General features: G+C 56.8%; 409 protein-coding genes, 3 tRNA genes, 4 pseudogenes and 2 other annotated features (2 of these 418 only partly in view). Of the genes and pseudogenes, 258 read left to right on the forward strand and 158 right to left on the reverse strand.

The genetic code is table 11. The annotated features are described in order from the left end of the window. Together SIC15_RS05265 and argF are read right to left on the reverse strand one after the other, a co-directional pair. A protein-coding gene (locus tag SIC15_RS05265; RefSeq protein ID WP_412537218.1) for an ABC transporter ATP-binding protein crosses the window boundary here: on the reverse strand, window positions 1-481 show its 5' end (the start). It extends 593 nt beyond the left edge of the window; the window shows 481 of its 1074 coding nt (coding positions 1-481); the start codon lies at window positions 479-481; the stop codon falls past the left edge of the window. A 3-nt stretch (window positions 482-484) separates the two neighbouring features. Beyond that, window positions 485-1399, reverse strand: a complete 915-nt coding sequence (argF, locus tag SIC15_RS05270) for an ornithine carbamoyltransferase (RefSeq protein ID WP_412537219.1) — start codon at window positions 1397-1399, stop codon at window positions 485-487. 238 nt (window positions 1400-1637) lie between these two features. Between argF and grxD the strand changes: the two genes are divergently transcribed. Then, window positions 1638-1964, forward strand: coding sequence for a Grx4 family monothiol glutaredoxin (gene grxD, locus SIC15_RS05275; RefSeq protein WP_008176261.1), 327 nt, complete (start codon window positions 1638-1640; stop codon window positions 1962-1964). 12 nt (window positions 1965-1976) lie between these two features. Here the strand turns inward: grxD and SIC15_RS05280 are convergent, their stop codons facing one another. From SIC15_RS05280 to SIC15_RS05300, 5 genes are all read right to left on the reverse strand, one after another. Next, entirely contained in the window at window positions 1977-2729 is a 753-nt protein-coding gene (locus tag SIC15_RS05280) for an energy transducer TonB (protein WP_136629337.1), read from the reverse strand. A gap of 5 nt (window positions 2730-2734) precedes the next feature. Continuing rightward, entirely contained in the window at window positions 2735-4957 is a 2223-nt protein-coding gene (locus SIC15_RS05285) for a DUF1631 domain-containing protein (RefSeq protein ID WP_412537220.1), read from the reverse strand. Window positions 4958-5152: 195 nt separating this feature from the next. Further along, entirely contained in the window at window positions 5153-5755 is a 603-nt protein-coding gene (locus tag SIC15_RS05290) for a Yip1 family protein (RefSeq protein WP_412537221.1), read from the reverse strand. Window positions 5756-5913: 158 nt separating this feature from the next. Next, complete coding sequence (locus tag SIC15_RS05295) at window positions 5914-7200, reverse strand: HlyC/CorC family transporter (RefSeq protein WP_064227101.1); 1287 nt, start codon at window positions 7198-7200, stop codon at window positions 5914-5916. 86 nt (window positions 7201-7286) lie between these two features. Further along, on the reverse strand, window positions 7287-8093 hold the full coding sequence (locus SIC15_RS05300) for an inner membrane protein YpjD (protein ID WP_136629334.1): 807 nt from the start codon (window positions 8091-8093) through the stop codon (window positions 7287-7289). Between the two features lie 182 nt (window positions 8094-8275). On the opposite strand from SIC15_RS05300, the gene ffh reads away from it, so the two are divergent. From ffh to ung, 13 genes are all read left to right on the forward strand, one after another. Further along, window positions 8276-9667, forward strand: a complete 1392-nt coding sequence (ffh, locus tag SIC15_RS05305) for a signal recognition particle protein (RefSeq protein ID WP_349343707.1) — start codon at window positions 8276-8278, stop codon at window positions 9665-9667. 163 nt (window positions 9668-9830) lie between these two features. Beyond that, entirely contained in the window at window positions 9831-10070 is a 240-nt protein-coding gene (gene rpsP / locus SIC15_RS05310) for a 30S ribosomal protein S16 (RefSeq protein ID WP_069184097.1), read from the forward strand. A gap of 27 nt (window positions 10071-10097) precedes the next feature. Then, a complete protein-coding gene (gene rimM, locus SIC15_RS05315; RefSeq protein ID WP_222466251.1) occupies window positions 10098-10625 on the forward strand; it encodes a ribosome maturation factor RimM in 528 nt (175 codons plus the stop codon). A 3-nt stretch (window positions 10626-10628) separates the two neighbouring features. Next, a complete protein-coding gene (gene trmD, locus SIC15_RS05320; protein WP_069184099.1) occupies window positions 10629-11375 on the forward strand; it encodes a tRNA (guanosine(37)-N1)-methyltransferase TrmD in 747 nt (248 codons plus the stop codon). 37 nt (window positions 11376-11412) lie between these two features. Beyond that, on the forward strand, window positions 11413-11769 hold the full coding sequence (rplS, locus tag SIC15_RS05325; RefSeq protein WP_048495327.1) for a 50S ribosomal protein L19: 357 nt from the start codon (window positions 11413-11415) through the stop codon (window positions 11767-11769). A gap of 109 nt (window positions 11770-11878) precedes the next feature. Continuing rightward, a complete protein-coding gene (gene xerD / locus SIC15_RS05330) occupies window positions 11879-12781 on the forward strand; it encodes a site-specific tyrosine recombinase XerD (RefSeq protein WP_069184100.1) in 903 nt (300 codons plus the stop codon). Window positions 12782-12910: 129 nt separating this feature from the next. Further along, window positions 12911-13642, forward strand: coding sequence for a DsbC family protein (locus SIC15_RS05335; protein WP_209398746.1), 732 nt, complete (start codon window positions 12911-12913; stop codon window positions 13640-13642). A 145-nt stretch (window positions 13643-13787) separates the two neighbouring features. Then, window positions 13788-15089 carry a homoserine dehydrogenase gene (locus SIC15_RS05340; RefSeq protein WP_136629332.1) on the forward strand — a complete coding sequence of 434 codons (1302 nt, stop codon included), beginning with the start codon at window positions 13788-13790 and terminating at the stop codon, window positions 15087-15089. An 11-nt stretch (window positions 15090-15100) separates the two neighbouring features. Next, window positions 15101-16501: a threonine synthase gene (gene thrC, locus SIC15_RS05345; protein ID WP_412537222.1), complete on the forward strand. Its 1401-nt coding sequence runs from the start codon at window positions 15101-15103 to the stop codon at window positions 16499-16501. Window positions 16502-16507: 6 nt separating this feature from the next. Further along, complete coding sequence (recJ, locus tag SIC15_RS05350; RefSeq protein WP_412537223.1) at window positions 16508-18241, forward strand: single-stranded-DNA-specific exonuclease RecJ; 1734 nt, start codon at window positions 16508-16510, stop codon at window positions 18239-18241. A gap of 120 nt (window positions 18242-18361) precedes the next feature. Next, a protein-coding gene (prfB, locus tag SIC15_RS05355; RefSeq protein ID WP_412537224.1) for a peptide chain release factor 2 occupies window positions 18362-19457 on the forward strand; the annotation gives its coding sequence in 2 pieces (ribosomal slippage) (window positions 18362-18433 and window positions 18435-19457; 1095 coding nt in all). A gap of 51 nt (window positions 19458-19508) precedes the next feature. Continuing rightward, a complete protein-coding gene (gene lysS, locus SIC15_RS05360) occupies window positions 19509-21044 on the forward strand; it encodes a lysine--tRNA ligase (RefSeq protein ID WP_412537225.1) in 1536 nt (511 codons plus the stop codon). A gap of 3 nt (window positions 21045-21047) precedes the next feature. Then, complete coding sequence (gene ung / locus SIC15_RS05365) at window positions 21048-21782, forward strand: uracil-DNA glycosylase (protein WP_136629328.1); 735 nt, start codon at window positions 21048-21050, stop codon at window positions 21780-21782. Window positions 21783-21936: 154 nt separating this feature from the next. Here the strand turns inward: ung and SIC15_RS05370 are convergent, their stop codons facing one another. The 5 genes from SIC15_RS05370 to nadB all read right to left on the reverse strand — a co-directional run bounded on the left by SIC15_RS05370 (window position 21937) and on the right by nadB (window position 26278). After that, window positions 21937-22770 carry an HDOD domain-containing protein gene (locus SIC15_RS05370; protein ID WP_209398735.1) on the reverse strand — a complete coding sequence of 278 codons (834 nt, stop codon included), beginning with the start codon at window positions 22768-22770 and terminating at the stop codon, window positions 21937-21939. Between the two features lie 125 nt (window positions 22771-22895). After that, window positions 22896-23891 (reverse strand): YgfZ/GcvT domain-containing protein, encoded by a 996-nt coding sequence (locus tag SIC15_RS05375; protein WP_412537226.1) that lies wholly within the window; start codon window positions 23889-23891, stop codon window positions 22896-22898. A 21-nt stretch (window positions 23892-23912) separates the two neighbouring features. Continuing rightward, entirely contained in the window at window positions 23913-24377 is a 465-nt protein-coding gene (locus SIC15_RS05380) for a hypothetical protein (protein WP_136629326.1), read from the reverse strand. Next, window positions 24361-24633 (reverse strand): succinate dehydrogenase assembly factor 2, encoded by a 273-nt coding sequence (locus SIC15_RS05385; RefSeq protein ID WP_069184110.1) that lies wholly within the window; start codon window positions 24631-24633, stop codon window positions 24361-24363. The genes SIC15_RS05380 and SIC15_RS05385 overlap by 17 nt, the downstream gene beginning before the upstream one ends. A 40-nt stretch (window positions 24634-24673) precedes the next feature. Beyond that, entirely contained in the window at window positions 24674-26278 is a 1605-nt protein-coding gene (gene nadB / locus SIC15_RS05390) for an L-aspartate oxidase (protein ID WP_412537227.1), read from the reverse strand. A 135-nt stretch (window positions 26279-26413) separates the two neighbouring features. On the opposite strand from nadB, the gene rpoE reads away from it, so the two are divergent. The 13 genes from rpoE to pdxJ all read left to right on the forward strand — a co-directional run bounded on the left by rpoE (window position 26414) and on the right by pdxJ (window position 39787). Continuing rightward, window positions 26414-27100, forward strand: a complete 687-nt coding sequence (gene rpoE, locus SIC15_RS05395) for an RNA polymerase sigma factor RpoE (RefSeq protein ID WP_069184112.1) — start codon at window positions 26414-26416, stop codon at window positions 27098-27100. A gap of 15 nt (window positions 27101-27115) precedes the next feature. Further along, window positions 27116-27676, forward strand: coding sequence for a sigma-E factor negative regulatory protein (locus SIC15_RS05400; protein WP_136629324.1), 561 nt, complete (start codon window positions 27116-27118; stop codon window positions 27674-27676). 20 nt (window positions 27677-27696) lie between these two features. Continuing rightward, window positions 27697-28716, forward strand: a complete 1020-nt coding sequence (locus tag SIC15_RS05405; protein WP_227549462.1) for a MucB/RseB C-terminal domain-containing protein — start codon at window positions 27697-27699, stop codon at window positions 28714-28716. Then, window positions 28713-29162: a SoxR reducing system RseC family protein gene (locus SIC15_RS05410; RefSeq protein WP_069184115.1), complete on the forward strand. Its 450-nt coding sequence runs from the start codon at window positions 28713-28715 to the stop codon at window positions 29160-29162. The genes SIC15_RS05405 and SIC15_RS05410 overlap by 4 nt, the downstream gene beginning before the upstream one ends. 135 nt (window positions 29163-29297) lie before the next feature. Further along, window positions 29298-30722, forward strand: coding sequence for a DegQ family serine endoprotease (locus SIC15_RS05415; protein WP_412537592.1), 1425 nt, complete (start codon window positions 29298-29300; stop codon window positions 30720-30722). 127 nt (window positions 30723-30849) lie between these two features. Then, on the forward strand, window positions 30850-33576 hold the full coding sequence (locus SIC15_RS05420; RefSeq protein ID WP_069184117.1) for an EAL domain-containing protein: 2727 nt from the start codon (window positions 30850-30852) through the stop codon (window positions 33574-33576). A gap of 104 nt (window positions 33577-33680) precedes the next feature. Further along, window positions 33681-35483 (forward strand): translation elongation factor 4, encoded by a 1803-nt coding sequence (gene lepA / locus SIC15_RS05425; protein ID WP_069184275.1) that lies wholly within the window; start codon window positions 33681-33683, stop codon window positions 35481-35483. A gap of 12 nt (window positions 35484-35495) precedes the next feature. Beyond that, the gene (lepB, locus tag SIC15_RS05430; RefSeq protein ID WP_069184118.1) at window positions 35496-36302 is read left to right on the forward strand and encodes a signal peptidase I; all 807 of its coding nucleotides are present in this window, start codon (window positions 35496-35498) and stop codon (window positions 36300-36302) included. A gap of 26 nt (window positions 36303-36328) precedes the next feature. Beyond that, entirely contained in the window at window positions 36329-36718 is a 390-nt protein-coding gene (locus SIC15_RS05435) for a DUF4845 domain-containing protein (RefSeq protein ID WP_069184119.1), read from the forward strand. Beyond that, window positions 36715-37404 (forward strand): ribonuclease III, encoded by a 690-nt coding sequence (gene rnc / locus SIC15_RS05440; protein WP_153634528.1) that lies wholly within the window; start codon window positions 36715-36717, stop codon window positions 37402-37404. Before SIC15_RS05435 ends, rnc begins: the two co-directional genes overlap by 4 nt. Continuing rightward, window positions 37404-38321, forward strand: coding sequence for a GTPase Era (gene era, locus SIC15_RS05445; RefSeq protein WP_088557924.1), 918 nt, complete (start codon window positions 37404-37406; stop codon window positions 38319-38321). The genes rnc and era overlap by 1 nt, the downstream gene beginning before the upstream one ends. Window positions 38322-38328: 7 nt before the next feature. Continuing rightward, on the forward strand, window positions 38329-39057 hold the full coding sequence (recO, locus tag SIC15_RS05450; protein WP_273069292.1) for a DNA repair protein RecO: 729 nt from the start codon (window positions 38329-38331) through the stop codon (window positions 39055-39057). Next, window positions 39047-39787 (forward strand): pyridoxine 5'-phosphate synthase, encoded by a 741-nt coding sequence (gene pdxJ / locus SIC15_RS05455; protein WP_088557922.1) that lies wholly within the window; start codon window positions 39047-39049, stop codon window positions 39785-39787. The genes recO and pdxJ overlap by 11 nt, the downstream gene beginning before the upstream one ends. A 12-nt stretch (window positions 39788-39799) precedes the next feature. On the opposite strand, the gene SIC15_RS05460 is transcribed toward pdxJ, so the two are convergent. Then, entirely contained in the window at window positions 39800-42673 is a 2874-nt protein-coding gene (locus tag SIC15_RS05460) for an ATP-binding protein (RefSeq protein WP_288366244.1), read from the reverse strand. A 225-nt stretch (window positions 42674-42898) separates the two neighbouring features. On the opposite strand from SIC15_RS05460, the gene cysM reads away from it, so the two are divergent. From cysM to SIC15_RS05485, 5 genes are all read left to right on the forward strand, one after another. Further along, window positions 42899-43792: a cysteine synthase CysM gene (gene cysM / locus SIC15_RS05465; protein ID WP_008176171.1), complete on the forward strand. Its 894-nt coding sequence runs from the start codon at window positions 42899-42901 to the stop codon at window positions 43790-43792. 26 nt (window positions 43793-43818) lie between these two features. Then, window positions 43819-45168: a 23S rRNA (uracil(1939)-C(5))-methyltransferase RlmD gene (rlmD, locus tag SIC15_RS05470; protein WP_008176170.1), complete on the forward strand. Its 1350-nt coding sequence runs from the start codon at window positions 43819-43821 to the stop codon at window positions 45166-45168. 57 nt (window positions 45169-45225) lie between these two features. Beyond that, window positions 45226-47463, forward strand: a complete 2238-nt coding sequence (relA, locus tag SIC15_RS05475; RefSeq protein WP_008176168.1) for a GTP diphosphokinase — start codon at window positions 45226-45228, stop codon at window positions 47461-47463. After that, window positions 47460-48317, forward strand: coding sequence for a nucleoside triphosphate pyrophosphohydrolase (gene mazG, locus SIC15_RS05480; RefSeq protein WP_008176166.1), 858 nt, complete (start codon window positions 47460-47462; stop codon window positions 48315-48317). Before relA ends, mazG begins: the two co-directional genes overlap by 4 nt. 136 nt (window positions 48318-48453) lie before the next feature. Then, complete coding sequence (locus tag SIC15_RS05485) at window positions 48454-48798, forward strand: hypothetical protein (RefSeq protein ID WP_008176163.1); 345 nt, start codon at window positions 48454-48456, stop codon at window positions 48796-48798. Between the two features lie 32 nt (window positions 48799-48830). Here SIC15_RS05485 and SIC15_RS05490 read toward each other — a convergent pair whose 3' ends face one another. Beyond that, complete coding sequence (locus SIC15_RS05490) at window positions 48831-49064, reverse strand: hypothetical protein (RefSeq protein ID WP_008176161.1); 234 nt, start codon at window positions 49062-49064, stop codon at window positions 48831-48833. A gap of 104 nt (window positions 49065-49168) precedes the next feature. Between SIC15_RS05490 and ppc the strand changes: the two genes are divergently transcribed. From ppc to SIC15_RS05520, 6 genes are all read left to right on the forward strand, one after another. Then, window positions 49169-51814 (forward strand): phosphoenolpyruvate carboxylase, encoded by a 2646-nt coding sequence (ppc, locus tag SIC15_RS05495; RefSeq protein WP_412537228.1) that lies wholly within the window; start codon window positions 49169-49171, stop codon window positions 51812-51814. Between the two features lie 76 nt (window positions 51815-51890). Continuing rightward, window positions 51891-53261, forward strand: a complete 1371-nt coding sequence (locus tag SIC15_RS05500) for an HDOD domain-containing protein (RefSeq protein ID WP_136629315.1) — start codon at window positions 51891-51893, stop codon at window positions 53259-53261. A 201-nt stretch (window positions 53262-53462) separates the two neighbouring features. After that, the gene (adk, locus tag SIC15_RS05505; protein WP_069184132.1) at window positions 53463-54116 is read left to right on the forward strand and encodes an adenylate kinase; all 654 of its coding nucleotides are present in this window, start codon (window positions 53463-53465) and stop codon (window positions 54114-54116) included. A gap of 34 nt (window positions 54117-54150) precedes the next feature. Further along, a complete protein-coding gene (gene tsaB, locus SIC15_RS05510; protein ID WP_291909775.1) occupies window positions 54151-54846 on the forward strand; it encodes a tRNA (adenosine(37)-N6)-threonylcarbamoyltransferase complex dimerization subunit type 1 TsaB in 696 nt (231 codons plus the stop codon). A gap of 133 nt (window positions 54847-54979) precedes the next feature. After that, window positions 54980-55342: a UDP pyrophosphate phosphatase gene (locus SIC15_RS05515; RefSeq protein ID WP_069184134.1), complete on the forward strand. Its 363-nt coding sequence runs from the start codon at window positions 54980-54982 to the stop codon at window positions 55340-55342. Next, complete coding sequence (locus SIC15_RS05520) at window positions 55342-56169, forward strand: class I SAM-dependent methyltransferase (RefSeq protein ID WP_136629313.1); 828 nt, start codon at window positions 55342-55344, stop codon at window positions 56167-56169. The genes SIC15_RS05515 and SIC15_RS05520 overlap by 1 nt, the downstream gene beginning before the upstream one ends. Before the next feature lie 6 nt (window positions 56170-56175). Here the strand turns inward: SIC15_RS05520 and plsB are convergent, their stop codons facing one another. Then, a complete protein-coding gene (gene plsB, locus SIC15_RS05525; protein WP_412537229.1) occupies window positions 56176-58644 on the reverse strand; it encodes a glycerol-3-phosphate 1-O-acyltransferase PlsB in 2469 nt (822 codons plus the stop codon). A 152-nt stretch (window positions 58645-58796) separates the two neighbouring features. On the opposite strand from plsB, the gene nudC reads away from it, so the two are divergent. Then, window positions 58797-59612 (forward strand): NAD(+) diphosphatase, encoded by an 816-nt coding sequence (gene nudC, locus SIC15_RS05530; RefSeq protein ID WP_305966600.1) that lies wholly within the window; start codon window positions 58797-58799, stop codon window positions 59610-59612. Beyond that, entirely contained in the window at window positions 59609-60472 is an 864-nt protein-coding gene (gene murI, locus SIC15_RS05535; RefSeq protein WP_412537230.1) for a glutamate racemase, read from the forward strand. Before nudC ends, murI begins: the two co-directional genes overlap by 4 nt. Here murI and SIC15_RS05540 read toward each other — a convergent pair. The 4 genes from SIC15_RS05540 to SIC15_RS05555 all read right to left on the reverse strand — a co-directional run bounded on the left by SIC15_RS05540 (window position 60450) and on the right by SIC15_RS05555 (window position 66578). Then, entirely contained in the window at window positions 60450-61457 is a 1008-nt protein-coding gene (locus SIC15_RS05540) for a DUF2156 domain-containing protein (RefSeq protein ID WP_412537231.1), read from the reverse strand. The genes murI and SIC15_RS05540 overlap by 23 nt on opposite strands. A gap of 49 nt (window positions 61458-61506) precedes the next feature. Next, window positions 61507-62160: a class I SAM-dependent methyltransferase gene (locus SIC15_RS05545; RefSeq protein WP_412537593.1), complete on the reverse strand. Its 654-nt coding sequence runs from the start codon at window positions 62158-62160 to the stop codon at window positions 61507-61509. Between the two features lie 233 nt (window positions 62161-62393). Then, window positions 62394-64568 (reverse strand): EAL domain-containing protein, encoded by a 2175-nt coding sequence (locus SIC15_RS05550; protein ID WP_412537232.1) that lies wholly within the window; start codon window positions 64566-64568, stop codon window positions 62394-62396. Between the two features lie 24 nt (window positions 64569-64592). After that, window positions 64593-66578, reverse strand: a complete 1986-nt coding sequence (locus tag SIC15_RS05555) for an HDOD domain-containing protein (protein ID WP_412537233.1) — start codon at window positions 66576-66578, stop codon at window positions 64593-64595. 206 nt (window positions 66579-66784) lie between these two features. On the opposite strand from SIC15_RS05555, the gene SIC15_RS05560 reads away from it, so the two are divergent. From SIC15_RS05560 to SIC15_RS05625, 14 genes are all read left to right on the forward strand, one after another. Beyond that, window positions 66785-68107 carry a MinD/ParA family protein gene (locus SIC15_RS05560; RefSeq protein ID WP_412537234.1) on the forward strand — a complete coding sequence of 441 codons (1323 nt, stop codon included), beginning with the start codon at window positions 66785-66787 and terminating at the stop codon, window positions 68105-68107. Between the two features lie 222 nt (window positions 68108-68329). Beyond that, entirely contained in the window at window positions 68330-69865 is a 1536-nt protein-coding gene (locus SIC15_RS05565) for a fatty acyl-CoA reductase (protein WP_092030262.1), read from the forward strand. Window positions 69866-70171: 306 nt separating this feature from the next. Then, window positions 70172-72121: an acetate--CoA ligase gene (gene acs, locus SIC15_RS05570; RefSeq protein ID WP_053114647.1), complete on the forward strand. Its 1950-nt coding sequence runs from the start codon at window positions 70172-70174 to the stop codon at window positions 72119-72121. 44 nt (window positions 72122-72165) lie between these two features. Further along, window positions 72166-72831, forward strand: coding sequence for a LuxR C-terminal-related transcriptional regulator (locus SIC15_RS05575; RefSeq protein WP_412537235.1), 666 nt, complete (start codon window positions 72166-72168; stop codon window positions 72829-72831). Between the two features lie 150 nt (window positions 72832-72981). Continuing rightward, window positions 72982-75831: an SNF2-related protein gene (locus SIC15_RS05580; RefSeq protein WP_412537236.1), complete on the forward strand. Its 2850-nt coding sequence runs from the start codon at window positions 72982-72984 to the stop codon at window positions 75829-75831. Between the two features lie 18 nt (window positions 75832-75849). Next, a complete protein-coding gene (locus tag SIC15_RS05585) occupies window positions 75850-77100 on the forward strand; it encodes an ATP-binding protein (protein ID WP_412537237.1) in 1251 nt (416 codons plus the stop codon). Beyond that, window positions 77097-78509 carry a DUF6880 family protein gene (locus tag SIC15_RS05590; RefSeq protein WP_412537238.1) on the forward strand — a complete coding sequence of 471 codons (1413 nt, stop codon included), beginning with the start codon at window positions 77097-77099 and terminating at the stop codon, window positions 78507-78509. The genes SIC15_RS05585 and SIC15_RS05590 overlap by 4 nt, the downstream gene beginning before the upstream one ends. A 59-nt stretch (window positions 78510-78568) precedes the next feature. Then, entirely contained in the window at window positions 78569-80527 is a 1959-nt protein-coding gene (locus SIC15_RS05595; protein ID WP_412537239.1) for a site-specific DNA-methyltransferase, read from the forward strand. A 27-nt stretch (window positions 80528-80554) separates the two neighbouring features. Continuing rightward, window positions 80555-82243: an AIPR family protein gene (locus SIC15_RS05600; protein ID WP_412537240.1), complete on the forward strand. Its 1689-nt coding sequence runs from the start codon at window positions 80555-80557 to the stop codon at window positions 82241-82243. Continuing rightward, on the forward strand, window positions 82240-85203 hold the full coding sequence (locus SIC15_RS05605) for a DEAD/DEAH box helicase family protein (RefSeq protein ID WP_412537241.1): 2964 nt from the start codon (window positions 82240-82242) through the stop codon (window positions 85201-85203). The genes SIC15_RS05600 and SIC15_RS05605 overlap by 4 nt, the downstream gene beginning before the upstream one ends. 26 nt (window positions 85204-85229) lie before the next feature. Further along, complete coding sequence (locus SIC15_RS05610; RefSeq protein WP_412537242.1) at window positions 85230-86690, forward strand: DUF3375 domain-containing protein; 1461 nt, start codon at window positions 85230-85232, stop codon at window positions 86688-86690. Window positions 86691-86698: 8 nt separating this feature from the next. Next, window positions 86699-87589, forward strand: a complete 891-nt coding sequence (locus SIC15_RS05615) for a DUF4194 domain-containing protein (protein ID WP_412537243.1) — start codon at window positions 86699-86701, stop codon at window positions 87587-87589. A 3-nt stretch (window positions 87590-87592) separates the two neighbouring features. Continuing rightward, a complete protein-coding gene (locus SIC15_RS05620) occupies window positions 87593-90970 on the forward strand; it encodes an ATP-binding protein (protein ID WP_412537244.1) in 3378 nt (1125 codons plus the stop codon). Window positions 90971-90986: 16 nt separating this feature from the next. Further along, window positions 90987-92171 carry a Wadjet anti-phage system protein JetD domain-containing protein gene (locus tag SIC15_RS05625; protein WP_412537594.1) on the forward strand — a complete coding sequence of 395 codons (1185 nt, stop codon included), beginning with the start codon at window positions 90987-90989 and terminating at the stop codon, window positions 92169-92171. A 23-nt stretch (window positions 92172-92194) separates the two neighbouring features. On the opposite strand, the gene SIC15_RS05630 is transcribed toward SIC15_RS05625, so the two are convergent. After that, the gene (locus SIC15_RS05630) at window positions 92195-93178 is read right to left on the reverse strand and encodes a D-2-hydroxyacid dehydrogenase (RefSeq protein WP_412537245.1); all 984 of its coding nucleotides are present in this window, start codon (window positions 93176-93178) and stop codon (window positions 92195-92197) included. A gap of 239 nt (window positions 93179-93417) precedes the next feature. Here SIC15_RS05630 and SIC15_RS05635 point away from each other — a divergent pair, with 239 nt between their 5' ends. From SIC15_RS05635 to SIC15_RS05645, 3 genes are read left to right on the forward strand one after another with little or no spacing between them, the layout of a single operon-like run. Beyond that, window positions 93418-94644 (forward strand): pyridoxal phosphate-dependent aminotransferase, encoded by a 1227-nt coding sequence (locus SIC15_RS05635; RefSeq protein WP_136629632.1) that lies wholly within the window; start codon window positions 93418-93420, stop codon window positions 94642-94644. Window positions 94645-94653: 9 nt separating this feature from the next. Beyond that, window positions 94654-94845 carry a CPXCG motif-containing cysteine-rich protein gene (locus tag SIC15_RS05640; protein WP_069184151.1) on the forward strand — a complete coding sequence of 64 codons (192 nt, stop codon included), beginning with the start codon at window positions 94654-94656 and terminating at the stop codon, window positions 94843-94845. Then, window positions 94838-95410, forward strand: a complete 573-nt coding sequence (locus tag SIC15_RS05645; protein ID WP_069184152.1) for a DUF1439 domain-containing protein — start codon at window positions 94838-94840, stop codon at window positions 95408-95410. The genes SIC15_RS05640 and SIC15_RS05645 overlap by 8 nt, the downstream gene beginning before the upstream one ends. 7 nt (window positions 95411-95417) lie before the next feature. Here SIC15_RS05645 and SIC15_RS05650 read toward each other — a convergent pair whose 3' ends face one another. Further along, entirely contained in the window at window positions 95418-96572 is a 1155-nt protein-coding gene (locus SIC15_RS05650) for an isocitrate/isopropylmalate dehydrogenase family protein (protein WP_153637361.1), read from the reverse strand. A gap of 189 nt (window positions 96573-96761) precedes the next feature. Here SIC15_RS05650 and SIC15_RS05655 point away from each other — a divergent pair, with 189 nt between their 5' ends. Both SIC15_RS05655 and SIC15_RS05660 read left to right on the forward strand, forming a co-directional pair. After that, on the forward strand, window positions 96762-97532 hold the full coding sequence (locus tag SIC15_RS05655) for an EAL domain-containing protein (protein ID WP_222466278.1): 771 nt from the start codon (window positions 96762-96764) through the stop codon (window positions 97530-97532). 29 nt (window positions 97533-97561) lie between these two features. After that, complete coding sequence (locus tag SIC15_RS05660) at window positions 97562-97918, forward strand: hypothetical protein (protein WP_228289983.1); 357 nt, start codon at window positions 97562-97564, stop codon at window positions 97916-97918. 3 nt (window positions 97919-97921) lie between these two features. Here the strand turns inward: SIC15_RS05660 and SIC15_RS05665 are convergent, their stop codons facing one another. Beyond that, the gene (locus SIC15_RS05665) at window positions 97922-98815 is read right to left on the reverse strand and encodes a LysR family transcriptional regulator (RefSeq protein ID WP_412537246.1); all 894 of its coding nucleotides are present in this window, start codon (window positions 98813-98815) and stop codon (window positions 97922-97924) included. Between the two features lie 153 nt (window positions 98816-98968). Between SIC15_RS05665 and SIC15_RS05670 the strand changes: the two genes are divergently transcribed. The 5 genes from SIC15_RS05670 (at window position 98969) to SIC15_RS05690 (ending at window position 103941) form a co-directional block, all read left to right on the forward strand. Beyond that, window positions 98969-100180, forward strand: coding sequence for an acyl-CoA dehydrogenase family protein (locus SIC15_RS05670; protein ID WP_136629630.1), 1212 nt, complete (start codon window positions 98969-98971; stop codon window positions 100178-100180). Between the two features lie 349 nt (window positions 100181-100529). Next, on the forward strand, window positions 100530-101348 hold the full coding sequence (locus tag SIC15_RS05675; RefSeq protein WP_136629629.1) for an SDR family oxidoreductase: 819 nt from the start codon (window positions 100530-100532) through the stop codon (window positions 101346-101348). A 51-nt stretch (window positions 101349-101399) separates the two neighbouring features. Continuing rightward, complete coding sequence (locus SIC15_RS05680; RefSeq protein ID WP_412537247.1) at window positions 101400-102464, forward strand: phosphotransferase family protein; 1065 nt, start codon at window positions 101400-101402, stop codon at window positions 102462-102464. After that, window positions 102464-103153: a histidine phosphatase family protein gene (locus SIC15_RS05685; protein ID WP_412537248.1), complete on the forward strand. Its 690-nt coding sequence runs from the start codon at window positions 102464-102466 to the stop codon at window positions 103151-103153. Before SIC15_RS05680 ends, SIC15_RS05685 begins: the two co-directional genes overlap by 1 nt. 17 nt (window positions 103154-103170) lie before the next feature. Then, entirely contained in the window at window positions 103171-103941 is a 771-nt protein-coding gene (locus tag SIC15_RS05690; protein ID WP_153637362.1) for an SDR family oxidoreductase, read from the forward strand. A gap of 70 nt (window positions 103942-104011) precedes the next feature. Here the strand turns inward: SIC15_RS05690 and SIC15_RS05695 are convergent, their stop codons facing one another. Continuing rightward, window positions 104012-104890 carry a DUF6279 family lipoprotein gene (locus tag SIC15_RS05695; protein ID WP_412537249.1) on the reverse strand — a complete coding sequence of 293 codons (879 nt, stop codon included), beginning with the start codon at window positions 104888-104890 and terminating at the stop codon, window positions 104012-104014. A 144-nt stretch (window positions 104891-105034) separates the two neighbouring features. Here SIC15_RS05695 and SIC15_RS05700 point away from each other — a divergent pair, with 144 nt between their 5' ends. Continuing rightward, window positions 105035-105274, forward strand: a complete 240-nt coding sequence (locus tag SIC15_RS05700; protein WP_069184162.1) for a DUF2798 domain-containing protein — start codon at window positions 105035-105037, stop codon at window positions 105272-105274. A 154-nt stretch (window positions 105275-105428) separates the two neighbouring features. Further along, complete coding sequence (locus SIC15_RS05705) at window positions 105429-106808, forward strand: DUF4397 domain-containing protein (protein ID WP_412537250.1); 1380 nt, start codon at window positions 105429-105431, stop codon at window positions 106806-106808. A 46-nt stretch (window positions 106809-106854) separates the two neighbouring features. Here the strand turns inward: SIC15_RS05705 and dacB are convergent, their stop codons facing one another. Then, window positions 106855-108360, reverse strand: a complete 1506-nt coding sequence (dacB, locus tag SIC15_RS05710) for a D-alanyl-D-alanine carboxypeptidase/D-alanyl-D-alanine-endopeptidase (RefSeq protein ID WP_412537251.1) — start codon at window positions 108358-108360, stop codon at window positions 106855-106857. A 332-nt stretch (window positions 108361-108692) separates the two neighbouring features. Here dacB and SIC15_RS05715 point away from each other — a divergent pair, with 332 nt between their 5' ends. From SIC15_RS05715 to SIC15_RS05725, 3 genes are all read left to right on the forward strand, one after another. After that, complete coding sequence (locus SIC15_RS05715; RefSeq protein ID WP_069184165.1) at window positions 108693-109463, forward strand: glutathione S-transferase N-terminal domain-containing protein; 771 nt, start codon at window positions 108693-108695, stop codon at window positions 109461-109463. Window positions 109464-109658: 195 nt separating this feature from the next. Continuing rightward, window positions 109659-110594, forward strand: a complete 936-nt coding sequence (locus SIC15_RS05720; protein ID WP_069184166.1) for an aldo/keto reductase — start codon at window positions 109659-109661, stop codon at window positions 110592-110594. Beyond that, window positions 110591-111268 (forward strand): DUF6064 family protein, encoded by a 678-nt coding sequence (locus SIC15_RS05725; RefSeq protein WP_141697223.1) that lies wholly within the window; start codon window positions 110591-110593, stop codon window positions 111266-111268. The genes SIC15_RS05720 and SIC15_RS05725 overlap by 4 nt, the downstream gene beginning before the upstream one ends. On the opposite strand, the gene dkgB is transcribed toward SIC15_RS05725, so the two are convergent. Beyond that, complete coding sequence (dkgB, locus tag SIC15_RS05730; protein WP_069184168.1) at window positions 111237-112046, reverse strand: 2,5-didehydrogluconate reductase DkgB; 810 nt, start codon at window positions 112044-112046, stop codon at window positions 111237-111239. The two genes, SIC15_RS05725 and dkgB, sit on opposite strands and share 32 nt — an antisense overlap. A gap of 121 nt (window positions 112047-112167) precedes the next feature. Here dkgB and SIC15_RS05735 point away from each other — a divergent pair, with 121 nt between their 5' ends. After that, window positions 112168-112581, forward strand: coding sequence for a GFA family protein (locus SIC15_RS05735; RefSeq protein WP_069184169.1), 414 nt, complete (start codon window positions 112168-112170; stop codon window positions 112579-112581). On the opposite strand, the gene SIC15_RS05740 is transcribed toward SIC15_RS05735, so the two are convergent. The 7 genes from SIC15_RS05740 to SIC15_RS05770 all read right to left on the reverse strand — a co-directional run bounded on the left by SIC15_RS05740 (window position 112575) and on the right by SIC15_RS05770 (window position 120902). After that, on the reverse strand, window positions 112575-113696 hold the full coding sequence (locus tag SIC15_RS05740) for a PQQ-dependent sugar dehydrogenase (protein WP_069184170.1): 1122 nt from the start codon (window positions 113694-113696) through the stop codon (window positions 112575-112577). The two genes, SIC15_RS05735 and SIC15_RS05740, sit on opposite strands and share 7 nt — an antisense overlap. Window positions 113697-113949: 253 nt before the next feature. Continuing rightward, window positions 113950-114771 carry a (2Fe-2S)-binding protein gene (locus SIC15_RS05745; protein WP_412537252.1) on the reverse strand — a complete coding sequence of 274 codons (822 nt, stop codon included), beginning with the start codon at window positions 114769-114771 and terminating at the stop codon, window positions 113950-113952. Beyond that, on the reverse strand, window positions 114758-116788 hold the full coding sequence (gene fhuB, locus SIC15_RS05750) for a Fe(3+)-hydroxamate ABC transporter permease FhuB (protein WP_069184172.1): 2031 nt from the start codon (window positions 116786-116788) through the stop codon (window positions 114758-114760). Before fhuB ends, SIC15_RS05745 begins: the two co-directional genes overlap by 14 nt. After that, on the reverse strand, window positions 116778-117650 hold the full coding sequence (locus SIC15_RS05755) for an ABC transporter substrate-binding protein (RefSeq protein ID WP_227514559.1): 873 nt from the start codon (window positions 117648-117650) through the stop codon (window positions 116778-116780). Before SIC15_RS05755 ends, fhuB begins: the two co-directional genes overlap by 11 nt. A gap of 52 nt (window positions 117651-117702) precedes the next feature. Beyond that, a complete protein-coding gene (locus tag SIC15_RS05760; protein ID WP_069184174.1) occupies window positions 117703-118476 on the reverse strand; it encodes an ABC transporter ATP-binding protein in 774 nt (257 codons plus the stop codon). A gap of 68 nt (window positions 118477-118544) precedes the next feature. Continuing rightward, complete coding sequence (locus tag SIC15_RS05765; protein ID WP_069184175.1) at window positions 118545-120347, reverse strand: ABC transporter ATP-binding protein; 1803 nt, start codon at window positions 120345-120347, stop codon at window positions 118545-118547. Window positions 120348-120449: 102 nt separating this feature from the next. Further along, complete coding sequence (locus tag SIC15_RS05770) at window positions 120450-120902, reverse strand: YaiI/YqxD family protein (protein ID WP_069184176.1); 453 nt, start codon at window positions 120900-120902, stop codon at window positions 120450-120452. A gap of 272 nt (window positions 120903-121174) precedes the next feature. On the opposite strand from SIC15_RS05770, the gene SIC15_RS05775 reads away from it, so the two are divergent. From SIC15_RS05775 to SIC15_RS05785, 3 genes are all read left to right on the forward strand, one after another. After that, window positions 121175-121747, forward strand: coding sequence for a histidine phosphatase family protein (locus tag SIC15_RS05775; protein ID WP_412537253.1), 573 nt, complete (start codon window positions 121175-121177; stop codon window positions 121745-121747). 40 nt (window positions 121748-121787) lie between these two features. After that, window positions 121788-122126, forward strand: coding sequence for a zinc ribbon domain-containing protein YjdM (locus SIC15_RS05780; RefSeq protein WP_069184177.1), 339 nt, complete (start codon window positions 121788-121790; stop codon window positions 122124-122126). A 146-nt stretch (window positions 122127-122272) separates the two neighbouring features. Beyond that, window positions 122273-122782 (forward strand): copper chaperone PCu(A)C, encoded by a 510-nt coding sequence (locus SIC15_RS05785; RefSeq protein ID WP_069184178.1) that lies wholly within the window; start codon window positions 122273-122275, stop codon window positions 122780-122782. 36 nt (window positions 122783-122818) lie between these two features. Here the strand turns inward: SIC15_RS05785 and SIC15_RS05790 are convergent, their stop codons facing one another. Next, the gene (locus SIC15_RS05790; RefSeq protein WP_069184179.1) at window positions 122819-122995 is read right to left on the reverse strand and encodes a DUF2897 family protein; all 177 of its coding nucleotides are present in this window, start codon (window positions 122993-122995) and stop codon (window positions 122819-122821) included. Window positions 122996-123059: 64 nt separating this feature from the next. After that, on the reverse strand, window positions 123060-123890 hold the full coding sequence (locus SIC15_RS05795) for a zinc-dependent peptidase (RefSeq protein WP_069184180.1): 831 nt from the start codon (window positions 123888-123890) through the stop codon (window positions 123060-123062). Window positions 123891-124034: 144 nt separating this feature from the next. On the opposite strand from SIC15_RS05795, the gene SIC15_RS05800 reads away from it, so the two are divergent. The 3 genes from SIC15_RS05800 to SIC15_RS05810 are packed head-to-tail and all read left to right on the forward strand — an operon-like array spanning window position 124035 to window position 125695. Further along, on the forward strand, window positions 124035-124706 hold the full coding sequence (locus SIC15_RS05800) for an SDR family oxidoreductase (RefSeq protein WP_412537254.1): 672 nt from the start codon (window positions 124035-124037) through the stop codon (window positions 124704-124706). A gap of 35 nt (window positions 124707-124741) precedes the next feature. Beyond that, window positions 124742-125197: a CopD family protein gene (locus SIC15_RS05805; RefSeq protein WP_209398618.1), complete on the forward strand. Its 456-nt coding sequence runs from the start codon at window positions 124742-124744 to the stop codon at window positions 125195-125197. Window positions 125198-125224: 27 nt separating this feature from the next. Continuing rightward, the gene (locus SIC15_RS05810) at window positions 125225-125695 is read left to right on the forward strand and encodes a MaoC family dehydratase (RefSeq protein WP_412537255.1); all 471 of its coding nucleotides are present in this window, start codon (window positions 125225-125227) and stop codon (window positions 125693-125695) included. Window positions 125696-125713: 18 nt separating this feature from the next. On the opposite strand, the gene SIC15_RS05815 is transcribed toward SIC15_RS05810, so the two are convergent. Then, the gene (locus SIC15_RS05815) at window positions 125714-126568 is read right to left on the reverse strand and encodes a PA4780 family RIO1-like protein kinase (protein ID WP_412537256.1); all 855 of its coding nucleotides are present in this window, start codon (window positions 126566-126568) and stop codon (window positions 125714-125716) included. Between the two features lie 106 nt (window positions 126569-126674). Between SIC15_RS05815 and SIC15_RS05820 the strand changes: the two genes are divergently transcribed. After that, window positions 126675-127535: a DUF6544 family protein gene (locus SIC15_RS05820; RefSeq protein WP_136629605.1), complete on the forward strand. Its 861-nt coding sequence runs from the start codon at window positions 126675-126677 to the stop codon at window positions 127533-127535. A 22-nt stretch (window positions 127536-127557) separates the two neighbouring features. Here SIC15_RS05820 and SIC15_RS05825 read toward each other — a convergent pair whose 3' ends face one another. From SIC15_RS05825 to SIC15_RS05840, 4 genes are all read right to left on the reverse strand, one after another. Beyond that, window positions 127558-127977: a universal stress protein gene (locus tag SIC15_RS05825; protein ID WP_069184187.1), complete on the reverse strand. Its 420-nt coding sequence runs from the start codon at window positions 127975-127977 to the stop codon at window positions 127558-127560. 139 nt (window positions 127978-128116) lie between these two features. Then, a complete protein-coding gene (locus SIC15_RS05830) occupies window positions 128117-129499 on the reverse strand; it encodes a sodium-dependent transporter (protein WP_412537257.1) in 1383 nt (460 codons plus the stop codon). Window positions 129500-129554: 55 nt separating this feature from the next. Beyond that, window positions 129555-130742, reverse strand: a complete 1188-nt coding sequence (locus SIC15_RS05835) for an aromatic amino acid transaminase (RefSeq protein WP_412537258.1) — start codon at window positions 130740-130742, stop codon at window positions 129555-129557. Next, complete coding sequence (locus SIC15_RS05840) at window positions 130735-134253, reverse strand: indolepyruvate ferredoxin oxidoreductase family protein (RefSeq protein ID WP_412537259.1); 3519 nt, start codon at window positions 134251-134253, stop codon at window positions 130735-130737. The genes SIC15_RS05835 and SIC15_RS05840 overlap by 8 nt, the downstream gene beginning before the upstream one ends. A 157-nt stretch (window positions 134254-134410) precedes the next feature. On the opposite strand from SIC15_RS05840, the gene SIC15_RS05845 reads away from it, so the two are divergent. After that, on the forward strand, window positions 134411-134890 hold the full coding sequence (locus tag SIC15_RS05845) for an Lrp/AsnC family transcriptional regulator (RefSeq protein WP_069184191.1): 480 nt from the start codon (window positions 134411-134413) through the stop codon (window positions 134888-134890). 68 nt (window positions 134891-134958) lie between these two features. Here SIC15_RS05845 and SIC15_RS05850 read toward each other — a convergent pair whose 3' ends face one another. The 3 genes from SIC15_RS05850 to SIC15_RS05860 form a co-directional block, all read right to left on the reverse strand. Continuing rightward, complete coding sequence (locus SIC15_RS05850; RefSeq protein WP_069184192.1) at window positions 134959-135165, reverse strand: cold-shock protein; 207 nt, start codon at window positions 135163-135165, stop codon at window positions 134959-134961. 205 nt (window positions 135166-135370) lie between these two features. Then, the gene (locus SIC15_RS05855; protein ID WP_412537260.1) at window positions 135371-139126 is read right to left on the reverse strand and encodes a DUF1631 family protein; all 3756 of its coding nucleotides are present in this window, start codon (window positions 139124-139126) and stop codon (window positions 135371-135373) included. 142 nt (window positions 139127-139268) lie between these two features. Further along, window positions 139269-140240 carry a ribonuclease Z gene (locus SIC15_RS05860; protein WP_069184194.1) on the reverse strand — a complete coding sequence of 324 codons (972 nt, stop codon included), beginning with the start codon at window positions 140238-140240 and terminating at the stop codon, window positions 139269-139271. Between the two features lie 139 nt (window positions 140241-140379). Here SIC15_RS05860 and SIC15_RS05865 point away from each other — a divergent pair, with 139 nt between their 5' ends. Continuing rightward, the gene (locus tag SIC15_RS05865) at window positions 140380-141225 is read left to right on the forward strand and encodes a crotonase/enoyl-CoA hydratase family protein (RefSeq protein ID WP_227514566.1); all 846 of its coding nucleotides are present in this window, start codon (window positions 140380-140382) and stop codon (window positions 141223-141225) included. After that, a complete protein-coding gene (locus SIC15_RS05870) occupies window positions 141226-141846 on the forward strand; it encodes a CPBP family intramembrane glutamic endopeptidase (protein WP_205632667.1) in 621 nt (206 codons plus the stop codon). On the opposite strand, the gene SIC15_RS05875 is transcribed toward SIC15_RS05870, so the two are convergent. From SIC15_RS05875 to SIC15_RS05885, 3 genes and pseudogenes are all read right to left on the reverse strand, one after another. Then, complete coding sequence (locus SIC15_RS05875; RefSeq protein WP_069184196.1) at window positions 141837-142256, reverse strand: DUF2721 domain-containing protein; 420 nt, start codon at window positions 142254-142256, stop codon at window positions 141837-141839. The two genes, SIC15_RS05870 and SIC15_RS05875, sit on opposite strands and share 10 nt — an antisense overlap. 36 nt (window positions 142257-142292) lie before the next feature. After that, window positions 142293-142645: pseudogene (locus tag SIC15_RS05880) on the reverse strand (gamma-glutamylcyclotransferase). Window positions 142646-142666: 21 nt separating this feature from the next. Further along, window positions 142667-143548, reverse strand: coding sequence for a LysR family transcriptional regulator ArgP (locus SIC15_RS05885; RefSeq protein ID WP_069184197.1), 882 nt, complete (start codon window positions 143546-143548; stop codon window positions 142667-142669). 88 nt (window positions 143549-143636) lie between these two features. Between SIC15_RS05885 and SIC15_RS05890 the strand changes: the two genes are divergently transcribed. Together SIC15_RS05890 and SIC15_RS05895 are read left to right on the forward strand one after the other, a co-directional pair. Then, on the forward strand, window positions 143637-144242 hold the full coding sequence (locus SIC15_RS05890) for a LysE/ArgO family amino acid transporter (RefSeq protein WP_069184198.1): 606 nt from the start codon (window positions 143637-143639) through the stop codon (window positions 144240-144242). Window positions 144243-144357: 115 nt separating this feature from the next. Continuing rightward, window positions 144358-144831, forward strand: coding sequence for a DUF4442 domain-containing protein (locus tag SIC15_RS05895; RefSeq protein WP_069184199.1), 474 nt, complete (start codon window positions 144358-144360; stop codon window positions 144829-144831). Between the two features lie 20 nt (window positions 144832-144851). Here SIC15_RS05895 and SIC15_RS05900 read toward each other — a convergent pair whose 3' ends face one another. Continuing rightward, window positions 144852-145352 (reverse strand): C40 family peptidase, encoded by a 501-nt coding sequence (locus SIC15_RS05900; RefSeq protein WP_069184200.1) that lies wholly within the window; start codon window positions 145350-145352, stop codon window positions 144852-144854. A gap of 149 nt (window positions 145353-145501) precedes the next feature. Continuing rightward, window positions 145502-146170: an SOS response-associated peptidase gene (locus SIC15_RS05905; protein ID WP_069184201.1), complete on the reverse strand. Its 669-nt coding sequence runs from the start codon at window positions 146168-146170 to the stop codon at window positions 145502-145504. A gap of 84 nt (window positions 146171-146254) precedes the next feature. On the opposite strand from SIC15_RS05905, the gene arfB reads away from it, so the two are divergent. Then, window positions 146255-146668 carry an alternative ribosome rescue aminoacyl-tRNA hydrolase ArfB gene (gene arfB / locus SIC15_RS05910; RefSeq protein ID WP_412537261.1) on the forward strand — a complete coding sequence of 138 codons (414 nt, stop codon included), beginning with the start codon at window positions 146255-146257 and terminating at the stop codon, window positions 146666-146668. A gap of 19 nt (window positions 146669-146687) precedes the next feature. Here arfB and SIC15_RS05915 read toward each other — a convergent pair whose 3' ends face one another. Next, window positions 146688-147764, reverse strand: coding sequence for an alpha/beta hydrolase (locus SIC15_RS05915; RefSeq protein ID WP_069184203.1), 1077 nt, complete (start codon window positions 147762-147764; stop codon window positions 146688-146690). A gap of 106 nt (window positions 147765-147870) precedes the next feature. Between SIC15_RS05915 and SIC15_RS05920 the strand changes: the two genes are divergently transcribed. The 8 genes from SIC15_RS05920 (at window position 147871) to SIC15_RS05955 (ending at window position 154063) form a co-directional block, all read left to right on the forward strand. Then, window positions 147871-148197 (forward strand): DUF2007 domain-containing protein, encoded by a 327-nt coding sequence (locus tag SIC15_RS05920; protein WP_227514560.1) that lies wholly within the window; start codon window positions 147871-147873, stop codon window positions 148195-148197. A gap of 66 nt (window positions 148198-148263) precedes the next feature. Continuing rightward, window positions 148264-148956: an SDR family oxidoreductase gene (locus SIC15_RS05925; RefSeq protein WP_069184205.1), complete on the forward strand. Its 693-nt coding sequence runs from the start codon at window positions 148264-148266 to the stop codon at window positions 148954-148956. 30 nt (window positions 148957-148986) lie between these two features. Next, window positions 148987-149745 carry an SDR family oxidoreductase gene (locus SIC15_RS05930; RefSeq protein ID WP_069184206.1) on the forward strand — a complete coding sequence of 253 codons (759 nt, stop codon included), beginning with the start codon at window positions 148987-148989 and terminating at the stop codon, window positions 149743-149745. A gap of 4 nt (window positions 149746-149749) precedes the next feature. Beyond that, entirely contained in the window at window positions 149750-150292 is a 543-nt protein-coding gene (thpR, locus tag SIC15_RS05935) for an RNA 2',3'-cyclic phosphodiesterase (RefSeq protein ID WP_069184207.1), read from the forward strand. Between the two features lie 72 nt (window positions 150293-150364). Beyond that, window positions 150365-151933, forward strand: a complete 1569-nt coding sequence (locus SIC15_RS05940; protein WP_069184208.1) for a bifunctional GNAT family N-acetyltransferase/carbon-nitrogen hydrolase family protein — start codon at window positions 150365-150367, stop codon at window positions 151931-151933. Between the two features lie 23 nt (window positions 151934-151956). Beyond that, window positions 151957-153477: a YdbH domain-containing protein gene (locus SIC15_RS05945; RefSeq protein ID WP_227514561.1), complete on the forward strand. Its 1521-nt coding sequence runs from the start codon at window positions 151957-151959 to the stop codon at window positions 153475-153477. A gap of 41 nt (window positions 153478-153518) precedes the next feature. Then, window positions 153519-153689: a YnbE family lipoprotein gene (locus SIC15_RS05950; RefSeq protein WP_227514567.1), complete on the forward strand. Its 171-nt coding sequence runs from the start codon at window positions 153519-153521 to the stop codon at window positions 153687-153689. A 29-nt stretch (window positions 153690-153718) separates the two neighbouring features. Beyond that, window positions 153719-154063: a YdbL family protein gene (locus tag SIC15_RS05955; protein WP_069184210.1), complete on the forward strand. Its 345-nt coding sequence runs from the start codon at window positions 153719-153721 to the stop codon at window positions 154061-154063. Between the two features lie 27 nt (window positions 154064-154090). Here the strand turns inward: SIC15_RS05955 and rluF are convergent, their stop codons facing one another. Continuing rightward, complete coding sequence (gene rluF, locus SIC15_RS05960) at window positions 154091-155029, reverse strand: 23S rRNA pseudouridine(2604) synthase RluF (RefSeq protein ID WP_069184211.1); 939 nt, start codon at window positions 155027-155029, stop codon at window positions 154091-154093. Between the two features lie 134 nt (window positions 155030-155163). Between rluF and SIC15_RS05965 the strand changes: the two genes are divergently transcribed. From SIC15_RS05965 to SIC15_RS05975, 3 genes are all read left to right on the forward strand, one after another. Continuing rightward, entirely contained in the window at window positions 155164-155559 is a 396-nt protein-coding gene (locus SIC15_RS05965) for a hypothetical protein (RefSeq protein WP_069184212.1), read from the forward strand. Between the two features lie 48 nt (window positions 155560-155607). Further along, window positions 155608-156594 (forward strand): CobW family GTP-binding protein, encoded by a 987-nt coding sequence (locus SIC15_RS05970; protein ID WP_069184213.1) that lies wholly within the window; start codon window positions 155608-155610, stop codon window positions 156592-156594. Between the two features lie 103 nt (window positions 156595-156697). Then, window positions 156698-157237: a class I SAM-dependent methyltransferase gene (locus SIC15_RS05975; RefSeq protein ID WP_370686086.1), complete on the forward strand. Its 540-nt coding sequence runs from the start codon at window positions 156698-156700 to the stop codon at window positions 157235-157237. Here SIC15_RS05975 and SIC15_RS05980 read toward each other — a convergent pair. The 4 genes from SIC15_RS05980 to SIC15_RS05995 all read right to left on the reverse strand — a co-directional run bounded on the left by SIC15_RS05980 (window position 157234) and on the right by SIC15_RS05995 (window position 161285). Further along, the gene (locus SIC15_RS05980; RefSeq protein ID WP_083231838.1) at window positions 157234-158235 is read right to left on the reverse strand and encodes a PA2778 family cysteine peptidase; all 1002 of its coding nucleotides are present in this window, start codon (window positions 158233-158235) and stop codon (window positions 157234-157236) included. The genes SIC15_RS05975 and SIC15_RS05980 overlap by 4 nt on opposite strands. 9 nt (window positions 158236-158244) lie before the next feature. After that, window positions 158245-158646 (reverse strand): PA2779 family protein, encoded by a 402-nt coding sequence (locus tag SIC15_RS05985; protein ID WP_069184215.1) that lies wholly within the window; start codon window positions 158644-158646, stop codon window positions 158245-158247. Between the two features lie 107 nt (window positions 158647-158753). Beyond that, window positions 158754-159818 carry a carboxysome shell carbonic anhydrase domain-containg protein gene (locus SIC15_RS05990; RefSeq protein ID WP_069184216.1) on the reverse strand — a complete coding sequence of 355 codons (1065 nt, stop codon included), beginning with the start codon at window positions 159816-159818 and terminating at the stop codon, window positions 158754-158756. Between the two features lie 18 nt (window positions 159819-159836). After that, window positions 159837-161285 carry a phospholipase D family protein gene (locus SIC15_RS05995; protein ID WP_069184217.1) on the reverse strand — a complete coding sequence of 483 codons (1449 nt, stop codon included), beginning with the start codon at window positions 161283-161285 and terminating at the stop codon, window positions 159837-159839. A gap of 159 nt (window positions 161286-161444) precedes the next feature. Between SIC15_RS05995 and SIC15_RS06000 the strand changes: the two genes are divergently transcribed. The 3 genes from SIC15_RS06000 to SIC15_RS06010 are packed head-to-tail and all read left to right on the forward strand — an operon-like array spanning window position 161445 to window position 164210. Next, the gene (locus SIC15_RS06000) at window positions 161445-163094 is read left to right on the forward strand and encodes a serine/threonine-protein kinase (RefSeq protein WP_069184218.1); all 1650 of its coding nucleotides are present in this window, start codon (window positions 161445-161447) and stop codon (window positions 163092-163094) included. Next, entirely contained in the window at window positions 163094-163849 is a 756-nt protein-coding gene (locus SIC15_RS06005) for a protein phosphatase 2C domain-containing protein (RefSeq protein WP_069184219.1), read from the forward strand. Before SIC15_RS06000 ends, SIC15_RS06005 begins: the two co-directional genes overlap by 1 nt. 10 nt (window positions 163850-163859) lie before the next feature. Then, window positions 163860-164210 carry an FHA domain-containing protein gene (locus SIC15_RS06010; protein WP_069184220.1) on the forward strand — a complete coding sequence of 117 codons (351 nt, stop codon included), beginning with the start codon at window positions 163860-163862 and terminating at the stop codon, window positions 164208-164210. Window positions 164211-164231: 21 nt separating this feature from the next. Here the strand turns inward: SIC15_RS06010 and SIC15_RS06015 are convergent, their stop codons facing one another. The 5 genes from SIC15_RS06015 to SIC15_RS06035 form a co-directional block, all read right to left on the reverse strand. After that, the gene (locus tag SIC15_RS06015) at window positions 164232-164978 is read right to left on the reverse strand and encodes a glutamine amidotransferase (protein WP_083231839.1); all 747 of its coding nucleotides are present in this window, start codon (window positions 164976-164978) and stop codon (window positions 164232-164234) included. A gap of 36 nt (window positions 164979-165014) precedes the next feature. Next, on the reverse strand, window positions 165015-165740 hold the full coding sequence (locus tag SIC15_RS06020; protein ID WP_069184221.1) for a YebC/PmpR family DNA-binding transcriptional regulator: 726 nt from the start codon (window positions 165738-165740) through the stop codon (window positions 165015-165017). Between the two features lie 87 nt (window positions 165741-165827). Next, the gene (locus SIC15_RS06025) at window positions 165828-166628 is read right to left on the reverse strand and encodes an MBL fold metallo-hydrolase (protein ID WP_069184222.1); all 801 of its coding nucleotides are present in this window, start codon (window positions 166626-166628) and stop codon (window positions 165828-165830) included. 147 nt (window positions 166629-166775) lie between these two features. Beyond that, on the reverse strand, window positions 166776-167204 hold the full coding sequence (locus tag SIC15_RS06030) for an SRPBCC family protein (protein WP_069184223.1): 429 nt from the start codon (window positions 167202-167204) through the stop codon (window positions 166776-166778). Window positions 167205-167307: 103 nt separating this feature from the next. Continuing rightward, entirely contained in the window at window positions 167308-168183 is an 876-nt protein-coding gene (locus tag SIC15_RS06035) for an AraC family transcriptional regulator (protein ID WP_069184224.1), read from the reverse strand. 161 nt (window positions 168184-168344) lie between these two features. Here SIC15_RS06035 and SIC15_RS06040 point away from each other — a divergent pair, with 161 nt between their 5' ends. From SIC15_RS06040 to SIC15_RS06085, 10 genes are all read left to right on the forward strand, one after another. Next, on the forward strand, window positions 168345-169838 hold the full coding sequence (locus tag SIC15_RS06040; RefSeq protein WP_069184225.1) for a CoA-acylating methylmalonate-semialdehyde dehydrogenase: 1494 nt from the start codon (window positions 168345-168347) through the stop codon (window positions 169836-169838). Window positions 169839-169931: 93 nt separating this feature from the next. Then, entirely contained in the window at window positions 169932-171098 is a 1167-nt protein-coding gene (locus tag SIC15_RS06045; RefSeq protein WP_069184226.1) for an acyl-CoA dehydrogenase family protein, read from the forward strand. A gap of 62 nt (window positions 171099-171160) precedes the next feature. Next, complete coding sequence (locus tag SIC15_RS06050) at window positions 171161-171940, forward strand: enoyl-CoA hydratase (protein ID WP_069184227.1); 780 nt, start codon at window positions 171161-171163, stop codon at window positions 171938-171940. A 34-nt stretch (window positions 171941-171974) separates the two neighbouring features. Further along, complete coding sequence (locus tag SIC15_RS06055; RefSeq protein ID WP_069184228.1) at window positions 171975-173045, forward strand: enoyl-CoA hydratase/isomerase family protein; 1071 nt, start codon at window positions 171975-171977, stop codon at window positions 173043-173045. A 27-nt stretch (window positions 173046-173072) separates the two neighbouring features. Next, on the forward strand, window positions 173073-173960 hold the full coding sequence (gene mmsB, locus SIC15_RS06060; RefSeq protein WP_069184229.1) for a 3-hydroxyisobutyrate dehydrogenase: 888 nt from the start codon (window positions 173073-173075) through the stop codon (window positions 173958-173960). Between the two features lie 3 nt (window positions 173961-173963). After that, complete coding sequence (locus tag SIC15_RS06065) at window positions 173964-174296, forward strand: hypothetical protein (RefSeq protein WP_069184230.1); 333 nt, start codon at window positions 173964-173966, stop codon at window positions 174294-174296. A gap of 132 nt (window positions 174297-174428) precedes the next feature. Then, entirely contained in the window at window positions 174429-176549 is a 2121-nt protein-coding gene (locus SIC15_RS06070; RefSeq protein ID WP_069184231.1) for a type VI secretion system Vgr family protein, read from the forward strand. Then, the gene (locus SIC15_RS06075) at window positions 176546-177340 is read left to right on the forward strand and encodes a DUF4123 domain-containing protein (protein ID WP_069184232.1); all 795 of its coding nucleotides are present in this window, start codon (window positions 176546-176548) and stop codon (window positions 177338-177340) included. Before SIC15_RS06070 ends, SIC15_RS06075 begins: the two co-directional genes overlap by 4 nt. Continuing rightward, a complete protein-coding gene (locus SIC15_RS06080) occupies window positions 177340-179457 on the forward strand; it encodes a LysM peptidoglycan-binding domain-containing protein (protein ID WP_069184233.1) in 2118 nt (705 codons plus the stop codon). The genes SIC15_RS06075 and SIC15_RS06080 overlap by 1 nt, the downstream gene beginning before the upstream one ends. A 13-nt stretch (window positions 179458-179470) precedes the next feature. Beyond that, window positions 179471-180430, forward strand: coding sequence for a formylglycine-generating enzyme family protein (locus SIC15_RS06085; protein WP_069184234.1), 960 nt, complete (start codon window positions 179471-179473; stop codon window positions 180428-180430). 267 nt (window positions 180431-180697) lie between these two features. Here SIC15_RS06085 and SIC15_RS06090 read toward each other — a convergent pair whose 3' ends face one another. After that, complete coding sequence (locus tag SIC15_RS06090; protein ID WP_069184235.1) at window positions 180698-181585, reverse strand: formylglycine-generating enzyme family protein; 888 nt, start codon at window positions 181583-181585, stop codon at window positions 180698-180700. Between the two features lie 250 nt (window positions 181586-181835). Further along, complete coding sequence (locus SIC15_RS06095) at window positions 181836-182705, reverse strand: formylglycine-generating enzyme family protein (RefSeq protein ID WP_069184236.1); 870 nt, start codon at window positions 182703-182705, stop codon at window positions 181836-181838. Between the two features lie 212 nt (window positions 182706-182917). Here SIC15_RS06095 and SIC15_RS06100 point away from each other — a divergent pair, with 212 nt between their 5' ends. The 13 genes from SIC15_RS06100 to ltrA (SIC15_RS06160) all read left to right on the forward strand — a co-directional run bounded on the left by SIC15_RS06100 (window position 182918) and on the right by ltrA (SIC15_RS06160) (window position 196998). After that, on the forward strand, window positions 182918-183616 hold the full coding sequence (locus SIC15_RS06100; protein WP_069184237.1) for a DUF3592 domain-containing protein: 699 nt from the start codon (window positions 182918-182920) through the stop codon (window positions 183614-183616). A 141-nt stretch (window positions 183617-183757) separates the two neighbouring features. Next, complete coding sequence (locus SIC15_RS06105) at window positions 183758-184861, forward strand: AI-2E family transporter (protein ID WP_069184238.1); 1104 nt, start codon at window positions 183758-183760, stop codon at window positions 184859-184861. Between the two features lie 100 nt (window positions 184862-184961). After that, window positions 184962-186104, forward strand: coding sequence for a zinc-binding dehydrogenase (locus SIC15_RS06110; RefSeq protein WP_412537262.1), 1143 nt, complete (start codon window positions 184962-184964; stop codon window positions 186102-186104). Beyond that, window positions 186104-187165 carry a proline racemase family protein gene (locus SIC15_RS06115; RefSeq protein WP_412537263.1) on the forward strand — a complete coding sequence of 354 codons (1062 nt, stop codon included), beginning with the start codon at window positions 186104-186106 and terminating at the stop codon, window positions 187163-187165. The genes SIC15_RS06110 and SIC15_RS06115 overlap by 1 nt, the downstream gene beginning before the upstream one ends. A 173-nt stretch (window positions 187166-187338) precedes the next feature. Continuing rightward, complete coding sequence (locus SIC15_RS06120) at window positions 187339-188988, forward strand: AMP-binding protein (protein WP_412537264.1); 1650 nt, start codon at window positions 187339-187341, stop codon at window positions 188986-188988. Further along, the gene (locus SIC15_RS06125; RefSeq protein ID WP_136631801.1) at window positions 188985-189401 is read left to right on the forward strand and encodes a PaaI family thioesterase; all 417 of its coding nucleotides are present in this window, start codon (window positions 188985-188987) and stop codon (window positions 189399-189401) included. Before SIC15_RS06120 ends, SIC15_RS06125 begins: the two co-directional genes overlap by 4 nt. Window positions 189402-189405: 4 nt before the next feature. Further along, window positions 189406-190209 carry an alpha/beta fold hydrolase gene (locus SIC15_RS06130; protein ID WP_412537265.1) on the forward strand — a complete coding sequence of 268 codons (804 nt, stop codon included), beginning with the start codon at window positions 189406-189408 and terminating at the stop codon, window positions 190207-190209. Window positions 190210-190287: 78 nt separating this feature from the next. Continuing rightward, the gene (locus tag SIC15_RS06135; protein ID WP_069184244.1) at window positions 190288-191091 is read left to right on the forward strand and encodes an ABC transporter ATP-binding protein; all 804 of its coding nucleotides are present in this window, start codon (window positions 190288-190290) and stop codon (window positions 191089-191091) included. After that, the gene (locus tag SIC15_RS06140) at window positions 191088-191810 is read left to right on the forward strand and encodes an ABC transporter ATP-binding protein (protein WP_069184245.1); all 723 of its coding nucleotides are present in this window, start codon (window positions 191088-191090) and stop codon (window positions 191808-191810) included. Before SIC15_RS06135 ends, SIC15_RS06140 begins: the two co-directional genes overlap by 4 nt. 72 nt (window positions 191811-191882) lie before the next feature. Next, window positions 191883-193094, forward strand: a complete 1212-nt coding sequence (locus SIC15_RS06145) for an ABC transporter substrate-binding protein (RefSeq protein WP_069184246.1) — start codon at window positions 191883-191885, stop codon at window positions 193092-193094. A gap of 105 nt (window positions 193095-193199) precedes the next feature. After that, on the forward strand, window positions 193200-194087 hold the full coding sequence (locus SIC15_RS06150) for a branched-chain amino acid ABC transporter permease (protein ID WP_069184247.1): 888 nt from the start codon (window positions 193200-193202) through the stop codon (window positions 194085-194087). A gap of 2 nt (window positions 194088-194089) precedes the next feature. After that, a complete protein-coding gene (locus SIC15_RS06155) occupies window positions 194090-195085 on the forward strand; it encodes a branched-chain amino acid ABC transporter permease (protein ID WP_069184248.1) in 996 nt (331 codons plus the stop codon). Window positions 195086-195606: 521 nt separating this feature from the next. Next, window positions 195607-196998 (forward strand): group II intron reverse transcriptase/maturase, encoded by a 1392-nt coding sequence (gene ltrA / locus SIC15_RS06160; RefSeq protein WP_374964994.1) that lies wholly within the window; start codon window positions 195607-195609, stop codon window positions 196996-196998. A gap of 157 nt (window positions 196999-197155) precedes the next feature. Here the strand turns inward: ltrA (SIC15_RS06160) and SIC15_RS06165 are convergent, their stop codons facing one another. Together SIC15_RS06165 and SIC15_RS06170 are read right to left on the reverse strand one after the other, a co-directional pair. Then, complete coding sequence (locus SIC15_RS06165) at window positions 197156-197929, reverse strand: DODA-type extradiol aromatic ring-opening family dioxygenase (protein ID WP_412537266.1); 774 nt, start codon at window positions 197927-197929, stop codon at window positions 197156-197158. A gap of 24 nt (window positions 197930-197953) precedes the next feature. Next, window positions 197954-198394 (reverse strand): DoxX family protein, encoded by a 441-nt coding sequence (locus SIC15_RS06170; protein ID WP_069184250.1) that lies wholly within the window; start codon window positions 198392-198394, stop codon window positions 197954-197956. Window positions 198395-198498: 104 nt separating this feature from the next. On the opposite strand from SIC15_RS06170, the gene SIC15_RS06175 reads away from it, so the two are divergent. Beyond that, window positions 198499-199389, forward strand: coding sequence for a LysR family transcriptional regulator (locus SIC15_RS06175; RefSeq protein WP_412537267.1), 891 nt, complete (start codon window positions 198499-198501; stop codon window positions 199387-199389). 24 nt (window positions 199390-199413) lie between these two features. Here SIC15_RS06175 and SIC15_RS06180 read toward each other — a convergent pair whose 3' ends face one another. The 4 genes from SIC15_RS06180 to SIC15_RS06195 are packed head-to-tail and all read right to left on the reverse strand — an operon-like array spanning window position 199414 to window position 203396. Next, the gene (locus SIC15_RS06180) at window positions 199414-200241 is read right to left on the reverse strand and encodes an ABC transporter permease subunit (RefSeq protein WP_412537268.1); all 828 of its coding nucleotides are present in this window, start codon (window positions 200239-200241) and stop codon (window positions 199414-199416) included. After that, on the reverse strand, window positions 200234-201163 hold the full coding sequence (locus tag SIC15_RS06185) for an ABC transporter permease subunit (protein WP_412537269.1): 930 nt from the start codon (window positions 201161-201163) through the stop codon (window positions 200234-200236). The genes SIC15_RS06180 and SIC15_RS06185 overlap by 8 nt, the downstream gene beginning before the upstream one ends. 4 nt (window positions 201164-201167) lie before the next feature. Continuing rightward, on the reverse strand, window positions 201168-202286 hold the full coding sequence (gene potA / locus SIC15_RS06190; RefSeq protein WP_412537270.1) for a polyamine ABC transporter ATP-binding protein: 1119 nt from the start codon (window positions 202284-202286) through the stop codon (window positions 201168-201170). 3 nt (window positions 202287-202289) lie between these two features. Beyond that, window positions 202290-203396, reverse strand: a complete 1107-nt coding sequence (locus SIC15_RS06195) for a polyamine ABC transporter substrate-binding protein (RefSeq protein WP_412537271.1) — start codon at window positions 203394-203396, stop codon at window positions 202290-202292. A 345-nt stretch (window positions 203397-203741) separates the two neighbouring features. On the opposite strand from SIC15_RS06195, the gene SIC15_RS06200 reads away from it, so the two are divergent. After that, the gene (locus SIC15_RS06200; RefSeq protein ID WP_412537272.1) at window positions 203742-205106 is read left to right on the forward strand and encodes a glutamine synthetase family protein; all 1365 of its coding nucleotides are present in this window, start codon (window positions 203742-203744) and stop codon (window positions 205104-205106) included. A gap of 74 nt (window positions 205107-205180) precedes the next feature. Here SIC15_RS06200 and SIC15_RS06205 read toward each other — a convergent pair whose 3' ends face one another. Beyond that, a complete protein-coding gene (locus SIC15_RS06205; protein ID WP_412537273.1) occupies window positions 205181-206698 on the reverse strand; it encodes an aldehyde dehydrogenase in 1518 nt (505 codons plus the stop codon). Window positions 206699-206882: 184 nt separating this feature from the next. Between SIC15_RS06205 and SIC15_RS06210 the strand changes: the two genes are divergently transcribed. From SIC15_RS06210 to SIC15_RS06225, 4 genes are all read left to right on the forward strand, one after another. Next, window positions 206883-208163 (forward strand): NAD(P)/FAD-dependent oxidoreductase, encoded by a 1281-nt coding sequence (locus SIC15_RS06210; RefSeq protein WP_412537595.1) that lies wholly within the window; start codon window positions 206883-206885, stop codon window positions 208161-208163. Window positions 208164-208526: 363 nt separating this feature from the next. After that, window positions 208527-210014: a hypothetical protein gene (locus SIC15_RS06215; protein ID WP_412537274.1), complete on the forward strand. Its 1488-nt coding sequence runs from the start codon at window positions 208527-208529 to the stop codon at window positions 210012-210014. An 89-nt stretch (window positions 210015-210103) separates the two neighbouring features. Beyond that, on the forward strand, window positions 210104-210340 hold the full coding sequence (locus tag SIC15_RS06220) for a hypothetical protein (protein ID WP_412537275.1): 237 nt from the start codon (window positions 210104-210106) through the stop codon (window positions 210338-210340). Then, window positions 210337-211662, forward strand: a complete 1326-nt coding sequence (locus SIC15_RS06225; protein WP_008175873.1) for a sensor domain-containing diguanylate cyclase — start codon at window positions 210337-210339, stop codon at window positions 211660-211662. The genes SIC15_RS06220 and SIC15_RS06225 overlap by 4 nt, the downstream gene beginning before the upstream one ends. 50 nt (window positions 211663-211712) lie before the next feature. Here SIC15_RS06225 and SIC15_RS06230 read toward each other — a convergent pair whose 3' ends face one another. The 3 genes from SIC15_RS06230 to SIC15_RS06240 form a co-directional block, all read right to left on the reverse strand. Continuing rightward, window positions 211713-212141 carry a hypothetical protein gene (locus SIC15_RS06230; protein WP_219122842.1) on the reverse strand — a complete coding sequence of 143 codons (429 nt, stop codon included), beginning with the start codon at window positions 212139-212141 and terminating at the stop codon, window positions 211713-211715. Between the two features lie 120 nt (window positions 212142-212261). Continuing rightward, window positions 212262-212990, reverse strand: coding sequence for an anti-sigma factor domain-containing protein (locus SIC15_RS06235; protein WP_008175870.1), 729 nt, complete (start codon window positions 212988-212990; stop codon window positions 212262-212264). Beyond that, window positions 212987-213595: a sigma-70 family RNA polymerase sigma factor gene (locus SIC15_RS06240; protein ID WP_412537276.1), complete on the reverse strand. Its 609-nt coding sequence runs from the start codon at window positions 213593-213595 to the stop codon at window positions 212987-212989. Before SIC15_RS06240 ends, SIC15_RS06235 begins: the two co-directional genes overlap by 4 nt. Window positions 213596-213743: 148 nt before the next feature. On the opposite strand from SIC15_RS06240, the gene SIC15_RS06245 reads away from it, so the two are divergent. After that, on the forward strand, window positions 213744-214754 hold the full coding sequence (locus SIC15_RS06245) for a diguanylate cyclase (protein WP_412537277.1): 1011 nt from the start codon (window positions 213744-213746) through the stop codon (window positions 214752-214754). 10 nt (window positions 214755-214764) lie between these two features. Here SIC15_RS06245 and SIC15_RS06250 read toward each other — a convergent pair whose 3' ends face one another. Further along, complete coding sequence (locus tag SIC15_RS06250; protein ID WP_412537278.1) at window positions 214765-215775, reverse strand: AraC family transcriptional regulator ligand-binding domain-containing protein; 1011 nt, start codon at window positions 215773-215775, stop codon at window positions 214765-214767. Window positions 215776-215863: 88 nt separating this feature from the next. Between SIC15_RS06250 and SIC15_RS06255 the strand changes: the two genes are divergently transcribed. Both SIC15_RS06255 and SIC15_RS06260 read left to right on the forward strand, forming a co-directional pair. Further along, on the forward strand, window positions 215864-217477 hold the full coding sequence (locus tag SIC15_RS06255; protein ID WP_412537279.1) for an FAD-dependent oxidoreductase: 1614 nt from the start codon (window positions 215864-215866) through the stop codon (window positions 217475-217477). A gap of 58 nt (window positions 217478-217535) precedes the next feature. Next, window positions 217536-219194, forward strand: coding sequence for an acetolactate synthase large subunit (locus SIC15_RS06260; protein WP_412537280.1), 1659 nt, complete (start codon window positions 217536-217538; stop codon window positions 219192-219194). 15 nt (window positions 219195-219209) lie between these two features. Here the strand turns inward: SIC15_RS06260 and SIC15_RS06265 are convergent, their stop codons facing one another. The 3 genes from SIC15_RS06265 to SIC15_RS06275 form a co-directional block, all read right to left on the reverse strand. Beyond that, window positions 219210-219935 carry an SGNH/GDSL hydrolase family protein gene (locus SIC15_RS06265; RefSeq protein ID WP_412537281.1) on the reverse strand — a complete coding sequence of 242 codons (726 nt, stop codon included), beginning with the start codon at window positions 219933-219935 and terminating at the stop codon, window positions 219210-219212. A 26-nt stretch (window positions 219936-219961) separates the two neighbouring features. Continuing rightward, window positions 219962-220294: an SMR family transporter gene (locus SIC15_RS06270; RefSeq protein WP_008175853.1), complete on the reverse strand. Its 333-nt coding sequence runs from the start codon at window positions 220292-220294 to the stop codon at window positions 219962-219964. A gap of 97 nt (window positions 220295-220391) precedes the next feature. Beyond that, window positions 220392-221417 (reverse strand): DUF2235 domain-containing protein, encoded by a 1026-nt coding sequence (locus SIC15_RS06275; protein ID WP_412537282.1) that lies wholly within the window; start codon window positions 221415-221417, stop codon window positions 220392-220394. 677 nt (window positions 221418-222094) lie between these two features. Between SIC15_RS06275 and SIC15_RS06280 the strand changes: the two genes are divergently transcribed. The 6 genes from SIC15_RS06280 to SIC15_RS06305 all read left to right on the forward strand — a co-directional run bounded on the left by SIC15_RS06280 (window position 222095) and on the right by SIC15_RS06305 (window position 225523). Further along, window positions 222095-222724, forward strand: a complete 630-nt coding sequence (locus SIC15_RS06280) for a DUF3800 domain-containing protein (protein ID WP_412537283.1) — start codon at window positions 222095-222097, stop codon at window positions 222722-222724. 161 nt (window positions 222725-222885) lie between these two features. Beyond that, a complete protein-coding gene (locus SIC15_RS06285) occupies window positions 222886-224139 on the forward strand; it encodes an IS256 family transposase (protein WP_412535857.1) in 1254 nt (417 codons plus the stop codon). 88 nt (window positions 224140-224227) lie between these two features. Then, window positions 224228-224506: a type II toxin-antitoxin system RelE/ParE family toxin gene (locus tag SIC15_RS06290; protein WP_412537284.1), complete on the forward strand. Its 279-nt coding sequence runs from the start codon at window positions 224228-224230 to the stop codon at window positions 224504-224506. Next, window positions 224506-224799, forward strand: coding sequence for a HigA family addiction module antitoxin (locus SIC15_RS06295; RefSeq protein ID WP_412537285.1), 294 nt, complete (start codon window positions 224506-224508; stop codon window positions 224797-224799). The genes SIC15_RS06290 and SIC15_RS06295 overlap by 1 nt, the downstream gene beginning before the upstream one ends. An 80-nt stretch (window positions 224800-224879) precedes the next feature. Further along, a complete protein-coding gene (locus tag SIC15_RS06300; protein WP_412537286.1) occupies window positions 224880-225191 on the forward strand; it encodes a hypothetical protein in 312 nt (103 codons plus the stop codon). 92 nt (window positions 225192-225283) lie between these two features. After that, on the forward strand, window positions 225284-225523 hold the full coding sequence (locus SIC15_RS06305; protein ID WP_412537287.1) for a hypothetical protein: 240 nt from the start codon (window positions 225284-225286) through the stop codon (window positions 225521-225523). A gap of 35 nt (window positions 225524-225558) precedes the next feature. Here SIC15_RS06305 and SIC15_RS06310 read toward each other — a convergent pair whose 3' ends face one another. Next, window positions 225559-226512: an IS110 family transposase gene (locus SIC15_RS06310; protein ID WP_022993296.1), complete on the reverse strand. Its 954-nt coding sequence runs from the start codon at window positions 226510-226512 to the stop codon at window positions 225559-225561. Window positions 226513-226795: 283 nt separating this feature from the next. Here SIC15_RS06310 and SIC15_RS06315 point away from each other — a divergent pair, with 283 nt between their 5' ends. Continuing rightward, the gene (locus SIC15_RS06315) at window positions 226796-227176 is read left to right on the forward strand and encodes a hypothetical protein (RefSeq protein WP_412537288.1); all 381 of its coding nucleotides are present in this window, start codon (window positions 226796-226798) and stop codon (window positions 227174-227176) included. Between the two features lie 93 nt (window positions 227177-227269). Further along, entirely contained in the window at window positions 227270-227737 is a 468-nt protein-coding gene (locus tag SIC15_RS06320) for a hypothetical protein (RefSeq protein WP_412537289.1), read from the forward strand. Between the two features lie 114 nt (window positions 227738-227851). Here SIC15_RS06320 and SIC15_RS06325 read toward each other — a convergent pair whose 3' ends face one another. Then, window positions 227852-228355 carry a lactoylglutathione lyase family protein gene (locus SIC15_RS06325; RefSeq protein WP_412537290.1) on the reverse strand — a complete coding sequence of 168 codons (504 nt, stop codon included), beginning with the start codon at window positions 228353-228355 and terminating at the stop codon, window positions 227852-227854. Between the two features lie 94 nt (window positions 228356-228449). Between SIC15_RS06325 and SIC15_RS06330 the strand changes: the two genes are divergently transcribed. The 3 genes from SIC15_RS06330 to SIC15_RS06340 all read left to right on the forward strand — a co-directional run bounded on the left by SIC15_RS06330 (window position 228450) and on the right by SIC15_RS06340 (window position 230104). Next, on the forward strand, window positions 228450-229319 hold the full coding sequence (locus tag SIC15_RS06330; protein ID WP_412537291.1) for a LysR family transcriptional regulator: 870 nt from the start codon (window positions 228450-228452) through the stop codon (window positions 229317-229319). 78 nt (window positions 229320-229397) lie between these two features. Then, window positions 229398-229799, forward strand: coding sequence for a GFA family protein (locus SIC15_RS06335; protein ID WP_412537292.1), 402 nt, complete (start codon window positions 229398-229400; stop codon window positions 229797-229799). Between the two features lie 128 nt (window positions 229800-229927). After that, window positions 229928-230104, forward strand: a complete 177-nt coding sequence (locus SIC15_RS06340) for a hypothetical protein (RefSeq protein WP_412537293.1) — start codon at window positions 229928-229930, stop codon at window positions 230102-230104. Between the two features lie 103 nt (window positions 230105-230207). On the opposite strand, the gene SIC15_RS06345 is transcribed toward SIC15_RS06340, so the two are convergent. Then, window positions 230208-230609, reverse strand: a complete 402-nt coding sequence (locus SIC15_RS06345; protein ID WP_412537294.1) for a GFA family protein — start codon at window positions 230607-230609, stop codon at window positions 230208-230210. Then, window positions 230606-231211 carry an NAD(P)H-dependent oxidoreductase gene (locus SIC15_RS06350; protein ID WP_412537295.1) on the reverse strand — a complete coding sequence of 202 codons (606 nt, stop codon included), beginning with the start codon at window positions 231209-231211 and terminating at the stop codon, window positions 230606-230608. Before SIC15_RS06350 ends, SIC15_RS06345 begins: the two co-directional genes overlap by 4 nt. A gap of 110 nt (window positions 231212-231321) precedes the next feature. Between SIC15_RS06350 and SIC15_RS06355 the strand changes: the two genes are divergently transcribed. Beyond that, entirely contained in the window at window positions 231322-231681 is a 360-nt protein-coding gene (locus SIC15_RS06355) for a winged helix-turn-helix transcriptional regulator (RefSeq protein ID WP_412537296.1), read from the forward strand. Here the strand turns inward: SIC15_RS06355 and SIC15_RS06360 are convergent. Genes SIC15_RS06360 through SIC15_RS06375 form a run of 4 tightly spaced genes read right to left on the reverse strand, consistent with a single transcriptional unit; the run spans window position 231674 to window position 233960 of the window. Further along, entirely contained in the window at window positions 231674-232723 is a 1050-nt protein-coding gene (locus SIC15_RS06360; protein ID WP_412537297.1) for an NAD(P)H-dependent flavin oxidoreductase, read from the reverse strand. The two genes, SIC15_RS06355 and SIC15_RS06360, sit on opposite strands and share 8 nt — an antisense overlap. Window positions 232724-232750: 27 nt before the next feature. Continuing rightward, window positions 232751-232948 carry a tautomerase family protein gene (locus SIC15_RS06365; RefSeq protein ID WP_136631951.1) on the reverse strand — a complete coding sequence of 66 codons (198 nt, stop codon included), beginning with the start codon at window positions 232946-232948 and terminating at the stop codon, window positions 232751-232753. Window positions 232949-232985: 37 nt separating this feature from the next. After that, a complete protein-coding gene (locus SIC15_RS06370; RefSeq protein WP_209398427.1) occupies window positions 232986-233342 on the reverse strand; it encodes a nuclear transport factor 2 family protein in 357 nt (118 codons plus the stop codon). Further along, the gene (locus SIC15_RS06375) at window positions 233343-233960 is read right to left on the reverse strand and encodes a glutathione S-transferase (RefSeq protein ID WP_349343594.1); all 618 of its coding nucleotides are present in this window, start codon (window positions 233958-233960) and stop codon (window positions 233343-233345) included. It abuts the gene before it with no gap. 124 nt (window positions 233961-234084) lie between these two features. On the opposite strand from SIC15_RS06375, the gene SIC15_RS06380 reads away from it, so the two are divergent. From SIC15_RS06380 to SIC15_RS06390, 3 genes are all read left to right on the forward strand, one after another. Further along, on the forward strand, window positions 234085-234969 hold the full coding sequence (locus SIC15_RS06380; RefSeq protein WP_412537298.1) for a LysR family transcriptional regulator: 885 nt from the start codon (window positions 234085-234087) through the stop codon (window positions 234967-234969). 113 nt (window positions 234970-235082) lie between these two features. Further along, window positions 235083-236018, forward strand: coding sequence for a M14 family metallocarboxypeptidase (locus tag SIC15_RS06385; protein WP_412537299.1), 936 nt, complete (start codon window positions 235083-235085; stop codon window positions 236016-236018). Between the two features lie 74 nt (window positions 236019-236092). Beyond that, a complete protein-coding gene (locus SIC15_RS06390) occupies window positions 236093-236482 on the forward strand; it encodes a phosphate-starvation-inducible PsiE family protein (protein ID WP_222466386.1) in 390 nt (129 codons plus the stop codon). Here the strand turns inward: SIC15_RS06390 and SIC15_RS06395 are convergent. Together SIC15_RS06395 and SIC15_RS06400 are read right to left on the reverse strand one after the other, a co-directional pair. Beyond that, window positions 236479-237288 (reverse strand): substrate-binding periplasmic protein, encoded by an 810-nt coding sequence (locus SIC15_RS06395; RefSeq protein WP_412537300.1) that lies wholly within the window; start codon window positions 237286-237288, stop codon window positions 236479-236481. The two genes, SIC15_RS06390 and SIC15_RS06395, sit on opposite strands and share 4 nt — an antisense overlap. Before the next feature lie 98 nt (window positions 237289-237386). Further along, entirely contained in the window at window positions 237387-238463 is a 1077-nt protein-coding gene (locus SIC15_RS06400; RefSeq protein WP_412537301.1) for a TauD/TfdA dioxygenase family protein, read from the reverse strand. A gap of 186 nt (window positions 238464-238649) precedes the next feature. Between SIC15_RS06400 and SIC15_RS06405 the strand changes: the two genes are divergently transcribed. The 5 genes from SIC15_RS06405 (at window position 238650) to SIC15_RS06425 (ending at window position 243835) form a co-directional block, all read left to right on the forward strand. Further along, complete coding sequence (locus tag SIC15_RS06405) at window positions 238650-239573, forward strand: ABC transporter substrate-binding protein (protein ID WP_291908186.1); 924 nt, start codon at window positions 238650-238652, stop codon at window positions 239571-239573. A 36-nt stretch (window positions 239574-239609) separates the two neighbouring features. Beyond that, window positions 239610-240764, forward strand: a complete 1155-nt coding sequence (locus SIC15_RS06410; RefSeq protein WP_412537302.1) for an ABC transporter permease — start codon at window positions 239610-239612, stop codon at window positions 240762-240764. Between the two features lie 20 nt (window positions 240765-240784). Then, on the forward strand, window positions 240785-241732 hold the full coding sequence (locus tag SIC15_RS06415; RefSeq protein ID WP_412537303.1) for an ABC transporter ATP-binding protein: 948 nt from the start codon (window positions 240785-240787) through the stop codon (window positions 241730-241732). Further along, window positions 241732-242475, forward strand: a complete 744-nt coding sequence (locus SIC15_RS06420; protein WP_412537304.1) for an ABC transporter permease — start codon at window positions 241732-241734, stop codon at window positions 242473-242475. Before SIC15_RS06415 ends, SIC15_RS06420 begins: the two co-directional genes overlap by 1 nt. A gap of 88 nt (window positions 242476-242563) precedes the next feature. Beyond that, on the forward strand, window positions 242564-243835 hold the full coding sequence (locus SIC15_RS06425; protein ID WP_412537305.1) for an MFS transporter: 1272 nt from the start codon (window positions 242564-242566) through the stop codon (window positions 243833-243835). Window positions 243836-243853: 18 nt separating this feature from the next. On the opposite strand, the gene SIC15_RS06430 is transcribed toward SIC15_RS06425, so the two are convergent. The 10 genes from SIC15_RS06430 to SIC15_RS06475 all read right to left on the reverse strand — a co-directional run bounded on the left by SIC15_RS06430 (window position 243854) and on the right by SIC15_RS06475 (window position 256339). Next, entirely contained in the window at window positions 243854-245839 is a 1986-nt protein-coding gene (locus tag SIC15_RS06430; RefSeq protein ID WP_412537306.1) for a hypothetical protein, read from the reverse strand. A gap of 21 nt (window positions 245840-245860) precedes the next feature. Next, complete coding sequence (locus SIC15_RS06435; protein ID WP_412537307.1) at window positions 245861-246547, reverse strand: DUF2959 domain-containing protein; 687 nt, start codon at window positions 246545-246547, stop codon at window positions 245861-245863. A 152-nt stretch (window positions 246548-246699) separates the two neighbouring features. Beyond that, window positions 246700-248388 (reverse strand): AMP-binding protein, encoded by a 1689-nt coding sequence (locus tag SIC15_RS06440; protein ID WP_104270262.1) that lies wholly within the window; start codon window positions 248386-248388, stop codon window positions 246700-246702. 52 nt (window positions 248389-248440) lie between these two features. Then, entirely contained in the window at window positions 248441-249016 is a 576-nt protein-coding gene (locus SIC15_RS06445; protein WP_412537308.1) for a peroxidase-related enzyme, read from the reverse strand. 144 nt (window positions 249017-249160) lie between these two features. After that, window positions 249161-250069, reverse strand: a complete 909-nt coding sequence (locus SIC15_RS06450; RefSeq protein WP_412537309.1) for a hydroxymethylglutaryl-CoA lyase — start codon at window positions 250067-250069, stop codon at window positions 249161-249163. Further along, complete coding sequence (locus tag SIC15_RS06455; protein ID WP_412537310.1) at window positions 250069-252063, reverse strand: acetyl/propionyl/methylcrotonyl-CoA carboxylase subunit alpha; 1995 nt, start codon at window positions 252061-252063, stop codon at window positions 250069-250071. Before SIC15_RS06455 ends, SIC15_RS06450 begins: the two co-directional genes overlap by 1 nt. Window positions 252064-252065: 2 nt before the next feature. Next, the gene (locus tag SIC15_RS06460) at window positions 252066-252872 is read right to left on the reverse strand and encodes an enoyl-CoA hydratase-related protein (protein ID WP_136631345.1); all 807 of its coding nucleotides are present in this window, start codon (window positions 252870-252872) and stop codon (window positions 252066-252068) included. A 14-nt stretch (window positions 252873-252886) separates the two neighbouring features. Beyond that, window positions 252887-254494, reverse strand: a complete 1608-nt coding sequence (locus SIC15_RS06465; RefSeq protein ID WP_069183910.1) for a carboxyl transferase domain-containing protein — start codon at window positions 254492-254494, stop codon at window positions 252887-252889. A gap of 202 nt (window positions 254495-254696) precedes the next feature. Then, window positions 254697-255866 (reverse strand): isovaleryl-CoA dehydrogenase, encoded by a 1170-nt coding sequence (locus SIC15_RS06470; RefSeq protein ID WP_069183909.1) that lies wholly within the window; start codon window positions 255864-255866, stop codon window positions 254697-254699. A gap of 29 nt (window positions 255867-255895) precedes the next feature. Next, on the reverse strand, window positions 255896-256339 hold the full coding sequence (locus SIC15_RS06475) for a MerR family transcriptional regulator (RefSeq protein ID WP_069183908.1): 444 nt from the start codon (window positions 256337-256339) through the stop codon (window positions 255896-255898). 104 nt (window positions 256340-256443) lie between these two features. Here SIC15_RS06475 and SIC15_RS06480 point away from each other — a divergent pair, with 104 nt between their 5' ends. The 4 genes from SIC15_RS06480 (at window position 256444) to SIC15_RS06495 (ending at window position 261255) form a co-directional block, all read left to right on the forward strand. Then, a complete protein-coding gene (locus tag SIC15_RS06480; RefSeq protein WP_209398392.1) occupies window positions 256444-257205 on the forward strand; it encodes a 3-hydroxyacyl-CoA dehydrogenase in 762 nt (253 codons plus the stop codon). A gap of 24 nt (window positions 257206-257229) precedes the next feature. After that, window positions 257230-258381: an acyl-CoA dehydrogenase family protein gene (locus SIC15_RS06485; RefSeq protein ID WP_014576486.1), complete on the forward strand. Its 1152-nt coding sequence runs from the start codon at window positions 257230-257232 to the stop codon at window positions 258379-258381. 183 nt (window positions 258382-258564) lie between these two features. Beyond that, complete coding sequence (locus SIC15_RS06490) at window positions 258565-259746, forward strand: acetyl-CoA C-acyltransferase (RefSeq protein ID WP_412537311.1); 1182 nt, start codon at window positions 258565-258567, stop codon at window positions 259744-259746. Between the two features lie 171 nt (window positions 259747-259917). Then, window positions 259918-261255: a sodium-dependent transporter gene (locus SIC15_RS06495; protein ID WP_412537312.1), complete on the forward strand. Its 1338-nt coding sequence runs from the start codon at window positions 259918-259920 to the stop codon at window positions 261253-261255. Here the strand turns inward: SIC15_RS06495 and SIC15_RS06500 are convergent. Continuing rightward, on the reverse strand, window positions 261242-263155 hold the full coding sequence (locus SIC15_RS06500) for a sigma 54-interacting transcriptional regulator (protein WP_412537313.1): 1914 nt from the start codon (window positions 263153-263155) through the stop codon (window positions 261242-261244). The two genes, SIC15_RS06495 and SIC15_RS06500, sit on opposite strands and share 14 nt — an antisense overlap. 313 nt (window positions 263156-263468) lie before the next feature. Here SIC15_RS06500 and SIC15_RS06505 point away from each other — a divergent pair, with 313 nt between their 5' ends. The 4 genes from SIC15_RS06505 to cynS are packed head-to-tail and all read left to right on the forward strand — an operon-like array spanning window position 263469 to window position 267150. Next, window positions 263469-264890, forward strand: a complete 1422-nt coding sequence (locus SIC15_RS06505; RefSeq protein WP_412537314.1) for an ABC transporter substrate-binding protein — start codon at window positions 263469-263471, stop codon at window positions 264888-264890. 2 nt (window positions 264891-264892) lie between these two features. After that, on the forward strand, window positions 264893-265720 hold the full coding sequence (gene ntrB / locus SIC15_RS06510; RefSeq protein ID WP_069183902.1) for a nitrate ABC transporter permease: 828 nt from the start codon (window positions 264893-264895) through the stop codon (window positions 265718-265720). Between the two features lie 55 nt (window positions 265721-265775). After that, window positions 265776-266678 carry an ABC transporter ATP-binding protein gene (locus SIC15_RS06515; RefSeq protein WP_412537315.1) on the forward strand — a complete coding sequence of 301 codons (903 nt, stop codon included), beginning with the start codon at window positions 265776-265778 and terminating at the stop codon, window positions 266676-266678. 28 nt (window positions 266679-266706) lie between these two features. Further along, window positions 266707-267150, forward strand: coding sequence for a cyanase (gene cynS / locus SIC15_RS06520; protein WP_069183900.1), 444 nt, complete (start codon window positions 266707-266709; stop codon window positions 267148-267150). 379 nt (window positions 267151-267529) lie between these two features. Here cynS and SIC15_RS06525 read toward each other — a convergent pair whose 3' ends face one another. Both SIC15_RS06525 and ilvG read right to left on the reverse strand, forming a co-directional pair. Next, complete coding sequence (locus SIC15_RS06525) at window positions 267530-267808, reverse strand: ACT domain-containing protein (RefSeq protein ID WP_222466402.1); 279 nt, start codon at window positions 267806-267808, stop codon at window positions 267530-267532. Next, the gene (ilvG, locus tag SIC15_RS06530; RefSeq protein WP_412537316.1) at window positions 267805-269505 is read right to left on the reverse strand and encodes an acetolactate synthase 2 catalytic subunit; all 1701 of its coding nucleotides are present in this window, start codon (window positions 269503-269505) and stop codon (window positions 267805-267807) included. The genes SIC15_RS06525 and ilvG overlap by 4 nt, the downstream gene beginning before the upstream one ends. Before the next feature lie 312 nt (window positions 269506-269817). On the opposite strand from ilvG, the gene SIC15_RS06535 reads away from it, so the two are divergent. The 3 genes and pseudogenes from SIC15_RS06535 to SIC15_RS06545 all read left to right on the forward strand — a co-directional run bounded on the left by SIC15_RS06535 (window position 269818) and on the right by SIC15_RS06545 (window position 274738). Next, entirely contained in the window at window positions 269818-270900 is a 1083-nt protein-coding gene (locus SIC15_RS06535; protein ID WP_412537317.1) for an efflux RND transporter periplasmic adaptor subunit, read from the forward strand. Between the two features lie 5 nt (window positions 270901-270905). Continuing rightward, window positions 270906-273884 (forward strand): annotated as a pseudogene (locus SIC15_RS06540) (efflux RND transporter permease subunit); the annotation flags it as partial. A 110-nt stretch (window positions 273885-273994) separates the two neighbouring features. Next, the gene (locus tag SIC15_RS06545) at window positions 273995-274738 is read left to right on the forward strand and encodes a pseudouridine synthase (RefSeq protein ID WP_412537596.1); all 744 of its coding nucleotides are present in this window, start codon (window positions 273995-273997) and stop codon (window positions 274736-274738) included. Here the strand turns inward: SIC15_RS06545 and SIC15_RS06550 are convergent. Both SIC15_RS06550 and SIC15_RS06555 read right to left on the reverse strand, forming a co-directional pair. Beyond that, window positions 274723-276579, reverse strand: a complete 1857-nt coding sequence (locus SIC15_RS06550) for an EAL domain-containing protein (protein WP_412537318.1) — start codon at window positions 276577-276579, stop codon at window positions 274723-274725. The two genes, SIC15_RS06545 and SIC15_RS06550, sit on opposite strands and share 16 nt — an antisense overlap. Before the next feature lie 127 nt (window positions 276580-276706). Further along, entirely contained in the window at window positions 276707-278212 is a 1506-nt protein-coding gene (locus tag SIC15_RS06555; protein WP_412537319.1) for an amidase, read from the reverse strand. 170 nt (window positions 278213-278382) lie between these two features. On the opposite strand from SIC15_RS06555, the gene SIC15_RS06560 reads away from it, so the two are divergent. Further along, the gene (locus SIC15_RS06560) at window positions 278383-278991 is read left to right on the forward strand and encodes a methyltransferase family protein (protein WP_412537320.1); all 609 of its coding nucleotides are present in this window, start codon (window positions 278383-278385) and stop codon (window positions 278989-278991) included. Between the two features lie 20 nt (window positions 278992-279011). Here the strand turns inward: SIC15_RS06560 and djlA are convergent, their stop codons facing one another. Then, a complete protein-coding gene (gene djlA, locus SIC15_RS06565; protein WP_069183890.1) occupies window positions 279012-279791 on the reverse strand; it encodes a co-chaperone DjlA in 780 nt (259 codons plus the stop codon). Window positions 279792-279931: 140 nt separating this feature from the next. On the opposite strand from djlA, the gene alkB reads away from it, so the two are divergent. After that, window positions 279932-280582, forward strand: a complete 651-nt coding sequence (alkB, locus tag SIC15_RS06570; RefSeq protein WP_291908155.1) for a DNA oxidative demethylase AlkB — start codon at window positions 279932-279934, stop codon at window positions 280580-280582. 4 nt (window positions 280583-280586) lie between these two features. On the opposite strand, the gene SIC15_RS06575 is transcribed toward alkB, so the two are convergent. Continuing rightward, the gene (locus SIC15_RS06575) at window positions 280587-281867 is read right to left on the reverse strand and encodes an MgtC/SapB family protein (RefSeq protein ID WP_412537321.1); all 1281 of its coding nucleotides are present in this window, start codon (window positions 281865-281867) and stop codon (window positions 280587-280589) included. 165 nt (window positions 281868-282032) lie between these two features. Between SIC15_RS06575 and SIC15_RS06580 the strand changes: the two genes are divergently transcribed. Beyond that, window positions 282033-283520: a SulP family inorganic anion transporter gene (locus SIC15_RS06580; RefSeq protein WP_412537322.1), complete on the forward strand. Its 1488-nt coding sequence runs from the start codon at window positions 282033-282035 to the stop codon at window positions 283518-283520. Between the two features lies 1 nt (window position 283521). Continuing rightward, window positions 283522-284448, forward strand: a complete 927-nt coding sequence (locus SIC15_RS06585) for a universal stress protein (RefSeq protein WP_291908150.1) — start codon at window positions 283522-283524, stop codon at window positions 284446-284448. Here the strand turns inward: SIC15_RS06585 and SIC15_RS06590 are convergent. The 3 genes and pseudogenes from SIC15_RS06590 to SIC15_RS06600 form a co-directional block, all read right to left on the reverse strand. Then, window positions 284445-285314 carry a patatin family protein gene (locus SIC15_RS06590; RefSeq protein WP_291908149.1) on the reverse strand — a complete coding sequence of 290 codons (870 nt, stop codon included), beginning with the start codon at window positions 285312-285314 and terminating at the stop codon, window positions 284445-284447. The two genes, SIC15_RS06585 and SIC15_RS06590, sit on opposite strands and share 4 nt — an antisense overlap. A 92-nt stretch (window positions 285315-285406) precedes the next feature. After that, window positions 285407-285589, reverse strand: a pseudogene (locus SIC15_RS06595) (NAD(P)/FAD-dependent oxidoreductase); the annotation flags it as partial. Between the two features lie 531 nt (window positions 285590-286120). Next, window positions 286121-287349 (reverse strand): IS3 family transposase gene (locus tag SIC15_RS06600; RefSeq protein ID WP_091644139.1). Its coding sequence is split into 2 segments (ribosomal slippage): window positions 286121-287061 and window positions 287061-287349, totalling 1230 coding nucleotides; the frame shifts between segments, so codons are not numbered across the junction. Further along, window positions 286955-287071, reverse strand: a sequence feature (AL1L pseudoknot). It overlaps the preceding gene by 117 nt. Window positions 287350-287594: 245 nt before the next feature. Between SIC15_RS06600 and SIC15_RS06605 the strand changes: the two genes are divergently transcribed. The 3 genes from SIC15_RS06605 to SIC15_RS06615 all read left to right on the forward strand — a co-directional run bounded on the left by SIC15_RS06605 (window position 287595) and on the right by SIC15_RS06615 (window position 291461). Next, window positions 287595-289445, forward strand: coding sequence for an ATP-binding protein (locus SIC15_RS06605; protein ID WP_091641626.1), 1851 nt, complete (start codon window positions 287595-287597; stop codon window positions 289443-289445). A 95-nt stretch (window positions 289446-289540) separates the two neighbouring features. Further along, window positions 289541-290248, forward strand: a complete 708-nt coding sequence (locus SIC15_RS06610) for a hypothetical protein (RefSeq protein WP_075195741.1) — start codon at window positions 289541-289543, stop codon at window positions 290246-290248. A 46-nt stretch (window positions 290249-290294) separates the two neighbouring features. Beyond that, window positions 290295-291461 (forward strand): hypothetical protein, encoded by a 1167-nt coding sequence (locus tag SIC15_RS06615; protein ID WP_075195742.1) that lies wholly within the window; start codon window positions 290295-290297, stop codon window positions 291459-291461. A 272-nt stretch (window positions 291462-291733) separates the two neighbouring features. Here SIC15_RS06615 and SIC15_RS06620 read toward each other — a convergent pair. The 3 genes and pseudogenes from SIC15_RS06620 to SIC15_RS06630 all read right to left on the reverse strand — a co-directional run. Next, window positions 291734-292855, reverse strand: a pseudogene (locus tag SIC15_RS06620) (IS3 family transposase); the annotation flags it as partial. A 39-nt stretch (window positions 292856-292894) separates the two neighbouring features. Further along, window positions 292895-294123, reverse strand: a protein-coding gene (locus SIC15_RS06625; protein WP_091644139.1) for an IS3 family transposase whose coding sequence is annotated in 2 segments (ribosomal slippage) — window positions 292895-293835 and window positions 293835-294123 — 1230 coding nt in all. Because the reading frame shifts where the segments join, the coding sequence is not laid out codon by codon here. Beyond that, window positions 293729-293845: a sequence feature (AL1L pseudoknot), on the reverse strand. It overlaps the preceding gene by 117 nt. Window positions 294124-294957: 834 nt before the next feature. Beyond that, window positions 294958-295950, reverse strand: a complete 993-nt coding sequence (locus tag SIC15_RS06630) for a LysR family transcriptional regulator (RefSeq protein ID WP_075195746.1) — start codon at window positions 295948-295950, stop codon at window positions 294958-294960. Between the two features lie 506 nt (window positions 295951-296456). Between SIC15_RS06630 and SIC15_RS06635 the strand changes: the two genes are divergently transcribed. The 3 genes from SIC15_RS06635 (at window position 296457) to SIC15_RS06645 (ending at window position 300437) form a co-directional block, all read left to right on the forward strand. Continuing rightward, a complete protein-coding gene (locus SIC15_RS06635; RefSeq protein ID WP_069183787.1) occupies window positions 296457-297887 on the forward strand; it encodes an NAD-dependent succinate-semialdehyde dehydrogenase in 1431 nt (476 codons plus the stop codon). Window positions 297888-297989: 102 nt separating this feature from the next. Further along, on the forward strand, window positions 297990-298901 hold the full coding sequence (locus tag SIC15_RS06640) for a helix-turn-helix domain-containing protein (RefSeq protein ID WP_075195747.1): 912 nt from the start codon (window positions 297990-297992) through the stop codon (window positions 298899-298901). Window positions 298902-299249: 348 nt separating this feature from the next. Continuing rightward, window positions 299250-300437: a DcaP family trimeric outer membrane transporter gene (locus SIC15_RS06645; RefSeq protein ID WP_069183789.1), complete on the forward strand. Its 1188-nt coding sequence runs from the start codon at window positions 299250-299252 to the stop codon at window positions 300435-300437. 241 nt (window positions 300438-300678) lie between these two features. Here the strand turns inward: SIC15_RS06645 and SIC15_RS06650 are convergent, their stop codons facing one another. The 4 genes from SIC15_RS06650 to SIC15_RS06665 all read right to left on the reverse strand — a co-directional run bounded on the left by SIC15_RS06650 (window position 300679) and on the right by SIC15_RS06665 (window position 305316). Continuing rightward, a complete protein-coding gene (locus SIC15_RS06650) occupies window positions 300679-301329 on the reverse strand; it encodes a hypothetical protein (RefSeq protein WP_075195748.1) in 651 nt (216 codons plus the stop codon). Window positions 301330-301840: 511 nt separating this feature from the next. Then, entirely contained in the window at window positions 301841-302599 is a 759-nt protein-coding gene (locus SIC15_RS06655) for a glucose 1-dehydrogenase (protein ID WP_273633627.1), read from the reverse strand. 76 nt (window positions 302600-302675) lie between these two features. Further along, window positions 302676-304298 carry a flavin-containing monooxygenase gene (locus SIC15_RS06660; protein WP_075195766.1) on the reverse strand — a complete coding sequence of 541 codons (1623 nt, stop codon included), beginning with the start codon at window positions 304296-304298 and terminating at the stop codon, window positions 302676-302678. Between the two features lie 115 nt (window positions 304299-304413). Continuing rightward, window positions 304414-305316, reverse strand: a complete 903-nt coding sequence (locus tag SIC15_RS06665) for an alpha/beta hydrolase (RefSeq protein ID WP_069183792.1) — start codon at window positions 305314-305316, stop codon at window positions 304414-304416. Window positions 305317-305741: 425 nt separating this feature from the next. Here SIC15_RS06665 and SIC15_RS06670 point away from each other — a divergent pair, with 425 nt between their 5' ends. The 5 genes from SIC15_RS06670 to pcaF all read left to right on the forward strand — a co-directional run bounded on the left by SIC15_RS06670 (window position 305742) and on the right by pcaF (window position 312942). Beyond that, window positions 305742-306824, forward strand: coding sequence for an alcohol dehydrogenase (locus tag SIC15_RS06670; protein WP_075195750.1), 1083 nt, complete (start codon window positions 305742-305744; stop codon window positions 306822-306824). 294 nt (window positions 306825-307118) lie between these two features. Beyond that, entirely contained in the window at window positions 307119-308279 is a 1161-nt protein-coding gene (locus SIC15_RS06675) for an acyl-CoA dehydrogenase family protein (protein WP_069183794.1), read from the forward strand. A gap of 14 nt (window positions 308280-308293) precedes the next feature. After that, window positions 308294-309517: a CaiB/BaiF CoA transferase family protein gene (locus SIC15_RS06680; protein WP_075195751.1), complete on the forward strand. Its 1224-nt coding sequence runs from the start codon at window positions 308294-308296 to the stop codon at window positions 309515-309517. 81 nt (window positions 309518-309598) lie between these two features. Beyond that, on the forward strand, window positions 309599-311698 hold the full coding sequence (locus tag SIC15_RS06685; RefSeq protein WP_069183796.1) for a 3-hydroxyacyl-CoA dehydrogenase NAD-binding domain-containing protein: 2100 nt from the start codon (window positions 309599-309601) through the stop codon (window positions 311696-311698). A gap of 38 nt (window positions 311699-311736) precedes the next feature. Continuing rightward, window positions 311737-312942: a 3-oxoadipyl-CoA thiolase gene (gene pcaF / locus SIC15_RS06690; protein WP_278592427.1), complete on the forward strand. Its 1206-nt coding sequence runs from the start codon at window positions 311737-311739 to the stop codon at window positions 312940-312942. A gap of 290 nt (window positions 312943-313232) precedes the next feature. Here pcaF and SIC15_RS06695 read toward each other — a convergent pair whose 3' ends face one another. Both SIC15_RS06695 and SIC15_RS06700 read right to left on the reverse strand, forming a co-directional pair. Further along, window positions 313233-313379: a hypothetical protein gene (locus SIC15_RS06695; RefSeq protein ID WP_172514340.1), complete on the reverse strand. Its 147-nt coding sequence runs from the start codon at window positions 313377-313379 to the stop codon at window positions 313233-313235. Window positions 313380-313397: 18 nt separating this feature from the next. Then, window positions 313398-314030 carry a metallophosphatase domain-containing protein gene (locus SIC15_RS06700; RefSeq protein ID WP_075195753.1) on the reverse strand — a complete coding sequence of 211 codons (633 nt, stop codon included), beginning with the start codon at window positions 314028-314030 and terminating at the stop codon, window positions 313398-313400. 254 nt (window positions 314031-314284) lie between these two features. Between SIC15_RS06700 and SIC15_RS06705 the strand changes: the two genes are divergently transcribed. Then, entirely contained in the window at window positions 314285-314512 is a 228-nt protein-coding gene (locus SIC15_RS06705; protein ID WP_075195754.1) for a hypothetical protein, read from the forward strand. A 237-nt stretch (window positions 314513-314749) separates the two neighbouring features. Then, entirely contained in the window at window positions 314750-315223 is a 474-nt protein-coding gene (locus SIC15_RS06710; RefSeq protein ID WP_197746154.1) for a putative molybdenum carrier protein, read from the forward strand. Between the two features lie 45 nt (window positions 315224-315268). On the opposite strand, the gene SIC15_RS06715 is transcribed toward SIC15_RS06710, so the two are convergent. The 5 genes from SIC15_RS06715 to SIC15_RS06735 all read right to left on the reverse strand — a co-directional run bounded on the left by SIC15_RS06715 (window position 315269) and on the right by SIC15_RS06735 (window position 320641). Further along, window positions 315269-315943 (reverse strand): 3'-5' exonuclease, encoded by a 675-nt coding sequence (locus SIC15_RS06715; protein WP_075195757.1) that lies wholly within the window; start codon window positions 315941-315943, stop codon window positions 315269-315271. A 152-nt stretch (window positions 315944-316095) separates the two neighbouring features. Continuing rightward, complete coding sequence (gene istB / locus SIC15_RS06720; protein ID WP_008170042.1) at window positions 316096-316851, reverse strand: IS21-like element ISSpu5 family helper ATPase IstB; 756 nt, start codon at window positions 316849-316851, stop codon at window positions 316096-316098. Between the two features lie 11 nt (window positions 316852-316862). After that, on the reverse strand, window positions 316863-318404 hold the full coding sequence (istA, locus tag SIC15_RS06725; protein ID WP_053114397.1) for an IS21-like element ISSpu5 family transposase: 1542 nt from the start codon (window positions 318402-318404) through the stop codon (window positions 316863-316865). Window positions 318405-318689: 285 nt separating this feature from the next. Then, on the reverse strand, window positions 318690-320093 hold the full coding sequence (locus tag SIC15_RS06730; RefSeq protein WP_075195758.1) for a DEAD/DEAH box helicase: 1404 nt from the start codon (window positions 320091-320093) through the stop codon (window positions 318690-318692). After that, complete coding sequence (locus tag SIC15_RS06735; protein WP_412537323.1) at window positions 320090-320641, reverse strand: hypothetical protein; 552 nt, start codon at window positions 320639-320641, stop codon at window positions 320090-320092. The genes SIC15_RS06730 and SIC15_RS06735 overlap by 4 nt, the downstream gene beginning before the upstream one ends. Before the next feature lie 116 nt (window positions 320642-320757). Between SIC15_RS06735 and SIC15_RS06740 the strand changes: the two genes are divergently transcribed. Beyond that, on the forward strand, window positions 320758-320967 hold the full coding sequence (locus SIC15_RS06740) for a helix-turn-helix domain-containing protein (RefSeq protein WP_075195760.1): 210 nt from the start codon (window positions 320758-320760) through the stop codon (window positions 320965-320967). A gap of 64 nt (window positions 320968-321031) precedes the next feature. Here SIC15_RS06740 and SIC15_RS06745 read toward each other — a convergent pair whose 3' ends face one another. From SIC15_RS06745 to SIC15_RS06775, 7 genes are all read right to left on the reverse strand, one after another. Further along, complete coding sequence (locus SIC15_RS06745) at window positions 321032-322213, reverse strand: NAD(P)/FAD-dependent oxidoreductase (protein ID WP_075195761.1); 1182 nt, start codon at window positions 322211-322213, stop codon at window positions 321032-321034. Window positions 322214-322288: 75 nt separating this feature from the next. Further along, window positions 322289-323494 (reverse strand): site-specific integrase, encoded by a 1206-nt coding sequence (locus SIC15_RS06750; RefSeq protein WP_143071175.1) that lies wholly within the window; start codon window positions 323492-323494, stop codon window positions 322289-322291. A 277-nt stretch (window positions 323495-323771) separates the two neighbouring features. Further along, a complete protein-coding gene (locus tag SIC15_RS06755; RefSeq protein ID WP_075195763.1) occupies window positions 323772-324254 on the reverse strand; it encodes a hypothetical protein in 483 nt (160 codons plus the stop codon). Window positions 324255-324262: 8 nt separating this feature from the next. Next, the gene (locus tag SIC15_RS06760; RefSeq protein WP_075195764.1) at window positions 324263-326380 is read right to left on the reverse strand and encodes a hypothetical protein; all 2118 of its coding nucleotides are present in this window, start codon (window positions 326378-326380) and stop codon (window positions 324263-324265) included. Beyond that, on the reverse strand, window positions 326377-328437 hold the full coding sequence (locus SIC15_RS06765; protein WP_177190656.1) for a hypothetical protein: 2061 nt from the start codon (window positions 328435-328437) through the stop codon (window positions 326377-326379). The genes SIC15_RS06760 and SIC15_RS06765 overlap by 4 nt, the downstream gene beginning before the upstream one ends. Window positions 328438-328662: 225 nt before the next feature. Continuing rightward, on the reverse strand, window positions 328663-329682 hold the full coding sequence (locus SIC15_RS06770) for an NAD(P)/FAD-dependent oxidoreductase (RefSeq protein ID WP_412537324.1): 1020 nt from the start codon (window positions 329680-329682) through the stop codon (window positions 328663-328665). Window positions 329683-329725: 43 nt separating this feature from the next. Beyond that, on the reverse strand, window positions 329726-330532 hold the full coding sequence (locus SIC15_RS06775; protein ID WP_136631700.1) for a PhzF family phenazine biosynthesis protein: 807 nt from the start codon (window positions 330530-330532) through the stop codon (window positions 329726-329728). A 239-nt stretch (window positions 330533-330771) separates the two neighbouring features. Between SIC15_RS06775 and SIC15_RS06780 the strand changes: the two genes are divergently transcribed. After that, on the forward strand, window positions 330772-332187 hold the full coding sequence (locus SIC15_RS06780) for a PLP-dependent aminotransferase family protein (RefSeq protein ID WP_412537325.1): 1416 nt from the start codon (window positions 330772-330774) through the stop codon (window positions 332185-332187). A 7-nt stretch (window positions 332188-332194) separates the two neighbouring features. Here SIC15_RS06780 and SIC15_RS06785 read toward each other — a convergent pair whose 3' ends face one another. Beyond that, window positions 332195-332851, reverse strand: coding sequence for a response regulator transcription factor (locus SIC15_RS06785; protein ID WP_136631698.1), 657 nt, complete (start codon window positions 332849-332851; stop codon window positions 332195-332197). Next, complete coding sequence (locus SIC15_RS06790; RefSeq protein ID WP_412537326.1) at window positions 332844-334358, reverse strand: PAS domain S-box protein; 1515 nt, start codon at window positions 334356-334358, stop codon at window positions 332844-332846. The genes SIC15_RS06785 and SIC15_RS06790 overlap by 8 nt, the downstream gene beginning before the upstream one ends. Before the next feature lie 152 nt (window positions 334359-334510). Between SIC15_RS06790 and SIC15_RS06795 the strand changes: the two genes are divergently transcribed. The 8 genes from SIC15_RS06795 to SIC15_RS06830 all read left to right on the forward strand — a co-directional run bounded on the left by SIC15_RS06795 (window position 334511) and on the right by SIC15_RS06830 (window position 345301). After that, complete coding sequence (locus SIC15_RS06795) at window positions 334511-336139, forward strand: acyl-CoA synthetase (RefSeq protein ID WP_412537327.1); 1629 nt, start codon at window positions 334511-334513, stop codon at window positions 336137-336139. Between the two features lie 95 nt (window positions 336140-336234). Next, window positions 336235-337611 carry a solute carrier family 23 protein gene (locus SIC15_RS06800; protein WP_209398339.1) on the forward strand — a complete coding sequence of 459 codons (1377 nt, stop codon included), beginning with the start codon at window positions 336235-336237 and terminating at the stop codon, window positions 337609-337611. A 458-nt stretch (window positions 337612-338069) separates the two neighbouring features. After that, window positions 338070-339437 carry a group II intron reverse transcriptase/maturase gene (gene ltrA, locus SIC15_RS06805; RefSeq protein WP_053115127.1) on the forward strand — a complete coding sequence of 456 codons (1368 nt, stop codon included), beginning with the start codon at window positions 338070-338072 and terminating at the stop codon, window positions 339435-339437. Between the two features lie 466 nt (window positions 339438-339903). Continuing rightward, entirely contained in the window at window positions 339904-341271 is a 1368-nt protein-coding gene (ltrA, locus tag SIC15_RS06810; RefSeq protein WP_412537328.1) for a group II intron reverse transcriptase/maturase, read from the forward strand. 267 nt (window positions 341272-341538) lie between these two features. Continuing rightward, the gene (locus SIC15_RS06815) at window positions 341539-342372 is read left to right on the forward strand and encodes a metal-dependent hydrolase (RefSeq protein WP_412537329.1); all 834 of its coding nucleotides are present in this window, start codon (window positions 341539-341541) and stop codon (window positions 342370-342372) included. A gap of 110 nt (window positions 342373-342482) precedes the next feature. Further along, a complete protein-coding gene (locus tag SIC15_RS06820) occupies window positions 342483-343433 on the forward strand; it encodes a DegV family protein (RefSeq protein WP_412537330.1) in 951 nt (316 codons plus the stop codon). 139 nt (window positions 343434-343572) lie between these two features. Further along, window positions 343573-344607 carry a hypothetical protein gene (locus SIC15_RS06825; RefSeq protein WP_069183875.1) on the forward strand — a complete coding sequence of 345 codons (1035 nt, stop codon included), beginning with the start codon at window positions 343573-343575 and terminating at the stop codon, window positions 344605-344607. A 64-nt stretch (window positions 344608-344671) separates the two neighbouring features. After that, window positions 344672-345301 (forward strand): LysE family translocator, encoded by a 630-nt coding sequence (locus SIC15_RS06830; protein ID WP_174805050.1) that lies wholly within the window; start codon window positions 344672-344674, stop codon window positions 345299-345301. A 74-nt stretch (window positions 345302-345375) separates the two neighbouring features. On the opposite strand, the gene fdxA is transcribed toward SIC15_RS06830, so the two are convergent. Beyond that, window positions 345376-345699: a ferredoxin FdxA gene (gene fdxA, locus SIC15_RS06835; RefSeq protein ID WP_008170541.1), complete on the reverse strand. Its 324-nt coding sequence runs from the start codon at window positions 345697-345699 to the stop codon at window positions 345376-345378. 150 nt (window positions 345700-345849) lie between these two features. Further along, entirely contained in the window at window positions 345850-348480 is a 2631-nt protein-coding gene (mutS, locus tag SIC15_RS06840; RefSeq protein ID WP_412537331.1) for a DNA mismatch repair protein MutS, read from the reverse strand. A gap of 81 nt (window positions 348481-348561) precedes the next feature. Here mutS and pncC point away from each other — a divergent pair, with 81 nt between their 5' ends. Together pncC and recA are read left to right on the forward strand one after the other, a co-directional pair. Further along, a complete protein-coding gene (pncC, locus tag SIC15_RS06845; protein ID WP_412537332.1) occupies window positions 348562-349062 on the forward strand; it encodes a nicotinamide-nucleotide amidase in 501 nt (166 codons plus the stop codon). A gap of 164 nt (window positions 349063-349226) precedes the next feature. After that, window positions 349227-350273, forward strand: coding sequence for a recombinase RecA (gene recA, locus SIC15_RS06850; RefSeq protein WP_412537333.1), 1047 nt, complete (start codon window positions 349227-349229; stop codon window positions 350271-350273). On the opposite strand, the gene SIC15_RS06855 is transcribed toward recA, so the two are convergent. Continuing rightward, window positions 350270-350527, reverse strand: a complete 258-nt coding sequence (locus SIC15_RS06855; protein WP_412537334.1) for a hypothetical protein — start codon at window positions 350525-350527, stop codon at window positions 350270-350272. The two genes, recA and SIC15_RS06855, sit on opposite strands and share 4 nt — an antisense overlap. Window positions 350528-350760: 233 nt before the next feature. On the opposite strand from SIC15_RS06855, the gene SIC15_RS06860 reads away from it, so the two are divergent. Further along, window positions 350761-351231 (forward strand): flavodoxin family protein, encoded by a 471-nt coding sequence (locus tag SIC15_RS06860; RefSeq protein WP_412537335.1) that lies wholly within the window; start codon window positions 350761-350763, stop codon window positions 351229-351231. Between the two features lie 13 nt (window positions 351232-351244). Here SIC15_RS06860 and SIC15_RS06865 read toward each other — a convergent pair whose 3' ends face one another. Further along, entirely contained in the window at window positions 351245-351622 is a 378-nt protein-coding gene (locus SIC15_RS06865; protein ID WP_069183868.1) for a PilZ domain-containing protein, read from the reverse strand. A 217-nt stretch (window positions 351623-351839) separates the two neighbouring features. Between SIC15_RS06865 and SIC15_RS06870 the strand changes: the two genes are divergently transcribed. From SIC15_RS06870 to SIC15_RS06880, 3 genes are read left to right on the forward strand one after another with little or no spacing between them, the layout of a single operon-like run. Next, window positions 351840-354248 carry an AAA family ATPase gene (locus SIC15_RS06870; protein WP_412537336.1) on the forward strand — a complete coding sequence of 803 codons (2409 nt, stop codon included), beginning with the start codon at window positions 351840-351842 and terminating at the stop codon, window positions 354246-354248. A gap of 39 nt (window positions 354249-354287) precedes the next feature. Further along, window positions 354288-354914 carry a response regulator FixJ gene (gene fixJ / locus SIC15_RS06875; RefSeq protein ID WP_069183866.1) on the forward strand — a complete coding sequence of 209 codons (627 nt, stop codon included), beginning with the start codon at window positions 354288-354290 and terminating at the stop codon, window positions 354912-354914. Window positions 354915-354959: 45 nt separating this feature from the next. Further along, on the forward strand, window positions 354960-356543 hold the full coding sequence (locus SIC15_RS06880) for a response regulator (protein WP_069183865.1): 1584 nt from the start codon (window positions 354960-354962) through the stop codon (window positions 356541-356543). Here SIC15_RS06880 and SIC15_RS06885 read toward each other — a convergent pair. Next, window positions 356540-357415 (reverse strand): MaoC/PaaZ C-terminal domain-containing protein, encoded by an 876-nt coding sequence (locus SIC15_RS06885; protein WP_412537337.1) that lies wholly within the window; start codon window positions 357413-357415, stop codon window positions 356540-356542. The two genes, SIC15_RS06880 and SIC15_RS06885, sit on opposite strands and share 4 nt — an antisense overlap. Window positions 357416-357697: 282 nt before the next feature. Between SIC15_RS06885 and SIC15_RS06890 the strand changes: the two genes are divergently transcribed. Next, the gene (locus SIC15_RS06890) at window positions 357698-358729 is read left to right on the forward strand and encodes an AraC family transcriptional regulator (protein WP_412537338.1); all 1032 of its coding nucleotides are present in this window, start codon (window positions 357698-357700) and stop codon (window positions 358727-358729) included. 138 nt (window positions 358730-358867) lie between these two features. Continuing rightward, window positions 358868-358944, forward strand: a tRNA-Asp gene (locus SIC15_RS06895). Window positions 358945-359172: 228 nt separating this feature from the next. On the opposite strand, the gene SIC15_RS06900 is transcribed toward SIC15_RS06895, so the two are convergent. Continuing rightward, window positions 359173-360222, reverse strand: a complete 1050-nt coding sequence (locus SIC15_RS06900) for an AraC family transcriptional regulator (protein ID WP_412537339.1) — start codon at window positions 360220-360222, stop codon at window positions 359173-359175. A 153-nt stretch (window positions 360223-360375) separates the two neighbouring features. Between SIC15_RS06900 and SIC15_RS06905 the strand changes: the two genes are divergently transcribed. From SIC15_RS06905 to SIC15_RS07005, 21 genes are all read left to right on the forward strand, one after another. After that, on the forward strand, window positions 360376-362445 hold the full coding sequence (locus SIC15_RS06905) for an FAD-dependent oxidoreductase (protein ID WP_412537340.1): 2070 nt from the start codon (window positions 360376-360378) through the stop codon (window positions 362443-362445). A 205-nt stretch (window positions 362446-362650) separates the two neighbouring features. After that, complete coding sequence (locus SIC15_RS06910) at window positions 362651-363898, forward strand: DNA repair protein (protein ID WP_412537341.1); 1248 nt, start codon at window positions 362651-362653, stop codon at window positions 363896-363898. Between the two features lie 111 nt (window positions 363899-364009). Further along, window positions 364010-364894: an NAD(+) kinase gene (locus tag SIC15_RS06915; protein WP_008170512.1), complete on the forward strand. Its 885-nt coding sequence runs from the start codon at window positions 364010-364012 to the stop codon at window positions 364892-364894. A 2-nt stretch (window positions 364895-364896) separates the two neighbouring features. Further along, a complete protein-coding gene (locus tag SIC15_RS06920; RefSeq protein WP_069183859.1) occupies window positions 364897-365910 on the forward strand; it encodes a metallophosphoesterase in 1014 nt (337 codons plus the stop codon). Between the two features lie 43 nt (window positions 365911-365953). Further along, window positions 365954-366817 carry a rhomboid family intramembrane serine protease gene (locus SIC15_RS06925; protein WP_412537342.1) on the forward strand — a complete coding sequence of 288 codons (864 nt, stop codon included), beginning with the start codon at window positions 365954-365956 and terminating at the stop codon, window positions 366815-366817. A 165-nt stretch (window positions 366818-366982) separates the two neighbouring features. Further along, the gene (locus SIC15_RS06930) at window positions 366983-367273 is read left to right on the forward strand and encodes a YeaC family protein (protein ID WP_069183857.1); all 291 of its coding nucleotides are present in this window, start codon (window positions 366983-366985) and stop codon (window positions 367271-367273) included. Then, window positions 367270-368109: a DUF2797 domain-containing protein gene (locus SIC15_RS06935; protein ID WP_412537343.1), complete on the forward strand. Its 840-nt coding sequence runs from the start codon at window positions 367270-367272 to the stop codon at window positions 368107-368109. The genes SIC15_RS06930 and SIC15_RS06935 overlap by 4 nt, the downstream gene beginning before the upstream one ends. Before the next feature lie 81 nt (window positions 368110-368190). Further along, on the forward strand, window positions 368191-370833 hold the full coding sequence (gene pepN / locus SIC15_RS06940) for an aminopeptidase N (RefSeq protein ID WP_412537344.1): 2643 nt from the start codon (window positions 368191-368193) through the stop codon (window positions 370831-370833). Window positions 370834-370969: 136 nt separating this feature from the next. Continuing rightward, window positions 370970-372358 (forward strand): DUF1329 domain-containing protein, encoded by a 1389-nt coding sequence (locus tag SIC15_RS06945; protein WP_083231827.1) that lies wholly within the window; start codon window positions 370970-370972, stop codon window positions 372356-372358. 146 nt (window positions 372359-372504) lie between these two features. Beyond that, window positions 372505-373653 (forward strand): WD40/YVTN/BNR-like repeat-containing protein, encoded by a 1149-nt coding sequence (locus SIC15_RS06950; protein ID WP_227514533.1) that lies wholly within the window; start codon window positions 372505-372507, stop codon window positions 373651-373653. A gap of 46 nt (window positions 373654-373699) precedes the next feature. Further along, the gene (locus SIC15_RS06955) at window positions 373700-376084 is read left to right on the forward strand and encodes an efflux RND transporter permease subunit (RefSeq protein ID WP_209398298.1); all 2385 of its coding nucleotides are present in this window, start codon (window positions 373700-373702) and stop codon (window positions 376082-376084) included. 185 nt (window positions 376085-376269) lie between these two features. Continuing rightward, the gene (locus SIC15_RS06960) at window positions 376270-377253 is read left to right on the forward strand and encodes a TAXI family TRAP transporter solute-binding subunit (RefSeq protein WP_069183852.1); all 984 of its coding nucleotides are present in this window, start codon (window positions 376270-376272) and stop codon (window positions 377251-377253) included. A gap of 82 nt (window positions 377254-377335) precedes the next feature. Continuing rightward, window positions 377336-379936 carry a TRAP transporter permease gene (locus SIC15_RS06965; RefSeq protein WP_209398297.1) on the forward strand — a complete coding sequence of 867 codons (2601 nt, stop codon included), beginning with the start codon at window positions 377336-377338 and terminating at the stop codon, window positions 379934-379936. A 152-nt stretch (window positions 379937-380088) separates the two neighbouring features. Next, window positions 380089-382014, forward strand: coding sequence for a threonine--tRNA ligase (gene thrS, locus SIC15_RS06970; RefSeq protein ID WP_069183850.1), 1926 nt, complete (start codon window positions 380089-380091; stop codon window positions 382012-382014). Then, window positions 382011-382556 carry a translation initiation factor IF-3 gene (gene infC, locus SIC15_RS06975; protein ID WP_083231826.1) on the forward strand — a complete coding sequence of 182 codons (546 nt, stop codon included), beginning with the start codon at window positions 382011-382013 and terminating at the stop codon, window positions 382554-382556. Before thrS ends, infC begins: the two co-directional genes overlap by 4 nt. 95 nt (window positions 382557-382651) lie before the next feature. Then, complete coding sequence (gene rpmI, locus SIC15_RS06980) at window positions 382652-382843, forward strand: 50S ribosomal protein L35 (protein WP_007151842.1); 192 nt, start codon at window positions 382652-382654, stop codon at window positions 382841-382843. A gap of 50 nt (window positions 382844-382893) precedes the next feature. Continuing rightward, entirely contained in the window at window positions 382894-383247 is a 354-nt protein-coding gene (gene rplT / locus SIC15_RS06985; protein WP_008170485.1) for a 50S ribosomal protein L20, read from the forward strand. A 152-nt stretch (window positions 383248-383399) separates the two neighbouring features. Continuing rightward, entirely contained in the window at window positions 383400-384398 is a 999-nt protein-coding gene (pheS, locus tag SIC15_RS06990) for a phenylalanine--tRNA ligase subunit alpha (protein ID WP_069183848.1), read from the forward strand. Between the two features lie 59 nt (window positions 384399-384457). Then, window positions 384458-386830, forward strand: a complete 2373-nt coding sequence (pheT, locus tag SIC15_RS06995; RefSeq protein ID WP_412537345.1) for a phenylalanine--tRNA ligase subunit beta — start codon at window positions 384458-384460, stop codon at window positions 386828-386830. Window positions 386831-386833: 3 nt separating this feature from the next. Continuing rightward, the gene (gene ihfA / locus SIC15_RS07000) at window positions 386834-387136 is read left to right on the forward strand and encodes an integration host factor subunit alpha (protein WP_007151838.1); all 303 of its coding nucleotides are present in this window, start codon (window positions 386834-386836) and stop codon (window positions 387134-387136) included. Continuing rightward, window positions 387117-387482 (forward strand): MerR family transcriptional regulator, encoded by a 366-nt coding sequence (locus SIC15_RS07005; RefSeq protein WP_008170477.1) that lies wholly within the window; start codon window positions 387117-387119, stop codon window positions 387480-387482. The genes ihfA and SIC15_RS07005 overlap by 20 nt, the downstream gene beginning before the upstream one ends. A gap of 66 nt (window positions 387483-387548) precedes the next feature. On the opposite strand, the gene SIC15_RS07010 is transcribed toward SIC15_RS07005, so the two are convergent. Next, the gene (locus tag SIC15_RS07010) at window positions 387549-387737 is read right to left on the reverse strand and encodes a DUF2892 domain-containing protein (RefSeq protein ID WP_008170476.1); all 189 of its coding nucleotides are present in this window, start codon (window positions 387735-387737) and stop codon (window positions 387549-387551) included. A gap of 129 nt (window positions 387738-387866) precedes the next feature. Between SIC15_RS07010 and SIC15_RS07015 the strand changes: the two genes are divergently transcribed. From SIC15_RS07015 to SIC15_RS07025, 3 genes are read left to right on the forward strand one after another with little or no spacing between them, the layout of a single operon-like run. Continuing rightward, a complete protein-coding gene (locus tag SIC15_RS07015; RefSeq protein ID WP_412537346.1) occupies window positions 387867-388475 on the forward strand; it encodes a Crp/Fnr family transcriptional regulator in 609 nt (202 codons plus the stop codon). A 28-nt stretch (window positions 388476-388503) separates the two neighbouring features. Then, window positions 388504-389019, forward strand: coding sequence for an SDR family oxidoreductase (locus SIC15_RS07020; protein WP_412537347.1), 516 nt, complete (start codon window positions 388504-388506; stop codon window positions 389017-389019). A gap of 23 nt (window positions 389020-389042) precedes the next feature. Beyond that, entirely contained in the window at window positions 389043-390215 is a 1173-nt protein-coding gene (locus SIC15_RS07025; protein ID WP_412537348.1) for a serine hydrolase domain-containing protein, read from the forward strand. Between the two features lie 750 nt (window positions 390216-390965). Here the strand turns inward: SIC15_RS07025 and SIC15_RS07030 are convergent. Both SIC15_RS07030 and SIC15_RS07035 read right to left on the reverse strand, forming a co-directional pair. Next, window positions 390966-391042, reverse strand: a tRNA-Pro gene (locus SIC15_RS07030). 117 nt (window positions 391043-391159) lie between these two features. Next, window positions 391160-392803 carry an FMN-binding glutamate synthase family protein gene (locus SIC15_RS07035; protein WP_412537349.1) on the reverse strand — a complete coding sequence of 548 codons (1644 nt, stop codon included), beginning with the start codon at window positions 392801-392803 and terminating at the stop codon, window positions 391160-391162. A 260-nt stretch (window positions 392804-393063) separates the two neighbouring features. Here SIC15_RS07035 and SIC15_RS07040 point away from each other — a divergent pair, with 260 nt between their 5' ends. Further along, on the forward strand, window positions 393064-394656 hold the full coding sequence (locus tag SIC15_RS07040) for a BCCT family transporter (RefSeq protein WP_136631729.1): 1593 nt from the start codon (window positions 393064-393066) through the stop codon (window positions 394654-394656). A gap of 60 nt (window positions 394657-394716) precedes the next feature. On the opposite strand, the gene SIC15_RS07045 is transcribed toward SIC15_RS07040, so the two are convergent. The 4 genes from SIC15_RS07045 to SIC15_RS07060 form a co-directional block, all read right to left on the reverse strand. Continuing rightward, window positions 394717-395664: an alpha-L-glutamate ligase-like protein gene (locus tag SIC15_RS07045; RefSeq protein WP_039881821.1), complete on the reverse strand. Its 948-nt coding sequence runs from the start codon at window positions 395662-395664 to the stop codon at window positions 394717-394719. 1 nt (window position 395665) lies between these two features. Continuing rightward, window positions 395666-397183 (reverse strand): inactive transglutaminase family protein, encoded by a 1518-nt coding sequence (locus SIC15_RS07050; RefSeq protein ID WP_008170458.1) that lies wholly within the window; start codon window positions 397181-397183, stop codon window positions 395666-395668. Then, on the reverse strand, window positions 397180-397977 hold the full coding sequence (locus SIC15_RS07055; RefSeq protein WP_069184932.1) for an ATP-dependent zinc protease: 798 nt from the start codon (window positions 397975-397977) through the stop codon (window positions 397180-397182). The genes SIC15_RS07050 and SIC15_RS07055 overlap by 4 nt, the downstream gene beginning before the upstream one ends. Before the next feature lie 145 nt (window positions 397978-398122). Further along, window positions 398123-398512, reverse strand: a complete 390-nt coding sequence (locus SIC15_RS07060; protein WP_069184931.1) for a hypothetical protein — start codon at window positions 398510-398512, stop codon at window positions 398123-398125. 287 nt (window positions 398513-398799) lie between these two features. On the opposite strand from SIC15_RS07060, the gene rmuC reads away from it, so the two are divergent. After that, complete coding sequence (gene rmuC / locus SIC15_RS07065) at window positions 398800-400275, forward strand: DNA recombination protein RmuC (protein ID WP_069184930.1); 1476 nt, start codon at window positions 398800-398802, stop codon at window positions 400273-400275. Between the two features lie 5 nt (window positions 400276-400280). Next, window positions 400281-401135: a hypothetical protein gene (locus SIC15_RS07070; RefSeq protein WP_069184929.1), complete on the forward strand. Its 855-nt coding sequence runs from the start codon at window positions 400281-400283 to the stop codon at window positions 401133-401135. Between the two features lies 1 nt (window position 401136). Here SIC15_RS07070 and SIC15_RS07075 read toward each other — a convergent pair whose 3' ends face one another. Further along, complete coding sequence (locus SIC15_RS07075) at window positions 401137-402156, reverse strand: AraC family transcriptional regulator (RefSeq protein ID WP_136631733.1); 1020 nt, start codon at window positions 402154-402156, stop codon at window positions 401137-401139. Window positions 402157-402351: 195 nt separating this feature from the next. Here SIC15_RS07075 and SIC15_RS07080 point away from each other — a divergent pair, with 195 nt between their 5' ends. Continuing rightward, a complete protein-coding gene (locus tag SIC15_RS07080) occupies window positions 402352-403473 on the forward strand; it encodes a CaiB/BaiF CoA transferase family protein (RefSeq protein WP_412537350.1) in 1122 nt (373 codons plus the stop codon). Window positions 403474-403590: 117 nt separating this feature from the next. Continuing rightward, window positions 403591-406275, forward strand: coding sequence for a penicillin acylase family protein (locus SIC15_RS07085; RefSeq protein ID WP_412537351.1), 2685 nt, complete (start codon window positions 403591-403593; stop codon window positions 406273-406275). A gap of 354 nt (window positions 406276-406629) precedes the next feature. Here the strand turns inward: SIC15_RS07085 and SIC15_RS07090 are convergent, their stop codons facing one another. Next, a complete protein-coding gene (locus SIC15_RS07090; RefSeq protein WP_069184927.1) occupies window positions 406630-409530 on the reverse strand; it encodes an MECDP-synthase in 2901 nt (966 codons plus the stop codon). Window positions 409531-409836: 306 nt separating this feature from the next. Beyond that, window positions 409837-410610, reverse strand: coding sequence for an enoyl-CoA hydratase (locus tag SIC15_RS07095; protein WP_069184926.1), 774 nt, complete (start codon window positions 410608-410610; stop codon window positions 409837-409839). A gap of 183 nt (window positions 410611-410793) precedes the next feature. On the opposite strand from SIC15_RS07095, the gene SIC15_RS07100 reads away from it, so the two are divergent. Further along, window positions 410794-412308: a fumarate hydratase gene (locus SIC15_RS07100; RefSeq protein ID WP_008170439.1), complete on the forward strand. Its 1515-nt coding sequence runs from the start codon at window positions 410794-410796 to the stop codon at window positions 412306-412308. A gap of 79 nt (window positions 412309-412387) precedes the next feature. Here the strand turns inward: SIC15_RS07100 and SIC15_RS07105 are convergent, their stop codons facing one another. Continuing rightward, a complete protein-coding gene (locus SIC15_RS07105) occupies window positions 412388-413842 on the reverse strand; it encodes a protein adenylyltransferase SelO (protein ID WP_069184925.1) in 1455 nt (484 codons plus the stop codon). Window positions 413843-413917: 75 nt separating this feature from the next. On the opposite strand from SIC15_RS07105, the gene SIC15_RS07110 reads away from it, so the two are divergent. The 5 genes from SIC15_RS07110 to SIC15_RS07130 all read left to right on the forward strand — a co-directional run bounded on the left by SIC15_RS07110 (window position 413918) and on the right by SIC15_RS07130 (window position 419730). Continuing rightward, window positions 413918-414856, forward strand: a complete 939-nt coding sequence (locus SIC15_RS07110) for a hypothetical protein (protein ID WP_069184924.1) — start codon at window positions 413918-413920, stop codon at window positions 414854-414856. 12 nt (window positions 414857-414868) lie between these two features. Further along, window positions 414869-415684, forward strand: a complete 816-nt coding sequence (locus SIC15_RS07115; protein WP_069184923.1) for an HAD-IIB family hydrolase — start codon at window positions 414869-414871, stop codon at window positions 415682-415684. Between the two features lie 36 nt (window positions 415685-415720). Next, window positions 415721-416944: a glycosyl transferase gene (locus SIC15_RS07120; RefSeq protein ID WP_069184922.1), complete on the forward strand. Its 1224-nt coding sequence runs from the start codon at window positions 415721-415723 to the stop codon at window positions 416942-416944. Next, window positions 416941-418680 carry a sugar phosphorylase gene (locus SIC15_RS07125; RefSeq protein ID WP_069184921.1) on the forward strand — a complete coding sequence of 580 codons (1740 nt, stop codon included), beginning with the start codon at window positions 416941-416943 and terminating at the stop codon, window positions 418678-418680. Before SIC15_RS07120 ends, SIC15_RS07125 begins: the two co-directional genes overlap by 4 nt. A gap of 84 nt (window positions 418681-418764) precedes the next feature. Beyond that, complete coding sequence (locus SIC15_RS07130; RefSeq protein ID WP_370686084.1) at window positions 418765-419730, forward strand: NAD(P)H-quinone oxidoreductase; 966 nt, start codon at window positions 418765-418767, stop codon at window positions 419728-419730. Window positions 419731-419761: 31 nt separating this feature from the next. Here the strand turns inward: SIC15_RS07130 and SIC15_RS07135 are convergent, their stop codons facing one another. Continuing rightward, on the reverse strand, window positions 419762-420787 hold the full coding sequence (locus SIC15_RS07135; protein ID WP_069184919.1) for an NADP-dependent oxidoreductase: 1026 nt from the start codon (window positions 420785-420787) through the stop codon (window positions 419762-419764). 170 nt (window positions 420788-420957) lie between these two features. Here SIC15_RS07135 and SIC15_RS07140 point away from each other — a divergent pair, with 170 nt between their 5' ends. Next, window positions 420958-421371 carry a TA system antitoxin ParD family protein gene (locus SIC15_RS07140; protein ID WP_069184918.1) on the forward strand — a complete coding sequence of 138 codons (414 nt, stop codon included), beginning with the start codon at window positions 420958-420960 and terminating at the stop codon, window positions 421369-421371. After that, the gene (locus tag SIC15_RS07145; protein ID WP_069184917.1) at window positions 421355-421933 is read left to right on the forward strand and encodes an AAA family ATPase; all 579 of its coding nucleotides are present in this window, start codon (window positions 421355-421357) and stop codon (window positions 421931-421933) included. Before SIC15_RS07140 ends, SIC15_RS07145 begins: the two co-directional genes overlap by 17 nt. Before the next feature lie 4 nt (window positions 421934-421937). Here SIC15_RS07145 and SIC15_RS07150 read toward each other — a convergent pair whose 3' ends face one another. Beyond that, entirely contained in the window at window positions 421938-422837 is a 900-nt protein-coding gene (locus tag SIC15_RS07150) for a DUF1853 family protein (protein WP_069184916.1), read from the reverse strand. A 69-nt stretch (window positions 422838-422906) separates the two neighbouring features. Between SIC15_RS07150 and SIC15_RS07155 the strand changes: the two genes are divergently transcribed. The 3 genes from SIC15_RS07155 (at window position 422907) to SIC15_RS07165 (ending at window position 425219) form a co-directional block, all read left to right on the forward strand. After that, window positions 422907-423347: a VOC family protein gene (locus tag SIC15_RS07155; RefSeq protein WP_069184915.1), complete on the forward strand. Its 441-nt coding sequence runs from the start codon at window positions 422907-422909 to the stop codon at window positions 423345-423347. 83 nt (window positions 423348-423430) lie between these two features. Then, complete coding sequence (locus SIC15_RS07160) at window positions 423431-424873, forward strand: hypothetical protein (RefSeq protein WP_412537352.1); 1443 nt, start codon at window positions 423431-423433, stop codon at window positions 424871-424873. Then, entirely contained in the window at window positions 424845-425219 is a 375-nt protein-coding gene (locus tag SIC15_RS07165) for a hypothetical protein (RefSeq protein WP_069184913.1), read from the forward strand. Before SIC15_RS07160 ends, SIC15_RS07165 begins: the two co-directional genes overlap by 29 nt. 41 nt (window positions 425220-425260) lie before the next feature. On the opposite strand, the gene SIC15_RS07170 is transcribed toward SIC15_RS07165, so the two are convergent. Then, a complete protein-coding gene (locus SIC15_RS07170; RefSeq protein ID WP_069184912.1) occupies window positions 425261-425791 on the reverse strand; it encodes a cold-shock protein in 531 nt (176 codons plus the stop codon). A 223-nt stretch (window positions 425792-426014) separates the two neighbouring features. Between SIC15_RS07170 and SIC15_RS07175 the strand changes: the two genes are divergently transcribed. Continuing rightward, entirely contained in the window at window positions 426015-426233 is a 219-nt protein-coding gene (locus SIC15_RS07175; RefSeq protein WP_008170396.1) for a SlyX family protein, read from the forward strand. Between the two features lie 71 nt (window positions 426234-426304). Here the strand turns inward: SIC15_RS07175 and dapE are convergent, their stop codons facing one another. From dapE to map, 6 genes are all read right to left on the reverse strand, one after another. Further along, a complete protein-coding gene (gene dapE / locus SIC15_RS07180; RefSeq protein WP_069184911.1) occupies window positions 426305-427441 on the reverse strand; it encodes a succinyl-diaminopimelate desuccinylase in 1137 nt (378 codons plus the stop codon). Beyond that, a complete protein-coding gene (dapD, locus tag SIC15_RS07185; RefSeq protein WP_069184910.1) occupies window positions 427428-428456 on the reverse strand; it encodes a 2,3,4,5-tetrahydropyridine-2,6-dicarboxylate N-succinyltransferase in 1029 nt (342 codons plus the stop codon). Before dapD ends, dapE begins: the two co-directional genes overlap by 14 nt. A gap of 88 nt (window positions 428457-428544) precedes the next feature. After that, window positions 428545-428886, reverse strand: coding sequence for an ArsC family reductase (locus SIC15_RS07190; RefSeq protein ID WP_069184909.1), 342 nt, complete (start codon window positions 428884-428886; stop codon window positions 428545-428547). Then, window positions 428883-430085: a succinyldiaminopimelate transaminase gene (gene dapC, locus SIC15_RS07195; RefSeq protein ID WP_069184908.1), complete on the reverse strand. Its 1203-nt coding sequence runs from the start codon at window positions 430083-430085 to the stop codon at window positions 428883-428885. The genes SIC15_RS07190 and dapC overlap by 4 nt, the downstream gene beginning before the upstream one ends. Further along, window positions 430082-432727, reverse strand: coding sequence for a [protein-PII] uridylyltransferase (locus SIC15_RS07200; RefSeq protein ID WP_153634454.1), 2646 nt, complete (start codon window positions 432725-432727; stop codon window positions 430082-430084). Before SIC15_RS07200 ends, dapC begins: the two co-directional genes overlap by 4 nt. Continuing rightward, entirely contained in the window at window positions 432728-433498 is a 771-nt protein-coding gene (gene map / locus SIC15_RS07205; RefSeq protein ID WP_064227416.1) for a type I methionyl aminopeptidase, read from the reverse strand. It abuts the gene before it with no gap. A 253-nt stretch (window positions 433499-433751) separates the two neighbouring features. Between map and rpsB the strand changes: the two genes are divergently transcribed. The 20 genes from rpsB to SIC15_RS07305 all read left to right on the forward strand — a co-directional run bounded on the left by rpsB (window position 433752) and on the right by SIC15_RS07305 (window position 452316). Beyond that, the gene (gene rpsB, locus SIC15_RS07210) at window positions 433752-434504 is read left to right on the forward strand and encodes a 30S ribosomal protein S2 (RefSeq protein ID WP_069184906.1); all 753 of its coding nucleotides are present in this window, start codon (window positions 433752-433754) and stop codon (window positions 434502-434504) included. Between the two features lie 92 nt (window positions 434505-434596). After that, a complete protein-coding gene (gene tsf, locus SIC15_RS07215; RefSeq protein ID WP_069184905.1) occupies window positions 434597-435466 on the forward strand; it encodes a translation elongation factor Ts in 870 nt (289 codons plus the stop codon). Window positions 435467-435650: 184 nt separating this feature from the next. Beyond that, window positions 435651-436379, forward strand: coding sequence for a UMP kinase (gene pyrH, locus SIC15_RS07220; RefSeq protein WP_008170379.1), 729 nt, complete (start codon window positions 435651-435653; stop codon window positions 436377-436379). Between the two features lie 74 nt (window positions 436380-436453). Next, on the forward strand, window positions 436454-437011 hold the full coding sequence (gene frr / locus SIC15_RS07225) for a ribosome recycling factor (protein ID WP_069184904.1): 558 nt from the start codon (window positions 436454-436456) through the stop codon (window positions 437009-437011). Window positions 437012-437082: 71 nt separating this feature from the next. Continuing rightward, window positions 437083-437853: a polyprenyl diphosphate synthase gene (gene uppS, locus SIC15_RS07230; RefSeq protein WP_069184903.1), complete on the forward strand. Its 771-nt coding sequence runs from the start codon at window positions 437083-437085 to the stop codon at window positions 437851-437853. 21 nt (window positions 437854-437874) lie between these two features. Next, the gene (locus SIC15_RS07235) at window positions 437875-438714 is read left to right on the forward strand and encodes a phosphatidate cytidylyltransferase (protein WP_069184902.1); all 840 of its coding nucleotides are present in this window, start codon (window positions 437875-437877) and stop codon (window positions 438712-438714) included. 2 nt (window positions 438715-438716) lie between these two features. Continuing rightward, complete coding sequence (gene ispC / locus SIC15_RS07240; RefSeq protein ID WP_069184901.1) at window positions 438717-439901, forward strand: 1-deoxy-D-xylulose-5-phosphate reductoisomerase; 1185 nt, start codon at window positions 438717-438719, stop codon at window positions 439899-439901. A gap of 49 nt (window positions 439902-439950) precedes the next feature. Continuing rightward, window positions 439951-441300: an RIP metalloprotease RseP gene (gene rseP / locus SIC15_RS07245; protein WP_069184900.1), complete on the forward strand. Its 1350-nt coding sequence runs from the start codon at window positions 439951-439953 to the stop codon at window positions 441298-441300. A 44-nt stretch (window positions 441301-441344) separates the two neighbouring features. Beyond that, a complete protein-coding gene (gene bamA / locus SIC15_RS07250; RefSeq protein WP_153634453.1) occupies window positions 441345-443663 on the forward strand; it encodes an outer membrane protein assembly factor BamA in 2319 nt (772 codons plus the stop codon). Between the two features lie 45 nt (window positions 443664-443708). Beyond that, window positions 443709-444206: an OmpH family outer membrane protein gene (locus tag SIC15_RS07255; protein WP_136631745.1), complete on the forward strand. Its 498-nt coding sequence runs from the start codon at window positions 443709-443711 to the stop codon at window positions 444204-444206. A gap of 47 nt (window positions 444207-444253) precedes the next feature. Continuing rightward, window positions 444254-445279 carry a UDP-3-O-(3-hydroxymyristoyl)glucosamine N-acyltransferase gene (gene lpxD / locus SIC15_RS07260; RefSeq protein WP_153634452.1) on the forward strand — a complete coding sequence of 342 codons (1026 nt, stop codon included), beginning with the start codon at window positions 444254-444256 and terminating at the stop codon, window positions 445277-445279. An 11-nt stretch (window positions 445280-445290) separates the two neighbouring features. Next, window positions 445291-445728 (forward strand): 3-hydroxyacyl-ACP dehydratase FabZ, encoded by a 438-nt coding sequence (gene fabZ, locus SIC15_RS07265; RefSeq protein ID WP_069184896.1) that lies wholly within the window; start codon window positions 445291-445293, stop codon window positions 445726-445728. Next, window positions 445728-446519, forward strand: a complete 792-nt coding sequence (lpxA, locus tag SIC15_RS07270) for an acyl-ACP--UDP-N-acetylglucosamine O-acyltransferase (protein ID WP_069184895.1) — start codon at window positions 445728-445730, stop codon at window positions 446517-446519. Before fabZ ends, lpxA begins: the two co-directional genes overlap by 1 nt. A gap of 18 nt (window positions 446520-446537) precedes the next feature. Then, window positions 446538-447719 carry a lipid-A-disaccharide synthase gene (lpxB, locus tag SIC15_RS07275; RefSeq protein ID WP_412537353.1) on the forward strand — a complete coding sequence of 394 codons (1182 nt, stop codon included), beginning with the start codon at window positions 446538-446540 and terminating at the stop codon, window positions 447717-447719. Then, the gene (gene rnhB / locus SIC15_RS07280; RefSeq protein ID WP_412537354.1) at window positions 447719-448417 is read left to right on the forward strand and encodes a ribonuclease HII; all 699 of its coding nucleotides are present in this window, start codon (window positions 447719-447721) and stop codon (window positions 448415-448417) included. Before lpxB ends, rnhB begins: the two co-directional genes overlap by 1 nt. Window positions 448418-448486: 69 nt before the next feature. Further along, window positions 448487-448563 (forward strand) — tRNA-Met (locus SIC15_RS07285). A gap of 169 nt (window positions 448564-448732) precedes the next feature. Next, window positions 448733-449716: a TRAP transporter substrate-binding protein gene (locus tag SIC15_RS07290; RefSeq protein WP_412537355.1), complete on the forward strand. Its 984-nt coding sequence runs from the start codon at window positions 448733-448735 to the stop codon at window positions 449714-449716. A gap of 15 nt (window positions 449717-449731) precedes the next feature. Further along, window positions 449732-450277: a TRAP transporter small permease gene (locus SIC15_RS07295; protein ID WP_222466460.1), complete on the forward strand. Its 546-nt coding sequence runs from the start codon at window positions 449732-449734 to the stop codon at window positions 450275-450277. Continuing rightward, window positions 450274-451533 (forward strand): TRAP transporter large permease, encoded by a 1260-nt coding sequence (locus SIC15_RS07300; RefSeq protein WP_069184879.1) that lies wholly within the window; start codon window positions 450274-450276, stop codon window positions 451531-451533. Before SIC15_RS07295 ends, SIC15_RS07300 begins: the two co-directional genes overlap by 4 nt. Window positions 451534-451851: 318 nt before the next feature. Continuing rightward, complete coding sequence (locus SIC15_RS07305) at window positions 451852-452316, forward strand: fibronectin type III domain-containing protein (RefSeq protein ID WP_227514606.1); 465 nt, start codon at window positions 451852-451854, stop codon at window positions 452314-452316. Window positions 452317-452347: 31 nt separating this feature from the next. Here the strand turns inward: SIC15_RS07305 and SIC15_RS07310 are convergent, their stop codons facing one another. The 4 genes from SIC15_RS07310 to SIC15_RS07325 form a co-directional block, all read right to left on the reverse strand. Beyond that, a complete protein-coding gene (locus SIC15_RS07310; protein ID WP_069184878.1) occupies window positions 452348-454915 on the reverse strand; it encodes a CHASE2 domain-containing protein in 2568 nt (855 codons plus the stop codon). A 33-nt stretch (window positions 454916-454948) separates the two neighbouring features. Beyond that, window positions 454949-456586, reverse strand: a complete 1638-nt coding sequence (locus tag SIC15_RS07315) for a FecR domain-containing protein (protein ID WP_069184942.1) — start codon at window positions 456584-456586, stop codon at window positions 454949-454951. Next, window positions 456579-457313 (reverse strand): response regulator transcription factor, encoded by a 735-nt coding sequence (locus SIC15_RS07320; RefSeq protein ID WP_069184877.1) that lies wholly within the window; start codon window positions 457311-457313, stop codon window positions 456579-456581. Before SIC15_RS07320 ends, SIC15_RS07315 begins: the two co-directional genes overlap by 8 nt. Before the next feature lie 111 nt (window positions 457314-457424). Continuing rightward, a complete protein-coding gene (locus SIC15_RS07325) occupies window positions 457425-459608 on the reverse strand; it encodes a DNA topoisomerase 3 (RefSeq protein ID WP_153634448.1) in 2184 nt (727 codons plus the stop codon). 276 nt (window positions 459609-459884) lie between these two features. On the opposite strand from SIC15_RS07325, the gene SIC15_RS07330 reads away from it, so the two are divergent. Then, entirely contained in the window at window positions 459885-460241 is a 357-nt protein-coding gene (locus SIC15_RS07330; RefSeq protein ID WP_069184875.1) for a BolA family protein, read from the forward strand. Further along, entirely contained in the window at window positions 460238-460861 is a 624-nt protein-coding gene (locus SIC15_RS07335) for an L-threonylcarbamoyladenylate synthase (protein ID WP_069184874.1), read from the forward strand. The genes SIC15_RS07330 and SIC15_RS07335 overlap by 4 nt, the downstream gene beginning before the upstream one ends. A 13-nt stretch (window positions 460862-460874) precedes the next feature. On the opposite strand, the gene SIC15_RS07340 is transcribed toward SIC15_RS07335, so the two are convergent. Further along, window positions 460875-461373, reverse strand: the 3' portion of a protein-coding gene (locus SIC15_RS07340) for a hypothetical protein (protein ID WP_069184873.1). It continues 167 nt past the right edge of the window; only the last 499 of its 666 coding nucleotides appear in the window; the start codon falls outside the window, past its right edge; it ends in the stop codon at window positions 460875-460877.

Genomic DNA, 461373 nt, shown 5'->3' on the forward strand with positions numbered 1-461373 from the left:
GTGCCAGGGCGCGTGCCAGAGCAACCCGTTGCTGTTGGCCGCCGGATAGTTCGTGGGGGTAGTTGTCGGCCAGGTCCTGCAGGTGCACAACATTAAGCAGCTCCATGACCTTTTGGCGCTTTTCTGCCTTTTTCAGGTTGCGCAGGCCAAACCCCACGTTGTCAGCAATGGTCAGGTGTGGAAACAGCGCGTAATCCTGAAACACCATGCCGATTCGCCGTTTTTCCGGCGGTAACGTGCGCCCAGGCAGGCTGATGGTCTGTGATTGCAGGCAGATTTCGCCACCGCTGAGCGGGAGAAAACCAGCGAGGGCGCGCAGTATGGTGCTTTTGCCGCAGCCGCTGGGGCCGAGAAGGCAGCCGATGTCGCCATGACTCAGGGCAAAGCTGACGTCCTTGACCACGGAATCCCCGCCGTAACCACAGGACAGGTTATTGACCTCAAGCAGCCAGTCTGCCGGAGATTGCGCGGTTATGCTCATGAATTAGTCCAGACGATTCAGGATGAGAAATTCAAGCAGGGCTTTCTGTGCATGCAGACGGTTTTCGGCCTCGTCCCAGACCACGGACGCGGGGTGTTCCATCATATCGGCGGAGATTTCCTCGCCACGATGGGCAGGCAGACAATGCATGAAGAGCGCATCCTTATCGGCCAGAGCAAGCAGTTCCGGGTTGATCTGATAGCCACTGAATGCTTTTTCGCGAGCCTTCTGCTCGTCTTCCTGGCCCATGGAGGCCCAGACATCGGTTACCAGAAGCTGGGCGTTGCGGGCTGCCTCTGCGGGATCCCGAACGACCTTGACCCGGTCTCCGTGGTCCTTTAGCAGTGCCTCGGCCGGTTCGTAACCTTCGGGGCAGGCAATGTTCAGGTTGAAATCAAACTGGGCGGCAGCGTTGATGTATGAGTGGCACATGTTATTTCCGTCGCCGATCCAGGCCACCGTGGCACCACGGATGCTGCCACGGTGCTCACGATAAGTCTGCATGTCAGCCAGCAGCTGGCAGGGGTGGAAATCGTCGGTCAGGGCATTAATTACCGGGACCCGGGATGCTGCTGCGAACCGCTCCACGGTTTCATGGGCAAAGGTGCGGATCATCACCGCATCCACCATGCTGGATATAACGATAGCGGAGTCTTCAATAGGTTCACCGCGGCCAAGCTGCGTATCCCTGGGCGACAGGAACATTGCGGAGCCACCAAGCTGGGCCATGCCGGCTTCAAAGGACACTCTGGTTCGGGTAGACGATTTCTCGAAGATCATCGCCAGCACCCGGTTTTTCAGGGAGTCCCGAACCTTGCCTTGCCGCCACTCCTTGCGCAATGCCGAGGCATGATCAACCAGGCTTTCCAGCTCGGTGGTTGTCATGTCATTCAATGTCAGAAAATGTCTTGCCGCCATGGGATGGCCCTTATCTCAACGAACCCCGCAGCTGGCGGGATTGCCTGAACGTTGGCTGAAAAAATGGGGCATCAAGTCTAGCCCTTCGAAGCAGGTATGACAACGCTGTAACAGGGCTGGAACTGCAGGCGTTGCGCGAGGTCAAATCAAGGTGTTTGGTGAGGGGTTCGGCACCCGTGTACAATAACGCCAGGAAAATAGCCGTGTGGCAAGACTGTTCCAACAGAGGTAAATGTTCATGGATATCAATGAAACTATCAAAAGCCAGCTCGAAGAGAATCCGATCATCCTTTACATGAAGGGTAGCCCTCAGGCGCCACAGTGTGGATTCTCTGCCAAGACGGTACAGGCAGTGATGGCTTGCGGCGAGCGCTTTGCTTTTGTGAATATCCTGGATAACCAGGAGCTTCGTGAGGCCCTCAAGGTTTACTCCAGCTGGCCGACCTATCCCCAGCTCTATATCAACGGTGAGCTGGTTGGTGGTTGTGACATCGTTCTGGAAATGTCCGAGAGCGGTGAACTGGCCAAGCTTGTAAAAGAGGCCGCGAAGCAGGCAGAAGCCTGATATCGTTGCTGATCAGAGCCGTTTCGGGGTAAATAACAGTTCGACCTCGAAGCGGTTTCGGTTTTCGCCATCTTTCGGTGGCTGGGGGTAGGGGCTCGCTGCCAGAGCCGCCCGATATCCAGCTTCGTCGATAGTCCTGATACCTGTAGAACTCAGCACCTTTGCCCGGGTCAGGGCACCATTTGCCAGCAGTTGCAGTTCCACTTCCATGGCCACTGTCTCGGTCAAATCCCTTAAAGCCGGTACTCTCAGTTTTTCCAGCTCCCGTGCCAGGTGGATGGCCAACTTGACCACGTAAGGGTCCAGTTCGGCCGGCGACTCAGTGATCCGTGTTACCTTCTCGTCTGGATTTTCCGGAGTCGGCTCTGGCTCTGCACCGGCATTGGCGCTGATGCTTTTTTCGGCCGCCGGGCTTTCGGGAGAACGGGTATTAGTCTGCTCACTCGGTGTTGTGGTTTGCGGTTGATTTGTAGTGACAATCTCCGGCTCCGGAGCGGATTCGGGGCGCGGAGGATCAATCTCGAAAGGTGGAATCCTTGATGTGGTCGGGCTCGGGCTGGAGTTCTCAGGCGTATTCGCTGTGGTTTCACGAGCGCCCCGAGGTACCAGCTCGAAACGGACACTGTCCTTATGGGTGACCGCCTGTTCTTCCACGGGGGCCGGGATACCTGACAGCAGCAATGTGTGGAGGAATAGTGCCAGAGATACTGCCAACCCCAGACGGTAAGGAGCCGGCAGGACATGTGGACTGCTTTTTTCAGGCATTGGCGTCAGGCAGTCTTGCTCCGCAGGGTGCCGACGACCGCATCAAGGGCCCGGTCAATCAGCGCCCCCTGCTCAAGCAGGGTCAGCCGGCCGCGCCGCATTTCATGAGCCAGTTCAACCCGGGTTTTTTCAATAACCTTCAGTCCCATCCTGTTCACAAAGACAAAGCAGTCTGCTTCATCAATGATAGCGGACAGCTTGCACCGGAAATTGGCGCCATTGACGAGACGGAACTCGACCCAGTTGCCGATTTCAATGCCGTCAATCTGAGCAACATATTCGGCGATCGCAGCGTCTTCCAGCTCCTGCTGGCGTTCAACCGCTGTCTGGTGAACGGTGGCAATTTCTTCCTCTGGCTCCTCAGGCGAATCCTGAAGCGCTTCGATTGCAGCGTTTGTGCGGAATGCTTCGGCCAGCTGGTGCTTGAGTTGGCCCATCATCTCATCCAGCCTGGATGAGTTATAGGACACTTCCTCCAACCCTGATCGAAGTGACTTCAGCAGGCCTGGAACAACGCGTACCCACTGGTCTCTTTCGTCGTCTTCCTGGTGAGGGTGCAGGCACCAGATAAGATCGTCGACAACCTTGACGGTCGCGTTCCATCGGTGCTCCACATCGTCACGGAGATAGGCGAGAAACATCACACGACTCCAGCCATTCATCAGGATGTCGTGGATCGATTCGGGAAGCTTGTACCGCGAGACTTTTTGCTTTAACAGGTTGTCGACGGTCTGTTGAGCGGTCTGGGATTTGATTCGGCCCCGCTCTGACTCTCGGGTTCTCTGCTCCACCAGGGACGCCTTGCGGTTCTCCCGTTCGAGAAACTGTTCGAATTCCTGGTTGAGGGTTTCGAATAAGGTAACGTCACCGTCAAATTCGTTGAGAATCCTTTGCACAATGTTGTGAATCTGTCCGTAGAGTTTGTCCTTGGCTTTTTCGTCGCTGCTACTCCAGCCAATGCCTGCTCTTGCCAGGGAATTTAGAAGTCGTCTGGCTGGGTGTGTAGCCTGGCTGAAGAAGCTCTTGTCCCTGATGACCACTTTCAGGATCGGAATCTGAAGCCGGCTTATCAATACCTGAACCGGAGCCGAGAGGTTGTAGTCGTCAAGAATAAACTCGAACAACATGGAAACGAGGTTGATGAGATCTTCATCAACCTCGTTCAGCGCCGGTTTTCGGCCGTCTCCTGTATCGGACTGGGAAAGTAGTTGTTGTACCAGTTGATGAAGATCAACGCTGACCGGTTCGCCCGCACTCAGGTTGTTCTGGTCCTGCCGGGCACCAGAGAGCGGTAACGAATTGAGAAGGCTTGCCAGCTCCGCGTCGCCAATAACCCGGACATTTGGATCCGAGGCTCGGGGCGGTATGCCTGCATTGGCGCGCTGACGCGCCAGCATCTGCCTGATCTGCTCAAAAACAGCACCACTGCCTGTTTCCGCAGCCCTCTGCGTTGCGCTGGCATCAGGGGATGGTCCTTCCTCCTTATCGCTGCTGGCAGCCTCAGATCGGGCGGCCTCGTGCTGCTTACCGGCTTTTCCGTGATACCTGAAATTCGGAATGATGCCGGCCTGAATCAGTATGCGATTGGCTTCGTCCAGAAGCATGCCCAGATTGGAGACAACGTAGCGGTCAAACTGCTTCAGCAGAATCAGACGTTCCCGAATCTGGATTTCCAGAGCCTGTATCGCCTCAGTAAAGGCGCTGCAAAGATGTTCAGGTGCCATGGGATTCACCGGTGATTCTTCGGTGGCTTCCGGGTACACCTGGCTGAAGCGGGTCTGGAGTTGAAGCAGGGGGCCCTGAAAGTGCGCTTTCGCCTTGGTGATCATGGCGTTGAGCGCAACCTGCTCTTCCAGGTCGTCATTGCCAACCAGGGAGAGAGTATCTGCGTTGGCCTGCTTGCTCAGGTTTTCCTCCTGAAGCGGGCCGGTATGAGGGGGATTGGCGAAGTACTGGGCTACGGTGTTCTGAAAGTGCCGCTCTACACCCTTCCGTTTGATGCGTATTTCACGCATCGCTTCGAAATACCGGTTTTGTTCATTATTGCTGCGGGCATTGTTGGCCAACTCGAACAGCGAATCGTCGACGGCGTCGAAGGCGCCCTGCAGCAAATCACCGAGTCCGGCGACAACGGTGTCCCGGATGCGGGTGACCTCCGCAGGAACCGGTCTGTTACTTCCGGCTTCCCTGTGCTCGCGGAGGTAATGTATGCCGGACTGCTTGTTCATGGCAGACTCCTGTTTACGCCTCAACCGGATACATGACCGAGCGGGTAATCCTTGAATTCTCGTTATTGGTTAAATTTACCGCATTTTATCCAAAGTTAACATGACCAAACGCTAACGTGAGAGCAAATTCAAAAAAACATGGGGTGCCGGAAAGGCACCCTCATGCAGCTTGCTGACTTGCCAATGAGTTTTCTTTCAACTCACATAGACCGGGCCGATACCCATGCTCCAGATGACGACGCTGATGGCAAGCAGAGCGACAAACATTACCAGACCCACAGTCAGGACTGATGAGGCAAACATGAAGCCCTTTTCCGCGGGTATTTTCATCAGGATAGGTAGGCCTTCGTAAAGCAAGTAGACTGCATAGGCAACAGCTACTAGGCCTGCCAGCATGTTCACCCAGATGTTCGGGTAAGCGGCAATGAGTCCGATCAGGAAAATGGGGGTCGCTGTGTAGGCGGCCAGGGTCACGCCTCTGGGCGTTCGCTCCGATGCGTCATAAGTGGCTGCAAAGAAATCAATGAACTTGCCCAGCACAAAGATGCCGGCAAGCATGGCCCCATAAAAAAGCAACGATAGCTGTAGCGCACTCGTCACCGACAACTTCGTAATCTGGCCGTCACCAATCTGCCAGCCTACCTGGGTTGTTCCTATGAAACCGGCAACCGCTGGAATCAGTGCCAATAACAGGATATGGCCGGCGTATAGCTTTGTGACGGACTCGGATTCATTGCGGATCGCTTCCCACTCCTGGTCAGGATGGGCGAGCAGGCCAAACGTGTGTGTCAGACTCATGGACGTATTCCTTGTGATTGTTTTTGTTTCGCACGCTCCTTCAGTGTTGGTGGGGGATCAACGGGGGTCAAGCTGGCGGTTAAATTTTGATCTTTCTAGAATGTGGGGCGCTATAACCGAAGAGTCTATAGCGCTATCCGGAGGGAGGTTTCAGGGGGTTACTGTTTCAGTGACAGTGAGCGCTTTTTGCGTTTTTTCGGGTGCACAATGGCTGCTTTCACGACGTTGTCCTTGATTTGAAGAACCTCCACCCGGTGGCCGTCCACTTTCAGGCAAACGTTGGTGTCGGGGATGTTCTCAAGGGTTTCTGTGATCAGGCCATTGAGCGTTTTCGGCCCGTCCGTGGGGAGTTTCCAGCCCAGTGTCTTGTTGATCGTGCGCACCGCAGAGGTGCCATCGATAATAAAGGTTCCGTTGTCCTGCGGGATAATGTCCGGGCTGGTGGCAGCATAGTCTGTCGTGAAGTCGCCGACGATTTCTTCAAGTATGTCCTCGAGGGTTGCCAGACCCAGCACGTCGCCGTACTCGTCTACGACAACACCAAACCTGCGCCGACCCTTCTGAAAGTTGATCAGCTGGGTGTTCAGGGGCGTGCTTTCCGGAATGAAATAGGGCTCCTGGCAAAGCTGCATGATCATGGCCTTGTTGATCTCGTCCTGCTGAAGCAGCTTCGAGGCGCTGCGCAGGTGCAGTATGCCCTGAATGTTATTGATGTCGCCCTTGTAAACCGGAAGCCGCGTGTGTTGGCTGCTGCGCAACTGTCGCAGGATCGTGTCGGTGTCATCTTCCAGGTCGATACCGACCACCTCATTGCGCGGCACCATGATGTCATTTACGGTCACTTTCTCCAGATCCAGAATGCTGACAAGCATGTCCTTATGTTTGGCTGGTATCAGGGCGCCGGCCTCGTTCACCAGGGTTCGGAGTTCTTCCCGGCTAAGGTGGTCGTTGGCGGCGTCGGCGGCGGAAACCCCCAAAAGTTTCAGTATGCCGCCGGTAAACAGATTTACGGCCCAGACGATGGGATAGAGGATTTTGAGCAGTGGCCCAAGTATGTAGCTGGCTGGAAAGGCGATTTTCTCGGGAAACAGCGCCGCCAGGGTTTTCGGGGTGACTTCCGCGAAGATCAGAATCACGATTGTCAGCAGTATGGTGGCGATGGCGATGCCGGCATCGCCCCAGACGCGAATGGCAATAACGGTTGCGATCGACGATGCAAAGATGTTGACGAAATTGTTGCCAATCAGAATTACGCCGATCAACTGGTCAGTGCGTTGCAGCAAACCCTGGGCGCGCTTGGCACCTTTGTGGCCCGTTTTGGCCATGTGTTTCAGGCGGTATCGGTTCAGGGACATCATCCCGGTTTCAGAGCTTGAGAAGAAACCGGAGAGCAGGATCAGTCCGACCAGGAGGATAAACAGCGCGGTAAGCGATGTTTCGTTCAAAAGAGGTGTCCTTATATTGCTGACAAGTAGCGAAAATAGGGTTTTGGCGAGTGTTGTGTCAAGAGAATACCGGGGGCTCCAGGTGGTCAGCCGCCGCGCTGGAAGATCAGCTCCAGCACAAACTTGCTGCCGTAAAAGGCCAGCATCAGCAGTGCGCAGCCTGCGAGTGTCCATCGGCTCGCAGTAATGCCGCGCCAGCCTTTTGTGTAACGGCCGACTAGTAGCGCCACGAAAACCAGAAGGGAGAGAATCGAGAACAGGGTCTTGTGAGCGAGGTTCTGGGCAAAAAGATCTTCTATAAAGAGGGCGCCGGTCACTATTGCCAGGATCAGCATGACAACGCCTGCCCAGACCATTTCAAACAGCAGGGACTCCATGGTCTGCAAAGGTGGCAGGTTACGAACCAGCAGGCTGTTGTAGTTGTGCTTTAGTTGGCGATTCTGGAAATAAAGAAGGACTGCCTGGATGGCCGCCAGGCTGAAGAGGCTGTAGGCTGTCACCGAAAGTGCGATGTGGGAGAGCATGCCATAGCTTTGTTCCGACACCAGTCTCGAGGGGCCGTGCGTAACAAGAGCAAGAATGATGGTGAGGCCTGCCAGGGGGTACACGCCGAGAAACAGGCTTTGCACCGGCTTTTTAAGGTTGAGTCCCAATAGAAGGAAGACGATCAGCCAGGAAATAAGCACGGAGCTTTTGAAAAAACTGAAATCGAAGCCGCCGTCGTGGTGGACTGTCTGGCCAATGAGAAGTCCGTGGCTGGTCAGGGCGAGAACGCCAATCAGGGTAGTAATGGCAATGTTGCTTTGAACCCGGCCTCTGAAATGCAGGGCCTGCAGCGCGGTACCGACGCTGTAAAGAAAAAGAGAGGTGACCGCGAGAATCAGCGTTCCCATGACTTCCTTATTAACCACTGTTCTGACTGGGGATCGGCGCTGGTTTGCGCCGATTTGACCGGGCTGGTCGTTTCAGGGCGATAGTCTGGTTATAATGTCGCGATTATGCAACTGGAATCAAGGAGTCGTCGCCGGCTCTGCCGATTCACGCACTCAATTTATCCGAGGTACGGAAGAGCAACATGTTTGAGAACCTCCAAGACCGACTTTCCGGCAGTCTGCGCAAGATTTCCGGCCAGGCGCGCCTCACTGATGACAATATAAAGGACACCCTTCGGGAAGTGCGGATGGCGCTGCTGGAGGCGGACGTCGCCCTGCCAGTTGTGAAGGACTTTGTCGAGGGCGTCCGCAAGCGTGCTATTGGTCAGGAGGTTCAGCGCAGTCTGACGCCAGGCCAGGTCTTTGTGAAAGTAGTCCAGCAGGAGCTGGAGCGGGTAATGGGCGAGGGCAACGAGTCCCTCAACCTGAATGTCCAGCCGCCGGCGGTGGTCATGATGGCCGGTCTCCAGGGTGCAGGTAAAACCACGACCGTCGCCAAGCTGTCCCGTTTCCTCAAGGAGCGACAGAAGAAATCCGTGCTTGTGGTCAGTGCAGACGTATATCGTCCTGCCGCGATCCGCCAGCTTGAAACTCTTGCTGGCGATGTTGGTGTAGAGTTCTTCCCGAGCAGTGCGGATCAGGACCCCGTGGATATTGCCGAGGGCGCCATCGCAGCGGCCAGGAAAAAGCACATTGATGTGGTGATTCTTGATACCGCCGGTCGGCTGCATGTCGATGAACAGATGATGGGCGAAATCGGCAGGTTGCATAAGGCGGTCAACCCGGTTGAGACCCTGTTTGTGGTTGACGCCATGACCGGCCAGGATGCGGCCAACACCGCCAAGGCATTTAATGACGCTCTGCCGCTGACGGGTGTGGTGCTGACCAAAACCGATGGCGATGCCCGTGGCGGCGCCGCCCTGTCTGTTCGCCACATCACCGGAAAGCCAATTAAGTTCCTGGGTGTCGGTGAAAAGTCCGACGCCCTTGAGCCGTTCTACCCGGATCGTGTCGCGTCCCGGATCCTTGGTATGGGCGACGTGCTTTCGCTGATCGAAGAGGCGGAGCGCAAGCTCGACCAGAAAAAGGCCCAGAAGCTCACCAAGAAAATCAAGAAGGGCAAGAGTTTTGACCTGGAGGATTTTCGCGATCAGCTGCAGCAGATGAAGAATATGGGTGGCATCGGTGGTCTGCTCGACAAGCTGCCGGGCATGGGGCAGATGGCTCAGATGGCGCAACAACAGGTGAATGACAAGTCCATGGGGCAGATGGAAGCCATCATCTGTTCGATGACACCTAAAGAGCGCCGTTATCCGGATGTGATCAACAATTCCCGCAAGCGTCGGATTGCCACCGGGTCCGGAACCCAGATCCAGGATGTGAATCGTCTTCTTAAACAGCATAAGCAAATGCAGAAGATGATGAAAAAGTTTGGCAAGAAGGGCGGCATGGCGAATATGATGCGCGGCATGGGTGGCATGATGCCCCCGGGCGGCGGTGGAGGCGGCGGTATGCCTCCGTTTGGCCGTATGTAAAAAGCCTTACATGGAAAACGGGGAAACAACCGGTTTTGCTGTTTTCTTTGGCGCTTTTTTAGCATAGAATAGCGCCCCTTTCGAGTATGGGTCTTCGCGTCAGCTGGTCTTCAGCAGGCGTGAATCGTACAAAGTTCGTACAACAGAACAGGATATTGGTTAAATGGTAACAATCCGTTTGGCTCGTGGTGGCTCCAAGAAGCGCCCGTTCTACCATCTGACAGTCACCGACAGCCGCAAGTCCCGCGACGGTCGTTTCATTGAGCGCGTTGGCTTCTTTAACCCGGTCGCCCGCGGCCAGGAAGAGCGCCTGCGTGTTGATCGTGACCGTGTTGAATTTTGGCTCGGTCAGGGCGCACAGACCAGTGAGCGCGTTGCACAGCTGTTGAAGGCTGCTGAGTAAGACAGCGCTGACGCCGGGGTTTATGGCATGACACAGAATTCGCAGGAAACTGTGATCGGCCGGATTACCTCGGTGTTTGGGGTCAAGGGGTGGCTTAAAGTCTTCTCTTACACTGACCCCAAGGAAGGAATACTGAACTATCCCGAGTGGACGCTCGATCTGGATGGCAAACGTATTCCGGCCAAGCTTGAGGAGGGCCGCCGCCAGGGGCAGGGGATCGTCGTCAGGCTTAAAGGTATCAATGACCGTGATCTGGCTCGCACATACTGCGGTGCCGAGGTCAGGGTCTCGACAGCTGAGTTGCCGGAACTCCCTGAAGGCGAGTTTTACTGGTTTCAGTTGGAGGGCCTTGATGTGTATACGGTCGATGATGAGTGCCTTGGTAAAGTGCACCATCTCATGGAAACCGGGTCCAACGATGTTCTGGTGGTACAAGCTACGGCAGGTTCCATCGATCAACGTGAGCGTCTGATTCCGTATCTGCCGGGCGAAGTTGTCCAGAATGTTGATCTGGATTCAAAGCGCATGGTGGTGGACTGGGATCCGGAGTTCTGACGGGTGTGGATTGGCGCAGTCAGTCTGTTCCCGGAAATGTTCGGTGCGGTAACGGATTACGGGATCACGGGAAGGGCAGTCCGGGATGGTCTTCTGACCTTCCAAAGCTGGAATCCCCGTGAATTCACCCATGATCGGCATCGCACGGTAGACGACAGGCCCTATGGGGGCGGCCCTGGCATGCTGATGAAAATTCAGCCGCTCCGGGACGCGATCCGTGCGGCGCGGGAAGCAGCACCCGGCAAACCCTGTGTGGTTTATCTCTCGCCCCAGGGCGAGACTCTGGATCAGTCTGTTGTGGAGTCGCTGGCTGCTGAGCAGCAACTGATTCTGGTGGCTGGCCGGTACGAGGGTGTTGATGAGCGCCTGATAGCGACGGAAGTCGATCGGGAAGTGTCACTGGGTGATTTTGTGCTTTCCGGTGGCGAATTGGCAGCCATGGCTGTCATTGATGCGGTTACACGCCTCATCCCCGGAGCGCTGGGTCATGCGCAGTCGGCAGAGCAGGATTCTTTCGCCGACGGTTTGCTGGATTGTCCGCACTACACCCGGCCCGAAGTTTACGAAGGTCAGGCGGTGCCGGATGTTTTATTGGGCGGTCACCATGATCAGATCCGGCGTTGGCGGCTGAAACAGTCGCTGAGGCGAACCCGGGAGCGACGCCCCGACCTGCTGGAAAGGCGGGTGTTTACGGACGAAGAGCGTGAGCTGCTGGAAGAGATTTTGAACGAACCGGGTGCCTCTGAATGATCAGGGCATTAACAGATTGGGTATCAGGAGCATTACGATGAGCGGCAAGAACAACATCATCAGTCAACTTGAAGCAGAACAGATGACCAAGGAAATCCCTGCGTTTGCGCCGGGCGACACCGTGGTCGTTCAGGTTCGCGTAACCGAGGGTAACCGTGAGCGTCTGCAGGCGTTCGAGGGTGTTGTCATCGGCAAGCGTAACCGCGGCATGAATTCCTCCTTCACCGTGCGTAAGATCTCTTACGGTGTTGGTGTTGAGCGTACCTTCCAGAGCTTCTCCAAGCTGATCGACAGCATCAGCGTGAAGCGTCGTGGCGATGTTCGCCAGGCCAAGCTCTACTACCTGCGCGACCTGTCCGGTAAGGCGGCTCGCATCAAGGAAAAGCTGGGCTGATCAGCAAGGCGCTGAATCGCAGGCAGAAAAAGGCAGCCAAGGGCTGCCTTTTTTGTGTCTGGGGTTCCGCTATCCTTGCCATAGACCGTTCGAAGTCTGGGAACTTGCCATGAAAGCGGAAGATGAATCACTGATTGTGCGGTTCGTTGATGCCATCTGGCTGGAGGACGGGCTTGGCGAAAAGACGCGGCAGGCCTACCGGAGTGATTTGTCGCGATTGGCGGAATGGCTGGAAAGCCAGCCCGGTAAGCCCTCGCTGGCGGATGTTCGCCGAACCGACCTTCTGGCCTGGATGTCGCGGGGGTTGGCCGAAGGAGTCAAGAGCTCCACAGCAGCCCGGCGGCTGTCCGGGCTGCGGCGCTTTTACCGCTTTCTGCTGCGCGAAGGGCTGATCGCTGAAGATCCGACCCTCAGGATCGACAGCCCGAGGTTACCCCGACGTCTTCCGGATTCTCTGACCGAGGAAGAGGTGGATGCACTGCTTTCCGAACCGGACCCGAATATTGCCATCGAACTTCGGGACAAAGCCATGCTCGAGATACTTTATGGTTGTGGTCTGAGGGTCTCCGAGCTGACAGAGTTGCGGGTTGATCAGGTAAACCTGCGCCAGGGCGTCATTCGGATCACCGGCAAGGGTGACAAGGAACGGCTTGTGCCCCTGGGAGAGGAGGCGGTGGACTGGCTGCTGAAGTACATGAAGAGTGCCCGCCCGGAGCTTCTGAAAGGCCGCTCCTGTGATGCGCTGTTTCCCGGCAATCGGGCGGCGGCGATGACCCGCCAGACATTCTGGCACCGCATCAAGCATTACGCCGTGCGGGTTGGTATTCGCAAGCATCTGTCCCCCCACACGCTCAGGCATGCCTTTGCCACGCATCTGCTCAATCATGGCGCGGATCTGCGGGTTGTCCAGATGCTTCTTGGGCACTCGGACCTGTCAACGACCCAGATCTATACCCATGTGGCTCGTCAGCGGCTTCAGTCGCTGCATCAGGCTCATCATCCCAGGGGGTGACAGGCCGACTGGTTGCCCTGCCGGAGGTGAACTTTCCTTTTATGAGCTTGTCGCATTGAATTGATTCCCGGCCTGTGCCAATACTGCCCGGGTTCTTTAACTGATCTCTGAAAAAGGTTGTTTGTCAGAATGAATATTAAACATGCGGTCGTGGCGCTTACCTTCAGTTTCGGCTCACTTGGTATGGCGAATGTCAGTGCCGGTGAAGTCGAAGACCGGATTTCCGAGCGCCTGACCCAGGCCGTCCCGGGCCTTCAGGTGATGTCGGTGAAAGAGTCCGAGGCAAAGGGGCTCTATGAGGTTCAGAGCAACAATGGCGACACGATATACGCGACCGAGGATGGCCAGTATCTGATGACGGGGGATCTTCTTAAGATCACCGAGCAGGGCATTGCCAATGTCACCGAGGCAGCTCGCACTGAGGCCCGTCGCGAAATGATGGCGGACTTTGGTGATAAGGGAGTCATCAGCTTCCCCGCCAAGAACGAAAAAGCCGTCGTGAGTGTGTTCACCGACATCGACTGCCCCTACTGCAGGAAGCTGCATGACGAGGTGCCTCAGCTGAACGATTACGGCATTACCGTCAATTACTATGGGTTTCCCCGGTCCGGTCCCAACACTGCGTCTTTCAGGAAGTACGAGTCGGTCTGGTGTGCTGATGATCAGCAGGCTGCCATGAACGCGGCCAAGGCTGGTCAACAGGTGGCCGATGCAAGCTGTGAAAACCCCGTTCGTGAGCAGTTTGAGCTGGGTGGTCGAGTTGGCGTAACCGGTACGCCTGCCATTGTACTGGAAGACGGCAACATGGTGCGGGGCTATGTTCCGGCGCAGCGATTGGCTGAAGGACTGGGCTTGCTCTGACAACCTTCCGGATCCATTGTCCGGGCTGCGTCACAGGGTATTTTCTCTGGATCCGATTCGGGGCTTATTCAGTGGGGCCTGAATCGGTATACTATGCCCGCCTAATATAATTCATCAGCACCCCTTCGGGATCAGAGGTGAGAGTTTGAAAGACGTCAGTGTCGGAATCTGCGGATTGGGAACCGTCGGCGGCGGTACCTTTAATGTCTTGACCCGCAACGCCAGGCTGATTGCCGGCCGGGCCGGGTGCAATATCCGGATCACCCGGATTGCCAGTCGACGGGCCCGCGAGGATATGGACCTCGGGGACGTGCCTTTCAGCACCGACATTTATGACGTGGTGAACGATCCCGGTGTCGATATCGTGGTCGAGCTGATCGGTGGCTATGACGCCGCGCGGGAGCTGGTACTCGCGGCCATCCGCAATGGCAAGCACGTGGTGACTGCCAACAAGGCCCTGATCGCCGTCCACGGCAATGAAATCTTTGAAGCGGCCGAGAAAGCTGGCGTTGTGGTGGCGTACGAGGCAGGTGTTGCCGGGGGCATTCCGGTCATCAAGGCCGTACGTGAAGGCATGGCGGCGAACCGCATTGACTGGATTGCCGGCATTATCAACGGTACCGGTAACTACATTCTGACGGAAATGCGTGCCGGTCGGGAATTTTCCGAGGTTCTCAAGGAAGCCCAGGACCTGGGTTATGCGGAAGCGGATCCGACCTTTGATGTTGAGGGGATCGACGCCGCCCACAAACTGACCATTCTGGCATCCGCCGGTTTCGGTGTGCCCCTGCAATTCGAGAAGGGCTTTACCGAAGGGATCTCCAAGATTACCCCTTACGATATTGCCCATGCCGAGCTATTGGGTTATCGCATCAAGCACCTGGGTATCGCCCGCCGTCGTGATGATGGTATTGAACTTCGGGTTCATCCGACCCTGGTGCCCCAGAGCCATCTGATCGCCCAGGTTGACGGCGTGCTCAATGCAGTCCTGGTAGACGGCGATGCCGTTGGCCAGACCATGTATTACGGCCCTGGCGCCGGTGATGAGGCCACCGCCTCCGCGGTTATCGCGGATATCGTTGATGTCGCCCGTGCCGTAGCAACAGAAAGCAACCTGCGGGTGCCATACCTTGGGTTCTCACCGGAGGCCATGGAAGAGCTGGACGTGCTCTCCATGGAAGACATCCAGTCGGCGTACTACTTGCGAATTACCGCTCTTGATCGTCCGGGTGTGCTGGCCAAGATTGCCTCCATCCTGAGTGAACACGGCATCAATATCGAGTCGATCATGCAGAAGGAATCCGAACTGAAAGACGGTCGGATTCCGGTGATCATCCTGACTCACACCGTTCAGGAACGGCAGATCAACCGTGCGATTGAAGAGCTGGAAGCTCTGTCCGATACCGATGGCCAGGTTGTCCGCATCCGCGCCGAAAACTTCAACTGACAGGTACGAACGTGAGATACATCAGTACGCGGGGTGAAGCGCCCGCACTGGGTTTTGAAGACGTATTGCTGACGGGCCTTGCCACCGATGGCGGGCTTTACGTTCCCGAATCCCTGCCGCATTTCAGTCTGGAGGAAATCCGTAGCTGGCGTGGGCTCCCATACAGTGAGCTGGCCTTCAAGGTCATGCATCCGTTCGTGGACGACGCCATCCCGGCAGACGACTTCCGCAAGATGCTGGATGAGACCTATTCGGTCTTTGCCCATAAGGCAGTCGCTCCGCTGGTTCAGCTGGATACCAACGAGTGGGTGATGGAGCTTTTCCGCGGCCCGACCCTGGCGTTCAAGGACTTTGCACTGCAGCTGCTCGGCCGCCTGCTGGACTACGTGTTGGAAAAACGCAAGCAGCACGTGGTGATCATGGGGGCGACTTCCGGTGACACCGGCTCCGCTGCAATCGAAGGTTGCCGCCGGTGCGAGCATGTGGATATTTTCATTCTGCATCCGCACCAGCGCGTATCTGAAGTCCAACGCCGCCAGATGACCACCGTTCAGGGTGACAACATCCACAACATTGCGGTGCGTGGCAACTTCGACGACTGCCAGCGCATGGTAAAAGAAAGTTTCGGCAACCAGTCGTTCCTGGGCGGAAAAACTCAGCTGGCCGCCGTGAACTCCATCAACTGGGCCCGGATCATGGCCCAGATTGTTTACTACTTCCACGCGTCCCTCGCCCTGGGTGGGCCGGATCGCAGCATGGCGTTCTCCGTTCCAACTGGAAACTTCGGGGACATCTTTGCTGGCTATCTGGCGAAGAAGATGGGGCTGCCGATCTCACAGCTGGTGATTGCCACCAACCGCAACGACATCCTGCACCGCTTCATGAGCGGCAACAAATACGAGCAGCATCAGCTCGAGCACACGTTGTCACCCAGCATGGATATCATGGTGTCCAGCAACTTCGAGCGCCTGCTGTTTGATCTGCATGGTCGCGATGGGCTGGCTGTGAAGACCCTGCTGGAAAATGCAGCCAAAGGCCCGGTCAGCATTGAAGATTACCGCTGGAAACACGCCCGGAAGCTGTTCGACAGCGACGCGGTGGACGACAAGACGACCTGTGACACCATCCGCGAGATCTACGAGCAGAACGAGTATCTGCTGGATCCCCACACCGCCATCGGGGTGCGCGCTGCGCGCAATTGCCGCCGAGATCCGGCGGTACCGATGATCACCCTGGGTACTGCGCACCCGGCCAAGTTCCCGGATGCAGTAGCCGAGTCCGGCTTGACTGTGGAGCCGCCTCTGCCAGCTCACATGGCTGACCTGTTCGAACGGGAAGAGCGCTACACGGTGCTGGATAACGACATCTCCGGGGTTCAGGAGTTTATTGCCAGGCACTGGAAAAACGCCTGATCGGGTATGGCACCAAAAAAGATCCTGCGTCGCCCCCAGCCGGAGATAGTCCCGGACTGGGGGCAAAACCTGCCTCCGTTGCTTCGCCGTCTCTACGCCGCCCGTGGCGTAACCTCTGATGAGCAGCTGAGTTACACCCTCAGACATCTTGCATCTCCCCTGTCACTGAGAGGTATCGACCGGGCAGTTGAGCTGCTGTCGGAAGCGATCCAGCAGCAACAGCGGGTTCTGGTGCTCGGCGATTTCGATGCCGATGGCGCCACTAGCACCGCCGTAGCCATGCTTGGCCTTTCAATGCTCGGTTTGCAGAGCATTGATTTTCGGGTGCCCAGCCGTTTTGCCGACGGCTATGGCCTGACGCCAGGCATTATTGAGCGGCTGCGCGATGAGGGTGAGCTTCCCGACCTGATGGTCACCGTTGATAACGGTATATCCGCCGTTGAAGGTGTCAGAGCGGCCAAAGAACTTGGTGTGAAAGTCGTGGTGACGGATCACCATCTGGCCGGCGATGAGCTTCCGGACGCCGACGCCATCGTAAATCCCAATCAGCCAGGTTGTCCCTTCCTGAGCAAGAACGCCGCCGGTGTTGGTGTCATGTTTTACGTGCTCACGGCACTGCGCAAGCGGCTTCGGGAAAGCAATCAACTCCCGGATCCTGAACCCAATCTGGGGAGCCTCCTGGACCTGGTGGCGCTGGGTACAGTCGCCGATGTCGTAGCCCTGGATCATAACAACCGGATTTTCGTAGAGCAGGGCTTGCGCCGGATAAGGCAGGGCGAGGCCCGGCCCGGTATCCTTGCGCTCCTTGAAGTCGCTGGCCGCGATCATACTGCAATCAGTTCAACCGATCTTGGGTTTGTGGTCGGCCCCCGATTGAATGCCGCCGGGCGTCTGGATGATATGAGCATCGGCATTGCCTGCCTTCTCGCCGACAGCCAGGACGAAGCGAGGCGCCTGGCCCGGGAGCTGGATACCTTCAACAGGGAACGCCGCACCATCGAGAAGGACATGAAAGCCCAGGCTCAGGATCTGCTTGCTTCCATGTCCCTGGATCTTGAAGGTCTGCCGTGGGGCCTGGCCCTGTTCGATCCCGACTGGCACCAGGGTGTCATCGGCATCCTCGCGGCACGGATTCGAGAACAGACCCACAGGCCCACCATTGCCTTCGCGCCGGATGACAATGGCGAGGATATCAAGGGCTCCGCCCGGTCGATTCCCGGGCTGCATATCCGTGATGTGCTCGCCGTGGTCGACTCCCGCCATCCCGGTATGCTGAAGAAGTTTGGCGGCCACGCCATGGCCGCCGGCATGACCCTGGCCAAAGCGGATCTGGATGCCTTCTCGGAAGCCTTCGATCGGGCCGTGCGAGACAGCGCCTCCGCCGAAGACCTGGAGGCTGCCATCACAACCGATGGCCCCCTGGCCCTCGAAGAGCTATCCCTGGACACCGCCGCACTGCTCAAGCGGGCCGGCCCCTGGGGGCAGCATTTCCCGGAGCCGTTGTTCGACGGCGAGTTTCGGGTGGTGAGCCAGAGAATCGTCGGTGAAAACCATCTGAAGCTGGTTCTGCAACCGTTTGAGGGCGGCGGGATCATTGACGGCATTGCCTTCAATACCGGGCCGGAAGTGCCGGATTACACCCGAACCGGTGCCCGGGTGGTGTATAAGCCGGATGCCAATACCTTTCGGGGGCGGACCAATCTTCAGCTTTTGGTCGATTATCTCGAGCCGCTATCCTGATCAAGCCTGCCTCCCGCTTACTCTGAAGTAGCGGTCAACCACGGCTGATTTACGAACTGATTTCCGGTAAACTCCGCCCTCTGTTTTTACTCTCCATTTTCAAGAGCGAGTAAGGGTTTCATGGAAATTAATCCCATTGTGACGAAGATCAAAGAGCTTCGTGAGCGCACTGAAGCGCTCAGGGGGTATCTTTGACTACGATCAGCGTAGTGAGCGACTGATCGAAGTTGAGCGCGAACTGGAGCAGCCAAGCGTCTGGGACGACCCCGAGCGGGCGCAGGCGCTGGGCAAAGAGCGCGCGGATCTTGAGCTGATAGTCAAGACCATTGATAACCTCACCTCCGGCCTGGAAGACGCCGAAGGCCTGCTGGATATTGCCGCAGAAGAAGAGGACGAAGGCACCGTTGAAGAGATCGAGTCCGATCTTGAGGGCCTTGATAAAGAGCTCGAAAAGCTCGAATTCCGCCGCATGTTCTCCGGCGAAATGGACGCCAACAACGCCTACCTCGATATCCAGGCCGGCTCCGGCGGCACCGAAGCCCAAGACTGGGCCAATATGCTGTTGCGTATGTACCTGCGCTGGGCGGAGCGCCGAGGCTTCAAGGCCGAGATTGTCGAGCTGATGGAAGGTGAAGTGGCGGGCATCAAGAGCGCCACCATTCACATCCAGGGCGACTATGCCTATGGCTGGCTGCGTACCGAAACCGGCGTACACCGGCTGGTGCGTAAATCACCGTTTGATTCCGGCAACCGTAGGCATACTTCGTTCTCTTCCGTGTTTGTATCGCCGGAAGTCGATGACAGCTTCGAGATTGAAATCAATCCGGCGGATTTGCGAGTGGATGTCTACCGTGCCTCCGGCGCCGGTGGTCAGCACGTTAACCGGACCGAGTCGGCGGTGCGTCTGACCCACAACCCCACCGGCATTGTCGTGGCCTGCCAGGCTGGCCGAAGCCAGCACCAGAACAAGGATCAGGCCATGAAGCAGCTGAAGGCCAAGCTGTTTGAGCGTGAGATGCAGGAGCGTAACGCCGAGAAGCAGAAGGCCGAGGACGCCAAGGCCGATATTGGTTGGGGCAGCCAGATCCGTTCCTACGTTCTGGACGACAGCCGTATCAAGGATCTGCGTACCAAGGTTGAAACCAGTAATACCCAGTCGGTGCTGGACGGTGACATTGACAAGTTCATCGAAGCCAGCCTGAAGATGGCGCTGTAACCAGCGCCTTTGCCACGCTAACCCGGACAACCCGATTCCTAGTGAGCCAAAATGACTGATCAAACTCAGAATGCCGCACAGCATGAGGACAACAAGCTGATTGCCGAGCGCCGCGCCAAACTTTCAGAGATGCGCGACCAGGGCAACGCCTTCCCGAACGACTTCCGTCGTGACGCCACCGCCGCCGAACTGCAGGCCAAATACGGTGAAAAAACCAAGGAAGAGCTGGAGTCCCTCGGTATCAAGGTGGCCATTGCCGGTCGCATGATGCTCGACCGCAAGGCATTCAAGGTGGTTCAGGACATGACCGGCCGGATCCAGATCTATGCTTCCAAGGATGTCCAGAAAGACACCAAGAACTGGGATCTGGGGGACATCGTAGGTGTGCGCGGCACACTGTCCAAATCGGGCAAGGGCGATCTGTACGTGACCATGGATGAGTATGTGCTGCTCACCAAGTCACTGCGTCCGTTGCCTGAGAAGCACAAGGGCCTGACTGATACGGAAGCCCGTTACCGCCATCGCTATGTTGACCTGATGGTCAACGAGGACAGCCGTCGGGTGTTCTATGCGCGCTCGAAGATCATCAGCGCCATGCGTCAGTACTTCACCGACCGGGACTTCATGGAAGTGGAGACCCCGATGCTCCAGGTGATTCCCGGCGGTGCCACGGCGCGCCCCTTCGTGACCCACCACAACGCCCTGGGCATCGACATGTACCTGCGTATTGCCCCGGAATTGTTCCTGAAGCGCCTGGTCGTCGGCGGCTTTGAGCGGGTGTTCGAGATCAACCGGAACTTCCGGAACGAGGGGCTTTCCACCCGTCATAATCCGGAATTCACCATGGTTGAGTTCTACCAGGCCTACGCAGATTACAACGACCTGATGGATCTGACCGAGGACATGCTGCGCACCATCACCCAGAAGGTCTTGGGCACCACCACGGTGGTGAACACCCGCACCCTGGCAGATGGTAGCGAAGAGACCATCGAGTACGACTTCGGCAAGACCTTTGAGCGCCTCACCGTTGTTGATGCCATCCTCCGCTACAACCCGGACATCAAGCCCGAGCAGCTGGCAGATGAGGCCAGCGCCCGTCAGGTGGCAAAAGATCTGGGTATTCACCTCAAGGAAGCCTGGGGTCTGGGCAAGGTCCAGATCGAGATCTTTGAGGCAACGGCGGAGCATCGCCTGATGCAACCGACCTTTATCACCGAGTATCCGAAAGAAGTGTCGCCCCTGGCCCGCTGCAAAGACAGTAACCCGTTCGTCACCGAACGCTTCGAGTTCTTCGTGGGCGGCCGCGAGATTGCCAACGGATTCTCCGAGCTGAACGACGCCGAAGACCAAGCCGAGCGCTTCCAGGCCCAGGTGGCCGAGAAGGATGCCGGTGACGACGAGGCCATGTTCTACGACGAGGACTACGTCATGGCCCTGGAATATGGCCTGCCGCCCACCGCCGGCGAGGGCATCGGTATCGACCGCCTGGCCATGTTGCTGACCAACTCGGCTTCCATCCGCGACGTCATCCTGTTCCCGGCCATGCGCCCAGAACACAAGCCTGAAAGCCGCAAAGACGAGGAGTGATCCATGAGCCCGGTTGAGGTACTGGCCAGTCAGCTCAGGCCCGACCGGGGCTGGAAAGAACATCTCTCCGAAGAATTCCGCCAGCCCTACATGCAGGGCCTGGCGGAATTCCTGGCTGCCGAGGAGCAAGCCGGCAAAGTCCTGTTCCCCGCCAGCCAACACTGCTTCAACGCACTCAACAGCACGCCGCTGGAAAACGTAAGGGTGGTGATTCTCGGGCAAGACCCCTACCACGGCCCCGGCCAGGCCCACGGCCTGTGCTTCTCCGTGCGCCCGAACGTGGCCATACCGCCCTCGCTGGTCAACATCTTCAAGGAAATTCAGGACGACCTGGGCATTGCTCCGCCCGATCACGGCTGCCTCCAACCCTGGGCAGAGCAGGGCGTATTGCTACTCAACAGCGTCCTCACCGTCGTCCAGGGCCAGGCCGGCGCCCACCAGGGCAAAGGCTGGGAAACCTTCACCGACAAAGTCATCGAAACCATCAACCGCGAGCGGGAAGGCGTGGTATTCCTGCTATGGGGTAGCTACGCCAAAAAGAAAGGCCAGCACATCGACCGCACCAAGCACCTCGTCCTCGATGGCCCCCATCCCTCGCCACTGAGCGCTTACCGGGGCTTCTTCGGTTGCAAACACTTCTCAAAGGCGAACGACTGGTTGCAACGGCAGGGAAAGCCCACCGTTAACTGGGCGTTGCCCAGCAAAGCTGAGTTGATCGAGAGATACAAGAAGAGCTGAAGGTCTGCCCGAAAGTAGTCTTCGGGATGGGGTCAGGCTCCCAGAACCGTGCGGAGCCATGGATGGCGGAGCTGAGCGTACAGGGATGTATTTACAGCGTGTTTTGGGAGCCTGACCCCATCTTGAAGACGGGCGGTCAAACTCCCAGCACAAATTACTGAAGCAGCGCCATGGCCGCTTCCATCTGGGCGTTCAGATCCTCTTCCTCGCTCATGTCGATATTCGGATCCAACCCAAGACGATCAAACGCCGAAATCTTCGTCCAGTCCATTTCGTTCCAGGGATGCTCTGAACCTGCAACCAGCTGCAGATTAGCCACCATCACCAGATCCGCATAGTCCGCAGCGGGAACCTGGCGGCTGAAGTTGGCGTATTCCAGCGGAACGTTCTGAAGCTCCTTCGGGAAATCCCACTTCTTGAGGATGGTCGCCCCGATCTTCGGGTGCAGTTCATCAACCACATTGTCCAGCATGATGCTGCTGATCTGGATATCCTGGTCTTCCACATAGCGAAGAATCGGCAGCACGCCGATCAGATGGACGAGGCCTGCAAGGGTGGCCTGGTCCGGCTTGAGCTTGGTGTAGTGTTGCGCCAGAACATGGCAGACACCGGCCACTTCGGTGCTGGTCTGCCAGGTGGCCCGCATGCGCTTGTCGATCATGTCGGAGGTGGCCTGGAACATCTGCTCCATGGCCAGACCCATGGCTAGATTGCTGGTATAGGCCATGCCGAGGCGGCTTACCGCCATGTTCAGATTCTCGATGGCGCGGCTGCCGCGGAACAGCGGGCTATTGGTCACCCGGATAATGCGGGCGGACAGGGCCGTGTCATTGCTGATGACCTTCACCAGGTCCGCTATTGAAGAATCCTCGGATTGCGCAATGTCTCTGACCTGAAGAGCTACTTCGGGAAGGGTGGGCAGCACCAGCTTGTCATTTTCGATAGCTGCGTTGAGATCGGCTTTGATGGTTTCAACAATATTCGACATGGTCAGTAAAGGTCCGCTTAAGGAGTTCGACGAGTGGTCGGAATGTCCGAGCCACGGTCCGAACAATCAAATATGTAAGCTACTGCATAGCAAAATAGCAAATTCTGGCGCGTTTGCCTGTCAACTTATGTATCTGATTGTGCGCTTTTTTCCCTTTCAGGCACCGAGTAGGGCAGCGGCAGAGGCTCCAGAACTACCTCCGGCAGGCCCTCCGGATGAAGGGGGGTGTCGGAGGCATCGTGGCGCACAACGGCAAGCAGTTCCATGCTGCCGTTACGGTATCTGATCGAGTTGACGACTTCTCCCACGGATCGTTCGCCAGCAAACAGAGCGCTTCCGGGGGCGGGCAACTCTTTCGCCTCTTCCGCACGGAACCGGAACAGGCTTTTTTTCAATTGCCCCAGGAAATGCATGCGGGCAATCACTTCCTGACCCGTGTAGCAGCCCTTTTTGAAATGAACCCCGCCTACATGTTGCCAGTTCAGCATCTGTGGCACGAAGGATTCCTGGGTGGCGGCCGTGAGGGAGGCGACACCCGACGCAATCTCGGATGCCTGCCAGTCTGCCACCGACATCCGGTCGCTGGCGGGTAGTGTTATTTCGCCACCCCGGGTATGCCAGAACTCGAAGCGGGCCGTGCCTTCAGCTGTCGATTGGGTTTTCACAAGGATGCCGTCACGGAGTACACAAGAGTCACCCGGTTCCCTCAGGCTGCCCATTGCAGTTTCGGCGAGCTTTTCGGCCAGCTCATAGCCCAGAATCCCGACGATGCTGGTTTCCTGGACCAGCTCCATGGTGGTTCCGCGAAAGAGCATCAGGTACTTGCGCAAATGGCTGATGATGTCGTCAGCGAGCTCGGAGGGAAAGTCCATCAGGATGTCGTCACCGGCCCGGACCATGCGGGTGAGGCAGTAGGCGCGGCCCTTGGGCGTCGCCGCTGCCGCTCGCGGGGAGCGATCCGGGGTTACCTCGTCCAGGTTCTGGCTGAACTGGCCCTGGAGAAACTTGTCGGTGCCCGGGCCGCTGATCCGCACAACCACCCGGTCGTCGAGAACCGCCCAGCCGCTATTGGGTAGGGGGAAAGCTGCAACGGCTGATACAGGAGAGTCTGTGTCGGTCATGGCGTGCTCCAGATTGGTGGATCAGATGGATGGTTGCCCGGATCGGCCCAGTCTGAGCCATACCCGCAGGCGACGAAAATCGTCTTTCGACACGTTACCCGGTCTACCGGATGACGGTGCCAGCAGTATCGTATTGTACGACCGGAATCTGGTGCCAGTCGGACGCAGTTTCAAGAGTGCCAGTCCGGCCCAGACACGACTGGAAGCCGATGGACGGACCTGAACCTGCCGGTTGTCTCCGGTCTTGACGTACAACTCGCCATCCTCGACGACAAGCCCATTGACGGACCCGCCTCCGCGGAGCAAACCGTTGGACCGATACTGCAGCGCGGCTAGGCCGAGCGCAATGGGCGCTGCAGTGAGTAGCCATAACTTGCCGGCCAGCGCCGCAATGAAAAGGAACGCCAGCAGCAACAGCCAGGGCAGCACTGCCAGAGCGCCAACCAGCAGGGAGGGGGTGAGCGTCAGCTCAATCCGGCTGGACACGCTTGAGGATGATGTCGACCATGCGTTGGAGGTCCGGATCTGCCGGGCGGCTGCGCTGCATGAACCACTCGAACATGTCGCTGTCCTCACAGGCGAGCAGTTTCTTGTAGCGGGCCTGATCTTCGGCGTCCAGATCGCGAAAGGCTTCCTCCATGAATGGAATCAGGAGGTTGTCCAGCTCCAGCATCCCGCGACGGCTATGCCACCACAGGCGGTTGAATTCTGCTTTTTCGGACGATGCAGGTGTCTCTGACATAGTGTTTACCATTGAATCGATTGTAACAGTCGGCGTTGGTTCAGGGCGCGAGCGTTCGGTAGGTCGTGGGAACCAGTACGGTATCACGGACCTCGTTGAGTAGTCCCGGATAATCCAGTGTGTAGTGCAACCCCCGACTTTCCCTGCGCTGCAGTGCCGAACAGATGATCAGGTCGGAGACGGTGACCAGGTTCCGAAGTTCCAGCAGGTCGTTGGTCACACGGTAGTTGCTGTAAAACTCTCCGATCTCTGCGGACAGCAGGTCCACCCTGTGCTTGGCCCTCTGGAGCCGCTTGGTGGTCCGCACAATGCCCACGTAGTCCCACATGAAATGCCGCAGCTCGTCCCAGTTATGGGAGATAACAACGTCTTCATCAGAGTCTCTGACCTGGCTTTCGTCCCAGTCCGGGGCTTCTGGTGGTGGCGGAATGTCGGCTTCCCGGCGCGTAATATCCGCAGCGGCGGCGCGTCCATACACCAGGCACTCAAGCAGAGAGTTACTGGCCATGCGGTTGGCACCATGGAGTCCGGTGAAGGCGGCCTCGCCCACCACATAGAGCTGATTGACGTCCGTTCTGGCCCGCTCGTCACTCATGACGCCGCCACAGGTATAGTGGGCTGCCGGAACCACGGGAATGGGCTCGCGTGTGATATCAATGCCAAAGCCCAGGCACTTCTCGTAAATGGTGGGGAAGTGGTGTTTGATGAAGTCGGCGGGTTTGTGGCTGATGTCCAGGTACAGATGATCAGCACCCAGTCGCTTCATCTCATGGTCAATGGCCCGGGCAACGATATCCCTTGGTGCCAGCTCGCCACGCTCGTCAAAGCGATCCATGAACCGCGACCCGTCTGGCAGTTTCAGCAGGCCACCCTCGCCCCTGACCGCTTCCGTGATCAAAAAGGATTTGGCGTGGGGGTGATACAGGCATGTTGGGTGGAATTGATTGAATTCCATGTTCGCGACACGGCATCCTGCCCGCCACGCCATGGCAATCCCGTCTCCGGAGGCACCGTCCGGATTCGTTGTATAGCGATAGGCCTTGGAGGCACCACCGGTAGCAATCACCGTGAATCGTGCCCGGAACAGCTCCACATGGTTGTCTTCAAGATTCAGGATATAGGCACCGACACATCGGTTTCCCGGCAGCGACAGTTTGCGATTGGTGATCAGGTCGACTGCCACCCTTCCCGACATGAGCTCGATGTTCGGACGCGCCTCTGCCTGGGACGTCAAAGTCGTTGAAACCGCATGGCCGGTGGCATCTGCTGCGTGAATGATGCGCCGGTGGCTGTGCCCACCTTCCCGCGTAAGGTGGTAATGCTCATCGCGGCCCCGGGTAAAATCAACGCCGGAATCGATCAGCCAATCGATGCTCTCCTTGCCGTGCTCCACGGTGAAACGTACGGCGTCTTCGTGGCAAAGGCCAGCGCCAGCATTCAGGGTGTCAGTAATGTGGTTTTCAGTGGAATCCTGATCATCCAGGACCGCAGCGATTCCGCCTTGCGCCCAGAGGGTTGCTCCACTGCTGATCTGCGCCTTGCTCACCACGCAGACTTTCAGATGCTCTGGCAGATTGAGGGCGACGGTGAGGCCGGCAGCGCCGCTGCCGATAATGAGAACATCGTATTCGAAGGACTGTGGCATCGGGTCGTTATCGCAGGCCATAATGTGGACGTGTATTGAACTAAACTTTACGCTTGCTGTCTATTTGGCCTGACAGGGTGAGCCGCCTGCCAGGAGGCTTCAGCCCGTTCCATTAACGGACGCCGGATAGCATCAATGACGCAGCGCAACTTGGTACAGGCCGGACAGCTGGCCATCAAATCAGGGAACCCCGGCAACCAGGTCATGACTCCGGATACAGAGAAACGACAGGGCGATCACCCAGACAGCCAGACGGACCTGCAACTGGTACGCAAGGTGCGTAATGGTGATCGCGCCGCCTTCGATCTTCTGGTGGTCAAATACCAGTCCAGGGTCGCCTCAATCATCAGCCGGTACGTCTACGACAGCCAGGAAGTCATGGATCTGACCCAGGAGACCTTCGTCAAAGCGTTCAGGGCAATTGAGCGTTTCCGGGGCGACAGCGCCTTTTATACGTGGCTCTACCGGATAGCCGTGAACACTGCGAAGAATTATCTGGAGTCCCGGGGGCGGCGCCCGCAGGGTAGTGCCGACTCGGCCGAGGCGGAGAATTTCGATGATGGCTCACGACTCCGGGACACTGCATCACCAGAAAGGCTTTTGCAACGGGAACAGCTCCAGAAAGAACTGAACAGGGCTATCGCCCAGCTTCCCGAGGAGCTGCGCTCTGCCTTTTTGCTCCGGGAATACGATGGCCTGAGTTATGAGGATATCGCAGGCATCCTGGAGTGTCCGATCGGCACTGTCCGCTCACGAATATTCAGGGCCCGGGATGCGGTTGATAGGCATCTTGGACCTTTACTCAATCACTCCGTGACGTAATCGAGGTTGCATCCCATGGATGATCGTCTCAGAGAAACATTGTCCGCCATGATGGACGACGAAGCTGACGAACTGTCGGTACGTCGCCTGCTGTCACACGATAGCCAGGATGACGTACGGGCACAGTGGCAGCGTTGGCAGGACGTGCGGGATCTCATGCATGATGGCCACTCCCCGGCCCATGGTATGGACGTCAGTGTTGCTGTCCGTGAATTGCTTGATGGCCGCGGCCCTGCGACAGCCCGGTCGGAGCCGGTTGTCCGGGACAGCAGAGCGGGTCGGTGGCACTGGCCGGCGGCGGCTATGGTTGCGATGGCTCTGCTGGTCGGGTTTGGCGCTGGTGCAGGTTGGGACTCGCCCGGTGCCGGTCCGGTTCAGTCCGTCACTGCGGCCGCACCGGAAACGTCTGTGCAGGAGCCGCCGGTCAGGGAGATTGCCCTGCAGGGTCTGGATGAGGAACAGTGGGAATACATGAGCCGCTACCTGCTCGAGCATGCGCAGCATAACAGCGTAGGTGCCGGGCGTGGTGCCGTCGGCTATGCCCGCCTGGTCAGCGCCAATGGCGCCGGCTACTGAACCCCGGAGCAAGTGTCGTTATGCCCCATACCTTTATCAAGTTGTCCCGATGCCAGGCGCTGTCAGTGCTTTTGGGCCTTCTGCTTGTGCTTGCCGCGCCGCTTCCGGCTGCGGCAGACGAAGAAGAGGCATCCGCCTGGCTTGAAAAGCTGGGGCCGGCATTGAACATGACCTCCTATCGTGGCGTGTTTGTGTACGCCCGCGGCGAGAGTGTTCACTCCATGCAGATTGCCCATCGCTACCGCGATGGTGTTGTCGAGGAGCGACTGGTTCTGCAGGATGGTGGCAGCGGCGAAATCGTTCGCAAAGGCATGAACGTGGTTTGCGTGCTCCCCGAAACCGGCCGTGTGAAGCTTGATCAGGTGATTCCATCAGGCCCGTTTGCCGAAGCATTCACAAGCCAACTGGTACCGGTGAGCCGCTGGTATCGTGCGGAAATGAAAGGCGAGGACCGGGTCGCCGGCTATGAAGTGGTTTCGGTGGCGCTGAGCGCCAGAGATTCTTACCGCTATAGTCACAGACTCTGGCTGGAGAAATCCACCGGGCTGTTGGTAAAGAGTCACGTCAGGAATGCTGAGGGTGAGGTGCTTGAGCAGTTCCAGTTCACCAGCCTGCACATTGGCGAGGACATTCCCGACACCGAATTTGAAATCCGTACCGAAGGTCGGGAAATCTCCAGAACGCTGGATGAGCCCGCTTCCCCGGCAGCCGTGGGGCAACGTATGAACGGCTGGCGGCTGGGCTGGCGTCCCGACGGTTTTGTGCCCGCCGCCGCACCCCGTTCCGGCAAGGGCCAGGCCGTTGCCTTCTCCGATGGCCTGGCAGCTTTCTCGGTGTTTGTTGAGCCGGCCGGGCCGGTAACCATGCCCACTGGCGCCTCCAAAATTGGCGCCACGACGGTTTACATGCATGAGGTAAAGGAAGGTGAAAGCGCCTTCCTGGTCACCGTCGTGGGCGAACTGCCGCCGCAAACAGCCCGTCAGGTTGCCGAGTCGGTGCGCATCGAAGATTCATTGGCCCTGGGTGCGGCTGAATCGTGATTACCGAAACCGGCAAGGTTGTTGCGCTCAAGGGCGACCGGGTCTGGGTCCAGACGATTCGAACCAGTGCCTGTCAGAGTTGTGCAGCTCGAAGTGGCTGTGGTCAGAAAGTGCTGGCCGCGGCATCGGGCGGGCGCGCCAACCAGATCCTGGTAATGAACTCGGTCAATGCCAGGGTAGGGGATGAAGTCACCATCGGTATTGACGAGCAAGCCCTGCTGGGCGCTTCTCTTCTGGTCTATGCCCTACCGCTGATCCTGATGGTGGTTGCCAGTGTCCTTGGTCACCAGCTGTCCGGTGGGCACGATGGCGCGGCGATGCTCGCTGCAGTCGCTGGGTTGGCCGTGGGCTTTTTCGCAGGGCGAAAATGGCAGCGGGCCGGTAACCGGGATTATGAGCCCCATCTGGTCCGGGTAAACCGGATTACCTCTGAAAACTGTCCGTAAACCCTACGGTTTTGTAAGTTGAAAATCGATGGGGTGAGCCCCAAATTTACGGCTAGATGTGAGAACAACAGGGGGTACTACATGTCGAGTGCAACAGCAGTTGCCCAACCGCTACGGAATGTTATATCCACAAGGATGCCGGCCATTGTGTTTCTCTTACTGTCCACGGTGCTTCTGGTGGTCTGGAGCCAGGCCAGTGTAGCCCGAAGTTTGCCCGATTTTACCGAGCTGGTTGAAGACAATGCCGGCGCGGTGGTGAACATCAGTACAACCACCGAACCCCGACGCGGCAATTACCGCTCTCCTGGCATGCCGTTCGATGAACGCCAGCTCGAACAGCTTCCCGAATTTTTCCAGGATTTCTTTCGCGGCCCCCAGTCTCCATTTGGTGGCGGGCCCGGTAGTTCGCAGCCGCGCCGCTCCATGGGCTCCGGGTTTATCGTATCCTCTGACGGCTACGTACTGACCAACAACCATGTGGTTGAAGGGGCTGATGAGATCATCGTTCGCCTGAACGACCGCCGCGAACTGCCTGCAACCCTGGTTGGAACCGATCCCCGTTCCGATATGGCTGTGCTCAAGATTGAAAACGGCGATGACCTGCCAGTCGTGAAAGTAGGCCAGTCCCGGGATCTGAAAGTTGGTGAATGGGTCTTTGCGATTGGTTCGCCGTTCGGGTTCGACTATACGGTGACTGCCGGAATCGTCAGCGCCCTGGGTCGCTCACTCCCGTCGGAAAACTACGTGCCGTTCATCCAGACTGATGTGGCCATTAATCCCGGCAATTCAGGCGGCCCTCTGTTTAACCTGGATGGCGAAGTTGTGGGTATCAACTCCCAGATCTATACCCGATCCGGCGGCTTCATGGGCGTCTCGTTTGCCATCCCCATTGACGATGCAATGAATGTGTTCCGCCAACTGCGCGACAAGGGTTCGGTGTCCCGCGGCTGGCTCGGGGTGTTGATTCAGGAGGTCAACCGTGATCTGGCCGAGTCCTTTGGCCTGAAACGTCCCCGCGGCGCGCTGATAGCCGAAGTCATGGCGGACTCACCAGCTCAGAAAGCCGGTCTTCAGGCTGGGGATATTGTTCTCAGCTATGATGGCGATGAGGTTCAGCTTTCTTCTGATTTGCCACCTATGGTGGGCCGCACTCCAGTTGGTGAAACGGCCGAGCTGCAAGTCCTCCGTGGTGGCGAAGAGATCGAACTTCAGGTTGAAATTGGTCGACTCCCCGAGGAGGGAAGTCAGCAGGCTTCAGCACCGTCCAGCGACAGCAGTGGTCCCGCGTCGGCGCCTCTGGGCATGATGGTTGAGCCGCTTCCTGCGGATATGGCCGACTCCATGGGTGTTGAAGGCGGCGTTGTGGTCAATAATGTTGCCCGAGGTGCTGCGGCTGATGCCGGCATTCGGGCGGGCGATGTGATCACTGAAATTAACCGCAAGAAAGTGAGATCCGTAGAGGAGTTCCGCGAAGCCGTGCGGTCACTGCCCGAGGGCAAGGCGGTATCGGTACGGGTGGTGCGTCAGGGGCGTGCTCTGTACCTGGTGATGAAGCCCTGATATTGCCCGGCTGAACCGGTCTGGCTAATCCAAAAGCCCCCGCAGGTGTCGGAAACGACACCTGCGGGGGCTTTTGTTATACTTGGTCGACCAATAAAAACGAGTGGCCATGGAACGGACCAGCCCCATGATGAACAGACAGGAACTCTCTCTTCGCAAGTTACTGGAATTTCGCAATGCCTGGGTTGCCTGGCTGATTTTTGCAGTTGCCATTGCCGTCACCGTACTGCTCTGGCAGGTTTCCATCAGGCTGGTCGAAGACCGCACGGAAGCCCGCTTTCGCACACAATCCCTGCAACTGAAATCCGCCATCGAAGAACGCCTGCTGAACTACGAACAGGTGCTGGCTGGTAGTGCCGGTCTGTTTGCAGTGACCGGTGATGTTTCCCGCGATCAGTGGCGCGAATATGTCGACAAGGTGGATATTAACCGTTACTACCCCGGCATTCAGGGTATTGGCTATGTTCGCCGTATCGGTGTCCGCCAGATGGCCGATCACATTGCGTCTGTCCGGGCGGAGGGGGTACACAATTACCTTGTGAATCCGCTGGGCAGTGGCCCTTATTACTATCCCATGGTTTACCTGGAGCCGGGCACTGAACGCAATCGCCGGGCCCTTGGCTACGATGCCTTCAGCGATCCCATCCATCGTCGGGCCATGGAACAGGCGCGTGATGAGGCCGTCCCCACCGTGACTGCCAAGGTGGTTTTGGTTCAGGAGGAGCTCGGCGAAGATCAGGCAAGTTTCCTGATGTATTACCCGGTGTACCAGGGCGGGACCGTGCCCGAGATCCGGGCCGAGCGTCGCATGATGCTGGCCGGTTACGTGTTCAGTGCCTTCAGGATGAACAACCTGATCGACGGAATCGTCGGCCTCATTTCGCCATTTCTGGATGTCCGCATCTACGATGCCGGAGTGGTGGACCGGCAGAACCTGATGTATGGCTCCAATCTGGGCTCCCTCGATAACGAATTCAGTTTCCAGATGAGCCAGACAATCAGCCACGGTGGTCGCGATTGGCTGTTGCAGACCCGCTCCACCCCCGCCTTTGATTTTCTGGCTTCGGACCCACGCCCCCCAATCGTTCTGGGCAGCGGCCTGGTGATCAGTGCCTTGCTGTTCCTCTTTGTGCTGGCGCTGATCCGGTCACGCCTGATGGCGCAGATCAGTGCCGGTCGGTATCGGGCGATTACCGAGGGTGCCGCCAATGTCACTCTGGTGATGGATCGCGCGGGCAAAGCTCTGTATGCGAGCCCGTCCAGCCTCGATATTCTTGGCTTTGAGCCAGACCAGGTTCAGTCGCTGGACTTTGAAGAGCTGGTCCACGGTGATGACTGGCCTCAGCTGAAGAAAGGCTTTGACGATTCCGTGCAGTCGCCGGGCAAACAGATGCCGGTGATTCGGGTTCGTATTCGCGATGCCGAGGGGCAGTGGCGGGATATGGAAGGCACCTTCACCGCCATGTTGTCGGTGCCCGGTGTTAATGGCGTCGTGCTCAGTCTGCGCGATCTGACCCAGCTCAAGGCCGCACAATCGGAACTGCACCGGCTGGCCTTCTACGATCCGCTCACTGGCCTGGCGAACCGGCAACTGTTCCGTGACCGACTCAACCATGTGGTCAGCCGCAGCCGCCGAAGCGGTGAGCCGGCCGCACTCATGTTCCTGGACCTGGACGGGTTCAAGCGTATCAACGATACCCTGGGACATGATTCCGGTGACGAGCTCCTGCGCCAGGTGGCCCAATGGCTGGTGGGGTGTGTTCGTGAGGAGGACTCGGTTGCCCGGCTCGGCGGCGACGAGTTTGTGGTGTTATTGTCCCGCATCAGCGATTCGGACGCCGCCAGCAAGGTGGCAGAGACGATCCTGCGCAGTTTGTGCCAGCGGATCCGGCTGAACGATCACGAAGTCGGGATCACGGTCAGTATTGGCATTACCATGATCCCGCACGACAGCGAGGATGCCGGGACCCTGATGAAATATGCTGACCTGGCCATGTATCGCGCCAAGGAGCTCGGGCGGAATACTTTCCAGTTCTTCACGCCGGCCATGAATATCAAGGCGGCCCGCCGTCTTCTGCAGCAGGAGGAGTTGGCGACGGCCCTGGGCGGCGACCGCTTCGTTCTGCATTACCAGCCGAAGATTGATCTGGCCAGTGAACGGGTCATCGGGGTTGAGGCGTTCCTGCGTTGGCATCACCCCGAGAAGGGCCTGGTCTCTGCCCAGCAGTTCATCGGTCTGGCCGAGGAGACGGGGCTGATTGTGCGCCTCGGTGAGTGGGCCCTGCGGCAGGCCTGTATTCAGGTGCAGGCTCTTGAGCGGGCCGGTTTTGAATCCCTGAAAATGGCGGTGAATCTGTCGGTTCGACAGCTGACCGATTCGGGCTTTCTGGACATGATCCGGCAGGTTATCACGGAAACCGGTGTGTCACCCGAGCGCCTGGAGCTCGAAATGCCGGCGGAACTGCTCAATGAAGATCCGCGAATGCTCCGGGAGTTGCTGGTATCGCTCCATGATCTTGGGGTTTGCCTGATTCTCGACGATTTTGGAACCGGTTCCTGTTCACTGGTCTCGCTGCAACAGTTGCCGCTGGATGTGATCAAGATCGATCACCGGTTCATTCGGGATATTCCTTACAATGTCAGTGCTACGGACGTCGCATCGGCGGTCATTGCCCTGGCCCGCAAGCTCCATCTCACGGTGGTCGCAGAGGGTGTGGAAACCCCGCAGCAGCTGAGCTTCCTCAAAACCCATGGCTGCGCCCAGTGCCAGGGGAACCTGTTCAGCTATCCGCTGGACGAGGATGCCCTCATTGGTTTCCTGATCCGGCAGTACGAAAGGCCGCTGATTTCCTGATCATGGCAATGGCGGCCGGTAACCGGTAAAATCACGCCGTTCCCGGACCCCGGTAGCGGCCTCTCCGGGCTCAATCCTTCGTCTTAACTGAGTATTCATTGTCTGTGACTGAACTGAGCCGAATCCGTAACTTTTCCATCATCGCCCACATCGACCATGGCAAATCCACGCTGGCAGACCGCTTTATCCAGGTTTGCGGCGGCCTGACCGACCGTGAAATGGCCGAGCAGGTCCTGGATTCCATGGATCTTGAGCGGGAGCGGGGGATTACCATCAAGGCCCAGAGTGTCACTCTGAATTACAAAGCCCGTGACGGTCAGGAATACAAACTGAACTTCATCGACACCCCGGGCCATGTGGATTTTTCCTACGAGGTATCACGCTCGCTCTATGCCTGCGAAGGGGCCCTGCTGGTGGTGGATGCCGGGCAAGGCGTCGAGGCCCAGTCCGTGGCCAACTGCTATACCGCCATTGAGCAGGGGCTGGAAGTGGTGCCGGTTCTGAACAAGATGGATCTGCCCCAGGCCGAGCCGGAGCGGGTAGCGGCGGAAATCGAGGATATCATCGGTATCGAAGCCTCTGATGCGGTCCGCTGCAGCGCCAAGAGCGGCATGGGTGTTGAAGACGTGCTTGAGGATTTGATCAAGAAGATCCCGCCGCCCAAGGGTGACCGGGATGCGCCGCTGCAGGCTCTGATCATCGATTCCTGGTTCGACAACTATCTCGGCGTGGTATCTCTGGTGCGGGTGACCGAGGGTACCCTGAAAAAGGGTGACAAGATCGTTATCAAGTCTACCGGCAAGGCCTGGAACGCCGACAAGGTCGGTATATTCAATCCCAAGCCGAAAGACACTGACGTACTCGAATCCGGTGACGTTGGCTTTGTTGTGGCCGGTATCAAGGATATCCACGGTGCGCCGGTGGGTGACACCATCGTGCATCAGAAGTTTGCCGAACAGACGCCCATGCTTCCCGGGTTCAAGAAGGTCAAACCCCAGGTTTATGCCGGGCTGTTCCCGGTCAGTGCCGATGACTACAACGATTTCCGGGATGCCCTGGAAAAGCTCACCCTGAACGATGCTTCCCTGTTTTTCGAGCCGGAAAACTCTGATGCCCTCGGTTTCGGTTTCCGCTGTGGTTTCCTGGGCATGCTGCACATGGAGATTATCCAGGAGCGGCTGGAGCGGGAATACGACATCGACCTGATTACCACCGCACCAACGGTGATCTATGAGGTGGTTACCAAGCAGGGTGAGACTCTGTCGGTAGACAACCCGTCACGGCTTCCGGATATTGGTTCTATTGAGGAAATGCGTGAGCCGATTGTGGAAGCGAATATCCTGGTGCCCCAGGAACATATCGGCAACGTCATCGCCCTGTGCGAGGAAAAGCGTGGCGTTCAGAAGAACATGCACTTCATGACCACCCAGGTTCAGCTTACCTATGAGCTGCCCATGGCGGAGGTGGTGATGGACTTCTTCGACCGGATCAAGTCTGCCAGCCGCGGCTTTGCCTCACTGGACTATCACTTTACCCGATTCCAGACCGCCAACCTGGTGCGGCTGGATGTACTGATCAATGGCGAACGAGTTGATGCCCTGGCCTTGATCGTGCACAAAGAACAGGCTCATCACAAAGGTCGGCAGCTGATCGAAAAGATGAAGGAACTGATTCCTCGGCAGATGTTCGATATTGCCATTCAGGCCGCCATCGGCAACCAGGTGGTGTCGCGGGTCACGGTCAAGGCGCTGCGCAAGAACGTAACCGCCAAGTGTTACGGTGGTGACGTCAGCCGGAAGAAGAAACTGCTGCAGAAGCAGAAAGAAGGTAAAAAGCGTATGAAGCAGCTGGGTAATGTCGAGGTGCCTCAGGAAGCGTTTCTTGCCGTATTGAAAGTAGATAAATAAAAGGCTTCCCGGATGGATATTGATTTTCCCCTGGTACTGGTGGTGCTGACCTTTGCGACAGGTCTGATCTGGCTGGCGGACAAGCTGTTTCTTCGTGAGCGCCGGCTTGCTGCCTACCGTGCCAGTGGTGCTTCCGGAGAGGTCGGTGAGGGCTCATCGGAGGAATCGGAGGAGCCGAAAGAGCCCTACCTGGTCGACCTGAGCCGATCGTTTTTTCCGGTACTGGCGATTGTCTTGGTGCTGCGCTCCTTCCTGGTGGAGCCCTTTCAGATTCCATCGGGATCCATGCTGCCGACCCTTGAGGTGGGCGACTTCATTCTGGTGAACAAATACGCCTACGGCCTAAGGCTGCCTGTTGCCGGAACCAAAGTGGTTCCCGTCGGCGATCCCCAACGCGGCGATGTCATGGTGTTCCGCTATCCGGAAGATGGCCAGACCAACTACATCAAACGAGTGATTGGCCTGCCCGGCGATCATGTTCGCTATCGTGACAAGCAGCTGTACATCAACGGGGAGAAGGTCGAAACCCGATTTATCGCCAGACTCCCGCCGATGGAGCTGCGTCGTGAGGACCTGGGTGAAGTCGAACACGACATTTTCCTGACCATGGGCCGGCCCGGTGGCAGTGGTGAGGGCGAGTGGGTGGTGCCCGAAGGCCATTATTTTGTCATGGGTGACAATCGCGATAACAGTAATGACAGCCGCTACTGGGGCACGGTCCCGGACGAGCTGGTAGTGGGCAAGGCCTTCGCTATCTGGATGCACTGGAAATCCCTAACCAGTCTGCCATCCTTTGATCGTGTAGGCGGAATTGAGTAATTCGGACTATCTGGAGCGCAGTCATAATGCAGAAAAACAATCTTTCCGGCATGGGCCGTCAGCGGGGTGCCTCGGCATTGACCATGATGGTTATGGTGCTGTTTTTTGGTGGCTTGCTGACGCTGGTGATCAAGCTGGGTCCCGCCTACCTTGATGACATCACCATTCAGGAAGCGCTGGAAAGCCTGGATGGCACAGAAGGCCTCTCTCAGATGGGGCCAGCCCAGGTTCGCACACTGATTAACAAGCGGCTCAGTGTGAACAATGTCCGGGGCTTTGATGCCAAGAACATTTCAGTCGATAAGGATGGCGACCTGGTCGTCATCAACGTTGATTACGAAGTGCGTAACAACCTGTTCAGCAATGTGGATACGGTGGTTCACTTCAAACACACCTATGAGATGAAGGGCAAGTGAGTTCACAACCGGACCTGGATCAGTTACAGCGACGCATTGGCTATCAGTTCAAATCGCCGGAGCGACTTCTGCTGGCACTTACTCACCGGAGCTACGGAAACCAGAATAACGAACGTCTGGAATTTCTCGGCGACTCCATCGTGAACATGGTGATTGCCGAGTATCTGTTTCTGCACTTCGAAAAAGCCCGAGAAGGCCAGCTGAGCCGCCTGCGGGCCCGCATGGTAAAGGGCGTGACCCTGGCTGAGATTGGCCGGGAATTCCAGCTTGGAGGTTACCTCCGGCTGGGCTCCGGAGAGTTGAAAAGCGGAGGCTACCGTCGGGAATCCATCCTGGCCGATGCCGTGGAGTCGATCATCGGTGCCATCTATCTGGACAGCGATTTTCACACCTGCCGGGAGCAGGTCCTGCGTTGGTTTGAACACCGGTTGGAGAAGCTTGATCTCCAGGATACCCAGAAAGATCCCAAGACCCGTTTGCAGGAATATCTCCAGTCCCGCCAGTTTCCATTGCCACGCTATGACGTCATTTCCGTAGACGGCGAGGCTCACAACCAGACATTTCACGTATCCTGTGCGCTGCCTTCGCTGGACCGAAAGACCACCGGGACTGGTAGCAGCCGCCGGGTGGCCGAGCAGCAGGCAGCCCGTAACGCCCTGAAAGAACTGGGCGTGGAGAACCAGTAATGAACGATATCACCCGTCCGGAAAACCCGGACAGTCGCTGCGGTTTCGTGGCCATCGTCGGTCGTCCGAACGTCGGGAAGTCCACGCTGCTCAATCACATCCTCGGGCAGAAACTGAGCATTACCTCCCGCAAGCCCCAGACCACCCGTCATCAGGTGCTTGGTATCAAGACCGTCGGTCCGGTCCAGGCGATCTATGTGGACACACCGGGCATGCACGAGGAAGAGCCACGGGCCATCAACCGTTATATGAACAAGGCCGCCACCTCTGCGCTCATTGATGTCGATGTGGTGGTTTTCGTGGTGGACCAGCTGGCCTGGACCACCGCGGATGAGATGGTGCTGGAGAAGCTCAGCCGGCTGAAATGCCCGGTGATTCTGGCGGTAAACAAGGTCGATAAGATCGAAAAGCGGGAAAGCCTGCTACCGCATCTGGATATGCTCTCGAAAAAGCGTGAATTTGCCGAGATCATTCCGCTTTCGGCACTGAAAGAGACCAATCTCGAGCCTTTGGAAGAGGCGGTCGGGCGCTACCTGCCTGAGAGTATCCACTTCTACCCGGACGATCAGATCACCGATCGCAGTGAACGTTTCCTGGCATCGGAGATTGTCCGGGAAAAGATTACCCGCCAGTTGGGAGCTGAGTTGCCGTACTCGGTTGCCGTGGAGATCGAGGAGTTCAAGCGGGAGGGCAAGACCCTGCACATTTCCGCCCTGATACTGGTTGAGCGTGAAGGCCAGAAGAAGATTATCATCGGCGAGAAAGGCGAGCGGATGCGTCGGATTGGTCAGGAAGCTCGTACGGATATGGAGCGTATGTTCGACAGCAAGATCATGCTGAGGCTCTGGGTAAAGGTGAAGCGTGGCTGGGCAGACAGCGACCGGGCCCTGAAAAGCCTGGGCATGAACGACCTCTGAGGCAGCCATGAAGGGGCCTGAGCTGCAGGAGCCCGCCTATGTCCTTCACCGACGTCCCTGGCGGGAAACCAGTCTCATGGTGGATCTGTTTTCCCTGAACCATGGCCGGATGACCGTCATCGCCCGGGGAGCCAACAGCGCCAAAAGTCCCCTGAAAGCCCAGCTACAACCTTTTCAGCCTCTGATAGTGGATTGGGCTGGCCGGGGCGACCTGAAAACCCTGACCCAGGTCGATGTTCGGGCCGGCCCCACAATTACCCGGACAGTGTCGCTCTACAGTGGCCTTTACCTGAATGAACTGTTGCAGCGGATTCTGCCCGCTGCAGATCCCCATCCCACGCTCTTTGCAGCCTACATCGATGCCATCGGACAGTTGTCCGACACCAGAGATGTGGAGCCGGTGCTTCGGCGTTTTGAACTCGCCTTTGCCTCCGCCCTCGGCTATGACTTTGCCTGGGATCGTGCCACGGATACCGGGCAATCCGTCGAGCCCGGCGGGGAGTATTGTTATGATCCGGAGCAGGGCATAGTGTCCGGGCTGTCGCCCGGTGTGCGCCTGCGAAATCTTCCGGGCGATGTTTTGCTCGATCTGGCCGGGGAAGATTTGCAATCTGAGCGCTGTCGGCGACTGGCGAAACGGGTCATGCGAGTCCTGATCGATTACCTTCTCCAGGGGCGTCCCCTGAACAGTCGCAGCCTTTTCACTCACCTTCGGGGAGAATCCCATGAATCCTAGAGTACTGCTTGGCGTCAATATTGATCACGTTGCCACCCTCCGTCAGGCGAGAGGTACCCGGTACCCTGATCCGGTCCAGGCAGCGCTGATGGCCGAGGAGGCCGGCGCAGACGGCATCACAATCCATCCCAGGGAAGACCGGCGTCATATTCAGGATCGGGATGTGCTGCTGCTCAAAGAGGTGCTCCAGACCAAGATGAATCTAGAAATGGCGGTAACCGATGCGATGCTGGCGTTTGCCGAACAGGTGCGGCCGGAATGTGTTTGCCTGGTGCCAGAGAAGCGTGAGGAATTGACCACCGAGGGCGGACTGGATGTCGAGGGTCAGGAATCCCGGGTTGCCAAGGCCTGTGAGCGCCTGGCCCGGATTGGTGCCGAGGTGTCACTGTTTATTGATCCGGATCCGGTCCAGATTGATGCCGCGGTCCGCTGTGGCGCGCCGGTAGTGGAGCTGCACACCGGAGAGTATGCCGAGGCCGAAACACCTGAAGCCGAGAATGCCGCCTTCAAAACCATTGCCGACGCCGTCGCCTACGCCCGCAAAAAGGGTTTGATTGTGAATGCGGGCCATGGCCTGCATTACCACAACACAGAGCGAGTGGCGGCAATCCATGGCATCAATGAACTGAATATCGGTCATGCCATCATAGCCCGCGCGGTCTTTACCGGTCTCAAAGAGGCGGTCCGGGATATGAAAGCCATCATCGATCAGGCCCGAAGCCGGGTCTGAGACGGGGCAGCCTCAGGTCGTTTCGGCGGCCTCATGGCGTTCCCGGAACAGCTGCTGCCAATCGGTCTGGTCGCTCCAGATCTGCAGGCGCTCCATGGCCGAGAGCAGCTGGTCTTTCTGGTGCTCCAGATCCGGAGCAGAGCATTTGATGGCCGTTTCCAGATGGTTGGCTGCGGCTCTCAGTTCCGGTACGCCGCAGTAGCGGGTAGCGCCATGGAGCTTGTGAACACATTCCAGTAGCCCATCCATGCTGTGGCTGGCCCAGAGTTCCGAGATCCGCCCGCGATCCACGTGGACCTGCTCCAGCAGCATGCTGAACAGCTCTTCGGCCAGGTCCGCCTTGCCGGCGGCCAGTTGAATGCTTTCGTCCACGCTGACGCAGTCCTGCTGCATTTTGCGCGTTGATGGCCGCAGGGCCCGACGGGTGTCGCGAACTTCCGGAACGGGAAGCCGGCCGTCGCTGCCGTTCTTCGGGCACACGTAGCCGGTGTACTCATGAATGATGTCGTTGAGCTGGCCACTGCTGATGGGTTTGGGCATGTAGCCATCGAAGCCCTGCTTTGTCAGTCGTTCCTGCTCGTCCGACAGGGCATGCGCAGTCAACGCAATGATCGGGGTCCGGTGATTGCCGGTATCCATCTCCCTCAGCCTTGCAGTGGTTTCCACCCCGTCCATGCCGGGCATCTGAAGGTCCATGAAGACCAGGTCGAAGGGTTTCTGTCTGGCCTTGCTCAGGGCTTCAAAGCCGCTGGAAGCGCCCTCGGCGTCCAGTTGGCAGTCTTCCAGCAGGGTCATTACCAGCTTCAGGTTGGCATCGTTATCGTCCACGGCCAGCACTCTCGGCACATTGGCGGTCGTTGCACGGTTGGCGGAAATCTCGTACTCGGGGACCCGCCCGCCGGAATTGATGCCGTGCACCAGCAGCAAAAGCTCATCGTACAGGGAATCTCGGCACACCGGTTTGGTGAGGTGGCCGCTGGCAAGTCCCGATAGCGGTGTGTCGTGGGTTTCAAGGGTGGGGGTCAATAGCAGTGTCCGGCAATCCCGTTCAATCTCCAGGGTACGGACAAGCCCGCAGTACTGGCTGGAATTGAGCAGGTGTCGGGTGATGCCGACAATGGCTACGGCATAGCCCGCCTGGCTTTTCTGGGCCTCTTCAATGTGTTCCTGCAGGGCGCCCGGTGACGCTACCCGGTCGACCACCATGCCCCAGTCCCTTAACAGGTGTTCCACGGCCAGCCCGGTGGTTTTCTGTTGCTCCAGGTAAATGACCCGTTCACCACGCAGGGCATCCCTTGGGGCAATGGCTTCACCGCTGGTGGCAAGCTCCGAGGTGAGGGTAAACCAGAAGGTGGAGCCTTTACCCAGCTCGCTTTCGAGCCCGATCTTGCCCCCCATTTCTTCCACCAGACGCTTCGAGATGGCCAGCCCAAGGCCGGTGCCACCATATTGACGGGCGGTGGAGGCATCGGCCTGGCTGAAGGCGTTGAACAGGGATTGCTGTTGGGCCCGGGACAGGCCCACGCCGGAATCGGTAATGCTCAGGCGCAGGGTAACGCGGTTGGTGTCAGCTTCTTCCTCTTCCAGGCTCGCCCGCAGGACCACCTCACCGGTCTGGGTGAACTTGATGGCGTTGTTGACCAGATTGGTGATCACCTGTTTGACCCGCAGGGGATCGCCCATGATGTTGTCCGGCACATCGTTATAGACCAGTGGCACCAGATCGAGATTCTTGGCGTGTGCCGCTGGCGCCAGCATGACCATGACTTCCTCGACGATATCGCGTAACTGGAACGGTACCCGGTCGAGGATCAGCTTGCCGGCCTCAATCTTCGAGAAATCGAGGATGTCGTTGATGATCGTGAGCAGGATCTCCGACGATTTCCTGATGGTGCTCAGGTGGTCCCGTTGCTGGCGTGGCAGGGGACTCTTTAGAAGCAGTTCGGTGAAGCCGATGATGCCGTTCAGCGGGGTGCGGATCTCGTGGGACATGTTGGCCAGGAACTCGGATTTGATCCGACTGGCCTCGAGTGCTTCTTTTCGAGCGAAATCCAGCTCGATGTTCTGGATTTCGATGGTTTCCAGGGTTTCCCGCAGATCTTCGGTGGCCTGGTCGATGTTCTGCTGCATTTCCGCCTGGGCCTTGCTCAGCTCTTCGGCCATGGCATTGAGGCCGGATTCCAGCTGTTCGAACTCCGGCCCGGCGCCGGTGTAGACCCGGGTATCCAGCTTGCCTTCCTTGAGTTTGGCAACGGCCTCGTTCAGTTCGAATACCGGGTTGGTGAACGCACGGCTCAGTCGCAGGGCAATGGCCATGCTGAGAATGACGCCCCCGAGAATGAGCAGCAGGGAAATAAGCAGGGCCTTGTACGTCTCTTTTTCGGTGCGGATATGGGACATTTCCACAACCACCCAGCCCAGAGGCTCCCGCAGATTCGACATGGACTGGCGGGCATCCGGGTCGAGCATGCTCTCGATCATCAGATCCTGCAGAAACACGGGGGTGATAAACCGGGTGCTGTTTTTTCGGGATATCCGGGTGGCGTGCTCGGCGGTGAGTTCGTCGGACTGCACGGTCTCCGAGCTTCCGGGCCCGGTGTGGAGCAGGCGGGAGCCGTCACTGCCAAAGAAGGTGATGGAGCGGACGTCCTGCTCTTCCAGAAGAGCATTGGAGAGGCTGCTGAGCAGGCTGCGATTGGCGGTAAACAGGCCATATTCGGAACCGGCGGCGAGCTGTCGGGAGAGTGATTCGCCCCGGTCCTTCAGCAGGCTTTCTATATTGTTAACCCAGCTGTAGGTGAAGAACAGCCCCAGCATCAGGGTGGTCAGCAGGGTGGGAACCAGCGTTACCACCAACACTTTTTTGCGAATGCCCCAACGTCGCATACCGTGATCCTGAATTATTGCTTTTGTCCGCGTCGCAGAGCGGAAACCGTCCGTGTTAAGAATAGCTGATCCGGAAAGGGATAACTGTGGTATCAGTCCCGACAGTACCGGAAAATCCCGTGTCGGATATAGCCGCCGGTCATGGATATAGCGAGAAGCTGTATTGGGAGACCGGGGCGATAACGCGTATCATGCGAAGCCAAAAGTGTACCACAGGGTTATCATATGCATTTTCCCACCATTGAAGATTATGTCGGGCACACCCCTCTGGTTCGCCTGCAGCGTCTCCCCGGTGAGACGAGTAACGTGATTCTGGCCAAGCTGGAAGGGAATAACCCCGCCGGCTCGGTGAAGGATCGCCCGGCCATCAGCATGATCCAGGAAGCGGAGCGTCGGGGCGACATCAAGCCGGGCGATACCCTGATCGAGGCGACCAGTGGCAACACCGGCATTGCCCTGGCCATGGCGGCTGCCATCAAGGGGTACCGGATGGTGCTGATCATGCCCGCGAACATGAGTGAGGAGCGTCGGGCATCCATGCGCGCCTATGGTGCGGAGATTGTCACGGTCACCAGGGAAGAGGGGATGGAAACTGCCCGTGACCTGGCTCTCAAGATGCAGGCGGAGGGCAAGGGCAGGGTGCTGGATCAGTTCAGCAACCAGGACAACCCTCTGGCGCACTACCGCACGACCGGTCCCGAGATCTGGGAGCAGACCGGGGGGCGTGTCACCCATTTTGTCAGCTCCATGGGCACTACTGGCACCATCATGGGCGTGTCCCGTTACCTCAAGGAGCGCAACCCGGATATTCGCATTATCGGGCTTCAGCCCAAAGAAGGTGCGTCCATACCCGGGATACGTCGATGGCCCGAAGCCTACCTGCCGAAAATCTACGATGCCGCACGGGTGGACGAGGTGTTGGATGTTGGCCAGGAAGAGGCCGAAAACACCATGCGGGCCCTGGCTTCCGAGGAAGGCATTTTCTGTGGCGTCTCCTCCGGCGGTTCGATCGCGGCCGCGCTCAAGCTCTCGCAGCAGGTTGAAAACGCCATCATCGTGGCCATTATCTGTGACCGCGGCGACCGCTATCTATCCACCGGTGTATTTCCCGGCGCCTGAACACGATTCCACCAAGAGACCCGAGTATGAGCAGACGACGCAGGAAGGTTCTTCCAAAAGAGCCCGTGCGCTGTGAGATTGAGACCCTGAGCCATGACGGCCGGGGTATCGCCCGTCAGGATGGCAAGACCCAGTTTGTCGATGGCGCCCTTCCGGGCGAAACCGTGATGGCGAAAGTGGTGTCCAGTCGAAGCAAGTTCGACGAACTGCGCACCGAAGAGGTTCTGGAAGCCGCGCCGGATCGTCAGACGCCACCCTGCGAGTTTGCCGACCTGTGTGGCGGCTGTAGCCTGCAGCATATGAGTGGCGATGCGCAGATCGCGTTCAAGGAGAATACCCTGCGGGAGCATTTTGCCCATTTCGGGGGCATCGAACCCGAGGAGTGGATTGAGCCACTGCGCTCGGAAGAGAGCCTCGGCTATCGCCGCAAGGCGCGCCTCGGGGTTCGTTACGTCAAGGCCCGGGAGTCTGTCCTGGTGGGGTTTCGGGAGAAACGCAACAGTTTCCTGACCGACATCGACCGTTGTGTGGTGCTGGATCCCCGCATTGGCGACCGCATACTGCCCCTTCGAAATATGCTGCACGATCTGGACGCCTACAGCCGAATCGCCCAGGTGGAAGTTGCCTGTGGCGATGATGTGGCGGTAATGGTGTTCCGCAATATGGATGACCTGTCCACTGGTGACCGGGAGAAGCTCATTGCCTTCGGCCAGGCTCACGATTTGCATATCTACCTGCAGCCAAAAGGGCCCGATACCGTTCATCGGATCTGGCCCGAGTCCTCTGGCCGGGATGATGAGCGACTGAGCTACAGGCTGGAAGAATTCGACCTGACCATGAAATTTCATCCCATGGACTTTACCCAGGTCAATGCAGGCATTAATCGCGCAATGGTACACAGGGCCGTGGAATGGCTGGATGTCCAGCCTGGCGAGCGAGTCCTGGATCTGTTCTGCGGTCTGGGGAATTTCACTCTGCCGCTGGCCACGCGAGGCGGGCAGGTTGTTGGCGTGGAAGGCGACGAGACCATGGTCGTACGGGGCCGGGAAAACGCGGAACTAAACGGTCTCGACAATGTCGCTTTTCACGGTGCCGACTTGCACGGTGACTTCACGGGCCAGAGCTGGGCCAAAGAAGGGTTCGACAAGATTCTGATTGATCCGCCCCGTTCCGGTGCCGAGGAGATCTGCAAGTACCTCACGGCCTTCGGGGCACAAAAGATAGTCTATGTCTCCTGCAACCCGGCCACCCTGGCGCGCGACGCAGGCGTAATGGCGCGCAACGGCTATCGACTGGTGCGCGCAGGTGTGATGGACATGTTTCCCCACACCACTCACGTGGAATCCATCGCGTTGTTCGAACGGGATTCCGACTGAAGATGCGGTGGGCAGTCAGGGATGGCTGCGGCAACCATCAGGAATAACAAGACTGATATGGTAAAAGTTCGCGAAGATTACGCAATGACCGGCGACGGCCAGGTGGATATCGAGGGCTGGGTAAACCAGATAGCCTCGCAAACGCACCTGGACGACGCTGACCAGTTCCGGTTGGCCTGCGAAAAGGCAGCGGAAATCGATCTTCAGGCTTTCCGGCAGGATCGCCAGTGGGCACCTGGTTCCAGCAGCTTCCGGATTGGCATTGAGATGGCCCAGGTTCTGGCGGAGCTGCACCTGGATCAGGCCAGCCTGGTGGCGGCGATCCTTTATCGCGCCGTGCGTGAAGAGCGCGTTCCCCTGGAGACAATCCGCAAGGAATTTGGCGATGAGGTGGCGGGCCTGATCAACGGCGTGCAGCAGATGGCGGCCATTTCGTCCATCCACCACCCGCTGAAGGGTAACGTTCTGGGCCAGAGCGAAGGCCAACTGGACAACGTCCGCAAGATGCTCGTCACCATGATTGACGATGTCCGGGTTGCCCTGATCAAGCTGGCGGAGCGTACCTGCGCCATTCGGGCGGTAAAGGATGCTCCAGAAGAAAAGCGAATGCGCGTCGCCCGGGAAGTGTTTGATATCTACGCACCCCTGGCACACCGGCTTGGCATTGGTCACATCAAGTGGGAGCTGGAAGATCTTTCTTTCCGGTACCTGCATGGTTCCGCCTACAAAAAGATCGCCAAACTGCTGGACGAAAAGCGCCTGGATCGCGACGGTTACATCAAGCGGGTAATTGAAACCCTGCAGACCGAACTGAAAGCCTATGGCATTGAGGGCGAGCTGTCCGGACGTGCCAAGCACATCTACAGCATCTGGCGAAAAATGCGCCGCAAGGGCATCGACTTTTCCCAGGTTTACGATGTTCGCGCCGTGCGTATCCTGGTTCCGGAGGTTCGCGACTGTTACGCCGCACTGGGTATTGTCCACACGCTGTGGCGCCACATCCCCAACGAGTTCGACGATTACATTGCCAACCCGAAGGAAAACGGTTACCAGTCCCTGCATACCGCCGTGATCGGGCCCGAGGGCAAGGTCATGGAAGTGCAGATCCGAACCCACACGATGCATGAGGAGGCGGAACTGGGCGTTTGTGCCCACTGGTTGTACAAGGGCATGGACAAAGGCAACAAGTCGACCGGCTACGATGCCAAGATCAACTGGCTGCGCCAGGTTCTGGAGTGGCAGGAGGAGCTGGGCGACCTGTCCGGGCTGGCCGACCACCTCAAATCCGATGTCGCATCGGATCGGGTGTATGTATTCACACCCGAGGGCCACGTGGTGGATCTGCCCCAGGGGGCAACGCCGGTGGATTTCGCCTACCGGGTTCACACGGAGATCGGTCACGCCTGCCGCGGTGCGCGGGTGAACAGCCGAATCGTTCCGCTGACCTATCCACTGAAAACCGGCGATCAGGTGTTTATCCTGACCTCCAACAACCCGGCCCCAAGCCGCGACTGGCTGAACCCGAGCCTTGGTTACATTCAGACTTCCAGGGCACGCGCCAAGGTAACCCACTGGTTCAAACAGCAGGATCGTGGTCGCAATATCGTTGACGGTCGTGCCATTCTCGAGGACGAGTTCAGGCGTCTGTCCCTGTACGATGTAGATCTTGGTGAGCTTGCCAGGAAGGTTAATTACCAAAGTGCGGAGGACATGTTTGCAGCCACCGGAGCCGGTGACCTTCGCCCCACGCATGTCGCCAATGTGGCCCAGCAGATGCTGGAGCCCAAGTCCGAACAGCTGGATCTGAAACTCAGTGCTCAGCGCCGCAAGCCCTACGATACCGAATCGGATATCCAGATCCTGGGTGTCGGCAAGCTCAAGACCCAGGTGGCTAAATGCTGCAAACCTCTGCCCGGTGACGCCATTGGTGGCTACATCACGGTTGGCCGTGGGGTTACGGTCCATCGCCAGGACTGCCTGACGTTCCTGAATCTGCGTGAGTTCGAGCCCAACCGGATTATTGAGGTCAGCTGGGGTGGCCGGCAGGCTGCTGTTTATCCTGTCGACATTGAAATTGAAGCCTATGACCGATCCGGGCTGCTGAGAGATATTACCCAGGTGTTGTCGGCCTCCAAGAGTGATGTGCTGTCACTGAATACCCTGAGCAACAAGGACGAGAACACGGCTACCATGACCGTGACGGTGGAAATTTCCAGTCTGGAGCAGTTGGCGCGGTTGCTGGCGCAGATTCGCAACCTGCCCAATATCATTGATGTAAGGCGTAAACGCGGATGAGCTATACCATCGAGGATCTGAAAACCCTGATGGCCAGGCTTCGGGATCCGGAGACGGGCTGTCCATGGGATACCAGGCAATCCTACAGGACCATCGTGCCGCACACGCTGGAGGAGGCCTACGAAGTCGCCGATGCCATTGAGCGAGAGGATTACCCGCATCTGAAAGACGAGCTGGGGGACCTGCTGTTCCAGGTCATTTTCTACACCCAGCTTGGTCGGGAAGATGGCCATTTCGATTTTGACGGTGTGGTCGATCATCTGGTGCGCAAACTGGTAAGGCGGCATCCACACGTTTTTCCGGAAGGGACCCTGGAAAGCAGCATTGATCCGGATAATCGGCCGGATGAGGCCTGGATCAAGGAAAGCTGGGAGCGCATCAAGGCCGAGGAGCGGGCAATGAAGCCGGCACCGGAAGCCAGCGCCCCAGTAAGTCGGCTTGACGGCATTGCCCGGACCCTGCCTGCAATGGCTCGGGCCGAGAAGCTCCAGAAACGGGCAGCCAGGCACGGTTTCGACTGGCCAAATGTTGGCCCGGTTTTCGACAAACTTCACGAGGAAATCGACGAGCTCAAGGAGGCGTGGGAAGCCGCACAGACGGGCGCCGGTGATCCCGATGCCGTTGAAGATGAGCTCGGCGATCTCCTGTTCGTCTGTGTGAACCTGGCACGGTTCATGAAGGTTAACCCTGAGCAGGCACTCAATCGAACCAACCATAAATTCGACGCCCGGTTCCGGGCGATTGAACGTGTGCTGGAACGGGAGGGCCGCGATATGGACGAAGAATCTCTGGAGGCGCTGGATGCCGTGTGGCAGGCGGTGAAAGGCGTGGAGCGGGGAGAGAACGAGCACTGAAAATGGCGGATCGGTAAGTACAATCCGTTACCAATTTTCTCGCCCCCGGACCGACGGCTTCGTCTACACTTCCGGAAACGGATGCACAGTTTTCGTGCGCCGTGCGCCATCAATAAGATGCAGGAGTGAAGGCACCATGAAAATCAAAGATCTGGTCAACTACTGGGACAAGCATGCACGTGGTCGGCTTACCCGAGACGCCTACTTCATGGCGTTGTCTGACCAGCATCACAAGCGTCTCGAGAAACTCGCAGCGCTCTATCCGATGAAGTCACCTCAGGATCTGATGCGGGATCTGATTTCTGCAGCACTGGACGAAATGGAGACCAGCTTTCCGTATGTTCAGGGCACCAAAGTGGTGGCGTACGACGAGGATGGCTTCGAGATCTACGAAGATCAGGGCCTGACTCCCAAGTTTGTCAGCCTGAGCCAGAAGCACATCCAGCGCCTCAAGGCCCGTCAACTGGAATCAGTCGCCTGACGACACGGGCAGCGAAAGCTGCCCGCCGCTATTTACTTGTCTTTCCCTTCCAGCTTGTCCTTCAGTGGGCTCTGGCGTACCAGATCGTCCAGAGCTGCACCAATCATGTCGTTCAGAATATCGCTTTCACTGCGGTCCGGGTAAAGTTCCGCCAGTGCGGCCACGCGTGCGGCATCTTCCAGCGGCAGGCGCAGGTTATAATCGTGGGTGCGCTCCACGGGCTCTTTTTGCTGTTCCCAGTGTTTGGGCAAATCAGTGACCTTCATGATAACTCCTTGCAGCTACAGGCTTGAATCGCCAATAGACTTTCTCGACTGTTCCTTAGTATCGTAAGTTTACTTCGCCTCCGTCAATTCAAAAGGACGTCAATGTGACTGAGCTACATCCCGAACTCCGAGAAAACGTACGAATGCTGGGTGAACTTCTGGGCCAGAGCATACGGCGATATCCCGGACAGGAATGCTACGAGCTGATTGAGGAAATCCGGGCGGCTGCCAAGTCCGACCGTCGCCAGGAAAGCGGGTCCGGCCAGCGACTTGTCAATCTGCTGCGCAAGTTGAGCGATGATGAGCTGCTTCCGGTGACCCGTGCCTTCAACCAGTTCCTGAACCTGGCCAACCTTGCCGAGCAGTACCATGGTATTCGTCGGAAACGCGGGCACCAGTCTGATCTGATGGTCGAATCGCTCGGGGAGGTGTTTGAGCGGCTCAAGCAAGGTGATGTCACGCCGGAGGAACTGCATCAGAGGGTGGCGGATCTACGAATCGAGTTTGTGCTGACGGCCCACCCCACCGAGGTGGCGCGTCGCACCCTTATTATGAAATACGACGAGATGTCGGACTGCCTGGCGCGTCTGGACCATGACGACCTCATGCCTGCTGAACGGGAGGAAATCGTCAATCGCCTGTCTCAACTGGTTACCGAAGCCTGGCACACCGACGAGATTCGTCAGGAGCGACCAACCGCAGTGGATGAGGCCAAATGGGGCTTTGCGGTTATTGAAAACAGTCTGTGGCAGGCCCTGCCACAGTTTCTGAGGAGCCTGGATACGTCGCTGGAAGACGCGACCGGAAAGGGCCTTCCCCTGCAGGCATCCCCCATCCGCATTGCATCCTGGATGGGCGGTGATCGTGATGGCAATCCGAATGTCACCCACAAGGTGACCCGCCGGGTCTTCCTGCTTGGCCGCTGGATGGCAGCGGATCTCTATCTTCGTGATATTCAGGCGCTGCGGGCCGAACTGTCCATGTGGCAGGCCAGCGACGAGCTCAAGGCCGTTGTTGGTGATTCCCGGGAACCCTACCGCCATGTGCTCGCCGAACTCCGTGAGCGGCTGATCAGAACCCGGGACTGGGCAGAGGCGAGCGTCAACGGCGAGACCGCGGACGCCAGCGGGATCCTGTTTGAGAATGAGGATTTCACCGGCCCCCTGGAGCTCTGCTATCGATCCCTGGTTGAGTGTGGGCTGGAAGATATTGCCAACGGCCCTCTGCTGGATACCATCCGGCGGGCACATACCTTCGGCCTGCCGTTGATCCGACTGGACATTCGCCAGGAAGCGAGCCGCCACGCCGAGGCCGTCGCCGAGATGGTCGACTACCTCGGCCTGGGGGATTACCTGTCCTGGTCCGAACAGGAGCGTCAGGCGTTCCTCGTGCAGGAGCTACAGGGCCGACGTCCGCTGGTCCCCCGCAATTGGGAGCCCTCTGAATCCGTTGCCGAGGTGCTGGCGACCTGCGAGGTAGTGGCGCAACAAACCCCGGAAGCTCTCGGCTCCTACGTGATTAGCATGGCCAGCAAGCCCTCCGACGTGTTGAGCGTGATTCTGCTGCTGCGGGAATCGGGGATGAAGTTTCCGATGCGGGTCGTCCCTCTGTTTGAAACCCTGGACGACCTGCGTGGCGCGCCGGACAGCATGTCGGCTCTGTACGAGGTTGAATGGTACCGGGAGTATTGCCAGGGCCGTCAGGAAGTGATGATCGGCTACTCGGATTCCTCCAAGGATGCGGGACAGCTGATGGCGGCGTGGGCCCAGTATCAGGCCCAGGAGAAACTTACCCACGTTGCCCGCCAGTATGGTGTCCATCTGACCCTGTTCCATGGTCGGGGCGGTACCGTTGGCCGAGGCGGTGGGCCTGCCAACCGGGCAATTCTGTCCCAGCCGCCGGGCTCGGTTAACGGCAGTTTCCGGATCACCGAGCAGGGGGAGATGATTCGTTTCAAGTTCGGTTTGCCCCGGCTGGCTGTTCAAAGTCTGACGCTCTACACCACCGCCGTCATTGAAGCCACACTGGCTCCGCCACCCAAACCGGAGGACAGCTGGCGTGAGACCATGGACTGGCTCACCGAACGCTCCCTGAAAGCCTACCGCGATGTGGTTCGTGAGAATCCGGATTTCGTGCCTTATTTCCGTCAGGTTACACCCGAGCAGGCCCTGGGCAAGCTGGCGCTGGGCAGCCGACCGGCGCGGCGCAAGGCCACCGGCGGCGTGGAAAGCCTGCGGGCAATACCCTGGATCTTCGCCTGGACCCAGATGCGGCTGATGCTGCCGAGCTGGCTCGGCAGTGACGTGGCGCTTGAAGAAGCGGCCCGCGATAACCGGTTGCCGGTACTGAGGGAGATGATGCAGGGCTGGCCGTTTTTCCGCACCTACGTCGACATGCTGGAAATGGTACTGGCCAAGGCGGATCTGCGGATCGCGAGTTATTATGAACAGACCCTGCTTGATGATGACCAACTGAAAGCCCTGGGTGAAAGCCTTCGAACCCGGCTCCAGGGATGCATCGAGCGGCTTCTGGAACTCAAGGAGCAAACGGATCTGCTTGAGGCGGAGCCCGTGTTCGCGCACTCTATGCGAGTCCGCAACCCCTACACCGATCCATTGCACTACCTGCAGGCCGAACTGCTGCGGAGGGATCGGGAAAGTGAAGGTAAGGGCGAGGTTCCCGAACTGGTGGAACGAGCCCTCAAAGTCACCATGGCGGGTATCGCTGCAGGTATGCGCAACACCGGCTGATCAATACAGGTGTCGAAAACAGTGCTGGCAAAGGCCGGGTAGCCTGGCCGCTGACAACGAACGAAGGGAGTAAGCTGTGGCTCTGGCTGCACGATTGGAACGTTTTCTTGCCCGCAAGGGCATCAGCTATCGGGAGTTGCCGATTGATCAGGTGACCAGCCTCGATGCGGCAGTTATGGCCTCGGGACTGTCGCAGGATGCCTTCATTCAAGCCACTCTCCTGATCGACATTACCGGTGTCGTGATGGCAGTGCACAAGTTCGATAGTTCCCTTGATCCGGATGCCGTTCACCAGTTGACCGGCCGGCGCCTCCAGCCACTTACCGCACGGCAGACCATGCGGCTGTTCGGGGATTGCGACCCCGGCTTCACGCCGCCCATCGGGCAGGCCTATGAACTGCCCGTGATCGTGGATGAGGATGTGATACTCGCGGATCAGGTCGTGTTCTCTAGTGGTACCGATCATTCGCTGATACAGATGGATGGTCGCTCACTCCGGTTGGCGCTGGCAGGCGCCAGGGAAGGCCACCTGGTTATCCGGGGGCCGGGCAATGGTAACCGCGAGGCCCTGACGCTCGAGGAAGTGGCCGACAAGCTTCAGAAACTCTACCGGTTGCCACCAATGCCGGCTCTCGCCCTGCGCATTCTGCGGTTGACCGCCAATACCGATGCCACCGCCCGGGAGCTTGCCGAGCTGATCGAGTTTGACCCGAGCCTGACCGCCCAGATCATGCGCTATGCCCGGTCTGCACTGTTCAATTATCCCGGCCAGATCAACTCGGTCCAGGAAGCGGTTACCCGTGTTCTGGGCTTTGATCGCGTGGCACATATCGCCCTGGGCATTGCCTCCGTTCGCGCCTTTGAGGTGCCTCGCCAGGGGATGCTGGGTATGGACAATTTCTGGCGCCACTCGCTGTATTGCGCGTTCCTGTGCCAGATCATTGCTCCGCGATGCGGCGCCGAGAAAGGACTGGGTTATCTGTGCGGTCTGTTGCACAACTTCGGCCTGTTGCTGGTGGGGCATCTTTTCCCGGCCGAATTCGATGAACTCAATGAGCTTCGCGAGGCCAATCCCGAAGCCAGCATGCACTCTCTCGAACAACAGGTCTTCGGACAGGGCAATGGGCAGGAAATCCTGTCGGTTGGCCATGGTGCCATTGGCGGAATACTCCACCGTTTGTGGCAACTGCCGGATCCGGTGGTCAAGGCGGCCGGTGTTCATCAGCAGTCAGGTTACCATGGTGAGCATGAGAACTACGTCCTCATGGTTCAGTTGGCGAATGCCCTTCTGAAGGATCGCGGTATTGGCGATGAGTTTAACCCCGATGATGTGCCCTCTCTGCTGGAAGGCCTGGGGCTGCAGCCGGACGTTGTGGAAGAACTGAACGCCGAACTGGAGCGTGTTGCTCCCGATCTGGACGCACTGGCCAACTCCCTGTCATCCTGACACCCTGTCTGTATTCGCCGGGAAAAGCGCACTTCCGGTGCATGATACGGAGGTCGACTTTCTCTGACGTGGCTGACTTCGTATAATGCGCCTTCGCCGTTTCCGGCTGACACCTGTTCCGTGCAGGAGAGGCTGTCGCAAAGGCAGAGGTTTTTGCCACAGCTTTTCAAATGATAATGACTAAAACGGGAGCACAGCGTTATGCGAATCATCATGTTAGGCGCACCGGGCGCAGGCAAGGGGACTCAGGCCCAGTTCATTACGGAACGGTTTGATATTCCCCAGATCTCCACCGGTGACATGCTGCGCGCGGCGGTAAAGGCGGAGTCCGAGCTGGGCAAGCAGGTCAAGGAAGTCATGGCAACGGGCGGGCTGGTGTCGGACGACATCATCATTGCGCTGATCGAGGAGCGCATCCAGCAGCCGGACTGCAAGAACGGTTTCCTGCTGGATGGTTTTCCCCGTACGATTCCCCAGGCCGAGGCTTTGAAAGAGCAGGGGATTGCCATCGATTATGTGGTTGAAATTGCCGTCGATGACGAGGAAATCGTCAGTCGTCTGTCCGGTCGCCGAGTACATGAAGGCAGCGGTCGCATCTACCACGTGAAATACGATCCGCCCAAAGTTGAGGGCAAGGATGATGAAACCGGTGAACCTCTGGTTCAGCGCGAGGACGACAAGGAAGAGACGGTTCGCAAGCGTCTGAAGATCTATCACGACCAGACCGCACCGCTGGTCGGCTACTACCAGGACTGGGCTTCGAAAGACCCTGCAGCCGCGCCGAAATATGTTCGCGTGGAAGGCGTTGGCAGCCTTGACAGCATTCGCGACCAGATCCTTTCAGAACTCAAGTAAATTATTGGCATCCTGACCTGAGGTTTTCACACCGGTGAAACTGTTGGCATTGGATACGTCATCAGAGGGCTGCTCGGCAGCCCTTCTTGTTGATGGCGAGATCTCCGAACGCTTCGAGCTTGCCCCCAGAGGCCACACCCGGCTGCTGATGCCAATGGTGCGGGAACTGCTGGCAGAGAAAAATCTGGCCCCGGCCGAGCTGGATGCCCTGGCGTTCGCCCGCGGCCCCGGATCTTTCACTGGCGTGAGAATCGCAACCGGTGTCGTGCAGGGGCTTGCCTGGGGGCTGGATATCCCGGTGGTGCCCGTGTCGTCACTGGAGGCGGTTGCATTGGGCGCCATTGATAGCATGGATATTCCCGAGAACGGCGGCATTGCGGTGGCATTCGACGCGCGTATGGGAGAGCTTTATTGGGGGTGTTTTGCCGCCCGTTCAGGACTGCCGGTGGCTCTGGCTCCGGAACAGGTCTGTCCGCCGGAGGCAGTTAGCCTGCCCGCCGCCACCGAAGGCTGGTGCGGAGCCGGTCCGGGCTGGCAGTATCGCTCCGCAATGCCGGTGGAGGTATCTGAGAGTGTTGATAACGTAGATGAGACTCTGGTACTTCGTGCTGCCTGGGTAGCGCGTCTTGCGGCGAATGCATACGAGCAGGGGAAGACGGTGTCAGCGGAGCAGGCTCAACCGGTGTATATCAGGGATGAAGTGGCCTGGAAAAAACTGCCAGGCCGATAGTCTCACCGGCTGTCTTCGCGAATCCCGGAACGCCAGGCTGGGTAAAAAGTGATCATCCACCTTTTCTTCCTCAAGATAATCTTCCATACTTTCGGTTCACGTTTTCCTGTCATCCGGCCAGCGGTATCTGAACATGATTGGCGGTATTAATCCGGGTAACAATTTCAATTTCCAGACCGGCAACAACAGCCCTGTCCGGGAGCGCAGTGATACGGCCCGGGCGCCTGCATCAACGCCGGAGAAAACACCCGATGCGGCTCGCCGTGACCTCGCCGATGGTCGCCAGGGCATTGTCAGCGAACGCAATGCGACCGAAAGCCTCGAGCGCCGTGTTGAGGCCCGTCGTGCCGCCGAAGACGCCCGTCTGGAGCGTTTCCGTGCGGACGAGGTCTCGTTGCCAGCCGCTAGGGCTCTCTCCACATTTGCCTCTGTAGCCGCTGCCGGTCAGGAAGCAGGCGGCGATGGTAGTCTGGCCGGGATTGATATTCTGGTCTGATGTCTGAGTCCTCCTCGCCCGAACCCTCTGCCCTTTGCAGCACCATCGCTGTTGCCCACAGTGCACTTGGCGACCGAGTCCAGGCCGAAACTCTGGCACAATCGCTTGGGCTGACTAACCTGGGTGTTGTTCGCCCAAGAGATGTCACGGACTTCCCGGTTTTACTATTTCTTGATGAGCTGGGCCTTGGCCTACAGGTCACCGGCAAAGGTGCGCCAGGGCCGGTTCGTGCAGAGTTCGTTACCGGAAAAATGGGGTACCGGCGTGAGCATGGTGGTGGCGCGGGCCAACTGGTGGCCAAGGCGGTTGGCCTGCAGAAAACCCGAGCCACCCTGGATGTGGTTGATGCAACGGCGGGACTGGGCCAGGATGCCTTTGTTCTCGCCAGCCTTGGCTGCAGGGTCACATTGTTCGAACGCAATCCGGTTATTCATGCGCTGTTGGCTGACGGTTTGGCGCGGGCAGCTATGAACGTGGATTGCGCCGCCATTGTCGAGCGCATGCGGCTGCTGGAAGGCAGCAGTATTGAGTGGCTGGCACAAAGTGAAATCGAAGCCGCGGACGTTGTCTATCTGGATCCGATGTTTCCCCATCGAGACAAGTCGGCCCTGGTAAAAAAAGAAATGCAGGTGTTTCGCACCATCGTGGGTGACGACGAAGATTCCGGACAATTGCTGGCGAGCGCGCTCGAGCATGCTCGTTACCGGGTGGTGGTGAAGCGGCCCCGTAAGGCGTCGGCGATTGAAGGACCGGAGCCGACCACCCGCGTGGAAGGCAAAAGTAGCCGCTACGATGTGTATTCGATTCGGGCGCTGCCGGCCCGGTGAGCGCCGTCAGGCGCCCATCATGGTAACCTGCTGGATTGCCTGTCGCTTCTCGACGCTCAGCACCAGGCGGGCATCATCAGCCACCTCATCCAGCCCTTCCCCGTAGCACAGCAAGCCATTATCGTCGGTGGTGATCACACCATTGTTCTGCATATTGGCAATGAAGTTCCGGAACAGGCTCTTGTCAAAGAATTCCGGTGCATTGAGACCGAACAGGATGGACATGCGTTCGGCGAGCAGGGCGCTCTGCTCTTCCAGTTCGGCGGCGCTGATCTTGCCCGAACCGTACTTGCGCAGAATGCCCAGGGCAATGTGGTAGCGCTCGACCGTCTGGATGATAAAGCGGGACAGCACCCTGAGCCTGAGCATGGCTTCGGTGCCTTCCTCCGGCCGTCCGATCCGGTCATCGTCCAGGGGCTTCAGCAGGCCCTGTTCAATAAGAACATCAATCCACTGATTGATCACGTTTCTGGCTTCATCCGGCTGGTACTTCAGGAAAAGCTCGGATTGCAGGTAGGGGTAGGCCACGCTGGCAAGGAAGACGATCTTGTCGCGCCCCAGTGAATCCTTGTTTTCAAACAGGCTGGCAATCAGTGAGGGCAGTGCGAACAGGTGCTGGATGTTGTTCCTGTAGTAGGTCATCAGGATCGCGTTGCTGCCCTCCAGGGCAATGATATCGCCGAGCTTTTGCGGCTGCCGGCTGATCAGACCCATACCCTCGCAGTATGCGACCCAGTCTTTGCCCGAGCCCTCGGGCAGGGTCACCGTTTCCGCGTAGGGGAAGGCCTTGAGCAGGGCTGCGTATTGATCCATCAGGCGGATCAACTGGCCCTCATCCATCGCCAGTCGTTCGGTACCCAGCAGCACCGTTGCGGTCATGCCGATCGGGTTGACGGCAACAGAGGCGTTAATGCTGGACGCCACCCGGAACGACAGTTCTGAAACCGCGCTGTTGAGCCACTTGGGACGATACTCGGCGTCGTAGGCCTCGTCTCGCCAGCTGCTGTTTACGTCGTCGAGAACCTCGGACAGATGGATGGCCTCGCCGAAGTTTACCGCGACGCGACCAAAGGAGTTGCTGAGTTTGCGGACGGTCTTGGCCAGGCCGAAGACGCTCTCTTTCTCTTTTTTCTTGCCGCGAAGTTCGCCTAGGTAGGAGCGCCCTTCCATAACCTTTTCATAGCCAATGTAAACGGGCACGAACACAATGGGTTTGCGATGGTCGCGCAGGAAGCTGCGAACGGTCATTGCCAGCATGCCTGGCCGGGGTTGAAGCATCCGACCCGTGCGGCTGCGACCACCCTCGACAAAATACTCCACGGAATAGCCCCGGGAGAACATCACATGCATGTATTCATTGAAAACGGTAGCGTACAGGGGATTGTCCTTGAAGCTGCGGCGCATGAAGAAGGCCCCGCCGCGGCGCAGGATCGGTCCGACAATGGGCATGTTGAGATTGATACCTGCCGCGATGTGCGGCGGCATCAGGCCATTCTTGTAAAGCACGTAGGACAGCAGCAGGTAGTCGATGTGTGACCGGTGGCAAGGCACGTATACCACCGCGTTGTCCTGGGCGACTTCTTTCACCACCCGGATATTGTTGATGGCAATACCGTTGTAGATCCGGTTCCACAGCCATGACAGCACCACCTCAAGGAAGCGGATGGTGACGATGGACATGCTGGCGGCGATTTCGTCCGCGTATTTGTAAGCCTTGGCACGTACTTTTTCCGGCGGGATGTCGTCTTTGGCTGCGGTCTCCCTGATGGCCTCCTTGACTGCCTGAGTGCGCACCAGCCCTGCCACCAGAGTACGACGATGGGAGAGATCTGGGCCCAGAACGGCCTGGCGAACGCGGCGGAAGTGGGTTCTCAGAATCCGTGCCAGCTTGCGGTTGGCGCGCTCCTCGCTGTGCCGGTATTCATCGATAACCTGCTTCAGCGAAAGCGGCTGGTTGAACTGCACGTAGGTATTGCGGCCGTGAACCATGATGATCAGGAACTTCTGAAGCCGGCCGGCAATGGACCAGGTATCAGACAGCAGCAGTTTGACCAGGGATTTCTCCTTGTCAGGGGAGCGGCCCCAGAACAGGGAGACAGGCACAATCTGGACATCCTGGTCCAGGTGTTCCAGACCATAGCGCACCAGTGCCTGGAATTCGTTCGTAGGTGCCGGAGCCTGGCGACCTCGGAAAAAACCACCAATCCGGCGATAGAGAAAAAAGAAGGAGTGGGATGGGCCATTTTTCACTGGGAGTGCTTCGGAGGCGCCCGGCAGTCCCGCCCGGATGACTTCCTGCTCGAGAACCAGACGGCTGGAAAGGGAGCTGTATTGCAGCACGTAGCAGACCGGTTTGTCGGGATCCAGGGCGAGGGCGTCAACGCTGTTGCCGCTGACATCGGTCCGGACCCAGATGAACAGTATCTTGCGGAAAAGGGTCAGGATCAGGCTGCGAATGCCCTGGTAAAGACGCATAAAGTGCAACTCCGTTGAATAAACAGGTGCCAAGTTTACTTGGTTGAGTTCAGGGCGGAAAGTCGAGCTTTCATTCTTGGCCGGTGCAGCAATGTGGTACATTTCGGACTCATCTTTTTATCACCCAGTTGATTCATCGAATGGTGGTCGCAATGACTCAGTGGATACCCGGCTGGACGACCCGGCGGCCAGAAAAAACCGATCTGATCCTCGCCTTGTCGGGGTCTGGAGTGGTCAAGGCTGAAAACGGCTGGCTGCATTCCGGCGACAGCGATCTTTTCGAGGGCGGGTTGCCCGAGTCAGTGTCACTGGGCAGCTACGACGGCCGGGACCTGTTTGTTACCGAATTACCGGAGTCTGGTCTTGGTGACCAGGAGGTGATTCCGCTTCGGGATGCTTTGCTGATGCTGAGCGACGCGCCTGCGGATATGCTCAGTACCGGCTTCCAGGTCTGGCAGTGGTGGCGAGACCACCGGTATTGCGGCCGCTGTGGACAGGAAACCGGTTTTCATCCCCGGGAACGGGCCAAATGGTGCGACCCTTGCGGCCTTCCCTGGTATCCGAGGTTGGCGCCCTGCGTGATCGTGGTTATACGCAGGGAGGATCGGTTTTTGCTCGCTAGGTCCTCAAGGGTCAAGCGGCACTTTTACAGCCTCATTGCCGGATTTGTCGAGCCGGGGGAAAGTCTTGAGGGCGCCGTGCACCGTGAGGTGAAAGAGGAGACCGGACTGGATGTCACCAACATCCGCTATCACGCCTCGCAACCCTGGCCATTCCCCCATCAGCTGATGGTCGGCTTCTTTGCCGACTACGCGGGAGGGGAACTGGTACTCCAGGAAGACGAACTTGCCGATGCTGACTGGTTCCTGCCCGGTGATACGCCACCGGTGCCGCCGGAAACCACGATTTCTGGCCGCCTTATCCGGGCCATGGAAAATGAGATTTCCCGGGGAGGCATTCCGGTTTGAACGAGCAGGGACCTCGAAGGGTATTGGTGTTCGACTCCGGCGTGGGTGGGCTGAGCGTCGCAGCCTGTATTCACCGGCATTTGCCCGGGCTGGAGCTCGTCTACCTGGCGGATAACGCAGGCTTCCCCTACGGCGACAAATCCGAAACAGTCGTGATTGATCGCTGTTGCGCACTGATTAATTCAGCCCTGGCGCTTTACCCGTCGGACGTTATCGTGGTGGCCTGTAATACGGCCAGCACGGTGGTTTTACCCCATTTGAGGGCCATGACAAAGGTGCCGGTTGTGGGTGTAGTGCCCGCCATCAAGCCGGCGGCGGCAAAGACGATTAACCGGCGGCTGGGGTTGTTGGCAACACCGGCAACAGTTCGCAGACCATACCTCGACAGGCTGGTCGAGGAATTTGCCGGCGATTGCCGGGTAGAACGTATAGGCCATCCGGGGTTGGTACGCTGGGCGGAAGACCTGGTTTCTGGTATCGAGGTTCCTTTTGAGGAGCTGAACGAGGCAATGAAGCCTTTCCGGGAAGAGGATGTGGACACGGTGGTTCTCGGCTGCACTCATTATCCACTGTTGCTGGAGAGCCTGAAGCAGAGTTTGCCGTCGGTTCGTTTCTGGGTCGACTCGGGAGAGGCTATTGCACGGCGAGTGGCCTGGCTGCTGGATCAGGAGGGGCAACGTGCGTTGGCTGAAGACCAGATCTGCAGGGAAGGGGAGCCTCCCGTGATCGCAGCTTTGTTTTCAGGGTCGGCGCCTGACGGAATCACAGCCTTCATGACGGGGCTTGGACTGGCGCTCAAAGAGCTCAATGAAGGCTGGCCCGGCGGAGCACCGGGGGCTACAGCAACCGGGTCAGCTTGAACATGGCGAAGAATTCCAGCGCCGGGATCGATCGCTTGTGACAACAGTAGGTCTTGAAATTCTCGCCCCGGAAACGCGACTTGGTGAATTCCAGGCCCTTGAAGTTGTACAGGAAATTACCCTTCTCATAGACTCCGTGCAAAAGGCGCTTCAGCAGCCGGCTCTCCTGATGTTCCGTCGCCGAATCCAGTGACAGGGGAATCAGGCCCAGATCGAGATAGGGCACGCCCTCGGCCCTGAACACTTCCATCGCATGGGCCATAAGGGTATAGAAAATGCCCTGGCGGAAATCGGCATTGGCCCGGGAAATGTTGGGCACATAGCTGATGATCTCGTTATTCCGATAGATCGGGTCGAAATAAATGAACCCGGCGGCTTTGCCGTCCTGGTAGGCGTAGAAATGCCGTTCGTTTTCCCGATAGTCCATTTCCATGGGACGGATCAGAAAACGGATTTCATTGCTTTTGCATTTCCGGGTTCGAATCCAGGCTTCGGAGATCTCCCGGGTGTGGTCGTCGCTGAACCGTTCCTTGACGGTGATGCCGTTTTTCTCAGCCTGGTTCAGTGCGGTCCTGAGAATCTGTTTCTTCTTTCCGCTTAGGGACCACTTGCTCAAATCAATGCGGGACTCGCTGCCGAACTGTGTGCCGTAAAGGCCGAAGCGCAGATGGAGAAAATCGACCACAGGCTTGGATACCTGTATGTAGCTGGCATTGGGAAATTTCTGGTGAAAGCTCTCCAGCAGGCTGCCAAAATCTTCCGGGGCACAGACCGGATCAGAGAGCACGAAGGTCGCACCCCATTTGCGCATGTAGGCGATGTAGCCCATGCCCGGTACATCGAAATACTGCATGCCCGGCTGCAGCGTCGAGAACGACTGGGAGTGGGTTCCGTACTTCTTCAGGAATCCGACCCGCTCGGTAAACGTGAATGAGCCGCTTTCCAGTGTGCCAACCCTGTCCAGTGCGAGGATCTGATCCGACATGCTGCTGCTCCCTGTTTGTTTTTGTTGGGTGACTCTCTAGCGAAGGTAATCAGGCCTGTTTGCGTCCGAGAATGGACCAGTAGCAGTTCATGTTCAGAAGCTTGAAGTGCTTCTTGTCGGTGACCTGAAGGCCCAGGCGCTGCATGTGCTCGGGATAGTTATAGATTTTGTGGAAGGCGTTGTTGGCGAACAGCCAGAAGATGAAGACTGCCATGTACCAGTAGAGCTTTTTGAACATTCGGGAAAGCAGGTTGCCCGTGGGGTAGGAAAAGTCGCCAACAACCACGCGGGCGTCTGCTTTGCCCAGGTGTATCAGATGCTCGAGGACCCGGACCATCATGTCTTCGTCGAATACGTTGAGGAAAAAGTTGGCCACCACCATGTCGTACTGTTCAAACTCATCCACCTTCATGATGTCGCTGTGGATGCGACGGATAGTAAGGTGCGGGGCTTCCTTTTCCTGAGCCTCGGCAAACTTTCTCAGCATGGTTTCGGAAAGGTCCACCACGGTTACATCGGCGCCCAGCTCGGCGGCCCGAATGGCATCCCGACCGTGGCCGACCCCGGCAAACAGTATTTTGTCCCCTGGCTGCACGGTTTCAACGTCCAGCATCGCTGTCTTGCAGCGGTGAATGTTTTTACCGCTGTAAAGGTTGCTCAGGAAATCGTAGACGGGACCAATGTACTTGTACTTGTCGCGCATGATGACTGCTGCCTGTTCTTGTTCCTTGGATGCCGTCACCGTTTTTGTCGTTATTGGTCCGAGAATGTCGGACATTCCGGTGATCAGCGCCTATGGAATCGAGCTTAGAGAACAGGGTGGGAGAAATATGTGCAGTAATGCGCATTTCCGGATACACAAAGTAACGTACTGCAATACTTTGCAAACCAGATCGCGGTTTTATATCGGAGTGTCAGACAATAAATAATCGTCTATCAGAATGATACGGCTTTGGCTCGTATGGTGCCCAGGGTTCTGGAAATTTCGACGGCTGGCCTGGCAGGGCCATAGAAAAAGCCCTGAACCTGATGGCAGCCCAGGCCTCGAAGGTATTCCAGTTGCTCGTCGGTTTCCACGCCTTCAGCAACAATCTCCAGCTTCAGCCCGTGAGCCATGGCGACGATGGCATTCACGATACACGCGCCGTCTTCGCCGCTGCGGATGGCTTTCACGAAAGACTGGTCAACCTTGAGGGTGTGGATGGGCAAACGGTGAAGGTAATTCAGGGAGGAATAACCTGTGCCAAAATCGTCTATCGCTATCCGGACACCAAGAGCTGCCAGTTCACGGAGTTTCTGGGAGATCTGCTCAAGATCGTTCATGATCACGTTTTCAGTGATTTCGATTTCCAGGTTGCCGGCCGGGAAGTTGTGAGCCTTTACCTGCTGCATGAGGGTTTCCACAAATCGCGGGTGCTCGACCTGGATGGGTGACAGGTTGACTGCCAGCCGGAGGTCCGCATGGCCGGCCCGGATCCATTGGCCAACATCCTCGCAGGCCTGATTAAGAACCCGTTCGCTGAGCTGGCCAATCAGCTTGGTTTCTTCTGCCAGGGGCAGAAAGTCTCTGGGGTAGAGAAGTCCGCGTTCGGGGTGCTGCCACCTTACCAGGGCCTCGAGGCCGACTACCCGATTGGTTGTGGAGCACACCTGGGGTTGGTAAAACACCCTCAACTCGTCCCGCTCCAGAGCCAGGCGCAAATCCCGCTCCAGGTTAAGACGGTTGGCTGTATCGATACTCATGCTGTCGGAATAAAAGCGGTAACCGTCCTTGCCCTTGCCTTTAACGTGATACATGGCAATGTCGGCGTTCTGGATGAGCTGATCCATGGATTCGCCGGCTTCCGGGAAGATGGCGATACCGATACTCACACCCACGAACACCTCGTGATCACCCAGTTGAAAAGGCGCCCTGAGGGCATCGATCAGCTTCTTGGCGATCTGTCTGGCATCTTCGTGATTGTGGATCGAGGGCAGTAGCAGGGTGAATTCGTCGCCACCGAAGCGGGACAGGGTATCGCCCTTGCGCAGACATTTTTCAAGACGGTGGGTTACCGCCTGCAGCAATCGATCACCCATGGCGTGGCCGAGGGTATCGTTGATGACCTTGAAACGGTCCAGATCCAGGAACATCACGGCGAGTTTCTGACCGCCACGTTTGGCGTGGGTGATCGCAAGCTCGAGACGGTCCTTGAAAAGGGCCCGGTTTGGCAGGCGCGTCAGCAGGTCGTGATAGGCCTGGAAATTGATGAATGCTTCGGCTTCCTTTCGCTCGGTGACATCACGGGCGGTGCCGTAATAGCGCGCGCCATTGCCATTTCCGCCGCCCTGGGTGGATCCTGAATGGGGCCAGGTTTGCGGATCGATTGGAAAGGCGGTTATCTCGAAGTGTCGGGTTGCCCGGCGGCTGCCCCGGGTCTTCAGGCGAACCTCGAGGGTCCTGGGGTTGTCCGCGGTGATGTTGGGGCCCTTGAGCGCCAGGGTTCCCCGGGTCACGTCACGGTCATCCAGGATGTGTCGGAAGTGTTGGCCACAGAGTTCCGCAGGCTGGTATCCGAGCAGGCTCTCGACCTTGCTGTTCACAAAGCAGAAGTGGCCGTCCTGATCGAGCATGAAAACGATGTCGGGGGAGCTGTTTACGATGTAGCGATGCAGGGCCTCTGATTTCTCGAGCCGCATCTGTATGTGCTCGTGGGCTTCGAGCAGAGACTTCTTTCCGATAACACTCTCAACGGTGGCCAGCAGCTCTTCAGGATCGAAGGGTTTGCGAATGTAGTCCAGGGCGCCCCGGCGAAGGGCTCGGCTTACGGCGCTGAAAGAGCTTTCGCCGCTGACCACAATCACTCCGCAATCCGGTTGCCCATTGGCAAGGTGGGCCATGACATCGAAGCCGTTGACCTCTGGCATCCGGAGATCCAATAGCGCCAGATCGAATGGTTCCTGATCAATCAGGTCACAGGCTTTTCGACCACCGTGTGCTTCTGCAACCTCGTAGCCCCGGTTGCGCAACAGCGAAGCCAGCGTATTCAGCAGGCGAGGTTCATCGTCCGCTACCAGTATCCGTGCCGTTAACCCGTGACTGAAAGGCTGATCAGTTTGTTCAGGTGCCATCGGTCTGTATCCGTCGTTTGTGCGTCAGTCTGTCTCGTTCTTTTTATGGCTGGCCGTCGGTAGCAGAATCCTGAAGGTGGTGCCTTCCTGCCCCGTCCGACAAGCTATGATGCCCTCCATGTCATCGACTAGCTGCTTCACAATACTCAGGCCCAAACCGCTGTGGCCTTCTCCCTTTGTGGTTTTTACCGGTGAGAACAGGGTGTCCCGTATTTCACCGGGTATTCCTCTACCTGTATCTTTGATTTCCAGCTCAACCCAGGTGCGATGATTCTGCCACACTGGAGAAGCGGTATGAATTTCAACAGTGCCACTATCCTCGGGTAGGCTCTCCGCAGCGTTACGAACCAGGTTGATCACTACCTGGCGAATCCGGGTGGTGCTGGCCGCAACCCGTGTTGGTTCGCTGCACAGTGATAGCTTCAGATTTCGGTTCCCGGAGCTGAACAGGCTATCTTCAAGAATACGTGCGAGACTTTCCAGCTCAGTATTGAGCTCAACTCCTTCATCACCCGATCCCACGGCGTCAGTATGACTCATTTGCAGCAAAAGGTTACCGGCCCGGTCCAGCTCATCCCGAATGACGTCCAGTTCCTGCTGGACACCGGCATCCTCGAGCCTGCCACGGAGCTGATAAATGTATTGTCTGATGATGGTAAGCGGGTTGCTGACCTCGTGCACCTGTTTGCGCAGCCGTTCTCGGGCTATTTCCTGATCCAGCCCTTCTGATCCGGCCTCTGCGCTGGCGGTCGCAAGATTTCGGTTTGCCAGCACGGAGGACAGCTGGCGGGTAAAGATATCAGCCAGTTCCAGAGTCGTCGGTAGATGGTCGTTGTCGGTTCCCAGGGCGAAGACGCCCGGGCAATCGTCGCCGCCCTTCACCGGCACGGCCAGCAGTGACGGTGTGTGTAATAGCGAGAGTAACTGACGGTCCAGTACCGTGGGTGAACGTTCCCCAAGGCTGACTGGCAGCCCGGAAATAAAAGCTTCCGTGAGAACACTCCCGCCTGGCTTGGCAGTTACCGCAAGTTCGGGGATGTCGCCAATGGTGCCGGACAGGAGCACGAGATTGTCTCCCGTGTGCCCAAAGCACAGTGCCGGAAGGCCTGTGATCAGGGTAAGGCTGTTGACGGTTTCGGCGAGAATATCTTCGGTTTCACCGGTCAGGTCGGCCAGGTTGATGGCCTGGTTCGCCATGGCTTGACGAAGAATGGTCTGTTTCAGCTGCCTTGAGGCGCTTTCGCCACAGTAATCCTCGTCCAGCGGGATTCCCATGGAGGCCGCCATGCCCGAGACTTCATGACCGATGCGGCGGTTGATTTCACGGGTCAGTTCTTCGTTGAGCCCGAATACCGTGCCTGCCGCTGCAATGCCGGCGGCATCGGACAGAGCCAGGCGGGTTGCGAGACTGATCAGCTTCACCAGGTGGCCGGCATCCCTGAGTTCCGAGGGCAGCGCCTGCTGATAACGCATGGCATCGGCTGCCATGGGGCCCAGGCCCCAGGAGGCCACGAGTTCGGCGGCAATGTCTGACTGGTGATCAAGATAGTGTTGCTTCGCCTCGGTGGCTGGCGTTTTAATAGCGATCAGTTCGCCGATGTTGTGCAGCATGCCCAGCATGAAGGCTTCGTCTGGCTCCGGATACCGGGTAAGGGTTGCCAACGCCCGGGCGGTTAGTGCGGTAGTCAGCGAGTGGCGCCAGAAGTCTCTGAGTTGCTGCCATTCCTCGCCGCCCAGCTCGAACAGCAGCTGTCTCAGGGCTGCGGTCAGAACCAGAGTGTGAAAACGGCGGGTGCCGAGTCTGAGGAGTGCCTGGTCAACCGATCGAATGGGGGTAGAGGGCCCGTAAAGGGCGGAATTGGCCAGTGCCAGTATGCGAGCCACCAGCGCCGTATCGGCAGAGACAATTTCGCTGATTTTTCGGTAGCTCTCGTCCTGATGGCATGCATCGAGCGCCCGCAGGGTCACCTCCGGTAGACTCGGTAGCTGTAGATCAGGCGCGATGTGCATAGGCTTACCTGCCGTGCGACGAAAAAGTCAGTATCTGACGGAGCGTTCATTCTTATTGTCCGAAAAGAGCTTAGACAATAATCCGTCGTTATTAAATACTTATTGCTCTTTTTTTAAGCAATATATTATCTGATTCGTGATATGTGTAGAATTTTTACAGGTTAAAATACTGAAAACCGAAAAATCAGGGACCTAGATTACCGGTGATGAACGCCAGAGAACCTGTCAAGCACAATCCGAACCAACCCCGCACCATCGCAATTGCTGGCGGTAAAGGTGGGGTGGGTAAGACCTCGGTCGCCCTGAATCTTGCGCTCACCCTGGCAAGGCAGGATAACCGGGTTTTGTTGCTGGATGGCGACACCGACCTTGCCAATGTCAGCATCATGGTTGGCCTGTACCCGAGAAAAACCCTTGCCAATGTGATGGCCGGAGAGTGTCGTCTGGAGGACGTCATCCTTGAGACCGATTACGGGCTGCACATTGTACCAGGGGCCTCCGGTGTCCAGGAGTGCATGGACATGGGGCCGACCGAGAGCCTTCGAATCCTGCGGGCACTCTATAACCTGGAAAATCGTTACGATTACGTCATTACCGATACCGCTGCCGGCCTGCAGGCTGCCGGGCTCCATATGATTGCCGCAACAGAACTGGCTTGTATGGTGGTGACCCCGGATCCCGCGTCCCTGACGGACGCCTTCTCGCTGATCAAGGTGCTCAGGCGCAGGGGCTACAATCGGATACCTAGCATTCTTGTGAATATGGCCCAGGGGGCCAGCCAGGCTAGGTCCGTCTTCCAGCGTCTGGATGCCGCTGCCCAGCGCCACCTGGGGATCTCGCTCCACTACATGGGTGGCATCTGGCGCGACGAGACCCTTCGCCAGTCGGTTCTCAACCAGAAGCCTGTCGCGCTTCTGCCTGTGTCGGACCCCTCATGCCGACAGTTCCACACCCTTGCCGACATGCTGGACGTGAGGCTTTCCCAGCTGCCCAGGCGAAAGGCAGGCATTGCGGCTTACTGGCATAAGGTGTCAAAAAGGGAATCGGCAAATCCGAAAGCGTTGGGCAAGCCCGAACCTCAAACCGGGAACGAGACGCCATCGCTGAAGCATCGGTGCCTGCAGGCCGTGGGTGAGATTGAGTCTGTTTTTAATGCGGGGCCGATCGATCCTATGCTGCGTTATGAAGCATTTACCCGTCTTTTTGCACTGCTGGGGAGCACGCTGGACAGTGATGCCGTCGAGATTGTGCAAACCGGTCTCGGGTCGTTCCAGTGGGAGAGTCTCAGCCCCGAGCGAAAGAATCATCTGGCCATTCATCTTCGCGAGCTGGCGGACCAGATTTCACCCCTCGAACATAAAGCGGAGCCTGCCGAGCCGCCCCAATCCGTCCTCCGCGAGCCGTTTTACGATCGCATCAGCTTTGGTGAGCAGGATCGTCTGGTGCGCATACTGAAGGAACAGCCTGCAGATATCTCGCTGGATCAGCTCTTGCGATCTCTCTCCGGCAATGACCAAAGCAGCTCCTGATAGGCAGAAAAACCTACCTTCTTTTCCGTCATTTTTTTTACACTTTTTGTAGCGTAAGTTTGCTGTGTGTCACCGCTCTGTCACCAAAGTTGTGCAAGGATTGAGCACAAATCTGAATCGTGGCCCGCAATATGCAGCACATCTGTCGAATCTGATTCGCAAACTTTCCTCTGGTTGGCGGGTATGCGGCGACAACGAATTGAAATGAGAAGGAGTTCTCCCATGGCAACACAGCAGCTGAATCCCGAGGCGTCATCAAAAGTACTTGAGCGGCTCCGGGGCAAGCACGTTCTGATTACCGGCACCACGGGCTTTCTCGGCAAGGTGGTTCTGGAAAAGCTCATTCGCGCCGTTCCGGACATAGGCGGCATTCATCTGCTGATCCGTGGAAACAAACGTCACCCCGATGCGCGGGATCGTTTTTTTGAGGAGATCGCCACGTCGTCAGTCTTCGATCGTCTTCGCCAGGACGACAACGAGGCTTTCGAAACTTTTATTGAAGATCGTGTGCATTGCGTAACCGGGGAAGTGACCGAGCCTTTGTTTGGTCTGTCCGCTGACCGTTTCCGAAAGCTGGCTGGCGGCATCGATGTGGTTGTCAACTCCGCAGCCAGTGTGAACTTCCGGGAAGAGCTCGATAAAGCGCTTGCCATCAATACCCGTTGCCTCGACAACGTGGCCGAGCTTGCGCGACAGAACAAGTCGCTGGCGGTGCTGCAGGTTTCCACCTGCTATGTAAACGGCATGAATTCCGGACAGATCACGGAGACCGTGATCAAGCCGGCAGGTGAGGCCATACCCCGGAGCACTGAAGGTTACTATGAGATCGAAGAACTTGTCCGGCTGCTGGAGGACAAGATAGCGGACGTGCGTTCCCGATACTCCGGCAAGGCACTGGAAAAGAAGCTGGTGGACCTTGGCATCCGTGAAGCCAACCATTATGGCTGGAGTGATACCTATACCTTTACCAAGTGGCTCGGTGAGCAACTCCTGCTCAAGGCCCTGTCCGGGCGGGCACTGACCATTGTGCGCCCATCCATTATTGAAAGTGCACTCGAGGAACCCGCGCCAGGCTGGATTGAAGGCGTGAAGGTGGCGGATGCCATTATCCTTGCGTATGCCCGCGAGAAGGTTACGCTCTTCCCTGGCAAACGCGCTGGGGTCATCGATGTTATTCCCGTGGATCTGGTGGCCAATGCCATCATCCTGGCGGCGGCTGAAGCCGTTGCTGATTCGCCACGTCACCGGATTTACCAGTGTTGCAGTGGCAGCTCCAACCCGGTTTCCCTTGGGCAGTTTATTGACCACCTTATGGCGGAATCCAAAGCCAACTTCGCCGAATACGATCAGCTGTTCTACCGACAGCCGACCAAACCCTTCATTGCAGTCAATCGCAGACTTTTCGATGCCGTCGTAGGTGGGGTGCGCATTCCACTGAGCATTACCGGGAAGGTTCTGCGCATGCTGGGCCAGAATCGCGAGTTGAAAGTGCTCCGGAATCTGGACACGACACGCTCGCTGGCGACCATTTTCGGTTTCTACACCGCGCCAGACTATATCTTCAGGAATGATGATCTGCTGGCCCTGGCATCGAGGATGGGTGAGCTGGACAAGGTGCTGTTCCCGGTAGATGCCCGCCAGATTGACTGGTCGGTCTATCTGCGCAAGATCCACCTGGCAGGCCTGAACCGATACGCCCTCAAGGAGCGCAAGGTTTACAGCCTGCGCTCTGCCAAGGCCCGAAAAAAGGCAGCGTGAACCCAGGAGCCCGGTCGCAACGACCGGGCTTTTTTATGCGTGGTCGTTTCCTTCCCGGGTTTGCCATCGGCTCCAATCCAACTATCCTTTAAAAAGCTTCTCGTTCGGCGCAATTTACCGTTGTTTTCTTGCGGGTTACCGACCTTTTTGGGCTAAAAGTTCAGGCGGATTAGGACGTTAGTCTAATTCATTGTGTAGTGGCTAGCATGGTGAACTACCACTATCCGTCTAAAGGGCCGGAGAGGCCTCAACGTCTGAATTCCAAAACCGACAATGACAACAGACTCTGACTAAAGGGGGAGCACAATGACTGGTAAACAGGTATATCCGGTAAGCCCGGAAGTGGCCAAACAGGCCCTTCTGAACCGGGAACAGTATGAAGAAATGTATCGTCAGTCAGTCGAAGACCCGGATACCTTCTGGGGTGAGCACGGCAAGCGCCTTGAGTGGATCAAGCCTTACACCAAGGTGAAAAACACGACCTACGATTACAACAATCTGTCCATCAAATGGTTCGAAGATGGCCAGTTGAATGCCTCAGCCAACTGCCTGGACCGTCATTTGGAAAAGCGCGGCGACCAGACAGCCATCATCTTTGAAGGCGATGATCCCGCCGATTCACGCAACGTGACCTATCGCGAACTGCACGAGGAAACCAGCAAGTTCGCCAACGTCCTTAAAGGTCTGGGCGTGAAGAAGGGTGATGTTGTCACCATTTACATGCCGATGATTGTTGAGACAGCCGTCGCCATGCTGGCCTGCGCACGTATCGGCGCGATTCACTCCGTGGTGTTCGGCGGTTTTTCTCCGGAAGCGCTTGGTGCCCGGATTGTGAACGGCAAATCCCGCTTCGTAGTCACCGCTGACGAAGGCGTTCGTGGCGGCCGCAAGATTCCGCTGAAGAAGAACGTGGACGCGGCCCTGAAGAATGAAGATGCCGCCAATGTCGAGAAGGTGGTGGTTGTTACCCGGACCGGCAATTCCGAAGTGCCCTGGAATGACGCCCGCGACGAGCGTTACGAAGACCTGATGAAGTCCGCCTCTGCCGACTGCCAGCCAGAGCCGATGAACGCCGAAGATCCGCTGTTCATGCTGTATACCTCGGGTTCCACTGGTGCGCCCAAGGGCGTTCTGCATACCACCGGTGGCTACATGGTCTATGCCTCCATGACCCACGAGTACGTGTTCGATTATCATGAAGGCGACGTGTACTGGTGTACTGCCGATTTCGGCTGGGTCACAGGCCACAGCTATATCCTGTACGGCCCGCTGGCTAACGGTGCCATCACCGTTCTGTTCGAGGGTGTGCCCAACTATCCGGACAGTTCTCGTATGGGGCAGGTTGTCGACAAGCACAAGGTCAACATCCTGTACACCGCTCCGACCGCAATTCGTGCCCTGATGGCGGAAGGCGAGTCCTGCATGAACGGCACTACCCGTGAAAGCCTGAAACTGCTGGGCTCCGTGGGCGAGCCGATCAACCCCGAAGCCTGGGAGTGGTACCACCGGGTTATCGGCAACAGCAAGTGCCCCATCGTGGATACCTGGTGGCAGACTGAAACCGGTGGCATCCTGATTTCCCCGCTGCCGGGCGCGATTGATCTGAAACCCGGCTCAGCCACGGTGCCGTTCTTCGGTGTTCAGCCGGCACTGGTAGACAATGACGGCAACATCCTTGAGGGCAAGACCGAGGGTAACCTCGTCATCCTGGACAGCTGGCCGGGCCAGATGCGGACGATCTATGGGGATCACGAGCGTTTCGCTCAGACCTATTTCAGCACTTACAAGGGCATGTACTTTACCGGTGACGGCGCCCGTCGCGATGAAGACGGCTACTACTGGATCACAGGTCGTGTCGACGATGTTCTGAACGTGTCAGGTCACCGTCTGGGTACCGCCGAAGTCGAAAGCGCCCTGGTTTCCCACGAGAAGGTCGCAGAAGCTGCCGTTGTTGGCTATCCGCATGACATCAAGGGTCAGGGCATCTATGTCTATGTAACCCTGGTACATGGACAGGAACCTTCTGACGAGCTGAAGAAAGAGCTTGTCCAGTGGGTGCGCAAGGAGATTGGCCCCATCGCCTCTCCAGATGTGATCCAGTGGGCACCTGGACTGCCTAAAACGCGTTCTGGCAAGATTATGCGGCGTATTTTGCGTAAGATTGCCGCTAACGAGCACGACCAGTTGGGTGATACCTCTACGCTGGCAGATCCGGGTGTAGTCGATGACCTGATCAGCGGTCGTGCGAACCAGTAACGCCTGTGTGTTACCAGGCCATGTACCTGTAAGGAATCTGTTGAATGGCACAAACAATTATCGTCGCTGATGATCACCCGCTGTTTCGCGCAGCATTGAAGCAGGCGGTCAGTCAGGCGGTGCCCGATGCCGAGACGGTGGAAGTCGACAGCATCAAGGCACTGCAGGCGGCGGTAGATTCGCACCCGGATGCGGATCTGGTTCTGCTGGATCTCAATATGCCGGGTGCCCACGGCTTCTCGGGGCTCGTCTTCATGCGAGGCCAGTACCCGGGGCTGCCGGTGGTGGTTGTGTCAGGATCCGAGGAATTGCAGGTAATGCGTCGCTCGATTGACTACGGTGCTTCCGGTTTCATACCGAAGTCGGCGCCGCTGCCAACCATTACCGAGGCGATTCAGGCGGTTCTGGAAGGCGACGTCTGGTTGCCGCAGGGAGTGGCCGACAAGATCGAGCGAATGCATTCAGATGCCACCGACTTTTCCGAGAAGCTGGCATCGCTGACGCCTCAACAGTTCCGGGTGCTGGGTATGTTGGCCGAGGGACTTCTGAACAAACAGATCGCCTATGATCTGGATGTTTCCGAAGCGACCATCAAGGCTCATATCACTGCGGTGTTCCGGAAGCTTGGGGTTCGGAACCGGACCCAGGCGGTGATTGCGATTCAGCAGATGGAGATCGATCCTTCGGATCAGTCGTTGTCCGGGAACTGAGGTATCCAGCCAGAAAAAAAGGGGTCAGAACCCAGGTTCTGACCCCTTTTTCATTGAGGGACACAGATCTCTTTGATTGCAGAGCCATGACCCTTGAGAGTAGGTTGGCTGGGAACTATATTGGCGCTCTGTCCACAAGGAAAACTGGAGATGTTCACCCCTCACCAAAGCACCTATTTTGCCCACTGGCTAACCCAATCCGGCAAAATCGAAAACCAGGTCTCCCGGGCCATGGCCTCCGCCCGTGTGGATATGAACCCGCACCAGATTGACGCTGCCTGCTTTGCACTTAAATCGCCATTGGAGCAAGGGGTGCTGCTGGCTGACGAAGTAGGTCTGGGTAAGACCATAGAGGCCAGCCTGGTGATGGCGCAGAAATGGGCTGAGAACAAGCGAAACATCCTATTGATTGTGCCCGCGTCATTGCGGAAGCAGTGGAGCCAGGAGCTCGGCGACAAGTTTGAGCTGCCATCCGTGATCATTGATGGCAAAGTTGCTGCAAACCTCAAAAAAGCGGGAAAGATCAATCCGTTCGATCAGAATGAGCGGATAGTTATCTGCTCGTATGAATACGCGGCTCGACAGCGTGATTATGTGCGATTGGTTAGCTGGAACCTTGTTGTCTTCGATGAAGCCCACAAACTACGGAACCTCTATCAGACCAATGGCAGCAAGAGGGCAAAAGCGCTGGTGGAGGCCACCGAATTCGCAGAAAGCCGGGTCCTGCTATCGGCGACACCGATCCAGAATAACCTCCTGGAACTCTATGGCCTGAGCCAGGTCATCGACCCTCATTTTTTTGGTGATGAAAAGTCGTTTCGGGCGCTCTACGTAAACCGGCAGCGCGATGAGAAGGCTCTGGAAGATCTTAAACGTCGCATTCGCCCGTTATGCCACCGAACGCTCCGGCGCCAGGTTCAGGAAGAGGGCGGTATCAACTTCACCAACCGCTATTCCATCACTCAAGACTTCACACCATTGCCGGAAGAATGGGCGTTGTATCAAAAACTGTCCCAGTATTTGCAGCGACCCGATAACGAGGCGATTAACCCCCGTGCTCGCCATTTGGTGAGTATGGGTTTACGCAAGATACTGGCTTCGTCTTCCTTTGCCGTAGCCGACACCCTCAAGGGCATGATTGACCGCCTCGAACAGCAGCAGCGGCTTGACGAGGAAGCGCTTTCTGATATCGAAGAAATCGACGATTGGGCAGAGTCTGAAGACCAAGAGGGCGATGGGAGCAGTGAGGGGGCCAATAACGACGGGTCAGCCAGGTCTTCAAGCAAGCTGAACCAGGAAATCGCCCAGCTTAGTGAGTTTCGCGACCTCGCCAAGAGCATTACCAGCAACGCCAAGGGGCAGGCGCTGCTCGCGGTGCTGGAAAAAGCCCTTGCCATGACAGAACGCCTTGGCGGTCAACGCAAGGCGGTGGTGTTCACCGAGTCTTGCAGAACTCAGCAATACCTTCAGGAGCTTCTCGAAGCCAGCGGCTACGCTGGCAGGACGGTATTGCTGAATGGCTCCAATAACGACCCTCGCTCCAGGGATATCTATCAGGAGTGGCTGGAAGAACATAAAGGGTCAGCTCGTATCAGTGGCTCGAAAGCCGCCGATATGAAAGCTGCGCTGGTGGATCAGTTTCGCAGCAACAACGCAGACATTCTTGTTTCCACCGAAGCCGGTGGTGAAGGTATCAACCTTCAGTTCTGTTCCGTACTGATCAATTATGATCTCCCATGGAATCCTCAGAAGGTAGAGCAGCGTATTGGACGCGTGCACCGATACGGCCAGAAGAACGATGTGGTGGTGGTTAACTTCGTAAACCGCAAAAACCCGGCCGATCGTCGCGTTTTCCAGCTTCTTGATCAAAAACTCAAGTTGTTTGAGGGTGTATTTGGTGCTTCCGATGAAGTACTCGGAGCGATTGAAGGTAGTATTGATATTGAGCGCCGTATTTTTGAGATCTATCAGAAATGCCGTACCGATCAGGAAATTGAGTACCAGTTCGATCAGCTGCAACAGTCTCTGGAGGAGACGCTGGCCGCGAGAGAGACGGCTGCCCGTGAGGCCCTGCTGAACAACTTTGATCGTGATGTGGTGTCAGCCCTGAAAACCCGCCGCGACCAAAGCAAGGATTTCTTGCAGGAATACGAGCAGGTGCTTATGGATCTGGCTCGAGCTGAGTTGCCGGAGGCCAGATTTTATGCCAACCACTTCTATCTCAATGAACAGCGCTATGATTTGAGCTGGCCATTAGCTGAGCAGAACGACTCCGAGTTTTTCCGTTTGCAGGCTACCGAGCACTATCTGGCCTGGGACCTGGTGCGCAGGGCCAAGGCCCATAAACTGGCGCCAGCGCATCTGGTGTTTCATTATGATCAGCTTCATGGACAGTATGCGGCGCTTAAAGACTATATTGGCCAATCGGGTACGCTCACCGCTTTTGAAGTAAGGTTCACCTACAACAAGGGGCGAACTCAGAACACTCGCCTGGTGGTACTTGCGCAAACGAACGACGGCCGCAGACTGACCCTTGAGAATGCCGACCATTTGATGTCGGTGCCGGCCCGTGAAGAGCCTCTCACTGATGCCATTCCGGAACGGCTCTTCGCCGAGTGGCAGACGCAGGTGATGGAAGAAACTGAAGCCGAAACAGAAGCGGAGTTGGATCAGTATCTGGAGCAGGAATCCGAGAAGCTTGAACGCTGGGCGCAGGATCGCCGGAAAGCGCTCATGGCCACCGTGGATGAGCTTGACGAGCAAATACGAACCTATAAAAAAGAGGCGAGACAACTGGCCTCGACAGCGGAAAAAATCCAGGCCAAGAAAGAACTTCGTAAACTGGAGCGCAAGCGCGACGATGCTCTGGCAGAATACCACCAATCCAAAAAAGCCATTGAGCAAGAGGAAGATCGCCTGTTGGACGAGGTAAGCGAAAAGCTGGAGCTAACGCGCGAGATCAAAACGCTGTTTACCGCCCGCTGGACACTCACCCACTGAAGCAGGCCAGAAATCATCATGGACAGAGAAAAGCTGGTTAAAGACTTGCTGTACCAGATTCGCCTTGGGGAAGACTCCGGCTATGAGTTCAAGCGTGTTGAAATCCGGGGCAATAAAATCAAAGGCCCGGACCAGAAAGACCTGGCCGATGAAATGGCCGCCTTCGCGAACCAGAAAGGTGGCTACCTGGTTCTGGGCGTGGATGACAGAACCCGGCAAATCATCGGCATTCCTGCCGACATGCTCGAAGCGGTGCAGAAACGTGTGAAAGATGCTGCCACCGACAACGTTGAGCCGCCACTGCCCATTGCCACCCGCTTGCTGGAGCTGCCCGACGAACACGGCGATATGAAGAACGTGCTGCATGTGGACATTGAGAAGAGCTTGTTCGTGCACAGCAGCAATGGCCGTTATTTCCATCGTGTGGCCGAATCAAAACAGCCCATGAAGCAGGATTATCTGGCCCGGCTCATGATGCAGCGCAGCCAGTCCCGGTTGATCTGGCTGGACGAACGCCCGGTGCCCGGCTCCCGTTATGAAGATCTGGACCCGAGCCTGTACCGCAAGTTCCTGCGTGAGGAAGGCCAGCCTGAACGCACCCAGCTCCGCAAACTTCGCATGTTGGTGGACGACGATGAAGGCAATGAAAAGCTGAGCGTTTCCGGTGTCTTGCTCGGTACCCCGAGCCCGGTCAACTGGCTGCCAAACGCCTACATCCAGGCCGTCTGTTACGGGGGCAACAACCGCGATGCAGACCAGCAAACGGATGCTATGGATTTCACCGGCCCCCTGGATCAGCAAATCAGCGGCGCCCTCTCGTTCGTTGAGAAAAATCAGCGTGTGGCCGCCCGTAAACTGCTGGGCCGGGAAGACATTCCACAGTACAGCCTCACCGCCATCTTCGAAGCGTTGGTCAACGCTGTGGCTCACCGGGATTACGACATTTATGGCGCGCATATACGCTTGCACATGTTTGCGGACCGGCTGGTGCTTTGCTCACCGGGCGCTCTGGTCAACACCATGGAAGTGGACGAGCTCATGGCCCGACAGGCCTCCCGCAACCAGCTGGTCACCAGCTTGTTGGCCCGCTGCCCCTATGAACACCCCACCATCAACCGCTCCCGGATGATGGATAAGCGGGGTGAGGGTGTGCCGGTGATCCTCAATGAGTCCGAAAAGCTCTCTGGCAAACGGCCGGACTACAAAATGGTGGGGGAAGAACTTCAGCTAACGGTTTATGCGGCGAAGAAGGAGCCCTACCGCCCATGACGCTGGAAAACCGTGCCGCCAGACTGACAAAGCCAGACCTGATTCGCTTGCTCCGTGCGGTCTACGGACGGGAATCTCAGGTTGATGACGTTATCGACCGTTACCTGGCCGCCGGCTGCGGGCCCAGTAACGAGGCGTTCGCGTTGATAGAAACCCTCACCGCCCAGTTGCAGCAGATTGCTGAAGAAGATGAATTCTATGGCTACCGTGGCAGCTACGGTTTCAGCGAGCGCTTGTCGTCTTTATTATCTGCCATCGACAATCTGCTGCGCCCGCAAGATGCCCACGCTGCCTTGAGACTGACCGAGGCTTTTATTGCGCTGGCGGATGAAGCGTTTCAGCGAGTAGACGATTCCGACGGCTACGTGGGCGGCGTTTTCAGGGACGCCACCCGTCAGTGGCTGGCTATCGCTGTTGACGTGCGCCAGCAAAAGCCGGATGCCGAAAACTGGCTGCAAAAAGTACGGTCGTTTTTTGACAACAACGAGTACGGCGTTTTAGACGACATCATCGCCAACGGCGCTCCGTTATTGTCTGAATCAGAGCTTCGCTTGTTGGCGGCTGATTTTGAGGCGGATGCCAAGGCCGCATTGGCAACACCAAGAGAACCGGGCCGCTATAATGTTGAAGCTGCGCATGCCTGCATCGGCATCAGCTCCGTGGCTGAAGCCCTGCAAGACATGGCTCTGTACGAACAGGCTACCCTGCTGACCAGCCCGGAACCCAACAGCTTGCAACTGGCCCGCCTGGTTGAATTTGCCTTGACCCTGGGCGATTTGGACCGGGCAGCCCACTGGCTGGAACAGCTCCAATGGCAAGGCGACCAGAACCGTTATCGCTCTTTGCGGCACCGATGGTTAAAACGCAACGGCGATACCGACCAGTTGAAAGCGGAACTCCAACAAGATTTTACCGAAAAGCCCCACAGCTACACCTTGGAGCCGCTGTGGCGAATGGCCAGTGATCAAGAGCAGCCTCAGTTGCGACGTCAGGTTGAAAACCTGTCAACTGACATAGTTGCACCCGACGAGTGGGTTGCCATGTTGCTGCTGGCAGGAAGCCCCGAGCGGGCTGAAACGGTATTATTGGCCGACCCCGACCGATTCACGTCGGTGCATTACGGTACCCTGCTGAAATGGGCAAAAAGGTTTGCTGACGAAGACCGGCCTCTGGCGCAGGTGGTGTGCTACCGTGCGCTGCTCACCGACCTGCTGGAGCGCGGCTATACCCGTGCCTATCGCCATGGGGCGGACTACTTTCACAAATTATTGGCGCTGGATAAGGTTCTCGACGATTACCGGGAGTTAGAAGACGCGCAGGCTTTTATCCACGGCCTGCAAACCCGGCACGGGCGAAAACGCTCCTTCTGGGAACTGACGGATTACCCCAACAAACCGCCGAAAGACTGACGCCCGCAAAGCCTCCCCAAGAGCTCAATTTTTAGCTTGACCAAGGACACAGCAGTAACATGACCAACCCAGACACTTCCTCCACAGACACCCAGATGAACGGCCAGTCCCTGGACATTGCCGAGCAGCGCCGCAAGGAACTCGCACACCTGTTCCCGGGCATCTTCACAGAAACCCTCGATGACCAGGGCGAGCTGAAGATAACCATTGATCTGGAGCGCCTGAAAGCGGAACTGGGTGAATTCACCGACATTTTCGACAACCGCCGCGAACGCTACGGCATGGACTGGCCTGGAAAGCGGGACTGCCTGCGGCTGATTCAGCAGCCCTCTACAGCCACTCTCAAGCCCTGCCGGGAGGAATCGGTGGATTTTTACACCACCGAGAACCTGTTCATCGAGGGCGATAACCTGGAAGTGCTCAAGCTGTTGCAGAAGAGCTACTACGGCAAGGTCAAGATGATTTACATCGACCCGCCCTACAACACCGGCAAGGAATTCATTTACCCGGACAACTTCAGCGAAAGTCTGGACACCTACCTGCAATACGCCGGCCTGAAAGACAGCGAAGGCCGCACCTTCTCCACCAACACCGCCAACGAGGGCCGTTTCCACACCAAGTGGCTGAACATGATGTACCCCCGCCTGTACCTCGCCCGCAATCTGCTGCGTGAGGACGGGGTGATCTTTATCTCTATTGATGACAACGAGGTGGAAAACCTGCGGCGGATGTGCGATGAGATTTTTGGGGAGGAGAATTTTATTGCATCGATGATCTGGCAGAAGGTTTTCAGTCCCAAAAATTCAGCGAAATATATGTCTGAAGATCACGATTATGTCATTGTTTATTGCCGAAACGCTGAAATTTGGCGACCAACTCTGCTTCCAAGAGGCGAGGAGGCCGGCAACAGATACATTAACCCTGACAATGACCCAAGGGGCCCGTGGGCATCATCCGACCTATGCGCCAGAAATTATTACGGGGAAGGCGTTTACAGTGTGAGTTGTCCATCGGGTAGAGAAATATCTGGCCCTCCACATGGCACCTATTGGCGCGTTTCGAAGAAAAAATTTGAGGAAATGGACCGGGACAATCGCATTTGGTGGGGAGAAGACGGAAATAACATGCCGCGTCAGAAAAGATTTCTGTCCGAAGTGAAAGATGGCGTAATTCCACAAACTCTGCTCCCGTTCAAGGTCGTTGGCCACACCCAAGAGGCAAAAAAGGAACTGCTGGAATTTGTAGAATTCGAAAATAGCGACAATGTTCTGAACTCCGTAAAGCCGACTCGCCTCCTTCGCCATCTGCTGAAAATAGGTACTAAACCTCTTGAAAACGATGTGGTAATGGATTTCTTTTCTGGAAGCGCCCCATTAGCCCATTCTGTCTTCGCGCAAAATCTTGAGGATAAAGGCAATCGAAAATTCGTGATTGTCCAACTTCCTGAGCCGCTCAAGTCGGAGGAAGAGTCTGTAAAGTTCATCTCTGATCTGGGCAAATCTCGCATCCGAAATGTTGGGAAAAAGATTCGGGAGGAGCAAGAAGGCAGGTTGGATCTTGATCATGCCAAGTCTCTGGATCTAGGCTTCAAGGTATTAAAACTCAACCAAAGCAATTTCAAACCCTGGCAAGCCCCGGCAAAGGACATCTCCGACGAGGAACTGCTCCAACAAATGGAGCTCAACGTCGACCACATAGCCCCCAACGCCAGCCAGGAAGACCTGCTCTACGAACTGCTGATCAAGGCTGGTGTGATGCCCACGGAAAAAGTGGAGCAGATTGAACTGGCGGGCCACAAACTCTTCTCCGTCGCCGAGGGCGCCCTGCTGGTGCATCTGGAAGACGACATCGACCAGGGCCTGATTGACGCCGTGTTGGCCAAAGCCCCCGGCCAGTTTATCTGCCTGGATAAAGCCTTCCATGGCAACGACCAGCTCAAGACCAACGCCGTGAAAACCTTCGAGGCCTTTAACCAGGGCAAGGAAAAAATCGATCAGATCGATTTCAAAACGGTTTGATTCGCATTACAGGACACAGGAGCGCCCATGGACATTAATGCAAGCATCATTGACCAGAGACTGGATGGCATCGTCGATGCCAACAGCGATCTGTTGCCACCGGGTAAAGACCCGCAGAAAAAAAAGTCCGCCGCCTTTGTGTTGCTTAGCGCCGCCACGGCTCTGGGGATTCCTCTGGAAGAGGCAGCGGAGTACCTCACCGAAGGTGGTGGCGATGCAGGCGTGGATGTGCTCTATGTGGGCGATGTTGAAGATGGTGAGTTTCAGGTCACCTTGTTTCAGGGCAAGTACAAACATAAAGACCTGAGTGGCGCGGCCCATTTCCCTGAAAACGGTGTGAAGGCAGCCATTCAGACGATTGGCACTCTGTTTGATCCAGCCAAGGTGCTGGATATGAACGACCGACTGAAGCCCCGGATAGAAGAAGTGCGTTCCCTGATTCGGGATGGGTATATTCCTGTGGTGAAGATGGTTCTCTGCAACAATGGAGACCGATGGAACGATAGCGCTCAGAAACTGATCGAAGCCGCAGGTTTTTCAGGCTCGCAGGTTAACTGGGTGCACCTGAATCACAACGACATCGTGAGGGTGCTGCAGAACCAGAAGTCGGTGGACGATTCCCTGCCACTGCGCGGTGAAGCCGTGATTGAAGACTTCAACTATCGTCGGGTGCTCATTGGCAAGGTGGCGATTCAGGACATTGCCGACCTGTTCAATCGCCATGGTGACCAGTTGCTGGAGCGCAACATTCGCCGCTATCTTGGCATGAACCGTAACCGGGTGAACACGGCCATTCACGATACCCTGGTGGACGATAACCGGCGCAAGAATTTCTACTTCTTCAACAACGGCATCACTATGATCTGCCGGAAGTTCCGCCACAATGCTCTGCAAGGGCGGGACTACCAGCTCAAGCTGGAAGGCATTCAGATCATCAATGGTGGGCAAACCTGCAAAACCATCCAGCAGACGCTCAACGACCCCGACCTGTTAAGGGATTTTTCGGAGACTTACGTGCTGCTGCGGCTTTACGAACTTGCGGAAGATGATAAAGAGTTTGTGCAGGATATTACCTACGCCACCAACAGCCAGAATCCGGTAGATCTCAGAGACCTGCGCGCCAACGACGAGCAACAGCGCCGGCTGGAGCTCGGTATGAAGGATCTGGGCTTCAGCTATCGCCGCAAGCGGGACGATACCTCTGTAAAAAGTGACGAGTTGACCAGCTCCGTGGTGGCTGAAGCGGTGCTGGCGGTTTGGCGCCGCAAGCCTTTTCAGGCTAAGTTCCGCCGCAAGGAGCTTTTCGGAAAGCTGTACGAGGAAGTCTTCGACAACCTCAATTCCGCACAAGCGATCCTGGCCGCACTGATTTTCCGCATGGTGGAAAACGAGCGCAAACGCCCGGAGCAGGACCAACCTCCGGTATTCCTGCCTTATGCCTCTCATTACAAGGCCATGCTGGTGGGGGACTATCTACTGGAAGCTGAAGGCGTTGCTCTGGCCGAAGTCAGCCACCAGAACTATCAGGGGTTGCTGGACCGCCTGAATCGCCAGTTTGACGAATTCCAGCATCGCGCACAGGACCAGATTGCCGAGGCGCTGACGGCTCTGTATGGCAAAAGGGAGATATCCTTGCAACAGCTTTCGGCCACATTCCGCCGCGGTGATCTGATGCAGTACCTGAACCCAGCCGAGGAAGCCGGAGCTGTCCATTGAAACTGAAGTTCAACCCCAATCTGGATTACCAGCAGGATGCTATCGAATCCACGCTGTCGGTGTTCGAAGGCCTTTCCACCGCCGGCGAACCCTACCGAAAGTTAGGTATTGCCAATACCCTCTCGTGGGATGCGGACAAGGTGCTGGGAAACCTCCACCGGGTGCAGGAACAGAATTTCATCGAGAAATCTCCACATCTGTTCGAGGCGGGGGACGACTACCCGTTCCCCAATTTCTCGGTGGAAATGGAAACCGGCACCGGCAAAACCTACGTGTACCTTCGTAGCATTTTCGAGCTGCACAAGCGCCTGGGCTTACGCAAGTTCATCATCGTGGTGCCCTCGGTGGCCATCCGTGAGGGCGTGCTGTCGTCCCTGGCCATGATGAAGGAGCATTTCCGCAGCCTTTATGACAACGCGCCTTTTGATCATTATGTCTACAGCGCCAAGGATCTGTCCAAGGTGCGCCAGTTTGCCACGGCTAACACCTTGCAGATCATGGTGATTAACATTCAGGCTTTCCAGCGGGATGCCGGGGATGTGGAGAGCTACGACAGTCTGACGCCAGAGCAGATCAAGAAGCTTTCGGTGATTCACCGGGAGCAGGACCGGATGTCTGGTGTCAAACCCATCGAGTTTATCCAGGACGTACGGCCGGTACTGCTCATCGACGAGCCGCAGTCAGTAGACAACACTGCCAAGGCCCGCCGGGCCGTGAATCACTTGAAGCCCCTGTTTGCCCTGCGTTATTCCGCCACTCACCGCAACCCTTACAACGTGGTGTATCAGCTCGGCCCGGTGAAGGCTTACGACAAGAAGCTGGTGAAGCAGATCTCGGTGGCGTCTATCCAGTCTCAGAGTAATGTGAACCAGACGTACCTGAAGCTGAGTCAGATTGGCTACAGCGGTAAAGCCAAGACACCGTCTGCCTCGGTGGTGATCTTCGAAGATACGCCCAACGGTACCAAGGAAAAGACCGTTAAACTCAAGCAGGGCACGGACTTGTCCGACCACACCAACCGCTCGGGCTATCAGGGCTATGTAGTAGATGAGATCTACGCGGAGCCGGGTGCGGAATACGTACGCTTCGCCAACAACGTGATTCTGGAGCCAGAGCAGGACAAGGGTGGAATCCACGACGATGTGTTGAAAGCTCAGATCCGCCAGACGGTGGAGGAGCACTTCAAGAAAGAGCGCAACCTTCAAAAGCAAGGCCTGGACGTGAAGGTGCTGTCGCTGTTCTTTATCGACAAGGTGGCCAATTACCGATACTACGATGAGTACGGCCATGTTCAGAAAGGCAAGCTGGCTCGCTGGTTTGAGGAAGCCTACAGCGAACTGGCAGCGAGCTCGCTGTTCAGCGACCTGCCGAAGCTGAATGTAGAGCAGGTGCACAATGGTTACTTCGCCGAAGTGAAAAAGCGCGGCAAAGTGGTGGAGCTGAAGGACACCAGTGGCACAACTGCCAGTGACGCTGAAGTCTACGAGCTGATCATGAAGGATAAGGAGCGCTTGTTGGACCAATCCGAACCGCTGCGCTTCATCTTCAGTCATTCAGCCCTTAAAGAGGGTTGGGACAACCCTAATGTGTTTCAGATTTGCACTTTGCGGGAATTCGGCAGTGAAAAGGAGCGGCGTCAGACCCTGGGCCGTGGTCTCCGTTTATCGGTGGATGCCAACGGCGACCGGGTATTTGACCCTCAGGTCAACCGCCTGACGGTGGTAGCCAGCGAGTCCTTCGAGGACTACGCCAAGAATCTGCAAACCGAAATGGAAAAAGACATCGGCGGTGGCTTCAAGTTTGGCCGCGTACCCGCCATCGCTTTCGCACCGCTGGCGTTTAACGACACCGAAACCCTGGGCCAGGAAAAGTCCCGCCATCTTTGGCAGGCGTTGAAGGCAGAGGGCTACCTCGATGCTAAAGGTGACCTCACCGCCCGTTTTCAGCCGGACGACATGTACTTCCAGCTGCAAGTGCCGCCGGAATACCAACCGCTGGAAAATGAAATCATCGACCGCTTGCGCAGCTTTATGTTCGCAGGCCGGGTGCAGGACGCCCGCAAGCGCACAGCCGTTTCCTATAACAAGCGGGTGGAACTGAACCCGGACTTCAAAGCACTTTGGGACAAGATCAGCCAGAAAACCCGGTACGCCATCCAGTTTGATACTCAGCAACTGATCGACCTGGCTAGCCACAAGCTCCAGAACATGCCCGTCGTCAAGCCGGTGACACTCACCATTGATCACACCCAGGCCAAACTGACGGAGGCCGGCTTTGGCAGTGATCGGCAGATTTCCACAACCAAAGAGCGCTACGTCAGCTCCCATGAGATCTTGCCGGACCTGATTGGTGCCTTGCAGGAGCGCACGCACCTGACGAGGGGAACCTTGCTGACGATTATCCGGAACTGCAAACGGTTGGGCGAGTTCAAGACCAACCCGCAAGGGTTTATCACCGAGGCCGCCCGGCAAGTTCAGAAGGCGCTGGATGAACTGTTGGTGGATGGCATTCGGTACGAGAAACTGGCCGGCGAACACTACAAAATGGAGTTGTTCGACGAGCCGGAGTTGGAAGCCTATCTGGACCGCTCCTATCAGGTTCAACATGGCAACCAGGGCGATCAGGTGCAAACGCCTTATGATTACATCGAGTGCGATTCCCACATCGAACGCATGACCGCACAGGCGCTGGACGGTGCCGGGAACGTCAAGTTTTTCTGCAAACTACCCCGCTGGTTTACTATTCCCACCCCGGTGGGCGACTATAATCCTGATTGGGCTGTGGTGCTGGACGAAGATCGCAAGGTGTATCTGATCCGGGAAACCAAGACGACTCACGACAGCGATAAGCGCCGGCTGAAGGAGAATCTGAAGATTCTGTGTGGCGAAGCGCATTTCGAGGCATTGGGTGGTGTGGACTACAAAGTGGCAACGTCGGTGGCTGAAGTGACTGCCGTTTAGCCGCGTTCAGTCAAAGGAAATGCGCAATGAGCTTTCAGGGGCTGCAAGCGAAATACAACCGCCTTCATGGTGAAAGCGCGGCGTGGAAACTGCTACGTGCCGACAATGCTCCGTATATTCTGGCGTTTATCGCTGACTTGTTTTCCGAAGAAAGTGAAGTGCCCTTCGGGCGTGCGCGCATCCGCCTCGACGCAGAGATTGATCGTTCGCGGGAACTCGGTATCTGGCAAACCGAGATCGCGGCAAATACTTACCTCAATCAGTGGATTGCTTCGGGCTGGTTGCGTGAGTTGGATGATCGTCTTACCAAGACAGATGCCAGCGAAACAGCACTCCGCTTTTGCCGAACCCTTGATGAACGAACTGCCGGCACGACCGCGTCCCATTTGAGAATTGTGCAGGAAGCCGTCCGGGATCTTGCCGTTGCTATCAGCCCGGATGTTGGCGAGCGCGTCACTTTGCTGGAACACAAGAAAGCGGAGCTCGAGCGGGACATTGCAGCGCTCAGGGCGGGCGTGGTGCAGGAGCTGAGCCAGCAGCAACAGCGCGAGCGTATTCGTGAGGTGTACCAGCTTGCCTCGGTACTTACGGGGGATTTTCGGCGGGTGGAAGACGAAATTCGCCAACTGGACAAGGCGCTTCGAATCCAATTGATTGAGGGCGAGTCCACTCGGGGCGAAGTACTGCAGGCGGTGATGGAAAAGGAGGCGCTGCTCTCCTCAACAGACGCAGGTAGTGCTTTTGAGGGCTTTTTCCAGCTGTTGTGTGACCAAAATCGGCAGACTGAATTGCGTGATCAGCTTCGAGGTATTCTCAACCAACCAATCTCACTGCAATTGTCTTCTTCCCAACAGCAGTTCCTGGCCCATTTGATGCGGGAGCTGGGCCGGGAGAGTGACCGTGTTTTCCAGGTTCGACGTCGTACCGAAGAAAGCCTGAGGGCCTACGTTGAGAGCGGCGCGGCCAGTGAAAATCGTGCGGTTGATCAATTGCTCGCCAAGTTGGAGAAGGTTGCCGTAAATCTGAGGGATGGAGGCGTTGATCTGCGGACCTACACAAGGTTGTCCTTGCCGGTTGGGCCGCTTGAATTATCCTCGCCGGCAACCATGCGTCTGCGTAGTCCGGATGAGAAGTTGGATACCCGAGGCGTGGAGGCCCGGGAAAATGCGCGGGAGCCCAGTGAACATATTCTTGAAAGCCTGGAAGCAGTGCGTATTCGGGAGGTTGCCGAAAAAACCTATAAGACTCTTGTAGAGAAGGGGCCAATGAGCATTGCGGGGCTTGTGGAACAGCACCCTGTTCACTCGGGGCTGGAAGAACTTGTGGCCTATGTGCGCGTAGCGAAGTCTGTTAAAGCCGCACAACTGGAAGATCTGGAGCGAGTGCTGCTTGTCGATAGGAGCGGCGCACAGTTTCAAGCCACAGTGCCCACCTTTGTATTAAGCGCCCAGCTGTTCCCTGCCGATCTGGACGAGCTGGTACTTTAGGAGCCGACATGAGCAATACTGAGCAAAACTCTCCGAGTCCGGATAGTGAGAGTATCGATCAGGACCAGCGCTCAGACTCTGGGAACAGCTTTTTCGACCGGGTTCGGCGACATGGTGGCCTTGCCAGCGACTCTGCACCGGCCCCCATCACCGGGACGACAGGCATCCCCGTGGTGTCATCCGAGGAAGACGAGCCAACCGAAGAGGAGGGGGAGACTGTGGCCGATCCTTCTCAGTTACCCCATGAAGCGCGCCGGGTGCTGGTGTATATCATGCGGCATGGGGCAATTATTGGCGCCCAGAAACCCAAGGTTTTTGAGGCCCTGTGTCGCTATGAGGCTCTGATTCGTCGCCATCTGGCTGGGGTTTACCTGCGCCTTGTTCTGGACGAGAAAGCCGGCGTTGCGTTTGTTGCCTTGAACGAAACGGAAACCGAGGATGACGAAAATTCAATAGATGACGAGCCTGTGGCGTTGATTTCCAAGCGCACCTTGTCTCTTTATGACACTCTGTTGCTATTGGTGCTTCGTCGTCACTATCAGGAGCGGGAGACCGCCGGTGAGCAGAAAATCACGGTAGATCTGGAACGCCTGGAATCCTGCCTGATGCCTTTTCTTCCTTTGACCAACCATGCCAAAGCCGATCGCAAGAAGCTCAATGGCGCTGTCCAGAAGCTGGTACAGAAGAAAGTGCTCGCCTCCGCTCGGGGCGCAGAGGATCGCTTCGAAATTACGCCGATTATTCGTTACGTGGTGGACGCTGCATTTCTCGAGTCGATGCTGGAGGAATACCTTCGATTGGCGCAGGAGGCGAACATTGATGTCGATTCCAGGCTTGGCAGCGTCCCGGCATCGGATCAGCGGCGCGTTGATCAGGATGATTTGCTTGGAGGTCTTTAGGGTATGACCAGCATGGAACGTTATGGCGACACCTTCTTTCAGCAGGGTCAGATTCGCCTGGCAGAGCTGAGCGTTTTTAATTGGGGCTCATTTGATGGCCTGCATACCGCCAGAATTGATCCGGAAGGCACCCTGATCACCGGAGACAATGGTTCCGGCAAGTCCACCTTTGTGGATGGTTTGATGGCCCTGCTGTTGCCCGCAGGTCGAGCGACGTTCAACGTTGCCGCCGCCCAGGGTGATCGAACAGACCGTTCGTTGCTCTCCTACATGCGCGGGAGCTTCGGGGCAGCCCATGAGGGGATCAGCACCCGGGTAAAAAGCAAGCGGGAAAAATCAGTCGTAACCGGGCTGAGGGCGTTGTACCGAGCGGACGATGCCTCCGAAATTACATTGGCAGCACTGTTCTGGACAACACAGACCTCCAACACCCTGAGCGAGGTGAAGCGTGTTTACGTGGTTGCCCGACGTAACCTTGAGCTGAAAGAAATACTGGATGCTTTTGGGGAGGGTAATGCCGCCACCTTGAAAAAGTGGTTGCGTACCGATGGTCTCGTTACCTGTTGCGATGATCGCTTTTCAGACTATCAGGAGCTTTACCGAAAGCTGTTATTCATGGAGAACAAAAATGCCCCGGCTCTGCTGTCGCGTGCGCTGGGGCTCAAAAAGATCGATGATCTGACGAAGCTGATACGGGAACTGGTCCTTGAACCCAGCACCATTCGGGACGATGCCAGAAAGGTGGTTGAAGAATTTGGTGATCTGGTCTCTACCCACGACAGGCTGGTGGATACCAGAGCGCAGGTGGATCACTTGAGCCCGCTGCCCGGTTTATCGCAGGTTCTTCAGCAAGCGGAACAGGCTTTAGCAAAACTGCGCCTGGAGAAGAACAGCCTGAGCGTGTATTTCGGGGAGGTGTTGGCGGGGTTGTGGTTGGCGCGAGTGGAAGAGCTCAGGGCCGAAGCTGAACAACTCCGGGAACGTCTCGAGGAGCTGGAACGGGAGGAGGCGGCGGCAGAGGCGTTAGTTGAGCGGCGCCATGGGGAATATCTGCAGCATGGCGGTAACAAAATCGAGGCATTGAAAAAGGAGATCGGTCAGTCGTCGGACAAGTGTTCAGATGTGGGACGTAAGGCGTCCGACTACCAGGAGGATATGCGAAAGCTCGGCCTGACTGACTCCCTGGGGAAAGCGGCGTTTTCAGAGAACCAGAAGTCGATAGCAATACTCACTGACACGATGGGCCAGGCCACCGAAAACAGCCAGAACAAGTTTGCGGATACCAGCGCAGAGTTGAGTGAGGCGCAGAGGGCGCTGAAAACACTTGGAACAGAGATCAGCGAAGCCGAAGCACGGCCGGATTCCAATATCGATCATCCCTTCCAGCGACTGCGGGAAGAACTGGTGCAATCGTTGGGGTTGCCGCTTGGGGAGCTGGTTTTCGTGGGTGAGTTGATTGATGTGCTGGAAGTTGAGCGACCCTGGCAGGGGGCCATTGAACGGGCGTTGGGTGGCCTGCGGACGACGCTGCTGGTCCCTGCTGAAAACTACTCGATGGTGACTCGCTGGCTCAATACCCGGCATACCGGCCTTCATGTCCGGGCTCAGGTCGTCCGTGGCAACGAAGGCAACCGAAGACCGCCAGAGTTTAAAGGGCGTGGTTTTCTGAGAAAACTGGAATGGCGTGAACACCCTTACCGTGACTGGCTCAAGCATCATCTGAGCAGGTTCGATCTGACTTGTGTAAATACCACCGAAGAGTTGGATGCAACGCCCTTCTCGATGACCCGCGAGGGCTTGATTCATAAGGAACAGGGACGGTTCGAGAAGAAAGATCTGTACAAGATTGGCGACCGTCTTCGTTGGCAACTGGGTTTTTCCAACAAGAGCCGTCTGGCGATCTTGAATAATGACAGGAAGCAACTGGAGCAACAGGCTGCAGAGCTTGACAAGGCGGTTGGCCAGGCCCGGCGGGCAATGGACGAGACCGGCGAGCGAAAAACGATCCTGGAGCGCGTGTCCGCGGTTTGCTGGGAAGACATCGATGTTGCTCCTTGGCAGGAAAAGCTAAAGCAACTAAGGGCGGACCTGCAGGCGATGGAAGCTTCGAAAGGTGATCTGGCCCGGGCCCGGGAGCGATGGGAAGAAGCCAAGCAGGGAAGGCAGAGTATTCAACGTGATGTCGGTGACATCAAAATTAGGAGTGGCCACGTTGCTAGCCGGTTGGAAAGTGCGGAACAGTCACTCGATGAAAACCGGATGGCTGCTTCCCCCGGCCTGACCGATGAGTGCAGGAGGGCACTGGAAGAGCGGGTAGGGCCGATAGCCCTGGAGGAGACCCATCGCCATGCCGAAGTTGAGAATGAACTGGACTCCTTGATCGATAAGGAACGCGGCCGTCAAATGACGGCAGTGAGTAAAGCCAATAGCATTATGGGCGCATTTCGTGGCAAGGATCAGTGGCTACCGATTTCGGTCGACTGGCCAACGGGCCTCGATGCTTTGGATGATTTTCTTGACCATCTCAAACATTTGCAGACTGAGGGGCTTCCCGCCTTGGTGGAACAGTTCCGGGAGCGCCTGAACAAGCATGCCACGCAGTCTCTCGCAAACATCAAGAATAAACTGGACGCTGAACGAGAGGACATTCTGGAGCGTATTGACGTCATTAATGACGTACTTCGCAGGACGGAGTTTCGTGTCGGCAGTTATCTCAAACTGGGCACGAGAAGGGAAAAGTACCCCCACATTCTGGATTTTGAACGTAAGCTCCGCCATGTTCTGGGGCAGGTAACCAGCGATGATCACGAAGGTCGGTTCAATGCGCTATCCGAGGTGATTGCCATTTTGGATAAAGCCAGTGCCTCAGGAACCTCCAGCTCTCTGGAAAGTTTGCGTTTGTTGGATCCTCGCTACCAGATGACCTTTTTCGCCGAGGAAGTGGACGCTGAGACTATGGAAATCCGCGATGTTCTCAATTCGTCCAGCGGCAAATCCGGAGGTGAGAAAGAGTCCTTTGCCGGAATGGTGGTTGCTGCAAGTCTGGCGTATGTTCTTACACCCGACGGTTTTGACCGTCCTGTATACAGCACGGTATTCCTTGACGAAGCGTTCTCCAATACGGCCGAGTCCGTGAGCCGCCGTGTGCTCAAGGTTTTCAAGGAGCTTCATATTCACGTGAACCTGATTACCCCCTATAAGAATCTGAACCTGGCGCGAGAGTCTGCCCGCTCCCTGCTAATTGCTGAGCGCAATGCTGAAACCCACGAAAGCCAACTTTGCGAGTTGACCTGGGAAGACATCGATCAAAGATTCGCAGAAGCTAAGCGTCGATCAGTAATGAGTGAGGCCGCCTCCCTGGGAATTGGTGTTGATGAGTGAGCGCGACTGGGGGCTGATGCCTGAAGAGGTCATCGAACGCCTCCGAGAGAAAGAATGGCACAGCCGTCGAACATTAAAGGCGCGGCTCAAAGGGGAAAGGCCATTTCCTGTCAGTGTTAGCCTCAGGCCGCCACGGGGGCAAGAAGCTGTTTCAGACCTGGAACGGTTTCATCGTTTTATTTCAGCATGGAAGGCTTTCCCGGATCAGGGTTGCGTTCAATGGGAAAGTCGGAGTTTCCGGCAGCTCTCTCTCCAGGAGGTTCCGGTTCGCTTTCTAGTCAGAAACGTTGGGGTGTTGGCTGAATTGCTCGGAGACGAAGAACGAACAGCCCTGGCGGCTTGGGAAAGAAGAATTTCTTTCATCCTTGCTGAGCCATTTGCGCAGGGCGAAGACGTTCAGCGAGAGTTGTTTTCCGCACTGGTAGACAACCTCGATGTGCTGAGGAAGTTTTCCGAGGATGACTTCAAGCTATTAGTAAGGTTGATTCCGCAACTGTGTCCCGGCTTGGGAGGTGGTCACTACCTTCGCGCGTTGCCGGTGGTTCACGTGGATACCAAGTTCATGGAGCAGAACTTCCAGCTTCTGGAGCGCTTGATCGACGTTTTGTATGTCGGAGATGTCACTGCATCTGGCGGGCTTCTGGAGTGGCTGAATTGCAGGAAAAGCCCTAAAGGCTGGTCGTTCGTTCGTCCCTTGTGTAGCTGCAGCCAGTCTGCACTCGGTGGCCTGCCGATTCTGCAAATGGATACCGAAACCTTGCTGGGTTTTGAGCTCCCTGCCAGCAACGTTCTGGTTGTAGAGAATGCTCAAACGGGTCTTGCCTTGCCGTCCCTGGACAACACCATTGCGGTGTTTGGCGGGGGAAAGAATGTTTCCTGGCTATCCGCGCCTTGGTTGTATTCCAGGAATGTGGGGTATTGGGGGGATATTGACTCGGAAGGCTTTAGCATTCTGAGTGATGCTCGCCGTCGGTGCCCCGGTATCGAATCGGTAATGATGGATGAGTCGACCGTAGAAGCATTCTCGCTCCGCATGGTGGACGAACCGAGCTCAGTTGATTTTGTCCCAGGCTTCCTTGAGGAGCATGAGGCCGAGTTGTTCCATAGGTTGCGGGAAGGGGCCTTTGGCAAGCCTCGCCTTGAGCAGGAGAGGCTCCCCGCAGATTACGTTCTTCAATGCCTGACGAACTGGGCTTCTTGAGACCAACTGTCGGCGATGCGGTTCTACTTGCTCCCGGCGTACCCCAGTTCCTTATCCACCAGGTTGAACAGCTCCTCGCCCTTGTGCCAGCGGTCGAAGTTCTCCAGGAACTGGTCGGTCAGGGCCCGCTTCCAGCCGATGAAGTCGCCAGCCATGTGGGCGGTCATGGTAACGTTATCCATATCCCAGAGCGGGTGGTCTTCCGGTAGCGGCTCTTCCTCAAAGACGTCCAGGCCGGCGCCGGCGATTTCGCCACTTTTCAGGGCTGTTATCAGATCATCGGTTTTGACGATCGGGCCGCGGCCGATGTTGATCAGTCGGGCGGACTTTTTCATGGCCTTGAAGGCCTTCTCGTCAAACAGGCCCTCGGTCTGGGGTGTCAGGGGTGCTGCAATTACCACGAAGTCCGCGTGCCCCAGCTGCTCGTAAAGGTCGTCGTTGCCGTGTACCGCGACAAAATCCGGATCCTCTTTTCTCGGTTTGCGGGCAATGCCGTGGGCCTTCAATCCGGCAGCGCCAACCAGCCGGCCGATCTGGCGGCCGATAGAGCCTGCCCCAACAACCAGAACCTGCTTGCCTTCTGCGCGCTCGGTGTCCCGGTGCTTCCACTGGTGCTTCATCTGCAGCCGGATGGAGTTCGGAAAATCCTTGGCGAACATCAGGATCGTGCAGAGCACGTACTCGGCAATGGTGCGGTCGAAAATGCCGCGGGCGTTGGTCACGGTGACATCGCCTTTGATCAGGTCCGGGAACATCAGTGCATCAACGCCAGCACTGGTGGCGTGGATCCATTTCAGCTTGTCTGCCGTGTGCCAGGCGGCCGCCAGGGCCTCTGTGCGAAAGTCCGTCACCATCATGATGTCGGTGCCGGGCAAGGTGTCGCGAAGGGTCGGCTCGTCACAGGCAAAGCGCACATCTGCGCGGGCCCTGACGGCGTCCATTCCTGGCGGTTCCTGTTCCCCGGGTGCGGTGAGAACGGTAACAACAGGTTTGCTGTGCTGAGTCATTGAGCCTCCGCCTATGATGATGAGTGACTGTCTGTGCCTGGTGTTCGTCCATGGCCAATTTACAGTCTGGTCGGCAGGTACTGTCGGGTCAACTTGCGGGGCAACAGATTTTGCTCTGACCGCGGTGATGGCGGTACTTTCACGTACATCATCTATATGATTTTTTGTCTTGTAGAGGCTTGCCATACTGACTAACCTGCAGGAGTGGATTCTATTTGCCCCGTTTGCAGGAGGTGTTTATGGCAGAAGCCGCCAACAAAGAAACCGGCCAGACCAAACCGCGTCGAGTGAAGTACCGGAAGAACAAGGCCAGTTGGAACCCTGCCATGCAGGCGATTCCGGTGCCCGGCATCAGGCGCATGGTGAATATGGCGGCCACCATGAAGGATGTCATTCATCTTTCCATCGGTCAGCCGGACCTGCCGACCCCCAAGCACGTCATTGATGCCTATGTCGACGCGCTCAATGCGGGGCAGACCGGCTACACCATGGATGCCGGACTGCCGGAACTGCTGGTGGCCCTGCGCGACTATTATGGCAAGCGTTACAACCGCAAACTGACCCGGGATAACATCCTGATTACCAGCGGCGCTACAGAGGCTATGTACCTGGCCATTTCCGCCACCTCTGCGCCAGGGCGGCAGTTTATCGTAACGGACCCGTCCTTCCTGCTGTATGCGCCCCTGATCCGGATGAATGGTGGCGAGGTGAAATTCGTCCAGACCCGGGCGGAGAACAACCACCAGCTGGATCCGGATGAGGTAATCCGGGCGATGGGGCCCCGCACCTTCGCGCTGATCCTGAACAACCCCAACAACCCGACCGGGGCGGTTTATCCGCGCAGCACTGTTGAAACCATCCTTGAGGAGTGTGCCTACCGGGGTATCCAGGTTTATGCGGACGAAGTCTACGACCATCTGATCTTTGATGATGACGACTTCGCCAGTGTGCTGAACTGCTCGATGGATCTGGACAACATCATGTGCATCAGCAGCTTCTCCAAAACCTACAGTATGGCGGGGCTGCGTGTTGGCTGGGTGATTTCCAGCCAGGCCGCCATAAAATCGCTGCGGCGCTACCATATGTTCACCACGTCGGTGGCCAATACGCCCTCCCAGTTTGCCGGTGTGGCAGCGCTCACGGGGGACCAACAGTGCGTTCGCGATATGGTCGACATTTACCGGGAACGTCGGGACAAGGTGGTTGAACTGGTTGATCAGACCCCCTACATGACCGGGTACAAGCCGGGCGGTGCGTTTTTTGCGTTCCCTGACCTTCCCCCCCATGTAGACGGTTCGGATCTGGCCCTGCGGATGCTGAAGGAAACCGGTGTCTGCATGGTGCCCGGTGATGCCTTCGGTGAAGGGTGTACCAACGCCGTCAGGATCAGTTTCTCCACAACCTGCGAGAAACTGGAAGAGGCGTTTGATCGCGTCATTCCGTGGATGGCCAAACAACAGTTCTGAGGTGATGCCATGTCAGCCCTGGACTCGGTATTGATTCAGTGCCCGTACTGCTGGGAGACGCTGGATATCAGCGTCGACCCGTCAGTGCCGGAACAGGAGTATGTCGAGGATTGCCAGGTCTGCTGCAGGCCCATACTGTTGCGCGTGGTTTTTGACGACAATTTGACACCTCATGTAGAGGCCCGGGCTGAGAATGAATAGAACGTCGCTGTATGTTTGCCGCACGCTTCTGGTCCTGGTGGTGGTGCTTGCCAGCGGCTGCGCCAGTCTGTCGCCTTATTCGATTTCCGAAGGCGAGCTGGAGAGGCATCTCCAGGATGTTGTGAGCGAATTTGATCGAAACCAGTTGAACAGCGGTTCTCCGCTGAGCCTGAGTCTTGATGACGCCAACATCACCCTGGGGCCCGATGGCCGGGACGTGGCAGTAATCGATGTGAGGGGGCAGGTTGCCCTGAATGCGTTGATGGCGAAGCTACCGGTGGATATTGCCCTGAAGGTTGAGGGTGCGCCGGTTTACGACAGCTCGGAGAAAGCCATCTTCATACGGCGATTGCAACTTCTTGAAAGCAGTATCGACTCTCCGTTCTTCAAGGGGGATCTGAAGCCGGTAACCGATACGGTCATGCGGCTGGTGGCACAGATGCTGGAGACCATGCCGGTGTACCGGCTGGACGAAACCGATTTCGCCCAGCGTATGTTCGGTATGATGCCGGTGGATGTGCGGGTGGCGCCTGGCCGGCTGGAATTTGTGATGGCCGACCAGTAGCCCTGGTTTACTGGGACAGTCTCTCGCAGATTGCAGAACCGATTTCGTGGGTGCCACGCCGACGACCTGAGTTTTCGGCAAGGTCTGCAGCCACAGCATCGAACAGTTCCTTCCCTGCGGCGGCAATGGCTGGATCCTTGCGCCCCAGCCATTCGAGCATGCGGGCAGCAGTGAAAAGCATGGCGGTGGGGTCCGCCAGGCCCTGCCCGGCGATATCCGGAGCACTTCCGTGGGTGGGCTCGAACATCGAGGGCATATCCGGATCGGTGGGATTCAGGTTGCAGGAAGGTGCAACGCCCATGCCTCCTGAAAGCACTGCGGCAAGATCCGTCAGAATGTCACCCTGGAGGTTGCTGGCCACCACGACATCGAAAGCCCAGGGGCTTTGGACAAACTTCATGCAGGCTGCGTCCACCAGTTCATGGTGCGTGGCCACATCCGGGTATTCTTTGCTGATTTCGTCAAAGGCCTCGGTGTACATATCACCCCAGTAGCGCAGGGCATTTCGCTTGGTAATCAGGCAAACCTGGCTTTCGCAGGTGCGGCCATCCAGTGTCCGGAAGGTCCGCGTCCGGCCTTCCTTGACCCGATCAGCAGCACGGTTTCGCGCTTGTTCGAACCCATAACGGATGATCCGGTCGGTTGCTTTGCGTGTAAAAACCTCCATCTGCGTGGCCACTTCGTCCGGCGTGCCTTTGCGCAACCGCCCGCCCTGGCTGACATATTCACCCTCGGAGTTTTCCCGAATCACAAGCATGTCGATGTCTTTGGCGCGTTCGTCCGCCAGATACTGCCGGGCGCCCGGCAAAAGCCGGGCCGGACGCTCGCAGACCCACTGGTCGAACCCCTTGCGCATGTCCAGCAACGGGGCCAGGGAGATGCTGTCTGGCAACAGGTAGCGGTCCGGATCGTCCATAGGGCCCGGATCGCCAAGGGCGCCCAAAAGAATGGCGTCGTATTTCTGAAGCTGGGCCAGGGCATCCGCCGGCATGGATTCACCATGTTCTTCGTGCCAGGCGTGGGAGGGCCAGGGGAATCGCGTCCACTCAAGGTCCAGGCCGTGTTTTGCACGCAGGGTTTCCAGGCAGCGCACAGCCTCGGCCACCACTTCGGGGCCTATGCCGTCGCCCGGGGTTACAGCGATACGGGTAGATTGGGCCATTCGGGAAACTCCTTTTGGGGACAGATACGTATAAACAAACCCCAGTTTAGTCATGTAATCCGGGGATGCCACCGTTTGACATGCTTTAACCACAAAGTGGTTTTACCAGGGAGGGGTTCGCAGCTATATTGGTCAAAAACATGTCTAATAAACACAGTAAAACCGCCAGAACTGCAGTCAGGAGTTGAAGTGAACCAGCCCGCCGTACTTTTTGATGAGTCTCATTGTGAGCAATGTGCCTGTGGAGCAGGACTGGATTTTTCCTTCAGCTTCGCATTTCAGCCAATAGTCGACGTTATCAACAAATCGGTTTTTGCCTATGAAGCCCTGGTGAGGGGCACGGAAGGCGAGGGCGCAATGAGCGTTCTCTCCAAGGTAAATGAGCACAATCGCTACGCGTTTGACCAGGTATGCCGGGTGAAGGCGGTAAAGCTGGCCGCCAGGCTGGGCATGGACACGATGCTCAGCATCAATTTTATGCCGAATGCCGTCTACCGGGCCGAATACTGTATTCGTACAACCCTGGCAGCGGCCAAGACCTACGATTTCGATACCCGTAAAATCATTTTCGAGCTGACCGAGGACGAGGCGCTTAACTCAACCTCGGTCGAACACCTTGTGTCCATCATCGAGGCTTACCAGGAAATGGGGTTCAGTACCGCCATTGATGACTTTGGCGCTGGCTTTTCGCGCTACAACATTATGATGGCGAGCCCGCCCAATCTCCTTAAACTGGATATGGCGCTGGTTCGTAATATCCATACCGAACCCAACAAACAGGCGGTGGTGGCTGGAATCATTACAATGATGACGCAGCTTGGCGGTCAGATAATCGCGGAGGGTGTCGAAACCAAGGAGGAGTATTTCTGGTTGCGCTCTCAGGGTATCAGTCTCTATCAGGGCTACCTGTTCGCCAAACCGGGTTTCGAGTGCCTTCCGGAGCCCGACTTCCCCACATAAACCGCCTTTGAACTGACAGGAAGAATATCTTGCTATACAGAATGATTACCGTGGTGGGCGGACTGGTTTTCGTCATCATCCTGTTCGCCCTTATCTGGTTTTTCTGCAAGAAATTTCTCGAGCATCATGGTGTTACTGACCAGGTAAAAGACCGGGCCATGGTTCTGGCTACCTGGACCTTCGCCGGTATCAGCGTGGGGCTGGTTTTCGCGGTGGTTGGCGCGTTTGTCCTTGGCCCCTGGGCTTTCTACCGAACCCTCAGGGGCCACGGTGTGGATATATCCGATGGTGCAGCCGTCTGGTGGGGGCTTGGGATCGTAGTGGCCTCCCTGGGCATCACGGCTATCGGATTTTTCGGTTTCCTGATGCTTGTGGGGGCTTACTGAGTCTTAACTGATAGCCTTCAATTGCTCCCGGAACCAGATCAGCGCTGGTTCCCTCTCATAAGCCTTGTGCCAATAAAGGTGAACGTCGATGGACGGCAGGTCCGCTGGCGGGTCCTTGATCGTTATGTTGGCGCGTTCGGCGATGATTCGGGCATAGGCCTCTGGCATGGTCAGCAGCAGATCGGTTTCCTCCACCACTCTGCAAGCAGCGTAGTAATGCTGGCAGCGTAGTCGTATGCTCCGTTGAACTCCCAGCCTTGATAGCTCGAAGTCTTCAATGCCGGGTCCTTCGGTCCGTGACGACACCAGTACGTGTTTTGCGGACAGGTACCCTTCCATATCCAGAGTGCCGTCTGCCAGTGGATGCCCCTCCCGGGCCAGCACTACCAGGCGGTCGCGCCGCAACAGTTCGTGGGATGTCTGATTGCTCACTGGCAGCAGCACATCCACGGCAAAGTCCAGTTTGCCTGCAGCGAGTTGCGTCTCCATGTCCCGCCGAGCGATCCGCTGGCTGACAATCTCCAGTTCCGGGTAGGCGTCGAGGCGAGCCATGAGGCGCGGCAGGAAGGTAGATTCCAGAATGTCTCTCAATCCGAGCGAATAGGTTTTGCGCTGGGTGGCCGGATCAAAGGCATGAAACTGGTTTACCGCGCCCTGGATCTGAGTAAGCCCTGGCCGCATGGATTCGAGGAACCGGCGTGCCAGGGGAGTTGGCACCATCTGATTGCCCTGGCGGGTAAACAATGGATCATCAAAATGGTCCCGAAGCCGGGAGAGTGAATGGCTGACGGCCGGCTGGGTCAGATGCAGCGCCCGGGCCGCGCGGGTCAGGCTGCCTTCCCGGTAAATGGTATCGAACACGTGCAACAGGTTCAGATCAAGGCGATTGAGGGCCATGGGTGGAGTCCGTTTACGATTCGTTTTGAATAAGTATGGTTAATAATAAACGATAAGAAAAATTCAGTCGCGTAATAGTTTGGTCATCCCTAGACTGGCCCTAATGTGATTTTCCGTGCATACCACGGCGCAACAGTCAGCGAGGATACGGCGATGGATTTCAATATTTCCGAGAGAGGCCAGGATTATCTCAACCGCGTAAAGCAGTTCATGAAGGATGAGATTTTTCCCATTGAAGAGCAGTACCACAAGGAGCTTGCCTCCCTGGATAACCGCTGGGTGGTGCTTCCGATCATCCGGGAGCTGAAGGAAAAGGCCAAGGCCCAGGGCCTCTGGAACATGTTCTTTCCGGACGACAAATACGGCTGCGGCCTGCTGAACTCCGACTACGCCCTGATTGCCGAGGAAACCGGGCGCAGCTTTATTGCGCCGGAGATCTTCAACTGCAACGCGCCGGATACGGGCAATATGGAAGTACTGATCCACTACGGCTCTGAAGAGCAGAAAGCCGAGTGGTTGCCGCGTTTGCTCAGTGGTGAGATTCGCTCCGCCTTCTGCATGACCGAGCCGGCGGTAGCCTCCTCCGATGCCACCAATATGGAAGCCACCGCCGTTATTGAAGGCGACGAAGTTGTTTTGAACGGTCGCAAATGGTGGAGTACCGGCATCGGACACCCTGATTGCAAGGTTGCCATCTTCATGGGGCTGACGGATCCCGATGCCCACAAGCACCGTCGCCACTCGATGGTGCTGGTGCCGCTGGACACCCCGGGCGTCAAGATCGAGCGCATGCTGCCGGTATTCGGTGAATACGATGAGCCCTATGGCCATGGCGAGGTGCTGTTCGACAACGTCCGGTTGCCCGAGAGCGCTTTCATTGCCGGTCCGGGCCGCGGGTTCGAGATCGCCCAGGGTCGCCTTGGGCCGGGACGAGTTCACCATTGCATGCGGGCCATCGGCGCAGCGGAGCGCACCCTGGAGATTCTGATCAAGCGTGCAACCACCCGTGAGGCCTTCGGCAAGCCCATCGCCAAGCTGGGCGGCAATCCGGACATCATCGCCAACGCGCGGATGGCCATTGAGCAGGCCCGCCTGCTGACGCTGAAATGTGCCTGGGCACTGGATACCAAGGGCATCATGGGGGCGCTTCAGGAAGTCTCCATGATCAAGGCCGTAATTCCGTCCATGCTGCAGACCATTGTCGACCAGGCCATTCAGATTCATGGTGGGGCCGGGGTCAGTGATGACGACTTCCCGCTGACACAATTGTTCGCCTATGCTCGGGTGCTGCGTTTGGCCGATGGGCCCGACGAGGTGCATCGGGCTATGGTGGCTCGTCTGGAGCTTCGGAAGTATAAATCCTGAGTAGTATTCGACCGTTGGTGCCGGGACCGGGTGGGGACAGGTTTCTGAAACACGCTCCTTACGGCACATCCCTGTGACGCTTGGGCTCCGCCATCCATGGCTCCGCACAGTTTCAGAAACCTGTCCCCACCCGATCCTGCAAACATTCGGATTGGATTCTGAACAGGTTGCACATGAGTCTGGGAGCTGATGCCGGGTAGAGCTTTCTAAAACCGTGCGGAGCCATGGATGGCGGAGCCGAGCGTACATGGACGTATTCACAGCGTGTTTTGGAAAGCTCTACCCGGTAGCAGCTCTTGCACCTGACATGACAAATAGCTAGCGCGAACGATAACGGAGAAAACCAAGCATGACACAAAGAGTATTCATAACCGGCGGAGCCAGCGGCCTCGGCCGGGCGATTGCATTACGGTATGCCAAAGAAGGCGCGAAAGTCTGCATCGGCGACATCAATCCGGAGCAGGGCGTTGGTGTTGAGAAAGAGATCAACGCCGCCGGGGGCGAGGGTTACTACGTTGAGTGCGATGTTCGCCGGTTGACCGATTTTGAGAAGGTTCGGGATGATCTGGTGAAGAAATGGGGTGGCGTCGATGTGGTGGTGAACAACGCCGGCGTGGCCTCGGCCGGTTCCATCGAGGACACCACCATGGCGGACTGGGAGTGGATTCTCGATATTAACGTGCTGGGCGTGGTTCGCGGCTGTAAGGCGTTTACACCGCAGTTCAAGCAGCAGGGCTCCGGGGCCTTTGTAAATGTGGCTTCGATGGCGGGGTTGATGCTCGCGCCATTGATGGATAGCTACAATGTGACCAAGGCTGGCGTGATCGCCCTGTCCGAGACACTCAGCCAGGAGCTTCGGGATGCAGGTATTCATGTGAGCTGCGTGTGCCCGGCGTTTTTCCAGACCAATCTGACCAGCAGCATGCGTTCAGATATTCCCGGCATTCAGCAGAACGTGAACAAGCTGATGAAGCGCTCCACGGTAACCGCCGAGGATGTGGCCGAGGATATTTTCCGTTCGGTGAACAACAAGAGCTTCTGGGTGCTGCCCCACGCCAAGGAGCGTCGCATGTGGATGCTCAAGCGCCATGCGCCCAAGGCGTTTGACTGGCTGATGCACCAGGAAAGCAAGCGCTGGATGAGCAAGATGGGTGGCAGCAAGGCCTGATGGCGCCGTTTTTAACTGTCTCAAAGTGAAGATTCAAAAGGAGAGTCCTGAATGACCCAGATCGACCAGGCCGTGGACATTCGCGAAGGCGAGGAGCTGGACACCGGCGCGGTAGACCGGTTCATGAAACAGGCGGTTCCGGGCCTGCAAGGCGAGCCGGAGATTCGGCAATACCCGGGTGGCGCCTCAAACCTGACCTATCAGGTGGATTACGGCGACCGTTCTTACGTCTTGCGCCGGCCGCCGTTCGGCAAGATCGCCAAGTCCGCTCACGACATGCTGCGTGAGGCGAAGGTCATGCGGGCGCTCAAGCCGGTCTATCCCTACGTGCCCAATATTATCGCTATCTGCGATGATCACGACGTGCTGGGTTGCGATTTCTACGTGATGGAACGGTTGAAGGGCATCATCCTACGCCAGGACTTTCCAAAGGATTTCGAGCTCAGTGAAGCCGATACCCGAAAGCTTTGCCTGAATGTGATCGACAAGCTGGTGGATCTTCACCGGGTTGATGCCAAAGCCGCAGGCCTGGACAAGCTGGGCAAAGGCGAGGGTTATGTGCAACGCCAGATTTGCGGCTGGAGTGACCGCTTCCGCAAGGCCCGCACCGACGATGTGGGCGACTTTGAGCAGGTCATGGGCTGGCTCAACGACAAGATGCCCGAAGACATTGCCCAGGTGGTGATCCACAACGATTTCCGCTTCGACAACGTGGTGCTGAATCCGGACAACCCTTTCGAGGTGATCGGCGTGCTGGACTGGGAGATGGCCACCATCGGTGATCCGCTGATGGACCTCGGCAACAGTCTCGCCTACTGGATCGAAGCCGATGATGAAGGCCCGTTCCAGATGCTGCGCCGGCAGCCGACCCATCGCCCGGGCATGCTCACCCGCAAGGAAGTGGTGGAGTATTACATGGAGAAATCCGGCTTCAAGGTCGACAACTTCGACTTCTATGAGATCTACGGCTTGTTCCGGCTCGCGGTGATTATCCAGCAGATCTATTACCGGTTCTATCATGGCCAGACCAAAGACAAGCGGTTCGCTGCCTTTGGCCATGCAGCCAATTATCTTGAGAAGCGCTGCCAGCGACTGATTGCGGAGAGCACCCTGTAATGGCGACGATTTATCTGGTTCGCCACGGCCAGGCCAGTTTTGGCAAGGAGAACTACGACCAGCTGTCTCCCACCGGCTGGGAGCAGGGCAGGGTGCTTGGCCGCTGGATGGCTGGCAAAGTGGACCCGGCCGCGATTTTCGGGGGCGATCTGGAGCGCCACCGGGAAACGGTGGAGGCCATCGCCACCGGCTACGGCAGTGCACTGCCGGATATGCAGGTAGCTCCGGGTTTCAACGAGTTCGACCATACCACAGTGGTGGCCCGATACCGCCCGGAGTGGAGCGACCGCACGGTCATGGCGCGGGATCTCAAGGCATTTCCCAAGCCGGCCAGGGCGTTTCAGGAGGCCTTCGTACATGCAGTGCGTCGATGGGCCTCGGGCGAATTTGATCATGAGTACGAGGAAAGCTGGCCGGACTTCAAGGCCAGGGTTCTGGCGGCGTTCGAGGATATGATTGAGTACGCCGATGGCGGTGACGTACTGGTGGCCACCTCTGGCGGACCGATTTCCGTGATTGCCCAGTATCTGCTTGGGCTGGACGATGCCCGGGCACTTGCCCTGAATGAGGTGATAGCGAATACCAGCGTTTCGCGGGTCCTGTATTCAGGCCCCCGGCGCAGCCTGGCCGTTTTTAACAACTACAGCCACCTGGAAGCGGATGACCCCGCCCTGGTGACATTCCGATAGTGAATCGAGGTGAACGAATGAGCAGCAAGAACCTGTTTGATCTGACCGGCAAGGTTGCCCTGATTACCGGCGCCAGCCGCGGCATCGGCGAAAGCATTGCCCGGACCCTGGCCGAGTACGGCGCGCACGTCATTGTCAGCAGCCGCAAGATTGATGGTTGCGAGGCCGTGGCCAGCAGCATCCGGGATGCCGGTGGCAGCGCCGAAGCCTACGCCTGCCACATCGGTGAGATGGATCAGATCGACAGCATCTGGGCCCACATTGAGCAGAACCACGGCAAACTGGATATTCTGGTAAACAACGCTGCCGCCAATCCCTATTTCGGTCCGGTTGAAGATACCGATCTGGGTGCCTTCAACAAAACCGTGGATGTGAATATCCGGGGCTATTTCTTCATGTGTGCCCGGGGCGCCCAGATGATGAAGAAAGCCGGTGGCGGTTCCATCGTGAATGTTGCATCCGTGAACGGGGTTAATCCGGGGCACTACCAGGGAATTTACTCGGTCACCAAGGCCGCCGTGATCTCCATGACAAAATCCTTTGCCATGGAGCTGGGGCAGCAGAAAATTCGCGTGAATGCCCTATTGCCAGGGCTGACCGATACCAAGTTCGCCAGCGCCCTCACTACCAATGAGGCGATCAAGAAGCAGGCCATGGCGCATATCCCGATGAAGCGTGTGGCTGATCCAAGCGAGATGGCCGGTACCGTGCTTTATCTGGTGTCTGATGCTTCGAGCTATACCACGGGCGCCTGCATTAATGCGGATGGTGGTTATCTGACAGTCTGAAGCTTATCTGAGGTTGAGGCGGGGTCGGATGATTGCTTTAATCTGACCTCGTTTCGATCAACCTGAATGCTCAGGCTGGTGAGCAGGTAAGCGCTGCAAAGTCACTGTTGAGCTCTACCGCCCGGTTCTGAAGGTGGGCAAGCGTTGCAGCGTCACCTGCCGTTATCATGTCATGCATCAGCGAGGCCATGGCCGCCCGACTCTCTGCCATCATGGCTTTGTAATCCTCGCCCCGCACTTCTTCGGAATTGAGAATCAGGTATTCCAGTTCTGCCCCAAACGTCGGCTCGTTTCTTCTTTCAAGTGCCTCAATTAAGGCCAATTGCCAGTTCCTTCGGCCCTGCAGCCAGATTTCAGTCTGGGCGCCCCGGTTGGCAGACCATTGCCGCACGATGTCGCGCTGCTTGTTGTTCAGATTCCCCAACCAACGCTCAACCCGCTCTGCTGTCCTTTCGGCCCGGGCCTCGGCAGTCGCTTCCGGGGAATCGGCCAGAAACTCCTCTTCCATTTCCCGCTGACTCTGAGCCATGTTTTCCGCCAACTCGTTGACCTGCTCGTCGCTCAGACTTGAAAGCAGATTTGCCGCCACCGGTGTTGCCCGCTCCAAAAGACTGGGGAAGAAACCGAAAAGCTGTTGCTGGTGGTACTCGACAGTGGCCTGATCGGGCGGGCTACTGGCTACGTCCGACTCAAGCTCATCCAGCCATGCCTGGTAGCGGGGCAACTCGGCACTGCAATGCCATTGGCGCAGTTGCTCGATATCGTTGTTTAGCTGCTGTTTCTGGTCGGCCGTCAGTGTCACGTAGTCTTCTACCCACCACACGATGCCCCAGTCCGCGTATCGATAAGCGAGCTTGGTTGAACTGCAGGCAACCAGAGCAAACGCCAGTACCAGAATTAGGACAAACGGTTTGGAAAAGCCGGGTGCCCCGTGTTTGGCAGTATCCATGGCCCACCTGTCTTGGTAAAAAGGCTTATCGAAAAAAGATTGCAAGCTCACTATCATTTTAGGTTTGAGTTACAACAGTGTACGTCATATCACCCCTTTCAGATGCTGTTCCGGGGATCCTTGGAGCATTGTTCAGGAGAAGTCATGAGCAAAATGAGACTTTCACGTCTACGCCAGATGATTTTCGGTTTTTACATGTCCGGAATTATGTCGCTGCTGATGTCCGGGGTGATCACCTTCATCAACACGGGCATCGACGGTGAATTCCACTACCGGTGGGGGCCCGCTTTTCTCGTTGCCTGGGCCGTTGCTTTTCCGCTCGTGACCTTCATCGCGCCGCTTGCCGGGAAGATGACTGAGTTCACCATGCGCAGGTTTGATTGATTGCGTACATCTGTAAGCTTAAATGTTAAAAGTTGCAAATCCGTTCTTTCTGACTCCCCGTAAATGCAGTGACGCACGATTCATGGACGGAAAATGTGCAGGTTCGAACCACTCAAATCCTGGTAAACAACCTCAAAAGTGGGGAGTGTGAAAAATGAAGACAAAATACGCTTTACCGATGGTTTTGGCGGGCAGTGTCGCGCTGTCCGGGTGTTGGCTGGATGACGACGATGATCCGGCAACCACCAGTGTCCGAGTCCTGCATGCGTCTTCGGATGCACCTGCGGTTAATGTTCTTGTGAATGGTGATGTCGTCGTTCCGGGAGCGGATTACAAGCAGGCCGCGGTTCTGACGCCGAGTGCCGGTCTCGCTGATATCGCTGTCGATGGATTGCTGCCGGGCGGCGAAACGGTGACAGTGATTTCTGCCGATGGGGTTTCGCTGCGTTCCGATACCAGCTATGACGTGATTGCAGTCGGAAAAGTAGGTGACGAGACCATTGAGCCGCTGATTCTGACCGATGATGGCGCCCGTGAAGATGCTGATAGTGCGCGTTTGCGAGTTGTCCATCTGTCGCCTGAGGCCCAGACCGCCGCCGCTGGTCCTGTCGATGTTTATGTCACGGCTTCAGGCGACCCGCTTCCCGCCGAAGCTACCTTCAGCTTCTCCTTCAAGGAGAGTGTAGGCCCGTTGGAGCTTCCTGCCTCAAACGACTATCAGATTCGGGTTACCCCTGCAGGCTCCGATACTGTTGTCTTTGATAGTGGCCAAATCGGCTTGCCAGCAGGTTCTGACCTTCTGGTCGGCGCCGTTGACAATACTGGCGCCAATGGCGATGCAAGCCCTATCAGCTTGGTCGTGTTGAACGGCAGTAATGTTGCCGAAATTTTTGACGCGGGCCAGCAGTCTGGAGTTCGTGTTGTTCACAACTCCTATGATGCTCCTGACGTAGATGTGCTTTTGAATGACGTTGTGTCGGTGAACGACTTGGCTTACCCAGAGGCTGCTCCCGGCGCTATGCTGGATAACTACGCACAGGTTCCGGTTGGAACCCAGAACGTTAAGGTTACGCCATTCAACGACAATGCCACCGTTGTGATTGAGGCCGATTTGGCATTCTCTGCTGGTACTGGGTATACGGTGATCGCAAACGGTTTGTTGGCGGACATCGAGGCGCTGGTGTTAACTGATACTGTTCGCGACATCGCAACTCAGGCGTCGGTTCGTGTAGTACATGGGTCGACACTGGCCGGTCCGGTTAATGTTTATCTTCTGCCCGATGGGCAAACCGAAGTGGGTAATGCTTCGCCTGCTTTGAGCGGCGTACAGTTTGGCGAAGAATCGGGCTATTTGGCTGTTGCGCCCGGGACCTACAATCTTGTCGTAACAGATCCTGATGGGAACGTCGCGATAGGGCCTGCGGAAATAAATCTCGAAGCAAGTGGCATTTACACTGCTATCGCCAGAGATAATGACGCCTTTGACGGTGCAGATCTTATTCTACTGGACGATTTCGTGATGCCGCCGACTTGATCGGTATGTTTAAGCGTATCAAAGCCCCGGCCATGGCCGGGGCTTTTTATTGAATACTGGTTTCAGATGTGCCGGAAGGGGCATGGGAAATCGCAGTCCCTGTTGGCGGCCGGAAATGCAGCGAATACAGAATCCGGTCCAGCACCGCCTGACCATTCCAGGCGGGATCGTTGTTGACCATTCCCACCACTGCCCAGGTGGTGTTGTTTGAATCCCGGGTGAACCCGGCGATCGATCTCACGTTTTCCAGATAGCCGGTCTTGATGCGACCTTCGCCGTCCATGCCGGTATTGCGCAGGCGGCGTGCCATGGTTCCATCCATCGCGATGATTGGCATTGAAGCCATGAGGTCAGCCGAGTATGCGCTGTTCCAGGCATGCTCGAGAATCTGTGCGCCCTGGCGGGCGGTGATGCGACCGTGTCTCGTGAGGCCGGCGCCGTTGTCGATCACCATGCCGGCGGTGTTAATGCCTTTGTCTTCGAACCAGTCATAGATCACACGAATACCGGCAACCCGGTCGTCGTTCTCATCTTCCAGGCGGTTCTCGGCGCCAATGGTAAGCAGCAGCTGGCGCGCCATCACGTTGCTGCTCCACTTGTTTATATCCCTCACCATGGTGACCAGATCCGGCGAGGTGGTTTTCATGACCAGCCGTGCGTCTTCTGGAGTGACGCCATTGATGTCCCTGCCCGAAATAACCACTCCCAGGTCGGCCAGCAAAGAACGGATCAACGAGGCGCTGTACTGCTCATGGGGCAGCAGCGACAGGTAGGTGGTGCTCCGGCAGCCCTGGGGCAGCTCACCGGTAACCCGAACAGTCACCCGATGGTCTTCATGAATAATGGGTTCCCATTCGAAGTTTCTTCGGGACGGGCAGGGGCCCTCGGCAGTGGCCACTACTCGGTTATCGATGACGACTTCGCCCAGAGACGGTGTGCTCCATGCCTGGGTGCCGCGCTCATCGGCTCGCACCTGGAAGTGCATCAGGTTCAGGTTCGTCAGGTAGGCAGAAGGTTCTACCAGAAATGGCGCGTGGGGGTTGTCGCCGTTGTCTTCAAACGCAGGAAAACCACCATCGACTTCAAAGTAACTGCCATCAAGAACCAGGTCGCCCTCGATTCTGTTAATCCCCATGCTGCGCAGCTCGCTCAGCGTTGTCCAGAGTCGTTCGATGGTGAGCTTGGGGTCGCCGCCAAAGCGGACGTAGAGATTACCTTCAAGAGTGTCGCCCGCCATCACTCCATCGGTCAGGAAATCGGTATCCCAGTGGTGATTGGGCCCGAGTACCTCCAGTGCCGCAAAGGTGGTTACCAGCTTCATGATGGAGCCAGGGCTCATCAGGGCATCAGCATTGATGTACTGGTTGATGCCGGGACCATTCAGCGGAATGGCCGCCATGCTCATGGCATCTTCATTCTGCAGGGACTGAGCCGCGTAATCTTTCAGCTCATTGGTCCAGAGGCGATTCCCGGAGAAACCGGCGGCGTCGCTCTCGGCAAAGGCAAGAGGGGCAGCCGCGATCACAGAAAGAGCCACAAGGGGTGCCAGCATGGGGCGTCTGAATCGAGGACACAGTTTTTCGGCTCTCGAAGAGCCAGAGCGTCGCATACCCGGGATTACCATGGTCACCATCCAATGAGTTCTTATACTTCCACAATAGCTCATCCTGGCGGTTTGTACTATGCAGAAAAGCTCTACATGACGTTAAAAAATGGCAGTAGTGTCGTTGTTTGTATTGAAGTTTTGTGACGCGATGTAAGTGCCCTTGCGAATCATGGGGTTAGGTGAACAGAAATTAACACTCCCCGGGGTTGATCCCGGGAGCCAATGGAAAATCGTCAGATTGCGTGATAATGGCGTGGTCTCCAACAGAAGGTTTGTTTATGTCGAATATGCTGTCTCATAACGTCCACATACTGGGTTCGGTCGCCACGTCTTCCCTCACTACCTGGCGTGGTTGCCTGGTGGTTAAAAACGTCCCGCAGCCGGAAAAGCCCATTGTGCTCTACGACATGGAGGGCTGTCCCTACTGCCGGCGGGTTCGTGAGGCCCTGACGGCCCTGAATCTCGATGTGGAAATCCGGCCCTGTCCGCAGGGTGGTTCGGTTTTCCGGGCCCAGGCGGAGGCACTGGGAGGCAAGCAACAGTTCCCATTACTGGCGGACCAGAACACCGGCACGGTCATGTACGAATCCGAGGAAATCATCGAGTACCTGTTCCGGCAATACGCGGACCGGCCGGTGCCATCCTACTATCGGGGCCGGGTGTGGCAGCCAGTCTTGGGTTCTGTGGCTTCGGTGACCAGCGCCATGCGGGGGCTGCGGGTGAGCCCCGGCAAGCGTCCGGAGCAGCCATTACACCTGTGGAGTTTCGAGGGCAGTCCGTTCTCGCGTTTGGTGCGGGAACGGCTTTGTGAGCTGGAAATTCCCTATACCTTGCACAACCTGGGGAAGGAGCACTGGACGGAAATCGGGCCGGCGAAACAGCGTATCAAGCCAGGGCCCTATACGCCGATTCCCGGTGGCAAGCGGGATGCGTTTTTCCAGGTGCACAAGCGGGTTCAGGTGCCCTATCTTGAAGACCCCAATACTGGCGAAGGCTTATTCGAATCTGCCCGGATTCTTAAGTATCTGGATCGTGAGTACGGGAACTGACTTGTTTGTAAGACTGTCAGCCATGTAGCTGCCGCCCGGGTGGGTCATCCCTTCTCCAGACACGCCGTAAATACTTCCATGTAGGCTCGGTCGGGCCATCCATGGCCCTCCACGGTCTGGAGAAGGGATGACCCACCCGCGCTGCTTGCGCTTTGTGCTATTCGCACTGAAGTTTATGTCAGTGGGGGAGCTGATATGGCGAATTGGATTACTCGAAGGAAGTTTCTTATCAGTTCCGGCCTGGCCGGAATTGCTCTCAAATCCCCGATGCTTTTTGCAAGCACGCGGGGAGCATCCTCGTCATCTCCCATCATGCGCCGGATTCCCGGCACGGACGAATCCATCCCTGCAATCGGCATGGGCACCTGGATTACTTTCAACGTGGGTGGCGACGCGCAACTGGTTCAGCAGCGCACCAGGGTTTTGAAGACCTTCTTCGATCTGGGCGGAACCGTTATTGATGGTTCTCCGATGTATGGCAGTGCTGCGGATGTTATGGGTGAGGCGCTGGATTCTCTGGACGCCCACGACCGGATTTTTGCGGCCACCAAGATCTGGACCGGCGACGAATCAGAAACCCGGTCGGAGGCAGCCCGTTCGAGCAGGCGCTGGGGTGTTGATCAGTTCGATCTGTTGCAGGTCCACAATCTGCTGGGCTGGCAGGGGCATCTTGAAACCCTCAAGGAAATGAAAGCCAACGGTGAGGTCCGGTATATCGGTATCACTACGTCCCATGGTCGCCGGCATCGGGAATTCGCGCAGATCATGGAGCGGGAGCCGCTGGATTTTGTGCAACTGACCTACAACGTTCTGGATCGAGAGGTTGAGGACCGGTTGCTGCCACTGGCCCGGGAACGGGGTATCGGGGTGATCGTTAACCGGCCTTTCCAGGGTGGTTCGCTGTTCCGCAGGTTCCAGTCAAAGCCGCTGCCGGATTGGGCCGGGGAGGCCGGCGTCAATAACTGGGCGGAGTTTTTCCTCAAGTACATTATTTCCCATCCGGCCGTGACCTGTGCCATTCCGGCCACGAGCAAAGTTGAGCATATGAAAGAGAACATGGGTGCGCTGTACGGCAAATTGCCGGATGACGATCTGCGCCAGCGGATGGCGGATTATGTGAGGTCTCTGTGAGTGGCGCGGAATGGCTGAGCTACTCGCTGCAGGATTTCGTGATGTTCGGACCGCAGGTGTTTCTGCGGTTGTTTGTCCGGATCAACCAGGATCTCTGGCCCTGGCAATTGCTGGCGGTGGTTGCTGCTATCGGTATTCCTGTGCTGCTTCTGCGGCAGGGAGACGCGGCAAGGCGTTTGGCTCTTGGGCTGGTGGCGGTTGCCTGGGTAACCAGTGGTTACGGGTTTCTGGTGGGCTATTTCAGCCCCATTAACTGGCCGGCGACGTGGTTTGGTTGGGCTTTTGTCGCCCAGGGCGCATTGCTCGGGGCCGCCCTGTTTTGCGGCGGTGTCCATAAGGGCCGGCTTCCGGTCAGGCAATTTGTCGTACTCTGGCTGGTTGCCGTTTGTGGATTGCCCTTCCTCGCGGTGGCGGATTCCGGTCAGTGGCAGTCGGTCGCGCTGTTCGGCATCGCTCCCGGCACCACCGCTGCGGCAGGAGCCCTGGTCATTGCGCTGGTAACAGGTCCCTGGCGTTGGCTTTACCTGCCGCTGCTGGTGCTGTGGAGTCTGTTCAGCGCAGCCATGTTCTGGGTGCTGCAAACCTGGTGGTTGCTGATCGCTCCGCTGGCTACGCTGCTGCTGGTTGGAGCCGGCTTCTGGCTCAGTCCCAGGCCGGCGCGAAGTCAGGATTAGCAATTCGCTCGTTGCGATCGAGCGCATCAATGGCTCGGACCTCTTCCTCGCTTAACTGAACGTCCAGAGCTTCCAGGTTGGCCTTTTGGTGAGCCGGACGTGTGGAGGAGGGGATGGGTACAACGCCCCTGGAGGCTACCCAGGCGATGGCTACTTGGGCGGGGGTAAGATTTCTTTCACGGGCGATTCGCTGCAGGGTTTCATCTTCCATCACTTTACCAACGGCCAGGGGCATGTAGCCTGTCACAGTGATACCGAGCTTCTGCGCATGCTCCACAACCTTCCGGTTAGCCAGGAAGGGGTGCACTTCAACCTGGTTGGTGAAAATGGGTGTGTCGCCCAGAATCTTTTTCGCCTCATCCATCTGGGCACAGGTAAAGTTGGAAATGCCGATGTGCTCTGCAAGACCCTCGCGTTGGGCGTCTCTCAGGGCACCGAGATATTCTTCCATCGGTACTTCGTCGCCGGGTGATGGCCAGTGAATCAACGCCAGATCTACATGGTCGGTTTTCAGCCTTGCGAGACTGTCGTGGAGGCTGTTGATCAGGTCGCTGGCGTGCAGCTGGTCATGCCAGATCTTGGTGGTCAGGAAAATTTCCCGGCGCGGAATGCCGCTGGAGGTGATGCCATCGCCAACTTCCGCTTCGTTCTCGTACATCTGGGCGGTATCGATATGACGGTAGCCCAGAGACAGGGCACTCTTGACGGCCTCTCGGGCATCATTGCCTTTTAGACGGAACGTTCCCATGCCGATTTTCGGAAGTGCGCTGAATGACATAGTGTCCTCCTTAGCGAATCGTGTGTTTCTAAAGTGGTGCCGGCACACTGGTTCTTCAAGTGGCTCGCGGGTATCATCGCCCGTGAATTAACCCGTGAACCGAAGCATTGAGGCCCGGACGATGTACACCGGTCGTTGCCTGTGTGGCGATATTAGTTTTCAGTATGATGGCCCGCTCGGCCCGGTTGCCCTGTGCCATTGCAGCCAGTGCCGGCGTGCCCATGGCAGCGCGTTTTCAGCCAGCGCACCGGTACAAAAGGTGCGGTTCCGATTCGTGTCCGGGGAAGACAGAATTACCGAGTTCGAATCACGCCCGGGCAAGTACCGGGGATTCTGCAGTCGCTGTGGCAGCCAGCTCTATAGCCGTGTTGATGCGATTCCCGGGATCCTCAGGCTGAGAGTCGGCTGCATCAACGAGCCTTTGGAAAAAGGGCCTTCCCAGCATGTTTTTGTTGGCTCAAAGTCGGACTGGTTCGAGATAACCGACCAACTCCCGCAGTTCGAAAAGACTGAAAGAACCAACGACCCTCACTGAACCGGAACCATCCGGTAAACCTTTCCTCTTGGTGAATCCGTGAGTAGCCAGAGGGCGCCGTCCGGGCCCATGCGCACATCGCGGATCCGTTCGCCGAGATCGGTCAAAAGATCTTCCTCTTCGGTCACTTTGCCGTCCTGAATGCGCAGGCGAACCAGCTTGCGCATTTTTAGCGCCCCGACGAACAGATCCCCCTGCCATTCCGGGAACAGATTCCCGGTATAGAACGCCATGCCTGAGGGCGCGATGGATGGGTCCCAGTAATGCAGTGGCTGGGCCATGCCTTCCTGGCTGGTTTTACTGGTGATGGGTAGGCCAGAGTAGTCGATGCCGTAGGTGATTGTTGGCCAGCCATAGTCCGTTCCGGCACGGATAATATTGATTTCGTCACCACCCCTGGGACCATGCTCGTGGCTCCAGATCTCGCCCGTTTCCGGATGGATAGTCATGCCCTGGATATTTCGGTTGCCGGTTGTGTAAAAGGTGTCGTTGACGCCGGCGGTGCCGAGGAACGGATTGCCGGGAGCAGGAGTGCCGTCGGTCGTAATCCGGTGAACGCCTCCGGCATCGTCTGCGTTGTCCTGGGCGCGATCCATGTCGCCACGGTCGCCAACCGCCACGTACAGGTTACCCTCCCGGTCGAACTCCATCCGGCCGGCGAAGTGGCGGCCGCCGTTGGAGCGAGGCAGGGCTTCAAAAATCACTTCGACGTCGCTGAGGCGATCACCACTTAAACGCGCGCGAACTACCCGGGTAGTCATACCCTCCCGGTTTCTGTGGGCGTAGCTCAGGAACAGCACCTGATTCTGCTTGAAGTCCGGATGCAGAATAATGTCCAGCAATCCTCCCTGCCCGGATACAACGAGGTCCGGTACGCCACTGATGGGCGCCTCCAGCAACGAACCGTTCCGGATCATCCGCAGCCGACCTTCCCGTTCTGTGACCAGCATGGCGCCATCCGGTAAAAATGCCAGGCTCCAGGGGTGTTCCAGATTCTGTGCCACGGTTTCGAGGCGAAAATCCGCTCTATCTGAGGAGAAGGTCTGATTTGCCTGGCTCGAGACAGCGACCAGTAACAGGGTGCCGGTCAGGAGAAGGTGCTTGAGAATACCCATTGGAGCCTCCGTTTTTAACGGTGTCATCAGAACATTCAGAGTAGCAGTTGAAGCCGGCGTCGCCGAGGCATACCCCAGACAGAGAATGTATAGGGCGCCGGGTCAATTACGGATCATTGATCCAGTATTGCAAATAACAATTATTCGCATTAAAGTTGCATAGAGTTGGTTCAGTTCAGAGCGGGAGAAAAGGGAATGGCACCCGAACAGGAAATGATTGAGGGTTTGAAGTTGGCGGCAGGCGCAGGTGTGCTTATTGGCCTTGCGGCCATTGGGCTGGCTTTGTCGACCGCTCTTGGGGCATGAGTGTGGCCAGTCGTTCCTTACGATGCACGCCGCAGGTGCCGCAATAACCGCCTTCCGGCAAGAGATATTTCAGGCAACACCCTCTGCGCTGGGGGATTGCCGTGGCCTGCTCACCGAACACGGCCGGAATCCAGTCGATAAACCGTTTCGCATCGTTCTGAAACTGCTCCAGCCAGCCCTGTGCCAATTGGCAGAGCGCATGGGGCTCTGCCAGGTTCCACACGGCTGAAAAAGGTGCTCCCAATCCCAATCCGATGCTGCTCCAGTAAGCGCCAGGGCTGACGCCCAGCTGGCGTCTGAAAACCGGGTACCATTGTGCGGTTATTTCTCCTACCGACTGGACGAAAGTCCTCTCACCAGCCATTTCCCCGCCTGGCATCTGAAACCAACGGGACGTTGTTTGCGACTGTTGGTCCATGGGGGCCAGGAAGATTCGTTTGGCGTCCGGCAAAGGCGTCTGGCCATCGCGGAACAGTCTGAGAGTCAGCGGCGCAATTACGCTGAGCGCCAGATCCTGCTGCAGCACAGAACACAACGCACGTGCGGCCCGGGTGCCGGTGTTGTCCGGATAGTCGGTGCCAACCTGGTCAAGTAGTAGCGACGGTTGCTCCAGGCACTGGGCCAAAGACAATACGCTGCTGCGCTCGTCTTCGGCAGGTCTCAGCGCCTCATTCAGGACCAATTCCCTGTTCAGTTCTGACTGGCTCAGAAGGTGGTTGTAAAGCCGGGCCCATGGGCCGATCCCGGAGTTGTGGTCAGGCTCTGCCATGGCGACTCAACCCCCAGAGGAAGTACAGGCCGCCGACCAGGGCTGCCAGAAGCCCCGCCGGAAGCTGGTTGGGGTAAACCACAATTCGTGACAGGTAGTCGGCTACTCCCAGCAACAGGCCGCCGGCAAGGGCTGCGACAACGAGCTGCCGTCCAACGGTCTGCTGGCCCAGTACCCGGGCGAGGTGAGGAGCTATGAGGCCCACGAAACTCAGCGGGCCGATCACGACCGTTGCCGACGCAGTCAGTAATGCGGCCAACAGAAGTAAAAGCAGACGCACTTTTGTCACCGGCAAACCCAGTGAGCTGGCCGATGTCTCTCCCAGGGGAAGAATGCTCAGGGGCCGGATGATCACCAGCAGGCCGGCCGAGATCAACACGATGAGCGCCAACAGGCCGATAGCCTCGGCTTCCGAGACCAGCCAGGTGGAGCCGTACATCCAGTTGAGAAGCTGCGAGGCCACGGTGCCACCGGAAGCCATCACCAGGCGAAGGCCAGCGTCCATAAAGACATACAGAGCGAGCCCGCCAAGTAAAAGCTGGTTACCGGCAAATCGGTGCTTGCGAGCCAGCAAGATCAATAAACCCAGAGCCGCTCCAGCGCCGAGCGTGGCTGCACCCAGCTGTCCGCCCCGGCCGACGTCGGCGCCGAACAGGACAATCATGACCATGACCACCGCCGCGCCGCCGCTGATGCCCAGCAGTTCCGGGCTGGCCATGGGGTTGCCTGTCATGCGCTGGATCAATGTTCCAGCTAGGCCGAGGGCCACGCCAGCAAGAATTGCAGCCATGAGCCTGGGGCCGCGCCAGACCCAGGCCTCGTGCCACTGGGTGATCGGAGTCCAGCTCCACTCGGTCAGCCCGGGGGACCAGGCCATGGAGATGCAGATGGTGATCAGAAGGAGCATGGCTAATGCCCCACCGATCACAAGGCTGGAACGTCGCTTCGGCAGGAAGCCGGCGGGGCTGTCGTCCTGCCCGGGCATATGATGGGTATTCTTCAAGCCTTGCAGAGCCAGCAGAATGATCGGCCCGCCGATCAGGGCGGTGGTGGTGCCGGTTGGCACCAGAGACCCGTCACCCCAGGTGGATGCCCAGTGGGCGAGGGTATCGGCCAGCAACAGTAGACCCGCGCCCAGAACACTGCTCCAGATAAGCCGTTCAGACAGGGTGCGGGCCCCCAGCAGTCTCGCCAGTACCGGTGCCGCAAGACCGATAAACGCCACGACGCCGACCCGGCTCACCACAGTGGCACTCATCATTACAACCAGAAACAGGGCCAGGACGCGGATCAGGCCAACCTTGGCGCCAAGGGAGCGGGCGGAGGTTTGCCCCAGTTGCATAACCTGAAGCGGGCGCATCAACAGAATCATGAATACACCCAGCACCAGCACCCGGGGCCAGAGATCCGTGAACGGTTGCCAGTTGTTCTGGACCAGGGAACCGGCGCCCCAGATAAACAGGTTTCCTAGCCACTCTCCCTTGAGCAGCAGGAACGCCATGTTTACTGCGCCCAGGAAAAAGGTGACAACAAGACCGGCCAGGATCACGGTGACTGGTGAAAAGCCCAGGCGCCAGGTGAGTGCGATAACCAGCCCGATGGCCAGAAAGCCACCGGAGACTGCCGCCAGATCCGGGCTAAGAGCCAGCAAGCCGGGGAAGAACAGGGTCGCGACCGTTATGCCGAACTGACCACCGGCTTCAACACCCAGCGTTGTGGGTGAGGCCAGGGGGTTGCCCAGGATCTGCTGGGTAACCGCGCCCGCAAGGCCAAGGCCACAACCAATCAGGACGGCCATGGCGACCCGCGGTGCCCAGCTGAAGTGGGCGAGTACCGACGCGTAATCATCGGCTTCGAACGTCCAGAAGGCGGCGATCAGATCGGCGGCATTGAGTTGGTCAAACCAGGGTACAGCGCTCGCGAGAAAGGCGCCAAACCAGATCAGCGCCGCAGCCACCGGTAACCTTGCTGGCAGGGAGGGGCGACCGACAGGGCTGTTTGCGGATTCAGCGTACATTGTCTGAACCTCCTGCTATCAGGCTGTCGGCCAGTAACGTCGCCAGCCGCTTGACTGGGAAGACGCCTCCGAACGGCCAGACAGGATCGATCTGGTACACCTGATCGCGTTGAACAGGCGGCAGATAGGTCCAGAAAGGGCTGTCTGCCAGGGTGTCGGACAACCCGGGCAGGGTCGGAGCAATGACAACAATCCGGGTGTCCTGATAGGGCGCGAGCGCCTCAAGCCCAGCGACCGAGAAACCCCAATAATTACCGGGCTGGGACCAGGCGTTTTCAAGACCAAGGGCGTCGAGGGCACTCTGATAAAGACCGTTTGGCGCATAAACGCGAACGTGGCGGTCGTCCAGGAAATTCACCAGCGCCACCGGCCGCTCGGTGAGGTTGGCATTCTCAAGACGACGGCGCTGAGTCTGCAGAGTCCGGTTTATGTCGTTGAGAACAGCTGCGGCGCGTTCCTCTCGGTCCAGCATGTCACCCAGAGTGGTGAGCATATCGCTGGCTTTTTCGTAGGGGTTGGAGCCTTTTTTGTAAACACTGACAACGTAGGTTGGCGCAATGCGTTCAAGGAGGTTAGCGGCGGGTGCCATTTCGGAGCTGGTGACGATCAGGTCTGGCTTGAGTTCGGCGATGGCTTCCAGGCTCGGCGCCACCCGGGTACCGATGTTGGCCACGCCCTCGGGAAGTTCTGGTTCCTTGACCCAGACACTGTAGCCGTCGCGATCGGCAACGCCAACTGGAGTCACCCCGAGTAACAACAGCGCCTCTGTCGCTGCCCAGTTCAGTGCAATCACTCGTTGCGGGGTTTTATCCAGGCTGAGCGTGCCTTGCTCATGCTGCCAGGTCTCGGCGCTGGCAAACACTGGCAGCAAACCCACAAGAAGTACACAGCAGAATCGAAACCACGAGACAGGCCTAGTGAACATAGGACACCCACTGGCCGGGCGCCCGCTCCATCACCCCCATGGGTACGCCATAAATGGATTCCAGGATTCCGGAATCCATGATTTCACGGGGGCTACCATCGGCCACAAGCTGCCCGGATTTAAGGGCCACCAGGCGGTCGCAGAATCGTGCCGCAAGATCTACATCGTGCAACACAACGACAACCGTGAGGTCCCTTTGTTCGGCAAGACGATGTACCAGGCGCAGGGTTTCAACCTGATGTTTTACATCCAGGGCCGATATGGGTTCATCAAGAAGCAGGCATCGGGTTTGCTGGGCCAGCAACATGGCAATCCAGGCGCGCTGGCGTTCACCGCCAGATAGTGTGTCCACGGAGCGATGCTGGAGTGCTCTGAGCCCGGTGTCGTCGATAGCCCCGGTAATCAGTTGGTGGTCTTCGTCGTTGTAGCGGCCCAGTGGCCCGCGCCAGGGGTAACGGCCCAGGGCAACCAGCTCGCGAACTGTCAAACCATCAGTGCCCGGGGGATGCTGGGGCAGGTAGCCTACATTGCGGGCAAACTCCCGGGCCCCTGTGTTCCGGAAAGATTTTCCCAGAAGCTGTACTTCGCCAGAAGACGGTACAAGCTGACGGGCAAGCACCTTGAGCAGGGTGGACTTGCCGGAGCCGTTATGCCCGAGCAGGGCGGTCACCTCACCCTCAACGAAACCGAGGTTGAGGTTTTGCAATATGGTGGTGTCGCCAATACGAACACCGAGATTGGAAACGTCAAAAAAAACAGGCATGCAGGCTCCCGGGATTCTGAGGGCCTGCAGGATAATTTAAATGCGAATCACTATCAATATTTATATCGTTAAACGGCAGCCTGGATCTGACCGGTCTGCACTCGCCATTGGTTGGCGTAGGCGCCATCCTGTTCCAGCAGCTCCCGGTGGGTTCCCTGTTCCAGCACTTTGCCGCCTTCAATGACCGCAATGGAGTCTGCGTCAACGATAGTGGAGAGTCGATGGGCGATCATGATGACGGTACGGTTATGGCCAATGCGCTTCAGGGACCGCTGGATGGCGGCCTCTGTTTCGTTGTCCACGGCGCTGGTGGCTTCATCGAGTACCAGTATTGGCGGGTTCTTCAACAGTGCCCGCGCGAGCGACAAGCGTTGCCGCTGTCCTCCCGACAGTCTAATACCGCGTTCACCTACAGGCGTATCCAGACCCTCCGGCAGGGCTTCGATAAAGGACCACGCTTCCGCGGTTTTCGCTGCATCAATGATGTCGGCATCGGTGGCAGCCGGATTCCCGTAAGCCAGGTTTTCCCGGATCGTGCCCTCGAACAGATAGACATCCTGGCTCACCAGCCCGATCGCGCCGCGCAGGGACTTCAGGCTGAGGTCCCGAATGGGTTGGCCATCGATGCGGATTTCACCGTTGCTCGGGTCGTAGAACCGGAGCAGCAACTTGATCAGGGTGGATTTGCCGGAGCCGGTAGCGCCCACCAGTGCGAGGGTGTTGCCGGCTGGCACGGTCAGGCTGATATCCCGGATACCGGCGCCGCTGGAGGGGTAGTGAAAGCTTACCTTGTCCAGCTCAACGTCGCCTTTAACCGGTTCCTCTAGGGCCCTACCGCCCTCATCACGCACGTGCACGGGTTCGGCCAGAAGATCCAGAATCCGGCGTGTGCTTGCCATCGCACGCTCGAACAGGTCAATCACCTCGGCAAGGCCTGTCAGCGGCCAGAGCAGGCGCTGGGTCAGGAATACCAGCACGCCATAGGCACCCACGTTCAGGCTGCCCTCGAGGGCCATCATGCCGCCCACCGTAAAGGTGGCCAGGAAGCCGGCGAGGATAGCCATCCGGATGACAGGAATAAACGCGGAACTGATACGGATGGCTCGGCGATTGGCCTCTACGTAGGCTTCGCTGCTCTCCTTGAGTCGTTTGGCTTCCCGCTGTTCGGCGGTAAAGCTCTTGATGGTGGCAATGCCGCCCAGGTTGTTCGCCAGACGGCTGGACAGGTCGCCCACTTTTTCCCGAACGTCGGCATAAAGCGGCCCGGCTTTGCGCTGGAAATAGAAGGCGCCCCAGATAATCAGGGGAATGGGTGTGAAGGCCAGCAGTGCAATAAGCGGTGAGAGTACGAAGAAGACGGCGCCCACGGCAACGACGGTCACCAGAACCTGAATCATCGCGTTGGCGCCACCATCAAGGAAGCGCTCTAGCTGGTTGACGTCGTCGTTCATGGTGGCCACCAGCTGACCAGAGCTGCGGGCCTCGAAGAAGCTCATGTCGAGGCGCTGGGCATGCTCGTAGGCGTCCTGACGCAGATCCGATTGCAGTCGCTGGGCCAGATTGCGCCAGAGGATCTGGAACAGGTATTCGAACAGGGATTCACCGGCCCAGATAAAGAAGGTGAGTACCGCCAGAATGGTGATCTGTTCCTGAGCGGTTTCAAAGCCCAGGCCTGCCACAAAGCTTTCTTCCTGGTTGACGACCACATCGATGGCGACGCCGATCAGGATTTCCGGGGCAATGTCGAACAGTTTGTTGATGATCGAACAGGTGGTGGCGGCGATGATCTGCCGGCGGTATCCCCGGGCGTATCTCAGCAGGCGGGCCAGGGCAGCAAAACTGCTGGTGGTTTTGTGGCTGTGTGAGGACATACTCCGCTTCTCTCCCGTGAATCGGGCAGGCCGATGGTGAGCCTGCAAACAATAAGGCCGGAAGGGTAGCGGATCTGGTCTGGTTTTAAAACAGAATCATTATCACCTGCGGGCGTTTCTTTGGAGCCAGCGGTCGAGTTTGTCGGCGAATTCCTTGCGGTCGGTCTGGCTGAACGGGGCTGGCCCGCCGGTGACCTGGCCGGCGTTGCGCATTTCTTCCATGAAGTTGCGCATGGCGAGGCGCTGGCGGATGTTTTCTTTGGTGAAGGCCTGGCCCCTGGGGTTGAAGACGTCGGCACCTTTTTCAATGGCCTCTGCGGCCAGTGGTATGTCCTGGGTGATCACCAGGTCGCCCTCCTGCATCTGGTCCATGATTTCGTTGTCGGCGACATCAAAACCGTGGGGGACCTGGCGTCGCTTGATGTAGGGGCTCGGGGGCAGGTTGATGGCGTGGTTGGCGATGAAGGTGGTGTCGATTTGCCAGCGAGTGGCGGCGCGGCAGAGGATTTCCCGGATTGGGACGGGGCAGGCGTCGGCGTCGACCCAGATTGGCATGGTGGTTCCTTCTGTTTGCTTGGTTCTAGGCTGAGTTTACCTTTTGTTGGTATGAGCCTGATAGTTGGTATCCGCGTATTTAGGAGTGTGGTTCGACTTCAGTGGTTGAGGCATTGAGGCCGTCGTTCCAAAAACCGCTACGAGCACATCCATGTGCGCTTGTTTCGGGCCATCCTTGGCCCTCTACATTTTTGGAACGACGGCCCCAATGCCTCTCGCAGACATCCGTGGTTTATCCGCGGCCGCAGCAACCTTTAAGAGAGGTGTTGGAGATGATTTTCCGAATTCTGTTTTCAGGCCTATTAGCCCTTCTGGTTTCGTTAACGACCGTTGCTGCCGATAACAACGAAGAAGCCTGGGACGCTCTGAGAGACGGGCGGGCTGTGCTTATGCTCCGCCATGCACTGGCGCCCGGCACCGGAGACCCGGGCAACTTTGATATTAACGATTGCAGCACCCAGCGGAATCTGAACGACGTCGGTCGGGAACAGGCCCGGGCGTGGAAGCCGTTTCTGGCGGACCATGGGATTACCGAAGCGCGGGTGTTCAGCAGTCAGTGGTGTCGCTGTATGGATACCGCTACAGGAATGAACATGGGTGAGGTGACGGAATGGCCGTCGTTGAATTCGTTTTTCCGGAATCGTGGTGACGGGCCGACTCAGACGCGGCAGACGATTACTCTGGTGAACCAGCTCGAAGAAGGCGCGCCGGTTATTCTTGTGTCCCATCAGGTGAACATCACGGGCCTGACCGGGATTTTCCCGTCGTCGAACGAGGGGGCCATTATCGCCTTGCCTTTGTCGGAAGATCCTACGGTGCTGGCGCGCGTCTCGCCCGGACGTTGATGGTATAATGCTGCGCTCATTTAATTAACAGGAAATGATAATGTCGCAGCTTCCCCCATGCCCGCAGTGCAGTTCCGAGTACACCTATGAGGACGGCGTTCAACTGGTTTGTCCCGAGTGTGGACACGAGTGGTCTGAGGCGGAGGCTGCGGCTGCGGACGCCGCGAAGGTGATTCGGGACGCGAACGGCAATGAGCTTCAGGATGGTGATACGGTTACGGTCATTAAGGATCTGAAGGTAAAGGGCTCCAGTTCCGTGGTTAAAGTTGGCACCAAGGTGAAGAATATCCGCCTGGTGGACGGTGATCACGACATCGACTGCAAGATCGATGGGATTGGTGCCATGAAACTGAAGTCGGAATTTGTCAAGAAGGCCTGATTCCCAGCGTTGCGTCCGGATTCTGTCTCTGTCTCCGTTGGTGATTCTCCGGATTATCTGCGGCTATTTGTCGCACTGAAAAACTTGGATGCATGGGACTGACTTTCTATTCTGTACCCCGACATCATCGACAAGGAATACCGGAAATGAAGTACTGCCTGAGTGTGTTTGTGCTGGCATTGGCTCTGGTGGCGCCTGCAGCCATGACCCATGATTACAGCCAGGGTCCTGTGACGGTCGATCATCCCTGGAGCCGGCCCACACCGCCCGGAATCCCGATGGGAGTCGGATATATGAGTATCTCCAATAATGGCAGCAGTGATATCTCCCTGGTAGGTGCTGCGACCCCGCGGGCAGGCAACGTCTCGATTCATGAAACCAGCATGCACGATGGTGTGATGCGTATGGCGCCGGTAAAAGATGGGCTACCCATACCTGCGGGCACTACGGTTGAGTTGAAGCCCCACAGTTTTCACCTGATGCTGGAAAAACTGGAAAGCCCGTTGCGCGAGGGAGAGAGCATTCCGCTGACCCTGCGTTTTGAGGGTGCGCAAGAAATGCAGGTTGAGCTCAATGTTGAACCGCTGGATGGCGAGGTGATGAAGAAACAGAGCATGGACCACTCCGGCAAGGAAATGGACCACAGCGGGCACTGACGTATCTGCCCGGCTTGGTTCTGTAGACTGACCGGGCTACCACTCCCTGTCTTCGGCGCTTTCCTCAGCTTCGATCTCGGCCTTCCTGGCTTGAATCTTCTTCATTTTTTCATCGGAGATTTTCATGCTGTGTGCACTGTCACGCAGTATCAGCAGGCTGCCGACGATCAAGGCCAGGGCGAGAATTATGAAGACCCATCCTATGGCTGGCATGTCTACCTCCCTCAATTGATCCCGTTTACTACATAGTGGACCACGCGTTCATCTGTCACAACCGTCAGGCATCTTGCCAGAGGGTTGTCGGGTCCAGCCGGTAGTACCCTTGCAGTGCCGCATAAACCTCGGGCTGCTCGTGTTTGAGATGACTCGGTTGCTGGAAAAACGCCTCAGTCAGTACTGCAAAGAATTCGGCCGGTTCAGTGGCACCGTAGGGGTCAAGCCATGGCTTCTGGTGGTGATGCAGGGTGTGCCTGAGATGTTCGTAGGCGTGGGTCATCGACGTTTGCCAGTGCCTGGCCTGTTCACCGCTGAGGGGTGGCGCACCGTCCGCGGTGCCGTCGAGATAATCCAGCTGGTGGGCGAATTCATGGAGTATCACGTTGTGGCTGCTGTGCCGATTCCTGGCGGCTTCCTCACACTCTTTCCAGGCCAGAACCACCTGACCCCGGCTTGAAGCCTCGCCGGCACGTATTTCGTGGCTTTCGCTGACAACCAGTCCGTCGCTTTCAATGTCTCTGACATGATAGGCGTCGGGATAGACCAGAATGCTGCTTACCTCGTCAAAGTCCGAGTATGGGCGGGCAAGAATGAGCAAGCAGGCGTGGCCGGCAATGGTCACTCTAACCCTGTCGTCCACTTCAAAGCCGTCACAGCCATAGAATTCTTTTTCGGCGAGAAAAAGCTGTACCCGCTGCTCCAACGTCTGCTTCATGGTTTCAGGAAGCTGCCGGTAAAGCGGCACGCTCTCCTCAAGATGATGGCGCCACGGGGCTGGAAAGGGGGCTCTCAGTTCCCTCTCTCTCCGCCAGGTACGGTAAAAAAAGAGGTAAAAAGTGGTGGCCGCGATCAGGGTCACTGCAAAGACTGCGAAAACAAGTGCTGCTGACATGGCGCTCCCGGCGACCGTTGATGGGTTAGCCCTATCTTACAGAAAAATCCCATCTGCAAGGGGCGAGGTTGCATATTGCTGGTTGTTCTCGAGCGCAGGGGATGTAAAGCTGATTGGGCTGCACTCATCGTCAAGGAGGTTGATATGTCGGAGAATTCCATTGTTGTGATCACCGGAGCAAACCGGGGCATTGGTCTGGAACTTGCCCGGCTGTACGCAAGCCGCGGCTGCTCGGTGATCGGTGTGTGTCGGGAAGCTTCGCCGGAGTTGAAAGAGGTCGCGGCGCGGATCATTGACAGAGTTGATGTGACGACTGATGAGGGCATGGCAAGACTCGTGGCCGGACTGGAAGGCGAGCACATCGACCTGCTGATCAATAATGCCGGTCTGCTTAAGGATGAGAAGCTGGGCAGCATCGACTTTGATTCCATTCGAACGCAGATGGAAATAAACGCCTATGCCCCGCTTAGGGTGGCTGAAGCGCTGGTTGACCAGATTCCCTCGGGAGGCAAAATCGCCAACATTACCAGCCGCATGGGCTCTATCGCAGACAATGACTCAGGCGGCCGCTACGGGTACCGCGCCTCCAAGGCAGCGCTCAATGCCTTCGGCAAGTCCCTGGCGATGGATCTGAAGCCCCGGGGTATCGCCGTGGCACAATTGCATCCGGGCTACGTTAAAACCCGCATGGTGAATTTTGGCGGGTTGATCACTCCCGAGGAATCGGCAAAGGGCCTGGCAGAACGCATTGATGGCCTGACCCTCGATAACACGGGGTCATTCTGGCATAGCAATGGCGAAGAACTGCCGTGGTAGATTAGCGGCTTACTTTAATTGGAAGGATTATTCAGATGAGTCTGGCAATTGCACTGCACGTTCTTTCCGCAGTGATCTGGGTTGGCGGCATGTTCTACGCCTACATGGCGATGCGCCCGGCTGTTGTTGAGGTTGTAGAAGCCTCCCAGCGTGGTCTTTTGTGGTCGAAAACTCTTGAGCGATTCTTTCGCTGGGTGTGGCTATCGGTTGTTTTGCTCCTGGTCACCGGTTACTGGATGATTTTCAGTGTGTTTGGCGGTATGGCTGGTGCTGGCTGGCACATCCACGCCATGCAGACGCTCGGCCTCGTGATGATGCTGATCTACTTCCACGTGTATTTTGCGCCTTTCCGGCGGCTCAAGCAGGCGGTGGCAAACAAGGATCCCCAGGCTGGTGGTGTTCAGGTGGGAAAAATCCGTCGGCTGGTCGGTATCAATCTGATCCTCGGCCTGATTGTGGTCGCGATCGGGTCTGGCGGTCGGTACCTGTGACCGGCTGGGCGACGAGGGGCCGATATCATGTCTGATATTCGAAAGAGAGCCATTGACGGCCTGAAAACCGGGGATTCGTTCACTCTGGTGCGCACCTTCACTGAAGAAGAGACTCTTTACTTCGGCGAGATCAGTCGCGATCAGAATCCGGTCCATTACAGCGATGAATTCGCGCAAGCGAAGAATCTGCAGGGCAAGATCTGCCATGGCCTGCTGGTTGGAGGAATGATCACGGAAGTGGGCGGGCAGATCGGCTGGCTGGCGTCCGGCATGAATTTTCGCTTCCGCCGGCCGGTGTACTTTGGCGATACCATCACCTGTGTGTTCACCATCACCGAGGTGGATGAGCGTAATCGGGCCCGGGCCGAAGCGATTCTCTCGAATCAACACGGAGAGCCGGTCATCGAAGCCTGGTTGACGGGTGTTCTTCCGGGGCCCAGGGAACAGCAGGTGATGTCAGCAATGATCAGCGAAGAGAAAACCACCTCTGCTGGCTGACCAGCACCGGCCGAGGCCTCAGTCCTCCTCGGCGTCCCTCATGCGTTCCTGTCGCTCCCATTCTTCCTCTTTTGCCGCATCGATGATTTCCATCAGTTCGTCAACGTTGGCAGAGGTATCATCGTGCTGGAAGCAGCCGGTGAGCTTGCTGTCCGGGTGCAGGTCGCCTGACTCGTAGAGCGCCCAGATCTCCTTGCCGTAATCGGTATTCAAAAGTTCCGGCGCGAATCGGCCAAAATACCGGCGCATATTATCCACATCGCGCTCCAGCATGCGCTCCGCGTTATTATTCCCGGCTGCATTGACTGCCTGGGGGAGATCAATGATGACTGGTCCGTTGGCATCGATCAGAACGTTGAATTCCGAGAGATCCCCATGGATCAGACCGGCACTCAACATGCGGACGACCTCGCGGATAATCTGGCCGTGGAAGTCGCGGGCCTGTTCCGGGGAGAGCGTAACATCATCCAGCCTGGGCGCGGCCCGGCCATCTTCATCCGTCACCAGTTCCATCAGCAGTACACCGTCCACGAAGCCCAGGGGTTCGGGAACCCGGACACCGGCGGCGGCAAGCCGGTAGAGGGCGTCTACCTCGGCGTTGAGCCAGGCATCTTCCTGCTCCTTCTGGCCGTACCTGGTTTTCTTGCTCATGGCCCGGGCCCGGCGGCTGTTCCGGACCTTTCGACCTTCCTGGTACTCCACAGCCTGCTTGAAGCTTCGCTTGGCGGCTTCCTTGAAAACCTTGGTGCAGCGGGTCTGATCGCCACAGCGCACCACATAAACCTGCGCTTCCTTACCGCTCATCAGCTGGTAGAGCACCTCATCCACCATGCCGTCATCGACAAGCGGTTGTAATCTCTTCGGTACTTTCATAAAACCTTTCAGGCGGAAAGTTAGTCGGCCAGCCGCGTTGATTGATCTGGAACAAGGCTGGATCTGGGCAGGGCAGGGACAATGACTGCTACGGAGCATAGCTTACATGAAAATCTTTTTCCTGATCCTGTTGATTGTGCTGGTCGCGACTGCCTTGGCCCTCTGGTTCTGGCGCCAGGCCGACCACGCTTCGGATCATGCCGCCATGGCCAGGTTGGCGGCTCTGCAACCGACTGCACCAGAGTGCTTTGATGTTTCTCTTCTGGAGGGACTGCCGGAGCCTGCCCAGCGCTATTTCCGGTACACCATTCAGCCTGGTACACCTCTGTATACAGTGGCGCGGATATCGATGACCGGGAAGTTTGGCATGGGCAATCGGGAGTCGCCCGACTACATGGATATGCAGGCCTCACAGGTTCTGGCCATGCCCGAAGGCTTTGTGTGGAAGATGGGTGCCAGCCGTGGCGCCCTGAGGGTTTCTGGCTCAGACACCGAAAAGTGGACGCGGTTCTGGCTGATGGGTTTGCTGCCAGTGGCCAGGATGGGCGGAGATGCGGATCACACCCGTTCGGCTTTCGGTCGCTATGTGGCAGAGTCGGTGTTCTGGACACCCGCAGCCCTGCTGCCGGGCCAGGGGGTCAAGTGGGAGCTTGTTGATGTCAATACGGCGCGTGTGATTGTCCGCCATAACGGTATGGAGCAGGCAGTGGATGTTGTGGTGGCCGAGGACGGCCGGCCGCTCCAGGTGAATTTTGACAGGTGGACCAACGCGAATTCGGAAAAAGTTCATCGCTTGCAGCCCTTTGGCGGCTACCTGTCAGAGTTTCGGGAGTTTGACGGGTTTCATTTACCGACCCGGGTGGAAGCCGGGAACTTCTTCGCCACGGAAAATTATTTTCCTTTCTTCATTGCAAGCGTAACGGGCATCGAATTTCCGAAGCATGACGCACTCGGGCACCCGGAATAGGGCCCCGGATGCCCCGCTATCTTTAACGAACAACAAATACCGAAATATCACTGTGTTTGACGATATTGGCGCCGTTCGAGTGGAGAATGTGTAGCCGGTCGCCAATTCCCGGAGGATGTGAGGCCATCACCACCAGGTCAGTGCCGGTTGTTTTGATCGCCTCAAGCAACTTGTCATCAAGCTCTACGGCCGTATCAGCAGATTCAATCACCATGCTGTCGGTGTCGATCCCATGGGATTTCCCCTGCTCTTCCGCGAACACACTCAGCTTCTCGGCAAGCTCTTTCGGGTTATGGGCAGCCGCTCCCGGGGTGCTGTTTGTCACGCTTACGTAGCACAGGGTGGCGTTGTAGTGTTTGGCAATATCAATGGAGGTATTGAGCGCCTTGACCATTTTATCGGTATGGGCGAGGTCGACCGGAACGAGTATCTTGCTGTACATACGAGTTCTCCTTTTCCGCCTGAGATGCAGAACCTTGGTCTTCTGTCCTGAACCCAGATTGGCAGTGCCCTTTCAGGTATGTCAAAAAAAGCCCGGTGAAGTTCACCGGGCTTTTGCGGTCTAAGGTGCCTGGTTACCGTTACACCAGGTTGTAAAGAAACACCACGGCGATACCCGCAGGCGTCAGGTATCGAAGAACAAACATGAACGCCCTGTAGCTGCTTCCCTGCAGACCAATATCGGCCGGCAGGCCTTCCCGCTTCATTGCCCATCCGGCAAACAGGGCAATGGCCAGCCCGCCGAGTGGCATCATCAGGTTGGAGACCAGGAAGTCGAGCAGGTCGAACACCGTCTTGCCCTCGAAGAACGGGATGAAGCCGAGCGGATGCACGCTATCCCAGACGTTGAACGACAGCACGGTACCGATACCGATAAACCAGATCGCGAGGCCACCACCAAGCGCGCTTTTCGCCCGACTGACGCCTTTGTGTTCCTCCAGCCACTCTACCACCGGCTCCAACATGGAAATGGCCGACGTGATGGCTGCGACCAGTAGCAGTGCGAAGAAAATGGTGCCAAACAGAGCGCCACCACTCATCTGGCCAAAGGCCAGTGGCAGGGTTACAAAGATCAGGCCGGGGCCGGCGCCAGGTTCCAGGCCATTGGCAAATACCAGCGGAAAGATGGCGAGCCCCGCAAGAAGGGCGACGCTGGTGTCCAGAACGGCAATGGTCATGGCGGTTCTGGCAATGTTCACCGTTTTTGGCAGGTAAGAGCCGTAGGCCATCAGAACACCAATGCCGATGCTCAGGGTGAATGCGGCGTGCCCCAGGGCGGTCAGAACACCAGCGGTGGTGAGCTTGCTGAAGTCCGGCGAGAACATGAAGCTCACGGCCCGGCCAAAGCTGCCGCTGTTCATGGCGTAGATCACCATCGCAATCAGCAGGACGAACAGCAATGGCATCAGCATGTTCACGGCTTTCTCAAGCCCGGAGCGAATGCCCCGACCGACGATAAACACGACGATGGCCATGAACACGGAATGCCACATCAGCAGTTCCCAGGGATTGGCCAGCAAGCCGCCGAACTGGCCGCCAATGGCCTCGGCATCGGCACCGGTAAACAGACCGGTTGCAGCCTTGCCGATATAGACCAGCGCCCAGCCGCCAATCACGGCGTAAAAAGACAGCACCAGGAACGAGGCAATAACGCCATTCCAGCCGATCGCTCTCCAGCCCCGGGAGGTGCCTTCGGTTTTGGTCAGGGTGCGCATGGTCGCTACAGGGCTCTGTCCGCCCCGGCGGCCAATCATGGTCTCGGCAATCAGAACCGGCACACCAATCAGGAAGATGCAGGCCAGGTAGATCAGAACGAAGGCGCCGCCGCCGTTCTCTCCGGTAATGTATGGAAACTTCCAGATGTTCCCGAGGCCTACCGCCGAGCCGGCAGCGGCCAGGATAAACGCCATCCGTGAAGACCAGAGGTTGTTGGCCTGCTGGTGTGGTTGGGTACTCTCACTCATTCTTTTCTCCGGCTAATTGTTTTTGTCGGATTGATGGTTATTGTCTCAACAGTAATTACTTGCCGAGCACCTCGCGCAGGGCTGAAGCCACTTGTGGCAAAACGCGGTCATTCAGGCCGGCGACATTCACCCGGCTGCTGTCGAGCATGTAGATGCCATGCTCCTTGCGTAATTCGCTAACCTGCTCGGGGCTGATACCGAGGAACGAGAACATGCCCCGCTGACGGGCGATGAAGCTGAAATCGCCCACCGGCGCGAGGGCGTCAGCAAAGGCGTGGCGCAGGTGCAGGATGCGCTCGCACATGCCGTCAAGTTCCTGCTGCCACTGGGATCGCAGGCCGTCATCGCCGAGGATCGTCTCCACAATCGCGGCACCATGGGCGGGCGGCATCGAATAGTGGGACCGGATAACGCTGAGCAGTTGACTGGTGGCAGCTGCGTTCACCGTTGCTGTTCCCGAAATTAATGCGAGAGCGCCGGTGCGTTCCCGATAAAGTCCAAAGTTCTTGGAGCACGACGCTGCGACCAGCATTTCCGGTACCGCTCCGGCCAGATGCCGCAGACCCGCCGCATCCGCATCCAGGCCCTCGCCAAGGCCCTGATAGGCCATATCCACAAAGGGCAACAGGCCCTTACGCTGGATCAGGCTGGTCACTTCCTGCCACTGGGCCAGGCTCAGGTCGGCGCCAGACGGGTTGTGGCAGCAACCGTGTAGCAGCACCACATCGCCCGAGTCTGCCTCTTCCAGGGTTTCCAGCATGGCGCCGAAGTCTACCTGCAGCGTCTGTGGATTGAGGTAGGGATATTCGCGAATGGTCAGGCCAGCGCCACCCAGCAGGGGGAGGTGGTTGGCCCAGGTGGGCGTGCTGACCCAGACTGTTGTATCCGCCTTGCACAGGCGAAGGAATTCGGCGGCCATGCGCAATGCGCCGCAGCCACCCGGCGTCTGTATTACCGATACACGGCCGTCCCGGATCAGCGGGCTGTCGCTGCCCAGAATCAACTCCGCCATGGCACTGTTGAAGCTGGCAGAACCGGCAGGCCCCACGTAGCTCTTGGTGGTTTCTCCCTCAAGCAGGCGACGTTCTGCTTCATGCACGGCGGCCATGATGGGCGTATTGCCGGCATCATCCTTGTAGACGCCGATGCCCAGATCTACCTTGTCCGGCCGGGTGTCCTCGCGGAAGGTCTGCATCAGCTTCAGGATCGGATCCTGGGGCAGGGGCTGGAGCGCTTCAAACATGGTTTGCCTCCTTGTCGGCCTGTTGCGTGCGGATCAGCGTCGGGCGACCGGTGTCGAGCGCCTTGATCAGCTGTGTCTGTTTTTCACGGATGCTCTCTGCCGCCTGTTCCCTGACAGGACCGTAGCCCCGGACATCAGCGGGCAGTTCTGCCAGTTGCAGGAAGGTTTCGTAGTTGCTGGCATTGAGCTCACGGCAAATTCGCGCAACCAGGTTCTGGTAGTCCTTCAGCATGGCGCGATCAAGCTTGCGGTCTGCGGAGTAGCTGAACGGGTCCACTGCGGTTCCACGCAGGCCGCGAAGTTTGGCCAGAAGTCGGAAAGCCCGGAGCATCCAGGGGCCGAAACGGCGCTTTTTCGGGCGACCCTGGGCATCGGTTTCACCGCTGAGCAGTGGCGGGGCGAGGTGGAAATGAACCTTGTAATCCCCTTCGAAGGTTTCCTTGACCTCTTTCATGAAGTCGGTTTCGGCAAACAGTCGGGCCACTTCGTACTCATCCTTGTAGGCCATGAACCGATACAGCTGTTGGGCCACTGCGCGGGTCAGCAGAAGATTGGTTTCACCGAGGGCTTCCTCGGCCTTGCGGACTCCGGCAACGGCGTCCCGGTATTGGTCGGCCCAGCGCTGGTTCTGGTAGTTGATCAGATGCTTGTGACGGGTGTTGATCAGCTCGTCCAGGGTTGGTTCGGGCTTAACCTCGACCACCTGGGCGTTGTTGTCGTCCAGCAGATCGGTGACAGCGCTCGGATCCACGGCTGCCAGACGGCCCCAGCCGAAGGCTTCCTTGTTCCTGTCGATGGCGACGCCATTGAGTTCGATGGCTTTCATCAGAGCCGCCTCTGACAGGGGCAGCAGGCCTTTCTGCCAGGCAAAACCGAGCATCATCACGTTGGAGAACACGGTGTCGCCCATCAGCTTTTCAGCGATACCGTTGGCGTCCAGCTGGTCGAAGTGATCCTCGCCCACGGCGTTCTTCAGTAGCCCAAGGCGCTTGTCGGCCTTCATATCGGCGTCGCGGAAGAGCACGTAGTCGGCAGTCGGCAGTTCCGCCTCGTTCGCGACAATCCGTGTGTGGTTTGGCCGGAGCACGCTCAGGGCCTTCTGGGAAGACGCCACCACCAGATCGCAGGCGATGACCGCATCGGCCTGGCCATTGCTGATCCGCACCTGATGAAGCTTGTCCGGAGACGGTGCCATGCGCACGTAGCTCAGTACCGTGCCGCCTTTCTGGGCGAAACCCATGAAATCCAGTACCGAGGCACCGCGGGATTCCAGATGAGCAGCCATGGTGATCAGCTGTCCCACGGTCACTACGCCCGTGCCGCCGACACCGCCCACGAGCAGATCGTAGGAGCCGCTCATCTCCGGTAATTTCGGAGCTGGAATGTCAGCCAACTTGCGGGTGAGTACGGAGCCGGTGTCCACGCCCCGGGATTTGCGTAGCTGCCCGCCTTCAATGGTAACGAAACTGGGGCAGAAGCCGTTGACGCAGGAGAAGTCCTTGTTGCACGAGGACTGGTCGATCTTCCGCTTGCGCCCCAGTTCCGTCTTGCGGGGTACAACCGAAAGGCAGTTGGACTGTACCGAGCAGTCGCCGCAGCCCTCGCACACATGGTGGTTGATAAAGGCCCGCTTGGCCGGATCCGGGAACTGCTTGCGCTTGCGCCGGCGGCGCTTCTCGGCAGCACAGGTCTGGTCGTAGATCAGAACAGTACAGCCAGGGATGTCGCGCAATTCACGCTGCACCTGGTCGAGCTCGGATCGATCGTGGAAGGTGACATCTTCGGGGAACAGATCATGATGACCATCGTATTTCTCCGGCTCATCGCTGAGCACGACAACCCGCTTCACCCCTTCTGCGGCCATTTGCTGGGCAATCCGGTCGACGGTGATCTGCCCGTCCACGGGCTGACCGCCGGTCATCGCCACGGCGTCGTTGAACAGGATCTTGTAGGTAATGTTGATGCCGGCGGCCACCGCCTGGCGGATCGCCATGGAACCGGAGTGGAAGTAGGTGCCTTCACCCAGGTTCTGGAACACGTGGGGGTTGCCGGTATAGCGGCTCTTGCCAATCCAGTTGACGCCTTCGCCACCCATCTGGATGAGGGATTCGGTGTTTCTGCCCATCCAGGATGCCATGAAGTGGCAGCCAATGCCGGCCAGGGCCTTGCTCCCCTCCGGCACCTTTGTGGAGGTATTGTGGGGGCAGCCGGAGCAGAAATAGGGCATACGCTTGACGCCACCGGGGTCCTGGGCGTTGGTCATGGCGCTGATCTCTGCCATCCGCTCGCTGAAGTCCATCGAGAAAAAGCGCCCTAGACGGGCGGCCAGAAAGCCAGCAACCAGTTTGGGACTCAGTTCACCAACGTAGGGGATCAGCGGTCTGCCCAGTTCGTCCTGCTTGCCGGTGATCAGAACCTCGCCGGGGCGGTCCGGCTCGGACATGTATTCCTTGATCTGGCTCTCAATAATGCCGCGCTTTTCCTCGATCACCAGGACTTCTTCCTTGCCGTGCACGAAGTCCAGGATGCCGCGACGCTCCAGGGGCCAGACCATGCCAACCTTGTAGATATCCAGCCCCGTGTCCCGGGCCTTGTCTTCATCAATGCCCAGCAGGTCCAGGGCTTCAAGCAGGTCCAGATGGCTCTTGCCGGTAGTGACAATGCCGAAGCGGGCTTGCTTGTTATCGTACAGGCAACGGTCTATGCGGTTGGCGCGGGCAAAGGCCTGAACGGCCGCAAGCTTGTGTTCGATGCGGGTTTCCAGTTGCGGACCCGGCAGATCCGGCCAACGGTAATGCAAACCGCTTTCAGGGGCGGTGAAGTCATCCGGCGTGATGAAATCCGGTTCCGGCGGGATTTCGACAGACGCCGCGCTTTCCACGGTTTCCGAGATCGCCTTGAAACCGACCCAGCAGCCGCTGTAGCGGGACAGGGCGTAACCCCAGAGGCCGAACTCCAGGTACTCGGCGATGTTGGCCGGGTTGATCGTCGGCATGAAAAAGCTCATGAACGCCACATCGGACTGATGGGGCATGGACGACGACACGCACCCGTGGTCGTCACCCGCCACGACCAGCACACCGCCATGAGGCGAAGAACCGTAGGTGGTGCCGTGTTTCAGGGCATCGCCGGCCCGATCCACGCCCGGGCCCTTGCCATACCAGAGGCCGAAAACCCCATCCACCTGCCGGTCTTCATCGGTCTCCACCTGCTGGGTCCCCAGCATGATCGTCGCGGCGAGATCCTCGTTGATGGCGGGAACAAAATCGATCCGGTTCTCGTCCAGCAGGCCCTTGGCCTGCCAGAGCGCCTGGTCGACGGCACCGAGGGGGGATCCCCGGTAGCCACTGACCATGCCTGCGGTGTTCAATCCCTGTTTTCGATCCAGGGCGGCCTGCATCAGGGGAATTCGAACCAGGGCCTGCGTGCCGGTCAGGAAAACCCGGCCGGATTCCCGCAAGTAACGGTCTTCGAGTTTGTAATTGTCGAGCTGGGGGGTATCGGCGGACATGGCGCCCTCCTTTTTGTGCGTTTTATGACCAAAATTCTAGAGGGAAGTCCGCAAAAGGTGCTTGCTTATTGGGTCAGGGTTTTGAGAGTTTGCGAAAGGTTCTTTGATAAATGACAATAAAGAGAAAGAACCTTTGATTAAAATCAGGTGTTACCAAATGAAACAGGTGGGATTGGACAAGTTGGACCGGAAAATCCTCTCGGCACTGCAGCAGGATGGGCGCATCAGTAACCAGTTGCTGGCAGAGCAGGTGGGGTTGTCACCGGCCGCTTGCTGGCGCCGCGTGCGGACACTTGAAGAAAGCGGCGTGATTCAGGGGTACAGCGCCAGAGTGGATCCGGAGCGCATTGGTCAGGGCCTGTGCGTACTGGTCAATTTGTCACTGCAGCGGCATAACATCGATAGCACCGCGGAGATCGAGCAGCAGGTGAGCAGTTACCCGGAGGTGCTTCAGTGTTTCGCGGTGACCGGGAATGCCGACTTTGTGCTCAGGGTCATCGTGCCGGACATGGCCAGTTACGATCGGTTCCTGAACGAAAAGATCTTCACCCTGCAGGGCATTGCCCAGGTGAATTCAAACTTTGCGTTGCGGGAGATAAAGAATACCGAGACGATCCCGGTGGAAGGGATGCAGTAGGTTTGGTTGAGAGCAACAACGAAAAAAGGCAGCCTCGGCTGCCTTTTTCTAAACGTGTAGCCTGTTATTTACAGGGCAACTACGTTTTCCGCCTGAGGACCTTTCTGGCCCTGGGTAACGGTGAACTCGACCTGCTGGCCTTCAGCCAGAGTCTTGAAACCGCCGCCCTGAATAGCGCTGTAGTGAACAAAAACGTCCGGGCCGCCTTCGCGAGTAATAAAACCAAAACCTTTTGCTTCGTTGAAAAACTTAACGTTGCCGGTAACTGTAGACATAGTATTCTTTCCTGATTTCAATCATTTAGTGTGCCGTCAGATCATCATTCGTGATCATTGATCGGCGGTATGCGGGAAACAAAAAACTGGCGGGATCAAAAACAGGACAAGCTACTTATTACAGCTGAGCGGTCTTATTGATGAAATGCTTTGCTCAATCTTTCCAACGAGCCCCACTGTACTCCTGCCAATGAGAAAAGCAAAGCTATTTCTTGTAGGCATAAACCGGGTTAGTAGAAGTCCCGGTACCAAGGCTGTCCAGCCTGCGCGGTTTGGCAATGGCAAAGCCCTGGGCGTAGTCCACCTGGATCTCCTTGAGTGTGTCCATGATTTCCATGTCCTCGACGTACTCCGCAATGGTCTGCAGATCGAGGAAGTGGCACAGTTCGTTGATCGACCGCACCATAGCGTAGTTGGTCAGGTTGGTGGCCATGTCCCGCACGAAAATGCCGTCGATTTTCACGAAGTCCACGGGCAGTTTCTGAAGGTAGGCGTAGGAAGATAGCCCGGTGCCAAAGTCGTCCAGCGCGAACCGACAGTTCAGGCGCTTCATTTCACGCATGAAATCCGAGGCAAAGTGGAGGTTGGCGACAGCCGAGGTCTCGGTGACCTCGAAACACAGCTTGTGCGCCAGTTCCTGATGGGCCCGGAGGTTTGACTCCAGCCCGAGCATGAAGCTGTCATCGCTCAGTGAGGAGCCTGACAGGTTGACGTTCAGGGTGGCAATCCTGTCGAGCGACTCGGGGTTGTTACGCATCCACGCCAACACTTCGGAAATGACCCACAGATCAACCCGGGTACTGCGCTTGAATTGTTCGGCCGCCTCAATGTAACCCTGGGGCGAAATCTCATTGCCCGAGCTGTCTTTCAGGCCCAGCAGGAGTTCATACATCTTGCCTTCGCCGGTTTCAGGGGCGAGTGCAACAATTGGCTGTGCCCGGAGGTAGAGGCTGCCGTCGCGGATGGTCCGGTCGATTTCCGTAACCCACTGAGGCGTGCCAAGCTTTGAGGGGTCCCTCTGTCCTTTCGCCAGTTCAATCCGGTTTCCTCCCAGTTTCTTGGCCGCCTTGAGCGATAGGCTCGCCTGGTTGAGAAGATCGCCGGGGGAGTGAGCGGCACCAGTAACCGGTCGAATACTGATACTGACCGTTGCCTTGTATTCCGCCGGCCCATGCTGGAAAACCTGCTGCTCGAAGTTTCGCCGCAGGGATTCTGCGAAATCCAGGCAGTCCTCCGTGCTGATGTTATTGATGAGCACGGCAAACTCATTACCGCTGATTCGGCCAACGTAGGATTCCGAGAATTTGGCACCGCACGCTCTTCGCAGCAGTTCGGCGACATCTCGCAACAGTGCATCGCCGGCTTCCGCGCCATAGGAGGCGTTGATGACACTGAACTCGTCGATATCCAGGATCATAAGGGCGGAATCACTCTCGTCCGGCGACGAGGGTGCCGCGCTGATCAGCCTTGATACCTGTTTTTCGAAGTCGTGGCGGTGCATGCAGCCGGTCAGGGCATCGTGGGTGGCCTGAAAATTCAGCTTCCGGTACATGTCCTCAACAATGCTGAACAGGCTTTGGTCAAGGAACGGGATGTCGCCATCTTCAACCAGCCAGGCTTCGCCCTCGGCGAGTTTCTGGACAAACTCCGGGAATCCATAACTGACTTCACTCATACCTTTGGGCGAGAGAAAAACGAACCGGAGTGAATCCTCGCCACCCCAGACCAGGCGCATGCGGCGGGTCTCCCCGTTTTCAAACCAGGCTTCAACCCAATCGCCGACGGCAATGTCCTTTGCCCTGGAAACCCAACGGCTGTCTTCGAGCTCCGGGGGCAGCGTCAATGGTGCCTCATCGGCGTCGCCGTATTCCTCCACCCAGGTGGTCTCTGCTTCCATAGTGCCCTGCAGGATTCCGGATAGCTCGTCTATGGCGGGTCGGGTTCGGGAGATGTCACCGGTGGTTTTGAGTTCCCGCTCAATGAATTGCAGCATGACACTGCTTTCAAGTTCCCGTTCAAATGCCAGCTCACCAGAGGTGCCGGCTGGAGACAGCCAGACCTGGAGCTGGGCTACGACATCGACAAGTTCCTCACAGTGTCGGCTCTCCGGGCCTTCCCGCAACATTGTCAGGACGATCAGTTGCTCCCAGCCCGCCTGAAGCAGTCGAATCAGCGTTTTTGGAACCTGCCTGCCGCCGAGGAGTTCATTCAGTCGTTGCCGGGCTTCCTTGCGAGTTTTGCGCAGGCGCTCTTTGCCCTCCAGGGTTTTGGCCAGCCGTTCCGAGTTTCGGATAAATGACTGGTCCTGCCGCTCAACCAGCTGTTTCAGGCGTTGGCCCAGACTTTCCAGCAGGTCTGGATCCGATACCTCGATTTCCGTCAGTTCCTCGACAATGTCGGCAACCGTCGCTTCCAGTTTCTTGCTCGATGCCCTCTCTGCAAGGCAGATGTGCATCAGGTTATTGATTATGTCCCGGGCGGGGTGATCGTCGGTATTCAGAAAGTCCGGTGTTTCGACCAGCGTTTCAAACACCGGCAGCCGAAGTTTCTGCAGTTGGTGGCGAAGCGAACCCGAGAGTCCTTCGTTTGTTTCCAGCGGTGCAAACAACCGGTCCACCAGGTTGGCTTTTTCCACGGCTGTCCGGTCAAGGGCGCTGGCCAGTTCGGCGTCCGAGTCGGCCAGTTCCCGCAGCAAACCTGCCATATTCGGCTCATCCTCGTGCAACCTGTTCAGGAGTTCGCGGCGCCTGGAACGGAGGTTTTCCGAGAGCTTCGGATTGGGTTCCTCCCAGTCTGCGGGTTCAGACGAGGGGCTTGCCTCAAGCGCCATCAACTGGAACAGGGAACGGCCAGCCGATGGCATCCCTGACATTGAGTGCCCGGTGGCGTCGGCTTCCGCCGGCTTGTCCGATGTGCCCTTGTCCGTTTCACCTGGAGAACCTGTGTCCTCCTGGGCGTATTCCCTGAGCGACCAGTTCGCCGGCAGCTCGGTGATGTCCAGGGCTTCCAGTCCTGCCCGGCGGCAATCATTGATCAGGGAGCGGATGGCTGCGGGCCACACCCTGCCCAGAGCGCTCTCCCAGGCCCGGTAGATGGTCAGACGGTGCTCCCGCGCAATGCCCAGGTGGTCGACCATGTATTGCAGGCACACGCACAGTGCGCGAGGCGTTAGCGGGTTGTTGTCGTCGTTGACGTCCTGACGGAAAATCTGGTTAAGGAACTGGTTGAGCAAAAAGGTCGCGCCGGAGTTTGCCTTACTTATGCCCGTGGCGATGGCCTGCAAATCCAGCCAGTCTTCAAACTCGTGCTGTTGCAGAAGATGCAATTCTTTGGCGTTGTTCCCGGATTCGGGAGCTGGCTCAAGGGTTGTCTGGTTGGCCTGAAACTGCGCCTGAAAATCCTGGAGCATCCGCTGCTGTCGGCTCTGGAAGATGAAGCGCATATCCTTGAGTCGGGTGATTTCACGGAGCTCGGCCGCTTGTTCCAGATCGGCTTCAATGCCTTCGAACGTGCCCTCCATAAATTCCGGAAGCAACTGTTCCAGAAGTCGCCGGCAATGCTGGTGATAAAGTTGTTTCAGCGCGGGCGCCGGCCCGGGGTCCGCCAGTTTGCTCTTGCCCGTGTGCTGCACCAGAAGATCAACTTCGCGTTCGAGGTCCGGGGTGATGCCCTGGAGTTCGAGCGAAATACTGTCGCCCCGGCCGCTGCGAACCGCTCCCCGAAAATGGAGATGTTGCTTGTCATGATCATGATCGAGGAAAACGTGCAGATCCGCCTGGGCGGAGGCAGACGATGACAGTTGATCAAGCACAGCGGGTGAGGAGAAATGCTTCAGGCCGAGGCGGAGTTCTTTGCTGTCCAGAGTCACGCTGTCGATGATACAGCCACAAGGAATGAGGCCGGGAGTGACGACGACCGCATCCTTGCTGAGACTGGACTGTTTTGCGTTAAACCGGGCCATTGACCGCCTTCCTGAGCAGTGAAAAGTGAATTGTTGTTCAGATTATCCCCGATTGCAGTGTAATTTGAACTTCGCCGAACGCAAAGGCGAATCTACAAAAGCGACACATCAATTTGCTGACGGCCCAGGAGCCACGCCCTCATTATAGACGCTCGGAAGGTCTCAGTATCAGATCCCTGCCAAGCTCATAGCAGGCAAAGTCGTTTGCCAGATACAGGTTCCCTCTATAGATGCCCCTGGCTTCGGATTCGATCTCACCAATGTGTGGATAGGCGTTCGGGTTGAGCTGGTAGCGGGAGCTGAAATGGGTCAACACGAGATGCGGAACACCGGCGGCCTCAGCGAAACGGGCTACCTGGGCCGCGGAGCTGTGTTGTGGCCAGGGGCCGACCCGGTCCGAGACCTCCTGCGTGTAAGTTGCCTCGTGAATCACAACCTGGACATTCGTGCTTGCTTCGAGAAGCAGGTCAGGTTGGTCATTGTCACCGGCAACAATCACTTTGCGTGGTTTTCTGGCAATTTGGGTGTAGTCGTCGCAATGGGCCAGGCGGCCATCTTCCAGAACCACATCGTGGCCCTGTTGCAGTCGGCCCCAGGCTGGGCCGGCCTCAATACCGTCAGCTTCAAGCTTGTCACGCAGCAGCTGGCGTTCGAGGTTCTTTTCAGTGAACACAAATGCCCGGCAGGATACGCGATGGGAGAGGGCAACTGCCGTAACTGACAGCGCTTCGTCCCCCCAGTGGAAGCTTTCTGCCTCGGAATCAACAAATCGTATTTCAAAACTGAGTCTGGAGTCACTGTTGCCCAGCGCTGCTTCAACGAAGGTTTTTACCGGACGGGGCGCGATCAGGTAGAGCGGGGCGGTTCGGCCCAGCATTGAGGCGCTTGTGAGCAGCCCCGGCAGCCCGAATGTGTGGTCGCCGTGAATGTGGGTGATAAATATGGCCTGCAGTTGCATCACCGAATGATGCGTTCGCAACAACTGGTGCTGGGTGCCTTCCCCGCAGTCAATCAGGTACCAGTGTTTGGGGCCTCCATGACTCAATGCCAGGCCGGTTACATTGCGAGCTTTCGTGGGTGTTCCGGCTGACGTGCCGAGGAAGGTGAATTCCATACCAGGCCTTTTCGGGTTAACGTGTCGTCTCTCTGTCCGCCATAATACGAAGGTAGCAGAATAGAGAAACCATTATTCGCGGTGATCGCTTAAGAGCCGGTTTTCGGAATACATAATAAGGAGTGCTGTCTTGTCTGAGTTGTCCAGTTACGAGAGTTTTTCGATTGAGGTCAAAGACCATATCGCCCATGTCCAGTTCAACCGCCCTGAGGCGCTGAACACCATGAACAAGGCGTTCTGGCTCGAGTTGCCCCGTTGCATGCAGGATATTGAAGCCAACACCGACGCTCGCGTGATTGTCATCTCTTCCACCGGCAAACACTTTTCGGCCGGCATGGACCTGGGTGTGTTCAGCGATCCCAAGGCGGTGCCCATGAATGGGGACCCTGGCCGTATGGCGGAAAACCTGCGCAGGGTCGTACTGCAGTTGCAGGATACGCTGACCTCCCTGGAAAAAATCCGCCTGCCGGTACTGGCGGCCATCCATGGTGGTTGCATTGGCGGAGCTCTTGATCTGGTGTGTGCGGCGGACAGCCGTTATTGCACGGAAGATGCCTACTTCACCATCAAGGAAACCGAGCTGGGCATGACCGCCGACGTTGGCACGCTTCAGCGCCTGCCCAAACTGATGCCCGAGGGTGTAGTCCGGGAACTGGCGTACACCGGGCGCAAATTCTCCGCTGCTGAAGCCCGGAATCTCGGCTTTGTAAACGCCTTATACCCTGATCAGGAAACCATGCTGGAAGCGGTCATGGGCATTGCCGGTCAGATTGCCGCGAACTCACCACTGGCGGTGACTGGTTGCAAGGAAATGCTTAATTACAGCCGCGATCACAGTGTAGAAGACAGCCTGAAGTACATGGCCACCTGGCAGGCGGGCATGTTCCGTCCGACGGACATGATGAAATCCTTCCAGGCGAAAGCCCAGAAGCAGGCGCCCCAGTACGATGTGCTGTTTCCGGTGAAGCGGCTGTTCGATCAGTAAATGGCGCTTGGTAAAGGGCGAAAATCCGGTATTTCCCCCAATGCTGCGCTGCTGTTCCAGGGCGGCATTGGGGTCGTAGGGTTGGTGGCCATTCTGGTATTCGGGATTCCGGTGCTGCTTAACGGCCCGGGGCTCTGGCCAAGCCTGATTTACGGCACATTGGGTGCCGTTGCGACTTACGGCTTGCTGCTTCTGCTGACGCGCGTGCCACGCCTGTTTCCGGAGAATCTTGAACGCCAGATGCAGGGGCTGTATGACTTTGCCTCCAGTTATTCTCCGTTGGTGTTGGTCTTGCTGTCCCTATTGGCCGGCGTTGGTGAAGAGCTGTTGTTTCGCGGCGCAATCCAAGGCTGGCTGATGGCGCATACGGATCCGGTGACCGCCGTGTTGGCGGCGTCTGTGCTGTTCGGGCTGGTGCACTACGTATCGTTCACCTACTTTCTGGTAGCAACCGGGCTCGGTTTGATACTGGGCGCGGCCTATGAGCTATCAGAGAGCCTGGCGCTGGTTATGATCTGGCATGCCGTTTACGACATGATCGCGCTCTATTGTCTGCTCCGGTTTCCGCGCTGGTTTGGTGTAAAGATTGTCGAGCCCGCCGCAAACCGGCCTCATGAATAGTCGACATCTTCCCGCCCGGCACTCTTGCGCGCCTCAAAGTTGGAAAGCTCAACGTTGATCGCATTGGTCGAGATCTGGATTTCATACAGTGAGTACAGCAGCGAGAGAGACAGCAGCACCAGGCTGGCGCCAAACGCCACCACGCCCGGCAATTCCGCGCCCAGGAACAGCAGGAACATGGAGACGGTACACAGGAAGAAACTGAGTACCCCGAATGCCTGCATGCGTTTGGTCAGCACAATCCGTTTGCGCAGCATGCTGATCTGCCGGGCGATGAGCGCGTGATCTTCCTCGGTGTCCATCTGCTTGAGCTGGCGTATGAGCTGCGCGAGCACCAGAAAACGGTTGGTGTAAGCGAGCAATAGCAACGAAATGGCGGGGAAGAGCAGGGCAGGCGTTGTCAGATCCAATCTCGTGTCCTTTTCTGTGGCGGGGTGTGAGCTGGCCTACCAGCTTCCGGAGTTCAGCCGTTGGATTGTTTTGACCGGCCGGTTGTAAAGATACACCCAGGCCGGCCCGTGGCGGGTGTCCATGGTCCGACGGATATACAGACTGCTCTGCGGGCGTTCAGGAAAGAAGTCTTCCAACTCGTCCAAAACCTTCAGCGTGGAATCCTTCACTTATAGATTTCCACGCGAACGCCCGTGGAAGGTTCCTCTATGGCACCCGGGTAGGGGCCCAGGTGATACAGGCTCAGTTCGGGCATCCGGTCTGTCCCGACAAAACGGGCGCCTCGCAGAATATGGCTGTTGTTCCGGCCACGTTTCAACGTGCCGTAAACCGCCACAAGGTGCTTCATTCTGATCGTTGCTCCCCCTGTTTACACGTTTGAATTCAACGTGGCCGCAGACCGCAGGGCGTTGGTCAGACGGTCCATCACGCCGCCGCCATGGCGCCAGAAGTGCCAGTATAGCTGTACTTCCAGGGTTTGTTCAGGCGCAATGCTTACCAGCCGTCCCGCAGCAATTTCCGGGCGTGCCTGCATTTCCGGAATCATGCCGTAGCCCATGCCGGCCAGCGCAAGGTTCACAAAACCTTCCGAGGAAGGACAGAGGTGGTGGGGGAAGGTGCCGTGATAGCCGCACTGGGCCAGAAACCTGTGTTGCAGCTGGTCATTTGGCCCAAAAACGATGGCCGGGGCATTCTGCAGGCTGGCCTCACTGAGTCCGTTCCCGAAATATCGGTCAACATACTCCGGCGTTGCCAGGGGCATGTAGATCATGGTGCCAATTGGCACGCATCGCGCACCGGCAACTGGCTGGGGGCTGCTGCACAGGCAGGCCGCCACATCCCCCTCGCGCATTCGGCGAAGGCCTATGTCCTGATCCTCTACCACGAGATCCAGTAGCAGGGTTTCGTCCGCGCAGAAACTGCCTACGGCGGCCGCCCACCAGGTGGCCAGGCTGTCGGCATTCAGTGCAATGCGAAGTCTGGCGGTGGGTTCCGAGAGCGCCGGAATGGATTTGGTCAGGTCTCTTTCCAGCAGTTGCACCTGCTGAACGTGATTGAGCAGGCGCTGCCCGGCCGGTGTCGCTTTGAGTACCGGACTACGGACCAGAACCGGTTGCCCCAGCCGGATTTCAAGTGTCCGAATGCGTTGGGAAACGGCCGACTGGCTCAGCCCAAGCGCCAGACCGGCGCGCTCGAACCCCCCGCACTCAACGACCGTCGCCAGCGCTTCCAGCAGTTTGTAGTCAATCATAAGAAAAACTGATGCAGCATTATGAGTATGAATTTCCAGTATAGATGTAAACCGGTAACCTTGCGCCATTGATTGAGGAGAAACCAACGTGCTTGAGAGTTACCTGACCGGATTGATCGTGTGTGGCGGCATTATCGTGGCGATTGGCGCGCAGAACGCCTATTTGCTGAGTCAGGCCATTCGCCGGGAACACCACTGGTGGTCAGCCGGCTTGTGCATGGTGGCGGATGTCACGCTTTTCACGCTGGGTATGTTCGGCATCAGTGCTGCCCTGATGGCCATGCCGGAGGCCCTTGAGATTCTCCGCTGGCTGGGGGTGGCGTTCCTTGGCTGGCTTGCAATCCAGTCCTTTGTTCGCGCCAGCCGCGGCAGGGCAGCCCTGGAAGCGGGTGAGGTGACCAAGCGAAGCCTGAAGGCCGTCGTGTTCACGACCCTGGCGGTCACACTGCTCAACCCTCAGGTTTACCTGGATACGCTGCTTCTGATTCCGGCTGTCGGCGCCCAGCAGGAAGACGCGACTACCTTCGTGGCTGGTGCGAGTAGCGCCTCGATTCTCTGGTTCGGCCTGCTGGCCTGGGGTGGCTCGGCGCTGGCCCCGATTCTCGCGCGTCCGCTGGCCTGGCGCATTATTGACGGTGTCATCGGCGTTATGATGGCTGCTATCGCCCTGCACCTCACGTTCAGTGGTCTTTAATATCGGTGGTCTTTAATATTCAAACGGTCGTATGAATTTCTTGCATCAGCGCACGACACAGCGGAAGATAGCGTGCTACTGAGTTTGCAGTCATTTTTACCACCGAGGATATGTGATGAACTCCACCGTACGTCGCTGGCTTGCCAGTGCAGGGGCCATGCGCCGCATGCTGTCCACGTTTGCTCCCTATCTCGGAGCAGGCATTCGCGTTACCGAGATTGCCGATGACTTCAGCTCGGCAACGGTGGAGATGGGTCAGCACTGGTACAACACCAACTACGTCGGCACCCACTTCGGCGGCTCTCTCTACAGCATGGTTGATCCCATGTACATGCTGCTACTGATGCGTAGGCTGGGGAACGACTACATCGTGTGGGACAAATCCGCGAGCATCGATTTTATTCGCCCCGGTAAAGGCACGGTGATGGCCCGGTTTGAGCTGACCGATGAGCGTGTTGACGAGATCCGGGCCGCAACGGCAAACGGAGACAAAATGCTGCCCGAGTGGGACGTGGATATTGTTGATGAATCCGGTGAGCTGGTCGCGCGCGTGCACAAAGTACTCTATGTGCGTCGGAAAAATCGTTGAAGCTGGCTGGTCAGTCCGGCTCAGTCGAAGCGCCGCGCCTCGGTCAGGCGACCTTTCCAGTAATAACCGCTGATTGAAGACTGGATAACGCCGGCAGACGTGGAGGCGTGGACAAACCGGTCTCCGCCCATGTAGATGCCCGCGTGCTGCTCCTTGCCGCCAATCTGGAAGAACACCACGTCGCCCGGCTGAATCTCGCCAGGATGTACTACATCACCACTGGCCAGCATTTGGCCGGTTGTCCTGGGCAACTGTTTGCCGAGGCCTTCCTGATAGGCGGTAAGAATAAATCCGGAGCAATCGAAGCCTTCAGAAGAGGTGCCGCCGTATTCGTAGGGGGTTCCCCGGTAGCGCTCGAACACCTGCCAGAGCTTTTGTGCCTTGTCGGAACCGGATGCCTCAACAGGCAACGGCTGCACCGGCGCGGATGAGGACGGCTTGATATTTCCGCTGCTGGCGCAACCGCCAAGTACAAGCGCCATGACTGCCAGAGCGAAAAGATTTTGCAGGGAATTGCGCATACTCAATCCTGTATCGGTGTCCTCAGCCTACACTCTAAGCCTCGGGCCGCCTGATGTCAGGTTACGATTCGTGAGATTTTGTTGATCTCGTTATTGGTTTACCGGCTGATTCCGGAGGCCTGGAACCGGGATCACGAACCTCGGGACAATCAGGTTTCCCGGATCAGGTCCGGCCTGTCATGCCTCGGGTTATTGACCTCCTGGGACACGGGAACGGCTTTCAGATGTTCCGGGTCCAGGCGGTGGGTTGCTGCCCGTATCCGGGTGCGATCACTGATTTCCGGGTTCAGCCAGTCCCTCAGACAGCCGGGGTGGAGTACCACTGGTTGGCGATCATGAATGTGTTTCAGGCTCTCGCTGGCGGGCTCGGTAATAATGGCGCAGGCGGTGGTTTCGTCGCCCTCCCTCGGTGTCCAGAGACCGGCAAAGAAAATGGCCGGATTCTCCCCGGTGTCCGATGGCGTGATGTAGTAAGGCGTCTTGCCCTGTTCACTCTGCTGCCATTCGTACCAGCCATTGGCAGGAATCAGGCAGCGGTGGTGGGCAAAGGCGTCCCGGAAGTACTTCGAGGTAGCCGCTGTTTCTGCCCGGGCATTGATCGGGGCGGGGGCCTTTTCATCTGCCCAGGACGGGCGAAAGCCCCAATGGGAGTGCGCCATGATCAGGCTACCGTTCATGCTCATGCGGATCATGGGAATGCCAGTACCGGGCGGAATGTTGTAGCTGGGATTAAAGCGCCCGTCCACTTCCATACCTTCGGGAAAAAACTCGAGGATCAGCGTATCCGGAGGTGTATAAAACGTGAATCGTCCGCACATGGTGTCGGCTGCTTCCTGTCCCGGGTTTAATGGGGAGCGGTCCTCATGGGAGCCCGCTGGTTCGTATTTTGTTAACCTTAGCAGATGCTGAAACTATCCAACGCTGTTGAAATTGGCGACTGGGAGATCGAAATCACCCAGATCCGCGCCCAGGGTGCCGGTGGCCAGAACGTGAACAAAGTGGCCTCCGCCGTGCACCTGCGCTTTGATATCCCACACTCTTCCTTGCCGCCTTTCTATAAGGAGCGGCTGATGTCGATCAATGATCAGCGAATCAGCAAAGAGGGTGTGCTGATCATCAAGGCGCAATCTTTTCGGACCCTGGAACTGAACAAGGAAGATGCACTGGAGCGGCTGAAAGAGCTGATTCTTGAGGCGGTAAAGCCCCGCAAGGCCCGCCGACCCACCAAACCGACCCGCGCTGCCCAGCGCAAGCGGGTGGATCGTAAAACCCAGCGAGGCAAAACCAAGGCCCTGCGGGGCAAGGTGTCGGTCTAGCCTGTTCCCGACAGACTGTTCAAAGTCTGGCCGAAGCCTGGCTCAGGTCGCCAGATTCAACCTCTGCCAGAAAGGCCCGGATATCCTCGAAGGCCTCTTCGGCTTCCGGAAGCAGTGGCACGAATATCTGCCACACATGCACCATGCCTGGCCAGGTGTGGAGCGCGACCGGAGAGCCGGCAGCCTTTGCCCTGGCGGCATAGCGACGGGCATTGTCCAGTAACATCTCGGTGTCGCTGGCCTGTATCAGTGTTGGTGGCAGGTCCCTCAGGTCCCCGCGCAGTGGCGAGGCAACAGGGCTTGTCGGTGAGACCCGGAATGCCGCCAAGGTGGCCCACCAGATCACTGGCAGGGGGATTTTCGACAAGCCGCCGAACACAGGCCCGAGCAGGGGATCGGTACCAATGTTGTTGCGGTTGCTCGGCGCCGTCAGGGTCAGATCGGTGGAAGGCGAAAAAGCGATTGCGGCGTCGGCCTGTCGCAGGCCATTGTCACGAATCCACGCAATGAGCCCCAAGGTATGACTGCCGCCGGCCGAATCCCCGGCGATCAACATAAAGTCTGAAGGCTCGTCACCGTCCGGCCCGTGCTTCAGCAGCCAGGAGTAGGCATCCCGGCAATCCCGGACACCGTCCATGAAACGGTTCTCAGGCATCAACCGATAATCCACGGCAAAAACAGCGGCACCAGTGATCGCCGACAGCCTGTCCGTAATCGCCCGATGGCTTCTGGGGCTGCCGGCAGCCCAGGCACCCCCGTGGATGTACAGAACTCGCCGCCGCGTATCGCAACCCGGGGCCAGGACCCACTCTCCCCTGGGCGATGCGTTGAAACGAAACTCGGAAGCCAGCTCCAGCCCTTCACTCAGGCCATCCATGTGTTTGCGGAGCGCCATCAGTCTTGCCTTGCCCCGAAGCCCCCTGTAGGACTCGCCCATCTCCCGGATGCGCCCCAGTACCTCGCGATTTGCCGGGCTTGGTTTGCCCTCCCGAACCGGAGGATTGTCTCCATCCAGATGCGACAGATCCTCAAGCCGGAACAGCAGAAACGTTGCGGCAACAATGAATACGATGACGGCAAGAATAATCCAGAGCATGGTCGATCCGTACGTTATTGGCCCCTCGTTGCGGGGCGAACTATCCTTTAGATAATACTCGCAGATTTGTCCCGGTTCTGCCCGGAACGGTCACAGAAGGAGTCGCGTGTTGCAAATTGCCTATCGAGCCAAAGACATAACCGAAGCCCACATCGTGGCAGGTCTGTTGGAAGCCAACGGTATTGAGGCTTATGTGGGCGGCCACTATCTCCAGGGGGCAATGGGCGAGATCGGTGCCGCAGGTTTCAGTAATGTCCATGTCGGTGACGAGGATCTCTACCGGGCACGACAACTGGTGTCAGAGTATGAGCAGACTTCCGGTGGCAGTGTCAGCCGCGCGGTTAGCGACGATGAGGATCGCCCCGCCCACTACGCTCGCTGGTTCCTGTTCGCCCTCGCCATCCTCACCCTGATCCTGCTGCAGATCTACTGACTGATCGATCTGGTGTCAGCGGGCGTAGCCCTATCCACATATTACAAGCAACAGGAGACGAAACTTATGGCAGACCAACCTGTAATGCTGATCACCGGCGCGTCGTCGGGTATTGGTGCAGAGACAGCGCGAGCAGCGGCGAAAGAAGGTTATCGTCTGGTGCTGGCGGCCCGTTCCGAAGACAAGCTCAAAGGCCTGCAAGAGGAACTGGGTGGCGAGGACACGGTGTTGACGGTGCAGTGTGACGTCCAGAGCGGTGATGATCAGAAGAACATGGTCGACCAGGCTCTGAAAGCCTTTGGCCGTATTGATGCGGTGTTCGCCAATGCCGGCCGGGGCGGTGAGCCGGGCGGATTCAGTGGCGCTGATCCTGAGGTCTGGAAGGACATGATCCTCACCAATATCTACGGTGTCGGGCTCACGCTTCAGCACTGCATGCCAGCACTCAGGGAGAGCAAGGGCCACTTGCTGCTTACCGGCTCTGCGGCAGGCCGAACCACCATCCCCGGTTCCATGTACAGTGCGACCAAATGGGCGGTTTCCGCCATTGGATATGGTGTTCGTGAGGAGCTTCGTGGCTCCGGTATCCGCGTTACCCTGATTGAGCCAGGCATGGTAGACACGCCTTTCTTCGATGAACGTCCTGGCCACGCACTGAAGCCGGAAGACATTGCCAATGCGGTCATGTATGCCGTGGCGCAACCGGCACATGTGGATGTCAACGAAATTCTTGTCCGGCCCACGCCGAAGGTTGAGTAAGTCGGCGGATCAGCCAAAAAGGAGGTTGTTTTGAGCCAAACAGATCGCGTCGCATTGGTAACGGGCGGCGCTCGGGGCATCGGCCGGGGCATCGTGCTTCACCTGGCCGGTGCCGGTTGGAAAGTGGCGTTCTGTGATACCGACAAGGCCGTGGGTGAGCGATTGGCCGCCAGTGCCGAGCACCAACTGCGCTTTCTGCCAGGCGATGTGGCCTCGGAAACCGATGTGGAGCGTATCTTTGCCGAGACTCTCCGCTGGGGCGGCCGCCTGGACGCCGTTATCAACAACGCCGGAATCGCCAATCCGGAGACCGGACCGGTGGAGGAGCTGAGCCTTGAACAGTGGCAGCGTCGGCTGGATGTGAACCTGACCGGGCCGTTCCTGGTCACCAAACACTCGGTACCGCACCTTCGAAAAACGAAAGGCGCTATCGTAAACATGGCCTCGACAAGGGCGCTTCAATCCGAGCCAGACACCGAGGCGTACGCTGCCACCAAGGGAGGCATTGTGGCGCTGACCCATGCCCTAGCCGTGAGCCTGGGGCCGGATGTCCGGGTTAACTGTATCAGTCCGGGCTGGATCGATACCCGGGCCTGGCAGGGGGACTCAGAAGAGGTTGAACCGCTCTCCGAAACCGATCACTTGCAACATCCGGCGGGCAGAGTAGGGCAGCCCGGTGATATCGCCTCATTGGCGGCTTACCTGATATCGCCCGAAGCTTCGTTTATCACCGGTCAGAACTTCGTGGCAGATGGCGGCATGGTACGCAAGATGATCTACGAGGAATAAGGAATTGCCACGGATCTTCTTCGGCCTGGAGCTCCCCTCCGAAATCAAGGATCGGTTGCTGAACGTCAGGGTCTCGGTGCCGGGCGCCAAATGGCAGAGTGCCGAACAATTGCATATCACACTGCTGTTCCTGGGTGGGGTGGAAGAGAGCCGTCTGGAAGCCGTGGTTGATTCTGCCCGTGCAATTCGACCAACCCCTTTCGAGCTGGAAGTCTCAGGCCTGGGCTGTTTCGGCCAGTCGCGGAGGCCGCGGAACCTGTGGGCCGGCGTTCAGCCGGAAGCGCCGGTGGCCGACATCCACGAGGCGCTTGGGCAGCGAATGGAGAAGCTCGGGTTTGAGGCGGAGCGCCGGTCCTTTCTTCCGCATATTACCCTGGCCAGATTCAAGCGACAGCCGGGCTCTGTTGAGCGCCTGCTGGCTGAACAGGGTGCATCCGTGTTCGGGCAATTTGCGGTAACCGAGTTCGCCCTGTTCGATAGCAAACCGGGCCCGGCAGGGTCTGAGTATCGTGTCATCGAACGCTTCCCGCTGAGTGGGCCCGGGTAACGGATTTAGCTTGACGAAAAGCCGTTGCTCCACCAAAGATGAGGGCAAATCAACGCCTTTGCTGAGGTGTCTATGTGTCCCCCGTTTTCCGATCCTGATCAGCGCCTGTATGTCCGCAATGCCACGCTGGCGGATATTCCCGGCATCATCCAGCTCAGCCGTCGGGTTTATGAAGGCACAGGCATGTACGGCTACACCAAGGGGCCGCTGACCGGGCAGATCAATACCTTTCCTGACGGGCAGTTTGTCGCCATGCTTGGGGATACTGTAGTCGGCTACTGTGCCACGTTCCGGATCGCCGAGGAGATCGCCCTGGCCGCTCACGACTGGACGTCCATAACCGGCAATGGCTATGCCTCAAGGCATGATCCGGAAGGCGACTGGCTCTACGGAATGGAAGTCTGTGTTGATCCGGAATGCCGTGGCTACCGCATCGGTGAGCGGCTCTACAACGAGCGCAAGCAGTTATGCCAGACGCTGGGGTTGCAGGGTGTGGTCTTCGCCGGGAGATTGCCGAGTCTGCGCCAGCGCCTCAAGAAATTCACCAGTGTCGAAGAATACGTCGAAGCGATCCGGAGCAAGGAACAGAAGGATCCGGTGCTGTCCTTCCAGCTTCATCAGGGGTTCGAGGTACACGGTATCATTCCGCATTATCTCGACGCCGATCACGACTCCATGGGCTATGGCATTCACCTGGTCTGGCGCAATCCGAAAGTACCCCAATCCGAGAAAAACGGGCGCAGGAAACGGTACGGTCAGCGCATGCGCGATACCGTGCGAATCGGCACGGTTCAGTATCAGCAACGCCCGGTAGCGTCGTTCGATGAATTCAGTGAGATTGTCCGGTATTTCGTGGACGTTGTTTCCACCTACAAAGGCGACTTTGTCGTGTTTCCGGAGCTGTTCACCCTGCAGCTTCTGTCCATTGAGGCCCGCAAGGGCAGCCCCGCCGAGACCTTTGCCGCGGTCACCCATTACGCCGAGCGCTACCGCGAACTGATGCGGGATCTGGCGTTGCGCTACAACATCAATATTGTGGCCGGCTCCACCCCGGTCCGTGAGGAAGACGGCACCATCCGGAACATGGCGTACGTGTTTCTCAGGGATGGCCAGGTGTTCAGCCAGCCCAAGATCCATCCGACGCCCAACGAGGCCTTTTGGTGGAACGTGCAGGGCGGTAACCGGGTCAGCGCCATCGAGACCGACTGTGGCACCATTGGCGTGCTGATTTGCTATGACGCGGAGTTTCCGGAGTTGACCCGGCATCTGGTGGATCAGGGCGTGCATATTATCTTTGTGCCCTTCTGTACCGACGAACGGCAAAGCTATTTGCGGGTGCGCTACTGCTGTCAGGCCAGGGCCGTTGAAAACCAGGTTTACGTGGTGTTGTCCGGCAACGTGGGCAACCTGCCGAACGTGCCGAACATGGAAATCCAGTACGGCCAGAGTTGCATCCTGACACCCTGCGACTTTCCGTTTGCCCGGGATGGCATTGCTGCTGACACCGAACCCAACGTGGAAACCGTCGCTTTTGCCGATCTGCGCCCGGAAGTGCTGATCACCGCCCGCAACAGTGGTACCGTGAAAAACCTTCAGGACCGCCGGCACGATCTTTACAGCGTGACCTGGCGCGGTGAGTGAACCGGATCGACAGGAGTGTCGTTTTGCCCGATAAAGGGTCCGTACAGTCTAGACGCATCGGACGTCGGCTTTTCTGGATCGGTGGCCCGGCACTGCTCGCCTGGCCCCTGGCAGTCGCAGGCTGGTCTTTTGCCATTGATCAGGGCTCGATAGGCATGGCGTTGCCGGATATCCGGTCTGGTGGTTGGGAAGTCACCGGAAGCCAGGCGGATATCAGACCCTCTGTCACGGCCGATAGTGATTCTGCGATTATCGAATTTGCTCCTTCCTCGCTGATTATCACGGAATATCTCGCCTATACAGGGGCGGAGCAGCCGTTGAAGTTCAACACTCTGCGCACAGACCTCAGCAATTCCACCGTTACCTTGGACTATGGCGCGTCAGGGTCCTGGGCAGACCGCATTGCGATTGATGGCGATATCGCCGTTTCTGCCACCCGTGTTGAGCATCCGATCCTGTTGCCGCAGGCATGGAACTTCGAGGGAAGGGCAGAAGGTCGCCTTTCCGAACTCCGCGTCCAGGGAACCTTGGTTTCTGACTCTGGTTTCACCGCCGATCTCGACGTTCAGCTTGACCCCGATGGCGGCGTTTCGGTTGCTATCGAGTCTGTTATCGACGGTAAACAGGGCGTTCGGGCCCTGGCAGACACCCTGTCTGGCTGGCCGGATCTTCTGACCGTCGATTCCGGCAATGCCCGCCTTTGGATGGCAGTTTCCACCGGCAGGGGCGGTGAGCTTGAAGCCAGTGGGATCGCGGATTTGCAGGATGTCGGGGGTGTGTATAACCGCACGGCCGTGACCGGTCTCTCCGGCCGGGTGCGGGTATCTCTGGAGAATTCGCAGGTGGCGGCCAGTTTCAGGGACCTGGCCGTTGGTGAGATCAATGCCGGCATCCCCGTCAGCTCGGTTCGGTTCTCGGCGGACTACAACGCCCCGATGACGGAACTGCTGGCCGGAACTCTGGAGGTTCAGCAGGCCAGAGCCCGGTTCCTTGAAGGCACGGTCAGAGTTCCTCCTGCGGTGTACGAGTTGGCAGGTGGCTCTGGCCGTATCCCCGTTGAGGTTGAGGATATCTCCCTGAGCCGTCTGATGGCGGTGTATCCAGCGGAGGGGTTGTCCGGAAGCGGGCAGCTTCGTGGAAGAATCCCTCTGGGTATCAGTGGCGACGGGGTGCAGGTGAGTGCAGGAACAGTGTCAGCCATCGACCCGGGTGGCCGTTTGCAGCTGCCGGCGGACAAGCTTCAGGCAATGCTGGGTGGCAACCAGGCCATGGATGTTGTGGTTCAGGCGTTGCAAAACTTTCACTATTCAGTGCTTAACAGCACGATAGACTACGATGAACAGGGTAAGTTGACGCTGGGCCTACGACTTGAAGGTAAAAACTCAGAGCTCAGGGGCGGGCAGCCAGTCGTGCTCAATGTCAATCTTGAGGAAGACATTCCGGCGCTTCTGACCAGTCTTCAGTTGAGTGGCCGGGTGAATGAAGCCGTTACCAGACGTGTCCGGGAGTTGCTGCAGGAATCCGGTGAGGAGACAGCACCATGAGAAAGCCCTTGCGGCCCGAAAGGCCGCCATTTGCGAGAATAATGATGATAGCGATGCTGCCAATGGCCATGGCGGCCTGCACACCCACAGTGCAGATGGCAGCACCCAAAGAGCCGATTACGGTCAACCTGAACGTGAAAATCCAGCACGAAATCTACGTGAAAGTGGATAAGGAAGTGGATGACCTGTTCAGCGAACAGGGTCTGTTCTGACTGTACGCGGAAAGTTTGAGGGGTTAACGATGAAACGATTGATGCAGATGTTTGCGCTGGTTCTGGCGTTCGGTATCAGCGCCTCCGTGCTTGCCATGGGGCTGGACGAAGCCAAGCAGAAACTGGAATCGGTCAAGCAACAGGGGCTGGTTGGAGAAACGCCAACGGGTTATCTGGAGGTGGTGCGCGCCGAAGGGCAGGCCAGCGAAGTGGTGGAAGCCATCAATAGCGCCCGCCGGGATGAGTACAAGCGGATCGCCGAGAAACACAACATTCCCGTCACCCAGGTGGAGACGGTTGCAGGCAAGAAGGCGATCGAGAAGACTCCGTCCGGCCAGTACGTGCAAATGGGCGGCAAGTGGGTGAAAAAGTAGCCCGACGCGGCCAGATGCAAGCCTCGCTTACCGTTTAACGCTCTTCTGCCTTGGTTTGCCGCCTTTGGGCCGTTTACCGGAGGTGGGTCTTTTGCCAGGCGTGGGTTTTCCTTTCGGGCCTGGTCGCCGAGCGCCGCCGGGCTTGCCCGGTGCTGATGAAGATCCAGGCTTTCGATTGGTCTGTGGTTTGGTCTTCGCCCCGGGCTTCTTTTTTGCAGGCTTGCCAGAGTTGGGCGGCGCCTCTGACGACGAATCCCGTATGGCATCGAACAGCCCGGCCAGTTCTTTCTCGGTCAGGTCCCGCCATTGGCCCACCGCGAGCCCTTTCAGACTGACGTTCATGATCCGGATACGTTCGAGTTTGGTAACCTCGTAACCAAAATACTCACACATCCGGCGAATCTGGCGGTTAAGGCCCTGAACCAGGATGATCCGGAAGACAAATCGTGACTCCCGCGACACCTTGCACTTTTTCGTCATGGTTCCGAGGATCGGCACACCATTGGCCATACCCTCCACGAATTCCCGGGTGACGGGCTTGTCGACGGTAACCAGGTATTCCTTTTCGTGGTTGTTGCCCGCCCGCAGGATCTTGTTGACCAGGTCGCCGTTGCTGGTCATGAAGATCAGGCCCTGGGAGTCCTTGTCCAGGCGTCCGATCGGGAAGATGCGTTCGCTGTGACCCACAAAGCGCTGGATATTGTGTTTCTCCGCGCTGTCCGTGGTACTGACAATCCCTACCGGTTTGTTCAGTGCAATGAACACGAGATCTTCTTCAGCCCGTGGCTCGATCACCTGGCCGTTCACCTTGACCGTGTCACCCGGAAGCACCTGGTCGCCGACGGTCGCCCGTTTGCCGTTGATGTAAACATTGCCTTGCTCGATGTATCGGTCAGCCTCCCGGCGGGAGCACATACCGCTTTCGCTGATGTATTTGTTGAGCCGGGTGGAATTGCCAGAGGTCATCGGGAGTCCGGTTGCCAGTGAGAATGTCGGGCATCATATCAGTCTGGAACACCGGTCGCAGCAGGGCTGGTTCTTTCTAACCGTCTCTGCCATTCTTGGCGGCGCCCTCAACCAATCAAACAAAAAAGACCATCATGGAAAAGACACGCATCACTATTGTTGCCGTTACCTGTATTGCCCTGTTCTTCCTGACCAACTACCTGTTCCGGTATCTGATCGGATTTACCGGGTTGTTGGCTTCATTGGTCATTGCGGCCCTGATTGCCGTCTACATGAGCTTCTCGGTGGCCCGGACCCTCGAGCGTTTGCCAATGCCGGAGGAGCGCTCACGGGCGCTATGGATTTATGGCGGTTTTCTCGGAGCCCTGTTCGTCGCTTTCGGCGCCTGGATGTTCCTGGATGCCGGGATGGATGCGGTCACCCTTGCCACCCTGTTTGTTCACTATTTGCCCTATCCGGCTCTCGCGCATGCGCTGCTATCGGATAAGGCCGTCGGGATGTTCCTGAAGAAGGATCGTCCTGGGGGATAAGGTGTTACAATATAACGTTTCGATTCTTCAAGGAGTGCCTCCGACGCCATGGCTCAACCTATTCCCACCAGTCTGATACTTGGTTTTCTCGGTGTCGGTAAAACCACCGCCATTCTGGATTTGCTGAAAAACAAACCGGAAAACGAGGTCTGGGCCGTTCTGGTCAACGAATTCGGCGAGGTGGGCATTGATGGCGCCATGCTGCAAACCGAGGGCGCCTTCATCAAGGAAATACCCGGTGGCTGCATGTGCTGCGTGGCCGGCCTGCCGATGCAGATCGGGCTCAACCAGCTGATCCACAAGGCCAAGCCGGATCGGCTGCTGATTGAGCCCACCGGGTTAGGGCACCCCTCCCAGATTCTGGATACCCTGACCAGCGAACACTACCAGGATGTGCTGTCGATGGGGCCGGTGATCTGCCTTGTGAACCCTCGCAGGCTCGAGGAGCCGAAAGTGCTGGGCAATGTCCAGTTCCGGGATCAGGTGGCTGCGGCAGATATTCTTGTCGCCAACAAGACTGATCTTTGCACTCCCGAACAACTGGCCCATTTCGATAACTGGGCGGCTCAGCTGGAGCCGGCCAAGCGGGCGATTCACCACACACGGTTCGGACAGCTTGCGCCGGGATGGCTGGACGGCCAGTCCGATGCCCTGCCAGTGACCAATCCGGACGCTCACCATCACCACCATCACAAGAACTCAGCGCCGGCCCCCGCTATTGATGACGAACCCTGGCAGCAGATGACCAATCAGGGGCAGGGGCACTTCAGTGTTGGCTGGCGGATTCATCCGGAACTGATCCTGGACGAGAACGCATTGCTGGTGATGGCCATGGACTCGGCGTTTGTGCGCTTCAAGGCGGTCGTTCACACAGTCGATGGCTGGCGGGCTATCAATGTTGTGGATGGTGCTCTGACCGTTATTCAGGGTGAACCGCAGGCCTATAGCCGGGCGGAAATAATCGCGTCTGATCAGATTGATGCCCGGGAACTTGATGCCCGCATGCGGGCGGCCGCAGGTCTGGATCCGAGGTGAACGAGTGAGCCTTTGTCCGGTATGTGAGCAGGGCAGTCTCTTGAAGTTCCGGGTGGTAAATACCCAGCGTTACCTTCGATGCGATGTCTGCCAGGCCACGGTGATGGATGCGTCCTGCCGGCTATCGCCCGAGCAGGAACGGGACATCTATCAGCTCCATGACAATGACCCGTCTGATGCGGGTTACCGGAAATTTCTCTCAAAACTGACGGAACCTCTTCTTGAGCGACTGCCACCGGGCGCCAGCGGCCTCGATTTCGGCTGTGGTCCAGGCCCGGCTCTGGCGCAGATGCTTGAGGCGGAAGGTATGGACGTCAGTCTCTACGATCCCTACTTTTATTCATCGACGTCCGTCCTTGATCAAACCTACGATTTCATCACCTGCACCGAGGTGGTCGAACATCTCTATGCGCCGGCTGCCGTATTCAGGGATCTGGACCGGATGCTCAGGCCTGGTGGCTGGCTGGGCGTGATGACCTGCTTCCAGACCGACGATGACCGGTTCGACAACTGGCACTATCGCCGCGACCCGACCCATGTGGTTTTCTACCGGGAATTCACCTTCAAGCTGCTGGCCAACCGGTTTGGTTGGCATCTGGAGATACCGAGAAAGGATGTGGCGCTGTTCCGGAAGCCAGCCTAGGGCCTTTTTTGCGAGCACTCCGGTAGTGCAGGACAGTGTTCTGCGGATTTGGCATCGTCATGGCTCAGCAATTCCGACTGACCAAAACGATCCGGTGCCAGAGACGCAGCACACCGCGCAGCCTGCTTTGCTGTCCCCGAACAGCCGCTTTCCTGCAATGCGAAAGCAAGGTTGTTCCAGCCCTCGGCGAACTCCGGAAAACGTGTTGCCGCGCGCAGGAAATGGCCCCTTGCCTCATCCCGGCGGCCCAGTTTCCAGGCCAGGTTGCCTCTGGCCATGGTGGCCGTCGGTTGGTCTGGCCAGGTGATTTCGGCCGTCTCATAGGCGATGCCAGCGGCGGTGGTTCGCCCGGTTGTTTCAAGGTCATGGGCGGATTGCAGAAAACGAAGTGGTTTTGCGGTCGCAGGCACCCGGTCCGGCGGCAGAATGGTCACGGCCCAGTTGTCCGCCCGCCCCCAGGTGTTGCTGAAAACCTCCAGATCTATGGCCTCCCGCTTGCGGGTATCGGTATGGAGGATCAGGTCTCGCTCCTCCGAGTCGTAGCCCATGACAACTGCAAAGTGCCATTGGGGCCACCAGTCGAATCTCAGATTCTGCATCACCAGCACCGGGTTGCCCGAGTCGATTTCGACCAGCAGGCTCTCGAGCTCTCCATCCAGCGGGTAAACCAGCATGCCGTGCGCCCGCGCGGCGGCCACCATCTCGACCTGAAGGGACCCTTCGCGACCGGGGATGTAGACGAGTTCTTTAAGGATGTCGGGGTCGGTGTGAAGTCCCTGGCTATTGAGCATCATTGCCAGGGACGCCGGCCCGCACTGATACTTCTCCTGCGGGTAGAAAGGCACATCGTCCAGAGTAACCCGATCGGGCCTTGAGAGCTGGTCGTCTTTAGGTGACGGCCATTCTGGCGTGCTCGCACAGCCAGCCAGCAGGCTGACCGTCAAAAACACGGTCAGCCCGCCGGAAATGGCTTTCAGTCTGGAGAACAGGACTGTCACTGCCCGCTGCTAGCGGATGCAGTTCACGAACGGGAAGATGTTCGTGGCGCAGAGCATATCGGTGATGATGAACACCAGCAGGAACAGCACAATAATGCCGACAACATCCTGCCCTGCAGGTGCTTCGGCAAGCTGACGCTCGAAATCCGCCAGTTCCGCGGGCGTGAGGTTCTGGATGCGTTCCTTGACCTGGTCCTGGCTGACCCCGAGGTCTGCCAGCTTGGCCTGAACGTCCTGTCTGTCGAGCATGCTGATAAGCTCTTGCCGATCCAGTTGAACCTGTTGTTGGCCGATCATCTCGCCGGTTCCAACCATGCCGGCAGTAGCGGTAGCCGACCAGACAGAGCCCAGCGCCATCATCATCGCCATGAAAAAGGAAACGTACCTCAGGTGTTTGCGAATGCCTGACATGATTCACTCCTGTTATTGGCTACTTCCGCTGTAGCTGATGTGTTGGGTCATGTTGCACTACTTTCACGATAGATCAGTCTGTTGCGTTCCCTCAACCTACAAAATGTTCATGATCCCCGGACTTCAAGCTTGCGCTCCGGCCAATGGAGGATCGCTGAGCGAGTAACCATCCTGGTGGCCAGCTCAGGAAAAGCCTGGCGGATAACCTCGGCCCCGAAGTCTGCCAGGAATGCCGATTTCAGTTCCGCCCGGGCTTTCTGCGTGCCCGGCTCCTGATAGGGCGCAGAGCAAAGCAGCAGGAAACCATCGTCGGGAATCCGGCCGCTGTCCATATTGCTTTTGATAATCCCTGCCGCCTGGCGGATGGGGTGAGATAGATCCGGACTGTAGGGACCAATGATCAGGGCCACGTTCGGCGCGTGCAGGAAATCGAATCCCCGGCCGAGGCAGATTACCCATTCCCGGTGCTCGATGTTCAGCTCCCGGTCAAACTGGCGGATCTCGTTGACGTGTCGGATATTGCCCTCAACCAGGGGCAGCAGATCGCGTTGCACCGGTTCCGGCATATCCGGACAAAGGGAGGCGATTTCGGAGGCCATGTCGTCAAGTCTCGACACAGGAATGGTGGACAGATCCAGCGTTCGCTCCTGGCTACCGTGCAGAACCAGCGCATCCTCGTCACTCTCGAAACCACATACCAGGGGATAGACCGTGCGGTGGCCGTTCCCGAACAGTTTTTCCACCTGGCTGCGGATCTGGAACGCATGGCGCATGGCGGCCTCACGGTCGCAGTCAAAGCCGGCGCAGCCCCGTTCCCGTAAACCTTTTGAGTAGTGATAGGTAATGATGATCAGCACCCGGCGCCCCTGACTGACTGCCTGCTGTACCGTGTCCGCAAGCATGTCGCCCAGATAGGGCCAGCCCAGCTCAAAGATGCCGCCGAGATTCCTGAAGGGGTGTATGACCCCAAGGGGCGTCTGGGTCACGTAGGGCAGGTGAATGCGACCGTCCATGCACTTCATGGCAATGATCTGGGTGTTGTGCTCCGCCAGGTAACGCTGCCTGGCCAGATGGTTTTCCGGACTGCAGAAGCTGGCCGAGTGGGCCCGGCTCAGTTCCATCAGCCAGTCGATCCGTTCTGAAATGGGGCGTGCATGTACCGGTGTTGTCATGGCTGTGTCCTGTGATGTTCAGAAGGTCGACAGGCCGGTGGCCTCCATTATCCGGTAGCGCCAGTAGCGAAGCCTGGATTCATCGGCCCAGTCCTCGTAGGGCAGGCTCATTACCGGATCGTCCCCGGACCCTTGTTGCCATTGTTGGTCGAAAAAGTCTCTGGCCCGGGTGGCAACCTGCGACTGGTCGGCCACCGACACCCAGACATCGGCTTCGAGATTCAGGTCGTCAAGATTGCGCCGGGTAAAATTCGCCGATCCCAGCAACAGCTCTGTTGCGCCGTTTTGTTTGCCCAGCAACAGAAGCTTACTGTGACATTGCTCGCCCAGGGTATTACACCAACGGACGGGAACGCCTGCCCGAACCAGTTCCATGGCTACCTGTCGATTGGGAATGCCACTCTTCTGGTGGCCGAAGGCCTCGTTGTTGGCATCAAGCAAGACCCGCAGCGCCACGTTCCGTTTTGCCGCATCTATCAGGGCTTCGACGATATCGCGGTGGGAAAGATAGAACATGGCCATATCCAGTTGGTCGCCTGCTGAGGCCTTTCGAATCATCGCCAGGGCCTCATCCAGGATGGCTGATTCGGTCAGCACTGCCACCCGGGGCATTGCAGGTTCATCGGGTGGCGCAGTCGCTTCGGAAACCTGACTGATTTGCTCATCGATCGGTTGGGTGTTGGCGCCGGACATGGCGAGCACGGCACGCTCGCTTTTCAGCAGATCAATCACCGCCGGGCCCTTGAAACTCAGCCCCAGGTTGCTGTGCCGGCTGCTGCCGTCGTGGGGGTTGGCCGAGGTAACAATGGCTCTGAGGGAACCGGCCTCATCCGCAACTACAACCTTGCGATGGTTGGCCTTGAAGTTCAGCAGCGCGAGGTAGCTTCGAAGGGTAACGGGCCTGGTGCCCAGGGCGTTGTCCAGCCAGCCGTCCCGTGGGTTGTTTCCGAACCACTGGCAACACAGGCGCCAGATCGCAGACCAGGTCGGGTTGCTGTCTCTGAGTGGACGAAGCGCGGTCTCCACAACTGGAATGCCACCATTACGCAGGGCCTCGAACCAGGGTGAGATAGTGCCGCCGTACATGGTGTTCAGAGGATCGGAGATCACCGTAATGGAGAGCTCCGGTTTCTCAGCTTTCCTGGCCAGCAGTGCCTCGGTCAGTTGTTGTGCCAGAGGGCGGTGGGCGACATTCTCCGGTGCGGTGCTGTTAAATAGAAACATGTCGACGAGAATGAACTCGTTGGCCTGTCCCACAAGCCGGAACACCTCGTCGAAGATTTCATGGTCGCGCTCTTCCCGGCCGTCCTGATAGTGACGGGTGACGTCTGTCAGCAGCACGGGTTCTTCCAACGGCACCGCGGTTCCACGGTAGCTGATGCCCGGTGGCAGTGGCTTTTGAGTGTGGTACAGGCCGATGCCGGCCAGGGTGAGCAACAGCAGGAGAATCAGTAACTTCAGTGTCATGTGTGTATTTCCATCATCCCTGAGGTAAACGACGGCATAACTATACGTGACCTCTCTCTCAGGTAAACAAACACTTACAAAAAACACCCCGGCCGTTGTATCGAAGTTCCGCCACGCTTCCTAAACTAGTCAGATCAACCATTTATAACAAAGTTGCCTGTGAACGCCATACTCTCTTTCATACCGCGCCTGTTCAGTTTGCGGGCCGTTATTCTCGTTCTGGCTGTTGTGTTTGCCCTGATGGGGGACCAGCTTGCTCTCGTTGGCTGGGCCGACCGCGCACTGTTCAGCATTCTCGGCGTGCCAGACGGCTCTGACCCGTCCACGATTGTCCCGCAGGAGGCATTCGGGCCGGCCATGGCTGATCGGGGCCTTTCGGAACCACTCTGGTCCGACATGGCAGTGACCGCAGGGCTGGCAATTGCGGCCCTGTATCTGGTGCTTGCTATCCCGGTGATGGGCGCAGCCGTTTCCCTGCCTGTCACGCTTTTGCTTGGCGGCTCGCTCGTGGTGATCCAGGCCGCGTTGATGTTCTACCACAACGCCTGGGTTCCGTTTGGCGTTGTGCTCACTTTGCTGGTGGTTGGTTATGTGGTGATGCTGTTCTGGCTGCAGCCACGGAAACACATCCGTGCACTGACAGACAATGTGCGCGATGCGCGGCTGAAGCTGGCCAAGGTGTTTCTGCAGCAAGGCCATACAGACGAGGCCCTTGAAGCGCTGGATCGCTGCCCCGACTGTGAGAGCGAGATCGAGCTGCGCTACGATGTCGCCATCCAGCAAGAGCGCAAACGCCAGTACGACAAGGCGGTCAGCACCTACCGCAGTATTCAGGAACGAAAAAAAGGTTTTCGGGACACCGCCGCGAGGCTGTCGGCACTGGAGAAGCTCGCACCGGATAACTCGTTGGTGCAGGGAGGGAGTTTCGACAACACCCGCACCCTGTTGATGCCGGAACCGTCAGTGAGTCGCCCGACCCTGGGGCGCTATGAAATCGAGCGGGAGATTGGTCGTGGTGCCATGGGTGTGGTCTATCTGGGCAAGGATCCGAAGATTGCCCGAACCGTTGCTATCAAGACCCTCAGCTACCAGGCGTTTGATGATGGCCAGCTGCAGGATCTCAAGGAGCGATTCTTCCGGGAAGCGGAAGCCGCTGGCCGCCTGAGCCACCCGGCTATCGTTACCGTGTATGACGTGGGAGAGGAGGCCGACCTCGCCTACATCGCCATGGACTATGCGAAAGGGCGGCCGCTCAGTGAATTCGGCAGATCCGGCCGGTTACTGCCCCTGCCCAGGGTGCTGGATATCGTTGCCCGAGTGGCAGACGCATTGGCCTACGCCCACAGCCAGAAAATCGTCCACCGCGACATCAAGCCCGGAAATATTATCTTCAATCCCGACTCTGGCGATATCAAGATCACCGATTTCGGCATTGCCAAGATTTCCGATGACTCCCGAACGCGAACCGGGGCGGTCATGGGCAGCCCGCTGTATATGTCGCCGGAACAGTTGAAGGGCCAGAAGGTCACCGGAGCCTCTGATATCTATAGTCTGGGCGTGACCCTTTACAAGCTGGTGAGCGGCGAAACGCCCTATCAGGGCGACACCCTGGCCAACCTGACCTACCAGATTCTCAACAAGCGCCCGCGCAGCGTCCGCGAGTTCAACCCGGACCTGCCAAACGGCGTGGTCCGTCTGATCAACAAGGCCATCCAGCGTGAGCCGGACAAGCGCTTCGCCAGCGCAGCAACCATGGCAGAGGCTGTGCGTCGTCTGGCCGTTCGCGAAGCTGGCCAGGAGGTGTCCTGATGCGCTATCACGTTGCTGGTCAAAGTCACCGGGGAGCCGTGCGGGAGTCGAACCAGGACGTTGTCGACTGGCGGATCAATGATGCCGGTGATCAGGCGTTACTGGTGGTTGCCGACGGCATGGGTGGGCATCAGGGTGGTGAGGTCGCCAGCCGTCTGGCAGTTGATGCCGTTATCGAATCCCTGGAACCGGCCATTGCTGGTGGCGCGTTCGACGGCACCGATGGTGCCATCCGGGAACATCTGGAGCGGGCCTTCTCGCTGGCCAATGAGCGGATAGTGAACCGCCGTTCCGGGGACCCGAAACTTGAAAAGATGGGCACCACACTGGTGGTGGCCTGGGTGATTGAGGATCAGGCGCACATTGCCCATGTTGGAGATTCCCGGTGTTACAGCCTGCGTAGCAGCCAGGCGGTGTGTCTGACGCGGGACGATACCGTGGTCCAGAATATGCTGGAAGACGGCAGCATTACCGCGGCGGATGTGCCCAATGTGCCGTTCAGGAATGTTCTGACCCGGGCAGTGGGAACAGTGGAGCAGGCGGTTCCGAGTTATCGGCGTGAAACCCTCGAAAAGGGGGATGTGCTCCTGCTGTGTTCCGATGGGTTAACCGATTCGGTCCCGGAATACCGGTGGCTTGAGATCCAAAAGGAAAGTGGCGGCATGGAGCGCACGGTTCAGGCACTGATTGATGCCGGCCTGGCAAACGAGGCTGGCGACAATCTGTCTGTGGTATTACTGACGTTGGAGTATTGAGGAAACTGACATGGCTTCGCTTTCGCAACTGGTGGATAACGTGGTTGTTACCACCTTTGAACTCGGGCAACCGGAAACCCGCATCGGTCGGCGTCCGGATAACGATATCCAGATCGATGAGATTTCCGTGAGCGGTCAGCACGCCCTGATAGAAGCGGTGCCCAACGCCTATCTTGAAGGAACGGTGGATTACTACATCACCGACAGCAACAGCACCAATGGCACCTTCGTGAACGAGCTACGGGTTGCTGACCGGCAGCGCCTCAACAGCAACGACATGGTGCGCATTGGCTGGAACGAGTTTCGCTTTATCGACGAAGAAGAGCAGGCGCTGGAAAAAACCGCTTACATCCTCGACTGACAGAAACCGATGGTGCCCGTTTTAATGGATCCGGTCCTGAACAAACCGGCTAAAACGGGCCAGTAGCGAGGACGCGTCTGGCGCTGGCTTTACGCCGGCGATCAGGGCCTCCGCATCCAGCCCCTCCCGGATCAGATCCGGCGCCTGTACTTTCAGGTAGGCACTCATAATGGCGTCCGTGAACTCCGGATGGAACTGCACGCCCCAGGCGCAGGGGCCAATTCTGAAGGCCTGGTGCGGCTCGAACCGGTTACGCCCCAGCAGCACCGCGCCTTCAGGCAGGCGCAGTACGGATTGCCGATGCGTCAGTTGTGCCGGGAATGTCTTTGGGAGGTCGCGGAACAGGACATCGGAGGCGGCTTCTGGGAGAAGTTCAATCTCGTGGGTGCCGGTTTCCCGGCCATTCGGATGGTAACCCGCTTCACCTCCCAGCGCGTGGGCCAGTAACTGGTGGCCGTAGCAGACACCCAGTACCGGAACTTCACTTTTCACAGCCTTTGCGAGCCAGCGTCCCGCATTCTCGCTCCATTCGGCCCGGTCGCTGACCATGGCAGGCGAGCCTGTCACCACAATGCCGTCCCAGTCCTCCGGGTTGCCCGGCAGTTCGCCGGCTTCGGCGTTGGCTACAGTGATCTCCAGCTCCTCTGAAAGCCCCCGCAGGAACCATTCGTCAAAATCGCCAAACTCTGCCCGAAGGTCCGGGTAGGTGGTTCCTGTTTTCAGGACCACCACTCGCGCTTTGCGGATTGCGGGAGCGTTCTTCTGCATGGTGTTATCTTCCTGCATGGCCGGAGGCCGGGCTGTTTACTGGTCTGGCAGCTCGGCATTGTGGAACACGTTCTGTACGTCGTCCAGCTCGTTCAACATGTCCAGGAATTTCTCGAACAGGGGGATATCATCACCTTCCACCACCGTGGTGGTTTTGGGCAGGAACTGGATTTCATCCACCTCAAAATCGATGTCTTCAATGGCGTCCACCAGCGCCTGACGGGCTTTAGCGTATTCGGTGTTCGGCGTGAACACGGTGATCAGACCGTCTTCATTTTCGATGTCGGTGACATCCACATCCGCTTCCATCAGCGCTTCGAGAACGGCCTCTTCATCCTCGCCCTTGAACGCAAAGATAGCGCTGTGGTCGAACATGTGAGACACCGCACCGGGCGTTCCGATCTTGCACTTGGTTTTGGTGAAGGCCAGACGCACATCGCCAAAGGTGCGGTTCGGGTTATCGGTCAGGCAGTCGACAATTACCATGCAGTTGCCCGGTCCATAGCCTTCGTAGCGAGCGGGGGAATAGTCCTCGCCAGCGCCACCCTTGGCTTTGTCGATGGCTTTCTCGATCACGTGGGAGGGCACCTGGTCTTTCTTGGCCCGCTCGATCAACCCGCGCAGGGACAGGTTGGCCTGGGGGTCGGGGCCTCCGGACTTGGCGCTCATGTAAATCTCGCGGCCGTACTTGCTGTAGACCTTGGTTTTTGCCGCAGCCGTCTTGGCCATGGATTCTTTGCGGTTCTGGTAGGCTCTGCCCATCTGCGCTGCCTCTTGGTTCTCTGGAAAAGGCCGGATTTTACTCAACATTGCCGGTTTGGGACAGGCTTATTTGGCAACCGTTCTGGCCTAGACGTAATCAACCGGTCGGCGATAGTTATCCTGTGTCATCAGGTCGATACCGCACTCGATGTCGCTGACCCAGTTCAGGAAGCGATCAACCATTACTGGCCCTTCAAAGCGTTTTCCATGCTGGGGCACGATCATCGAAACGTCCATGTCGCGGACCATGTTGGCCCACAGTCTGCAGACTTTCTGGGAGGCGATGTAGCGCCGATGGAAGCCAATCATGCTTGGTATGTGCTTGTCGAAGTCTTTCACTGGCAGATGATCGTCCTCACCGCCCAGCGAAGCTCCCAGGTCGCCGGAGAAGAGGATCCTGGAGACCGGATCGTAAAACTGAAGATTGCCTACCGAATGCATGAAGTGGGCTGGCAGGCACTGCAAATAGGACTCGCCAAACTTCACATTGGCACCGGCATCCGGAATGCTGACGATGCGGTCGTACACGCTGCCGCTGAGCTGATTGGTCACGTAGCTGGAAACCAGGTGCGGAAGGAACCGCGCCCAGAGTTTCGAGGTGACGATTTTCGCGCGGGTATGAACAATCCAGCGGTCGATGGCGCCAATGATGTCCGGGTCCTGGTGAGAAGCGAACACGTAGTCCATATCGCGAATGTTCATATAGCGAGACGCGGCCACCGACAGGGGAGTGTAGGTAAGGTCACCGCCCGGATCGATGAGCGCTTCGTGTTTTCCGTCGACAATCAGGAACTGGTTGGACTGGACGCCCTCGCCGGTCACCAGGGAATCGAACATCAGGCATTTGTGGTGTCCATTATCGAACAGGACAATCGGCTCGGCTGCCATTTCGGTCTCCCGCTGAATACAGTGTGGTCCGGCCGGAATGGCCGGATATTGCAAGCTGCGCGGAGATTACAAAATTGACAAAAGCCAACTATTGCCTCAGGTCAATTCTCTGATATTCCTCAAGTAACGATTTGTTGTTGCCGACCATCAGGCCAGCCGGGGCACCCGTTTGATCCCGCGGCGAATGCCCTGTTCCAGGGCGCTGCTGACCACCTTGCCGGTAAACGGCACGATGTCTTCAAAGGTGATGGTGTAGTTCACCCGGGTATGACCTTCAGGCGTGTCCTCGAACCGGATACGGCCAAGGTGATTGCGGATCGGACTCATGCTGGTGATGGTGTACTCGATCAGTGAATCCGGCTCGAAGTTGGTCACGGTTTCTTCCAGCCCCACCGGCCCGATGCCGATCTTACGGACGGAACCAATGCCATTGGGATCGGCCTGGTCGCTGTCCTTGATGCGTTTTACGGGCGCACCCAGCAGTTTTCCAAAACGGTGGTGGTCGGCGAACAGGGCAAAGACCCTTCGTCGCGGTACATCGAAGGTTTCATCAATTTCTATGGTGTACATGGCCATCAGCTCACTCTTTTTGTCGTTCGATACACCAAGCCTAAACCCTTGGCTCCTACAACAAAAGTCGTAGAAAGCGGCAGGTTTCAATCTGGCCCGGACTGACCGTTCAGTGCCGCGCAGTATGCCGGTAGTCCCGGGGCGACTGGCCCATTACCTTTTTGAAAAGCCGCGAAAAATAGTAGGCGTCGTCGTAGCCCAGCCGTCGGCTGATGTCGGCAAAACTCAGGCTGCTGTTATCCAGCATCTGGCACGCCCGCTCTACCTTGAGGTGCAGGAAGTGCTGGATCGGGGAGGTTCCGGTCTGCTCCCGATAGCGGGTGGCGAAATGGGCGGGGGACAGGCCGGCAAGGTCAGCCAATTGCTCCAGGCTGATACGCTCATCCAGGTGCTCCCGCATATAGTTGTGGATGGTTTCCAGCTCGGCCTGCCGTTCATGCCCGGTCTCGTCGGCGTTGATCGGAACCGCCGCTAACAGTTGCCGTAGCCGGTTGGCCGCGTGGATAAGGCCGCGGACCCGGAAACCGGTCTGCCGCACCGACAGCAGACCATTGAAGTCAACCAGAAGCCGGGGTTGGCGGCCCATGTGGCGAATGCGGGTCGGGCCGTCAAAACCCATATAGTGTCGGAAATCCTCAGCCAATGGTCCGGTGTAGTGCACCCAGTGAATGGTCCATGGATTGTCCGGATCGGCGGTATAGCGGTGGTTGGCGCCGGCCGGCAAAAGCAGCAGGTCGCCAGCCTCCACCGTGTAGGGCTCACCGCCGACGTTCAGGAACGCCCGGCCCTCGGTACAGTAGATCAAAAGATTGTCGTGATGGTGCTCCCGGTGCATGTGATGGCCTACGGCGCGCCGATAGTGGCCGAACGCCAGCGGGTAAAGATCCCGGGTGAGCGGATGGCTCGCCAGCAGTCGGATGATTGGTTCAGGCACGACGTAGCGAATGCTGTCTTTGGGCACCGGCCACTGTGAGGTTTGGGTCATTTCAGGTCTTTTGTTTTTAGGCTTAATCGAAAGATAGTCCATTACGGGCGAAATTTAGTCAATCGCCCCTTGGTCGATCCCGTGCTAGCCTTTGGTTAAACGTGGCCGCAACCCTTTGGTTCTGGCCGGCTTCCCGCACAACAACAAACAGGGACATCAACATGAAAAATGTACCGCTGTATCTCGCAGGTGAGTTCGTCGATAGCCAAACCAGTGAATGGATCGACGTTACCAACCCCGCCACCAACGAAGTGATTGCCAAGGCGCCTTGCACCACCGATGCGGAAATGCGCAAGGCCATCGAAAGCGCCGGCGAAATGTTCAAGACCTGGAAGGAAGTGCCTGTCTCTGAGCGCGCCCGGGTTATGCTCCGTTACCAGGCTCTGCTGAAAGAGCATCATGATGAGATCGCCGAAATCCTGGCACAGGAAACCGGCAAGACCTTTGATGACGCCAAAGGTGATGTCTGGCGCGGCATTGAAGTGGTCGAGCACGCTGCCAACGTCGCTTCCATGATGATGGGCGAAACCGTTGAAAACGTGGCTCGCGAGGTGGATACCCATTCCTGGATCCAGCCGCTGGGCGTCTGCGCGGGTATCACCCCGTTCAACTTCCCGGCCATGATTCCGCTGTGGATGTTCCCGATGGCCATTGCCTGCGGCAACACCTTTATCCTGAAACCGTCCGAACAGGATCCGCTGACGCCTATGCGCCTGGCAGAGCTGTTTGAAGAAGCCGGTGCGCCCAAGGGCGTTTTGCAGGTGGTTCACGGTGGCAAGGAGCAGGTTGACGTACTGCTGACTGATCCCGCCATCAAGGCCGTCTCTTTTGTAGGTTCTGTGCCAGTCGGCCGTTACATTTACGAAACCGGCACCCGCAACATGAAGCGTGTACAGAGCTTTGCCGGCGCCAAGAACCATATGGTGATCCTGCCGGACGCTGACAAGCAGCAGGTGATCAATGCCCTGGTTGGTGCTTCAGTAGGTGCTGCCGGCCAGCGCTGCATGGCAATTTCCGTCGCCGTTTTCGTGGGCGAAGCCCAGCAGTGGATCCCCGAGCTGAAAGAAGCCATGGCTAAAGTGCGTCCCGGCGCGTGGAACGACTCCGGTGCCAGCTATGGCCCGATCATCTCCGCCAAGGCGAAGGACCGCATTGAATCTCTTATTGCGACTGGCGAAGCCCAGGGCGCCAAGCTCCTGCTGGACGGCCGTGGTTGCACAGTAGATGGTTTGCCGGACGGCAACTGGGTTGGTCCGACGCTGTTCTCCGGTGTAACCACCGACATGGACATCTACAACGAAGAGATCTTCGGCCCCGTGCTGTCCTGCGTCGAAACCGACACCCTCGGTGATGCCATCGAACTGGTCAACAAGAGCCCGTACGGCAACGGTGTGTCCATCTTTACCAGCTCCGGCGGTGCCGCACGTCGCTTCCAGCATGAAATCGATGTAGGACAGGTGGGCGTGAATATCCCCATTCCGGTGCCCCTGCCGTTCTTCTCGTTCACCGGCTGGAAAGGTTCCTTCTACGGTGACCAGCATGCCTACGGCAAGCAGGCGGTTCGCTTCTACACTGAGACCAAGACGGTTACCTCCCGCTGGTTCTCCAGTGAAGCAACCAGCACCGAAGCTAACTTCTCTATCCAGTTGCGTTAATTGCGTTGAAGGTGGGGTATTTGGGCCGGAACCTGTTTCCGGCCCCTTGTTTTCCCTGCCCAATGCCAAGCCTTCTCTATCTGGAGCGTAACGATGGACTTTAACCTCACCGAAGATCAGCTGGCGTTTCGCGAAGCGGCTCGGGCGTTCGCTGAAAAATCCATGGCACCCCATGCGGCGAAGTGGGATGACGAGCATATCTTTCCGGTCGATGTGATGAAGGAAGCCGGAGAGATGGGTTTCATGGGTATGTACACGCCCGAAGCACTCGGCGGCATGGGCCTTTCCCGTCTGGATACGTCGGTTATCGTGGAGGAACTCGCCGCTGCGTGTCCTTCAACCGCTGCGTTTATCACCATCCACAATATGGCTACCTGGATGGTCGCCAGCTTTGCGTCTGATGATCTCAAGCAGGAAATCGTGCCTAAGCTGGCCAGTGGCGAATGGCTCGCCTCCTACTGCCTGACCGAGCCGGGTGCCGGTTCAGACGCGGCCAGCCTTCGCACCAAGGCCGTGCGGGATGGCGACAGCTATGTGATCACCGGCAGCAAGGTATTTATTTCCGGCGCCGGTGCCACCGATATTCTGGTGCTGATGGCCCGGACCGGAGCGCCGGATTCCGGTTATAAAGGCATTTCCACCTTCGTGATTCCTGCAGATGCCGATGGCGTTTCCTACGGCAAGAACGAAGAGAAAATGGGCTGGCACAGTCAACCGACCCGGATGATCAGCCTCGAGAATGTCCGCATTCCGGCCAGCAACCGGGTGGGTGACGAAGGTGATGGGTTTGCCATCGCCATGAAAGGCCTCGATGGCGGCCGGCTGAACATTGCTACCTGCTCCCTAGGCGGTGGTCAGGCGGCTCTTCTCCGCGCCCGAAACTACATGCATGAGCGCGAACAGTTCGGCAAACCGCTGGCTGCTTTTCAGGCCTTGCAGTTCAAGCTGGCCGACATGGCCACCAATCTGGTTGCCGCGCGGCAGATGGTTCGCCTTGGCGCGTTCAAGCTCGACAACGCCGATCCGGAAGCGACACTGCACTGTGCCATGGCCAAGCGTTTCGCCACCGATGCCTGTTTCGAGGTAGTCAACGAAGCGCTGCAGCTTCACGGCGGCTATGGCTACATTCGCGAATATCCGCTTGAGCGTTACCTGCGCGACCTGCGCGTGCACCAGATTCTGGAAGGCACCAACGAAATCATGCGTCTGATTGTTGCCCGTCGCCTACTCGATGACGGCGTGGCTGAGGCAATTCAATAAGCATAGAAATGGGGCCAGATGACGATTTCGTCTGGCCCCATTTTCAGGATGAGGAATAAGAAATGAGTGACCTGATTCAGCTCGAAAAACGCGGACACATCGCGGTACTGACTATCAATAATCCACCGGCTAACACCTGGACAAAGGATTCCCTGATTGCCCTGACGAAAATCGTCAATGAACTGAACGAAGACCGGGACATCTTTGCCCTGGTGATGACCGGGCAAGGCGAGAAGTTCTATTCCGCCGGCGCCGATCTGAAAACCTTCGCCGATGGCGACAAGGCACGGGCCAATGAGATGGCCCAACTGTTTGGCGAGGCCTTTTCCACGCTTGGTCGTTTCCGGGGTGTCTCCATCGCCGCCGTGAATGGCTATGCCATGGGTGGTGGCCTGGAATGCGCCATGGCTTGCGACATCCGCATTGCCGAAGAGCACGCCCAGATGGCGCTGCCCGAGGCCGGCGTTGGCTTGCTACCCTGCGCCGGTGGTACCCAGAACCTGCCCTGGTTGGTAGGTGAGGGCTGGGCCAAGCGGATGATTCTGTGCGGTGAGCGGGTAAAAGCTGATACCGCACTGCGGATCGGCCTGGTTGAGGAAGTGGTGCCGAGCGGACAGAGCCTTGATAAGGCGCTGGAGCTGGCGGAAATGGCGTGCCAGCAGAGCCCGTCGTCTACCGCCCGGTGCAAGACCCTGGTAATGAGCGCCCGTGATGGCCGCAGCCACGACGACGGCTGGCGCATGGAGCGGGAACTGTTTGTCGAGCTGTTCTCCACCGAAGACCAGAAAGAAGGCGTAAACGCATTTCTCGACAAGCGCAAACCGGAATGGAAAAACCGCTGAAGCCGGCTGGAAAAGGCTGGCTCAAGGACCTGTTATGAGTGATCAACCCATTGTCTTTGAAGAATGGAAAACGGGCGACGGCACGCTGATCGCCGTGGCCCGATTGAATACGCCGAAGGCGCTGAACTCGCTGTCTCTGGAGATGATCCGGTTACTGACGCCGCAACTGAAGCGCTGGGCGGAAGATCCTGCAATCCAGGCTGTCTGGTTGGAATCTGAAGGCGACAAGGCGTTCTGCGCCGGTGGAGACATCGTCGCGCTGTATCGCAGCATGACTGAGCCGCAGGGTGCGAGCGAGGGCGAGGCGTTCTTCAATGAGGAATATGAGCTGGATTACCTGATCCATACTTTCCAGAAACCGATCGTATGCTGGGGACATGGCATCGTGATGGGTGGCGGCATGGGCATTATGGAGGGCGCTTCCCACCGGGTGGTAACCGAAGGCTCGAAACTCGCCATGCCCGAGATCACTATCGGCCTATACCCCGATGTCGCCGCCGGCTGGTTCCTTAACCGGACCCCCGGCCGCACAGGCCTGTTTCTGGGGCTGACCGGCGCCCGTCTCAACGGTGCCGATGCAGTTTTCACGGGGCTGGCGGATCGCTTCATCCGGCATGATCTGAAGGCCGATGTTGTTGCTGAACTCTGCAAGCGTGACTGGCAGGGCGACGATCCCCATGCCGTGGTTGGCAGCGTGCTCCGTCAATTCGAGCGTGAGAGTGCCGACGCCATGCCGGAATCACCGGTTCGTACGCATTTCGATGAGATCAACCGGGTAACCGATGCGGACTCCCTGGAAGCAACGGTTAGCCAGTTGAAAGAACTGTCCGGAGGCGACGGATGGGTGGCAAAAGCAACCCGCTCCCTGGCGAGTGCGTCACCCACATCTCTGGCTCTGGTCTGGCGGCACCTGCACGGTTGCAAACACAACAGCCTGAAAGAGGTGCTCGACAAGGAACTGGTACTTTCCACCAAGTGCCTCACCAAGGGCGAATTCGCCGAAGGTATCCGCGCGCTTCTGATCGACAAGGATCAGCAGCCCCGCTGGCGCTATGCGTCTCTTGCGGAAATGGATAGTGCGTGGATCGACGACTTTTTTAGCTGATCTATTACAAGAACAAGGAGAAAAGGCATGGCAAAAATTACCTTCATCGGCCTCGGTAATATGGGCGGCCCCATGGCCAGCAACCTCGTGAAAGCGGGCCACGAGGTCACCGTATTCGATCTGTCCAAAGACGCTGTTGCCGCCCTGGTGTCCGAGGGCGCGAAAACGGCAGACACCGCCCACGAAGCAGCCAACGGCGCAGAGTGCGTCATCACCATGCTGCCGGCCGGCCAGCATGTGGAAGCGGTATACCTGGGGGACGATGGTCTGCTGGCAAAACTGCCGGCCGGCACCCTGGTCATCGATTCTTCCACCATCGCACCGGAAACAGCCCGGGGCGTTGCCGAAGTGGCACGTGCCAAGGACATTCCATTCCTCGATGCGCCAGTCTCTGGCGGCGTTGGCGGTGCCAAGGCCGGTACCCTGACGTTCATTTGTGGCGGTTCGGAAGAGGCCTTCAACAAGGCCAAGCCGATTCTCGATGCCATGGGCAAGAACATTTTCCACGCCGGTGATCACGGTTCTGGCCAGGTGGCCAAGATCTGCAACAACATGCTGTTGGCCATTCTCATGTCTGGCACCAGCGAGGCGTTGGCGCTCGGCGTGAAGAACGGTCTGGATCCGGCGGTGCTGTCGGAAATCATGAAGCAGAGCTCCGGTGGCAACTGGGCGTTGAACGTCTATAACCCCTGGCCGGGAGTGATGGAAGGTGTACCCGCGTCCCGTAACTACGAAGGCGGTTTCCTGGTGAACCTGATGACCAAGGATCTGGGTTTGGCCTTCGACAACGCTGTGAAGAACCAGGCCTCTATTCCCATGGGCTCTCTGGCCCGTAACCTGTTCCAGCTGCACGCCGGGCAGGGTAATGGCAGCCTGGATTTCTCCAGCATCCAGCGGCTTTACAAGCCTGAATAAAGATTGGGTAAGGACACGATCAAAACGCCGGACGGGCGCTACCTTGTGGTAAAGGGGCGCCTGTGGCGTTGTTCGAATCCCGATCTTCCGGAGCAGGTGTATCGGGACCAGGTCAAGCGCCTGATGTCTGCTCGCCGGAAGGTGCGCGATGCGAGAGCGTCCCGCGATGAGAGTCAGGAGCGTGAGGCTCGGCAACAGGTGGATCAGGCCAAGCGCGCCCTGGGTGAGCGCGGGCCGGTTTGGTGGTCTGATGGCGAACCGGACTACACCCAATGCAAGATCGAGAACACGCCTTACGCCGAATGGTATCGTTCGCTTCAGGAGGCGAGTAAGTAACGTTTGGTCTTTTCGTTGAATAACCGCGAATACGCTGTTAATGTTTCACCCGCTACGATGGAAGAGCTGCCAGGGATAGTGCAGTTTCTGTAGCAGAATCATCCGGATTGATGACTTCAAAGGATTGAAGACATGCCCCAGGCAAATGGATTGCAGTTCACCGTCCGTGTTGGCGGTCTCCCCTCTGATATTTTTTCACTTGTTGGCTTTACCCTGACCGAACGCCTGTCCGAGGTTTTTTACGGTCGGCTTGAGCTGGCCAGCACCGATCCGTCAATTCAGGCCGCGGAAATTCTTGAGCAACCGGTGGATCTTGTGGTCTGGCAGGATGGCGAGCCGCTCAGGCGCTTCACCGGTGTGGTCAACGAATTCGTTCGGGGCGATGCCGGTCATCGGCGAACCCGCTATGAACTAATCATCCAGCCGCCGCTCTGGCGCCTGGGCCTGATGCACAATAGCCGGATCTTTCAGACCCAAAGTACCGAGGCCATCGCGCGAACTTTGCTGGAAGAGCGCGGCATTATCGACTCGGTTTTCGATCTGAAACGCGCTCCAGAGCAGCGGGAGTATTGTGTTCAGCATCGAGAAAGCGACCTGGCCTTCCTCGAACGCCTTGCGGCTGAAGAGGGTTGGCATTACAGGTATGAACACGGGAGCGTGGACGCAGAAACACAGCCGGCGCTTATAATCGCCGACCATCATGGCGATGCACCGAAGCTTGAGCCGGCAGAATATAACGCCAAAGCCGGCGGCAGCAGCAGGCGCCCGGTCGTGTACCGATTTCGATATGAAGAGCGGGTGCGGGTGGCCTCTGTGGCCATGAAGGATTATACCTTTAAGAATCCCGCCTATGGTCTGATGCATCAGCATGCTTCCGGCGACCTGAAGCACCGGGAAGACTACCAGCACTACGATTACCCCGGCCGCTTCAAGGCCGATGCCAGTGGCCAGCCGTTTACCGAAGCCAGACTTCAGTCTCTGCGTAATGATGCCAGTACCGCATCCGGTGAGAGCAATCGCCCGGACTTCAGCGTCGGCGCCAAGGTTGAACTGAAAGAACATGACAGCGCCGGCTTGAACCGGGAATGGCTGCTAACCGAAGTTACTCATACTGGTTCTCAGCCCCAGGCGTTGGAAGAAGAGGGAGGCAGCGAACCCACCACTTACCACAACCAGTTCAATGCAATACCGGCCGATCTGACCTGGATACCGCAGAGGGCCCACCGTCCTCTTATGGACGGCCCGCAAATCGCGATTGTTACCGGCCCGGAAGGCGAGGAGATCCACTGCGACGAATATGGTCGGGTGAAAGTGCGCTTTCCCTGGGATCGATATTCAAAGAATGATGAGCACAGCAGCGCCTGGCTCCGAGTCAGTCAGGGCTGGGCCGGCGGGCAGTATGGCTTCATGGCCTTGCCACGAATCGGCCACGAAGTGATTGTCTCCTTCCTGGATGGCGACCCGGACCAGCCCATCATCACCGGGCGAACCCATCACATCTCCAACACGCCACCCTATGGGCTGCCGGAGCACAAAACCCGCACCACCCTTAAAACCAAAACCCACAAAGGCGAGGGCAGCAACGAACTGCGGTTTGAGGATGAGGCGGGCCAGGAACAGATCTACGTTCACGCCCAGAAAGACCTGGACCTGCTGACGGAAAACAACCGAACCGAGGTGATCAGGAATGACAGTCACCGAACCGTGGAGAATCATGATTTTTGCCATGTAAAAGGCAATGCGCACCGAGCGGTCGATGGCGAACAGCGAGAATCGGTCGGAAGCGATTACAGCCTATCGGTCGGTGGCAGTCTTCACAGCAAGCAGGGCAAAAATCAGCTCGTTGAAGCCGGCACCGAGATTCACCACAAGGCGGGCATGAAAGTCGTGATTGAAGCAGGCGCCGAGCTCACGCTCAAGGCCGGTGGCAGCTTTCTGAAGCTGGATCCGAGCGGTGTCACTGTTTCCGGGCCTTCGGTGCGTATGAATTCCGGTGGTGGGCCAGGGAGTGGGAGTGGGGTTTCAGCGCAAGCCCCGGCCCTTCCGGCCAACCTTAGTGAAGCTTTTGATACCAATGAGCCGGCACAGCTAGCGGAGACCGACACTCGAGCTTTGGCGGGGCCTAGCCCAAGTTCGGTGCAGGCCCTAAAAACAGCGGCCAGAAACGATGTTGCACTGGTCAAGCAGTGCGGGCGCAAGCCGGATGGTTCCTGCGCCCTCTCATCCTGTTCATGTGAGGGGGCGACCGCATGATAGGGCTGGATGAAGCAACCAGGGCTAAAGCCTACCTTCTTTTCGACGGTGCGTTGTTTCATGCACCGCGCTTCATTTACAAGCATGATGATCAGCCCGAACTGGAGTATCTGTTCCTGGGCACACCACATGAAGCGGCTTTGGAGGTAACCCCTTGCCTGGTCAAGCCCTCCGAGTACACACAGCTTTGGCGAGCCCAATCGGAGTGGCAGGATAAAGCCATTATCCTCGTCTCCAATGACAGCCTCGCCGTTGTCGCAGGGCATTTGCGGAGTTTGCTCAGTGTGCAAATGCCGGATGAGGGCTTTTCCCATTTGCGGTATTACGCTCCGAAGCAGCTTACGCGGCTCATGTCTGCATTGAACGAGCAGGACCGTGCTCTCTTCAGCGGTCCAATCAGGGAGTGGCTGGCCTTCCAGTCGAACGGAGAGCTATCCAGATTCGATTCAGACGGTTCCCAATCCGCCAGAAAAGCCAGCGATGAGGGCTGGTTTCTGCTTACTGAAACTCATGTGGCGTCGCTGGCACGGAGTGCCAGGGAGGAATTCGTCGATAAGCTTTGCCGGTTCCTCGATACAAAGGATCGGGCACGGTTGGAGCAATGGATCGGTGAGGCAACCGCACTGGGATTTCAAACCGAAAAGGATGTGAGCCGTTACGCCGAGCTGGCCGTGGTTCACGGGGAGCGGATCAAGCTTGCCGAAATTCAAGCCATCCTGTCTGATCCTGGGCTCTCTACCGGCGCACGTCTGAAAGCAGTGGATAACCATTTGGCATACGGAGTTGCCTGATGAATTCTGAATATACTGTTCGCTCCGGCGACACCCTCAGCGCGATTGCACAACGGCATCAAACGACCCTCAGCAACCTCATGCGGCTGAATCCTGAAATTGAGAACCCGGATCGAATCTTCCCGGGACAACCGCTCAAGCTGCCGGCAGCGAATGAGGAGAAATTCTCCAACTGCGAAGTGGGTTCTGTTGCTCAGGAGCCCTCCTGTTCCGAAGAAATCGTGGAAGTTGTTCATGTAACCGGGTCTGACGAACTCATTCTTCTGACCGAGGCAGAACTGGCGGAGTGGGTCGAAGAAGAGGAATTCGTTTGTGGTCCCATCACTGAATTCTACGGGAAGCTTGACGGGCTCGATCCAGGCGAGACGGACTCCGAATTGGGCGCGACCGAAGGCGAAGGGCAGTTGCTATCGGAAGTACAGAAGGAAAAAGAGCGGCTGATAAACGAGCTTGAGGCACGCTCAGTCCTGACCACCGACATGCAATCCATCCCACCGATTACTGAGATAAAGCGGTTGGCTGGCAACAAACACGTCACTTTCGTGCGCTCCGACAAGATCGCGAACCACCCTCGCCGGTATTCGATGGCATCGCGAGACGCGGAGCGCAGCAAGGGTTGGCTAACCGAGAAAGGCGTTGATCCGGCGAAGCTACGAGATGCTATCCGAAGCGAACTTAACATCAAGTTCAACGCAACCCTCTGGGAGCCGGATAAGAATGGCGCGCTTATGACGACGTTGAACAAGTTTTACGATGAGGCATCCTGGTCCATCTGGGGAGACGCGGAAGCCAGGCGGGAAGCGGTCGATGAAACGGGGTTTGATGCCTCTGCCGAGGCACAGTTCATGCGCTTTGCTGCCGGCGCAATGGCCTCGGGCGAATTTGATCCGCGCAAGGGAAAAGTGCATTTCCAGGCGAAAGCGGAAGCGCAGTATGCGCTGGCCCAGGGCAAGGTTGGTGTTGAGCAGGCGTTTCCGGTGAATAACCGTTCGGAAATCAGGATTCCATACCGTGTTGGCGGCTGGGATGGCGAGCGAAGAGTTGCATCGCTGGGGCATTTTCAGGCCGCGATTAATGCCTTGCTGACCGGGTTTGCCGGCGCCTCTGCGCTCGTGGCTGCCAACGTTGAGGTGTCCACCAGCGATGGCCTTCCCAAACTCAAGGGTATTGCCGCCCGAAAGCATGGACAAGGGGCTGGCATGGACGCGGGTGTGTTTGCCGGGGTTCGTGGTGGTTGTGAGGTTTCTGGTGAGTTGCGCTGGAAGGATGTGTTAACCGAGGAGAGAGAGTGGGACAGGCTTTGTGTCATTGGGCAGAAAGTTGAAGGTGCATTAGGTGGAGGTGCTGAGCTTAACGTTCGGTTGGAATTCAGTCGCGTCACTGGAAAGTTTTATATCAATGTTCACGCGGGGCTAGTATTCGGTGCTGGTGCGTCGGGGAGTTTCTTGTTGGAGATCGAAACTCAGAAAATATTGCGGATGCTTCACTTCGTTTATAACGCTCTGATGGATGTCGATTTTCGGTATCTTGAGCTTTTCGATCGCGATACAGAAGCTTTTGATTGGTATCGGCGTATGAGCTTGTTCGCTCTGGCTCGGGGGCTTACGGCATTAGAAGTGGCCCAAGGATTTGCGGACACTTTGGTGGATGGGGTTGTAGATTATATTCATGCCGTGTTTGTTGACCGCCATCGAGAACAACAGGGCAGAGAAATTGCTGAGAATGTAGTTCAAGACATTACAGTTAAAGATAGTTCGGTCTTTCTGCATTCTCCGCCTGAGGTCAAAGGCGTAATTCTGGACAATATCCTTTACGACTGGTGGCTAACGCCCGATATCTGGAGTGATGACGATATTAAAATTCAAGCCGTGAATTTGATTCTGAAATCGTTTCAGGGATGGCGTGATTTTGAGGAAACGGTGTTACGAATGAATCCGGAAGGCTTAGCCCGGCTGGAAGAGTTCGAAAATAACCTCGACCGACTGTTTGACTTCATAGGCAAGAATAAATCGGATCAGCATCTCTTCATTCGAGGCTTGAAGGACCAGGTGGCCGTCGCTGACAGACCGGTAAGAATGGATCCGTTTAATGTTTGTCGTATTTGTAGGATTGGTTAAGGAAACTTAGTGGATGTTGAGAACTGAACGGTTGAAGGTGATTGGTCTGACGATAATGCCGACTTTCTTGGTGGCATGTGGTGGTCTTGGTGGTGCTGATGGTGATAGCTCTGTATCCCGTATTGTGGGAAAAGCTGTCGAGAATCAGGTTTTTGTTGAAGGCGGTGAATTTGAGCTTGGAGACGTGGGTCGCCCCGATGGATCTGCGTACGTGACTTTGGTCGATCATAGTCGGCCGGTAATTGAGGTAAAGGTCGATAGCTATTCAATCTCACGCTACGAAACTACTTGGGGCCAAATGAGGGTGTATTACGAAGCTACGGGGCGGCTTTCTCAATATGAGGCGTCACCGTTCAAACAACGATATGTAACCTCGCCAACTAACGATCGTTTGTCACCTTACTTCCGAAACAAGCCTGCCAGAGTGCCCAATTATGGAGAGGCCGAAGGTTATTGTGATTGGTTAGCTCAGGAGACTGGGTTGCCTTTTGCACTACCGACTGAGGCGCAATGGGAGTACGCGGCGAGAAGCCGAGGGCGTGAGGTACCCTACGCGACAGACTCCGGTGAAGTGCAAAAAGATCCGTATTTGCGGCGCCCTACAGAGTACGTGGACCCGTCTATTCCTCCCTCCGGCAACACTTTGATCCATTCTTCACTTAAATTTGAGCGCCGACCGGTTGGCAGTTATCCCCCAAATTCCCTGGGCCTCTACGACATGACTGGGAATGTCGCTGAGTGGACTCAGGATTGGTTTCAGGAGGATTACTACGAGCAAGCTCCCAGAGATAACCCCAGTGGGCCCGAGAAGCCGGCTAATCCAGACAGGCCAGAAAAAACCGTAAGGGATTGGGGAGGTCACGGAGATAGCATGGGGGGAGCAGGGACAGTGTTTATGCGGGCGGGTGTGCCTGTATCGGCCTCAGGAACGGGCTTTCGCTGCGTCGTAAATCATCCTGAGCCGATAAACTAGGGAAGGGCAGGAATCGAAGCAATAGATAGCATCATTCATTTTGTCGATGATTTTTACGTTGGCAGAAAGCGCGAAATCGAAGGAGCGGAGCTTGCAGTAAAAGTGTTAAGTGATTTCCAATCGAGAGAAGGTTCATTTTTCCTGCTCACCGCCTGAGGTAAAGGGCATAGTCCTAGATAATATTCTCTACGATTGGTGGCTTATACCTGAGGTTTGGAACGACCAAGATGCGAAAATTCGAGCTGTCACCGAAAAAGTAAATTCGTTTCAAGGGTGGCGCGATTTTGAAGAAACTGACCCTACCCAAGAACATCGAAATCCGCGGCTTTTGGCCGCCAGTGTCTCAGATCCCTTACGACGAGTTACGGTTGTGTTCCCTTCAAACTCCTCGTAGTGGCCCCCTCGAAGGACCCGGTAGGAAAGCCCTTCAAAGATGTCTATTTGACCCACTGCAGGCCCTTTAGGGTTATCGATTGGAGATCTCTGATAATAATCATCCGAGTATTTGTCGCCAACCCATTCGCCAACGTTGCCGGACATGTCATACAAGCCTAGAGCATTCGGTGGAAATACGCCTGGAGGGTTTGGTAGTGAGGCTTTCTCAGAGGGGACAGAGTAGCGGCTTGATTCAGTCTTAGCTGCCATCGAGACATTCTCAATTGCCTCTCCATTTTCGGTGGCATACGGAAGCATTTGGCCCTGGGCGCGTGCAGCATATTCCCACTCGGCCTCCGTGGGCAGTCGGACTTCTTTACCGGTATGTTTGCCCAACCAAAGGCAGAAAGCATTTGAATCAACCCATGAAGTGACCGCTGGTAATACGTTGTCGAAACGCTCCGGCATTTCATCTTTCATATCTTTATAACGGCTGTCCGAGGGTTCATATCCCGTAACCGCCATGAACAGCTCAAAATCCTCCTGGGAAACCTCGTATTTCTGAATATAAAAATCATCAACGATGACACGATGTGCTGGAATGGTATCGCTACGAACACTCCACCCCCCGGGGTTCCCCATCATAAACTCCCCACCTTTGACAAAAACCATGGCGTCCATCTGACGTTGGACTAAGTCTTTTGCCTGAGATTCGTAATACGGGCTACAGCCGGAGAGGGCAGAAGTGACAACAAGAGAGGAAAAAACGAGGCAACGCATGTTTGCTCCGTGCAATGGGATTAACACTCCATGTGTTTCGCAGATTCTATCAATCTTACTTGAAGCAACAGAATGACCGAAGAGATGGTTTGTGTGCACTGGAAGGATCGAAACTCATCTCCTGACTTTCGAAGCCAATCAGTGTGATCGTGAATGTAGGCTACGATTACTCAAGGCAATACTGCAGTCTGAGCTTCCGGATCAGGTGGCTACCAGCGAAAAAGACGCGGGCAGCCGGGAAGTCAACAATTCAAGCATGTTCGGAAGTTAAACTTTTTGAGAAGGAACAACGAAAGCCAGTGGATTCGTTTGTTACCCGCTCTATGGCTTTGCGCCTTGTGACGGTTGTGTTGCCAGAGAAATCTCTAAAATCGCCGCCTCGGAGGACTCGGAATGGCTCGTTGCTCCAGCTTTCTATGATTGGAGTCTCGGGTCCCTCTGGGTTATTGATCGGGGAGCGCTCATAGTAATCGGCGCGATAATAATCGCTCACCCATTCAGCGGCATTGCCCGACATGTCGTAAAGGCCAAGTGGGTTCGCCGGGAAGGTTCCTGGCGGCTTTGGGAGCGTTTTTTTCTGCTCTCGATACTGAGATGGGCGTGGCGCCATGGTTATGCCTTCTTCCGCATTTCCGTTTTCTGTTGCATAGCGCAACATTTTCCCTCCGCTTCGGGCCGCATATTCCCACTGCGCCTCGGTTGGAAGTTGAATACTCGTATCAGTTTGAGACCCCAGCCACCTGCAAAACTCCGATGCATCCGTCCACGACACCACCGCTGGTAGGTTCGGCTGGAAACGTTCTGGATGTTTTTCCCTGAGAATTTCATAAGAGTTGTTCGAGTGTTTGTAGTTAGTCACATCCATGAACAACTCGAAATCCCCTTGTGTCACTTCGTATTTCTGAATATAAAAATCATCAACGATGACACGATGAGCCGGGATGGTGTCGCTACGAACACTCCACCCCCCGGGATTCCCCATCATAAACTCCCCACCTTCGACAAAAACCATGGCGTCCATCTGGCGCTGAACCATGTCTTTTGCCTGGGATTCGTAATAGAGGCTGCATCCGGAAAGGGCAGAGGTGACAACAAGTGAAGAAAAAACGAGGTAACGCATGCTTGCTCCGTGCAATGGGGTTAACACTCCATGTGTTAGCAGCATTCTATCAACTTGCTTGAAGCAACAGAATTACCAGAGAGACAGTTTGTGCCCATTGGCGGAACCGCGTCTCATCTCATGACTTCCAAGCCCTGTTGAATCAAGTATAATTTCGACGTTCGAAAACAGGGTGTTTTCGAAATAAGGAAGCAAACTTCAAAGGAACTGATATGAAAACCTTCAATACGCTGCGGGTGATTTTTGCACTCGTGGGTGTCGGCATGCTTGTCGGCGCCTTTTTCTCTTTCCAGAGCACTTCCACGTTTCTTGAAACCGCGACAGCCAAACCGGGTGTTGTAACCGACCTGATTCGATCACGATCCAGTGATTCCAATGCCTACTATCCTCTCGTCCGTTTTGAAGACGAAAAAGGCAGGCTCACAGAGTTCCTCTCATCCAGCGGGAGCAACCCTCCGAGTTATAGTCGCGGAGAGACGGTTCGTGTGTTGTTCATGCCCGGCAATGCTGAGTCTGCAAGAATCGACGGTTTCTTTTCGCTGTGGGGAGTAACCCTGATCGTAGGCGGTTTGGGAGGCGTTTTCTTTATGGTTGGAGCCGGTATGTTTGTTGTGCCGGCTGTCAGGAACAGTGGGGCTGCCAAACTTCGCAAAACCGGGCAACGGGTTCAGGGAATGTTTCAGGGTGTCGAAAAGAACCAGATGATCGTCATGAACGGCAATAGCCCCTATCAGATCGTCTGCCAGTGGCAAAATCCGGTCACTTCCGATGTCCATGTCTTCAGGAGTGGCAACCTCTGGTTCGATCCCTCTGACCATATCCAGAGCGAGTCCATTCCCGTTTACATCAACCCCACGAACCCCAAGCGGTACTGGGTGGATACCTCCTTTTTGCCGAAGATGGCGAGCTAATTGCGCTGAAATACGACTCATGTGAACCTCACGTAACTCTCTCTTGGGTGCGCCCGGTCAATGGTGAATGTAGACTGACCGTCTTTAACGCTGGCCTGGATTTACCAGGCCAGCTTTTTTCCACGGTATACAGGCTTCACCATGGACGACCAATCCACAGATAGGGAACCGGTTGGCGAGAACAGGCGCCCGCTGATTTCATCAGATCTTGCCACGCCGATCTACGGGCTATTCGGCCTGGGCATCCTGTACACCCTGTACGTCGCTCACCAGATCGTCCTGCCCATCATTCTCGCGGTGATGACGAGCCTGCTACTCTCGCCTCTGGTCAAGAAGGCTTACGTTAAGTGGCGGATTCCCCGGATGATCAGTTCCCTGGTTCTGGTCCTATTGGTACTGGCCGGAATCGTTGGCATAACTCTGGCCGTGGCAACTCCGGCGCTGAAGTGGGCGGAAGAGGTCCCGCAGGGCATCTCGCGCTTGCTGGTAGGTGAAAGTGAAATCAGTCGCCAGATCGCCAGGGTTACCGAATCCGCTGAGCAAGTTGAAAAGTCGGTGGAGGAGCTCTCAGAGTCAGAACAGCAACAGCCAACGGCGGTGGTACTGCAAACGGACTCCTGGCGCAGCCAGTTGATGACCAAGGCTCGAAATGGCATCGCTGGCCTGGCATTGGCGCTGGCATTGACCTATTTCTTGTTGGTGAGCGGTGATCGTCTGATCAAGAACTTTGTCCGTCAGTTGCCTATTGATCAGCGGAAAACCGTGCTTCGGATTACCCATGATTCCCAGCATCAGATTGCCCAGTACCTGGGCGTTCTCGGCCTGAGTAATCTGGCCGTCGGCACCACAACAGGCCTGATCTGCTGGGCCGTCGGGCTGCCGGATCCAGCTGTGTGGGGGCTGGTCGCCGGGCTTGCCCGGTTTATTCCCTATCTGGGCGTTATTCTCTCTATCTCTATGTTGACGATTGTCTCTGCCATCAGCCTAGATGAATTCTGGATGATGGCCATTGCGCCGCTGGGGTTCCTCGGCCTGACCACGCTGGTCGGGTTCTTTATCGAACCCTGGATTCACGGCTTTCGTATGGCGATCAATCCGGTGATCATCTTCGTCTCGATCTTCTTCTGGGGCTGGCTCTGGGGGCCGGTGGGTGTGCTTCTGGCAGTGCCTTTGATGACCGTGATTCAGGTGGTTCTCAAGCAGATTCCCAAGCTGCGACCAGTCTATAAAGTGATTGCGAGGTAGTCTGGTAATGGATACCCGCAACACGCACTGACACGCCCGGTAAACTCACCTATCCTCTCTGAATACCCGAAATTCAGCAAACAGGGAGGATCGTCAGCCCATGATCCCGAACACCATGAAAGCCATGGTTCTTACCGGTCACGGTGATGTGGATAAACTGGAGTATCAGGACGTGTCTGTTCCTGCTCCCGGGCCGGGAGAGGTGCTTGTCCGGGTCACAGCCACGGCGAAGAACAACACCGATCGCAAGGCGCGGGAAGGGCTTTATCCCACCAAAAAAGGCGAAATGACATCCTTTCAGATGGGCGGTAAGCCCACGCTGACGTTTCCCCGGATTCAGGGGGCGGATATCGCTGGGCGTGTCGCGGCCGTTGGCGAAGAAGTGGATGAGTCCCGAATCGGTGAACGGGGCCTGCTGGATTTCAACATCTACGCCAATGATCGGCGGGACATCAACCTCACGCCCGATTACTTTGGTCACGGCGCCGACGGCGGCTATGCGGAATATGTAGCGCTCCCGTCGGACCAGTTTTATCACATACCCAATGCCGAACTCTCAGATGCCGAAGTGGCGTCCATGGGCATGTGTTCCTATCAGACCGCCATGCACATGCTTACCTCGGCCAATATCAAGGCCGGGGAACGGGTTTTGGTCACGGGTGCCAGCGGTGGAGTTGGCACCGCGCTGATCCAGCTGTGCCGGATCATGGGGGCTATTCCCTATGCCCTCAGCAAACAGGACAAGGCGGCGGCGCTGCTGGAACTGGGTGCCGAGGCGGTGCTGGATCGCTCGGATATGGACAGCTTCGTGGATCGGGTGAAAGCGGAAACCGGCGGCAAACCCATTGATGCGGTGATGGATCTGGTCGGCGGTGAGATGACCGATGTCTTCATCGACACCATGATCTTTGATATGAACGCCCGCAGCACCTATCCGCGACTCAGTATTGCTGGCGCCAGCGGCGGCAATATCAGCGAAATTCTGTGGACCCGGATCTACCTCTACCAGGTACAGATCTTCGGGGTATCCCACGGCACCCGGGAGGAGGCCGAACAGTTGATGGCCTGGATCCGGGAAGGGCAACTGAAACCGGTTTTGCACGGTGCCTTCAGGCTCTCTGATCTGCATCGGGCAGAAGAATACTTTGTGAACCGGGGTAGCAATTATCTCGGCAAGATCGTGATCGTTCCCGACTCACAATGGGAAGAACACGGCCAACCCTGGTCACTGGAGAGTGCCTGATGAAACCCGAGCTAACCATTCAGTTGATGGATACCCATGCCGGCGGTGATGTCAGCCGGATCGTGACCGGTGGCATCGATCAATTGCCCGGCGATACGGTTCGTGCGCAGATGGAATACCTGCGCGATGATGCCGATGGCCTGCGTCGGCTTTTGTTGGAAGAGCCATATGGCGTGCCCGAAATGTCCGTGGATTTGCTGGTGCCGCCAACAGATCCCCGAGCGGCCGCCGGTTACATCATCATGGAAGTCATGGGTTACCCGATTTACTCCGGCTCCAACACCATCTGCACGGCCACCGCAGTGTTGGAATCAGGTATCGTGCCGAAACAGGAAGGCAAACAGAACTTTCTCCTGGAATCTCCTGCTGGCCTGGTTCAGATCGAGGCGACCGTACAGGACGGCGTGGTGGAAGCCATCACCTGTGAAGGGTTGCCCAGTTATATTCACACCTACAAGGCCAGCATCGACGTGCCCTCGTTGGGTGAGATTACCTACAGCGTGGCCTACAGCGGTGGCTTTTATGCGCTGGTGGATGCGTCCAGTCTGGGCTTTGATCTGACCCTGGACGAAGAGCGCAAGCTGTCGGAAACCGCCCATGCCATTGTTGAGGCCATTCAGGCCGAACGGGGCTTTTCTCATTACACCCTTGGGGACGTAGGGCCGCTGCCGTTCCTTCACTTCATGGGGCCCGTAGAGCATGTGGCCGAAGGCTATTATCGCTCCCGGTCTGCAACCTATGTGCATCCCGGTGTGATTTGCCGGAGCACCACCGGCACTGGCACCTCCGCCCGCCTGGCTTTGATGAACTACGAAGGCAACATTAAGCCGGGCGACAAGCTCGAAACCGTTTCCCTGAGAGAGACCGGTTTTATCGGTGAATTTACCGCCGTCGAAGAAGAGGGCGAATACCAGGTAATCAAGAACAGCATCACCGGCAAGGGTTATGTCATTGCCCGCTCCGACATTGTGGTGAACTGTGACGACCCAATGGTTGAGTGCGGATCCCTCCACCATATCCTGTCTAGCCGCCATTCCGAAAAATTTCCCCCTCAATCCTGAGGTCCGCTCGGGAGCTCTTTCCCGGGCGCGGCATGCCAGCTGCGCCCGGTTTTCCACCTCATAAAACCACGCAGATTTCTTCCTTTTTGGTCTAAAGTTTACCTTTACGTAAAGTGAAGCCTGTGCTAAACCTTGACCCGTGCTTTCAATGATAAAAACAACAGGAGTTGAGAATGAGCCTTCCGGAATATACCGACGTTTACAACAACTTCGATCCTGCTGCTCTGGAAGCGGACATCCTGGATGGACGTCTGGATAGCGGGCTCAACGTATGTCACGAAATCTGCGACAAGTGGGCGGATGATCCCAGTCGCGTTGCCCTTTACTACGAAACCGAGGATGGCGGTGACGGCTCCCTGACTTTCGCCGAACTGAAAGAGGCCTCCGCGCGTTTTGCCAATTATCTGAAATCCAAAGGCATCGGGAAGGGCGACCGGGTGGCTGCACTCCTGCCGCGCACGCCTGAGCTGCTGATCGTTATCGCCGGAACCCTGCGTGCCGGCGCCGTGTATCAGCCACTGTTCACTGCCTTCGGTTCCGGGGCCATCGAATACCGTTTTGAACGAGCCAGTACCAAACTGGTAGTGACGAACCCTGAAAACTACCCCAAGCTGAACGACGTCAAGGTGTGCCCGCCAGTTGTTGGCGTCAACGCCAGTGAGATTGGTGCGGACATTCCCGATTTCGAACAAACTCTGGCCGCCCAGTCCAGCGAGTTTGAGCCGGTCATGATCAAGGGCGACGATCCGTTCCTTCAGATGTTCACCTCCGGAACCGTCGGTAAATCCAAGGGCGTCGCGGTTCCCGCCAAAGCACTGCTGGCGTTCTACGTCTACATGAAGTATGCCATTGATCTGCAGGACGGCGACAAGTTCTGGAACGTGGCCGATCCTGGCTGGGCCTACGGTCTTTACTACGCGGTGGTAGGGCCCCTGCTGATGGGCCACGCGACCCATTTCAACCCGGGCGGTTTCACGCCGGAATCCACCTACGACATGATCCGCAAATACAAGATCACCAACCTGGCAGCGGCGCCTACGGCTTACCGCCTGCTCAAGGCCAACGATCACGTTCTGCCGGAAGGCGAAAACCTGGGTTTGCGTGTTGCCAGCAGTGCCGGTGAACCTCTTAACCCGGAAGTGGTGAACTGGATTCGCAACCGCCACTTCTGCCCCGTGAAAGACCACTACGGCCAGACCGAAACCGGCATGACCTGTTGCAACTTCCACGGCCTTGCGCATCCGGTCCGCGAAGGTTCCATGGGCTATGCCTCCCCGGGCCACAAGGTAGTTGCGCTGAATGAGAAGAACGAAGTTGTGGGCGAGGGCGAAGTCGGGCAGCTGGCTGTCGACGTGAAGGCCTCCCCGCTCTTCCATTTCGACGGCTACACCTGGGGTGAGAAAGATCCGTTCGTGAACGGTTATTACCTCACCGGCGATATGGTCATCAATCACGGCAATGGCAACTTCTCCTTCAGCGGCCGGGACGATGACATCATCACCACCGCCGGCTACCGCGTGGGCCCCGCCGACGTGGAAAGCACCTTGCTGGAGCACGCCGCTGTGGCGGAGTCAGGTGTTGTCGGCAAGCCCGATGAGAAGCGCGGTTCCATCATCAAGGCCTATGTGGTGATAAAGGGCGATTATGCCGTCGGAGACGAGCAGGCGCTGAAAGATGAGCTTCAGGAACTGGTGCGTCGCAGACTCTCTACCCACGCCTTCCCCCGGGAAATCGAGTTTGTTGATGAGCTGCCCAAGACGCCCAGTGGCAAAATCCAGCGGTTCGTTCTGCGTAATCAGGCCAAGGAAGAAATCGGCGCATGATCATTACGTTTGAAGAGCTGCAGGCCTTCCTCGACGAGCAGTTTCCGCAGGGGGCCGCTTACGGCACCCTTCAGAAGCTCGGGGATGGCTGGGCAGAGATGAAGCTGGAAGTGGATGAGGAGCACCTCAGGCCCGGGGGAACCGTCTCCGGGCCGGCCATGATGGGGCTGGCGGACGTCACCCTTTATGCGGCGCTGTTGAGCAAGATTGGCCTGGTTCCCCTGGCGGTGACCACCAACCTGAACATCAACTTTCTCCGCAAGCCGGTAGCCCATCAGCCCATCTGGGCTCGGGCCACCATGTTGAAAGTCGGCCGCACCATGGGAGTGGGCGAAGTGTTCGTTTACTCGGAAGGTGCCGAAGAGCCGGTTGCTCACTCCACCATGACCTATTCAATTCCTCCAAACCGGTAGCGCCATGCAGATTCGAGATACGATGGTGCCGGTCGGTGACGGTGTGGAGCTGGAGGTCAGGCGAATCCAGCATGAGGAGTCGAAAGGGCCAGTGCTGGTTTTTCTGCATGAATCCCTCGGTAGCATTGCCCTGTGGCGGAAGTTCCCGGAAAAACTGGCCAAAGCCACCGGCTGCGACGCACTGATCTACAATCGTCAGGGTTATGGCCACTCGTCTGACGAAGAGCTACCTCGCCCGTATGATTACCTGGAAGTTGCCGGTCATCGGTGGTTGCCCAGGTTGCTGGACAAGCTCGCAATTCAGGATATCGTGCTGGTAGGGCACAGTGATGGTGGATCCATTGCTCTCGTGACGGCCGGTACCATGGGTGACCGCGTGAAGGCTCTGATAACCATGGCTGCGCATATCTATGCGGATCACCTTACCCTTGCCGGCATCGAGGAGATGGCTGTTCGTTATCGGGAGACCGATATCCGGGAGCGTTTGGCACGCTATCATGGCGACCGGACCGACGACCTTTTCAACGCCTGGCAGACAGTCTGGCGCGATGAGGGCTTTCAGTCAGCGATGGATTTCCGTCGCTGGCTGGCAGCGATCGAATGTCCGGCTATGATCATTCAAGGGGAGAACGACGAATACGGCGTGCCTGAGCAGGTTACAGATATCGTTGCTGGCATCGGGGAGAGCGCCCACGGCGTGATTCTGGAGGATGCGGGGCATTCTCCGCACCTGGAAAAGCAGGACCAGGTAGTAGACCTTCTATACGACTTTTTGCGTAGCGAGAGTGTACTTAAAAACTGCAATTAAGTGTTGACGTTTACGTATACGTCAATCTAATCTGGTAAACAGATAAAACGCACAACAATAACAAAGGTAGATTGGCTCATGAGTGAACAGTACGTTCTGGAGACCCGTAACCTTGTCAAAGAATTCAAGGGCTTTGTTGCGGTCGACGACGTGAACCTGAAGGTCCAGAAAGGCCATATTCACGCCCTGATCGGCCCTAACGGTGCTGGCAAGACCACGGTCTTCAATCTGCTCACCAAATTCCTGATCCCGACTCGTGGTCAGATCCTGTTCAAGGATCAGGACATCACCACCATGAAGTCCGCCGCCATCGCCCGCCAGGGCATTGTCCGCTCGTTTCAGATCTCTGCCGTATTCCCTCACATGACAGCGCTGGAGAACATCCGCGTAGCCCTGCAGACCTTCGAGGGTACCTCTTTCAGTTTCTGGAAATCCGGCAATTCCCTGCACAAGCTGAATCAGCGCTGCATGGAGCTTCTGGATGCCGTTGGCCTTGCAGAGTTTGCCAACACCACCACCGTTGAGTTGGCCTACGGGCGCAAGCGTGCACTGGAATTGGCAACCACGCTGGCCATGGAGCCGGAAATCCTGTTGCTTGACGAGCCAACCCAGGGCATGGGTTCGGAAGACGTGGATCGTGTGGTAGAGCTCGTACGCAAGGCGGCAGCGGGACGAACCGTTCTGATGGTTGAGCACAACCTCAGCGTGGTCAGCAAATTGTGCGATCGCATCACCGTGCTGGCTCAGGGCGCTGTCCTGACCGAGGGTGATTATGCCTCGGTCTCTGCAGATCCAAGGGTGCGCGAGGTATACATGGGTAGTGATGGTAGTGGAGAGCGGGGTACTACCGCTGACAGCGAGCAGTCGGAGGCGGCGCAATGACCAGTAAATCAGATCGCGAATACGAGCAGCTCCGACTCTCGGGATTACACGCCTTTTACGGCGAATCCCATATCCTCCATGGCATCGACATGGTGGTGCACCGTGGTGAGCTGGTGACCTTGCTGGGCCGCAATGGTGCAGGTCGGAGTACAACCCTCAAAGCCATTATGAATATGGTTGGCAGGCGCACCGGCTCAATCATGATTAACGGTGAGGAAACCATGTCTTGTGCGCCTCACCACATTGCCAGGTTGGGTGTCGGGTATTGCCCCGAACATCGGGGCATTTTTTCCTCGCTTAGTGTCCAGGAGAACCTGACGCTGCCGCCAGTGGTGCGCAGTGGCGGCATGAGCCTGGAAGAAATCTACAACATGTTCCCCAACCTGTATGAACGACGTTTCAGCCAGGGCACCAAGCTGTCCGGTGGCGAGCAGCAGATGCTGGCTATGGCGCGCATTCTGCGCACCGGCGCCAACATGCTGCTGCTGGACGAAATCACCGAGGGTCTGGCCCCGGTTATTGTAGAAAAGCTGGGTGAGGTCCTGATTGCCCTGAAAAACAAGGGTCTGACCATTGTCCTGGTTGAGCAGAATTTCCACTTCGCAGCACCGTTAGCCGACCGTCATTACGTTGTTGAGCACGGTCAGATTGTGGAAGAAATCAGCGCCAACGAACTGAGTTCCAAGCAGTCGGTGCTGGATCGCTATTTGGGGGTCTGATCCCGGATAGGACGAGAGCAAGAAAAGCAACAACAACCCGAACCAACGCAAGACAGTAGCGGAGATACAACAATGACAATGATGAAAAAGCTTCTGACATCAGCCGTTGCATCAGCCATGATGGCAAGCGGAGCCCAAGCGGCTATTTCCAACGACACGGTCAAGATCGGTTACCTGGCAGATATGTCCGGCACCTACCGTGACCTGGCAGGCCCCAACGGGCTTAAGGCCCTGGAAATGGCGATCGCTGACTTTGGTGGTCAGGTAAATGGCGCCAAGATCGAAGTGGTCAGTGCTGATGACCGTAACAGCCCCGATACTTCCTCCAGCACCGTTCGTCGCTGGGTTGAGAACGAGGATGTTGATCTGGTGGCCGGTATGGTGGCTTCTTCCGTTTCCATTGCCGTGAGCAAGATTCTGGAAGAGAACGATCGCCTGGGTATCATCTCCGGTTCAGCCGCTTCCAGTATCACCAACGAGCACTGCACCCCGAACCACATCCACTACGTTTACGACACTTATCCGCTGGCGAACGGTACCGCCAGTGCGGTGGTTAAAGAAGGCGGCAAAACCTGGTACATGCTGACTGCGGATTACGCGTTCGGCCACGCTCTGGAAGGCGACGTGACACGCGTTGTTGAGGCTAACGGCGGTGAAGTGATCGGCACCGTGCGCCATCCGTTCCCGACCCAGGATTTCTCCTCCTTCATCCTGCAGGCCCAGGCGTCCGGCGCTGATGTAATCGGCCTGGCAAACGCCGGTGCTGACACCACCAACGCCATCACAACGGCCAGTGAGTTCGGTGTCACCCAGTCTGGCCAGACTCTTGCTGCCCTGCTGCTGTTCCTGACCGACGTGCACGCACTGGGTGCGGAAACCGCTCAGGGCATTCAGTTGACCACCGGCTGGTACTGGGACATGAACGACGAGACCCGTGAATGGTCTGATCGCTTCATGGAAGAGACCGGTGTTCGTCCGACCATGGTTCACGCCGGTATCTACTCCAGCACCATGCAGTACCTGAACGCAGTCAAGGCGACCGGGTCTGATGATGCCCAGACAGTGCGCAAACAGATGATGGATACGCCCATCAACGACATGTTTGCCAAGAACGGCAAGATCCGTGTTGACGGCCGCATGGTGCACGATATGTACCTGGCGGAAGTGAAAACCCCGGCTGAGTCCACGAATGAGTGGGATCTGTACAAGATCCTGAGGACTATTCCGGCGGAAGAATCTTACCGTCCGCTCTCCGAGAGCAAGTGCAAGCTGGTTAACAACTAAGACCGGCATCAGGGCTCACCCGGCAACAGGGCAGGGTGAGCCCGCAACTCAGAGAATTGAGTAAGAACAACAACCAACCCCTGTGCTGCTTCTGGAGTTAGCCCAATGTCCATGATTTTCGGCGTCCCTGTAGCTGTGCTCTCCGGCCAGCTCCTGATCGGAATCATCAATGGCGCCTTTTACGCCCTTCTGAGCCTTGGGCTCGCGGTCATCTTCGGTTTGCTGAAGATCATCAACTTCGCCCATGGTGCCATGTACATGCTCGGCGCCATGACCACCGTCCTGATGTTTGACTATCTGGGCGTTAATTACTGGGTCGCGCTCCTGCTGGCCCCCCTGCTGGTCGGCGCTTTCGGCGTCGTCATAGAGTATTTCCTGCTGCGCCGCATCGCGGGACAAGATCATATTTACAGCCTGCTCCTGACTTTCGGTGTGGCGCTGATCATCACCGGCGTGCTGGTGAACTGGTTTGGTGTGTCTGGCCTTCGCTACACCATGCCTGACATGTTCAAAGGCGGTGTGAATCTCGGCTTTATGTTCATGCCGTATTACCGGGCCTGGGTTATCGTTGCGGCACTGGTCGTGTGCTTCGGAACCTGGTTTGTGATTGAAAAAACCAAGCTGGGTGCCTACCTGCGGGCCGGTACCGAGGATTCCCAGCTTATGCAGGGTTTTGGCATCAACGTACCACTCCTGATCAGCCTGACTTACGGCTTTGGTGTGGCGTTGGCAGCGTTTGCCGGAGTCCTGGCCGCGCCGATTTACTCGGTGACGCCTGTCATGGGGTCTGCCACCCTGATCACGGTCTTTGCGGTTGTGGTTATCGGGGGTATGGGTTCCATCGGCGGCGCTATCATCACCGGTATTCTCATGGGTGTTATTGAAGGCCTCACCAAAACCTTCTACCCGCCGGCTTCCTCGGCGGTCATCTTCCTGGTCATGGTTCTGGTTCTGATGTTCCGTCCCAGTGGCTTGTTCGGTAAGGAGGCATAAACATGAATCAGCCAGTCAATTCCGCCGATATTCACAAGTCTATCGTTCAGGAACAGGCCAACCAGGATCGCAAGAAAATGATGCTCAACGGCGTGCTGCTGCTTATCCTGCTCGCTGCGCCGTTTGTGATTTACCCGGTCTTCCTGATGAAGATCCTCTGCTTCGCGCTGTTTGCGGTGGCCTTTAACCTCCTGTTCGGGTTCACCGGCCTGCTGTCATTCGGTCATGCGGCCTTCCTGGCCACGGGTGGCTATACCACCGGTTACCTGCTCAGCAATTACTCCGGGCTTACCACGGAGATGGGGATCATCGCCGGCACCCTGGCGGCCACGGTTCTGGGCACCGGCTTTGCCTTGTTGTCGATTCGTCGGCAGGGCATCTATTTCGCCATGGTTACCCTGGCCCTGGCGCAGCTGGTTTTCTTCTTCTTCGTCCAATCCGAATTCACGGGCGGCGAAGATGGTATGCACGGTATCCCCCGGGGTGAGCTGCTGGGATTCATCAATCTCGAAGATAACCTGAACATGTACTATTTCGTGCTGGCGGTGTTTATCGCTTGCTATCTGCTGGTGCAGCGCATTGTCAGTAGTCCGTACGGTCAGGTATTGAAGGCCATCAAACAGAACGAGCCCCGTGCTGTATCGCTTGGCTATAACGTGGATCGTTACAAGGTGCTGGCATTCGTGATTTCCGCAGCGCTGGCCGGTCTTGCAGGTTCCATGAAATCCGTCGTGTTCCAGCTCGCTTCCCTGAACGATGCGCACTGGCACATGTCGGGCGAGGTTATCCTGATGACTCTGGTCGGTGGTATGGGAACCCTGCTTGGCCCGGTGGTGGGTGCCACCTTCGTGGTGAATATCGAGTACAACCTTTCCCAGGGTCCCTTACGGGATTGGGTAGATCCGATTCTTGGAGGCATCTTCGTGATAACGGTTCTGGCTTTCCGCAGCGGTATCGTGGGTGAGATCCAGAAATTCGTGAAGAAGAACCTGGGCTGAAGCCGTTCGCACCCCTGAAAATCAGAAGGGCCACCTCTAGGGGTGGCCCTTTTGCATTGGTGCGCCAGGCATGGCGCGTAGCGCCTTGACGGCGCTGTTCCGGTACAGGTGGTGCTGGCCGGATGACTTGGGGGTGCAAGTCCCCTGTGGGCCCGGCAAGGGGAACCACTAGCCGGACGGCAAGGGTGTCCATTGCGAGGTGGAATCTGAAGGAAGCCGCAGGCAAAGCACTGGCCCGACGAACAGGAATCGTATAAGGCGGTCACACCGGGCAAGGCGGCCAATATCGTCAAAGCCCAGTACTTGCACGGAAGGTGTGGACGTAGATGCGGCGAGCATAAGTGTGAAGGTCACGCGTCTTACCCTGGGAAGTCTGGTTCTCTGCCACTGTGCTACCTGCCCCGTGAGGGGCTGGGATGGGGAGCCAGAACTCAGCCGAGGCCATAGTAGGTGCGTTACCGCGTACTGAAGGGCCGAACATGGTTGGCCGCCAGTAGGCGGTGAGTTCTCGTGATGTGCTTATGAAGACAGAAGCGACCCGGATGGGTCAGGGCATTCAGGGAGAGGCCGGACAGTATCCGGTCGAGACTGAAGTCCGTGTCGAGGCAGACGCGGGGGCTCACTCGTGGACGAACGCGGAGCCGAACACGCTGATGGAACAGGTGCTTGAGCGCCAGAACCTGATGCGTGCGTATCAGCGGGTGGTGTCCAACAAGGGAGCTGCCGGTGTCGATCAGATGCCGGTGGCAGCCCTGAAAGGCCACCTGCAACAGCACTGGCCAACGCTGCGTCAGCGGCTGTTGGCCGGAGACTACCATCCTCAACTGGTACGCCGGGTCAGCATCCCCAAGCCGCAAGGCGGCGAACGGACGTTGGGCATCCCGACGGTACAGGATCGCCTGATCCAACAAGCGCTTCACCAAACACTGAGCCCGATGCTGGAGCCGACGTTCTCGGATCACAGTTACGGGTTCCGTCCCGGTCGGAGTGCCCATCAGGCGGTTAAGGCGATGCGGCAACACATCAATGATGGCCACCGTTGGGTGGTCGATCTGGACCTGGCTCAGTTCTTTGACCGGGTCAATCACGATGTGCTGATGAGCCTATTGGCTCGTCGCATCCCCGACCGGCGGGTTCTTGCCCTGGTCCGGCGTTACCTGCAAGCCGGCATGCTCGAAGGTGGGTTGGTCAGCCCGAAGCGGGAGGGGACGCCTCAAGGCGGCCCCCTGTCACCCCTGCTCTCCAATGTGCTCCTGACCGAACTGGATCGGGAGCTGGAGCGGCGGGGACACCGGTTCTGCCGTTACGCTGACGACTGTAATATCTACGTCCGAAGCGAAAGGGCTGGCCACCGGGTCATGGCCAGTATTACCCGCTTCCTGGAAACGCGCCTTCGCCTGAAGGTGAACACGACGAAAAGCGACGTGGATCGCCCCTGGCGTCGGAACTTCCTGGGATACAGCGTAAGCTGGCACAAACGACAGGTGCAGTTGAGGGTCGCTCCTAAGAGCTTGAAGGCCTTCATGACCAAGCTGCGTCCGCTGTTCAAGCGGTCACGGGGCCAATCACTGGCCACGACCATCCGGACGCTGAACCCGATGCTCAGAGGCTGGGCGAACTACTACCGCCTGACCGCTTCGAAGCGCCCGGTGGAGGCCCTGGACGGCTGGATAAGAAGGCGACTCCGTCTGATCCTGTGGCGACAGTGGAAGCGAGCCAGTACGCGGGCTCGCTACCTGATACGGCTGGGTCTTACCGAGCTGAGAGCATGGGCGAGTGCCACTAACGGTCGCGGTCCCTGGTGGAACAGTGGTGCACCACACATGAATGCGGCGCTGCCCAGGAAGGTATTCGACCGTCTGTCCCTGGTCAGCTTGCTGGATACGATGACCCGGTGTCAGCAACAGTGCTAAAGGTCCGTAAAGGGGTCAATACTCACCGTTGTTGACACCGGCTTCAGAGCCATCCATGAACCGCCGTGGTACGGAACCGTATGCCCGGTGGTGTGAGAGGACGGGGGAGGTAACTCCCCCTCCTACTCGATCCCGGGGTTGGATGATTGTCCCGGCTTCAGGCCGGATGCCTGAAAACAAAGGCATCCATGGCCAGAACACCGTGTTCGATCCCGCCATCAATCAGCACGCCGGGTTGCTGTTCCCCGGCCGCACCGGCCGCCACCAACAGAGGCAGGAAGTGCTCTGTGGTGGGGTGCGCACGTTGTGCATGCGGCGCTTTCTCCAGCGTCGCAATCAATTGTTGGTGGTCGCCTGCCGTGACCTTTGCACGCACCCAATCCGTGAATTCCCGAGCATAGCCAGAGGCGTTCTCATCCCCCCAGCGAACCTCATACAGGTTATGGGTAAGGCTCCCCGACCCGACAATAAGCACACCCTCATGCTCGAGTGGCTGCAGGGTCTGGCCCAGCTTCCAGGCCGAGGCAGGGTCAAGATCAGCGGGCATTGAGACCTGAAACACCGGAACTGAGTGATCGGGGAAAAGGTGCATCAGGGGAACCCAGGCCCCGTGATCAAGGCCCCGCTTTTCGTCAGCTCGTGCTTTCCAGCCCCCTGCCTCAAGCAAGGCAAGGGTGGTTTGGGCCAGTTCCGGATGCCCGGATGCCGGATATTCAAGTTCATACAGTTCGGATGGGAAGCCGCGAAAATCGTGAATGGTCTCGGGCGTTCCGGAAACGCCTACCCGGACTTCCGGCGTCATCCAGTGGGGTGACACCACCAGCACAGCTTCGGGCCTGGTCAGGCGTTTGCCCAGCTCCGTCAGGGCCGGGCCCGCCAGGCCCGGCTCCAGTGCGAAGGAGGGAGCGCCGTGGGAAACAAACAGACTCATGATTGCTCCTCCGGGTTGCGGTGGTTATCGGGCTGCAATCGCGCGATCAATGGACGCGCGGCCTGCGCCGCTGAATACCAGGGACACCGACACGGCCAGCAAGGCCAGGCCAAACTCATAGCCATTGTTACTCATGAACAGGCCGTTGCCGATATGAACGCTGAAAATGGCGACCAGCATGGCAAATGCAAGTACCGCGCTGGCAGGGCGAACCAGCAGGCCGATGATCAGTGCCAGGCCGCCGAAGAATTCCGCGCCACCGGCCAACAGGGCCATCAGGTAGCCCGGGCTCAGCCCGATGGAATCCATCCATTGCCCCGTGCCTTCCAGGCCGTAGCCGCCGAACCAGCCAAACAGTTTCTGGGCGCCGTGAGCGGCGAAAATGATACCGACGGGAATCCGGAGGGCCAATGCGCCCCAGCCTGCGTCAGTGCTGATCAGTTTGTTCAGGAATGCGTTGTTCATGATGAATCTCCTTGGGTGTGTTTTGACCGTGGGAGAACTTTACAAATATCAGTAAACGGGATAAACATGGCTTTATTGAATTAACTGTTCCGGAATTTGAGACAATGGATCGACTGTTGGAGATGCAGACGTTCTGCAACGTGGTTGAGGCCGGCAGCTTCGTCGCTGCATCAGAGAATCTGGGAATGTCCAAGGCCGCTGTCTCGCGCTATGTCAGCGAACTGGAAAGCCGTCTCGGGGTTCGGTTGTTGCAGCGGACCACCCGCCGCCTGTCTCTCACGGGGGAGGGCGAGGTGTTCTATGTCCGGTGCCGGGAATTATTGGCCGGGGTTGAGGAGGCCGAAGCAGAAATTACCGCCCGTAATGATGTCGCAAGGGGAACATTAAGGGTGAATGCGCCGGTCAGTTTCGGAATCAGCCACCTGGCACCTTTGTGGGGAAAATTTCACGCCCGCTATCCGGACGTGGAGTTGTCGATCGACCTCTCGGACCGGCTGGTGGACATCGTCGAGGAAGGCTTTGATCTGGCCATTCGGATTGCCACCCTGCAAAGCTCTACACTGGTCAGCCGAAGGATTACCTCCACCCGGTTAATAGCCTGCGCCTCGCCGGATTACGTTGCCACCCATGGCTTCCCCGTCAAACCGGATGATCTGGCCAGCCACAGGGTCATCGGCTACAGCAACTTCACCACGGGCAACGACTGGCCCTTTGAGGGCCCGGATGGCAAGACCAGTGTGCGGGTCCGGCCATGGATGTATGCCAACAACGGTGAAACCTGCTGTGCCGCTGCCGTGGCCGGGCAGGGCATCGTGCTGCAGCCCGGTTTTCTGGTGCGCAAAGACCTGGAAGCCGGGCGGCTGGTGGAGCTGATGCCTGACTATCGCTCCACCGAACTTGGCGTTTACGCCGTCTATCCCACCCGCAAGTTCGTGACGCCCAAGGTTCGAGCGCTGGTGGATTACCTGGTTTCTGCCTTTCCCGCCGCCCTGTGAGTCTGAGGGACGGAACACCGGACGCTAGGCGTCCGGTGTTTGCAGTCGCCTTCGTTCTGCACGGCGCATCAGGTACCAGGCAATAAACGCAATCAGCGATACCGCCAGAATGATTAGCGTAGCCAGCGCGTTGATCTTCGGCGAAACCCCCATCCGCACGGAGGAGAACACCACCATCGGCAGCGTGGTCGCCCCTGGCCCGGACACGAAGCTGGCAATCACCAGGTCGTCCAGGGACAGTGTGAATGCCAGCAGCCAGCCGGACACCAGCGCCGGAGCAATCACCGGCAGGGTGATCACGAAGAAGGTCTTCAGGGGCGTACAACCCAGGTCCATGGCCGCCTCCTCTATGGAGCGATCCACTTCCTGCAACCGCGCCGATACCACCACCGCCACATAGGCACTGCAGAAGGTGGTGTGGGCAATCCAGATGGTTGCCATGCCGCGGTCAACCGGCCAGCCAATGGTCTGGGCCATCTGCACGAACAGCAGCAACAGTGACAGGCCGGTTATGACCTCGGGCATAACCAGCGGCGCGGTAATCATGCTGGACAGCAGCGTGCGCCCGCGCATCTTCTTGAACCGGGTAATCACAAACGCAGACAGCGTGCCCAGGCACACCGCCATGCTGGCGGAGTAGAAGGCAATCCGCAGGCTCATCCAAACCGCCGACAGAATCTGCTCATCCCGGAACAGCTCGCCGTACCAATGGGTGGAAAATCCGGCCCAAACCGATACCAGCCGGGACGCATTGAACGAATACACGATCAGCACGAACATCGGCAGGTACAGGAACAGCAGGCCCAGAATCAGCATGACCTTTGAGAAACTGAACGAGCGTGACTTAACCATGCTTTTCCATCTCCCGGGCCTGGAACCGATGGAACAGCACAATCGGCACCAGCAGTAACAACAGCATCACGATCGCGAGGGCAGACGCCACCGGCCAGTCGCGGTTGTTGAAGAACTCCTCCCACAACACCTTGCCGATCATCAGCGTGTCCGGCCCGCCGAGCAGCTCCGGAATCACGAACTCGCCCACCGCGGGAATAAACACCAGCATCGAGCCGGCGAGGATGCCGGCCTTTGAGAGCGGCAGGGTGATGGCCCAGAAGGTGGTCAGGCTTCGGCAACCCAGGTCTGAGGCTGCTTCCAGCAGGCGCACATCCAGCTTCACCAGATTGGTGTAGATGGGCAGCACCATGAACGGCAGGTAGGCGTAGACGATGCCCAGCACCACTGCGAAGTTGGTGTTCAGCATCTTGAGGGGCTGCTCAATCAAACCCAGCCACATCAGGAAACTGTTCAGCAGCCCCTGATTGCCGAGGATGCCCATCCAGGCATAGACCCGGATCAGGAACGAGGTCCAGGAGGGCAGCATCACCATCAACAGCAACACCAGCTGCCAGTGCTTCGGGGCCCGGGCCATGGCATAGGCCATGGGGTAGCCAATCAGCAGGCACACGACGGTGGCCAGGAAGGCGGTTTTTACCGACCCCCAGTAGGCTGCGAAATACAGGCTGTCCGAGAGCAGGAACAGGTAGTTCCCGAAATTCACTACCACCGAGAAGGTGTTGTCCACCCACCGGAATACGGGCTCGTAAGGGGGAATGGCCATCACCGCCGAGGTCAGACTGATCTTCAGCACCAGCGCAAACGGCAGGAGGAAGAACAGCAGCAGCCACAGGAACGGGATACCGAACACCACCCGGCGATTGAACAGGACTGCACGCACCCGCTCGGTCAGAGGGGCGGGTAAATGTTTGCGTCTCATCGGCTCAGTTCCAGAGCAGGATGGGGCTGGAGGCTTCCCAGGATACGAATACCCTGTCGCCCCAGGTTGGCCGCTCACCACGGCGTTCCACGTTCGCCATGGTCGCCTGAACCCGTTTGCCGCTGGCCAGCTTCACGTAGTAGGACGTGATGTCACCCAGGTAGGCAATGTTGTCCACCGTACCGCAGCTCCAATTGTGCTCGCCGTCCGGTTTGTCGGCGGTCAGATAGATCTTCTCCGGACGCAGGGCAATCAGGGTTTCGGTGGTTTCCGCAGGCGTGGTTACGCCACGGTCGATGAACACCGGCGCATCCAGCAGGCTGCTGGTCAGCGTGATGCTGTCGGCCTCGTCTTCCCGGATGTGCGCCTCGAAGATATTCACAGAGCCGATGAATTCCGCCGTCATGCGGCTGTTCGGGCTCTCGTAGATGTCGATGGGCGAGCCGATCTGGGCAATACGGCCCTGGGCCATGATCGCAATACGGCTGGCCATGGTCATGGCTTCTTCCTGATCGTGGGTGACCATCAGGCAGGTGGCGCCCACGTTCTCAAGAATTTCCACCAGTTCCAGCTGCATTTCGGTGCGCAGCTTCTTGTCCAGGGCACCCATGGGCTCGTCCAGCAACAGCAGCTTGGGACGTTTGGCCAGTGAGCGGGCCAGGGCAACCCGTTGCTGCTGACCACCGGAAAGCTGCTGGGGTTTGCGCCGGGCATAGGATTCCATCTTGACCAGCTTCAGCATGGCAGCCACCCGGTCGCGGATTTCGCCCTTGGGCAGCTTGTCCTGTTTCAGGCCCATGGCAATGTTCTGCTCCACCGTCATGTGGGGGAACAGGGCATAGGACTGAAACATCATGTTGGTCGGGCGCAGGAACGGGGGTAGGGCCGTAACGTCCTGGCCGTCGAGCATGATGGTGCCGGCGTTGGGCGTTTCAAAACCTGCGAGCATGCGCAGCAGAGTAGACTTGCCGGAACCCGAGCCACCCAGAAGGGCAAAGATCTCGCCCTTGTGAATGTCCAGGTTCACATTGTCCACGGCCAGCGTGCCATCAAAGCGTTTGGAAATGCCCCGAATGCTGAGTAACACCTCCGCTTGCGCGGAGGTGTTGTTGCCGTTTTCCACCGCTCAGCGACCAGACTTCACATTGGTCCAGGTACGGGTCATCAGGCGCTGTGCGTCCTGAGGCCGGCCTTCCATGATGTACAGCTTCTTCATCACTTCGTCGGTGGGGTAGATGCTGGTATCGCCCAGAATCTCCGGGTCAACGAATTCGTTGGCCGGCTTGTTCGGGTTGGCATACCACACATAGTTGGTGATGTCGGCGATAATCTCCGGACGCATCAGGAAGTTCATCAGCTTGTGGGCGTTCTCCACGTTCGGCGCACCGGCCGGAATGGTCATCATGTCGAACCACAGCACCGCGCCTTCTTTGGGAATGGTGTAGCGGATCACGTTGCCATTTTCGGCTTCCTCGGCGCGGGCAGCGGCCTGCAGGATGTCGCCGGAGTAACCGGCAGCCACGCACAGGTCACCGTTGGCCAGGTCGCCAATGTAACGCGACGAATGGAAGTAGGTGATGTTCGGGCGAATGGCCTTGATCACCTCGCCGCCTTTCCTGATGTCGTCGGCGTTGTTGCTGTTCGGGTCCAGGCCAATGTAGGCCATGGCAGCACGAACCATTTCCTCGCCGGAATCCAGCATGGCAATACCGCAGCCGCCGGCGGCAAGCTTGCCGGTGACTTCAGGATCGAATACCAGGGCCCAGGAATCGGTGGGAGCGCTGTCACCCAGGATTTCCTGGATACGGCCTTCGTTATAGCCATAGCCGTTGGTGCCCCAGAGATAAGGCAGAGCAAACTGGCTACCCGGGTCAACCTTTTCCAGATCGTCCATCAGATCCGGGTTGAGGTTGCTCATGTTCGGCAGCTTGCTGTGGTCCAGCGCTACGAAGGCGTTGGCAGAAATCTGCTTGGCCACGTAGTGGTTGGAGGGCACAACAAGATCGTAGCCGGAACGACCGGAAAGCAGGGCGGCTTCGAGGATCTCGTTACTGTCGTAAACGTCGTAGATCACCTTGATGCCGGTTTCTTCCGTGAACTTCGCCAGGGTATCCTCGGCGATGTAATCGGACCAGTTGTAGACACGCACTTCCTCGGCGGCAAACGCGGAAGAGGCACACAGAGACAACGCAACAGAGGCGGCCAGCGCCTGTGGCTTACACAACTTCAACATTGGATGATGTCCCTCACTCAAAAGGGATAAATACAAAACGTGCAGGACGCACGCGGTGTTGTGCAGGTCTGCTGAGGGTGGCCGCAGGTGGCTGTTGTCCCGGGAAGAACCGGTCGCCGCCTTTTGACTCCTTTAAGGCTTGTCCTGGAAACGGCGGTGGGGAACCTGCCGAATTCTCGCGATATTTATCATGAGATGCGGGGTTGCGCTATAAAAATTTTACTCCGGGATTTGTGGTATGTCCCTATCTTGCCAAACACCCCGGAAAGCGGGATAAAGGAGTGTTGAAACCCCTGCGCCGGCTCCTCGGCACCAGGCCTGTTTGCGTTGTGGATGGCTTCCCTTATGGCTTCTGGTTCTTCGAGTGCCGACTCGTTCCTTCAGGCACACCCCGAACTGCAGTTTGTTGATCTGCTGATCCCGGATATGAATGGCATTGTTCGCGGCAAGCGGGTAGACCCGTCTGCTTTGGCGAAGGTGTTTGAGCGCGGTGTGGCTATGCCGGCGTCCATCTTTGCCCTGAACATTCAGGGCACTACGGTGGAAGAAACCGGCCTCGGCCTGGATATTGGCGAGGCAGACCGCGTCTGTCTGCCCATTGAAAATACCCTCACTATGGAACCCTGGCAGAAGCGGCCCACTGCGCAACTTCTGTTGACCATGTATGAGCTGGATCGCGAGACACCGTTTTTCGCAGATCCGCGGGTGGTCTTGCAGAACATCATTAAGCGCTTCGAGGAACTGGGTCTGACTCCTGTGGCGGCCTTTGAGCTGGAGTTTTACCTGATTGACCAGGAAAACCTCGCCGGTCGCCCGCAGCCGCCGAAATCACCCCTCTCTGGCAAACGCCCGGCGGGCACGCAAGCCTATTCCATTGATGATCTGGACGAATACGCAGAATTCCTGGCGGACGTGCTGGATGCCGCCCATGAGCAGGAATTGCCGGCGGATGCGCTGGTAGCCGAGTCCGCGCCCGGGCAGTTTGAGGTCAACCTGCACTACGTCGATGACGCAGTGCAAGCCTGCGACCACGCCACTCTGCTGAAGCGTCTGATCAAGAACATGGCCTACGACCATGAAATGGACACCACGTTCATGGCCAAGCCTTATCATAACCAGGCCGGCAGTGGCATGCACCTGCACGTGAGCCTGGTGGATGGCGAAGGCCGTAACGTGTTTGCCGGCGACGCCGAGCAGCCAAACGACATGCTGCGCTGGGCCGTGGGTGGATTGGTCGCCACCATGAACGACGCCATGGCCTTGTTCTGCCCCAATATCAATTCCTACCGCCGGTTCAGTCCGGAGTACTACGTGCCCAGCGCCGCCACCTGGGGCGTGGACAACCGCACTGCATCGCTGCGTCTGCCGGGCGGTGATCCGGAGGCCCTGCGGATTGAGCATCGGGTCGCCGGTGCCGATGCCAACCCGTATCTGCTGATGGCTGCGGTGCTGGCGGGTATTCACTACGGCATCTCCAACAGGATAGAGCCACCACCGGTCACCGTGGGTAATGCCCATGAACAGCACGAAGCCTCATTGGTGAATAACCTGCGGGATGCCTTGCGGGAGCTGGGGCAATCGAAAGTGATGGCCGATTATCTCGGCAGCCAGTTTCTGGATGTGTTCGTCGCCTGCAAGGAGCATGAACTGAACGAATTCGAGATGACCATCTCTGATCTCGAATATCTCTGGTACCTGCACACGGTCTGATCAATTCCGGGATAAAAAACGGCGCCTTGAAGGCGCCGTTTTTCGTTTGCCGGACTGCGCCAAACTGTTCCGAACTACTCCAGCACCAGCCAGGTGGCTTTCAGCTCCGTGTACTTGTCAAAGGCGTGCACAGATTTGTCGCGGCCGTTGCCGGACTGCTTGAAGCCACCGAAGGGTGCGGTCATATCGCCGCCGTCATAGTGGTTAATCCACACGCTGCCGGCTCGCAGGGCCTTGGCTACCCTATGTGCGGTATTGATATTGGAGGTCCACACGGCTGCGGCCAGGCCGTAGATGGAATCGTTGGCAATGGCGACGGCTTCGTCTGCGGTATCGAACCCGATGACAGAAAGCACCGGCCCGAAGATTTCCTCCGAGGCAATGCGCATCTGGTTATTCACCCCGTCAAACACCGTGGGCTGAACAAACAGGCCGCCCGTGTTTTCCAGAATCCGCTGCCCACCTTCCACCAGGTGTGCGCCCTCAGACTGCCCGATGCCGATGTAGTCGATGATCCGATCCAGCTGGGCCTGATCCACGATCGCGCCACAGGTAGTCGCCGGGTCCAGCGGGTGGCCGGGACGCCAGGTTTTCAGGGCCTCGCATATCAGCCTTACAAACTCGGCACGAATGCTGTTCTCGACCAGCAGGCGACTGCCGGCAGTGCATACCTCGCCCTGGTTGAAGGCGATGGCACTGGCCGCCTCTGAAGCGGCCTTTTTCAGGTCTGGCGCATCAGCGAAGACAATGTTGGGGCTCTTGCCACCGGCCTCCAGCCATACCCGTTTCATGTTGGATTGGCCGGCGTAGATCATCAGTTGCTTGGCCACATTCGTGGACCCGGTAAACACCAGGCAGTCCACGTCCATGTGCAGCGCCAGGGCCTTGCCCACGGTGTGACCATAGCCTGGAAGCACATTGAAAACGCCGGCGGGAACGCCCGCTTCCCCGGCCAGGGCGGCCAGGCGAATGGCGCTCAGGGGCGATTTCTCGGAGGGTTTCAGTATGACGGAATTACCAGTAGCCAGGGCCGGGGCAATTTTCCAGGCCGCCATAATCATCGGAAAGTTCCAGGGCACGATGGCCGCCACCACACCCATCGGCTCACGGGAGATCATGCCGATCTGGTTGTGGGGTGTGGGCGCAAGTTCGCCGTACACCTTGTCGATGGCCTCGGCGGTCCAGCGGATTGCCCGGGCGGTGGCCGGCACATCCACGTTTCTGGCGTGGTTGATGGGTTTACCCATATCCAGTGTTTCCAGCAGGGCAAGCTCGTCGCCGTGGGCTTCGATAAGCTCAGCGAACCGGAGCAGCACCGCCTTGCGTTTTGCCGGTGCCAGCTGGCTCCAGATGCCCGCCTCAAAGGCGGAGCGGGCAGCCATAACGGCCTGGTCGGCATCGCTCTGATCGCAACTGGCAATAGGGGCCAGCTCGCGCCCGTCAATCGGGCTGACCGAGGTAAACGTCTCGCCGTTGGCCGCCCATTGATAGGCGCCGTTCAGATAGGCGCGGCCCTCCAGAGTGAGGTTTGTGGCCAGGGCCTGCCATTCGGCCTGGCTGGTCGGTGTGGAAGAGCTGACGGGTTGATTCATGGACGCCTCGCAGGCTGTAGAGTTGAGCAATCATAGCAGCACTTTTATCCCCAGGCGCCGCCCACGATATAGGTATAAGAACGTGTCTTTCCGAACGCGCGGCGCTGGCATAGACTTCCTGCGGCGCGCATCGTTGCAGCCTGATCCTGAACGTCTCTATCACCTTTTCTGGCGTCACATAATGATCGAGTATCCCCCGGTTCCCTCGTATTACGCAGCTTCCGCCAATTCGGCCCCTGTGCGCCCGGCGCTGCGAGGGTCTTGCGAGGCCGATGTTTGCGTCGTCGGTGCCGGCTACACCGGCCTTTCGACAGCGTTGTTCCTGGCGGAAGCTGGCTTCAGGGTGGTGGTTCTGGAGGCAGCGACGGTCGGCTGGGGTGCTTCGGGGCGCAATGGCGGCCAGATCGTTAACAGCTTCAGCCGGGATCTGGACAGCATCGAAAGACAGACCTCTCAAGACCACCTGAAACTGCTGTCTGAGATGGCCTTTGAGGGCAGCCAGATCATTCGCCAGCGGGTGAAGAGTTACGGCATTCGGTGCGACCTGAAAGAAGGCGGTATTTTCGCAGCGCTCAATCCAAAGCAGCTCAGGCACCTGGAGTCTCAGCAAGCGCAGTGGCGCGGGATCGGTTACGACCAACTGGAACTGTTGGATGGGAGTGCCATCCGTTCCCGGGTTGGCACGGACCGGTATGTCGGCGGCGCCATTGATCACACCGGCGGCCACATTCATCCGCTTAATCTGGCTCTCGGCGAAGCCGCGGCCCTCGAGTCGCGCGGCGGCGTGATTCACGAGCACTCCACGGTAACGAGCATCGCCCCCGGTAAAACCGTAACCGTTAAAACCGACATGGGCGAGGTGAGGGCGCAAACGGTTGTCCTGGCGGGCAACGCCTATCTTGGCGGCCTGGTGCCGGAGCTTGGGGCCAAATCCATGCCCTGCGGCTCGCAGATTATTGCTACCGAGCCGTTGGAGGAGGCCGTTGCCAGGCAGTTGCTGCCGAACGACAACTGCGTCGAAGACTGCAACTACCTCCTGGACTACTTCCGGCTGTCGGGTGACAACCGCCTGATCTACGGCGGTGGCGTGGTCTACGGCGCCCGCGACCCGGCTAACATCGAACGGCTGATTCGCCCGAATATGCTGAAAACCTTCCCGCAACTGGCGAATGTGAAGATCGATTACGCCTGGACCGGCAATTTCCTGCTGACCCTGTCGCGCCTGCCACAGCTCGGGCGCTTGCACGAGAACGTGTTCTACTCCCAGGGTTGCTCCGGCCATGGGGTTACCTTCACACACGTGGCAGGCAAGGCATTGGCACTGGCAATCCAGGATCAGGAGGAACGGCTTGATGCGTTCGCCAGCCTGCCGCATTACCCGTTCCCGGGTGGCCGCGCCTTCCGGGTGCCGTTGACGGCGATGGGAGCCTGGTACTATGCGCTGCGGGACAGGTTGGGCGTTTGAGTCACCGGAAAACTGTGAAACGGTACCCGTTTCATCAACGTTTAAATTTGTAATCAGTCGGCCCGCTATTCGCTCCCGGCCCACAGCCGGGATTTAAGCGAATTGTGAAAAGCGGACCTAAAACAATGACCTATGCTCGGGAGTCCGGGCTCCATGCTGTAACCTTCCATCACAACGTGTATCCCTCCGTAAACGCCAATTTTCTGACGTAATCCGGCCGAAAAATCCGGAACTGGGCCGCATATAACCGAAAACTGCCGCTGTAAGATTCGCTCAAATTCGTCAAATAATTGGTGCGAAACAATGTCATATTGCGGCAAAAAACTAACGAAGCAAGGACTGCTGATTTTACCTGCGGTTGTTATGCTTTCGGGCTGCGGTCTGGACATTTCAGGTGACGAAGACACCGCCACACAGCCCTCGGTCACTGCCGAGCCGACGGTCCAGATTGCCGGCGCAGCGGTCAAGGGCGTCATCCAGCAGGGGCTGGTTGTTGCCAACCGCCTGATTGCGGACAAGGACGGCATTTACGCGCCTCAACGCCAGGCAGCGAAACCGGTGTTGACGGCAGACGATGGCAGTTACGAGTGGCAGCTCCGCGGCAAGGCCGAGGGCTGGGCGCTGGTTGAGCTCACCGCTGATGGTGGTACCCGCATGATCTGCGACGTTGTTCCCCAGTGCGATCAGGCTGGCGGCGCGGCTGTGGCGTTTGGACAGAGCATGCCCCTTGATAGCAATTTCAGCTTACGTGGTGCTGGCGACCTGCGCATGGAAACCGTAAACCTCACGCCACTGACCCACTTGGCTGTAACTCTGGCGGAGCGCAGTGGTGACGGTCTTTCACCGGTTGCCATTTCCAATGCCTACACCACAGTCGAAACCTGGTTCGGCCTTCCGGCTGGCGCCCTGCGTCTGACACCGCCGGATCTCACCAATCTGGATGAGATGACCGGCGTATCCGCTGACGCCATTCAGGTGGCGATTGCGAACGCGGCGTTCCTTGCACTGGTCAACGATAACGCCCAATGGGATTCGATTTCTGATGTGTTGGCTGATGTCAGCTCGCAGGTGAGTGCCGACGGCCAGATCAGCGTTATGGGCGATGGAACCAACGTGGCACTGGCGGATCTGGTTAGCGCCGCCGCATTGCAATCTTCCGAGCTCCAGAATGCAGTGGAATCAAGCGTCATTAGCCAGAGATTGGCCGTTGTTGAACACCGCAATGTACAGCGCTTCAAAACCATTGCCGATGTTAACGAAGAAAGCAATGCCGACGTCGCCGATTCCGGTGATACCACCGACGGAACCACTGGCGGCGATGAAACCGCTGGAACTGATTCCGGCAGCACCACTGACACCTCAACCGACACCAGCACCGATACCTCGACCGATACCTCAACAGGTTCAACCGACGAGCAGGTTGCCGGTACAACTGAGCCCGATACGTCAGGTGACTCGACGTCAGGCGGTGATACAACCACCGATACAACGACTGATACAACCACCGACGAAACCGTAGCGGACACAGGAACAGACACTGAAATCAGCGAGCCCGTCACCGAGACGACGCCTGAGGAAACCGCTCCTGCAAACACAGCACTGCTGAGCTGGACCGCGCCGCTGACCCGCGAAAATGGCGACAGCCTGGCCATGGGTGAAATTGCAGGCTTCGAGGTAGTCTACGGTACCAGCGCTGAAAACCTCGACCAGAGCCTGGCCATTGGTGACGCCTCTGTCGACGAACTGCTGGTTGATGAGCTGACTGAAGGCACCTGGTACTTCGCTATCCGTACCCTGGACACCGATGGTAATCGCAGCCGGTTGTCTGAAGTGGTCTACAAACAGATCTGATTTGGCGGTAAAAGGCAGCGACCCCCTCTGGGGGCTTCGCTGCCAGCCTGTTACTATGTGCTGGTCCATTGCTCCATACCAGGTACATCATGGCCGGTTCAGACTACTCTCGCACTCTCCTTGAAGTGATCCCTGACGCCAGAGACGGCCTTACCCGCACTGAAAGAATCATTCTTTACGTCCTGCATGAAACTCAGAAAGAGCTGAAGGGCCGCAATGTCCCGACCGCCATGCTGTATGGCAGGGTGCTGGAATATGTGGACATGAGCGATGCGGATCTTCATCTCTATCTGGACCGCCTGGGCGTAAAGGGAGACGGGATGTGACCATCGATTTCAGTCCTCTCTATCCCAAGCTGGTCAATCTCATACTCGACACGATCTTCGTGGTGGACGAGTCTGGCCAGATCGTTTTTGTCAGCGAAGCGTGCCAGCGGTTGCTCGGTTACTCGCCTTCGGAAATGATCGGAACACCGCTGCTGAACTACATTCACCCGGAAGACCAGGAGCGCACGCTGGCTGCTGCCCGCAGGGTCATGAGTGGGCACACCCACACGGATTTCGAGAATCGCTACCTGCACAGGGATGGTCATGCCGTGCATATCCTCTGGTCGGCTCGCTGGTCTGAGGAAGACCGTCTCCGGATTGCGGTGGCTCGGGATGTCACCGCATTGCGACGGGGCGACCAGACCCGCAACGCGCTCTACCGGATCTCCGAAGCAGCTCACGAGGCAGAGACGCTCCGCGATTTGTGCGATGGTGTTCATTCAATTATTGGTGAGCTTTTCCCCGAGTCCGATCTCTACCTGGGTTTCAATCAGTCGCACTCCGGTCGGCTCAGCTTGCCCGACTGGCGCACGAAGAGCGGTTGGATCGACTGGCAGGTGGCCCCGGGATCGGCTCTCGAAGACGTCATCCACACCCGTAAATCGTCTATGGCAGTGCGGAATCCGGCGCATCCGGGTTTGGGGATGCACCCTCAAACCGGCTCGGAGGTAGCCAACTGGCTGGGGGTGCCTCTGGTTTTTCACGAGTCCACCATGGGCGTCCTGGTAATTGAGCGCGGTACAGCGGCCGTGTCCTTTGATGAGGCCGACAAGTCACTGCTGGAGTTCGTGGCAACCCAGGTTGCGACGGTTGTAGAGCGCAAGCGTTCGGAAGAAAACCTCCGATTCCTGGCGCACCACGACGGGCTTACCGGTTTAACCAATCGTTCCCTGTTCTACGATCGCCTGGAAACCGCGTTGCGATCAGCCAGCCGGAACGAGGGGCGGCTGGCGCTGCTGTACCTCGATGTGAATGACTTCAAGCAGATTAACGATACGCTGGGTCATGAAGCCGGCGATGAACTGTTGATCGAGATGGCCCAGAGGCTCAGGGACTGCACCCGTGGGACAGATACCGTCGCACGGATGGGCGGCGATGAGTTTACCGTTCTGCTCACCGATGTTCATGGGCGTGAGTCAGTTGAGAATGCCATAGCCAAGATTCGCGAAATTTTGAGCTTGCCGGTTGCCATCGGTGGCAAAACGGTTCGCGTTTGCTGCAGTATCGGTTCGGCCGTGTATCCGGAGGATGGTGAAACCGCCCGGCTGCTGTTCAGCAAGGCCGACGCAGCCATGTACGCGAGCAAGCGTCAGTCAGAGTAGCGCTGGCTGCCTGCGCGAGATGTGCATGCAGCCAGCCAGACCGTGAGCGATTATTTCGCGGTAATAGTCGACATCACCAGCTTGCCGTCCTTTTTGATCGGGCCGTCTTCCTTGGCGCCCAGGGTGTATTCAAAAATACCCGTTTTCATCCCGCCGTCTTCGCTGTGAACCATCAGCATCAGCATGTCACCAGATTGCACTTCCTCGGTCAGGATGGCGGCGACGTCCATGTTCATACCTTTGCGCAACGGCGCGTGGGCGACAACAGGGCCCGGCTTCATGGATTCGTCGGTGCGGTGAACCACCAGCCACCCATTCTGCTCGGCAACCACCTTTCTGGCGGATACAACGCCGTTGGCAACAGACTGATCGTTGGTCCAGACACCGGCCTTGTGTTCAGCGGCCAATGCAGAACCGGTTGCGAAAGCGCCGGAAACGAGGGCGGCCAGAAGTGCGGAAGTTTTTGCGTGCTTGTTCATTGCGTTCTCCTGAGTGTCAGTGTTTCCCGCCCGTTGGGTTGTTTTTGGGCGGGTTAACTGCAGCTACGGGAGCCGATGCGCAAAGTTTCAGGCACGGAAGATTTTTTTGGCACCTGCCTATTAATTGTTTCCGTCGGTGGGGTAGAGGTAACCGTGAATCGCCGGTCCCGTGGGCTGTCCGGTGGGTGAGCCCCCTTCGGGCTCGACGCTGATGCCGAACGTGGCCTCCTTGAGCAGGGCAGGGTCGTAATTGCTCAACGCCCCTTCATCCAGCGCGAAATCGTTGCCCAGAACGCCCACGGAGCGGGGGTTTGGACCCAGCTCGTCGGCCTTGATCCACAACTGATAGGATTTTCCGGGTCTTGGCTCGGCGGTGACCGGCCGGATGTTGAGCCGTTGCTCCTTCAGGTCCACCGTCAGCAGGAAGGCCGGCTGCTCATCGTTGTTCTGGAAAACCGCAACAAACGACTGGGCTTGAGGCTCGGGCTGCGGCTGGAACGCCAGAATGGCCACGAGAACCAGGGCGGCCGCCGAGGCAATCGCCGTGCTCCAGCGCCAGCGGTTCAGCTGGCTGCGCAGCGCAACCACGTTGGACGTTTCGGCAGCCTCGCGAGGCGTCGATTCCACCCGGTCCAGAGCCTTCTCGATTTTTGCGAACAACGCCGGTGAGGGCTGAACGGGCTCGGTTTCCTCGGCCAGCTTACCCAGGCGCTCTTCCCATTGAAGAATCAGCGCATCTACCTCCGGGTCCTCATTGCGCCGGCTTTCAAGATAGGCCCGCTCCGAGGCTGGCAATGTGCCCAGAACGAACTCTGCAACCAGCATGTCCAGGTCGTCGCGTTCAGTCATGATTCGAGGCACCTTTTGAGCTGTTTCAGGGCGCGGTGAAGCCAGGTCTTTACCGTGTTGACCGGCTGTTCAAACTGGCTTGCCAGGTCCTCCCGGGACCATCCGTTAAGGTAGGCCAGGCGCACCATGTCCTGTCGGTCTTTTTCCAGTTGGTCGATGCAGTGATTCAGTTGATTTGCCGCCCGCTGGTCTTCCAGCTGTTCCTGAGCTGATGTCTGCCGGCCTGGCATCTCATCCAGCTCGTCGCTGTTCGTGGTGCGTCCGGCGGGGTGTTTGCGCAGCTCATCAATGGCGCCGTTACGGGCAATCGACACCAGCCAGGTAATCGGCGAGGATTTGCCGTCCTGAAACTGCTTGGCTTTTTGCCAGATTTTGAGATAACTGTCCTGGATAACATCGTCTGCCCACCCTCTGTCTCTGAGGATACGCAACACGGTGCCCAGAAGTTTCGGGGCAGTTGCCTGGTAGAGGAGGGCGAAAGCCTGGCGGTCTTTCTGAGCCACGCGGTGAATCAGCTCAGCAATACGCTCAGTTGTCTCTGAGGGCGACTGCGAACTCGTAGCGCCGATGGCGTTGTCTGGCGGCTGATGGGAGTCAGGCTTCATGGGGCCTCAGGCTCTGATGTCTGATCAGCAGGTTACTGGTTGGTGCGCCGCTGCTCAACAGGAATTTACCAGCAGGCTGTTACCGGTTATGGCAGGGTAGACTATAGTCAGGCCTGATTCAGTGTTTGGAAAACAGGGACCTTATACTGTGACATCCCCGGTCAACGAATTTGAGCCAGCCGATATCCATCTCCTCACGGGCATGCTGGATACCATGTCTGATCATGTGTTCCTGCTGCGGCTTGAGGGTGAGCGATACCGGCTTGTCTACTGCAACGACGCCATGGACAAGTTCATGAACCAGGCCGAAGCAATGCTTCACGGTCGTTTCCTGGATGAAATAATTCCAGACTCAGAGCTTTATCAGCGGATTGTTGATAACTATACCCGCGCCATTGCGGCCGGCCACATGATCCGTTACGAAGAGACCACCGAAGGCTTCGACCCTGCGCCGATGACCATCTTCGAAACCAGTATTTCACCGCTGCTGGGCAAGGATGGCAGCACGGTGTATATCTGCGGCATCTCCCGGGATATAACCGCCCGGCGCAATGCCGAAGTGGCGTTGAAAAAGACCAACGAATCCCTGGAGCTTCAGCTGGTTGAGAACCGTCGCCTTCAGCAGCAGCTGCAGGAAGAGGCTATCCGGGATCCGCTGACCAATCTGTTTAACCGGCGCTACCTCCTGGAGAGTCTCAACCGCGAGCTGAGCAGGGCGCAGCGTGAGCACTACCCGGTCACCCTGATGATGGTGGATCTTGATCACTTCAAACAGCTGAACGACGAACATGGCCACGCTGCGGGCGATCAGGTGCTCGTGGAGTTCAGTCGGCTGCTGTCCCATGGCATGCGCAAGGAGGACGTGGTTTGTCGGTGGGGCGGAGAGGAATTCCTGATCATGATGCCGGGGCTCTCACTGACCGATGCGCACCAGCGAATGATGGAATGGCGTCGAGAGAACAGCCCCATGGAACTGACTCTTGGCGACCTGTATCTGGTTGTCCGCTTCTCGTCCGGCCTGGCCACCGCGCCGGAGCATGGCTCTAACCCGGAGGATCTGATCAACGCGACCGATGAGGCCCTTTACATGGCCAAGAAAGGCGGGCGCGATCAGCTTCGGTTGTCCGGTCAGCCGGGAATAGTCGATTCGCTCGAATAAAACATCCTGCTCAAGCCAAGCCCTGTTGCTTGCGCCACCGCACCGGCGGCATGCCCGTCCAGCGACGGAATGCGCGGTAAAAGGTACTTGCCTCGGCAAAGCCCAGCGCTTCGGCGATTTCCGGCAGGGAATAGGTGGAATCGGCAACCGCCTGCAGAGCCTTTTCGCGGCGTACGTCGTCAACAAGCCCATCAAATGTCTTGCCCTGTTCACGGAGCCGCCGGGCCAGGCTGCGTTCGCTGATGCCAAGGGCTTCCGCTGCGTCTGCCCGGCGAGGCAGAACCGGCCCTATCCGGGCGGTGAGCCATCTGCGTATTTCCGGCACCGAGGCACTGTTGATGGAAAGCGCGGCCAGGCGGGCGGTTGTGTAGCGCTCGTGCACCTGCGCCAGCTGAGGGTCGGCCTGAGGCAGGGGCTGGTCCAGAACGCTATTGTCCACCAGCACTCCGCTGAACGCCTGCTCGAACTCTACCGGGCAGTTGAATACCGTCTGATACCTCGCCAACGGCCCCAGCCGCGGTTGGCTGAATTGCACCCGGGCCGGTTGCATCCGGGTTCCCGTAACCCAGCTCCCGAAGCCCACCACCGAGGCCAGCACCGCCTCGATCTGATGCGGACTGAATGCCAGCAGGCCCTGCCTGGGATGGTAAACCAGCCAGGTGGCCGCGTTGCCGGCAACAACCTGGAAACGCCCGCCATCGGAGATCAGCCGCTGGAAACGCTGCACCATCACGATGGCCTCCCGCAGGGTGGCTGCGGCCTGCAGCGCAAACCCGACGCCGCTGATACTCATGGGAGAAAACTCGGCACCCACTTTCAGGCCAAAGCCCGGGTCGCCGGTGCAGCGTTCGGCGGCGTGCCAGAGCCGGGTAATGTCGTCAATCGGCCAGCGTTCCAGCTCGCAGGCGGAGTGCGCAATACCTGCCGCGGCCAGCAGTTGCTCGGCCGTTACCGACAGCCTCTCTGCAGCACCGATCACGGTGTTGACCCAGCCAATGGAAACCGTGGCCTCTAACGTCAATTTTGTTGGCCTCTGAAGTCAATTTTAAAGCCATGGTACCGGTATATCTTTAAAGCTGACAACTCATTGCGATCAGGTCGGATGCGATATGGCCAAGGTAATTTCCTCAGATATTCTGGTAGTCGGTGGAGGGCTGGCTGGGATTGTCGCCGCCCTGGAAGGCCTGCGCGCCGGCAAGTCCGTTGTCCTGGCAGACCGGGATACCGAAGAGCGCATGGGAGGCCTGGCCCTGTGGGCCTTTGGCGGCATGATGCTGGTGGGCACGCCGCTGCAGAAGCGTATGAAGATTGCAGACACACCAGAGATTGCCCTGGAAGACTGGCTGAGCTTTGGCGAGCTGGCCCCCGACGATGAATTGCCCCTGCAATGGGCCCGTTACTACGTTGAGCATTCACGCTCCGAGGTTTACGACTGGCTCAGCAACGAAGGCATCAAATTTCTGCCCGCCGTGAACTGGGTTGAGCGCGGCCGTTTCGGCGATGGGAATCGTTTGCCCCGGTACCATGTGGTGTGGGGCACCGCCCGGGAACTGGTCCGCTGCCTGATGACCGCGCTGCACCGGGAGAACACCAGCGGAAAGCTCACGCTGCTGCACCAGCATCGCATTACCGAACTGGACCACGAAGCGGGAAAAGTCAGCGGCGCCCTGGCTATCAACGAGGCCACGGGAGAGGAAGTTCGCTTCGCGGCGTCGGCCGTGGTGCTGGCCACTGGCGGCATCAACGGCAGCCACAAGGAATGCCGCGCGAACTGGCCGGTTGATCGCCCGCAACCCACCCGCATGCTGAATGGTGCCCACCCCTATGCCGATGGCCGCATGCATCACTGGGTGGCCGACACCCTCGGAGGCCGGATTACCCACGCCGGCGAAATGTGGAACTACGCGGCCGGCTTCCCGCATCCGTACCCCCATTTTCCGGGCCACGGCCTGTCCACCATTCCCTGTAAATCGGCCCTGTGGCTGAACCACCGGGGTGAACGGATTGGCCCGGAACCCCTGGTGACCGGCTTCGATACCCACTGGCTGTGCCAGCGCGTGGCCGAGCAGGAAAAGCCCTGGACCTGGCACCTGCTTAACTGGCGCATCGCCGCCAAGGAATTTGCCATCTCGGGCGCCGAGCATAATGCCCGCATCCGGGATAAACAGTTCCCCCAGTTTGTGAAAGAGCTGTTGCTGGGCAACCACGCCCTGATTCGGCAGATGCAGCATGAAAGCCGGGCCTTCCTGGTGGCCGACAGCCTGACGGATCTGGCCGGCAAGATGAACGCGCTGACCTGCTCCAACGACATCAACCCGGCCACACTCAAGGCCACCGCCGATGCTTTTGATGCCAATTTCACCGCAGGCACCAGCCTCCACGACGATCCCCAAATCCGCATGATCCAGCATGCCAGGGAATGGAAGCCGGACCGCCTGCGCACCTGCAAGCCGGCCCCGCTGCAGAAACCGGGCGCCGGCCCCTACATCGCCATCCGTATGCAGCTGATTACCCGCAAGAGCCTGGGTGGCCTGCAAACCGACCTGCAAAGCCGCGTTCTCAATGGCCATGGGCAGCCGGTGGGCGGCCTCTACTGTGTTGGCGAGGCAGCCGGCTTCGGTGGCGGTGGTGCTAATGGCAAACGATCCCTGGAAGGCACCTTCCTGCCTGGTTGCATCATGACCGCCCGCGCAGCGGTGCGCTCTATTGTGGCCGGAGGCTGAACCCCGTGGGCAAATCATTCAACCGAAACCCTGAACCCGGAAAGCTTGGAGAACAACAATGACAAACGGCGCTCAAGCCCTGATGAAAACCCTGGTGGACGCCGGTGTTGAGGTTTGCTTCAGCAACCCCGGCACCAGTGAAATGCACTTTGTGGCGGCCCTGGACGACGAGCCCAAAATGCGGGCGGTGCTTGCCCTGTTCGAGGGTGTCGCCACCGGCGCCGCCGACGGCTACGCGCGCATGGCCGACAAGCCTGCCGCCACCCTTTTGCACCTGGGCTGCGGGCTGGGCAACGGCCTGGCCAACCTGCACAACGCCCGCAAGGGCAAGGTACCGGTGCTGAACATTGTGGGCGACCACGCCACCTACCACGTGAAATACGATGCCCAGCTGCAGTCTGATATCGAGACCGTTGCCCGCAACGTCTCCCCGGGGTTTGTCCGAACCGCCAAGAGCACTGAAACCCTGTGCCAGGATGCCGCCGAAGCCATTGCCGCTGCCCAGACCGCGCCCGGGCAAGTCGCCACACTGATACTTCCTGCGGATGTGTCCTGGGGAGAGGGCGGTGTGCCCAGTGCACCCATGGCGCCGCCGACACCGGAGCCGGCAGACGACGCCACGGTGGAAGCTATTGCCAAGGCCATCCGTTCGGGCAAGAAGACTGCTTTGTTGATGGGCGGTCATTCCCTGCGTGAACCCAGCATGCTGTCGGCCGCCAAACTGGCTGCGCACAGCGGCGTTACCCTACTGGCGGAAACCTTCCCCACCCGCATGGAGCGGGGTGCCGGCCTGCCCTATATCGAACGGATCGCCTACCTGGCCGAACTGGCCACGGTGCAGCTTACCGACATCGAACAACTGATCCTGGTGGATTCAAAAGCGCCGGTGTCCTTCTTCGCCTACCCCGGCAAGAAGAGCTACCTGGTGCCGGACACCTGCGAGGTTCACACCCTGGTGGCTCCCGATCAGGTTATCCTGGCCAGCCTGAACAAGCTCAACGACGCCGTTGGCGCCAGCCAGGCCGAGCCGAAGCTGCAGCCGGCGAAACGCCCAGGCCGGCCACGGGGCAAGCTCACTGCCGAGAAAGTCTGCAAAGCGGTGGGTGAGCTGATGCCCGAGAACGCCATCATAGTGGACGAGGGCATTACCTCCAGCCTGATGCTCTCGATGATGACCGCCGGAGCGCCCCGGCACGACATGCTGACCCTCACCGGCGGCGCCATCGGCCAGGGCTTGCCCAACGCCGTGGGTGCTGCCGTGGCCTGCCCGGACCGGCCGGTGATCGCCCTGATTGGCGACGGCACCGCCATGTACACCATCCAGGCCCTGTGGACCATGGCCCGGGAACAACTGAATGTAACGTCCATCATCTTCAACAACGCCTCCTACTCCGTGCTCAACATCGAGCTGGAGCGTGTAGGCGCGGAAGAAGCCGGCGACAAAGCCAAATCCCAGCTGGACCTGCGCGGCCCGGTGATCAACTTCGCGGAAATGGCCAACGGAATGGGTGTTCACGGTGTGCGGGTACACACCGCCGAGGAAATGGCAAAAGCCCTAGAATACGCCCAGAGAATGCCGGGGCCTCACCTTATCGAAGCCGTGATCCCGGAATCCCTGAGCGGGGTAAAGCGCCGGATACTGCCCTGGATGCTGCGCTCATTGCCCAGCCTGCCGCTGTCGGTTTCCAAGGCATTGAAGCGCAAGCTCGCCCCCTGACAAGGGAAGAACCGTTCAGCCCGGTCGCTTGGCCGGGCTCACTCTCTCTGCCAGCGCCTCGGCAATGTACCGGTAGCCCCTCTGGCCGGGGTGATAGCCATCAGCGGCTAGAAGCGCCGGGTCGGTCACCACTGGATAGTCCAGGTAGGTGAAGTCTTCCGGAAATTGTTGCGCCAGTTGGATGTAGAGGTTATCCAGCTGCCGGGCCCGCCACCCCATCACATACCGAAGCGGCGAGGGTAGCGCGGTAAACAGGTGCATGGGTGGCACGCTAAGGAGCAGAATGGGCCCTGAATATCGCGTCGCAAGCAATCGACGCAATGCCCGCAGCTGCTGACGGAAACGAAAGCGGGGCGTGAACCCCGTGGTGTCGTTTACCCCCATACTCAGCAGCACCACATCCGCTTCTGGCAGTTCGGCGGTTTCCAGCTCGCTCAGCAATGCACCCAGGCGAATACCGTTTACCCCGAAGGTGTGCCAGGCAGTGGTCTGGCCGGTGCGCTCGTGAATCTGCTTCGCCAACTGGCTGGCCAGGCCCTGATCGTGGGTTTCAACACCCACGCCGGCCGCCGTGGATTCGCCAATCACCAGGATTCGGCTGGCTGGATTGCCTTCACCGTACTGACCGGAAGGAGAGCCACCGGCCTCCGGCAACCTGGGCGTTGTGCGGCGGGTCTTCTTGCCCTGGTAGAGTAGTACCGGAAAGAGCAGGGCGGTTGTCAGCCAGAATGGAAGGTGCATTGGAAGTCTCCTGATCTACCGGCAGGCTAGTGAGCGACTGACTTTGAAAACAGATTTATTACCGCAACACCGGTGATAATCAGCGCCATACCTATCACAGTGGCGGCATCCAGAGCCTGCCCGTAAATGAGCCAGCCGATGAGTGCTACCAGCACAACGCCCATCCCCGCCCAGATGGCATAGGCCACGCCTACGGGAATTTCCTTCAGGGTCAGCGACAGGAAGTAAAAGGCAATCGTATAGCCGGCAATCACCAGCAGGCTGGGCCAGAGTTTGGTGAACCCTTCACTGGCTTTCAGGCCGGTGGTGGCAATCACTTCCGCTACGATGGCAACGCCCAGAAAAATCCAGCTCTTCACAACTGACACACTCCTGTTGGTTAAAACCGCCCTGCGATTACAGGGGTACTCTTTGGGCGGTGGAGTCTATCAAAAACCAGGCTGAACGCGCGCGGGCTTAGCCCGGCCAGAGCGGTGGCCATTGGCCGTGGGTCTTCTCGAATTGTTCGATCGGCTCGCTGCGGTAACCACTGGCGTAGCGTTCTCTCACGCTTGGATGGACCCAGGTTCGGTTGGTCTCGGGCGGCGGTATCTTGCGCACCAGCTTGCCCAGCAGCTTGTACTTGCCCTTGTATTCGTTGTGCTGGGCGGCGTTGGGGTGGGTTATGCTGGGCAGGGAATCGTTGAATACCAGAGCCTGTTTTTGCGCTTCTGCCTTCAGCCACAGCAGGGGAATATCGGCCAGTGTGCGACCCTGTTTGTCTGGCCCATAACCGCCACCGACGTCCGAGTGCACGCCAGCAAACCACACCTGCTCCAGATCCGTGCCATCGCGCGGGTCCCAGAGCGTGGGCTCGAAATCCTCCCGCTGCTCGTCCAGCGAGAGGGCGTGGCGGGCGACACGAATGTTACTGCCTATCTTACAATCGTAGAACAGGTCCCGATCCTTGATCAGGCCGAAAAAAGTAAAAGGCAGGCCCAGTGCGCCCACGGTATCCCACACCCCGACAAACCGAATGGGCGTGCGCTGCTCCAGGGAATACTTCGCCTTCCAGGCCATGGAGTGGTCGCCGTTGGCCTTGTGCTTCTTGGTTTTGTAGAGCTTGAAGGCCTCCTCGATCCGGCTGCCGTGGTCTTTTCGCAGAATGCTGCAGTTATTGATCATCCCGCACAGGCTGCGGGCCGTGTAGGCGCCGCGGCTGAAGCCGAACAGGAAAATCTCGTCACCCGGCTCGTAGTTGTGCACCAGAAACCGGTAACCGTCCATCACGTTCTTCTCCAGCCCGTACCCGGTGGCACCAGCCCTTAGTGAATCGTGGTAGGAGCCAATGCCCCAGTCGTAAAACACCACCTGCTCCACCCCGTTACCGTCGGTAGGCTGGATGGCGCGGGCAAATTGCAGAACGTTGGTGGGGTAATCCTCGCCGAGGATTTCCTCCGGGCGGTTCCAGGTGCCATCAAAGCAGACAGCAATGCGTTTCATGGGAAAGACCTCCTGTCGTTTTTGTTCCTCGTTGCCCCGCCTGTAAACCAGGGAGCAACTTTGCCCACTCTCCGGCGGATGGAAACGGCCGGTACATCCTGTTTGGTGGGTATAGATGAGTATCTCAGGGATGTGAGTGCGAGGATAGTGCCACGACCCAGGGTGCCGGAGTTATACGAACGCGTTCGCAAAACTCCAGAAACCGTGTGAGAAATGTCGGTAACTATCTGATAGGGTTAAAAAGTTGGAAAAGGATGGGTGGAGTTATACGCCCACGGTAGGAGCAGGAGTGGCTCAAACAAGGGCGTATAACTCCGGCGGTAGCCGTGGCAAAGGGTGCTTAAGGGCCTGTTTTTATTCAACAAAATCATATCCTGTTGAGCGGTTTTGAATGGAGTTTTACGAACGGGTGATATACGAACGCATTCGTATAAATAGCTGTTAAATTTATTATTGCAGAACCCGTGGCGTATGGATAAAATTGAGTTGCGGTTGGAAACAATCTATGGCGGGCTGCCTTACTGCGGTGCGCTGAGCATTGTGCTCTTTCCGCCGCCTTTCCTTTTTCCCTCCCTTCTCCTAACATCTACTCTCGCTTGTTATTCAGGGAGTTATTGATGTTTTTGCTATACGCCGATGAGTCTGGCACGCCCGGGGGCCCAGATCAGGAGCACTTTGTGCTTGCTGGTGTGAGTGTTTTTGAGCGTTCTGCGCACTGGCTTTCTCTTGAATTGGACAAAATTGCGGAAACATTCAATCCGCAAGATCCGGATTCTGTCGAACTCCACGGTGCCCCGATGTTTGCTGGGCGAAAATTTTGGCGAAAATTTGAAAAGGAAGACCGGTTAGAGGCTATCAAGAATGCCCTTCGCTTAATCGATGGCAGGAAGTACAGAATCTTTGCCTCTGTCGTAAGAAAGGGGGCGATTTCACCCGACGATCCAGTTCACTATACCTTTCAGCAGATAGTTACCCGATTTGATCACTTCTTAGCTAGAGAGCATGTTCACTTTCAGAACACGCAAAGAGGTTTGATTCTATTCGATAAAAGCAGCAAAGAAGCTCCCATCCAGGCACTTGCAACAGAGTTCAAGGTGGATGGTCACGAGTGGGGTAGATTGCGGAACATGGCTGAAGTTCCTGCGTTTATCGATTCAGAAGCAACGAGGCTTATTCAGCTCGCTGATCTGGTTGCCTATGCGCTATTTCGAAAGTACGAAAAGGGTGATGATCAGTTCTTCAATATCATCGAACGCAAGTTTGATTATTTTGGTGGGATTCAGCATGGACTCCATACAGCAATTTAACAATCGGCTGCACGGCGACCGTTTTTCCGCCGCTTCGCGGCTCCAAACCGGCGCGTGAGCGAGTTATGGTGATTTCTGGTGTATGGAAGCAGGTTGAAGGGGTGGCGTATCCTGTTGGTTGATCACCGCGACGATCACAACCAACAGAGGAATGATACGCCATGTCCAAGTCTAACCTGCATGCTCTTTCACAACCAGAGGTAGCCGGCAACGATCCCTTGCACGGGTTAATCCGTCAGGGTGCCCGTGATCTGATTGCACAGGCTGTCGAGACGGAGCTGGAGAGCCTGTTGAAGCAGTGCGCAGACGTCAAGACACCGGATGGCCGCCGTGCTGTGGTGCGCAATGGGCACCTTCCCAAACGCACTGTTCAGACCGGCGTCGGCGACGTAGAAGTCCAGGTTCCCAAAGTCCGGGACCGCAGTGGCTCTGGCATTCGCTTCAACAGCCACCTGCTGCCACCCTACCTGAAGCGTGCCCGGAGTCTGGAGGAACTGATTCCCTGGCTCTACCTGCGGGGCGTCTCCTCCGGTGACTTCCAGGAGGCCCTGAGCGCGCTGGTCGGCGAGCAGGCCAACGGGTTGTCGGCGAACACGGTCTCCCGGCTCAAGGCGAAGTGGCTGGATGAGCACAAGGACTGGCAGCGCCGGGACTTGAGCCAGAAACGCTATGTGTACTGGTGGGCCGACGGCGTGTACAGCAACGTCCGGCTGGACGATCGACTCTGTCTGCTGGTAATCATCGGCGTGACTGAGCATGGCCACAAGGAATTGGTGGCTGTCGAGGATGGCCACCGGGAGTCCGAGGCCAGTTGGCGAGAGCTGCTCACGGACTTGCGGGAACGTGGTCTGGAGCCGTCGCCCAGGCTGGCTGTGGGTGACGGCGCACTGGGCTTCTGGAAGGCTCTGAGCAAAGTGTTTCCGGACACCCGGCACCAGCGGTGCTGGGTGCACAAGACGGCCAATGTGCTGGACAAGCTGCCCAAGTCGGTGCAACCGAAGGTGAAGTCAGCCTTGCATGAGATCTACCTGGCAGAGACTCGTGACAGCGCCCACAAGGCGTTTGACAGCGCTTTGCGGCGGTTCCGGGACAAGTACCCGAAGGCCATGGAAAACCTGGAGAAGGACCGGGATGAGCTGCTGGCCTTCTACGATTTCCCGGCGATTCACTGGATTCACTTACGGACCACCAATCCGATTGAATCCACCTTCGCCACAGTACGGCTGAGAACCAAGCGGAGCCGGTCTTGTGGCAATCGCGACACCACGTTATCGATGGTGTTCAAGTTGCTCCAATCCGCCCAGAAACGCTGGAAGCGGATCAAGGGGTTCAACCAACTGAAGCTGGTCGTGGACAACGTGCAGTTTCAGGATGGAATACCGGTGGAGGATCAATCTGACAGGAGCGCTGCCTGATGGTCATACACCAGATTTGACAATAACTCGCGTGAGCCGGGCGTTAAGCTTTAATGTTGCGTGATGCGCAACATGCTAGAGTTCCCCCATGATTAAATCATTCCGTCACAAAGGACTGAAACGGTTTTACTCGACTGGCAACACGTCTGGCATACAGCCTGACCACGCCAAGAAGCTGCGAATGCAGCTGGCTGCTCTGGACACGGCCACTTCGGTGGAAGATATGGATATACCGGGTTTCCGGCTTCATCCATTGAAGGGGAGAGATAAAGGGCGGTGGTCGATTCGTGTTAACGGAAATTGGCGCATGACGTTCGAGTTTCAGGACGGCAACGCCTACATTCTTGATTATGAGGATTATCACTAATGACTATGCATAATCCGCCGCATCCTGGTGAATTCATTCGGGAAGTTTACCTAGAGCCTTTTGGCATCAGTTCCCGTCAGCTTGCGTCTAGCCTGGGGGTCTCGCCTTCCACGTTGTCTCGTCTGCTCAGAGGGGATAGCGGTATTAGCCCGGAAATGTCGCTTAGGCTATCCAAGGTTCTAGGACGTTCTCCCGAGAGTTGGTTGGCGATGCAGGATATGTACGATCTGTGGGTGGCCCGCAATACGGTCAATCTTGATGAAATTCATCCCCTGAACTTCGATGCAGCTTAACCAATGGGTGTTGTCGGACGTTCCTGCGCTGGCGCTCCGGCAAGCCGCAAAGTCAGGCGTTGAACAACAAGGAGCTTGCAATGAATGATCAGCTTTTAATCGTGGATCGGCTTGAAGACTTAGCTAATCTCTCCTCTCATGCTTCGAGCGGCTTTGAGCAGGCAGCCATATATGCTGCAACGCAGGCGATCAAATCTGAGTTTGACGCACTTGAGGATGAGTTGGATGGCTATAGTGCTGAAAAGCTATCATCCGCATGCTGGAGCATTCGCGCAGCAGTGGGTTATGACATTACAAACGGCCACAGCAAAGATCAGCATGTTAGCTGGGCATTAGGGCAAATCTCAGTGCTCAGAGATTTAATCCAGGAACGCACGTCCCCTGAGCAATAGTCGGCTAACAAGGCGGTCAACAGGACGTCAACTACGCTGCGCTCCGTTGGCGCCCATTACCACTGGCGCTATATCAGCACAGAGAGGATGCTTTGGAAGATACTCAAGAAAATTTAAAACGTGCTGAAGTCGCATCATTGGAAAAAGTCGGGAATGCATCGTTAAAGATTAACAGCAGTCTCGAAGGTCTCAACACGCGGCTTGAACGGCTAGAAAATGAATTTTCAAAATCCTCAAAATCTTCGTCACGTCTAGCCTTTGCCCTAAATTTGCTAACAGCGGCTTTGGTATTGGTTGGTGTTGCGCAAGTGGTCGTGGCGTTTATCAAATGAGATATAACAAGTGACTGTGGTGTCAATTCCATAAATTAAGCCATTTCAGCCCGCCATGATTCCTGGTTTTTGATCATGGTATTGAGCACCACAATCATCTTTCTCATGCAGGCGATGAGGGCGACTTTCGGGATCTTTCCCTGGGCCTTCAGGCGTTCGTAAAAGCGTTTGAAGACCGGGTTGCACTGGATGGATGAGAGCATGGCCATGAACATCACGGTGCGGACTCTGTGGCGGCCACCTCGTATCCTTCGTTTGCCATTTAGCTTGCCACTGTCTCGGTTGATGGGTGCTACGCCAACAAGCGCTGCGATCTCCTTGCGGTTCAGCGAACCGAGTTCCGGGAGTTCACTCAGGAAGGTGTAGGCGAGCACTTTTCCGACGCCTGGCACGCTGGTCATGATCTCCATTTTGCTGCGCCACTGATCCACCTTGGCCACCTCCTGCTCAATCTGTCGGGTGACGGTTTCAATCTGACTCTGGAGCATCCGGAGCATACTTTTGATCGACCGGTGAAGGGGTTTCGGCAGGATCTGGAGGCGGTTTTTCTCCATGGTGGACATTTCCAGAAGCTGAGAACGTCGGACCAGTAAGTCCTTAATCTTCTGGGAGGTTTTGTCTGGAATAGGTTTGAACTCAGGTTTCAGTGTGGCGGCATACTGCGCGATGACCTGGGCATCAATCCGGTCGGTTTTGGCGAGTACGCCAATGGCCTGGGCGTAGCGTCGGACACTGATGGGATTGACGATGATGATCGGCAAACCAGCTTGGTCGCAGGCCTGAACCAGGGCCTGTTCATATCGGCCAGAGGCTTCAACAACGATGCGTTCGATCGAGTAGTTTTTAAGGATACGGACAAAGCGGCGAATATGCGCTTCGGTATTTGGGATGGTGTAGAACTGCCCGGAGGGGTGAAGAGCAATGTCCAGATTGGCCTTACCGACATCGACGCCGACATTGACTGGGGTTTGGATTTCCGTGTTGTTCATAATAAGCTGACTCTGCCTTGCTATACGGGCTCGAGGCCCCGATGACTGTTCGAGTTATCGCTTGAGAGTCATGCAGCGCTGCACACTTGTTATCGGTCTCTCGACAGAGGAGCCGGTCAGGCATCGAGCTGCTGCATGAAGGCCCCCAGCGGCCACTGGGGGTGGGCCTCAATTTACCCAAACACGGAAGAAATTATCCATACAAGTCATGGAAGGCGGGCGCGTGAGACGCGCCGCTTTGCTTTTGTGTTAACGGCTTTAGTCTCAGATATGGAAGTTTAGAGTGGAAATTAAGATCTTCGGCATTTCAATAGCGATAGGCATAGGGTTGGCCGCTGTGTTCTGGTTACCCGTCTTATGGGGTTATCTCTTTGCCAAATGGAAGGGACTGGTCTCTCCCAAGCGATTCGCGTTTTTCAGTGGTTGTACGAGCTACGGGATTCAAACTCTAATCGGAGCACTGCTGATATTTCCCTTTGCCGTGCCAGCGACAAAGTCTGCGCCGCAGTATTGTTATGACAACCCTGGTGCGTGGCTCTGTCACTTCCTGGATTTTGCCGAGGATTGGTCCGGTACATTTGGGTTGGTCGCGGCTGTGGTCGTAACGGTCGTAGCACCGGCAATATTTAATAAGTACGTGTGGGCAGGTGCCAGTAGCCGTTAACCAAGCGGTCATCCGCACGCCAAGAGCCTACCGCTTTGGATTCCCTCCGCGGCGCTCCGGCGCCGGTTACCATGGGTGCTATAAGGAGAAGGAATGCATCATCTAGCTGCCCAGTGGATTGTGGGGTTACTGAGGGATAGGAATATTCCCTTTCTGATCTGTGGCGGGCTCGCAGCAAAGGGATATGGCTCTGAGCGCGATCTGAATGACATCGATCTTTTCGTGCCCGGTGAATGCTTTTGGTCAGTGGTGGAGGCAGGCCAGGAGTTTGTATCCAAAGCTGCCGCCCACCGCCAAGAGGAAGGCTGGGATCTGACCTACGTCCAGTTCAAGTATGAAGGTGTCAAAGTGGAGGTGGGCAGTTCTGATGGTCCGCGAATTTTTGATGCAAACAGGCAAACCTGGGTTCCGCTTAGCATAGATTTCTCTCGATATGCGACGGTGTCTTTGCTTGGCCTTGAGCTTCCCCTCATGTTGAAAGAGGACTTGGTCCAGTATAAGACCGCGCTCTCACGCCCTGTCGATATCGAGGATGTCTGTGCTATCCGTGAAAGTGAATAAACAGACTATGCACCGGAGACCAGAACCTCTGCTTCGCGCTGGTTTTGTCACCGGTGATGGCGAGCCTTGAGGAGACTTTCCGCAGCGGAAAGTCTCCCGATAACACCTGGGCGCTTACTGGTATGCGCCCGGACTGTAAATCAACTCATAGCTGTGGCTGTAGATTTCCAGGATGTTGCCAAACGGGTCTTCCATGTAAATCATGCGGTAGGGCTTTTCGCCGGGATAATAGTAGCGCGGTTTCTCCATGCGCTTTTTACCGCCCGCAGCCACAATCCTCTCAGCCAGTTCCTCTACGTTCGGGTCTTGCACACAGAAGTGAAAAACCCCGGTTTTCCAGTATTCGAAATTGTCTTCCGGGTTGGTTTTGTTCTTGAACTGAAAAAGCTCCACGCCGATTCGATCGCCTGTTGATAGGTGAGCGATACGGAAGCTGCCCCAGCCTGCGCCGAATACATCAGTGCACATTTCTCCAATGGCGCTGTCGTCTTCCTCAATCTCCGTTGGTTCCATAATCAGGTACCAACCCATCACCTCTGTGTAAAACTTTACGGCTTGCTCAAGGTCGGGCACGGATATGCCGATGTGCGAGAAATTTCTTGGGTAAGCGTTGTTCATGTCCTGTCCTCCTCTGTTGAGACTGAGAGCAGGTTACATCCGCTGATTAATCATTTAAAATTATCATTTATTCTCGTAAACATTATGGAGTGTAATGATAAATACGACCTGGTTGTGCACCTTTTGCACACTGGTGGAAGTTGGTCATTTCACCCGTACGGCTGAACGCCTTCACATGACACAGTCGGGCGTGAGTCAGCATGTGCGTAAACTCGAGGAGCAACTGGGTGCCGATTTGTTGGTGAGGCAGGGCAAGCAGTTTTCTCTATCCGGTGCAGGAGAGAGGCTGTACACCGAGGCGCAGAGCATCCTTTTCGCGTTGTCGAATCTTGAGCAGACAGTGGGAGAGGACCCGCCTTTTGAAGGCAGTGTGCGAATCATGTCGCCGGGCAGTGTCGGGCTGAAGCTCTATCCACACCTGTTGGCTCTTCAGAGCAAACACCCGAAGCTGGCTATCGATTACCGGTTTGCGCCGAACCCCGATGTGGAAACTGCCATTGCCGGGTCTGCTGTTGATCTCGGATTCATGACGTCGAGATCGACGCTGGCCGACGTTAGCTGCACGCCCGTCGCGCAGGAATCGCTGCTGTTGGTAACGCCGGCCACCGTGAAGGAGCCGGATTGGGACATGCTGATGAACCTCGGCTTTATCGACCATCCTGATGGCAGTCATCACGCCAGTTTGCTTCTTGGTGCCAATTACCCCGAGTTTCAGCACAGCAACCTGTTTCCGAAGAAAGGCTTCTCAAACCAGATTGGTTTGATTCTGGAGCCGGTCAGCATGGGGTTGGGATTTACCGTTCTGCCTGCCCATGCCGTTGAGGCCTTCGAGAAGCGTGAGCAGATCAGGGCTCATCGTCTTGCTAACCCGGTGAGTGAAACGCTGTATCTGTGCGTTCCACGGCACCGGGCACTTGCGGCGAGAATGCGGACTATAATTGCGGAAGCTAGGAAATGGCTTTAAACCGGCCTGGAATCTGGCACGTTGCACCACTCGCGTGAGCTGTGATGTTGCCATCTAACTGCTCAATAAGGGATTAAGATGACGACGCATTCTGGCTCTTGCCTGTGTGGCACCGTGAAATATGAGATAGAGGGCGACTTCGAGAGCTTCTACCTCTGTCACTGCCGGCACTGCCAAAAAGATACGGGATCTGCTCACGCGGCAAACCTGTTTTCACAGTCCGCTGAATTAACCTGGTTGGCCGGTGCCGATGCTGTAACCTCCTTTATGCTTCCGGGCACTCGTCATAACAGGAGCTTTTGTAAGCTGTGTGGTTCAGCATTACCAAGCAACCAGATAGCCGGTTTGCTCGTTGTTCCGGCAGGGGGCCTGGACACGGAGGTCTCTTTGTCGCCAACGGCACATATCTTTTCATCCAGCAAAGCCACCTGGGAAGAGGCTTCAGCGGGAGCGCCAAATTTCGAAGGGCTGCCAGATTGAGCTGCCTGGGACTCTGAGTTCTTGGGCCGCGGGCACTTGCGGCGAAAATCAGGACTATAATCTCTGGAGCCAGGCGGGAGATTCAATGCGATCGACTTTGAGATTCGTCGAATGTGAGGGGCTGGACTTTGGACGAGAAAAACAAACCAAGTGATAAAACAAGCTGGGCTATAGGTGGCGGCGTATTGCTCGGGCTTGGCGTTGGTTTTGTGTTTTTGCCGACCTCAGCTTTGGCATTCGTTGGCTCAATAATCGGAGGCTTGGGTATTGGCCTGATTATCGCAGCGGTATTGTCACGCCTGTAGACCGTTGTTTGAGCCCCTTACAGAACGCTGCGCGAGATAGTTTGCCAGCCATCGCTCACAAATCCTCGCTCAGCGTCGTTTAGTCCCTCTAACCTACCAGGCGCTATCGCTTCGGCAGCGCATCATCAATGTCGACGATTCTGCGGTCATAGAAGAAATGCCCGTTGGGCTGATAAGACTCCGGAAGTGTGTATCCGTTGGTCTTGAGCACCAGGATCTGTGAAACCAGCTTCCAGCCCATGGCGTTGGTGTTGTACAGCACTTCGCCACAGTCACCACAGAACACCCGTGTCATTCGCTTGGAAGGGTGCTGGAACGTTTTCACACTCGGCTCGCCCTTTGTCACCGAAACCTGCTCTGGTTCCCAGGCCAGCACTGAGTGATAGGGGACCTGAAGCAGGTCCCGGCAATCTTCACAATGGCAAAAGGCGTGGACTTTTGGTGCACCGGTCATGGTGACTTCCACGGTGCCGCAGTCGCAATGTACTTGATGTGTTTCAGTCATGATGCATTCCGCTGGCCCGGAATCTGTTCAGCGAGGTGGGCCCGAAAACGCTGAAAATCTTGCTCCACCTGCGGATTTTTCATCACGTCGTAGCAGGCGAAGGTGTTCAACGCTTCCATGCCGAAGAAGCGGAAGTTCATGTGCATGGGGAATAGCAGGTCGTCCACGCTTCCGCCGCGGAAGAGATACTCATCCGGGTTATTGAAGGCTTCCTCTGGGGCATTGAAGGTGAGCGAGAGAAGGTATTTTTTGCCCTGCAGTGTGCCGCCATTGCCATAATTCGCCTTGGGTGCTTCTTCGGTGCGGCCATCGCCGTTGCACAACGCGCCGCCCATTCCGGCTGTGTAGACTTCGTCCATGTATTTCTTGAAGCTCCAGGGCACGCCCATCCAGTTAACCGGGGTTTGCAGCAGGAGGATGTCTGCCCACTGGTGGTTTTCCAGCTCCTGGTCCACGTCCCAGCCTTTATCGACTTCCACGATTCTTGTCTGATGCCCGTCGGCAGTTAGCAACTCGTCGGCCATCTGAACCAGAGTTCCGTTGAGTTTGCCTTCTGCGAAGGGATAGTAATGGTGCGCATTGATGATGAGGATATTGCTCATCGGAACCTCCATCTGTGGTAACGAATGTAGTGCTGGTATACTATGGTTACCTGTAAACGGTAATCAATCAGTATACTTTTGGTAACCTTGTTCCAAGTGCTGGAGAACGGATGGAAAGTCGCGTAGAAACAGACGATTACGGTCGGAAAAAAGTTTTTAACGCCTGCATGGAACCCTGCGCCATTGAAAGGGGTATGCGCATCATTGGCGGAAAATGGACCGGCTCCATCATTTATCACCTGAAAGACGGCCCGGTGCGCTTCAACGACCTTGCCCGCATGCTCGGCGGTGCCAGCAAGAAGATGATTGATCAGCGCCTCAAGGAGCTGGAGTCGCGGGAGATGGTGGTGCGAAAGGTCGTCAATGATCGGCCAGTCGCGGTCACCTACGAGTTGACCGATTTTGGCCGCAGCGCGCTGAAGATCCTTGACGACCTTAGGGTGTGGTCGGAGAAATACGATATCAGCTAGCTTGTTGTGCTCCAGCCAATTTCAACGTCATTTCCCCGGCTGAGATTTCCTCGCACCCCGTAGTGTTCTGCCCCGCCCACAGGGGCGAAAAGTCCCCCTTTCCGCGCTTTTCAGCCTCCGATCTCAAGGGCGCCAGCGCAGCTGCGGCATTGGGAAAGTCCGGCACGCGCGTACTGAGAGGGCCTTGCTCTCTGATAAGCCGGTTGACGATGCCGCGTGCCGGGCGACCGGAAAATACGTTGGTGATTTCGGTGTGGGGCGCCTGCTCGGACTGAAGCGCGGTACGGTGGATGGCACTGGTTTTTGCTTCGGTGCAGAGAAGGTAAGCTGTGCCGACCTGGGCGGCGACCCCACCCAGTTTTGTGGTTGCTTCGACGCCTTCCGCGGAGGCAATACCCCCTGCCGCAATGACAGGAATTTTGACTCTGGATACGATTTGGGGGAGCAACGCAAAAGTACCCATGTGCAGACCAAGGTCGTCAGATAGAAAGTGGCCGCGATGGCCACCGGCCTCGAGCCCTTGTGCAATGATGGCGTCTACGCCTCGCTCCTCCAGCCACAAGGCTTCGGCCACCGTGGTGGCACTGGCCAGTACCTTCACGCCGTTGGATTTGATGTAGGTCAGCAATTCGGGGGCCGGTAAGCCGAAGTGAAAGCTCACTACCGCAGGCTTCAATTCAGCCACCAGATCGGCAGTTTGTTCATCAAAGGGTCGACGGCTTGCGCCGCCGGCGTCATCGTTCACGTCTAACCCCAGCTCTTCGTAGTAAGGTTGCAGGCTTTGTCGCCAGGCCGCTTCTTTCTCCGGGTCTTCCGGTGGCTGGGTGTGGCAGAAGAAATTCAGGTTGAAGGGCCGGTCGGTCGCGGACCTTATCCTGGCGACTTCTTCGCGTATTTTGTCGCCTGTGAGCATGGCACAGGGGAGCGAACCCAGCCCTCCCGCTTTGGAAACCGCGATGGTCAACGCGCTGTCCTGCACGCCGGCCATGGGTGCCTGAATCACTGGATACTCCACGTTCAGTAATTCCCTGAGGATGGTCATGGTAAGTGTTGCTCCCCTGTTTGTTGGTTATCGTTTTCGCAGATTGGTGACGGTTTCCCCTTTCACGCCCCAGTTGTCAGTCGACACTTCGTCGATAACCACGTGGGTGGCGTCAGGATTCTTGTTCAGGACATCGACCAGTAGCTGCGTTGTTCCCTGAATTAATTGGCGTTTCTGTTCGACGGTTACGTTGTCGTCGGTGACTTTGATATTGACATAAGGCATTCGAAATTCCTCTCGATAAATGGTTTCGGGTTTTCGGTCAGTCGGTTGCTGGCGCGTACATTTTGTTCACGATCTTCCAGACACCGTCTTCTCTAAGGAAGCCCAGATAGTCGGTAAAGTTGCCGTGGGGCAGGGGGCACGCCACTTTCACCATGGCCTGGTTTCCGGCCAGTTCCACCTGGAGGATGCGATAGTCCTCCGGGTGTCCGATGTTCGCGGGTATTGGTCGCGTTGCGACATCGGCCAACCATTCGTCCAGTGTGCGCCGCAGGCCGGGTGCCTTGAGTACACAGTCCCTGTGGAACAACGGCGCCAGTCGTTCGGCATTCCCCGTGTGCAGGCCCTGAAAATACTCATTCACCATGGTTTCCAACTGGCGTTTTTCGGTGTCCATTTATGCCGCGGCTCCCGCGCTGTATGCCTCTTCCCGCTGCAGGGCAAGTTGCATGCTGTCTCGCTTCAATACGGCATCCACCATCTGCCGGCTGCGCGGGCCGAGTACGATATCCACGGGGAAGAAGTCGCCCCAACGGGAGTACACGGCCAGCAGAATGTCGGCGGCGGAGATGTCATGCCCCCCGAGGTACGGCATGTGCTCCAGCTTCGCTTCCACCACCTGCCACAGTTTGTTGATGGCCACCGCCGCAGAATCGAAAACCTGCTGTCTGGCTGCTGCATCGTTCACGTTGGCCTGGGCAAAGAACAGGCGGCCGTAGGCGGGATGCATGGTGGCGTTTGCGAATAGCATATTTTCGATGGCCTGATGCCGCGCGTCCCCGCTTTCAGCGATCAGGTTGTTCTTATGCTTGTTGAGCAGATGGAGGATGATCGCCACGCCCTCGTTCAGCACCATGTCGCCGTCGACCAGTACTGGCACGGTTCCGGCGGGGTTCAGGGTTTCAAAGTGGTCGGCTTCCAGCTTGTGAACCAGGGTGCTTTCCTGGTTGAGCTCGTTGAGAATCGCCTGCGTGGCCAGTGAACAGGCGCCGGGAATGAAGTACAGGGTGTACATATAAAACCTCGTTTGTTGGGTTATTGCGTGACTGCAAGTGAAGTTTGGCGCTTCCCTTCGTGTTCTTAAATGGCAATAATGTTTTATCAGTATCAACAATGTGGAAACAGTAAGGCCGGGCAGTATGGACAAATTGCGGGCAATGCGGATGTTTGTGCGGGTGGTGGATGCCGGTAGCTTTACCAGTGTGGCCAATGAGCTGAACGTGACCACCTCTATGATCAGCAAGGAGATAGGGCGGCTGGAGGAGGACTTGGGCGTGAGGCTGCTGCATAGATCCACCCGTGGACAGCAATTGACGTCCATTGGTGAGGGATACCTGGAGCGGTGCCGGGAATTGCTGGTTCAGGTAGACGATGCGGACGCCTATGTGCAGCACATGCAGGACAACCCGCGCGGCAAGTTACGCATCAACGCCCCTATGGCGTTGGGCATTACCGATCTGTCGCAACTGTTCTCTGCCTACATGAAGCAATACCCGGACGTGGAGCTGGACATACAGCTGGGAGACGAAAGCCTGGATTTGATCGAGCATGGGTTCGATCTGGGGTTTCGGGCTTCCAGCCAGATGCTGGATTCCAACTATGTAGGCAAACCGCTGGTCCGTTTTACCTACAAGGTGTGCGCCTCACCCGGGTACCTTGAGAGCCATCCGCCGATTCGTGATGTCGACGATCTGGCCGCCCATAACTGTTTTGTGTACAGCTATTTCAAATCGGGAAATTTCTGGCCGCTGGCGCAGGGTATTACCGTCGGTGGTTCCCTCAAGGTGAACAGCACATTGTTCATGAAGCAGGTGATTGAGGACGGGCTGGGCATAGGTTTTCTCCCCAGTTTTGTAGCCAGGCAAGGTATAGATCAGGGGACGTTGGTTGAAGTGCTGCCGGAGGTTAGCCGACCGGACCTTACGCTGTACGCGCTCTATCCCAACCGGCAGTTCACTCAGCCGAAACTGCTCAGCTGCATCGAGTTTCTGCAGTCCTGGTTTCTGTCCAGGGATTTCGACTAGGATCAAATACGCGAGGAAGGGAATCGCGAAACCAAGGATGAACATTACTGAAGGATGTACCATCTCACAGTCTGAAACCCACGCATTGACCAACATCGGAGAATTCAAACGATATGAATACAGCGCCAACACCATACCCAATTGGTACTCCTGGCACGCCCTGGGGCGATGCTGAATGCGCCGAGTGGTTGTCTAGCCAGACCCGTCAGCGCAGTTACGAGACGGAGGTGTTGAGTGTGATCGAGCGCCTTCGCTCGCGCTTCGATGTGGAAGAGTACGGCGCTCTGGATTACGGCCCGGATTATTACCGGCTGATGGCGATTCGCAGCCGTGACTGGAACGAGGATTTGCCGGTGGTACTGATCACGGGCGGGGTTCACGGGTATGAAACCAGCGGGGTGCATGGGGCGCTGCAGTTCCTTGATAAACACGCGGCGGAGTATGCGGGCCGCGTGAACCTGCTGGTTGCGCCGTGCGTGAGTCCCTGGGCGTATGAGCGTATTCATCGCTGGAACCGTAATGCCATCGACCCCAACCGTTCCTTCCACGAAGGTAGTCGGGCGGAGGAGTCAGCCGCACTCATGCGATTGGTCGCGCCTATCCGTGACAGTGCTCTGATTCATATCGATCTTCATGAAACCACTGATACCGACGAATCAGAATTTCGGCCGGCCCTGGCAGCCCGCGACGGCAAGCCGTTCGAGCCTGCCGGTATTCCCGATGGCTTTTATGTGGTTGATGACAGTGAGAACCCGAAACCCGATTTTCAGCAGGCGGTGATCAAGGCGGTGGAGCAGGTGACGCACATTGCGCCAGCGGATGAGAATGGCGAGATCTTCGGCTCCAAGGTCGTTGCGCGGGGCGTGATTGAGTACCCACTTACCCAGTGGGGCCTGTGCGCCGGCATGACTCGGGCGCCCTACCGAACCACTACCGAGGTTTATCCGGATAGCCCCCGAGTTACCCCCGAGCAATGCAATGCCGCGCAGGCTACTGCGGTTTGTGCGGCCATCGATTACGGGCTGGCCCATTCAGACACCGCCAAATGATGTACTGAGTCGGCATGGAAGAATAAGTTAACTAGACTTCCTGAAAAGCTGACCCCAAAAACAAGGCGAACTTCATGGATTCTTCTGAAAAGAAGCTGGCGCTCGGACTTTTTCAGATAATCGAGCGTATTCTGCTGTTCCTGGTTGTATTGATGACGCTTGGTGGGGTGGCCTTCGAGCTTCATTCGCTGTACGTCGCCCAAAGCATCAATCTCGCAGACATTCTGCTGATGTTTCTGTACCTGGAGGTCATCGGCATGGTGGCCGTGTTTTACTCGGACCGGCGATCAGCTTCTGTCTTCCCGATCTTCATTGCCATCACGGCATTGGCCCGACTGATCATTCTTCAAGGCAAGGATATGGCACCCGAGAACATTCTCTACGAAGCCATCGCGATTCTGATTCTTGCCATTGCAGCGTTTGTAATGACCCGGCTCAACCAGGTTCGCAAATACGACGACTAGCCCGGTTCTGATAAATAGGGCTTTGCCAGCGCCTCAAGTTTTTCTTCTCTGAGTTCGCCGATGGCATCCCAGATCTGCTCGGAGAGCTCTGGGTGGGCTGCTTTGAATTGGCGCGAAAGCATCAGGTAGTAGGGTTTGGTCTTGAGGGGCGGGGCGATCCGGACAATACCCTCCAACTGGTCGGGATTGTTGGCCAACAGATAATCGGCGGTCACCGATTGCAGCGCCACGGCTTTTACACGCTTCGCCTTGAGTAACTGCAGACTTTGCATCGAGCTGCGGACTTTGATCACGGAGACACCAAGATTCTCAAGATCGTTCACGATTGAGTAACCGAGTGGGGCGCCAACGCTGATGTCCGGATCTTCGAACGCTTCGCCGTTCCAGCCGATTTCAGTGTTGGGCAGGGTATAGAGATAGTAGCTAATGGTGGTCAGGCGGCGAGACGGATCAACCTGGCCATCCTCCCAGGGGTATTCGCCAATGCGGGTACGCGAGCTGTTGAAAGAGGCGTTGAATATCCCGTCTACCTGGCCGGTTTTGAGCATCGTGAGGCAACGCTTCCAGGGATAGCGGCTGAATCTGATCTGCAGGCCAGGTATCCGTTCCTCAAGCATTTTGACCAGTTCAACCGCGGCGCCGGGCTTGTCCAGAACCCGTTGGGTGTCACCCATGTAGTATGGGAACTGGGTCTTATCTTCATAGGCAACATGCAGCACGGTATCTGCCGCCGCCGGACGGCTTGCACTCAGGGTAAGACCCGCCAACAGAGCAAAAGCGAGAACGACCTGAATACAAGCTTTCATGAGCATACTCAAAATGTTTGAGGGAACCCGCTTAGTTTAGTTCGCGGGTGATTTTTTTCCATTCTTCCCGGAATTCAGGCGCCTGCAGAACGGACGAGTCAGTTCTGCAGGCGAATATCATCCTTCCAGCGAAAGCCAACACCACCGGCTTGCCACACGCCGTCTTTGTTGAACGGATGGGGACCGGCCATATTGATGTACTGCGGCAGGCCAAAGTGAGGCGCCAGGTTTCGCGGAGCTTTGATGGTAACGCGATCCATGATGCGCAGACCCTGTTGCTCTGCCGGCAGGTGGGCCTCCGGTGAGGCTCGGTGGGCCACCGCCCAGTTGTCGATAAACAGCAGATCGCCGGTGTCGTACTCGTAGCGAATGCCGTAGCCATCCTCGAAGGAATCGTTCAGCAAATCGTTGTAGTCGTTGAACAGTTCTTTCATAGCCGCTTCGTCCAGCAGGCGGAAACTGTCTGCATGTGCGGGGAGAGTTTTGAGTTGGTCGATGGTCAGTCCTTCATCCGGCAGGCGTTCGATGACGGCGCCGGTCATGCCCAGGTGCAGCCACACGCTTTTTCGGCCGGAAATCGGATGCGTATGAACCACGGGGTGTGTGACGCTGGACGCGGAGTTAACCGAGACAAGGCGTTCCCAGAAGTCCTGCTTGTCCGGCGGCAGTGAATCAAACGCGGCGCCCTGGTGAGCGAAATGGGTGCCGCCGCCGTTTTCCGGCGCGCGAGCCATGTAGTAGGCGCTGTGGGAAAAGGTAGCGGCTTCGAAACTGCCGTCGTTGTGCCATTGGGGACCGACGCCGAGGATGCCCTGGCGGCCATCGTTCGAGCAGCGGAAGATGTGCCGGTTCCGGCCGGGCGTTGCCGGATGAACACCGTGGGTGGAGTGGATTTCACGGCCGCCCCACCACTTGCAGGCATCAATCAGTTCTTCGGGCGACAGACCGGCCTGGTGTTTGAAAACGATGAATCCGCGATTGGCCATTTCCTCTTCCAGGGCCTTGATGGCGGGCCCTGGCAGTTGGTTGCGCACGTCGGCGCCGTAGATTTCAACGCCGATGGGATCCAGTGGCTTAAGCGACAAACCGTGCTGTTCAAGCAGAGTCACGTTCTCCGGGTTCAGGGCCGCTACGGTGGAGGTGGGTTCGCGGGGTATTTCCTGGGTCTGTGCCATAGCCGTCACTACCATGCTGCTCGCTTTTCAGACAGCCTAACCCAGCGGGTTTTGGGAATTCAAACCTGAATAATCTCTGTACATGTCTTCAACTGGACGGGGCGCGCTTCCACCCGGCAAGACCAATTCGCGTTTGCCTTCGTAGATGCGGCCTCCAGACTGTTATAGGTAACCAAAACCAGAGGAATGGCCGTGACTCCCAAAACCCTTTTTCGCCGCACACTGGCATTGTTCGCTTTCGTGATGTCCGGATCTTTGTTGGCTGCCGACCCGGTGGTGGTGTCTTCGAAGATTGATACCGAAGGCTCGGTATTGGGCCAGATGGTATTGCAGTCCCTCGAAGGAGCCGGTATTCCGGTTGAAAACAGGCTTCAGCTGGGCGGTACGAGCATTGTCCGCAATGCCATCAAGGCCGGGGAAATAGATATTTACCCGGAGTACACCGGCAACGCTGCCTTCTTCCACGATCAGGCCGAGCGGGATATCTGGAAGGATGCCGGAAAAGCCTATCAGGAAGCCGCCCGCCTGGATAAAGAGGCGCACAACATTGTCTGGCTGGAACCGGCAGAGGCCAACAACACCTGGGCCATGAGCGTACGTGGAGATCTGGCCCGTGAGAACAACCTGGCCACGCTCGAGGATCTGGCGCGCTATATCAACGAAGGCGGTGCCTTCAAGTTTGCAGCCAGCGCCGAGTTTGTGGAATCCGCCAGTGCCCTGCCGGCGTTCCAGGAGGCCTATGGTTTCAAGCTTGAATCCGACCAGCTTTTGATTCTTTCAGGTGGTAATACGGCGGCCACTCTCCGTGCGGCGGCGTTGAACAACAACGACGTGAACGGGGCGATGACGTACGGTACCGATGGTGGCCTGGATGCGCTGGATCTGAAGGTGATGGAAGATACCGCGGGCGTTCAGCCGGTGTACCAGCCTGCGCCCATCGTGCGTGGCGAGGTGCTGGAAACCTACCCGCAGATCCGGGAGGTGCTTACTCCGATCTTTGAGTCGCTGGATCTTGAAACCCTGCAGCGCCTGAATGGCCAGGTAGCGGTAAACGGGGTGCCTGCGGATACTGTCGCGCGGGATTACCTGGATTCCCTCGCCCAGAACTGAGGTTTGTCGATTTTCAGCTCCGTTGCTCCGAATTCCATGCCTAACCGTGTCCTGCCCGTGCTGGGGTGTCTTGCCCTGGCGCTGGTCTGGTTGCTGGACTTGGGCGTGATCCAACCCAACCGGATTGTCCCGGGTACCGGGCACGGCCTGTTGTCGGCTCTCGGCGGAGCCGGGGCCGGCCTGGTCTCGCTGATCCTGGCCGGTTGCGTCTTGCTGTCTCTTCTGCCGCTGCGCCGCCGTTACCTGCCGCTGCTGGCTCTGGTAGGGCTTTCACTGGCGCTGTTGCCACTGCTGCTTGAGGTCTTTGCAAGCCGGCATCTGCCAGAGAACGCGCCGTATGCACGATCCTCCATCGGTGCCGGTTTCTGGTGTCTGCTGTTTCTGCTGTCCCTGATGCTGATCGAAATTCTCGGGCGTCTTGGAAGCGGGCGAGGGCTGCAGCTGCTGATTCTGGCCTTTGTCAGCGGAAGCTGGCTTTGGTTCCTGCGAGGCGATGGCCTTGAGAGTCTGTCCCTGGTTCGGGAGTTCAACGCCCGGCCAGACAAGTTTGAGCAAGCATTCTGGACACACCTGGCTTTGGCATTCGGGGCAGTCAGCATCAGTGCGTGCCTGGCGTTTTTCCTTGCCCTGAAAATGATTCGCAGCGTTGCCTGGCGCCGGCCCATCCTTGGTGCTGTCAGCTTTCTGCAGACCATTCCCAGCCTGGCGGTGTTTGGTTTGCTGATCGCGCCGCTCAGCGCTCTGGCGGCTGCCTTTCCGGCACTTCAGGCGATGGGGATCCGCGGAATTGGCTGGGCGCCGGCTTTGTTGGCGCTGGTGGCTTACAGTCTTCTGCCGATGGTGCGCAATACCTTTGTGGCGCTCACTGAAGTGTCCGAAAGCCTCTCCGATGCTGGGCGAGGAATGGGAATGAATGAACGGCAGCTGTTTTTCAAACTCAAGCTGCCGCTGGCACTGCCGGTGATTGTGGAGGGCGTTCGCATTACCACGATTCAGGCCATTGGCCTGACGGCGGTTGCCGCACTGATTGGTGCCGGCGGTTTTGGCAGCTTTATCTTTCAGGGTCTGGGGCAAGCGGCGATGGACCTGGTATTGCTGGGCGCCTTGCCAACGATTGCACTCGCGCTGCTGGCGGATGCTTTGCTTACCATGCTGGCGGCGAGTCTCAAACCGACACCGGCGACGGCCTGACAGGAAAAGGATAAGCCCGGATGATCGAACTGAAAAACGTAACCCGCCGCTTCGGTGACGCCGTCGCCGTGGACAGCATCAATCTGACGGTCGAAACCGGAGAGGTTTGCGTGCTGGTGGGCAGCTCGGGCTGCGGCAAGTCCACCACCTTGCGGATGATCAACCAGTTGCTGCCCCACAGCGAGGGCGAGATTCTGGTGGACGGCAAGGATGTGACCGCCATTAACCCGGAGCAGCTGCGGTTGAACATGGGGTATGTCATCCAGGGCACCGGGCTGTTTCCGCACTGGACGGTGGCTCGCAACATAGCCATGGTGCCTCAGCTTCTGAAATGGCCACGGGAGCAGATCGACGAACGTGTTCATGAGCTGCTGACGCTGCTGGACCTTGAACCGGCCGTCCATGCCAACAAGTATCCCCAGCAACTGTCCGGCGGCCAGGCCCAACGGGTGGGGGTTGCCAGGGCACTGGCGGCCAATCCTAATATTCTGCTGATGGACGAACCCTTCGGTGCGCTGGATGCCATCACGCGCGAAAATCTGCAGCTGGAAATGCTGCGCATCCAGAGACAGTTGAAAAAAACCACGGTGTTCGTGACCCACGATATCGACGAGGCCCTGAGACTGGCGTCTCGCATCGCCGTTATGGACCGGGGCCGTATCATTCAGCACGACACGCCAGAGAACATCCTCCGCCGGCCGGCCTCCGAGTTTGTCGAGAATCTGGTGGGCAAGCAGGACCGGGGACTAAAACTGATGAGCCTGCGCAGCGTGCGTGACCTGATGCAAGCATACCCACAACCGAGGCAACCGAAACCCGGAGCCGATGGTCTCAACGAAGACGACAGTCTGAGGGTGGCGCTGTCGATCATGCTCTGGCAGAACTGGAACCATGTGCCCGTGTTCAATGCCGAGGGCCAGGAAACCGGAACCATCACGCGCGAACGCATTATCCAGGAAGGTGCCTGATGCGGATCTGGGTGCCACCGGTATTGCTGACCGCGCTGCTGTGCGCCCTGAGTGCGGGCATGCCGGCTCTGGAGCCACTATTCGAATGGGTGCAGCCGGACAAACAGAACGTCATCTATGAGCGGGAGAGCTTCCTGTTTCTGCTGCAGAATCATCTTACGCTGGTGGTGATTTCCGCGCTTGTAGGCACGGTTGCTGCGGTAGCGGGCGGAATCTTCGCCACCCGGCCTTCCGGCCGGGATTTTCTGCCACTGGTGAGCCAGATTGCGTCCATTGGCCAGACCTTCCCGCCGGTGGCGGTTCTGGCCCTGGCGGTGCCGGTTCTTGGCTTCGGCGAGGCGCCGATTCTAGTCGCATTGATCCTGTATGGCCTGTTGCCCATTTTGCGCAACACCCTGGCGGGCCTTGAGGGGGTTGATACCACCGTCAGGCAGGCAGCCCTAGGCATGGGCATGTCGCCGTTGCAGGTGCTTCTGCAGGTGGAACTGCCACTGGCGGGCAGGGTGATTCTGGCCGGCATTCGCACTTCGGTGACGATCAACATTGCCACCGCGGCCATCGGCTCAACAATTGGGGCCCGAACCCTTGGTGATCCGGTGATTGCCGGTCTGGTGAATGGCAACACGGCCTACGTGCTGCAGGGTGCGATTCTGATTGGGCTCTTGGCGCTAACCGTGGATAGCCTGTTTGAGGCGGTGGAGCGGGTCTGGGATCGCCGATTTCTGCCCCATGCTGCAGGCTGAAACCGTTCGCACTGTACGCTCACCGCTTTAAAAACCTTGCGTGGATGTCTAGGCTGACGGAGAGGCACAGCGCAAGGAGCACAGCGGAATGAAGTTTCCCTCGAGCACATCATTTGCACTCCTCGGCGCAGCACTGATCGCGATCAGTTACGGGCTTGCGCGTTTCGCGTTTGGTTTGTTTGTGCCCCCGATTCGGGACGATCTGGATCTGGCACCGGATGTGATTGGTATCATCGGTGCGCTGCCGCTGATCAGTTTCGTTTTCGCGACCATGGTTGCGCCGCTCTCCGCGAATCGGCTTGGCGCCCGCAATACCGCCATGGCCTCGGGTATTTTTGGTGTTGTTGGCCTGGCCCTGATTAGCCAGGCCACGGGCGCCCTGTCCCTCGGCATTGGCGTTGTCCTGTGTGGTATCTGCACGGGCCTGATGATGCCTGCGCTCACGGCCGCCATGCAGGCGCTGGTCAGACGCTCCCTCCACGGCCGGGTCAGCTCGGTGATGAACGCGGGCACGAGTGTGGGTGTCATGGTCGCTGTACCAACCATACTTTTCTTGGCCGGTGCCTGGCGCTATGCCTACGCGTTCTTTGCGGTGCTGGCGGTTATTGGCGTGATTGCCACCTGGTTCTTCATCCCCTCGGTTTCACGTGTGGTTCCCGCCAATGCGGCGCCCGTGCAGCCAATCAGTGCGGATCAGTGGTGGCGACTGCTCCGGCTGTCTTTGTTCGCCTTCATGATGGGGTTTGTGTCTGCCGCCTTCTGGATTTTCGCCCCCGATCTTGTGGTTAATCTTGGGTCCATGCCCTCCGATGCCACCGGCTGGCTGTGGTTGGGTGTTGGCTTCGCAGGTCTGGGCGGTGCGGTGGTGGCCGATCTGGCAGACCGGAACAATCCGCCGGTTACCCAGGCCCTGATGCTGATGACATTGGCTGCGAGCCTGGCGTTGCTGGCAGCCAGCCCGGACAACCTGGTGATTTCGGCGTTTTCTGCTCTGGTTTTTGGCCTGGCCTATATGAGTCTGACCGGCCTGTATCTGATGACCGGCATTCGCCTGTTGCCGGGGCGGCTATCCATGGGGCCGGTGCTGCCATTTATCGCCGTATCCCTGGGCCAGGCGGCTGGCTCGCCAGTGGTTGGTCTGCTGGTCGGCGGCGTGGGTTACGCCGATGCCTTTGCCATGTTCTGCTCTATCGGCATCGTTGTGGCCATGCTGTCTCCCTTCTATCCGCGGTATCTCGAGTATGAGCCGGAGGAGGAGACTGAAGAGGATACCGGTCTGCAGGCCGCCTATGACTACCAGCTTCAGGACGAGGAGGGCGAACCCTACTCGCCGGTTAGCGGAAAGACTGAGAGCTACTAGGCTGCGCCGCTTCAGGGTCTAGTCCGGTGATCCGTCGGTGGGCGCTGCCCAGCTGGTATAGCCAAGGTCCATAACGCGGGCGACTTCGTCATCCGGTATGGCCGAAAGTTCGCCGAGCTCCAGGGGGTCGAAGTGGAAGGCATAGAGGCGAGAAGTGAACTCTGCAATAGGCAGGGAAGCTTCGCCTCGAAATTCGCCGTTGCCGTGGGTTGAGCAGGTAATGCCCTGGCCCCAGTTCTGGCCGCTGTCGTTGTTGGGGTTGAAGAAATAGACCCGCATTTCGTTTTTCGGGCTCAGGGCAACCCGCAGTATGTTAATGGCGTGGCGGCCGACGAATCGGGCGGCGCTGTCGGTAACAGCAATGCCCGCGGGCTGGGCGTGAATCACCGGGATGTTGCCGTTGTAGAAAGGGTGATAACTGGCGTAGAAATGCCGGATAAAACCTTCATAGTCGTGCACCTCTCCGGTTTTTACATCGGTGACCGCGCGGAAACCATGGCTCACCCACCAGCCGTAGAATTCCGGGTTGATCCAGCGGTGGGCATCCTCATCCCGGTTCTCACAGCGGCGCCACATTTCGCCGTAAAGGCGGTCCAGATGGGGGATGAGAACCAGCGAAACCGGGTCGACATCCACGGGCGTTCCTTTGACAAGCCCCGGCTCCAGATCCCGGGATGATACCTCCTGGCCCTCGAATCGACTGAGTACCTCATTGTCCCGAGCCGCCCAGGCCAGAACCTGCAGCAGGTAATCCGCCTCGTTCGATGCCCACATGGAAAGGCCAATGGCAGACTGGCAGGTGGGGTTGTTGCCCTGGCCAACACCCAGTGGCTGTCCCAGAAGATTGATAACACCGGCGAGCAGGAAAACCCGCGGCGGCCGCGCATCGCCGAATGTCTCTGCCAGGGCCTGGTTGGTTTCGGCAGACGGCTGGAGCTTGATTTGCCGCCATAACGCCTGGGCCACGGAGGGGGTAAACAGCGACCCGCGCTCCAGCATCATGGTCAGGCCATACACGGCCTGGCAGGTTTCCGGGTAAATGGCCTCGTCAATCAGGGCATGAACCAGCTCGGTGTAGCAGTAAAGATCGTCCAGGCCGGTCATGGTCAGGCCCAGGGTGTTGGGGATCAGTTCGTCCTGGCCGGTATCGCGGAGAAACCTGAGCATCACCGCATGGTAGGGGGAGGCCAGGCCTGTATCGAACATGCTGCGGGCAAAACTGCTGGCTTCGGAGGACAGCGCCAGGTCATCCATATCTTTCAGGCGTTGCTCGTAAACCGCAAGGCCCGGGTCCTCCGCACTGGCGGGGGTAGGGGCAAACAGTGCTCTCACCAGCCGGGTGGCGTCGGAACTCCCCCGGGTTTTCATCTCGGGGTCATACAGGCACTTGGCAATCTGCCCGATCATCTCGCAGATGCTGTCCACTTGCACTGGCCCCTGGTCCAGCAATCGCCACACTTCAGCCACCAGGCTGTCCAGCAGGCTCTCGTAGCCGAGGTGAGAGACCAGATAGCGATAGAGTTCGAGGACGATGGTGCCGAGTTGCTTCGGACGTTCCCGATCGGCTTCGGTGAGTTGGCCAGACAGCAGATCCAGGTTCAGGGCCATCACCTGGGTGAGGAAGTGCCTCGCCTGCTCCGCAGAGATACCGGGATGGAAATAGTCGCCCCGGGTAACGGCCAGCATGCGCAGCTCGCTGAGCGCCTCGACGATGGTGGTGACCGCACCGGCCGCCCGAAGCGAATGTTTTGCCAGGGCGGGTTGCAACAGGGCTGGCCGGGCCCAGTCACTGGTTCCGAAAATACCGGCGGATTCCAGTGAGCGAACCCTGCGGTACAGGGCGTCGAACCCGCCGGGCAGGGTCATCAGCAGTCTGGAACGCTCCAGTACGCCAAGACTGGACGCCTTCGGATCGGCGCGGCGGGCGCGGGCAAACTCTGCCAGCGCCATATCAAACTGCATCAGTGCCGGCTTGAGCGCAGGATCTGGGTCTTGGCGCTCCATAGCGTTGGCTCCCTTGCGGTTTTATCCGCCCTGACGAAAGCGTTGGATAAAGGCTTCAGACTCCGCGATTGACTGTTCCATATTGCGAATCAGGTAATCCACATCCTGCCGGATACTCACCAGTTCGTTTTCCAGTGAGCCGATCGCCTGGGCGTTCAGGTTGTGTTTAAGATACAGCACCTGGTCTTCAAATGCCTGTAACACCGGCTCCATACGATCCTCGGCATCGTGCATTCGGCTGATCAGCTGGCTGTACTGAACACGGGTATCCTTCAGTTGTTGCTCACTGCTGCGGCGCAGTGAGGCGCTCTCGTAGAGGCTGAGCTCGTCTTCCCATTCATCAAACAGGTCCTCGGCGACTTCTTCCACCTTGTCGATTCGGTCTCTAACCTCTTCGGCACTCGCCAGGCTGTCTTCGTAGGCATCGCTGATTTCGGCATATTGTTCCTTTAGCTCGGTGTCAGGCGTGTCCACCACACTCTGGAAACGCTCAAGCGACGAACGGAAGGTTTCCTGGGCGTCGTTCTGGCTGTCCCGGGCATCTTCAACCCGATCCACCAGGATGTCCCGCTTTTCATACCCGAATTTTTCCATGGTTTTGTAGTACACCGTGGAGCACCCGCCAAGGAGCACCGCGCTGAGCAATAGCACCCAGACACGTTGAAGGCTGATTTTTGTTTTCGAGTAGTCGGTTGCGGGGCTGGGCATAGGGGCGTCTCCGGTTGCATGCTAATCACAGAAGTGAAGCATGGCGGTGGAGCGCTGACAAGCACGTATTCGGCCTTGATTTGCTGGAGCGGAAAACGACAAACCCCGGCAAGTGCCGGGGTTTGTCCGTTCAACCAAAGCAGGGACCGTGGTTATTTCTTCAGTCCCATCTCCTCGATTGAAATCTCCCGCATCTTGAATTTCTGGATCTTCCCGGTGACGGTCATCGGGAATTCGTCCACGAACTTGTAGTTCTTCGGGATCTTGAAGTGAGCGATCTTGCCCTTGCAGAAGGCCTGCAGGTCCTCGGCTGTGACTGGCGCCGCGTCTGGAGCCAGCTTCACCCAGGCAATCAGCTCTTCGCCGTACTTGTCATCGGGAATGCCGGTTACCTGCACTTCTTCGATGGCCGGGTGAGTGTAGAGGAACTCTTCGATTTCTTTCGGGTAGATGTTCTCGCCACCGCGGATGACCATATCCTTGATGCGGCCAACGATCTGGACATAGCCTTCTTCGTCCATGGTGGCCAGATCGCCGGTATGCATCCATCCGGCGCTGTCGATGGCTTCGCGGGTTTTCTCTTCGTTGTTCCAGTACTTCAGCATCACGCTGTAGCCACGGGTGCACAGCTCGCCGATCTCGCCACGCGGAACCACGTTGCCGGTGCCCGGATCAACGATCTTGGTTTCCAGGTGCGGCTGGGTGCGGCCCACGGTGGTGACCTGCTTCTCGAACGGATCCAGGGAGCTGGTCTGGGTGGAAACCGGGCTGGTTTCGGTCATTCCGTAGGCAATCTGAACCTCTTTCATGTTCATCTTGCCGTTGACCTTCTTCATGACCTCTGCCGGGCAGATGGACCCCGCCATGATGCCGGTGCGCAGGCTGGAAAGGTCATAGGTCTCGAATTCCGGCTCGGTCAGTTCGGCAATGAACATGGTGGGCACGCCGTACAGGGCGGTGGCCTTTTCCTGGTGCACGGCCTGCAGAACCGACTTGGGCTCGAAGCCTTCGCCGGGATAAATCATGGTAGAACCGTGGGTGATACAGCCCAGGTTGCCCATGACCATGCCGAAGCAGTGGTACAGGGGCACCGGGATCACCAGGCGGTCTTTCTCGGTCAGGATCTGGCTCTCGCCCACAAAGTACCCGTTGTTCAGGATGTTGTGGTGGGTGAGGGTAGCGCCTTTCGGGTTGCCGGTGGTGCCGGAGGTGAACTGGATGTTGATGGGGTCGTCAAACTGCAGTTCGCCCTGGCGTTTTACCAGATCGTCCTGGGACACGTCGCTTGAGAAGCCGAGGAATTCCTTCCAGGTCCACATGCCGTCGTGCTTGTCTTCGTGCACGTTGATCACGGCCCGCAATTCCGGAACGTGGTCGGCCTTGAGCTTGCCGGGGGAGCTTCGCTTCAGCTCCGGGGCCAGCTCGTAGATCATCTCGCGGTAATTGGAAGCTTTGAAGCTGTCAGCCGTCACCAGGGTGGTTATACCAGCCAGGTTGAGGGCGTATTGCAGTTCGTGGACACCGTAAGCCGGGTTGATGTTCACCAGGATGGCACCGACTTTGGCGGTGGCGAACTGGGTAACGGTCCACTCGTAGCGGTTGGGGGACCAGATGCCCACGCGGTCGCCGCGTTTGACGCCAATGGCCATGAAGGCGCGGGCGGCTTCGTCGACTTTTTCAACAAACTCTTTGTAGGTCCAGCGAATGTCCTGGTGCAGGCACACCAGGGCTTCGTTGTCCGGGTATTTCTCGGCGGTGCGGTCGAGCATTTCACCGATGGTCATGCCCAGCAGGGGCACTTCCGCGGTTCCGCTGGTATAACTTGGTAGAGTCTTGCTCATATCTCTGCCTCCATTGTTTTTGTATTCGAGGGCGAGCAGGGTGGTTTACCTGCTAGCGACTCTGACTGTGATATTCGGGGTTCGGTTGCATATCGCTGGCAATCGCCACCCGGTTGGACATGTTGTAAAAGCCGATCAGGTTACTGAGATCCCAGATGCCGCGGTCGCTCAGACCGGCATCCCGCAGGGCCTGGATGTCGTCTTCGGTGACGGTGGCCGGCGAGCGGGTAAGGTGGGATGCAAAATCCAGCATCGCCCGCTGGCGCTTGTCGAGTTTGGCGCTGCGGTAGTTCATCACCATGTGCTCACCCAACTGGGGATCGCCGCTCAGGACGCGTACGGCGGCGCCGTGGGCGACCAGGCAGTAGAAGCATTTGTTCTCGGAGGAGACCACCACGGCAACCATTTCCCGCTCCAGTTTGGAGAGTTCACCTTCGCCGAGCATAAGCTCGTTGTACAGGCGGGTGAAGCCCTCAAGCTGTTTGAGGTTCTGGCTGTAGGCGGTGAGTACGTTCGGGATCATGCCCAGCTTTTCCTGGCAGATCTGGAAGTACTTCTGGGTGTCTTCCGGCATGTCTTTGATCTCCGGGATGGGGAGATCGAGGGCCACTACGTTTTTGTTGCTCATTCTTGGGCTCCTAGCCTTCCTGTTTGGTGCTTTGGCGGGCGGGAACAGCTTCCCAGGACACGCTGTGAATACGTCCCTGTACGCTTGACTGCAGCATCCATGCTGCAGACAGTCCTAGGAAGCTGTTCCCACCCGCCAATTTGATCATTGGCAGTTGCCGCCTAGTGCCTGGCCGACTTTTGAGCCGTTGTGGCGATTCAGTTGGCTGCATATCCAGTCGCCTGTGGCGACAAGCTTTTCCAGATCGACGCCGGTTTTGATGCCAAGGCCGTTAAGCAGGTATAGCACGTCTTCGGTGGCGACGTTGCCCGAGGCGCCTTTGGCGTAAGGACAGCCGCCGAGGCCGGCGACGGAGGCATCGATAACGCTGACGCCTTCTTCCAGCACCGTGTACAGGTTGGCCAGTGCCTGGCCATAGGTGTCGTGGAAGTGGGCGGCCAGCTTTTCCATGGGCACATGGGCGGCGACGGCTTCGAGCATGCGCTTGGCTTTCAGCGGCGTGCCGACGCCGATGGTGTCGCCCAGGGAGATTTCGTGGCAGCCCATGTCGTAAAGGGCTTTGGCCACGGTGGCCACCTGCTCGGGTGCAATGTCGCCTTCGTACGGGCAACCCATCACGGTGGAAACGTAACCGCGCACGGGGATGCCGTGTTTGCGGGCTTCTTCCACCACCGGGGCGAAGCGCTCAAGGCTTTCGGCGATGGTGCAGTTGATGTTCTTTTTGGTGAAGGATTCGGACGCGGCGCCGAAGACGGCGACCTCGTCGGCCTTCGCCGCCAGTGCCCCCTCAAACCCTTTCAGGTTCGGGGTCAGGGCAGAGTAGCGAACGCCGGCCTTGCGGTTGATGCTGGCCATTACTTCGGCGGCATCGCCCATCTGTTGCACCCATTTAGGGGACACGAAGCTGGCGGCCTCGATGTGGCTCAGGCCGCTGTCTGCCAGGCGGTCGATCAGCCCGGTTTTGATGGCGGTGGCGATCACCGGGCCGGGCTCGTTCTGGAGTCCGTCCCGGGGGCTCATCTCAACCAGGCGAACCTGTTTGGGAAAGGCCATCAGCCTGCCTCCTCTTCATCTACTTCAATGGCAATCAGTTCGGCACCTTCGGACACCTGGTCGCCTTCGGCGAAGAAGATGTCGGTAACCACGCCGTCGGCCGGGGCCTTGATGGCGTGTTCCATCTTCATGGCTTCCATGATCACCAGGCTCTGACCGGCGGTGACCTTGTCACCCACCTTGGCCTGCACGGCCACGATGGCGCCGTTCATGGGTGCGGCCAGGCTGCCTTCGCCGGCCATTTCCTCGAAGCCGTAGCTTTCCTTGTACACGGTGCAGTTGAAGGTGTCGCCTTCGTAGAACAGCACCAGCTGGTCGTTGTGCAGGTTGCCGTGGATGCTGATGCGGTGGCCGTTGATGACGGCCTGCAGGTAGTCATCGTCCAGTCGGGCAGTAAGGTTGTATACGCTGTCGCCCACGAACACCTGATAGCGGTCGTCGCGTTCCAGCACCTTCAGGTCGTGAATCTCTTCACCCACCTGCAGCTGCAGTGGCTGGGCGAACTCGGAGTTCATACGCCAGCTGTTCTGGCGGCCGAACGGCGACCAGGGGTCGGTGCTGACCACTTCCCGGGATTTGCGCTGTTCCAGAACAAAACCGGCGGCCAGTACCAGGGCCTTGTGGGTATCCAGCCTGGATTTCGGGAACAGCAGTTCCCGGTGATCCTCAATGAAGCCGGTGGTCAGGTCGGCTTCCCGGAACGGCTGGGCGTCGGCCAGGGCGTGCAGGAACCGGATGTTGGTCTTCACGCCGGCAATGCGGTAGTGCTCCAGGGCCTGGACCATGCGGTTGATTGCCTGGTCGCGGGTTTCGTCCCACACGATCAGTTTGGCGATCATGGGGTCGTAGTGGATGCTGATGTCGTCGCCTTCGGTCACACCGGTATCCACCCGCACATGGGCGCTTTCGTCCGGGGTGCTCAGGTAGCGCAGGTTGCCGGTGGCCGGCAGGAAATCCTGGTCCGGGTCTTCGGCGTAGATCCGTGCTTCCAGGGCGTGGCCACGGGTTTTCACCTGGGACTGCTCCAGCGGCAGGGGCTCGCCCCAGGCCACTTTCAGCTGCCATTCCACCAGATCCTGGCCGGTGACCATTTCGGTAACCGGGTGCTCGACCTGCAGGCGGGTGTTCATTTCCATGAAGAAGAAGGAACCGTCGACGTCGTACAGGAATTCGACGGTGCCGGCTCCCACATAGTTGATGGCCTGGGCAGCGCGCACGGCCGCTTCACCCATGGCCTTGCGGGTATCTTCGCTCAGGCCGGGAGCAGGGGCTTCTTCCAGGACTTTCTGGTGGCGGCGCTGCACGGAGCAGTCACGCTCGGCCAGATACACGCCTTTGCCATCCTGATCGCAGAAAACCTGAATCTCCACGTGCCGGGGCTGGGTCAGGTAGCGTTCGATCAGCATGTCCGGGTTGCCAAAGGCATTCTGGGCTTCCCGCTTGGCGGCCGCCAGGGCATCGTCGAATTCGCCCATGCTGTTGACCACGCGCATGCCTTTACCACCGCCGCCAGCAACAGCTTTGAGCAACAGCGGGAAGCCGCATTTCTCGGCTTCGGCACGCAGGGTTTCAACTGACTGGTCGTCGCCATGGTAACCGGGCACCAGGGGAACACCGGCTTCTTCCATGATGGCCTTGGCTGCAGACTTGGAGCCCATGGCGGCAATGGCTGAAGAGGGCGGGCCGATGAAGACAATGTTGTTGGCTTCGCAGGCTTCGGCGAACGCGGTGTTTTCCGAGAGGAAACCGTAGCCCGGGTGAACGGCCTGGGCACCACTCTTCTTGGCAATCTCGATGATCTTTTCGGCGCGCAGGTAGCTCTCGGAGCTGGGTGCGGGCCCGATGTGGAAGGCTTCGTCGGCCATGGCCACGTGCCGGGCATTGGCGTCGGCGTCGGAATAGACGGCGACGACCCGAATGCCCATGCGGTGGGCGGTTTGTATGATCCGGCAGGCGATTTCGCCCCGGTTGGCGATCAGAATCTTGCTGAACATTGTTATTCTTCCTCCGGAACCCAGTTGGCCTTGCGCTTGTTCAGGAAGGCGCTGAGCCCTTCCTGCCCTTCTTCACCTACCCGGATATCCGCGATGCGGTGTGCGGTGTCGTCAATCACGTCGTCGTTGATCGGTTTGTGGCTGACGGCGAATACCAGATCCTTGGCGGCTTTCATCGCTTCGGGCCCGTTCATGGCCAGTTGCTGGAGCATCTCGTTGCAGCGGGCTTCCATGGCTTCGACATCGTCACAGACGATGTGGACAAGGCCGTATTCCTGAGCTTGCTTTGCGGTAAACACTTCGGCAGAGATGAAATACCGCCGGGCCTGGCGCTCGCCGATGGCGCGCACCACGTAGGGGCTGATCACCGCCGGAATCAGGCCAAGCTTCACTTCGCTGAGACAGAAGCTGGATTTCTCGGTAGCGATCACGATATCGCAGCAGGCGGCAAGGCCCACCGCGCCACCGAAGGCCGCACCCTGTACCAGGCCAATAACCGGCTTGGACAGGTGGTTGAGTACGTTCATCAGCCGCGCCAGTTCCCGCGAATCGTCGAGGTTTTCCTGGCGGGTGTTCTCAGCCATGCGACGCATCCAGCCAAGGTCGGCCCCTGCGGAGAAGTGTTTGCCTTCGGAGCGCAGGATGACCACTTTCACGCTTTCGTCGGCGTTCACCTCGGTGAGGGTGCTGATCAGCTGCTGAATGATCACATCGTCAAAGGCGTTGCGCTTGTCGGGGCGGTTGAGAACAACCTCGGCAATGCCTTCGGAACGGTGCCTGAGCAGAACTGCGGATTCGTTGTCTGTCATGTCAGTCTCCCCGATTACATCCGGAACACGCCAAAGCGTGTCGGCTTGGCGGGTCGGTTAAGGGTGGCAGACAGGCTCAAGGCAACCACTTCCCGGGTCTGGGCCGGGTCGATCACGCCGTCGTCCCACAGGCGGGCACTGGCGTAGTAGGGGTGGCCCTGCTCTTCGTATTTGTCGATGACCGGTTTCTTGAACTGGGCTTCTTCCTCGGCGCTCCATTCCTGGCCTTTGCGCTCCATGCCTTCGCGCTTTACCTGGGCCAATACGCCGGCAGCCTGCTCGCCGCCCATGACCGAGATTCGGGCGTTCGGCCACATCCAGAGGAAATCCGGGCTGTAGGCACGGCCACACATGCCGTAGTTGCCCGCACCAAAGGAACCGCCGATCAGCACGGTAATCTTGGGCACGTTGGCACAAGCCACGGCCATAACCATCTTGGCGCCGTGCTTGGCGATGCCTTCGGATTCGTATTTCTGGCCGACCATGAAGCCGGTGATGTTCTGCAGGAACAGCAGCGGGATGTTGCGCTGACAGCACAATTCAACGAAGTGGGCGCCTTTCTGGGCCGCTTCGCTGAACAGGATGCCGTTGTTGGCGATGATGCCCACGGGATAGCCGTGAATGTGGGCGAAGCCGGTGACCAGGGTCTGACCGTAGTAGCGTTTGAATTCGTCAAACTCGGAACCGTCTACGGTGCGGGCGATCACGTCGCGCACGTCGAACTGTTTGCGCAGGTCGGTGCCGACAATGCCGTAGATTTCTTCGGCGTCGTACAGCGGCGCCTTCGGCTTGCGGATTTCCACGTCCGTTGGTTTGCGACGGTTCAGGTTGGAGACGCTGCGCCGGGCGATTTCCAGGGCGTGGGCGTCGTTTTCGGCGTAATGGTCGGCAACACCGGAGATTTTACAGTGTACGTCGGCGCCACCGAGGTCTTCGGCGCTGACCACTTCGCCGGTGGCAGCTTTTACCAGCGGCGGGCCAGCCAGGAAGATGGTGCCCTGGTTGCGGACGATGATGGATTCGTCGGCCATGGCGGGCACGTAGGCGCCACCGGCGGTGCACAGGCCCATGACGACGGCGATCTGCGGGATGTCGTCGGCAGACATGCGGGCCTGGTTGTAGAAGATGCGGCCGAAGTGGTCGCGATCCGGGAAAACTTCGTCCTGGCGGGGCAGGTTGGCACCGCCGGAGTCGACCAGGTAGATGCACGGCAGGCGGTTCTGCAGGGCAATTTCCTGGGCGCGCAGGTGCTTCTTGACAGTCAGCGGGTAGTAGCTTCCGCCTTTTACGGTGGCGTCGTTGGCGATGATCATGCATTCGGTGCCGGAGACGCGGCCCACGCCGGCGATGACGCCTGCTGCGGGGACTTCTTCATCGTAGACGTTGTAAGCGGCGAACTGGCCGATTTCCAGGAACGGGGAACCGTCGTCCAGGAGGCGGTTGATACGCTCTCTGGGGAGCAGTTTGCCACGGGCGATGTGGCGCTCCTGGTAGGAGGGGCCGCCGCCTTGCTGGATGGTGGCGACTTTGTCGCGCAGGTCGGCTACGGCCTTGGCCATGGATTCCTGGTTGGCCTGGAACTCTTCGGACCTGGGGTTAATCTTGCTTTGCAGTATTGTCATTGTATCGGGCCTCGAGGTTCGGGGCGGCGGGACTGGCAGGCTGTCTTTCCGGGAACCGCTACGAGCACATCCATGTGCGCTTGGCGTCGGCCATCCATGGCCGCCGACATTCCCGGAAAGACACCCTGCCACTCCCTCGTTTTAACTTGGGAGCAGGCCGTCCCTGGTGCAGGGTTGAACGGCCTCGCCTTGTAACGGCAGCTTACTTGTTCAGGTACAGCTCGCGACCGATCAGCATCCGACGAATCTCGGACGTACCGGCACCGATCTCATACAGTTTGGCGTCGCGCAGCAGGCGGCCTGTCGGGTATTCGTTGATGTAGCCGTTACCGCCGAGCAGCTGGATGGCGTCCAGGGCGATTTTGGTGGCCATTTCGGCGGAGTAGAGGATCGCGCCGGCCGCGTCTTTCCGGGTGGTTTCAGCGCCGCGGTCGGCGGACATGGCAACCATATAGACGTAGGATTTGGCGGTGTTCATCCAGGTGTACATGTCGGCAACTTTGCCCTGTACCAGTTCGAATTCGCCGATGGCCTGGCCGAACTGTTTGCGCTCGCGGATGTAGGGAACGACCACGTCCATGGCAGCCTGCATGATGCCCAGCGGGCCGCCGGAAAGAACGAGACGCTCGTAGTCGAGGCCGCTCATAAGAACCCGTGCGCCGTTGCCTTCGCCGCCCAGTACGTTTTCCTTGGGTACTTTGCAGTCTTCGAACACCAGTTCGCAGGTGTTGGAGCCACGCATGCCGAGCTTGTCGAGTTTCTGGTGGCGGCTGAAGCCCGGGTAGTCCCGCTCTACGATGAAGGCGGTCACGCCGCGTGAGCCGGCCTGAGTGTCGGTCTTGGCGTAGATGACGTAGGTGTGGGCGTCCGGACCGTTGGTGATCCACATTTTGTTGCCGTTGAGAACGTAGTGGTCACCGGCGTCTTTGGCGCTCAGTTTCATGGAGATAACGTCGGAACCGGCGTTGGGCTCAGACATGGCCAGGGCGCCGATGTGCTCGCCGCTTACCAGTTTTGGCAGGTATTTCTGTTTCTGTTCTTCGGTGCCGTTGCGGTGAATCTGGTTCACACACAGGTTGGAGTGGGCACCGTAGGAGAGGCCAACGGAGGCGGAAGCACGGCTGATTTCTTCCATGGCGATCACGTGGGCCAGGTAGCCCATGTCGGAGCCGCCGTACTCTTCTTTCACGGTGATACCCAGCAGGCCCATGTCGCCCATTTTCCGCCACAGGTCCATGGGGAATTCGTTGTTACGATCGATTTCCTCGGCGCGTGGCGCGATTTCTGCAGCGGCAAAGCCGTTGACCTGCTCGCGGAGCATATCGAGGGTTTCGCCGAGGCCGAAGTTGAGCTCTGAGTACTGTGATTTCATCGTTGGCTACCTTTGATTTCTGTCGATCATTAGTTTTCAGCGGTCTGCCTGGCCTCGTCGTTGGCCGGCGCCTGCTGTTTCTTTTTCTTTTGTAGCTCCGCCAGGGCTTCTCGGCACCGGGCTTCCGCTGTGTCTATTTCCATCTCTGCCTGGGCAATGTCGTTCTTCTGCTGTTCCAGCATGGCTTTGCGACCGTCCAGGATCTCCAGCATTTTCAAGAGCTGTTTTTCGTTACCGGTGAGGGTTTCATCCCACAAGTCAAACAGCTCCCGGGTTTCCGCCAGGGTGAAGCCCATGCGCTTGCCGCGAAGGATCAACTTCAGACGCACGCGATCCTTGGTGCTGAAAATACGGGTCTGTCCGCGTCGGCGCGGCTTCAGCAGCCCCTGATCCTCATAGAAGCGGATGCTTCGCGTTGTGACATCGAACTCCTGTGAGAGCTCGCTGATGCTGAACGTTCTTTTTTCGACCATTGCGATTTCCTTTTTCGACTTAGGTTAGATAAAGTTTACGTAAACGTAAAGTAGTTTTCTGGTCCGATTTTAAACAAACAGAATTCCGAAAAGGGGAGTGAACGATGGATTTCAAAAATGTACCGGCCATTGTAACAGGCGGCGCTTCCGGGCTGGGCGAGGGTGCAGCCCGCGCGTTGGCAGCTTCCGGATGCAAGGTGGCAATCCTGGATCTGCAGAAAGAGCAGGGCCGCAAAGTGGCCGAGGACATCGGCGGGATTTTCCTCGAGTGTGATGTGAGCTCCCCCGACAGCGCCGAAGCGGCGATCAACGCTGCCCGCGAAGCCCATGGTCCCTGCGGTATTGCCGTGAACTGTGCCGGTATTGCCACGGCTTCCAAGATTCTGGGCCGCGAAGGTGTGATGCCGCTGGAGAACTTCAGCAAGGTTATTCAGGTCAACCTGATTGGTACCTTTAACATTCTGCGTCTGGCCGCGGCGGATATGGCCCAGCGTGAACCCAATGCCGATGGTGAACGCGGCGTAATCATCAACACGGCTTCCGTGGCGGCTTATGAAGGTCAGATTGGCCAGGCGGCCTACAGTGCCTCCAAGGGCGGTGTGGTATCGCTTACCCTTCAGTCAGCCCGTGAGCTGGCTCGCGAGGGCATCCGTGTAAATACGATTGCACCTGGCCTGTTCATGACGCCCATGATGGCGGGTATGCCCGAGGAAGTTCAGGAAAGCCTGGCAGCCACGCTGCCGTTCCCGAAGCGTCTCGGCAAGCCGGAAGAGTTCGGCATGATGGTTGACCAGATGGTGCGCAACCCGATTCTCAACGGCGAAGTGATTCGCCTGGACTGCGCGCTCCGCATGGCGCCCAAGTGAAGCATTCAATTGCAGGAGACATACATGACCGTGTCTGTTGATAAAGAAGAACTGGCGATGTTCCGGGATTCCGTAATCAAGGTCCTGGAAAAAGAAGTGACGCCGCACTACGAAGCCTGGGAAAAATCCGGTCTGGTGCCCCGCGAACTCTGGAACACCCTGGGCAACGCCGGCATGCTTTGTGTGGATGTGCCTGAAGAGTGGGGCGGCATTGGTGCCCCCTTCCAGTTCTCCGTCGTTGTGGGCGAAGAACTGGCCCGCATGGGATTCGGCGCACTGTCCACCAACGTGATGGTGCATTCCGACATCGTGGCGCCTTACCTTAGCCACATGGGCAATGAAGAGCAGCGTCAGCAATGGCTGCCGAAACTGGTCTCCGGCGAAGCCGTAGGTGCCATCGCCATGACCGAACCCGGTGCCGGCAGCGACCTGCAAGCGATTCGCACCAGCGCCGTGAAAGATGGCGACGAGTACATTCTGAACGGCTCCAAGACCTTCATCACTAACGGCCAGCACGCCGATATGGTGATCGTTGCCGCGAAAACCGACCCGAAGGCCGGCGCCCGCGGCATCAGCCTGTTCCTGGTGGACACCTCGCTGCCGGGCTTCAGCAAAGGTCGCAACCTCGACAAGATCGGCCAGCACTCCGGGGATACCTCCGAGCTGTTCTTCTCCGATATGCGCATCCCGGCCTCCGCGCTTCTTGGCGAAGAAGGGCAGGGTTTTGTGTATCTGATGAAGGAACTGCCCCGGGAACGCCTGGTGATCGGTGCTCTCGGCGTAGCCGCCGCCCGTGGTTCCCTGGACCTGACCATCGCCTACGCCCAGGAGCGGGAACTGTTCGGCCAGAAACTGGCCCAACTGCAAAATACCCGCTTTGAAATCGCTCGCATGGAAACCGACTACCGGGTCAACAAGGCCTTCGTGGACCAGTGCATCGACCAGTACGACCTGGGCGAACTGGACGCGCCAACCGCCTCCATGGCGAAGTACAGCGCCACTGAAATGCAGTGCCGCGTGGCCGATGGCTGCCTGCAGCTGTTTGGCGGTTACGGTTACACCACCGAATACCCGATTTCCCGGGCTTTTATCGACGCACGGGTGCAGCGGATTTACGGCGGCACCTCGGAAGTCATGAAAGAAATTATTGCCCGCTCTGTGCTGGGCAAGGCCTGAAAAAGGAAGAGCCTACAAGGCTTCCGGAAGGCAACTCGAATGCTCGGGGTCCGAGCAGGGGCAGCCTTTCCGGGACTGTCTGCAGCATGGATGCTGCAGTCAAGCGTACATGGACGTATTCACAGCGTGTCCCGGAAAGGCTGCCCCTGATCGGGCCCTCCACAGAATCAGGAGGACAACGAAATGAACAGCAATGATGTGGTAATCGCAGGCTCAGCAAGAACCCCGATGGGCGGCATGATGGGCTCCCTCAGCACCGTGCGCTCGCCGGAACTGGGCGCCATCTCCATCAAGGCCGCCATCGAACGCTCCGGCCTACAGCCGGCGGACGTGCAGGAAGTCATCATGGGCTGTGTACTTCCCGCAGGCCTCGGCCAGGCTCCGGCCCGCCAGGCCTCACGCGCCTCCGGCATTCCCGACAGCTCCGGCTGCACCACCATCAACAAGATGTGCGGCTCCGGCATGCAGGCCGTCATCATGGCTCACGACCAGATCAAAGCCGGTACCAACAACATCATGATCGCCGGCGGCATGGAAAACATGAGCCAGGCACCGTACCTGCTGCCCAAGGCCCGTGGTGGTATGCGCATGGGCCACGGCCAGGTGATGGACAGCATGTTCCTGGACGGCCTGGAAGACGCTTACGAAGGCGGCCTGATGGGTGTATTTGCCCAGCGTACCGCGGACAAGTACGACATCAGCCGTCAGGCCATGGACGAATTTGCCATCGGCTCCCTGCAGAAATCCCTGGCGGCGATTGAAAACGGCTGGTTCCGTGACGAGATTGTTCCGGTAACTGTTTCCGGTCGCGGCGGCGACACCGAAGTCGACACCGACGAGCAGCCGGGCAATGCCAAGCCGGAGAAAATCCCGCACCTGAAGCCGGCCTTCGCCAAAGACGGTTCCGTGACTGCGGCCAACTCCAGCTCCATCAGCGACGGTGCCTCCGCCCTTGTTCTGGCCTCCGCCGCCGAAGCCGACGCCCGTGGCCTCGTTCCCCAGGCCCGAATCGTGGCTCACGCCACCCACGCCCGCCTGCCAGCGGAGTTCACCCTGGCGCCCATCGGCTCTATCGAGAAGGTGCTCAAGAAAGCTGGCTGGAGCGTCGACGACGTGGACCTGTTCGAAATCAACGAAGCTTTCGCGGTGGTTACCCTGGCGGCCATGAACGAGCTGAAACTCCCGGCTGACAAGGTTAACGTCCACGGCGGCGCCTGTGCCCTGGGGCACCCGATTGGCTCTTCCGGTTCGCGGATCATCGTTACCCTGATCAATGCTCTGAAGCAGCGTGGGCTGAAGCGTGGTGTGGCTTCGCTGTGTATTGGTGGTGGCGAGGGCACTGCGGTTGCTATCGAGTTGATCTGATAGGTTCTCTGCGAGCCTGCCTGTTTAGGGGCGGGCTGCGGGGTGGCCATCCCCCAAGGCAGAAGTCTCACCATCCCAGAAAGCCTGACTTGATATCAGTCATGCGGCCAATTCAATGATTTGCTAGCCTTCAGTGCATTGAAATTCCCCGGCATTGGAGAAGGAAACCCCGTGCGAAAGCGCCACGAGTTTATTGAGGAATCCCGTAAGCAGTGGAGTTCCGAGCCCGCGTTTGTGGCCTCCATGGCGGCAGCTGCCGTGGGGTTGGGGAACCTGTGGCGGTTTCCTTACATGGTGGGGGAGAACGGTGGTGGCGCTTTTGTGGTGGCTTATCTGCTGGCGCTGATTGTGGTGGTTCTGCCCATCATGATTCTGGAAGTGTCCGCCGGTCGGCTCTCCAAGGGCAGTACCGTTCAGACTTACCGGCAGGTGAACCGCTTTGGCGTGGTCTATGGCTGGTTCGTGGTTCTGATCACCATGGCCATTACCAGCTATTACCTGGTGATTACCGGCTGGACCTTGGGGTATGCGGTGGATGCCGCAACGGACGATCTCCGGGTGTTCGGGGATTTTACCGCCGGGTATAACTCGCTCTGGTATTTCTTCGCCGTCACTTTGCTCGGGGCTATCATCCTGGCCAAGGATGTGACAGCCATTGAGCTGATGTCGAAGATCCTGATGCCGGTATTGATCATTGTGATGATTGGGCTGGTGGTCTTCGCCAGCCGAACGCCCGGCTGGGAGCAGACCAAGGATTTCTTTTTCCAGGTGGATTGGAGCCGGCTGGCGGATGGCAAGCTTTGGACATTCGCCTTCGGTCAGGCGTTCTACACGTTGGCGATTGGCCAGGGCTATCTGGTGACCTACGGCAGTTTTATTCCCCGGCAGACTCATGTTCCCAGGGCCTGTCTGATTGTCGCAGGCACGGAGACCAGCGTGGCATTGTTGGCAGGCTGGATGATCTTTCCGTTTGTGTTCAGCCTTGGCATGGAGCCCACGGAAGGCAGCCAACTTGCGTTCGTGACCATGCCACGGGTGTTCGAGGACATGGTTGGTGGCTACTGGGTGGGCACGCTGTTTTTCAGCCTGTTCTTTATGGCGGCGTTCAGCTCCAGTCTGGCCGGTTTGAAGGTGATGATTGCTGCGGTGGCGGAGGAGTTCCGGCTGAGCAATGGCCGGGCGGTCAGTTTGGTTACCCTGGTTATGCTGGTGCTGGGTACAGCATCGGCGCTGAGTTTCACACCACTGGAGTGGAACATTGCCGGGGAGCCGGTGCTGGATGTGATCGACCGGGTGGCCGGCGGCAATGTGATTATCTTCTCAGGGGTCCTTGGCGCGGCCATGTTCTGCTGGTTTATACCACCGGAGAAGATCCGGACTGTGCTGGGTACGGAAAGCCGTTGGTGGGAATGGCGGATGTACCTGGTTGGCCGCTATCTGCCGCTGGTAATGCTGCTATGGATCGCGGTGACTTACGCTTTGAACCAGATGGGCATTACTCAGGCCTGACCTGAAATTCGCGGGGTTCGATCTTCAGTTTTTTCAGGCGCGAGGTCAGGGTGGTGGGTTTTATCCCCAGCATGGCCGCTGCGCCATCTTCGCCGAAGACCCGGCCACTGCTCATGGTGAGGGCCCGGGTCAGGTTCTGTTTCTCCAGCTCCCGTAACTCCTGTTCCGTCATCAATTCGCCGCTGTAATGCCTCGCGGGCGGCGTTGTTGTGTTTATACGGGCGGTGGAGTCCGGCCCGGGTAGATCCAGATCCAGGCGGCCGTCGGCGGTGATCACCTGGCGCTCGATCACGTTTTCCAGCTCCCGCACATTGCCCGGCCAATGATAGGCCTTCAGGGTTTCCACATCCCTCTCTCGCAGCGCCAGAGTGGGGCGGTTGAACTTCTGGCAGGCCCGGTTCAGAAACTCCTGGGCCAGGATGGGGATGTCTTCCAGACGACGGCGCAAGGGAACGGACTCGATGGGAAACACGTTCAGACGGAAATACAGATCCTCCCGGAAGGTTTTCTGCTGCACTTCGGCTTTCAGGTCGCGGTTGGTGGCGGCGATAACGCGCACGTCCACGGCCCGGGTGCGGTTTTCCCCCACCCGCTCGAATTGCTGATCCTGAAGCACGCGGAGCAGTTTGCCCTGCAGCTCCAACGGGATTTCGCCCACTTCATCCAGGAACAGGGTGCCGCCGTCGGCCAGTTCGAACCGGCCGACGCGATCACTCACTGCGCCGGTGAAGGCTCCTTTGATGTGGCCGAAAAATTCGCTCTCGAACAGATCCTTGGGGATGGCTGCACAGTTCACCCGGATCAGGGGGCGATCCCGCCGGCTGCTGGACTGGTGAATGGCCCGGGCGATCAGTTCTTTGCCCGTGCCAGATTCACCGGTGATCAGTACGTTGGCATCGGTGGGCGCCACCATGCCAATCCGACGCACGATGGCCTTGATGGCGTCGCTCTGGCCGAAGATCTCGTGGAAGTGGTACTCGGCGCTCAATTCTTCCTGCAAATAGGCGTTTTCCATTTCCAGGCGGCGCTTGAGGGTCTCCACCTCTTCCAGTGCCTTGTGCAATTCGTTCTGGGCTTTCTGGCGGGCGGAGATATCCCGGAACACCACCACAGCACCCACCGGATGGCCGTTGTCGAGAATGGGTGTGCTGGTGTATTCCACCGGAAAGCCACTGCCATCCTTACGCCAAAACCAGTCCTCGCCAACGCGCTTCACGCTGGCATCGCGGAAGGCCGCGTATATGGGGCAGTCCTTCAGTGGGTACAGGCTGCCGTCCGCGTGGGAATGATGCACCACGCGGTGCAGGACCCGACCCATCAGTTCGTCAATTCGCCAACCCAGCATGCGCTCTGCTGCGGGGTTCGCGAAGGTGCCTCGACCCTCGGCATCCACCCCGTAGATGCCTTCCCCGACGGCATGCAGGATCAACTGGTTTTCTCTCTCCATGTCCTTGAACAGCTCCTCCACCCGTCGCCACTCGAGCAGGCCGCCCCGGTGGTAGTGGTTGGCATCGTGGCGTTCCCGGAGGGTGCGTAATTGGCGCCGGTCTCGAAGTAAAAGAAGTATGTTCTGGGATTCCGCCTCGCCGACCCGGGACGAGGAGATTTCGAGTTCCACAGTGTGGCCGTCCCGATGCTGCAGGAAGAAATCGCGGCTCCAGCCATGACTGCGAAACAGAGTCTCTTCGGTAAAGGCGATCAGTTGTGGGCGCTGGTCTGTGAACAGATGGGTGCAGGGTGTCCCCGTCAGCGATTGACGGTCCGTGCCGATCATCCGGCCCATGGCGCTGTTGGCTGACAGAATCAGATCCCGCGCAGCGTCCACCAGCAGGGCCGCTTCCGGGAGATGATCGATCCAGTTCCAGGTTATTTCAGAGCTGATGATTGCTTCGTTATTCATGGCGGCTTCCCGAGTCAGTCTGTCGGAGAAGAATCAATCCCCGTGCCAACTACGAATATTCGCAGTCGACGCTACGAAAAGTCGTTAATTACGAAATATCGTAGCTCGATTGTTTGCTGGCTTCTGAATATTGGGCATTTAAAAACAAAGGGTTAAAAAAATTTCTGCACTTGGCACAAACCCTGCGATACCTCCTTCAGAACGCGCAGCCGGCCTGCCCCTGTTTCGACCGTCGGGCCCGAGCCGCATCTTTGTTGCACCACAAGAGTGCAGAAATAACCAGTAAACCACGCTAAACGCAGGAGAGTGCCCCATGACCACGAAAAGCCTCGGAAATCCTTTTGATGGTGACAAATCCCTGATTCACGCGAAGACCTGCGGCTGCCCTGAGTGCAAGCCGGGTGACAGCGCCACGTCTATTTCCCTTGATCTCAAGCCTTCTGCCGGCCAGCAGGCAGTGGCGGACGAGCGTCTGGACTCGGAAGCGATGATGGACCGTGCCATTGAAGGCGCCGTCGTGCGCTCAGTGTTTGGTCACAATGAGCACAGTCGCCGCAGCTTCATGAAGATGATGGGAGCGGGCACCGCAGCGGCGGTTCTGGGCAGTGTGTTCCCTATGGAAAAGGCCAAGGCGGCCGTAAAGGAATCCCTTGGCAAGCTCGAGAAAACCAAGCTGAATGTCGGCTTTGTACCCATTACCTGCGCCACGCCAATCATTATGGCTCACCCCATGGGTTTCTATGAGCGCTACGGCCTGGATGTCACCGTGACCAAAACCGCCGGCTGGGCCGTGGCTCGCGACAAGTCACTGGCGGGCGAATACGACGCTTCCCACATGCTGACTCCGATGCCCCTGGCGATGACCATGGGCGCCGGCTCCACACCGGAGCCATATATCATGCCGGCGGTTGAAAACATCAACGGCCAGGCGATCGTTCTGCACGTGGACCACAAGGACAAGCGCGATCCCAAGCAGTGGAAGGGCTTCAAGTTCGGGGTGCCGTTCGAGTACTCCATGCACAACTTCCTGTTGCGCTACTACCTGGCCGAGAATGGCGTCGACCCGGACAAAGACGTGCAAATCCGTGTGGTACCGCCACCTGAAATGGTTGCTAACCTGCGCGCCGGTAACCTCGACGGTTACCTCTCCCCGGACCCGTTCAACCAGCGTGCGGTTTGGGAGAAAGTGGGCTTTATCCACATGCTGACCAAGGACATCTGGGAAGGCCACCCGTGCTGCGCTTTTGCCTGCAGCCAGAAGTTCGCCACCGAGAACCCGAACACCTATGGCGCTCTGCTTCGAGCCATCATCGACGCGACCCAGTACTCCAACAATCCGGATAACCGCAAGGAAATCTCCGAAGCCATTGCGCCCAAGAACTACCTGAACCAGCCGGTGCCAGTGATCCAGCAGGTGCTGACCGGTTACTACGCGGATGGTCTTGGCGAGGTAAAAGACGTTCCGGACCGGATCGATTTTGACCCGTTCCCATGGCACTCCATGGGCGTCTGGATTCTCACCCAGATGAAGCGCTGGGGGTATATCGAGGGTGATGTGGACTACAAGGCCATCGCCGAGCAGGTGTATCTGGCCAGCGAGACCGGAAAGCTGATGGAAGAAATGGGTTACTCCGCGCCGGATAAAACCTACAAGACCCACACCATCATGGGTAAAACCTTCGACCCGGATAGCGCCGAAGAGTACACCCGCAGCTTTGCGATCGGGAGGGTGTAATCATGGCTTCCCTGAACGTCCGGGCAGCACTGCTGTCGGTGTCGTTCCTGATTCTGGCCCTGGGGCTCTGGGAGATGGCAACCCAGCCCCCGGAGGCCCAGACCGGAATGACCGAATACGAAATGCTGATGGGTGGCGCGGATCAGGAATCCCGTGTGCCGCCACCCTCGGCGGTGATCAAGCTGGCCTGGGCAGAGCTGTCCAACCCGTTCTATGACGCCGGCGCCAACGACAAGGGTATCGGTATCCAGTTGGCCTACTCGGTATACCGGGTACTGACCGGGTATCTGGCGGCCATGGCCATTGCACTGCCTATCGGCTTCCTGATCGGTATGTCGCCGCTGATGTACAAGGCACTGAACCCTTACATTCAGGTGCTGCGACCTATCTCTCCGCTGGCCTGGATGCCCCTGGCTCTGTTCATTATCCAGGACTCCGACGCCTCGGCGATCTTCGTGATCTTTATCTGCTCGATCTGGCCGATGCTGCTGAACACGGCCTTCGGTGTGGCCAACGTACGGCAGGACTGGGTGAACGTGGCCCGTACCCACGAGCTCAGCCCGATCAAGACCGCGCTTACGGTCATTCTGCCGGCCGCCGCTCCCACGATCCTGACCGGCATGCGCATCTCCATCGGCATCGCCTGGCTGGTCATTGTCGCCGCGGAAATGCTCGTTGGCGGCACTGGAATTGGCTACTACGTGTGGAACGAATGGAACAACCTGGATCTAGCGAGTGTGATCTTCTCCATCCTGATGATCGGGGTGGTGGGCATGCTGCTCGACCTGGCCCTGGGCAAGGCCCAGAAACTGGTGGAATACAAAGAATGAGCGGTCCGGCACCGGCTTCCGGTGCCGGCCTCAACCCTCCGAATGGAGACCTGTTATGAGTAAATCATTCCTGGAAGTAGATGGCCTGTCCAAGGTGTACCCGGACGGCCAGGGCGGTGAGTTGACCGTCTTCGAGGATATCCGCTTTGCCCTGGAGAAAGGTGAGTTTGTTTGCATCATCGGCCACTCTGGCTGCGGCAAATCCACCATCCTGAATGTGCTGGCAGGCCTGGACGAAGCCAGTGCCGGCAATGTGGTGATGAACGGCAAGGAAATCAAAGGCCCCGGCCTTGAGCGCGGCGTGGTGTTCCAGAACTACAGTCTGCTGCCCTGGAAAACTACCCTGAATAACATCGTGTTCGCGGTGAAAGCCCGTTGGCCTGAGTGGTCAAAAGAGAAAGTGAAGGAACATAGCGAGCGCTACCTGAAAATGGTGGGCCTGGACCACGCCCTGAACCGCAAGCCGTCCCAGTTTTCCGGCGGCATGCGCCAGCGGGTGAGCATCGCCCGGGCCTTCGCTACGCAGCCTGAACTCCTGCTGCTGGACGAGCCTTTCGGCGCGCTGGATGCGCTCACCCGTGGCGTGATCCAGGACGAACTGGTGAAAATCTGGGAAGAAACCCGCCAGACCGTGTTCATGATCACCCATGACGTGGACGAAGCCATACTGCTTTCCGACCGCATCTTCCTGATGTCCAACGGGCCCAACGCCCGCATCGCCGAAAGCGTGAAAGTGGATATCCCACACCCACGGGCCCGGGCCACCATCTTCCAGAACCCGGCCTACCACAAAACCCGGGACTACCTGGTGGACTTCCTGGTCAACCGCAGCGGCTCGGCCCTGCCGGAAAAAGACGGCAGCCCGAAAGTTGCCGAGCCTGCCAAGGGCGTTAGCCAATCAACGCCCGAGGTGTCCAAAACCGAATCCGAAACCACCGCCCGCGCGGTGAATGCCTGACGTTACAACCCAAGAGAGGAAAACAGCCATGATGAACAAAGAACTGATGACCGCAAAAATCCTGGAAGCCAAAGTGTCCAAGGGCATGACCTGGGAAGCCATCGCCGAAGCCATCGGCATGTCCCCGGTGTTCACCACCTCGGCCGCCCTGGGCATGAACAGCCTCAGCGAAGACAAGGCCTTTGCCCTGTGCGAAACCCTGGGCCTGGAAAAGCCGGTGGCCGAAGCTCTGCAGGTGTGCCCGAAAAAAGCCTGGGATGGTGCCGTGCCCCAGGATCCGCTGATCTACCGTCTGTATGAAGTGGTGGGCGTTTACGGAGACACCATGAAGGAACTCATCCACGAGAAGTTCGGTGACGGTATCATGAGTGCCATCGATTTCACCATGGACATCGAGAAGGAGGAGAATCCGAAGGGCGACCGTGTGGTGGTTACCATGAACGGGAAGTTCCTGCCTTATAAGGCCTGGTAATTCGTATGTGCCTGCCTCTGTAGCCTGTTGGTTGAGGGGCGGGCTTGCGGGGTGGCAGGTGGATTTCTCTTGGAAAAAGCAACTCGCTTCGCTCAGACATCTTTTTCCGGCGAAAAATCCACCTGTCACCCCGCGCCGACGTGGAACACGGGTTCACCGGTTCAAAGACGTTTTATTTTCTTTTCCCTTCAGAAATATCGTTGCTGCCCGTCGGTAGGGGGTGGGGGTATCTTTTCTGACAGGGAAAAGATGTCTGAGCGCAGCGAGTTGCTTTTCCCCGAAGAAAAGATACCCCCACCCCCGTACCTGCCCCTCAAACCTAAGGCTGCAGAGCGACGAGACTCCCAAACCTCAGGTGAACGAAGACAACCTCGAAAGCTTACGCCGATCGAGACCGGGACACAGACCCAGCCGCCAGGGCAACCTCAGCAACTGTATGCAGCTTCTCCAGTTGCGACTGCAACATGGCAATCGGCCGCGTGCCTTCCAGAGTGAGCGCGATATCCAGATGCTCGCCGGCGGTTTCTACGGCCATGGTGGCGATCCGGAACCCGCGGATGCGGACCACCTGGCAGAGCCGCTCCAGGGCGGCGGCTTCTTGGGTCATTCGGCAGTTGATGGTGTACCTGGGCGTTGATGGCTTGCTTTGCGGGTTCATGCAACTTGCTCCTTGCTGGCTTTGGCGGTTCGGGCGGTTTCGTCGATCATGTCGGTGTTGCTGGCGCCGGGTTTGACGATGGGCCAGACGTTTTCTTCCCGGCTGATGGCTACGTGCAGCAGCATCGGGCCGTTGTAGGCCAGGATGGTTTCGATGCCGCGGCGGATCTGGTCGGTGCGTTCGATGTGCAGGGCCGGGATGTCGAAGGCCCGGGCCATGGCGACGAAGTCAGGATTGTCGTCCAGGTTTATCTGGCTTTCCCGGTTGTTGTAGAACAGCTCCTGCTGCTGGCGGACCATGCCAAGGCACTGGTTGTCCATCACGATCAGTTTTACCGGCAGGTTGTAGCGGCGGATGGTGGCCAGTTCCTGGGCGTTCATCATGAACGAGCCGTCGCCGGTCACGTTGATCACCGTGCTGTTGCGGTCGGCAAACTGCGCGCCGATGGCCGCGGGCAGGCCGAAGCCCATGGTGCCCAGGCCGCCGCTGGTGAGGTGGTGGCGTGGGTGATCGAAATCGTAGTGCTGGGCCACCCACATCTGGTGTTGGCCAACATCGCAGGCGATCACGGTGTCGTCCGGGGCAATCCGGGAGAGTTGGCGGATAAACGCTGGGCCAGTAATTGGGGCCAGGGGCTCTTCGTTGTCAGCCGCGTGGAAGCCACCGGTGGTGTACCAGGTGCGGCACTGTTTTCGCCACTCCTTGGTGGCCAGTGGCTCTGCCTGCAATGCCTCCGTCAGTGACGTCAGGATTTCGTTCAGGTCGCCCCGGATGGCCAGATCGGCGTCGCGAAGTTTGTTGATCTCGGCGGCGTCGGCGTCGATGTGGATCAATTTGGCGTTGGGGGCAAAGCCGTCGAGTTTACCAGTGGCGCGGTCGTCCAGGCGGGCACCGATGACCAGCAGCAGGTCGCACTCGTCGACGGCCTTGTTGGCGGCCCGGGAGCCATGCATGCCCAGCATGCCGAGGTTGTAGGGGTTGTGTTTGCCGGGGTTGCCAATGCCTTTCAGCGTGACAACCGCCGGCAGGGCTGAGGATTCGGCAAAGGCCCGGAAGGTCTCCTCCGCATGGGCCAGGCTGATACCGCCACCACTGTAGAGCAGGGGCTTATGAGCGGCCCGCAACATCGCCAGGGCTTCCTTCAGGTCTGGCGAAGTTGGCTCACAGGACTGGGCCTGGGGGAAGGGGGCATCGGCAACGTTGCTCAGCAACAGGTCCTTGGGGATATCAATCCAGACCGGTCCGGGGCGGCCGCTCTGGGCCAGCTCGATCGCCTCTTCCATGATGGCGGGCAGGCTGTCGGCATCGTCGATCAGGTAGCTGTGTTTTACGATGCCCAGGGTCATGCCCAGTACGTCGGTTTCCTGGAAGGCGTCGGTGCCGATCAGGCCGGACGGCACCTGGCCGGTGATGACCAGCATGGGAATGGAATCCCGGTGGGCGTTGGCAACGCCGGTGATCAGGTTGGTGGCACCGGGGCCAGAGGTGGCAATGCAGACGCCCAGCTTGCCGCTGGCCCGGGCGTAGCCATCGGCCGCCAGGGCACAGCCCTGTTCGTGGCGGCACAGCACGTGTTCCACGCCCACATCGTCCACCAGCGCGTCGTATAGCGGCATGATGCAGCCGCCCGGATAGCCGAATACCGTGCTGATGTTGTGGCGGTGGAACGCTTCAAGAATGTGCTGTGCGCCGTTCATGGTCGTTTTTCCCTTTTCTTTTGCCGTAAAAAAAGAAACCCCCGGGACCTTTCGGTGCCGGGGGTTTCTGGTGTTTTGTCAGGTTTGTCGCTATCTCACCCGCTTGTCCACGCAGAAGCCCCCGGACGGTACCACGACCACCAGGACGAGCTTCACAAGGACAATCACTGCGTTGAGATTCATAAAATCGACAGTCTGCTCTGAATTCGTAAAAAGATTCTGTGTAGAATCTACCCCACGTTTTCAGACGGATGCAACCGTTAATTGCCGGTTTTTTCTGTCACCCTTCGAATCAGGAACAGTGAGCATTCAATGACGAAAGCAAAATGGGGTTCTCTCGGACTGTCACTTCTGATCGTAATCGCGTTGGTGGTCTGGATGGCGACCGGTGAGGTGAAGGTCGCCAGTGACGAGGCTCCGGAACGTCAGGATAGCGGCGATGGTCAGCTCACGACGGTTCAGGTGGAAACCCTGGCGGCTCGGCTTCATGAGCCGGGGCTGATGCTGCAGGGCCAGTTGGAGCCCTGGAATTCGGTCACGCTGAGTGCCCAGGTGCCCGGCCGGGTGGAATCCCTGGCGGTGGGTCTGGGTGAGCAGGTTCGGCAGGGGCAGACGCTGCTGAGGATATCGGATGAGGGCCGAAGTGCTGCGGTTTCGCGCTGGCAGTCGCGGGTTCGGGAGCTTGAAGCGGACCTTCTGGCCGCCCGCAGGCTGCGTGCCAACAACCTTGCTTCGGAGTCGCAGATCCTGAGTCTGGAAAGTGAGCTTGCGGGGGCGGAAGCGGAACTGACCAGTGCCCGTCAGGCGGTCAGTCACCTCACCCCCAAGGCACCATTTGACGGCACGATCAACAGCAAATCGGTGGATATAGGCGATCTGGTGCAGGTGGGGTCACCACTGTTTGGGCTGGTGCGGGTGGATAGACTGAAGGCCACCGCGCGGATCCCCCAGCAATCAGTGGGTGATGTGGCGCCCGGCCAGGCGGTTCGTGTGGATTTGCTGGATGGCAGTCGTCTTTCTGGCGTTGTGACCTTTGTCGCCAGCGCCGCCTCCCCGGAAACCCGGAGTTTTGCCGTTGAAATCGCCGTTGAGAATCCGGATCGCAAGCGGGTTGCGGGTGGCAGTGCCAGCCTGCGGGTGGCGTTGCCGGAGGTGAAGGCCATGTTTATCTCGCCTGCTTACCTGTCCCTCGGTGACGATGGTCGCCCCGGTGTGAAGTACGTGAACGGCGAGAATCGCGTGGAGTTCGGTGAAGTGAAGCTGTTGAGCGTGTCCACCGAAGGCGCCTGGGTTACCGGTTTGCCGGATGAGATCCGGCTGATTACCCGCGGTGGCGGATTTGTCAGCATCGGCGAGCAGGTGGTGCCCGTTGATGCCGCCGAAAACAGGGGGTAGGGCAGATGCGCAGCCTGATCTTCGCCGCCATTGACCGCAGCCGGACCACCCTGCTCACGCTGCTGTTCCTGATTCTGGGCGGTATCGCCGCGTTCCAGACCATTCCCAAGGAAGCCAACCCCGACGTCACCATTCCGATGATCTATGTGTCCATGACCCTGGACGGTATCAGCCCGGAGGATGCCGAGCGTCTGTTGGTGCGCCCGATGGAGCAGGAGCTGCGTTCTCTGGAGGGTATCAAGGAAATGCGGGGAACGGCCTCGGAGGGCCATGCGTCGGTCATGCTGGAGTTCGATGCCGGGTTTGATCCGGACAAGGCGTTGCAGGATGTGCGGGAGAAGGTGGATACCGCCCGTACCAAACTGCCCCAGGAAGCGGATGAGCCCAGGGTGAACGAGATCAACGTGTCCCTGTTTCCGGTCCTGTCCGTGGGTCTCTCCGGCCCGTTGTCGGAGCGCGAGCTGATCACCATTGCCCGCCGGTTCCAGGATGCCATCGAGTCCATTCCGGAAGTGCTCGAAGTGGAGATTGGTGGTGATCGCGAGGACCTGTTGGAAATTGTGGTCGATCCCCAGGTGCTGGAGAGCTACGGAATCGACTTCGATCAACTGGCTTCCCTGGTAACGCGCAACAACCAGCTGGTCGCTGCAGGCTCTCTGGATACCGGAAATGGCCGCATGGCGCTGAAGGTGCCAGGAGTGATCGAGACCATTGAGGATGTTATGTCCATGCCGGTCAAGGTGGACGGCGATACGGTAGTCACCTTTGGCGATGTCGCCATGCTACAGCGCACCTTCAAGGACCCCACCGGCTTTGCCCGTATCAACGGCGAGCCGGCGCTGGTGCTGGAAGTGTCCAAACGCTCCGGTGCCAACATCATCGAGACCATTGCCCAGGTCCGTCAGTTGATCGAAGAGGCCAAACCGCAGTTGCCGGATTCGCTGGAAATTCGCTACATCATGGATCAGTCCGAGGAAGTGCGGGATATCCTCAGTGACCTGCTGAATAACGTACTCACCGCCATTGTGCTGGTCCTGATCGTGGTGATTGCCGCCATGGGGCCCCGTTCAGCGGTGATGGTGGGGCTGACCATCCCGGGCGCGTTCCTCACGGGTATCCTGGTGATCTGGAGTATGGGGCTCACGCTCAACATTGTGGTGCTGTTCAGCCTGATCCTGGTAGCGGGCATGCTGGTGGATGGCGCCATTGTGGTGTCCGAGCTGGCGGATCGGAACCTCTCGGAAGGGCAGACGGTCAAGCACGCCTGGGCCGAGGCGGCCAGCCGCATGGCCTGGCCCATCATTGCGTCGACCGCAACCACTTTGGCCGTGTTTGTACCGTTGCTGTTCTGGCCGGGCGTGGTGGGGGAGTTCATGAAATTCCTGCCGCTGACGGTGATCATCTGCCTGATCGCTTCCCTGGCCATGGCGCTGGTGTTCCTGCCCGTGCTGGGTAGCACCAGTGGCGGCCGGCGCGCGCGCCAGGGAAACTCACAGGGTCGACTGATGCAGGGTTATCGGCAGGTACTGGCACTGCTGCTCAAGTCACCGGGGCTGACGTTGATCGGTGTGCTCTGTGTGATCGCCGTGATCTATGCCGCATACGCCCGCTTCAACCACGGGGTGGAGTTCTTCCCCAGTGTGGAGCCGGATTCCGCCCAGGTGCAGGTGAGGGCGCGAGGCGATCTCTCGGTGTGGGAACGGGATGCCATTGTGCGGGAAGTGGAGCAGCGACTGCGTGGTATGCCCGAGGTGAAGGCCCTTTACGCTCGCTCGATGGTCCAGACCAGCTCACAGTTGGCGCCGGATGTTATCGGCGTTCTGCAGTTCCAGTTTACTGACTGGTTCACCCGGCGACCGGCCAGTGAGATTCTCGAGGACTTCCGGGAATTGACCTCCGATATTCCTGGCATTGAACTGGAATTCCGCAAGCAGGAGGGTGGTCCTGCAGAAGGCAAGCCGATAGAGCTTCAGGTGAGCAGCCGGGAGGCGAACAGCCTCAATGGCTACGTGGACGAAATCAAAGATCGAATGCGCGAACTCGGTGGCTTCGTGGATATTGAAGACGACCGGAGCCTGCCCGGTATCGAGTGGCGGCTGCAGGTAGACCGGGAAGCCGCTGCCCGGTTTGGCACCGATGTCCTGGGTATCGGAAGTGCCGTGCGCCTGGTTACCAACGGATTGAAACTGGCGACCTATCGCCCGGAAGACGTGCGGGACGAAGTGGACATTGTGGTGCGCGTGCCCAACAACTGGCGGGAACTGGACCACCTGCAACGCCAGACCATCCATACCTCACGGGGCCAGGTGCCGCTTTCAGAATTCGTGGATCTTCGCCCGGGTGACAAGACCAACAGTATTGTCCGGGTGGATGGCCAGCGGACCGTGACGATCAAATCCGATCTGGCACCGGGCCGTCGTGTGGACGAGCTGCTGCGGGCCCTGCAGGCGGAGATGCCAGAACCACCCGAGGGTGTTTCGGTGAAGTTTGCCGGCGAGAACGAGGATCAGCAACAGGCCTCCAACTTCCTGGCGACCGCCTTCCTGGTGGCTATCGGGTTGATGCTGCTGATACTGGTGACCCAGTTCAATTCGATGTACCAGACCTTCCTGATTCTGTCGGCGATCGTACTGTCGACGGCGGGCGTGCTGTTGGGCCTGCTGTTCACGGGCCAGTCGTTTGGCATTGTGATGGTGGGAATGGGCACGATTGCACTGGCGGGTATCGTGGTAAACAACAACATCATTCTGATCGATACCTACAACCAGATGCGCAAGGACGGCATGGAGGCCTGTGAGGCCGCACTGGAAACCGGTTGCCTGCGTCTGCGGCCGGTTCTGCTTACCGCGATCACCACCGTGCTGGGGCTTATGCCCATGGTTCTGGGCGTCAACGTGGATTTGATTACGCCGTCCCTCGGTCTGGGCGCGCCTTCGACCCAGTGGTGGACCCAGCTTTCCAGTGCCATTGCCGGGGGGCTGGCATTTGCAACGGTGCTGACGCTGTTGCTCACGCCGTCGTTACTGGTATTGGGCAACCGGGCTGGCCAGGCTTTCTGGAGGCTGACCAGCCGGTACAGAAGAGTTTGATGCCCATGCAGAATCCGCTGAGTGTTCTTTATCGGGATGAGTATCTTCTGATTGTCCACAAGCCAGCTGGCTTGCTGGTGCATCGAAGTCCCATCGACAGACACGAAACCGAGTTTGCCCTGCAATATGCCAGGGCGCTCAATGATGGCGAGCATGTCTACCCGGTACATCGACTGGACCGGCCCACCTCGGGCATCCTGGTGTTTGCCAGGGACAGCGACACCGCTCGCACGCTGGGTTTGGCAATGATGGCCGGGGATGTGGCGAAAACCTATCTGGCCATGGTGCGTGGCTGGCCGCCGGAGCAAGGTGAGATTGATTATCCCCTGAGGGAAGAGCCAGAAGATCGGCGGCTGAAAGGGATCGAACAGCCGGTGCGCAATGCGCTTACCCATTACCGCACCTTGGCGACCACCGAGATACCGGTGGAAATCGAGAAATACCCGACCAGTCGCTACGCCGTGGTCGAACTGTCCCCGAAAACAGGCCGGAAGCATCAGTTGCGAAGGCACATGAAGCATATCAACCACCCGATGATTGGCGATGCAAATCACGGCCGGGGCCGACACAACCGTTATTTTGCCGAGCGTTTCGGTGAGGGGCGTCTGATGCTGGCGGCCACAATGATGGCCTTTCGCCATCCTGTTTCGGGTGAACCCCTGACGGTCAGCGCTGTGCCTGAGGCGAGCTTCCTTGAGGTGTTATCAATATTTCCCGGGTTTGATGTGCGCAATCACCTGGAGCAATAGCGGCTAATGAAGTCGGGATAGGGCAGCGGTTTGCTGTAACGGTAGCCCTGGAGGTAGTCGCAGCCTTTCTCGAACAACCAGGCTTCATGGGCTTCGCTTTCTACCCCTTCGGCGACCACCGAAAGCCCGAGCCCCCTGGCCAACCCGATGATCGACAGGGTGATTGCGCAATCGTTGTCGTCATCAGGGAGGTTGTTGATAAACGATCGGTCGATCTTGATGCGGGAGAAGGGCAGGGTTTTTAGCCGCGACAGCGATGAATAACCGGTGCCGAAATCATCAATGGCAAGCTCCGCGCCCGCCTCTACCAGCTGCTCCAGAATCCGACCTATCCCACTGAAATCGCCCTGGATCGAATCCTCGGTCACTTCAAACTGAAGGGCACTGACTGGCATATCCTGGTTCTTGCAGATTTCTCTCACCAACTCCGGTAATTCCGGCACCAGCACCTGCTCGGCGGAGAGATTGACGGATATGGTGGGTAAGGGAGTGTTCTGGTCTTTCGCCTGACGCCAGTGGGCGCAGACGTTCTTGAGTACACAGGCGCCCAGTTCGTACATCAGCCCGGCACTGCGTGCTACGTCGAGAAACTCGATCGGTGACAGCCAGCCCCGCTGTGGATGCTTCCAGCGAACCAGCGCCTCGGCACTTTCCAGCTGTGTTCCCGTGCGGTCCATGATTGGCTGGTAGAATACATCGAGGCCGTTGGTTTTGAGCGTTTCCCGCAATTCGCTTTCCAATGCAAATCGGGAGCGTGCTGTCATCTGGATTTCCGAGTCGAACAGCGTGGATCGGTCCCGGCCCTGCCTTTTGGCATGATACATGGCCGCTTCAGCGCCGCGGAGAAGTTCCTCGGGTTCACGACAGTCGCCCGGGAAGTGACAGATACCCACGCTGGCACTGACGTTCAGGTCCTGGTCGGACACCCGGATTGGCTGGCGGATCCGGGTCTGGATCTCCTGGGTGACTTCATCAAGGAACCCGGGCAGGGTGTAGTTGCGGATGACAAGGGCAAATTCGTCGCCGCCAATTCGCGCCAAGAAGTCCTTGCCCGCCAACTGGATGTCTTTCAGGCGCATACCGATGTCGGCGATCACCTGATCGCCCGCCTGGGGGCCCAGCCCATCGTTAATGGTTTTCAAACGGTCGACATCTATCCAGAGCAGCGCCAGGCTGCCGGTACCCCGACGTTTGATCTTGCGCACCAGGTGGCTCAACCGGTCACGCAGCGAATCTATATTGGCGAGGCCGGTGAGAGAGTCGTAGCGGCTGACGTATTCCAGGGCGCGTTTCGACCTCAGCCACGCTTCATGGGTGTTCATGAGGCTTATAGTATCAGCGATGGCGGCTGCTAATGAGATATCCGGAACCGACCAGGCACGGGGAGTATCCGATTCAAGGCAGACAACACCGCTGAGCTGTTCGCCGTCGAAAATGGGCGCGTCCAGCATGGAATGAATGTTCTGAACAGACAGATAGTCCCGGTCGAATGAGCGGGTGCGGATATCATTGCGGGCATCATCCACGGCAATGACCCGTTCTTCTGTAATAGCCTGGAAGTACTCGGGGTGGTCTGAGCGGAAGAGGTTGAATTCAGCGCCATTCTGCGCCAGGCAGCCGTTGCTGTCGGGCCGCTCTCGGTCGTGCAGCCATTCGCACCGAATCCGATCCCTTTCCGGTGGAAACAGCCAGACACTTGCCCGTTTTACACCAAGCAGGCGGGTGCACAGCTCCATAAGGGCTGCCAGCTTGCGGGGGCGGGGCATTTCGATAAAGCTGATGTTATGGCTCAGCTCCATCAGTGCCTTGTGATGGGTCACCAGGACTTCACTGTCACGCATGGCAGGGCTCAATATGGTGTGCCTTTACTGGAAATACGAACGGTCCTCGGTGTCGGTTCGGCCCAGAGGTCAGGTTGTTTCTGAGCTTCCTAAAGAATATGGCAGCTGTTGTTATGGGTGTCCACTTTTACAGGGTATCGGCCAGAGAGTCCCTGGCGTTACGGTCTTCGTTGGTTAAATCTTGCTGTTTGAGCTCGTAGAGCTGTGGCCACGGATGGTTAGCCTCCAGCGTGTAGGCGATATCAAGAAGCGTAGATTCGCCCCCATGACGGCCCATGAACTGCACAGATACCGGCAGACGATCCGGGGTTCGCCCCATGGGTATCGAGATTGCTGGTGCGCCCGTGGCATTGGCCAGTGGGGTGAAGCTGACATATTGGCGCAGCCGCTCGAAGAGGGTATCGAAAGGCACATCGGGGCTGAGGTGGCCAAGGGCGGGTGTGGTATGGCCAAGCACCGGCGTGAGCACGGCATCGAAGCCTGCCATGGCATGGGCGTAATCATGCCAGGAGCGTTTGAGCCTCCAGAGTGCGGTAGGCAGGCGCCAGAACTCTCGTCTGAACATCCTGTCCAGTCCGTTGGTCAGCCCATCTGTTCTGCGTTTGTCGAAGGCCGGGTGAAGCATCTTTTTGCCGTTGGTCCGGACCCCGAAAGCAAGCAGGGCCCAGTAGAGAGCGAAATCCTCCGGGAAAGCTCTGTGCACGGGAACGGGAACAGGCTCAATGTGGTGCCCGAGCCTTTCAAGTCTGAGCGCGGTTTCCTCGACGGTCTGGCGAGTGATGTTGTCGGTTTTGTGTCCATTGATAGAGTCCAGCACCATCCCGATCCTCAGGGGCCGACCCGACGGTCCCTCGATGTTACCAATCGCGGGCAGCTTCGGATTCCGGTAATAACTCTCGGCCTGGTCGAGAAAGCTGGCGGTATCCCGAACCGAACGAGTCACCACGCCTTCGCTGATAATGTTGATGGGCAGGGAAGAAGCCGCTTCGTTATCGATCAACCGTCCGCGTGTGGGTTTCAGGCCGACCAGACCGCAGCATGCGGCCGGGATACGGATGGAGCCTCCGCCGTCATTGGCATGGGCAATGGGCACCACGCCGGCTGCCACCAGGGCTGCTGAGCCGCCTGAGGAAGCGCCGGACGAATAGGCCAGATTCCAGGGATTCCGTGTAGCCGGCCCATGGGCAGGCTCGGTAGAGGCGTTGAAACCGAATTCGGGCAGCGTGCTTTTGCCAAGGCACAGGAAACCCTGGGCAAGCAGTTGTCGGGCAAATGGGCTGGTATCGGAAGCCGGTATTTCAGGCACGGCCAGAGAGCCCTGGCGTGTGGCCAGTCCTGTCACGTTGGTGTTGTCTTTGATAAAGGTCGGAACGCCCCGGAACAAGCTCTGGGCACCCGCCTTGCCCTCTGCGTCGCATCTTGAGGCGGTTTGGAGTGCCTCGTCGTAGTTCGCCAGAGCCACGCCATGGATCAGCGGGTCGGCTGCCTGGGCTCGGGCGATGGCAGCGCGCGTGAGTTCCGTGACCGAAATTTCCCGGTTGCGGATTCTCTCTGCCAGGGTTGTTGCGTCATCGCGCCCCATCACGTCGTTGCAGAATGTATGGCAAGACTGAGGGATTTCGGGGGCACTCATAACAGAATTCTCCGGCAAATGACTGATCCACTCTAATGCATTTAAAAACGTGATGATATGTCATTTTAGGAAGGGTTGGCCCCAGAGTGCCCTCACTCCCACCCCAAACCCTTTTCACAGACGCCTACAGATAATAAGCTGTCTGCCTTAACCCGTTGTAAGCGATCCTGATGGAAGTTATTGAACCCCTCGTACGCCACTTTCTTGGCATTTTCTTTCTGATGATCGGTCTGCAGTTTGCTGGCCGGAGCCTCGGCTTGTATCAGCGTATGCACTTTTCGCACATTAACTATGGTGAGCGAGGGACTGCACCCTGGTGGCATCGACAGATTTTCAATGTCTTTCGTGCGCTCATTCTGGGTATTTGCGTGGTGCGCATTTTTGCCGATGTTGACGGCTGGCTGGGCGTTTTCGGCCCGCTCTACGTCTGGCCCGTTTTGCTGGCCGGCATGCTGCTGTTGATCGGCTCATATACGGCCGTAAACTATCTGCAGGCCTACATGCACGAAGACTGGCGCTCCGGGATTGATCCGCGCAAGGATCAGCGCAAACTGCTGACAAGCGGTCCGTTTGGCCGCTCTCGGAACCCTCTGTTTATGGCTGTGATGACGGGACAGCTCGGGTTTTTCCTGGCGCTGCCCAGTGTGTTTTCCCTGGTGTGCCTGGTGGCTGGCGTACTCGTGATTACCCGCCAGGCCCGGGAGGAGGAGAAGGCGCTGGCGGACAAGTTCGGCGAAGATTACGAGCGTTATCGGGTGCGCGTGCCTCGTTGGTTCTGACCCGATAACCGGGAATGGCGCTACGCGGATTTTTTCCGCGCCTCCTTGATCACATCGTAGGCATGACTGATTTCGCGGGTGCGTTCCTCCGCCATCTCCCGCATGCTCTCCGGCAATCCCCGGCCCGCGAGTTTATCCGGGTGGTTCTCGCTCATCAGCTTCCGGTAGGCCTTCTTGAGTTCTTCATCACTGGCCGACGAGGACACCCCCAGAACCTTGTAGGCATCGCTGATCTGATCCGCTGACGAAGGCTGGCCGGCGCCGGCCCGGTGGGTGTGGGCGCCCCGAAGCATGGCTTCAAGTTGGTCCACCTGGCTCTCTGGCAGTCCCAGGCCACGGGCTATCCGCACCAGCATTTCGTGTTCGGCCGGATGTATCTTGCCATCAGCAGCCACCGCCGATACCTGAACCTGCAGAAACATCTGCAGGAAGGCCGGCTGCCGCCCGCTGGCCTGGAGAAAGCGGTTCAGCTCGGCATCCAGATCAAAGTCCGGCTCCTTGCCCCGGTTGAAGGCGGCTTTGGCCTTTTCCTTCTGGTCTTCATTCAGGCGGAAGCGCACGAACATGGCTTCGGCCATCTGGATTTCATCCCTGGATATTACGCCGTCCGCCTTGCACAGGGCGCCCATTACCGCGAAGACGGATTCAATAAAGCCGGACTGGATGCTCTGGAGCTTGCCAATCAGCCGGCGTTTGAGAAGGTTCAGGAGAAAGGCGCCAATCGCCGCACCGATCAGAAAACCGGGGAATTTGCCGAAGGCGTAGCCAATCAGGCCGCCAATTATGATTGCAAACAGCATTAAGATGTCCTTAACAGGGATGAATCAGCCCATAGAATATACGTGTTTTTCAGGCGGGCTTCATGAACAGGCTTTCATCGACCTTTCAAAAGAACTCGTAAATTATTAGGTTGAGCCTTTTAAGAGGGGGAGCGTCATCTATGAACCATGACCTGTTTGATGACCTGGCACCGGATCGGGCGACTGAGCATCTTATGGACGGCGCGTTGGTTATACGACAATTCGCGCTCCCGAATGCCGAATCGCTCATGGAAGGTATTGAAAAGGTCACCTCAGAAGCGCCATTCAGGCACATGAAAACCCCGGGCGGCCATTCGATGTCTGCGGCCATGAGCTGCTGCGGGAATCTTGGCTGGGTCACCGATCGCCAAGGTTACCGGTATCAGTCCGAAGATCCCGAATCCGGCAAGCCATGGCCTGCCATGCCGGCTGTTTTTCGAGAACTGGCCATAAGCGCTGCAGACACCGCCGGTTTCGAGGGGTTTGAGCCAGATGCCTGCCTGATTAACCGATATCAGCCGGGGGCAAAAATGGGGCTGCACCAGGACAAGGATGAAGAGGATTTCAGCCAGCCGATTGTGTCGGTTTCCCTGGGTTTGCCCATTGTTTTCCAGTTCGGCGGTCTGAAGCGCAGCGAACGCCCGATGCGGGTGCCCCTTGGCCATGGTGATGTCGTGGTCTGGGGTGGCCCTGCCCGGATGCGCTATCACGGTGTGCTGACACTCAAGGCCGGAGAGCATCCGCTGACAGGCGGTTACCGTTACAACCTCACGTTCCGGCGGGCCAGGTAAAAAATTATTGCAGCCAGGCGACCAGCAGTCCGGCTGCCAGCGAGAACACCATGGGGATGCCGACCAGGAAACCTGTCTGACGGTTGCCGACAAACCCAGCCAGCCCCGACTTCACCAGGTTGTTGGTGGCTGCGGCGATCACAATACCGATTACGGCTGTGCCTGCTGCCAGACTGTTATTGGACATGCGGGTCAGGGAGAGGGTGATGGCATCGACGTCGGCAATACCGGAGGTGGCCGCGAGAAAATAGATGCCGGCGTCACCCAGCCAGGTGCCCAGATACTCGCCCAGCAGGAGGATGCCCGTCAGTAACCCACCAAAAACCAGAGCCGAAGTCAGGTCCAGCGGGTTCTGGTTGAGTGCCGGCTGGCTGACACGAAGCTGTCGTTCGTTTTTTCGCCAGATGAAGAACGCTGGGCCGTACAACAGGGCGGTCATCACAAGTACCGGCCAGACAAGGCTGGGTAGCAGGTCCGGATTGATCACCAGGCAATACACAAGAATGCGCGGGAACATGGTGCCGCAGGCGATGAGTATGCCGGTGGCGAACTGGGCATTGAGCTGCGGATTTTTCGAGGCCTGGCGGGCAAAGTGCAGGGTGAGGGCGGTGGAGGAACTCAGTCCTGCGAAAAGGCTGGTAAAGAGGATTCCCTTTCGCGTGCCCGCCACCCGTATGGCGAAATAGCCCACAAAGGAAATGGAAGCGATCATCACCACCATCCACCAGATTTCCCGGGGGTTCAGTACTCCGCCGGGCCCCAACTTTTCATTCGGCAGCAACGGCAGCATGACCACGGAAATCAGCAGCAGTTTCAGTGCGGCATCCAGTTCATGTTCCTTCAGCTTGTTGACCCAGCCGTGAATTTCTTCCTTGTTATCCAGAATGATTGCAGTCACGACCGCTGCGGCAGTGGCGATCACCGGGTCTACTGCTACTGCAACCGCACCGAAGCAAAACGTCAGCACCATACCGACCATGCCAGTGATGCTGAAGTTGCGGATGTGCTCAAGCCGCTCGCTGTAAGCCACAATGGCCATGGCCACAACGCTGACCAATAGCACCGGAAACGCCCACTCGGTAATTTCTTCGGCCAACACGGCCGAGATGCCACCAAGCAGACCGACCATGGCAAAGGTGCGGATACCGGCAATGCGTTCGCCCGATTTCTGTTCCCGGGCATCCCATCCTCGCTCCAGCCCGATGATGGCACCGAGCAAAAGCGCAACAGCGAGATTCAGCGTGGTCTGGTTTCCGGCCAGAAATTGGGAGGCAACGTCGTCCATGGGTTGGTGCAAACTCTTGTTAATCAATGAATGTTCTGATGATAGCAGTACAGCGGGTCGGTCGTTAGACCTCTAAGAAGATACCGCTAGCGACCTTACTTTCCGGTAAGGGGGCTGATAAGCTTCGCGACCTTTGAATTCCTAGCAAGCTGGAAATCCGAAATCATGGTGAATTCCCTTAAAGCCAACTGGCTTTCAAACATTCGTGGCGATGTACTCGCCGGTATCGTTGTGGCCCTAGCGTTGATACCGGAAGCCATTGCTTTCTCGATCATCGCTGGTGTCGATCCCAAGGTGGGGCTTTATGCCTCCTTTTGTATTGCCGTAATCATTGCTTTCGTTGGCGGGCGCCCCGGGATGATTTCCGCCGCAACGGCGGCCATGGCGGTACTGATGGTAACGCTGGTCAAGGAGCACGGTTTGCAGTACCTGCTGGCCGCGACGCTGCTTACCGGTGTGTTGCAGGTGATTGCAGGCTATCTCAAGCTCGGCAGTCTGATGCGCTTCGTATCACGCTCGGTGGTCACCGGTTTCGTGAACGCTCTTGCCATCCTGATCTTCATGGCCCAATTGCCTGAGCTGACGAACGTAACCTGGCACGTTTACGCAATGACCGCGGCCGGCCTGGGTATCATCTACCTCTTCCCGCTGGTGCCGGTGGTTGGCAAGGTCCTTCCTTCCCCGCTGGTGTGCATCGTGGTGCTCACCGCTGTGGCCGTGGTGACCGGTCTGGATATCCGGACCGTTGGCGATATGGGTGATCTGCCGGATACGCTCCCCGTTTTCCTGTGGCCGGATGTGCCGCTGAATCTGGAAACCCTGATGATTATCCTGCCGTATTCGATTCCGTTAGCCATCGTGGGGCTGTTGGAATCCATGATGACAGCGACCATTGTGGACGATCTGACAGACACCACCAGTGACCGCAACCGGGAGTGCAAGGGTCAGGGCATCGCCAACATCGGCTCTGGCCTGATCGGTGGTATGGCCGGTTGTGCCATGATCGGCCAGTCCATCATCAACGTGAAGTCTGGCGGCCGGACCCGGCTTTCCACATTCACCGCTGGTGTCTTCCTGCTTATCATGGTGCTGCTGCTTGACAATGTCCTGGTCCAGATCCCCATGGCGGCTCTGGTGGCCGTCATGATCATGGTCTCGATCGGTACTTTCTCCTGGGATTCCATCCGCAACCTTCGCGAGCATCCTCTCTCCACCAACATCGTGATGCTGGTGACGGTTGTTGTCGTGGTTGCCACCCATAACCTGGCCTTTGGCGTACTGGCCGGCGTCCTGCTGGCGGCTTTGTTCTTTGCCAACAAAGTGGGCCATTACATGCTGGTGACCTCCGAGCTGGATGAAACCACCGATACCCGTACTTACCGGGTTGTGGGCCAGGTGTTCTTCAGCTCCTCGGAAAAGTTCATGGAATCCTTTGATTTCAAGGAAGCAGTCGATAATGTGGTGATCGACCTGAGTCGCGCGCATTTCTGGGATATCACCGCCGTGGGTGCCCTGGATAAGGCCGTTATCAAGTTCCGCCGGGAAGGCTCGGAGGTTGAAGTCATCGGGCTGAATGAAGCCAGCGCAACGATAGTTGACCGCTTTGGCGTGCACGACAAGCCGGACGCCGTCGACCAGTTGATGGGGCACTGATATGACACAGACCAGGGAATCCAACACCGATTCCGGCCAGAATAAAAATCACAAGGACCAAGAAGGCGAGGTTGAGATGCTACGAGTAGTTGCCTGTATCGATGGCTCCCAGGCTGCCCCCGCAGTTTGCGATTACGCTGCCTGGGCCAGCAAGCACATGGAAACCCCCATGATGTTGCTGCACGTCCTTGATGAAGAGCGTTACCCGGCAGAGCCGGATCTGGCAGGCAATATTGGTCTGGGCAGTCGTGAACAGCTCCTCGAGGATCTGGCAGAGCTGGACCGCAAACGCGCCAAGCTGGCCCTGGAACATGGCCATCACATGCTGGATGAGGCGCAAAAGCGCGTCACCGAAGCCGGCATCGGTGAGGTGATCCAGCGCCAGCGCCACGGTGATCTTACTGAATCCCTGCTGGCGCTGGAGAACCAGACTCGCCTGCTGGTGATGGGGCTGCACGGCGAGAGCAGCTCCGACCGTGACACCCACGTTGGCAGCCAACTGGAGACGGTGATTCGTAGTATGCATCGCCCGATTCTTCTGGTGCCCGACGAGTACACCGAGCCCCGAAGCGCCATGCTTGCCTTTGATGGCAGCGCCACGGCGTTCAAGGGCGTGGAATTGCTGGCTGGCAGCCCGGTCCTGAAGGGCATGCCACTGCACCTTGTGATGGTGGGTCCGGATACCAACGACCGCTGGGAGCAGCTCAGGAAAGCCGAGAAAATGCTGGCAGGGCTGGAATCCGAAATTACGTTGGCCATCCGGGCTGGAGACGTAGAACCGGCATTGCACGCCTACCAGGAAGAGCAGGATATCGACATCCTGGTGATGGGCGCCTATGGCCACTCCCGCATCCGTCAGTTCCTGGTGGGCAGTACGACTACCCGGATGCTCGAAACTGCCAGAAAGCCGCTGGTAGTGCTTCGCTAGGCGACTTCACGGGCTATGTTGGCCAGATAGGCCATCGCTGCGCGGTGGCCTTGCTGATAGCCCAGATCCAGCTTGTTAAGGTCTGTGGTTAGTCGACTCACCGGAAAATCCTCTGGCGGTGCGATAATCCGTAGATGGCAGTCGTCCGGCGGATTTTGAATGAACTCCAATGTCTCGTTATATCGTTCGCCGCGCCGGATCAGGGCCTCGGCCATTCCCGGTTGCTCCCGAAACATCCGTTTGGTGAGCGCCGGAAACGCCAGTGGCTTCTTCTCATAGCCCAGTGGTCGGGAAAGAACGACGGTAATATCCCGTGCGCCCCGCCGATAGGCCTCCGCAACCGGAATGGAATCGGCAATGCCGCCATCACTCATGGGCTCATTCTCCACGATCGGGTAATCACGGTAGGCCAGGGGAATCGAGCAGGAGGCTGTGAGTACATCGTGGATGTTCTTATCATCGACGTAGAAATATCGGGCTTCTCCGGTCACCACCGACGTGGTTGCTACCCAGAGCCTGGTGGTGCCAGACAGGTAGCGTTCCAGGTCGAGCGGCACGTCCTCGTAGGATCGGTGCCAGAGCCAGTGAACATCGCAGAGATGCCCGCCCCGGAAGAAACGGCCCCAGTTGATGAACTCCGGGCGGCACGCGTGGTCGGTAATCACCTGATGGTTGCGGCCGTGATGGCCGCAGAGGTAGCCGATGAGGTTGGTTGAACCGGCGGAGACACCCCAGGCTTCGGTGAACGGCTGATAGCGCTGCTCCAGAAACGCATCAAGCACACCGGCGGCGAAGATGCCGCGCATGGCGCCACCCTCTACCACAAGGGCATTGCTGGTTGCGGTGTCATCGTGGCTGTGGAGCATCCTTTCCCCCTATCGGTCGTAGTGTCTGGTCATGCCAATACATGGACTCAGGTTACCAGTTCTACGCCAGCTTTGGGCAATCGGATGTCCGTTCAGGCGCTGTTACCGGCTGCCACGCCCGAGGCCCAGGCCCATTGGAAGTTATGGCCGCCAAGATGGCCGGTCACGTCCACGACCTCGCCAATGAAATACAGGTTTGGCCGTTCCAGCACTGCCATGGTCTTGGAGGAGAGCTGGCGGGTATCAACGCCCCCCAGGGTGACTTCTGCGGTTTTCCGAACACATCCCTAATGTTGTCAATTTTCCCCCATGGAGGTTAGTAGCAAACCGATCTGTGCATTTCGTTGGGTACTGCCATATAGTTTCCGCATGCTGTGTGGATATGCTAGTTAAGGTGCTGATTTTTAGGCGTTGTTAAGGTAGTTCCGAAAATTGATATGCATACACGATGGCACGTCAACTATGTGGACAAAAAGGGGGAGGATTTGTACACATTGTAATACCCGAATCGGAAATCGTTAGCTGGTCTACGCGATTCAACGGTTTGATTTCGGGAAATGGTCATTGTTTGCACTACCTTTAGTTTCGGATCCAAATCTGGGCCTACTTTTAACTGACGTGAAGGTTTGGATTGGTCGCAAAGCGGAACTTTTTCGCTGCCCAACATAGCGCTTTCCACGTACCCAAGTTACCCCAGTAGTTGCTGTGTAAATCCACAATCATCAGTGCAGAGTGATCGATCCGTTGCTCCGGAGGCTCGTTAAAACTGAACCGCCCCGGGTATCGCGGAGGCCCGTTGGTTTAAGTCACGCTGCCATAGCGGCCTGAATGTTAAGTTGCCGGTAGTAGTTTGCCTCAGCTTCTCCCGGCGGTATATATCCCAAAGGCTCCATCAGCCGTTGATGGTTGAACCAGGATACCCATTCCAGCGTTGCCAGCTCAACGGATTCCATGGATTTCCAGGGGCCGCGCCGGTGGATCAACTCTGCTTTGTACAAGCCATTGATGGTCTCAGCGAGGGCGTTGTCGTAACTGTCACCCTTGCTGCCTACCGATGGATCGATGCCGGCTTCGGCCAGGCGTTCCGTGTAGCGGATCGACACATACTGTGAGCCTCTGTCGGAGTGATGAATCAAGTCCTCTGACTTGTCGGGCTGACGGGCGTAGAGAGCCTGTTCCAGAGCATCAAGCACGAAGTCCGTGTTCATCGTGCGACTTACGCGCCAACCCACGATACGGCGCGCGAAGACATCAACGACGAAGGCCACATACAGCCAGCCCTGCCAGGTGGAAACGTAAGTAAAGTCGGATACCCAGAGCTGGTCTGGGCGGTCAGCGACAAACTGCCGGTTGACCCGATCTAGCGGGCACGGCACCGATCGGTCTGGGACCGTGGTGCGCACCGCCTTGCCACGTCGGGCACCCTGAAAGCCCAGGCGACCCATGAGTCGCTCCACGGTACAGCGGGCCACAGGAATGGCTTCCCGGTTCATCTGCTTCCAGACTTTATCGGCGCCATAGACCTTGAGATTGTCGTTCCAGACACGCTTGATCTGCGGCATTAAAACCTCGTCACGCTTGGCCCGGTCACTGCGTAGTTCTGGATTGCGCTGCCGGGCCGCATGACGCCGGTAGGCCGACGGGGCAACCTGCAATACCTTGCAGATCGGCTCGACCCCGTAGGTATCCCGGTGCTGATCAATGTAGGTGTTTATGACTTCAGCTTGCGGTCGAGCTCCGCCTGGGCGAAAAAAGCGCTGGCCGTGCGAAGGATGTCATTGGCACGCCGCAGTTCCTTGTTCTCGCGCTCCAGATCCTTCATTCGTTGCGCTTCGGCGGTGGTTGTACCGGGACGTTCACCGACATCAATCTCGGCACGCTTGACCCATTCCAGCAATGTCTGTGGCACACAGCCAATCTTGGGGGCAATCGACTCCACAGCAGCCCATAGCGACGAGTACTCGCCACGATGCTCCTGCACTAGCCGCACCGCACGTTCTTTAACTTCAGGGGAAAACTTGTTGGATTTGTTCATGGCTCCATTCTCTCAGATGCTGGAGCCTCCTCAAAACCCGGGGCGGTTCAAAACCGAGAGACTAGGCGCGCTGTCCCGCAGAAGGAACTCGCCGGTTCAGAAATGATTGGCTCGGTAGGTAATTGATAGCTATGCGGATTTACTTTGAGGTTAAGATCATGGGTAACTGCGGTTTAGTCGGAATTCAAACTGATATATGGTTAACAATCCGCGTGAGAAGAGCCTAAACAGAATAAGGGTAGAGAATGAAGCTGGATATCGTAAAAATAAAGAATTTCCGCTGTTACAAGGACGAAATATCGATACCTTTCTCCGATTTGACGGCCCTTGTTGCCAAAAATGACATAGGCAAATCTTCAGTACTTGAAGCATTGGATGCATTCTTTAATTCCGAAAAGCTGGAGCCTGGTGATCGGTCTGCTGGGTTGACGAACTCGGATGATATAGAAATTACCTGTGTCTTTAAAGATTTCCCGGAGCAGCTAATTATAGATACAGATAATCTTATATCGCCTGCAAACGAATATCTTTTAAACCCTGATGGAAAACTTGAAATAAAAAAAATATTCTCTAGTGCCTCTCCAAAGTGCGAACAAATTTTTATTAGAGCGGTCCACCCAACAGCTGAGTACTTCAACGATCTATTTTCTTTGACCATAACACAGCTAAAAGCAAGGGCCAGAGAACTTGGCGTTGATTTAGCGGGCGTAAACGCAACTATTAAATCAGCTCTTCGGCACGCAATCTGGTTAAGTACACCTGATGAAAACCTAGCGAAGCAATTAGTCGAATTAGAGGTAAAGTCAAAGATTTGGAAGCCGCTGCAAAATACCCTTCCTCTATTTCAGCTTTTTAAATCTGACCGTCCAAGTTCTGACCAAGATGCTGAAGCGCAAGATCCCATTAAATTTGCGATCAAGGAAGCTATCAGGCAAAAGGCGGCCGAGCTTGACGCTATAGGCGACCATGTAAAACGCCAAGTTGAGGAAGTTACCAGGTTAACCATTGAAAAAATTCGAGAAATGGACCCTGACTTAGCAAGCCAGTTAAATCCGAATTTCTCAAACTTCAACTGGGGCAAAGTCTTCTCTGTGTCACTCACCAATGAAGATAAAATACCATTGAACAAACGAGGTAGTGGGGTTAGACGGCTTTTCTTGATCAATTTCTTCCGAGCTAAAGCTGAACAGTTGGCAAGTGAACGAGACGTCCAGGATGTTATTTTTGCAATAGAGGAACCTGAGACATCGCAGCATCCAAACAATCAACTTTTGCTCCTGGATGCGTTGAAGGAGTTGGCGCTTGAGGAAACCCATCAAGTGATTTTCACAACTCATAACCCCATCCTCGCCGGACGAGTTGATCGGGACTCTATAAGGTTTATTGAAAAAGATGAAACCGGCTCGCGAATATTGGCTGAGAACGACGATGAAACTTTACTTAGGATTAAATCGAGCCTTGGTATGTTTGCAAACCACAACATCAAAGTCTTTGTTGGAGTAGAGGGGCCCAATGACATTGAGTACATTAGCGGAATATCTTGGCGTTTATCACAGGAAGACCCAAGTATCGTCAATTTAAAACGCTCAGAACAACGAGGGGAATTGGTGTATATACCCATGGGGGGCTCAACTCTAGAGTTATGGACAAATAGACTCGAAGGACTTCAGGTTCCGGAAGTTCACGTGTTGGATAGAGATGTCCCTCCACCGGAACCAGCTAAGTATCAGGGCGCAGCAGATAGGGTGAATGCGCGCGGCGATAACTGTCGTTCTTTCATAACCAATAAAAGAGAAATGGAGAATTACATCCATTTTGAAGCTATAAATGAAGAGTTTGAAATACAGTTAACCGAGAACTTTCAAGCATTCGATGATGTCCCAGTGATGGTTGCAAAGGCAGTTCATGACGCATCGCAGTCTACAGTAGACTGGGAAGACTTGGATGAGAAGAAGCGAGATAAGAAAGAGAGTAAGGCCAAGAAACGCTTGAACCGAGCTGCTGTTTCCAATATGACAAAAGTGCGCCTTGATAGTGCAGATCCTGACGGTGAAGTATTAACCTGGCTAAGGGAAATAAGCAGGCATCTGCTTTAAGTTTGTTAAAGAGTGACTCAAGCCGACCGTTATCCGCTAGCGCACCAAACGTCGGCTCATTAAAAGCGTTATATGAAGTTAAAGGTTTTTAACTTATGGGTGACAAGAGCATCGTTTTCGAGATTCATAAAGCTATTTTTAAGAATAAAATCGAGGTGTTCCGAAAATATGCTGAGGAGCTTGAAGGCAAATTCGAATCTGACCTCAAGGTGATTGAATCGAGGTTTGATTTTGACTTTGAGGATGACGAGGGTGATGAAGATTACGCCTCATACGTCGAGTTTCTAATCGATGAAAAACGCATGGTCGAGCAAGACTTTCTAAATCAATATAGAAGTTCAGCGATAATTTCAGTCTACTCGCTTATTGAACATAGGTTACGAGTCATAGCCGAACTTCTAGGGAAGCTGAAGAGTAGCAAGCTGGAGGTATCGGACCTTAGTGGTGAAGGAATAATTAGGAATAGGAACTATCTGGAAAAGGTTTGTGGCGTAGATTTTTCTCATTTGAACAAGCAATGGTCCGTAATCAAGGATTTGAGCGCATTGAGAAACTGTGTCGTCCACTGTGAAGGAGACATCACTAAAGCACGCGCTTCACAAAAGCTTTCAAACATTGTCGAAAATACAGAAGGGCTGCGTCTTGAGCGCGACGATACTATCGTCTTCGAACTACCTTACCTTGAAAAGGTTATAGATGTAGCGGAAGACTTCTTCTCTGGTGTAGTCGACGCAGCTTTTGAAGTGTTCAGTTCATATAATAAGTCAAGTCAGAAGGACGCTCTAAAGCGCGCCTCTGCTTGAGTTTTTGATATGACTCCCCACATCAAGAGGCATGCAGGAAGTCGCAATGAATTTCCCAGATGATATTGAAAAGCTACAGCAAAAAGTCGAAAAAATTCTCGATCCTATTGCCTCAGCAGTAGAAAACGGAACGAAGGCTGAAAAGGACTTTCTATTTACTGCCTCTCGAACAGACGCTGGGAGATCTTTGCCTCCTTACTATCTAATATATTTTTTGTTTGTTGATCTCCTTAGGTGCAAAAATCTTGGTCAGTTTGAAAAGATCTCCTGGTCGGTGCCTATTGATTATAACGGAAAAGCCTACTTGCTTGAACACAGAAAATCTGGAATGGGTCTATTTACCTCGAATGAGGTGAGTCAAGAATCAGATTGCCGAGAAATCGTAAGGAAAATAACTAAGGCTGTGAAAGCCGCTCGACCATATTTTGAGTGGGTAGCAAGCGAAGCGGCAAAGCGTTCAGATCTAAATGTACTAAATCACAGCCTTCGCTTGTATGATCGATACGCATATTTTCTTGATGAATACGAGAAAAAGGTTCAAGAAGCAAACGCTCGAAAAGATGAAAGAATACGAACGCAGCACTCAAGCAATTCATGGAGTGTTCAGATGCCCTATTTTGATCTAAAGAGAGAATCTGAATGGCTGGCAATGTCGGTGATTGATGCATTTTTCAGCTTCACTGAGCATGTGTTTATTCATGCAGCTATTTTGCGAGGTAAGGTAGTAACCGGCGAAGATGTTGCCAATTTGGCAGATAATGAATGGGCATCAAAATTTAAAGCGTGTTTTGATATTCAGGATCAGGAAACAAAATCACACTATGACCAATTGGTCTCCATAAGGCGTCAGATAAGAAACTATATTGCACATGGTGCTTTCGGTAAAAATGGTGAGGCGTTTCAAATTCACTCTGGAGCGGGTGCTGTGCCTCTACTTATGCCTCATCAGAAAGGTAGTGCTCGGTTTTCCATGCAAAGCGGCATTGAATTTAACGAAGAGGAAGCTATAAAGGTCGTAAAGGAATTCATGGAATTTTATTGGGAGTCTGATATGTTCCCTGAAGTTATTTATATCCAGAGTAGTATGCCAACTATTCTACATTACGCGTCAGACTCAACTTACGCTAGAGCGATGTCTTCCACTGAAGACATGGAGAGCTTTGTTGAATATTTAACAAGGTTGCAAGAACAATCTGCTAACATGGATTGGTAAAGCAGGCCTAATCGGGTAGCCGGGGGCATCTAACCCCCCCCCAGCCCCCACAGCTCCCTGTGTAACCATCCCCTAAAAACGAAACAGACGTAGTAAGAGGTCCGTGGACCGCGATTAAGCATGCATCGATTGGAGGGGATGGTGCCAATCTCGTCGCGGAAAAAGGGCCGCTTTCCAATGAAAGCGTGGATCTTTAAAAAGAGATTACTAATGTTTGTCAACAACGGTGAGTTTTGACCGCTTTGGAGGTGCGGACCTTTTCTTGGACTGTTTTATGCCACCAAACCCAAGCTTTCCCGGTATTCAAGCGGGCTCAGGCCCCCAAGTGAAACTTTAATCCGTTTCTCGTTGTACCATCGAAGGTACGAGTCAAGCTCCTCCATGAATTGCTCAATTGTGACTGTATGCCAATCTTGAGGATAGAAGAACTCATTTTTCATCCGCCCAAAGAAGCCTTCGCATGCGGCGTTATCGGGAGTACAGCCCTTCGCCGACATCGACCTGAGGAGATTTGCATCCTCAATACGCGATAGCCATCCTGGCCACCGGTAGTGTGCACCCCGGTCAGAGTGAACAAGTGGAAACCGGGCCTCAGACAACGTCTCAATGGCTTCGTCCAGCATGGTGTTCACAAGATCAGCGTCCGGCCTGGTACCGATCGTCCAACTGACGACCAACCCGTCAAAACAATCGATCATGGGAGACAGATAAATTTTCCCCGAAGGAATCTGGAACTCCGTAATATCAGTCAGCCATTTCTGATTTGGTAGCTTTGCTTTGAAGTCACGATTGATCAGGTTGTCTGGTGCTGGGCTGACTTCACCATTGTAGGAACTGTAACGACGTCGCTTACTAGCTTGGACTACCAGCTCTTCCTCTGCCATCAACCGCCGAACGACTTTTTCTGAGATTCTCGTACCTCGTCTTCTGAGGACGACATGAACGCGTCGGTAGCCATAACAGCGACGGTTGAGGTCGAAGATGTCTGCCACTGAACGACGGATGTCACAGTACTTATCAGGGGCATTAATACGGGCCCTCTGATAGAAGTAGGAACTGCGTGGTAATTGGAGCTGCTCGGTTAGCTCAGATAGCGTGTAAATTCCTCTCAGGGCGTCAACCAACAGGGTCTTCTCCCGGTTCGTCAGTAACTGTAGGTCGACGCCCTGATCTTTTTTTAACAGTTCATTCGCCTTCGTCAGAATGTCATGTTCGAGTTGGAGTCGGTGGACTCGCACCTGAAGCGACTCCACCTCTCGCTCCAATGCGACGCGGTTATTATGGGAGTGCGAATGCTTGCGGGACTTCATCATTGGATTGACCTGGTCATCAAGTAGTTGGTCTTTCCACTTGTACAACAGTTGCCTACTCACCCCTATGTTATTGGCAACCTCTGAACCGCCCCGGGTATCGCGGAGGCCCGTTGGTTTAAGTCACGCTGCCATAGCGGCCTGAATGTTAAGTTGCCGGTAGTAGTTTGCCTCAGCTTCTCCCGGCGGTATATATCCCAAAGGCTCCATCAGCCGTTGATGGTTGAACCAGGATACCCATTCCAGCGTTGCCAGCTCAACGGATTCCATGGATTTCCAGGGGCCGCGCCGGTGGATCAACTCTGCTTTGTACAAGCCATTGATGGTCTCAGCGAGGGCGTTGTCGTAACTGTCACCCTTGCTGCCTACCGATGGATCGATGCCGGCTTCGGCCAGGCGTTCCGTGTAGCGGATCGACACATACTGTGAGCCTCTGTCGGAGTGATGAATCAAGTCCTCTGACTTGTCGGGCTGACGGGCGTAGAGAGCCTGTTCCAGAGCATCAAGCACGAAGTCCGTGTTCATCGTGCGACTTACGCGCCAACCCACGATACGGCGCGCGAAGACATCAACGACGAAGGCCACATACAGCCAGCCCTGCCAGGTGGAAACGTAAGTAAAGTCGGATACCCAGAGCTGGTCTGGGCGGTCAGCGACAAACTGCCGGTTGACCCGATCTAGCGGGCACGGCACCGATCGGTCTGGGACCGTGGTGCGCACCGCCTTGCCACGTCGGGCACCCTGAAAGCCCAGGCGACCCATGAGTCGCTCCACGGTACAGCGGGCCACAGGAATGGCTTCCCGGTTCATCTGCTTCCAGACTTTATCGGCGCCATAGACCTTGAGATTGTCGTTCCAGACACGCTTGATCTGCGGCATTAAAACCTCGTCACGCTTGGCCCGGTCACTGCGTAGTTCTGGATTGCGCTGCCGGGCCGCATGACGCCGGTAGGCCGACGGGGCAACCTGCAATACCTTGCAGATCGGCTCGACCCCGTAGGTATCCCGGTGCTGATCAATGTAGGTGTTTATGACTTCAGCTTGCGGTCGAGCTCCGCCTGGGCGAAAAAAGCGCTGGCCGTGCGAAGGATGTCATTGGCACGCCGCAGTTCCTTGTTCTCGCGCTCCAGATCCTTCATTCGTTGCGCTTCGGCGGTGGTTGTACCGGGACGTTCACCGACATCAATCTCGGCACGCTTGACCCATTCCAGCAATGTCTGTGGCACACAGCCAATCTTGGGGGCAATCGACTCCACAGCAGCCCATAGCGACGAGTACTCGCCACGATGCTCCTGCACTAGCCGCACCGCACGTTCTTTAACTTCAGGGGAAAACTTGTTGGATTTGTTCATGGCTCCATTCTCTCAGATGCTGGAGCCTCCTCAAAACCCGGGGCGGTTCACTCAGCAGCAGAGTCCTGTCGCGAGCAAAGCTGAATGACAGCCTGTTGTTTTTGGCTCGCAGACCACGGTGAAGTACCTGTGGTCTTGCCAGTCACAGACTTTCTTGCCCCAGGGTGTAGTTCGTCAATCCATGAAATCAGTGTGGCAGTGCACGGGTAGCCTAGCGATCTTCTCGTGTGGGCGAGACAACACTGGCCGTACTTGAAATAGTGATCTACTGCTAGCCGCTTCTGAGACAGTGAATATTTGGGCTTCCTGCTGGGCCTTGCAGGTAAGTCTCCTCTTTCGACAAAGGTACGGTACCACCGGCGTAAGTTCTTCTTTGATGGGTAACCCAACTGTCGGACGACGGTTGCAGCGCTTTTGCCGCAATCGATATAGAGCTCCACAGCTCGAATACGGTCTTCATACGAATACATAGACTACCTCCAATGTAGTCCAAGATAACGTCCGCACCTCCTTTACGGACTTTTAACACCGGTGCTGACACTGAACCAAGGCGTATAACTGTTACTCGGTCAGGCGCAGTTGCTCACCGCGCCAGGTTTCGCCCCAGTGGAGTTTGCCCCGGTTCAGCCGGTGGGCACACATCTAGTACCAAGACCATCGTGGACCAGCACTTTAATCCGGTTGCCTCGTTTGTTGGCGAACAGGTAGGCGCAGTGGGGCCTGCCTTAACCAAACACCTGGATGATTCGCGCCAGAGCCATGTCCGGCCCCACGATTCACTGGAAGATCTGACGCCATGGGAATATCTGGCGAAACACCAACGGGCGGAAAACTCTAATCAGCGGTGCAACTAAAACAGGGATGTTTACAATCAACGGGTTTTTCAAATAGTAGCTTGCCGCTCCATCGCCCGGATTCGACGTGTTGTGCAACCTGATAGAAAATCACCTCAATCAATTTTCTGACAGCGATTGAAGCGGGGCGGTTGCCTGGAGTAGCTATCGCCAGCGAACGGTAGAGTTCGGGCTTAACGATAGGGACGGCAACAATCTCCCCGCGTTCCACCATTTCACTGACAGTGGCAGAGGATAAAATGGTATAACCGAGCTGTTGCTTTATCATCTCGCTTAGAAGCGGCCACGCACTGACCTCAAAGGCCAGGTCGATTTTTTTGTGCCTTTGCATCGCTTCCTTTTCCATTCGCGCTCTCAAGCCATGTTTTTCTTCGGGTAGGATCAGCGGTAGATTGAGAACTTCGTCAAGATTCACCGTATTCCGTTTCGAGATTTCGGTGTCCGGCGGAGCAATCAAGAAAAAACGCTCGTCAATCAGTGGGGTATGGCGCAAGTTCTTATGCTTGCTTTGATCATAAGTGATCACCAAATCCAGCTTTTGCTGAGAAACCATTTGCTGCAGCGTGCCGCTCATGGCTGATCTCACTGCGAGATTTACACGTGGATAAAGTGTGCGGAACTGTTTGACGATCATCGTTGCCAATTCGTTGGAGATCGTTGGAAGCAATCCCAGCTTCACCTGACCGGTTACGGTCCCAGAGACTGCCGCCACATCTGCTTGAAGCTGTTCTGTATCCTTAAGCAGGCCTTTGGCGCGTTCATAAAGAACTTCTCCCGCGGTCGTCAGCAAAACACCCCGCCCATGGCGAACAAACAGCTCAGCATCCAGGGCTTCTTCAAGCAATCTAATTTGGCGGCTTAAGGCCGGTTGTGCAATGAATAGCGCCTCCGAGGCACGACTGAAACTACCTCTCTTGGCAATGGTAAGAAAGCTGTTCAGTTGGCGAAGATCAATCTTGAGGTTGGAAGCCATACAGTCTTGACCATTTATTGTTAGATGCCGTATCCCGCTGATTGCGGTCCGTCCTTTAAGCTATACCAACGGTTACTAGGAAATATAGAAAAAAACGATACTGGTTACGTTTCAAACAAGGTCATTAAAAAGGATAATGGAAACATTGGTTTATGCGTTATCTGTTCTGGTTTGGTCTTTGTCGCGGCGTTTGGCTTTTTTGATCTTTGTCATTTTTATTCAATTAGCGGACAAATTGCTTCAAGACGCTATCAAGTAGCCCTTGCATCATTTGCAGTATTGTGACGACGAAAGGTCAGGGTTGTAGCAATCGTTCGAATCAGCCCGCGCGGATTCTTTGAGGGTCGCGCTACCCCTTTCAGACGTACTCGCCATCGACGTGAAGAGTAGCTCAACCAAGCAAAGCAGGAATGTGAGTGCTTTGGTCTACTGGAGCACGTTGTTGCTGGCGCGAGACAAGCGCTTGTCGGGCGGGAGGAGAACCAAAAACAAGACGGAGAAGCAATATGTACCCCAATCTCAAGATGTACATCGGCGGTCAGTTCGTGGACGGACATGGTGAATCCAGCCAGTCGGTCATGAATCCCTCCAATAATGAGGTTCTGGCCACGCTACCTTATGCAAGTGAGAGTGACCTGGACCGGGCGCTGGAATCGTCGGAACAAGCCTTTCGTTTGTGGAAGAAGGAACCCGCCGTGGAGCGTTCTCGGATTTTACGGAAGGTGGCCGAGCTTATTCGAGAAAGAGCAGAGAACACGGGGCGGGTACTCACGCTGGAACAAGGGAAGCCGGTTCGCGAAGCCATTGGCGAGGTCTTGTCCTGTGCTGAGCATGCTGAATGGCACGCGGAGGAATGCCGCAGAATATATGGTCGTGTCATTCCTTCACGAAAATCGAATGTACAACAAACTGCACTCAAGGAACCGATAGGAGTGTGCGTTGCTTTTTCGCCGTGGAATTTCCCTTTCAGTCAGGCTTTCCGCAAAGTTGTCGCTGCCATTGGCGCTGGCTGTACGGTTATTCTTAAAGGGTCAAGTGACACCCCTGCCTCCGTAATGTTGATGGCACAAATATTCCATGATGCAGGTTTGCCAAAGGGCGTTTTTAACGTCGTATCTGGTGACTCTGGCATGATTTCCGAGTACTTGATCAGGTCGCCGATTGTTCAGAAGATCAGCTTTACCGGCTCTACGCCGGTCGGTCGGAAGCTGGCGTCACTTGCCGGAGCTAATATGAAACGTTGCACCATGGAGCTTGGCGGTCATGCGCCGGTCATTGTTTGTGACGACGCAGATATCGACAAAGCCGTTAAAGACCTGGTCGGATTCAAGTTTCGGAACGCGGGGCAGATTTGTATCTGTCCGACGAGGTTCTTTGTTCAGCGGAATATCTACAACGATTTTGTCTCCAGGTTTTCGGAAGAGGTAAAGACAATCAAAGTAGGATGTGGGTCCGATGACTCCACAACGATGGGGCCTCTGGCCCAATCTCGTCGGGTCGCGGAGATGCAGAAGTTCGTTGACGACGCTTGTCAGAAGGGCGGTGTGTTGGTGACGGGCGGTGAGACGCCGTCTGGCGCGGGAAACTTTTATCCACCAACGGTTCTCAAAGATGTTCCTGATGATGCGATGTTCATGAATGATGAACCTTTTGGCCCAATTGCAGGTTTTGTGCCGTTCGACAGCATCACCGAAGTGCTGGAACGAGCTAACCAGTTGTCCTTCGGGTTGGCTGCCTATGCGTACACCTCATCTGTTAGCAATGCCCATCGTATTACCAATGGCCTGGAAGCCGGTATGGTCTCTGTGAACCACATAGGGCTGGCGTTGGCGGAAACTCCCTTTGGGGGCGTCAAGGAAAGCGGCTATGGTAGGGAAGGTGGCAGTGAGACCTTTGATAGTTATCTGGCTACCAAGTTTGTGACTCAGATGAGCTGATGTCGGTTGAGAGCCAAGAGTAAGAGTTTGCTTTGAGTTAAATGGTTATAAACTTAATTTTATCTTCGGGTCTTTCGATCAAAAATAAAAAGGAGACCGTTCATGGCCAGTAGCTTGTTAGCACCAAATGACATTCTAAATGTTATACCTGGGCAGGTAATCTGTGAGGGTACTGTAGAAAATACGCTAAAAAATCGGCTTTCGATGAGAAACTATCGGTTCGATAAAACTGAAGTTTATATCCCTGAAATGCGGGATTACATGCTGGTCAGGTGGGAGTCTCCGCCTGAAAATCTTGGTTTCTTCCATTCGGGTAAGTGGGCAGATCAGGATGCTCGTACCGATAGCGTGACAATTCTGGCGCGTGGAGAGCCATCTCGATGGTTCTGGACAAATGATATTCAGGTCTCACACGTTTATGTCTCCGAGTCTGCGATAAAAAAAGTCGCTAATGATCTCTTTGAGAAAGATGTTGACAGTTTGAATATCGATCATAGAGCTGTTTCTCAGGATGCCACACTGGCTGAGTTGATGAAGTCATACGAACGGGAGTGCCTGGGTGAAAGTCTCGGTGGTCAACTGTATGCAGATACCATTGAGACTCAGATATGTATCCATATGATTAGGGAGTATTCTCAATGCAAGCTTCGTGAAATTCAGATTGATCGAAGTATGCCTGTTTCAAAACAAAAAACGATTGAAGAATATATTGCTGAAAACCTTGATCAATGTATAAGTATCGATGATTTAGCGGAAATCTCAGGATTTAGCAATTCGTACTTTATTCGTCTGTTCAGAAATGCGTTTGGTATGCCTCCACACGCCTATATTCTTCAGCGTAGGCTAGAAATGGCGAAGGCGATGCTTGAGTCGCCGATGGATATACCAATCAAGGTTATTGCAATGGAGTGTGGTTTTTCCGATCAGAGCCATCTAACGCGTCTGTTCAAGAACAAATTTTCTACAACGCCTAACAGGTATAGGAATAAGACGAAACTAACCAAATTTTGTTGAACTGCTGATCAAGATATTTGCCTTAGATGCCCGACCCTCTGCTTGCAGAGTGAGTCGGGCATTGTTTTGATGCCTGGCTGATTTTTCCGGCACAACCCAACTCCCATACGGTCTTCCCCGATCCTGTAGTTGCAAGGGGTTTTCAACCAGAATTGCGATGCAGCAATTTCGGTGTCTATGCTAGTTATAATCTTTGCTCGAAATCTAAAAAAATGTTTTGGTCCCATTTAATAAAATTTATTTTTTATGTTCTGGTTCAAAAAATTAATAAATACATTCAATATTCCAAAGGTCTATATCAGGATCATTTGATTTGGTTTTATAAAAAATCAACAAAGGAAAAGCCAGATGATCCAGAAAAAAATAAACAAGAGTATTGCTGATAAATTTGAGAAACAAACGAATCGTAACCATTTTAAGGTGGTGAAATCAAAACTGTCGTGTGCAATTCTATTGGCGACAGCATCCCTCCCAGCATTTTCTGAAAGCATCACAGTGGGCGACACTAACCTTACGCTGTATGGTTACGCAAAGCTTGACCTCATCTATGATTTCGATTCGCCTCTTGGTATTTCGATTCTCCACCAGAATATCAGGCTTGACGATACAAGTGGCCCCGATGGTCATTTTGACGCGCACGCCCTAGAGTCCAGGATCGGCATTTCAACCGTTACTCCTACCGAACTGGGAAATATCGAGACCCGGGTTGAAGGCGATTTTTATGGGCCCGGCGGGACCTTTCGACTCCGGCAGGGGTACGGTACATGGAATGGCATTCTTGCAGGTCAAACCGAAACGAACTTTTCGACGTTTCTTGGTTACACTCCGAGCATTGATTTCACCGGTCAGGTCGGACAAACAAATCTGGACCGTCAGGCGCAGATTCGTTACTCAACAGGGGGGCTCTCTATAGCTTTAGAGGAAGCTGACAAGCAAGGAGGCCTAGCCTATGAAACGGAAGAGACCGTCGAAATCAAGAGTACCCTTCCAGATCTGACTCTCAGATATGACGATGCTCTGGGCGGTCTGAACTATTCCTTAGGGGCCGTGTTGCGGCAGTTGACTGTTTATGATGCCGCTGCTGACCGGGAAGAAGACGAATTCGGTTATGGTGTCACCTTCTCGGGAAAAATGCCCGTTTCATCAAGGGTGAGCCTGCAAGGTGCAGTAGTCTACGGAGAGGGTGTTGGTGGTTACCTGTGGTTAAACCCGGCTGCGCCGGCCTACTATGACCCTGTTGCTGGCGAACTCGAAGCTATTGAAGCCGTTGGCGGTACTCTTGGGATATCCGTGGCTGTTGGTCCTGGTTTAGCAAACCTGGCCTATGGTGTGTCGGAAGCTGATCTGGATGACATAAGAAATGTCGACGTTAGCAATGAGGGCGAACAAAATACGAGCCTTTATTTGAACTACCTGTGGTCGCCCATCGAGAGTGTCGATTACGGGATTGAAGTGAGCCACCATACTCGAGAATTGGTTGGGGGGCGTGAAGGGAAGGCGACACGTCTTCAGGCGATGGCCAAATACACTTTCTGAACATTGACTTAAGCGTTGTTGTGCCTTTGGTTGCCCCGACTCTCAGTCGGGGCCTTTTTCTGTATGGATCAGTGTCGTTTTTTATGTCCCATAAGGAGCAGGATCAGGTTTCGAATAAATTTAATTCCAGTAAAGTTCAGCCAATTGATCTGCTGCCTCGATAATTCCGACAAGTCCGTTCCATTTTTCTATCAGTTCGGACATCTTGTCTGCAAGCTTCTTGGTTCTCGCCCCATCAATGTTATATTCGTCTGCGTAGAATTCCGGGGAAAATTTTAGATCTTCTTTGATAAAATCTCTTGATTTTTCGAGGAAATTGCCTTCTGCCATCCAGGATGTTGATGCCTTTCTTTTCTGCTTTAATCATGTCGCTATCAGCTTGTTGCTGATAGAGGAAGCTAACATAGGCAGCCATAATCCGTCCGGCCTTCAGCGGACCCTCATTTTCTCTGGTGTTGAAACGATTCCACGGGTCACGATTAAGAGTTGTTGCTCGACCTGCGGCATATAGACCGCCTGGAACGTCGGTAGTTATGTTTTTGACAACATCATGGAGATTGAAGTTGGCCAGTTCTGCGGGTGAGAGGAAGGTGCAATCCACAAAACCTTGCTCGAGTACTTCATAAACTTCATGTATCGGGATTGCTACCGATAATCTCCCGAAATTCTTCGCCCAGCGAGCCCAGGAAGCCCCAGATATTCGCAAGCGCTTGCCGTTTAGTTCTTCAACCGTATTTACTATAGCATTACAGAACATTACGTAAGAGGGTATAGATACAATCGGGGTATAGACTTGGTTGCTTGACGCGAATTCACTCTGATATTCCGGGCAGCTGATCATTATATATTTAAGAATGGCCTGGGAATAAGGGTAGCCCTCTTTACCGGACACTTTACTCTGCAGTAATTGACGTGTTGGACCGGTATTTATTCAGGGCTACTCTGAGGGCTTAGAGGGTCATCACAAATACGGTTGTACTGATCAACAGGTAGATCTACTCGTTCAGGCGGTTTTGAGTTTTGCGAGAGAAATTTGTGGTCAGTATTTCCACGGCAATCGACGAGTTGATCCGCTCGGCGTACGGCAGTGGCAGGAAGATCGCGATGATGATGTATAAGTAAGCAACTATGGTGATTATTCCGGGCGGGGGGTGTTGAATAGAAATCGGGCCAGAATATCAAGGCTGATATGTATCATCATCGGCGCTATGGCGAGCCCGTCGAGAGTTATAACTTTCTTATTGATCTCGTTTATTAATACTTTGAAGTTCTCCTGCAACTTGCGACCAATTCTTGCACTACTTACTTTTGTGCTCATTACTATGATCGGCCCCTATTTGAAGATTGAGATACGGTCGAAGGGGGCCTGCTTCGGGTTGAAGCAGGCCATGATGGAAGTGCAATCAGTTCGCGGTATATCCTCCATCCACAATGATTTCTGCACCATGAACGAAGGATGATTCGTCGGATGCGAGAAACAGCACCGCTTTTGATACCTCGTCGGGTGTGCTGGGCCGGTTCATGAGCGTGGGGCCAAGAAGCGTTTTACGGGTTTCTTCATCCGTGTGCAGCAAGTCCTTAGTCATGGGCGTATCGATCACCCCGGGGTGCACGGAATTCACGCGGACATTAAAGTCTGCGAGGTCCACGGCGCAGGACTTAGTCATCAGACGTACAGCACCCTTTGATGCGATGTACGCGCCAGCGCTTGGCGCGCCGATGATGCCATAAATGGATGAAATATTTATAATTGAGCCGCCACCACTCTCCTGCATGAGAGGCACGGCTTCCCGGATGCCGAGAAAAGTTCCACGTACGTTTATATCGAACGTGCGATCCCATTCTTCGTTACTAGTCTCATGGACTGGTTTGAGAATGAGTGTTCCTGCGTTGTTGACCAAGATGTCCAGCCTGTCAGCCTTTTCTTTGATCGATGTGACCGCAGCCTTCCAGTCAGCTTCATTGGACACGTCCAGTCGCAAAAACTCAGCATCTCCTCCCTGGCTGCGAATTGCTTCCACGACCTGTTTGCCGTTTTCCACATCAATGTCACAGACGAATACTTTTGCCCCCTCAGCAGCCAGTAGTTCCGAGTGAGATTTCCCCATCCCCATGGCACCACCGGTAACCAATGCAACCTTTCCAGTTACTCGTTTCATCATTGTTTCCTTGAGTCTGCTCCGATGACAGAAGGGGGCAATTTTTTAACTGCCCCGTTCCGTAGTGGACATGCGTTGCTCAGTTGTCGAATTCGAGCGTCGAATAGTTGTCATCAACGACGGCCTGAAGCTCTTGCCGGTAGGCGCCAAGCCCGGCCATGTAGAAACGGACGGTATTTTTCTTGCCCGGTATATTTGCGCCGAAGATCCATGACTGGGCTTTGGGAAAAAGCGTCATATCGGCAATCGATTGGCAGGTTTCTACCCAGGCTTCCTGTGCCTCGGGCTTCGGTTCGATGGTCTTATGGCCGTTGCGTTCGGTCACTGCAATCGCATCGGAAATCCACTCAACCTGGGTCTCAATGCTTGGAGGAAGGTTGGTGAAGGGACCGTTCGGGCCCAGAATCATGAAGAAGTTCGGGAAATCCGCTTCCATTACCCCCAAATAGCCCAGGGGGCCGTCTTTCCATTTATCCTGAATGGTGACGTCATTGCGGCCCTGGAGGTCGATCCGCGTATAGTTTCCTTCAACGGCATCGAAGCCTGTTGCAAAGATGATCGCATCCAGCTCAATCTCCTTGCCGCTTTCAAGAAGAATGCCGTTTTCCGTGAACTTTGAAATCGGATCGGCTTTAACATCTTCCAAGGATACGTTATCGCGGTTATATACCTCGTAGTAGTGATTGCCACACAGAGGACGTTTGGCGTAGAGATCGCTGGGCATCAGTTTCTTGGCGGTCTCGGGATCCTTAACGATCTGAGCAATTTTACGCTTGATAAAGTTTGCTGCAGCGTCGTTAGCCTCCTGGTCTGTTGCGATATCCGAAAATGTTTCGAACATGAACCGGAAGCCACCGCCTTTGTTCCAGATTTCCTCGAAGACGCGTTCACGTTCTTCTTCTGAGACTGATGTGGCAGGCACTGTGCTCTCTTCAAAGCCGAAGGCAACAGCAGACGATTTCACCTGATCCCAGATAGCGTCATAGTTGTCTTTGTATTCCTGAATTTTCTCCTCACTTTCGGGCCAGTTTCCAATCGGTACCACGTACTGTGGAGAGCGTTGAAATACGGTCAAGTGTTCTGCCGTTTCGGCCATCGCAATGATAACCTGGACCCCGGTAGAACCTGTGCCGACAACGCCAACTCGCTGTCCGGAGAGATCCATTCCTTCAGGCCATGCACCGGTGTGGATGATCTCGCCTTTGAACGTGTCCATTCCATCGAAAGGCGGTTTATTGGTTGCTGACAGAAGGCCCAGGCCGGTTACCAGATATTTTGCGGTAACCATCTGATCTTTGTCTGTCCAGACTCGCCAGAGTTGGGTAGATTCGTCGAAATGGGCAGCGGTTACCTTGGTGTGGAACTGGTAGCTGCGCCGAAGGTCGTAACGGTCAGCCACATCGTTCAGATAGTCCAGAACTTCGGGCTGCGTCAGATAGCGGTTCTTCCACCGGGCGTTTTCCAATCCCTCCTTGTCGAAGGAGAATCGATAGCAGAAGCTCTCGGTATCTGATAACGCGCCAGGGTAGCGATTCCAGTACCAGGTACCACCAACGTCGCTGGCGTTGTCATAGGCTTGAACTCTCAGCCCTTGTTCATCCCGCAGTTTGTGAACGGCATAGAGCCCTCCGAATCCTGCGCCGACTACAACGGCGTCAAAATCAGGAGTCTCGGTTCTTGTATTTGTGGTTTTCTCGTTCATGTGAGCTTCCTCTTCGAACACAATTGATCTCCGGAGCAAGAAGCGCCCCGTTTCTTCGTTTGTTTTTAATTCAGGAATGCCCGCGCCGGCAATTGCCGGCGCGGGTGACGAAGTATCAGAGGTTCTGATACCAGTCGGCGATACGATCCAGTTCCTCGTTTGCTTCCGGTGCGCGGCCCGAGAGGGCGGGAAATACGTGCTGCATGCCAGGCACCACAGAAAGCACAGTTTTTACACCCCGCTCTTTGGCCTTGGCGTGAAGGGTCTCTGAATCGCTAAGCAGCGTTTCGGCGCCTCCAGCGGTGATATAAAGCGGCGGGAAACCGTCGAAATCGTTTTCCAGCGGATTGGCTAATGGATCGAGTGGATCGGTTTTGTCGCCGAGAAACATGCCCGCCATGCCTTCCAGGATTGGCTTTCCAACGAGTGCATCGGTTGAAGCATTGGATTCCAGAGTGGCGCCCCGCAGCGCCATGTCGAGCCACGGAGAATAGGCGATCACTGCCCCTGGCAGGGGAAGCCCCAGATCACGGAACTTGAGCACGCTGGCAATGGCCAGATTGCCTCCGGCGCTATCGCCTGCGGTGATCAGGTTGTCTGCCTTGTAGCCTTGATCCAGCAACGCTTTGTAAGCGGATACAGCGTCCTCAATCTGGGCAGGAAACGGATGTTCCGGTGCTCGGCGGTAGTGGAGAATTACGGCCTGAACCTTAAGCGCCTTGGCAAGGTGGCCGGCCATTTTACGGTGGCTGTCTGCGGACCCCACAGCGAAGCCGCCACCATGTGTGTAAATGATGGCGCGTGAGCTATCCGCACCGTCTGGCAATGCCCAGATGGCTTCAACGCCGCCAACATGGTCGCTCTTATAGCGAACGTTTTCCGGTTCCAGAGCAGGCTGGCCCCATTCATCAAACATGCTGCGCAGGTTTTCAATGGAAAGATCAGGATTGGCAGTCATGCGATTGGTCCAATCCTGATAAAGGTCGCGCAAGACATTGGATTCTTTGCTAATTGTCATTGTTCTTCCTCTTGGTTTTTTGCTGATGAATACAACGTCTTTCAGCTCCTTACATAAAAGATTGCGACTTACGGATTACGCTGGTGCTGAAGACTTTCAACTGCAGATTAAGTTCCGGCCAAATCTGAGTATTGAAGATTCCTGTTCAGATATTGGAGCATCCTGCTTTTTTCAGAATGACCCGGTTGTTGTTTTATTTCGAAGATGTCTTGATGTTGATTAACAGGTTTCGCTTCAAAGGTTTGTACAAAAGAAAAATAAGTCTATTCAATCCAGAAAGGCAAAATAACGGGATAATCAAACAGAATTTCTATTAGTTGAATAAGTAGGAAACCGATAATCCAGATAGACGTACCGAGTACGGGCAAGTTTCATAATAAGTGCTATTCGAACCGGTACCTATCTGAACCATGGGAGTAATAACAATGTCGAATCAGATTGAGACTGACGGAGCATACATCCGTTATGAGTTTTCTGAGTTCGCGGGAAACTTGGAACCTGTAAAGTATGAGATGCCCGTTCCGCAAGGAAATGAGGTTTTGCTGAAAGTCGATTACTGCGGCGTTTGCCATAGTGATGTTCATGTGCATGACGGCTATTACGGCCTTGGCAATGGCAAAAAGCTGAATCTCGGAGACCGTGGAATCAGGCTGCCGGTAACACTTGGCCACGAAGTTGTGGGAACCATTGTGGCCGTGGGCGAGGATGCCATCGATGCATCGGTCGGCGAGCAGAGGTTAATCTATCCATGGATTGGGTGTGGCGAATGTTCTGTTTGTCAGCGGGGCGAAGAAAATCTGTGCGGTAAGCCTGCTTCACTCGGCATTTTTAAACCCGGTGGTTACTCGGAATACATCACTGTTCCCCATCCGCGTTACCTAGTGGATCTTGGCGATCTCAACCCTGCAAATGCATCTCTGTTGGCCTGTTCCGGCCTGACAACCTTTTCGGCGATCAAGAAAATTCAGCCGTTGCACCAAGAAGAGTATGTGATTGTTATTGGCTGCGGTGGGCTTGGCCAATTGGCAATCAGAACGCTGAGATCCGACGGAATCAGTAACATTGTTGGCGTGGATGTTTCCGAGGATAAAAGAGAGATTGCCAGGAAGGCCGGTGCAAAAGTCGTCCTCGATCCCCGTAGCTTAGATGCGACTGACACGTTGACTCGGGAGGCAGACGGGAATTGCATGGCTGTTCTGGACTTTGTGGGCAACGAACAAACTGTTGAGTTTGGCCTCAAGGTTCTTAAGAAGGGAGGGAAGCTGGTCGTTATCGGTTTACATGGCGGCGAACTGCGCTATCCGATTCCTTTCCTGGTCACGAAGGCAGTTACCATAATCGGCTCCTACACAGGAACACTGGCTGAAATGAAGGAGTTGGTAACGTTTGCGAATCAACATGATCTTCTAGACATTCCCGTAGAAATTCGGGCGCTTGAGAGGGCTGAATCTGCCGTGGAAGACCTGTCCAACGGAAAGGTTTCCGGACGAATAATTCTCAAGAACTAATTGAGCCTAGACTTGCTACTTGAGGTCAACGCTAACCGTTGACCAAGTTTTAAATTAAGGCGTGAATCTTCAGTATGTCTCTACCTTTGCCTCGGTTGGGTTTTACCGAGGCTTTTTTATGAAACTTTAAAATAGTCACAAGATAAATAGCCATTATACCGGTTGGTGGTTAATTTTTTTGGACAAAGATAAAGGTATCAGTAGAAGTTATAGAAGATATGTTGATCATATAATAGATATTTCGTTTATAAATTATTAATTTAATTCACAACTTAATAAGTTTTGGAGAACGGGATGCCACTTGATAACGAGACTTTGAACCAATTTATTGACAGCGTCCGGCGATATGTCCGGGGTCGCTTGGTTCCGTTGGAAATGCAGGTCGCGGAAGAGGATCAAATACCCGAAGGGGTGATCGAGGAAATGAAAGAGATGGGGCTCTTCGGGTTATCAATCCCGGAAGAGTTCGGTGGCCTTGGGCTGACCATGAGTGAAGAAGTGGCCATCATTCAGGAGATGGGGTACACGTCACCGGTGTTTAGGTCGATGTTTGGTACCAACGTAGGCATTGGCTCCCAAGGCATTATCATCGACGGCACCCCCGAACAGAAAGCAAAGTACCTTCCGAAACTTGCCTCCGGCGAACTGATTGGTTCATTTGCACTGACAGAAGCGGACGCCGGTTCCGATGCGGGTTCGGTCGTGACGACGGCAAAGCGAGACGGCGATGAATACGTCATCAATGGCAGCAAACGTTATATAACTAACGCGCCTCGGGCGGGTGTTTTCACGGTGATGGCCAGAACTGGAAGCCGGGAGGAAGGCAGTCGGGGTGTATCCGCTTTTCTGGTGGACGCGGATTTACCGGGCATCTCGTTGGGGCAGCGCGATAAAAAAATGGGCCAGAAAGGTTCTCATACCTGCGACGTGATCTTCGAAGATGTTCGAGTGCCGGTATCTGCCATGATCGGAGGTAAGGAAGGGCAGGGCTTTAAAACAGCGATGAAGGTTCTGGACAGGGGGCGGTTGCACATAAGTGCACTGAGCGTTGGTACAGCCAAAAGGCTGATAGACGAGAGCCTCGCCTACTCGACCCAAAGAAAACAATTCGGCACTGAAGTCGCCAACTTTCAGCTGGTCCAGGCAATGTTGGCTGACAGTCAGACCGAGTACTACGCCGGCAAATGCATGGTGGAGGAAACCGCGCGAGCCTATGATTCCGGTGCCGCGGTGTCCATGAATGCTTCCAGCTGCAAGCTCTACTGCACCGAAATGGTAGGCCGTGTCGCGGATCGCGCAGTGCAGATCCATGGTGGCGCCGGTTATATCAGTGAATATTGTGTCGAGCGATTCTACCGGGATGTGCGTCTGTTCCGGCTTTACGAAGGCACTTCCCAAATCCAACAGTTGGTCATTGCCAAGCAAATGATTCGCAACACTGGAAGCTCACTCTAATCCAGGAGTCTGGTATGTCTGGTCCATTATCAGGAATTCGAGTACTTGATTTGTCCCGCGTTATGGCCGGCCCTTGGTGTACCCAGATCATGGCTGATTTGGGGGCTGAAGTCATCAAGGTCGAGCGCCCCGAACAGGGAGATGATACCCGTCATTGGGGCCCTCCCTGGCTTAGGGACAAGGCCGGTAATCCTACCAAGCAGTCGGCTTATTACCTCTCCGCCAATCGTGGCAAGTACTCTGTGACCATCGATATTGGTAAGCCAGAGGGCCAGGCGCTGATCCGTGAATTAGCCGCAAGTTGCGATGTTCTGGTAGAGAACTTCAAAACCGGTGGGCTGGAGAAAAAGGGGTTAGGTTATGGGGACCTCTCAGCACTGAACCCCGGCATTGTTTACTGTTCGATCACAGGGTTTGGCCACACCGGCCCCATGGCCCATAACGCAGGCTACGATTACCTGATTCAGGCTCAGTCAGGGCTAATGAGTATCACCGGTGTGGCGGATGGAAAACCCGGGGCGGGGCCGCAGCGCGTGGGTATGGCGGTGGCTGATTTGACCACCGGGATGAATGCAGCGATCGCCGTTCTTGCCGCTATTCATCACCGCAACAAAACAGGTGAGGGGCAGCATATTGATATGGCCCTACTGGACGTCCAGGTAAGTTGGCTGGCGAACCAGGCTCTGAATTACTTTTGTAGCGGCAGTGTCCCCGGACGAACGGGTGAATATCATCCTAATCTTGCACCCTACCAGCCGTTTCCCACCAAAGACGGCCAGGTAATCATTGCCGTTGGTAATGATGCCCAGTTCCATCGTCTTTGTGGCGTCATGGGATGCGAAGAACTGCCGAGGGATCCACGGTTTGCAACAAATCCGGAGCGGGTTGTTCATCGACAGGAGCTTGTCGGAAAGCTGTGTGAGTACACCCGCTTGAGGACTAGTCGGGAGTGGATGGATTGCCTCGGTAAAGTACAAGTGCCGTGCGGTCCCATTCAGAATATTGCAGAAGTTTTTGAAGATCCGCAGGTCAAGGCTCGGAACATGAAGCTGGAATTGGAACATCCGCTTCTTGGTAAGGTTCCGGGAGTTGCGAATCCGATCAAGTTTTCCAAAACCCCGCAGCGTTACGAAAAGGCACCGCCGTCACTTGGGGAGGATACGGTCGCAATTCTTGAGAGAGCTCTCGGCAAATCAGCAGAAGAAATCCGGAATCTTCAGGCCCGTGGAGTCGTCTGACTCCCGCCCGTTAACCTCAATCCCACCTGAGTTAACTGTTCAGATTTCGGCTCCACCTTTCAATAGAGGAACGTCCCACATATGTTGGTCTCTTATCAACAACTTGATGATCTCGGTGTTATCCGCATCGATAATCCCCCTGTAAATGCATTGTCCCAGGGTGTGCGCGAGGGCATTTGCGACGCGGTAAAGTTGGCGCAGGGTGACGGCACGAAAGCAATTGTTGTCGTGTGCGAGGGGCGTACATTTATCGCAGGTGCGGATATCAATGAATTTGGCAAACCGATGCAGGAGCCGACGCTGCCTCAGGTGAACGCGGCTCTTGAATCTTTAACCAAGCCTGTTATCGCCGCTATACATGGAACCGCATTGGGGGGCGGGTTTGAGCTGGCTTTGAGCTGTCACTACCGGTGTGCATTAACATCAGCTTCCGTCGGTCTCCCGGAAGTTACCTTGGGGCTACTGCCCGGCGCGGGTGGAACCCAGCGTTTACCTCGCCTGATAGGGGTAAAAGCTGCTCTGGATATGATGACAACCGGTAAAAAAATCAATGCGACGGAAGCTCTGGATCTTGGTGTTCTTGATCGGGTTTTTGACGGCGATCTTACTCGTTGTGCCATGGAATATGCCCGAGAACTCATCACTGAAGGGGCGCGCCCGAGGCAGATCCGCGATCTCTCCATCCCGAATGACAGCTTCGATAAAGACTCCTTCGAGAGTTATCGAGGCCAACTGAATAAGCGCAAGAGAGGCCAGGAAGCACCACAGAAAATAGTGAGTTGTGTTGAGGCGGCGATGGGAATGCCGTTTAAAGAAGGGCTGGCTTTCGAACGTTCCCGCTTCATGGAATGTGTCAAATCTGAGCAGTCGGCTGCGTTAAGGCATATTTTCTTTGCGGAACGACAGGCACCAAGGGTACCCGGAATCGATAAGTCTGTTACTCCCCGTGTCGTTCAGAGGATCGGTATTATTGGTGCTGGCACCATGGGTGGCGGCATTGCCATGTCATTTGCCAATGCAGGCATCCCTGTAACTTTGTTGGACTCCAGTGAGGAAGGGCTGGAAAAGGGAATTGCGCTGATTGGTAAGAACTACGGCGTGAGCGTGAGCAAGGGAAAGCTTTCGGAACACCAAGCCATGGAGCGAGAAGCCCTCATTACCGGCGCTGTTGATTACGGGAAATTGGCCGATGTCGACCTCGTAATTGAAGCGGTCTTCGAGAGTATGGATGTAAAAAGGCAGGTTTTCAGTCGTCTGGATGAGGTGTGCAAGCAAGGGGCCATTCTTGCAACGAATACTTCTTACCTTGATGTAAACGAAATTGCTGCTTCGACTTCCCGGCCACAGGATGTTGTTGGCCTGCATTTCTTTAGTCCCGCCAATGTTATGCGTTTGCTGGAGGTCGTCAAAGCAGAGAGTACTTCCGATGAGGTTGTCGCGACCGCTATGGCTCTGGGCAAACGTATAGGAAAGGTGCCGGTGCTGGCTGGTGTGTGTTATGGCTTTATCGGCAACCGGATGCTCAGACAGTATGCGAGGGAGGCCCAGTTGTGCATGATCGAAGGCGCGGAGCCTGCCCAAATCGATAGCGTGCTTATGAACTTTGGTATGGCGATGGGGCCACTGTCGGTAGGTGATCTGGCTGGGTTGGACATTGGGTATAAGGCCCGTCAGGCATTGACCGAAAAGCAGAAGGGGGACCCGCGGAGCTACTGTATCGCCGATGCCTTGGTTGAGCTTGGTCGACTTGGACAGAAGGCTGGGGCGGGATATTACAAGTATGATCCGGAAACGCGAGCGCGCTCAACCGATCCGGTTGTTCTGGATGTGATTAGAGAGCAAGCCAGGAAGTACGGCGTACAGCGACGGGCGCTGTCGGATGAGGAGATTTTGAACCGGCACCTACTGGCATTGATAAACGAAGGGTTCCGCATACTTGATGAGGGAATTGCCCAGCGGGCCGGTGACATTGATGTGGTTTATGTTCATGGCTATGGATTTCCCGCTTACCGTGGCGGTCCGATGTTCTATGCGGGACAGCGTGGATTGGTCAATGTTCTAAAGGAAATTGAAAGGCTGTATGAGGATACCGGAGAACCCTATTGGGCCCCAGCGACTCTTCTCAAGAAACTGGTTGCCGAGGACCTGACCTTGAACGATTGGATTGGCGTTAACGGTTAATCTGGCATTCAGCTCTCAAAACTTAAACAAAGAGTATTATCATGACAAATGTATTCATCTGCCATCCCCGCCGCTCGGCCATCGGCCGCTTCGGCGGCACCCTTGCCAGCATGCGCCCTGATGACCTCGCAGCCCACATCTTCAAGGCCGTGCTCGCGCAGTCTCCGGAACTGGACCCCGCTGCTATCGACGAGGTCATGATGGGCTCCGCCAACCAGGCCGGTGAAGACAACCGCAACGTGGCAAGGATGTCTGCCCTGCTGGCTGGTTTGCCCACCTCCGTACCCGGTACCACCCTAAACCGGCTGTGCGGCTCCGGTATGGACGCGGTGGGCACCGCTTTCCGCGCCATTCGTGCTGGAGAAATGGATCTCGTACTGGCCGGCGGAGTGGAGTCCATGTCCCGCGCCCCCTTCGTGATGGGCAAGGCCGACAGCGCGTTCTCAAGAAGCCAGAAAATTGAAGACACCACCATCGGCTGGCGTTTCGTGAACCCGTTGATGAAGCAGCAGTACGGCATCGACTCCATGCCAGAAACAGCCGAGAACGTCGCGGAACAATTCAGCATTTCCAGGGAAGATCAGGATCTGTTCGCCTTCCGTTCCCAGCAGAAGACGGCCCGAGCACAGCAAGAGGGCGTGTTTGCCGAGGAAATCGTGCCGGTGTCCATCCCCCGCCGCAAACAGGACCCAGTGGTATTCGACACCGACGAGCATCCCCGCGAAAGTACGCTGGAGAAACTTGCTGCCCTGCCCACGCCCTTCCGTGAGAATGGCAGCGTGACCGCCGGTAACGCCTCCGGCGTCAACGATGGCGCCGCCGCCATGCTGGTTGCCAGTGAAACCGCGGTAAAACAGCAGGGCCTCAAGCCCATGGCAAAAATCCTCGGTATGGCTACTGCCGGCGTAGAGCCCCGCATCATGGGTATCGGCCCGGTACCGGCGGTTCAGAAGCTGCTAGAGAGGCAGAACATCAGCATCGCCGACATTGACGTCATCGAGCTGAACGAAGCCTTTGCCGCCCAGGGCCTGGCGGTCCTGCGTGAGCTCGGCATTGCTGATGACGATCCCCGGGTGAACCCGAACGGCGGCGCCATTGCGCTTGGCCACCCGCTGGGCATGTCTGGCGCCCGCCTGCTGATGACCGCCGCCCACCAACTGCAGCGCACCGGTGGCCGTTACGCCCTGTGCACCATGTGTGTGGGTGTGGGCCAAGGTATAGCCACTCTCATCGAACGAGTTTGAGATGATATTCCCTTGGAATCCTTATAATTTGGGGCCTCGGTGTACTGGACACGCCTAGCCTATGATTGACCACTGAGGAAGCGGTCAATCACAGGGAGCCAAGCAAATTGGTTATAAGGATGGAGAGCCTGGCCAATACTACCGAATAACCATTTAATAGGGCGGCGAACAGGGAAGCAAAGCCATACTGCTTTTTCTTCCCTCCGGTATCGCTCGGGCGTCGGTCAATGCTGACATTGTCCAAAATCCAAATGTTCGCTTTGCGACCTTTGCGTTCATTGTATAAGTCTCTACTCAAAGCCTCGATTATTTTCTGGGAGATTACACTGGGCCTTCAAATCCACTACGTCATCAAACCCCGTTTCGTAACCCTCAACCAGGACCGGCGTCTCCGGTGGCAGGCTTTTCAGCCGTTTGATCAGTTCTTCCGCAGTCATGTCTCGTCTCCCGTCTTGTCAAAGGTCGAGAACGATCGGTGGGTTGGTGGGCGCATATCGTGCGGTGCAGGTGCTGGCATTGATTAACGTCGCCGTGCCGTGACGGTGCTCGCCGTAGCCTTCGTGAATATGCCCAAAGACGTGTGCTGTAAGGTTAAGCTGGCTGAGCCGATGTAAGAGATCAACACACCCCACGTTCTGGCATTTGAAGCTGAGATTCACTTGGTCCCCGATACCCTTCGGTGGCCCATGGGTTATCAGTACATCAGTGTTGTCGGGGATTTGCTGCCACTTGTTATACAGTGACTGGCCGCGATCCAGCATAAATGCCCAGTCCATGAAGGTGGGTGTCCAGGGTGAGCCCCAAAATCGAACACCTTCAATGATGACGCCGCTGTCCTCAAGATAGATCGCATTCGTCAGCGCTTCGACAGCAAGCTCGGGTGTCTCCTGAAACGCCCAATCATGGTTACCGGCAATGACAATTTTGTGCCTGTGGGGCAAAGTGCCGAGCCAATCGTTCAGGTCTTCCACGTTATCTAGGGTGCCAGCCCCAAGGCAATCTCCGGCATGAATCAGGACATCGCCATCCGGCACCTGTGGTATCCGGCGGTGTAGACTGTGGGTGTCAGAAACACATACAAGCCTCATCGGTCTTCCTATTTCGCGTGTAATGTGGGTGGCATGCTTTGTCTGCAAGCAATGGTAACCTTGCTCTGGAACGCGCAGTCGGATCCGTCTTCAGCGAACAATCTGATAGGCTGGTCGCGCTAAAACGCAGCCGTCATTGGCCATCCTTATCGAGACATGCCCATGTCACACACTATGTTCCTCGGAATAGCCCAAAGTATAACCGGGAGCGCCCCCTAGTCACGTTCATCGATGTTGAGGAGTCTGGGTTGGACATGCAACAAAGCTACCCGATTGAGATTGCCTGGGTGGACTCCTTGGGTAGCGCGGATAGCTTCCTGATTCGACCATCCCCCGCGTGGACATACTGGGAGCCGAAGGCAGAAACCATTCATGGGATTTCCCGAGAGCCCCTCATACGAGCTGGTTTATCGGTGGAGCAAGCTGCCGAGCGGTTGAGTGATGCCCTGGGGCTGGAAAACGGTGTGCAGCGACGCGCCTGATTTTGATGCTCAATGGATTGATACCTTGTTTCGCGCTGCGAGAATGGAACACGACTTCAAGGTCGTGGACCTTCGTGTGCTCTATACTGAGATCGGCCCCGACGCCACAGAACGGTTTCGTCATCGGGCCGCTTTAACGGTGCCTGCGCACCGGGCTGAGGCTGATGCACGGCGGTACGCACTGGCTTACGGCAAAGTGCAGAACTCCGATCCGGCTATGTGACTTAACTTACGATGATGTGTCCAAGAAAGGTGATCAGTGGAGGCCAGACTGGCGCTGACCGGGCAGCCCTCGATGCGGGCTTGGCAACGGGACTGGCCATTGGCGGGTGCTGCCCGAGGGGGCGCATGGCTGAAGATGGACCCATCGATGACCGTTACCCGCTGGAAGAGATTACCGGTGGGTACCGCCAGCGCACCAAACGCAACGTGCTGAATGCCGACGGTACGGTAATTTTCTATCACAGCGCCCCAGAAGGTGGTACTGAAGCCACGCTGGCTTTCTGTATCAGAGAGAAGAAACCTTATAAGCTTATTGACACCGAGAGTGTGGCGGCGAGCACTGCAGCGGGTATGATCCGAGAGTTCGTTCAGCGCAATGCCATCACATCGCTAAACGTGGCTGGCCCCCGTGAGAGCCGCTGTTCTGGGATGTATGGGTTCGTCTTAGAGGCACTTTGTCTGTCGTTGTCTGGGGGCGGCCTCAGTTGAAGGATTTCTCAGATTGCCCCTGATGCTCGATGCTGGAACATCAGCTCAGTCGTACCCAAGCCCGAGCTCTTGATCTAGCGCACTTAACTCGTTCAGCGCATCCAGGCGCCCACTCTGCCACTGGGTTACCAGCTCGGTTCCGAGTGACCAGTCCATAAAAGGCAATAGCCGGACGATGTTGCGTGCATCATCCACACCCCGGTGGTGGTGTCCCTCGAATTCGAGCTCATGAAATGCCAGAGCGTGGGCCAGCCCGTTCTTTTTCTTCTGCCCCGTTGTCCTACGCCAGATCTGTTTGAGGTTCAGATGAGGGTAGGTCAGAAAAACCGGTGGTGAGTTGTATTGTTCACTCTCCGCCTGAATATGGAGTCGGTCGTAATCCCCCCAGCTACACCAGATGAACTCCTTGGCAGGACTCCCCAGCCAAGCGTTGATCTCCTGACACACCACCGTAAATCCGGGGGCTGCATCCACCATTGTCTGGCTAATGCCAGTCAGTTTTGTACAGAAACCGCTCAGATGGGGGTGCCGCACGGGGCGCACCAGAAAAGACTTGCTGTCCAGTAGCGTTCCGTCACGAGTGGCCAGCGCGCACCCAAACTCAATGATCTCCATGTTATGGATGCTTTGTGGCTGGCCGGATGGGGCGTGCCGGCTTTCCCAGCAGGTCGCCTCTAAATCAATGACGAGAAGCGGTGAGTGATCGCTGAAATAATCCATCAGAAGCCTTGTGCTTTTCGCGCGTTAGTATTTTTCACAAGTTCCAGCTGCGTAAACCGCTGAAGGTTGCCACCCATTCCACGTGAAGCCTGCCACCCGGACCGGAGCAAGGCTGCCACCCATCGGAGCGTAGCGACGCGGGGTTTCTCTTCTTACTCCGAAGTCTCAGTGCCCGTCAACTTTGCCTGCTGTTTTCGCATGGATTCGCCCCGCAGATTGATCTTGTAGGCGTTGTGTACGAGCCGGTCCAGGATGGCATCTGCCAGAGTGGCGTCACCGATGATGCCGTGCCATTCCTCGATGGGTAATTGGCTAGTGGCGATGGTGGAGCGCCGGCCATGTCGGTCTTCCAGCACCTCCAGCAAGTCCCGCCGGTTCTCCGCGCTCAGCTTCATCAGCCCCCAGTCATCCAGGATCAGCACGTCGACCTTGGCCAGGCTGGTCAGGAGCTTTGAGTATTGGCCATCGCCCTTGGCGATGGTCAGCTCTCGTAGCAGCCGGGTCAGGCGGACGTACTGGGCGGTGTAACCCTCCCGGCAGGCCTTGTGTGCCAGAGCACAGGCCAACCAGGTTTTCCCGACGCCAGTCGGGCCGGTGATGAGCACGTTCAGGTGTTCCTTCACCCACTGGCAGCTGGCCAGACTCTGGACAAGCCCTTTATCCAGGCCCCGTGAGTTCCGGTAATCAATGTCTTCGAGGATGGCGGCGTGTCGCAGCTTGGCCCGGCGCAGGCGGCTGCTCATGCGTCGGTTGTCCCGTTCCGTCATTTCCCGGTCGACCAGCAGGCCAAGGCGCTCCTCGAAGCTCAGGTCGGTAATGTCGGGGGTGGCCGATTGATCCGCCAGGGCGGCGGCCATGCCGGTCAGTTTGAGGGCGTGGAGCTTATCCAGCGTGGGATGTTTCAGCATGTCAGGTTCCTTCAGTGGTAGTAGGCGGGGCCACGGATGTTGTCGTGTGTGTCGGGTAAGGCCAGTTCTTGTTGCTCTTCCAGGGGCTGCTCATCCAGGCGGTGCTTGAGGATGGATTCGATGCTCTTGTATCGGCAACTGCCCAGCATCAGGGCGCGTTGGCAGGCACGTTCTAATCGTGCCTCGCCGTAGCTCTGGCCCAGCCGGAGAATGCCCAGACAGGACCGATAGGCCTGTTGCGGATGCTTTCTTGCCCCCAGCGCGGTACGGATAAGCTTTTCAGTTGCCGGTCCAGTCTTGGCTGCCCAGGCGGTCAGTCGCTCTGGGGTCCACTCGCCGGCTTGGCGATGGGACTCCGGCATGTGAGCGGCGATGGTGCTATGCCGACCCTTCTGATCCGAACGCCGGTGGCTGGCGATCCGGTTGCCCCGGTGGAAGCATTCGATGGTGTTGTGGGTGATCCGGACCTCCACCTCTTTCTTGATCAGGGTGTAGGGCACCGAGTAGTAGTGCCCATCGATGGCCACGTGGTAGTCGATGTGTACCCGGGCTTTTTTCCACTCGGCGTAGACATACGGCTCGGCGGGTAGCGGTTGTAGAACCGGCTGGTCCAGCTGTTTGAAGTGATCAAGCCGGCACCCGGGCAACTTGCGGAAGGGGCGGCTATTGAGCTTCTCCAACAGCTCACGGATGGTGGCGTTGAGCTGCCCCAGGGAGAAGTGCTGACGATGGCGCAGGGCCGCCAGGATCCAGCGCTCAACGATCAATACGCCACCTTCCACCTTGGCCTTGTCACGGGGCTTGCGAACCCGTGTGGGGACAACGGCCACGCCATAATGGCTAGCCATATCCTGATAGGTCGGATTGAGATCCGGCTCGTAGCGATGGGCCTTGCTGACGCCGGAACGGAGGTTATCCGGAACCACCAGTTCCGGCACGCCGCCCAGGAACTCGAAGGCTCGGATGTGAGAGCCGATCCAGTCCGGCAGGGTCTGGCTCCAGGTGGCCTCGGCGTAGGTGTAATTGGACGCACCCATCACCGCCACAAAGACTTGCGCCTCATGGATCTCACCGGTGGTGCGATCAATGACGGGCACCGTGTGCCCAGCATAGTCCACGAACAGCTTTTCACCGGCTCGGTGGTCCTGACGCATCACCAGATCCAGCTTGCCCTGCCAGGCCCGGTAGTGCTCGCAGAACCAGCTGTACTGGTAGCCATCCGGATTGGCTTCCCGGTACTCCTGCCAGAGCAGGAACAGGGTGACGTTCTTGCCCCGGAGTTCATCGTGGATTCGCTTCCAATCCGGAATGCCTCGGGCCTGTGCCGGCAGATCCGGTGGTGGCGGGAACAGCCGTTGCTCCAGCTGGGCTTCACTCAGATCCTCTGGCAGCGGCCAGCCAAGCTCCGCCTCAGCAGCACGCCGCAGATACTCGCTCACAGTGGGGCGACTGATGCCGCAGGCTGCGGCAACCTGCCGGTTACTCAGCCCTCGCTCCCACTTGAGGCGAAGGACTTCTTTGATTTTACGCATGGATAACCTCATCGCTGGCATCTGGCCCTCTCCGGATGAAAAGGAGCAGAGTACCGTTAGTTATCCCGCGCCGGACGTTTTGATGGGGAAATCAGGCAGCCTGCCAGGGTGGCAGCTTTGCCGTGGAATCAGTGGCAGCTTTCGCGTGGAATGGGTGGCAGGCTTCGTCTGGAATCAGTGGCAACCTTGGTCTGGAATACGCATTCCAGCAATATTTGGGTGAACTCGAAATCAATGAAACACCTAATCTGAACAGAGTTTATATGCCTCTGTAGATATCCCACTATATAAAAACTCCTGACCAAACTACGTTGCCCTCTCACCGAATAGGGACAAAACCTCACTCCAGTATTGATTGCTCACGGATAGATCAATAGTCTCCCTAGCGCCGTTATGTTCCGGTGCAACATCCCATGTGCCCGTATTATCGATACCGAGGTCCCACGCTGCTGACTGGCCCTCTTGCTGGAGCATTTCAGAGCCCTTTGCTTCATCCGGGCTTTGCTTTGATGATCTTGGCGAAAATGAAACCACGTGCTGCCCTGGCAGGTCGTCACCAATTCTGCGTGCAAATTCTGTCAAGCTGGGCTCTGCAAGGACGTAGAGCCAGCCACCAATGTTAGATGGCTCCCTTGCTTGGCGCCGGAGTATTCTGCCGAGGACTTGCCGAAAATGGAGCTCTGTTCGAATCCTGCTGAGGTGACAGCACACCTGCAATCTCGGGATATCGGTTCCTTCACTAATCATCCCCACAGAAATGATCCATCGATCAGATGATGTTTTGAAGTTTGAAATAATTTGATGGGCTTCGGGAGTGTTGTAAGTGACAACAACAGGTCTTTCTCCGAACGCTGAAAGCCGAGCTGCAATCTGTTCTGCGTGTGCCACTGTAGCCGCTACAATGAGGCCGGCAGCCGTAGGAACCTGCTTCCGGATCTCTAATAATTTTTTTGATGCTTCGGAGAGTGTCTGGTCGATCACTTCGTCCCGGAACAGAAAGTCAGGATAAGTAATATGACCCTGGCTGATTGTTTCCCGAATGCTGGAGTAGGTTTTAAGGCCGAGTTCCGATGACCTCAGGCTGATTTCTCGATTATCAGTGAGCACGATTTTTGGGGCTCGGCAAACGCCGTCGGTAACCGCCCGCTCCAAGCCATATTCGTAATCACAATGGAGCTCGCCGTCAGGCTGCGTGTAGCGAGAAAGTACTATTGGGTTGTCGTCAGTCCTCCAAGGCGTTCCTGATAGCGCCATTGTGAAGGAAGCCTTTCCTTGAATCCGATCGAGAATTGTTCGCCCCCAACTGTTGCCAAGTGAGAGTTCGTCCCCCCAGCTGCTGCCGGAGCAATGATGGATCTCGTCCAATACCACGAAGACCCTGTGTTCACTCAGTACTCGCCATAGCTCTTTGGGAAGCGTGTTCATCGACTGATAGGTATAGGAACCGCCTGCTGCGCCGATCTGGCCATTGAAGCTTCGCCCAAGGATTTGGCTGAATGTCTTGCCGACGCTTTGTGCTACTGCCCGTGAAGGGGAAAAACACAAGACGAAATCAATGCTGCCGCGCTCCAGAAGGACTTTCGCCACCGATGCTACCATGACGGTTTTGCCCGCCGCAGGTGTTGCGTGACATAGAAAGTGGGATTGGTACTCAAAAGCTTGAAGGGCTTGATCGATGCACTCTCTTTGCCAAAGGCGCAGTTGGATCATGCGGGAGATCCGATTTTTGTAATGACCGACTCTACAGCTCGAAGTTGGCCCAGAAGTTTCGTGCTTCTTTCGCGAGACTCCAGGTACTGTGCCTTCACGGCGCTCCGAAGTGCCGGGTATTTGTTATACAGGCGCTGGTATTCCTCCGCCTCACCAATGCTGGCAATCAGTTCGACCTTCCTTTTAGAAAACTCCTCCTGCAACGCCCGTTGTGTCTCACCATCCATTGACGATTCAACGTGCCCATATGCAGCGCTAAATGGAGAAGGCTTGGCTTCCAGGGAAATGTCTTGGTTGTTTGAACGGTAGATAAACTTGCATCCGCGGCCAGTCGATCCCTCGTAGCGATCGATAACTTTTGCCTTTTCAAGGCGTAGAAGTTCTCTGTATATGTACTTGCGAACTTGGTTGCGGCTTGGCCGCTGAACTTCGGGTATTTGAAGAAGATACATATCCCGGATGCTGGTATTGGAAAAAGGAGTATCTGACTGCTGTCTCAGGAGTTCGATCAGGATCTTGTCGACGCTCAGTGGTTGCGATTTTTTCATAAGGCGGTCCGATTCGTCTGTAGGTCGATCTGGTCGACCCCCGAAAAATGGGTAGTATATGCCGTGGCTCGAAATGCCTCAAGAAACCATAGTCTTGTCTTTTGTGAGGGCAAGAAATGGGCTCACCGATTTGTGAGGCGTTTGGCCGGAATTTGCGTGCGATTCGAAAATCGAAAGGGTTTTCTCAGGAACGACTCGCTCATGAAACGGGAATTGATCGAAGTTATGTGGGGAAGATTGAGAGAGGAGAAGTGAACATTACTATCGAAAAAATCTACCTGCTAGCAGATCATCTACAGTGCTCACCTAAGGATCTGCTCATTTAGCCGTTGACTCCAGGTCGTCTGTTCTTCCGCTCTGGTCGATTGAATTTCAAATGCCAAAAACCATTCAGACATGTTGCCCAGCGGCTACTCCAGAAGCCCAAGCCCATTGGAAGTTATGACCGCCCAGATGACCAGTCACATCCACCACTTCGCCAATGAAAAAAAGCCCTGGCTGATTGCTTGCTGACATCGTTTTTGATGACAGATCACGAGTGTCCACTCCGCCCAAGGTAACTTCGGCTGTTTTGTATCCTTCCGTTCCTGCGGGTCGCACTTCCCAATGACTTAGGACGTCAGCTATCGCCTCTAAGTCTTCATTGCGGCAATACTGGAATGGTTTGTTCCACTTTTGGAGTTCGCAGAAAGCTTTTGCAAACCTTTTCGGCAAGAAATCTTCGAGAAAATGGCGGATATGGCTCCGTGGTTTTGTTTTGCGATGTTCGTGCAGCCTATCACAAACAGACACGCTCGGAAGAAGGTTGATCCGTATTGTATCTCCGGGATGCCAGAAGCTCGATATTTGCAGCATGGCGGGGCCGCTTAGACCACGGTGAGTGACCAGCATCGGTTCGCGGAAATGTTCGTTGTTACAGTGCACGTCCACAGGGCAGCTCACACCGGAGAGTGGCGCCAGTCGCTCCTTTAGTTCTGGATGCAGGGTAAAGGGTACAAGTCCTGCGCGGGTTGGATGCACGGAAAGCCCAAACTGCCGTGCAACGTCGTATCCGAAGCCTGTGGCGCCCATGGTGGGGATAGACAGCCCACCGCAGGCGATGACCAGGGATTCGCAGGTAAGGGTGCCGCCGCTGGTTTGTAGCTGATAGCCGTGATCGACGCCGTTGATTTTATTCACGCTTGTTTTAAGTCGCACTTCTGCGCCAGCCCACTCGCACTCAGTGAGTAGCAGGTTGAGGATCTCCTTGCTGCTGCCTTTACAGAAAAGCTGGCCCGCAGCTTTTTCCTCATGCTCAATGCCGTGGCGATCTACCAATTCTAAAAAGTCTTGAGGGGTGTAACGCTTGAGTGCCGAAATGCAGAAATGGGGATTGTCAGACAGGAAATTCGCCGGCGTGCTGTTTAGGTTGGTAAAATTGCAACGACCGCCTCCGGACATGAGGATTTTCTTACCAGGTTTATTGGCATGATCGAGTACCAATACGCTTCTGCCGCGATATCCCGCTGTTGAAGCACACATTAGCCCGGCTGCACCTGCTCCTATAATGATCACATCATAAGTGCTTGACATAGTATCTCCTGAGGAAAAGACCGCTAGTGTAGGGCAGTCGGTGTAATGAGCCAATGATTCGTTAGGGCTCGTAGTCTAAGTTCGGAAGTTCGCGACGAGATCCTCGATCTGATTGAGCTTGGCATTTAACTTCTCGATGGTTACGTTGCTAATCTGCTTTCCAGCTACATTCTGAACATCGCCTTTCAACTCGTTGGTTAGGTAGAAGATGCTCTTCAATCTGTCCTGAAGCTCTTTCACCTCATAGGAGTGTGCGAAGGCATCAAGCTCTTCCCAAGCCAAATCGATGTAGTGCCACAATGAGTCAACACTTCTGTGGCCTGTAAAACTCGCGACTTTTTTTAGTATTGTTCGGTAATCACTGTCGGTAATGATGTGGCGGCTCTTCAATGGATTCTTATCCATGAAGCTAATAAAGTGTAGCTTAACCATATTGGTGATAAAGCGATGTCTAAACATTTTCTGACAGTTCTTTTGTTTGATGCCGGCTCTTACCGTAAGCCTCCGAAATTCTTGGTAAGCGGCATCTGGAAGTACCTCTTTGCCGCTTTCAGAATTTAGATAGATTACATTGTCCACATCCTTCTCTGATTGAATAATTCCTGCAGCAAGCAGGCGTTCAATTAATTTCTTTCTGTAAGAATTGATAAATATTTCAGTCTTCATCGCCAAGCTGCGTGGAATTGGAATCGTTCTCATATTATTTTTGGAGTCGATCCGGCCTTTGAGTGTGGGGAGAATCAGTTGCGATTTTCTCAGGCTAGCCACATTGTTAGAACAGGGTATAGTGATTAATTCTTGAGGTCGGAGCCCCGTTGCTTCAAGCAACACGAGTTGCAGCTCACGCCTTCTATGCATGTATTCGAGATGGTCCGCCTGTTGCTTTCTAGAAAAAAGACCTCGCAGTTTTCTACTCACATTCTTATCGCTTCGTGAAGCCTCAAGGGTATCCCACAATTTTCTGATGTTTATTGTTGAAATAGGGGTTGCGTTCGTCGTGGTAGCTCTTGGTATGTTCATCGGGAAAACGTTGTGAATGATTTGCCGACCAGTTCTATGTGCATAAACTTCTTGCTTTAGCTTTATCTGATACCTTTTATCAGCATCATCCACGCCCGCAATCAGTCGCTCAGTGGCAATGTTTTGCTGAACCCAAACCAGAAAATTAATGGAGGTTGCCACAATGGCTTTAACCGTGTTGTTGTTCCTGACGCGCTCGTTGTAGATATCAGTTTCTTGACAGAGTTCATAGATAAACTCATCGATATGGCTGTGTTTCAAATCAGCGAAATTCACCTTTCTCGCGTAGCAAAATCGAACTAGGTGGGAAAGATTTCGCGCGTAATTCCCAAGTGTCCCACCATTCTTTTGGTTCACCGTCACAGTCCTACTTCTATCACATAAATACATTTCTGCGATTACGCAAGGCGAGCCATTAGGCCAAACAAATGAGTAATAGCAATACCGTACACGATCGTTCAAAAAGATCTCACCGGTTCCACTATCGAATCTGTCTATTGTCGGAAATCGAACATTTTTGATGAGGCGATAAAGTTGACTAGTCATTGTCGGCAACGAGCGTCAAAGAAAAATACTCCCGATACAATTCGTTGTGCCTGTCCAAATCGTATTGGTATTCAGGGCTCTTTTTGACTGCATCGAGACAGATCCTATTCAAGTCGGTGTATGCTCGGATGAGGATCGCTCGAAACCTTTCGGCTTCGTCGAGTTTTTCTTTATAAAATAGGGCCCTACTTTTAGTTTCATTCGACTTTTTGTTTCTTGAATTTTTGCTTTTCTTTTTGATTGCGACCCTTATTTTCTCGAGTTGTTCGAAACCTCCGTCGAGTGCGGTATCTGAATACTTCTTGAACGTATTGAGAGTCATTGCATGGATGCCTACTGATTTTCGCTCAACAGAAGCAATCGCAGCCTGGCTCCCGCACTTAGATGTTATCCAGGAATATGCGTCAGGATTTTTCAGTGCTTCAATCATTGAATGATAGAGCACTCTAATGGATTCTTTTCTTATATCAGACATCTCACCGCCTACGAAATCTTGATAGCAATGTCGACCTTTAATCCTTCATCGACATTCTCGATACCAAAAACAGTTACTTCGAAATGACCCGACTCAATTTGAATTTCAAGCCATTGTTTCAGTTCGTCTTCTTTAATCTCGGAAATAGAGTTAACCTTGAACTGATTGCAGACTGCGTCATAAACATCTTCGATGTTGCTGACGTCAGAGAGATTATTACCGTCCTTGAAAAGCCTCAATTGCTGATACGCATATTCAGATTCAACCTCAACCATCTCCTGGCCTTCAAAGTTATCCTGAATATACTCAAAAATGTGATCTGGATTGGTGTGACCTGCCATCCACCGAGCGCTATCTAAGGAGGAAAATTTAAATGTCCAAAAAAAGTTCAAAAGAAACGATTTTCGTAATTCATGTGTATTGACGTACCACCGTCTTCCGTATTCATCGAGTGGTACTTCGATATGGTCACAGAAATAGGAAAGCCGTGACCTTATGAATTCATGATCGGCAATCGAAGCAGATGTCCAACTAAATCCGTAGTTGATTCCATACAGAAGGTATTGTTCTTCTTTTTTTGAAGGGACATGTTTTCGCGCATGTTTGTTCATTTCTTGAAGTAGTACGATGGCCCTAGCTGCAACACGCGGAATTGGCTTCGCATCTTCTGGAAGGATTCCGCGTATACCCGACTTTTCAATATCCTGCATGAGCCAAAAGCCATCGTTATCCTTGAAATATAAACAATCGTATTTTAATGAGGAGAGTTCGTTTACTCTGATCGGTTTCATTGAAGCTATTATAATGAAACAAGCACCCCGCAAGATGTCAATGAGATAGGTTAGCGGAGGTCTTGATCTGAATAATTCCACATCGCGGCCGTGATAATCAAACGAACTGATCTCTATTTTCTTTCGATGTCGTTGAAGTACGTTTTCAACAACAATTTCTCGTTTCTTATAAAGCTGAGTAAATGGTTTTTCAATGACTAATAAACCCTCGTTGTGCAAAGTGTCGAAAGCGTCTACCATAGCACTGATAATCGCCTCCCCTTTGTTAAGCACCCAATCAACCGAGGAGTTGATTATCTGCAGACAAACGGGCAGCGGAATCCAAGGTGTGTGTTTAATCTGCAATTGATTGTTCTGTATGTATGTGTGGATCTCTTCAAACCTAAACTGCTCTGAATCGGGCAATTCACGGTGGAACAACTTCTTTGTAGATAGAAAAATTTTAAAGTAACCCAAGAACTGCTTTATGTTTTCCTTGTTAGCTATAACTTCAGAAATAAGCGGAGTCGTATGTCCAGGAAACTCATACTCAAGCGTCACAGGCACGAGAACGTCTTGGCTTTTCCTTAGTAGATCTGGCTCAAATTGTCTCAAAAACGCACTGAATTTATCGCTATGCGTAATTTGTTGTGGGAGCTCAAATTCCTCGACGAATTTCATGCGGTCTATGACAGAATCACCGAATTTGGTTTTTCGGTAAAATCCTTTTGATTTAAAGACTCTGATTGCTTCGCTAATATCAGCGGATGTTAGATGGTAAATATCGTCGCTGATTAAAGCTGTACCGGACATCTCAAAAAAACGAGCTTTAAAAATCTCTGCAACGCCGAACAACTCCATGATTCCGCCGTGAATTTTCTCTCTTACGTAGCGAAAAAGTCGTTCTTGAGTGAGATTTCTAAGAAACTCTGATCGTGGGCATAGATTAATATCTTTACGAAAGCACCATTGAGCAAAAGATAGAAGGTTATTAACTAGACCAGGTAGTGAACTCACGGAGACGTTTGGAGCGATAGAGGTTGATTCTACTATCACGAAAATTGCTTTCTGGAGGAAGTCAAGAAAATCACGATTTTGAGGTGAATAGAGAAGTGTCCCATCAGGAAGCCGTCTGTTCCAATTTATGGTTCGCACGTACTTATAGCTACCGTCAGCCCTTTTAACAGTTTTTGCTGTTTTAATGATCCATTTGCTTTCATGAATTCCAGATAGCAGCCAATCCGCGATAAAATCACCGGAATAGATTGTGATTCCAGAGTCGTAGCCTGCGAGATACTTTTGAATGCTTACTACGTCCGCTTGGCTCCAGTCCAAATGGGCGTTGAGTTTTCTCATGAAATATTAGCCCGTCGCATGATAAGTTGATCCCACTCCAATTTTTCGGCCATTAATAATGCTTTGTTTTTTGCAGAAAAATTGGTTTCTCTGACGGAGGATTCGTTATGTTGAGAGAGGGTGGTGTTTAAATGCTTTGCTAATGTAATGAAACTGATAGGAGCCAAACCTGTTTTAGAGTCTTTCTGTGCAAGTGTCGATGCACCTATATTATTGTTCTCGGCAATAAGTTTATAAGCATACAACAATGACAGAGACCTCTCTGAAATATTTGCGATCAGATCGCCTTGATGCCTTTCGCGTGTTTCGTCGATTTTATCCTTCAGATAGCTGATTAGAGGATTGTTACCTTTGGAATCAAGAGCAAGCATTTCGAGAATAAAGCTATGTAATTCATTCAAATTACTAAAATCTACAGCGTCGAGTAGATAATCCTCATTTGCACATGCGGAAACAAGCATTAGGTTTTGAAACCGTCTCACCTGCCTTGTGTTATAGGCTGCTATGAGAGGTTTTGGAAGATAGTGCTCAAGCGCTACTCTTGTTCCGTTGCCTAATTTTCTAGAAACGGCTCTGATTGATCCAGTTCGAAAATACTCTAGAACGCCTTCTGAAGCTCGCAGTTTCGAATGGGTTATCTGATTTCGGGAAATCCCGGCATCAGCAAGGGACGGAAACAAGCTGCCGATGAAGAGTGAGCCTTCAGTTCTCCCGGTCAAATAGGCTGTTACTCTCGAACCTTGCGCACAGGTAAAATCCTTATCCTTTGAATTCATGGCGAGGATAACGAATAGGTACTTAGATAAATTGGTGGGGAGATTCGCGAGGTTGGCCGTGCGCATTTCTAAAAGCGTTGAGATAATCTCGAGACTTAAATCTGACAACCCTTCTTTCTTAAAAGCTTTGGCGCGACTCTTTTCAATCATAAAAGAAATTGAAGTTTCCCCAATTTCGAGACGTGATTTACCATGTTTGTCTTCAACCTTGCAGTTAAGCAAGGATAAAAAAGTAAATTTTGGATTTTCCATCATTAAAAGTGCGACGATAAAGGAAACATCCATGTTACCCAAAATGCCTAACATCCAATTTAGTTTTCCCGTATAGCCGATTTTATCTTTTTCAATATGGCTCGGGGGGGTATGACTCATCCATAATGATTTGTTTTCCCACATAACGGTTCTGCTTGCCAGCCCACAGTCTTCAATTTTTGATGAAAGTTTAATGAATCCTTTGTATTTTTTGCTCAATAATAGATAGGCGGCGAAAGATTTCCTGTTATGTCCAGATGAAAAATGGCGTCTAATGGGCGGGGTGCCTTTTTCGCGAGGATATATGTCATAGAAGTCTTTAGCTTTGACCCGTCGCTCAAGAGAAGCGAGATCAATTTCGTTTATTAATTTTTGGCCATCTTCAAAAAATGCTTTTAGGGTCTTCCAATAATCTGTTAACGCTTGATGCAATCTATTTCGTTTTCGTTCAAGATCGTAATAAAGCTCGTCCAAATATTCAGAGTCAGTCCTGCTCAAGCTCACCGGGCAAATTAGTTTATCAATTTGGTCTTTGTTATTAACTTTGTATGCTGCCTTTTCGCCAATTATGCTCACATTGAAGCTGGATTCTTTTTGGACTTGATTGACCTGCTTCATTGCGGGAATGAGAACTGAAATGGGTATCTGATCTCGGTCTTGCAAGTACACCAAAAAGGGGAGAAGATTTTTATTCCAAATAGCGACCCGTGTAGTGATGCTTGATTTAATTTCAGGCGTGATCAATGTCGTCAGATAAAGATTTTTTATTAGCGTCGACCAGTCGTCGGCTTTCTTTGGAAAAGCTTTCATCTCTGAGTCAGTAATAGTCGGTCGCAACACGCTATTTAGGCGACTCCACCAACTTTTTATTGAGATTGGTTTCTTACCCGTGCAGTAATTGACTGCATGCTGTGCGAAAGGTTCCCAGTCTTTTACATGAGACAGATAGTGAATATTGATGTGCCTACAAGCCCCGGCTTCGGATTCTATCCTTAACTGATGCTCGCCGTTTTTCATGGTGATTTTCACTATATCTCTACTTCCGTTAACTGTCGTTCTCGTTTAAATCAATGGCGCCCCATATTAAAAACAGCATCTGCACGATTCGGCCTTCGCTCACGTGAGATCTCTACCAAAAAGCTGTCAAAAAATGTCTCTCAATAATTGTAGCTGTCAGATCATGTAGGTTATTGCAGTGTAGACGAAAAATGGGCGAGTGGGCCTTTTTTTGACAATTTAATGCGTTCGGAATAATCAACTTCGGTAGCCCTCGGTGCCAGCTGGCTTGATCGACCATTGGCCCAGAGTATCGGCAACCTGTTCGATATCGCTGTTCTTGTAGCCCTGCAAAGGGCCGGTCCAGCCCTGTAGCTCGTTGAAGGCCTGGGCAAACCGTTTTGGCAGGTGCTGGGTCAGGTAGTTTGCAATGGTCGATTGCGGGCGGGTTTTCCGCAGGCTCAAAAGGTCGTCCTTGATCTGACAGGCTGGCAGCAGGTTGATAGCCAGGCTGTCCCCCGGTTCCCAGAAACTTGAGATCTGGAGCATTGCCGGGCCACTGAGCCCCCGATGAGTAACCAGCATGGGTTCCCGGAAGTGCTGGTCATGGCATTGCACGTCCACCGGGCAACTGATACCAGACAAAGGGGCAAGCTGTTCTTTCAACTCCGGCTGCAGGGTAAAGGGCACCAGGCCTGCCCGGGTGGGCAGTACCTTCAGGCCAAACTGCTCGGCCACCCGGTAACCAAACGCCGTGGCGCCCATGGTGGGAATGGACAGGCCGCCGGTGGCTATCACCAGGGATTCGCAGGTGAGATCGCCGGAGCCGACGCGCAGGCGATAGCCGTTGTCGGTTTCCGCTATGCGGTCGACCGCAGTCTTCATCCTCACTTCCGCGCCGGCCCACTCACATTCGGTCAGCAGCATGTTGAGGATGTCCTTGGCGCTGTCTTTGCAGAACAGCTGGCCTGGGGCTTTTTCCTCGTGCTCAATGCCGTGTCGATCCACCAGTTCCAGGAAGTCCTGAGGTGTGTAGCGCTTGAGCGCGGAGATGCAGTAGTGCGGGTTGTCCGACAGGAAGTTGGCGGGTGTGCTGTTCAGGTTGGTGAAGTTGCAGCGCCCGCCTCCGGACATGAGGATTTTCTTGCCCGGCTTGTTGGCGTGGTCCAGCACCAGCACCCGGCGGCCGCGATAGCCGGCGGTTGCCGCACACATCAGGCCCGCCGCGCCGGCGCCGATAATGATTACGTCGTACTGTGATGCTGAACCTGCCGTCATGCTGCCCGCCGCTGCAAAGAAAACGGCGGGCAGTATACCAGTCTCAGGGCAGGTAGACGGAGCCTTCCATGTAGAAGGCAGCCTGCCCGGCGATATCGACCCGGTCGCCTTTCAGTTCGCAGCGTAGCACACCGCCACGGGCCGAAATCTGACGGGCGTCCAGCCTTGTTTTGCCCAGTTTCTCAGCCCAGTAGGGTACCAGTACGCTGTGAATGGAACCGGTCACCGGGTCCTCATCAATGCCGGCGCCCGGAGCGAAATATCGGCTGACAAAATCGCAGTCGGTGCCCGGTGCGGTAATGATCAGCCCCTGGTTACCCAGTTGCTTTAATTTGCGCATGTCGGGCTGGGCAGCACGCACGGCCGCTTCGTCCTTCAGAACCACCATGTAGTTGGTGTCGTTGGGAACAAAAAAAGCGGTATCAGGTGCGCCTTCCAGAGCTTCCCGAATCAGCGTTGGCGTGGTTTGCTCCTCGAAGGCCAGATTCGGGAAATCCAGGACCAGCCAGCCGTCATCGGACTGCCTGACGGACAGCCGGCCGCTTTTGGAGTCAAAGCGGATTCGCTCTTCATCCCAGCCAAGCTTGTTGAAGATTACCCAGGCGCTGGCCAGAGTAGCGTGGCCACACAGCGGCACCTCTGTGCCCGGCGTAAACCAGCGGATATGGAAATCGGCTTCTTCGTCCTCGGGAAGCCGCACGAAAAAAGCCGTCTCGGAGAGATTGTTCTCCATGGCGAGCGAGAGCATGACATTGTCCGGCAGCCATTGCTCCAGGGGCATGACCGCGGCCGGGTTGCCACCGAATACCTTGCTGGTAAAGGCATCCACCTGATAGAGGGGGTGTGTCATGGTCTCATCTCCTTGGGTTGTTTGGCCTAACCTGGAAGCACCTTGGATGTTGAGCTTATTGTAGGAAATGAACTGACTGACATAACAGATTCAGATAATCTCATTTTGAACCGGTACAGAGTGTGGTTTTCGGAATCTGTGCCGGTCATATTCGACAGTATCTGTACTGCATGAAGAGGTGCTGCTTCTGGTGCAATGGAGTGGCAACTCCCGAAAGACAGTCAGACGAGGGGCGTAGGATGGGCATTCTTTACAATCAGGTGGCGGATCAGCTTCAGGAGTTGATCAGGGACGGTGTCTACCGTGACGGTGATCGATTGCCGGGCGTGCGAATGCTGAGCCGGCAGTATGGCGTAAGTATTTCGACTATCCTGCAGGCACACCAGACCCTGGAAGCACGAGGCTTTCTGCAGGCCAGGGAGCGCAGTGGCTACTTCGTAAGGCTGCCGACGGTGGATGCACCCGAGCCTGTGATGCGAAGGCACCGCAGCCGTCCGGTGCCAGTCAGCGCCCGGGAAATGACCCTGGACCTTTGTGCCGACGAGCAGAAGCGGATGGTGCCTCTGGCGACAGCGATTCCCCATCCTGATTACCTGCCGCTTCGGCAAATCCAGCACAGCACGCTCTGGGCCGCACGACGAGGCCTGGAAACACTCGACTATGCCTTTCCCGGCAAGGAATCGTTTCGGCGGCAGATTGCCCAGCGGATGGCGACACTCGGAGTACCGGTAACGCCGGATGATGTACTCGCCACCAACGGTGCCCAGGAAGCGATCATCCTGGCGCTTCGTGCCGTGACCCAGCCTGGTGATATTGTGGCCGTGGAATCCCCGTCCTTCCCGGGAATTCTCCAGGCGCTGGAGGTGGTGGGGCTAAAGGTCATTGAAATTCCTACCCATCCTTCTGAGGGGTTGAGCCTGGAGGGCTTGCAGCTGGCGCTTGAGCAGTGGCCCCTGAAAGCCTGTGTGGTGGTGACCAATCACAGCAATCCCATGGGTGCGCAAATGTCAGACGATCGTAAGAAACAGCTGGTCTCTATGCTGGCGGCCGCTGCCGTACCGTTTATCGAGGACGATATCTATGGCGATCTCCATCACTCCGGGGACCGGCCAAAACCGGCCAAGGCCTTCGATCGTGCGGATAATGTGATTTACTGCAGTTCGTTCTCCAAGACTATCTCACCGGGCCTGCGGCTTGGCTGGATGGTCCCGGGGCGGCACATGGCCAGCGCCCGGCAGCACAAATACTTTGTCAACCTGGCAACCTCATCGATTCCCCAGATGGCGGTGGCGCATTTTCTGGAGCAGGGCGGTTACGATCGCTATCTGCGCTCAGCGCGTCAGCACTATCGTGAGTCCACTGAGCGTATGCGCACAGCCGTGGCCCGGGCATTTCCAGACGGCACGGCTGTGAGTCGGCCCCAGGGCGGCTTTGTACTCTGGGTGCAGTTGCCGGATGGCGTTTCCGGCACCGAGGTGTATCACAGGGCCAGGGCTGAGGATATCAACGTGGCGCCGGGACTGATGTTCTCCACCGCCGACAAATACGAAAACTGCCTGAGACTGAACAGCGCTAACCCCTGGAGTGAGCGTATTGAGCAGGCCGTGGCCAGGCTGGGGGTGCTGGCTCACGATGTGCAGGCGACCTCGGGGTAGGGGCTGCTCAGCTTTTTTCGCTACGCAGGTCCAGCGGGTCAAGCAGACCGGCGGCGATGGCTTTGCCAGTCACATCTGGCAGGCGATCGGCGCCCAGGCGTTTCATCACCCGGGCCCGGTACAGATCGATCGTCTTAACGCTGACATCCAACTGCTCGGCGATTTCCCGGCTCGTGTAGCCCTGGGCCAATGGCAGAAACACATCCCGTTCGCGCCGGGTGAGGGTGGTCAGCAGGGCTTCGGTTGACTCATCGCCCTGTAGCTGTGGGGCCGAGTGTTGATGTTCCTGCAGGGCCTGCTGAACGCTGTCCAGCAGCAGCTGTTCGTTGAACGGCTTTTCGATGAAATCGAAAGCGCCGGACTTGAATGCCCTGACCACAATGGGCACATCCGCATGGCCAGAGACAAAGATGATGGGCAGTTCCAGCCCGCGCTTCTGAAGCTCCTCCTGAACGTTCAGGCCGCCGAGCCCCGGCATTCTCACATCCAGAACCACGCAGCCGGCTTTCTTGTTGCCTACCGCGTCCAGAAATTTCCGGCCGTCGCTGTAGGCTTCCACGTTCAGGCCCACCGATTCCAGCAACCATTGGGTGGACTCCAGCATGCCGGCGTCGTCGTCAACAACGTAGACGGTGGTGGCTTCCGGGGCAGAATGGTCAGTCATCAGGCTGGTTCTCCGTGATTGCGGTTTTGTGCTTCTGGTTCTGGCTGGCTGGGAATCGACAGATTAGCGACAGGCCACCGGTGGCGGCGGGGCGGGCGTCGAGGAAGCCACCGAAACCCTCGATAATGGAACGGCTCATGGACAGCCCCAGGCCAAGGCCCTGGGGCTTACTGGTGTAGAACGGCTGGAACATCTGGCGGATGCCCTGTTCATCCAGGCCTGGGCCTTCATCGGTGACTTCAATCAGGGTTTCGTTCTGATCGTTGATGCAGGTGGTTACGACGATCTGCGCGGGTGCGTCCTGAGTTTCTTGGCCACGGGCATCGATCGTGGCTTCAATGCCGTTGCGGATCAGATTGATCAACACCTGTTCCAGCAGCACCGGGTCGGCAGTGATGACCGGCGCGCAGCAGGCCAGTCTCTCAAGAATCTGCACATTGTTTTTTTCCGCTTCCCACTGACACAGGCGGGCGACGTTGCTCACGACGTCGTTCAGGGCGATTGGCGCGGTCCGCTTCTGCCCTTTGCGTAAGAAAGCCCGGAGGCGTTTGATCACTTCCGATGCGCGGTTGGCGTGGTGAACAATTTTCTGCAGGCCATCATCCACGCGATCCAGGCATTCAGGGTGGGTTCGGGCACTTTTCAGATAGCGCTGGCTGGCGCTGGCGAAGTTCACAATGGTGGCCAGCGGTTGGTTCATTTCGTGGGCAATGCTGGAGGCAAGCTCCCCGAGAGTCGCGAGCCTGGCGGTATGGGCCAGTTCGTCGGCCAGCCTGCGGTTGTTCTCCTCGGATTCCACCCGGGCGGTGATATCCCGGGACACGCTGATGACCTCAATCACGGCGCCGGTATAGGTTTCCCGGATGGCCCGGCTGGCAATCTCGAACCAGCGACGGGAGCCGTCTCGGTGGATGATCTCCAGGGTCATGGTGGCGTAGCCGTCATCCCTGAGCAGGTTACGGGTCGCCGCCAGTTTCTGGGTCACATGGTTTCCGCGAAAGACCTCTTCGAGGGGTTTGCCACGCAATTCCTCCGGCCAGTAGCCCAACAGTCGCCATGATGCGGGAGTGGCATCAATAAAACGCCCATCCGGAGCGTGTCGGGAGATCAGGTCGGTGGTGTTTTCGGTGATCAACCGGTACAGGCGGTTGGAGCGGGTGGCCTCTTCCTGGGTCCGGACGTCTTGCGTGGCGTTCCTTGCCCGTGCCAGAACCTGGGCCGTCTTGACGTCCGGGATGAACGTCCACATCAAGATCGTCCCGGTTTGGCCCGGTTGCGTCCGGGATTCGACGTTTTCAATGGCCCGGATTTGTTCCAGGGATGATTTCACCAATGCCCGGGCGTTGATTGGCAGAAGGTCCTCGGGCGAGGCCAGGCCGGCTGTTTGACGCAGTTCCCTGGCTGCACGGTTCTCCCCCAGGACAGCGCCCGCGCCATCCAGGATTAATCCGGGTTGCGGGTCGGCGTCGTGCAAACTAAATACACTTGAAGGGGAGTTATCGTTCATGGCTCTTCGATATAGTAACTAAACTATAATACGTTGGTATAATTTCTAGTATTTATTCTATTCAATACTATTTTGGCCAGCCCGAAGTATAGCTAGTTTAGCGATATTCCTGAATACGCCATAAGAACAACAGCACTCAAGAGGACCACGCAATGACCTCGATATTTGACCAGGGCCTGGCGCCCGTTGACGCCAATTACGCCGTCCAATCTCCCGTCGATTTTATTGAACGCACCGCCACCGTTTACCCGGAGTACCCCGCGGTAATCCATGGTGCGATCCGTTACACCTGGACGCAGACCTATGAGCGCTGTCGCCGTCTGGCCTCGGCCTTGAAAGGGCGCGGCATCGGACGAGGTGACACCGTTGCCGTCATGCTGCCGAACATTCCGGCCATGGTGGAGTCCCATTTCGGCGTGCCCATGATTGGTGCGGTGTTGAACACCCTGAATGTTCGCCTGGATGCCGAAGCCATTGCTTTCATGCTGGAGCATGGTGAGGCCAAGGTTGTGATTGCCGACCGTGAATTCGGGGAAGTGATCAAGGACGCCGTCAGCCGGCTGGACACCAAGCCGCTGGTAATTGATGTGGACGATCCCGAGTACGGTGAGGGCGTTCAGGTCAGCGATCTGGACTACGAGGCATTCCTGCAGGAAGGCGATCCAGCGTTCCAGTGGAGCTTTCCGGACAACGAGTGGGACGCCATCTCCCTGAACTACACATCCGGCACTACCGGTAACCCCAAGGGTGTGGTCTATCACCACCGTGGCGCCTATATCAATGCCATCGGCAACCAGGCGGTCTGGTCGATGGACATGCACCCGGTGTACCTGTGGACCTTGCCGATGTTCCACTGTAACGGCTGGTGTTTCCCCTGGACCATCACCGCCATGGCTGGAACCCATGTCTGCCTGCGTCGGGTTGACCCGGAGAAGATCCTGCAGCTGATCCGTGACCATCAGGTGACCCACATGTGCGGTGCGCCGATTGTTCTTAACGCACTGCTGAACGTGCCGGAATCCGCCAAAGCGGGTATCGACCACGAAGTGAAGTCCATGACAGCCGGTGCGGCGCCCCCCGCCCAGGTGATTGGTGCCATCGAAGAGATGGGTATCCAGGTAACCCACGTTTATGGCCTGACCGAAGTGTATGGGCCGGTGACGGTTTGCGCGTGGAAGTCCGAGTGGGATGCGCTGCCGCTGCACGACCGGGCCCGCAAGAAGGCTCGCCAGGGCGTTCGCTATCACACCCTGGCTGGCACCATGGTTGGCGACCCGAACACCATGGAGCCGGTGCCCAAAGACGGCAAGACCATCGGTGAAATTTTTCTGCGCGGTAATACCGTAATGAAGGGCTACCTGAAGAACCCCAAGGCTACCGAAGAGGCCTTCCGGGGCGGCTGGTTCCACACTGGCGACCTGGCCGTTTGGCACGAAGACGGCTACATGGAGATCAAGGACCGGCTGAAGGACATCATTATCTCCGGTGGTGAGAATATCTCTACCATTGAGGTTGAGGATACCCTGTACCGTCATCCCGCTGTCCTTGAGGCGGCTGTGGTAGCAAGGCCTGACGAGAAGTGGGGTGAGACTCCCTGCGCCTTCGTTACCCTCAAGCCGGAGGCGGGGCAGGTCAGCGAGGAAGACATTATCAATTTCTGCCGTGAGCACCTGGCCCGGTTTAAAGTGCCCAAGACCATCGTGTTCTCGGAGCTGCCCAAAACCTCCACGGGCAAGATCCAGAAGTTCGTGCTGAGAGATCAGGCCAAAGATCTGAACTGACCCTGTGATCGGCTGCGCCGCCCTGGCGCAGCCGACTTTAACCAGAAAAACAACGCTGTCAGGCACACGCACCGCGTGAGCCCGGAGACCTTTTTATGCAAATGTTTCACCGAAAGAACGGGGAAGAGCAGCCATACTGGCCGGCCGGTCCCTTCAAGGTTCGTCTGCCGTTTGTTCATTACCGCTGGGAATTCGCGGAGATGGTGCAGGCCCTGATCATGTTCGTGGTCAGCCTGGCGATGATCCCCCTTCTTGAGAAATACCTGGGTGTGCCTTACGACGTGGCTCTGGCATACGTGGTGATCTGCGGTATCGGTTTCATGCTGCCGGCCCTGCTGGGTGTGCCTCTGGTGCCTGGCTGGATTACCCCGGGTATTCCGGTTGTCCTGTTGTTCCTGAGTGACTACGAGCCAGGCCCCGAAGCCATCCAGGCTCTGTTCGCCCTGCAGTTCCTGGTGTTCATTATTTTCCTGGTTCTGGGTATTACCCGCCTGGGCAGCAAGCTGGTGGAGCTGATTCCCCGCTCCATGAAAGGCGGAATTATCATTGGTGCTGGTATCGCTGCCCTGATGGGGGAAATCGAAGCGGGCGGCCGCCTGGCCAACACGCCGATTTCCCTGATCATCGGTGGCCTGGTGTGCCTTTACCTGATGTTCTCCGTATCGTTCAAAGGTTTTGTGGAAAGCAGCTCCATCGCCCGCAAGATTGCCAACTACGGCATGGTGCCGGGTATGGTCGTCGCGATTCTGGTCGGCTTTGCCACTGGCGAATACGAGGTGCCCAATGTGGAGTGGGGCATCACCAAGCCAGCGTTTGACGAGCTTTGGAACTACCTGCCGTTCGCGGTCGGTTTCCCGGACGCTAACGTCTTCCTGTATGCCATTCCCACGGCGGTGATCGCCTACGTTATTGCCTTCGGCGACATCGTGGTGGGCCAGTCTCTGATGAACCGGGTTGACCACCTGCGTAAAGATGAAGACATCGACAACAGCATCGACCGGGTGCACCTGGTAACCGCGATCCGCAATGGTGGCCACGCTTTCTTTGCGCCATACCCGGGCCTGGCCGGGCCGATCTGGACGGCCGTCACAGCCACCATGGCCGAGCGTTACAAGTATGGCCGTAATGCTATGGACTCCATCTACAGTGGTGGCGGTACGTTCTGGATTACCGGCTTTATTGCCCTGTTCGTGCTGCCCCTGGTCAGTTTCTTCCAGCCAGTACTGCCGATTGCCCTGTCACTGACCCTGCTTCTGACCGGCTATATCTGCCTGATGGTAGGGCTGGAGCAGCTGGAGAATAACACCGAGCGTGGCATCGCCGGCACCATGGGTGTGGTCCTGGCGGTCTACGGAGCGGGCTGGGGTCTGGCAACCGGCGCCATCCTCTATTTCCTGATTGAACGTACCAAATTGCTTGGCTTTACCGCCGACCCGGAAGCGCCGGGCGTGAGAGCCGCAGAAGAGCACTAAACCTGCGCTTTCCGGCTCTGCACCGGAAAGTGCTGACCCCCTGTGTGTCCTTGGGAGGCTTCGTGCCTCCCTTTTTTTGGTGCGCCCGGCACGGGCGCACTCCTGGAGGTGCAAGTCCTCCCGTGAGCTGGCCACAGCGAACGAAGTGAAGCGCAACTGCGGAAGGGTGACCGACCGTGGGGAGGAAGCGTGGAGCGTAAACCGTGAGCCGATGAACAAGAATCGGATATGAGGCACTGCCAAGCAGGGCGAGCGGGCCAAAAGCCGCGAAGCTCTTGTGGCCAAGGCGAAGTGGTGTAAATCCGGCGGTTGTGCGGCGAAGGAGTGTGTTCTTACCCGGGGAGATCTCGCCTCATGCCTGAAAGGGCGACGTGGCAACACGGAGCGAGAAGTCAGCAGAGGCCATAGTAACCGCTAACACAGGGCGAAGGGCCGAACGAGAAGGAGCGTCAAACGCCTTGTCGATGAGCACTGTACGGCATCAGATGCCCGCGCCAGCGGGGCGGATCGCGCAACGGACAGGTGAAGCCTTGCCGAAGGCGATGAGCGATGAAGCAGGACTCCCGCGACAAGAACCGGAAGGCGCAGGGCGAAGCCTGCTTGAGCAGGCGTTCGCACGAGAGAATATGCAGCGGGCATGGAAGCGCGTGAAGGCCAACAAGGGAGCGGCAGGTGTGGACGGGTTGGACATTGCCCAAACCGCGGAACACCTGCGATGGGCGTGGCCTGAGCTTCGCCAGCACCTGCTGAGCGGCGCCTACCAACCACAGCCCGTCCGTCGGGTAGGCATCCCGAAGCCGGACGGCAGTGAGCGGGAACTGGGCATCCCCACCGTCACTGATCGTCTGATTCAACAGGCACTGTTGCAAGTGCTGCAACCTCTGATTGATCCCACCTTCAGCGAGCACAGCTACGGCTTCCGCCCGGGCCGTCGGGCCCACGACGCCGTGTTGGCTGCGCAGCGTTACGCCCAACAGGGCCGCCATATCGTGGTGGACGTCGACCTGTCGAAGTTCTTCGACCGGGTCAACCACGACATCCTGATCGACCGCCTGAAGAAACGCATAAACGACCCCGGCGTTATCCGGCTGGTTCGTGCGTACCTGAACGCGGGCATCATGGACGGTGGTGTGGTCATGGATCGGCACGAGGGCACGCCGCAAGGCGGGCCATTGTCGCCGTTGTTGGCCAACGTTCTGCTGGACGAGGTGGATAAAGTGCTGGAACGCCGGGGGCACTGCTTCGCCCGTTACGCCGATGACTGCAACGTCTACGTTCGCAGCCACAAGGCGGGAGAACGGGTCATGCAGTTACTCCGCCGCTGTTATGGAAAGTTGCGTCTGGTGATTAACGAAGCCAAGAGCGCGGTGACCAGCGTGTTCGGGCGCAAGTTCCTCGGCTATGCCCTGTGGCAAGGGAGGAACGCTGAGGTTCGACGCGCGGTATCCACCAGGGCGTTACAGGCGTTCAAGCTCCGGATCCGGCAACTGACCCGGGGATCAGGGGGTCGCAGTATTGAACAGGTGGTAGAGCAACTCCGCCGATACCTGCTCGGCTGGAAAGGGTACTTCAGGCTGGCGCAAACGCCACGCATCTGGCGATCACTGGATGAGTGGATACGTCGTCGTCTGAGAATGCTCCACCTCCGGCAGTGGCGGCGGGGTAAGACGATCTACCGGGAGCTGGTCCGGTTGGGTGCCAGTTCCTGGGTGGCTGAATCTGTGGCGGCTCTGAGTCGCCGCTGGTGGCACAACAGTCGCTCTGCCATCCACAATGTCCTGACGATTGCCTACTTCGACCGGTTGGGAGTGCCGAGACTCTCGTGAACCCTCAACGTCTCGAACCGCCCGGTGCGGACCCGCATGCCGGGTGGTGTGGGAGGGGTGGAGCCTCATGGCTCCCCCCTATCCCGATTGCGCCCGGCACGGGCGCACTCCTGGAGGTGCAAGTCCTCCCGTGAGCTGGCCACAGCGAACGAAGTGAAGCGCAACTGCGGAAGGGCGACCGACCGTGGGGAGGAAGCGTGGATCGTAAACCGTGAGCCGATGAACAAGAATCGGATACGAGGCACTGCCAAGCAGGGCGAGCGGGCAAGAAGCCGCGAAGCTCTTGTGGCCAAAGCGAGGTGGTGTATATCCGGCGGTTGTGCGGTGAAGGAGTGTGTTCTTACCCGGGGAGATCTCGCCTTATGCCTGAAAGGGCGACGTGGCAACACGGAGCGAGAAGTCAGCAGAGGCCATAGTAACCGCTAATATGGGGCGAAGGGCCGAACGAGAAGGAGCGTCAAACGCCTTGTCGATGAGCGCTGTAACGCATCAGATGCCCGCGTCAGCGGGGCGGGTCGCCACAAGGGAAGGTGAAGCCTTGCCGGACGTGACCAGCGATGAAACAGAACTCCCGCGACGAGAACCGGAGGGCGCAGGGCGAAACCTGCTTGCGCAGGCGTTCGCACGAGAGAATATGCAGCGGGCATGGAAGCGCGTGAAGGCCAACAAAGGATCGGCAGGTGTGGATGGGCTGGATATTGCCCAAACCGCGGAACACCTGCGATGGGTGTGGCCGGAGCTCCGCCAGCAATTGCTGAACGGTTCCTACCAACCACAACCCGTTCGTCGGGTAGGCATCCCGAAACCGGACGGCAGTGAGCGGGCACTGGGTATCCCCACCGTCACCGACCGTCTGATTCAACAGGCACTGTTGCAAGTGCTGCAACCTCTGATAGACCCCACCTTCAGCGAGCACAGCTACGGCTTCCGCCCGGGCCGCCGGGCCCACGATGCCGTGCTGGCTGCGCAACGCTACGCCCAACAAGGCCGCCACATCGTGGTGGACGTCGACCTGTCGAAGTTCTTCGACCGGGTCAACCACGACATCCTGATTGACCGCCTGAAGAAACGCATCAACGACCCCGGAGTCATCCGGCTGGTTCGTGCGTATCTGAACGCGGGCATCATGGATGGCGGCGTGGTCATGGACCGGCATGAGGGCACGCCGCAAGGCGGGCCGTTGTCGCCGTTACTGGCCAACGTTCTGCTGGACGAGGTGGATAAAGAGCTGGAACGCCGGGGGCACTGCTTCGCCCGCTACGCCGATGACTGCAACGTGTACGTTTGCAGTTACAAGGCGGGAGAGCGAGCAATGCGCCTGCTACGCCGGAGTTACGAGAAACTGCGTTTGGTGATCAACGAATCCAAAAGTGCAGTTGCCAGCGTGTTTGATCGCAAGTTCCTCGGCTATGTTCTGTGGCAAGGGAGGGATGGAGGCGTTCGACGCGCGGTATCCACCAAGGCGTTACAGGCGTTCAAGCTCAGGATCAGGCAGCTGACCCGGGGATCAGGTGGTCGCAGTCTGGCACAGGTGGCGGAGAAGCTCCGCCGTTATCTGCTCGGCTGGAAAGGGTACTTCAGGCTGGCGCAAACGCCACGCATCTGGCGATCACTGGATGAGTGGATACGTCGCCGCCTGAGAATGCTTCACCTCCGGCACTGGCGACGGGGCAAGACGATCTACCGGGAACTGGTCCGCTTAGGTGCGAGTTCCTGGGTTGCGGAATCCGTGGCGGCCCTGAGCCGTCGCTGGTGGCACAACAGTCGCTCTGCCATTCATAATGTGCTGACCGTTGCCTACTTTGATCGGTTGGGTGTGCCGCGTCTCTCTTGATACCTCAACTTCTCGAACCGCCCGGTGCGGACCCGCATGCCGGGTGGTGTGGGAGGGGCGGAACCTATTGGTTCCCCCCTATCCCGATGTGTCTGCCTTTTCTCTTGAAACTCGATCGTTGACAGAATGTCATTTCGTGACAATTTGTCCAAATTTCCCTCTTGAAGTATTCCTTCCGTGTGGTTTCCGGGTTTAAACTGCTTTGACTGATGAATTTTTGTCCGCTGTTCATTACTGATAACAACACTACAAAAACAGGAGGCAGTCATGACCATCAGCTCCACGCCCGAGGGCGTGTCCGTTGAGCCGAGGCATCTACGGTTCGATGTCAGCGAAGACCTCAAAACGCTTTGGCACGGTAACGACGCTTTCCGGACGGCATTCTTTAACGCGCTTTCCCTGCAATTCCCTGATGGAGAACAGCAGTTCATAAATGCTGTTCGACTCTATCGGGACAAAATTGAGGATCCCAAGCTGAAAGCAGAGATTCGCGGCTTTATTGGTCAGGAAGCCCTGCACAGCCGTGAGCACAAGGACTACAACGAAGCCCTGAAAGCCAGGGGTTACGACATTGATGCCCTGGACAGGCGGTTCCAGAAACACATGGCATGGGTGGGCAAGTTACCGCCAAGCCGCCAACTGGCAGGCACCTGTGGCGCCGAGCACTACACCGCCGTCCTGGCCAATGCCATCCTGAGCCACCCGGAGTGGATGGAAGGCGCCACGCCGACCATGGCAAAGCTCTGGCGCTGGCATGCAATCGAGGAAACCGAACACAAATCCGTCGCCTTTGATGTTTACCGGGAATGTGTCGGCAATGAACGGCTTCGCCGGATCGTCTTCCTCTTTGTTACCTGGAATTTCTTCAAGTACACCTTTTTGAATACCTGTAGCCTGCTGAAGGCCGATGGCAAACTCTGGAGCCTGCGCACCTGGGTTGGTGGGTTTAATTTTCTCTGGGGCAAGCCCGGAGTGCTCCGCAAGTGTCTGCCGGAATTCCTGGCGTATTTCCGTAAAGGCTTTCACCCCTGGCAGCAGGACAACCGCGAGCTGCTCGAAAAGAATCTTCGTGAACTGGATATGACATCGACTGCAGGATAAGGCCGGGTTGCTGAAATTCTGACCGGGGTGTGTAAGACTGTGCGGCATAAAGAATAACGACAATAAAGGGCGCTTCCGGTCGAGAAGCTGCCCGGAGCTGGAGGCCCACCATGCGAGTTGGTTTGATCGTCGATTCTGCGTGCGACTTGCCCTACGAGTTCAGCCGCAAACACGACCTGTTCGTCCTGCCGGTAACCGCTGTAATCGATGGCCAGACCTACATAGACAAGCATGATCCGGTGCGAACCCAGGAGTTTTACCAAAGCGGCCTGTTACAGAAGGGGCATCAGGCAGAGACCCGCGCCTTCACCGCTGAGCAGATCCACGACCTGTTCATGGAAAAGATTGTTACCCAGTTTGACGTCGCCATCTGCGAGACGGTCACGAAAACCCGAAGCCTGATTTTCCAGAATGCCACCGAAGCCATGAACAGTGTCCTGGCGAATTACGAGGGCGCACGCGAAGCGGCCGGTCGCGATGGCCGGTTCTTCATGCGTGTGATCGACAGCAAGCAGATCTTTGCCGGCCAGGGCCTGCTGGCAGCGCATACCCTGAAGCTGATCAATCAAAAGGTCTCCAAGAATGCCCTGCGCCATGAGGTGGAAACCTTTAGCGACAAGATCTACACCTGCGTGATTCCCCGGGACCTGCACTACATCCGGGAGCGGGCAAGGCGTCGTGGTGACAAGAGCGTGTCGGCGTTGGTGGCCTTCCTTGGTAAAGCCCTGAACATCACGCCGGTGATTTTCGGGCAGGGTGCTGAAGGCCAGCCGGCGGCCAAAACCCGCAGCTTCGATGTGGCGGTTGAGAAGGTTATGAATTATGCCGCTGCCCGTGTGGAATCCGGGCTTCTGACCCCCTATGTCAGTCTCTCCTGTGGTCTGACCTGGACCGAGATTGAGGATCTGCCCGGGCTCAACCGCCTGCGGGATGCCTGCGAGCGCAACGGTGTCGAACTTCTGCTCTCCCAGATGGGGATTACCAGCAGTATCTACATCGGCCCCGGCAGCCTGTGCCTGGCGCTGGCGGCAGAGCCTCACACTTTCAACGATTTTCAGTGAATCGGCCACGCAGTTCGCGGGTGTGCGGGACTGGCCCGGCCGCACCCTCCCACCTGTAGTTTTGGCAAACCTGCCAACCTGAACTTCATGTTAGCCTCTGATCAGTGTCTTTCATTCTAACGACAGGAAGAATTGCGCCATGACCAAAGGCAAAACGGATCTCGCCAACCAGCTGCTGGAACAGCACGTAAAGCATGAACTGGCCTCGCTCAAGGGCACGAAGCTGCGTAAATTTCTGGAGCAGGAGCTGGATGAGCTTTGGGGCTATGCCAATGAGATAACCCTGAACCGGATTACGTCGGAAGACCAGGTGATGGGCGTCATTCAGCGTATTGTTATGGATATGGAGCTGGATGCAGGTATCCCCGAGTTGGCCGCCGAAATGGCAACCGAAGTGCTCAATGCCGACGTGCAATCGCAAACCACATTGGGCGAGATCATCACCCGCGAACAGGCTACCGGTTTTCTTGAGGAGGCTCTGGAATTGCGGCAGCAGCGGGAGCGGGTGATCAGTGAAATCATGGCTCACCCGGTCTATCAAGAGTTGGTCTCCAACGTGGTTTACCACGGTCTGGTGAACTACCTCTACGAGGACAACCTGATCACCAAGTCCGTGCCGGGCGTCGGTTCAATGATGAAGTTTGGCAAGCGCATGGCCAACAGGGCGGTGCCTGGGCTGGATGAAACCTTTGAGCGGCGCCTCAAGGCCTGGCTGTCTGACAGCCTGCCCGGTCTGATTAGCCGGAGCGAGCAGTTTCTGCACAGGGCTCTGTCTGACGACGAACTGCGGGACAGCGTGATGGCGGCCTGGGTGTCACTGGAAGATCGCACCATTGCCGAGCTGCACGAGGGCCTGGGAGACGTCGAACTGCAAGAGTTTGTCGTGCTGGGCTATGAGTTCTGGCTGCAGTTTCGCAAGACCGGCTACTTCGAGAACTGTGCCCGTGCGGTGGTTTCTCACCTGTTCGTAAAATATGGCGAAAGACCGCTCACAGAACTGCTGGGCGATTTGGGTGTCAGCCGTGAGGTGGTCATGGCAGAGATCGATGCCTACGCAATTCCGGTTATAGACGTATTGCGTGAAGAGGGCTATGTTGAGGCCCTGGTTCGCCGGCGGCTTGCACCGTTTTATAAGTCCGCCACGGCGCGTAAGATTCTCCACCAGGAGGCCTGACTTACCGGTTGCGGGTCCGGCCCCTGAAGCGTTCTGTACAAGAGTTTGATAGGGGACGGTTTTGATATCGGATTTGTTCTGGGCCTATCTCGTTGCCATTACCCTGCTCACCATCACACCGGGTGTTGATACCCTGCTGGTGATGAGGAACACCGGCCGGGGTGGTTTGCGGGATGGCTGTGTCACCAGTGTTGGCATTTGCAGCGGACTGTTCATTCACGCCACGCTTTCGGCTTTGGGTATTTCACTTCTTTTGGTGGAAACCGCCTGGGCGTTTTCCGCCCTGAAGTGGGCGGGTGCCTGCTACCTGGTATGGCTGGGCATCGGTTCGTTGCGCCAGGCCCTTCGCCGGGGAGACGCGCCCGAGGTAAAAAAAGAAGAGGTCGTTCGCCGGAAGGTTGCCATGGTGGCCTCATTCCGCGAAGGACTCCTGTCTAATGTTCTGAATCCGAAAACCGCGCTCTTCTACATGGCCCTGCTGCCACAGTTTGTGGACCCCGCCGGTAACGCTTTCCAGCAGTCTCTGATGTTGGCGGGCGTGCATTTTCTGCTGGCCATGCTCTGGCAGTGTGGTCTGGCCTGGGTGGTGGTCACCTTCCGCAGCCTTGGCGTGAATGTGAAGATGAAACGGATGCTGAACGGTCTGACGGGCGGCTTTTTCGTGGCCATGGGCGCCAAGCTGGCCAGTACCTGAGGCCACCCGATTACCTTCAGACAAAGAAAAAGGGAAGCCGCGGCTTCCCTTTTCTGATCCCCAGCTCTGGAGGTTTACTTTTCCAGATACTGCAGCTTGTTCGGCTTGCCATCCCACTCTTCGGCGTCCGGCAGCGGATCTTTCTTTTCGGTGATGTTTGGCCATTTCGCGGCCAGGTCGGCGTTCAGCTCCACAAACTGGACCTGATCGGCCGGCAGTTCGTCTTCAGAAAAGATGGCTTCGGCCGGGCACTCGGGCTCGCACAGGGCGCAGTCGATACATTCGTCCGGGTCGATTACCAGGAAGTTCGGTCCCTCGTAGAAGCAGTCTACCGGGCAGACTTCCACGCAGTCTGTGTATTTGCACTTGATGCAGTTATCAGTAACGATAAACGCCATAGTCAGATCCCTGGTCCAGTGGTCGGTCAGTCTCATCAGGAGCGCCTTCGGGCGCCGCCGTTATATTTTAGTGCGCGATATTGTAGGGAGCGACCCGCACAGCCGCAAGCGTTCGACTGCTATAACCTTATTACACAGATCAATTTTCCGCTATTTCTTCATCAGCGCTTTCAGTTCATAAAGCTGATTCATGGCATCCCGTGGGGAGAGTCCATCCAGGTCCATCTCTTTAAGGGCCTCTTCCACCGCGCTGGGTTCCAGGCTCGCGAACATGTCACCCTGGTAGACGGATTCATTAACCTGGGGCGCAGGTTTGGTCCGGACCGTGTCTTCCTTCTGCTCACCAGCCGAAGCCGCCGGCGCGGCCGGTGAGGCACTGCCTTCCAGATGGGAAAGCTGGGTCTTGGCGTTGCGGATCACATCCTGGGGTACGCCTGCCAGCTTGGCCACCTGAAGCCCGTAGCTCTGGCTCGCCGGGCCATCGTGGACATTGTGCAGGAACACAATGCTGTCGTCGTGCTCGGTGGCGGTCAGATGCACGTTAACGGCATGCTGCAGCTCATCGGCCAGTTGGGTGAGCTCAAAATAGTGGGTGGCAAACAGGGTGTAGCAGCGGATCTCACGGGCCAGGTGCTCGGCGGTGGCCCAGGCCAGTGACAGGCCATCAAAGGTGCTGGTGCCGCGACCGACCTCATCCATCAATACCAGGCTGTGTTCGGTGGCGTTGTGCAGGATGTTGGCGGTTTCGGTCATTTCCACCATGAAGGTGGATCGGCCGCCGGCGATGTCGTCCGAGGAGCCCATGCGGGTGAAAATGCGGTCGACGGGGCCGATGACTGCCCGGTTGGCGGGCACAAAGCTGCCGGTGTAGGCCAGCAGGGCAATCAGCGCTGCCTGGCGCATGTAAGTGGATTTACCGCCCATGTTCGGGCCGGTGATCACCAGCATGCGGCGTTGGGTATCCATCAACAGGTCATTGGGTACGAAAGGCTCATCCAGCAACTGTTCAACCACCGGATGGCGGCCTTCCTCAATGTCGAACCCGGGAGATTCGCTGAATTCGGGCGCCGAGAATCGCAAGGCGGTGGCGCGCTCGGCAAAATTACTCAGTACATCCAGTTCCGCCAGTGCCTGGGCGGCGTCCTGCAGGGGTGCCAGTTGCTCAGCCACGGTTTCGAGGACTTCATCGTAGAGGCCTTTCTCACGGGCCAGCGCCCGGCTCTTGGCACTCAGGGCCTTGTCTTCAAATTCCTTGAGTTCCGGTGTAATAAACCGCTCGGCATTTTTCAGGGTTTGGCGGCGAATATAGTCCACCGGCGCCTGGTCCGACTGGGCCCGGCTGATTTCTATGTAGTAACCGTGCACCCGGTTGTAGCCGACCTTCAGGGTGCTGATGCCGGTGCGGTCCCGTTCACGTGTTTCCACGTCGAGTAGGTACTGGCCGGCGTTCTCGCTGATGTTGCGCAACTCGTCCAGCTCTTCGTCAAAGCCTTCCCGGATGACCCCACCATCGCGAATCACGACCGGAGGGTTGTCGATGATGGAGCGTTCCAGAAGGTCCGCCAGTTCCGGGTATTCACCAATGGTGGTCGCCAGCTTGACGACATGGTGGGAATTCACCGGTTTCAGTGTTTCCTGCAGGTCCGGCAGGGCCCGGAAGGCATCCCGGAGTCGTGCGAGGTCCCGAGGTCGCGCTGAGCGCAGGGCAACTCGCGCCAATACCCGCTCAATGTCGCCCACGGCTTTCAGCAGGTCGTGTACCGGTTCGTAATGAAACCCGTCCAGCAGTGCCGAAACCGCCTGTTGGCGCTGACGGACAGTCTCCACGTCCCGCAACGGGCGGTTCAGCCAGCGGCGAAGCTCCCGGCCACCCATGGCCGTGGCTGTGCGGTCCATCACCCAGGCCAGGGTGTATTGATGGCCGCCCATCAGGTTAGTGTCGATTTCCAGATTGCGACGGCTGGCGGCATCCAGAATCACCGCTTCATCCCTGCGTTCGCGGGTCAGCTTGCGGATATGGGGCAGGGCGGTTCGCTGGGTTTCCCTGGCGTACTGCAGCAGACAACCGGCGGCACAGACGGCCAGATTGAGGTCCTCACAGCCAAAACCGGTCAGATCTCTCACCTGCAGTTGCTGGGTAATCACCCGGCGGGCCGTGTCGGATTCGAACAGCCAGGGGCCTTGACGGCGGATACCGGTGAAGCCCTCCAGTATTTCCTCGTAGGGAAAATCCTCGCTGATCAGAATTTCCGCCGGACGCAGGCGCTGGAGTTCGCCCTGCAGGGCTTCCAGGTTCTCCAGCTCTGATACCGCAAAGCGGCCGCTGGAGATGTCGAGCGAGGCAAAACCGAACTGTTCCCGGTGGTTATATATGGCGACCAGAAGGTTGTCACGGCGATCCTCAAGATAGGCGTCGTCACTCAGGGTCCCCGGTGTGACGATCCGAACCACCTGGCGCTCAACCGGTCCCTTGCTGGTGGCAGGGTCACCGATCTGCTCGCAGATGGCGATGGATTGACCTGCCCGAACCAGGCGGGCAATGTAACCCTCAGAAGAGTGATAGGGGATGCCGGCCATGGGGATCGGGTTGCCCCCGGACTGGCCCCGGGCCGTGAGGGTGATGTCCATTAGCTCGGCCGCTTTCTTGGCGTCTTCGTAAAACAGCTCGTAGAAATCCCCCATGCGGTAGAACACCAGTTCATTGGGGTGTTGGCCCTTGATCTTCAGGTATTGCTGCATCATCGGGGTGTGCTTGGAAAGATCGGTCTGAGCTGCTGACATGAACGGGTCCGGTAGCCTTGCTTTGGATGAAGGCGTGAATTGTAAGAAAATAACCGCCGCGATGAAATGAAGGAGGTCATTATGCTGGCCAGCGATCAGGAATTGGAAGACGCAGGCAATCGCCTCGGTGAGCGGTTGCTGCGCACCGGCCGTACAGTGGCTACGGCAGAAAGTTGTACCGGCGGCTGGGTTGCCAAGGTGCTGACCGACCGGGCGGGGTCTTCGGCCTATGTGCTCGGCGGGCTGGTAACCTACAGCAATGAGGCCAAACAGGGGCTCCTGGGCGTGACCCGGAAGTCGCTGGATGAGCATGGTGCGGTCAGCGAGCCGGTGGTGCGGGAAATGGTGGCCGGCGCCCTGGTGGCAACGGATGCAGATGTTGCCGTGGCCATCAGTGGCGTCGCCGGGCCCGGCGGTGGTAGCGAGGAAAAGCCTGTCGGTACCGTCTGGTTCGCATGGGGTAGCAGTCCGGCCACCACCGTTGCGCTGGTAAAGCACTTCGAGGGCGACCGTGATCAGGTCCGCCGCCAGGCCGTTCTGTTTGCTCTTCAAGGGGTTAGCGATTTTGTAGGCGAACTCTGATGGCTTTCACATCTGCAGGGGTTGGTCTCCTCTTCGGGTTATGTTTTAATACTGTTCAAATATACAGGGAATTGACTGGTCAAGCTGTAGAGATTCCCGATCCACTATTTCGCTGCCGGCCTTAACTGGGGCCCGGCGGCCCAGGCGACAGAGGGTTTGCACTGATGGAAGACAACCGCAAGAAAGCATTGAGCGCAGCACTTGGGCAGATCGAGCGCCAGTTCGGCAAGGGCGCCGTGATGAAAATGGGTGACCAGCCCCGCGAAGCCATTCCTGCGGTCTCCACTGGTTCTCTGGGCCTGGACGTTGCCCTGGGTATTGGCGGTCTGCCTTACGGTCGAATCTGTGAAATCTACGGCCCTGAGAGTTCCGGTAAAACCACACTTACCCTTCAGGTGATTGCCGAGGCACAAAAGGCGGGCAAAACCTGTGCGTTTGTCGACGCCGAGCACGCCCTCGACCCGGTCTACGCCGAGAAGTTGGGCGTGAATGTGGACGATCTGCTGGTTTCCCAGCCGGACACCGGTGAACAGGCCCTGGAAATTGCCGACATGCTGGTTCGCTCCAGCGCAGTTGACGTGATCATCGTTGACTCGGTTGCCGCCCTGACACCAAAAGCGGAAATCGAGGGCGAGATGGGCGACAGTCACGTTGGCCTGCAGGCGCGACTGATGTCTCAGGCGCTGCGGAAACTGACGGGTAACGTCAAGCATGCCAACTGCCTGATGATCTTCATCAACCAGATCCGTATGAAGATCGGCGTCATGTTCGGCAGCCCGGAAACCACCACCGGCGGTAACGCCCTGAAATTCTATTCCTCTGTACGCCTGGATATCCGCCGTATCGGTTCCGTTAAAGACGGCGACGAGGTGGTAGGTAACGAGACCCGCGTTAAAGTGGTCAAGAACAAGGTGTCCCCGCCATTCAAACAGGCCGAGTTCCAGATCATGTACGGCAAGGGCATTTACCACATGGCGGAAGTCCTGGATATGGGGGTCAAGGAAGGCTTTGTGGATAAATCCGGCGCCTGGTACGCCTACAACGGCGACAAGATCGGCCAGGGCAAGGCGAACGCCTGCAAGTTCCTGGAGGAAAACATGGACATTGCTAACGAGATTGAAGCCAAGGTTCGTGACAAGCTGATGCCCAAGCCGGTCTCGAAGAAAGACGCTGAAGAGACGCCCGCAGAAGCGAACGGCGAGCTTCTCTAAACCTTCCTCAGCGATGTCAGGGGCGGCAGGTGTAGATCCAGACCTGCCGCGCCACTGTTACCTTCGGATTTCCTTTCAGGTATCAGTCTTCTTTCCAGCTCTCTCCTGAAGTGACCCGGTTCAGCACCGATGTCGACCTCCAGGCGCCTGAGGTAATCTGCCCCTCCAGCCTGTTTCAGCTGGTTTCTGATCCACCTCCTGTATTTCATTTGACGATAGAGAGCGTGTAGCGTTTTGCCGTTGGGAAAATGCATTGATTTCTCCTCCTTTGACTGTTCAGTCCATAGTAAGCAGGAGTCTTTGCAGGGTATCCGTTCAGATGGTTTAAATGTTCTCGTAACAGATCTCTTAATTTCGTCTCTGTGCTGCTCAAATAATGATCATCTGTGCTTGCTGTCCGTTCCTCTGGTTTGAGCTGGTATCACAATGAATTCATACTCGGTGAGTATTGGGTTTCTTTGCTCTTCAGATACAGATCAGAGTCGGTATGGAAGCAAAAAAGAGATTATTGATCGTCGCTCATGCGCCTTCCCCGAATACTCTCAAGCTCAGGGAGGCGGCTGAGCAGGGCGCACGCCATGAAGACATCGAAAGCGTCGAAGTCAAGGTAATGGCACCTCTGGATGCGGGGCCTGAAGACATTCTGGCCTGCGACGCTATCATTCTGGGCACCACTGAGAATCTCGGGTATATGAGTGGGGCCCTTAAGGACTTCTTCGACCGCAGCTACTATCCCTGCCTCGAGAAAACCCAGGGGTTGCCCTTTGCCTATTACATTCGGGCCGGCCATGACGGAACGGGCACCAATCGGGCAATTGAAAGCATTACGACGGGTCTGCGCTGGAAGCTGATACAGGAGCCTATGATCTGCAGGGGTGAGTACCGCGATGAGTTTGAAGATCAGTGTCGCGAGTTAGGGATGTACGTCGCTGCCAGCCTTGACGCGGGGCTGGTGTGAGCCCGGAACCGGATCAGCTGGCAAACCGGTTGTAGAAGCCTTCGATGCGGGAGAGAGCATTGTCGACGGTGCGCGAATAGCCTTTTTTGTCCAGGCAATAGCTGAACTGGACGCTGACGCGATAACCCGCCTGGTAAGGTTGACACTCCACCACCCGGGCGCAAACCCGCGATTCGCTGATGTATTTGCCGTCGAAATCCATGAACAGGCGGGCCCCGGGTTCTACCGGCCTGGGGCAGAGAACGGCCATACCGTAGCGGTTCAGGTCCAGGCAGGTAACCGGCGTTGGTTGCTTGCCCCGACCAAAGAAGCCACGCTCCCGGAGCTGAACCTTCAGGCAGGAGGCGGGGTAACGATCCTTGATTCTGCGTTCGGCGGAATCACTGGTCATACGCTGGCGTCCGTTGCGTGCATTGTATTTATGGTTGGGAGATGAAGTGTAGTTCCGGAACGGCTGGTTGAAAAATGAACGGCTACGGATTTGTGAACTGCCTAACAAATTCCTGCGCGCTGTGCGCAACTCCAGAAATCTTCGTGCCGAACGCGACAGAGCCGACCGCAGAATCTACAATGACCGGCCAATGTGTTAACCGTTACAGGACCAAACCTTGAAGTCACTGTCTCTGCACCAGCTTTACAAAGCCTGTGTTCTGAAAGATCTGCCGTTCAAAACCACCAAGCAACTTGAGCCTCTGGCTGAAATCGTCGGCCAGAACCGCGCCCAGGAAGCTGTGCGTTTTGCCCTGGCGATGCCTCATGGCGGCTACAACGTCTATGCCGTTGGCCGAAATGGCCTGGGTAAGCGCACCATGATGTTGCGTTACCTTGAGCACCATGTGGATACGGATCAGCAGAGCCATGACTGGTGCTATGTGGCCAACTTCGAGGAGCCGCGTATTCCGAAGCTGTTGCAGTTACCTGCAGGAAAAGGCACCCAGCTCAAGCAGGACATGGAAAAGCTGATGAGTCGCCTGGTGAAGGTGATTCCCCAGACGTTTGACAGTGACAGTTTTCTGGAACGCTCGGAGCAGCTAAAGAACGAATACGGCAAAAAGCAGGAAGACGAGCTGGAGAAAGTGGCGGCCCAGGCGCGACGCAAAAAGGTCAGCCTGACGGTCACCACGCCAGGTGGTTACCGGCTGGTGGCCATGAACGGTGACGAACCCCATACCGCAGAATCGTTCCAGGCTCTTACCGAGGAGCAACGGGACAAGTTTGAAGATGCCATTAACAAGCTTGAGAAAAAGCTTCGCCAGGCCCTGCGCAAACTGGCGGACTGGGAGCAGGAGTACGCCGATAAGCAACAGGCGCTGAACCAGGAAACTCTGGAAAGTATCTCGGGCCACCAGATTGATGAGTTGATCGAAAAGTACAAGGATCTGCCGGATGTCGTCGCCTTCTTCGAGGCGGTTCGCGCCGACCTGGTGGAGAACCTGGAGATATTCCTCGACGACAATGAAGAACAGGCTGCCATTGCTTACGCCTCACTCGACAAAAAAATGCCGCGCCGTTATCTGGTTAACGTACTGGTGCACCAGAAGACGAACGAGGTGCCCGTGGTGGTGGAAGATAACCCCACCTACCACAACCTGTTCGGCTACGTCGAAAATGTTACCTACAAGGGCACGGTGTTCACGGATTTCTCCCTGATTCGCCCCGGCAGCCTGCACCGGGCCAACGGCGGCTATTTGCTGATGGATGCCATCAAGGTTCTGGAACAGTCCTTCGTGTGGGACGGCCTCAAGCGCGCCCTGCGTTCGAAGTCCATACAGATAAATTCCCTGGAGCGGGAACTGACTTTATCCGGAACCATCTCTATTGAACCGGAATCGGTCCCCCTGGACGTGAAGATCGTTCTGTTTGGTGATCGCGAAACCTGGATGTTGCTGCAGGAATACGATTCCGAGTTTGCCGAACTGTTCAGGGTCACGGCGGATTTCGAGAACGAGATGTACCGCACCGATGACAGCCAGTTGCTCTATGCCAAGTTCATCGCCAGTCTGGTGAGTGAGAAAAAGCTTCTGCATTGTTCTAACAAGGCCGTTGCGCGGGTAATCGAGCATAGTGCCCGGATGGCAGAACATCAGGATCGACTCTCCCTGCACGCCGCGGATATTGCCAACCTGCTGCGGGAATCGGATTTCTGGGCCAGGCAGGCCGGTGCGAAGCTGATCCAGGATCTTCATGTTGAGCGCGCGCTGGAAAGTGCGAAATATCGCAGCAGCCGTATCCGGGATCAGTTCTACGATTCCATCCGTGATGGCACGACGCTCGTAACTACCAGTGGCAAGTGTGTTGGCCAGGTCAATGCGCTGTCGGTGCTGTCCACGGGCGGATTTGAATTCGGCCTTTCCAACCGTGTCACGGCTACCTGCTATTATGGAGATGGCGCGGTGATGGATATAGAGCGTGATGTAAAGCTCGGTGGCAATCTTCATTCCAAGGGCGTGATGATCCTGAGTTCCTGGCTTGCCTCCCATTTTGCGGTCAACGACCCGATGCACCTTTCGGCAAGTCTGACCTTTGAGCAGAATTACGGTGAAGTGGATGGTGACAGTGCATCGTTGGCGGAGCTGTGCGCGCTGATCTCGTCCCTTTCCGGTATTCCAGTGCGACAGGATCTGGCAATCACCGGGTCGGTCAACCAGTTTGGCGAAGTTCAGCCTATAGGCGGCGTAAATGAGAAAGTTGAAGGCTTTTTCACAACCTGCCAGCTTAAGGGCGGACTTTCTGGCACCCAGGGTGTCATTGTACCAACCACCAATGTGCAGAATCTGATGCTGGACAGCGAGGTGGTAAAGGCAGTGCGCGGAGGCCAGTTTGCTGTATACGCGGTTGCCCGTGTCGAGGAAGCGATAACCCTGCTGCTCGGCAAGCCTGCCGGCAAGGCCGATGATAAAGGCAGGTACCCGAAGCAGAGCGTTTTTGGCATTATCCAGCAACGACTTGAGAAAATGCGGGAACACGAGCGCCAGGAACATGCTCGTGACGACCAGAAAGACCCGTCAATTCACTGACCGGCGATGATAAGAAAACGGACAGGAGAGAACACACCCATGACTGATATCCAGCAAACCGTATACGTTGTAGAGGACGATGAAGCAGTCCGAGATTCCCTGGAACTGCTGCTGAAATCCGACGGCAAGCCGGTCAAGACCTATGAGAGTGCAACCGCTTTCCTGAAGGACTATTCCGACAAGATGGCAGGTTGCATCGTGCTGGATATTCGCATGCCCGGCATGGACGGGATGGAACTCCAGAAAAAACTGAATGAAAAGCACTCCATCCTGCCGATCATCTTTGTAACCGGGCACGGAGACGTGCCCATGGCCGTGGACGCCATGAAAGAGGGCGCCGTTGACTTTATCCAGAAACCATACCGTGAGGAGGCGTTGCTGGAGAAAATCGAAGCGGCACTCAAACAGGATCTGGAGCAGCGCAAGTCTCTGGATGAGAAGCAGGAGATCATCCGTCGTGTTAAAAGCCTGACCCCCCGCGAACACGAGATCATGGACCGGATGATTGCCGGGCAGGCCAACAAGGTCATCGCCATTGAGCTAGAGATAAGCCAGCGTACGGTGGAGATTCACCGTTCCCGCGTCATGCACAAGATGGGTACCCACTCCCTCGCACATCTCGTTCGTATGGTCCTGTCCGTAAAGGACCTTATCGACGCAGGGTGATCCCGGCGGCATCATACGGTTACTATTTTAACCGGTCCGACATTTATGACTGAAGCTGTCAGCGAGAACTCGGAGGTGACGGTTCTGCTTGTGGACGATAACCCGCAGAACCTCAAAGTCCTCTATGAGACCCTGAAAGACAAAGGTTACCGGCTGCTCATTGCCAACGAAGGCGAAAAGGCCCTCGACCTTGCCCACCGCCATCAGCCCGAAGTGATTCTCCTGGATATCATGATGCCGGAGATGGACGGCTATGAAGTCTGCGAGCGCCTCAAGGCGGATCCCCAGACGGCGGACTGCGCCGTTGTCTTCCTGTCCGCGCTGGATGATCTTCAGGCGAAGGTGAAAGGCTTCTCCCTGGGAGGTGCCGACTACATCTCCAAGCCCTTCCAGTCCCAGGAAGTGATCGCCCGGGTGAAAACCCACGCCAGCGTGATTCGCCTCGAGAGAGAACTGCAGGCCCGCAATCGCGAGCTACAGAGTGATCAGGCCCGGATTCTCAATTCCATCAGCGAAGGCATCTATGGCCTTGATGAGAACGGTATTATCGAATTTGCCAATCCGGCGGCGGCGTCCATTGTCGGCTGTCCGGTGGAGGAGCTGATAGGCCGTAATTTTTTTGAAACCCACTTTGCAACAGCCGGCGACAACCCGGACAGTCTCCCGGTAAAGGCCACCTGTCAGCAGGGCGTCGCCGAGAGCCAGAGGGATATCCGGATGCTGCGGGCCGATGGAACCGGCTTTCCGGCAGAATACCGTTCGACCCCCAAGTTGGACTCTGACGAGCTCCATGGCGCGGTTGTGGTGTTCCGGGATATCAGCGCCGAGTTGGACAACGAAAAGGCGCTGGAAGAGGCCCGGCAACTGGTCCAGGAACAGCGTGATCAGTTGGCCCATACCTCGCGTTTGACCACCATGGGTGAAATGGCTGCCGGCGTGGCCCATGAGGTAAACCAGCCGCTGACCGCCATCACCAACTATGCACGCGTCGCCAAACGGATGATGGCAAAGGACAATGCAGACATGGGTCTGCTTCAGGAGACCCTGGACAAGATCGAGGCACAATCCCACCGGGCCAGTGAAATCATTCGTCGCATCCGTCGATTCATGAAAAAGCCGGCCACGGGCAAGGAAGTGCTGTCCGTGCCTGCGTTGCTGGAAGATACCCGGCAGTTTGCCGAAGTGGATATGCGCAACAACAAGGGCGCTATTGAGCTTTCGGTGCCTGAGGACATGCCAGATGTCCTGGCCGACCCGGTCCAGGTGCAGCAGGTGGCGCTCAACCTGATCCGCAATGCCCTGGAGGCCACCAGCAGTATTGACTCCAGCGCGCCGGTCGAGGTGAGCGCGAGTGTGAAGGGTGATACCTGTGTGCGGATCCAGGTGCGCGACCATGGCATTGGTCTTTCGGAAGATGCGGAAGAGAAGTTGTTCCTGCCGTTCTTTACCACCAAGGACGAGGGGATGGGGATTGGCCTGTCAACGTGCCGCTCCCTCATACAGGCCCAGGGTGGCGACATCGGTTTTGAGCGACCAGAAGATGGCGGCGCCTGCTTCTACTTTACACTGCCCGTTGCCGGCGCCCAGGGTTCTCCCTGCGCACCGGAAACTGATTCCTCCCACGCCTAGAGCCAGTCGATGCGCCCGGTCAAATGGGGCGCATCGCCTTTGGCGTTCAATACTTGATAGTCCCAGCCTTTTTCTCCCGTTTGCCAGTTCAGTTGGGCCGTGCCTGGCAGAAGCAGGGGTTTCTTGAACTGGCAACTGACGCTCAGCGCGCCACCTTTCCAGCCTTCCTGTCGCTCCAGTAGTGCCAGTGCGTGGGCCTTGGTCCACATCCCGTGGGCGATTGCCCTCGGAAAACCGAATGCCCTGGCACTCAGGGCGTGCATATGGATCGGATTGCTGTCACCGGATGCACGGGCGTATTGCCGGCCAATGGACTCCGGGGCCTTCAGGTTCTCTGTGTTCGGATAACGCTCGAGTTGCGGCGGCGCCTTTTTCCCGGAAGGTTTACTCTCACTATCCGGTTGCCGGAATAGCGTCGTACTAGCTTCCTCCCACACCAGTCTGCCCGCCGAGCGTGCCTCGGTAATCAGATCGAACTCCACTCCCCGGTTACTTATTACGGTATTGCCGAGGCTCACCTTGAGATCCAGGTTTTCTCCGGTGCCGATCGGTCGGTGCTGGGTGATGGTATTGCGCAGGTGTACCAGGCCAAGCAGCGGGAGGGGAAAGTTTTTCTCTGTCAGCAACTTCAGGTGCAGGGGAAAAGCCAGCACGTGCGGCCAGGTAACCGGCAAGTGACTGCGAGCCTCGAAACCGCACACCCGCTGGTAGCGCTTCAGGTTGTTTCCGGCGGTACTGATACCCAGAAGGCTTGCCGAGAGATCCGGGATACTTATATCCCCATCCGTTTGCTTCTGCCGTGGGAGCAGTGTTCGGCCATACATCGGTAACAAGGCGGGCGCTTTGTTGTGATAAACGAGGGTCTCCGGCATTGGTATTCTCCTTTACAGTCAGGACCGTGGATCCCGGCATTGCCTGATCAGAACGCTTTGTCGCAAAGGGTATGCTTTTTTTTACATTTTGGTACAACTCGGCGTCTGTGGCCTGATATGCTCTAATATAAGACGATTGTCTAACAGGGAGCGGTTCATAGGCCCCTTGAGTCTGACAAACCTCTGGAGTCTGGCAAACCCCGCCAGATCAGGCATTGACCCGGCGTGCCCCGGCGTCTGTCGGGAGGGTCACAGTAGTAAACCAATAAAAAGCGGAATCTTATGCAGGAACTTCGTGACGCGGGAGTGATGTTGCGCCTGATTTATGAGGCGATGAAAAAGAAAGGAATCGATACCGATGCCATCTTCACTCGCCTGGGTGTGGATGAGAATTACGTTTATACCGAGCAGCTTCGAACCCCCCACAGCGCCCAGATGTACTTCTGGCAGGCTGTTGAGGACGTTTCCGGCGATCCTGATGTTGGCCTGCACCTTGGGCAACTGCTGCCAGCATACAAGGGGCAGGTGCTGGAGTATCTTTTTCTGAGCAGCCCAACCTTTGGCGAGGGCCTGCGCCGGGCCCAGAACTATCAGCGTCTGCTGAGTGACGCCGCCAACACCGATTTCTTCATTGAGGGTGATGATGCCTGCATGGTGCTGGATGCGGCGTCTGATGACGTTCGCCGCTTGCGACATTTCAATGAATGTTTCGTGCTGGGGTTGATTACCTTTTTCCGTTCGATCACCGATGGCAACTTCTACCCTTCGCGCATTGAGTTCGAGCATGAACGGGCCGAGGGTCAGGACCATGTGCGCGAGGTGCTTGGATGTGACGTCACCTTTGGTGCGCCGCAGAACCGGCTGTACTTTCCTGCAAAACTGCTGTCCCATGCCTCACCTCATGCTGAGCCGGAGCTGCTGGATCTGCATGAGCGGTTTGCCAGCGAACAGGTGGCCCGGCTTGAGAAAAAGGATGTCGTTGGCCAGGTGGAGCGGATCGTGGCCGAGCTTCTGGATAGTGGAGAAGTCACCCTGGACGCCGTGGCAGAACGTCTTGGCATCAAGCCGAGAACCCTGCGCACGCGCCTGACAGAGGCCGAGACCAGCTTCAATCAGGTACTCGCGGATTTCCGCTATCGTCTGGCCCGTCAGCTTCTGGCAACGACCGATGAATCCATTGATGAGATTGTTTACCTCACCGGCTTTTCCGAGCCCAGCACCTTCTATCGGGCCTTCAAACGTTGGTCGGGCATGACGCCGATTGAATACCGCAAAACCGCCCAGGGCAAGGACGCCATGGTCGACGCAATGTAACGGAACGCTTTTTCTGAATATTTTTCAGAAAAAGCGTTGACATAACAGGGCGCCTCTTTATAATGCGCCCTCGTTGTCACAGAGCATTCACACCAGTGATTGCGGGGCCTCCAAGAGGTCAGTCGTGACAAACCGCACGGAGCGGTAGTTCAGTTGGTTAGAATACCGGCCTGTCACGCCGGGGGTCGCGGGTTCGAGTCCCGTCCGCTCCGCCATTTTTACCCTTCTTTTGCAATTCCCTGCGCTCTCACGCTTCCCGAGTCACTCTCTGTTTTCCAAAACACGTCTGTGTCATCCTGCTGTCATTCAGGCAATCTATCCTGTCCCTGAAAGTTCAAGAACAGGTCGACCGCTATGCTGGATTACGAAGAAGAATTGATTGAAAGCCAGTTTGAGGAATATGAGGACGATGACGGCTGGGATGACGCCATGGAGCTCTGATTTCAGGAATGCCGGATTCGCTTTCGGTGTTCTCCCGGGCTCAGGTTGAACCATCGCCGATAAGCCTTGTGAAAGGCTGCAGGATTGGCAAAACCAAGAAGCCAGGCAATTTCCGCCAGTGATGTCTCTGTTTCCCGAATATAGTCCCGCGCCAGCTGTTTCCGCGTTTCATCCATAAGTTCCCGGAAGCCGGTTCCCTCGGCAGCCAGTTGTCTCTGAAGTGTCCAGGGTGCCACCCCAAGTTTCATGGCGATGGTTTCCAGGCTGGGCGTCTCGCCCCGGAACAGCGGTGTGAGAAGGTTTTTCACCCGGTCTCCCGTCGTCCACCCCCGTTGGATCTGCTGCAGTTCCCGTGCGCACAGCTCTATGAGCTTTTCATGCATGGCCGGTTGAGCCTGTTGGCTCGCGCTTTCCCAGATGTCCTGCCGCACGGTGAGGCTGTTCTTTGTTGCTCCGAATTGCACCGGGCAGCGGAACCAGCCTTCGAACAGGTCATCCTGCCCGATGGACCGGTATTCGATGGTAACTCTCTCCAGAACATCGTAGCGGCCGGTCACGGTTCGCAGGAACTGGGTCCAGGCGGCGAGAACGGAATCCACTACGAAATAGTTAAAGCCATTGTACGGGCGAATCGAATAAAACTGCGCCTGCCGAAGGTCTGGTCGAACCGTTGGCACGCCGCGGCTGTTGCGGCTGGTCAGCAGGGCGTAGCGAATCAACGTGCTGATCGCTGCCCCGGCAGTGCTGGCGGTTTCTCCGGCGAGCCCGGCAATGCCGGCGTCGACGGGGCGGGATAATGCACCCATTCTCAACCCCAGGGCCGGGTTGCCAGTCTCATGGATGGCAGCGTGCCCCAGGCGCATGAATCTTGGAATGCTGATCCGTGCTTCAGGCGATGTCAGTGTCTGTTGGTCAAGCTGGAAACGGGATGCCAGTTCGGTACTGTTGGCGCCTTCTGCCTCGGCTGCCCTCATCAGCGCAGATACATAGAGGACACTGATGTCTCCCAGTGAGTTACGGCGTTTGGGTGGGGCGTGCGTGGAGTCGCTCATTAAAGTCTTTGTCAGACATGTTATGCAAGGATAATAAAATGTTATCTGGGGATATTGTCGATGGCAAGGAGCGCGAGTAGTTTAAGGCTCAACAATGAACGGGGCCCTGGCTTTGGGGGAGCCCCGACAAAGATCACGATGAGGAGACCGACTATGACCGCGACCACGACGCCAGGCGTTGCCAAATACCCGAACCTGCTCGAGCCGCTGGATCTTGGTTTTACCAAGCTGCGCAATCGCACCCTGATGGGATCCATGCATACGGGGCTGGAGGAGGCCAAAAATGGCTTCGAACGTCTTGCTGCATTCTATGCCGAGCGTGCCCGCGGTGGCGCTGGTCTGATCGTGACTGGCGGTATTGCCCCGAACGTGGAAGGAGGGGTGTTCCAGCACGCCGCCAAGATGACCACCGAAGAGGAGTCCGACAAGCACCGGATTATCACCGACGCCGTCCATGCAGCCGATGGTAAGATCTGCATGCAGATTCTCCATGCTGGCCGTTATGCCTACTCTCCGGAGCTGGTAGCGCCTTCCGCCATCCAGGCACCGATCAACCCATTCAAGCCCAGGGAGCTGGATGAAGCAGGTATCGAAAAGCAGATCCAGGACTACGCGGATTGCGCCGCACTGGCGCAGCGAGCCGGTTATGATGGCGTTGAGGTCATGGGTTCGGAAGGCTATTTCATCAACCAGTTTATTGTTTCCCACACCAACCACCGCACCGACCGTTGGGGTGGCAGCTACGAAAACCGTATTCGTCTGCCCATCGAAATTGTCCGTCGGGTTCGTGAAAGGGTGGGAGAGAACTTCATCCTGATCTACCGTCTGTCCATGCTGGATCTGATTGAGGATGGCAGCACCTGGGAAGAGGTTGTGCACCTGGCCAAGGAAATCGAGAAGGCGGGTGCAACCATCATCAACACCGGCATCGGCTGGCACGAGGCCCGTGTGCCCACCATTGCCACGTCGGTTCCCCGCGGGGCCTTTACCAAGGTGACGGCGCGCCTGAAAGGGGAGGTGAGCATTCCATTGGTCACCACCAACCGGATCAACATGCCGGACGTGGCCGAAAAGATTCTGGCCGAGGGTGATGCCGATATGGTGTCCATGGCCCGGCCCTTCCTCGCAGATGCCGACCTGGTTCTGAAGGCAGCCGAGGACCGCGCTGATGAGATCAACACCTGTATCGGCTGCAACCAGGCCTGTCTTGATCACACCTTCAGCGGCAAGCTGACATCGTGTCTGGTCAATCCCCGCGCCTGTCACGAAACCGAACTGACCTATGTGAAGACCGCTGCGCCCAAGTCTATCGCGGTCGTGGGTGCCGGCCCTGCCGGGTTGGCGTTTGCCACGGTGGCTGCAGAACGCGGCCATAAGGTGACACTGTTCGATGCCGGCAGTGAGATTGGCGGCCAGTTCAACGTTGCCAAGCTGATACCCGGCAAAGAAGAGTTTTACGAGACCTTGCGTTATTTCCGGGTGATGCTCGACAAGCACCAGGTGGATGTCCGGCTGAACACCCGTGTCAGCGCCGAGGATCTCAAGGCCGGCGGCTTTGATGAGGTGATCCTGGCGACCGGCGTCAAGCCGCGTACTCCTGAAATTGAAGGCATCGATCATCCGAAAGTGATCGGTTATCTGGATGCGCTGCTCGAACGCAAGCCGGTTGGGCAGAAAGTCGCCGTGATTGGCGCCGGTGGTATCGGCTTCGACGTCTCCGAGTTTATTGTCCACAAGGGTACATCGGCCGCTGTTGACACTGATCACTTCATGCGTGAGTGGGGCGTGGATCTGAGTGTGGAGCACCGGGGCGGTATTCAGGGTGTTGAGCCCGAGGTGCCGGAGCCTGCCCGTGAGGTCTACCTGCTGCAGCGTAAAGCATCGAAGGTGGGCAAGAATCTGGGCAAGACCACCGGATGGATTCACCGTACCTCCCTGAAAAACCGCCAGGTACAGATGGTGCCGGGTGTGACCTACCGCAAGATAGACGATGGGGGATTGCACATAACGGTCACGCCGAAAGGCGGAGAGCAGGGCGAAGACCGTGTGCTGCCTGTGGACACCATCATCGTGTGCGCGGGTCAGGAGCCGCTGCGTGAGCTGCAGAGCGATCTGGAGGCTGCTGGCCTGCCGGTACACCTGATTGGTGGTTCGGATGTGGCTGCAGAACTGGATGCCAAGCGGGCGATCAATCAGGGTAGTCGTCTGGCTGCAGAGCTCTGAGCGTAAACACGATCACAAATCGTTGCAGTTTTTCCCTGTGCAGACACGATTGTCTGGCTAGACTAAGAGCTTTGGGTCTGACTGCTTGTCCCTTCTATGCTGCCTCAGGATTGTCAGCATAGCAGGGGCGGCATCACGATCAGATGGAACACCTTTCGGGGTTCTGTCGTGTGGTGTCGAATCGACGATTTGTGGAGAGCGTGCAATGGTGTCTGCCGACCAGGCAACCGATGGGTATTCGGCGGTATTTTTTGTGGAAGGGAGCCAGGTGGCCCGCGAGATGCGGGCTACCGAATTCGGGGCCTTCCTGGATGGCTATGTAGGGCTGTCCGATCTCGCCGAAACCGAGGTCAGGGCTGTATTGGTTGAGCTGAGTCCTGACCTCAAGGTGCAGGCCCTGGTTTTCTTCAAAATCTGGTTTGATGAGGAAGGTCGGGCAGACAGCCATTGGAACCTGCCTATTGAAGAGTTAGCCAGAACAGGCGCCAAAGGGCCTGACATGGGTGGCGGTGCAATCCGGCTGGTTTGCCGGAGCCAATGCCCTGACCCCAAGTTCAAGGAGGATCTCTGGGACCCGGACATGACGCCCGGGAACAACCATTTCCAGGCGATCCGCAAAGCGGTTGAAGCCAACAGCCTGAAATTCCGGAAAGTGGAGCCTGTTCAGGAAGAGAATATTCCGGTTCTGAGCGAACAGGCCGAAGATTCCTCCGAGCGGGAAGAGTCGGCTGCGGCGGCGGATCGCTCCCGTCTGGCGCAACTCATCCGGGAACAGCGTCTGCGGATCAAGACCCTGCAGAGTGTTCACCGCGATGCCCTGTCGGACATCCAGCGCGAACACCGGCTGGAAATCCAGGGTTTACGCAGTGATATTGCCGATCTCGAGCAGAAGTACGAGCGTCAGCGCCTGAGCAATGAGCAGCTCAAAAAGCGCTTGTCGGAGCGAAACGAACAGTACCTCGCCATGCAGGAGCAGATGGCTGCCGTTGGTGAGGAAAAACAGCGCGAGGATTCAAACGCGAGCGCAGAACTCCTGCTGCTCCGGGAACAGCTGGAGCGGCGCCAGCGGGAGCTGGAACTTAGGGACGAGAAAATCGTTGCCCTCGAGGAGGAGAACCACGAGCTGCGCAATCGGGAGCCGCCGGAAGACTCCATCATGGACCACCTCAAACGCCAGTCCGTGTTTCTGGTGGCCTACCAGCCCGGCGTCGGCCATGTGACGCTGCCTTTCAAAGATATTGATACCTACTTCAGCAATCCTACCGCTTACGCAGCGGAACGCTGCGGTATGAACGAACCTGCCTATCGGGAGTGGCTCGAGCATTACGAGAACCCCGTCTGTGGCCATGAAAACGAGGACGGCAAGCCGTGTGGCGAGCCCATTCTTCGAATCAGTCAGCCGTCGGAGTTCCGTCCGGGTATTGATGACCGGTGCGAGAAACACCAGGCCTGAGGCCGGAACTTTTTCAGTATCGGGGTGACTTTCGTTAAACTGTACGCCAGATTGTCCCCGGGGTAACGGTTTCGTTCGTCCCCACCGCATTCCGACACCACAGGAAACTTCATGGATCAGTTCAGGAACATTGGTGTGATTGGTCGTATGGGCAGCGTGAAAGTGGTCGAGTCACTGCGCCAGCTCAAACAGTACCTGATCACCAACAACTACCACGTCATTCTTGAGGAAGACACCGCCAGCATGTTGCCCGGGCATGGCCTGCAGGTGGCGAGCAAAAAACTGCTGGGCGAGATCTGTGATCTGGTGATCGTGGTCGGCGGTGATGGCAGTCTTCTGGGCGCCGCCCGTGAGCTGGCCAAGTCCAAGATTCCCCTGCTTGGGGTCAATCGTGGCCGTCTGGGCTTTCTGACTGACATATCGCCCTCCGATCTTGAGGAGCGCCTCGGTAAGGTTCTGGAAGGCGAGTACATGGAGGAGACCCGGTTCCTGCTGGATGGCAACGTCGAGCGTAATGGCCAGCCTCTGGGGTTCGGTACCGCCCTGAATGATGTGGTGCTGCATCCGGGTAAATCCACCCGGATGATTGGCTTCGATCTGTTTATTGACGGTCATTTTGTTTACAGCCAGCGTTCGGATGGCCTGATCGTGTCCACGCCGACCGGGTCTACCGCCTACTCGCTCTCCGCTGGCGGCCCTATCATGCATCCCAAGCTCGATGCCATTGTCCTGGTGCCCATGTTTCCCCACACTCTCAGTAGCCGGCCGATCGTTGTCGATGGCAAGAGTGAGATCAAACTGGTGATCGGGGAGACCAATGAAACCTATCCGCAAATCAGCTTTGACGGCCAGATGAACATTGCCTGTGCGCCGGGCGATATCATTCGCATCACCAAAAAGCCGTTCAAGATCCGGTTGATTCACCCCACTGACCACAATTTCTACGCCACCTGCCGTGACAAGCTTGGCTGGGCTAGTGAGATATCAGCGAGTTGATCATGGCTGCAACAAAATCGACCGCAAGTCGCGGTTACGACATCATTGGTGATATTCACGGCTGCGCCCATACCCTGGCCAGATTGCTGGACCAGATGGGCTACCGCAAGGTTAACGGGGTTTACCAGCATCCGCGTCGCCAGGCGATCTTTATCGGCGACATCATTGACCGTGGCCCACGGATCCGTGAGGCGCTGCACCTTGTGCGGGACATGGTGGAGCATGGTTCGGCGCGCATTGTCATGGGCAATCATGAGTACAATGCCCTGGGCTACTGCACGCGGGCGCGGCCGGGCAGCGGCAAAACCTTCCTGCGTGAGCACAACGCCCGACATAACCGTCTGATCCGGGAAACTCTGGAACAGTTCGAGGCCCATCCATACGAGTGGAATGAGTTTCTCGAGTGGTTCTATACCATACCGCTATTCATCGACGATGAGGATTTTCGTGTTGTACACGCCTGCTGGGACGGCGATCTGATCGAAAAATTCAAACAGGTGCAGGGTGGTGCCTGCATTGATGAGGATTTCCTGCACGCTTCTGCTGCTATTGAGTCCTTTGCCGGGCAGGTTATGGATACCCTTCTGCGCGGAACGGATCTCAGGCTCCCCGAGGGTATGGCCATCACCGGTCGGGACGGCTATGTGCGTGAGTTTTTCCGAACCAAGTTCTGGGCTGACGATCCACACACCTATTCCGATGTTGTCTTTCAGCCAGACCCGCTGCCTCCGGAAGTGGCAAGCCGGGTATTGACCGATGCGGAGCGTAGGCAGCTGATCAGTTATCCCCTGGATGCGCCGCCGGTGTTTGTTGGTCACTACTGGATGGAAGGTGAGCCGGCGCCGCTCAAGCCCAACGTTGCCTGCATTGACTACAGTGCCGTGAAGTATGGCCGGCTGGTGGCCTACCGGATGGATGGCGAGCGGGCACTTTCCCGTGACAAGTTTGTCTGGGTAGATGTGGAAAGGCCGGAACAACCGGATTATCCCACCAGCGAAGACAGTGTCGCGCGCTAAACCATGCGTTTCGGCTGAACCAATCCCGGAGGCGGAGTAAGCGGTGTACCGAGTCAAGCAGTTGGATACCACGGTGAACCTGGCTGGCTTCAGTCGTTGGCTGAGCGGCCAGGGTGTGGCGCACCGGATCACGGAAGAGGGAGGATTCCAGGTGCTCTGGCTGGAAGACCCTGCCCACGCTGAACCCGTGCTTTCCGCCCTGGACCGCTTCATGGCGGAGCCCGAAGTCAGGCAAGCTGTGGACCGCCAGAATCGGTCGCCGGTGTTTGTTGGCGGGCGCTGGCAGCCTTCACCGAGGCACGCGCCGCTGGTCCTCGGGATCATTGTCTTTGCCGTGGCCATGGTCTGGCTCACGGCCATGGGTCAGAATGAACTGGCGGCCAGCCTGATGATGATTGACCCCCGGGATTATGATTGGAGTACGTTGGCCGGTCGCATCGACGCGTTAACCGCGACCCTGGCCAGTGGCCAGATCTGGCGACTGCTCACGCCGGATTTTCTGCACTTTAGTTGGACCCATATCATTTTCAACTCCGTGATGCTCTGGTTTCTTGGCAGCCAGATCGAATGGTTCGACGGTCGGGCCAGATTGATCACCCTGTTTGTGATCACGAGCCTGATCTCCAACGGCTTGCAGTATTTCGTGTCCGGACCTCTTTTCGGTGGGCTATCGGGGGTTGTTTATGGGATTCTGGGCTACTGCTGGCTCAGCCAGCGAACGGCACCGCGGTTCCAGTTTCCGCCGGCGCTGGTTACCTTTGCGGTTGCATGGATGGTGATCGGGTTTACGCCGCTCCCGGAAATCATCGGGCTCGGGCGTATGGCAAATGAAGCGCACCTGGGGGGATTTATTGCCGGACTGGCCCTTGCGGTGGTTTTGCCCGTAAGACGCAGAAGGGGCGCATAAAAAAGCCCCGCCAGAGGCGGGGCGTTAAAAGAGCTTTTAGCTCCTGATGAGAGAGACCAAATGATACGACCGTCGTCATTTGGTGAGGCAATGATAATCATTATCGTTTGATTCTGTCAAACGATTCCGCCACATTTTTAATGAACGTTTTTTCAGGAGAGCGGGATGACTTACGAAGAACTTATCGAGCGACTGGATCCGAATGTTTACCGGAGTCTCCGGCAGTCCATTGAGCTCGGAAAATGGCCCGATGGCCGCAAGCTGACACCCGAGCAGCGTGAAATCAGCCTGGAAGCAGTGATCTACTACGAAAATCTGCACAACATTCCGGAAGAGGAACGCACCGGCTATCTCGACCGGGGCAGCAAGGCGGGAACTGCCTGTGATCCATCGGTTCGGCGCACCCAGGGCAACGGCGATGTTGATCCCGACCAGTTTGTTGAGGTCAAGTCTTGAGCGAGCTGATCGATGTTACGGGCCGGCTGCGCAAAATGCCGGTGGAGGCGGGGGAGCCTGTGGCGTACTCCATTTCCGTGGGCGACACCCGCATTCCCCTGAATGATCTGATCGGTCGGCCGTTGCGTCTGGATTTCGATGGCGTGATCCGGTGCATTCACTGCGACCGGAAGACCAACAAAAGCTTCAATCAGGGCTTTTGTTACCCCTGCTTCCGCAAACTGGCGGCTTGTGACAGTTGCATCATGAGTCCGGAGAAGTGTCACTATCACCTTGGCACCTGCCGAGAGCCGGAGTGGGGTGAAACCCACTGCATGGTGGAGCATGTGGTGTATCTGGCCAATTCGTCGGGCCTGAAGGTAGGCATTACCCGGGCTTCCCAGGTGCCAACCCGCTGGATAGACCAGGGTGCGGTGGACGCCATCCCGATGGTGCGAGTTGCGACGCGGTATATTGCCGGTCTGGTCGAGGTTGCCTGCAAAACACACGTGGCCGACCGGACGAACTGGCGGGCCATGCTCAAGGGCGATGTTCCCGAGCTGGATCTGGCGCAGGAGCGCCAACGAATGCTTGGACTGATTGCCGCCGATCTTGATGCGCTCCGGCAGACCCACGGTGAGGATTCTATCCGGGAAGTAGACGAAGAGGGCCTCGGCCTGAGCTATCCCGTCCAGATCTGGCCAGAAAAGATCAAAACCCATAACCTCGACAAAACGCCGGAAGTAGAGGGCGTTCTTGAGGGCATCAAAGGGCAGTACCTTATTCTGGATACCGGTGTGATTAACATTCGAAAATTCACCGGTTATGAAGTCCGGTTCCGGGTCTTGGAAGGCTGACAGCGCCTCGCCCGGCCAATCTTTTCACGTCTGTGGGCTATGAATGCTGCGTCCGCAGGCCGCGAACTCTGGAGAAATGCAATGCGTACCAGCCAGCCACAGACCATTTATTTGAGCGATTACAAGGTACCTGCGTATCTGGTAGACACTGTCGACCTGAGGTTCGAGCTGTTTGAGGACGGGGCGCGAGTGCACAGTACGCTTGAGCTTCGCCGCAACCCTGATTCTGATGAGGTGTCGGCACCCCTGGAGCTTGATGGCGACAGCCTGACGCTGGAATCCGTCGCCCTGGATGGTGCCCAGCTCGCCGCGGGTGATTATGAAGACCGCGGAGATCAACTTGTGGTTCGTTCGGTACCGGAACAGTTCACGCTGACTGTGGTGACCTGGATAGAGCCCCAGAATAACACTCGTCTGGAAGGCCTGTATAAATCATCGGGCATGTTCTGTACCCAGTGCGAGGCTGAAGGATTTCGCTGCATTACCTTTTTCCCGGACCGTCCGGACGTGATGGCACGTTTCCGTACCCGGATCGAAGCCAACAAGGACGCCTACCCGGTGCTCCTCTCCAACGGCAACGATGTGGAAAGAGGCGAGCTGGAAAACGGCCGGCATTTTGTCACCTGGGAAGACCCGTTCCCCAAACCTTGCTATCTCTTTGCCCTGGTGGCCGGAGACCTGGTCGAGAAGCGGGATACCTTCACAACGTGTTCAGGTCGTGGCATTGACCTGCGCATGTATGTGGAGCCTCGCAACGCTGAGAAATGCGATCACGCCATGGATTCCCTGAAGCGTTCCATGCGCTGGGATGAAGAAGTCTATGGCCGCGAGTACGACCTCGATATCTTCATGATTGTGGCGGTGGATGACTTCAACATGGGCGCCATGGAGAACAAGGGGCTCAACATCTTCAACTCCTCCTGCGTGCTGGCCAGCCAGGAAACCGCCACGGACCTGGCGTTCCAGCGTATTGAGGCGATCGTTGCCCACGAGTATTTCCACAACTGGTCGGGGAACCGCGTTACCTGCCGCGATTGGTTCCAGCTCAGCCTGAAAGAAGGTTTCACGGTATTCCGGGACTCCCAGTTCTCGGCGGATATGGGTTCCTCAACTGTGAAGCGGATCGAAGATGTGACCCTGCTGCGTACGGCCCAGTTTGCCGAAGACGGTGGCCCCATGGCGCACCCCGTGCGGCCTGCGTCTTATATGGAAATCTCCAACTTCTATACCCTGACCATCTACGAAAAAGGCGCAGAGGTCGTGCGCATGATCCACACCCTGCTGGGACCGGACCTGTTCCGCAAGGGCAGCGATCTGTATTTCGAGCGTCATGACGGCCAGGCGGTAACAACCGATGATTTTGTTAAAGCCATGGAAGACGCCTCGGGGCGTGATCTGAGCCAGTTCCGGCTCTGGTACGAACAGGCCGGCACGCCGGTGCTGAATGTGTCGGACGACTATGACGCCGATAAGGGTGTATATCGCCTTACTATCGAACAGAGCATTCCGGATACTCCGGGACAGACCAACAAGAAGCCGCAACACATACCGTTTGCGCTGGGCCTGCTGGGGCAGGACGGCCAGCCGCTGCCGTTAAAGCTTGGGGCGGGTGAGGCAGATGCCCCGACGGAGCGGGTCCTCGAGTTGACCGAAGCGACCCATTCGTTTGAATTTCATGGCATCGAATCCAGGCCGGTCCCCTCACTGTTACGGCATTTCTCCGCACCGGTTCGGGTTCGCTACTCCTGGAGTCGCGAACAGTTGCTTTTCCTGATGAGCCACGATCCGGATGGATTCAATCGCTGGGATGCGGGCCAGAGACTGGCAGTGGATGTCATCCAGTCGCTGGTAGGCGCGCCTGACGATGCGGAAATCGAACCCAGACTGGTCGAAGCCTATCGCAAGCTGATTTCCGACACCGAGTTGGATCAGGCCCTGGTGGCCAAGATGCTGCAACTTCCTTCCGAGGCCTACCTGATTGAACTGGCCGATAACGCCGACGTGCCAGCCATTCACCGCGCCCGCGACGCGGTACTCCGCCATCTGGCGGGCGCCCTGAAAGCCGAACTTATCGCGTGCTACCAGCGCCATCAGGGCGGCGGTCCTTACGAGGTGACACCGGAAGCCATTGCCCGTCGTAGCCTGCGCAACACTGCGCTGGCCTGGTTGCTGATGATTGACGACCAGGAGGGCCGGGAGCTGGCGGTGAGTCAGTTGAGCGCCGCCGACAATATGACCGATCGGATGGGCGCCTTGCGGGCGCTTGTGAATTCAGGCTTCGAGTCTGACCGCCAGCAGGCGCTGGATGAATTCTACGATCGCTTCAAGGATGATCCCCAGGTTGTTGAACAGTGGTTCTCTGTGCAGGCGGCCAGCGACCAGGCCGGTCAGCTTCCGGACATCCAGAGACTTCTGGAGCACCCGGCCTTCGACTGGAAAAATCCCAACAAGATTCGCTCTGTGGTGGGCGCGTTTGCCGGTCAGAACCTGGCGGCTTTCCACAATCCTGACGGTTCTGGTTATGAGTTCCTGGCGGATCAGGTCTGTCGCCTGGACGACAGTAACCCCCAGATTGCCGCGCGTCTGGTGACGCCGCTGACCCGCTGGAGAAAGTTTGCGCCGTCGTACAGTGCCCGGATGAAGTCCGCCCTTGAGCGGATTCGTGACAAGTCGGGATTGTCCAGGGATGTCTATGAGGTGGTGCACAAAAGCCTTGCCGATTGAAGTCAGATACAAAATCGCACTTTCGGTCGATAGACTTTAGTCTGGGATCGGGTAATCTGGAGTAAGGTCTGTAATTCCATCAGACGACAATAAAAAAGCCTCCGCAGAGGCTTCCAGACGCACTTAAGGTTTCACAATGATGTATAACAAAAATGCGATTCTCGGCGGCCTGCTGGCTCTCTCCGTGGCATCAGCGCCTGCGTGGGCGGCGGTTTCCGCCAGTGAAGCGGCCCGTCTGGGCCAGGAGTTGACACCCTTTGGCTCACCCAAGGCCGGCAACAGTGCCGGTACTATCCCGGCCTGGACCGGTGGGCTGACAGAACCGCCTCCCGGCTATGAGGGCAGCGGACAGCACCACATCAATCCGTTCCCGGATGATGAAGTCCTGTTTACCATCACGCCCGCCAACATGGATCAGTATGAGGAATACCTTACTGACGGTGTGAAGGCGATGCTGGAAACCTACCCCACCACATTCCGGGTACCCGTTTATCAGACTCGTCGTACCCATGCCGTTCCCGACTGGGTGGCTGAGAATACCCGTGAAAACGCGGTAAACGCAGAGATTGTGGGTCAGGGCGAAGGCCTGGATGGCGCATTTGGGGGCTACCCTTTCCCGATCCTGCACGGCAATGACGAGCAGAAGGCCTGGCAGGCGGTCTGGAACCATCTGACCCGCTGGCGCGGGGTTAATGTAACCCGTCGTTCCAGTGAGGTGGCGGTTCAGACCAACGGCGACTACTCGCTGGTGACCTCTCAGCAGGAAGCCTTCTTCAACTACTATAATCCGGAAGGCGGTGAAGAAGATCTGGACAACGTGATCTTCTACTACCTGTCGTTTACCCAGTCACCACCCCGACTGGCCGGTGGTGCGATTCTGATTCACGAGACCCTGAACCAGATTATCAATCCCCGGAACGGCTGGGGTTACAACGCCGGCCAGCGTCGAGTGCGCAGGGCGCCGAACCTGGGTTACGACTCCCCGATTGCAGCGGCCGATAACCTGCGTACGGCAGACGACACCGATATCTTTAACGGGGCTCTGGACCGCTACAACTGGAATTACGAAGGCAAGCGGGAAATCTACATCCCCTACAACAATTACCGCATTGGTGAAAAAGGTCTTCCGTACGAGGAAATTCTGGGAATCTCCCACTTGAATCCGGACCTCACCCGCTGGGAACTTCACCGCGTTCACGTGGTTGAAGCCACGCTGAAAGATGGTGAGCGCCATATTTACGGCAAGCGCCGGTTCTACATTGACGAGGACAGCTGGAATACGGTTTTGCTTGACCAGTACGACGGCCGTGGCGAACTCTGGCGTGTAACCATGGGGCTGCCTAAAAATTATTATGAACTTCCGGGTGTGTGGACGGTTCTTGACGTCTATCATGACCTTCAGGCCCGTCGTTATCATGTGCTCGGTCTGGACACAGAAGAGGCTAACACCCGCGTGTTCACCGACGAGGTCCCCAATACGCGCTACTTCTCGCCGGCGTCACTGCGCCGCAGGAGTGTTCGCTAGCGCACTGTTGGTCGAGGGATGCGTCCCCGCCCACAGGAAGTGGCGACCCGACATACCGGCAACCGCAGGGTTGCCGGTATGTTTACAGTTATTCCCGGCTTTGCCGGTCAGAGACACAGTTCAATACAACATAATAGGCAATCTGAATGGCTAAAAGGTTGATGTGCAAGACTCTGGGCGCTGCCTGCCTTGGACTTTCCATGGTCTGGTCTGCCCCTGCAGCGTTTGCGCTTGCAGATATCATCGAAACCCCGGCCCGGCTAACGGATCTGGCCCCGGAGAATCTTCTCACCGATGCGACCCGGGTTGGTGATCGTATTGTGGCCGTCGGAGAACGCGGGCATATCATCTACTCGGATGACGAAGGGAAAACCTGGGTTCAGGGTGAAGTTCCTGTTTCTGTGACCCTTACAGCGATTGATTTCGGTACCGACACCCATGGCTGGGCAGTGGGGCACAGTGGCGTGGTTCTCAAAACCACTGACGCCGGAGCCACCTGGAGCCTTCAGATCGACGGGATCCGGGCCATGGAGCTGGCCATCGAGAGCCGCGAAGAACAGATTGTTGCCATGCAGGAGCGAATCGAAGAAGCGCCTGAGGAAGAAAAAGAAGACCTCGAGTGGGCACTGGACGATCTTTACTTTGCCCTTGAGAACATTCAGGCGGACATGGATATCGGTCCGGTCAACCCGCTGCTGGACGTCTGGTTCGAAAACGAGAACCGCGGTTTTGTGGTGGGAGCCTACGGCATGTTCCTGCGTACGATGGACGGCGGTGAAACCTGGAAAGACTGGGCGCCAAGAATTGATAACCGGCAGAACTTCCACCTGAATGGCATTACCCGGATTACGGGTGGAGCCCTTGTGGTTGTGGGCGAGGCCGGTCAGATACACGTCTCTGTGGACGGTGGTGAGACCTTTGAGCGCCGCGAGGCACCCTATGAAGGCTCCCTGTTCGGTGTTATTGGCACAGGTCAGGTGAACGAGATTCTCGCGTTTGGCCTCCGGGGCAACATGCTGTTCTCTTCCGATCTGGGCAAGAGCTGGCGGATGGTCCCGAATTCTGCCGGGGCGACCCTCAACAGCGGCGTCGTTGCTGAAGATGGCCGCATTACCCTCGTGGGTAACGGTGGCGCGGTGCTGATGAGTACCAATGGCGCAGAAACCTTTCGAGAGCATTTCCGCAGTGATCGGGAGGGCGTCATGAGTGCCGTGCCTATTTCAGGAACAGACCTGCTGATTGTCGGCGAAGGTGGCGCGAAAATTACAGACGCCCGTGGAAGAAACCTTCAATAACGCCCTGATGTGGCAACAACCGAACGAACAATAGAGGGGCTTTTGAATGTCCAACCCTAAGCATGACAAGGGCGAGCACTACCTGACCACGCCCAAGGCGGAACCCTTTCTCGAAAGGCTGCTCTTCAATAACCGGCCGATCATTCTTATCTTTTTTGCCGTATTGACGCTGTTTCTTGGGTACAACGCCGTCAAGATCCAGCCTGATGCCAGTTTCGAGAGGATGATTCCTCTCGAGCATCCCTATATCGTGAACATGCTCGAGCACCGGGATGACCTGGAAAACCTGGGTAACTTTGTCCGTATCGCCGTCGAGGCAAAAGAGGGCGATATTTTCACCCAGGAGTACATGGAGACCCTGAAGCAGATTACTGACGAGGTCTTCTACCTCAATGGTGTGGATCGTTCCGGTCTCAAATCCCTGTGGACATCGAACGTGCGCTGGGTGGAGGTTACCGAACAGGGTTTCCAGGGCGGTACGGTTATACCGGACGGGTACGACGGCTCCCGGGACAGCCTTGAGCAGCTCCGTCAGAATGTTCTGCGTTCCAACGAAGTTGGTCGCCTGATTTCCGACAACTTCAAGTCAACGATCGTTTACGCGCCACTGTACGAGAAAAATCCGGAAACCGGTGAGGCCCTGGATTACGGCGAATTTTCCCGTCAGCTCGAGGAAAAAATCCGGGAAAAGTACGAAGAGCAGAACCCGAACATCGAGATTCATATTGTCGGTTTCGCCAAGAAGGTTGGTGATCTGATTGAAGGTATCGGATCCATTGCATGGTTTGCCGGGATTACCATCCTGCTGACCACGCTTCTGTTGTTCTGGTACTCCCGGGCCATTGCCGGGACCCTGGTTCCGGTCTTTACCTCGATTATTGCTGTTTTCCTGCAGTTGGGGACCCTTCGGTTGCTGGGGTATGGTCTTGACCCTTACTCCGTTCTGGTGCCCTTCCTCGTGTTCGCGATCGGTATCAGTCACGGTGTTCAGATTGTCAACGCCATGGCCGTTGAAGCTGCCAAGGGCTTCGATGCGGTGACTGCCGCGCGTCTGGCTTTCCGGGCCCTTTACATACCTGGCATGTTGGCACTGATCTCGGACGCCTTTGGCTTCCTGACCCTGTTCTTTATCGAGATCGACGTTATCCGGGACCTTGCGATTGCCGCGGGTATTGGTGTGGCGTATGTCATCCTCACCAACCTGGTTCTGCATGTGTTGATCATGTCGTACGTTGGTATCTCCAAGGGCGGTATCCGCCACGTACAGAACCACGGTGAAAAGCAGGATCGAAAGTGGCGCGCGATGTCTTACTTCTCGCATCCGGGCGTGGCGCCTATCTCCCTGCTGATTGCCGTTATCGGTCTTGGCCTCGGTCTCTACTACAAGCAGGACCTCAAGATCGGTGACCTTGACCAGGGCGCGCCGGAGCTCCGTGCGGATTCCCGGTACAACAAGGATAACGCCTACATCATCGATAACTATTCCACCAGTGCGGATGTCTTGGTGGTGATGGTTAAAACGCCGGAAGAGCAGTGCACCCAGTATAATGTGCTGCGGGCCATGGACACCCTGCAATGGGAGCTTCAGAACACGCCGGGCGTGCAATCCTCGGCATCCCTTGCAGATGTTTCCAAGATGGTCACCAAGGCTCTGAACGAAGGTAACTGGAAGTGGTACGAGATCTCCCGCAACCAGACCATCATCAATGCCTCCATTCGCGAAGCGCCTGCCGGTCTGATCAATACCGACTGTAGCCTGACCCCGGTGCTGGTGTTCCTTGAGGATCACAAGGCAGAGACCCTGGAAACCGTTGTTGAGCGCGTCGAACAGTTTGCCGAGAAGAACAGCAACGAGGAGCACAGGTTCCTGCTGGCGGCCGGTAATGCCGGTGTCGAAGCTGCGACCAATGAGGTTATCTCCGGCGCCAAGGACAAGATGCTGATTCTCGTCTACAGCGTGGTGAGTTTGCTGTGCTTCGTGACCTTCCGTTCGGTCCGCGCGGTACTGTGTATCGTGATACCTCTGGGACTGACGTCGATCCTCTGCGAGGCGATCATGGCGGTGTCCGGCATTGGTATCAAAGTGGCAACCCTGCCGGTTATTGCCCTGGGTGTTGGTATAGGTGTCGACTACGGCATCTACATCTACAGCAAGCTGGAGAAATACCTGCTTGAGGGCAAAACACTCCAGGAGGCCTACTACGAGACGCTGCGCTCCACTGGTAAGGCGGTGATGTTTACCGGCGTGACGCTGGGCCTGGGTGTTGTCACCTGGATCTTCTCGCCGATCAAGTTCCAGGCCGACATGGGCTTCCTGCTGTTCTTCATGTTCCTGTGGAATATGGTGGGAGCCATCTGGCTGTTGCCGGCTCTGGCCCGGTTCCTGCTGCGGCCGGACCAGATGCTCGCCAAGGCCCGAGCTGCGAAATAACATTCGCAATTATCTGCAAAAAAGCCCGCATCGCGGGCTTTTTTGTTGTCTGCTCAACCGTTTAGCGAGCTAATCCATACTTTATTTATGGTGTGAAGTGGTCTATGTTTTACGGTGTTCGTACCATTTGCCCGCCCACGAGGCGGGCGCTTCATTACAATGAACAGAAAAAAGGAAGAACTCACATGACACTGAAACTGAAAGCCTCCGCATTTGCTGTCGCTGCCGCAGTCAGCCTGGGTGCTGCTTCCACCTCCGTTTCCGCGCAGGAGCAGCGCTTTGTGACTATCGGCACCGGTGGTGTAACCGGTGTTTATTATCCGGCCGGCGGTGCGATCTGTCGTCTGGTGAACATGGACCGTAAAGAACATGGTATCCGCTGCTCCGTTGAGAGCACCGGTGGCTCCGTCTACAACCTGAACGCTATCCGCCAGGGCGAGCTCGATCTGGCCGTGGCCCAGTCCGACTGGCAATATCATGCCTACAACGGCACCAGCCAATTCAAGGACGATGGCGCCAACAAGGACCTTCGCGCGGTATTTTCCCTGCATCCAGAGCCGTTCACCGTTGTTGCCAGCAAGGGTTCAGGCATCAAAACCTTTGAAGACCTGGAAGGCAAGCGGGTTTCCGTTGGTAACCCGGGTTCTGGCCAGCGGGCCACTGCCGAGGTTCTGATGGAAGAAATGGGTTGGGGCATGGACAAGTTTGCCCTCGCCGCTGAGATCAAGGCCGCCGAGCAGTCACAGGCCCTGTGCGACGGCAACATCGACGCTTTCTTCTACACCGTCGGGCACCCCTCAGGCGCCATCAAGGAAGCCACTACCTCCTGTGACAGCGTGATTGTCAACGTTGATAACGAGGCGACCCAGACACTGATCGAAGAGAATCCGTATTACCGCAAAGCGGTCATCCCGGGTGGTATGTACCGTGGCTCTGACGAAGACACCACTACCTTCGGTGTGGCGGCAACCTTTGTTTCTTCCACCGATGTACCGGAAGATGTGGTTTATGCCGTGGTCAAGGCGGTGTTCGAAAACTTCGACAGCTTCAAGCGTCTGCACCCTGCCTTCGCCAATCTGAACAAGGAAGAGATGGTCTCTGATGCCCTGAGTGCGCCGCTGCACCCGGGTGCTGCCAAGTACTACAAGGAAGCCGGTCTGATCGACTGATCTGACCTGAAACCGGACCGGCGGGCCCAGGCCCGCCGGGTTTCCCTCCAGAGAACAACCTTTCACGCTACAGGAAGAACTTATGGCAACGAGCGATCCGTCGAACGGAGGTAGCGCTGGCGGCGGCAATGTAGAAGAAATCCTGCAGACCGAAACCGGGGGCAGGGCGGCGACCGGTTACGCGGCCGTTATTCTGTTCATCGTTCCCCTTGTGTGGTCGCTGTTCCAGCTCTGGATTGCGTCACCGCTCCCGTTTATTCTGGATTTCGGCATTTTCAATTCGACGGAAGCCCGTTCGATTCACCTGGCGTTCGCCGTTTTCCTGGCCTTCGCGTCTTTTCCGATGATCCGTGGTCGTCACGTTAACGCGGTCCCGATTTACGACTGGATCCTCGCCGTTGTGGCGGCGTTTTGTGCCTCTTATCTATACGTTTTTTATGAAGAGCTTTCGACGCGTCCCGGTGCGCCGATCACCCAGGATCTTTGGGTTGCGCTGATCGGTCTGGTGCTGCTGCTGGAAGCTACCCGGCGTTCACTTGGTCTGCCATTGACCATCGTGGCCGCGGTATTCATAACCTACTCTATTGCCGGCCCCTACATGCCGGATGTGATTGCCCACAAGGGCGTCAGTCTTAGCAAGCTGGCTTCCCATCAATGGCTGGGTACGGAAGGCGTGTTTGGTGTGGCGCTCGGGGTGTCCACCAGTTTTGTCTTTCTGTTTGTTCTGTTCGGCGCACTGCTGGAGAGGGCCGGTGCCGGCAACTATTTCATCAAGGTGGCCTACGCCATGCTTGGTCACATGCGGGGCGGCCCGGCCAAGGCTGCGGTTGTGTCCAGTGGCCTGAGTGGTGTGATCTCTGGTTCCTCCATCGCCAATGTGGTGACTACCGGGACATTCACCATTCCGTTGATGAAGCGGGTGGGTTTTCCAGCCACCAAGGCTGGCGCCGTCGAAGTGGCTGCTTCAACGAACGGTCAGCTGACGCCGCCCATCATGGGCGCAGCCGCGTTCCTGATGGTTGAGTATGTGGGTATCTCTTACCTTGAGGTCATCAAGCACGCGATCCTGCCGGCGATGATTTCCTACGTCGCCCTCATCTACATCGTGCACCTCGAAGCTTGCAAGCTGAACATGCAGGGCATCGAGCGGTTGAACAAGCCCACCATGGCGCAGCGGATGCTGAACTGGGTGGTGATGCTGCTGGGCCTGATCATACTCACTCTGGTTGTGTACTACGGCATAGGCTGGATGAAGACATTGCTCGGCGAGGCAGCCATCTGGGTGCTGGCGCCGCTGCTGGTAGCCGTCTATGTCGCCCTGGTAGGTTACGCGACGCGTTTCCCTGAGCTGGAAGAGGACGACCCGAACAAGGACATGGGCGAGCTGCCTCCGGTCGGGCCAACCGTGAAAACCGGCCTGTATTTCCTGCTGCCGGTGGTGGTCCTGGTGTGGTGCCTGACTGTTGAGCGCTTTTCACCCCAGCTTTCCGCGTTCTGGGCTACCGTGTTCATGATCTTCATTGTGATCACCCAGCGGCCGCTGAAAGCCTTTTTCCGCAAGCGTGGCGACTTCGCTCGCCTGACCAAAGACGGCTTTTTCGATCTGGCCCATTCGCTGGCCACCGGCGCTCGCAACATGGTGGGTATTGGCGTGGCGACCGCCACCGCAGGGATTGTGGTGGGCACCGTCACCCTGACGGGTATTGGCCTCGTAATGACGGCCTTCGTGGAGTTCCTGTCTGGCGGCAATCTGCTGCTCATGCTCATTTTCACCGCCATTATCAGTCTGATTCTCGGAATGGGGCTGCCAACTACCGCGAACTACATTGTTGTCTCCACTCTGATGGCGCCGGTGATTGTCACCCTTGGTGCCCAGAACGGACTGATCGTACCGCTGATTGCGGTGCACCTGTTCGTGTTCTACTTCGGCATCCTCGCGGATGATACGCCACCGGTGGGTCTTGCCGCCTACGCGGCGGCGGCCATTTCGGGTGCCGACCCGATACGGACCGGTGTGCAAGGTTTTACCTACGATATTCGAACCGCAATCCTGCCGTTCATGTTTATCTTCAACACCCAGTTGTTGCTGATCGGCCTGACGGGGTGGTTTGACCTGCTGGTGACCATCTTCAGTGCGGTCACGGCCATGCTGGTATTCTCGGCCGCTACCCAGGGCTACTGGTTTACCAAGAGCTATAAATGGGAAACAGTGTTGCTGCTGCTCATCACCTTCACTATGTTCCGTCCAGGTTTCTGGTGGGACATGGTTTACCCGCCGACTGAAGACCAGCCGGGTGCACAGGTCATGGAGTATGTCGAAGAGGTTCCGGCGGGCCAGCCGATCATCCTCAAGGCATCTGGCATGAATATCGATGGCGATGAGGTGAGCACCTATGTGCGGCTGCCGATTCCCGCAGGCGAGACACCTGAGCAGAGACTGATGGAGGCAGGCCTGGAGCTGAGCCCTGACGGCGACAAAATGGCGGTGGACTTTGTCGGGTTTGGCAGCCCGGCGGAAGAGGTCGGTATCCAGTTTGGCTGGACCATCGATGCCGTGCAGGTTCAGCTTTCGCGACCGCCGAAGGAGCTGATGTTCATTCCGGCCCTGGCGCTTCTGGGTCTTCTGGCCTATGGCCAGCTCCGGCGACGGGCCCGCGAAGAGGCAGCCGGCCAGGCGGCCTGATAGAGCCCTGGATGCGAGAAACCCGGCATTAACCTGCCGGGTTTTTTTCTGTTAGACTTCGAATCGAATCGGCCCGCGGTTTGTATCGCGTCGCGCCGTCACCATGTGGTCTCTGGTATAGATCACCGCTGAGTAACCAACAGGAGCTTTTCATGCCCGTCGTAACCCTGCCCGATGGCAGCCATCGCAGTTTTGCCGAACCCGTAACCGTTCATGACGTTGCCGCCGATATTGGCGCTGGCCTTGCCAAAGCCGCCCTTGCCGGAAAGGTGGATGGTCAGCTCGTGGACACCAGCTATCGCATCGAGAATGATGCCGACCTCGCCATTGTCACAGAACGTGACGAGGAGGGCGTTGATATCATTCGCCATTCCACGGCGCACTTGATGGCCATGGCTGTTCAGGAGCTGTTCCCAGGGGCCCAGGTTACCATCGGCCCGGTGATCGACAACGGCTTCTACTACGACTTCAAGTACGACCGCCCGTTCACCAATGAGGACCTGGCGCGGATCGAGAAGCGTATGGAAGAGCTCGCCAAGCAGGACCTTCCGGTTTCGCGCTCCATCATGTCCCGTGATGAGGCGATCAAGCTCTTTGAAGATATGGGCGAAGAGTACAAGGTCCGTATCATCCAGGACATTCCGGGCGACGAAGACCTTTCGTTCTACAGTCAGGGCGACTTTATCGACCTGTGCCGCGGTCCCCACGTGCCAAGCACCGGCAAACTGAAAGCCTTCAAACTGACCAAGGTGGCCGGCGCCTACTGGCGGGGCGACACCAGTAATGAGCAGCTTCAGCGTGTTTACGGAACCGCCTGGGGCAACAAGAAAGATCTGAAGGCCTACCTGCACCGTCTGGAAGAAGCAGAGAAGCGAGATCACCGCAAGGTTGGCAAGAAGCTTGGCCTGTTCCATATGCAGGAAGAGGCGCCGGGCATGGTGTTCTGGCATCCCGATGGCTGGTCGCTCTACCAGGAAGTCGAACAATACATGCGCCGCAAGCAGCAGGAGCATGGCTACAAGGAAATCAAGACGCCACAGGTGGTGTCGCGAACCCTGTGGGAGAAGTCAGGGCACTGGGACAAGTTCAAGGACGACATGTTCACCACCGAGTCGGAAAAACACGACTACGCCATCAAGCCCATGAACTGTCCGTGCCACGTTCAGGTCTTCAACCAGGGGCTGAAAAGCTACAAGGACCTTCCGCTGAGGCTGGCAGAATTCGGTTCCTGCCATCGGAACGAGGCTTCCGGAGCGTTGCATGGACTCATGCGGGTTCGGGGCTTTACCCAGGACGATGCGCACATTTTCTGTGAAGAAGACGCTATCCAGCAGGAAGTGTCGGCCTTTATCGAAATGCTGCACGAAATCTACACGGACTTCGGGTTCACTGAAATCCTTTACAAGCTCTCAACCCGTCCGGAAAAGCGGGTTGGCTCCGATGAAGTCTGGGACAAGGCGGAAGCCGCCCTGGAAGAGGCGCTGAATCGTGAGGGCGTAGACTGGGAACTGCTGCCGGGCGAAGGGGCCTTTTACGGGCCCAAGATCGAGTTCTCCCTGAAAGACTGTATCGGACGGGTGTGGCAGTGTGGCACCATCCAGGTAGACTTCTCGATGCCGGGTCGTCTCGGAGCGCAGTATGTTGCTGACAATTCGGAGCGGAAAACTCCGGTCATGCTGCACCGGGCGGTGTTGGGTTCCTTCGAGCGTTTCATCGGGATCCTGATCGAGGAATACGAAGGAGCATTCCCGACCTGGCTCGCGCCGACACAGGTGGCAATCCTCAATATTACCGATAATCAGCGTGATTATTGTCAGAATCTGGCGAAAAAGTGGGATTCTTTGGGGTATAGGGTTAATGCTGACTTGAGAAACGAGAAGATCGGCTTTAAAATCCGCGAGCATACTCTTAACAAGGTTCCCTATCTTGTCGTCGTAGGTGACAAGGAAATCGAGAATAACGCGGTTGCCGTACGTACCCGCAAGGGCGAAGATCTGGGAACCTTATCGCTTGAAGCGTTCGAACAGCTGTTGGCTGATGAAATTCAACGCAAAGGCAGAACCAAGACGGAGATCTGATTATTAAACAGCGAACGAATCGGGGTGGGCGTACTCCGAAAGCGCCTATCAATGAGAATATTGACGCAACTGAAGTCCGCCTGATCGATGCCGAAGGCAACCAGGTCGGAATTGTGCCAATTGAGGAAGCTCTAAAGCAGGCCGAAGAGGCTACCCTTGATCTGGTGCAGGTTACGGATTCCGATCCGATCGTCTGTAAGATAATGGACTACGGCAAGAAGATCTTCGAAGAGAAGAAAGCCAAGGCGGCTGCCAAGAAGAAACAGAAGCAGACGCAGGTCAAAGAGCTTAAGTTCCGTCCCGGAACTGAAGAAGGGGATTATCAGGTCAAACTACGCAACCTGATACGTTTCCTTGAAAACGGGGACCGCGGCAAAATCACGATCCGTTTCCGAGGCCGTGAGATGGCACACCAGGAAATTGGTATGCAGCTCATGCAGCGCATCGAATCCGACGTGGAAGAGCTCGCCCAGGTAGAGATGCGGCCGAAAATGGAAGGCCGGCAGATGACCATGGTAGTGGCGCCCCGCAAGAAGAAGTGAACCTGATCGGGTGCTTGTCCCCCGCGCATGCGGGGGATTTGTCGTTCAGGGGCACATCATTGTTTATTTAAAAATAGAATGCGGAGTTTTAAAAAATGCCCAAGATGAAAACCAAAAGCGGAGCCACCAAGCGGTTCAAGAAAACCGCCACCGGCTTCAAGCACAAGCAGTCCTTCACCAGCCACATCCTGACCAAGAAGAGCCCGAAGCGTAAGCGTCAGCTGCGCGGTACCAAGCTCATCGCCAAGTCGGATGTTGCATCTATCAAGCGTATGACCGCGTGCTGATCCAGCCGCGAGAATCATTCCTTAGAAAGTACAGGTAGAAGGATTAAAGTATGGCTCGTGTAAAACGTGGTGTGGTCGCACGCCGTCGTCACAAAAAGATTCTCAATCAGGCCAAAGGTTACTACGGCGCTCGTAGCAGGGTATTCCGTGTAGCCAAGCAGGCGGTTATCAAGGCCGGTCAGTACGCGTACCGTGACCGTCGTAACCGCAAGCGTGCTTTCCGCGCTCTGTGGATTGCCCGTATCAATGCTGGTGCCCGCGCTAACGGTCTGTCTTACAGCCGTCTGATCGCTGGCCTGAAAAAGGCTAACGTTGAAATCGATCGTAAGGTTCTGGCCGATCTGGCCATGAACGAGCAGCAGGCGTTTGCCGCTGTTGTTGAGAAGGCCAAAGCGTCCCTGTGATCGCTTAGCTCTTTCATCGATTGCTGATCGATATGGGCGCCCCATGATTTCATGACGGCGCCTCCTGATAGGGGAAGGGCACGCTCTTCCCCTATTTTTGTTTTTGAAGTTACGTTTTTAAGCACTTCCATTTCTGGTTTGGAGCAGGGTCAATGGAAAACCTGGAGCAACTGGTTCAGGACGGTCTGGCAGCAGTTGATAGCGCCGACAGCCTGCAGGCACTTGATCAAATTCGTGTTGAGTATCTTGGCAAGAAGGGCGTGATTACCCAGCAGGCGAAAACTCTTGGCAAGCTCTCGGCCGAGGAGCGCCCTGCCGCCGGCCAGAAAATCAATGAAGCCAAGGGGCAGGTTGAAGAGGCCATCAACGCCCGGCGAACAGACCTTGAGCGTGCTGCCATCGAGCAGAAGCTCGCCAGCGAATCCATCGATGTGACTTTGCCCGGCCGTGGCCAGGACCTGGGCGGCTTGCACCCGGTTACCCGCACCCTGCAAAGGATTGAGCATTTCTTCGCCCGCGCCGGCTATACCGTCGAGCAGGGGCCCGAGATTGAAGACGATTACCATAACTTCGAAGCGCTCAATATTCCGGGGCATCACCCGGCCCGTGCCATGCACGATACATTCTATTTCAACCCGGGCACCCTGCTGAGAACCCACACCTCGCCGGTACAGATTCGCACCATGGAAGCGGGCAAGCCGCCGTTCCGGATGATATGCCCCGGGCGGGTTTACCGTTGTGATTCGGATATGACGCACACCCCCATGTTTCACCAGGTGGAGGGTTTGCTGGTCGAGAAAAACGTCAGCTTTGCGGATCTTAAAAGTACAGTCGAAGAGTTCCTGCGAGTGTTCTTTGAGCGGGATCTTCAGGTCCGCTTCCGTCCCTCGTATTTCCCCTTTACGGAGCCTTCTGCAGAAGTGGACATCGAGTGGGGGCGGGAAGCCGACGGCAGCATCAAGTGGCTTGAGGTCATGGGTTGCGGAATGGTGCACCCCAAGGTGTTTGAGTATTGCGGAATCGATGCCGAGGAGTACCGTGGCTTCGCATTTGGCCTGGGCGTAGAGCGCCTGGCCATGCTTCGTTACGGCGTCAACGATCTGCGCATGTTTTTCGAGAACGATCTGCGCTTCCTGCGCCAGTTCCGTTAACAGGCAAGATCAGAGCATCAACCAAACAGGCATAACCGCATCAGGACAAGGCAATAACCATGAAATTCAGTGAACAGTGGCTGCGCGAGTGGGTCAATCCGCAAATCGATACCCAGGAATTAATGGACCAGATCACCATGGCCGGTCTGGAGGTGGACGGTTTCGAGCCGGTGGCCGGTCAATTCAACGGCGTAGTCGTTGGAGAGGTCAAATCGGTAGGTCCACATCCTGACGCAGATAAACTGCGGGTTTGCCAGGTCAGTGATGGCGCCTCTGAAGTGCAGGTGGTTTGTGGCGCTCCCAATGTCCGTGAAGGAATGAAGGTGCCTTTTGCAGTGGTTGGTGCGGTCCTGCCCGGTGATTTCAAAATCAAGAAGGCCAAGCTTCGCGGCCAGCCCTCCGAGGGCATGCTCTGTTCAGAGTCGGAGCTGGGGCTGTCCGACAATCACGATGGCCTGATGGAGCTCCCCGCGGACGCACCGGTCGGTCAGGACGTAGCGGACTACCTGAAGCTGAACGACGTCACCATTGACGTGGACCTGACGCCCAACCGCGCCGACTGCCTGTCTATCAAGGGCATCGCCCGGGAAGTGGGTGTTCTGAACAGCATGTTGGTCGACAGCCCCGAAATCGAGCCGGTGGAATCGGTGCACTCTGAAGTGCCTGATATCCGTGTCGAGGCGCCGGCGGGTTGCCCGCGATACCTTGGTCGCATTCTTCGGAACGTGAACCTGCAGGCGGAATCGCCCCTGTGGATGCAGGAAAAGCTCCGCCGTTCCGGGATTCGCTCAATTGACGCCGCCGTGGATGTCACCAATTACGTGATGCTGGAACTTGGTCAGCCCATGCACGCCTTTGACCGAGATGAAATCGAGGGCGGGATCGTTGTCCGGATGGCGCGAACTGGTGAAAAGCTGGTTCTGCTGGATGGCCAGGAAGTCGAACTGACCCAGGGCACCCTGGTAATTGCAGATCACGAAAAACCGATCGCCATTGCCGGTGTCATGGGTGGAGAACATTCCGGTGTCAGTTCCAAAACCCGGGATCTGGTGCTGGAGGCCGCCTATTTCGATCCGATTACGCTGGCAGGCAAGGCTCGTCACTATGGCCTGCACACAGACGCATCGCACCGGTTCGAGCGGGGCGTCGATTACAAGTTGGCGCGGGAGGCCATGGAACGGGCAACCCGTTTGCTGATGGATATCGTGGGCGGTGAGCCTGGAGAAATTGTTGAAGTTGCCAGCGATGAGGATATCCCCGGGGATCGGCATGTCGACTTGCGTGCTCGCCGGCTTAACGACGTTCTGGGTATGGAAATCGACCGTACTACCGTTGAGGAAATTCTCACCCGGCTGGGCCTTCGGGTGGAAAAGCTCCTGAAAGACGGCTGGCGGGTGAGTGTGCCCAGCTTCCGCCCGGATATCTCCATTGAGGAAGATCTGATTGAAGAAGTGGGGCGGATCTATGGCTATAACAATCTGCCCGTAACCGAGCCAACTGGCTCGCTCGGTCTGCGTCCGGAGCAGGAAGCTGTTCGACCGGTATCTGCTATACGCAACTTCTTTGTGGATCATGGGTATCAGGAGGCAGTGACCTACAGCTTTGTCGATCCGAAAGTTCAGCAGCTGGTGGATCCTGATCGTCAGGGCATTGCGCTGGCCAATCCGATTTCCTCGGATCTGTCGGTGATGCGAACCACCCTATGGAGTGGTCTGCTGAAAACCGTCGCCCACAATCAGAATCGTCAGCAGCCGCGCATCCGGCTATTCGAAACCGGTCTGCGCTTTCTGCGGGAGGGCGAGCGGATTGATCAGCAGCCGATGCTGGCCGGTGTCGTGGTTGGTAGCCAGTATCCTGAAAACTGGGCAAACGGTCGCAGAACAGCGGATTTCTTTGATGTAAAAGGGGATCTGGAGAGTCTGTTCAGGTTGCTGGGTATAGAGATTCAGTTTATCGGCAGCAAACACCCTGCGTTGCATCCGGGACAGACCGCGGAACTTATGCGCGATGGCGAGCACGTGGGCTGGCTGGGTACTCTGCATCCACAAGTTCAGAAAAATCTTGAACTTAATGGCACGATCCTGATGTTTGAGCTATTCTTGAATTCAATCGTTACCGGATATGTGCCTAATTTCAAAGAAATTTCAAAATTCCCGGAAGTTCGTCGGGATTTGGCTATTATTATCGGGAGCGAGGTAGCGTTCGCCGATGTAGAGCGTGTGGCCAGAAAGCATGCCGGTGAGCAGCTGACAGCGTTGCGTGCGTTTGATGTCTATGAGGGCGAGAGCCTGGGTGAAGGTAACCGGAGCCTGGCCCTGAGCCTGTTCTGGCAGCATCCCGAACGTACATTGAACGAGGATGAAGTGCATTCGCTCTTCAACGGTGTGATCGACGCATTGAAAGAAGAGCTGGGGGCAACACTGAGGAGTTGAGAAATGGCGGCTTTGACGAAAGCGGAAATGGCAGAGCGGTTGTACGAGGAATTGGGCCTGAACAAGCGCGAAGCCAAGGAAATGGTAGAAGCTTTTTTCGATGAGATCAGAGGCGCTCTCAGCCATAACGAACAGGTGAAGCTGTCGGGTTTCGGTAACTTCGACCTTCGGGACAAGAAGCAGCGGCCGGGACGGAACCCGAAAACCGGTGAAGAGATTCCCATCAGTGCACGGCGTGTCGTTACGTTTCGCCCGGGACAAAAACTAAAGCAAAAAGTAGAAGCGTATGCTGGAACCCAGTCATAACAACGAACTTCCCACGATTCCGGGGAAGCGCTATTTCACCATCGGTGAGGTGGCGGAGCTGTGCGCTGTAAAAGCGCACGTACTTCGCTATTGGGAACAGGAGTTTCCCCAGCTGTCGCCGGTAAAGCGCCGGGGCAACCGCCGGTATTATCAGCGGGCGGATGTTATTACCATTCGCCAGATTCGAAGCCTGCTCTATGACCAGGGCTATACAATCGGTGGCGCCAAGCAGAAACTCAGTAGCCACGAGGTAAAGGACGACACGTCCCAGTACAAGCAACTGATCCGGCAAATGATTACCGAGCTGGAGGAAGTACTCGAGGTGCTGAACGCGCCCGTCAAATAGAGTTCGCCAGACTCTGAAGAAAAACCGGGACAGCATGGCTGCCCCGGTTTTTTTATGCCCGCATGGTTACTGCTTCCTGCAGGTTTTGATGCCCAGCAAAGAATAGGCAGGGCAGTTGCCCACTAAAGCGGTTGCCAGGGGCACAATGCCAATCCAGCCCCAGGGTGTTTGCGGGCCCACAAATACGAGAGCCAGCAGTACAATGCCGACGATGGCGCGAATGATACGGTCCGCAGATCCCATATTGATGCTCATGATCCTTTCTCCTTGCTTGATATGCGATGACAGAACGGACTTTAGCGCCTGCTCGCTGGCGGTTCAGTGATAAAGTCACACAAGGCCGGCCGCTGAGCTGAGCTAATCTGATGATCTATGGAAAAGTCGATGGTGCAACACAGCATTCTTGAAACCTTGTCCGGGCCCCTTCGCAAAGAAGTCCTTGGCAGCCTGCAGCCTCTTCATTTTGAGCATGGAAGGATTCTGTTCCGGGCTGGGGATCCCTGTCAGGGGCTTCCTCTGGTGCTGAATGGAACTGTGAAGGTTCAGATGACCGGCCTGTCCGGTCACAGCATCGTGCTTTATCGGATGGGGGCTGATGACATTTGCACACTGTCTATCGGTTGTCTGATGACAGGCGATGGCTTTCGTGCAGAGGCAGTGGTTGAAGAGGATGCCGAAGTGTTTATGGTGCCCAGGGGGCTGTTTGACCGGCTGATGGACCAGTCTGCCGGTTTCAGGCTTGGCATTATGGAGTCTTATGGGCGCCGGTTGAATGATCTGATGCTCCTGGTGGAGGAAGTGGCGTTCCGCCGAATGGATGAACGGCTCGTCCATTGGCTTGCCGCCAGAGCAGGGCAATCTGAGATGAGGATCACGCATCAGGAGCTGGCTGTGGAGTTAGGAACTGCCCGGGAGGTGGTCAGCAGGCTTTTGAAAGAACAGGAACGTCAGGGAAATGTTCGGCTTTCTCGCGGTCGCATTTGTTTCCCTTGATAGCTGCAATCTCAGCCATTGGCTCTAAATGGTCCGTTTGGGGGGTTGTTCCTCCGAAGAATTTTCTGATAAAGAGATAGTCGCTGAAATTAATCGTTCTTTATATCCAACTTTATGGTGTTGTAATGTCGCGATCAAATTAATGAAGCGAAGGGGGTGTGGGACAATAGTAAACGTCTCTTCGGTGGCAACTACCGGGATCTTGAGAGGGCCCTACTCTGCGGCAAAGGGCGGAGTCAATGCACTTACTCGCAGTCTGGCGATGGAGTGTGCGCAGTTTGGAATTAGAGTCAACGCAACGGCCCCGGGAGGCACAGATGTTGGAACTCGGCTGATTCCCAGAGATCAACAGGATCAAAATCTGGTCGATCCGCGGAGGGATATGTGGTCACGACAGGTTATTGATCAAACCATTTCCAGTTCATATTTCAAACGCTTTAGCTCTGTTTCAGAACAGGCAGCGCCGATCCTCTTTCTTGCCTCGGATGAGGCTAGTTATCTTACTAATGTCGTTCTCACTGTCGGGGGCGGTGATAATGGGTAATTTTTCAAAATTATGGGCAGATTATGAGCAACACTTTTGAAGCAACCTTGTCTGAAATTCTGCGAAAAGCCTTCTATGCTGGAGATATCCCGTTTGGCGGAGTCCTGTCGATTCTTCCCGACGGTAAGAAATTAGATGTGTTTGAGAAAGGTTTTTTATCTGAATCGATAGACACCTTTTCATCTGGTTTTTGGATCGCATCACTTTCCAAAGGGATCGCGTCAGTCGCTGCCATGATCCTAGTAGAGAAACGTTTGATTGGATTAGATGATTTGGTTGGTGAGTATATAGAACAGTTAAAAGATCTCGATGTATTGGAAGGGTTTGGTGATGGTGAAACTCCTTTACTTAGAAAAGCGAGAACCCCTATTACTCTGCGGCACCTGCTTTGTCATACAGCGGGTTTTGCATATCCTTTCTCCAATGATCTGATTGCGAACTTCGCTAAAACTCGTGGGTTGCCGCCGACAATTAGTGGTAAGCGCGCGGCTTATTCCATTCCCTTGGTAAGTGATCCTGGTAGTGATTGGGTGTATGGGATCAGTACTGATTGGCTCGGTCAAGTAATTGAAAAGGTTTCCGGCTGTTCTTTAGATGAGTTCTACAAAAATAATATTTTTGATCCTTTGGGCATGAAGAATACATTTTTCAAAGCCCCCGATGATTTTCTAATGAGAACGATGCCTTTATATCGCAGAGAAGATAAAAATGCCTTCAGGAGGATTGAGCTGCTCGTACCTCAGAATCCGGAAATGGTTCCAGCCGGGGCTGGCCTATACAGCTGTCCAGAGGACTACCTTCGGTTCCTTGAAATGTTGTTGAGAGAAGGCCAGGTTGGAGACATTCAAGTGCTTGAAAAAAGCACTGTTAAAGCGCTGCTTGAACCCGCAGTTGTCGGTCAATCGGTCGGTTGTATTGAATCTTCAAATGATGAGTTAACGTTGGATTACGATCCCCAACCTGGAGTAGATAAGGGATGGAGTTTGGGTTTTTCGGTGACTCTTCACGATTTGCCCGAAGGGAGGAAGGTAGGTAGTTTTGGCTGGGCGGGACTAAGCAATATTTACTATTGGGTTGACCCCAAGTCGAAACTTGCGTCTATCTTTTACACACAAGTTCTCCCATTCGCAGATACAGGTGCTCTGAGAACTTTAGATAAAATTGAAAAAGCCATATACAGATTTGTGAATAGCTAGGGCTTATATTTTTTGTTCGAAACCTAGTCTCTCTTAGAAGCATTTATGACTTTTCATCGATGGCCCTCTCCGCGTCTTACTGTTTAAATTTGCCTCCCTGTGTCTGCGCTGGCTGAGATCTTCTGGTTTCCGATGTCGGACTAAGGGACAGAGACGGTTAGATGGGGAGCGGAGAGGGGCTGCAAGGCAGCTATCGAGACCAAAAGAGTAGTCGGAGTTGAAACGAGTTGGAGGGGGCAGCCCAGGGCAGGCTAGATGGTGCTAATTTTTTGCGCCAAGGTTGAATCTGAGTAATGGAGATCACTTCAATGTATCGTCGGCCAAAATCAAGTCTCAAAATCGGAACGTTTGGGGACGGCTAGTTTCATACCATAGACCTTGGCCGGCGGTACTCAGGAGGTAGGTATGGAGAGGGTGGTGAACTCCAACTCTGGGTGGACCTAATACGGATCAGGGTCAAGCGGCCAAAGTATGGTTAGAAAATCCGGACAGACTTTGGTGCCACTACCACGCGTTAACTGGAGGAAATAAGAGCGAGACTTTGAAAAAAATTGGCGCTGAAGTTTTCGGTCGGCTGGTGGAGACGTTCCTGACAAAAGGGATGTTTACGAAGCAAGCGAAACGGTGACCGAATGGTGAGGGGATTTCTAAGGGGTTGAGAAACGGTGCCCAAACGGTGACGAGAAAAGCTATTTTCCAGAAACAACAAAGCCCGGTTTTTTCGAGACCGGGCTAACTGTTTGATAAAACTGGTCGGGACGGTAGGATTTGAACCTACGACCCCTTGCACCCCATGCAAGTGCGCTACCAAGCTGCGCTACGCCCCGATTCGCTCTGTGCCAACTGGAAAAACTTGAGAGTATTCTCAGTGGCTTAGCGGGAGCGAAGTCTACACGAGCCCATGGAAAAAATAAACATCCGATGGCGATTTTGATGCCCGTTTTTTAGCGCAGCTTGGTTTCCCGGAGTTTCAGGATAAATTCGGGTGGTTCAAAGGTGTTTGGCCGGGCAAATTCCCAGTATTTGTCGAACACCGTCAGCCCGGTTTTTCCCTCCAGCAGGGCCCCGGGTTCGAGGAATGGAAACAGATCCATGTAAGAGTGCACCTCTGTTTTGGATACCCGCCGAACGATGTGCTCCGGGCCGAGTTCGGAAGGGTGCCTGAGCCCCGAGGCTTCCAGCAGGTTCTGCAGCGCGTCGAGCGTATTCTTGTGGTAGTTGTATACCCTTTGGCTCTTGTGCTCTACGTCGAGCTTGTTGCCGCGTCGGGGGTCCTGGGTGGCTACGCCGCTCGGGCAGCGCCCGGTGTGGCAATTGAGCGCCTGTATGCAGCCCAGCGCAAACATATAGCCCCTGGCCGCGTTGCACCAGTCAGCCCCCAGCGCCAAGGTTCGCGCAATGTTGAAGGCCGAGGTGATCTTGCCGGCGGCGCCAATGGCAATGTCCTCCCGAAGATTGGTACCCACCAGAGTGTTGTGAACCAGCAGGAGCGCTTCGGTCATTGGCATTCCCAACCGATTAATAAACTCGAGGGGAGCCGCACCGGTGCCGCCTTCGCCGCCGTCGACCACGATAAAATCCGGTTTTCGCCCGGTCTCCAGCATGGCTTTAACGATGGCAAACCATTCCCACGGGTGGCCGATAGCGAGCTTGAAGCCAATGGGCTTGCCTCCGGACAGCTCCCGCAGCCGGTCAATGAATTCCAGCATTTCTATTGGTGTTGAGAACGCCGAATGGCTGGCAGGGGAGACGCAGTCCTCGCCAACAGAAACGCCTCGTGCTTCGGCGATCTCCGGCGTTACCTTGGCGCCGGGCAAAATTCCGCCATGACCGGGCTTTGCGCCCTGAGATAGTTTGAGCTCTATCATTTTGACCTGATCAAATGAGGCATTCTCGCGAAACATGTCTTCGTTGAACGAACCATCTTTGTGACGGCAGCCGAAGTATCCCGAACCAATCTCCCAGACCAGGTCACCGCCGGGCTGTTTGTGGTAGCGGGAAATGGAGCCCTCTCCGGTGTCGTGATAGAAGCCTCCCATCCTGGCGCCGGTATTGAGACTGAGGATGGCGTTGGCTGACAGCGAGCCAAAGCTCATGGCAGAGATGTTGAACACGCTTGCGTTGTAGGGCTTGTCGCAATTTTTTCCGATCAGGATACGGAAATCGCTACTACTGAGGCGGGTGGGTGCAAGGGAATGATTCATCCACTCGAAACCCTCATCGTACATCCCGAGCTGTGAGCCGAAAGGGCGCTTGTCCAGAACATTCTTCGCGCGCTGATAGACGATGGTGCGCTGTTCCCGTGAAAAGGGACGCTCTTCCGTGTCTGACTGGATGAAATACTGCCGGATTTCAGGGCCCACGGATTCAAGCAGATAACGAAAGTTGGCCATGATCGGATAGTTCCGGCTGACCGTGTGTTTTCGTTGCATCAGGTCGTAGGTACCCAGGGCCGCGAACGCGCCAAATATTACCGGAAATACATAACCTTCCTCCAAGACCAGGGCAAGCCCGAGCGAGACAAAAAATCCGGCAATGCTGAGTGCATAGGCGGTATAGCGAAGCGGAAAGGTCTTTGTTTTTTCCATGGGATCCTCTGATTGGCTCGGAAAAGCCGACTCGAACAGAGCGGCAGCTGATGAAGAGTTTAGTCGTACGATGCGGGATCCTGTCGCGATTGGTCCCGAATCTGGCTGGTCCGTTTTCGATCATGGTCTATGATTAATATCAAGGCGGCAAAATAATCGTGGTTTTGATGTTTTGAACTCAAAACATTATGATAACGCGCTTGTAATGTCTGAATACCGATTCTGAATAAACGATTTACCAACTCAGGAGGCTCCATAACGTGGGCGAGGTAGTTAAAGACGAATATTCCACGGATTACGTGGCTGGCCAGGACAATATCACTCCGTTCGGGCTGGATCTCCATGCACCGGTATTTCCGATTACGGCGATACTGGTTGTTGCGTTTGTGATAGGCACCCTGATGTTCCCCGGGCCAGCGAAAGAGCTGCTCGACGGGGCAAAATGGGACATTATCGCGACGTTTGACTGGTTTTTCCTGATCAGTGCCAACATCTTCGTGGTGGTGTGCCTGGCTCTGATCTTCCTGCCGATGGGTAAAATTCGCATCGGGGGGCAGGACTGCAAACCTGAATTCTCAACGCTTTCCTGGTTCTGCATGCTTTTCGCCGCCGGTATGGGCATTGGTCTTATGTTCTGGGCCGTGGCCGAGCCGGTGGCTTACTACACGGGATGGTACGAGACGCCGTTCAATGTAGAGGCAAACACAGATGACGCCCGTAATCTTGCGATGGGCGCGACCATTTACCATTGGGGTCTGCATCCTTGGGGCATCTATGCAGTCGTTGCTCTTTCCCTGGCGTTTTTCGCCTTTAACAAAAACATGCCTTTGACCATTCGCTCGGCCTTTTTCCCGCTGCTGAAAGACAAGGTGTGGGGCTGGCCTGGACACATTATCGATGTGCTGGCTGTTGTCGCGACGATCTTTGGTCTGGCAACGTCACTCGGTTTCGGTGCCCAGCAGGCGGCTTCCGGTCTGAACTACCTGTTCGGTACGGGTGCAGACACGAATATCCAGATGGCGATCATTGTCGGTGTCACAGCCCTCGCATTGATCTCGGTGCTCAGGGGGCTCGACGGTGGCGTAAAGATTTTGAGTAACATCAACATGGCCGTTGCGGGCATTCTGCTGTTGTTCGTTATATTTGCCGGTCCGACGATGACGGTTCTGGAAACTCTCTGGGTGACTTCCTCCAATTACGTGGGCAACGCATTGCAACTGAGTAATCCGTTTGGCCGCGAGGACGAAGCCTGGTTCCAGGGCTGGACTGTATTCTACTGGGCCTGGTGGATTTCCTGGTCACCGTTCGTAGGTATGTTTATTGCGCGCGTGTCCAAGGGCCGTACCGTTCGTGAATTTGTCACTGCCGTGTTGATCGTCCCGACTGTTATCACTGTTGTATGGATGAGCGCCTTCGGTGGTGCCGCCATTGAACAGATTCAGCAGGGCATTGGTGAACTGGCTGAGAACGGCCTGACCGAGGTTTCGCTGGCTACGTTCCAGATGTTCGCGAACCTCCCGTTGACTGGAATCCTGTCATTTGTCGGTATCGTTCTGGTTCTGGTGTTCTTCGTAACATCTTCCGACTCTGGTTCGCTGGTCATCGACAGTATTACGGCTGGTGGCAAGACTGATGCACCGACCGCCCAGCGTGTGTTCTGGGTAGTTGCCGAGGGTGCGATTGCTGCAGCTCTGATCTTTGGCGGCGGTGAAGATGCACTGGGCGCGATCCAGGCAACCGCTATCAGTGCGGGGCTGCCATTTACGGTGGTTCTCCTGATCATGACCTGGGGGCTTCTGAAGGGCCTCAGTCACGAGCGGCAACTGTTGATCGCCCGGGGCGAACTGTCCTGAGGGGTCGTGGAAATAAAAAACCGGGGCTTTGGCCCCGGTTTTTTTATGTTTGCTATTAACTCAGTTACTGGCAAACGTTTCCATGGCGAAACGTGAACGCTCCAGAGGCGTGAAGTGTGGACGTTTGAGCGCTTCAATCGCGCGGAGTCGGGGAAGCAGTCCGCGGCCATTTGCCATCTGGATTGCCAGTCCGGGCCGGGCGTTCAATTCCAGTAGCAGTGGCCCCTCGTTCGCATCTACCACCAGATCAACCCCCATGTAGCCCAGCCCGGTTGCTTCGTAGCAGCGGGAGGCCATTTCCAGCATCTCATCCCAGGCTTCTATCTGGATATTCTCCAGTGCCAGACCGGTGTCCGGATGGAGGGTTATGGGGCGGTTGAACTGAACGGCATTCAGTCCCTGGCCAGAGCCGATATCCAGGCCAACCCCAACGGCGCCCTGATGCAGGTTTGCCTTACCGTCAGACGCGGTTGTGGCCAGCCTCAGCATCGCCATTACCGGGTAACCCTGGAAGACGATAATCCGGATGTCGGGCACACCCTGGTGAGAGTATTTCGCCAATGAGGGGGCGGACTCCACCAGGTTTTCGACGATCGCCACATCTGGGGTACCCGCGAGCGAGTAGAGCCCGGCCAGAATGTTGGTCAAATGACGTTCCAGGAACGGAGAATCTACCCGCGACCCGGATGCCTTGATGTACTCATCGCCATCCCGACCGGTTATGACGGTAATCCCCTTGCCGCCAGACCCTTTTGCCGGTTTTATCGCAAATCCGGCCAGATCCTCTGCCATTTCCCGGAAGTGTGATATCTCATGCTGTTGGCGGACAACCTGAAGCAGTTTCGGGGTTTTTACGCCGTATTCGGCAACCACCAGTTTTGTTTTCAGTTTGTTGTCTACCAACGGATATGATGACCGCTCATTGTACCGGGCAATGTAATCCACATTGCGCCGGTTCATGTTCAGCATTCCCAGCCTCTTGAGTGATCTCGGCGATATCCAGTCCATGTCAGTCGTACGCCTTCATTGGCGTAAAGCGCCTCAGCTCGCTTAGCTTGTAGCCGGTGTACTGACCCATCAACAGGATCAGACCGAGAATAACAAGGTGCAGCTCCGGGAAGTTGAAGGTGAGGTGGCCGGCCAACGGAGCGCTCATCAGCAAATAGGCGCAGATGGCCACAAACAGACTGCCTGCACCTTGAACCATGACCTCATGCGCCCCTTCTTCTTCCCAGAGGATGGACATGCGCTCGATGGTCCAGGCGATGATCACCATCGGGAAGAAGGTGACCGTCATGCCGGTATTGAACCCCATCTGATAGCCGATGATGCTCAGGCCTGCGGTTATAAAGATAACCAGGATGATCAGGGCGGATATGCGGGATACCAGCAGCAGGTTAAGGCTGGACAGGTAGCCGCGCATCAGCAAGCCAATAGATACCACCGACAGGAACGCGATCAAGCCCGGCACCAGAGTTGTCTGGACAAAGGCCACTGCGATCAACACGGGCATGAAGGTGCCAGAGGTGCGAATGCCGATAACAATCCGCATGAAAGCGACCATCAGTGCCCCCAGTGGCAGCAACAGCAGCATTCGGAACATGCTTTGCTCTTCTATGGGCAGTTCGTAAAAGCTCAGGAAGCCGAGACCATTGGCTGCGGATTCCATGGTTGCAAGTTGAAGGGCAGGAACCGTTTGCCTGAGCATCGAGAAGCTTACTTCCGAGTTCTCGCCACCTACCACATCAAGCAATGAGGCTGCCCCCTGGCGCCAAAGCAGGAGGTCTTCAGGCACGCCCTGTTCGGCAGTCTTGGGGTTGAAGGTGAGCCAACGCTTGCCGTTGTAAATTTGCAGGTAGGGCATCAGCTGTTGCCGCCGCCGGGCATCTTCGAGTCTCAGTCCGTCCGCTGTTCTGGCGGCAATACCACTGTGGTTGAGCATGTCGACCAGAAGATCCAGGTAATTCTCTTCTGAAACCAGCAGGGTTGTGTTCTGTGTCCGGCTGTCTGGCTGCATCAGCCGGATAAGCTCGCGGGTCATGCTTTCCGGTGTGCTTGAGCGGGCTTCTGCCTGGCTAAGAATTTCCTGTACCGCTGTTGCCTCGGGCTCTTCCCAGAAGGTCCTCGGTGTTTTCGGTTCGCGCGCCGGGATTTCCGGTCCGGCGTCTGGGTCCGGAATGAACTGGGCTTTGAAATACAAAGTCTGCGGCCCGGACACTTCCCGCTTGCTCCATTCCGCTCGGCGGCTGCCCGAGGTGTCGATGATGGAAAAGCCATAGCCGGGCGAAGCCGCCTGTTCGGTCAGGATGCGAAAGCCCGGTGGTTGCTCGGGGATATTGAGACTGGCAAGAACCGAGCCGTCCACTGCGTCAAAATCAATGCGGGCCTCGACCATCCAAACTGGTCGTTGTTCGCCTGTGAGCCAGGGTATGCCAAGCTCAACGTGCCTCCAGACAGCAAGCGAAATGCCCGCAGAGATGAGCAGGAAAACGGCGATATAAAAAGGCAGGCGCGAGCGGGTGGTCACGATTCGTTCCCGTTGCTGTTGCGGATGGATTCAGGCAGCTCGGTTGCATATTCCTTGCCGACATCGATCAGCATGACGTCACGCAGAATATTGCGGCCGATCAGAACCTCGTAGGTGAGGTTGGTTCTGTCGGCAAGTGTAAACTCCGCAACCTGTTGGTGATCGCCAATAAAAAACTGAAGCTCGACGACGACCCGACGCTCCGCTTCATCGGCGCTGGCCTGGATTACGCGAACCCGGCGAGAGATCTCTTTTTCCAGGGTTACAAACTTGTCTGCACCGGGAACAGGCACATCAAAGCGCACCCAATTGTTGCCGTCCCGCTCGAACCGGGTGATGTTGCGTGCGTCTATCGAGGAAGTTTCGGCACCGCTGTCAATGCGAGCCTTGTAGATCAGGCCGGGGCCCGCAAGGTAGAAGTTTTCAACCTCGCCGACAATCACCTTACCCTTCAGCCGGTCTGCACGCCCTTTCGAATTATCTGTTGCGGGGCATTGCGTCTGGGCCCGCACTGGCGGACATTCAGGTTTTTCCACCTGGGTGGCAATTGCGTCGAGTATGGTCTGAGTCGAAGAGCGGGTTTGGGCAATGGCTTGCTCGTGTCTGACCGCTGAGTTTTCTTCCATGGTAACGAGAGTTGCCCGCTGACTCTTGATGGATCCCTGGAGCTCATTCATATCCGTTTTGGGAACCATGAAATAGCGGTCTGCCGAGCATCCCGTCAGCAGAAGAATGCCTGCAAGTGTGGTGACGGAAAGCTTAGGCAGTCCAGCCCGATACCATTTGAAACCCATTAAGAACCCCTGAGCTGGCAGTCTGTCACGCTCGATACCGAGCTATTGTGACGGTCTATGCGTGTGAAACCGGATAAATAGGAAGGGAAGTATACAACATCCAATCTGTGCGGTTGATTTACAGATGGTTAAGGGGCAGTAGTGTTTACCGTGACAGGAAATTCCCCTCTCCGAGAACAGTCTCAGCGCGCAGGTATTCCTGGATTACCGGGGAGCAGTTAAGGTAGAAAAGTAATAGTTCGCGCTGCACATCCTGATCCTGGATTCTGGCTGCGAAGCTGATCAGCTCCCGGATTTCCTGGTCACTCTCAGACTTGCTGGAGGGCATGCCGAAACTCTTGCCATACCGCGCCTTCAGCAGGTTGGTAAGACGCTCCAGATGAAATTCGCCCGTGTGGGTAATGTGCGGAAGGATTCTGAAGCCGTCCTTGTTGCCGTTCGGACGGGTGCCGAATACGCCTGCCTGGCTGTCCTGGCCGGAGCAGTCATTGTGCAGAAACTCCGCCTCCAGTTTTCGCCACAGTTCTTTCAGCATGATCTGTTATCCGTTTCTGATCTGGTTCGGGCCCGCCGTGCGGTTAAAAAAGGGTAATAACCACTTGGCGAGTGAACATTTTACCCTTTTAGACGATATTACGTTGGCCGTCCAGAGGCAGATGCCCGAGCTTTAAAATAATGCCAAACAGTCGTGGTCCTTAGTGCCTCGCTATTCGGATTGACGGCGTGCCGGGCAAAAGGTTCCCTTCGTGGGGTAGACTGTTGTGGGGCCGGGAAACACCGGTTCCTCAATCAAACACAGAACCGTAACAGGAGTAGTACCAGGTGCCTGAAGCCCTCACGGAACTGATCTTGTCCCGGCCGGATCTGATGGCGGGATTGATGGTTGTGTTAATCCTTTTGATCGTCCTGAAAGGGCTCTGGGGCAGGAATGGTCGACTTGGGCAGGACGTTGAACAGTGGCGACAGCATGCAACCGCCCTCGAAAATCGGGTGGCCGGTCTGGAGTCGGATCTGGAAAATGGCAAGCAGCGCGTGGCACAGCTGGAGAGCGAGCGTCAGAGCCTGCAGGCGAAGTCGGACGAGCTTTCCCGCGAGCTGGGCGAGGCCCGCGTCGCGCTCCGCGAGAAGGAAGTGACCATTGAGAAGGAGCGCCGATCCGCCCATGAAAAACTGGAGTTGCTTGAGCGTAACCGTGATGCCTTGAAGACGGAGTTCGAGAATCTGGCCAACAAGATTTTTGAGCAGAAGAGCGAGCGTTTCAGCCAGCAGACCCGCACCAGCCTTGATACTCTGCTGAACCCCTTCAGGGACCAGTTGCAGGACTTCCGCAAGCGGGTTGAAGACGTGTACACCACCGAAACCCGTGATCGTCAGGCCCTCCGTAGTGAGATCAAGTCACTGCAGGAACTGAATCGCCAGATAACCGAGGAAGCATCCAATCTGACCCGCGCCCTCAAAGGCGATAAGAAGATTCAGGGGAACTGGGGTGAGCTGATCCTTGAACGGGTACTGGAGAAATCCGGCCTGCGCAAGGGCGTGGAATATGAAACCCAGGGAAGCTATCGCGACGGAGACAATCAGCTCTACCGGCCGGACGTCATTGTCCATCTGCCGGATAGCCGCAACCTGATTATCGATTCGAAGGTCTCACTGGTGGCCTACCAGCAGTGGGTGACGGAAGACGAGGATTCCGGGGTCAAGGAGGAGGCGCTCAAGCAACACGTTGAGGCCGTGAGGAATCACATTCGTACCCTTAGCGAAAAAGACTACAGCCAGCTCCACGGCCTCCATTCCCCGGACTTTGTGTTGCTGTTCATGCCGATAGAGCCCGCTTTTGTGGCAGCATTTCAGCAGGACGAGAACCTTTTCGCAGAAGCCTTTGAGCGAAAGATTATTGTGGTAACGCCAACCACGCTGCTGGCAACACTGCGAACCATTGAGAACATCTGGCGGTACGAACGCCAGAGCCAGAATGCCCGGCAAATCGCTGAGCGGGCTGGCGCTGTTTATGACAAACTCAGGGTGTTTGTTGAGGCGATGGAGCGCCTGGGCACACAGTTGCATACTGCCCAGGGAACCTATGATTCGGCCATGAACACCCTGACCCGTGGGCGCGGCAACCTGATCTCCCAGGCGAATCGATTTGTAGAGCTGGGTGTTCGGGTGAAAAAGGAATTGCCGAAGGGGATAATGGACCAGGCCGAAGTGGACGAGGGTGAAGAATTCCGTCATTCAGGGGACAACGACCTGCCTGATTCAGAGAAGCAGGCGATTGGTGCAGATAACGAGCAGGAGTAGATGCCATGGCAGTATTATTTGGAACAGGTCGCTGTTTTGCCCTGGGGGCTGTATTGGCTTCCGCGCTCCTGTCCGGGCCCGCGCTGGCGCTGGCGCCCGAGCACGAGACTCGCAGATTGATGCTCGCTACCGAAGGGGCAGTGGTTGCGGAAAACTGGGGCGAGGCCGCTGAGTATCTGAACCGCTTGCAGCAACTGGAAGGTGAAAAGCCGGCCGATTACTATTTTTATCGGGGGCGGGTGATGCTGCAGTCTTCCCACCTGAACGAAGCCCAGTCTGCTCTTGAAACCTATGTGAGCCGCGCCGGCGCTGAGGGTGCCCACTACCAGGAATCCCTGCAGTTGATCACTTCCATTGAAAAGACCCGAAAGCAGAATGCCCTGGCCCCACAGGCAACCGGTGAGAGTGAACAGGTTGCGGTTATTGAGCCGGCGGGTGAGGGCCGTATTGAGTCTTTGCGCAAGCTGTATCTGGCAGATTCAGACCGAGAGGCGCTGACGCTTCATATCAACAGCCTGCTCGAATTGGCTGGCTGGCGCCGTGATCAGGCGGTCGTGCGGCTCGATCGGCCAGCCGACGTTGAATACCGTCTTGGCACCCAGGGAGAGGAAATCCAGATTCAGGAACTGAAGCGCGCCGAGGATGGCCGGATACTGCGAAGCACAGAGACGATGTCGGTGTTTGGCATCAACCCCAGGGTGGAATGGCGTTGCGAGGCGACGGTCTCAACTTGCTGGGTCTATGATCCGAGGGACGGTTCCCGACTGCTTCAACTGGCCGAAAACCGGGAAAGGGCCCAGGAAATCGCCGAAACGCTCGGGCAGCTGATCCGTTCGCTTCAGGCGCCATCTGGGTCCTGAGTTAATCGGATAGATCTCCACGCTCGCCTTCCCGATAGGCGCCTGGCGTCACCCCGGTCCACTTCTTGAAGGCCCGATGGAAGGTTGAGGGTTCGGTGAAACCGACTTTGGCGGCGATGTCGTTAATCGGAAGTTCCTGCCGGCTCAGATAGTAAATAGCCATATCCCGGCGTAACAGATCCTTGATCTCCTGGAACGAGGTATTCTCCTGCTTCAGTCTGCGTCGCAGTGTCTGCGGGCTGGTATGCAGGCCCGCTGCAATCCATTCAAAATCCGGCAAAGGCTTCGAAAGATCCCTGCCGATCAACGCCCGAATGCGTCCCGTAAAGGTGTTACTCTCGTCCGGACGGGATAGCAGGTCTGCCGGCGAGGTCTTCAGGAACTGCCGCATCTCCGGCTTGTCCCGGATGACGGGCGCAGACAGGAAGCGCTTGTCGAAGGTGAGGGCGATTCTGTCAGACTCGAATGCCAGGGGGCAGTGGAAAATGTGCCGGTATTCGTCGCCATGGGCCGGCCGTGGGTAATCGAACTCGGCCTTCTCCAGCTCGATGGGTTGGCCGATGAGCCAACTGCCCAGTCGGTGCCAGATCACCAGAATACTCTCCCGCAGGAAAAAGCTCGGATCGTTGATCTCGCCCTCTATCCGGGTTACGAGCTGAGCCTTGTCCCTGCCAACCTCCAGTTCCATGGACACCATGGGTTCAAACAGGCGGGAAAACTGGAAGGCCTGCCGGTACACAGATTCCAGATTGGGGCAGTCAATCACCAAAGCACACATGGTGGCAAAGGTTCCTGTTCGGGCCCGTCTGGGCCCCAGCCCCATGAACTCATCTCCCATGCGGTTCCAGAGCACCTGCATCAAATGGCTGAACTGATCACTGCTGACCCTCGCCATCTCGATGCGCAGCAGATCGGGAGAGATTCCGGCTTCCCGGAGCATTTCACGGGTATCAAAACCAAGTCGCTGGGCGCCCACCAGGGCCGCCTGTACAAAGTGCTTCGAAACCGTCAGATCGGACATTACGCTCGCCATTCCATGAAAACGAAACCCATCATAAAACCCCGGCAGAACAATGCAACCGAAGCCGTTTGGCCACACTGGTAGAAACGGCCAATCGGAATGAAGGAACCGGCAGTTGGCCCGCTTGGCAAAACCGGGCAGCATGAAGGAAACGAATGCTATTTGCGTAAACCTGAGAATAAAAAGGAGATTATCATGGCGGGTCCTCTGACTTCGCTGAAAGTTCTGGATTTCAGCACCTTGTTGCCCGGCCCCTACGCCACCATGCTGTTGGCGGACATGGGGGCAGATGTATTGCGTGTGGAGGCACCGGACCGAGTGGATCTGACCCGGGTAATGCCACCCCACGATGCCGGCGTGAGCACGGCCCACGGGTTTCTGAACCGTGGCAAGAAGTCGCTCGGGCTTAACCTTAAAGAGGAGGGCAGCCGGGAGAAGGTTCTGGAATTGGTCAAGGACTATGACGTTGTCGTTGAGCAATTCCGGCCGGGAGTGATGGATCGGCTTGGTATCGGCTATGAAGCCCTCAAGTCGGTAAACCCTCGCCTGATCTATTGCTCCATCACCGGCTATGGCCAGACCGGCCCCTACAAGGATCGAGCGGGCCACGACATCAACTATCTCTCCCTGGCTGGAGTAAGCAGTCACTGCGGCCGGGCTGACAGCGGGCCGCCGCCGATGGGTATCCAGATTGCGGATGTGGCCGGCGGTTCACACCACGCCGTCATGGGCATTCTGGCTGCTGTTATCCATCGACAGCAGACCGGAGAAGGGCAGTTTGTTGATATCAGCATGACCGACGCGGCCTTTGCGCTGAACGCCATGGCCGGGGCCGCCTGCCTGGCTGGTGGCCAGGAGCAGAAGCCGGAGAGCGCATTGCTCAACGGCGGCTCATTCTACGACTACTACCAGACCAGCGACGGTCGCTGGCTCTCGGTAGGCAGCCTCGAACCCCAATTCTCCGCCCGCCTGTGCGACACCCTCGGTATTTCCGATATGAAAAGCCTGGCCATGAGCCAGAAGCCCGAGCATCAGCAGCAACTTAAAGCCGCCATCAAGGCAAAAATTGCTGCGAAACCACTGATCGATTGGCAGGAGATTTTTGCCAACCAGGATGCTTGCGTGGAGCCGGTTTTGACGATCTCGGAGGCTGCCGAGCACCCACAGCTCAAAGCCCGGGATATGGTGATTGGCGTCGACAGGGGAGACGGCACGCAGCAACCGCAGATCGGGTTCCCTATCAAGTTTGAAAAAACGCCGTCTGAAACGTCCCGGATCGGGAAGATGCTTGGAGCTGATAACGATCAGTTTCTTTAGAAGAAAATAACGTGAATAGGTGTTCAGTTTTGTCTGGCTGAAAAGGAGGGCTCTGCTAACTTAATAGATGTCACCGGACATGGTGAAAACGTAGTGAACAAATACAAGGACAACACTATGAAGCTCAGGAAAACCCCGAGTGGCAGACATGCCCTCAGTCTCACTGTCGCCCTGCTTGGCAGTACTTTGCTGGCGGGTTGTTTTGACAGCGACAATGACTCTTCTGGACCCTCACAGGCTGAGGTGGATCCCAATCTCTTTCCTTCGGATGGTCAGCTTGAGGCAACCATTCGTCGAACAACGGGTGGCGTTCCTCACATTGTTGCTGATGACCTGAAATCTGCCGCGTTCGGGCACGGATACGCTCAGGCTCAGGACAACGTCTGTATGCTGGCGGAAGCCGTCGTCAAGGCCCGAAGCGAAAGGTCGAAGTATTTTGGGCCGGGGCCGGACGTTCAGTTTGCACCCGGGGCCAGCGTCGGGCTCAACATCATTAACGACTTCAGCTTCAAGGCCCAACAGATATACGCAGGCGCTGAGGCCGAGTTCCCCACTTTAAGCCCGGAGAGCCGTGCGCTTATTGAAGGCTTTACAGAGGGGTATAACCGCTACGTTAACGAAACTGATGCCTCTCAGTTCCCGGCAGAATGTGCGGATCAGGACTGGGTCAAGCCGATAACTCCAGTGGATCTGCTGGCTCATTATCGAATTGTTGGCCAGTACGCCAGTGGTGCGTTGTTCGCCACGGGCGCGGTTTTCCTGGCAGTCCCCCCAGGAGAGAGTCCTGCACCTACACCAGTAAGCTCGGTGACCAATGCTGAGGAAGTAAATAACCTGCTCAAAAGCGTTGTGGCTACCGCAGAAGCTGGCGCGAGATCACAGACAAATTTCGCGGATATGGGGCTTGCCAGTAACGCGTGGGGTATTGGTAGCGAGTTGACCGAGCAGGGACGGGGCGCTCTTTTGGCGAACCCTCACTTCCCGTACACAGGCCATCGCAGGCTTTATGAAGTCCAGATGACGGTTCCGGGATACCTGAACGTCCACGGTGCGGGGCTACTTGGTACGGCAATTCCGCTGATCAATTTCAACGAGAATCTTGCCTGGTCCCACACGGTTACGACCAGTCGCCGCTTTACCTGGTATGAGCTGGTGCTAAAGGATGATGGAGAATTCCTGACATACGTGAAGGACGGGGTTGAAAAGCCGATCACCACTGAGACCTATCAGATTGAGGTCGATATGGGGATGCCGCAACCTGTTGTGCTGGAGAGAACCTTCTATTTCTCCGAGTATGGTCCCATGATCGCAGCCAATGCTGTCAGCAGTCAGCTGCCAGCCTGGGGCGACAACGGTGCCCTGAACGCGTCTTCAATGGTTGCTCACACCTATCGTGATGCCAATGCCAATACCGGCGGCCTTCTGGACACCTGGTTGGGCATGAGTCGAGCCAGCAACCTTGAAGAGTTCCAGAGTGTCTTCCAGAACTGTGGGTCGACCCTCTGGACCAATACTACCTACGCTGATGACCAGGGTAATGCGTTCTACATTGACAGCAGTTCGGTACCAAATCTCTCCGAAAAAGCTATCGCCCTCGTTAATTTGAGAAGAGCGAGTAGCGACGCTTATGCCGGTCTATTTGATCAAGGCGTGACACTACTGGATGGCAGGCTTTCCCAGGAGGACTGGGTTGAGACAGCATGTGGTCCTCTGGTTCCCTATGACCAGAAGCCGAAGCTGGTAAGATCGGACTGGGTGCAGAACTCCAACAGCAGTTACTGGTCAACCAATCCGGACGAGTTCCTGACTGGCTTCTCACCTCTGTTTGGTGATGAAAAGGCGCCGATCAATCCCCGTACGCGCCTGGGCATCAAGATGCTGCAGAATCTGATGGATCCAGGCTTCCCCGATGCGCCGCTGCCAGCAGGGCAGGATGGCAAGTTCAGCGCGGAAGAACTTATTGGTGTGATCTGGAACAACCGGGCATGGTATGCAGAACAGTTCCTCCCGGAGCTTCTGCAGCGCTGTGATGCCATCGGCACCACTGCGGTGAACGGTGTCGATTTGTCGTCCTGGTGTCAGTCTCTGAGCAACTGGGATGGGCTATACAACCGGGATAGCGTCGGTGCTCATATCTTCCGTGTTTTCATGGCTAATTATCGCAACGATCTGGACTCAGATCTGACGACGCCTTTCAGCCCGGCTGATCCCGTGGGGACACCGGCTGATCCATCTGAAGAGAATGCCGGGACCGCAAGCGACACCATGCTCTTGGCGCTTGCCGATGGTGTGGCTGCTCTGCAATCTCAGGGAATTTTGCCGACTGATGCCCTTGGAAGCCTTCAGTATTACCGCGCTTCCGGTGGCGTGGCCCCAGGCTCCGGCGCGACACCAGTGTTCCAGACTCAGCCAATTCCCTGGCACGGTGGTGACGGCAACATAGATGGAGCGTTCAACGCGATCGGTGTGGTGACGGATCCGTTCCTGGAAGACACGCGTTTCCCGCGGATTGCACCGTCAACGATCGACAATACTGCCGGATTGTCTGACGGAACGGATGGCATTGATGGCTGGTTGATGGCCAGAGGTACTAGTTGGCATTTTGGTCTGGAGTTCACGGACAACGGTCCGGAGGCTTATGGCCTTGTGAGTTATTCGCAGTCCACAGACTCCATGTCACCTTTCTTCAGTGATCAAAGTGAACAGTATTCCAACAAGGAGTTCCGCCAACTGTTCTTCACGGAAGAGGACATTCAGGCGAATCTGTTGCCACAAGGTCAGACTGTTATTTCTTCGGATTGAGAAACAGTCCACTATGAAAACGCCGCACCCTAACAAGTGCGGCGTTTTTCGTTGCTATTGGTCATGTCGTTGAGAACAAATGGCAGTGCCATCTAAGCTCTCGCAACGCCTGAAATCTCCACGCCTTTACTGCCTATCCTGCCCGACACCACCCCCTTCGCTGGTCAGCTGAGGGCCGTTAACAAGCCTCATGATAAGAACTTCTCTAGAAAACGTGAGCCGCTGAAATCGACGCATGAGTTGTGGGACGTGTGGGCTGTTCGGAATATTGATTGTTCGTGTCTGATCCATGTCGGGCATCGTCCAAAAAAAAAGCCCCGGCGATGCCGGGGCTTGGTAGACAGAAGCCAGTCCTTACGGAGCAGCCTGCTCGTCCTGATCGAGTGCGTTGGCCAGAGTCGGACTGGTTCCCAGTGCATCGATGTTGTTGGGGGAAGCTGGCACGTTGCCGCCGCTCAGAGCTTGCGCTGTTTGCGTGACCATTACCGTAAAGGCGTCACTGGTAACGGCAAACCCACCCGGGCAAGCATCATTTGGCGCTTGAGGCGCTACAAAAGTACCGTGATTGGCGGTAGAGCACGGGTTGCTGCCGTCAAAGAATACTGCGACCGGAGTGGCTGAAGCCCCAGAGACGTCTTCGCTCTGAAGGAGGTTCAGGTCAGCTCCATCGGCAAGATTGGTTCCGCCTGCTCCCAGATCCAGCAGTGCCATCAGAGGCTCCGTGCCAGTCAGCGGTGCGGAGAATGCGGGGCTGAGTGGATTAACGTTAGCTTCGTTCGGTACGGTGCTGTCTCCAACCACCTCAGTGACAAGCAGGTTTCCAGTGGAGGCGCCAAGAGACTTGGCAAAGTTCACTGGATCACCAGCATCAGAGATTGACTGGAACACGTAGAAGAAGCTCTCGAAAGCAGAGGTTCCCTGGGTTACACCTGCATTAGCCAGTCCACCAAGAACTTGGCCGGAGAAGGCCGGTGAGTTCTCAATCAGGCGAGTTACTTGGCCGCTCGTGTTGTGCAGAACAACCGAGCCAAGGGTCGGGAACGTAAAGTTATTAAGGGGAGCCCCGGCATCCTGATAGGTCTGATTCAGCACCCCGTTCAGGCTGCTGTTAGCCAACGCTGAGAAAACGGTTCCAGAAATACCGCCGAGGGAGTGACCAATGAAGTTCACATTGATTCCCGGACCAACGAGATCAAAGGGTTGATAGTCGCCATTAATGTCAAAGGTTTGGATTGACGCTGCCACGTTAAGGAGATCAACGACGCCCTGACGCAGGTTATCGCGGCTGTTCATCATATTGAGAGGATTGATAAACAGGCTACCTGATGAGATGTCTGCCAGAGGGGCTGGTACCGGCTGCAGAGATGCATTTGCGGTATACCCAAAGTGTCGCTCGCCGATGTAGTCAGCAGAAATCAGCGCATTGAGTTGTGCGATGACGGGTGCGAGGGCTGGATTGTTCTGCGCCTCAAGTCCCTGAATCGTAGCCTGTACGGTGGTTGTCAAAGTCTCTTCGTCGAGCTCTGATAGGCCAGCAACCCTGCCTACGCTCGCTCCAGCAAGCCCGTGCAGAGGCTGATCGATTGCTACAACCGTTTGGCAGGCACTTTGTGCCAACAGAATGGCGGGCAGCATTGAGACACTCCGATCTACGGTAATGCCATGCTGGAAAATAGTTACGCCGTTGGGCTTAAATCCTCCCGTTGGGTCTTGATCAACGCAAGACGCTGGGCGCGAATCCGTTGAAGGATTAAACACCACGACTGGTACAGTAGTATCGGCTTTTTTCTGCGGGAATGGGAAGTAGCCATTCACGTTCAGTGTGCCGTCGATATCACGAAGGAAGGAGAAAATTGTGTCTCCCGGAGTCAGATTCTCATTCAGGCCAGCTTCCATGCTTGTGTTGCCTGTCCAGCTGCCTGTGACAATTCCGGCTCCGGTTTCGCCAGGAAGACTCTGGTAGTAGGGCAGGGTGATCGCGCCCTGATGTACTTGAACCTGGGCTGCCGCCTGTGCAATTGGGTTTGTAGGATCTTGTGCTGCCAGACCCTGAATGGTTGCCAGATCTGCCGCCTCAGTTTTCGGATAGAAGAACGAAGGGCGTGGTACTGGCAAGTGAATCGTGTCCCCGATTTCCGGAACAATGGCCTGCGTAAGCGTCGTCTGCGGAGTCTGTGTTCCGTCAGCCGTCAACACATCTTGCACGTTAGACAATGCCGTAACGGCGGCGATTTCTTGCGCACTCAGAGTTGAAGGGTCAAGTTGGCCAGCGCCGAGTTGACCGGCAATCTCGGTGATTTCACCAAGCTTTGTTGTAAGTTGGGAGAAGTTGAGAGTGGGGTAGTTGTCTCTGATTGCTTTCAATTGGGCAGTGAAGCCAATCTTTTGCCCCAGTCCCGACGCATATGCCGCCGGCGCCATCATCGCCCGAAGAACGTCAGTGTCAGAGTTGGTTGTGAATGTGTAAGCCAGCGCAGATTCAGAGCCTGTCTGCATCTGAGCAAGGAATCCGTTCGCCAGCTGGTCAGCAGTCTGCAGAATGGTTTTCACGTTGCCTAGTGCGGGGTTGCCCAGCACGCCATCTGCTAGAGCGACATCCTGAACGGAACGCTCAATTGGCTTACCGTTTGCACCCTGGACGTCGTCAGTGACAACAACCAGGTATTTCTGACCTTCAGTCAAAGGTTCAAGCGGAACAACGCGGATAGCGTTGTTTGTGCCGCCATCAACACTTACAGGGTCCGCGCGGAAATTAGGCTGCTCAAGTCCCAAGCCCTGACCAAAGGGATTACTTGCAACGATGCTGGTCGGGTTGGTGTTCGGAAGAGCTTCAGGAGCCGAATCAATTGCAGGGCCAACGTTAAGTGGGAGCAAAAATACTGTCGCGTTTGCCATGACGGTCGCTGGATTCAGCTCACCGTCAAACTTCAGGGTAAAGGCGCCTGAAGTGGAAAAACCCGAGAGATCGTTAACAGCGTCATCTGCCGGAGTGTTGCCAGTTGAAAGGCCTGTAAAGTCATAGTTGGCGCTCTGGGTTGCGCCCAACAGCAGGATCAGGTCGGCATTGATCGGGAACGCAGGCTCTTCCGCAATCGGGTTAGGGTTGTAGATCGGACGAACAATCGACCGGTCAATCGTCGTATCTTCAATCTGGTAGTCCGGATTGGCATTCGCCCCCGTCTCGCCGCTATCAAAGCAGCCTGTGAGTCCAACGGAAGACGCCACGGCAAGACTTATTAGAGTTTTCTTGAACATGGGTGGAACCTTTTCCTGTTGTTGTGTCGTTATGTTCGGCAGCTGACGGGGCCGGTCTGATCCGGTAAGCCCGTTGTCAGTGGCCTGTTCTGCTTAAACTGTTGTCTGAAATTGTAGCCAGCGCTGTAAGCCAATTTCTGTATCTCTGACTATAGCGACAGTATGGCAAGTGTTGATCAGCCAAAAGTGTGATTCTGGTGGTTGGAGTCCTCCCCGCACGATTGGAGTTCGGCCTTTGAGAAAAATAGTTGCCGGATAACGGTTTGTCGAGGTCCGGCAACAGGGAAATTGGGGCCTGGTCGACGTTTATTCGAAGCGCGAGAAATCCGGTTGGCGTTTTTCCATGAAGGCCCGGAAAGCTTCGGCAGCTTCGGGGGATTTCAACCGTTCGGCGAAGAGCTGTCCCTCCTCCAGCATGGTTTCCCGGAGTGCTTCCATGGTTGGCTTGTTCAGAAGCGCCTTGGTGGCCCGAATCGCTGCCGGGGCTTTTTCAGTGAGCCTCTGGCAGGCTTCGAAGGCATTGGCTTCCGTTTGCCCAGGCTCGCAAACCCGGTTGATCAGGCCAAGCCGAAGAGCTTCTTCCGCGGAGAAGGCGCCACCAAGCATCAGAAGTTCGGCGGCGCGCACCCGGCCGATCCAGGAAGGTAGCAACAGGCTTGAGCCACCTTCGGGGCACAGGCCGAGGCTGGCAAAGGGCATCTGGAATGCCGTGTTGTCGCCGGCGAACACCAGATCACAGTGCAGCAACATGGTGGTGCCGATGCCGACGGCTGCGCCGTTGACCGACGCCACTACGGGTTTGTTAGCACTGGCCAGCAGTAAAAGAAAACGGCCAACAGGCGTCTGCTCGAAATCACCCGGTAGGCCTGCGGCAAATTCTCCCAGGTCGTTGCCTGCGGTGAAGCACTCGCTGGTGCCGGTGAACAGCACGCACCGGATGTTGGTGTCATCCGTGGCCTGTTCCAGCGCGTCGCCCATGGCTGTATACATCGCGTGGGTAAGGGCGTTCTTGCGTTCTGGCCGGTTCAGTCGGACGATGAGGGTCCGGTCTTTGATTTCGGTGTGGACGAGGTCAGTCACGGCGTCTCCTGGGGTGTTATTATCGTTTGGTTAGGATGATACCTTTTTCTGTTGGCGTTTTTCACGGGTTTTAATCCTTGTTTCGCCATCTGTCGAATCACTCGCCAAACCGATTTTCTGGTAAACTCTCGCCTCCCGATTTCTGATGACACGACATAACGATATCAAGCTGATGAGGCGCCTATGACCACCGTAATCCGCCAGGACGACCTGATTGAAAGCGTAGCGGACGCGCTGCAGTTCATTTCCTACTACCACCCGAAGGATTTCATCCAGGGCGTCTATGAGGCCTACCAGAAGGAAGAATCCCAGGCGGCCAAAGATGCCATGGCCCAGATCCTGATTAACTCGCGCATGTGTGCCCAGGGCCACCGCCCGATCTGTCAGGATACAGGCATTGTGACGGTATTCGTGAATGTCGGCATGAACGTCCAGTGGGACTGCGATATGCCGCTGGACGACGTAATCAATGAAGGCGTCCGTCGCGCTTACACCCACCCGGACAACGTGCTGCGTGCTTCGGTACTGGCCGACCCGGACGGCAAGCGCCAGAACACCAAGGACAACACCCCGGCCATCATCCATTACAAGATTGTTCCGGGTGATACCGTAGAAGTGCACGTGGCTGCCAAGGGTGGCGGTTCTGAAGCCAAGTCCAAGTTTGCGATGCTGAACCCCTCTGACTCAGTCGTGGACTGGGTGCTGAAGATGGTCCCGCAGATGGGTGCTGGCTGGTGTCCGCCGGGCATGCTGGGTATTGGTATCGGTGGCACCGCCGAGAAGGCGATGGAGCTGGCCAAGGAATCCCTGCTGGACCCGATCGATATTCACGACCTGAAAGCCCGGGGCGCTTCCAATCGTGCCGAAGAGCTTCGTCTGGAACTGTTCGACAAGGTCAACGAGCTGGGCATCGGTGCTCAGGGCCTGGGCGGTCTCACCACGGTTCTGGATGTGAAGGTGAAAGACTATCCGACCCACGCGGCCAACAAGCCAGTGGCCATTATCCCGAACTGTGCGGCAACCCGTCACGCCCACTTTACCCTCGATGGAACCGGGCCTTCCCTGCAGACGCCGCCAAGCCTGGACGATTGGCCGGAAATCACCTGGGAAGTGGGTGAGAACGTCCGTCGTGTGAATCTGGATACCGTCACTCCGGAAGACGTGAAGGACTGGCAGCCGGGAGAAACCGTTCTGCTTTCCGGCAAAATGCTGACTGGCCGCGATGCTGCCCACAAGAAGATGGTAGACATGATCGAGAAAGGCGAAGAGCTGCCGGTCGATCTGAAGGGGCGCTTCATTTACTACGTGGGCCCGGTTGATCCGGTGCGTGAAGAGGTGGTTGGCCCCGCAGGCCCGACCACTGCCACACGTATGGACAAGTTTACCCACACTATGCTCGAGAAGACTGGCCTCACCGGCATGATTGGTAAAGCCGAGCGCGGTCAGGTGGCCATCGATGCCATCAAGGAATTCGGCGCGGTTTACCTGATGGCCGTGGGCGGTTCCGCCTACCTGGTCTCCAAGGCCATCAAGAACGCCGAAGTGGTCGCCTTCCCGGAGCTGGGTATGGAAGCCATCTACGAGTTCGAGGTGGAGGACATGCCGGTCACTGTCGCCGTCGATTCCCGCGGCTCGTCTGTGCACCAGACAGGGCCTGCGGAATGGCACGAGAAGATCATTGCTGCCAAAGCGGTCTGATCTCCGGAAGTCGCTGAAAAAAGAGAAGGGCCAGACGAATGATCGTCCGGCCCTTTTTCGTTCTGTTGCTGCAGATCTATCAGCTTGAACAGCTGATATTCAGGTGCTTGCCCCAATCCGGCGGCAATGCCGCATAAGCCTCGTTCTCCGGTTGCTCGTCATAGGGCCGCTCAAGCACCTTCAGAAACGCTTTCATCGGCTCGTAATCCCCGTTCTGGGCTTCCTGGATGACCTGCTGGGCCAGGTAGTTCCTCAGCACATACTTTGGATTCACGCGGCGCATGGCGTATTCCCGCTCATCGTGAGCACGGGTTTCGTACAGTAGTCGTTCCTCATAGCGCTCCAGCCACTGGTCCGCCACGCTCCGATCGACAAACAGATCACGCACCGGCCCATGGCCATGGCTATGCAGATTGGAAAGCGCCCGGAAGAAGGCGGTGTAGTCGACATGATGCTCGTGCATCATGCTGAAGGTATCCATGATCAGGCTCAGGTCTGCTTCATCCTCAATGGTAAGGCCCAGCTTGTCCCGCATGTTCTGGAGGAAGCGCTCGTTGTAGGCCACTTCATAGCGGCGAAGCCCCCGGCGCACATCGTCTTCCTCCATCACGGGAAGCAGGGCTGTCGCCAGATAACGGCAATTCTCAAATCCGACTTGCGGCTGACGATTGTAGGCGTAGCGCCCGCCCTGGTCGGTATGATTGCTTATATAGCCGGCATCGAAATCATCGAGAAATGCGTAGGGGCCGTAGTCAAAGGTGTCGCCGATGATCGACATGTTGTCACTGTTCATCACGCCGTGGCAGAAGCCCACCGCCTGCCAGTCCGCAATCGTTCGTGCCGTCCGCTCGACCACTTCCTCGAACCACCGGCTGTACCGTTCGTCATCGGGCAGATTGATCAAGTGGGGGAAGTGTAACGAGATCACGTGTTCGAGTAGCGTCTTGACGGTTTCAGGCCCCTCGTGGTGGGCGGCGAACTCGAAGTGCCCGAAGCGAATGTGCGTTTCGGCTACTCGCACAAGTGCCGCTGCTGTTTCGATGGACTCCCGGCGCACCGGGTCTCTGGCGCTCACCATGAAAAGGGCCCGGGTGGTCGGGATGCCAAGGCCATACATGGCCTCGCTGCATAGATGCTCGCGAATGGTGGAGCGAAGCACGGCGCGGCCATCGCCAAAGCGGGAGTAAGGGGTCATACCGGCGCCTTTGAGGTGCCAGTCCCAGCGTCGTCCATCAGGACCAATGGTTTCCCAGAGGAGCAGGCCACGGCCGTCGCCGAGTTCCGGGTTGTAGACGCCGAACTGGTGGCCGGTGTATTTCATGGCCACCGGGTCCATACCCTCAAGCAGTTCAGACCCCGCACCCACGCCGGTCCAGTCGGATTCGGAATCGGCCCGAAATCCCATCTGGGCTGCGAGTTTGTGGTTGAAACACACCATCTTCGCGTCTTTCAGGGGTGAGGGCTGAACCCGCGTATAAAAACTGTCCGGGAGCTCCAGGTAGCGATGCTCTATTCGAAAATCGTTGCCACTCATAAAACGCCTATACTCCCATTGGTATGAATTCTGCTGCCGTCTCGCTTAAGTCACCCATTAAACTGGAAACCCAACGTGTCTGATCGCTCACTAAAACAAACCGTCAGTGCCCTGATTCAACAGGAGGGCCTGCCCGACGCCTACGCCGAAACGGTGGAAAAAACCATTCTGCCGCTGGCAGACCGAATCTGTGCGCTCCATGATACGGAAAAGCGGCCCATTGTGGTTGGTATTCACGGAGCCCAGGGCACAGGCAAGTCCACGTTGACCCTTTTTTTACGGGAAATTCTGCTCCGGCACCGCAATCGCCCCACTGCCAATTTCTCCCTCGATGATATTTACCTTACCAGAGCCGAGCGTGAGGCCCTTGCCCGGCGGGTACATCCGTTATTTAAGACCCGGGGTGTGCCAGGAACCCACGACGTAGCGTTGGGCCAACAGATTTTGCACCGTCTGCTCAGTGCGGGGCCCGGAGATGCCACGCCCATTCCAGCCTTCGACAAATCAAGGGACGACAGGGTTCCACGTGAACATTGGCCTGCTTTCGGAGGAAGGGCAGAGATCATTCTTCTGGAAGGCTGGTGCCTGGGCGCGCGACCGGAGATAGACAGTGCGCTGAGTGAGCCGATAAATCCTCTGGAGGCGAACGAGGATCCTGACTGCGTCTGGCGCAGGTATGTTAATGAGCAGTTGAAAGGGGAATACCAGGCGTTTTTTGGTCAAATCGATTGTCTGGTTATGTTGAAGGCTCCCTCCATGGAGTGTGTGCTTGAGTGGCGTCGACTCCAGGAGCAAAAGCTGGCGACGAAAATCCGTAATGCACCAGAAAAGGGCGAACTCCATGGTGGTGCACAGGATCTGCGCATCATGAACGACGAAGAAATCGGTCGCTTCGTCATGCACTATGAACGCGTTACCCGATCCTGTCTCGCTGAAATGCCGGGCAGGGCTGATGTTCTTATCAACGTGGCCGAGGACCACTCCCTCGGTCTTCCGCAGTTCCGTAAGTCTTGACGGAGAAAGGCCATGGCCCGACCTCATTTGATTATCTTTTCCGACCTCGATGGCACACTGCTTGATCACGATGATTACCGTTGGCAGGCCGCCGGTCCAGCCCTCGACAGGCTGAAGGCAGCCCAGATACCCCTGGTGCTTAACTCCAGCAAAACCATGCCGGAGATCCGGGCGTTGAGGGAAGAGCTTGGAAATAACGATCCGTTCATAGTCGAAAACGGTGCAGCCGTGGTTATTCCGCCCCATGCACTGGGTAATGCCGAAGAAGAAGTGGTGAATTTTGGTGCAACCCGGGATCGGGTTCTTGAGGTGCTTGGCGCTCAACGTAAGAGGGGAGCTCGATTCACGAGCTTTGCCGACATGTCCGCAAACGAGCTGGCGGCAGAGACGGGCCTGGATCCGGCGGCAGCCGGGAGGGCCAAAGAACGGCTTGGGACCGAACCATTGCTCTGGCAGGGATCGGAAGAGGCGCTGGCGGAATTTGAGGCGGCTATAGGCTCGGAGGGCCTTCGACTAGTAGCCGGAGGACGTTTTCTTCATGCCATGGGGATATTCGATAAAGCCGATGGGGCCCGGTTCTTGCTAAACAAATACAGAGAGCAATACCGGGAGCAGTATGGCGATGCGCCCGTGTTGGCCATTGCCCTGGGTGACAGCCCTAACGATCAGCAGATGCTGGAATCGGCCGATATACCGGTGGTAATCCGGGGTGTCAAAAGCGATGAAGTGCGGCTGCCTTCGGCAAAGCACGCCATGCGCTCCCTCAAGCCCGGCCCTGAAGGCTGGAATGAGTGCGTACTCAATCTCCTGTTTGAGTACGGGTACTGACCCGTTTGAATGCGGGTATAAACAAGGAGAGCCGCCATGGGCGACTTTTACCAGAATGGCATTATCACAACCCTTCATAACCTTGTTCGGCGTCCCGTGGAGGACCTGGAAGCGGAGCTGATGAGCTTTCGCAAGGCCCGGCCAATGTCACTGGTGTTGCCGTCGCTGTATTCGGAGCTGGAGGGGCCGGCCCTGAAAAATATTGTGCACGAGCTGGGCAAGGTGCCTTACCTGGATCAGGTGGTCATTGGCCTCGACCGTGCCAACGAGGAGCAATACCGCCACGCTCTGGAATATTTCTCGGAGCTGCCTCAGAACTTCAAAGTGCTCTGGAACGATGGGCCCCGCCTCAGGAGTATTGACCTGAAGCTCAGGGAGCAGAACCTGGCCCCGACGGAGATGGGCAAGGGCCGAAACGTCTGGTACTGCTTTGGCTATGTCCTGGCCTCCGGTGTCAGCAAATCTGTTGCCTTGCACGACTGCGACATCCTTACCTATTCCCGGGATCTAGTGGCCCGTCTGATCTACCCTGTGGCCAATCCCGGCTTCAACTACATGTTCTGCAAAGGCTATTATGCCCGTGTCGCCGACGGGAAAATGAACGGACGGGTGAGCCGGCTACTGGTGACGCCCCTGATCCGCGCACTGAAGAAAGTCTGTGGTCCCAACGATTTCCTCGACTACCTCGACAGTTACCGCTACCCCCTGGCCGGGGAATTCTCATTCCGCACCGACGTGATCAATGATCTGCGCATTCCCAGTGACTGGGGTCTGGAGATCGGTGTGCTTTCGGAGATGAAGCGCAACTACGCCACCAACCGCCTTTGCCAGGTGGACATTGCCGATGTCTATGATCACAAGCACCAGGAACTCTCGGCGGAGGATGTCAGCAAAGGGCTGTCCAAAATGAGCATGGATATCGCCAAGGCCCTGTTCCGGAAGCTGGCGACCAACGGCGAGATTTTCTCCAATGAAAAATTCCGGACCATCAAAGCCACGTATTTCCGCATTGCCCTGGATTTCGTGGAGACCTACCAGAATGACGCCATTATTAACGGATTGACGTTTGATCGGCACAAGGAGGAGAAAGCCGTGGAGCTGTTTGCCCAGAACGTGATGCGGGCCGGCGCCTATTTCCTCGATAATCCGATGGATACACCCTTTATTCCCAGCTGGAACCGGGTCACAAGCGCCATTCCCGACATCAAGGAGCAGTTGCTGGAGGCGGTCGAACTGGATAACGAGGAATTCAAGCCATGACCCAGCCTCTGAAAGCGAAGCTGGTGTCCATGCTGGAGGTGGTTTACCCGGAGCTGGACTGTGACTTTCTGGCCGAGCAGTTATTGACCACCATGGGGCTGGCGCCCAACCAGGAACCGCCGCCTGCGCATCAGAATAACTGGGACGAATCGGATGTGGTGTTGATCACCTACGCCGATACGGTGCAGCAGGCGGACGAAAAGCCGCTGCAGACCCTGCATCGGTTTCTCGGCGATTGTCTGTCGGATTCCATTTCGTCGGTGCACATACTGCCGTTCTTCCCTTATAGCTCCGATGATGGCTTCTCGGTCATGGACTATCTGGCGGTGAACGAGTCCCATGGAAATTGGGAGGATATCGAGAGTATCGCCAGGGACTATAAGCTGATGGCGGATCTGGTCATCAACCATATGTCCGCACGCAGCCGCTGGTTCGAGAACTTCCGCAAACGGGTGGATCCGGGCAAGGATTATTTCTTCGAGGGTAATCCGAGAGACGACCTGAGTGCCGTGGTGCGTCCCCGTACCTCACCGCTCCTGAACCCGGTCCAGACCGACGATGGCGAGCGGTATGTCTGGTGTACCTTCAGCGAGGATCAGGTCGATCTGAATTTTGCCAATCCGAAGGTGCTGATCGAGTTCGCTGCAATCATCCGGCGCTATCTGGAACGAGGCATTATCATTTTCCGGCTTGATGCCGTCGCCTTTCTCTGGAAGGAACCGGGTACGCCCTGCATTCATCTGCAGCAAACCCATGAGCTGATCAAGATCCTCCGGCTGCTGATCGAGCATCACAGCCCTGATGCCGTGGTGATTACCGAGACCAACGTACCCAACCGGGAAAACCTGACCTACTTCGGCAACGCCAACGAAGCCCATGTTATCTACAACTTCTCGTTGCCACCCCTGCTGATCAATACCCTTGTGACCGGTGACTGCAAGCACCTGAAAACCTGGCTGATGAGCATGCCGCCGGCCCAGATGGGCACCACCTATCTGAACTTTATTGCCTCCCATGATGGTGTTGGAATGCGGCCGACGGATGGTCTGCTGACGGAAGAGGAAAAGCAGCGGCTGATCAACACCATGGATTCCTTTGGCGGCAAGGTTTCCTTCCGGCGCACGCCGGATGGTCGGGATCAGCCCTACGAAATCAATATTGCCCTGTACAACGCACTTCAGGGCACGGCGGAGTCGGGGCGGGATCACTGGCAACTGCAGCGTTTTATCTGCGCGCACACCGTGATGCTGGCCCTGGAGGGCATTCCCGCGTTCTACATCCACAGTCTGCTGGCGACGGAAAACGATCTGGAGCGAGTGGAGCATACCGGTCGGCTGCGGTCCATCAACCGCAGTCAGTGGCAACTGGACGACCTGGAGCAGAAGCTCGCGGACCCCCTGAGCCATCACAGCAAAGCGTTCCAGGAGCTGAAGCGTTTGATCGCCATTCGGCGCAAACAGCCGGCGTTTCATCCGAATGCCACCCAGTTCACCCTGCATCTTGGGCTTCAGTTGTTCGGTTTCTGGCGCCAGAGTATGCGCCGGGATCAGTCCATCTTCTGCATTCACAATATCAGCAACGAAGTGCAACAGGTTGCCCTGAGCGACATCAATCTGATTGGTACCGATCACTGGCAGGACCTGATTTCCGGGATGACCATCGATGATCTTTCCGGCTCTATCACCCTGAAGCCATACCAGAGCGTGTGGTTGTCCAACCTGGAAGTTACCGTCTGATCATCTGACAACGTCATTTGTGCAATGCTCGAAAAACATAGGGTATCCTGTGCCCATATGAGCAAGGCCGAGACGTGATACATGATCAAAGCAATCAAGGTAACCGGGGGCAACCTCAACTGGGAATCCTGGGAAGGGCCGGGGGAGCCGCCGGAGGACCACGTTGAAATTGAGGTTGTCTGGACAGCCATCAACCGTGCCGACCTGATGCAGCGGGCGGGTGTCTACCCACCCCCGCCGGGCGCGTCCGACATTCTGGGGCTGGAAGTCAGCGGGCGCATTGCCTCGGTGGGATCAGGGGTAACCCGTTTCAAGCCCGGTGACGAGGTCTGCGCCTTGCTCACGGGCGGCGGTTACGCGACCCATGTTGTCGTGCCCGAAGTTCAGGTTTTGCCTATCCCCAAGGGTTTGTCACTCGAGAAAGCAGCGGCCATTCCCGAGGTGCTCGCCACGGCCTGGCTGAACCTTTACCACGAAGCGGCACTGAAACCGGGCGAACGGGTGCTTCTGCACGCAGGCGGAAGCGGTCTCGGAACCGCTGTCATTCAGTTGGCAACGGCCTTCGGTAACCCGGTCTTCGCCACTGCCGGTGACAAAGTCAAGCTGGAGGTTTGTCGGAAGCTGGGGGCCAGCGGTGTCTGGAACCGGAATGACGGTTCCTTTGTGGAGGCCGTTACAGCCTGGGGCGGAGTCGATATGGTTCTGGACCCGGTTGGTGGCAGCTACATTGCCGAAGACCAGCGGGTTCTGAATGTCGATGGCCGGATTGTACTGATCGGGCTGATGGGCGGCCGGATGGCCGAGGTGGATCTGGGCATCATGCTGGTCAAACGCCAGCGTATTATCGGTTCCACACTCCGCTCCCGAACGGTCGAGGATAAGGGTGAGGTCATGCAGGCGCTCTACCGGCATGTCTGGCCGCTGCTGGCCGCCGGCCAGATTGAGCCATTGATCGATAGCACCTGGCCGATCGAACAGTTGGAAGACGCGATGGCCTATGTGGCCGAGAATAGGAATACCGGCAAGGTGCTCCTGAAGATTGCCGACTGAGCAGGCAGCCTGTCGCGCCTTCCTGGATTCGTTAGTCTGCGATATGAACCAGCTGCTTGCCGAAGTTCTGGCCCTTGAGCATGCCCTTGAAGGCGTCAACGGCATTTTCCAGCCCTTCGGCAACAGTTTCCCGATATTTCAGTTCACCGGAAGCGACCCGTGAGGCCAGAATGTCGGTGATCTCCTGGTGCTGGTCCTGCCATTCGGTCACCAGGAAAAACCGGTGTTCGGGTACTGGGTCCAGTGCCTTGAGGACGTGAAACGGGGTTTCCACGCTGGCCATATCCGTCGCATTGTAGGCGGATACGAAACCGCAGATGGGCACCCGGGCGCCCGTGTTCAACAGCGGTGCCACGGCGCGCGTCACGGCACCACCCACGTTTTCAAAGTAGATATCGATGCCGTCAGGGCAGGCCGCTTTCAGGTCTGCTTCCAGATTGCCGGCCTTGTAATCCACACAGGCGTCGAAACCCAGCTCATTGACCACGTAATTGCACTTTTCGGGGCCGCCGGCAACGCCAACAACCCGGCAGCCCTCGGTTTTCGCAGTCTGGCCAACGACGGTTCCTACAGGCCCGGAAGCGGCAGAGACAACCACGGTTTCGCCGGCTTTCGGCTTACCCACGTACATCAGGCCGCAGTACCCCGTGCGCCCAGGCATACCGGCAACGCCGAGATAGGCTTGCAGGGGTACGTTGTCTCGCTGCTGAATCTTGTACACCATCGGCGCATCGCCCGGGAAGGTAACGTATTCCTGCCAACCGGAATAACAAGTGACCAGATCACCGACCTTCAGGGCGTCCGAGCGGGATTCCACCACCCGGGCAACGCTCTCGCCGACAATGGGCTCGTCGATGCCGATAGGGTCCATGTAACCTTTGGCATCGTTCATACGAGGGCGCATGTAAGGATCCAGCGACAGCCAGAGCACCTGTGCGACCACCTCACCCTCATTGGGGGAGCGAACGGGGCGCTCTTCCAACACCAGATCGCCTTGTTGAATTTCACCCTGGGGGCGCTGTTTGAGGACAACGGCTCGGTTCCTGTATTCGCTCACTTGTTCTCTCCGGTTGCATAATGAAACCAGATTAGAGTGCAGCAGATTCCGTTGTCGGTCAACCTTCTGGCCATGGCGATGTGATTGAAATGTTTTGCATCAGTTGTAGCGACATGCAACAAATGCAATAATTTGTGGCGTATGAACAGGTATCGTATCTGGAGGTCACCATGACAACCGCTGTTCGTCTTGACGACACATTGGTCCGCCATGCTGCGGCGGAGGGTGCAGTCCATCGACGCTCGACACCCAAGCAGATCGAGTACTGGGCCGAGATAGGGCGTGCCGTCGCCGGCGACGTGAGCGCCGAAGATCTGATTGCCATTCTCCAGGGTATTCGGCAGGTGAGGGTTGAGCCGGTGGTGGCCGAGCCGGTTTCCAGCGATGACCTCTGGGCTGAGGTGGATCAGGCCCGGGCAAGTGGCGAACTGGAGCGCTCTATCAGCCGCGGGCGTACGGTGTATCAGGCGTCTGGAGAGAAACCGGGCTATCTGGAAGCCATATATCCGGATGGCTCCCGGGAAATCGGTCAGTTTCGCAATGGACGCTTTGAGGCACTGAGTGACCGTGACAACGCAGCCTGAGCTCTGGCTGCTGGTTGGCGGTAACGGTGCGGGCAAAACCACATTTTATGAGCGGTTCCTGGCCCGCCGGAAGATTCCGCTGGTAAACGCCGATAATATTGCCCGCAGCATGTGGCCGGACGCGCCCGAAAAGCACAGTTACGAGGCAGCACTGATTGCGGAAAGGGAACGGCTCAGGCTTATTGAGGAGAGGCAGACCTTCTGCTTCGAAACCGTCTTCTCCCACCCCTCGAAAGTGGATTTTGTCGGGACAGCCAAAGCCGCCGGATTTCGGGTTCGGATGTTTTACTTCCATCTGGAATTGCCCTCCCTGAACAAGGCGCGGGTCGCCTCCCGGGTAACAGCCGGCGGCCACAACGTCCCAGAAGCCAAGATTGAGTCGAGGATTCCACGAACGCTGGCGAATCTGCGCCAATGCATTGGTCTGGCGGACGAATTACACCTGGTCGATAACTCGCGCCTTGATCAGCCTTACGTACGCGTCGCGGTCTGCGAAAATGGGCAGTGGTGTGCCTTGCAGGATAATTTGCCGCAGTGGGCAAGTGATCTGATTGATCGCTGATCATTCACCCTGGCCAGCTGTCCGGCACTACCAATAAGCGATTGGTTTCCTGCCAGAGGCCGGTGACGGAATCCTGCTTCAGCTTCGCGAACAAGAGCGGGATCTCGGCGCGTTCGATGGTGGCTAATGCGGCATTCACTGCATCAGGAGCGGGGGATTCGTGTTGATGCCACGGGCCGATCCAGTGGGGTTTGTTCAGGAGCACCCAACCGGAAAGGTCCGATGACTCAACCTGTGAGAGATAACACCACTGGCCGCGAAGGTGATTTGCAGGCACGGACTGCGGGACGCTCACCTGTGTTCCGGTCGGGTAAAAAAGGTATCCAGGCATGAAAATCCGGGGCATGACAGGTTCTTTGATACCCATGTCTGCCAGCAGCGCCCTGGCTTCGGGCAGCATGGTTCGCTGGCTTTGCATGCGCAACATCCGGTCTGCTTTCAGGTCCAGCCGATCCCGGGCGTTCGGTCCATACCACAGGGTTCTCCCACTGTGCTCCGGAACCCCCAGGTAATATTTGATGGCAATTTCGTGGTGCTCAATTCGATCTTCACTGCGATTGTGGACGACGAAATCCAGTTCGCCGATGGTTCGCCCGTTGGACTGTATCTGTTGGTTTTGAAGCAGAACTTCCCAGCCCAGCAGATCTTCCAGCAATACCCGGTAAAGCCGTTCGAAGTAGAACCCGAGCCGCTTCTGGGGCGGTTCTCTCAGCAGAGGCGGTGCTGTTTGTGGGTTGCGATCCCAGGCTTGAATTTGTTCCGTTACATCATCAGGCAGAAAGCGACCTGGCTCAAACGTCAGGGGTGACTGCAACAGCTGAGGTGCCTGGCATACCCAGGCAAGGTGTCGGACCGCGGGGGTGGTCAGCTCAGAGGCAGAGTAGGGGGCTGTTTTTGCATCCATATGGCCAGAATACCGTAAACTGTCCGCAAGGCACGATGATCAGTTCACTTCACATCTGATGGAGGCTACATGCAATATCTTCACACCATGATCCGGGTGAGTAATCTGGAAGAGACGCTGCATTTCTTTTGCGATTTGCTGGGAATGGTTGAGATCAGTCGCAAGAGTAGCGACAAAGGTCGGTTTACCCTGGTTTTCCTGGCTGCGCCGGAAGATGAGGCACGTGCCCGAGAAGACCGGGCGCCGATGATCGAGCTTACCTATAACTGGGATCCGGAAGAGTACACTGGCGGACGCAATTTTGGCCATCTTGCTTACCGGGTAGATGACATTTATGCCCTTTGCGAGCACCTGAAAGCCAATGGGGTAACGATTAATCGTCCACCCCGGGATGGCCATATGGCCTTTATCCGCACGCCGGATAACATCTCGATCGAGCTTCTGCAGAAGGGCGAGGCACTGCCACCGAAAGAACCCTGGGCCAGTATGGAAAACACGGGTACCTGGTAAGCCCACAGGTGGGCCGCCACAGGGGCTCGAGCGTGATATAGTAGCGGTCTGCAATATAGCTTTCGCATCAGGATGATGCATTCATGACATGGAGAAGTTTGATGGACGATTGGCAAGGATGCCTGGATCCCCAGTGCCAGACCGCTTTGTTACGAGCCCGCGAGAGTGTTGAGCGCCGCGGTGGCTCGGTGATTACCGTTGAAGACTACCTGCTTGCCCTGCTGGATTCCGCACCCGGTATTGTCCGTTTTTTGCGCGGCTGCGGCGTGGATATGGATGAACTCACCCGCACCATTCAATGCGAACAACCGATAGTGACGGAAGTTGGTGGTGAAGGACAGTTGTCATCCCAGTTGATGTATTGGTTCGCATCGGCCAGGGAAACCAGCAATTCCCCATGGCTGGGGTGGTCGCAGCTGCTTGCGACATTGGTTCGCCACGCGGAGCGGCTGCAGGAAAAAGCCTATGTGGCAGTTTTCGAGCTGGTCCCTCGCTGGCCCGATCCTTCGGAAGAGCGGGAGCCGGCTCCGATCGATGAATTCCAGAGAGCTCCTGTCGTTGTCACTGATTCCTCGTGGGTTGAGCTGGCGGAGGACGTTGCGATCAGTCTGGCGGCATCCCCGTCAGCCATGCTCTGGGTCCGGGGTGATCGGGGTTCGGGTAAAACAGCGTGGCTGCAATCACTGCTACCAACACTGGAACTCGATTATGTTGAGCTGGACCTCCGCCGTGAAGCGGAAATCATGGCCAGTGATCTTCCGGTTCTTCCAGAGCGCCGGGTGCAGGGCGAGCCTGGTGAGAGTGGATCACGCTGGCCGGTCCTTGTGCTGGACAATATCTCACCCGCAGATCTCATTGCGCTGATGAATCTGCCCGATGGTCTGGCCTCTGAGTTGTTGCTGCAATGGGCCGGGCCGATTCTACTGCTGGGTCCCGGCGAGGCCGCCGACAGCAGTTCGGCCGCCACACTCCAGCATCGCCTGGGCCGTACCCTCGACATCTTTGCCATGCCGGCTTCCAGCGTTGTCCAACGGCAGGCTATTCTGACGGCACATCAGGCCGCCTTAGAGAAGCAATGGAATATCCAGATTCCTCGCTCCGTGATCCGGTTTGCGGCCTCTCGCCGAAGCCGTTGTGTGAGCACTCCCGGAGGAATGCTCCAATGGCTGGAGCGCTCGGCTGCCAGGCTCAATCTCTTTGCTCGAAGGGGCCCAACCGAGGCGGTGGCCCTGTCCGGGCAGGAAGATACTCTGCGTCGTCAGTCGCTGGTGGCCCTGGCCCGCAAGGAGCCTCTTGACGATATCGAAGCATCGCTGGGAGAGATACAGCTTCATCGGGTGGCGGCAGAGGTGGCCTGGCATGAGCGTAAGGCGGCCGGCACCTTGCGTCAGCTTTCTGCTGAAGATTTGCGCCAGGAACTGGAGCGCTGGGTTGCAGCTCGACCCGGGCCGGTTCACTATGTGCTGCATTGTAATCAGCAGGATGGAGATTCAGCGGGTGCAGGATCTGGAAATTTACATTCGTGATCTGGAACCGGGTGCGGTGTCAGGGTGGCTAGAGAATCACCTGGACGAACTGGAACTCGATGATGGTGAGGTGACGCGCGTGATCAAGGGCGTTGGCCGCTACGAGGGCGAAAGACTTCGGATATCGGTTTATCCCGGAGCTTTCGGAAAACGATTTACGTCACTGGTTATTGAAGGCCCCAGAGTGCCCTGGAACAGTGATCTGGACTGCGCGCGCAGTGCCTGGCGTGCAATGGATACCGAGATTCGTTGCAGCCCGGGAGACTGGACAGAAGGGGAGCCTGTAGAGGATGAGAAATGGTGGCGATTGGACCACCGGGGCGAGCAACAGGTCGTCTGGAACTGAAAGAGGCAGCCCGTGGGCTGCCTCTCTTTTTAGCGGGCGATTCAGTCGCTCAGGATGGACACGTTGTCGGCCTGGAGGCCTTTGTCTGCTTCCACAACGTTAAAGCGTACCAGTTGACCCTGGCGCAGAACCCGGCGCCCGCGGCCACGAATGGCACGGAAGTGAACGAATACTTCATCACCACTGTCGCGCACGATGAAGCCGAAGCCTTTCTTGACGTTGAACCACTTTACGGTGCCTTCCTCGTTACCCTCAGGGCTGCTTTCGTCATAGCCGTCATCATCGTCATCGCGGCTCTGGCTGGGTGCACGGTTGCTCGACCGGGATGTTTGTTGCTTTTCGGCCGGTTTCTTGACTGACAACGCAATGGCCAGGAAGCCCGCAATGCCGAAAACGATCAGCGAGATAATGTAGGCTGCGATGCCACGGTTGCTACCCAGGGCTTCCACAAGTTGGCCCGCAGCGATCAGGCGAAGAGGCTCTGGGGTGAAAGACAGCAAAATGGCAAGCACCAGCGGTGCGGGAATGGCGATCAGGAGAGAAAAAAGGATCGCTTTGGATGGATTACGCATTGACTGAAATTTCTCCATTCTTGTAACGCTAACGATAAAAACCGGATATCGGGTAAAATCGCACATCCGGCCGGTGAAAACCGACAGTACCCCGAAAAACGGGCGCGCTGGCGGGCAAAAGCGGAATGATACCAGATTATCCCGAGCGCTGACCAAGCAGCGGGGAACGCAGTGTCATCGATCACATTCTAGAGAGATTTACCCAGGGGAGTCCCAATAGCTGATGAGCCAGAACGATCTGGAAACCCGACTGGATGAGCTGGAAACCCGGCTGGCCTTCCAGGATGACGTTATCAATACCCTGAGCGAGCAGGTGGCCAAGCAGGAAATGGATATCCGTGAACTGTGGGAAGCCAAGCGGTTGCTGCACAAGCAGCTGAAGGATGTTTCGCCGTCCAATATCAAGTCGGAGCAGGACGAAACACCTCCTCCTCATTACTGAAGATGGCGCAATAAAAAGGGTCAGGTGGAACCTTCACCTGACCCTTTTTTGTGGGATTCCGATTTTGACCTTTATGCCAGGAGTTCGATCAGAATCTGTTCGTAGATGTCCGACAGAGTGTTGAGATCCTCGGCTTTCACACATTCATCCACCTTGTGAATGGTGGCATTGATAGGGCCAAGTTCCACCACCTGTGCACCGGTTGGCGCGATGAAACGGCCATCGGACGTGCCGCCGGAGGTCGAAAGCTCGGTTTCCCGGCCGGTCACTGTGCGAATGGCGCTCTGGCTGGCGGATACGAGCGCTCCCTTGTCCGTGAGGAACGGACGGCCACTCAGGTGCCACTGCAGGTCGTATTTCAGGTTGTGGCGGTCCAGGATGGCTACCACCCGTTCTTCCAGACTCTCTGCGGTGTTTTCCGTGCAGTACCGGAAATTGAAATGCACGAGGCACTCACCGGGAATAATGTTGCTGCCCGTGCCCGCTTCCATTCTGGTGATCTGGAATGTGGTTGGCGGGAAGAAGTCGTTGCCGTTATCCCAGAACTCCTTTGCCAGCGCATCAAGAGCCGGAGCCACGGTATGAACCGGGTTCTCGGCCAGATGCGGGTAGGCAACATGGCCCTGAACGCCATGCACCGTCAGATAACCATGTAAGGAACCCCGGCGGCCGTTCTTGATCACGTCTCCCACTTCATGGGTGCTGGAGGGTTCGCCGATCAGGCACCAGTCAATCTTTTCGTTCCTGGCTTCGAGGGTTTCCACCACTTTCACGGTGCCGTGTTGGGCCGGGCCCTCTTCATCGCTGGTGATCAGCAGGGCAATGGAGCCCCGGTGGTCGGGGTATTTGGCCACGAATCGCTCACAGGCGGTTACGAAGGCCGCCAGGCTGCCCTTCATGTCGGCTGCGCCACGGCCCAGCAAATAGCCATCCCGGATGACCGGATCAAAGGGCGGGTGTGTCCAGTTCTTCTCCGGACCAGTCGGCACCACATCGGTATGGCCGGCAAAGGCCAGCACCGGCCCCTCTGAGCCCTTGCGGGCCCAGAGGTTATCGGTATCGCCAAATCTCAGGTTTTCGCCAGTGAAGCCCAGAGGTGCCAGCCGCGACATCATCAGTTCCTGGCAGCCGGCATCTTCGGGAGTGACGGACTGCCGGCGGATCAGGTCGATGGCAAGTTCTAGGGTCGGGGAATCAGTTGTTTGCATGCAGCTCTTCATTCAGCTCGATGGCAGACTTGTTGGTTTTGCACTCGACCGCGCCGGTCTGACTGTTGCGGCGGAACAGAAGATCCGGCTGGTTGGCCAGATCGCGAGCCTTGATAACCTCAACCAGCTCGTTGTTGTCGTCGAGCAGGGCAACCTTGGTTCCGGCGGTGATGTACAATCCGGCTTCCACTTTGCAGCGGTCGCCCAGCGGGATACCGATGCCGGCGTTGGCACCGATCAGGCAGTTCTCGCCAACCGCAATGATGATGTTGCCACCACCGGACAGGGTGCCCATGGTGGAGCAGCCACCGCCCAGGTCGGAGCCCTTGCCAACCATAACGCCGGCGGAGATGCGGCCCTCGATCATGCTGGTGCCTTCGGTGCCGGCGTTGAAGTTGATGAAGCCTTCGTGCATGACGGTTGTACCTTCACCAACATAGGCGCCAAGACGGACCCGAGCAGTGTCGGCAATGCGAACACCCTTCGGTACCACATAATCTGTCATCTGCGGGAATTTATCGACGGACTTGACTTCCAATGTGCGGCCTTCGAGGCGGGCCTGTAACTGACGATCGGAGAGCTCGTTCAGGTCGATTGCGCCCTCGTTGGTCCAGGCCAGGTTGGGCAGCAGGCCAAAGATACCATCGAGCTTCAGACCATGGGGTTTCGCCATGCGGTGGGAAATCAGGTGAAGCTTGAGGTAAACCTCGGGCGTGCTGGAAGCTGTGTCATCGGTTTCCAGTACCGTAACAACGACCGGGCGTTTGCTGTCGGCCGCTTTGTCCGCCAGGGTTGCCTGGTCGGTCTGGCCAATTTGTCGCAGAGCATTGGCTAGCTGGCTGAGCTGTTCGGCGGTCGCGCTGATCGCCTGGTTGCCGCCCTTGTATTCCAGGACATTGGAGATGACGTCCATCAGGGTGTTATCGGGTGTCATGACCGGCTGCTGGTAAAAGACTTCCAGCCACTCGCCCTGGTTGTTCTGGGTGCCGATACCGATACCGAATGCAAAGCTCATCTGATGGTTGCTCCTGTTCTGAATGTTGGGGTAAGAAGTTCGCGCCTTCCGACTCCGGAGTTAAAATTTGGATCTGTTGCCCTGAGATTCAGGCCAGCCATGCAGCCCATTCGTCTGCATTGAAACCCACGCGCACCTCATTGCCGTTTTCCACGACAGGGCGCTTAATGATGGACGGATTTTCCAGCATGATCGCGTGAGCACTTTGGGCGCTAATGGTATCACGAACCTCCTCGGGAAGTTTGCGCCACGTGGTGCCACGGCGGTTCAACAGGCTTTCCCAGCCAACGGCGCTCTCCCATTTGGATAGCAGATCGTCGTCCAGACCGTCTTTCTTGAAGTCGTGGAACTGGTAGTCAACGCCTTGCTCATCCAGCCACTTGCGGGCTTTCTTCACCGTGTCACAATTTTTGATGCCATACAGTTTCATGTCTGGTTCGCCTTAACAAATTCAACAATCCGGTGTGCCGCCTCGACGCATTCTTCCACCGGCGCAACCAGGGCCATCCGGACCCGGTTTTCTCCGGGGTTGTGGCCATCCACCGTGCGAGAGAGGTAGCGCCCGGGAAGGACGTGGACGTTCTGCTGGGCGGAGAGTTCCCTGGCAAAGGTTTCGTCGTCCATCGGTGTTTCCGGCCACAGGTAAAAGCCGGCGTCCGGGAAATCCACCTCCATGACTTCTCTGAGAATGGGCACTACGGCCTCGAACTTGGCGCGGTAGGCTGCACGGTTCTCCCGAACGTGGTCCTCATCGCTCCAGGCAGCAATGCTGGCCAACTGGTTATGGATGGGCATGGCGCAGCCATGGTAGGTGCGATACTTCAGATAGCCCTCGAGAATGCGAGCGTCACCGGCGACAAAACCGGACCGAAGGCCGGGCAGGTTGCTGCGCTTTGAGAGGCTGTGAAATACCACGCAACGGCGGTAGTCATCACGACCAATGGCGGCGCAGGTTTGCAGCAGGCCCTCCGGCGGGTTGCTCTCGTCGGGGTACAGCTCGGAATAGCATTCGTCGGAGGCGACGATGAAGTCGTGTTGGTCGGCGAGGGCAATAACCCTGGCCAATGTTTCCCGTGGAATCACCGCGCCACTTGGGTTGCCCGGTGAACACAGGAACAATACCTGACAATCCCGCCAGACGGATTCCGGCACTGCCTCAAAGTCCGGAATAAAGCCGTTGGAGCCGTCGCAGGGAAGGTACACCGGCGTGGCGCCGGCCAGGAACGCAGCACCTTCATAGACCTGATAAAACGGGTTTGGGCTGACCACGGTGGCGGGTTTGCTGGCATCCACCACAGCCTGGACCAGGGAAAAGATGGCTTCGCGCGTACCGTTCACCGGTACGATGTTTTTCGCCGGACTCAGGCTGTCGGCTTTCAGTTGGAATCGTTGGGTTGCCCAGTGACTGATGGCCTCGCGAAGTTCATCCGTACCCCGGGTGGTCGGGTAATTGGCAAGCTTGTCCAGGTTGTTCGCAATTACCTCTTTGACGAATTCCGGGGAGGGGTGCTTCGGCTCGCCGATCCCGAGAGAGATGGGTCGGAGATGATCAGGCACGCTAATGCCGGCCTTCAGTTTGGCCAGTTTTTCAAACGGGTAGGGGTGGAGTCTGTCCAGATTGGGATTCATTGAATGTCGTCCAGCATTTTGCAGAGATCTTGCTGCAGGGCCTGGCATACGGCCGGGTCCCGGATGGGTTCGCCGTGTTCGTCGGTGACGAAGAAAACGTCCTCTACGCGCTCGCCCAGGGTGGCAATCTTGGCGTTGGTCAATCGTACCCGATGCTCCAGCAACACCTGGCCGACTCGCGCCAGCAGGCCGGGCCGGTCAGGGGTGATCACTTCCATTACGGTGCGCTGGTTGATGGTGTCGTTAGAGAACGTCACCTCCGTCGGGAAGGCGAAATGTTTCAGTTGCCTTGGTGTGCGCCGGTGGATGATATCCGGGTAGTCTTCCGGGTCATCCAGCTCTTCAATCAGGCGTAAACGCACCCGTTCCTTGCGAGCGGGGTCGATTCCAAGAGGCTGGCCCTTTTCATCCAGCACCACGTAGGAGCTGATCGAGTAGGGACCCTCACTGGAGCTGATACGGGCGTCCACGATGTTCAGGTTCAGCTGCTCAAGCACCGCAGTGGTTGCCGCAAACAGGGCAACCCGGTCCTTCATGTAAATAATGATCTGGGAATAGCCATCCGTGGGTCCGCCCCGAGTGTCGCGAATAAGCACCAGTGGGTCGGGGTTGTTGCCGTGACGGACAATGGCGGCTGTCTGCCAGGCAATATCAACGGTTGAGTCCTGGAGAAAATAATCCTCATCCACGGTGTCCCAGATAACATCGATCTGCTCATCCGTCATATTCTGGGCGTGCAGGATCTCGCGTGCTTCAGATTGGGTGGCGCGCACCCATTCTTGCCGGTCGATGGGGTTTTCCGTGCCCCGGCGCAGGGCCCGTTTGGCCTCGATATACAGTTGGCGTAACAGAGAGGCGCGCCAGGTGTTCCAGAGTTTTGGGTTGGTTGCGCTGATATCGCATACGGTCAGCACATAGAGATAATCGAGGTGCGCCTGGCTCGGTACCGCCCTGGCAAAGGCATGAATGATGTCCGGGTCAGATATGTCTTTGCGCTGCGCGGTCATGGACATCAGCAGGTGGTTTTCCACGAGCCACGAGATCAGCTGTGTGTCCCGCTCACTCAGATGATGCCTGTGGCAGAAAGCCTCGGCATCCATGGCGCCCAGTTCCGAATGGTCACCGCCCCGTCCTTTGGCAACATCATGGTATATGCCCGCAATATAAAGGGTTTCCAGCTTTGGTAACCGATGGATCAGGCGAGAGGCCAGGGGGTATTCGTCCCTCGCCTCGGTGCCGCTCAGCCGAACCATGTTGCGGATGACGCGCATGGTGTGGGCGTCCACGGTGTAAATGTGAAAAAGGTCGTGCTGCATCTGGCCGATAATCTGGCCGAATTCCGGGAGGTACCGGCCGAGCACGTTGTACTTCTTCATGGCGGACAGGGTCTGATCCAGCGCATGGGGCGTTCTGAGCAGCTCCATGAACAAAGTGGTCACAGCCAGATCGGAGCGGAACGCATCGTCAATCAGGTGGCGGTGCGCCCGCAGAGAGCGGATGGTGGTCGCGCGAATGCCCTTGATTTCCGGATGCTGGGCCATCAGCACGAAAATTTCCATGATGGCGTAAGGCGCGTAGGCAAAAACCTGGTTGTTAACCGCTTCGATATAATAGTTGCGAATCTGGAAGCGTTTGTTGATCGGCCGGATGGCGTCTTCGGACGCGCTGCCGAGAATGGCCTCGTCATAATACTGCAGGATCACGTCGGTCAGCTCGGCGAGGGCCAGGACCGTTCGATAGTAGGACTGCATCATAAGTTCAACGCCGAGCCGTTTGCCTTCGTCCTTGTAGCCTAGCATCTGGGCAAGGGCACGTTGGTGGTCGAACAACAGGCGGTTCTCATTCCGGTCGGCCAGCAGTTGCAAACCATAGCGCAGTTGCCACAGGAAGGTTTCACCCTGGAAAAGAATCTGATGCTCTTCCTCGGTGAGAATGCTGAATCGCGTCAGGTCTGCAATGTTCTGCAGTCCAAAGTGGCGTTTGGTAATCCAGCCAATGGTCTGTATGTCCCGCAGGGCGCCCGGGGAGCCTTTAACGTTGGGCTCAAGGTTGTATTCGGTATCGCCGTATTTCTGGTGCCGTTGCTGCTGCTCTTCGCGCTTTGCGATGAAGTAGTTGCGATCGGTGCTGACATCGTCGGAGTACACCTGCTCGCTGAGGTCCGAGCGCAGCTCATCCGGGCCGGCGATGGTGCGGGTTTCGAGCAGGTTGGTGAGTATGGTGATGTCTTCACGGGCGGCCGTTTTGCTTTCTTCAATGCTGCGAACGCTGTGACCGATATCCAGTCGCAAATCCCAGAGAAGCGTAACAAAGGCCCCCAGATCATCGTGCCAGCTGTCCTCGATACCATTGCGAGTCAGTATGAGCAAGTCAATGTCTGAGTGGGGGTGAAGCTCACCGCGCCCGTAGCCGCCGACAGCCACCAGGGCAATATCCGGCGAGCCGGAAAAAGGATAACGGTTCCAGATTAGCCTCAGAACGGTATCGACGGTGTCGGCCCGGGAGTGGACAAGGGCGCGGACATCGGCTCCCTGCCGGAAGGCCTCGGCATCTGCGTTATACCTTCCCTCTAACAGTTCCCGGGCCGCCTTGACGGGAGAGGGGGCGTTACTGATGCGGGATTCCAGCTCGCTTTGGTCCACTTAGAAGGACTCTTCCTTTCGCTTGGTCAAAACCTCATGGCCGTCAGCAGTCACAAGGATGGTGTGCTCCCATTGTGCAGAGAGCTTGTGGTCCTTGGTAACCACTGTCCAGCCGTCCGGCAGAAGTTTGGTCTGGTACTTGCCCTGGTTGATCATCGGCTCGATGGTGAAGGTCATGCCCTCCTGAAGCTCCAGGCCGGTGCCGGGTTTGCCGTAATGCATAACCTGCGGCTCTTCGTGAAATACCGCGCCGATGCCATGGCCGCAATAATCGCGAACCACAGAGTATCGGTGTTTCTCGGCGTGTTGCTGAATGACGTGGCCAATATCTCCCAGGCGGGTTCCCGGCTTAACCAGCTCGATGCCTTTATAGAGGCACTCCTGGGTAATCTGGATCAGGCGCTCTGTGCCCGGTTTGGGCTTGCCGACGATCCACATCTTACTGGTATCACCGTGGTAGCCATCCTTTATTACGGTGACATCGATATTTAGGATGTCTCCGTCCTTGAGTATTTTCTTCTCTGACGGGATGCCGTGGCAGATCACGTGGTTAACCGAGGTACAGATGGACTTCGGAAATCCTTTATAGTTGAGCGGCGCCGGAATGCACTTTTGCTCGTTAACAATATAGTCGTGGCAAATCCGGTCGAGCTCTTCAGTGGAAACGCCCGGTTTGACGTAATCGCCAATCATCTCGAGCACTTCGGCCGCCAAACGGCCAGCGACGCGCATCTTTTCGATTTCTTCCGGAGTCTTGATCGATACCTGCATTGGGTTTCCCGTTGATTTGTATCAAACCGGCATTTTAAGGGCCCTGCGGCCCGGGTACAAGGAAGCCGGTCGTCAAAAATAATGGCGTTTACCGGCTCGAATATGGTATAAACGCGCCCGCTGGAAACGAATCCGGCAAATTCACACACGTGTCGGCACGTTATCCCAGGGTGCCTGCTCCTGCTTTATAAGGAGCCAGGTTGGGGTAATCGGATACGTGGAGGACTAACCCGAAGCTAAAAAGGTAACTATCATGGCTCAGGTAAATATGCGTGACCTGCTGAAGGCAGGTGCTCACTTCGGTCACCAGACCCGCTACTGGAACCCGAAAATGTCGAAGTTCATCTTCGGCGCCCGTAACAAGATTCATATCATCAACCTTGAGCAGACTGTTCCTGCCATGAACGATGCGCTGAAGTTCGTTCAGCAGCTGGCAGAGAACAAGAACAAGATCCTGTTCGTTGGTACCAAGCGTGCCGCGGCCAAGATCATCAAGGAAGAAGCCGAGCGTGCCGGTCAGCCGTTCGTTAACCATCGCTGGCTCGGTGGCATGCTGACCAACTACAAGACCATCCGTCAGTCTATCCGTCGCTACCGTGATCTGGAAACCCAGAGCCAGGACGGTACTTTCGACAAGCTGACCAAGAAAGAAGCCCTGGATCGCACCCGCGAAATGGACCGCCTCGAGCGTTCCATTGGTGGTATCAAGGACATGGGTGGTCTGCCGGACGCGATGTTCGTGATCGACGTTGACCACGAGCGTATCGCTATCAAGGAAGCCAACAAGCTGGGCATTCCTGTTATCGGCGTTGTGGATACCAACAGTGATCCGGACGGTGTTGATTACGTGATTCCGGGCAACGATGACGCCATTCGCGCGATCCAGATTTACGTGAAAGCCGTTGCTGATACCTGCATCGAAGCGGCCCAGTCTGCCGGTGCCGGCGCTGACGAGTTTGTTGAGGTCAGCGAAGACGCCGAAGGCGCTGCTCCAGCCGCTGAGTAAGGCTTTATCTTCACGTTTGAGATGTAAGGTGTGCCCAGGGTTGCCTCGGGCACACCTCCCCACCGAATTCGGAACAGTTGAGAGGATTGAACATGGCTGCAATTACCGCTGCAATGGTCAAAGAGCTGCGTGAGCGTACCGGCCTTGGCATGATGGAGTGCAAGAAGGCGCTCGTTGAAGCCGAAGGCAGTGTAGACGCCGCAATCGAAGAACTGCGTAAGTCTTCCGGTCTGAAAGCTGCCAAGAAAGCCGGCCGTACCGCCGCTGAAGGCGCTTCACTGATCAAGATTTCTGACGACAACACCGTTGCGTACATTCTGGAAGTGAACTCCGAGACAGACTTCGTGGCTCGCGATGACAACTTCCTGAACTTTGCCAACGATGTCCTGAACGTTGCCTTCGAAAAAGGCGAAACTGACGTAGCCAAGCTGATGGAAGGCGATCTGGAAGCCAAGCGTGAAGCGCTGGTTCAGAAGATCGGCGAAAACATCACTGTTCGCCGCATCGTGAAAGTTGAAGGCCCGGTTGTTGGTGGCTATGTCCACAGCAACAACAAGATTGCTTCTGTTGTTGCCCTGACTGCCGGCGACCCTGAAGTTGCCCGTGATATTGCCATGCACGCAGCTGCGGTTAACCCGCGTGTTGGCAAGCCGGAAGACATGCCGGCAGAAGAGCTTGAAAAAGAGAAAGAAGTCATCAAGGCCCAGCCGGATATGGAAGGCAAACCTGCCGAGATCGTCGAGAAGATGATGGGCGGCCGCATCAAGAAGTTCCTCAAGGAAAACAGCCTTGTTGAGCAGCCTTTCGTCAAGAACCCGGATCAGACCGTGGGCGAGCTGATCAAGTCCAACGGTGGCGAGCTGGTTGGCTTCGTGCGCCTGGAAGTGGGTGAAGGCATTGAGAAGGAAGAAGTGGACTTTGCTGCCGAGGTTGCTGCTGCAGCCGGCACAGGCAAGGCCTGATCCTTCGTTTGATGCAGCAGGCGCTCTGCCTCTGCATCACCTGAGTCTGCCACGTTAGCCGGAAATTTCCGGCTCTCGTGGCGGGCTTGTATCTGAGATACCCCTTTTTTGAGGAGTATGTCAGATACAAGCCTGCAACGGGTATCACGCCGGATAGCAGCCAACAGACGACAAGGGGATCATCATGCCGACATCATCGAAAACCCAGCCCAGATACAAGCGTGTTCTGCTCAAGCTCAGTGGCGAAGCCCTGATGGGTGAGCACGATTTCGGTATTGATCCCAAAGTTCTTGACCGCATGGCACTGGAAATCGGTGCGCTGATTGGTATTGGCGTACAGGTTGGTCTGGTGATTGGTGGCGGTAACCTGTTCCGTGGAGCAGCCCTGAATGCTGCGGGCATGGACCGGGTGACCGGCGACCATATGGGTATGCTGGCCACGGTCATGAACGGTCTGGCGATGCGTGACGCTCTGGAGCGCTCCAACATCCGTACCCGCGTAATGTCGGCAATCCCGATGAGTGGGATCGTCGAGCACTACGACAGACGCCGAGCAGTCAGGGATCTCAAGGACGGCGATGTCGTGATTTTCTGTGCCGGTACCGGCAACCCCTTCTTCACGACAGACTCTGCTGCTTGTCTGCGTGGTATTGAAATCGAGGCGGATGCCGTGCTCAAAGCCACCAAGGTGGATGGCGTATACTCAGCGGATCCGCACCTGGATAGCAGTGCAGAGAAATACGACTACCTCACCTATGATGAGGTTCTGGACAAGAAGTTGGGCGTGATGGATCTGACAGCCATCTGTCTCGCCCGTGATCACGGCATGCCGCTGCGGGTGTTCGATATGAACCGTGCAGGCGCGCTGACTCGCATCGTAACCGGCGAGAAAGAAGGTACACTGATCGAATAAAACGCTGTCCAGGCCCCATGGGAGTTTGGGGCCATAGTGCAAAAAGACATGACGAACGAATTGAGGATGCTGAAGTGATTAACGACATCAAAGCAGAAGCCGAAAAGAAGATGAAGAAGAGCCTGGAGTCCCTGAACAATGCGTTTAACAAGATTCGCACTGGTCGGGCCCATCCTTCTATCCTGGATAGCGTCACCGTGAACTATTACGGCCAGGAGACGCCGCTGAAACAGGTGGCAAGTGTCAACGTCGAGGATAACCGGACTCTGACGGTCTCTCCCTGGGAGAAGAACCTGATGCCGACCATCGAGAAGGCGATCATGGCGTCAGACCTTGGTCTGAACCCGGCTACCAGTGGCGATATCATTCGGATTCCAATGCCGATGCTGACTGAAGAAACCCGTAAGGAAATGGTCAAGCAGGCAAAAGCGGACGCCGAGCACGGTCGTGTTTCCATCCGCAACGCACGTCGGGATGCCAACAGCATGATCAAGGATCTGTTGAAGGAAAAGGAAATTACTGAAGACGACGAGCGCAAGGGCGAGGATGAGATCCAGAAGTTGACCGACCGCTACATTGCGGAAGTCGAGAAGATGCTCAAGGCCAAAGAAGAGGACCTGATGGCGGTTTAACCGTTCGGGTTCACTTGCAAGCGAATTGAAAGGCCGCGGCAATCAAGCGCTTCGGCCGCACAGGGGATTTCATGACGGGAACTGTATCCGCAGAGATTCCGGTGTCGGCAGACAGCCGACCCCGGCATGTGGCCATCATCATGGACGGGAATAATCGATGGGCCAAGGCCCGTCGTCTCAAGGGAGTGGCTGGCCACAAGGCCGGAGTGGATGCGGTCAGGGCAGTGGTAGAAACCTGCGCCCGCGAAGGTGTGGAAGTTCTCACTCTGTTTGCCTTTTCCAGTGAAAACTGGCGGCGCCCCAAGGACGAAGTGTCGGCCCTGATGAAGCTGTTCCTGTTCGCGCTCGAGCGCGAAGTGCGGAAGCTTCATCGTAACGACATCCGGTTGCGCATAATTGGTGACCGGTCCGCCTTCAGTTCTGCGCTTCGCGAACATATGGAAGCGGCGGAGGAGCTGACCCGCAACAACACCCGGATGACGCTCGTGATTGCAGCGAACTACGGCGGACACTGGGATATCACTCAGGCCACGCGCAAGGTGGCGGAACAAGTGCGTGTCGGGCATTTGGCGCCATCCGATATTACCGATGACCTGATCCAGCAGCACCTCAGTATTGGTGACCTGCCAATGCCTGATCTGATGATTCGCACGGCCGGTGAGCAGAGAATCAGCAACTTCATGCTGTGGCACCTGGCTTACACAGAGCTTTACTTTTCTCCGGTGTATTGGCCTGATTTTCAGCAGGAAGAGATGCTCAAGGCCCTGCAGGCATATGCCGGTCGACAGCGTCGTTTTGGCCAGACAGATGATCAGATAGCGGCCAAGGCTCTACAACAATAACGAACGATAGCGACGTTAACCGTGTTAAAAACCCGAATTATCACCGCATTGATTCTCGCCCCGATCGCCATCGGCGGGATCTTCTTTCTCCCTCCGCTGGGGTTTGCTCTCTTCACAGGTGCCATCATCTCTATAGGTGCCTGGGAGTGGGCAAATATGTCTGGCATTGGGCATCCTGCTGGTCGGATCGGTTATGCGCTGCTAACCGCCCTGATTCTATACGGGCTTCTCAACGTGCCGTTTGTGGCGGTGCTCTGGCTGGCGCTGTTCTGGTGGGGCATCTGTTTTCTTCTGGTTCGCAGTTACCCCGCAGGGTCTGATAAATGGGGCAGTCTGCCGGTCAGAGCCGTAATGGGGCTGTTCGTGCTGGTGCCCGCCTGGGTTGGCCTGAATCACCTGCGTACCGGTGGCTTCCAGTTTGGCGACAGCAGCAACAACCTGCTGCTCATTCTTTACGTGTTCTGCGTGGTCTGGGTTGCTGATATCGGTGCTTACTTTGCCGGTCGGGCGTTTGGAAAAGCAAAGTTGGCACCCCGGGTCAGCCCCGGTAAGTCCTGGGCGGGTGTCTGGGGTGGTCTGGTGGCCGTGGGAGCCTTTGCTCTTGTGGTGAGTTTTCTGGCTTCAGCAGGGGCAGGACAGACACTGCTCCTGATTGTTGCCAGTCTCGCCACCGGCCTGGTTTCGGTGTTGGGTGATTTGCTGGAAAGCATGCTCAAGCGGCATCGGGGCATCAAGGACAGTAGTCAGTTGCTACCCGGCCATGGCGGGATTATGGATCGGATTGATAGTCTGACAGCGGCGATTCCGGTTTTTGCTCTCATCATTACCCAACTTGGTTGGCTCACAACCGGGCACTGGTGACTATGGCAACCCGCTCTATCAGCATTCTCGGAGCCACGGGCTCCATTGGCCTCAGCACCCTGGATGTTGTTCGAAGGCACCCGGAACGTTTCTCGGTTTATGCATTAACCGCCAGCACCCGCGCTGAGGAACTGGCTGTATTGTGCCGGGAATTCCGTCCCAAGGTGGCCGTCATGGCCGATCCAGAGGCTGCCAATATGCTCTCCGAGCTGCTGGCAGACTTGCCGGACACCGAGGTGCTCGCCGGCCTGGATGGGTTGTGTCAGGCAGCCTCGGCGCCTGACGTTGATACCGTGATGGCAGCCATTGTTGGCGCGGCGGGATTATCGCCTACGCTTTCAGCGGTAAGGGCAGGGAAGCGGGTGCTGCTTGCCAATAAAGAAGCCCTGGTGATGTCCGGGAAATTGTTCATGGACGCCGTGACCGAGGCCGGTGCCGAACTGCTGCCGATCGATTCCGAGCACAACGCGATTTTCCAGTGCATGCCGGCAGACAAGATCCGGGATCCTGCTGGTGCCGGTATTACGAGGATCTTGCTGACAGCCTCCGGTGGCCCCTTCCGCGAGCACTCTGCTGAAGATCTCCGGTCGGTAACTCCGGCCCAGGCGTGTGCCCACCCCAACTGGTCCATGGGCCAAAAGATTTCCGTAGACTCAGCCACCTTGATGAACAAGGGCCTGGAGCTGATTGAAGCCTGCTGGCTTTTCAACACAACACCTCAGAAAGTCGAGGTGCATGTTCATCCAGAGAGTATCATCCACTCCATGGTGGAATATGCCGATGGATCCGTGTTGGCACAGCTTGGCAGTCCGGATATGAGAACGCCGATTGCCAACGGCCTGGCCTGGCCCGAGCGCATTGATGCCGGAGTTGCCCCCCTGGATCTGTTCGCTATCGGGCGTTTTCACTTCGAACGCCCGGATCTGGGGCGTTTCCCCTGTCTGCGCCTTGCTGCGGAAGCTTTCGAGGCGGGCGGCACTGCACCGGCGGTTCTGAATGCGGCCAATGAAGTGGCGGTTGCCGCTTTTCTCGACGGTACCCTGTGTTTTTCGGATATCCCCGTTATCATAGAGCGAACGCTCGCTGCGACCGCAGTAGAGCCAGCAGACAGCTTTGAGATCATTTTTGCCAAGGATAAAGAGGCACGGGGTCGTGCGCGGGAACAGATAGGTCTGTTAACTGTCTGATAGTCGCAGCCGTAGGCTGCCCGGCTGAAGCCATTCAATCAGGAACGCTATGCAGATTATTGAAACCGTCCTCGCACTCGCGCTTACCCTCGGCATCCTCGTGACCTTGCACGAATACGGTCATTTCTGGGTGGCCCGGCGGTGCGGGGTAAAAGTGCTCCGATTCTCGGTGGGTTTCGGGAAACCCATGTTTTCCTGGTATGACAAGCATGGAACCGAGTTCGCGGTTGCGGCCATTCCACTGGGCGGCTACGTCAAGATGCTTGATGAGCGAGAGGGGCCGGTACCCGAGGAACTCCGAGACCAGGCCTTCACGTCCAAGCCGCCCGGCCAACGTATTGCCATTGCCGCGGCTGGCCCCGTAGCCAATTTCATATTTGCCATTTTTGCTTACTGGCTATTAAGCGTGGTTGGCGTTACCCATGTTGCGCCCATTGTTGGCCAGATTGCCGACGAGAGCGTGGCCGAGCGGGTGGGGCTGCAGGAAGGCATGGAGATTCACGCCGTGGATGGCCATCGGGTCAGTTCCTGGCGTGATGTGAACATGCGCATCCTCGAGCGGACTGGCGAGCATGGTTCGATCTCCATGGAGGTGTCCGAGGATGGCGCCCGGGGAACCGTCAGCGGTGAGCTTTCAGGATGGGGCCTGAGTGATGATACGCCCAACCCGCTGGCTGAGTTTGGCATCACGCCATGGCGGCCTGCTGTGCCGCCTGTATTGGGTCAGATTTCCGAGGGTGGGCGTGCAGAGGCAGCCGGGTTGCAGCCCGGAGATCGCATCGTTGCCGTGAATGGCGAGGCGATCGGCAGCTGGTTTGAGCTGGTAGAGTTCATTCGCAACGCTCCGGAGCAGACACTTCAGGTCACTGTGGAGCGCAACGGCTCGGAACAATCCCTGAGCGTGACCCCGGAAGCAAGGACCGAGGAAAGTGGCGAGTCGATCGGTTTCGTCGGGGCAGGTGTGGAGGCGATCTCGTGGCCAGAGGAAGTTCTGCGGGATGTCAGCTACGGTCCGTTCGCTGCCATCCCGGTAGCCCTCAGCGAAACCTGGGCGGACACCCGTCTTACGCTCGTGGCCATCAAGAAAATGGTCACCGGACTGTTGTCGCCCACAAACCTCAGTGGTCCGATAACCATTGCCCGGGTTGCAGAGGCCAGCGTCAGCTCCGGATTCGAAGATTTCGTGCGTTTTCTTGCTTATCTGAGCGTAAGTCTGGGCATTTTGAACCTTCTGCCTGTACCGGTACTGGATGGTGGTCATATCGTTTACTACACCATCGAAGCCCTCCGGGGAAAGCCGCTTTCCGAGCAGGCTCAAGCGTTTGGATTACGAATTGGTATGGCAATGATCCTCACATTAATGGTGTTTGCTCTTTACAACGACCTGATGCGGTTGTGAGAATTGCGAGCTCTTTACGCGCATTAACCAGGCGAAATATTTGAATGAGACGTTCTCTTCTAAGTGTAGCCGTTGGCCTCGCTGTGGCCGTGTCCGGCATGAAGCCAGCACTTGCTGATCAGTTCACTGTTGCGGATATTGAGGTTGAAGGCCTGCAGAGGGTATCTGCGGGTACTGTTTTTTCTGCGTTCCCTGTCAATATTGGTGAACAGGTGGACGAGACCGAGCTGGCTGATGCGATCAAGTCGCTGTTCCGGACCGGGCTTTTTACCGACATTGAGGCCAGCCGGGAAGCTGGTGTACTCATTCTGACGGTTCGAGAGCGTCCCTCCATCAGTGATATCGAGATCGAGGGCAATAAGAACATTGAAACCGAGATGTTGATGGACGCGCTGGCAGGGGCCGGGCTTCAGGAAGGCCAGGTGTTCCGGCGTGCGACCCTCGAACGTCTGGAGCTTGAAATACTGCGCTCATACATTGCTCAGGGCCGCTACAATGCCCGGGTAAAGGCAACAGCGGAAGAGCTTCCGAGAAACCGGGTTTCGATTCGTCTGGATATCAATGAAGGTTCTGTTGCCGCCATTCACCACATCAATCTCATTGGCAACCGGGATTTCACCGACGAGGAGCTGCAGGATCTGTTCGAGCTGCAAACCACGAGCTGGTGGAACTCGATAACCAACGCGGACAAATACGCCAGAGAACGTCTGAGCGGCGATCTGGAGTCGCTTCGGTCATTCTATCTTGATCGGGGCTATCTCGATTTCAACGTCGAGTCCAGCCAAGTGTCCATCTCTCCGGACAAGCAAAAAGTCTTCATCGCGATTGCTGTAAATGAAGGTCCCCAGTACACCATTTCCGAAATCAACCTTCGCGGTGAGCTCATCGTGGGTGAGGAGGAATTGCGCTCGCTGATTCCGGTCGAGGAAGGTGATGTATTCTCCCGGTCCCGCATGACAGCAATTTCCGAATCCCTGGCATTCCGGCTTGGCCGTGAGGGCTATGCCTTTGCCAACGTCAATGCCGTTCCGGAGCCGGGCGAAAACAACACAGCCGCAGTCACGTTTTTTGTGGAGCCTGGCAAGCGGGCCTACGTGCGAAGAATCAATTTCGATGGCAACGTGTCTACACGCGATGATGTCCTGCGCCAGGAAATGACGCAAATGGAGGGCGGTGTTGCGTCTTCCGACCGAATCGAGTTCTCCAAGACCAAGTTGGAACGTCTTGGCTTCTTCCAGACTGTTAACGTGGACACCGTCCCGGTACCTGGCACCGACGACCTGGTGGACGTCAATTATTCCGTTGAGGAGCAGCCAACAGGCAGCCTTTCGGCCTCCATTGGCTTTTCCCAGGATTCCGGTGTGATTCTCGGTGCCAATGTCTCTGAGAATAACTTCTTTGGTACCGGTAAGCGGGTATCCTTCGGCGTGAATGTCAGTGACTCCATCAAGAGCGCAAACATCTCCTATCTGGACCCTTACTACACCGTTGATGGCGTGAGCCGCGGGTTCAGTGTATTCGCCCGGGAGACTGACTACGAAGAGGAAGATATTTCCTCGTTCCTGCTGGATGAGTACGGTGGCCGCGTTACCTTCGGCTACCCCACGGACAGTATTACCCGCCTGAATTTTGGTGCCGGTGTCACTCAGTCGAATCTGAAGGAAGGCCTCTTTACGTCACAGGAGGTGAGTGAATTCATTGATGAGGAAGGCGACTCGTTCACCAACTTTTTCCTGTTCGGAAGCTGGCGTCGCAGTACTCTGAACCGTGGCGTGTTGCCGACTGATGGTTACAGCCACTCACTGTCCCTGGATGTGGCGGTGCCGGGTAGTGATCTGACCTTCTACAAAGCTACCCACAAAACGGATTTCTACTACCCTGTGACCGATAATAATCGCTGGGTCTTCCGGGCACGGTCAGAGATCGGCTACGGCGATGGCTATGGTGATCGCAGCCAGATGCCGTTCTACGAGCACTTCTACACCGGTGGTTATGGTTCGGTTCGTGGATACGAAGCCAACTCGCTGGGGCTCAGGGCAACGAATAACGTAAACGACCTTTCGGATCCGGATCCGTTTGGCGGCAACCTTTTGACCGAGGGTGGTCTGGAACTGATCTTCCCGACGCCGTTTGCTGGCGATACCCGCTCAATGAGAACGGCATTCTTCCTGGATGCCGGCCAGGTGTTTGATACAGCCAGGGGGTTCGATCCGGAACTGAGCGAAATCAGGATGGCAGCCGGTGTCGGCTTCCAGTGGATAACGGCTGTTGGCCCATTGGCATTCAGTCTCGCTTACCCTCTGAACGACAAAGCTGGCGACGACACACAGGTGTTCCAGTTCTCGCTGGGCCAGACCTTCTAAAGCATGGATAATAATAATCGACGGATGAAAATCAGGAGAAAACCAATGTCCCGATTTGTTTTGATGTTCGCTGCTGTGATTATGGCGTTTTCATTCCCGGCGATGGCCGAAACCCGGATTGGTGTAGTCGATCTGCGTCAGGCACTGTTCTCGTCTGACGATGCCAAGACATTCAGCGAATCCCTTCAGAAGGATTTTGCCGGGGACGAAGCCCGCGTCCGTGAAGCCCAGGAAGCAGCTCGCAAGCTCCAGGAACGCCTTGAGAAGGATGGAGCCATGATGAACGAGAGCGAGCGTAACAAGCTGGCGGGAGAGTTCCAGGAGAAGGTAAAGGAGTTCAACTTTCTCAAGCAGCGGTTGGATTCAACAGTGAACCAGCGCAAGCAGGCGTTTCTGGAGCAGGCTCGTCCCGAGGTGGACGCAGCGGTCAAGGAGCTTCTTGAGGAGAACAACCTCGACCTTATCCTGCCAAGCGAAGCAGTTGTCTATGTAAAGCCTGAAATGAACCTGACCTCTCAGCTTCTTGAAAAACTGAACCGTTAATCTGTGACGGGCACCCCGGTGCCCTGATCGTTGCTTGGGAGTTCGCAATGACAGAAAGGTCCTATCGCCTTGGGGAAATTGCCAATGCCCTTGGTGCGGAGCTACGGGGTGACCCTGATGTAAAGGTTTCGGGTCTGGCGACGTTGCAGGCGGCTGGTCCCGGTCAGATCAGCTTCCTGGCGAATCCGTCCTATGGCAAATATCTGCCAGACACGCGTGCTTCGGCCGTTATTGTTGCACCTGCCTCGGCGAAAGAGGCTCCGACCAACGCCCTGTTACTGGACAATCCATATCTCGGATATGCCCGGTTGAGCCACTGGTTTGACCCCGCCCCCGTTGCTTCGCCCGGCATTCACCCGTCCGCAGTAGTAGACCCGTCAGCGACCATCGCTGAGGATGCCAGCATAGGCCCGAATGTGGTGGTGGAAGCCGGGGCAGATATTGGTGAGAGGGTTGTTGTTGGAGCCGGCTCGATTGTTGGAGCCCGCGCCAGAATCGGAGCCCGGACTCTGATTCGGCCCCGGGTGACTCTGGCTCACGACGTGGTGATTGGCGAACGTTGCCACATACTCAGCGGTGCTGTGATAGGCTCCGACGGTTTTGGTTTCGCGAACGAGAAGGGCGTTTGGCACCGTATTGCACAGCTCGGGCGCGTTGTTCTCGGGAATGATGTGGAAGTGGGCGCCAACACCACTATCGATCGCGGGGCTTTGGATGACACCGTGATTGGCGACGGTGTGAAGCTCGATAACCTGATCCAGATTGCCCATAACGTATGCATAGGCGAGCACAGCGCCATGGCGGCTATGGTTGGCATTGCCGGCAGCACCCGCGTTGGCAGGCACTGTGTTTTCGGTGGCGCATCCGGCGTTGCTGGCCATCTTGAAATCGCCGATCAGGTTCATCTGACCGGTATGACTCTGGTAACCGGTGACATCCGGGAGCCAGGTGTCTATTCATCAGGCACGAGTGCCGATACCAACCGTCAATGGCGCAAGAATGCGGTGCGCTTCCGGCAGTTGGATGTTCTGGCGCGACGGGTAAAAGAACTCGAAAAGAAATTAGAGGGCTGAGGCCGATCAACATGATGAACATCGACGAAATTCTGGAGTACCTTCCACACCGATACCCGTTTTTGCTGGTGGATCGGGTAACTGAGGTCGAAAAGGGAAAATCGATCAAGGGCTACAAGAATATTTCGTTTAACGAGCCGTTCTTCCAGGGCCACTTCCCGAATAATCCCATCATGCCGGGCGTCTTGATCATTGAGGCGATGGCGCAGTTATCCGGCATTCTCGGTTTTGTGACTGTGGGCCGGAAACCTTCTGACGGCGTGGTACAATACTTGGCCGGTTCGAGCAAGGCCCGGTTCAAACGCCCGGTATTGCCAGGGGATCAACTGTGCATGGAGTCGGAATTTATTTCCGGTAAACGGGGTATATACAAATTCGAGTGTCGCGCTCTGGTCGACGGAGAAGTCGTTTGCGTGGCAGAGATTCTGACCGCTGAGAGAGAAGTTTGATGGCGACAAATGACTGGTCGGGAGTCCATCCTCAGGCAATTGTAGACCCGTCAGCCAGGCTCGGGGACAACGTCACCGTCGGGCCGTGGAGTTACATTGGTCCGGATGTGGAAATCGGCGATGGCACAGAGATCCTGTCGCACGTTGTTGTTAAAGGGCCTACGGTCATTGGCCGGAACAATCGCATCTTCCAGTTCTCCAGTATCGGTGAAGAGTGTCAGGACAAGAAATACGCCGGCGAGCCGACCACGTTGGTGATTGGTGACAACAATGTGATTCGAGAGAATTGCACCATCCACCGCGGCACGGTCCAGGATCGTGGCGAAACCCGCATTGGCAGCGGTAACCTTCTCATGGCTTATGTGCATGTCGCCCACGACTGCATTGTGGGGGATAACACCATCCTGGCCAATTGCGCGACCCTTGCGGGCCATGTCTCGGTCGGTGATTTTGCGATCCTCGGTGGTGGCACCATGGTTCACCAGTTTTGCCATATTGGCCCCCACAGCATGGCGGCCGGTGGCAGCATCGTACTCAAGGATATTCCCGCCTACGTTATGGCCAGTGGTCAGTCAGCGGAGCCTCATGGCATGAACGTCGAAGGCCTCAAGCGCCGCGGTTTCAGTAAAGATGTTTTGCTGGCCTTACGCCGTGCCTACAAGGTCATCTACCGCCAGGGGCTCACGACCGAACAGGCCGTTGAAGAACTCGAGAAATCCTATTCCGATGTCGCGGAGATTCGCCCGCTCATTGACTCCCTGCGTGGAGCACACCGCGGCATCATCCGCTAACCCGGCAGGAGCCTGTCGGTGACAGATCTTTCTCACGCGATCATCAGCGAACGCAAAATCACATTCGGTATCATTGCCGGCGAGGCATCGGGGGATATCCTCGGTGCCGGGCTGATTCGTTCCCTCCGGCAGCGTTATCCCCGTGCCCGTTTCGTCGGAATTGGCGGAGAGGAGATGGTTGCTGAAGGTTTTCACTCGCTGGTGCCGATGGAGCGCCTTTCGGTCATGGGCCTGGTTGAGGTCCTGGGTCGGATTCGCGAACTATTCAGCATCCGGGCCCGAGTGCTGGACTATTTCTTCACGACTCCGCCGGACGTGGTCATTGGTATTGATTCCCCGGATTTTACGCTGGCTATCGAGCGACGCTGTCGCGAGGCCGGTATCCTCTCTGTCCATTATGTCAGCCCATCCGTGTGGGCCTGGCGGCAAAAGCGGATTTTTAAAATCGCCAAGTCCGTCAACCTTATGCTGACCCTGTTCCCGTTTGAGGCTCGTTTCTATGAGGAACACCACGTGCCCGTGGCGTTCGTGGGTCACCCCCTGGCCGATCGCATTCCCATGGAACCGGATACCCTCAAGATGCGGGAGTCGCTGGGTATAGACCCCGAAGCGTCGGTACTTGCCGTCCTGCCGGGCAGCCGGGCAGGGGAGGTGGAAAGACTAGGCACCCTGTTTTTGGAAGCGTCTCGCTGGATCCAGGAGCGACGCCCGGATCTTCAACTGGTGATTCCCTGTGTAAACAGGGATCGCGAAAAACAGGTGCGGGATCTGGTTGATGCGCTCGAGGTGAAACTGTCAGTCACGATTGTGCGAGGCAGGTCCCGAGACGTGATGGCCGCCTCCGATGTTGTGCTGCTTGCTTCGGGAACTGCAACGCTGGAAGCGATGCTGTTGAAAAAGCCGATGGTCGTGGGCTATCGCTTGAGCGGATTCAGCTATGCCCTGTTGTCGAAATTGGTCAAGGTACCTCACGTCGCGTTGCCCAATTTGCTTGCCAAGCGCCAGCTGGTTCCGGAACTGCTTCAGGACGACGCCACGGCGGGAAGTCTGGGCGCCGCAGTGCTCGAGCGCCTGGAAAACACTAAAGAGCGGGTTCGGCTCAAAGAAGCCTTTACTGACTTGCACCACACCTTGAGGCAGGGTGCTGATGAAAAAGCCGCCCAGGCGATCTCTGACTTGTTAGAGCAGGGTGCCCGCTGATGCCGAAAAAGCCATTGCCGCCGTTCGAATGCCGCTATACGGGCTCTCTCCTGGCTGGTGTCGACGAGGTCGGTCGGGGTCCGCTGATTGGGGCTGTCGTAACGGCGGCGGTGATTCTGGACCCGGACCGGCCGATTGCCGGCCTCGCGGACTCAAAGAAGCTTACTGACAAACGCCGCAGCGCGCTCTATGGGGAGATCCTGGAGCATGCCAAAGCCTGGAGCATAGGCCGGTGCGAGGCCCATGAGATTGATGAGCTGAACATCTATCAGGCCACGATGCTGGCCATGCAGCGTGCGGTTTCAGGTTTGGCGATCGCCCCCGAATACGTTCTGGTGGACGGTAACCGCTGTCCGAAGTGGCACTGGCCATCGGAGCCTGTTGTGAAGGGTGATAGCAGGGTCGAAGCCATCAGCGCCGCCTCCATCATTGCCAAGGTAACCCGTGACCGGGAAATGGAAGCGCTGGAGACGCGTTTCCCTGGTTTCGGCCTGGCACAGCACAAGGGCTACCCAACACCGATCCATCTGGAAGCCCTGCGCCGTCTCGGTGCGACTTCCGAGCACCGCCGCTCGTTTCGCCCGGTACAGGAAGTGATCGAGCAGGTGGGCTTCTATCGCGAGAAAGTGGCGCCAGAGCCAGAGCCAGAGCCAGAGCAACAGCAGTATCGAACCGATCTTTTCGAAGATATTGATTGACAGTGGTGCATCCAATCCTTAATATACGCGCACGTTGATCGGGGCAAGCCCATCAACAACCAGTTTTGATGCGGGGTGGAGCAGTCTGGTAGCTCGTCGGGCTCATAACCCGAAGGTCGTTGGTTCGAATCCAGCCCCCGCTACCAAATTCAAAAAAGGCAGATCAGTTAGTCACTGGTCTGCCTTTTTTGTTGCGATATTAAAAACTTGTTAGCGAAATCGCCCGTCCAAAACTCCGTCGTTCTGGGGTATGCTTCGGGACTGAGTTTCCGAAACCATCGTTTGATGAATAAAACAACATAAATGGAGCCTCCGATGAGTTCAATGAAGCGCCTTCTTGCCGCGTTTGCATCCTTTGCAGTTATGTCCAGTGCCGCCGTTGAGGCCCGCGATTTTCGCCTCGGCTTGATCACGCCACCGCCCCACATCTGGACCAAGGCAGCCAACGAGTTCGGGCAGGATCTGAACGAGAAGTCCGGAGGAGAGCATTCGGTAGCGGTTTTCCCGGCCAGGCAGCTGGGTAACGAGGCGCAGATGGTTCAGCAGCTGCAAACGGGCGCACTGGATATGGCGTTCCTAACCATTGCTGAAGTGTCCAACCGGGTGCCGGATTTCGGCGCGCTATATGCGCCTTATCTGGTCGACAACATTGACCAGGCCGCAGAATTGTTACGCTCCGACGAAGCGAACAAACTTCTGGACCAACTGCCGGCCAACGTTGGCCTGGTAGGTGTAGGTTATGCCATGGCTGGAATGCGCCAGGTGCTCAGCCGGGATGAGGTTTCCGGTCCTGCCGATCTTGAGGGCAAGAAGCTACGCATTACCCCGTTCGAGCCCATTCGGGATTTCTACAACGCCGCTGGCGCTGCACCCACGCCGTTGCCACTGCCTGCGGTGTATGACGCACTGGCGAATGGCCAGGTCGACGCCATCGACATGGATTTCGACTCCATCCTGGTGCTCAAGTTTTACGAGCGTGCCGACCACCTGCTGATTTCCAACCACATGATGTTCCCCATGGTGGGCGTGGTATCTGGCAAGGTCTGGCGTGACCTGGGCAACGAAGACAGACAGCTCATCCAGGAAACCATGAAAGCTCACCTGAATGCCGTGATGGACAAGTTTGTGGCCCAGGAGAAGGACCAGGAACAGCAGCTCAGAGCGCTGGATATCACCGTTAAACAGGCAGACCGCAGTGAATTTGCCGACGCCATTTCCGCCTGGGAAGACATCTGGGCTGAGAAAGCTCCGTCTCTTGGTATCCTGCGCAACGTCGCCGAGGACATCAAAGCCCAATAATCCGGGCGATGCACCATGCTTAAAGCTGTTTCGGATTTTGTCGCACGCATTGAAGCTGTCATCGCCGCATCGCTTGCCGGTGCGGTGACCCTGCTGATACTTCTTAACATCGTCACTCGTTTTGCCGGTTACGCCATCTACTGGGTGGATGAGCTGGCGATCTACTGCATGATCTGGATGACTTTCTTCGCGACATCCGTGCTGCTCAAACGGCGGGAAAGCGTTGCCGTGGGTCTGCTGACCGAGTATGTAAAAGGTGGAACCCGAACCGTACTGGCGAAAATTAGCGACCTGATGGTGCTTCTGTTTGGCGGCATTCTGGCCTGGCTCAGCTGGCGCTGGTATGACCCGGTCACGCTATATCAGGTGGGGTTTGACCTGCAAAGCTTTCAGGCAGAAACCTTCAACTTCATGTACGCGGAGAACACCAGCACCCTGGGCATTAAAAAGTTCTGGGTGTGGATGGTGCTGCCGATTCTGTCGATTACGTTGACCATTCATGGTTTAGCTAATCTTCTTTGTTTCGAGGCCGCCCCCGAACAGAGCGGGGGTACGACATGACCGCGGTTGTCTTCGCCGTTCTGTTGTTTTTGGCAGTGCCGATCTCCCTGGTATTGGCACTGACGGCGCTCTGGTATATCTACGATTCGGGTAACACCGTGCTGCTGGATTCCTACTTGCAACAGCTATTCGGCGCTATCCAGAGCTATGGACTGCTGGCGATACCCCTGTTCATGCTCGCCGGCGAATTGATGAATGAGGGTGGCCTTACCAGCAGGCTGGTGAACCTGGCGCGCATCCTGGTCGGTGGGTTCCGCGGAGGCATGGCTTATATCAACCTGGTGGCCAACATGATGATGGCGGCCATTATGGGCTCTGCTGCCTCACAGATCGCCATGATGTCTCGCGCCATGGTGCCTGCCATGGAGAAAGACGGTTACGAAAAGCCTTATGCCGCCGCCATAACCGCTGCCGGGGGATTGCTCTCGCCCATTATCCCGCCGTCCATGCTGTTCGTGCTGTTTGGCGTTCTGGCCCAGGTACCGATTGCGGATATGTTTATTGCGGGCATTATTCCAGGGCTGGTGATGTCCTTCCTGTTTTTTATCGCTATCAGCCTGCTCGGCCTGAAATACCAGTATCCGAAAGGGAGCTGGCCAACGCGCCAGCAGGCTAAACAGTATTTCCTGATGGGCATCCCGGCGGCGCTTATCCCGCTGATCATCATCGGCGGCATCCTCACCGGGCTGGCCACGCCCACAGAATCAGCCGCGCTGGCTTCAATGGGTGCGCTGGTGATTGGCAAATATGTTTATAGAGACCTCAAATACAAAAACCTTTTCGGAGTTCTGAGGCGGACCGCCTTCAATTCCGGCATGGTCATCATGCTGATTGCCGCGGCCGGCGTATTCGGCTGGGTGATCATCTTCGAAAAGATCCCGCAAAGCGCGGCCAGCTGGATCGCCGCACAAACCACAGACCCTTTCATGTTTCTGATGCTGGTCGTGGGTATCCTGCTGCTGGTGGGCATGGTGATCGATGGCATTGCCGCACTGATATTGGTCGTGCCGATCCTAATGCCCATAGCGGAAGCTCAGTTCGGCATCAGCGCTTACCAGTTCGGCGTGGTGGTGTGCCTGACTTTGGTTCTTGGCTTGCTTACGCCACCGGTTGGTGCGGGCCTTTATATTTGTTCCGCCATGACCGGCGCATCGCCGATGGCTATTTTCCGGGCTTTGCTTCCGTTCCTTCTGGCAACTATTCTGACGCTGGTGTTGATCAGTTGGGAAGAGGGGTTGGTGCTGGCGTTGTTGTAGGTAGCACCTGATTTACATAGAGGCACGCTCTCGCAGTTGAGTATGGTCTCCAGTCATTTCGAGGTATGCTATATACCTTCCTTCATTTCTTTCCCTGCTTATCTTTCCCTGCTTAGACTTTTTTCCAGTAGCTCACGCCGCTATCGCCCTTTCCGGGCAAATTTTTGCCTTGCTAGTCAGTGATTTCCCCTCTTTATTACCATTCCCTGACGGGAAATTGACATTTTCGTAATTAGGAAAATGACCGTCATCACATCGATAATCGTCCACGTTTTATACAATTTTACAAAGTCGACGATATATTGGTGTTAATTGCATATGAAACGCGTCATCAAAGTGTCACAGGCATGGATTGCCGCGTTTATTCTGGGAGCACTTCTCACAGGCTGTGGGGGTGGTTCATCGGGTAGTGCTGGCACTGCATCACCGGGCGATTCCGGCGGTTCGGTTGGTTCAGGTAATCCGACTGATGGCGGCAACGTTGGTGGTCAGGATCCATCTCCTGAGCGTTCCGCAGTGCTGAGCTGGAGCGCGCCGCTTACTCGCGTGAATGGCGAGAGCATTCCGATGGGCGAGCTCGACAAATATGTGATTCGTTACGGGCAGGATGCCGAAGAGCTGAGCGAAGAGGTTGTCGTTATCAATGCTCAGGCCGAGGCGGAAATGTCCTACGAAGTAAGCGGGCTGGACGTGGGTACCTGGTATTTCACCATTCAGGTTCAGGATACCAACGGGCTGATCAGTGAGCCCTCCGATGTTGTAAGCAAGTCTATCCGGTCCTGAGGCGGGGATTCCCGGCCTGAAGTTTGAAGTCTCAGGCCAGCGGATCTGCAATTGGAAGTTTCAAGGTGAAGGCAGAACCTTCACCCGGTGTCGATGACACCGATATCTCTCCCCTGTGTTTTTCCACGACGGTCTTTACGAACGAAAGCCCCAGCCCGGTACCGTGTACTCCGGCCAATTCCGAGCTCTTCTGCCGACGGTAGCGGTCAAACAGGTGCGGCAGTTCTTCCGGATCGATGCCTGTGCCTTCGTCCGCGATCGTCAAACAGGCCTGGTGACCGGCGCGGAAGACCTGAATGCTGACGTCGGATCCACTCGGGCTGTATTGAACCGCATTGGTGAGCAGGTTGATAACGGCCCGCTCCAGAAGCTCCGCGTTGCCTTTCAGCCAAAGATCTTCGGTGCCCTGAAGCTGGAGCTGTATCTGCTTCTCGATGGCCTGTTCGCTGACGCTATCACGGGCATTCTCCACGATGGCCAGAAACTCGCATTCGTAGAACCGGGTTTCTGTCAGCTGTTCGGCTCGTGCCAGTTGTACGAACTCCTCCGCCAGGTGATAGCTTCGTCGGGCCAGCCGTCCCAGCTGGTCCAGTTGTTCCTGTTCAATGTGGCTTGGGTCTCGTTTCAACTGTTCGATCAGGGCAAGCTGTGAAACCAGTGGCGAACGTACGTCGTGGGAAATAAAGTCGATGGCTTCGCGGTGCTGGCGCTGCTGTTCCCGCAGTTCCGAAATGTCCGAAATGTTGGCAATGATGCCTTGTTGGTCAGTGTCGGGCAGTGAAAACGGCGCGAAATGAATCAGAAAATCCTTGTCGCGAATTCTCAGATCCACGGTTCGGCTCTGTTGCAGTGTCAGGGTATCGGAAACCGTTTCGTGCCAAGGCGGCGTTTCCCGAGGGTCATGTCCTTCGAGCAACCTGACCAGGGGCAGGCCTGCAAGGCTCGGCATGGGTTCGCGGAACCACTCTTCAATATGGCCGTTGGCAAAGCGGATAACGCCCAGTTCGTCGGTAACAATGATACCGTCGGGCATGCGCTCGAAGCTTCTGCGAATAAATTGTTGCATGTGATTCAGCCGATCCGTGGCGATACGCACCCGCTCAATTCGCGCTGAGATATTTTCGCTGGGTCTTGCGGTTGAATCCGCCAGTGCAGGCTGCTCCAGATGAAGTCTGCGCAAGTAGCGCTGGACAGCTTCGCGGCCGAGATCATTGGGCAGCATCAGGCCCAGGTGATAGCGGGTACCGGCGCGCAATAGCTGAATCCAGCTGCGGTTGCTGTCGTGGAACCAGTGGCCGGGGGTCAGATCAGAGGGAACATCGGCCAGGGACAATCCGCGGGCGGAAAGAACCTCGTTCTCCTTGAGTAAAAGCCAGCCAGTGGGCCGGAAGAGGGCTTGAAAGTGCTCCAGAAGTTGCGTTGGGTTTCTTCCCGAGGGTGCGGGCAGGGCAACTTGCGGGCTTCTGGCAAGGTCGTCCAATTGCCGGTTAAGAAAACGATTGGTCATGGCGAGCCTGAGGCCGCTTGAGACTGGAAAGGCCAGGAGCGGCACCAGCAAAGCGTTCGCCAGGGGAATCCACCATTTCAGCGCCAGAAGCATGAACAGATAGAGACCGACCAGTCCGACCAGAGCCGCTGCGCAGGCGAGCAGAGTGCGTGCCGGGCGCATCGGAGGCAGGGCGAGCGCGAGGATCAGAATGGTTGTTAAAGACAGAAGGGCCGAAGCCCATTCCGGTGCCGGGCGAATCAACAGCCCCTGGGTTCTGGCGGAGAACACGTTGGCGTGAAATTCAACACCGGCCATAGGTCGACTCAGGCCTGAGAAAGGTGTTGGCAGTATGTCTCCGAAACCTGCGGCTGTGGCGCCGACAAAGACGGTTTTGCCTCTGAAACGTTCAGGGGCTGGCGGTTGTGTAATAACCTCTGCAAAGGAGTACGACTGCAGGGAGCCGGCACCACCGATCAAGGGGATGGCCCGATACTGATCGCGAACATTGACATAGGGAAGGGCCTCTTCCGTCCCCGAATTTTGTGGCCCTATCCCGCTAGCGGCCAGCGCTAGGCTCGGCCAGAGCTGACGACCCAGGCCATTAAACAGGTAGAGACCACGCGCAACGCCGTCGCTGTCCAGTTCCACGTGAGCGTGGCCCAGCCCCTTGGCCGCTGAAGCCAGTTGTCCAACCGGCAATTGTTCGCTCAACAGGTACTGGGATGTGGGGGGAGACAGATAGACCGGCAGGATGACGTTGCCATGGCTGCGCATCTGTTCTGCCAGTTGCTGGTCATCGGGTGACGGTTCTGCAAACAGAATATCGAAGACAATGGTTTTGGCGCCTGCCTGCTCAAGTTTGGCAATAAGCTCTGCGTGCAGTGTGCGAGGCCATGGCCAGCGCCCGAGGCGGTTCAGACTCAGCTCATCAATGGTTACCAGTACTACCTCGTCCGAGGCATTTACAGGATTTGAAGTAATGGCCTGATCGTAGAGCAAGAAATCAAGGCGCTGGGGCAAATCCGTGGTCTGGATGAGCAGAAGGAGCGCCAGCAGTATCAGGCCCAGAGTCCAGGGGGTCGTTTTAATTGGCAGCCAATCCCGGTTCATGAGCCCTGCTGTGTGTTTCGTTCGATCAACGGATTATTCCAGGTACAATTCCCTCCCAGGTCCCCAGCGGCTTTGCAAAGGACCATCAGAAAGAGCTTTCAGGCGCACAAAATACCGCCTTCCGGGAATAAGACGCAAGGCTGCGGTGGTGTCAGACAGCGTTGCTTCCTTGATGATGTTGTTGAAACCGGGCTCTTCCGACAGCTGTAGGCGATAGTCAGTGGCTGTGTCCACCTTCTCCCAGAAGACCCTGACCTGGCTGTCGATGTAGTTCACACTGATGATTCGCACTGGGGGCAGGCTGCCATTGACCACAAGCTCTCGCGGCTCGGTGGTAGCGACGGAGTTGCCGCCTGCCTCGGTAACCACCCGCCAGTAGTATTTGCCGGGCCCCAGCGGGCGTGAAGGCAGCGCTGCAGTTTCCGGCGCCCATTCGCTGGTGGCGATAACGTTCCGGAAATCCCGGTCCTCGGCAACTTCCACTCGAGCCACTTCATTGTCGCCGTTCAACTGCCAGCGAAACTCGGGCATATCATCGTTTACCGTGTCTCCATCGGCGGGAGACAAAAGGCTGGCGGTTCTTGCCTGAAGATCGACCTCCACCGGAATTACACGAGGCATGCCGGCGGTTCCGCGAGCATCGAGGGCCGCCAGGTGCACTTCATAGCTGCCGTTATCCAGCCGGCCGATATCAAAGCTGCTGCCAGTGAGTTTGCGGCTTTCCACCCAGCGGCCGGTGTCACTTTCGAAAATATCCACGCGATGCATGGGGGCACGGCTTTCCTGCCAGGTCATCGTAGCCGGCAGTTGGGTCAATTTTGGTGGAAGTGGGTCAAGGGCAGGCGCTGGTGGCAGGCGTCGAATGCTGAGGCCATCATTGCCCGCGGTGGACAGGCTGGCACCGAAGCCCGCAGGAATGCGGCGGGTCTTGCCGGGTGCTCCGAAGTCAACATTTCCCTCGGTTACCTGCAGGCGAGTACCCTCTGCGGATGTCTGAAGTGCAAATGCGGTCCCGCGCACAGCGGCGACGGCGGATGGCGTTTCAATCTCGAATCGGGCGCCGCCCTCCATCACTGGTTTTACGCGGGTGTGGATCTCGCCCCTGTCCAGTCGCAGCCGGGTATCCACCATGCCGGCTTTGCCATATTGGGTCAGGCGATTGAAGATCAGCCGTGAATTCGGAGAAATCCGGACTTCCGAGCCGTCTGCCAGTTCAATAGTGGCGGTTCCGGACGCTGATAGAATTTCGTCACCGACGCGGATCAGGGCATCTTCACTGAGCGGCGTTTTTCGACCCGAGTTTCCGGAAATCAGTTGTACAGTTCCGGTGACCGAGGTTGCCCGTGCAGGTTGTGGTTGGCGTTTCAACCAGGCAAGAGGAATGCGAACACTGTCGCCGGCACCGAGCGTGGCACCGTTTTCAATCTTGTTGTACTGCAAAAGGCGACTTGCTGGAAAGTTCGGCGCTAAAAGATCGCTGGCCACTTCCGAAAAACTCTCGCCAGGCCGTAACGTGTAGATCCACTCAGGCACTGTGTTGGCGGGAGATGCGTCGGAATGGCCGGCAGAACCGCGAGTCACCGACAGCTCCGCAGCCGTGGGAGCGGCGCAAGCGAGCAGAGCGAGTATCAGCAGCAGTACGGGCAATCGCGGAGCCGGGCTTTCAGTCATTGGCGGCCCTGGCGGGTTCTTGATCATCAAACGCCTGATCCTGTGCCTTCATGGCCTCCAGGCGGTAACCGCGCTGGTAAATCGTCTTGATGCGGAAACCATTTTCGGGATTGAGCCCCAGGCGACGGCGAAGGCGGCTCATGTGTGTATCCACAGTGCGGGTATTGATGTCCCTGGCCAGCCCCCAGACACGCTCGAGCAGCATTTCCCGGGTCAGCAGACGCCCCTGGTTCTGGAACAGGAACAGGGTCAGGTCGAAATCCTTGTCGGTCAGCGTGAGCTCTTCACCATGAAGCGCAATGACTCGCTGCTGCGTATTGATTTCGAACGGGCCGTAGCGAAGCACCTCCTTCTCGCTGTCAGGATTGGACCGTCTCGCCAGGGCGTTGATGCGCGCGACCAGTTCCGCAGCCCGGGCGGGTTTTGCCAGGTAATCGTCGGCGCCGGCATCGAGGGCGCGAACGATGTCTGCCTCGCTGTCCCGTTGGGTGAGGAAAACCACGGGAATTGGCCAGTTGAGCTGGGCCCGGACGCTCTCCAGAACGTCGATGCCAGTCATATCCGGAATCTGCCAATCCAGAATAAGCAGGTCGTAGCTACGATGCAGAACTGCGCTCAGGAAATTTTGGCCGGTAGGGAAGCTATCGCAGTGATGCCCGCGCTCAGACAGAATTGACTGGATGTGCTGTGCCTGTTCGGTTTCATCTTCAAGCAAAGCAATACGCATTAAGCCTCTCCCGGAGTGTTGCTCTCTTGCCTGTTATGGAGCAGAGCGCTTGACGGACTACTCTGCTATATCAACCAATTATCACAAAATGTGGATCTGCCTTCAGTATCGTTATGTAGACTTGCGTAAACGGACTGCAGGCTTTCCGTTGTCGTCGTCCAGTGTTTGTCGGCAGCCCGGGAAATTACTGCAGCCCCAGAACCAGCCTTTTTTGCCCTTTCGCCGCACCAGGGGCGAGAAACAATGGGGGCAGGGAATGGGTTTTTGGCCAGTACCATCCTGGGGTGCGGCTTCTTCCAGTGGTCGGGTACCCCGGCAATCGGGGTAGCGGGTGCAGGCATAGAATCGGCCGAACTTGCCGTCCCGCTCCGTCATTGGGGCACGGCATTTAGGGCAATGGGGCCGGGCCTCGGCTGATTCTGTCCCGGCATGCTCGCAGTCCTGGGCGGGCTGGCCCTGGGGTTTGTCCAGAAAGGCGCGTATTTCATCTTTCAGGGTTTCCAGGAACTGCCTCGGGTCACCCTCTCCGCGGCGAATGCTTTCCAGATTGGCTTCCCATACTGCTGTGCGATCCGGTTTGCTGACCGATTTGGGCAGGGCGCCGATCAATGCTTTGGCTTTGTCGGTAGCCCGGATGTGTCGACTGTCACGGTATAGGTAATCCCGCTTGAAGAGGGTTTCGATGATGGAAGCCCGGGTTGCCTCGGTGCCCAGGCCATCGGTTTCCCGCAGGGTTTTTCTGAGTTCGGTAGCGGTGACAAACCGGGCAATGTTGGTCATCGCCGATAGCAGGGTCGCATCGGTAAAATGCTGCGGCGGCTGGGTCTTCCGTTCAGTGAGGCTGCTATCTTCACAGAATACCGGCTCGCCTTTTTCCAGCCTCGGCAGGGGCGTCTTGTCCGGCTCGTTGCGCCCTTCCCGGAGTTTCAGTTCCAGCGCTTTCCAGCCGGGCTCCAGGATGGCGGTTTCCGTGGCGCGGAATTCGTGCTCTGACACTCGAACCGTCAGTTTGCCTTCCCGGTGCACGGCATCAGGCGCGAATTGCATCAGGTAATGCCGGCTGATCAGGCCGTAGATTTTTTCTTCTGCTGCAGTGAGTTTGCCGTTGGGCGTGGGGCGGCTGGTTGGAATAATGGCATGGTGGGCGTCGACCTGTTTATCGTTCCACGCAGCCGTCCGGCGATCGAGATCTGCGCCGCTACAGGCCTCCTGAAGATCGGGTGCGACCCGGGCAATGGCCCTTACCACCTGTTCCCGCTGGCCGTAATGGCCCTCCGGTAGATACCGGCAATCAGATCGAGGGTAGGTGATGAGCTGGTGGCGCTCGTACAGGTTCTGGGCGGTATCCAGGACCTCTTTGGCGCCCATCCGGAACAGTCGGCCTGCTTCGATTTGCAGGGCCGATAGGGAAAACGGCAAAGGTGGCGCTTCGGACCGATCCCGAAAGCGGGATTCGGTGATTGTGCCGGGGCGGCTTCGGACACTGTCGGCAATCTGTTCAGCAATTTCCCGATTCAGCAGGCGATTTTCTTCATCCAGATAATTCTGGAACTGTTCGTTGGGCAACCAACGGGCGGTGAAGCTTCGCTGGTCGGCTTCCTCTTCCTGAGCCTTGAATCGGGCTTCAATCCGGTAATAGGGCTTAGGCTGGAAGTTTTCGATGGTGTTGTCACGCTCAACCACAAGGCCAAGTACCGGGGTTTGGACCCGGCCAACGGAATAGACGCCTTGCTCCCCTTGTTGCTGGTAACTGAGCGTGTAGAAGCGGGTCAGGTTGATACCATACAACCAGTCTGCCCGTTGCCGGGCGAGCGCTGAATGGGACAGTCGACGGAAATCGCGGTTGTCTTTGGGGCTCTGTATAGCGCGAGATACGGCCGCTGGGGTCAGATCGTTGATTAGAATGCGCTGCACCGGTGCTCTGGTGCCGAAATAGCGGATAACCTCGTCTACCAGCAGTTGGCCCTCACGGTCCGGGTCGCCGGCATGAATAATGATCTGGGCCTGTCTAATCAGGGATTCCAAAACCTTGAGTTGCTGGCGCACGCTGTCCTTGGGCATGACTTCCCATTTGTCGGGAAACATGGGCAGGTCTTCCTGGCGCCATTTTTTCCACGCCGGGTTGTAGCGCGCCGGTTCTGCCGGTTCCAGGAGGTGGCCAATGCACCAGCTTACCGTGGCAGCATTTTCGCCGTTGCCACAACGTATCCAGCCCTGGCCTTTCTGGTGAGGGCCGGGGAGGGCGGCGGCGATGGCGCGGCCCAGGCTTGGTTTTTCGGCGATGTAGAGGTGCATGGGGTTTGGGTGTTTTGGAATCGGGATGGGAATGTGGCGCTTTGGCTCTGTAGTGTCAAGGCTCTCGGGTGTGTGCTGTATGTGTAGTAGACTGGTTGGTGTAGGGGAGGCGGCTGTGGCGATGGCTTTCCCAAAAGACGCCGTGAACCCATCCCTGGGGGCTTGGCGTTGCCATCCATGGCAACGCACACTTTTGGGAAAGCCATCGCCACACCCGCTTCTGACAACGTGCCATTCGCCTCTCCAGTTCCAATGCGGAGGCAGGAGTATTGAAACATGAAGATCCAGAACGCAATTGAAACCAAGCTGAACGAGGCCTTCGAGGCCCGTGTGCTTCAGGTGGAGAACGAGAGCCACAAGCACAGTGTGCCGCCGAATTCTGAAACCCATTTCAAGGTGACCCTGGTTTCGCCGGAGTTTGAGGGGCAGATGAAGGTGCGGCGGCATCAGGCGATTTACAAGGTGCTCGCCGAAGAGTTGGCGGGTCCGGTTCATGCGTTGGCGTTGCATCTATACTCACCGGAAGAGTGGGAGGCGACCGGTCACACTGCGCCGGAGTCTCCGAATTGTATGGGTGGGTCCAAGAAGGATCCGGTGATGGCGGCGCGGACCGCTCAGGGAGAGGGTTCATGAGTCAGTTTTTCCAGATTCATCCGGAGACGCCGCAGAAGCGTCTGATCAATCAGGCGGTGGATATTCTGCGTCGTGGCGGGGTGATTGTGTATCCCACGGATTCCGCCTATGCCATCGGCTGCCACCTGGGCGATAAGCAGGCAGCGGATCGGATCAAGCGGATTCGCAGGCTGGACGACAAGCATAACTTCACCCTGGTATGCCGGGATCTGTCGGACATCGGGGTGTACGCGAAGGTGGATAATACCCAGTACCGGTTGCTGAAGAATTTCACGCCCGGCCCCTACACGTTCATTCTGGATGCCACCAGTGAAGTGCCCCGGCGGCTGCTGCATCCGAAACGCCGCTCGGTGGGCGTAAGGGTGCCGGATAATGCGATTGTTCAGGAGCTGCTGGGTGAACTTGGTGAGCCAATCATGAGCAGCACCCTGATCCTGCCCGGAGAAACCGATCCGATGACAGACCCCTATGACATCCGGGAAACCCTGGAGCATGAGCTGGATCTGATTATCGACGGTGGTTTTTGCGGTATGGAAGCGACTACGGTGGTGGACTTTACTGGCGAGGCTCCGGTGGTTACCCGAGTTGGCAAGGGAGATCCAGCGCCGTTTGAGGTCTGATCTCCCTTCTAGATTATGCCCGGGCGTTCAAATTAAAGGCGTACGCCCGGCTATTTCCCGCAGCTTCCATTTGCTCAGCACTCACCGAGCGCCGCATGGTGTCGTAACGGTGTACCAGATCCTGCAGGCCATTGAACTGCTGGTTCTCGCTGATCAATGTGTCCAGTAACGGGTTGTTCACGCCGTAGGCCTGGTTCAACTTGAGCGCATTATCCATGAAATGCAGGGTCGGCTCGGTGACGCTCAGGCGATTGAACGCTTCCTTGAAGTTCTTGTTCACGTTCAGGTCTTTTTCAATCTGGGCACGGGTGTTGTCCGCAATTTTCCCCTCTACCGTAACGCTGCCGTTTTCGTTTTTGCTCACGTTCAAAGCAGTTGCGGGGTGTAAATTGTATTCGGCAAGTTTGTGCCGCAGTGTCTCGCGAATGAAGGCAAGATCCTGCCCCACCGTTTGCTTGTAGTCTGCCATTGCCAGCCGCCGCGCTTTCAGGCGTGAGAGATCAGTCTCGCTG

It is taken from the genome of Marinobacter sp. MIT932201 (assembly GCF_047123295.1).
Taxonomy (GTDB): domain Bacteria; phylum Pseudomonadota; class Gammaproteobacteria; order Pseudomonadales; family Oleiphilaceae; genus Marinobacter; species Marinobacter salsuginis.

Excerpts from the sequence above, each read along its gene's own strand:
- argF (WP_412537219.1), bottom strand. The coding sequence starts at position 1,399 with ATGGCGGCAAGACATTTTCTGACATTGAATGACATGACAACCACCGAG.
- grxD (WP_008176261.1), top strand. The coding sequence starts at position 1,638 with ATGGATATCAATGAAACTATCAAAAGCCAGCTCGAAGAGAATCCGATC.
- SIC15_RS05280 (WP_136629337.1), bottom strand. The coding sequence starts at position 2,729 with ATGCCTGAAAAAAGCAGTCCACATGTCCTGCCGGCTCCTTACCGTCTG.
- SIC15_RS05285 (WP_412537220.1), bottom strand. The coding sequence starts at position 4,957 with ATGAACAAGCAGTCCGGCATACATTACCTCCGCGAGCACAGGGAAGCC.
- SIC15_RS05290 (WP_412537221.1), bottom strand. The coding sequence starts at position 5,755 with ATGAGTCTGACACACACGTTTGGCCTGCTCGCCCATCCTGACCAGGAG.
- SIC15_RS05300 (WP_136629334.1), bottom strand. The coding sequence starts at position 8,093 with ATGGGAACGCTGATTCTCGCGGTCACCTCTCTTTTTCTTTACAGCGTC.
- ffh (WP_349343707.1), top strand. The coding sequence starts at position 8,276 with ATGTTTGAGAACCTCCAAGACCGACTTTCCGGCAGTCTGCGCAAGATT.
- rpsP (WP_069184097.1), top strand. The coding sequence starts at position 9,831 with ATGGTAACAATCCGTTTGGCTCGTGGTGGCTCCAAGAAGCGCCCGTTC.
- rimM (WP_222466251.1), top strand. The coding sequence starts at position 10,098 with ATGACACAGAATTCGCAGGAAACTGTGATCGGCCGGATTACCTCGGTG.
- rplS (WP_048495327.1), top strand. The coding sequence starts at position 11,413 with ATGAGCGGCAAGAACAACATCATCAGTCAACTTGAAGCAGAACAGATG.
- xerD (WP_069184100.1), top strand. The coding sequence starts at position 11,879 with ATGAAAGCGGAAGATGAATCACTGATTGTGCGGTTCGTTGATGCCATC.
- SIC15_RS05335 (WP_209398746.1), top strand. The coding sequence starts at position 12,911 with ATGAATATTAAACATGCGGTCGTGGCGCTTACCTTCAGTTTCGGCTCA.
- recJ (WP_412537223.1), top strand. The coding sequence starts at position 16,508 with ATGGCACCAAAAAAGATCCTGCGTCGCCCCCAGCCGGAGATAGTCCCG.
- lysS (WP_412537225.1), top strand. The coding sequence starts at position 19,509 with ATGACTGATCAAACTCAGAATGCCGCACAGCATGAGGACAACAAGCTG.
- ung (WP_136629328.1), top strand. The coding sequence starts at position 21,048 with ATGAGCCCGGTTGAGGTACTGGCCAGTCAGCTCAGGCCCGACCGGGGC.
- SIC15_RS05370 (WP_209398735.1), bottom strand. The coding sequence starts at position 22,770 with ATGTCGAATATTGTTGAAACCATCAAAGCCGATCTCAACGCAGCTATC.
- SIC15_RS05375 (WP_412537226.1), bottom strand. The coding sequence starts at position 23,891 with ATGACCGACACAGACTCTCCTGTATCAGCCGTTGCAGCTTTCCCCCTA.
- SIC15_RS05385 (WP_069184110.1), bottom strand. The coding sequence starts at position 24,633 with ATGTCAGAGACACCTGCATCGTCCGAAAAAGCAGAATTCAACCGCCTG.
- nadB (WP_412537227.1), bottom strand. The coding sequence starts at position 26,278 with ATGCCACAGTCCTTCGAATACGATGTTCTCATTATCGGCAGCGGCGCT.
- rpoE (WP_069184112.1), top strand. The coding sequence starts at position 26,414 with ATGACGCAGCGCAACTTGGTACAGGCCGGACAGCTGGCCATCAAATCA.
- SIC15_RS05400 (WP_136629324.1), top strand. The coding sequence starts at position 27,116 with ATGGATGATCGTCTCAGAGAAACATTGTCCGCCATGATGGACGACGAA.
- SIC15_RS05405 (WP_227549462.1), top strand. The coding sequence starts at position 27,697 with ATGCCCCATACCTTTATCAAGTTGTCCCGATGCCAGGCGCTGTCAGTG.
- SIC15_RS05415 (WP_412537592.1), top strand. The coding sequence starts at position 29,298 with ATGCCGGCCATTGTGTTTCTCTTACTGTCCACGGTGCTTCTGGTGGTC.
- SIC15_RS05420 (WP_069184117.1), top strand. The coding sequence starts at position 30,850 with ATGATGAACAGACAGGAACTCTCTCTTCGCAAGTTACTGGAATTTCGC.
- lepB (WP_069184118.1), top strand. The coding sequence starts at position 35,496 with ATGGATATTGATTTTCCCCTGGTACTGGTGGTGCTGACCTTTGCGACA.
- SIC15_RS05435 (WP_069184119.1), top strand. The coding sequence starts at position 36,329 with ATGCAGAAAAACAATCTTTCCGGCATGGGCCGTCAGCGGGGTGCCTCG.
- era (WP_088557924.1), top strand. The coding sequence starts at position 37,404 with ATGAACGATATCACCCGTCCGGAAAACCCGGACAGTCGCTGCGGTTTC.
- recO (WP_273069292.1), top strand. The coding sequence starts at position 38,329 with ATGAAGGGGCCTGAGCTGCAGGAGCCCGCCTATGTCCTTCACCGACGT.
- pdxJ (WP_088557922.1), top strand. The coding sequence starts at position 39,047 with ATGAATCCTAGAGTACTGCTTGGCGTCAATATTGATCACGTTGCCACC.
- SIC15_RS05460 (WP_288366244.1), bottom strand. The coding sequence starts at position 42,673 with ATGCGACGTTGGGGCATTCGCAAAAAAGTGTTGGTGGTAACGCTGGTT.
- cysM (WP_008176171.1), top strand. The coding sequence starts at position 42,899 with ATGCATTTTCCCACCATTGAAGATTATGTCGGGCACACCCCTCTGGTT.
- rlmD (WP_008176170.1), top strand. The coding sequence starts at position 43,819 with ATGAGCAGACGACGCAGGAAGGTTCTTCCAAAAGAGCCCGTGCGCTGT.
- relA (WP_008176168.1), top strand. The coding sequence starts at position 45,226 with ATGGTAAAAGTTCGCGAAGATTACGCAATGACCGGCGACGGCCAGGTG.
- mazG (WP_008176166.1), top strand. The coding sequence starts at position 47,460 with ATGAGCTATACCATCGAGGATCTGAAAACCCTGATGGCCAGGCTTCGG.
- SIC15_RS05485 (WP_008176163.1), top strand. The coding sequence starts at position 48,454 with ATGAAAATCAAAGATCTGGTCAACTACTGGGACAAGCATGCACGTGGT.
- SIC15_RS05490 (WP_008176161.1), bottom strand. The coding sequence starts at position 49,064 with ATGAAGGTCACTGATTTGCCCAAACACTGGGAACAGCAAAAAGAGCCC.
- adk (WP_069184132.1), top strand. The coding sequence starts at position 53,463 with ATGCGAATCATCATGTTAGGCGCACCGGGCGCAGGCAAGGGGACTCAG.
- SIC15_RS05515 (WP_069184134.1), top strand. The coding sequence starts at position 54,980 with ATGATTGGCGGTATTAATCCGGGTAACAATTTCAATTTCCAGACCGGC.
- SIC15_RS05520 (WP_136629313.1), top strand. The coding sequence starts at position 55,342 with ATGTCTGAGTCCTCCTCGCCCGAACCCTCTGCCCTTTGCAGCACCATC.
- plsB (WP_412537229.1), bottom strand. The coding sequence starts at position 58,644 with ATGCGTCTTTACCAGGGCATTCGCAGCCTGATCCTGACCCTTTTCCGC.
- nudC (WP_305966600.1), top strand. The coding sequence starts at position 58,797 with ATGACTCAGTGGATACCCGGCTGGACGACCCGGCGGCCAGAAAAAACC.
- SIC15_RS05540 (WP_412537231.1), bottom strand. The coding sequence starts at position 61,457 with ATGTCGGATCAGATCCTCGCACTGGACAGGGTTGGCACACTGGAAAGC.
- SIC15_RS05545 (WP_412537593.1), bottom strand. The coding sequence starts at position 62,160 with ATGCGCGACAAGTACAAGTACATTGGTCCCGTCTACGATTTCCTGAGC.
- SIC15_RS05550 (WP_412537232.1), bottom strand. The coding sequence starts at position 64,568 with ATGGCACCTGAACAAACTGATCAGCCTTTCAGTCACGGGTTAACGGCA.
- SIC15_RS05555 (WP_412537233.1), bottom strand. The coding sequence starts at position 66,578 with ATGCACATCGCGCCTGATCTACAGCTACCGAGTCTACCGGAGGTGACC.
- SIC15_RS05560 (WP_412537234.1), top strand. The coding sequence starts at position 66,785 with ATGAACGCCAGAGAACCTGTCAAGCACAATCCGAACCAACCCCGCACC.
- SIC15_RS05565 (WP_092030262.1), top strand. The coding sequence starts at position 68,330 with ATGGCAACACAGCAGCTGAATCCCGAGGCGTCATCAAAAGTACTTGAG.
- acs (WP_053114647.1), top strand. The coding sequence starts at position 70,172 with ATGACTGGTAAACAGGTATATCCGGTAAGCCCGGAAGTGGCCAAACAG.
- SIC15_RS05575 (WP_412537235.1), top strand. The coding sequence starts at position 72,166 with ATGGCACAAACAATTATCGTCGCTGATGATCACCCGCTGTTTCGCGCA.
- SIC15_RS05580 (WP_412537236.1), top strand. The coding sequence starts at position 72,982 with ATGTTCACCCCTCACCAAAGCACCTATTTTGCCCACTGGCTAACCCAA.
- SIC15_RS05585 (WP_412537237.1), top strand. The coding sequence starts at position 75,850 with ATGGACAGAGAAAAGCTGGTTAAAGACTTGCTGTACCAGATTCGCCTT.
- SIC15_RS05590 (WP_412537238.1), top strand. The coding sequence starts at position 77,097 with ATGACGCTGGAAAACCGTGCCGCCAGACTGACAAAGCCAGACCTGATT.
- SIC15_RS05595 (WP_412537239.1), top strand. The coding sequence starts at position 78,569 with ATGACCAACCCAGACACTTCCTCCACAGACACCCAGATGAACGGCCAG.
- SIC15_RS05600 (WP_412537240.1), top strand. The coding sequence starts at position 80,555 with ATGGACATTAATGCAAGCATCATTGACCAGAGACTGGATGGCATCGTC.
- SIC15_RS05610 (WP_412537242.1), top strand. The coding sequence starts at position 85,230 with ATGAGCTTTCAGGGGCTGCAAGCGAAATACAACCGCCTTCATGGTGAA.
- SIC15_RS05615 (WP_412537243.1), top strand. The coding sequence starts at position 86,699 with ATGAGCAATACTGAGCAAAACTCTCCGAGTCCGGATAGTGAGAGTATC.
- SIC15_RS05620 (WP_412537244.1), top strand. The coding sequence starts at position 87,593 with ATGACCAGCATGGAACGTTATGGCGACACCTTCTTTCAGCAGGGTCAG.
- SIC15_RS05625 (WP_412537594.1), top strand. The coding sequence starts at position 90,987 with ATGCCTGAAGAGGTCATCGAACGCCTCCGAGAGAAAGAATGGCACAGC.
- SIC15_RS05630 (WP_412537245.1), bottom strand. The coding sequence starts at position 93,178 with ATGACTCAGCACAGCAAACCTGTTGTTACCGTTCTCACCGCACCCGGG.
- SIC15_RS05635 (WP_136629632.1), top strand. The coding sequence starts at position 93,418 with ATGGCAGAAGCCGCCAACAAAGAAACCGGCCAGACCAAACCGCGTCGA.
- SIC15_RS05640 (WP_069184151.1), top strand. The coding sequence starts at position 94,654 with ATGTCAGCCCTGGACTCGGTATTGATTCAGTGCCCGTACTGCTGGGAG.
- SIC15_RS05645 (WP_069184152.1), top strand. The coding sequence starts at position 94,838 with ATGAATAGAACGTCGCTGTATGTTTGCCGCACGCTTCTGGTCCTGGTG.
- SIC15_RS05650 (WP_153637361.1), bottom strand. The coding sequence starts at position 96,572 with ATGGCCCAATCTACCCGTATCGCTGTAACCCCGGGCGACGGCATAGGC.
- SIC15_RS05665 (WP_412537246.1), bottom strand. The coding sequence starts at position 98,815 with ATGGCCCTCAATCGCCTTGATCTGAACCTGTTGCACGTGTTCGATACC.
- SIC15_RS05670 (WP_136629630.1), top strand. The coding sequence starts at position 98,969 with ATGGATTTCAATATTTCCGAGAGAGGCCAGGATTATCTCAACCGCGTA.
- SIC15_RS05675 (WP_136629629.1), top strand. The coding sequence starts at position 100,530 with ATGACACAAAGAGTATTCATAACCGGCGGAGCCAGCGGCCTCGGCCGG.
- SIC15_RS05680 (WP_412537247.1), top strand. The coding sequence starts at position 101,400 with ATGACCCAGATCGACCAGGCCGTGGACATTCGCGAAGGCGAGGAGCTG.
- SIC15_RS05685 (WP_412537248.1), top strand. The coding sequence starts at position 102,464 with ATGGCGACGATTTATCTGGTTCGCCACGGCCAGGCCAGTTTTGGCAAG.
- SIC15_RS05690 (WP_153637362.1), top strand. The coding sequence starts at position 103,171 with ATGAGCAGCAAGAACCTGTTTGATCTGACCGGCAAGGTTGCCCTGATT.
- SIC15_RS05695 (WP_412537249.1), bottom strand. The coding sequence starts at position 104,890 with ATGGATACTGCCAAACACGGGGCACCCGGCTTTTCCAAACCGTTTGTC.
- SIC15_RS05700 (WP_069184162.1), top strand. The coding sequence starts at position 105,035 with ATGAGCAAAATGAGACTTTCACGTCTACGCCAGATGATTTTCGGTTTT.
- SIC15_RS05705 (WP_412537250.1), top strand. The coding sequence starts at position 105,429 with ATGAAGACAAAATACGCTTTACCGATGGTTTTGGCGGGCAGTGTCGCG.
- dacB (WP_412537251.1), bottom strand. The coding sequence starts at position 108,360 with ATGCTGGCACCCCTTGTGGCTCTTTCTGTGATCGCGGCTGCCCCTCTT.
- SIC15_RS05715 (WP_069184165.1), top strand. The coding sequence starts at position 108,693 with ATGTCGAATATGCTGTCTCATAACGTCCACATACTGGGTTCGGTCGCC.
- SIC15_RS05720 (WP_069184166.1), top strand. The coding sequence starts at position 109,659 with ATGGCGAATTGGATTACTCGAAGGAAGTTTCTTATCAGTTCCGGCCTG.
- dkgB (WP_069184168.1), bottom strand. The coding sequence starts at position 112,046 with ATGTCATTCAGCGCACTTCCGAAAATCGGCATGGGAACGTTCCGTCTA.
- SIC15_RS05735 (WP_069184169.1), top strand. The coding sequence starts at position 112,168 with ATGTACACCGGTCGTTGCCTGTGTGGCGATATTAGTTTTCAGTATGAT.
- SIC15_RS05740 (WP_069184170.1), bottom strand. The coding sequence starts at position 113,696 with ATGGGTATTCTCAAGCACCTTCTCCTGACCGGCACCCTGTTACTGGTC.
- SIC15_RS05745 (WP_412537252.1), bottom strand. The coding sequence starts at position 114,771 with ATGGCAGAGCCTGACCACAACTCCGGGATCGGCCCATGGGCCCGGCTT.
- fhuB (WP_069184172.1), bottom strand. The coding sequence starts at position 116,788 with ATGTACGCTGAATCCGCAAACAGCCCTGTCGGTCGCCCCTCCCTGCCA.
- SIC15_RS05760 (WP_069184174.1), bottom strand. The coding sequence starts at position 118,476 with ATGCCTGTTTTTTTTGACGTTTCCAATCTCGGTGTTCGTATTGGCGAC.
- SIC15_RS05765 (WP_069184175.1), bottom strand. The coding sequence starts at position 120,347 with ATGTCCTCACACAGCCACAAAACCACCAGCAGTTTTGCTGCCCTGGCC.
- SIC15_RS05770 (WP_069184176.1), bottom strand. The coding sequence starts at position 120,902 with ATGCCAATCTGGGTCGACGCCGACGCCTGCCCCGTCCCAATCCGGGAA.
- SIC15_RS05775 (WP_412537253.1), top strand. The coding sequence starts at position 121,175 with ATGATTTTCCGAATTCTGTTTTCAGGCCTATTAGCCCTTCTGGTTTCG.
- SIC15_RS05780 (WP_069184177.1), top strand. The coding sequence starts at position 121,788 with ATGTCGCAGCTTCCCCCATGCCCGCAGTGCAGTTCCGAGTACACCTAT.
- SIC15_RS05785 (WP_069184178.1), top strand. The coding sequence starts at position 122,273 with ATGAAGTACTGCCTGAGTGTGTTTGTGCTGGCATTGGCTCTGGTGGCG.
- SIC15_RS05790 (WP_069184179.1), bottom strand. The coding sequence starts at position 122,995 with ATGCCAGCCATAGGATGGGTCTTCATAATTCTCGCCCTGGCCTTGATC.
- SIC15_RS05795 (WP_069184180.1), bottom strand. The coding sequence starts at position 123,890 with ATGTCAGCAGCACTTGTTTTCGCAGTCTTTGCAGTGACCCTGATCGCG.
- SIC15_RS05800 (WP_412537254.1), top strand. The coding sequence starts at position 124,035 with ATGTCGGAGAATTCCATTGTTGTGATCACCGGAGCAAACCGGGGCATT.
- SIC15_RS05805 (WP_209398618.1), top strand. The coding sequence starts at position 124,742 with ATGAGTCTGGCAATTGCACTGCACGTTCTTTCCGCAGTGATCTGGGTT.
- SIC15_RS05810 (WP_412537255.1), top strand. The coding sequence starts at position 125,225 with ATGTCTGATATTCGAAAGAGAGCCATTGACGGCCTGAAAACCGGGGAT.
- SIC15_RS05815 (WP_412537256.1), bottom strand. The coding sequence starts at position 126,568 with ATGAAAGTACCGAAGAGATTACAACCGCTTGTCGATGACGGCATGGTG.
- SIC15_RS05820 (WP_136629605.1), top strand. The coding sequence starts at position 126,675 with ATGAAAATCTTTTTCCTGATCCTGTTGATTGTGCTGGTCGCGACTGCC.
- SIC15_RS05825 (WP_069184187.1), bottom strand. The coding sequence starts at position 127,977 with ATGTACAGCAAGATACTCGTTCCGGTCGACCTCGCCCATACCGATAAA.
- SIC15_RS05830 (WP_412537257.1), bottom strand. The coding sequence starts at position 129,499 with ATGAGTGAGAGTACCCAACCACACCAGCAGGCCAACAACCTCTGGTCT.
- SIC15_RS05835 (WP_412537258.1), bottom strand. The coding sequence starts at position 130,742 with ATGTTTGAAGCGCTCCAGCCCCTGCCCCAGGATCCGATCCTGAAGCTG.
- SIC15_RS05840 (WP_412537259.1), bottom strand. The coding sequence starts at position 134,253 with ATGTCCGCCGATACCCCCCAGCTCGACAATTACAAACTCGAAGACCGT.
- SIC15_RS05845 (WP_069184191.1), top strand. The coding sequence starts at position 134,411 with ATGAAACAGGTGGGATTGGACAAGTTGGACCGGAAAATCCTCTCGGCA.
- SIC15_RS05850 (WP_069184192.1), bottom strand. The coding sequence starts at position 135,165 with ATGTCTACAGTTACCGGCAACGTTAAGTTTTTCAACGAAGCAAAAGGT.
- SIC15_RS05855 (WP_412537260.1), bottom strand. The coding sequence starts at position 139,126 with ATGGCCCGGTTTAACGCAAAACAGTCCAGTCTCAGCAAGGATGCGGTC.
- SIC15_RS05860 (WP_069184194.1), bottom strand. The coding sequence starts at position 140,240 with ATGGAATTCACCTTCCTCGGCACGTCAGCCGGAACACCCACGAAAGCT.
- SIC15_RS05870 (WP_205632667.1), top strand. The coding sequence starts at position 141,226 with ATGGCGCTTGGTAAAGGGCGAAAATCCGGTATTTCCCCCAATGCTGCG.
- SIC15_RS05885 (WP_069184197.1), bottom strand. The coding sequence starts at position 143,548 with ATGATTGACTACAAACTGCTGGAAGCGCTGGCGACGGTCGTTGAGTGC.
- SIC15_RS05895 (WP_069184199.1), top strand. The coding sequence starts at position 144,358 with ATGAACTCCACCGTACGTCGCTGGCTTGCCAGTGCAGGGGCCATGCGC.
- SIC15_RS05900 (WP_069184200.1), bottom strand. The coding sequence starts at position 145,352 with ATGCGCAATTCCCTGCAAAATCTTTTCGCTCTGGCAGTCATGGCGCTT.
- SIC15_RS05905 (WP_069184201.1), bottom strand. The coding sequence starts at position 146,170 with ATGTGCGGACGATTCACGTTTTATACACCTCCGGATACGCTGATCCTC.
- arfB (WP_412537261.1), top strand. The coding sequence starts at position 146,255 with ATGCTGAAACTATCCAACGCTGTTGAAATTGGCGACTGGGAGATCGAA.
- SIC15_RS05915 (WP_069184203.1), bottom strand. The coding sequence starts at position 147,764 with ATGCTCTGGATTATTCTTGCCGTCATCGTATTCATTGTTGCCGCAACG.
- SIC15_RS05925 (WP_069184205.1), top strand. The coding sequence starts at position 148,264 with ATGGCAGACCAACCTGTAATGCTGATCACCGGCGCGTCGTCGGGTATT.
- SIC15_RS05940 (WP_069184208.1), top strand. The coding sequence starts at position 150,365 with ATGTGTCCCCCGTTTTCCGATCCTGATCAGCGCCTGTATGTCCGCAAT.
- SIC15_RS05950 (WP_227514567.1), top strand. The coding sequence starts at position 153,519 with ATGATGATAGCGATGCTGCCAATGGCCATGGCGGCCTGCACACCCACA.
- SIC15_RS05955 (WP_069184210.1), top strand. The coding sequence starts at position 153,719 with ATGAAACGATTGATGCAGATGTTTGCGCTGGTTCTGGCGTTCGGTATC.
- rluF (WP_069184211.1), bottom strand. The coding sequence starts at position 155,029 with ATGACCTCTGGCAATTCCACCCGGCTCAACAAATACATCAGCGAAAGC.
- SIC15_RS05965 (WP_069184212.1), top strand. The coding sequence starts at position 155,164 with ATGGAAAAGACACGCATCACTATTGTTGCCGTTACCTGTATTGCCCTG.
- SIC15_RS05970 (WP_069184213.1), top strand. The coding sequence starts at position 155,608 with ATGGCTCAACCTATTCCCACCAGTCTGATACTTGGTTTTCTCGGTGTC.
- SIC15_RS05975 (WP_370686086.1), top strand. The coding sequence starts at position 156,698 with ATGGATGCGTCCTGCCGGCTATCGCCCGAGCAGGAACGGGACATCTAT.
- SIC15_RS05985 (WP_069184215.1), bottom strand. The coding sequence starts at position 158,646 with ATGTCAGGCATTCGCAAACACCTGAGGTACGTTTCCTTTTTCATGGCG.
- SIC15_RS05990 (WP_069184216.1), bottom strand. The coding sequence starts at position 159,818 with ATGACAACACCGGTACATGCACGCCCCATTTCAGAACGGATCGACTGG.
- SIC15_RS05995 (WP_069184217.1), bottom strand. The coding sequence starts at position 161,285 with ATGACACTGAAGTTACTGATTCTCCTGCTGTTGCTCACCCTGGCCGGC.
- SIC15_RS06005 (WP_069184219.1), top strand. The coding sequence starts at position 163,094 with ATGCGCTATCACGTTGCTGGTCAAAGTCACCGGGGAGCCGTGCGGGAG.
- SIC15_RS06010 (WP_069184220.1), top strand. The coding sequence starts at position 163,860 with ATGGCTTCGCTTTCGCAACTGGTGGATAACGTGGTTGTTACCACCTTT.
- SIC15_RS06015 (WP_083231839.1), bottom strand. The coding sequence starts at position 164,978 with ATGCAGAAGAACGCTCCCGCAATCCGCAAAGCGCGAGTGGTGGTCCTG.
- SIC15_RS06020 (WP_069184221.1), bottom strand. The coding sequence starts at position 165,740 with ATGGGCAGAGCCTACCAGAACCGCAAAGAATCCATGGCCAAGACGGCT.
- SIC15_RS06025 (WP_069184222.1), bottom strand. The coding sequence starts at position 166,628 with ATGGCAGCCGAGCCGATTGTCCTGTTCGATAATGGACACCACAAATGC.
- SIC15_RS06030 (WP_069184223.1), bottom strand. The coding sequence starts at position 167,204 with ATGGCCATGTACACCATAGAAATTGATGAAACCTTCGATGTACCGCGA.
- SIC15_RS06035 (WP_069184224.1), bottom strand. The coding sequence starts at position 168,183 with ATGACCCAAACCTCACAGTGGCCGGTGCCCAAAGACAGCATTCGCTAC.
- SIC15_RS06040 (WP_069184225.1), top strand. The coding sequence starts at position 168,345 with ATGAAAAATGTACCGCTGTATCTCGCAGGTGAGTTCGTCGATAGCCAA.
- SIC15_RS06045 (WP_069184226.1), top strand. The coding sequence starts at position 169,932 with ATGGACTTTAACCTCACCGAAGATCAGCTGGCGTTTCGCGAAGCGGCT.
- SIC15_RS06050 (WP_069184227.1), top strand. The coding sequence starts at position 171,161 with ATGAGTGACCTGATTCAGCTCGAAAAACGCGGACACATCGCGGTACTG.
- SIC15_RS06055 (WP_069184228.1), top strand. The coding sequence starts at position 171,975 with ATGAGTGATCAACCCATTGTCTTTGAAGAATGGAAAACGGGCGACGGC.
- mmsB (WP_069184229.1), top strand. The coding sequence starts at position 173,073 with ATGGCAAAAATTACCTTCATCGGCCTCGGTAATATGGGCGGCCCCATG.
- SIC15_RS06070 (WP_069184231.1), top strand. The coding sequence starts at position 174,429 with ATGCCCCAGGCAAATGGATTGCAGTTCACCGTCCGTGTTGGCGGTCTC.
- SIC15_RS06075 (WP_069184232.1), top strand. The coding sequence starts at position 176,546 with ATGATAGGGCTGGATGAAGCAACCAGGGCTAAAGCCTACCTTCTTTTC.
- SIC15_RS06080 (WP_069184233.1), top strand. The coding sequence starts at position 177,340 with ATGAATTCTGAATATACTGTTCGCTCCGGCGACACCCTCAGCGCGATT.
- SIC15_RS06085 (WP_069184234.1), top strand. The coding sequence starts at position 179,471 with ATGTTGAGAACTGAACGGTTGAAGGTGATTGGTCTGACGATAATGCCG.
- SIC15_RS06090 (WP_069184235.1), bottom strand. The coding sequence starts at position 181,585 with ATGCGTTGCCTCGTTTTTTCCTCTCTTGTTGTCACTTCTGCCCTCTCC.
- SIC15_RS06095 (WP_069184236.1), bottom strand. The coding sequence starts at position 182,705 with ATGCGTTACCTCGTTTTTTCTTCACTTGTTGTCACCTCTGCCCTTTCC.
- SIC15_RS06100 (WP_069184237.1), top strand. The coding sequence starts at position 182,918 with ATGAAAACCTTCAATACGCTGCGGGTGATTTTTGCACTCGTGGGTGTC.
- SIC15_RS06105 (WP_069184238.1), top strand. The coding sequence starts at position 183,758 with ATGGACGACCAATCCACAGATAGGGAACCGGTTGGCGAGAACAGGCGC.
- SIC15_RS06110 (WP_412537262.1), top strand. The coding sequence starts at position 184,962 with ATGATCCCGAACACCATGAAAGCCATGGTTCTTACCGGTCACGGTGAT.
- SIC15_RS06115 (WP_412537263.1), top strand. The coding sequence starts at position 186,104 with ATGAAACCCGAGCTAACCATTCAGTTGATGGATACCCATGCCGGCGGT.
- SIC15_RS06120 (WP_412537264.1), top strand. The coding sequence starts at position 187,339 with ATGAGCCTTCCGGAATATACCGACGTTTACAACAACTTCGATCCTGCT.
- SIC15_RS06125 (WP_136631801.1), top strand. The coding sequence starts at position 188,985 with ATGATCATTACGTTTGAAGAGCTGCAGGCCTTCCTCGACGAGCAGTTT.
- SIC15_RS06130 (WP_412537265.1), top strand. The coding sequence starts at position 189,406 with ATGCAGATTCGAGATACGATGGTGCCGGTCGGTGACGGTGTGGAGCTG.
- SIC15_RS06135 (WP_069184244.1), top strand. The coding sequence starts at position 190,288 with ATGAGTGAACAGTACGTTCTGGAGACCCGTAACCTTGTCAAAGAATTC.
- SIC15_RS06140 (WP_069184245.1), top strand. The coding sequence starts at position 191,088 with ATGACCAGTAAATCAGATCGCGAATACGAGCAGCTCCGACTCTCGGGA.
- SIC15_RS06145 (WP_069184246.1), top strand. The coding sequence starts at position 191,883 with ATGACAATGATGAAAAAGCTTCTGACATCAGCCGTTGCATCAGCCATG.
- SIC15_RS06150 (WP_069184247.1), top strand. The coding sequence starts at position 193,200 with ATGTCCATGATTTTCGGCGTCCCTGTAGCTGTGCTCTCCGGCCAGCTC.
- SIC15_RS06155 (WP_069184248.1), top strand. The coding sequence starts at position 194,090 with ATGAATCAGCCAGTCAATTCCGCCGATATTCACAAGTCTATCGTTCAG.
- ltrA (WP_374964994.1), top strand. The coding sequence starts at position 195,607 with ATGAAGACAGAAGCGACCCGGATGGGTCAGGGCATTCAGGGAGAGGCC.
- SIC15_RS06165 (WP_412537266.1), bottom strand. The coding sequence starts at position 197,929 with ATGAGTCTGTTTGTTTCCCACGGCGCTCCCTCCTTCGCACTGGAGCCG.
- SIC15_RS06170 (WP_069184250.1), bottom strand. The coding sequence starts at position 198,394 with ATGAACAACGCATTCCTGAACAAACTGATCAGCACTGACGCAGGCTGG.
- SIC15_RS06175 (WP_412537267.1), top strand. The coding sequence starts at position 198,499 with ATGGATCGACTGTTGGAGATGCAGACGTTCTGCAACGTGGTTGAGGCC.
- SIC15_RS06180 (WP_412537268.1), bottom strand. The coding sequence starts at position 200,241 with ATGGTTAAGTCACGCTCGTTCAGTTTCTCAAAGGTCATGCTGATTCTG.
- SIC15_RS06185 (WP_412537269.1), bottom strand. The coding sequence starts at position 201,163 with ATGAGACGCAAACATTTACCCGCCCCTCTGACCGAGCGGGTGCGTGCA.
- SIC15_RS06195 (WP_412537271.1), bottom strand. The coding sequence starts at position 203,396 with ATGTTGAAGTTGTGTAAGCCACAGGCGCTGGCCGCCTCTGTTGCGTTG.
- SIC15_RS06200 (WP_412537272.1), top strand. The coding sequence starts at position 203,742 with ATGGCTTCTGGTTCTTCGAGTGCCGACTCGTTCCTTCAGGCACACCCC.
- SIC15_RS06205 (WP_412537273.1), bottom strand. The coding sequence starts at position 206,698 with ATGAATCAACCCGTCAGCTCTTCCACACCGACCAGCCAGGCCGAATGG.
- SIC15_RS06215 (WP_412537274.1), top strand. The coding sequence starts at position 208,527 with ATGCTTTCGGGCTGCGGTCTGGACATTTCAGGTGACGAAGACACCGCC.
- SIC15_RS06220 (WP_412537275.1), top strand. The coding sequence starts at position 210,104 with ATGGCCGGTTCAGACTACTCTCGCACTCTCCTTGAAGTGATCCCTGAC.
- SIC15_RS06230 (WP_219122842.1), bottom strand. The coding sequence starts at position 212,141 with ATGAACAAGCACGCAAAAACTTCCGCACTTCTGGCCGCCCTCGTTTCC.
- SIC15_RS06235 (WP_008175870.1), bottom strand. The coding sequence starts at position 212,990 with ATGACTGAACGCGACGACCTGGACATGCTGGTTGCAGAGTTCGTTCTG.
- SIC15_RS06240 (WP_412537276.1), bottom strand. The coding sequence starts at position 213,595 with ATGAAGCCTGACTCCCATCAGCCGCCAGACAACGCCATCGGCGCTACG.
- SIC15_RS06255 (WP_412537279.1), top strand. The coding sequence starts at position 215,864 with ATGGCCAAGGTAATTTCCTCAGATATTCTGGTAGTCGGTGGAGGGCTG.
- SIC15_RS06260 (WP_412537280.1), top strand. The coding sequence starts at position 217,536 with ATGACAAACGGCGCTCAAGCCCTGATGAAAACCCTGGTGGACGCCGGT.
- SIC15_RS06265 (WP_412537281.1), bottom strand. The coding sequence starts at position 219,935 with ATGCACCTTCCATTCTGGCTGACAACCGCCCTGCTCTTTCCGGTACTA.
- SIC15_RS06275 (WP_412537282.1), bottom strand. The coding sequence starts at position 221,417 with ATGAAACGCATTGCTGTCTGCTTTGATGGCACCTGGAACCGCCCGGAG.
- SIC15_RS06285 (WP_412535857.1), top strand. The coding sequence starts at position 222,886 with ATGTCCAAGTCTAACCTGCATGCTCTTTCACAACCAGAGGTAGCCGGC.
- SIC15_RS06290 (WP_412537284.1), top strand. The coding sequence starts at position 224,228 with ATGATTAAATCATTCCGTCACAAAGGACTGAAACGGTTTTACTCGACT.
- SIC15_RS06295 (WP_412537285.1), top strand. The coding sequence starts at position 224,506 with ATGACTATGCATAATCCGCCGCATCCTGGTGAATTCATTCGGGAAGTT.
- SIC15_RS06300 (WP_412537286.1), top strand. The coding sequence starts at position 224,880 with ATGAATGATCAGCTTTTAATCGTGGATCGGCTTGAAGACTTAGCTAAT.
- SIC15_RS06310 (WP_022993296.1), bottom strand. The coding sequence starts at position 226,512 with ATGAACAACACGGAAATCCAAACCCCAGTCAATGTCGGCGTCGATGTC.
- SIC15_RS06320 (WP_412537289.1), top strand. The coding sequence starts at position 227,270 with ATGCATCATCTAGCTGCCCAGTGGATTGTGGGGTTACTGAGGGATAGG.
- SIC15_RS06325 (WP_412537290.1), bottom strand. The coding sequence starts at position 228,355 with ATGAACAACGCTTACCCAAGAAATTTCTCGCACATCGGCATATCCGTG.
- SIC15_RS06330 (WP_412537291.1), top strand. The coding sequence starts at position 228,450 with ATGATAAATACGACCTGGTTGTGCACCTTTTGCACACTGGTGGAAGTT.
- SIC15_RS06335 (WP_412537292.1), top strand. The coding sequence starts at position 229,398 with ATGACGACGCATTCTGGCTCTTGCCTGTGTGGCACCGTGAAATATGAG.
- SIC15_RS06345 (WP_412537294.1), bottom strand. The coding sequence starts at position 230,609 with ATGACTGAAACACATCAAGTACATTGCGACTGCGGCACCGTGGAAGTC.
- SIC15_RS06350 (WP_412537295.1), bottom strand. The coding sequence starts at position 231,211 with ATGAGCAATATCCTCATCATCAATGCGCACCATTACTATCCCTTCGCA.
- SIC15_RS06355 (WP_412537296.1), top strand. The coding sequence starts at position 231,322 with ATGGAAAGTCGCGTAGAAACAGACGATTACGGTCGGAAAAAAGTTTTT.
- SIC15_RS06360 (WP_412537297.1), bottom strand. The coding sequence starts at position 232,723 with ATGACCATCCTCAGGGAATTACTGAACGTGGAGTATCCAGTGATTCAG.
- SIC15_RS06365 (WP_136631951.1), bottom strand. The coding sequence starts at position 232,948 with ATGCCTTATGTCAATATCAAAGTCACCGACGACAACGTAACCGTCGAA.
- SIC15_RS06370 (WP_209398427.1), bottom strand. The coding sequence starts at position 233,342 with ATGGACACCGAAAAACGCCAGTTGGAAACCATGGTGAATGAGTATTTT.
- SIC15_RS06375 (WP_349343594.1), bottom strand. The coding sequence starts at position 233,960 with ATGTACACCCTGTACTTCATTCCCGGCGCCTGTTCACTGGCCACGCAG.
- SIC15_RS06380 (WP_412537298.1), top strand. The coding sequence starts at position 234,085 with ATGGACAAATTGCGGGCAATGCGGATGTTTGTGCGGGTGGTGGATGCC.
- SIC15_RS06385 (WP_412537299.1), top strand. The coding sequence starts at position 235,083 with ATGAATACAGCGCCAACACCATACCCAATTGGTACTCCTGGCACGCCC.
- SIC15_RS06390 (WP_222466386.1), top strand. The coding sequence starts at position 236,093 with ATGGATTCTTCTGAAAAGAAGCTGGCGCTCGGACTTTTTCAGATAATC.
- SIC15_RS06395 (WP_412537300.1), bottom strand. The coding sequence starts at position 237,288 with ATGAAAGCTTGTATTCAGGTCGTTCTCGCTTTTGCTCTGTTGGCGGGT.
- SIC15_RS06400 (WP_412537301.1), bottom strand. The coding sequence starts at position 238,463 with ATGGCACAGACCCAGGAAATACCCCGCGAACCCACCTCCACCGTAGCG.
- SIC15_RS06405 (WP_291908186.1), top strand. The coding sequence starts at position 238,650 with ATGGCCGTGACTCCCAAAACCCTTTTTCGCCGCACACTGGCATTGTTC.
- SIC15_RS06410 (WP_412537302.1), top strand. The coding sequence starts at position 239,610 with ATGCCTAACCGTGTCCTGCCCGTGCTGGGGTGTCTTGCCCTGGCGCTG.
- SIC15_RS06415 (WP_412537303.1), top strand. The coding sequence starts at position 240,785 with ATGATCGAACTGAAAAACGTAACCCGCCGCTTCGGTGACGCCGTCGCC.
- SIC15_RS06420 (WP_412537304.1), top strand. The coding sequence starts at position 241,732 with ATGCGGATCTGGGTGCCACCGGTATTGCTGACCGCGCTGCTGTGCGCC.
- SIC15_RS06425 (WP_412537305.1), top strand. The coding sequence starts at position 242,564 with ATGAAGTTTCCCTCGAGCACATCATTTGCACTCCTCGGCGCAGCACTG.
- SIC15_RS06430 (WP_412537306.1), bottom strand. The coding sequence starts at position 245,839 with ATGGAGCGCCAAGACCCAGATCCTGCGCTCAAGCCGGCACTGATGCAG.
- SIC15_RS06435 (WP_412537307.1), bottom strand. The coding sequence starts at position 246,547 with ATGCCCAGCCCCGCAACCGACTACTCGAAAACAAAAATCAGCCTTCAA.
- SIC15_RS06440 (WP_104270262.1), bottom strand. The coding sequence starts at position 248,388 with ATGAGCAAGACTCTACCAAGTTATACCAGCGGAACCGCGGAAGTGCCC.
- SIC15_RS06445 (WP_412537308.1), bottom strand. The coding sequence starts at position 249,016 with ATGAGCAACAAAAACGTAGTGGCCCTCGATCTCCCCATCCCGGAGATC.
- SIC15_RS06450 (WP_412537309.1), bottom strand. The coding sequence starts at position 250,069 with ATGGCCTTTCCCAAACAGGTTCGCCTGGTTGAGATGAGCCCCCGGGAC.
- SIC15_RS06455 (WP_412537310.1), bottom strand. The coding sequence starts at position 252,063 with ATGTTCAGCAAGATTCTGATCGCCAACCGGGGCGAAATCGCCTGCCGG.
- SIC15_RS06460 (WP_136631345.1), bottom strand. The coding sequence starts at position 252,872 with ATGACAGACAACGAATCCGCAGTTCTGCTCAGGCACCGTTCCGAAGGC.
- SIC15_RS06465 (WP_069183910.1), bottom strand. The coding sequence starts at position 254,494 with ATGACAATACTGCAAAGCAAGATTAACCCCAGGTCCGAAGAGTTCCAG.
- SIC15_RS06470 (WP_069183909.1), bottom strand. The coding sequence starts at position 255,866 with ATGAAATCACAGTACTCAGAGCTCAACTTCGGCCTCGGCGAAACCCTC.
- SIC15_RS06475 (WP_069183908.1), bottom strand. The coding sequence starts at position 256,339 with ATGGTCGAAAAAAGAACGTTCAGCATCAGCGAGCTCTCACAGGAGTTC.
- SIC15_RS06480 (WP_209398392.1), top strand. The coding sequence starts at position 256,444 with ATGGATTTCAAAAATGTACCGGCCATTGTAACAGGCGGCGCTTCCGGG.
- SIC15_RS06485 (WP_014576486.1), top strand. The coding sequence starts at position 257,230 with ATGACCGTGTCTGTTGATAAAGAAGAACTGGCGATGTTCCGGGATTCC.
- SIC15_RS06490 (WP_412537311.1), top strand. The coding sequence starts at position 258,565 with ATGAACAGCAATGATGTGGTAATCGCAGGCTCAGCAAGAACCCCGATG.
- SIC15_RS06500 (WP_412537313.1), bottom strand. The coding sequence starts at position 263,155 with ATGAATAACGAAGCAATCATCAGCTCTGAAATAACCTGGAACTGGATC.
- SIC15_RS06505 (WP_412537314.1), top strand. The coding sequence starts at position 263,469 with ATGACCACGAAAAGCCTCGGAAATCCTTTTGATGGTGACAAATCCCTG.
- ntrB (WP_069183902.1), top strand. The coding sequence starts at position 264,893 with ATGGCTTCCCTGAACGTCCGGGCAGCACTGCTGTCGGTGTCGTTCCTG.
- SIC15_RS06515 (WP_412537315.1), top strand. The coding sequence starts at position 265,776 with ATGAGTAAATCATTCCTGGAAGTAGATGGCCTGTCCAAGGTGTACCCG.
- cynS (WP_069183900.1), top strand. The coding sequence starts at position 266,707 with ATGATGAACAAAGAACTGATGACCGCAAAAATCCTGGAAGCCAAAGTG.
- SIC15_RS06525 (WP_222466402.1), bottom strand. The coding sequence starts at position 267,808 with ATGAACCCGCAAAGCAAGCCATCAACGCCCAGGTACACCATCAACTGC.
- ilvG (WP_412537316.1), bottom strand. The coding sequence starts at position 269,505 with ATGAACGGCGCACAGCACATTCTTGAAGCGTTCCACCGCCACAACATC.
- SIC15_RS06535 (WP_412537317.1), top strand. The coding sequence starts at position 269,818 with ATGACGAAAGCAAAATGGGGTTCTCTCGGACTGTCACTTCTGATCGTA.
- SIC15_RS06545 (WP_412537596.1), top strand. The coding sequence starts at position 273,995 with ATGCAGAATCCGCTGAGTGTTCTTTATCGGGATGAGTATCTTCTGATT.
- SIC15_RS06550 (WP_412537318.1), bottom strand. The coding sequence starts at position 276,579 with ATGCGTGACAGTGAAGTCCTGGTGACCCATCACAAGGCACTGATGGAG.
- SIC15_RS06555 (WP_412537319.1), bottom strand. The coding sequence starts at position 278,212 with ATGAGTGCCCCCGAAATCCCTCAGTCTTGCCATACATTCTGCAACGAC.
- SIC15_RS06560 (WP_412537320.1), top strand. The coding sequence starts at position 278,383 with ATGGAAGTTATTGAACCCCTCGTACGCCACTTTCTTGGCATTTTCTTT.
- djlA (WP_069183890.1), bottom strand. The coding sequence starts at position 279,791 with ATGCTGTTTGCAATCATAATTGGCGGCCTGATTGGCTACGCCTTCGGC.
- alkB (WP_291908155.1), top strand. The coding sequence starts at position 279,932 with ATGAACCATGACCTGTTTGATGACCTGGCACCGGATCGGGCGACTGAG.
- SIC15_RS06575 (WP_412537321.1), bottom strand. The coding sequence starts at position 281,867 with ATGGACGACGTTGCCTCCCAATTTCTGGCCGGAAACCAGACCACGCTG.
- SIC15_RS06580 (WP_412537322.1), top strand. The coding sequence starts at position 282,033 with ATGGTGAATTCCCTTAAAGCCAACTGGCTTTCAAACATTCGTGGCGAT.
- SIC15_RS06585 (WP_291908150.1), top strand. The coding sequence starts at position 283,522 with ATGACACAGACCAGGGAATCCAACACCGATTCCGGCCAGAATAAAAAT.
- SIC15_RS06590 (WP_291908149.1), bottom strand. The coding sequence starts at position 285,314 with ATGCTCCACAGCCACGATGACACCGCAACCAGCAATGCCCTTGTGGTA.
- SIC15_RS06605 (WP_091641626.1), top strand. The coding sequence starts at position 287,595 with ATGAAGCTGGATATCGTAAAAATAAAGAATTTCCGCTGTTACAAGGAC.
- SIC15_RS06610 (WP_075195741.1), top strand. The coding sequence starts at position 289,541 with ATGGGTGACAAGAGCATCGTTTTCGAGATTCATAAAGCTATTTTTAAG.
- SIC15_RS06615 (WP_075195742.1), top strand. The coding sequence starts at position 290,295 with ATGAATTTCCCAGATGATATTGAAAAGCTACAGCAAAAAGTCGAAAAA.
- SIC15_RS06630 (WP_075195746.1), bottom strand. The coding sequence starts at position 295,950 with ATGGCTTCCAACCTCAAGATTGATCTTCGCCAACTGAACAGCTTTCTT.
- SIC15_RS06635 (WP_069183787.1), top strand. The coding sequence starts at position 296,457 with ATGTACCCCAATCTCAAGATGTACATCGGCGGTCAGTTCGTGGACGGA.
- SIC15_RS06640 (WP_075195747.1), top strand. The coding sequence starts at position 297,990 with ATGGCCAGTAGCTTGTTAGCACCAAATGACATTCTAAATGTTATACCT.
- SIC15_RS06645 (WP_069183789.1), top strand. The coding sequence starts at position 299,250 with ATGATCCAGAAAAAAATAAACAAGAGTATTGCTGATAAATTTGAGAAA.
- SIC15_RS06655 (WP_273633627.1), bottom strand. The coding sequence starts at position 302,599 with ATGATGAAACGAGTAACTGGAAAGGTTGCATTGGTTACCGGTGGTGCC.
- SIC15_RS06660 (WP_075195766.1), bottom strand. The coding sequence starts at position 304,298 with ATGAACGAGAAAACCACAAATACAAGAACCGAGACTCCTGATTTTGAC.
- SIC15_RS06665 (WP_069183792.1), bottom strand. The coding sequence starts at position 305,316 with ATGACAATTAGCAAAGAATCCAATGTCTTGCGCGACCTTTATCAGGAT.
- SIC15_RS06670 (WP_075195750.1), top strand. The coding sequence starts at position 305,742 with ATGTCGAATCAGATTGAGACTGACGGAGCATACATCCGTTATGAGTTT.
- SIC15_RS06675 (WP_069183794.1), top strand. The coding sequence starts at position 307,119 with ATGCCACTTGATAACGAGACTTTGAACCAATTTATTGACAGCGTCCGG.
- SIC15_RS06680 (WP_075195751.1), top strand. The coding sequence starts at position 308,294 with ATGTCTGGTCCATTATCAGGAATTCGAGTACTTGATTTGTCCCGCGTT.
- SIC15_RS06685 (WP_069183796.1), top strand. The coding sequence starts at position 309,599 with ATGTTGGTCTCTTATCAACAACTTGATGATCTCGGTGTTATCCGCATC.
- SIC15_RS06695 (WP_172514340.1), bottom strand. The coding sequence starts at position 313,379 with ATGACTGCGGAAGAACTGATCAAACGGCTGAAAAGCCTGCCACCGGAG.
- SIC15_RS06700 (WP_075195753.1), bottom strand. The coding sequence starts at position 314,030 with ATGAGGCTTGTATGTGTTTCTGACACCCACAGTCTACACCGCCGGATA.
- SIC15_RS06705 (WP_075195754.1), top strand. The coding sequence starts at position 314,285 with ATGCAACAAAGCTACCCGATTGAGATTGCCTGGGTGGACTCCTTGGGT.
- SIC15_RS06710 (WP_197746154.1), top strand. The coding sequence starts at position 314,750 with ATGTGTCCAAGAAAGGTGATCAGTGGAGGCCAGACTGGCGCTGACCGG.
- SIC15_RS06715 (WP_075195757.1), bottom strand. The coding sequence starts at position 315,943 with ATGGATTATTTCAGCGATCACTCACCGCTTCTCGTCATTGATTTAGAG.
- istB (WP_008170042.1), bottom strand. The coding sequence starts at position 316,851 with ATGCTGAAACATCCCACGCTGGATAAGCTCCACGCCCTCAAACTGACC.
- istA (WP_053114397.1), bottom strand. The coding sequence starts at position 318,404 with ATGCCAGCGATGAGGTTATCCATGCGTAAAATCAAAGAAGTCCTTCGC.
- SIC15_RS06730 (WP_075195758.1), bottom strand. The coding sequence starts at position 320,093 with ATGATCCAACTGCGCCTTTGGCAAAGAGAGTGCATCGATCAAGCCCTT.
- SIC15_RS06735 (WP_412537323.1), bottom strand. The coding sequence starts at position 320,641 with ATGAAAAAATCGCAACCACTGAGCGTCGACAAGATCCTGATCGAACTC.
- SIC15_RS06740 (WP_075195760.1), top strand. The coding sequence starts at position 320,758 with ATGGGCTCACCGATTTGTGAGGCGTTTGGCCGGAATTTGCGTGCGATT.
- SIC15_RS06745 (WP_075195761.1), bottom strand. The coding sequence starts at position 322,213 with ATGTCAAGCACTTATGATGTGATCATTATAGGAGCAGGTGCAGCCGGG.
- SIC15_RS06755 (WP_075195763.1), bottom strand. The coding sequence starts at position 324,254 with ATGTCTGATATAAGAAAAGAATCCATTAGAGTGCTCTATCATTCAATG.
- SIC15_RS06760 (WP_075195764.1), bottom strand. The coding sequence starts at position 326,380 with ATGAGAAAACTCAACGCCCATTTGGACTGGAGCCAAGCGGACGTAGTA.
- SIC15_RS06770 (WP_412537324.1), bottom strand. The coding sequence starts at position 329,682 with ATGACGGCAGGTTCAGCATCACAGTACGACGTAATCATTATCGGCGCC.
- SIC15_RS06775 (WP_136631700.1), bottom strand. The coding sequence starts at position 330,532 with ATGACACACCCCCTCTATCAGGTGGATGCCTTTACCAGCAAGGTATTC.
- SIC15_RS06780 (WP_412537325.1), top strand. The coding sequence starts at position 330,772 with ATGGGCATTCTTTACAATCAGGTGGCGGATCAGCTTCAGGAGTTGATC.
- SIC15_RS06785 (WP_136631698.1), bottom strand. The coding sequence starts at position 332,851 with ATGACTGACCATTCTGCCCCGGAAGCCACCACCGTCTACGTTGTTGAC.
- SIC15_RS06790 (WP_412537326.1), bottom strand. The coding sequence starts at position 334,358 with ATGAACGATAACTCCCCTTCAAGTGTATTTAGTTTGCACGACGCCGAC.
- SIC15_RS06795 (WP_412537327.1), top strand. The coding sequence starts at position 334,511 with ATGACCTCGATATTTGACCAGGGCCTGGCGCCCGTTGACGCCAATTAC.
- SIC15_RS06800 (WP_209398339.1), top strand. The coding sequence starts at position 336,235 with ATGCAAATGTTTCACCGAAAGAACGGGGAAGAGCAGCCATACTGGCCG.
- SIC15_RS06815 (WP_412537329.1), top strand. The coding sequence starts at position 341,539 with ATGACCATCAGCTCCACGCCCGAGGGCGTGTCCGTTGAGCCGAGGCAT.
- SIC15_RS06820 (WP_412537330.1), top strand. The coding sequence starts at position 342,483 with ATGCGAGTTGGTTTGATCGTCGATTCTGCGTGCGACTTGCCCTACGAG.
- SIC15_RS06825 (WP_069183875.1), top strand. The coding sequence starts at position 343,573 with ATGACCAAAGGCAAAACGGATCTCGCCAACCAGCTGCTGGAACAGCAC.
- fdxA (WP_008170541.1), bottom strand. The coding sequence starts at position 345,699 with ATGGCGTTTATCGTTACTGATAACTGCATCAAGTGCAAATACACAGAC.
- mutS (WP_412537331.1), bottom strand. The coding sequence starts at position 348,480 with ATGTCAGCAGCTCAGACCGATCTTTCCAAGCACACCCCGATGATGCAG.
- pncC (WP_412537332.1), top strand. The coding sequence starts at position 348,562 with ATGCTGGCCAGCGATCAGGAATTGGAAGACGCAGGCAATCGCCTCGGT.
- recA (WP_412537333.1), top strand. The coding sequence starts at position 349,227 with ATGGAAGACAACCGCAAGAAAGCATTGAGCGCAGCACTTGGGCAGATC.
- SIC15_RS06855 (WP_412537334.1), bottom strand. The coding sequence starts at position 350,527 with ATGCATTTTCCCAACGGCAAAACGCTACACGCTCTCTATCGTCAAATG.
- SIC15_RS06860 (WP_412537335.1), top strand. The coding sequence starts at position 350,761 with ATGGAAGCAAAAAAGAGATTATTGATCGTCGCTCATGCGCCTTCCCCG.
- SIC15_RS06865 (WP_069183868.1), bottom strand. The coding sequence starts at position 351,622 with ATGACCAGTGATTCCGCCGAACGCAGAATCAAGGATCGTTACCCCGCC.
- fixJ (WP_069183866.1), top strand. The coding sequence starts at position 354,288 with ATGACTGATATCCAGCAAACCGTATACGTTGTAGAGGACGATGAAGCA.
- SIC15_RS06880 (WP_069183865.1), top strand. The coding sequence starts at position 354,960 with ATGACTGAAGCTGTCAGCGAGAACTCGGAGGTGACGGTTCTGCTTGTG.
- SIC15_RS06885 (WP_412537337.1), bottom strand. The coding sequence starts at position 357,415 with ATGCCGGAGACCCTCGTTTATCACAACAAAGCGCCCGCCTTGTTACCG.
- SIC15_RS06890 (WP_412537338.1), top strand. The coding sequence starts at position 357,698 with ATGCAGGAACTTCGTGACGCGGGAGTGATGTTGCGCCTGATTTATGAG.
- SIC15_RS06900 (WP_412537339.1), bottom strand. The coding sequence starts at position 360,222 with ATGAGCGACTCCACGCACGCCCCACCCAAACGCCGTAACTCACTGGGA.
- SIC15_RS06905 (WP_412537340.1), top strand. The coding sequence starts at position 360,376 with ATGACCGCGACCACGACGCCAGGCGTTGCCAAATACCCGAACCTGCTC.
- SIC15_RS06910 (WP_412537341.1), top strand. The coding sequence starts at position 362,651 with ATGGTGTCTGCCGACCAGGCAACCGATGGGTATTCGGCGGTATTTTTT.
- SIC15_RS06915 (WP_008170512.1), top strand. The coding sequence starts at position 364,010 with ATGGATCAGTTCAGGAACATTGGTGTGATTGGTCGTATGGGCAGCGTG.
- SIC15_RS06920 (WP_069183859.1), top strand. The coding sequence starts at position 364,897 with ATGGCTGCAACAAAATCGACCGCAAGTCGCGGTTACGACATCATTGGT.
- SIC15_RS06930 (WP_069183857.1), top strand. The coding sequence starts at position 366,983 with ATGACTTACGAAGAACTTATCGAGCGACTGGATCCGAATGTTTACCGG.
- pepN (WP_412537344.1), top strand. The coding sequence starts at position 368,191 with ATGCGTACCAGCCAGCCACAGACCATTTATTTGAGCGATTACAAGGTA.
- SIC15_RS06945 (WP_083231827.1), top strand. The coding sequence starts at position 370,970 with ATGATGTATAACAAAAATGCGATTCTCGGCGGCCTGCTGGCTCTCTCC.
- SIC15_RS06950 (WP_227514533.1), top strand. The coding sequence starts at position 372,505 with ATGGCTAAAAGGTTGATGTGCAAGACTCTGGGCGCTGCCTGCCTTGGA.
- SIC15_RS06955 (WP_209398298.1), top strand. The coding sequence starts at position 373,700 with ATGTCCAACCCTAAGCATGACAAGGGCGAGCACTACCTGACCACGCCC.
- SIC15_RS06960 (WP_069183852.1), top strand. The coding sequence starts at position 376,270 with ATGACACTGAAACTGAAAGCCTCCGCATTTGCTGTCGCTGCCGCAGTC.
- SIC15_RS06965 (WP_209398297.1), top strand. The coding sequence starts at position 377,336 with ATGGCAACGAGCGATCCGTCGAACGGAGGTAGCGCTGGCGGCGGCAAT.
- thrS (WP_069183850.1), top strand. The coding sequence starts at position 380,089 with ATGCCCGTCGTAACCCTGCCCGATGGCAGCCATCGCAGTTTTGCCGAA.
- rpmI (WP_007151842.1), top strand. The coding sequence starts at position 382,652 with ATGCCCAAGATGAAAACCAAAAGCGGAGCCACCAAGCGGTTCAAGAAA.
- rplT (WP_008170485.1), top strand. The coding sequence starts at position 382,894 with ATGGCTCGTGTAAAACGTGGTGTGGTCGCACGCCGTCGTCACAAAAAG.
- pheS (WP_069183848.1), top strand. The coding sequence starts at position 383,400 with ATGGAAAACCTGGAGCAACTGGTTCAGGACGGTCTGGCAGCAGTTGAT.
- pheT (WP_412537345.1), top strand. The coding sequence starts at position 384,458 with ATGAAATTCAGTGAACAGTGGCTGCGCGAGTGGGTCAATCCGCAAATC.
- ihfA (WP_007151838.1), top strand. The coding sequence starts at position 386,834 with ATGGCGGCTTTGACGAAAGCGGAAATGGCAGAGCGGTTGTACGAGGAA.
- SIC15_RS07005 (WP_008170477.1), top strand. The coding sequence starts at position 387,117 with ATGCTGGAACCCAGTCATAACAACGAACTTCCCACGATTCCGGGGAAG.
- SIC15_RS07010 (WP_008170476.1), bottom strand. The coding sequence starts at position 387,737 with ATGAGCATCAATATGGGATCTGCGGACCGTATCATTCGCGCCATCGTC.
- SIC15_RS07015 (WP_412537346.1), top strand. The coding sequence starts at position 387,867 with ATGGTGCAACACAGCATTCTTGAAACCTTGTCCGGGCCCCTTCGCAAA.
- SIC15_RS07020 (WP_412537347.1), top strand. The coding sequence starts at position 388,504 with ATGGTCCGTTTGGGGGGTTGTTCCTCCGAAGAATTTTCTGATAAAGAG.
- SIC15_RS07025 (WP_412537348.1), top strand. The coding sequence starts at position 389,043 with ATGAGCAACACTTTTGAAGCAACCTTGTCTGAAATTCTGCGAAAAGCC.
- SIC15_RS07035 (WP_412537349.1), bottom strand. The coding sequence starts at position 392,803 with ATGGAAAAAACAAAGACCTTTCCGCTTCGCTATACCGCCTATGCACTC.
- SIC15_RS07045 (WP_039881821.1), bottom strand. The coding sequence starts at position 395,664 with ATGGACTGGATATCGCCGAGATCACTCAAGAGGCTGGGAATGCTGAAC.
- SIC15_RS07055 (WP_069184932.1), bottom strand. The coding sequence starts at position 397,977 with ATGGGTTTCAAATGGTATCGGGCTGGACTGCCTAAGCTTTCCGTCACC.
- SIC15_RS07060 (WP_069184931.1), bottom strand. The coding sequence starts at position 398,512 with ATGCTGAAAGAACTGTGGCGAAAACTGGAGGCGGAGTTTCTGCACAAT.
- SIC15_RS07070 (WP_069184929.1), top strand. The coding sequence starts at position 400,281 with ATGGCAGTATTATTTGGAACAGGTCGCTGTTTTGCCCTGGGGGCTGTA.
- SIC15_RS07075 (WP_136631733.1), bottom strand. The coding sequence starts at position 402,156 with ATGTCCGATCTGACGGTTTCGAAGCACTTTGTACAGGCGGCCCTGGTG.
- SIC15_RS07080 (WP_412537350.1), top strand. The coding sequence starts at position 402,352 with ATGGCGGGTCCTCTGACTTCGCTGAAAGTTCTGGATTTCAGCACCTTG.
- SIC15_RS07085 (WP_412537351.1), top strand. The coding sequence starts at position 403,591 with ATGAAGCTCAGGAAAACCCCGAGTGGCAGACATGCCCTCAGTCTCACT.
- SIC15_RS07090 (WP_069184927.1), bottom strand. The coding sequence starts at position 409,530 with ATGTTCAAGAAAACTCTAATAAGTCTTGCCGTGGCGTCTTCCGTTGGA.
- SIC15_RS07100 (WP_008170439.1), top strand. The coding sequence starts at position 410,794 with ATGACCACCGTAATCCGCCAGGACGACCTGATTGAAAGCGTAGCGGAC.
- SIC15_RS07105 (WP_069184925.1), bottom strand. The coding sequence starts at position 413,842 with ATGAGTGGCAACGATTTTCGAATAGAGCATCGCTACCTGGAGCTCCCG.
- SIC15_RS07115 (WP_069184923.1), top strand. The coding sequence starts at position 414,869 with ATGGCCCGACCTCATTTGATTATCTTTTCCGACCTCGATGGCACACTG.
- SIC15_RS07120 (WP_069184922.1), top strand. The coding sequence starts at position 415,721 with ATGGGCGACTTTTACCAGAATGGCATTATCACAACCCTTCATAACCTT.
- SIC15_RS07125 (WP_069184921.1), top strand. The coding sequence starts at position 416,941 with ATGACCCAGCCTCTGAAAGCGAAGCTGGTGTCCATGCTGGAGGTGGTT.
- SIC15_RS07140 (WP_069184918.1), top strand. The coding sequence starts at position 420,958 with ATGACAACCGCTGTTCGTCTTGACGACACATTGGTCCGCCATGCTGCG.
- SIC15_RS07150 (WP_069184916.1), bottom strand. The coding sequence starts at position 422,837 with ATGGATGCAAAAACAGCCCCCTACTCTGCCTCTGAGCTGACCACCCCC.
- SIC15_RS07155 (WP_069184915.1), top strand. The coding sequence starts at position 422,907 with ATGCAATATCTTCACACCATGATCCGGGTGAGTAATCTGGAAGAGACG.
- SIC15_RS07160 (WP_412537352.1), top strand. The coding sequence starts at position 423,431 with ATGACATGGAGAAGTTTGATGGACGATTGGCAAGGATGCCTGGATCCC.
- SIC15_RS07170 (WP_069184912.1), bottom strand. The coding sequence starts at position 425,791 with ATGCGTAATCCATCCAAAGCGATCCTTTTTTCTCTCCTGATCGCCATT.
- SIC15_RS07175 (WP_008170396.1), top strand. The coding sequence starts at position 426,015 with ATGAGCCAGAACGATCTGGAAACCCGACTGGATGAGCTGGAAACCCGG.
- dapE (WP_069184911.1), bottom strand. The coding sequence starts at position 427,441 with ATGCAAACAACTGATTCCCCGACCCTAGAACTTGCCATCGACCTGATC.
- dapD (WP_069184910.1), bottom strand. The coding sequence starts at position 428,456 with ATGAGCTTTGCATTCGGTATCGGTATCGGCACCCAGAACAACCAGGGC.
- SIC15_RS07190 (WP_069184909.1), bottom strand. The coding sequence starts at position 428,886 with ATGAAACTGTATGGCATCAAAAATTGTGACACGGTGAAGAAAGCCCGC.
- dapC (WP_069184908.1), bottom strand. The coding sequence starts at position 430,085 with ATGAATCCCAATCTGGACAGACTCCACCCCTACCCGTTTGAAAAACTG.
- map (WP_064227416.1), bottom strand. The coding sequence starts at position 433,498 with ATGCAGGTATCGATCAAGACTCCGGAAGAAATCGAAAAGATGCGCGTC.
- rpsB (WP_069184906.1), top strand. The coding sequence starts at position 433,752 with ATGGCTCAGGTAAATATGCGTGACCTGCTGAAGGCAGGTGCTCACTTC.
- tsf (WP_069184905.1), top strand. The coding sequence starts at position 434,597 with ATGGCTGCAATTACCGCTGCAATGGTCAAAGAGCTGCGTGAGCGTACC.
- pyrH (WP_008170379.1), top strand. The coding sequence starts at position 435,651 with ATGCCGACATCATCGAAAACCCAGCCCAGATACAAGCGTGTTCTGCTC.
- uppS (WP_069184903.1), top strand. The coding sequence starts at position 437,083 with ATGACGGGAACTGTATCCGCAGAGATTCCGGTGTCGGCAGACAGCCGA.
- ispC (WP_069184901.1), top strand. The coding sequence starts at position 438,717 with ATGGCAACCCGCTCTATCAGCATTCTCGGAGCCACGGGCTCCATTGGC.
- rseP (WP_069184900.1), top strand. The coding sequence starts at position 439,951 with ATGCAGATTATTGAAACCGTCCTCGCACTCGCGCTTACCCTCGGCATC.
- bamA (WP_153634453.1), top strand. The coding sequence starts at position 441,345 with ATGAGACGTTCTCTTCTAAGTGTAGCCGTTGGCCTCGCTGTGGCCGTG.
- SIC15_RS07255 (WP_136631745.1), top strand. The coding sequence starts at position 443,709 with ATGTCCCGATTTGTTTTGATGTTCGCTGCTGTGATTATGGCGTTTTCA.
- lpxD (WP_153634452.1), top strand. The coding sequence starts at position 444,254 with ATGACAGAAAGGTCCTATCGCCTTGGGGAAATTGCCAATGCCCTTGGT.
- fabZ (WP_069184896.1), top strand. The coding sequence starts at position 445,291 with ATGATGAACATCGACGAAATTCTGGAGTACCTTCCACACCGATACCCG.
- lpxA (WP_069184895.1), top strand. The coding sequence starts at position 445,728 with ATGGCGACAAATGACTGGTCGGGAGTCCATCCTCAGGCAATTGTAGAC.
- rnhB (WP_412537354.1), top strand. The coding sequence starts at position 447,719 with ATGCCGAAAAAGCCATTGCCGCCGTTCGAATGCCGCTATACGGGCTCT.
- SIC15_RS07290 (WP_412537355.1), top strand. The coding sequence starts at position 448,733 with ATGAGTTCAATGAAGCGCCTTCTTGCCGCGTTTGCATCCTTTGCAGTT.
- SIC15_RS07295 (WP_222466460.1), top strand. The coding sequence starts at position 449,732 with ATGCTTAAAGCTGTTTCGGATTTTGTCGCACGCATTGAAGCTGTCATC.
- SIC15_RS07300 (WP_069184879.1), top strand. The coding sequence starts at position 450,274 with ATGACCGCGGTTGTCTTCGCCGTTCTGTTGTTTTTGGCAGTGCCGATC.
- SIC15_RS07305 (WP_227514606.1), top strand. The coding sequence starts at position 451,852 with ATGAAACGCGTCATCAAAGTGTCACAGGCATGGATTGCCGCGTTTATT.
- SIC15_RS07310 (WP_069184878.1), bottom strand. The coding sequence starts at position 454,915 with ATGAACCGGGATTGGCTGCCAATTAAAACGACCCCCTGGACTCTGGGC.
- SIC15_RS07315 (WP_069184942.1), bottom strand. The coding sequence starts at position 456,586 with ATGACTGAAAGCCCGGCTCCGCGATTGCCCGTACTGCTGCTGATACTC.
- SIC15_RS07320 (WP_069184877.1), bottom strand. The coding sequence starts at position 457,313 with ATGCGTATTGCTTTGCTTGAAGATGAAACCGAACAGGCACAGCACATC.
- SIC15_RS07325 (WP_153634448.1), bottom strand. The coding sequence starts at position 459,608 with ATGCACCTCTACATCGCCGAAAAACCAAGCCTGGGCCGCGCCATCGCC.
- SIC15_RS07330 (WP_069184875.1), top strand. The coding sequence starts at position 459,885 with ATGAAGATCCAGAACGCAATTGAAACCAAGCTGAACGAGGCCTTCGAG.
- SIC15_RS07335 (WP_069184874.1), top strand. The coding sequence starts at position 460,238 with ATGAGTCAGTTTTTCCAGATTCATCCGGAGACGCCGCAGAAGCGTCTG.